Source organism: uncultured Microbacterium sp., assembly GCF_947488465.1.
Taxonomy (GTDB): domain Bacteria; phylum Actinomycetota; class Actinomycetes; order Actinomycetales; family Microbacteriaceae; genus Microbacterium.
This window is the reverse complement of the sequence record NZ_CANKZA010000002.1, coordinates 172378-529243: the sequence shown is the minus strand read 5'-3', so window position 1 is coordinate 529243 and position 356866 is coordinate 172378. Positions and strand designations below refer to the sequence as shown.

Annotated in this window: 348 protein-coding genes, 4 tRNA genes and 8 pseudogenes (1 of these 360 cut by a window edge); 205 read left to right on the top strand and 155 right to left on the bottom strand. The window is 68.2% G+C overall.

What is annotated here, in order from left to right:
* Window positions 1–144: 144 nt before the first annotated feature.
* Window positions 145–1086 carry a helix-turn-helix domain-containing protein gene (locus tag Q0653_RS07575; RefSeq protein WP_298943892.1) on the bottom strand — a complete coding sequence of 314 codons (942 nt, stop codon included), beginning with the start codon at window positions 1084–1086 and terminating at the stop codon, window positions 145–147.
* A gap of 107 nt (window positions 1087–1193) precedes the next feature.
* On the opposite strand from Q0653_RS07575, the gene Q0653_RS07570 reads away from it, so the two are divergent.
* Entirely contained in the window at window positions 1194–1505 is a 312-nt protein-coding gene (locus tag Q0653_RS07570; RefSeq protein WP_033107114.1) for an antibiotic biosynthesis monooxygenase, read from the top strand.
* A gap of 171 nt (window positions 1506–1676) precedes the next feature.
* A pseudogene (locus Q0653_RS07565) lies at window positions 1677–2684 on the top strand (ISL3-like element ISPfr2 family transposase); the annotation flags it as partial.
* A 386-nt stretch (window positions 2685–3070) separates the two neighbouring features.
* On the opposite strand, the gene Q0653_RS07560 reads toward Q0653_RS07565, so the two are convergent.
* A complete protein-coding gene (locus Q0653_RS07560) occupies window positions 3071–4045 on the bottom strand; it encodes a cation transporter (RefSeq protein WP_298943938.1) in 975 nt (324 codons plus the stop codon).
* Window positions 4045–4530, bottom strand: coding sequence for a substrate-binding domain-containing protein (locus Q0653_RS07555; RefSeq protein ID WP_261606889.1), 486 nt, complete (start codon window positions 4528–4530; stop codon window positions 4045–4047). The genes Q0653_RS07560 and Q0653_RS07555 overlap by 1 nt, the downstream gene beginning before the upstream one ends.
* Before the next feature lie 278 nt (window positions 4531–4808).
* Here Q0653_RS07555 and Q0653_RS07550 point away from each other — a divergent pair, with 278 nt between their 5' ends.
* The gene (locus Q0653_RS07550; protein WP_298943889.1) at window positions 4809–5705 is read left to right on the top strand and encodes an SDR family oxidoreductase; all 897 of its coding nucleotides are present in this window, start codon (window positions 4809–4811) and stop codon (window positions 5703–5705) included.
* Between the two features lie 9 nt (window positions 5706–5714).
* Here Q0653_RS07550 and Q0653_RS07545 read toward each other — a convergent pair whose 3' ends face one another.
* The gene (locus Q0653_RS07545; RefSeq protein WP_298943888.1) at window positions 5715–6326 is read right to left on the bottom strand and encodes an NAD(P)H-dependent oxidoreductase; all 612 of its coding nucleotides are present in this window, start codon (window positions 6324–6326) and stop codon (window positions 5715–5717) included.
* Between the two features lie 150 nt (window positions 6327–6476).
* On the opposite strand from Q0653_RS07545, the pseudogene Q0653_RS14060 reads away from it, so the two are divergent.
* Together Q0653_RS14060 and Q0653_RS07535 are read left to right on the top strand one after the other, a co-directional pair.
* A pseudogene (locus Q0653_RS14060) lies at window positions 6477–6620 on the top strand (oxidoreductase); the annotation flags it as partial.
* A gap of 175 nt (window positions 6621–6795) precedes the next feature.
* On the top strand, window positions 6796–7155 hold the full coding sequence (locus Q0653_RS07535; protein WP_298943884.1) for a hypothetical protein: 360 nt from the start codon (window positions 6796–6798) through the stop codon (window positions 7153–7155).
* Here the strand turns inward: Q0653_RS07535 and Q0653_RS07530 are convergent.
* Window positions 7122–7433 carry a hypothetical protein gene (locus Q0653_RS07530; protein ID WP_298943882.1) on the bottom strand — a complete coding sequence of 104 codons (312 nt, stop codon included), beginning with the start codon at window positions 7431–7433 and terminating at the stop codon, window positions 7122–7124. The genes Q0653_RS07535 and Q0653_RS07530 overlap by 34 nt on opposite strands.
* A gap of 8 nt (window positions 7434–7441) precedes the next feature.
* The gene (locus Q0653_RS07525) at window positions 7442–8587 is read right to left on the bottom strand and encodes a glycosyltransferase family 2 protein (RefSeq protein ID WP_298943937.1); all 1146 of its coding nucleotides are present in this window, start codon (window positions 8585–8587) and stop codon (window positions 7442–7444) included.
* A 151-nt stretch (window positions 8588–8738) separates the two neighbouring features.
* Here Q0653_RS07525 and Q0653_RS07520 point away from each other — a divergent pair, with 151 nt between their 5' ends.
* The 3 genes from Q0653_RS07520 to Q0653_RS07510 all read left to right on the top strand — a co-directional run bounded on the left by Q0653_RS07520 (window position 8739) and on the right by Q0653_RS07510 (window position 11994).
* Complete coding sequence (locus Q0653_RS07520; protein WP_298943880.1) at window positions 8739–9860, top strand: xylanase; 1122 nt, start codon at window positions 8739–8741, stop codon at window positions 9858–9860.
* A gap of 33 nt (window positions 9861–9893) precedes the next feature.
* Window positions 9894–10157, top strand: a complete 264-nt coding sequence (locus Q0653_RS07515; RefSeq protein ID WP_298744582.1) for a glutaredoxin domain-containing protein — start codon at window positions 9894–9896, stop codon at window positions 10155–10157.
* 85 nt (window positions 10158–10242) lie between these two features.
* On the top strand, window positions 10243–11994 hold the full coding sequence (locus Q0653_RS07510; RefSeq protein ID WP_298943878.1) for an aldehyde dehydrogenase family protein: 1752 nt from the start codon (window positions 10243–10245) through the stop codon (window positions 11992–11994).
* A gap of 158 nt (window positions 11995–12152) precedes the next feature.
* On the opposite strand, the gene Q0653_RS07505 is transcribed toward Q0653_RS07510, so the two are convergent.
* The 3 genes from Q0653_RS07505 to Q0653_RS07495 form a co-directional block, all read right to left on the bottom strand.
* Window positions 12153–13718, bottom strand: coding sequence for a DEAD/DEAH box helicase (locus tag Q0653_RS07505; RefSeq protein WP_298943876.1), 1566 nt, complete (start codon window positions 13716–13718; stop codon window positions 12153–12155).
* A 323-nt stretch (window positions 13719–14041) separates the two neighbouring features.
* On the bottom strand, window positions 14042–15013 hold the full coding sequence (gene pip / locus Q0653_RS07500; protein WP_298943874.1) for a prolyl aminopeptidase: 972 nt from the start codon (window positions 15011–15013) through the stop codon (window positions 14042–14044).
* A complete protein-coding gene (locus tag Q0653_RS07495; protein ID WP_298943872.1) occupies window positions 15010–15882 on the bottom strand; it encodes a neutral zinc metallopeptidase in 873 nt (290 codons plus the stop codon). Before Q0653_RS07495 ends, pip begins: the two co-directional genes overlap by 4 nt.
* Before the next feature lie 80 nt (window positions 15883–15962).
* On the opposite strand from Q0653_RS07495, the gene Q0653_RS07490 reads away from it, so the two are divergent.
* From Q0653_RS07490 to Q0653_RS07475, 4 genes are all read left to right on the top strand, one after another.
* Window positions 15963–16988 (top strand): malate dehydrogenase, encoded by a 1026-nt coding sequence (locus Q0653_RS07490; RefSeq protein WP_298943870.1) that lies wholly within the window; start codon window positions 15963–15965, stop codon window positions 16986–16988.
* A gap of 4 nt (window positions 16989–16992) precedes the next feature.
* Window positions 16993–17469, top strand: coding sequence for a cation:proton antiporter (locus Q0653_RS07485; RefSeq protein WP_298943868.1), 477 nt, complete (start codon window positions 16993–16995; stop codon window positions 17467–17469).
* Window positions 17430–17579, top strand: a complete 150-nt coding sequence (locus Q0653_RS07480) for a hypothetical protein (protein WP_298943866.1) — start codon at window positions 17430–17432, stop codon at window positions 17577–17579. The genes Q0653_RS07485 and Q0653_RS07480 overlap by 40 nt, the downstream gene beginning before the upstream one ends.
* Window positions 17580–17806: 227 nt before the next feature.
* Window positions 17807–18226: a recombinase family protein gene (locus Q0653_RS07475; RefSeq protein WP_298744607.1), complete on the top strand. Its 420-nt coding sequence runs from the start codon at window positions 17807–17809 to the stop codon at window positions 18224–18226.
* 41 nt (window positions 18227–18267) lie between these two features.
* On the opposite strand, the gene Q0653_RS07470 is transcribed toward Q0653_RS07475, so the two are convergent.
* From Q0653_RS07470 to Q0653_RS07370, 21 genes are all read right to left on the bottom strand, one after another.
* Complete coding sequence (locus Q0653_RS07470; RefSeq protein ID WP_298744569.1) at window positions 18268–18888, bottom strand: hypothetical protein; 621 nt, start codon at window positions 18886–18888, stop codon at window positions 18268–18270.
* The gene (locus tag Q0653_RS07465) at window positions 18885–19343 is read right to left on the bottom strand and encodes a hypothetical protein (RefSeq protein WP_298744567.1); all 459 of its coding nucleotides are present in this window, start codon (window positions 19341–19343) and stop codon (window positions 18885–18887) included. Before Q0653_RS07465 ends, Q0653_RS07470 begins: the two co-directional genes overlap by 4 nt.
* Window positions 19336–20964, bottom strand: a complete 1629-nt coding sequence (locus Q0653_RS07460) for a hypothetical protein (RefSeq protein ID WP_298943864.1) — start codon at window positions 20962–20964, stop codon at window positions 19336–19338. The genes Q0653_RS07465 and Q0653_RS07460 overlap by 8 nt, the downstream gene beginning before the upstream one ends.
* Entirely contained in the window at window positions 20964–21284 is a 321-nt protein-coding gene (locus tag Q0653_RS07455) for a hypothetical protein (RefSeq protein ID WP_298744563.1), read from the bottom strand. The genes Q0653_RS07460 and Q0653_RS07455 overlap by 1 nt, the downstream gene beginning before the upstream one ends.
* A 61-nt stretch (window positions 21285–21345) precedes the next feature.
* Window positions 21346–21642 (bottom strand): WXG100 family type VII secretion target, encoded by a 297-nt coding sequence (locus Q0653_RS07450; protein ID WP_203190459.1) that lies wholly within the window; start codon window positions 21640–21642, stop codon window positions 21346–21348.
* Window positions 21643–21748: 106 nt separating this feature from the next.
* The gene (locus tag Q0653_RS07445; protein ID WP_298744560.1) at window positions 21749–26206 is read right to left on the bottom strand and encodes an FtsK/SpoIIIE domain-containing protein; all 4458 of its coding nucleotides are present in this window, start codon (window positions 26204–26206) and stop codon (window positions 21749–21751) included.
* Window positions 26203–26982, bottom strand: coding sequence for a hypothetical protein (locus Q0653_RS07440; protein WP_298744557.1), 780 nt, complete (start codon window positions 26980–26982; stop codon window positions 26203–26205). Before Q0653_RS07440 ends, Q0653_RS07445 begins: the two co-directional genes overlap by 4 nt.
* Complete coding sequence (locus Q0653_RS07435) at window positions 26979–28565, bottom strand: serine/threonine-protein kinase (protein ID WP_298943861.1); 1587 nt, start codon at window positions 28563–28565, stop codon at window positions 26979–26981. Before Q0653_RS07435 ends, Q0653_RS07440 begins: the two co-directional genes overlap by 4 nt.
* A complete protein-coding gene (locus Q0653_RS07430) occupies window positions 28562–29827 on the bottom strand; it encodes an FHA domain-containing protein (protein ID WP_298943859.1) in 1266 nt (421 codons plus the stop codon). The genes Q0653_RS07435 and Q0653_RS07430 overlap by 4 nt, the downstream gene beginning before the upstream one ends.
* Window positions 29824–30654: a protein phosphatase 2C domain-containing protein gene (locus Q0653_RS07425; protein WP_298943857.1), complete on the bottom strand. Its 831-nt coding sequence runs from the start codon at window positions 30652–30654 to the stop codon at window positions 29824–29826. Before Q0653_RS07425 ends, Q0653_RS07430 begins: the two co-directional genes overlap by 4 nt.
* Window positions 30651–31709 (bottom strand): RDD family protein, encoded by a 1059-nt coding sequence (locus Q0653_RS07420; protein WP_298943855.1) that lies wholly within the window; start codon window positions 31707–31709, stop codon window positions 30651–30653. The genes Q0653_RS07425 and Q0653_RS07420 overlap by 4 nt, the downstream gene beginning before the upstream one ends.
* Complete coding sequence (locus tag Q0653_RS07415; protein WP_298943854.1) at window positions 31706–33979, bottom strand: transglutaminase-like domain-containing protein; 2274 nt, start codon at window positions 33977–33979, stop codon at window positions 31706–31708. The genes Q0653_RS07420 and Q0653_RS07415 overlap by 4 nt, the downstream gene beginning before the upstream one ends.
* Entirely contained in the window at window positions 33976–35337 is a 1362-nt protein-coding gene (locus tag Q0653_RS07410; protein ID WP_298943852.1) for a DUF58 domain-containing protein, read from the bottom strand. The genes Q0653_RS07415 and Q0653_RS07410 overlap by 4 nt, the downstream gene beginning before the upstream one ends.
* On the bottom strand, window positions 35337–36308 hold the full coding sequence (locus Q0653_RS07405) for a MoxR family ATPase (protein ID WP_261606777.1): 972 nt from the start codon (window positions 36306–36308) through the stop codon (window positions 35337–35339). The genes Q0653_RS07410 and Q0653_RS07405 overlap by 1 nt, the downstream gene beginning before the upstream one ends.
* 42 nt (window positions 36309–36350) lie before the next feature.
* Complete coding sequence (locus tag Q0653_RS07400) at window positions 36351–42425, bottom strand: Ig-like domain-containing protein (protein ID WP_298943850.1); 6075 nt, start codon at window positions 42423–42425, stop codon at window positions 36351–36353.
* A gap of 175 nt (window positions 42426–42600) precedes the next feature.
* On the bottom strand, window positions 42601–44949 hold the full coding sequence (locus Q0653_RS07395; protein ID WP_298943848.1) for an excinuclease ABC subunit UvrA: 2349 nt from the start codon (window positions 44947–44949) through the stop codon (window positions 42601–42603).
* Window positions 44950–45002: 53 nt separating this feature from the next.
* Entirely contained in the window at window positions 45003–45575 is a 573-nt protein-coding gene (locus Q0653_RS07390; protein ID WP_298744537.1) for a DNA-3-methyladenine glycosylase I, read from the bottom strand.
* 214 nt (window positions 45576–45789) lie between these two features.
* The gene (locus tag Q0653_RS07385; protein WP_298943846.1) at window positions 45790–47895 is read right to left on the bottom strand and encodes an acyl-CoA dehydrogenase; all 2106 of its coding nucleotides are present in this window, start codon (window positions 47893–47895) and stop codon (window positions 45790–45792) included.
* 170 nt (window positions 47896–48065) lie between these two features.
* Window positions 48066–50111 carry a DNA helicase RecQ gene (gene recQ, locus Q0653_RS07380; RefSeq protein WP_298744605.1) on the bottom strand — a complete coding sequence of 682 codons (2046 nt, stop codon included), beginning with the start codon at window positions 50109–50111 and terminating at the stop codon, window positions 48066–48068.
* Window positions 50112–50169: 58 nt separating this feature from the next.
* A complete protein-coding gene (locus tag Q0653_RS07375) occupies window positions 50170–50565 on the bottom strand; it encodes a type II toxin-antitoxin system VapC family toxin (RefSeq protein WP_298744535.1) in 396 nt (131 codons plus the stop codon).
* Window positions 50562–50819, bottom strand: a complete 258-nt coding sequence (locus Q0653_RS07370) for a type II toxin-antitoxin system VapB family antitoxin (protein ID WP_261606783.1) — start codon at window positions 50817–50819, stop codon at window positions 50562–50564. The genes Q0653_RS07375 and Q0653_RS07370 overlap by 4 nt, the downstream gene beginning before the upstream one ends.
* Window positions 50820–50910: 91 nt before the next feature.
* Here Q0653_RS07370 and Q0653_RS07365 point away from each other — a divergent pair, with 91 nt between their 5' ends.
* Window positions 50911–51444: a DUF4262 domain-containing protein gene (locus Q0653_RS07365; RefSeq protein ID WP_298744533.1), complete on the top strand. Its 534-nt coding sequence runs from the start codon at window positions 50911–50913 to the stop codon at window positions 51442–51444.
* A gap of 9 nt (window positions 51445–51453) precedes the next feature.
* On the opposite strand, the gene Q0653_RS07360 is transcribed toward Q0653_RS07365, so the two are convergent.
* From Q0653_RS07360 to Q0653_RS07320, 9 genes are all read right to left on the bottom strand, one after another.
* Window positions 51454–51990: a DUF1697 domain-containing protein gene (locus Q0653_RS07360; protein WP_298943843.1), complete on the bottom strand. Its 537-nt coding sequence runs from the start codon at window positions 51988–51990 to the stop codon at window positions 51454–51456.
* A gap of 83 nt (window positions 51991–52073) precedes the next feature.
* Complete coding sequence (locus tag Q0653_RS07355; RefSeq protein WP_298943841.1) at window positions 52074–54704, bottom strand: DEAD/DEAH box helicase; 2631 nt, start codon at window positions 54702–54704, stop codon at window positions 52074–52076.
* 133 nt (window positions 54705–54837) lie between these two features.
* Window positions 54838–56001, bottom strand: a complete 1164-nt coding sequence (locus tag Q0653_RS07350) for a glycoside hydrolase family 3 N-terminal domain-containing protein (RefSeq protein WP_298943839.1) — start codon at window positions 55999–56001, stop codon at window positions 54838–54840.
* 37 nt (window positions 56002–56038) lie between these two features.
* On the bottom strand, window positions 56039–57499 hold the full coding sequence (locus Q0653_RS07345) for a cation acetate symporter (RefSeq protein ID WP_298943837.1): 1461 nt from the start codon (window positions 57497–57499) through the stop codon (window positions 56039–56041).
* Entirely contained in the window at window positions 57496–57870 is a 375-nt protein-coding gene (locus Q0653_RS07340) for a heavy metal transporter (RefSeq protein ID WP_298943836.1), read from the bottom strand. The genes Q0653_RS07345 and Q0653_RS07340 overlap by 4 nt, the downstream gene beginning before the upstream one ends.
* Window positions 57867–58583, bottom strand: coding sequence for a LytTR family DNA-binding domain-containing protein (locus tag Q0653_RS07335; protein WP_298744521.1), 717 nt, complete (start codon window positions 58581–58583; stop codon window positions 57867–57869). Before Q0653_RS07335 ends, Q0653_RS07340 begins: the two co-directional genes overlap by 4 nt.
* A complete protein-coding gene (locus Q0653_RS07330; RefSeq protein WP_298943834.1) occupies window positions 58580–59779 on the bottom strand; it encodes a sensor histidine kinase in 1200 nt (399 codons plus the stop codon). The genes Q0653_RS07335 and Q0653_RS07330 overlap by 4 nt, the downstream gene beginning before the upstream one ends.
* 36 nt (window positions 59780–59815) lie before the next feature.
* A complete protein-coding gene (locus Q0653_RS07325) occupies window positions 59816–60058 on the bottom strand; it encodes a YbdD/YjiX family protein (RefSeq protein WP_261606792.1) in 243 nt (80 codons plus the stop codon).
* 1 nt (window position 60059) lies between these two features.
* Window positions 60060–62348: a carbon starvation CstA family protein gene (locus Q0653_RS07320; protein ID WP_298943833.1), complete on the bottom strand. Its 2289-nt coding sequence runs from the start codon at window positions 62346–62348 to the stop codon at window positions 60060–60062.
* Window positions 62349–62507: 159 nt separating this feature from the next.
* Between Q0653_RS07320 and Q0653_RS07315 the strand changes: the two genes are divergently transcribed.
* The 5 genes from Q0653_RS07315 to Q0653_RS07295 all read left to right on the top strand — a co-directional run bounded on the left by Q0653_RS07315 (window position 62508) and on the right by Q0653_RS07295 (window position 67077).
* Entirely contained in the window at window positions 62508–62852 is a 345-nt protein-coding gene (locus tag Q0653_RS07315) for a GNAT family N-acetyltransferase (protein ID WP_298943832.1), read from the top strand.
* Complete coding sequence (locus Q0653_RS07310; RefSeq protein ID WP_298943830.1) at window positions 62849–63820, top strand: pirin family protein; 972 nt, start codon at window positions 62849–62851, stop codon at window positions 63818–63820. The genes Q0653_RS07315 and Q0653_RS07310 overlap by 4 nt, the downstream gene beginning before the upstream one ends.
* An 81-nt stretch (window positions 63821–63901) precedes the next feature.
* Window positions 63902–64447 (top strand): ECF transporter S component, encoded by a 546-nt coding sequence (locus Q0653_RS07305; RefSeq protein ID WP_298943828.1) that lies wholly within the window; start codon window positions 63902–63904, stop codon window positions 64445–64447.
* Between the two features lie 39 nt (window positions 64448–64486).
* Window positions 64487–66268, top strand: a complete 1782-nt coding sequence (locus Q0653_RS07300; protein WP_298943826.1) for an ABC transporter ATP-binding protein — start codon at window positions 64487–64489, stop codon at window positions 66266–66268.
* Window positions 66265–67077, top strand: coding sequence for an energy-coupling factor transporter transmembrane component T (locus Q0653_RS07295; RefSeq protein ID WP_298744505.1), 813 nt, complete (start codon window positions 66265–66267; stop codon window positions 67075–67077). Before Q0653_RS07300 ends, Q0653_RS07295 begins: the two co-directional genes overlap by 4 nt.
* 184 nt (window positions 67078–67261) lie before the next feature.
* Here the strand turns inward: Q0653_RS07295 and Q0653_RS07290 are convergent, their stop codons facing one another.
* Window positions 67262–68425, bottom strand: a complete 1164-nt coding sequence (locus tag Q0653_RS07290) for an acyl-CoA dehydrogenase family protein (RefSeq protein WP_298943824.1) — start codon at window positions 68423–68425, stop codon at window positions 67262–67264.
* 71 nt (window positions 68426–68496) lie between these two features.
* Window positions 68497–69516 carry a M15 family metallopeptidase gene (locus Q0653_RS07285; RefSeq protein WP_298943821.1) on the bottom strand — a complete coding sequence of 340 codons (1020 nt, stop codon included), beginning with the start codon at window positions 69514–69516 and terminating at the stop codon, window positions 68497–68499.
* A gap of 107 nt (window positions 69517–69623) precedes the next feature.
* On the opposite strand from Q0653_RS07285, the gene Q0653_RS07280 reads away from it, so the two are divergent.
* Entirely contained in the window at window positions 69624–70667 is a 1044-nt protein-coding gene (locus tag Q0653_RS07280) for an Rv2578c family radical SAM protein (RefSeq protein WP_298943819.1), read from the top strand.
* A 100-nt stretch (window positions 70668–70767) separates the two neighbouring features.
* Here the strand turns inward: Q0653_RS07280 and Q0653_RS07275 are convergent, their stop codons facing one another.
* Window positions 70768–73020: a DEAD/DEAH box helicase gene (locus Q0653_RS07275; RefSeq protein WP_298943817.1), complete on the bottom strand. Its 2253-nt coding sequence runs from the start codon at window positions 73018–73020 to the stop codon at window positions 70768–70770.
* 257 nt (window positions 73021–73277) lie between these two features.
* Here Q0653_RS07275 and Q0653_RS07270 point away from each other — a divergent pair, with 257 nt between their 5' ends.
* Together Q0653_RS07270 and Q0653_RS07265 are read left to right on the top strand one after the other, a co-directional pair.
* Window positions 73278–74192, top strand: a complete 915-nt coding sequence (locus Q0653_RS07270; protein ID WP_298943815.1) for an aldose 1-epimerase family protein — start codon at window positions 73278–73280, stop codon at window positions 74190–74192.
* Window positions 74193–74227: 35 nt separating this feature from the next.
* The gene (locus Q0653_RS07265; protein WP_298943813.1) at window positions 74228–74383 is read left to right on the top strand and encodes a hypothetical protein; all 156 of its coding nucleotides are present in this window, start codon (window positions 74228–74230) and stop codon (window positions 74381–74383) included.
* 167 nt (window positions 74384–74550) lie between these two features.
* On the opposite strand, the gene Q0653_RS07260 is transcribed toward Q0653_RS07265, so the two are convergent.
* The 4 genes from Q0653_RS07260 to Q0653_RS07245 form a co-directional block, all read right to left on the bottom strand.
* Window positions 74551–77712, bottom strand: coding sequence for an efflux RND transporter permease subunit (locus Q0653_RS07260; protein WP_298943811.1), 3162 nt, complete (start codon window positions 77710–77712; stop codon window positions 74551–74553).
* 96 nt (window positions 77713–77808) lie between these two features.
* A complete protein-coding gene (locus Q0653_RS07255; RefSeq protein WP_298943809.1) occupies window positions 77809–78186 on the bottom strand; it encodes a CrcB family protein in 378 nt (125 codons plus the stop codon).
* Window positions 78183–78614, bottom strand: a complete 432-nt coding sequence (locus Q0653_RS07250; RefSeq protein WP_298943807.1) for a CrcB family protein — start codon at window positions 78612–78614, stop codon at window positions 78183–78185. Before Q0653_RS07250 ends, Q0653_RS07255 begins: the two co-directional genes overlap by 4 nt.
* 20 nt (window positions 78615–78634) lie before the next feature.
* Entirely contained in the window at window positions 78635–79597 is a 963-nt protein-coding gene (locus Q0653_RS07245) for a DNA topoisomerase IB (RefSeq protein ID WP_298943805.1), read from the bottom strand.
* A gap of 149 nt (window positions 79598–79746) precedes the next feature.
* On the opposite strand from Q0653_RS07245, the gene Q0653_RS07240 reads away from it, so the two are divergent.
* The 3 genes from Q0653_RS07240 (at window position 79747) to Q0653_RS07230 (ending at window position 81600) form a co-directional block, all read left to right on the top strand.
* Window positions 79747–79908, top strand: coding sequence for a hypothetical protein (locus Q0653_RS07240; RefSeq protein WP_298744483.1), 162 nt, complete (start codon window positions 79747–79749; stop codon window positions 79906–79908).
* Window positions 79909–80072: 164 nt separating this feature from the next.
* A complete protein-coding gene (locus Q0653_RS07235; protein ID WP_298943803.1) occupies window positions 80073–80987 on the top strand; it encodes a DUF4097 family beta strand repeat-containing protein in 915 nt (304 codons plus the stop codon).
* A 1-nt stretch (window position 80988) separates the two neighbouring features.
* Window positions 80989–81600 (top strand): PadR family transcriptional regulator, encoded by a 612-nt coding sequence (locus tag Q0653_RS07230; protein ID WP_298943801.1) that lies wholly within the window; start codon window positions 80989–80991, stop codon window positions 81598–81600.
* A gap of 95 nt (window positions 81601–81695) precedes the next feature.
* On the opposite strand, the gene Q0653_RS07225 is transcribed toward Q0653_RS07230, so the two are convergent.
* Window positions 81696–82229, bottom strand: coding sequence for a universal stress protein (locus Q0653_RS07225; RefSeq protein ID WP_298943800.1), 534 nt, complete (start codon window positions 82227–82229; stop codon window positions 81696–81698).
* A gap of 168 nt (window positions 82230–82397) precedes the next feature.
* On the opposite strand from Q0653_RS07225, the gene Q0653_RS07220 reads away from it, so the two are divergent.
* Window positions 82398–82577, top strand: coding sequence for a DUF3073 family protein (locus tag Q0653_RS07220; protein ID WP_298744475.1), 180 nt, complete (start codon window positions 82398–82400; stop codon window positions 82575–82577).
* A 12-nt stretch (window positions 82578–82589) separates the two neighbouring features.
* Here Q0653_RS07220 and Q0653_RS07215 read toward each other — a convergent pair whose 3' ends face one another.
* From Q0653_RS07215 to purM, 3 genes are all read right to left on the bottom strand, one after another.
* Window positions 82590–83831: an MFS transporter gene (locus tag Q0653_RS07215; protein ID WP_298943799.1), complete on the bottom strand. Its 1242-nt coding sequence runs from the start codon at window positions 83829–83831 to the stop codon at window positions 82590–82592.
* A 175-nt stretch (window positions 83832–84006) separates the two neighbouring features.
* Window positions 84007–85470, bottom strand: coding sequence for an amidophosphoribosyltransferase (gene purF / locus Q0653_RS07210; protein WP_298943797.1), 1464 nt, complete (start codon window positions 85468–85470; stop codon window positions 84007–84009).
* 9 nt (window positions 85471–85479) lie between these two features.
* Complete coding sequence (gene purM / locus Q0653_RS07205; protein ID WP_298943795.1) at window positions 85480–86592, bottom strand: phosphoribosylformylglycinamidine cyclo-ligase; 1113 nt, start codon at window positions 86590–86592, stop codon at window positions 85480–85482.
* Window positions 86593–86664: 72 nt separating this feature from the next.
* Between purM and Q0653_RS07200 the strand changes: the two genes are divergently transcribed.
* Window positions 86665–87273 carry a zinc-binding alcohol dehydrogenase gene (locus Q0653_RS07200; protein WP_298943793.1) on the top strand — a complete coding sequence of 203 codons (609 nt, stop codon included), beginning with the start codon at window positions 86665–86667 and terminating at the stop codon, window positions 87271–87273.
* Here the strand turns inward: Q0653_RS07200 and Q0653_RS07195 are convergent, their stop codons facing one another.
* Together Q0653_RS07195 and Q0653_RS07190 are read right to left on the bottom strand one after the other, a co-directional pair.
* Window positions 87274–87612 (bottom strand): potassium transporter Trk, encoded by a 339-nt coding sequence (locus Q0653_RS07195; RefSeq protein WP_298943791.1) that lies wholly within the window; start codon window positions 87610–87612, stop codon window positions 87274–87276. It lies immediately after the preceding gene.
* A 61-nt stretch (window positions 87613–87673) separates the two neighbouring features.
* Window positions 87674–88030: a sterol carrier family protein gene (locus Q0653_RS07190; protein ID WP_298743065.1), complete on the bottom strand. Its 357-nt coding sequence runs from the start codon at window positions 88028–88030 to the stop codon at window positions 87674–87676.
* A gap of 174 nt (window positions 88031–88204) precedes the next feature.
* On the opposite strand from Q0653_RS07190, the gene purD reads away from it, so the two are divergent.
* On the top strand, window positions 88205–89476 hold the full coding sequence (gene purD, locus Q0653_RS07185; RefSeq protein WP_298943789.1) for a phosphoribosylamine--glycine ligase: 1272 nt from the start codon (window positions 88205–88207) through the stop codon (window positions 89474–89476).
* Between the two features lie 98 nt (window positions 89477–89574).
* On the opposite strand, the gene Q0653_RS07180 is transcribed toward purD, so the two are convergent.
* A complete protein-coding gene (locus tag Q0653_RS07180) occupies window positions 89575–91059 on the bottom strand; it encodes a DHA2 family efflux MFS transporter permease subunit (RefSeq protein WP_298943787.1) in 1485 nt (494 codons plus the stop codon).
* A 212-nt stretch (window positions 91060–91271) separates the two neighbouring features.
* On the opposite strand from Q0653_RS07180, the gene Q0653_RS07175 reads away from it, so the two are divergent.
* The 5 genes from Q0653_RS07175 to Q0653_RS07155 are packed head-to-tail and all read left to right on the top strand — an operon-like array spanning window position 91272 to window position 95346.
* Window positions 91272–91706 carry a hypothetical protein gene (locus Q0653_RS07175; protein ID WP_298943785.1) on the top strand — a complete coding sequence of 145 codons (435 nt, stop codon included), beginning with the start codon at window positions 91272–91274 and terminating at the stop codon, window positions 91704–91706.
* Window positions 91706–91921, top strand: coding sequence for a helix-turn-helix transcriptional regulator (locus Q0653_RS07170; protein WP_298943783.1), 216 nt, complete (start codon window positions 91706–91708; stop codon window positions 91919–91921). Before Q0653_RS07175 ends, Q0653_RS07170 begins: the two co-directional genes overlap by 1 nt.
* Window positions 91922–91935: 14 nt before the next feature.
* On the top strand, window positions 91936–92934 hold the full coding sequence (locus Q0653_RS07165; RefSeq protein WP_298943781.1) for an NAD(P)-dependent alcohol dehydrogenase: 999 nt from the start codon (window positions 91936–91938) through the stop codon (window positions 92932–92934).
* Between the two features lie 42 nt (window positions 92935–92976).
* Window positions 92977–93954: a phosphoribosylaminoimidazolesuccinocarboxamide synthase gene (locus Q0653_RS07160; protein WP_298943779.1), complete on the top strand. Its 978-nt coding sequence runs from the start codon at window positions 92977–92979 to the stop codon at window positions 93952–93954.
* 36 nt (window positions 93955–93990) lie between these two features.
* Window positions 93991–95346, top strand: coding sequence for a solute carrier family 23 protein (locus Q0653_RS07155; protein ID WP_298943777.1), 1356 nt, complete (start codon window positions 93991–93993; stop codon window positions 95344–95346).
* Between the two features lie 13 nt (window positions 95347–95359).
* Here Q0653_RS07155 and Q0653_RS07150 read toward each other — a convergent pair whose 3' ends face one another.
* The 5 genes from Q0653_RS07150 to Q0653_RS07130 form a co-directional block, all read right to left on the bottom strand.
* Window positions 95360–96373, bottom strand: a complete 1014-nt coding sequence (locus Q0653_RS07150) for a LacI family DNA-binding transcriptional regulator (RefSeq protein ID WP_261606825.1) — start codon at window positions 96371–96373, stop codon at window positions 95360–95362.
* Window positions 96374–96379: 6 nt separating this feature from the next.
* On the bottom strand, window positions 96380–97864 hold the full coding sequence (locus Q0653_RS07145) for a GH1 family beta-glucosidase (protein WP_298943775.1): 1485 nt from the start codon (window positions 97862–97864) through the stop codon (window positions 96380–96382).
* Between the two features lie 17 nt (window positions 97865–97881).
* A complete protein-coding gene (locus tag Q0653_RS07140; protein WP_298943773.1) occupies window positions 97882–98799 on the bottom strand; it encodes a carbohydrate ABC transporter permease in 918 nt (305 codons plus the stop codon).
* Window positions 98796–99749: a sugar ABC transporter permease gene (locus tag Q0653_RS07135; RefSeq protein ID WP_261606893.1), complete on the bottom strand. Its 954-nt coding sequence runs from the start codon at window positions 99747–99749 to the stop codon at window positions 98796–98798. The genes Q0653_RS07140 and Q0653_RS07135 overlap by 4 nt, the downstream gene beginning before the upstream one ends.
* A 155-nt stretch (window positions 99750–99904) precedes the next feature.
* Window positions 99905–101185: an ABC transporter substrate-binding protein gene (locus Q0653_RS07130; RefSeq protein WP_261606828.1), complete on the bottom strand. Its 1281-nt coding sequence runs from the start codon at window positions 101183–101185 to the stop codon at window positions 99905–99907.
* A 242-nt stretch (window positions 101186–101427) separates the two neighbouring features.
* Between Q0653_RS07130 and purS the strand changes: the two genes are divergently transcribed.
* Together purS and purQ are read left to right on the top strand one after the other, a co-directional pair.
* Window positions 101428–101673 (top strand): phosphoribosylformylglycinamidine synthase subunit PurS, encoded by a 246-nt coding sequence (gene purS, locus Q0653_RS07125; protein WP_298943770.1) that lies wholly within the window; start codon window positions 101428–101430, stop codon window positions 101671–101673.
* A complete protein-coding gene (purQ, locus tag Q0653_RS07120) occupies window positions 101670–102377 on the top strand; it encodes a phosphoribosylformylglycinamidine synthase subunit PurQ (protein ID WP_298943768.1) in 708 nt (235 codons plus the stop codon). The genes purS and purQ overlap by 4 nt, the downstream gene beginning before the upstream one ends.
* 160 nt (window positions 102378–102537) lie before the next feature.
* On the opposite strand, the gene Q0653_RS07115 is transcribed toward purQ, so the two are convergent.
* The 3 genes from Q0653_RS07115 to Q0653_RS07105 form a co-directional block, all read right to left on the bottom strand.
* Window positions 102538–103062, bottom strand: a complete 525-nt coding sequence (locus Q0653_RS07115) for a carbohydrate-binding protein (RefSeq protein WP_298943767.1) — start codon at window positions 103060–103062, stop codon at window positions 102538–102540.
* The gene (locus Q0653_RS07110; protein ID WP_298943765.1) at window positions 103013–103327 is read right to left on the bottom strand and encodes a LacI family DNA-binding transcriptional regulator; all 315 of its coding nucleotides are present in this window, start codon (window positions 103325–103327) and stop codon (window positions 103013–103015) included. Before Q0653_RS07110 ends, Q0653_RS07115 begins: the two co-directional genes overlap by 50 nt.
* Window positions 103328–103679: 352 nt before the next feature.
* Window positions 103680–104111 carry a DUF1761 domain-containing protein gene (locus Q0653_RS07105; RefSeq protein WP_261606833.1) on the bottom strand — a complete coding sequence of 144 codons (432 nt, stop codon included), beginning with the start codon at window positions 104109–104111 and terminating at the stop codon, window positions 103680–103682.
* A gap of 42 nt (window positions 104112–104153) precedes the next feature.
* On the opposite strand from Q0653_RS07105, the gene Q0653_RS07100 reads away from it, so the two are divergent.
* Window positions 104154–105071, top strand: a complete 918-nt coding sequence (locus Q0653_RS07100; RefSeq protein WP_298943763.1) for a 2-hydroxyacid dehydrogenase — start codon at window positions 104154–104156, stop codon at window positions 105069–105071.
* On the opposite strand, the gene Q0653_RS07095 is transcribed toward Q0653_RS07100, so the two are convergent.
* Window positions 105023–105643, bottom strand: a complete 621-nt coding sequence (locus tag Q0653_RS07095; protein WP_298943761.1) for a nucleotidyltransferase family protein — start codon at window positions 105641–105643, stop codon at window positions 105023–105025. The genes Q0653_RS07100 and Q0653_RS07095 overlap by 49 nt on opposite strands.
* Window positions 105640–106668 carry an XdhC/CoxI family protein gene (locus Q0653_RS07090; RefSeq protein ID WP_298743033.1) on the bottom strand — a complete coding sequence of 343 codons (1029 nt, stop codon included), beginning with the start codon at window positions 106666–106668 and terminating at the stop codon, window positions 105640–105642. Before Q0653_RS07090 ends, Q0653_RS07095 begins: the two co-directional genes overlap by 4 nt.
* Window positions 106669–106790: 122 nt before the next feature.
* On the opposite strand from Q0653_RS07090, the gene Q0653_RS07085 reads away from it, so the two are divergent.
* From Q0653_RS07085 to Q0653_RS07060, 6 genes are read left to right on the top strand one after another with little or no spacing between them, the layout of a single operon-like run.
* A complete protein-coding gene (locus tag Q0653_RS07085; RefSeq protein WP_298943758.1) occupies window positions 106791–107594 on the top strand; it encodes an FAD binding domain-containing protein in 804 nt (267 codons plus the stop codon).
* A complete protein-coding gene (locus Q0653_RS07080) occupies window positions 107591–110338 on the top strand; it encodes a molybdopterin cofactor-binding domain-containing protein (protein WP_298943756.1) in 2748 nt (915 codons plus the stop codon). The genes Q0653_RS07085 and Q0653_RS07080 overlap by 4 nt, the downstream gene beginning before the upstream one ends.
* A gap of 44 nt (window positions 110339–110382) precedes the next feature.
* Window positions 110383–111486 (top strand): ABC transporter substrate-binding protein, encoded by a 1104-nt coding sequence (locus tag Q0653_RS07075; protein WP_298943754.1) that lies wholly within the window; start codon window positions 110383–110385, stop codon window positions 111484–111486.
* A 4-nt stretch (window positions 111487–111490) separates the two neighbouring features.
* A complete protein-coding gene (locus tag Q0653_RS07070; RefSeq protein ID WP_298943751.1) occupies window positions 111491–112312 on the top strand; it encodes an ABC transporter ATP-binding protein in 822 nt (273 codons plus the stop codon).
* Window position 112313: 1 nt separating this feature from the next.
* Entirely contained in the window at window positions 112314–113138 is an 825-nt protein-coding gene (locus Q0653_RS07065) for an ABC transporter permease subunit (RefSeq protein WP_298943749.1), read from the top strand.
* On the top strand, window positions 113138–114034 hold the full coding sequence (locus tag Q0653_RS07060; protein ID WP_298943747.1) for an ABC transporter permease subunit: 897 nt from the start codon (window positions 113138–113140) through the stop codon (window positions 114032–114034). Before Q0653_RS07065 ends, Q0653_RS07060 begins: the two co-directional genes overlap by 1 nt.
* A gap of 149 nt (window positions 114035–114183) precedes the next feature.
* Here Q0653_RS07060 and Q0653_RS07055 read toward each other — a convergent pair whose 3' ends face one another.
* On the bottom strand, window positions 114184–115551 hold the full coding sequence (locus tag Q0653_RS07055) for an amidohydrolase family protein (RefSeq protein ID WP_229934658.1): 1368 nt from the start codon (window positions 115549–115551) through the stop codon (window positions 114184–114186).
* Between the two features lie 93 nt (window positions 115552–115644).
* On the opposite strand from Q0653_RS07055, the gene Q0653_RS07050 reads away from it, so the two are divergent.
* Window positions 115645–116262, top strand: coding sequence for a TIGR00730 family Rossman fold protein (locus Q0653_RS07050; RefSeq protein ID WP_196323523.1), 618 nt, complete (start codon window positions 115645–115647; stop codon window positions 116260–116262).
* Between the two features lie 38 nt (window positions 116263–116300).
* Here the strand turns inward: Q0653_RS07050 and Q0653_RS07045 are convergent, their stop codons facing one another.
* From Q0653_RS07045 to Q0653_RS07020, 6 genes are all read right to left on the bottom strand, one after another.
* Complete coding sequence (locus tag Q0653_RS07045) at window positions 116301–117629, bottom strand: Zn-dependent hydrolase (protein ID WP_277951180.1); 1329 nt, start codon at window positions 117627–117629, stop codon at window positions 116301–116303.
* A 62-nt stretch (window positions 117630–117691) separates the two neighbouring features.
* Window positions 117692–118936 (bottom strand): alanine--glyoxylate aminotransferase family protein, encoded by a 1245-nt coding sequence (locus Q0653_RS07040; RefSeq protein ID WP_298943744.1) that lies wholly within the window; start codon window positions 118934–118936, stop codon window positions 117692–117694.
* Entirely contained in the window at window positions 118933–120507 is a 1575-nt protein-coding gene (locus tag Q0653_RS07035) for an AtzH-like domain-containing protein (protein WP_298943742.1), read from the bottom strand. Before Q0653_RS07035 ends, Q0653_RS07040 begins: the two co-directional genes overlap by 4 nt.
* The gene (locus Q0653_RS07030) at window positions 120504–121589 is read right to left on the bottom strand and encodes an acetamidase/formamidase family protein (RefSeq protein ID WP_298943740.1); all 1086 of its coding nucleotides are present in this window, start codon (window positions 121587–121589) and stop codon (window positions 120504–120506) included. The genes Q0653_RS07035 and Q0653_RS07030 overlap by 4 nt, the downstream gene beginning before the upstream one ends.
* Entirely contained in the window at window positions 121586–122974 is a 1389-nt protein-coding gene (gene allB / locus Q0653_RS07025; RefSeq protein ID WP_298943738.1) for an allantoinase AllB, read from the bottom strand. Before allB ends, Q0653_RS07030 begins: the two co-directional genes overlap by 4 nt.
* Before the next feature lie 73 nt (window positions 122975–123047).
* On the bottom strand, window positions 123048–123668 hold the full coding sequence (locus Q0653_RS07020) for an XRE family transcriptional regulator (RefSeq protein ID WP_298943736.1): 621 nt from the start codon (window positions 123666–123668) through the stop codon (window positions 123048–123050).
* A gap of 191 nt (window positions 123669–123859) precedes the next feature.
* Here Q0653_RS07020 and Q0653_RS07015 point away from each other — a divergent pair, with 191 nt between their 5' ends.
* From Q0653_RS07015 to Q0653_RS07005, 3 genes are read left to right on the top strand one after another with little or no spacing between them, the layout of a single operon-like run.
* Entirely contained in the window at window positions 123860–124816 is a 957-nt protein-coding gene (locus Q0653_RS07015; RefSeq protein ID WP_298943735.1) for an ABC transporter substrate-binding protein, read from the top strand.
* A 53-nt stretch (window positions 124817–124869) separates the two neighbouring features.
* Window positions 124870–125736: an ABC transporter permease gene (locus tag Q0653_RS07010; RefSeq protein WP_196324767.1), complete on the top strand. Its 867-nt coding sequence runs from the start codon at window positions 124870–124872 to the stop codon at window positions 125734–125736.
* A 14-nt stretch (window positions 125737–125750) separates the two neighbouring features.
* Complete coding sequence (locus Q0653_RS07005) at window positions 125751–126539, top strand: ABC transporter ATP-binding protein (RefSeq protein ID WP_298943733.1); 789 nt, start codon at window positions 125751–125753, stop codon at window positions 126537–126539.
* Between the two features lie 21 nt (window positions 126540–126560).
* Here the strand turns inward: Q0653_RS07005 and Q0653_RS07000 are convergent, their stop codons facing one another.
* The 3 genes and pseudogenes from Q0653_RS07000 to Q0653_RS06990 all read right to left on the bottom strand — a co-directional run.
* Window positions 126561–127256 carry an aspartate/glutamate racemase family protein gene (locus tag Q0653_RS07000; protein ID WP_298943934.1) on the bottom strand — a complete coding sequence of 232 codons (696 nt, stop codon included), beginning with the start codon at window positions 127254–127256 and terminating at the stop codon, window positions 126561–126563.
* The gene (locus Q0653_RS06995; RefSeq protein ID WP_298943731.1) at window positions 127253–128314 is read right to left on the bottom strand and encodes a cytosine permease; all 1062 of its coding nucleotides are present in this window, start codon (window positions 128312–128314) and stop codon (window positions 127253–127255) included. The genes Q0653_RS07000 and Q0653_RS06995 overlap by 4 nt, the downstream gene beginning before the upstream one ends.
* Before the next feature lie 73 nt (window positions 128315–128387).
* Window positions 128388–128717 (bottom strand): annotated as a pseudogene (locus Q0653_RS06990) (cytosine permease); the annotation flags it as partial.
* A gap of 224 nt (window positions 128718–128941) precedes the next feature.
* Here Q0653_RS06990 and Q0653_RS06985 point away from each other — a divergent pair.
* The 5 genes from Q0653_RS06985 to Q0653_RS06965 all read left to right on the top strand — a co-directional run bounded on the left by Q0653_RS06985 (window position 128942) and on the right by Q0653_RS06965 (window position 134082).
* Window positions 128942–129547, top strand: coding sequence for an XRE family transcriptional regulator (locus Q0653_RS06985; RefSeq protein ID WP_298943730.1), 606 nt, complete (start codon window positions 128942–128944; stop codon window positions 129545–129547).
* A gap of 44 nt (window positions 129548–129591) precedes the next feature.
* A complete protein-coding gene (gene uraD / locus Q0653_RS06980) occupies window positions 129592–130089 on the top strand; it encodes a 2-oxo-4-hydroxy-4-carboxy-5-ureidoimidazoline decarboxylase (RefSeq protein ID WP_196324758.1) in 498 nt (165 codons plus the stop codon).
* Window position 130090: 1 nt separating this feature from the next.
* Window positions 130091–130411, top strand: coding sequence for a hydroxyisourate hydrolase (gene uraH, locus Q0653_RS06975; protein ID WP_196324757.1), 321 nt, complete (start codon window positions 130091–130093; stop codon window positions 130409–130411).
* A 63-nt stretch (window positions 130412–130474) separates the two neighbouring features.
* Window positions 130475–131668 carry an FAD-dependent urate hydroxylase HpxO gene (gene hpxO / locus Q0653_RS06970; RefSeq protein WP_298943728.1) on the top strand — a complete coding sequence of 398 codons (1194 nt, stop codon included), beginning with the start codon at window positions 130475–130477 and terminating at the stop codon, window positions 131666–131668.
* A 74-nt stretch (window positions 131669–131742) separates the two neighbouring features.
* Entirely contained in the window at window positions 131743–134082 is a 2340-nt protein-coding gene (locus tag Q0653_RS06965; RefSeq protein WP_298943726.1) for a hypothetical protein, read from the top strand.
* A gap of 18 nt (window positions 134083–134100) precedes the next feature.
* Here the strand turns inward: Q0653_RS06965 and Q0653_RS06960 are convergent, their stop codons facing one another.
* A complete protein-coding gene (locus Q0653_RS06960; RefSeq protein WP_298943725.1) occupies window positions 134101–135597 on the bottom strand; it encodes a chromosome partitioning protein in 1497 nt (498 codons plus the stop codon).
* 99 nt (window positions 135598–135696) lie between these two features.
* Window positions 135697–136212 (bottom strand): adenine phosphoribosyltransferase, encoded by a 516-nt coding sequence (locus tag Q0653_RS06955; RefSeq protein WP_298742994.1) that lies wholly within the window; start codon window positions 136210–136212, stop codon window positions 135697–135699.
* A gap of 62 nt (window positions 136213–136274) precedes the next feature.
* On the opposite strand from Q0653_RS06955, the gene Q0653_RS06950 reads away from it, so the two are divergent.
* From Q0653_RS06950 to Q0653_RS06915, 8 genes are all read left to right on the top strand, one after another.
* Window positions 136275–137948, top strand: a complete 1674-nt coding sequence (locus tag Q0653_RS06950) for an alpha-amylase family glycosyl hydrolase (protein WP_298943722.1) — start codon at window positions 136275–136277, stop codon at window positions 137946–137948.
* A 1-nt stretch (window position 137949) separates the two neighbouring features.
* The gene (locus Q0653_RS06945; protein WP_298943720.1) at window positions 137950–138945 is read left to right on the top strand and encodes a LacI family DNA-binding transcriptional regulator; all 996 of its coding nucleotides are present in this window, start codon (window positions 137950–137952) and stop codon (window positions 138943–138945) included.
* A gap of 81 nt (window positions 138946–139026) precedes the next feature.
* Window positions 139027–140241, top strand: coding sequence for an amidohydrolase (locus tag Q0653_RS06940; RefSeq protein WP_298742988.1), 1215 nt, complete (start codon window positions 139027–139029; stop codon window positions 140239–140241).
* Window positions 140238–141116 (top strand): hypothetical protein, encoded by an 879-nt coding sequence (locus tag Q0653_RS06935; protein ID WP_298943717.1) that lies wholly within the window; start codon window positions 140238–140240, stop codon window positions 141114–141116. The genes Q0653_RS06940 and Q0653_RS06935 overlap by 4 nt, the downstream gene beginning before the upstream one ends.
* Window positions 141117–141279: 163 nt before the next feature.
* The gene (locus Q0653_RS06930) at window positions 141280–143307 is read left to right on the top strand and encodes an APC family permease (RefSeq protein WP_298943715.1); all 2028 of its coding nucleotides are present in this window, start codon (window positions 141280–141282) and stop codon (window positions 143305–143307) included.
* A 39-nt stretch (window positions 143308–143346) separates the two neighbouring features.
* Window positions 143347–144636, top strand: coding sequence for a SufS family cysteine desulfurase (locus Q0653_RS06925; protein WP_298943713.1), 1290 nt, complete (start codon window positions 143347–143349; stop codon window positions 144634–144636).
* A complete protein-coding gene (gene sufU / locus Q0653_RS06920; protein ID WP_298742978.1) occupies window positions 144633–145076 on the top strand; it encodes a Fe-S cluster assembly sulfur transfer protein SufU in 444 nt (147 codons plus the stop codon). The genes Q0653_RS06925 and sufU overlap by 4 nt, the downstream gene beginning before the upstream one ends.
* Window positions 145073–146479, top strand: coding sequence for an NAD(P)/FAD-dependent oxidoreductase (locus Q0653_RS06915; RefSeq protein WP_298742976.1), 1407 nt, complete (start codon window positions 145073–145075; stop codon window positions 146477–146479). Before sufU ends, Q0653_RS06915 begins: the two co-directional genes overlap by 4 nt.
* Window positions 146480–146498: 19 nt before the next feature.
* Here Q0653_RS06915 and Q0653_RS06910 read toward each other — a convergent pair whose 3' ends face one another.
* From Q0653_RS06910 to Q0653_RS06900, 3 genes are all read right to left on the bottom strand, one after another.
* Window positions 146499–147461 (bottom strand): SRPBCC family protein, encoded by a 963-nt coding sequence (locus Q0653_RS06910; RefSeq protein WP_298943711.1) that lies wholly within the window; start codon window positions 147459–147461, stop codon window positions 146499–146501.
* A gap of 1 nt (window position 147462) precedes the next feature.
* Window positions 147463–147834 carry a helix-turn-helix domain-containing protein gene (locus Q0653_RS06905; RefSeq protein WP_298943709.1) on the bottom strand — a complete coding sequence of 124 codons (372 nt, stop codon included), beginning with the start codon at window positions 147832–147834 and terminating at the stop codon, window positions 147463–147465.
* Window positions 147835–147999: 165 nt separating this feature from the next.
* On the bottom strand, window positions 148000–148704 hold the full coding sequence (locus Q0653_RS06900) for a TetR/AcrR family transcriptional regulator C-terminal domain-containing protein (RefSeq protein WP_298943707.1): 705 nt from the start codon (window positions 148702–148704) through the stop codon (window positions 148000–148002).
* Between the two features lie 310 nt (window positions 148705–149014).
* On the opposite strand from Q0653_RS06900, the gene Q0653_RS06895 reads away from it, so the two are divergent.
* From Q0653_RS06895 to Q0653_RS06880, 4 genes are all read left to right on the top strand, one after another.
* On the top strand, window positions 149015–149533 hold the full coding sequence (locus Q0653_RS06895) for a hypothetical protein (RefSeq protein WP_366521967.1): 519 nt from the start codon (window positions 149015–149017) through the stop codon (window positions 149531–149533).
* A gap of 58 nt (window positions 149534–149591) precedes the next feature.
* Window positions 149592–150413 (top strand): PRC and DUF2382 domain-containing protein, encoded by an 822-nt coding sequence (locus Q0653_RS06890; protein WP_298943703.1) that lies wholly within the window; start codon window positions 149592–149594, stop codon window positions 150411–150413.
* A 153-nt stretch (window positions 150414–150566) separates the two neighbouring features.
* Complete coding sequence (locus tag Q0653_RS06885) at window positions 150567–151343, top strand: hypothetical protein (RefSeq protein WP_298943702.1); 777 nt, start codon at window positions 150567–150569, stop codon at window positions 151341–151343.
* A gap of 182 nt (window positions 151344–151525) precedes the next feature.
* The gene (locus tag Q0653_RS06880; protein ID WP_298943700.1) at window positions 151526–151948 is read left to right on the top strand and encodes a DUF2382 domain-containing protein; all 423 of its coding nucleotides are present in this window, start codon (window positions 151526–151528) and stop codon (window positions 151946–151948) included.
* A gap of 368 nt (window positions 151949–152316) precedes the next feature.
* Here Q0653_RS06880 and Q0653_RS14055 read toward each other — a convergent pair whose 3' ends face one another.
* The 3 genes from Q0653_RS14055 to Q0653_RS06870 form a co-directional block, all read right to left on the bottom strand.
* Window positions 152317–152790: a protein-tyrosine phosphatase family protein gene (locus Q0653_RS14055; RefSeq protein ID WP_366521966.1), complete on the bottom strand. Its 474-nt coding sequence runs from the start codon at window positions 152788–152790 to the stop codon at window positions 152317–152319.
* 501 nt (window positions 152791–153291) lie between these two features.
* A complete protein-coding gene (locus Q0653_RS06875; protein WP_298943698.1) occupies window positions 153292–153549 on the bottom strand; it encodes a type II toxin-antitoxin system RelE/ParE family toxin in 258 nt (85 codons plus the stop codon).
* The gene (locus tag Q0653_RS06870) at window positions 153546–153809 is read right to left on the bottom strand and encodes a type II toxin-antitoxin system Phd/YefM family antitoxin (RefSeq protein ID WP_298943697.1); all 264 of its coding nucleotides are present in this window, start codon (window positions 153807–153809) and stop codon (window positions 153546–153548) included. The genes Q0653_RS06875 and Q0653_RS06870 overlap by 4 nt, the downstream gene beginning before the upstream one ends.
* Before the next feature lie 241 nt (window positions 153810–154050).
* Here Q0653_RS06870 and Q0653_RS06865 point away from each other — a divergent pair.
* Window positions 154051–154245 (top strand): annotated as a pseudogene (locus Q0653_RS06865) (hypothetical protein); the annotation flags it as partial.
* On the opposite strand, the gene Q0653_RS06860 reads toward Q0653_RS06865, so the two are convergent.
* Window positions 154152–154481 (bottom strand): TraR/DksA C4-type zinc finger protein, encoded by a 330-nt coding sequence (locus tag Q0653_RS06860; protein ID WP_298742956.1) that lies wholly within the window; start codon window positions 154479–154481, stop codon window positions 154152–154154. The pseudogene Q0653_RS06865 and the gene Q0653_RS06860 overlap by 94 nt on opposite strands.
* Window positions 154482–154582: 101 nt before the next feature.
* Here Q0653_RS06860 and Q0653_RS06855 point away from each other — a divergent pair, with 101 nt between their 5' ends.
* The 5 genes from Q0653_RS06855 (at window position 154583) to Q0653_RS06835 (ending at window position 159263) form a co-directional block, all read left to right on the top strand.
* Window positions 154583–154804, top strand: a complete 222-nt coding sequence (locus Q0653_RS06855; RefSeq protein WP_298943696.1) for a hypothetical protein — start codon at window positions 154583–154585, stop codon at window positions 154802–154804.
* 155 nt (window positions 154805–154959) lie between these two features.
* On the top strand, window positions 154960–157350 hold the full coding sequence (gene purL / locus Q0653_RS06850) for a phosphoribosylformylglycinamidine synthase subunit PurL (RefSeq protein WP_298943694.1): 2391 nt from the start codon (window positions 154960–154962) through the stop codon (window positions 157348–157350).
* A 5-nt stretch (window positions 157351–157355) separates the two neighbouring features.
* Window positions 157356–157490, top strand: coding sequence for a hypothetical protein (locus Q0653_RS06845; RefSeq protein ID WP_298742950.1), 135 nt, complete (start codon window positions 157356–157358; stop codon window positions 157488–157490).
* A gap of 49 nt (window positions 157491–157539) precedes the next feature.
* Window positions 157540–158520: a hypothetical protein gene (locus Q0653_RS06840; RefSeq protein WP_298943692.1), complete on the top strand. Its 981-nt coding sequence runs from the start codon at window positions 157540–157542 to the stop codon at window positions 158518–158520.
* A complete protein-coding gene (locus Q0653_RS06835; RefSeq protein WP_298943690.1) occupies window positions 158517–159263 on the top strand; it encodes a hypothetical protein in 747 nt (248 codons plus the stop codon). The genes Q0653_RS06840 and Q0653_RS06835 overlap by 4 nt, the downstream gene beginning before the upstream one ends.
* Before the next feature lie 10 nt (window positions 159264–159273).
* Here the strand turns inward: Q0653_RS06835 and Q0653_RS06830 are convergent, their stop codons facing one another.
* The 3 genes from Q0653_RS06830 to Q0653_RS06820 form a co-directional block, all read right to left on the bottom strand.
* Entirely contained in the window at window positions 159274–160176 is a 903-nt protein-coding gene (locus tag Q0653_RS06830) for a glycine betaine ABC transporter substrate-binding protein (RefSeq protein ID WP_298742946.1), read from the bottom strand.
* A 107-nt stretch (window positions 160177–160283) separates the two neighbouring features.
* Window positions 160284–161195, bottom strand: coding sequence for an ABC transporter permease subunit (locus Q0653_RS06825; RefSeq protein ID WP_298943688.1), 912 nt, complete (start codon window positions 161193–161195; stop codon window positions 160284–160286).
* Window positions 161195–162505: a glycine betaine/L-proline ABC transporter ATP-binding protein gene (locus Q0653_RS06820; protein ID WP_298943686.1), complete on the bottom strand. Its 1311-nt coding sequence runs from the start codon at window positions 162503–162505 to the stop codon at window positions 161195–161197. Before Q0653_RS06820 ends, Q0653_RS06825 begins: the two co-directional genes overlap by 1 nt.
* Window positions 162506–162848: 343 nt before the next feature.
* Here Q0653_RS06820 and Q0653_RS06815 point away from each other — a divergent pair, with 343 nt between their 5' ends.
* From Q0653_RS06815 to Q0653_RS06805, 3 genes are read left to right on the top strand one after another with little or no spacing between them, the layout of a single operon-like run.
* Window positions 162849–163235, top strand: coding sequence for a GntR family transcriptional regulator (locus Q0653_RS06815; protein ID WP_298742940.1), 387 nt, complete (start codon window positions 162849–162851; stop codon window positions 163233–163235).
* Complete coding sequence (locus tag Q0653_RS06810; RefSeq protein ID WP_298943685.1) at window positions 163232–164125, top strand: ABC transporter ATP-binding protein; 894 nt, start codon at window positions 163232–163234, stop codon at window positions 164123–164125. Before Q0653_RS06815 ends, Q0653_RS06810 begins: the two co-directional genes overlap by 4 nt.
* Window positions 164122–164811 (top strand): hypothetical protein, encoded by a 690-nt coding sequence (locus Q0653_RS06805; protein WP_298943684.1) that lies wholly within the window; start codon window positions 164122–164124, stop codon window positions 164809–164811. The genes Q0653_RS06810 and Q0653_RS06805 overlap by 4 nt, the downstream gene beginning before the upstream one ends.
* Before the next feature lie 22 nt (window positions 164812–164833).
* On the opposite strand, the gene Q0653_RS06800 is transcribed toward Q0653_RS06805, so the two are convergent.
* Complete coding sequence (locus Q0653_RS06800) at window positions 164834–165124, bottom strand: chorismate mutase (RefSeq protein WP_298742934.1); 291 nt, start codon at window positions 165122–165124, stop codon at window positions 164834–164836.
* 40 nt (window positions 165125–165164) lie between these two features.
* Between Q0653_RS06800 and Q0653_RS06795 the strand changes: the two genes are divergently transcribed.
* On the top strand, window positions 165165–166346 hold the full coding sequence (locus Q0653_RS06795; protein WP_298943683.1) for an AI-2E family transporter: 1182 nt from the start codon (window positions 165165–165167) through the stop codon (window positions 166344–166346).
* A gap of 17 nt (window positions 166347–166363) precedes the next feature.
* Here Q0653_RS06795 and Q0653_RS06790 read toward each other — a convergent pair whose 3' ends face one another.
* Together Q0653_RS06790 and Q0653_RS06785 are read right to left on the bottom strand one after the other, a co-directional pair.
* The gene (locus tag Q0653_RS06790) at window positions 166364–167518 is read right to left on the bottom strand and encodes a beta-propeller fold lactonase family protein (protein ID WP_298943681.1); all 1155 of its coding nucleotides are present in this window, start codon (window positions 167516–167518) and stop codon (window positions 166364–166366) included.
* A complete protein-coding gene (locus Q0653_RS06785) occupies window positions 167518–168804 on the bottom strand; it encodes an adenylosuccinate synthase (RefSeq protein WP_298943679.1) in 1287 nt (428 codons plus the stop codon). Before Q0653_RS06785 ends, Q0653_RS06790 begins: the two co-directional genes overlap by 1 nt.
* 154 nt (window positions 168805–168958) lie before the next feature.
* On the opposite strand from Q0653_RS06785, the gene Q0653_RS06780 reads away from it, so the two are divergent.
* The 6 genes from Q0653_RS06780 (at window position 168959) to Q0653_RS06755 (ending at window position 177626) form a co-directional block, all read left to right on the top strand.
* Complete coding sequence (locus Q0653_RS06780) at window positions 168959–169414, top strand: DIP1984 family protein (RefSeq protein ID WP_196323580.1); 456 nt, start codon at window positions 168959–168961, stop codon at window positions 169412–169414.
* Window positions 169415–169663: 249 nt separating this feature from the next.
* Window positions 169664–170308 (top strand): peptidylprolyl isomerase, encoded by a 645-nt coding sequence (locus tag Q0653_RS06775; protein WP_196323579.1) that lies wholly within the window; start codon window positions 169664–169666, stop codon window positions 170306–170308.
* Window positions 170309–170437: 129 nt separating this feature from the next.
* Entirely contained in the window at window positions 170438–171880 is a 1443-nt protein-coding gene (gene argG / locus Q0653_RS06770; protein WP_298943675.1) for an argininosuccinate synthase, read from the top strand.
* A 96-nt stretch (window positions 171881–171976) separates the two neighbouring features.
* Complete coding sequence (locus Q0653_RS06765; RefSeq protein ID WP_298943673.1) at window positions 171977–174808, top strand: YhgE/Pip domain-containing protein; 2832 nt, start codon at window positions 171977–171979, stop codon at window positions 174806–174808.
* Entirely contained in the window at window positions 174805–176991 is a 2187-nt protein-coding gene (locus tag Q0653_RS06760) for a YhgE/Pip domain-containing protein (protein ID WP_298943671.1), read from the top strand. The genes Q0653_RS06765 and Q0653_RS06760 overlap by 4 nt, the downstream gene beginning before the upstream one ends.
* 8 nt (window positions 176992–176999) lie before the next feature.
* On the top strand, window positions 177000–177626 hold the full coding sequence (locus Q0653_RS06755) for a TetR/AcrR family transcriptional regulator (RefSeq protein ID WP_261607653.1): 627 nt from the start codon (window positions 177000–177002) through the stop codon (window positions 177624–177626).
* A 216-nt stretch (window positions 177627–177842) separates the two neighbouring features.
* On the opposite strand, the gene mnhG is transcribed toward Q0653_RS06755, so the two are convergent.
* From mnhG to Q0653_RS06720, 7 genes are all read right to left on the bottom strand, one after another.
* Entirely contained in the window at window positions 177843–178199 is a 357-nt protein-coding gene (mnhG, locus tag Q0653_RS06750) for a monovalent cation/H(+) antiporter subunit G (RefSeq protein WP_298943667.1), read from the bottom strand.
* On the bottom strand, window positions 178196–178465 hold the full coding sequence (locus Q0653_RS06745) for a monovalent cation/H+ antiporter complex subunit F (RefSeq protein ID WP_298943664.1): 270 nt from the start codon (window positions 178463–178465) through the stop codon (window positions 178196–178198). Before Q0653_RS06745 ends, mnhG begins: the two co-directional genes overlap by 4 nt.
* Window positions 178465–179040, bottom strand: a complete 576-nt coding sequence (locus Q0653_RS06740; RefSeq protein ID WP_298943662.1) for a Na+/H+ antiporter subunit E — start codon at window positions 179038–179040, stop codon at window positions 178465–178467. The genes Q0653_RS06745 and Q0653_RS06740 overlap by 1 nt, the downstream gene beginning before the upstream one ends.
* Window positions 179037–180602, bottom strand: coding sequence for a Na+/H+ antiporter subunit D (locus tag Q0653_RS06735; RefSeq protein ID WP_298943660.1), 1566 nt, complete (start codon window positions 180600–180602; stop codon window positions 179037–179039). The genes Q0653_RS06740 and Q0653_RS06735 overlap by 4 nt, the downstream gene beginning before the upstream one ends.
* Window positions 180599–181126 (bottom strand): Na(+)/H(+) antiporter subunit C, encoded by a 528-nt coding sequence (locus tag Q0653_RS06730; protein ID WP_298742908.1) that lies wholly within the window; start codon window positions 181124–181126, stop codon window positions 180599–180601. Before Q0653_RS06730 ends, Q0653_RS06735 begins: the two co-directional genes overlap by 4 nt.
* Window positions 181123–184071, bottom strand: a complete 2949-nt coding sequence (locus Q0653_RS06725; protein WP_298943658.1) for a Na+/H+ antiporter subunit A — start codon at window positions 184069–184071, stop codon at window positions 181123–181125. Before Q0653_RS06725 ends, Q0653_RS06730 begins: the two co-directional genes overlap by 4 nt.
* 75 nt (window positions 184072–184146) lie before the next feature.
* Window positions 184147–185208 carry a LacI family DNA-binding transcriptional regulator gene (locus Q0653_RS06720; protein WP_298943656.1) on the bottom strand — a complete coding sequence of 354 codons (1062 nt, stop codon included), beginning with the start codon at window positions 185206–185208 and terminating at the stop codon, window positions 184147–184149.
* A 68-nt stretch (window positions 185209–185276) separates the two neighbouring features.
* Here Q0653_RS06720 and Q0653_RS06715 point away from each other — a divergent pair, with 68 nt between their 5' ends.
* Complete coding sequence (locus Q0653_RS06715) at window positions 185277–186503, top strand: MFS transporter (protein WP_298943932.1); 1227 nt, start codon at window positions 185277–185279, stop codon at window positions 186501–186503.
* Window positions 186504–186512: 9 nt separating this feature from the next.
* On the opposite strand, the gene Q0653_RS06710 is transcribed toward Q0653_RS06715, so the two are convergent.
* On the bottom strand, window positions 186513–187457 hold the full coding sequence (locus Q0653_RS06710; RefSeq protein WP_298943654.1) for a helix-turn-helix transcriptional regulator: 945 nt from the start codon (window positions 187455–187457) through the stop codon (window positions 186513–186515).
* A gap of 274 nt (window positions 187458–187731) precedes the next feature.
* Here Q0653_RS06710 and nucS point away from each other — a divergent pair, with 274 nt between their 5' ends.
* Genes nucS through Q0653_RS06695 form a run of 3 tightly spaced genes read left to right on the top strand, consistent with a single transcriptional unit; the run spans window position 187732 to window position 190374 of the window.
* A complete protein-coding gene (gene nucS / locus Q0653_RS06705; RefSeq protein WP_298742900.1) occupies window positions 187732–188424 on the top strand; it encodes an endonuclease NucS in 693 nt (230 codons plus the stop codon).
* A 19-nt stretch (window positions 188425–188443) separates the two neighbouring features.
* Entirely contained in the window at window positions 188444–189121 is a 678-nt protein-coding gene (locus Q0653_RS06700) for an HAD hydrolase-like protein (RefSeq protein WP_298943652.1), read from the top strand.
* On the top strand, window positions 189118–190374 hold the full coding sequence (locus Q0653_RS06695; RefSeq protein WP_298943650.1) for a hypothetical protein: 1257 nt from the start codon (window positions 189118–189120) through the stop codon (window positions 190372–190374). Before Q0653_RS06700 ends, Q0653_RS06695 begins: the two co-directional genes overlap by 4 nt.
* Before the next feature lie 27 nt (window positions 190375–190401).
* Here Q0653_RS06695 and Q0653_RS06690 read toward each other — a convergent pair whose 3' ends face one another.
* On the bottom strand, window positions 190402–190608 hold the full coding sequence (locus Q0653_RS06690) for a cold-shock protein (RefSeq protein WP_005054759.1): 207 nt from the start codon (window positions 190606–190608) through the stop codon (window positions 190402–190404).
* Window positions 190609–190917: 309 nt separating this feature from the next.
* Here Q0653_RS06690 and Q0653_RS06685 point away from each other — a divergent pair, with 309 nt between their 5' ends.
* Window positions 190918–191559 (top strand): GntR family transcriptional regulator, encoded by a 642-nt coding sequence (locus Q0653_RS06685; protein WP_298943647.1) that lies wholly within the window; start codon window positions 190918–190920, stop codon window positions 191557–191559.
* Window positions 191560–191811: 252 nt separating this feature from the next.
* Here Q0653_RS06685 and Q0653_RS06680 read toward each other — a convergent pair whose 3' ends face one another.
* The 5 genes from Q0653_RS06680 to Q0653_RS06660 form a co-directional block, all read right to left on the bottom strand.
* Entirely contained in the window at window positions 191812–192633 is an 822-nt protein-coding gene (locus Q0653_RS06680) for a CPBP family intramembrane glutamic endopeptidase (protein ID WP_298943645.1), read from the bottom strand.
* 134 nt (window positions 192634–192767) lie between these two features.
* The gene (locus tag Q0653_RS06675; RefSeq protein WP_298943643.1) at window positions 192768–193130 is read right to left on the bottom strand and encodes a hypothetical protein; all 363 of its coding nucleotides are present in this window, start codon (window positions 193128–193130) and stop codon (window positions 192768–192770) included.
* Window positions 193131–193404: 274 nt separating this feature from the next.
* Window positions 193405–193671: a hypothetical protein gene (locus tag Q0653_RS06670; protein WP_298943641.1), complete on the bottom strand. Its 267-nt coding sequence runs from the start codon at window positions 193669–193671 to the stop codon at window positions 193405–193407.
* 225 nt (window positions 193672–193896) lie between these two features.
* Window positions 193897–194718: a permease prefix domain 1-containing protein gene (locus tag Q0653_RS06665; protein WP_298943639.1), complete on the bottom strand. Its 822-nt coding sequence runs from the start codon at window positions 194716–194718 to the stop codon at window positions 193897–193899.
* Window positions 194715–195050: a helix-turn-helix transcriptional regulator gene (locus tag Q0653_RS06660; protein WP_060761406.1), complete on the bottom strand. Its 336-nt coding sequence runs from the start codon at window positions 195048–195050 to the stop codon at window positions 194715–194717. Before Q0653_RS06660 ends, Q0653_RS06665 begins: the two co-directional genes overlap by 4 nt.
* Window positions 195051–195370: 320 nt before the next feature.
* On the opposite strand from Q0653_RS06660, the pseudogene mobF reads away from it, so the two are divergent.
* Window positions 195371–196228 (top strand): annotated as a pseudogene (gene mobF, locus Q0653_RS06655) (MobF family relaxase); the annotation flags it as partial.
* A 6-nt stretch (window positions 196229–196234) separates the two neighbouring features.
* Window positions 196235–198745 carry an AAA family ATPase gene (locus Q0653_RS06650; protein WP_298943929.1) on the top strand — a complete coding sequence of 837 codons (2511 nt, stop codon included), beginning with the start codon at window positions 196235–196237 and terminating at the stop codon, window positions 198743–198745.
* Window positions 198746–198760: 15 nt separating this feature from the next.
* On the opposite strand, the gene Q0653_RS06645 is transcribed toward Q0653_RS06650, so the two are convergent.
* The 3 genes from Q0653_RS06645 to Q0653_RS06635 all read right to left on the bottom strand — a co-directional run bounded on the left by Q0653_RS06645 (window position 198761) and on the right by Q0653_RS06635 (window position 200978).
* Window positions 198761–199360 carry a class I SAM-dependent methyltransferase gene (locus tag Q0653_RS06645; RefSeq protein WP_060761404.1) on the bottom strand — a complete coding sequence of 200 codons (600 nt, stop codon included), beginning with the start codon at window positions 199358–199360 and terminating at the stop codon, window positions 198761–198763.
* A gap of 13 nt (window positions 199361–199373) precedes the next feature.
* Window positions 199374–200684, bottom strand: a complete 1311-nt coding sequence (locus Q0653_RS06640) for a Fic family protein (RefSeq protein ID WP_298943631.1) — start codon at window positions 200682–200684, stop codon at window positions 199374–199376.
* Window positions 200685–200762: 78 nt separating this feature from the next.
* Window positions 200763–200978 (bottom strand): helix-turn-helix domain-containing protein, encoded by a 216-nt coding sequence (locus tag Q0653_RS06635; RefSeq protein WP_298943630.1) that lies wholly within the window; start codon window positions 200976–200978, stop codon window positions 200763–200765.
* Window positions 200979–201090: 112 nt separating this feature from the next.
* Here Q0653_RS06635 and Q0653_RS06630 point away from each other — a divergent pair, with 112 nt between their 5' ends.
* Both Q0653_RS06630 and Q0653_RS06625 read left to right on the top strand, forming a co-directional pair.
* Window positions 201091–201660 carry a helix-turn-helix transcriptional regulator gene (locus Q0653_RS06630; protein ID WP_298943629.1) on the top strand — a complete coding sequence of 190 codons (570 nt, stop codon included), beginning with the start codon at window positions 201091–201093 and terminating at the stop codon, window positions 201658–201660.
* A 30-nt stretch (window positions 201661–201690) separates the two neighbouring features.
* A complete protein-coding gene (locus Q0653_RS06625; protein WP_298943628.1) occupies window positions 201691–202980 on the top strand; it encodes a tyrosine-type recombinase/integrase in 1290 nt (429 codons plus the stop codon).
* A gap of 110 nt (window positions 202981–203090) precedes the next feature.
* On the opposite strand, the gene Q0653_RS06620 is transcribed toward Q0653_RS06625, so the two are convergent.
* A tRNA-Leu gene (locus tag Q0653_RS06620) sits at window positions 203091–203174 on the bottom strand.
* Between the two features lie 143 nt (window positions 203175–203317).
* On the opposite strand from Q0653_RS06620, the gene Q0653_RS06615 reads away from it, so the two are divergent.
* From Q0653_RS06615 to pknB, 7 genes are all read left to right on the top strand, one after another.
* Complete coding sequence (locus Q0653_RS06615; RefSeq protein WP_298943627.1) at window positions 203318–204049, top strand: DUF3662 and FHA domain-containing protein; 732 nt, start codon at window positions 203318–203320, stop codon at window positions 204047–204049.
* A complete protein-coding gene (locus tag Q0653_RS06610) occupies window positions 204046–204576 on the top strand; it encodes an FHA domain-containing protein (RefSeq protein WP_298742888.1) in 531 nt (176 codons plus the stop codon). Before Q0653_RS06615 ends, Q0653_RS06610 begins: the two co-directional genes overlap by 4 nt.
* 12 nt (window positions 204577–204588) lie before the next feature.
* Window positions 204589–205827 carry a PP2C family serine/threonine-protein phosphatase gene (locus tag Q0653_RS06605; RefSeq protein ID WP_298742885.1) on the top strand — a complete coding sequence of 413 codons (1239 nt, stop codon included), beginning with the start codon at window positions 204589–204591 and terminating at the stop codon, window positions 205825–205827.
* The gene (locus Q0653_RS06600; RefSeq protein WP_298742883.1) at window positions 205824–207200 is read left to right on the top strand and encodes an FtsW/RodA/SpoVE family cell cycle protein; all 1377 of its coding nucleotides are present in this window, start codon (window positions 205824–205826) and stop codon (window positions 207198–207200) included. Before Q0653_RS06605 ends, Q0653_RS06600 begins: the two co-directional genes overlap by 4 nt.
* Window positions 207201–207202: 2 nt before the next feature.
* Window positions 207203–208660 (top strand): penicillin-binding transpeptidase domain-containing protein, encoded by a 1458-nt coding sequence (locus Q0653_RS06595; RefSeq protein WP_298943625.1) that lies wholly within the window; start codon window positions 207203–207205, stop codon window positions 208658–208660.
* Entirely contained in the window at window positions 208657–210429 is a 1773-nt protein-coding gene (locus Q0653_RS06590) for a protein kinase (protein ID WP_298943623.1), read from the top strand. The genes Q0653_RS06595 and Q0653_RS06590 overlap by 4 nt, the downstream gene beginning before the upstream one ends.
* Before the next feature lie 87 nt (window positions 210430–210516).
* Complete coding sequence (gene pknB, locus Q0653_RS06585) at window positions 210517–212199, top strand: Stk1 family PASTA domain-containing Ser/Thr kinase (RefSeq protein WP_298943621.1); 1683 nt, start codon at window positions 210517–210519, stop codon at window positions 212197–212199.
* A gap of 25 nt (window positions 212200–212224) precedes the next feature.
* On the opposite strand, the gene Q0653_RS06580 is transcribed toward pknB, so the two are convergent.
* Genes Q0653_RS06580 through Q0653_RS06570 form a run of 3 tightly spaced genes read right to left on the bottom strand, consistent with a single transcriptional unit; the run spans window position 212225 to window position 213802 of the window.
* Complete coding sequence (locus Q0653_RS06580; protein ID WP_298943619.1) at window positions 212225–212869, bottom strand: gamma-glutamyl-gamma-aminobutyrate hydrolase family protein; 645 nt, start codon at window positions 212867–212869, stop codon at window positions 212225–212227.
* Window positions 212862–213020: a hypothetical protein gene (locus Q0653_RS06575; protein ID WP_298742873.1), complete on the bottom strand. Its 159-nt coding sequence runs from the start codon at window positions 213018–213020 to the stop codon at window positions 212862–212864. Before Q0653_RS06575 ends, Q0653_RS06580 begins: the two co-directional genes overlap by 8 nt.
* Window positions 213020–213802 carry a class E sortase gene (locus tag Q0653_RS06570; RefSeq protein WP_298943617.1) on the bottom strand — a complete coding sequence of 261 codons (783 nt, stop codon included), beginning with the start codon at window positions 213800–213802 and terminating at the stop codon, window positions 213020–213022. The genes Q0653_RS06575 and Q0653_RS06570 overlap by 1 nt, the downstream gene beginning before the upstream one ends.
* A gap of 56 nt (window positions 213803–213858) precedes the next feature.
* Here Q0653_RS06570 and Q0653_RS06565 point away from each other — a divergent pair, with 56 nt between their 5' ends.
* A complete protein-coding gene (locus Q0653_RS06565) occupies window positions 213859–214098 on the top strand; it encodes a cell division protein CrgA (RefSeq protein ID WP_298943616.1) in 240 nt (79 codons plus the stop codon).
* An 82-nt stretch (window positions 214099–214180) separates the two neighbouring features.
* On the opposite strand, the gene Q0653_RS06560 is transcribed toward Q0653_RS06565, so the two are convergent.
* Window positions 214181–215032, bottom strand: coding sequence for a rhomboid family intramembrane serine protease (locus Q0653_RS06560; RefSeq protein ID WP_298943614.1), 852 nt, complete (start codon window positions 215030–215032; stop codon window positions 214181–214183).
* 28 nt (window positions 215033–215060) lie between these two features.
* Window positions 215061–215618: a peptidylprolyl isomerase gene (locus Q0653_RS06555; RefSeq protein ID WP_298742865.1), complete on the bottom strand. Its 558-nt coding sequence runs from the start codon at window positions 215616–215618 to the stop codon at window positions 215061–215063.
* Window positions 215619–215709: 91 nt separating this feature from the next.
* Between Q0653_RS06555 and Q0653_RS06550 the strand changes: the two genes are divergently transcribed.
* Both Q0653_RS06550 and Q0653_RS06545 read left to right on the top strand, forming a co-directional pair.
* Window positions 215710–216282, top strand: a complete 573-nt coding sequence (locus Q0653_RS06550; RefSeq protein WP_298742862.1) for a DNA helicase — start codon at window positions 215710–215712, stop codon at window positions 216280–216282.
* A gap of 8 nt (window positions 216283–216290) precedes the next feature.
* Window positions 216291–216749 (top strand): aminoacyl-tRNA deacylase, encoded by a 459-nt coding sequence (locus Q0653_RS06545; RefSeq protein ID WP_298943613.1) that lies wholly within the window; start codon window positions 216291–216293, stop codon window positions 216747–216749.
* 9 nt (window positions 216750–216758) lie between these two features.
* Here Q0653_RS06545 and Q0653_RS06540 read toward each other — a convergent pair.
* The 9 genes from Q0653_RS06540 to dnaA all read right to left on the bottom strand — a co-directional run bounded on the left by Q0653_RS06540 (window position 216759) and on the right by dnaA (window position 226825).
* Window positions 216759–216831: transfer RNA gene (locus Q0653_RS06540), tRNA-Ala, on the bottom strand.
* Window positions 216832–216841: 10 nt separating this feature from the next.
* Window positions 216842–216918, bottom strand: a tRNA-Ile gene (locus Q0653_RS06535).
* A 68-nt stretch (window positions 216919–216986) separates the two neighbouring features.
* Window positions 216987–217388: a DUF3566 domain-containing protein gene (locus tag Q0653_RS06530; RefSeq protein ID WP_298742850.1), complete on the bottom strand. Its 402-nt coding sequence runs from the start codon at window positions 217386–217388 to the stop codon at window positions 216987–216989.
* Window positions 217385–219970 carry a DNA gyrase subunit A gene (gene gyrA, locus Q0653_RS06525; RefSeq protein WP_298742848.1) on the bottom strand — a complete coding sequence of 862 codons (2586 nt, stop codon included), beginning with the start codon at window positions 219968–219970 and terminating at the stop codon, window positions 217385–217387. Before gyrA ends, Q0653_RS06530 begins: the two co-directional genes overlap by 4 nt.
* Window positions 219971–219997: 27 nt before the next feature.
* A complete protein-coding gene (gene gyrB, locus Q0653_RS06520) occupies window positions 219998–222031 on the bottom strand; it encodes a DNA topoisomerase (ATP-hydrolyzing) subunit B (protein ID WP_298943611.1) in 2034 nt (677 codons plus the stop codon).
* Window positions 222032–222143: 112 nt separating this feature from the next.
* A complete protein-coding gene (locus tag Q0653_RS06515) occupies window positions 222144–222641 on the bottom strand; it encodes a DciA family protein (protein WP_298943609.1) in 498 nt (165 codons plus the stop codon).
* Window positions 222634–223824, bottom strand: coding sequence for a DNA replication/repair protein RecF (gene recF, locus Q0653_RS06510; RefSeq protein ID WP_298943607.1), 1191 nt, complete (start codon window positions 223822–223824; stop codon window positions 222634–222636). Before recF ends, Q0653_RS06515 begins: the two co-directional genes overlap by 8 nt.
* A gap of 37 nt (window positions 223825–223861) precedes the next feature.
* Window positions 223862–225004, bottom strand: coding sequence for a DNA polymerase III subunit beta (gene dnaN / locus Q0653_RS06505; protein ID WP_298943605.1), 1143 nt, complete (start codon window positions 225002–225004; stop codon window positions 223862–223864).
* A gap of 402 nt (window positions 225005–225406) precedes the next feature.
* Window positions 225407–226825, bottom strand: coding sequence for a chromosomal replication initiator protein DnaA (gene dnaA / locus Q0653_RS06500; RefSeq protein WP_298742838.1), 1419 nt, complete (start codon window positions 226823–226825; stop codon window positions 225407–225409).
* Between the two features lie 306 nt (window positions 226826–227131).
* Here dnaA and rpmH point away from each other — a divergent pair, with 306 nt between their 5' ends.
* The 10 genes from rpmH (at window position 227132) to Q0653_RS06450 (ending at window position 234292) form a co-directional block, all read left to right on the top strand.
* Window positions 227132–227269 carry a 50S ribosomal protein L34 gene (gene rpmH, locus Q0653_RS06495; RefSeq protein WP_298742835.1) on the top strand — a complete coding sequence of 46 codons (138 nt, stop codon included), beginning with the start codon at window positions 227132–227134 and terminating at the stop codon, window positions 227267–227269.
* Window positions 227270–227278: 9 nt separating this feature from the next.
* On the top strand, window positions 227279–227617 hold the full coding sequence (gene rnpA, locus Q0653_RS06490; protein ID WP_298943582.1) for a ribonuclease P protein component: 339 nt from the start codon (window positions 227279–227281) through the stop codon (window positions 227615–227617).
* Window positions 227618–227634: 17 nt separating this feature from the next.
* Window positions 227635–227970 carry a membrane protein insertion efficiency factor YidD gene (yidD, locus tag Q0653_RS06485; RefSeq protein ID WP_298943927.1) on the top strand — a complete coding sequence of 112 codons (336 nt, stop codon included), beginning with the start codon at window positions 227635–227637 and terminating at the stop codon, window positions 227968–227970.
* A gap of 6 nt (window positions 227971–227976) precedes the next feature.
* The gene (gene yidC / locus Q0653_RS06480) at window positions 227977–229089 is read left to right on the top strand and encodes a membrane protein insertase YidC (RefSeq protein ID WP_298943925.1); all 1113 of its coding nucleotides are present in this window, start codon (window positions 227977–227979) and stop codon (window positions 229087–229089) included.
* A gap of 19 nt (window positions 229090–229108) precedes the next feature.
* On the top strand, window positions 229109–229612 hold the full coding sequence (locus Q0653_RS06475) for a R3H domain-containing nucleic acid-binding protein (RefSeq protein WP_298742830.1): 504 nt from the start codon (window positions 229109–229111) through the stop codon (window positions 229610–229612).
* 22 nt (window positions 229613–229634) lie between these two features.
* Entirely contained in the window at window positions 229635–230258 is a 624-nt protein-coding gene (gene rsmG, locus Q0653_RS06470; RefSeq protein ID WP_298943580.1) for a 16S rRNA (guanine(527)-N(7))-methyltransferase RsmG, read from the top strand.
* A 308-nt stretch (window positions 230259–230566) separates the two neighbouring features.
* Entirely contained in the window at window positions 230567–230890 is a 324-nt protein-coding gene (locus tag Q0653_RS06465; RefSeq protein ID WP_298943578.1) for a GIY-YIG nuclease family protein, read from the top strand.
* Between the two features lie 1125 nt (window positions 230891–232015).
* A complete protein-coding gene (locus Q0653_RS06460) occupies window positions 232016–232948 on the top strand; it encodes a ParA family protein (protein ID WP_298943576.1) in 933 nt (310 codons plus the stop codon).
* Window positions 232948–233925 (top strand): ParB/RepB/Spo0J family partition protein, encoded by a 978-nt coding sequence (locus Q0653_RS06455; protein WP_298943575.1) that lies wholly within the window; start codon window positions 232948–232950, stop codon window positions 233923–233925. Before Q0653_RS06460 ends, Q0653_RS06455 begins: the two co-directional genes overlap by 1 nt.
* 34 nt (window positions 233926–233959) lie before the next feature.
* Window positions 233960–234292 (top strand): tryptophan synthase subunit alpha, encoded by a 333-nt coding sequence (locus Q0653_RS06450; protein WP_298742820.1) that lies wholly within the window; start codon window positions 233960–233962, stop codon window positions 234290–234292.
* Window positions 234293–234348: 56 nt separating this feature from the next.
* On the opposite strand, the gene trxA is transcribed toward Q0653_RS06450, so the two are convergent.
* The 4 genes from trxA to Q0653_RS06430 all read right to left on the bottom strand — a co-directional run bounded on the left by trxA (window position 234349) and on the right by Q0653_RS06430 (window position 239495).
* Window positions 234349–234672: a thioredoxin gene (gene trxA, locus Q0653_RS06445; RefSeq protein WP_298742818.1), complete on the bottom strand. Its 324-nt coding sequence runs from the start codon at window positions 234670–234672 to the stop codon at window positions 234349–234351.
* Between the two features lie 69 nt (window positions 234673–234741).
* Entirely contained in the window at window positions 234742–235719 is a 978-nt protein-coding gene (gene trxB, locus Q0653_RS06440; RefSeq protein WP_298943572.1) for a thioredoxin-disulfide reductase, read from the bottom strand.
* Window positions 235720–235816: 97 nt separating this feature from the next.
* Window positions 235817–237427, bottom strand: coding sequence for a lipid II flippase MurJ (locus Q0653_RS06435; RefSeq protein WP_298943570.1), 1611 nt, complete (start codon window positions 237425–237427; stop codon window positions 235817–235819).
* Window positions 237420–239495: a DUF6049 family protein gene (locus Q0653_RS06430; protein ID WP_298943568.1), complete on the bottom strand. Its 2076-nt coding sequence runs from the start codon at window positions 239493–239495 to the stop codon at window positions 237420–237422. The genes Q0653_RS06435 and Q0653_RS06430 overlap by 8 nt, the downstream gene beginning before the upstream one ends.
* 108 nt (window positions 239496–239603) lie before the next feature.
* On the opposite strand from Q0653_RS06430, the gene Q0653_RS06425 reads away from it, so the two are divergent.
* The 16 genes from Q0653_RS06425 to dnaB all read left to right on the top strand — a co-directional run bounded on the left by Q0653_RS06425 (window position 239604) and on the right by dnaB (window position 258158).
* Window positions 239604–241172 carry a methyltransferase gene (locus Q0653_RS06425; RefSeq protein ID WP_298943566.1) on the top strand — a complete coding sequence of 523 codons (1569 nt, stop codon included), beginning with the start codon at window positions 239604–239606 and terminating at the stop codon, window positions 241170–241172.
* A gap of 9 nt (window positions 241173–241181) precedes the next feature.
* Window positions 241182–242609: a CCA tRNA nucleotidyltransferase gene (locus tag Q0653_RS06420; RefSeq protein ID WP_298943564.1), complete on the top strand. Its 1428-nt coding sequence runs from the start codon at window positions 241182–241184 to the stop codon at window positions 242607–242609.
* A gap of 117 nt (window positions 242610–242726) precedes the next feature.
* Window positions 242727–244046: a GAF domain-containing protein gene (locus tag Q0653_RS06415; RefSeq protein ID WP_298943562.1), complete on the top strand. Its 1320-nt coding sequence runs from the start codon at window positions 242727–242729 to the stop codon at window positions 244044–244046.
* A 157-nt stretch (window positions 244047–244203) separates the two neighbouring features.
* Entirely contained in the window at window positions 244204–246336 is a 2133-nt protein-coding gene (gene malQ, locus Q0653_RS06410; protein WP_298943560.1) for a 4-alpha-glucanotransferase, read from the top strand.
* 143 nt (window positions 246337–246479) lie between these two features.
* Entirely contained in the window at window positions 246480–248027 is a 1548-nt protein-coding gene (locus tag Q0653_RS06405; RefSeq protein ID WP_298943558.1) for an aldehyde dehydrogenase family protein, read from the top strand.
* A gap of 2 nt (window positions 248028–248029) precedes the next feature.
* Complete coding sequence (locus Q0653_RS06400) at window positions 248030–248413, top strand: DUF779 domain-containing protein (protein ID WP_298742801.1); 384 nt, start codon at window positions 248030–248032, stop codon at window positions 248411–248413.
* A gap of 165 nt (window positions 248414–248578) precedes the next feature.
* Entirely contained in the window at window positions 248579–250216 is a 1638-nt protein-coding gene (locus Q0653_RS06395) for an ABC transporter substrate-binding protein (protein WP_298943555.1), read from the top strand.
* 79 nt (window positions 250217–250295) lie between these two features.
* A complete protein-coding gene (locus Q0653_RS06390; protein WP_298742797.1) occupies window positions 250296–251381 on the top strand; it encodes an ABC transporter permease in 1086 nt (361 codons plus the stop codon).
* Window position 251382: 1 nt separating this feature from the next.
* Complete coding sequence (locus tag Q0653_RS06385; RefSeq protein ID WP_298742795.1) at window positions 251383–252375, top strand: ABC transporter permease; 993 nt, start codon at window positions 251383–251385, stop codon at window positions 252373–252375.
* Window positions 252375–254042, top strand: a complete 1668-nt coding sequence (locus Q0653_RS06380) for an ABC transporter ATP-binding protein (protein WP_298943552.1) — start codon at window positions 252375–252377, stop codon at window positions 254040–254042. The genes Q0653_RS06385 and Q0653_RS06380 overlap by 1 nt, the downstream gene beginning before the upstream one ends.
* 98 nt (window positions 254043–254140) lie before the next feature.
* Window positions 254141–254401, top strand: coding sequence for a TMEM175 family protein (locus Q0653_RS14050; protein WP_366521964.1), 261 nt, complete (start codon window positions 254141–254143; stop codon window positions 254399–254401).
* Between the two features lie 367 nt (window positions 254402–254768).
* Window positions 254769–255107 carry a 30S ribosomal protein S6 gene (rpsF, locus tag Q0653_RS06370; protein WP_261607677.1) on the top strand — a complete coding sequence of 113 codons (339 nt, stop codon included), beginning with the start codon at window positions 254769–254771 and terminating at the stop codon, window positions 255105–255107.
* Window positions 255108–255112: 5 nt separating this feature from the next.
* Complete coding sequence (locus Q0653_RS06365) at window positions 255113–255634, top strand: single-stranded DNA-binding protein (protein ID WP_298742789.1); 522 nt, start codon at window positions 255113–255115, stop codon at window positions 255632–255634.
* 26 nt (window positions 255635–255660) lie between these two features.
* Complete coding sequence (rpsR, locus tag Q0653_RS06360) at window positions 255661–255915, top strand: 30S ribosomal protein S18 (protein ID WP_261607591.1); 255 nt, start codon at window positions 255661–255663, stop codon at window positions 255913–255915.
* Between the two features lie 11 nt (window positions 255916–255926).
* Entirely contained in the window at window positions 255927–256379 is a 453-nt protein-coding gene (gene rplI / locus Q0653_RS06355) for a 50S ribosomal protein L9 (RefSeq protein WP_298943547.1), read from the top strand.
* 402 nt (window positions 256380–256781) lie between these two features.
* Entirely contained in the window at window positions 256782–258158 is a 1377-nt protein-coding gene (gene dnaB, locus Q0653_RS06350) for a replicative DNA helicase (RefSeq protein ID WP_298742784.1), read from the top strand.
* 69 nt (window positions 258159–258227) lie between these two features.
* Here dnaB and Q0653_RS06345 read toward each other — a convergent pair whose 3' ends face one another.
* Window positions 258228–258461 carry a DUF2188 domain-containing protein gene (locus Q0653_RS06345; RefSeq protein ID WP_298943546.1) on the bottom strand — a complete coding sequence of 78 codons (234 nt, stop codon included), beginning with the start codon at window positions 258459–258461 and terminating at the stop codon, window positions 258228–258230.
* A 221-nt stretch (window positions 258462–258682) separates the two neighbouring features.
* Between Q0653_RS06345 and Q0653_RS06340 the strand changes: the two genes are divergently transcribed.
* From Q0653_RS06340 to Q0653_RS06315, 6 genes are all read left to right on the top strand, one after another.
* Window positions 258683–259369, top strand: coding sequence for a DUF6338 family protein (locus tag Q0653_RS06340; protein WP_298943545.1), 687 nt, complete (start codon window positions 258683–258685; stop codon window positions 259367–259369).
* Between the two features lie 744 nt (window positions 259370–260113).
* Window positions 260114–260278 (top strand): hypothetical protein, encoded by a 165-nt coding sequence (locus tag Q0653_RS06335; RefSeq protein ID WP_175987709.1) that lies wholly within the window; start codon window positions 260114–260116, stop codon window positions 260276–260278.
* A complete protein-coding gene (locus Q0653_RS06330) occupies window positions 260278–262113 on the top strand; it encodes a hypothetical protein (protein ID WP_298943541.1) in 1836 nt (611 codons plus the stop codon). The genes Q0653_RS06335 and Q0653_RS06330 overlap by 1 nt, the downstream gene beginning before the upstream one ends.
* Before the next feature lie 74 nt (window positions 262114–262187).
* Complete coding sequence (locus tag Q0653_RS06325) at window positions 262188–262655, top strand: hypothetical protein (RefSeq protein ID WP_298943539.1); 468 nt, start codon at window positions 262188–262190, stop codon at window positions 262653–262655.
* A 301-nt stretch (window positions 262656–262956) separates the two neighbouring features.
* Window positions 262957–263310: a metalloregulator ArsR/SmtB family transcription factor gene (locus Q0653_RS06320; RefSeq protein WP_298943537.1), complete on the top strand. Its 354-nt coding sequence runs from the start codon at window positions 262957–262959 to the stop codon at window positions 263308–263310.
* Window positions 263307–263948: a cation transporter gene (locus tag Q0653_RS06315; protein WP_298943535.1), complete on the top strand. Its 642-nt coding sequence runs from the start codon at window positions 263307–263309 to the stop codon at window positions 263946–263948. The genes Q0653_RS06320 and Q0653_RS06315 overlap by 4 nt, the downstream gene beginning before the upstream one ends.
* A 129-nt stretch (window positions 263949–264077) precedes the next feature.
* On the opposite strand, the gene Q0653_RS06310 is transcribed toward Q0653_RS06315, so the two are convergent.
* Window positions 264078–264656, bottom strand: coding sequence for a DUF4395 domain-containing protein (locus Q0653_RS06310; RefSeq protein ID WP_298943533.1), 579 nt, complete (start codon window positions 264654–264656; stop codon window positions 264078–264080).
* Between the two features lie 174 nt (window positions 264657–264830).
* Between Q0653_RS06310 and Q0653_RS06305 the strand changes: the two genes are divergently transcribed.
* Complete coding sequence (locus tag Q0653_RS06305) at window positions 264831–265202, top strand: rhodanese-like domain-containing protein (protein WP_298943531.1); 372 nt, start codon at window positions 264831–264833, stop codon at window positions 265200–265202.
* A gap of 33 nt (window positions 265203–265235) precedes the next feature.
* Here the strand turns inward: Q0653_RS06305 and Q0653_RS06300 are convergent, their stop codons facing one another.
* Window positions 265236–266633 (bottom strand): threonine/serine exporter family protein, encoded by a 1398-nt coding sequence (locus tag Q0653_RS06300; RefSeq protein WP_298943529.1) that lies wholly within the window; start codon window positions 266631–266633, stop codon window positions 265236–265238.
* 79 nt (window positions 266634–266712) lie between these two features.
* Between Q0653_RS06300 and Q0653_RS06295 the strand changes: the two genes are divergently transcribed.
* Window positions 266713–268656 (top strand): BCCT family transporter, encoded by a 1944-nt coding sequence (locus Q0653_RS06295; RefSeq protein ID WP_298943527.1) that lies wholly within the window; start codon window positions 266713–266715, stop codon window positions 268654–268656.
* A 458-nt stretch (window positions 268657–269114) separates the two neighbouring features.
* Window positions 269115–269549, top strand: a complete 435-nt coding sequence (locus Q0653_RS06290) for an ABC transporter ATP-binding protein (RefSeq protein WP_298943525.1) — start codon at window positions 269115–269117, stop codon at window positions 269547–269549.
* Here the strand turns inward: Q0653_RS06290 and Q0653_RS06285 are convergent.
* The 3 genes from Q0653_RS06285 to Q0653_RS06275 all read right to left on the bottom strand — a co-directional run bounded on the left by Q0653_RS06285 (window position 269510) and on the right by Q0653_RS06275 (window position 271896).
* Entirely contained in the window at window positions 269510–270280 is a 771-nt protein-coding gene (locus Q0653_RS06285; protein WP_298943523.1) for an EI24 domain-containing protein, read from the bottom strand. The genes Q0653_RS06290 and Q0653_RS06285 overlap by 40 nt on opposite strands.
* A complete protein-coding gene (locus Q0653_RS06280) occupies window positions 270277–270456 on the bottom strand; it encodes a hypothetical protein (protein ID WP_298943522.1) in 180 nt (59 codons plus the stop codon). The genes Q0653_RS06285 and Q0653_RS06280 overlap by 4 nt, the downstream gene beginning before the upstream one ends.
* Window positions 270457–270522: 66 nt before the next feature.
* Complete coding sequence (locus Q0653_RS06275; protein ID WP_298943520.1) at window positions 270523–271896, bottom strand: HNH endonuclease signature motif containing protein; 1374 nt, start codon at window positions 271894–271896, stop codon at window positions 270523–270525.
* Between the two features lie 307 nt (window positions 271897–272203).
* On the opposite strand from Q0653_RS06275, the gene Q0653_RS06270 reads away from it, so the two are divergent.
* The 11 genes from Q0653_RS06270 to Q0653_RS06220 all read left to right on the top strand — a co-directional run bounded on the left by Q0653_RS06270 (window position 272204) and on the right by Q0653_RS06220 (window position 278455).
* Window positions 272204–273073, top strand: coding sequence for a 3-methyladenine DNA glycosylase (locus tag Q0653_RS06270; protein ID WP_298943923.1), 870 nt, complete (start codon window positions 272204–272206; stop codon window positions 273071–273073).
* A complete protein-coding gene (locus tag Q0653_RS06265) occupies window positions 273070–273504 on the top strand; it encodes an SRPBCC family protein (protein ID WP_298943518.1) in 435 nt (144 codons plus the stop codon). Before Q0653_RS06270 ends, Q0653_RS06265 begins: the two co-directional genes overlap by 4 nt.
* Before the next feature lie 21 nt (window positions 273505–273525).
* Complete coding sequence (locus tag Q0653_RS06260; protein ID WP_298741090.1) at window positions 273526–273759, top strand: hypothetical protein; 234 nt, start codon at window positions 273526–273528, stop codon at window positions 273757–273759.
* Complete coding sequence (locus Q0653_RS06255; protein WP_298943515.1) at window positions 273756–274100, top strand: type II toxin-antitoxin system PemK/MazF family toxin; 345 nt, start codon at window positions 273756–273758, stop codon at window positions 274098–274100. Before Q0653_RS06260 ends, Q0653_RS06255 begins: the two co-directional genes overlap by 4 nt.
* 122 nt (window positions 274101–274222) lie before the next feature.
* Window positions 274223–274825: a DUF1349 domain-containing protein gene (locus Q0653_RS06250; RefSeq protein ID WP_298943513.1), complete on the top strand. Its 603-nt coding sequence runs from the start codon at window positions 274223–274225 to the stop codon at window positions 274823–274825.
* On the top strand, window positions 274825–275337 hold the full coding sequence (locus tag Q0653_RS06245) for a GNAT family N-acetyltransferase (RefSeq protein ID WP_298741084.1): 513 nt from the start codon (window positions 274825–274827) through the stop codon (window positions 275335–275337). Before Q0653_RS06250 ends, Q0653_RS06245 begins: the two co-directional genes overlap by 1 nt.
* Before the next feature lie 95 nt (window positions 275338–275432).
* A complete protein-coding gene (locus tag Q0653_RS06240; RefSeq protein WP_298943511.1) occupies window positions 275433–276875 on the top strand; it encodes an MATE family efflux transporter in 1443 nt (480 codons plus the stop codon).
* Window positions 276876–276941: 66 nt separating this feature from the next.
* The gene (locus Q0653_RS06235) at window positions 276942–277244 is read left to right on the top strand and encodes a DUF427 domain-containing protein (RefSeq protein WP_298943509.1); all 303 of its coding nucleotides are present in this window, start codon (window positions 276942–276944) and stop codon (window positions 277242–277244) included.
* 37 nt (window positions 277245–277281) lie between these two features.
* Entirely contained in the window at window positions 277282–278082 is an 801-nt protein-coding gene (locus tag Q0653_RS06230) for an alpha/beta hydrolase (RefSeq protein WP_298943507.1), read from the top strand.
* 5 nt (window positions 278083–278087) lie between these two features.
* A complete protein-coding gene (locus Q0653_RS06225) occupies window positions 278088–278246 on the top strand; it encodes a hypothetical protein (RefSeq protein ID WP_298943505.1) in 159 nt (52 codons plus the stop codon).
* Window positions 278228–278455 (top strand): hypothetical protein, encoded by a 228-nt coding sequence (locus Q0653_RS06220; RefSeq protein ID WP_298943503.1) that lies wholly within the window; start codon window positions 278228–278230, stop codon window positions 278453–278455. Before Q0653_RS06225 ends, Q0653_RS06220 begins: the two co-directional genes overlap by 19 nt.
* On the opposite strand, the gene Q0653_RS06215 is transcribed toward Q0653_RS06220, so the two are convergent.
* Window positions 278445–279368: an NADP-dependent oxidoreductase gene (locus Q0653_RS06215; protein ID WP_298943921.1), complete on the bottom strand. Its 924-nt coding sequence runs from the start codon at window positions 279366–279368 to the stop codon at window positions 278445–278447. The genes Q0653_RS06220 and Q0653_RS06215 overlap by 11 nt on opposite strands.
* 84 nt (window positions 279369–279452) lie before the next feature.
* Between Q0653_RS06215 and Q0653_RS06210 the strand changes: the two genes are divergently transcribed.
* From Q0653_RS06210 to Q0653_RS06200, 3 genes are all read left to right on the top strand, one after another.
* Window positions 279453–280400, top strand: a complete 948-nt coding sequence (locus Q0653_RS06210; protein ID WP_298943501.1) for a Gfo/Idh/MocA family oxidoreductase — start codon at window positions 279453–279455, stop codon at window positions 280398–280400.
* 67 nt (window positions 280401–280467) lie between these two features.
* The gene (locus tag Q0653_RS06205) at window positions 280468–281106 is read left to right on the top strand and encodes an acyl-CoA synthetase (RefSeq protein WP_298943499.1); all 639 of its coding nucleotides are present in this window, start codon (window positions 280468–280470) and stop codon (window positions 281104–281106) included.
* Window positions 281103–281411, top strand: a complete 309-nt coding sequence (locus Q0653_RS06200; RefSeq protein WP_298943497.1) for an amino acid transporter — start codon at window positions 281103–281105, stop codon at window positions 281409–281411. The genes Q0653_RS06205 and Q0653_RS06200 overlap by 4 nt, the downstream gene beginning before the upstream one ends.
* Before the next feature lie 104 nt (window positions 281412–281515).
* On the opposite strand, the gene purB is transcribed toward Q0653_RS06200, so the two are convergent.
* Both purB and Q0653_RS06190 read right to left on the bottom strand, forming a co-directional pair.
* Window positions 281516–282895, bottom strand: coding sequence for an adenylosuccinate lyase (gene purB / locus Q0653_RS06195; protein WP_298943495.1), 1380 nt, complete (start codon window positions 282893–282895; stop codon window positions 281516–281518).
* A gap of 38 nt (window positions 282896–282933) precedes the next feature.
* Window positions 282934–283416, bottom strand: coding sequence for a low molecular weight protein-tyrosine-phosphatase (locus Q0653_RS06190; protein ID WP_298943919.1), 483 nt, complete (start codon window positions 283414–283416; stop codon window positions 282934–282936).
* Window positions 283417–283576: 160 nt separating this feature from the next.
* On the opposite strand from Q0653_RS06190, the gene Q0653_RS06185 reads away from it, so the two are divergent.
* A complete protein-coding gene (locus Q0653_RS06185; RefSeq protein ID WP_298943493.1) occupies window positions 283577–283849 on the top strand; it encodes a hypothetical protein in 273 nt (90 codons plus the stop codon).
* A complete protein-coding gene (locus Q0653_RS06180) occupies window positions 283840–285147 on the top strand; it encodes a hypothetical protein (RefSeq protein WP_298943491.1) in 1308 nt (435 codons plus the stop codon). Before Q0653_RS06185 ends, Q0653_RS06180 begins: the two co-directional genes overlap by 10 nt.
* Before the next feature lies 1 nt (window position 285148).
* Here the strand turns inward: Q0653_RS06180 and Q0653_RS06175 are convergent, their stop codons facing one another.
* Complete coding sequence (locus Q0653_RS06175) at window positions 285149–285550, bottom strand: phage holin family protein (protein ID WP_298943489.1); 402 nt, start codon at window positions 285548–285550, stop codon at window positions 285149–285151.
* Window positions 285551–285695: 145 nt separating this feature from the next.
* Here Q0653_RS06175 and Q0653_RS06170 point away from each other — a divergent pair, with 145 nt between their 5' ends.
* The 4 genes from Q0653_RS06170 to Q0653_RS06155 all read left to right on the top strand — a co-directional run bounded on the left by Q0653_RS06170 (window position 285696) and on the right by Q0653_RS06155 (window position 290399).
* The gene (locus tag Q0653_RS06170; protein ID WP_298741031.1) at window positions 285696–286760 is read left to right on the top strand and encodes a histidinol-phosphate transaminase; all 1065 of its coding nucleotides are present in this window, start codon (window positions 285696–285698) and stop codon (window positions 286758–286760) included.
* A 77-nt stretch (window positions 286761–286837) separates the two neighbouring features.
* On the top strand, window positions 286838–287968 hold the full coding sequence (locus Q0653_RS06165) for a thiamine pyrophosphate-dependent enzyme (RefSeq protein WP_298943486.1): 1131 nt from the start codon (window positions 286838–286840) through the stop codon (window positions 287966–287968).
* 14 nt (window positions 287969–287982) lie between these two features.
* Window positions 287983–288948: an alpha-ketoacid dehydrogenase subunit beta gene (locus Q0653_RS06160; protein ID WP_298943917.1), complete on the top strand. Its 966-nt coding sequence runs from the start codon at window positions 287983–287985 to the stop codon at window positions 288946–288948.
* 110 nt (window positions 288949–289058) lie between these two features.
* Window positions 289059–290399: a dihydrolipoamide acetyltransferase family protein gene (locus Q0653_RS06155; protein ID WP_298943484.1), complete on the top strand. Its 1341-nt coding sequence runs from the start codon at window positions 289059–289061 to the stop codon at window positions 290397–290399.
* 212 nt (window positions 290400–290611) lie between these two features.
* On the opposite strand, the gene Q0653_RS06150 is transcribed toward Q0653_RS06155, so the two are convergent.
* From Q0653_RS06150 to Q0653_RS06140, 3 genes are read right to left on the bottom strand one after another with little or no spacing between them, the layout of a single operon-like run.
* Window positions 290612–292786: a 3-hydroxyacyl-CoA dehydrogenase NAD-binding domain-containing protein gene (locus tag Q0653_RS06150; protein ID WP_298943482.1), complete on the bottom strand. Its 2175-nt coding sequence runs from the start codon at window positions 292784–292786 to the stop codon at window positions 290612–290614.
* Window positions 292787–292815: 29 nt separating this feature from the next.
* Window positions 292816–294030, bottom strand: coding sequence for an acetyl-CoA C-acetyltransferase (locus tag Q0653_RS06145; RefSeq protein ID WP_298943480.1), 1215 nt, complete (start codon window positions 294028–294030; stop codon window positions 292816–292818).
* Window positions 294027–294614, bottom strand: coding sequence for an acyl-CoA dehydrogenase family protein (locus Q0653_RS06140; RefSeq protein ID WP_366521970.1), 588 nt, complete (start codon window positions 294612–294614; stop codon window positions 294027–294029). The genes Q0653_RS06145 and Q0653_RS06140 overlap by 4 nt, the downstream gene beginning before the upstream one ends.
* Here Q0653_RS06140 and Q0653_RS06130 point away from each other — a divergent pair.
* Complete coding sequence (locus Q0653_RS06130) at window positions 294591–294719, top strand: hypothetical protein (protein ID WP_298943940.1); 129 nt, start codon at window positions 294591–294593, stop codon at window positions 294717–294719. The genes Q0653_RS06140 and Q0653_RS06130 overlap by 24 nt on opposite strands.
* Here Q0653_RS06130 and Q0653_RS14045 read toward each other — a convergent pair.
* Both Q0653_RS14045 and Q0653_RS06125 read right to left on the bottom strand, forming a co-directional pair.
* A pseudogene (locus tag Q0653_RS14045) lies at window positions 294686–294901 on the bottom strand (hypothetical protein); the annotation flags it as partial. The gene Q0653_RS06130 and the pseudogene Q0653_RS14045 sit on opposite strands and share 34 nt — an antisense overlap.
* Window positions 294898–296610 (bottom strand): GMC family oxidoreductase, encoded by a 1713-nt coding sequence (locus Q0653_RS06125; protein ID WP_298943478.1) that lies wholly within the window; start codon window positions 296608–296610, stop codon window positions 294898–294900. The pseudogene Q0653_RS14045 and the gene Q0653_RS06125, both read right to left, overlap by 4 nt.
* A gap of 56 nt (window positions 296611–296666) precedes the next feature.
* Between Q0653_RS06125 and Q0653_RS06120 the strand changes: the two genes are divergently transcribed.
* The 15 genes from Q0653_RS06120 (at window position 296667) to Q0653_RS06050 (ending at window position 308457) form a co-directional block, all read left to right on the top strand.
* The gene (locus Q0653_RS06120; RefSeq protein WP_298943475.1) at window positions 296667–297245 is read left to right on the top strand and encodes a TetR/AcrR family transcriptional regulator; all 579 of its coding nucleotides are present in this window, start codon (window positions 296667–296669) and stop codon (window positions 297243–297245) included.
* Window positions 297245–297694: a hypothetical protein gene (locus tag Q0653_RS06115; RefSeq protein ID WP_298943473.1), complete on the top strand. Its 450-nt coding sequence runs from the start codon at window positions 297245–297247 to the stop codon at window positions 297692–297694. Before Q0653_RS06120 ends, Q0653_RS06115 begins: the two co-directional genes overlap by 1 nt.
* Before the next feature lie 45 nt (window positions 297695–297739).
* Window positions 297740–298735: a zinc ABC transporter substrate-binding protein gene (locus Q0653_RS06110; protein ID WP_298943470.1), complete on the top strand. Its 996-nt coding sequence runs from the start codon at window positions 297740–297742 to the stop codon at window positions 298733–298735.
* Window positions 298732–299553 carry a metal ABC transporter ATP-binding protein gene (locus Q0653_RS06105; RefSeq protein ID WP_298943468.1) on the top strand — a complete coding sequence of 274 codons (822 nt, stop codon included), beginning with the start codon at window positions 298732–298734 and terminating at the stop codon, window positions 299551–299553. Before Q0653_RS06110 ends, Q0653_RS06105 begins: the two co-directional genes overlap by 4 nt.
* A complete protein-coding gene (locus Q0653_RS06100; RefSeq protein WP_298741016.1) occupies window positions 299550–300404 on the top strand; it encodes a metal ABC transporter permease in 855 nt (284 codons plus the stop codon). Before Q0653_RS06105 ends, Q0653_RS06100 begins: the two co-directional genes overlap by 4 nt.
* A 47-nt stretch (window positions 300405–300451) precedes the next feature.
* The gene (locus Q0653_RS06095; protein WP_298741014.1) at window positions 300452–300877 is read left to right on the top strand and encodes a transcriptional repressor; all 426 of its coding nucleotides are present in this window, start codon (window positions 300452–300454) and stop codon (window positions 300875–300877) included.
* Between the two features lie 85 nt (window positions 300878–300962).
* Complete coding sequence (locus tag Q0653_RS06090; RefSeq protein WP_298943913.1) at window positions 300963–301901, top strand: permease; 939 nt, start codon at window positions 300963–300965, stop codon at window positions 301899–301901.
* Window positions 301894–302655: a TIGR03943 family protein gene (locus Q0653_RS06085; RefSeq protein ID WP_298943465.1), complete on the top strand. Its 762-nt coding sequence runs from the start codon at window positions 301894–301896 to the stop codon at window positions 302653–302655. The genes Q0653_RS06090 and Q0653_RS06085 overlap by 8 nt, the downstream gene beginning before the upstream one ends.
* Window positions 302645–304057, top strand: coding sequence for a hypothetical protein (locus Q0653_RS06080; protein WP_298943463.1), 1413 nt, complete (start codon window positions 302645–302647; stop codon window positions 304055–304057). Before Q0653_RS06085 ends, Q0653_RS06080 begins: the two co-directional genes overlap by 11 nt.
* 5 nt (window positions 304058–304062) lie before the next feature.
* Entirely contained in the window at window positions 304063–304815 is a 753-nt protein-coding gene (locus Q0653_RS06075; RefSeq protein ID WP_298943461.1) for a DNA-3-methyladenine glycosylase, read from the top strand.
* A gap of 106 nt (window positions 304816–304921) precedes the next feature.
* Window positions 304922–305158 carry a 50S ribosomal protein L28 gene (rpmB, locus tag Q0653_RS06070; RefSeq protein ID WP_298741006.1) on the top strand — a complete coding sequence of 79 codons (237 nt, stop codon included), beginning with the start codon at window positions 304922–304924 and terminating at the stop codon, window positions 305156–305158.
* Window positions 305158–305328 carry a 50S ribosomal protein L33 gene (gene rpmG / locus Q0653_RS06065; RefSeq protein ID WP_005051772.1) on the top strand — a complete coding sequence of 57 codons (171 nt, stop codon included), beginning with the start codon at window positions 305158–305160 and terminating at the stop codon, window positions 305326–305328. Before rpmB ends, rpmG begins: the two co-directional genes overlap by 1 nt.
* A gap of 3 nt (window positions 305329–305331) precedes the next feature.
* On the top strand, window positions 305332–305637 hold the full coding sequence (gene rpsN / locus Q0653_RS06060) for a 30S ribosomal protein S14 (RefSeq protein ID WP_261607544.1): 306 nt from the start codon (window positions 305332–305334) through the stop codon (window positions 305635–305637).
* 407 nt (window positions 305638–306044) lie between these two features.
* Entirely contained in the window at window positions 306045–306323 is a 279-nt protein-coding gene (locus tag Q0653_RS06055) for an HU family DNA-binding protein (protein ID WP_203190217.1), read from the top strand.
* A 157-nt stretch (window positions 306324–306480) separates the two neighbouring features.
* Window positions 306481–308457, top strand: a complete 1977-nt coding sequence (locus tag Q0653_RS06050; protein ID WP_298740979.1) for a cytochrome c oxidase assembly protein — start codon at window positions 306481–306483, stop codon at window positions 308455–308457.
* Window positions 308458–308459: 2 nt separating this feature from the next.
* Here the strand turns inward: Q0653_RS06050 and Q0653_RS06045 are convergent, their stop codons facing one another.
* Window positions 308460–309551: a hypothetical protein gene (locus Q0653_RS06045; protein ID WP_298943457.1), complete on the bottom strand. Its 1092-nt coding sequence runs from the start codon at window positions 309549–309551 to the stop codon at window positions 308460–308462.
* 43 nt (window positions 309552–309594) lie between these two features.
* Here Q0653_RS06045 and Q0653_RS06040 point away from each other — a divergent pair, with 43 nt between their 5' ends.
* Complete coding sequence (locus tag Q0653_RS06040; protein WP_298740975.1) at window positions 309595–310977, top strand: AAA family ATPase; 1383 nt, start codon at window positions 309595–309597, stop codon at window positions 310975–310977.
* A gap of 119 nt (window positions 310978–311096) precedes the next feature.
* On the opposite strand, the gene Q0653_RS06035 is transcribed toward Q0653_RS06040, so the two are convergent.
* On the bottom strand, window positions 311097–311747 hold the full coding sequence (locus tag Q0653_RS06035; protein ID WP_298943455.1) for a biliverdin-producing heme oxygenase: 651 nt from the start codon (window positions 311745–311747) through the stop codon (window positions 311097–311099).
* Window positions 311748–311792: 45 nt separating this feature from the next.
* Window positions 311793–312104 (bottom strand): DUF2470 domain-containing protein, encoded by a 312-nt coding sequence (locus Q0653_RS06030; protein WP_298943453.1) that lies wholly within the window; start codon window positions 312102–312104, stop codon window positions 311793–311795.
* A 90-nt stretch (window positions 312105–312194) separates the two neighbouring features.
* Between Q0653_RS06030 and Q0653_RS06025 the strand changes: the two genes are divergently transcribed.
* Together Q0653_RS06025 and Q0653_RS06020 are read left to right on the top strand one after the other, a co-directional pair.
* Window positions 312195–313445 carry a serine hydrolase domain-containing protein gene (locus Q0653_RS06025; protein WP_298943451.1) on the top strand — a complete coding sequence of 417 codons (1251 nt, stop codon included), beginning with the start codon at window positions 312195–312197 and terminating at the stop codon, window positions 313443–313445.
* Window positions 313446–313461: 16 nt separating this feature from the next.
* Window positions 313462–314331 (top strand): EamA family transporter, encoded by an 870-nt coding sequence (locus tag Q0653_RS06020; RefSeq protein ID WP_298943449.1) that lies wholly within the window; start codon window positions 313462–313464, stop codon window positions 314329–314331.
* Here the strand turns inward: Q0653_RS06020 and Q0653_RS06015 are convergent.
* Complete coding sequence (locus Q0653_RS06015; RefSeq protein WP_298943447.1) at window positions 314312–314926, bottom strand: TetR/AcrR family transcriptional regulator; 615 nt, start codon at window positions 314924–314926, stop codon at window positions 314312–314314. The two genes, Q0653_RS06020 and Q0653_RS06015, sit on opposite strands and share 20 nt — an antisense overlap.
* Window positions 314927–314991: 65 nt before the next feature.
* Between Q0653_RS06015 and Q0653_RS06010 the strand changes: the two genes are divergently transcribed.
* Window positions 314992–317028 (top strand): beta-galactosidase, encoded by a 2037-nt coding sequence (locus tag Q0653_RS06010; protein WP_298943445.1) that lies wholly within the window; start codon window positions 314992–314994, stop codon window positions 317026–317028.
* A 116-nt stretch (window positions 317029–317144) separates the two neighbouring features.
* On the opposite strand, the gene Q0653_RS06005 is transcribed toward Q0653_RS06010, so the two are convergent.
* A complete protein-coding gene (locus Q0653_RS06005; protein WP_298943443.1) occupies window positions 317145–317747 on the bottom strand; it encodes a TetR/AcrR family transcriptional regulator in 603 nt (200 codons plus the stop codon).
* A gap of 112 nt (window positions 317748–317859) precedes the next feature.
* Here Q0653_RS06005 and Q0653_RS06000 point away from each other — a divergent pair, with 112 nt between their 5' ends.
* From Q0653_RS06000 to Q0653_RS05975, 6 genes are all read left to right on the top strand, one after another.
* Entirely contained in the window at window positions 317860–318684 is an 825-nt protein-coding gene (locus Q0653_RS06000) for a sugar phosphate isomerase/epimerase (protein WP_298943442.1), read from the top strand.
* The gene (locus Q0653_RS05995) at window positions 318681–319808 is read left to right on the top strand and encodes a Gfo/Idh/MocA family oxidoreductase (RefSeq protein WP_298943440.1); all 1128 of its coding nucleotides are present in this window, start codon (window positions 318681–318683) and stop codon (window positions 319806–319808) included. The genes Q0653_RS06000 and Q0653_RS05995 overlap by 4 nt, the downstream gene beginning before the upstream one ends.
* A gap of 3 nt (window positions 319809–319811) precedes the next feature.
* Window positions 319812–320114 (top strand): Dabb family protein, encoded by a 303-nt coding sequence (locus tag Q0653_RS05990; RefSeq protein WP_298943438.1) that lies wholly within the window; start codon window positions 319812–319814, stop codon window positions 320112–320114.
* A gap of 51 nt (window positions 320115–320165) precedes the next feature.
* A complete protein-coding gene (locus tag Q0653_RS05985; RefSeq protein WP_298943436.1) occupies window positions 320166–321212 on the top strand; it encodes an NAD(P)-dependent alcohol dehydrogenase in 1047 nt (348 codons plus the stop codon).
* A gap of 188 nt (window positions 321213–321400) precedes the next feature.
* Window positions 321401–321748, top strand: a complete 348-nt coding sequence (locus Q0653_RS05980) for a DUF2834 domain-containing protein (protein WP_298943434.1) — start codon at window positions 321401–321403, stop codon at window positions 321746–321748.
* 217 nt (window positions 321749–321965) lie between these two features.
* On the top strand, window positions 321966–322586 hold the full coding sequence (locus Q0653_RS05975) for a peptidase M23 (RefSeq protein WP_298740951.1): 621 nt from the start codon (window positions 321966–321968) through the stop codon (window positions 322584–322586).
* Window positions 322587–322644: 58 nt separating this feature from the next.
* Here Q0653_RS05975 and Q0653_RS05970 read toward each other — a convergent pair whose 3' ends face one another.
* Complete coding sequence (locus Q0653_RS05970) at window positions 322645–323241, bottom strand: LON peptidase substrate-binding domain-containing protein (RefSeq protein WP_298943431.1); 597 nt, start codon at window positions 323239–323241, stop codon at window positions 322645–322647.
* Window positions 323242–323296: 55 nt separating this feature from the next.
* On the opposite strand from Q0653_RS05970, the gene Q0653_RS05965 reads away from it, so the two are divergent.
* Together Q0653_RS05965 and Q0653_RS05960 are read left to right on the top strand one after the other, a co-directional pair.
* Complete coding sequence (locus Q0653_RS05965; protein ID WP_298943429.1) at window positions 323297–323695, top strand: hypothetical protein; 399 nt, start codon at window positions 323297–323299, stop codon at window positions 323693–323695.
* Window positions 323695–324192, top strand: a complete 498-nt coding sequence (locus tag Q0653_RS05960; protein WP_298741235.1) for a DUF427 domain-containing protein — start codon at window positions 323695–323697, stop codon at window positions 324190–324192. The genes Q0653_RS05965 and Q0653_RS05960 overlap by 1 nt, the downstream gene beginning before the upstream one ends.
* Before the next feature lie 144 nt (window positions 324193–324336).
* On the opposite strand, the gene Q0653_RS05955 is transcribed toward Q0653_RS05960, so the two are convergent.
* Window positions 324337–324861, bottom strand: a complete 525-nt coding sequence (locus Q0653_RS05955) for a hypothetical protein (RefSeq protein WP_298943427.1) — start codon at window positions 324859–324861, stop codon at window positions 324337–324339.
* 85 nt (window positions 324862–324946) lie between these two features.
* On the opposite strand from Q0653_RS05955, the gene Q0653_RS05950 reads away from it, so the two are divergent.
* From Q0653_RS05950 to Q0653_RS05855, 20 genes and pseudogenes are all read left to right on the top strand, one after another.
* Window positions 324947–326794 carry an alpha/beta fold hydrolase gene (locus tag Q0653_RS05950; protein ID WP_298943425.1) on the top strand — a complete coding sequence of 616 codons (1848 nt, stop codon included), beginning with the start codon at window positions 324947–324949 and terminating at the stop codon, window positions 326792–326794.
* Window positions 326795–327132: 338 nt separating this feature from the next.
* A complete protein-coding gene (locus Q0653_RS05945; RefSeq protein ID WP_298943423.1) occupies window positions 327133–327741 on the top strand; it encodes a DUF305 domain-containing protein in 609 nt (202 codons plus the stop codon).
* A 97-nt stretch (window positions 327742–327838) separates the two neighbouring features.
* Entirely contained in the window at window positions 327839–328177 is a 339-nt protein-coding gene (locus Q0653_RS05940) for a metalloregulator ArsR/SmtB family transcription factor (RefSeq protein ID WP_298740936.1), read from the top strand.
* A 416-nt stretch (window positions 328178–328593) separates the two neighbouring features.
* Window positions 328594–330308: pseudogene (locus tag Q0653_RS05935) on the top strand (cation-translocating P-type ATPase).
* A 10-nt stretch (window positions 330309–330318) separates the two neighbouring features.
* Window positions 330319–330756, top strand: a complete 438-nt coding sequence (locus tag Q0653_RS05930; RefSeq protein WP_298740932.1) for a hypothetical protein — start codon at window positions 330319–330321, stop codon at window positions 330754–330756.
* Window positions 330757–330856: 100 nt separating this feature from the next.
* On the top strand, window positions 330857–331519 hold the full coding sequence (locus Q0653_RS05925) for a thioredoxin domain-containing protein (RefSeq protein ID WP_298740930.1): 663 nt from the start codon (window positions 330857–330859) through the stop codon (window positions 331517–331519).
* Complete coding sequence (locus Q0653_RS05920) at window positions 331519–332538, top strand: NAD(P)-binding domain-containing protein (protein WP_298741233.1); 1020 nt, start codon at window positions 331519–331521, stop codon at window positions 332536–332538. The genes Q0653_RS05925 and Q0653_RS05920 overlap by 1 nt, the downstream gene beginning before the upstream one ends.
* A gap of 14 nt (window positions 332539–332552) precedes the next feature.
* Window positions 332553–333464, top strand: coding sequence for a cation diffusion facilitator family transporter (locus tag Q0653_RS05915; protein WP_298740928.1), 912 nt, complete (start codon window positions 332553–332555; stop codon window positions 333462–333464).
* Window positions 333457–334134 (top strand): copper resistance CopC family protein, encoded by a 678-nt coding sequence (locus Q0653_RS05910; RefSeq protein ID WP_298740926.1) that lies wholly within the window; start codon window positions 333457–333459, stop codon window positions 334132–334134. Before Q0653_RS05915 ends, Q0653_RS05910 begins: the two co-directional genes overlap by 8 nt.
* Entirely contained in the window at window positions 334124–334660 is a 537-nt protein-coding gene (gene lspA, locus Q0653_RS05905) for a signal peptidase II (RefSeq protein WP_298943421.1), read from the top strand. The genes Q0653_RS05910 and lspA overlap by 11 nt, the downstream gene beginning before the upstream one ends.
* Window positions 334657–334992, top strand: coding sequence for a DUF6804 family protein (locus Q0653_RS05900; RefSeq protein WP_298740922.1), 336 nt, complete (start codon window positions 334657–334659; stop codon window positions 334990–334992). The genes lspA and Q0653_RS05900 overlap by 4 nt, the downstream gene beginning before the upstream one ends.
* Window positions 334989–335597, top strand: coding sequence for a TlpA disulfide reductase family protein (locus tag Q0653_RS05895; protein ID WP_298740920.1), 609 nt, complete (start codon window positions 334989–334991; stop codon window positions 335595–335597). Before Q0653_RS05900 ends, Q0653_RS05895 begins: the two co-directional genes overlap by 4 nt.
* Complete coding sequence (locus Q0653_RS05890; protein ID WP_298740918.1) at window positions 335594–336361, top strand: cytochrome c biogenesis CcdA family protein; 768 nt, start codon at window positions 335594–335596, stop codon at window positions 336359–336361. Before Q0653_RS05895 ends, Q0653_RS05890 begins: the two co-directional genes overlap by 4 nt.
* Complete coding sequence (locus Q0653_RS05885; RefSeq protein ID WP_298943419.1) at window positions 336342–338060, top strand: cytochrome c biogenesis protein ResB; 1719 nt, start codon at window positions 336342–336344, stop codon at window positions 338058–338060. Before Q0653_RS05890 ends, Q0653_RS05885 begins: the two co-directional genes overlap by 20 nt.
* Window positions 338057–338338, top strand: coding sequence for a zf-TFIIB domain-containing protein (locus Q0653_RS05880; RefSeq protein WP_298943417.1), 282 nt, complete (start codon window positions 338057–338059; stop codon window positions 338336–338338). Before Q0653_RS05885 ends, Q0653_RS05880 begins: the two co-directional genes overlap by 4 nt.
* A 21-nt stretch (window positions 338339–338359) precedes the next feature.
* Entirely contained in the window at window positions 338360–339298 is a 939-nt protein-coding gene (locus Q0653_RS05875) for a cytochrome c oxidase assembly protein (RefSeq protein ID WP_298740914.1), read from the top strand.
* A 3-nt stretch (window positions 339299–339301) separates the two neighbouring features.
* Window positions 339302–340918, top strand: coding sequence for an apolipoprotein N-acyltransferase (lnt, locus tag Q0653_RS05870; protein ID WP_298943414.1), 1617 nt, complete (start codon window positions 339302–339304; stop codon window positions 340916–340918).
* A 186-nt stretch (window positions 340919–341104) separates the two neighbouring features.
* On the top strand, window positions 341105–342121 hold the full coding sequence (ccsB, locus tag Q0653_RS05865; protein ID WP_298943412.1) for a c-type cytochrome biogenesis protein CcsB: 1017 nt from the start codon (window positions 341105–341107) through the stop codon (window positions 342119–342121).
* 115 nt (window positions 342122–342236) lie between these two features.
* Window positions 342237–344216: a cytochrome c oxidase assembly protein gene (locus tag Q0653_RS05860; protein WP_298740907.1), complete on the top strand. Its 1980-nt coding sequence runs from the start codon at window positions 342237–342239 to the stop codon at window positions 344214–344216.
* A gap of 46 nt (window positions 344217–344262) precedes the next feature.
* A complete protein-coding gene (locus Q0653_RS05855) occupies window positions 344263–344658 on the top strand; it encodes a DUF4307 domain-containing protein (RefSeq protein WP_298740905.1) in 396 nt (131 codons plus the stop codon).
* Window positions 344659–344715: 57 nt separating this feature from the next.
* Here the strand turns inward: Q0653_RS05855 and Q0653_RS05850 are convergent, their stop codons facing one another.
* Window positions 344716–344967: a hypothetical protein gene (locus tag Q0653_RS05850; RefSeq protein ID WP_298740903.1), complete on the bottom strand. Its 252-nt coding sequence runs from the start codon at window positions 344965–344967 to the stop codon at window positions 344716–344718.
* A gap of 322 nt (window positions 344968–345289) precedes the next feature.
* A complete protein-coding gene (locus tag Q0653_RS05845) occupies window positions 345290–345412 on the bottom strand; it encodes a hypothetical protein (protein WP_298943409.1) in 123 nt (40 codons plus the stop codon).
* A gap of 556 nt (window positions 345413–345968) precedes the next feature.
* On the opposite strand from Q0653_RS05845, the gene Q0653_RS05840 reads away from it, so the two are divergent.
* Window positions 345969–346229: an IS30 family transposase gene (locus Q0653_RS05840; protein ID WP_298740901.1), complete on the top strand. Its 261-nt coding sequence runs from the start codon at window positions 345969–345971 to the stop codon at window positions 346227–346229.
* 51 nt (window positions 346230–346280) lie between these two features.
* Here Q0653_RS05840 and Q0653_RS05835 read toward each other — a convergent pair whose 3' ends face one another.
* Window positions 346281–347156 (bottom strand): IS3 family transposase, encoded by an 876-nt coding sequence (locus Q0653_RS05835; protein ID WP_298740899.1) that lies wholly within the window; start codon window positions 347154–347156, stop codon window positions 346281–346283.
* The gene (locus tag Q0653_RS05830) at window positions 347090–347536 is read right to left on the bottom strand and encodes a helix-turn-helix domain-containing protein (RefSeq protein ID WP_298943406.1); all 447 of its coding nucleotides are present in this window, start codon (window positions 347534–347536) and stop codon (window positions 347090–347092) included. The genes Q0653_RS05835 and Q0653_RS05830 overlap by 67 nt, the downstream gene beginning before the upstream one ends.
* Window positions 347537–347633: 97 nt before the next feature.
* Between Q0653_RS05830 and Q0653_RS05825 the strand changes: the two are divergent.
* Window positions 347634–347807, top strand: a pseudogene (locus Q0653_RS05825) (IS30 family transposase); the annotation flags it as partial.
* A gap of 440 nt (window positions 347808–348247) precedes the next feature.
* Here Q0653_RS05825 and Q0653_RS05820 read toward each other — a convergent pair.
* Together Q0653_RS05820 and Q0653_RS05815 are read right to left on the bottom strand one after the other, a co-directional pair.
* On the bottom strand, window positions 348248–349453 hold the full coding sequence (locus Q0653_RS05820) for a site-specific integrase (RefSeq protein WP_298943404.1): 1206 nt from the start codon (window positions 349451–349453) through the stop codon (window positions 348248–348250).
* 101 nt (window positions 349454–349554) lie between these two features.
* A tRNA-Gly gene (locus Q0653_RS05815) sits at window positions 349555–349628 on the bottom strand.
* A gap of 203 nt (window positions 349629–349831) precedes the next feature.
* On the opposite strand from Q0653_RS05815, the gene Q0653_RS05810 reads away from it, so the two are divergent.
* A complete protein-coding gene (locus tag Q0653_RS05810) occupies window positions 349832–353992 on the top strand; it encodes a glycoside hydrolase (protein WP_298943402.1) in 4161 nt (1386 codons plus the stop codon).
* Between the two features lie 57 nt (window positions 353993–354049).
* Here the strand turns inward: Q0653_RS05810 and Q0653_RS05805 are convergent, their stop codons facing one another.
* Complete coding sequence (locus Q0653_RS05805) at window positions 354050–354286, bottom strand: hypothetical protein (RefSeq protein ID WP_298740891.1); 237 nt, start codon at window positions 354284–354286, stop codon at window positions 354050–354052.
* Between the two features lie 50 nt (window positions 354287–354336).
* Between Q0653_RS05805 and dcd the strand changes: the two genes are divergently transcribed.
* Together dcd and Q0653_RS05795 are read left to right on the top strand one after the other, a co-directional pair.
* Window positions 354337–354942 carry a dCTP deaminase gene (gene dcd, locus Q0653_RS05800; RefSeq protein ID WP_298740889.1) on the top strand — a complete coding sequence of 202 codons (606 nt, stop codon included), beginning with the start codon at window positions 354337–354339 and terminating at the stop codon, window positions 354940–354942.
* A 99-nt stretch (window positions 354943–355041) separates the two neighbouring features.
* Entirely contained in the window at window positions 355042–355686 is a 645-nt protein-coding gene (locus Q0653_RS05795) for a MarR family winged helix-turn-helix transcriptional regulator (RefSeq protein WP_298943399.1), read from the top strand.
* A gap of 10 nt (window positions 355687–355696) precedes the next feature.
* Here Q0653_RS05795 and Q0653_RS05790 read toward each other — a convergent pair whose 3' ends face one another.
* Together Q0653_RS05790 and Q0653_RS05785 are read right to left on the bottom strand one after the other, a co-directional pair.
* Window positions 355697–356113, bottom strand: a complete 417-nt coding sequence (locus tag Q0653_RS05790; protein ID WP_298943396.1) for a hypothetical protein — start codon at window positions 356111–356113, stop codon at window positions 355697–355699.
* A gap of 179 nt (window positions 356114–356292) precedes the next feature.
* Window positions 356293–356866, bottom strand: partial view of an MFS transporter gene (locus Q0653_RS05785; protein ID WP_298943394.1) — the 3' portion only. Its footprint extends 818 nt past the window's final position; the window shows 574 of its 1392 coding nt (coding positions 819–1392); its start codon lies beyond the right edge, outside the window — the gene reads right to left on this strand; it ends in the stop codon at window positions 356293–356295.

Genomic DNA, 356866 nt, shown 5'->3' with positions numbered 1-356866 from the left:
GGGCCGCACTCGATGGACGATGCGGTGGAAGCCCGCCCTCAACGCATTCGCCATCACCTTCGCCGACCGCTGGCCGGCCGCGGAGACCTACCAAATGAAAATCGCCGGAAACACCGTTACTGAGATAGTCCCCATGGCGATAGGTCAGGAACGGCGTCGGTCCCTGCGCAGGAGGGAGCGCAGAGTCTCGGCGTTCGCGTAGCCGACCCGTAGCGCGATCTCGGCGGAGGTGAAGTCCGTGGTTGCTGAGAGGTGCCGAGCTCGTTCGATGCGAAGCCGTTGGACGAAGCCGAGCGGAGTGAGGTTGAGCGCCGCACGGACTCGTCGTTCGAGGGTGCGCCGGCTGGTGCCGAGCGACTGCGCGACGAAGGCGACGTTGAACGGTTCGTCCAGGCGGGCGCGCACGAAGCGTTCGAACTCGACGACGATCGGGTCCTCGTGCCGGAGATGTTCGTAGGCGACGAAGGCCGCCTGCGACGGACGCTCGTCGATGATGAGGAGCTTGGCGACATGTTGGGCCAGGTCGGGGCTGATCGATCGCACGAGTGAGAGCGCGAGGTCGATGTGGGCGAACGCGGCGCCGGCGGTGACGAGGTTCCCGTCGACCACGACCATGGTGTCGAGATCGAGGGCGACGGTCGGATAGCGCTTCAGGAACTCCGGCCCCAGGAACCAGCTGGTCGTCGCCCTCCGATGATGCATCCGTCCGGTCTCGGCGACAGCGAACACGCCGGTGCACGCCGCGGCGATCCGGGTGGTCGCCTCGTCGAGGCGCCCGAGCGAGGCGATGACCGAACGAGCATCTCGACTCTGGAGGACGTCGTTGGTAGCGGCGGCCGTAAGGGTTCCAAGCGCAGGGACGACGACCACGTCGAACTCTCCGGACTCCGACAGCGGGTGGTCGACCGACAGGGTCATCGATGCCGTCGTGGTCACTCGCCGTTTCGGTCCGAGGATGGCGAGTTCGATCGGTTCGATCCGCGGGTCGACATCGCCGCGGGCTCCGTCGGCCACCCGCACGATGTCGATGATCGACGCGATAGCCGAACCGAGGCAGCCGTCGATCGCGATCAGTCCGATACGCATGACGTAAACAATAGCAATACTGTCGTATACGCCACTCCCCACCGGCCCTCGCTCGTCATACGCTGAACTCATCCCACGAAGAACCCCGACGTCAAGGAAAGTCCCTCATGTCCACACCCGCATCACTTCCGTATGCCTTCGTCGCCAAGATCGTCGCGGCCGATGGACAGCACGACGCGGTCGCCGATCTGCTCGCCGGCGCTGTCGCACTCGCCAACGAAGAAGTAGGAACGATTGTCTGGTTCGCGGTCAGGACCCACGCCGACACCTTCTGGATCTTCGATGCATTCCCCGACGAAGCCGCTCGCGACGCCCACGCCAACGGTGCCATCGTCGCAGCCCTGATGGCCAACCAGCACCTCCTCGGCGCAGCACCCGAGATCCTGGCGGCCGACGTCCTCGCGTCCAAGCTCCCGTAGTCCGCCAACGCACGAGACGATCGCGCCCCGCCGAGCCGTCGCCAGGTCGCTCGGCAACGCCACGCTGCGTTGCCGAGCGGTGCGAGGCCTATCGGCACACGGACAGGATGCCGGCCGCGAGCGCTCAGCCGGCGAGGGGTCCGTCGCAGAGGAGAGCGACGTCGGTGTCGCGCCGCGGCGGAGCCACGCGCGAAGCTCTCGCGCACCGGGCTGCGGTGGGCGCTGGAAGGGATCGTGGTCGCACACCTCACCGTCGCACGTGTCGCCGAGGGACTCGGGGTCGCGTGGGACACCGCCAACAACGCGGTCCTGGCCGAAGGCAAGCGGCTGCTGATCAACGACCCCACGCGGTTCGAGGGCGTGAAGGTCATTGGCGTCGATGAGCACGTCTGGCGCCACACCAGGCGTGGCGACAAGTACGTCACCGTGATCATCGACCTCACCCCGGTCCGCGATGGCGCCGGCCCAGCAAGGCTGCGGGACATGGTCGAGGGCCGGTCGAAGGCGGCGTTCAAGACCTGGCTCGCCGACCGCGACGACGCCTTCCGTGACGCGGTCGAGGTGGTCGCGATGGACGGCTTCACCGGGTTCAAGACCGCCGCTGCAGAGGAGATCCCGGACGCGGTCACGGTGATGGATCCCTTCCACGTCGTGCGCCTGGCCGGTGACGCCCTCGACAGGTGCCGGCGCCGGGTCCAACTCGCGATCCACGGGCACCGTGGGTTCAGGGACGACCCGCTCTACAAGTCGCGGCGCACGCTGCACACCGGCGCGGACCTGCTCACCGACAAGCAGAGCGACAGGCTACGCGCGCTGTTCGTTGATGACGCTCACGTCGAGGTCGAGGCGACCTGGGGTGTCTACCAGCGCATGATCGCCGCCTATCGCCACGAGGACCGGCAACGTGGCCGCGAGCTCATGGAGAAGCTGATCACCGACCTCAGCGCCGGCGTCCCCGGGGTGCTCACCGAGCTCACCACCCTGGGCCGGACCCTGAAGAAGCGAGCCGCTGACGTGCTCGCCTACTTCGAACGACCCGGCACCAGCAACGGGCCGACCGAGGCGCTCAACGGACGGCTCGAACACCTGCGCGGCTCCGCACTCGGGTTCCGCAACCTGACCAACTACATCGCCCGAAGCCTGCTCGAGACCGGCGGCTTCAGAGCGCCGCGGCGGTGAGCGCAGCAATGCTGAGCGTGTTCGCCTGGAACATCGGAGCGATGTACTCGCTGGTGAGCGTCGGCGCGATCATGATCGCCTCATGAATCGGTCCGCTCTCCATCGTGCTCGGCGTCAGCCAATCTCCGAAGTGCAGCGGAGGATGAACGCAGCGTCATCGTCACAATCACTAACGCAGATCGAGGTGTTCTCGCAACGGTGTTCCCAGGGCCCATCGAGGCGCTCCATAGCCCGCTCTTCGCGGCACTTTCGGACACGGATGTCGACGAGCTCGCACGCATCCTCGGCCGGGCCGCCCGTCACCTCCGCGCAAACCCACCCCGCTCCGCGACAACACGCGGCAAGAGATCCTGATCCGGTTCCGTGTCTGTGCGGGCAAAGGCCGGCTACGAAAGTCTTCCTCCGTGCTGCGTCTCCGGCGGGAGTGTGGATGCCGGGATCACCACGACGTCTTGCACCTTCCAGTCGAGGGCGGCGATGTGCTGGCGGGCCGCTTCGATCTGGTCGAGACGCACCCGGTTCCGTTCGGGGACCACGAACGCCTCGACGTGGAACACCTGGCCCATATCGCGCATCCGCACAGATGCCGCCCGCACCCACGGCTGCGTCTCGAGGTCGCGCGCGATCTGATTGGCCAACGGGTGCGGCTTCGTGTCGTCGTGCGTGCGCGCGCGTTGGTCGATCAGATCGAGCACGGCCGAGCGGGAGTTCTTCACGCCGTCCCACACGATGCCGAGTGAGATGAAGAGGGCGGCCGCGCCGTCCAGCCACCACCAACCGATCCCGATGCCGAGCACACCGACGATCGAGGCGACCGTGGTCGTCCAGTCGGCCTTGGCCATGTCGGCATCCGCGTAGAGCACCTTGTTGTGCAGGGTGGGGGCGAGTTTCGCCTTCGCGTGCCCGTAGAAGAACGGCCCCGGCACGACCAGCACCATGACGGCGACCATCAGCCACCCGAGCCAGATCGTGTGCCCGAAGAGCGACACCGTGCCGATCGCGGGATGCGCCGCCGTGACGAGTCCGATCACCGATTCGACCGCGAGGCTCCCGCCGATCGCGAGTAGCGCGACACCCGCGACGAGGTGACCGACACCCATCACCCGGTGCAGTCCGTAGGGAAATCTCCGCGACGGCGGATGCCGGATCACCAGCAGCGACAGCAGAAACGCGATCTGCGGGATGAGCGAGAGCATGTCCTCGATCCACGCGGTCTTCATCGCCTGCGAGCCGCCGACCACGAACGCGATGATCGCGATCGTGACAACGGTGTAGCCGATCGTGAACCACTCCCAGCGGATCGCGCTCGTCAGCGCCCGCCGTTGCTCCGCCGGCAGGTCGGTACGACCCATCGATTGCATCACTTGACCTCGCGATCGAGGTAGGTCTCCACGGCCGATTGCATCGCATTCTCCCCGAGCGGCACGAAGACGACGACTCGCCGGCCGTCTGCTCCGGGCAGGTCGGGGTACCCCCTCGTGACCGACACACGCTCGGACCACGGCGTCGCGTCGGTCATCCCGCCGATCGCGAGATCCAGTTCTCCGCGTTCCAACAGGTCGACGAGGTCCTCTTCGCTGCCGACAGTCCAGGTCACCGTCGCCTCCCGGTCCGCCCCGAACTCCTCGATCACCGACGGGAGCGGTCCGGACACCTCGGCATCCTCACCGACGCCCGTGGCGACCGCGAGCCCGTCGCTCGGCGACACGCCCGCGCGCAACTCTCCTCCGGTAATGCGGTCCAATGTGCCGCGAGGATCGGTCGGCACGCTGATGCCGCATCCGGCGAGCACGGTGACGGCCACAGCCGCGGCGAGCGCACCGCACACACCTCGCAGCGAACGCATCACGAGAGCTCCCTTCGCCGGGTTGACACGACGAGCGTACGCCTGTGTCCGGGGCGTCCGCGCCCCCTTGACGATGAAGGATTTCTCTGGCGCACGCCGGTGGCTAGCACCCTCATCGCACCCTGGCAATCCCCTCCACTCCGCCGCGTTCGCGCCGTAGTTTCGGTGACGACGGAGATCCCCATCGTCATGACCGGCTACTCCCGCCAGAAGAAAAGAGAGCTGACCGCCGCCTTGCGCGACAGCTGAGCATCCGCACCGCCACGAGAAGGAGAACCATGACTCGCGATCAGTACACCCTCGTCGACCCGGCGAAGCTCTACGCCGATATCGAGCCGCAGAAGCAGCGGATGCCGGAGCCCGGGCTCGACGCAAAACTCACGCCGAAGGCGGACCTCGGAGAAGAGACGTACCGCGGCACCGGCCGACTGACGGGCCGGAAGGCCATCATCACCGGAGGCGACTCGGGAATCGGAGCGGCAACCGCGATCGCATTCGCCCGCGAGGGCGCCGATGTCGCGATCTCCTATCTCCCCTCAGAAGAACCGGATGCCGAGCGCATCGCCGGGCTCCTCCGGGAGGCTGGCGCGACCGTGCTCACGTACCCCGGCGATCTGAAGGACCCGGAATACTGCCGCGCACTCGTGGCCAAGACCGTCGAGACCCTCGGCGGTCTCGACATCGTCGTGAACAACGGCGGAAAGCAGATCTTCAATGAAGACCTGACGACTCTCGACGACGAGCAGTTCGACGACACGTTCAAGACCAATGTGTACGCGATGTTCTGGATCACGAAAGCGGCCCTGCCGCACCTGAAGCCCGGCGCGACGATCATCAACACCACCTCGATCCAGGCCTACTCCCCCTCGGACGTGCTGGTCGACTACGCCTCGACGAAGGCCACGATCAACGCGTTCACGAAGGCGCTCGCCCAGCAGGTCGCTCCCCGGGGCATCCGGGTGAACGCCGTCGCACCCGGACCGATCTGGACGCCGCTGCAGCCGACGGACGGACAGCCGCAGGAGAAGCTCGCCCACTTCGGGGAGAACACTCCGCTCGGCCGCATGGGGCAACCGGCCGAACTCGCGCCCGCGTACGTGTTCCTCGCGTCCGCGGAGTCCAGCTACGTGCTCGGCGAGACGCTGAACGTCAACGGCGGCATGCCGACGCCGTAGCCCGCGCGCTCAGTCCTTCTCCGGCGCGGGGTAGGGCTGAGCGGCGAGGAGCTTCGCAAGGTGGGCGGCATGCCGCGCTACCGTCTGCGTGGTGACGGCGACGGTCTCCGGGCTATCGGGGAGGTCGTTGTAGTCGGTCGTGTGCATGGCTTCGCCGTTCCAGTACACGCCACCCTGACTCGCGATCGTGAAGCCGACGTCGCCGAGCCCTTGATAGAGGGCTGCGGTGATGGCGTGGGCGCCATCTTCGTTTCCGACGACGGCGGCGACGGCGACTTTGCCGGCGAGGAGCGGGCGGCCGTCGGCATCCGTTTCGGAGATCTCCGCATCCAACCGCTCGAGCACGCGCTGCGCGACCGAGGACATGTTGCCCATCCAGGTCGGCGTCGCGACGATCAGAATGTCGGCCGCGAGCACTTTCTCACGGATGCCGGGCCACTCGTCGCCCGCGCCCATATCGGCTTCCACGCCCGGCTTCACGTCGAAGTCGACGACGCGGACGATCTCGCCCGACACATCGTGTGACGCGAGCGCGTCGAGAACCTGCTGGGCGAGAAGTTCGCTACTGGATGCGGCGGGCGAGGGCTTGAGTGTGCAGTTGAGCACGAGTGCGCGGATCATTGTGCCTCCTGAATCGACAGGGTGTCAGTCTGCGCGGCACGCGCCGAGCAGTGAAGGGGATTGACCCGAGGTCCGCCGCCGAGTACCCCCGCCTCAGCCCAGAGCGAACCATCCTGGTCCGCCGCCCCGGCATGGCGTTGACTCCCCGGTATGGAGATTCTGATCCTCGGTGGCACTGCCCTTCTCGGCCACGCGGTCGCCGCGGCGGCCCTCCGCGGCGGTCATGCCGTGACGTGTGCCGCGCGCGGGACGGCGCCGGCGCCCGACGCAACGGCGTTCGTCGCCGTGGATCGAGACGACGACGATGCTCTCGCACCGGTGGCCGATCGGGTGTGGGATGCCGTCATCGACGTCTCCCGGCATCCCGGCCAGCTCCGGCGCGCCGTCCGCGACCTCCGAACACAGCACTGGGTGTTCATCTCGTCTCTCAACGTCTATGCCGGTTTCGACCGCCCGGAGCAGGCTGAGGATGCCGCCGCGCTCGCGCCACTCACCGGTCGCCCGCAGCGATGCCGCCCCGCGCCCCGTGCCCGGCGCGGTGTTGGCCGCGCAGGGTATCTCCGCGTGGATGGGACCTGCCTCGCTCCCCCTGTGGATCGACGATCCCGAGTGGCGCTTTTTCGCGACCGCCGATTCATCCGCCGCGACGCGCGCCGGCCTGCGCACCCGTCCGCTCGCGGAGACCCTCGCCGATGCGCTGGCGTTCGAGAACCAGCGCACCGGGCCGCGGCCTGCCGGGCTCTCCGATGACGAGCAGCGCGCGCTCCGCGCTTCGCTCGCCGCCTCGTCGCGCGCTCAGCTGCGGGGGGCGACCGGAAAGTCCGGGTAGACGACCCAGCCGGTGTCGCGTTCCAGCGCGGCAGCGAGGGTCAGCGCCGAGAGTCGGGCGTGCTCGAGGCCGAGCGGCGAGCGCACGTCGATCGCGAGGGGCGGCGGTTCACCGAACTTCGGGATGTCGACCTCGGCCCAGGCCCCGGCATCCAGCTCCACACGCGGACGCGATGTTCCCGCCGCAAGCACGGGGCTGTCTGCGGCGAGCGAGATCACGGCGAGCGCGTCGATCTTCGTGATGGCGACCTGCACGACGAGAGTGGCCACGGCATCCATCACAGCTCCTACAGCTCTCCGGGTTGCATGGCCTGCTCGTCGATCTTCTCGAGGAGCTCACGGGCGGGTGACGCCGCGGCGCCGGGCTTCTTCGGTGCGTAGACCACGAGCGAGTGGAAGACGAAGCGCACGAAGAAGGCGACGACGAGCGTGATCGCCGTCGCGACGACGGCCGAAATGTGACTTGTGGAGACCATCAGCGCGACGATCGGGATGCGGATGACCGCCTCGGCATTGTTGAAGAGGAATGACTTGGCGAATCGCGAGCCGACGCCGGACGCGTCGTGGCGCATGTCGTGGAAGACGAAGCGCTCGATCAGGAGGAAGTTCGCGATGATCGTCACTTCCGCCGCGATGACGGCGGCGGTGATGTACCCGACTCCGGCGGAGGTCAGCGCCCAGACGATCGCGACGTTCGCGACGGCGCCGAGCCCGCCGATGACGGCGAACAGCGACATCTTGCCGAAGCGCAGCGCGGTGAGCTGAGCGAGGAAGTGGATGCCCTGCCTCACCGAGGCCTTCGATTCACCCGCGAAGCGGTCGGCGAACGTGAACGGCACTTCAGCGACCCGCAACGTCTTGCGGGCGAGGATCTCGAGCAGGATCTTGAACCCGCGCGGCTGTAGCCCCTCCAAAGCGATCGCGTTGCGGTCGATGAGGAAGAAGCCGGTCATCGGGTCGGTCGTGTCCTTGAGGCGAATCGGGAACATCGCCTTTGTGAGGGCCGTGGATGCCTTCGACACGAACACCCGGGTCTTGTCGGCCAGTCCCCGCGCCGCGCCGCCGGCGACGTAGCGCGAGGCGACGACGACGTCAGCATCACCCTCGCCGAACCGGGCGTAGAGGTCCGGAATGCTCTCCGGCGGATGCTGAAGGTCACCATCGATGACGACGCAGACCTCGGCGGATGCGGCACGGAACCCTTCGAGGACGGCGCCGCCGAGGCCGCCGACTCCCTCGGCACGGTGGATCACCCGCACCGGGATCGCGGCCTCCGCGGCCACACGGCGGATGACGTCGGGGGTGTCGTCGGTGCTGTCGTCGACGAAGACGATCTCCGCATCGATCCCGGCGACGGCCGCAGTGGTCCGCCGGACGAGCTCCGCGACATTGGGAGCTTCGTTGAAGGTCGGCACGATGATCGACAGGTCGATGGTGTCCCCCTGGGAAACGAGGTCGCCCGCCGGGTCATGGTGACGAGCCCGTCCATCCTTACACCACGACCTGTCGTGCAGGTGTCGAGTTTCACAGGCAACGGTCCAGACGCTCGCTAAGGTGGATCCCGGGACTGCGAAAGGGCAGGTCATGGGGAGATCGAGACGCGCTGGGGCGCGGATCACGCTGGTGGGTGCGGCGTTGTGCGTGCTGCTGCTGACGGGGTGCACTGCCGAGGTGACAGCGGCATCCGCGCCGGCAGCCGAGACCACCGCGCCGACGCCGACCGCGACACCATTGACGGCCGCCGAGCAGCTGCTCGCCGACGCCGGAGACCCGGCGGCCTGCGCGGTCTCGTTCGACCTCGACGGCGTCGCGCTCGATCCCCAACTCCAGACGCAGGATGCGCTGTACTCACTGCTGCCGATCCCGCGCGCGGACGGGCGGGCGTTCGCCGGCTGGTACGCCGATGCCGCTACCGCAGCCGCGGCATCCGCCGACCCGGCCGCGAACGCGGGTAATCCGGCGACCCGCGTCAACGGCTCCGACCTCGTCGCGTGCACGGCGCAGCAGACCACGCTCTACGGTGCGTGGACGAGCGCCGACGCCGTCGCGGAGGAAGACGCCCGCATCCCGATCCTGATGTACCACCAGTTCACTGACAAGCCGGGCGGCGAAGAGGGCTGGTTGCGCGGCAATTTCGCCTACATCGAGGACTACCGCGCGCATATGCAGCACATCAAGGACGGTGCGTTCTACCTGCCGACCTGGGATGAGCTCAGTGCCTTCATCGACGGTGTCCTCTTCCTCCCGGACCACGCGGTCATCATCACCGACGATGACGCCGACCCGACCTGGCTCACGATGGCCGCGCCGATCAACGAGCAGCTACAGCTCATGGCGACCTCGTTCGATATCACGGGCGACGGCATCGCGGAGCAGAACCGGTTCATCCTGCCCCGCTCGCACACCCACAGCATGCACACCGCGGGAGCCAACGGCAAAGGCCAGATGGTGAACCGCACACCCGCCGAGATCGCCGCCGATATGGAGACCTCCGCCGCCGCGCTCGGCGGGGTCAAGGAAGTGGTCGCCTATCCGTTCGGGCACCACGACGAGCGCTCGAAGGAAGGACTGCGGGCGGCCGGGTTCGAGATGGCCCGCACGATCGAGCAGGGATACGTCTCGGTCGGCGCCGACAAGCTCGCACTTCTCTGCATTCGCATCAACTTCGGCATGGGCGTCGGCGACCTCACCGAGCTGATCGGCTGAGCCGCTCGGGGCGAATCGGGGGAGAATAGAGGCATGACCGCCTCCCCTGAGTCCACCATCACGATGTTCGGCGCCGCCTGGTGCCGCGACTGCGTCCGCACGAAGAAGCAGCTCGACGAGCTGGGTGTCGCGTACACCTACGTCGACCTCGAGGCCGAGCCGGATGCCGCCGACGTGGCCCGCGAGATCTCCGGACGTACGAACATCCCCGTCGTCGTCTACCCCGACGCGTCGCACCACGTCGAGCCGTCGAACGCCGACGTCGAGGCAAAACTGCGCGAGCTCGCCCTGATCTGAGCTCGCCGAGCGAGCGGGCACGCTCCACTCGGCACGGCGACGACATCGAGTAGCACCCGCCTCGGGACGGCGTCCCATCGGTCGTATGCTGAGGTGTCCGCCTGCGAAGGAGAGTGCCGTGACCCCTGCTGCGAAGACGGCCGACCCCATCGACCTGCCCCGCGACGTGCGTGAATCTCTGGATGCCGCGGTCTCGGCAGTGCGGTCCGGAGCCCGCACCTGGAGTCTGCTGACACTCGGTCAGCGCCGCACGGTGCTCCGCCGGCTGCGCGCGGCCGCGGCCGCCGTCGCGGAAGAGTGGGCCGATGTGGCGGCAACGTCCAAGGGGCTGGAGCCCGGGCATCCACTCCGCGGCGAAGAGTGGCTGTCGGGCCCGTACGCGGCCCTCGTCGCCCTTGACGCCTACGCGGACACGCTGACCTCTCTGATGGCGGGGGGCAGTCCGCTCGACACCGTGAAGCTCGGCACCGCGCCGGGAGGGCGGACCGTGGTCCACACCTCGCCGCTGTCGGCAACCGACGCACTGTTGTTGTCGGGGTACACCACAGAGGTGTGGCTTTCTCCCGGGGTGACGGCTGCCGACGCGATCCGGCGCGCCGGGCTCGCGCAGCGCACTCCGAGAGCCTCCGGCGGTGTCGGTGTGGTGCTCGGAGCGGGGAACATCACCTCGATCCCCTACCTCGATGTGCTCTACGAACTCATGGCGTTCAACCGGGTGTCGATCCTCAAGGTCAACCCCACGCAAGACGCGCTCGTGCCGGTGTTCGAGCGCGCGCTCGCGCCACTGATCGAACCCGGCTTCCTGCGGATCGTCCGCGGCGGTGGCGAGGTCGGCGGCTATCTGACGCAGCATCCCGACGTCGACCACATCCACATCACGGGATCGGATGCGACGTTCCGCGCCATCGTGTGGGGCACCGGCACGCGCCCGGCCACCCCGAAACTGAAGATCCCGATCTCGGCCGAGCTCGGGGGCGTCGCCCCGATCATCGTGGTGCCGGGTGAGTGGTCGCCGGCCGACCTGACCTATCAGGCCGAGCACATTGTGACCATGCGCCTGCACAACAGCGGCCACAACTGCATCGCCGGTCAAGTGGTGCTGGTGAGCTCGGATTGGCCGCAGCGCGACGACTTCGTCGGCGCCCTTCGCGCCGCCTACAACCGGGCTCCGCGGCGTCCGGTGTGGTACCCGCACAGCGACGCGCGCCTGAATGCCGCGCGCGAGGCCTACCCGGATGCCGCATGGTGCGGCGACGGCACACGCGCCCTGATCGAGCCAGACGGGGCCGAGGCGACGGCGGTCGAAACGACGGAGTACTTCGCCCCGGTGCTCGGGATCATCGATCTGCCCGGAACCGGCCAGGAGTTTCTCGACACGGCGATCGCTCATGCGAACGAGCGGCTGACCGGCACCCTCGGCGCCAACGTCCTGATCGACCCCGAAACCCATGCCGCTCTCGGCATGGACTTCGAGCGCGCGATCGTGGAGCTGCACTACGGCACCGTGGCAGTCAACGCCTGGACCGCATTCGGATTTCTGACCCCGACCGCGACGTGGGGTGCCTTCCCGGGCGGAACCCTGGAAGATGCTCCGAGCGGCATCGGAATCGTGCACAACGCGCTGCTGCTGGACGGCGTCGAACGCACGGTCGTGCGCGGACCCTTCCGGCCCTTCCCGCGCTCGGTCGGGCGAGGCACGTTCTCGGCCCTGCCGAAGCCGCCGTGGTTCGTGACCTCGCGCACCGGCGCCGCCGTCTGCGAGGGCTTCACACGGTTCCGCATCGACGGCAACTGGCCGAAGATGGCGGTCACGCTCGTGAAGGCGTTCGGGGCGTGAGGGCCCGCACCCTCGACGCGGACGACCGTGCACACTCGGCCGCGACCTGAATAGCTCCGGCAGCCTTTCGCGCGCTCGGGACTCCGGGCCCGGAAACACTACGCAGCCGGCTCGGAAACCGAGCCGGCTGCGTGAGTTGTTCAGGCGGGAGGTGGTGGTCAGCGCCCGCGGCGCTGGCCACCGCCGTTGCTGCGGACGACAGAGCCGACCGTGAGCTTGCTGCCGCCGCCGGTGGATGCGCGGCGACCGGGGGTGCGGGCGTTGCCCGCAGCAGCCGGCTGCTGTGCCGAACGTGCGGAGCGCTCGGCGGCCGGACGGCCGTGCGAGTCCGACGTGCGGGCGACCGCGTCGCGACCGGCGCCACGGCCCTGGCCGGCGCTCGCGCCGCGGCCCGCACCGGCGTCCCGGCCGGCGCCACGTCCGCCGGAGCGACCCTGACCTCCGGCGCGTGCGCCTTCGTCACGCGCGGCGCGCTTGCGCTGCGCGTTGGCACCCTGGCTGCGTCCGCCGCCACGCGGCTGCTCGACCTTCGGCTCGGGCTTGACGTACGCAGCGACCTGGCCGACGAGCTCGGCGACCTCGGGCGAGGTCGGCGTGACGCGCGTCGGGGTCACGGTGATCGCGGCCTTGCGCAGCAGGTCCTTGACGTCCTTCTCCTGGCCGGGGAGGACGACGGTGACGACCGAGCCCTCGGCGCCGGCTCGGGCCGTACGGCCCGAGCGGTGCAGGTACGCCTTGTGCTCCATGGGCGGGTCGACGTGGATGACCAGCTCGACATCGTCGACGTGCACACCGCGCGCGGCGACGTCGGTCGCGACGAGCACCTTGGCGGTACCGGCCGAGAACGCGGCGAGGTTGCGGTCACGCTGCGGCTGCGACAGGTTACCGTGCAGGTCGACCGAGGGAATGCCCTGTGCAGTGAGCGCCTGAGCCAGCTTCTTGGCGTGGTGCTTGGTGCGCATGAAGAGGATGCGGCGGCCGGTGCCCGACGCGAGCGTGCGTACGAGCTCCTTCTTCGCGTCGGCACCTTCGACGTGGAACACGTGGTGGGTCATCGCGGCGACGGGCGAGTTGGCCTCGTCGACCGAGTGCAGGACCTCGTTCTGGAGGAAGCGGCTGACGAGCTTGTCGACGCCGTTGTCCAGCGTCGCGCTGAACAGCAAGCGCTGGCCGTCGCGGGGGGTCTTGTCGAGGATGCGGGTGACCGACGGCAGGAAGCCGAGGTCGGCCATGTGGTCGGCCTCGTCGATGACCGTGATCTCGACGGCGTCGAGCTTCACGTATCCCTGCTTCATGAGGTCTTCGAGGCGGCCGGGGCAGGCAACGACGATGTCGACGCCCGCGTTCAGCGCTTGCACCTGGCGGGTCTGATTCACGCCACCGAAGATCGTGGTCGTCTTCAGGCCGTAGGCCGCGGCGAGGGGTTCGAGCGTCGCGTTGATCTGGGTCGCCAGCTCACGGGTCGGCGCGAGGACGAGTCCGAGGATGCGGCCCTGGCGACGCGCGCCACCGGCGAGTGCGCCACCGAGGCGCGCGACCATCGGGATCGAGAAGGCGAGGGTCTTGCCCGAGCCGGTCTTGCCTCGGCCGAGGACGTCGCGACCGGACAGGGTGTCGGGCAGGGTGTCGACCTGAATCGGGAAGGCTTCGGTCTTGCCGTCCTTCGCGAGGACGTCGAGCAGCGGGGCGGGCACGCCGAGCGTGCGGAAAGAAGTATCAGTCATGGCGGATTTCTGGGCAACGAAGCCCGGATCGGTGGCCTCTGCGCGGTTGCACACAGGGTCGCCGTACGAAGAATGTCAGCCGATCATCCGGTTGGAGCCGGGCGGCGAGGGAAGCGTTCTACGACGCGAGAGCGCCAGGATCGGCGCTACAAGTCCTTCCATCCTAGCAGTCGCCACCCTGGTCGGCCCGCCGCGGCCGTTTCACCGCCGCTTTCCATGTCCCAAAAGTGGTCGGATTTCTGCCGCCAGAACAGCCATTTGTGGGACACACGCTGGCAGAAGTGGGACAAACCCTGCCCGAAGTGGGACAAGGGGAGGCGGGGTCAGGCGAAGCGGTCGGTGGCGGCGCGGAGGGCCGCGGCGATGCCGGGTTCGCTCGCGGAATGACCGGCATCCGGAACCACGACGAATTCCGCCTCGGGCCACGCTCGGTGGAGGTCCCACGCCGTCATGATGGGCGTACACACGTCGTAGCGACCCTGCACGATGACCGCCGGGATGCTGCGGATCGCCGCAACGTCTTCGATCAACTGTCCGGGCCGCAACCACCCCTCGTTCATGAAGTAGTGGTTCTCGATGCGGGCGAAAGCGACCGCCGCCTCGGGCGTGGCCATCGCCGAGACGAGGTCGGGGTCAGGCCGGAGCGTCAGGGTGGATGCCTCCCACGTCGTCCACGCCATCCCGGCGGGCAGGTGCACGGCCGGGTCGGGGTCGGTGAGACGCCGGTGGTAGGCCTCGATGAGGCGCGAGCGCTCGAGCACCGGGATCGGTGCGACGAAGTCCTGCCAGAGGTCGGGGAAGATCGCCTCGGCGCCGCCCTCGTAGAACCATTCGAGCTCGTGGCGCCGCAGCGTGAAGATGCCGCGCAGAACGAGTTCGGTCACCGCGTCCGGGTGGCTCTGCGCGTAGGCGAGCGCGAGGGCTGAGCCCCAGGATCCCCCGAAGACCTGCCACCGATCGATCGCGAGATTGCGGCGCAGCAACTCGATGTCGGCGACCAGGTGCCACGTCGTGTTGAAACGCAGGTCGGCGTCGGGCGCGCTCATGTGGGGCGTCGACTTGCCGCATCCCCGCTGGTCGAACAACACGATGCGGTAGACCTCGGGGTCGAAGAATCGGCGCTGCCAGGGCGACGTGCCCCCTCCGGGTCCGCCGTGGAGAAAGACGACCGGCTTGCCCTCGGGGTTGCCGGACTGCTCCCAGTAGACGCGTTGGCCGTCACCGGCGAGCAGGAACCCCGTCTCGTACGGCTCGATCTCGGGGTAGAGGATGCCGTCCAGATCCGCGACGGTCACAGTGCGTTCCCCGCCACGGCGAACGTGTCGCAGCTCCCGACGCCGCTCTGGTAGCCGGTCGCGAACCAGCGCTGGCGTTGCTCGCTCGATCCGTGGGTCCAGCTTTCCGGGTTGATGCGACCGGAGGACTGCTCCTGGATGTGGTCGTCGCCGACGGCGGCCGCGGCATCCAGCGCATCGCGGATCTGCGCTTCGGTCGGCGCCTGCAGGTACGGCACGCCGTTCTCGTCGGTCTGGCGGGTCATGCCCGCCACCCACGCGCCGGCGAAGCAGTCGGCCTGCAGCTCCATGCGCACGCCGTTACTCTGCGGGCCGGTGCCGTTGTTCGGGTGGGCATCCATGATGCCGGCGATCTGCTGGATGTGGTGCCCGTACTCGTGGGCCAGCACGTAGAGCTGCGCGAGCGAGCCGGCGTCGTCGCCGAACTGCTGCGCGAGCACCGAGAAGAAGGTGGGGTCGATGTAGACCGACTCTTCCGGCGGGCAGTAGAACGGCCCCGTCGCGTTGGATGCCGTGCCACACGCGCTCGAGGTCGACCCGTCGACGATGATGAGCTGCGGCGGGCGGTAGCCCTGCACTTCGCCCGTCCAGAACTGGTTGATGGCTTTCGAGCCGGCCGCGAGCCGGCAGTCGATGCTCGCATTCGCGTCGGCGCCGGTCTGGCAGGTGGTCAGCTCGGTGCCGGATCCGGCCTGCGGGGCGCCGCCGCCCCCACCGAGGAGGCTCGTGAAGTTGCCGCCGGTGAAGATGTTGAGCAGGATCACCGCGATCGCCCCGAGGCCACCCACTCCACCCGCGATCGCGCCACCCCCGGGTCCGCGCCGCTTCGCGCCACTGCCCCCCACGTTGGCGTTGCTGTTGAAAGTCATGCGCTCACCGTACCGCCTGGCCCGGCCGAGCGCCCGGAACGGCCCGGCACACCGCCGTGCCGGAGGAATAGGCTCAGAGCATGGATGCCGCTTCATTGCCCCCGCTCCCCACCACCATCACGGTCACCGGCGCGGGGGGCCAGATCGGCTACGCGCTGCTCTTCCGCATCGCGTCGGGCGCGATGCTCGGCACAGACCGACCTGTGCGCCTGCGCCTGCTGGAGATCCCGCAGGGCCTGAAGGCGGCGGAGGGCACGGCCCTCGAGCTCCAGGACTGCGCGTTCCCCCTGCTGCAGGATGTCGAGATCACGGATGATCCGCGCGTCGGGTTCGCCGGCGCAAACGTCGCGATGCTCGTCGGCGCCCGGCCCCGCTCGGCGGGGATGGAGCGAGCAGACCTCCTGGCCGCGAACGCCGGCATCTTCGGCCCGCAGGGCGCAGCGCTCGGCGAGGTCGCGGCGGACGACATCCGCGTCGTCGTCGTCGGCAACCCCGCGAACACGAACGCGCTGATCGCGGCGTCCGCAGCCCCCGGCATCCCGGCGGAGCGGTTCGGCGCGCTCACCCGTCTCGACCATGACCGCGCCGTCGCACAGCTGGCGGCGAAGCTCGACGTCCTGCCCTCGGCGATCCGGGACCTCACGATTTGGGGCAATCACTCCGCAACCCAGTTCCCCGATGTCGCGCAGGCGACCGTCGACGGACGGCCCGCGCTCGAGGCGCTGGCGGGCGCCCTCGGCGGCGCGGCGCAGGCGACCGCGTGGCTCGACGACGAGTTCGTCCCCCGGGTCGCGCAGCGCGGCGCGGAGATCATCGCCGTCCGCGGATCGTCGTCGGCGGCCTCGGCGGCGAATGCGGCGATCGCGCACATGCGCGACAGCATCCTCGGCACGACGGCCGGCTGGACCTCGGCTGCCGTCGTCTCCCACGGTGAGTACGGTGTGCCCGAGGGGCTCGTCTCGTCCTTCCCGGTCACGAGCGATGGCTCCGGGTATCGGATCGTCGAGGGCCTCGAGCTCGATGCGCGCGGGCGCGCGCGGGTGGACGCGTCGGTCGCCGAGCTCGTCGCCGAACGGGATGCCGTGCGGGCGCTCGGCGCACTCTGACCCGATGGATCTGCTGCTCGTCATCCTGCTCGGCGTGATCGCCGTCGCCGTCGTGACCGCGCTCGGGCAGCGTCTCGGTGTGGCCGGCCCGCTGTTGCTGGTCGCCCTGGGCCTCGGGGTCGGGCTGTTGCCGTTCGTGGACGTGCCCGAGATCGACCCGGAACTCATCCTCGTCGGCATCCTTCCGCCCCTCTTGTATGCGTCGGCCGTGCGGTTGCCGGCGATCGAGTTCCGCCGGGACCTCGCTCCCATCACGGGTCTCGCCGTCGTGCTGGTCGTCGTGACCGCGCTCATCCTGGGCTGGTTCTTCTCGCTCGTGATCCCCGGCGTCGGGTTCGCGCTCGGCGTCGCGCTCGGGGCGATCCTCTCCCCGACGGATGCCGTGGCCACCGGCATCGCCAAACGACTCGGGATCTCGCCGCGGGTCACGACGATGTCGAGTTGCGCATCGCGCTCATCGACGCGATGCGTGAGCGGTTGACCGAGCTCAGTTCGGGCGGCACGTTCAGCACGCGAGCGCTGCGACACACGCTCGCCGAGCTCGACGCCGACCAGCTCAGCACCGAGTTGCGGCTCCGCGAAGACGACTGAGCGCACCGCTGCTGGTCAGCCCGCGACGCGGCAAAACGGGCAGCATTCGTCGCCACCGGCTGGCCTACGCGACAATTTCGGCCCGCAACGCCGCAGGCGCTCGATGGTGGCTCCCGCATACCGGGCAAGATCTGTCGCCATCGGCTGGCCCACGCGACGATTTCGGCCCGCAACGATCGCCGGGACCTGTGACAATGGATCATCCCGACGAAGGAGCCCCCATGTCGATGACCGCTGACGATGACCGCGCACCGGCCGACTACGCCGAGTCGGTGTCGTTGCCGACCGTCACCGAAGCCGTGCCGGTCATCGTGTCGGGCACCGACTGGTGGGCCGCCCGCCCGGCCGGGTCGCGGCTCGTCGGCCTGGTCGTCGCCCGCGATGATCTGCCGAGCGTGATCGCCCAGCGCGATGCCCTCGCCCACTTCGGAGTGCCGATCGAGGGGTTCCGGCATCCCGCACCCGAAACCGGCGAAAGCTGGGCCGAGCGGCTCACGCGGCTGTTCGGTCGGCTCGAGTCAGGCGATGTCGTCGTCGTGGCCGACAAGCATGCACTCGGCCGCACCGTCGACGAGGAGTCCCGCACGATCGCCGAGCTCCGTCGCCGTGGCGTCATCGTGAAGGTGCTCGGTCACACCCGCGCCTGAACCGCTGGGGCGGCGCAGTGGTTCGAGCAACGGGAGCCGCCCTATTCGCCGACGGCCGCCCAGTACGACGCCGCAACGATCGAGTCGAAGAAGCGCAGCATGGCGTGCGGAATGTCTCCCAAGGGAGTGACCATGTCGACCAGCACGACCTGCTTCGAACCGGGCACCGTGTACCAATAGCGGGCGGCCAACCGGTTCTGTGTCACCGTGTGGTCACCCTCTTCGATGAGCTGCGGCGCCACCGAATGCAAGCGCAGCATGATCGAGTCGGCGATCGTCAGCCGCGTGGCGGTCTCGAGGTCAGGCTCCGACGTGTGCGCCAGGCTCTGCTCGAATGCGCGCATCACGTTCTCGGGGCTCGTGCCGATCGCGGGGGTGATCGTCAGTGGCGTATGCACCGTGATCGATACGGGAGTCGGCACTCCGGGCGCCACTTCACGACAGAGCAACAGAAGCCGCGCCTCCGCCGCGCGTGCCGCCGCGGCGGCGTCACCGAGACCCGACTCGACGCGTCGCCGCATCAGCACGGCGTCATCGGCGGGCCCGATCAGCTCTCGTGCGATCTCTGCGATGTGCGCCCGGGTGGCATCCTCGTCACGGGGATCCAGCGAGATCCACGTGCCCGGAAGTCGAAACCTCAGCTCTCGTGCGGCCTGGCTCATTGCTCGGCGGCAAGGCGCTGGATGTCTGCGGCGCTGAGTTCCAGCACGCCCTCGCGCCCGGTTCCCCCGGTGATCTCGCTGACGGACCCCATGATCGGCAGGTAGCTGACGCCCAGCCCCCCGTCCGCGTAGTCCTCGGGGAATCCGGGGTAGGCCATGAAAGTGATGTCTTCACCGCCGAGAGCCGGGTCATCCACGGCGAATACTGCCACCTGACTCACGGCCGCGGCCACGCCCTCCGCCGACTCGTCGTCGACGAACACGCGGACGACCATTTTGTTCACCCACGGCGCGCCCGGATGCTGCACCTCGACGGTGGCGCCGTTGAACACGGCGATCGATGCTGACGCCGTCAGCCGCTCAGAGAGGTCATCTTCGTTCACTGCACTGCATCCCGTCAAAATCAGCACTGCGGCGACCAGGCTCGCCAGCGCCCACCGCGTGCGATCAGCCACGTGAGTACTCCATCTCGTACACCTGCTCGTAGGAGCCGTCGACGTCGGCGGCGAAGAAGACATCGTCGCCGGAACGCACGTCCGGAACGAGGTCGTCGGCAAGCTCACCGTACATGCCGGAATCGTGGATGCGACTATCGGTGGGGCGATAGGTCTGCCAGTTCGGACCGGGAACATCGTTGTCGTCGTAGCCGACGAACTCCAGAGTATGCACGGGATCCCACCGATTGTTCACCTGGGTGACGCGAACCGAGGGGTCGATTTCGCCCGCATGCTTGTCGATCGCCGACCCCGCGGTGACGACCGACTCGACGCGACCGCTGATGCGCGGGTCGGCGGCCATATCGCCGGCCATCATGCCGCCGAGGCTCCAGCCCGTCAGCATGATCGGGGCATCGTTCTCGAACACGCCGGCACGCTCCATCGCATCCCAGACCGCCTTCTCGTACTGCGTCTTCATCCCGGGGAACATCGCAAGCATGGCGTCTGCCGACAGGTCGTTCAGCGCGCCGTCCTCGTTTCCCGGCCCCCAGTTCTGCGTGCTGGGGAGCTGGACACGGTAGCCGATGATGTTGCCGTCCGCGTCGGTGATCGCCACCACGCGAATCACGGTGCTGTCCTCGCCACCCGCGGCGTCTTGCCGACCGACCTCCTCGAAGAGGTCGCCGTAGTCTTCGGCGGTGAACTCGTCGGCCGATTCCGCGTCGTCGGAGTCGGACGGATTCTTCGTGTACGGGAAGCCGCGCTTCTCATTGATCGCCGGTCCTTTCGGATCACGGGACTCACGAAGAAGGAAGGTCAGCAACAGTCCCGCGACGATGGCCGCAGCGACAAGAGCGAGGAAGGCGAGCAGTGCCATGCCTCCCGTCGCGATGATGAGGGCGATCACGAGCGCGACGATGATGATCAGCAGAATGATGACGATGATCGCCACCAACACCGCGAGAAGTTCCCCCAAGAACGCGAGAATGCCCTTGAGGACGCTCGCGGCCCACTCGCCGATCCACCCGGCCGCGCCTTCCCAGAACTGGTTCCAGTTGTCGCCGGCCGAGTCTTTCTCGCCCTCGGACGCCGTCTCGATCTTGCCGATCGCGACGTCGGCGATGGCGCGCAGGCGGTCACGGGCGGCGTACAAGGCTTGGCGAGACTCTTCGACCTCGCTGTAGGCTCGCGATTCGGCTTGGCGCAGCCGCCAGAGGTCGTCTTCGATGACATCGATCTGAGACTGCGGAGCCTCGACCGCTTCAGCGCGGAGCAGGTCGCCCTCGCGCTGTGAAATGTCATTCGGCAGCGAGTAACTCTTCTGCTCGTAGTAGTCCGCGTTGCTCACGGCCGAGCGGGCGTCCCGCTGGATGGGGCGAAGATCGGCGGCGTAGGTCTGCAGCGCTTCGCCGGTCTTGCGGTAGCGCACGCGGGCCTTGCTGAGCGATCGCGCCACCTCGGATGCGGTGCGCGCGAGCGCATCGGTCGCCTGGCTCGTCTGCCCGTCGACCAGCTCGCGCAGCGCGTCCGTCGCCTGCGCGATGGCCTCGGCGGCGGTGATCAGCGCCTGAGCGCGAGGATCGAACTCGTCGGGGCGACCGACGAAAAGGTCTTCGAATTCCACACCCAGAGTGCCCATCAGCCGTCTCCATCCGAGTCGGTGTCGGTTTCGGGAGCTGCTTCTTCGGCCTGACGGGCGAGCTCGCCATCGACCTCTGTCATCGTGTCGATCACGGCGTCGAGCGAGTCGCGAAGAAACTCCAGCTTCTCGATGAGCTTGCCGCGGTTGTAATCCCAGTTGTCGGCGAAGTCGCGGACCTTGCCCTCCAGCCGGTACTCCCCCGTGAGCGCCGCCGTCTCCGAACCCACCGTGCCGGCACTTTCGAAAGTCGACAGCGCCGTCGTCACGCGCGACTTCGCGGTGCGCAGCGACTCGAAGTCGAGCTGGATGTCAGACATGGTCGCCCCCAGCGATGACGAGAGCGGCGACGGTCGCCCGCCGCCGCTCTCCGTTCGGCACTCAGGAGCCGAGCTGGCTGGCGAGCTGCTCGTCGGTGGACTGCAGGGCCTGCGCGGCCTTCTCGAGGAAGGATGCCATGCCCTCGATGCCCTGCACGGTCTTGGTCGCGCCGGTGGTGAACTCGGTGTACGACGAGTCGAAGGCGCCGGAGGCGCGCGTCGTGGTGAAGCCGTCCTGGACGAGCTGAGCCACGAGCTGGCGCAGACGCTGGAGGGTCGCTTCGAGCTCGCCCTGGCCGTCGCGCAGGCGTCCGGCGGCACCGCTCATCTGGTCATAGGTGACATTCAAATTGGCCATGAGGGCCCCCTTCATCTGGCCCGGCGATGTGCCGGGAGGTCTGTTGTGATGACGACGATATGCGCACGCGGCGAATAAGCCCATGGGGAGAACTCCCCATGACCACTCACGCCTCCCCGATCAGGGGGAATTGGATGCGGACGGTCTTGCCGCGGTGCGCCAGGATGCCGCGACCCACCGGGAGCTCGCCACGCACGAGACGCGGGAACGGAGTCTTGAGCACGACCTCACCGTCGATCGTCTCCGGCTGGAGAACGACGCCGCGCCGGGCCGCCTTGATCTCACCCAGCAGACCGAAATTGCTGGTCCACTCCGCGATCTCGCCAACGACGACGAAAAACACCTCACCGCGCCCGGCCCGCTTGACGAGACTCGACAACGTCATCTCGACGATCGAGGTCGCGAACTCGCCGATGCCCTCGAGCACCACGAGCGGCACCGGGCCGCCGTCGGCGACCTTGTCGGCCGCTTCATCTGCTGCCGAGAGCACGGCCATGGCGGCAGAGCCCGCATCCGCCGTCGCCGTCCACTCCAGCGCCGTGAAGACGGGAGAGCGCCGGTCCCCGAGATAGAACGCGGCGGCGTCGGGCTGCGCGCGCCGGGTCTGCACCGCGATCGCGGCCGCGGCGTTGCTGCGGCCCGCGCCCGGCGTGCCGGCGACGATAAAGGTACCGGTCGGCTCGATGCCGAAAGGCCCGAGGTCGAGGTCGGACAGACCGATCGCGACACCGGTCGGCGTCGTGGGGGGCAGCTCGTCGGCACGGTACTCCGTGGGGAGCGACCGGATGCCGGGCGCTTCGGCCGTGCCGCGGCGCCGCATAGCCTCGGCCATCCGGTCGATCGCGGTGGCCTGCTCCTTCGTGCTCGCGGTCCCCCCGATCACGGCGATCTGCGCTTCGTGGTCGTCGATGATCGCGCGGCCCGGCACCGCCGTGGGCCCGAGGATGTCGCGCGGAACGCCGAGCATCGCGTACGCGTCTTCGTCGCTCATCCGCAGCACGATACGGCGCTGGATCGTCGCCTGCAGCGACGTGGGCACACTCTGGCCGCGGTCGGCGGTGAGGGCGACGTGGATGCCGAGACCACGGCCGTCGGTGAGGACCTGCTGGAACAGGCGATACGTGTCGGCCCGTCCGGGCACTCCCTCGAACGCGGTGCGGAAGGCGGCGAAGCCATCCACCAGCAACAGGATGCGAGGCTCGTCGGGCGCGCCGGCCAGCATCCGATACTCGGTGAGGGTCGAGGCCCCCGCGGCGGCGTACGTGTCGCCGCGGCGGTCGAGCTCTGTCCGCAGCATGCCGAACAGGCGCTCGATGCGCTCGGTGTCATCGCCGGAGATCACCGCGCCCACGTGCGGCAGCGACTCGAGCATGCGCAGCGCCCCGGTGGCGGCATCCAGTCCGTAAACGTGCACGGGGCCGCCGCGCGGGGTGATACCGGCCGAGACGCCGAGGGTGCGCAGGGCCACGCTCTTGCCCGAGCCACCGGTGCCGTAGATCGCGAGGTGTCCCTCGGTGTCGGGCTCGAAGAAGAACGGCACCTGGTCTTGGCGTTCGGGCACGTCGACGACGCCCATCACCAGCCGCGCGTCGGTGCGCTGCGTGAGCTTGGTCTGGTCGAACGTCGTCGCGAGCTCGTCGAGCCACGGACGTCGGGGCGCGCCGATCCGGGCGAGCTCGGCGGCATCCACGAACCGCGCCACGAGCAGCTGCTGGTCGTTGGGACCGAGGTCTTCCGTGTCACTGGAGACCTCCCCGGTGTCGGGGCTCTGCCACGCGGGAGCGTCGCCCAACCGGAACGGACGCACCTCGACCGTGGCGTCGGGCTCTGCCCGCAGGCTCCAGCCACCGGCGTAGGCCGACTGGAACAGGCTCATCCGGCCGGGGCCGGTCTTCGCGATCCCCCGACCGGGGATGCCCGGATCGAAGAGTGCCGCTTCCTTCGAGCCGATGACGTCATCGCTGTCGGTCTCATCGGCCATCCGCAGTGCGACGCGCAGGTTCGTGTTGGCACGCAGGTTGTCTTTGATGACGCCCGCCGGCCGCTGCGTCGCCATGATGAGGTGGATGCCGAGCGATCGCCCGCGCTGGGCGATGTCGACGACGCCGTCGACGAACTCCGGCACCTCTTTCGCGAGGGCCGCGAACTCGTCGATCACGAGGACGAGCGCGGGCGGAGTGTCGGGGTCGGCGGCCTTCTCGAGTTCGAGGAGGTCTTTCGCCTTTTTGCGGTTGAAGAGGTGCTCGCGGTGATGGAGCTCGGCGCGGAGGCTCGTGAGGGCGCGCCGGACGAGGTGGGGGCTCAGGTCGGTCACGAGGCCGACACAGTGCGGCAGGCTCACGCAATCGGCGAACGCCGATCCCCCCTTGTAGTCGACGAAGAGGAACGTGACCCGCTCGGGGCTGTACTCGGCGGCCATGCCCAGCACCCACGCCTGCAGGAACTCGCTCTTGCCCGATCCGGTCGTCCCACCGACGAGCGCGTGCGGGCCCTGTTGACGCAGGTCGAGGTGCAGCGCACCCTGCGCGCCCTGACCGACGAGTGCGCGCAGCTTCGGCTGGTAGCCGGAGCCCGAACGTGTCGCGCGAATCGACGCGTTCTGGGTCCACCGGTCGATCACGGCGTCGGCGCTCGTGGCCATCTCGGATCCGAGGAGCTGGAGCAGCGGAATCGTGCGGGGGACGTCCCCGGCATCCTCGGCGACGTCGCCGATGTCGGTGAGCCGCGCGAGCGCTCGGGCCACGACGCCGAACCGGGCCGCGTCGAGCGCTTCGACGCGCAGCGGCGCGACGCTCGTGCCGAGCCGCACGAAGTGCGCGCTCGCGGCAGCGTCGGCGGGAACCTCGACCCAGGTGCGGCAGGCGGCGGGGAGAGCGGCGGCGCTCTGCGCGATCCACACGGGGAGGATGCCGGTGCCCGCGGCCCGCTCGCTGAGCTGGATGAGGCGCCCACGGTCGACGGCGGCATCCGGAGTGATCACGACGACGACCGCCGGCAGCGGCACGTCGTCGCGCGAGCCGCGGGACTCCCCCACGTCGGCTCCGGCGGCGGTGGCGGCCTCCGTCGCCTTCAGCGCGCGCAACCGCTGCTGCGCTTTGCTCCGGGAATCGACGAGCTCCTCGAGCTGCGCCAGCAACCGCGATGCGGTGGCGGCGTTGTCGGCGACCGGCACGGTGCCGAGCATGTCTTCGGCGGCCCACACGTGCGGCAGCCACTTCAGGTCGCCGAGTTCACCCTTCGAGTTCGGACCGACGAACGCGACGATCCGCACGTCCGAGGGCGCGTGCAGTCCCGCCGTCTGGGTGATGAGCGCGCGCCCCAGGTCGCAGACGCTGGCGATGTCACCGGCCAGACCGAGCGCACCCGCGTCGGCGAGCGATTCGAGGATCGGCACGTCGTCGACCGTGCGGAATTGCGCGACGGTCTCGTCGAGGCGCTCGACGTACTCGGGGATCGCGGCATCGCGCTGCGCGGACTCGGCGACGGTGTTCCGGCTCGGCGCGGTGCCGTCGCCGAGGCGAACGTGGAGGAACGACCAGTGCTCGGGCCGCCGTGTCCAGACGAGCGGCCCGGCCGCCAGCGCATCGGCGCAGATGGGGTCGAGCTCGGGCACCTCGGCGCGGCGGACATCGTGCTCGGTCACGCGCTCCGCCTCGAGTCGGGCGCGCAGGCGGGTGATCTGCTGTTCGAAGCGCGCTTTCGCGGCCTTCAGCGTGGCGCGCGCTTGCAGGCGACTCGTGAGCCAGGTGCCGAGCATCAGGAGCGGCGACGCGGCGACGAAGACGAGCGACAGCGCTGAACCGGTGACCTGGTAGAGGACGAGGCCCATGATCGCCGGGGCGATCATGGCGAGCCACGGGAAGATCTGCGGCTGACCAGGGCTCGGGAGGTCGGTTCCGGGCAACTCCTCACCGAGATAGCGGGCTTCGACGCGCGGCGAGCGCACGAAGCGCACCTGCCGCCAGGTCGCGGGCGCTGCGGTGGTCGTGTCGGTGCGCGCGACGATGCGCAACCGCGTGTCACCGAGGACCGCGTCGATCCGGCCGTCGGTCGCGGTGAGGTAGGTGACCGGAGCGCCGCCGACGAGGATCCCGTTGGCGGAGTTCAGGTCGACGAGTTCGACTCGGCCTTGGCCGATCTCCAGCCGGGCGTGACGTTTGGAGACGAGCGGATCGTCGAGGACGACATCGCACTCCGGGTCGCGGCCGATCGTGATGACGCCCCGGTCGAGCGAGATCACGGTGCCCGCGCCGGGGCCGGAGACGATCGTCACCTCGCCGAGCGCGTGGCGCGGCTGGTAGTCGGCGGGGACGACGCGGACGGCCGAGCCCGCGCCCAGTTGCACGTGCGAGACCGTCGCCTCTGCATCGAGCACTTCACCGGCCCCCTGCGCGATCGTGCCGAAGGCCTCGAGCGTCACTTCCGTGCCGACGCTCCCCCCGCCGCGCGGGTCGTTCTCGACGAGCGTGCGGGCGAGGTCACCGACGGTGGCGTCGGCATCCGCGTTGATCACGACGTCTTCGGCGTCTCCGCCACTCCTCACGAGCGTCGTGCGCAGCTTCATGCATCGTCCTTCGGGCGATCGGCGGCGTCGGCGGATGCGGCATCCGCGACGTCGGGAGTATCGAGCAGGGGGAGATCGTCGCGCGTGACGAGCCGCGACGAGACGGCGTGTTCGACCAGGCGGACGCGGCGGTTCGTCGCCGAGGCGGTCACGCCCCCGCGGAGCCCCGGCACGCCCTGACGGTCGAGCTTGTCGCAGACGTTGTCGAGCTTGCGGTTGAAGCGGGTGAGCGTCCAGCCGAGCCGCTCGGCGGCCCTCGCCGAGGTGGGCAGTTCGCTCATGCCGGTGCCCTCACGACGCAGCACCGGCTCGGCGAGCGCGACGATCAGGAGCTTCTGGCTGAGTGTCAGCGGCACCGATCCGATCGTCGATTCACCGTCGCCCTCCGTGTCGGGCCGGGTGTCGCGGAACGCGGGTTGGGCCGTGTGCACGGTCAGCTCGTAGGTCGTCGGGCCGGCACTGAAGACCACGGTCGTGACGCCGAAGACGATCGGCAGCCGTGCGCCGGGGGCGAGCTGCGCCTGCACGCGTCCGTCGGTGTCGGTGACGGTCGCCGACAGCCGGCTGCCGATGTTCACGAGCCACCAGAGGTCACCGGACTGCTCGATCGCGAGGAAATGCCGGTGCAAGAACAGATTGTCGTCGATCGAGAGGTCTCCCTCGCGACCGATCGTGAAGGTCTCGCCCGGGGCGACCGTGAACAGCTCACCCGCGAACTCGATCGTCAGGGCAGGGCTTTCCGCGCGCGGGGGCATGGTGTCGTGGACGTCGGTCACGGGGTGCACACTCGCTCTTCGTCGCCGCCGCGCCCGTCGGCGCGGACGATTTGCACGGCGATGCACGTCGTCCCCGAGGGGTCGACGGGCAGGGTCACCGTCGGCACCTCGACGCTGTCCGAGGCTCCGTTGCCGGTCAGCGTGTACGGGTACCAGATGTAGATGTCGCCGTCTTCCGGCTCCGGGTTGGTCCAGGTGAAGGTCGCCGCACCCGCATCGACGGTGCCGGCCAGATCGGCCGGCGACGGCACGATGCCCGACACCGGGTCTTGCGGCTTCGCCGAGGTGGACGGTGTCTGCGGCACCGGCGGCGGCGTTCCGCCAAGGAGGCTCAGCCCGACGACGACGCCGACCACGACCAGGGCCGCCGCCGCGACGGCGAGCCAGATCCAGAGAGCACGACGGGAGCGCGGGGCGGATGCCGGGGCCGCGGGCACCTCCGGGTCTGCAGGCGGGCGCGCGCGCTGCATGGTCGACGACGTCGTGTCGTCGACCGGAGGGGACGCGATCGTTCGTCCGCCGCGGAGGATCGTCTCTTCGGCGCTGCCGGTCGTCGCCGTCGCTGTGGTGGCGGCATCCGTGAAGGACGGCACCTCATCCACGCGTTTGCGTGTCTGACCGGCGGCGGGATGCGTCTGCGGCTCGATACTGACGATGCCGCGGACGCGCGTGAGTTCGCCGTCGGCCTCTTCATCTTCGTCGGCGAGCGGCGAGTCGTCGAGGATGTCGATCGGGGTCACCGAATGCGACAGCTCGATCTGCACCCGCTGGAGGGCGCGCGCGAACGCGACGGCGCTCTCGAATCGGTCGCCGGGGCGCTTCGCCATCGCCCGCTCGAGCGCGAGTTGCAGCGAGACCGGGGCATCCGTGCGTTCGAGCCTCGGCAGCGCCTGCCCCTCGATCCGCTGGATGAGATCTGCGCCGCCGTTGCGCCCGCCGGGCTGTTCGAACGGCGAGCGGCCGGCGAGGAGCGTGTACACGGTCGCGCCCAGCGCGTAGACATCCGTCGCGACACCCGATTCGGGATCGTCCGAGAAGGCCTCGGGGGGTGACCACGGGATCGACATGCCGCCGGAGGATTCCGCCGATTCGGCGGTCGTCGCGATCCCGAAGTCCGTTAGCGCGGGGCGGTTGTACTCGGTCACCAGGATGTTGGCCGGCTTGATGTCGCGGTGCAGAATGCCGGCGCGGTGCGCCGTCTCGGCCGCGGCGGCGACCTGCACCCCGACGCGAAGGGCCTCGGCGATCGAGAACGACCCCGCCCGCGAGCGCACCTGCAGGTTCGGCCGCGGGCAGTACTCCATGACGAGGTACGGGCGCCCGTCGTCCGACACGCCCGCCTGGTAGATCGTGACGATCGCGGGATGCGTCGACAACAGCGCCATGACATTCGCTTCGGCGGCGAACTGCTCGGCCGACCCCCCGGCCATCCGGTCGGGAAGGAGCACCTTGACCGCCACGCGCCGACGCGGAAGCTGCTGCTCGAACAGGTAGACATCGGCGAACCCACCCGAGCCGAGGACGTCGACGTACGTGAACCCGGGCAGCTGCGGCGGCGGCGCGGGCGCGCGCTTACCGCTCACAGAATCTCCTCGAAGGTCACCGTGACGTCGTCGCCGATGTCGAGCACATCGCCGGCGACGACCATCGTGGGCTCGTTCGGGTGCAGCTTCACCGGGTCCTGCCCGACCCGCAGCAGCAGGGTGCCGTTCGTGGTGTCGAGGTCGGTCACCAGCACATGCTCGCCCTCGGCGCGGATCTCGACATGGCTGCGCGAAATGTCCTGCTCGGGGCTGTCGACGGCGACCAGCGTCGGAAGCTCCGCACCGGACGTGCGCGTGGACTTCGGGCGGCGACCGATGACGACAGGGCGCTCGAGTTCGACCACGCGGCCGGTCGACAGGACGATCCGCCCGCGCGCCGGGCGCCGGGCGGGCACCGCATCGGTCGATTCGAAGGTCGCGCGCTCGGCCGCGCGCATCGCGCGCATATCCGCGACGGCGACGGTCTCGCCATCGTGGTCGCCGAGCGGGGTGGGCTGCTCGGCGGGTGCGGCCGGGGGAGCCTCGGCGGCGGGCTCGCTCTCCTCGGAGGCCTCAGGGACGACGACGGCCGCGGCCGTGATCGGCCGGGCGACGGTCTCACCCCAGAGCAGGTCGTATTCGTCAGCCGGGGTCTCGGGGAGGGGGGCGTCGGTCGCCGCCGGCATCCATGTGTCGGCGCTCGCCGCGGGCGACAGTGGCACCTCCGTGACGATCGCAGCATCCACGTTGCCGCCTGAGGAGATGTCGGATGCTGAGGACGGAACCGCCGGCGCAGATTCCTCAGAATCCCCCATCTCCTCAGAATCCTCCGCAGCAGGGGCAACCGGAACCTCGCGCGGGGCGGCGACCAGAGCGTCGAGCGTGACCGTCACGGCGCTCGCGGCGACGACGCCGGAGCGGATCGGGAGGTCGGGGCCGTCCGGGGATGCACCGTCGACGAGGACCGTCAGCCGACGCGCGCCGGGCAAGAACCGTTCGGTCCAGGTGGAGACGCCCTCGCCCGACACGGCCTGCGTGCCGGCCTCGTCATCGACGATGATCTCGACCGGGCCGCGCACGGCCACGCGCACACCCGCCGGTTCGACGACGGCCAGCGCAAACGGGGGAATCGCGCTCAGCGACGTGCCGAACGCACCCGTGAGCGCCTCGAGCACCGCGCCGATCCCGCCGTCGCCGACGCGCCGCCACACCGCCTCGGCGGTCTGATCGGTCACCTCGGGGGCGAGCACCGCGAGGGCGGAACCTTCGACCGCGACCCGCCATGCGGGGGCGGAGGCGGGGCAATAGCGCACCTGGGTCATGATCGATCTCCCCTTTTCTGCGGCCGCGGACGCGTGTCGCCGTCCGTGTCGGCACGCCGCGCACCGGCCGGAGCCGTGTCGTACAGGTCGTCATGGCCGCCGACGTGCACCGCGTCAACGACGACCGCCGTGATGTTGTCGCGACCGCCATGCAGCAGCGCCTCGTGGATCAGACGTGTCGCCGCGTCCTGCGGGTCGCCTTCTTCCGCGAGGATCGTCTGCAGCCTATCGAGATCGAGCTCACCCGACAGCCCGTCCGAGCACACCAGAATCCGGTCACCGGGCTCGGCCGGCACCATCCAGTAGTCAGCTTGCCCGTCGTTGCCGGCACCGATCGCCCGGGTGATCTCGTTGCGACGGCTGTCGAGCGCGGCATCCTCCCCGCTCAGGAGCCCCGCATCGATCAGTTCTTGCACGACGGAGTGGTCGACGCTGATCTGTTCCAGGTGGCCGCTCGCGAACCGATACGTGCGCGAGTCACCGACGTTGACGGTGAGCCAGTAACCGAGACCGCCGACCTCCGCGATCACGACACCGGTGAGGGTCGTTCCGGCCGCGCGGCTGCCGCTGTCGATCGCATCGACCCGCGCGCGGGCACGGCGGAGGGCGGCGCGCACGTCGTCGACCCCCAGGCTCGGAGCCCCCGCGAGGGTCGCGAACTCGGCGACGACCGCTGCGCTCGCGAGGTCGCCGGCGTCGTGGCCACCCATCCCGTCGGCCACGAGGAAGAGCGGCGCAGCGGCCAGATACGAGTCTTCGTTGATGTGGCGGCGGAGCCCGGTGTGGCTGACCGCGCCGGCGCGCACACCGATCGGCGCGTCGGTCACGAGGCGACCTCGATGCGGACGCTCCGGTCGCCGAACTCGAGCACATCGCCCGCGTGCACACGAACCCGGTCACCGGGTTCCGCCGACTGCCGCTGCGTGCCGCGCACGAGCGTGACGCCATTGGTCGAGTGCCGATCGGTGACCCACAGCGCCCGATCGGCATCGGGGGCGAGTTCGAAATGTGTCTTGGACAGCGACAGCGTCTCATCGCGGACGGGAGTGACCATGGCGCCGGTCTCGGGCGCGGGGTTCCGGCCGAACAGGGTCCGTCCGTAGAGCGCCTGCTTCGTCCCGTCGTCCCAGACGAGACGGGCGACCGGGCGCTCCCCCGTCGACAGCCGCGTCTCGTCGATCGAGGCGATCGGGTCGGTCACGGGGCCACGCGGCGTCGCGGATGCCGCCGCACTGACGCCGGGGACGAAAGAGATGACTCCGGCATCCACCGGAGCGACGGCCCGCGGCGCGGGAGCGGATGCCGGCGTCCATCCCTCCAGCTGCGGGTCGGCCTGAGTCGGAAGGATCAATCCTTCGGGAAGGACGGTGGGTGTCGCCGGCGCGACCACCGCCACGGGAGTCTCCTCTGCGGGCTCCGCGGAGGCCAACGGTCCCCGCCCGGCGATGTCGGTCATGACCGCGCCCGCCGCCTTGTCATGCCAGCCGCGGCGCCACACGGAGCTATCGAACAGCGCGGAGAACATGCCGACGATGATCGCCGCACCCAGCGCCCAGACGACGTTGCGCCCGAGGGCTCGGCCGAACCCGAGGGCATCGCCGTCGGAGGCGTGGGCAAGGCGGAGTCCGAGAATCCGCATGCCGATCGACCCCGTGCCGCCCTGCATGACCGTGTAGACGACGAACCACAGGATGCTGACGGCGTACGCGCCGATGCTGGCCAGCAGGAGCGGGAAGGCACCCTCGGTGGCGAACGAGATTCCGGCGAAGATACCGGCGGCCACCAGCAAGATCAGGAAAGCGACGCCGCCGTCGATCAGATAGGCCCCGACGCGGCGACCGAGGGCAGCAGGGCGCGCGAATCCGGCCGGGTCCGCGATCACGAGCGTCCTCCGCGTCGCAACGAACGCAGGCTGAGGCGGGCGCGCACGCGCTGCCACCACGACGTGGAACCCTTCATTTCACCGACGATATCGTCCACTTCGCGCCAGAACGTCTCGACGTCCTCCGGCGACGGGTCGCCCGGACCGTAGACATCGGCATCCGCCCGCTGGGCGAGAGTCGCGACCCGTGGCTGGGTGAAGGCGGCGCCGACGACAGCGGCGCTCTCGGCCCGGGTCGCGCCCGAGATCACCGGTGCGCGCAGATCCACGGCCGAATCCACCAGTTCGTCCCAGCCTCCCGAGATGCGGTCGGCTGTGCGGGCGGCAGCTCGGCGGCGGGCGCGACGGGTGCCCTTGATGAGGCCCATCACGATGAACGGGGTGGCCAGCAGCGCGAGGATCCCCACCCCGATGCTCCCGAAGAAGAGGAGAGGACCGAGCCAGTCGACACCCGCATCCTCGTCTTCTTCCTGCTCACGGTCATCGGCGATCGACGGCGGCAGGTCGGCTGCCTCCTGCGCGGGTGGCGGCGGCTGCAGCACCTGGGGCTTCGGGTCGGCACGCGGCTTCGTGGACTGGTCGTTCGGCTCGTTGTCTTCGGAGGGCGTCGGGTCGAACGGCACCCAGCCGACTCCGTCGAACGCGATTTCGACCCATGCATGCACATTGTCACCGGTCGCAGTGAAGACGCTCGACGGCTGGTCGTCGTCGTTCGGATGCCAGCCCATCACGACGCGGGCGGGCATGCCCAGCTGGATCGCCATGAGCGACATCGCGACGGCGTACTGCTCGTCGTCGCCGATCATCTGGTCACCCGCGAAGAGCGCGTTGATGCGGGCGGCGCCGTGACCGGAGGGCGAGAGGACGTCTCCAGCGAGACCGTGGCTGAAGAACCCGTCGGTGTGCAGGGTGCTCTCCAGCGCCCGGGCGCGTTCGATCGGCGTTTCGGCGTCGGCGACGGCTTTCGAGGCGAGGTCGGCAAGCGACTCGGGGATGCCCTCGCTCTTCGGCATCTTCAGCGGCGCGAAGGGAACCTCGGCGAGAGCAGCATCGCTCGGGATCGTCGGGATCACGGTCTCGAGCGTGTACCCGTCACCAGGCTGCAGACCGATCGTCGTGATCGCCGTTCCGGTCGCATCGTTGTAGTGCGCGGCGCGGCGGATCTCGCTTCCCCGCTCGCCGTCGAAGACGAACTCCCGGACGGCCCCGGCATCCGGGAGCCACACACCCGACCACTCGCCGATCTCGACCCGCAGCGTGGTCTCGGCGCCTTCGGCTTCGGGCGACATGTTCGAGCGGACCGGGGTGAAGGCGCTCGAGGAACCCGCGCCGTCATCGGCGACGTTGTAGACGACACCCGAGTACGCGTCCATCGTCGCGAGACGGATGCGGGCGTCTTCCGGAAGGCCGGACACGGTGAACAGCGAGGTGTCGGCGTCGTCGCGGACGATGCCGCGGAACGACTGCAGCGGGCTCGGATAGTCGCGGATGTCGAACGGCGGAATGACGAAGTCGCGGAGGACATAGCGCTGCACCGGCGGTGTGGCGAAGGCCGCGGTGGCGATGCCTGCTCCCGCCGCGATCGCGAGCACGGCCGCGCCGGCGACGAGCCGCCGTGTGCGCGAACTGCGAGTTGCGGCCGGGTCGGCCGCCTCGGTGTCGACGCGCACGGCCGCACTGTTCGCGGTCCAGTGGTGACGCAGCGCCAGCCAGACGACCGCGACGGCGGCGAACAGGATGCCCTGGACGACGGGGGCGGCCGGTGTTGCGACCCCGAGGAGGATCTGTCCGGCTAGCAGAGCACCGGCCGGCAGCAGAGCCCACGCGCCCGCGCGGATGCGCAGGGCCAGGGATGCCGCCAGAACCGTCGCGACCAGCACCATCAGGAAGGGGACCATGAGGTGCCCGTCGGATGCCGCCACCGGCGGGACGGTCGTCAGCAACTGCTTCCACGACGTGACGACGCCCACGGCGAGCTGCCGCCAGGTCTCGAGCGTCGGGATGACACCCAGCAGGGTCGTGTGCGGGAGAGCGAGTGCCCCGCCGAAGACGAAGTATGCGCCCACGGTCGCGCCGGCGAGGGGAAGAACACCCCAGCGCCAGCGGGCACCGAGCCACGCGATCGCGAGCCCGAGCAGGAGCGCCCCGAACCCCGCCACCAGGTACTGCGGACCGTCGAACGTGGGGCCGAATCCGATGATCGACACCGCGACGAGCAGGGCGATCGCCACGACATCGATTCCGCGCTGCAGCAGCGGGCGGGCGTTCACGAGAGCACCTTCCGGACCGCGCCCGGGAGCTGGTCGAGCGCGCCGATGGTGACGACGTCCGCGTCGCCGATGCGGCGAAGGCCCGGCGAGTCGACCGATGAATCCGTGACGACCGCGAGCACCCGCACCCCGTAGGGCAGGCGGGCGCACGCGATGCGGAGGTCGGCGGCGTCGGCCTTGGCACCGGTGATCAGCACGGCGACCGCGGCCTGCGGGGCGTGGGCGGCCAGCGATCCGGCGAGCGCGACGATCCCCCCCTGGCGCGGACGGGAATGCTCGAGGGCCGAAAGCCCGTCGAGGAACCGGCGGCCGGTCGGTGCGCGGAGTGCGCCGTGCTGCGTGCGGGCCTCGAGGACCCGCGAATCCCGGATGGCGCGCAGGCCGATGGACCCGGCGGCCGAGATCGCGAGCTCGAATTCGTCGTCCGTGCGGTATTCGGCGGCATCCGTAGAGAGGCCGACGATGAAGTGTGAGCGCCGGGTCTCTTCGTATTGGCGCACCATGACGCTGCCGACGCGAGCCGTGGACTTCCAGTGCACGTGGCGGAGATCATCGCCGGGCTGGTATTCGCGGAGCGCGTGAAAGGAGACGTCGTCGCGCGCGAGCTGCTGCGACGGAAGGCCCTCGAGGTCGCGCAGGTGCCCGAGCGAGAGCCCGTCGAGCGAGAGCGTGCGGGGGTGCACGTAGAGCAGGGCCGCTTGGCGGCGATCGTGTGTGCGTTCGAAGAGGCCGAGCGGGTCGCCGCGGAGGACACTCACGGGACCGACCGTGAGCACGCCGCGGGCCGTCGTCGGGATCGCGAACAACTCTTCGTGTGTCTCGTCGGCGGCGAGTCGTGGCACCTGGAAGATGCCGCGACCGGACCCGACGGGGAGCACGACGGAAGAGGGGAGCATCGCGCGCGTGCTGGCGTTGTGCAGGGTCAGCGCGCCGACCGCCCGCTCGCCCACGACGACATGACTGCGGGTGAGATCGAGCTGGATGTCGTAGGTCGTCCGGCCGAACAGGAACGCGATACTGAGCGCCGCGATCGCCGTGGCGACCGCGGCCGCCACCATGACCTCTTTCCAGCCGAGCGTCAGAGCGACGATCCAGAGCAGGGCGATCAGGGCGAGCACGATCCAGCCGAGCGGTCGGATGACATCCGTCACCCGGCGGATGCCGCGCCACGCGATGCCGAGGGCGGTTTCGGCGCGCTCGCGCCACTGCTCGGCGCGCGTCGGCGGGGCCGCCGAGACGAGGCGCTCGCGCTCGTCCTCAGCCGGTGCTTCGGGCTCGGACGGGGTGGGCACCGCGGGCGCGACAGAAGCCCGGCGCGCGCGGCGCGTCGCGGTCGCGGTCTGCGGCGGCGCCGTCATCAGGCCGACGCCCTCGCGAGCGGCGCGTCGACGGAAGCCACGGCGCGCTCGATGACGGTCTCGGCGCTGACCCCGGAGAACTCTGCCTCGGGGTCGAGCACGAGGCGGTGCGTCCACACCGGCATCGCAAGCGTCTTGATGTCATCCGGCACGACGAAGTGACGCCCCTGAGACGCCGCGTAGACCTTCGCGATGCGGATCATCGAGATCGCCCCGCGCACCGAGACGCCGAGGCGCGTGGCCTCGGAGGCACGCGTCGCCTCGACGAGCTGCGCCGCATACCGGGCGACGGCCGAGTCGACGTGGACGGTGGCGGCGAGGTCGGCCATGTCGGCGACGGCACCGGTCGTGATCACAGGCGTGAGCTGCGCCGACGGGTTGCGGTCGACGGCGCCGGCGAGGATCCGCTCGGCGATCGCGAGCGACGGGTAACCGATCGAGGTCTTGATCATGAAGCGGTCGAGCTGCGCTTCGGGCAACTTGTAGGTACCCGCCTGCTCGATCGGGTTTTGCGTCGCGATCACGAGGAACGGGCGCCCCACATCGTGCGCGACTCCGTCGACCGTGATCCGCGACTCTTCCATGACCTCGAGGAGCGCCGACTGCGTCTTCGGCGAGGCACGGTTGATCTCGTCCGCGAGCACGATCGAGGCGAACACCGGGCCCTTGTGGAACTCGAACGTGTGGTTCTTCTGGTCGTAGATCGTCACGCCGGTGACGTCGGAGGGCAGCAAGTCGGGCGTGAACTGGATGCGGTTGCTCGTGCCCTGCACGCTCGCGGCGAGCGCCTTCGCGAGGCTCGTCTTTCCGGTACCGGGCGCGTCCTCGAGCAGTACGTGACCTTCGGCCAACATGGCCGACAACACGAGGCCGACGACCTCACGCTTGCCCATGACGGCGATGTCGACGTTGTCGACGAGACGCGTGAACGTGTCGCGGAACCAGGCTGCCTGGTCGGGGGTCATGCTCATTTGTTCGTTCCTTGATCCAGTCGGAGGGGGTGGGGGGCGCGCTTACCAGGTGGTCGTTTCGTACTTCTTGCCGTTGAGAACGACCCAGACCTGCTTGCCCGGGTAGCCCCAGTAGCACTGCAATTGCGTCTTCCCATTGGCGGGCAGGTAGACGGGGCCTTCCCAGGTGTTGAACTGCGAGCCGTCCCCGAAGCACTGGTACGTGTAGTTGCCCGCGGTGAAGTTCTCCGTGTTCACGAGGAAGTAGTTGCCGGCCGGCGCGGCGCCGCCGCGCGTCACGTAGGCACGAGGGGTGGGGGGTGGCGGCGCCGCCTGCGTCGTGGCGGAGGCGCTCGCCGTCGTGGTCTGCCCCGCGGCGCTCGTGCGCACGTCGATCCGGCGGGTCGCGCTGTACCCGACGTTGCGGGACTCGCTGCCGCTCGCGGCGACCGTCTTCCAGCCCTCGCCGTTGATGTTGACCTGCGTCGTGATGTCACGGCCGTTGCGAGCCGGCGAACTCCACGAGAACGTGATGCTCGTGCCGCTCGCCGAGGCGCCCGCGGACGGATTGCCGATCGGGCCGTAGGGTGCGACGGCGTTGGAGGTGTTCGAGGCCCCGCTGGCGAACGTCGACCCGTCGACGGTCGACACCGCGCGCACCCGGATCGTGTAGGTGCCGTTGTTGTTGACCTGGCCGTTGCCGATCGTGCCGACACCACCGTTGCCGCCGGTGACCCAGTCGCTTCGCCACGCGTTCGTGCCGACGGAGTACTCGTAGCGCACCTCGCCCGACGCCGCGCCGTTGGTTGCGCCGGCTGTCCACGTCACCCCGACCTGGTTGTTTCCCTCGGTCGCAGCGACGCCCGTCGGGGCCGACGGCGCCGTTACTCCTCGGCGCGGCGCCGAAGCGGGGCTGTACGCACCCCGACCGGCCTTGTTGTGCGCGCGCACGTCGAACGTGTAGTTCGTGGTCGACGTGTCCACGACGACTGCCTGGCTGGTCTGCCCGGCCGGCACCGAAATGGTCTTGACGATCGTCACGCCTTGGATCACCCGCAGTTCGTACCCGGAGATCGCATCGCCATTGGCGGCGGGCTGGTTCCAATTCACCTGGATCTGCGCTTGCGAGCCGACCGGGTCGATCAGGGACGTCGTCGGCGCGGCCGGGGCCGACGGCGGGGCCGCCGGGACCATCGAGGACGACCAGGGGCTGAACTCACTCGGCTCCGGCGCGCGGTTGTGAGCGCGGACACGCACTTGGTACGGAACACCGTTCTCGAGCCCCTCCCACACGGTGCTCGTGCCGGTGAGGCCGGTCTTCTGCACCACGCCGGACGGCGGAGCCGGCGAGATCTCCAGCGTGTAGCTCTCGACCGGCGAGCCCTCCGTGCGCGGCACGGTCCACGACACGGCGAGACTCCGATCGCCGAATGCGAGAGTCGGCGGCGCCGGGGTATCGGGACGCACGTCGGGGCGCGCCGTCTCGGATGGCGCCGACGGGTCGGACACGCCGACCTTGTTGGTCGCCGTCACGACGAAGTTGTACTCGACGTTGTTGGTCAGGCCGTCGAGCGTGCACGTCGTCGACGCGCACTGCCGGGTGTACCCACCCGTGACCGAGCTGACCGTGTACCCGGTGATCGGCGATCCGTTGTCGATCGGCGGCGTCCACGCGAGGATCACGGTGCGGCTCTGCACGGTCGTGACGACCGGCTTGCCCGGCGCGTCCGGTCGCCCCTGAACCGTGATGCGGATGCGGCCCTCGGCCGCGCGGTCAACGTCTTCGGTCGCGTCGAGCACCTGATAGCGCACGACGATCGTGCCAACGAAGTCCGCAGCGCTCGTGACCTCGACCCGGTCGCCGTTCGGCCTGACCGTCGCGTCGCCCGTCTCCAGCACGGTCCCGGCGATCTTCAGGGGCGTCTCCGGGAACGGGTTCACGTCGTTTGCCAGCACCGGCACCGACTCGGTGGAGCCTTGATCGGACTCGGCGATGACATCGTCGTTGACACTCGCGAGCTCGCGGGTGGATGCTGTCACCTCCACCGAGATGGTCGCCCGGGCAGGCTCGGTCTCGCCGTCATCGGCGGTGACGGCGAGCTGCACGCGGGTGCCCTTGGCCGTATCGGTCGCCGCGGCGACCCGCAGGATCGTCCCCTCGACAGACGCTGTGAGACCGTCGGGCGCTCCGCCGACGAGGGCGAACCGGAGGGCGCCCTGGTCGGCGGGATCGGGGTCTGTTGCGAGCGAGGCCAGGTCGAGGGAAGCGGCATCCTCCCCCGGCGCGACGCTCATCGAGGCGCCGACCATCGTCGGGGGCTGGTTGTCCGGGGGCAGCACCGTGATCGGGATCGTCAGTGTCGCCTTGCGCCCCTCGGGGTCATCGGGGCCGGTGCCATCGGTGACTTCGAACGTCAGCGCGTCCGACCCGTAATAGCGGTCCGCCGACGTGTAGACGAGCGTGGTCTGGTCCTTGATCAAGCCAGCGCCGTCGGCATGCACGGCAGAGACCTTCGCAGCCTCGGTGAGGACGACGCTCTTCCCGCCGGCGGCACGAACGTAGTCGGCGAGCGGCAACTCGATCGTTTCGCCGCTGTCCACTTCGACCGGGGTCGTCGAGATGAGCGATGGGGGCAGTTCCTGCAGCGCCGGCACGCGGATGAACGCCGACGCGGTCTGACCGTCTTCGTCGGTGACGGTGTACGTGATCAGCTGCGGATCGGCGGCGACCGTGACATCGACCGCTCCGTCACGGCTAACGGTCGCCGTGCCCGCACCGGTGCCGAGCGTGACGCGCAGCGCGTTCTTCGTGCCGTCGGGGTCGTCGTCGTTCTCGAGCACGACGACACTCGCGGTCCCGTCGTCCTGCACATCTTCGGCGCGCACGCGATCATCGCGCGCGATCGGCCGCAGGAGCGGCACGTCGTCGTCGACCGTGATCTGCACACTCGTCGTCGCCCGCAGTCCGCGAGCGTCGGCGACCGAGTACTGCAGCGAGGTGTTCATCTCCTCTTCCGGCGCGGTGATCAGCAGGTAAGCGCCGTTGACTTCGGCATCCAGCCCCGCCACATCGGGCAGGGTGATCGTGTCGTCGGGCGCGAAACCGAACTCGTCACCGTCCGGGTCGGAGTCGTTATCGAGCACGGGCAACGCGACTTGGCGACCGGGGCGCATGACGACCGAGTCGCGGACGGCGTAGGGCGCCTGGTTGTTGGTCGAAGCGGGGGCGATGCCGATCTGGATCGATGCAGTGCCCTCCTTGCCGAGCGCATCGCGCACGCGATAGCTGAATGCATCGACACCCGCGGCCTCATCGAACGCCTCGTAGACGAAGTAGTTCGATCCGATCTCGGAGATGCGGCCCTTCGTCGGCGCCTCCGCGAGGCCGACCAGTTCGACCGAATCGCCATCCTCGTCGATCCCATCAAGCGCCACCGGAATCTGCACGCGCGATCCGCTGAGCGTCCGAGCCGTGAGATCCCGCGGCCGCGGCGCCGCGTTGGCCTCGTCGTTGCGCGGGAGGATCTGAATGGTGACGTAGCCCGCGTCGCGTTGACCGGTGGTATCCACGGCCTGATACGTCAGGTAAACGGTCTTCGGCTCGGATGCCGCCCGGAAGCGCACCACATCCTCCGAGACGAATGCCTCACCGTCGGCCGGGTCGACCAGCGGCTCGACGAGGTCTGGATCGACATGGATCGTGTCGCCGTTGGGGTGATAGTCGTTGTCGAGCACCGGGATCGTCACGGTGTCACCCGCGCGGACGATGACCTGGTCGTCGTTGGCCACCGGCGGGCGCAGTCTGCTCGGCGCAGGGATCGGGATCACGACGATCTCCCCCGAGGCCGATTGTGCGCCGTTGGAGATCGTGTAGGCCACCCGGATCTGCTGGTCGATCGAGGCGAGGTCGGTGATGCGGACCGTCTCGTGGCCGAGGACGGCCGCGGCCACGCCCGACCCGCTCTCCACCGAGACCGACTGGACGACCAGGATTCCGCCGGAGGGGTCGGTGTCGTTGGCGAGGACGTTCACGAGCACCTCGCCCCCGGCCGGGAGGAGGGCGATGTCGCGCACCGCGATCGGCGGCGACTCCTCCGTCGTCTCGGGGAGCACGTCGATGCGCACGAGACCGGGCACCGAGTTCGGGCCCGTCGAGACGAGGTAGGGAACGTAGTAGGTGTCCGCAATGTCGGAGACGAACGTGAACGACTTGTCCGTGAAGTCGGGGACGATCGTCGCCCCTTCGACCTCATCGACGCGCGTCAAGCGGAGCTGTTCGCTGCCCGAACTCGTGTCGTTGACGAGCGGCGTGACGGTCGCCGAGCGGCCGACGCGGGTCACGACGTGGTCGGCGTTCGTGACCGGGAGGGTCGTGCCGAGCGGGCGGATGTCGTAGCGCGCGATGCCGGCGCCGTTGCCGTTGCCGTCATTCGCGCCGTCGGAGACGATGACCGGGACATCCTTGCGGCCCTGCAGGCCGCCGATCGCGCGGTACGTGATCTGCCCGTCCGACGTGAAGTCGGCCTCGTCGCCGCCGTCGGGAACGACGTCGAGCAGGAAGATATCGTCGCCGTCCGGGTCGATCCAGTCGGGAAGGATGTTGTATGACGCGGTTCCGCCGGTTTCCACCGTGATCGGCGTCGTGCGCTTCTGCACCGGCGGGGAGTTCTCCTCCCACGGGCTCACCGTCACGGTGACGCTCGCGGTCGCCGTTCCCCCGCGCCCGTCGTCGGCGACGTAGGTGAAGCTCGTCGATCCGGTCGCATCCTCATCGACCGTGATCTGGAGGGCCGCACCGTTGTTGATCGGCTCGATACGGCCGAAGCCGGGGACCTTCTCGACCGCGGCGACGAGCACGTCACCGTCGGCGTCGGTGTCGTTGTCGAGCACCGTGAGCACGGTGGTCGAACCCGGACGGATGCCGAACTGGTCGTCGACGGCGATCGGCACGGTGTTCTGCTCGGTGCGCTCGGGGAGAGTGGTCTGGACCGTCTCTTCGGTCGTCTCCTCTTCTTCCTCACCGTCGCCTTCGGGCGGGGTGATGTCCTGCCAGTTGTCGACGCGCTGCATGCTGTCGCTGGCCATCCAGGCGGCGCCGCCGAACATGTCGTTGAGCACGACGACGTCGCGGTTCACGCGATAGCGCAGGATGCTGGTCGCCTCGATCCCGGGCACCTCGTCGGCGCGGTCGTCGGTCTCGCCCGCGCAATCACGGACGTAGCGACCCGAGCCCGACCACGCGCCGTATGCGCACCCGGCAACGTAGACCGGAGTCGCGGCCGTGCCCTCGGCGCCGCCCGTGTCGACCGTGACGGGCTCGCCGTCGCCGTTCACGGGCACGCGCACGAGAGCCGTCGGGGTGGCGAGCGTGAGGGAGTCCGTCGTGTCGGAGGGCTGTTGCAGGGTCGCGTCCCTCGGAACCTCGCGGCGCGAGCCGTCTTCGCCGTACAGGGTCGCCGCCTCGCTGTCGAGCACGTATCCGGCCGGACCGAGCGCCGTGACAGTGAGCGTCGCGTTCTTCGCGACGCCCTCAAGACCGCGCTCAGAAGTCTGCGCGATTGTGCCGTCACCGCTCGGGCCGTACGTCGTGACCGTCGCTTTCTCGGCCGACGCCGCGTGGACCACGCCGTCGAGGCCCACGGCGACCTGAGCGCCCTTGCCGAGTTCTGCAAGAGGATCGGTCGACGCCGGTTGGAAACCGGAAACCGCCGTGAACGGCATGGCCCAGAGGGCCCCGTCTGCGTCGAGTACGGCGACGACGCCACCGTTCATCGCGACGGTGGAGCCGGAGGGAAGGTCAGCGTTGTCGCTCAGCGCGACACGCACCGGGTCGACGGCGGTCATGGTCGAATCGGCAGTGTCGACGACGAGGACTTCCGCCGCGGACTGCTGAATGTCGTAGGTCGCTGAGGCGGTCCGGAGGCCGCCGTCGAGAAGGCGGGATTCGTTGTTGAAGTGCCCCACGAGCAGGCTCGACTGTTTGGTCAGCCAGACACCGCCGTCGTTGAGGTCGACTTCGGTGGTCGGTTTGCCGTCGTAGGTCACGGCGAAGAATCCAACCGTCAGCGCCGCCACGGTGACGACCGACGTTGAGACAACAGCGCGCGGACGCGCGCGAAGCCACGCAAAGGCCTTCACTTGGGCTCGCTCCCCCCGGGCGGTCAGTTGCGTGGCGTCGGGACCTGTTGCTGAAGCAGGCGCACACTGGGTGTGTCGATGACTCAGACAGACTACGTCAGGGTTGCGTGCTCTCCCAACCGGTGAGGATGGGCAGAACTGCCCATGCGCTGATCTCAGCGCTGCGCATGGCCGATCAGCGGCCGACGTACGCCTCGAGGTGCTGCGCGGTCAGCGTGTCGCCGCCGGTTACGAGGTCTTCGGGCGTGCCCTCGAAGACGATCCGTCCGCCGTCGCGGCCGGCGCCGGGACCGAGGTCGATGATCCAGTCCGCGTGGGCCATGACCGCCTGATGGTGCTCGATCACGATGACCGAGTTGCCGGCATCCACCAATCGGTCCAGAAGCGCCAGGAGGTTGTCGACGTCGGCGAGGTGGAGCCCCGTCGTCGGTTCGTCGAGAACGTAGATCGCCCCCTTCTTGGCCATGGAGATCGCGAGTTTCAACCGTTGCCGCTCGCCGCCGGAGAGTGTGTTGAGGGACTGACCGAGTGTGAGGTAGCCGAGGCCGACGTCGACCATCCGCCCGAGCGTCGTGTGCGCGGGGCCCGTCGGGAAGAAGTCCGCCGCTTCGGAGGCCGACAGCGCCAGCACCTCGGCGATGTTCTTGCCGTTGAGGGTGTATTCGAGGACATCGTCACTGAATCCGCTGCCCTCGCACAGTTCACACCGCGTCTCGACGCTCTGCGTGAACCCGAGGTTCGTGATGATGACGCCAAGGCCCTTGCACGCAGGGCACGCGCCCTCCGAGTTCGCGCTGAACAGGGCGGGCTTGACTCCGTTGGCCTTCGCAAAACTCTTGCGGATGTCGTCGAGGATGCCCGTGTAGGTCGCTGGGCTACTGCGCCGCGACCCGCGGATCGGCGCCTGATCGACGACCACCACATCGTCGAACCTCGGAACATTGCCGTGGATGAGCGAGGACTTGCCGGAACCTGCCACACCCGTGATCACCGTGAGGATGCCGAGGGGCACATCGACGTCGACGCCCTGCAGGTTGTGCTGGCGTGCCCCGCGGATCTCGAGATGACCCGTGGCTGTGCGCGTGTGCGCCTTGAGCGATGCGCGATGATCGAAGTGCCGGCCGGTCACCGTGTCGGAGGCGCGGAGCCCCGCGACGTCACCCTCGAACATGATCCGCCCACCGTGGCGCCCGGCGCCCGGACCGAGGTCGACGACGTGATCGGCGATCGCGATCACCTCGGGCTTGTGCTCGACGACGAGCACGGTGTTGCCCTTGTCACGCAGCCCCTGGAGCAGATCGTTCATGCGCTGGATGTCGTGCGGGTGCAAGCCCGCGGTCGGCTCGTCGAAGACATAGGTGACATCGGTGAGGCTCGATCTGAGGTGGCGGATCATCTTGGTGCGCTGCGCTTCGCCGCCCGAGAGGGTGCCGCTGGAACGGTCGAGCGAGAGGTACCCCAGCCCGATCGCGACGAAGGAGTCGAGGGTCTGTCGGAGTCCGGAGACGAGCGGCCCGACGGCGGGGTCGTCGATCCGGCCCACCCAGGCGGCGAGGTCGGTGATCTGCATCGCGGCGGCATCGGCGATGTTGACGGTGCCGATCCTCGACGATCGCGCGCCCTCGTTCAGCCGAGTGCCGTCACATTCCGGGCACGGCATGAACTTCACAGCGCGGTCGACGAACGCGCGGATGTGCGGTTGCAGGCTGTCGCGGTCTTTCTGCATCATCGACTTCGTGAGCTTGGGGATCAGCCCCTCATAGGTCATGTTGATGTTCTGGATCTTGACCTTGACCGGCTCCTTGTAGAGAAGGTCAGCCAGCTCCTCCGCGGTGAAGTCGGCGATCGCCTTGTCGGCGTCGAAAAATCCGGACTCCGAGAAGCCGCGCACCATCCAGCCGTCGGCGTTGTAGCCCGGCACCGTGATCGCCCCGGCGTTCAGCGACCGCGACCGATCGATCACCTCGTCGAGGTCGATGTCGCTCACCTGGCCGAGGCCCTCGCAGTGCGGACACATGCCGCCGGTGATCTCGAATGAGCGGCGCTCTTTCTTGCCCTTGTCCTTGCCCACGGCGATCGTCACCGCGCCGGCTCCCGAGACAGACGGGACGTTGAACGAGAACGCCTGCGGCGAGCCGACGTGCGGTTGTCCGATCCGGCTGAACAGCACCCGAAGCATCGCGTGGACGTCGGTCGCGGTGCCGACGGTCGAGCGGGCGTTCGCGCCCATCCGCTCCTGATCGACGATGATCGCGGGACTTATGTTCTCCAGCGCATCGACATCCGGGCGGCTGAGCTGCCCCATGAACTGCTGCACGAACGTCGGATACGTCTCGTTGATCAGCCGCTGGGATTCGCTCGCGATCGTGCCGAACACGAGGCTCGACTTTCCCGATCCACTGACTCCGGTGAACACCGTCAGGCGCCGCTTGGGGATCTCGACATCGACGCCCGTGAGGTTGTTCTCCCGCGCACCGATGACGCGGATCATCTCGTGCGAATCAGCGATGTGCTCTGAGGCCATGCGCACAGTCTGCCCGCCGGTGCCGACATCCGCACCGTGTGATCACGGTGGAGTCAGGCATCCGCGCGATGGCACCCCGTGAGGTGATCGTCGACCATGCCCGCAGACTGCATGAGGGCATACATCGTCGTCGGCCCGACGAAGCGAAAGCCGGCCTTCCGCAGCGCTTTGCTCATCGCCTCGGATGCCGGTGTGGTCGCCGGGACGTCGGCGAACGACGCAGGGCGCGAGTGGGATGCCGGTGCGAACGACCACATCAGCGCATCGAACTCGCCGGGGGCCATCTCGAGAAGCAGCCGGGCGTTGGAGATCGTGGCGAGGATCTTCGCCCGGTTGCGGATGATGCCGGCATCCCCCATCAGACGCTCGACATCATCGTCACCGAACGCGGCGACCACCTCGGGCTCGAACCCGGCGAACACCTCCCGGAAGTGCGGGCGCTTGCGCAGGATCGTGATCCACGACAGCCCGGCTTGGAAGCCCTCGAGCGCCATCTTCTCGAAGAGCGCACGGTCGCCGCGCAGCGGTCGACCCCACTCCTCATCGTGATAGCGGCGGTACTCGGCGTCGTCGCCGACCCACGCGCAGCGCGCGAGTCCATCCGGCCCGATCAGCAGGTCACTCATCCCGCCACGCTAGCCGTGTGGTGCGACACCGGCGGTCGCTGCTCGCCGGCCGAAGTCCAGCATCCCGCGCACGAGCGCCGCAGAGTGTCGCGATCTCCGCACCGAAACCCCCTCCTCGCTGCGGAGATCGCAACATTTTGCGAAGATGGTGCCGGACGGCGGGGCGGGATGCCGGAGATGGTGGGGCAGCATCCCCCGGCGGCCGGGCCGGGGGCTACTTCTTCTTCAGGGACTTCTCCGACACCGGCGCATCATCCGACGCGGCCAGCGCGGCGAAGTAGGCGCGGGCCTCGTCCTGGCGCGCCTGCTCGGCGCCGGAGGCGATGGGCGCGCGCACGTGCTCGGGAGCGAAACCGTAGCCATCGACCAGGTCTTGCGCGTGCGGGCGGAGCCGCAGGCACAGGCGGTCGATGTACTTCGACACCGACGCCGCGCGCTGCGTCGACAGACGCCCGTGGATGAGGTGCCACGCGAGGTGCTTCTCGATCAGCGACAACCCGAACAGGTCACGCAGCCACGTGAGCACCTGCAGGGTTCCGTCATCCTCGACAGCGGTCAGGCCATCGGTGAAGGCCTCCCACTGCAGCAGCTCGGCGTGCGCCCGCGCCGCCTCGATGAGCTCGGCCTGGTTGGCGTTGAAGATCGCGGCCGCGTCGGCGGGTGACGCCTTGGATGCTGCGCGCAACCGACCGGCGATATCCTCCACCATCTGCTGCACACGACCCGCCAGCAGGTCGTGCTGCTGGTCGGCGCGAAGCCCCAGCTCGACCGAACGTGCCGTCGAGCCGAAATCGGCGACCGCCTGCCCGAACTGGCGCAGGCCCGCACCGTGGAAGACCTTGCCGGCCGTCTGGCGCGCGGCGAACGACGCGAGCTTCGCCGCATCCGCTCCCTTGAACTGCTTCGCGAAGTCGGCGAGCAGGCGCTTCCCGACGAGTTGGAGGAGCACATTGTTGTCCCCCTCGAAGGTCACGTAGACATCGAGGTCCTGGTGCAGCCCGACGAGCCGGTTCTCGGCGAGGAAGCCGGAACCGCCGCACGCCTCGCGGCATTCCTGGATCGTGTCCAGGGCGTTCCACGTCGACAGCGGCTTGAGCGCGGCGGCGAGAGTCTCGAGGTCTTCGCGTTCCTCCGCCGTGTCATTGCGGCCGGAGAAGACGGCGTCGAACTTGCGGAGCAGCTCGTCGTTGGCGAAGAACTGGGCGTAGTTCTGCGCGAGCAGCGGAAGCAGACGGCGCTGATGCTTGCCGTAGTCGAGGAGGACGACCTCATCGCTCCCCGATCCCGAGTCGAACTGGCGGCGCTGACCCGCGTATGTGAGCGCGATGTACAGCGCGAGTGCGGTGCCCGTCGTGGCCGCGCCGTCGAGCGAAACGCGTCCCTGGACGAGCGCGCCGAGCATCGTGAAGAAGCGTCGCCCGGGGCTCGAGATTTCGCTCGAATAGCTGCCGTCGGCCGCGACGTCACCGTAGCGGTTGAGCAGATTGAACCGAGGGATGCGGACGTGATCGAAGTGGAGTCGACCGTTGTCGATGCCGTTGAGGCCACCCTTCACGCCGTCATCCTCGCCGCCGACGCCGGGGAGGAACCCGCCGTCGTCATCGCGGAGCGGCACGAAGAAGCAGTGCACGCCGTAGTTGACCCCGCCGGTGATGAGCTGCGCGAACACCGTCGCGGCCTTGCCGTGCAGGGCTGCGTTGCCGAGGTAGTCCTTCCACGCGCCGCGGAAGGGCGTGTGGATGACGAACTCTTCGGTCTCGGGGTCGTAGGTCGCCGTCGTACCGATCGCCGCGACATCCGATCCGTGACCGGTCTCGGTCATCGCAAACGCGCCCGGAAGGTCGAGTTGGATGACATCGCGGAGCCACCTGTCGTGGTGCGCTTTGGTGCCGAGCTGATAGATGGCGGAGCCGAACAGGCCCCACTGCACGCCCGACTTGATCTGGAGGCTGGGGTCGGCAAGGACCAAGTCCATGAACCCGGCCAGGTTGCCGCCGCTGTTCTCGAGCCCGCCGTACTCCTTGGGGAACGCGCGGCGCGAGCCGTTGTTCTCGACGAGCAGACGCAGCTGCCCGAGCGTGCGCTCGCGGTGCTCTGCCATCGGTTGGCCCTCGATACGCCAGAACGCCGGGTCCTTGATGAGTTCCCGGGCTTCGAGGCGCACGTCGCCCCACGTGCCGAGCAGCAGATCGGTCACCGTGTCGACGTCGATACGGGCCTCGTGCGCCTCGGCGGCCGAATGCGCGACGGTCGGCGCCCCGCCGGCGGGCGTGCGCTTGTTGGTGGCGGGCTTCTTCGGGCGGACGGCGGCGTCGGTCATCGGCGGAACTCCCTGTACGAACGGGCAGACAAGATCACTGTCGACGGTAGGAGTCGCACAACACCCCTGCAAGTACGTTGCCGATCGCCACAATCACGAGCACACCCGCGTGCAGGGAGAGTTGTATGACACCCACACCCATGGATGCTGAGACTCAGTCTCACGCGACCTCATGCCGCGGCGACGACCGCCAGAACTGCGTCGCCGTAGGCCTCGCGCTTCTTCGCGCCGATCCCGGTGATGCCGTCGAGGTCGTCGAGTGTCCGCGGACGAGTCTCGGCGAGAGCCCGCAGGGTCGCGTCGCCGAAGATGATGTAGGCCGGCATCCCCTGCTCTTTCGCGACACCCGCTCGCCACGCGCGGAGGGCCTCGAACAGGTCGATGTCGCCGTCGGCAACGTCGGCGGATGCTGCGGCCTTGCGCACGCGTGCGGCCCCGCCGCTGCGGCCGAGCACGTCCCGCCGGAGCGGCACCGCGGCCTCACCACGGAGCACGGCGGCCCCCTCGTCGCCGACGGCGAGCACACCGTAGTCGCCCTGCGCGACGACGATTCCTCGCGCCAGCAATTGGCGGATCACGCTCCGCCAATCCTGGTCGCTCAGGTCGGCACCCAGTCCATAGGTGCTGAGCGCGTCGTGTCCCTGCTGCCGGATCCGCTCGGTGGATGCTCCTCGCAGGATGTCGACGAGGTGGCCCGCGCCGAAGGCCTGATTGCGCTCGCGCTTGAGTCGGATGATCGTGGAGAGGAGCTTCTGCGCGGGGACGAGTCCGTCCCACGTGTCGGCCGGGGTGAGGCACGTGTCGCAGTTGCCGCACGGGTCGGAGGACTGCCCGAAGTAGCCGAGCAGGTTCTGCCGTCGGCACGCGACGGTTTCGCAGAGGGCGAGCATGGCGTCGAGGTGTTGACCCATGCGCTGCTTGTAGCTGCGATCGCCGGGAGACTGATCGATCAGACGGCGTTGTTGGACGACGTCGCCCAGTCCGTAGGCCATCCATGCCACCGCGGGCTCGCCGTCGCGGCCCGCGCGACCGGTCTCTTGGTAGTAGCCCTCGACGGATTTCGGCAGGTCGATGTGCGCGACGAAGCGCACATCGGGTTTGTCGATCCCCATCCCGAACGCGATCGTCGCGACCATCACGACGCCGTCTTCCCGCAGGAAGCGTTCTTGGTTGCGGGCACGGATGCTGGCATCCAGCCCCGCATGGTAGGGCAGCGCGTCGATCCCCTGCGTCCGGAGATACTCGGCAGTCTGCTCGACCGACTTGCGACTGAGCGCGTAGACGATGCCGCAGACGCCCTCGCCGGCGGACCGGACGAACTGGACGAGCTGGCGCCGCGGATCGACCTTCGGCTCGATGCGGTACTGGATGTTCGGCCGGTCGAAGCTCGCGACGAAGTGGCGGGCGTCGGGGAGCCGCAGGCGTTCGGTCAGCTCGGCGTGCGTCTCTCGCGTCGCGGTGGCGGTCAAGGCCATCCGCGGGACGCCGGGGAACCGCTCGGCCAAATCGCCGAGTGCGAGGTAGTCCGGCCGGAAGTCGTGACCCCACTGGCTCACACAGTGCGCTTCGTCGATCGCGATGACGCTGAGCTGGCCTTGCTGCAGGAGACGGGTGGTCGCGGCGGAACTGAGGCGCTCGGGAGCGACATAGATCAGATCGAGCTCGCCCGCGAGGTAGGCCTGCTCGATCTCTGCGCGCTCGGGAGCGGACTGGGTCGAGTTCAGGTAGGCGGCGCGCACACCGTTCGCGACCAGGGCGTCGACCTGATCGTGCATGAGGGCGATGAGCGGGCTGATCACGAGCCCCGTGCCGGGACGCACGAGCGCCGGCACTTGATACGTGATCGACTTGCCGCCACCGGTCGGCATCAAAACCACCGCATCGCCGCCCGCGATCACGTGCTGAACGATGTCGTCCTGATCGCCGCGGAACGCGTCGTAGCCGAAGACCTCTTTCAACACCGCGCGCGGATCGGCACCCGTGTGCGGACGGCGATCGGGCTGCGGTGGCCGCGGCGATGCCGGTAGCGAAGGCGCCTGCGCAGCGGCTGGCGCGGGACGCTGCTCACGACGCGCGGGTGCGGGCTGATCACGGGTCACGCGAGCAAGTGCGGCGCCATAGCCGTCGAACTCCGGCGGCGGGGGCGCGTCGTGGTCATCGGGAGGGGTCAGATCGTCGACGTCCCACGGCACATCGGCGTAGGGATCGGCTGACATACTCACCGGTCCAGGCTAACCGGGACCGGGGACACCGGCATCCGCCCGCCATGGACGATCAGGCGAGCGCCGACGCGATATCGGTGTGGGCAAAGTCCTCCCCGACGTAGAGCAACGGCTCGCGGCGCTGCTTCGCGAGCGCATAGCTGAAGCAATCTCCGAGGGTGAGGCGCGCGGGATGCCCGGATCCGCGCCCGTAGTCGCGGTACGCCTGTCGGGCGAGTGCCGCGTGTTCCGCCGAGAGCGGCACGATCTCCGGCGCCAACCCGTCGATGATCGCGTCGAAACGGGCCGAGCGGACGGGATCGCGGGTTCCGTCGGCGGCGATCGCGGCCTCGACAAGAGTCGCCGCGGAGATCGCGACGTGCGCGGCGTGATCGATCGCGTCCGCCAGCGCATCCGCGTTCGGCTCGCGCAGCAACATCGCAATCAGGGCAGAGGAATCGAGGATCACTGAGGCAAGCCCGTCTTTTCGTCGTAGAGCTCGGCCTCGATACGACGCAGATCGACACCGTCGAACGCCTCCTGCGCCTCGGCCAGGGCCGTGCGGAACTTCTGCGACCGCTCCGCGCGCAGGTCTCCGGATTCGAGTTCTCCCAGCTTCTCGCGAACGGCCATCTCGACGGCGGACGTCTGGCTCACCCCGAGACGATCTGCGAGTTCCCGGACGGCCGCGTGGACGTCCTCGTTCTTGATGTTCAGGCTCATGGTGGAGATTCTACCCTTTCATTCCTCCTTTCTACCTTTCCGTGTCGGAAGCCCCACTTACCGTGTCGTTCACCGAAGAAAGGGGTCCACCATGACCGACATCTCCCCACCTCCCCTCACCGCGCAGGAACAGGCGTGGCTCGCTCAAGAAGACGCTCACGTCGCCGACACGATCCGTTGTCACGGCGTGTGCCTGCAGATCATCGGCGGGGGGACGTGTGCAGTTCCCGGATGCGGGTGCTCCACCGAGGGTTCACTCCCGTTCGCGTACACGATCGGCCTGTTCGGGATCGCGCATCCGGAGTTGGTGGTCGTCGGCCTCCGGATGCCGGTGCTCGCTACCGTTCTCAACGAGGCGGCGAGCCTCGTCCTGGACGGGGCGCGCTTGCTTCCCGGGATGGAGATCGAACTCACCCGCTGGGATCGACGCCTTCTCGTCGAAGAGGTGCCGAACCCCGGCGACATCGCGTTCGGTGCCAACCGGCACTATCAACGGCCACGCGAAGCATCGGTGCCCCTCCTGCAACTCTCGTGGGCCGACCGCCGAGGGCGCTTCCCGATGGATCCCGCGTTCAGCGGCTCGAAGCGCGCGCAACCGCGCCCGGGCACGTGGGATGCCTGGTGATCATCCCGCTCAGCACCACTTGGCCGCGAGCGCCGTGACGACCGTCATGGCGCGGCTCGTGGTGACGCCCAACAGCTTCGCCGCTCGAAGTGGATCGACGACGCCGTCTTGGTATCCGGGATTCAGCAGTGCGTGCGCGGCGCGATCGCGGACGACCATCTGTCCGTGCGTCGACGCGGTGCCCTCGACCGCTGCGACCTGGTCGTCCTCAAGGGGCTCCTTGAGGAAGTAGACATAGTGGCGGGCGAGGCCGGGATGCGCGGCATCCAACGCGACCCCCTCGGCCGCGACCGCGGCGAACTCGGTCGCCGAGAACGCGATCGTCGGAACCTCGAAGCCGCGATCCATCTGAAAGGCGCGCTCCAGGGCTTCCTCGATCTTCGCGCGCGAGCGCAGCCGCGTATCGAAGCGGACGTTTCCGGTGTTGATGTGGGTCGCGGCATTGTCGAAGCCCGCTGCTTCGACGGCCGCCCGGATGTCGTCTTTCGGGAACACACGCTTTGCACCCAGGTTGATGGCGCGAAGGAACGCGAGGTAGGTCGTCACTCGGCCATTGTGCACCCGGGCGCCGACGTGCGAGCGCGTGCCGGCGCCGGCCTCCGGTCAGCGCACCGGCCTCGCCGACCGGGCTACAACCGCACGACCTCGACGACACGGACGACGGCTGTGCCTTCCTCGACGGATGCCGCGAGATCCACCTCGGCGCGGATCCGCCAGTCGTGGTTTCCGTCGGGGTCGTCCAGCGTCTGCTCGACGCGCCAGGCGTCCGGAGCCTCGGTGATCTCGCACAGGTGCGGCGAGCGGGCCGGACCGCCGGTCAGCAACTGGTCGTGCTCGTCGTAGTACGCGTCGAGCTTCGCCGGCCAGTCGACGTCGGGATCGAGCGCGACCAGGGCGTCGTCGTCCTGCAGCGCCGCGAGCTGCACGCGACGAAACAGCTCGTTGCGCACGAGCACGGTGAAGGCCCGTCGATTCGTGAGCACCGACGGCGGCGCGGGCGGGACGATCGGCGCATCGGGATCGGCGGCAGGGTTCACGAGGGCCGACCACTCGTCGACCAGGCTCGAGTCGACCTGACGGACGAGCTCGCCCAGCCACTCGATGACGTCGAGCAGCTCATCGGTGCGCGCGTCGGCCGGCACGGTCTGGCGGATCGCCCGGTAGGCATCCGACAGGTAGCGCAGCACGAGCCCTTCGCTGCGCGCCAGCTGGTAGAACGACACGAACTCGCCGAACGACATCGCGCGCTCGAACATGTCGCGGACGACGGACTTCGGACTCAACTCGAAATCGCGCACCCACGGCTGGCTGGAGGCGAACGTCTCGAACGCCTGCGCCAGCAGGCCCGCGAGCGGCTTCGGCCACGTGACCTCCTCGAGCAGCGCCATCCGCTCCTCGTACTCGATGCCGTCGCGCTTCATCGCCGCGACCGCTTCACCGCGCGCCTTGTACTCCTGCTGGTTGAGGATCGCGCGCGGGTCATCGAGCGTGGCTTCGATCACGCTGACGACGTCGAGCGCGTAGTGCCCCGTGCCGATGCCGCCGGATGTCCGCAGAATCTCGACATCTCCGTCGGATTCCGCCGTTTCGGCGCGAAGTTCGTGCCGTTCTGCGGCGGAGAGGTCATCCTCCGGAGCAAGGAGTTCGATCGCGGCGAGCGCGAACGGCGACAGCGGCTGGTTGAGCGCGAAGTTCGGTTGCAGGTCGACGGTGAGCCGGATGCCGCGAGACTGCCCGTGTGTGCCGCTGGAGGCGTCCAGATCGGACACAGGCGCGGTTTCGCGGGGCGGGGGGACGATCTCCACGATCCCCGCGGTCACCAGTGTCCGGAAGATCGCGATCGCGCGGCGCGCGAGGGCGTACTGGCGCGCGCGCGGCTCGTGGTTGTCGAATACGAGCGAGCGGACGTGGCCGAAGACATCTCCCCCGCGCCCGATCACGTTGATGAGCATCGCCGCGGTGAGTTTGAGCTGCGGGACGAGCGCCTCGGGCTGGGCGACGATGAGCCGCTCGAACGACCCCTCGCCCCAGTTGACGACCCCGGTCGGGGCTTTCTTGCGGACGATCTTCTTCCGCTTGGCGGCGTCATCGCCGGCTTTGCCCAGCGCGACCGCGTTCTCGATCTCCCACTCCGGGGCCATCACGACGACATTGCCGTAGGGGTCATACCCCGCGCGCCCGGCGCGACCGGCGACCTGCTGGAACTCTCGCGCGCTCAGCTGGCGCATCTTGGTGCCGTCGTACTTCGACAGAGCGGTGATCAGCACGGTACGGATCGGGACGTTGATACCGACGCCGAGCGTGTCCGTTCCGCAGATCACCCGCAGCAGCCCGCGTTGGGCGAGGGTTTCGACCAGACGGCGATAGCGCGGCAGCATCCCGGCGTGGTGCACGCCGATTCCCGACCGGACCAGGCGCGACAACGTTTTGCCGAACCCCGTGGTGAATCGGAACTCCCCGATCGCGTCGGCGATCGCGTCGCGCTGCTCGCGCGTCGTGAGCTTGACGGATGCGAGCGCCTGCGCGCGCTCGAGCGCCGCCGCCTGCGCGAAGTGCACGATGTACACGGGCGCCTCGCCGCGCTCGATCAGAGCCTCGAGCACCTCGTGCACCGGACGGCGTTCGTAGGAGAAGTGCAGGGGCACGGGGCGTTCGACGCCGGTGACTTCGGCGACCGGGCGACCGGTGCGCCGCTCGAGATCGGCGGCGAGCTCGGTGACCTCGCCGAGCGTGGCCGACATGAGCAGAAACTGCGCGCGCGGGAGCATCAGCAGCGGCACCTGCCACGCCCATCCACGGTCGGGATCGCCGTAGAAGTGGAACTCGTCCATCACCACCTGATCGACGGCGGCGTCCTCGCCCTGGCGGAGCGCGATGTTCGCGAGGATTTCCGCCGTGCAGCAGATGATCGCGGCATCCGGATTCACCGATGAATCGCCCGTGACCATGCCGACGTTCTCGGCTCCGAAAATCTCGACGAGGGCGAAGAACTTCTCGCTCACGAGCGCCTTGATCGGGGCCGTGTAATACGAGCGCCCGCCGGCGGCCAGGCATACCGCGTGCGCGGCGATCGCCACGAGCGACTTTCCGGTGCCGGTCGGGGTCGACAGGATCACGTGCGCCCCCGAGACGAGTTCCATGACCGCTTCGTCTTGCGCCGGGTAGAGCGCGATGCCACGGTCGGTCGCCCAGCCCACGAACGCGTCGTATACCTCGTCGGCCGACGTTTCGGCGTCGAGTCCCTCCATGAGCGCGGTCATCCCTCGAGTCTGCGGCATCCGCACCTGACTCGCGGACGCCACCCACCGGTGAGGCGGCACATCCGTGACGAGACGCCGTGGCACACCTGCCGTCTCAGCGGGAATCTCGCGTCTCGCGAGAGCCCGCGCACGGTCAGTCGCGCCAGGTCTTGGCCTCCAGCACGCGCGCGGCGGATGCGGTCACTTCCGCGGCGAAGGCCGGATCGGTCTGCGCGCGCGCGAGCACGGCGTCGTACATGACCGGGAGGAGCGACGGGTCGGCCGACACGAGCACCAGGTCGATTCCCGCTTCGATCGCCCGCACGGCGCGATCGGCGGGCGGGATCCCCTGCACCTGCGCGGCGGCGGACAGGTCATCGGTCGTGATCACACCGGTGAACCCGATCTGCTCGCGGAGGATCCCGGTCACGACCGTCGACGAGAACGCCGCCGGGTTCGCCCCGTCGATCCGGGAGTAGACAGCGGTGCCGACCATGACGATGCACGGCCCGCCGGCGATCACCTGGCGATACACCTCGACATCGGGCGAATCTGCGCCGACCACATCGTCGACGACATTCGCCGTCGTGTCGGTGTTCGCCGTCACCCGCCCGAGCCCGGGGAAGTGCTTGAACGTCGGCAGGATGCCGGCGGCCCGCATTCCTGCGGCGAACGCGCCCGTGTGGGCGGCCACGGTCTGCGCGTCATATCCGTACTGGCGCCCGAGGGCTCCGATCGGCGGATTGTCGAAGCGGGTGTCGTGGCTCGTGACGATATCGGCGACCGGCGCGAGGTTCACGTCGACGCCCGCGGCGGCAAGCTGATCGCCCCAGCGCTGCGCGTTCTGTTGGAGAACGGATGCCGGATCGTCCGCCTGGCGGATCGCATACGGAATGTCGTCGACGCCGGGACCCCGCACGACCTGCACCTCCCCACCTTCCTGATCGGTCGCGACCCAGAGCGGAATGCCGCCGGTCGTCGCGTCGGAGACGAGGGCCGTGAACTGTGCGACGACCGGGGCGACCGCTCCGGCGCCGCCCTGCGTCCGCCCGTGCAGAAAGATGCTGCCGACATGGCGCTCGGTCACGGCAGAGAGCGTGTCGGGCGATGCGGACGCGACGTCGGTGCCGACCATGAACACCTGGCCGACCTGCTGTTCGAGAGAGAGCGCGTCGACCGGTTCCGGAGTGGGCGTCGGGGTGGGAGTGGGCGTCGGGGTGGATGCTGTCGGCGGAGCCTCGGTGGCAACCGGCGCCGCCGCGGCACAGCCGGCGAGGGCGAGGAGTCCCACGGCAAGAACCGCCCACACCCGTCGCATGCGGCCATCCTCTCCGGTCACGGCGCGAAGCGCCACCTCATCCGGTCCGCTCGGGGGCGTGCAGCCGCGCGAGGTAGCGCTCCGCGCGCAGCGGCACCCCGCGGTGGTCAGCGAGGGAGACGAAGACGGTCGCCGCCGTGGCGAGCGGGATGGTCCAGGCGGCTGGCTGGGCCAGGTACGGCGCGGCAAGCCCCACACCGCCGATGGCCGCGTGGGCGATCAGGGCGAGACCGCTGGTGACGGCGCCCGTGAGCATGCCGACGATCGCGCCCCGCGCGGTGAGTCGCGACCACCACACGCCGAGCAGAAGCACCGGCGACAGACTCGACGCGGCGAAGACGAACACGACGCCGACACTCGCGACCAGGCCCGCGGGCTGAGTGAGGAGAGCGATCGACAACGGCACGATCGCGCAGATCACGGCCGCCAGCCGGAACGAGCGCACCGAACCCGAGAAGGCATCCTGACTGACGACACCGGCCAGCGACACGACGAGTCCCGCCGAGGTCGCCAGGAACGCCGCGAACGCCCCCGCGACGACGAGAGCGGTGAGCGCCTCCCCGATCGGACCGGGGAACACGCGTGAGGGCAGGACGAGCACGACGGTGTCGGCCAGCCCCGGCTCGGCGAGGTCGGGGGCCAGACGCCGGGCGAGCAGGCCCATCACGCTCGAGACGATGTAGAAGATACTCACCATGACGATCACGAGCACCGTGGTTCGACGCGCGGAGACCCCGGTCGGACTCGTGTAGAACCGCACGAGCACGTGCGGCAGACCCATGGTTCCGAGCAGCAGGGCCAGCAGAAGGGATGCCGTTTCGTAGGCGTCGATGCCCGCCGGTCCCGCCGACGACGGGAAGACCACAAGAGGGTCCGGCTCGTACGGGCCGCCCGAGACCGCGAAGACGATCAGGATGACGGGCACCAGGAGCGCGGTGAGTTTCAGCCAGTACTGGAATGCCTGCACGTAGGTGATGGCCTTCATCCCCCCAGCGGCGACCGTCCCGGCGACCAGGACCGCGACGAGCACCGCGCCGACCCAGGTCGGCAGCTCGGCGACGACCATGAGCGTGAGGCCCGCTCCGTGCAGCTGAGGCACGATGTACAGCCAGCCGATGATGAGCACCGCAATGCTCGTCAGGCGCCGCGCGGCAGTCGAGTCGAGCCGGGCTTCGATGAAATCCGGAATCGTGTACGCGCCGCTGCGCCGAAGTGGAGCCGCGATGAACACCAGGACGAGCAGGTACCCGGCGGCGTATCCGATCGGAAACCAGAAGCCTCGTGCCCCGTCGAGGAGCACGAGACCGGACAGGCCGAGGAAGGTTCCGGCCGAGAGGTACTCGCCACTGATGGCCGACGCGTTCCAGATCGGGCGCACGGTGCGGGAAGCGACGAAGAAATCGCCCGTGGTCCGCGAGACGCGCAGCCCGTAGATGCCGATCAACACGGTCGCGGCGGCGATGAGCGCGACGGCGAAGATATCGAGCGTCGCGTTCACTCTTGCTCCCGCAGCGACCGGTAGCGACGTTCATTGCGGGTGGCGCCCCGCGTGTAGAGCACCGCGAAGATCGCGATGACCGGATAGAACGCGAACGCGTGCAGAAGCCACGACAGCGGCACACCCACGAGAGTGAGACGGTCGAGCTCGGGGATCGCGGTGATCGCGATGGCGAGGGCGAGGGCGACGATGACGAACCCGGAGATCGTGCCCAGCGCGAGCCGCAACTGGCTCGTGCGCAGCGCTCGGGCGTACACGGCATCCGCTTCGGCGACCGGCGCGTCCGGCACGGCGATGCCGCGCGTGACGGGTGCGGGCCGGCGAGCTCCGTCCGACGCGGTGACGCGCACGCGCCGCGGGGCATCGGTCACCGTGACCCGCCTCCGACGAGCACGTCCCGCACGGTCGGGAGCAGCCGCCTGCTGACCGGCAGCGCGATGCCCTGCACCGTGACCGTCGGTTCGGCGCCGGTCAAGCGCACTTCGCTGACGGCCGCCGCCTGGACGAGGTACGACCGGTGCAGGCGAACGAACCCGGCGTCGGTCCACCGTTGATCGAGCTCGGAGATCGGGATGCGCACGAGGTGACCGAGACCATCGTCGGTATGCAGCCGCGAGTAATCGCCCTGCGCGTGCACCCAGCGCACGTCGCTGCGACGCACGAAGCGCACGGTGGTGCCGACCGTGATCGGCAGCACCTCGTCGCCGGTTGCATCGCTCGGTGAGCTCAGCTCGACGGCGCGGTCGATTGCACGGCGCAGACGCTCGACGCGCACCGGCTTGAGCAGATAATCCGCTGCGCGCAGGTCGAAGGCATCCACCGCGCGCGCCTCGTCGGCCGTGACGAAGACGATCAACGGGGGTGTGGAAAGCGCCTCGACCGCGCGGGCCAGGTCGAGTCCGGACAATCCCGGCATGTGGATGTCGAGGAAGGCGACGGCAAACACGCGACCCGACAGCAACGCCAACGCGTCGGCGCCGGAGGCAGCGGTCACCACGTCACCGATCCGCGCGTCCGCGCGCAGCAGATGGGCGAGTTCGTCACGGGCGGGCCGTTCGTCATCGGCGACGAGAACATCGATCATGCGGGGTCCGTTTCGTGCTGGGGCTGCGACTTCGGGATGCGCATGCGCACGAGCGTGCCAGCGCCGGTGTTGGTCTCGACGACCAGACCACCGTCGGCTCCATAGAGCTGACGCAACCGTGTGTCGACGTTGCGAAGACCGACATGGGCTCCCGTGTCGGTGGCGCTCAGCAACGCGCGCAGGACCTCGGGGTCCATGCCGACGCCGTCGTCCTCGACAGTGATCTGGGTGTGTGTCGCGGCATCCTCCGCGGCGATCAGGATCGTCCCGCCGCCCTCGCCCGGCTCGACGCCGTGGCGGACGGCGTTTTCGACGAGCGGCTGCACCGACAGAAAGGGGATGACCGTCGCGAGCGTCTCCGGTGCGATGCGCAGCGTGACGCGAAGACGGTCTCCGAAGCGGGCGCGCTCCAGCGCCAGGTACGAGTGGATGCTGCCGAGCTCCTCGGCGACGGTCGTGAACTCCCCCTGACGACGGAACGAGTACCGGGTGAAGTCCGCGAACTCGAGCACGAGGTCACGAGCCCGCTCGGGTTCGGTGTGGATGAACGAAGCGATCGCCGTCAGGGCGTTGTAGATGAAGTGCGGTGAGATCTGCGCGCGGAGCGAGCGCAGCTCCGCCTCGGCGAGCGCGCTGCGCGAGGCGTCGAGCTCGCCGAGGGCGAACTGTGCGGCGCACCAGTCGGCGACTTCCCCCACCGCGCGCACCAGCGGAGCTCGCACGGGCGCGGCGAAAGCGACGACGACCCCGGTGATCTCTCCGTCGACCGTGATCGGCGCGCCCACGGCCTCGAGCCCCTCCGTCGAACCCGTCGCCCTCGGAAAGACCTGGCGGCGGCCGGTCGCCCGCACCTGCGCGGCGATGCGTGCAGCCGCCGAGCCCAGCGCCTCCGACGCGGCATCGCCGTGCCCGTCGAAGGCGACGACCTCGTCACCGCGGACGAGAGCGACCGCGCTGGCGCCCAGAAGGACGCGGAGATGACGCGTGGCGCGAGGGACATCGGGTCCGCTGAGCCCCCCACGCAAGTGCGGAGCCGCGAGGCTCGCGAGGTGCAGCGCACGATAGGTCGCCTGTTCCGCGTCGCCGCCGAGATCCGCTTGGCCTTTCGCCAGGCGCCGGGCCAGGAAAAGCAGGACCGTCAGCACGACGCCGCCGACAACGCCGAGCACAGCGGCGAGGACGGCGGCATCGGTCACAGGCTCAGCCTAGGCAGTGGCCTCCGACGAACGGGGTCAGCAGCACCGCGCACCGGGATTGCGGTCCTGGTCATCCATCTTCTGACGCCAGAATTGCCGCTCGGTCAACGGCGCCTCGTCGGGATGGTGCCGCCCGTGATGCGCCGCGTAGGTCGCATAAGCACTGTCGCCCATGAGATTCGACATGTACCAGCGGATACCGCGGCCCACCCGCGCGACGCTGTCCAGCGTGCGTCGCGCGGGTGTCCGGGGGGTCACCGGATCCGCGTGGTCGGTCATGTCAGTGCGACCGTCGGGCCAGAGCTTTGCGCTCCTCGGCGAGGATCGGCTCCCACTGCTTCTCGAGCTCACGCTCGGAGGCGGTCGGGATGAGACCGGCCGGGGCGTACCGACGCGAAGGGACCGCGGCATCCTCGGTGTTCTCGCCACCCCCGGCGCGGAGCGCTTTCACGGTCACGACGAGCGCGGCAGCGATCACGACGATCGAGAGCGTGACGAAGATGATCGACAGGGTGCCCTGCACGGCCGTATTGCGGATGACCGCGGCGACGACCTCGGGGGTTCCCCATTCGTCGGTCCCGGCATCCTGCGCGGCACGGTACTTGAAGTGGTTCGCCCAATAACCGATCGCCGGGACGGGCGAGAAGATCTTGTAGCAGGATGCTGTGATCGTCACGACGGCTGTGAACGCGAGCGGGAGAGCGACGATCCAGAGCCACTTCACGTAGCTCTTGCCGCGCTTGGCAACGATCGACAGCACGACCGACAGCGCGATCGCTGCCAACAGCTGGTTGGCGATCCCGAAGAGCGGGAAGAACGTGTTGATGCCGCCGAGCGGGTCGGTCACGCCGAGGATGAGGATGTAACCCCATCCGGCGACCATGATCGCCGTGCAGATCCACACACCGGGGCGCCAGCTGACGTCACGGAACTTGGGAAACACGTGGCCGAGCGTGTCCTGCAGCATGAAACGCGCGACACGGGTACCGGCGTCGACCGCGGTGAGGATGAACAGCGCCTCGAACATGATCGCGAAGTGGTACCAGAACGCCATCATCGCTTGCCCCCCGAGGGCCTGCTGCATGATGTGCGCGAGCCCGAGCGCCAGCGTCGGTGCGCCACCGGTGCGCGAGACGATCGACTCCTCGCCGACGTCGGCGGCGGTGCCGATGAGCATCTCCGGCGTGAGGTTCACGCCGGTCAGACCGAGCGAGTTGACGAAAGCGACCGCGCCCTCGACCGTCCCGCCGGTTGCGGCGGCCGGAGCGTTCATGGCGAAGTAGATGCCCTGGTCGATCGAGATCGCGGCGACGAGCGCCATGATCGCGACGAACGATTCCATGAGCATGCCGCCGTAGCCGATGAAGCGCGTCTGACGCTCCTTCTCGATGAGCTTCGGTGTCGTGCCCGACGCGATCAGCGCGTGGAAACCGCTGAGCGCGCCGCAGGCGATCGTGACGAACAGGAACGGGAAAAGGGGTCCGGCGAAGACGGGTCCCATACCGTTCTGACCGAAGATCGACACGGCAGGGACCGAGATCTCGGGCCGAACGATGATCACCGCGACCGCGAGCAGGCCGATCACGCCGATCTTCATGAAGGTTGAGAGGTAGTCGCGCGGCGCGAGCAGAAGCCACACCGGGAGGATCGCGGCGATCGCACCGTAGATGATGATCCCCCACGCGATCGTGGTCTTGTCGAGGTGGAAGATCGCCTGCCCCCACTCGGTGCCGGCGACCCAGCCGCCCCCGACGATGGCCGCCATCAGCAGCACGAAGCCGATGATCGAGACCTCGCTGACCTTGCCGGGGCGGAGGTAGCGCAGGTACACGCCCATGAAGAGGGCGATCGGGATCGTCATCGACACCGAGAAGACGCCCCACGGGCTCTCGCCCAAGGCGTTGACGACGACGAGAGCGAGGATCGCCACGATGATGATCATGATCAGCAGCGAGGCGATGATCGCGGCGGTGCCGCCGATGCGGCCGAGCTCCTGCCGCGCCATTTGCCCGATCGTGCGGCCACCGCGACGCATGGAGAAGAAGAGCACGAGGTAGTCCTGGACCGCGCCGGCAAGGACCACACCGACGATGATCCAGATGGTGCCGGGGAGGTAGCCCATCTGTGCCGCGAGGACGGGGCCGACCAGGGGCCCGGCGCCGGCGATCGCGGCGAAGTGGTGGCCGTAGAGCACGCGGCGGTCGGTGGGGACGTAGTCGCGACCGTCGGATTTCACTTCGGCCGGGGTCGCGCGGCGGTCGTCGGGGCGTGTGATGTAGCGCTCGATGACCTTCGAGTAGAAGCGGTAACCGATCAGGTACGTGCAGACCGCGGCGAACACGAACCAGATCGCGTTGACGGTCTCGCCGCGGACGACCGCGAGCATGACCCACGCCACGCCGCCCAACAGGGCGATCGCGACCCAGACGATCACCTTCAACGGTGTCCACCGGCCGTCGCGGGCCTCTTGCTCGGGCGTCACCGAGACGGGAGGAAGCGCCGAGCCGGGTCCGTCATCGGCGAGAGCGGCGCGGCCCCGATCGGGGCGGCGCGAAGAAGGTGCAGTCATTGGATCTCCTGAGGGGGCGCATCGTTGCGTGCCCTCAGGGTAGGAAGAGGTGTTCTCCAGCCGTGCCGGTGAGCTCTCCGCGTGCGACGAACGGCACGGATGCCGCGATGAACGGCATCCGTGCTGGCACAACAGGCCGCACCTGCCTACGGTGGGAACATGAGCGACGTCACCCCCACTGTCACGCGCAACGACGACAAGGAACGCTACGACATCCACCTCGACGAGGTCGTTGCGGGCTTCACCGAGTTCCGCGTCGACGACCATGGCCGCCTCGTCTTCCCGCACACCGAGATCGACCCCGCATTCGCCGGTCGCGGCTTGGGCGGAACGCTCGTCGGGCACGCGATGGCCGACCTTGCGGCCCGCGGCGAGACCGTGGTTCCGGTGTGTTCGTTCGTCGTGAAGTACCTCCGCGAGAACGACGTCGCGGGCCTCGACGTCGCGTGGCGCCCGACGGCCGATGACGCCGGCAGCGACCGGGTGGATGCCGAGGACACATGAGCCGGCTGGATGCGCCGTCCGAGCCGGAGCGCGAAAGTGTGCCCAGCCCGGACGGTCCGCGTGCCCTGCTCCTGGAGGCGCGCGACGTGCCGCTCGGCGGAGTGCGTGGGATGGAGGTGCACCGCAGCCTCCCGCACCGCACGTTGCCGATGGTCGGCGCCTGGTGCTTCCTCGACCGGTTCGGCCCGCAGGTCGCGCGCATGCGCGTCGAGCCGCATCCGCACATCGGTCTGCAGACGGTGACCTGGCCGTTCGTCGGCGAGGTGCGCCACCGCGACGTCCTGGGCAGCGATGTGATCGTGCGGCCGGGAGTCCTGAACATCATGACGAGCGGGCACGGCATCGCCCACTCCGAGTACTCCGTCGGCGACAGCGCGGTACCCCTCGATGCCCTGCAACTCTGGGTCGCGTTGCCCGAGTCGCGCCGCCACGGCGGCCCGGACTTCGAGCGCCACGAGAACCTGCTCGGGGTCGAGCTGTCCGGCGGCGCCACCGCGACCGTCGTGGTGGGGACCTTCGCCGGGGTCACGTCACCCGCGACGATGCACACGCCGATCGTCGGAGCCGAGGTGTGCATTCCGGCCGGTGCACGCGTGCGCCTGCCCCTGGATCCGGACTGGGAGTACGCGATCGTCGGGGTATCCGGCAATCCGGACGTGCCGGGCGTCGCCCAGGTTCCCGATCAGTCGCTGCTGTACCTCGGCACCGGTCGGGACGCCATCGACGTGGATGCCGGCGAGCGCGACGTCACGCTGTTCCTGCTCGGCGGGGAGCCGTTCGAGTCCGACATCGTGATGTGGTGGAACTTCGTCGGGCGAACCCACGAGGAGATCGTCGCCGCCCGCGAGGACTGGGAAGGCGAGGCGGCCGCCGAGCGCTTCGGCCACGTCGTGGGCCACGGCGACGAGCGCATTCCGGCGCCACCGCTCCCCGGCGTCCGGCTCACTCCCCGCCGACGCCGCGACTGATGCGCCCAGGCGCGTCGTCCTCGGCCTGTCCTGACGCTTTCTCACGGCCGATGAGTTCGGGCGCCCCGGTAGTCTGAGCGGGTGACCCGAAGCACGCTCCTCTCGACGCGCCTGCTCCTCGTGTGCGCAGCGATCGGTGTCGCGACCGGCATCGTCGGGGGCATCGCGGGAGTCGTGACCCCGGTGGTCCTCGCGGCGGCGCCCTTCGCCTACGGTCTCGTGCTCGGGGCGCACGTGTTGCCCGGCATCATCGCGCAAGAAGTGCTGCGGCGGCCGATGGTCGCCCTTATCGCGCATCTGATGGCGGCCCTCGTCGCGAGCGCCTTCAATCCGGCCTGGATCGGCCGGTTCCTCGGCACGGCGCTGCTGTTCGGTGCCATCCAGGAAGGTGTCGCCGCACTCACGCGATACCGCGCGTGGGGAGCCTGGCGCTTCTTCATCTCGGCCGTGATCATCGGCATCCTCGTCGCCGCGGTCGTCTTCTTCGTCGCCGATCTCGGCAAACTCGCCCCCTGGGCGCAGATCACCTACCTCGCCATCTCGGTGCTCGGGCCGGTCGCCTGGACCGCGCTCGGACTCGGCATCGGTGCGTCGCTGCGTCGGGCCGGAGTGGCTGCCCGCGCCTGACACTGCTCGCTCGGAGTTAGGGCAGGCTAAGTTGGAGAGGTGACTTCCGCGACCGCTGCTCTCTTGCGTGTCGAAGATGTCGGCATCCGCCACGATGGCGCGACGATCGCCGCACCCGCGTCGGCGACGTTCGAGGTCGCCCCGGGCGAGGTCGTCCTGCTCCTCGGGCCGAGCGGTGCCGGAAAATCCACGTTGGCGCTCGCTCTCAACGGCCTGATCCCCCACGCGATCCCGGCGACGATGACCGGTACCGTCACCGTCGCCGGCCAGAACACCGCGGTGACGCCGGTCGCCCAGCTCAGCACCCAGGTCGGCATGGTCTTCCAAGACCCGGACGCGCAGCTGGTCACCGGCACGCTGCAGGACGAAGTCGCCTTCGGCCCCGAGAATCTGCGCCTGCCGGTCGAGGAAGTGCTCGCTCGGACAGAGGTCGCACTGCGGCGCGTGGGACTGTGGGACCGCCGCCACGAGAATCCCGATCGGTTGAGCGGTGGCGGGCGGCAGCGCCTTGCGATCGCATGCGCGCTCGCGATGGGGTCCCCGTTGCTGGTGCTCGACGAGCCCACCGCGAATCTCGATCCACAGGGGATCGAAGAGGTCTATCAGGCACTGGGTGAACTGGTGGCCGCGGGCGACCGCGCGATCGTGCTGGTCGAGCACAACCTCGACGCGGCAATCGCGATCACCGATCGGGTCGTCGTGCTCGATCACGCCGGCCGCACGATCGCCGACGGTACGGTGGATGCCGTGGTGCGCGCCCGCGCGGAGGAACTGCACGGCATCGGCGTCTGGCTTCCGGTCGCGACGCTCGCGGCGTTGCGCTTGCGCGCGGCCGGGTGGGACCTCGACCCACTCCCCCTCGATCCCGCGGAATTGCGCGCCGCGCTCGATGCCACCGAGCCACCGGCATCCGCCCCGGCCGTTCCGTATTCAGTCTCCCGGGATGCCCGCGCGCCGATTTCGGCGGATTTGGCCCGGTCGGCGGCCGCCAGACTGAATACGGAACCGCAGATCGAGGTGCGGGGGCTCTCCCTCCGCCGTGGCGGGAGCGAAATACTCCACGACGTGGATCTCACCGTGCACGCAGGCGAGTTCATCGCGATCGTGGGCGCGAACGGGGCCGGCAAGACGACTCTCCTGCAGGCGATCGCGGGGGTCATCCCCCCGCCACGCGGCAGCGTGCGCGTCAACGGTGCCGACATCGCCCGCACCGACCTGCGCACCCTCTCCCGCCAGATCGGGTTCGTGTTCCAGAACCCCGAACACCAGTTCATCGCGCACACCGTGTACGACGAGCTCGCGCACGGGCTCCGCCGGCAGAAGCTCGACGACGCGGCCGTGCGCGTGCAGACCGAGCGGATGCTGGAGCGTTTCGGTCTGCAGGAGAAGGCCGGCATCCACCCGTTCCTGCTCTCCGGCGGGCAGAAGCGTCGCCTGTCGGTCGGCACGGCCCTCGTCGCCGGGGCGCCCGTTCTCGCCCTCGACGAACCCACCTTCGGACAAGACCGGGCGCGCGCCGACGAGCTCATGCACCTTCTGCGGGAGCTGAGCGAGGCGGGCACCACGATCCTCGTCGTCACCCACGACATGCAGTTGGTCACCGAGTACGCGCACCGCACGATCGTCATCGGCGACGGCCGGATCATGGCCGACGACACGACGAGCGCGATCTTCGCCGATGATGCGCTCCTCCGCTCGGCGGGACTCCGACAGCCGCCGCTCGGTCGCGCGTTCGCGCATGTGCGGCATCCGGAACTCTCCGGAGTGACCCGTCTCGGCGACCTCCCCCGTGCCGCCGATCCACGCAGGACCGTCGCATGAGTGCCGCGACGATCGACCCGTGGGTGACGGCTCCCCTCTCGCGGAAGTTCCTTCACGGGCTCAACCCCCTCGCGAAGCTCGCCGCGCCGCTTCCGGCCATGGCGCTGCTGGTCTTCACCCGCGACATCACGACGCCATTGGTCTTCCTCGCGCTCGCCTACATCGTGGTGCTCGCCGGAGCACGGGTGACGTCGCGCATGGCGCTCCTGCTCCTCGTGGCGCTTCCGGTCGCAGCCGTCGTCGTGGGACTCGGGATGGCGCTGTGGACCGATGCCTCCCGCATCGACACCTCGGTGGCCGTCCTGACGATCGGCGGATGGACGCTCTTCGGGGGCGCCGTCGAGGTCGGCATGGCGACCGGCGTGCGGCTCGCCGCGATCGTCGCGCTCGCCCTCATCGCGGGGCTCACCACGACGGGACCCGACCTCGTGCGCTCGACCGTGCAGCAACTGCGCGTGCCGTACCGCATCGGATACACGGCGCTCGCGGCCTTCCGCTTCGTGCCGCGCTTCGGCTACGAGCTCGAGGTGATCCGCCAGGCCCACCGCGTGCGCGGGGCCCACGGCGGGCGGGGCCCGTTCGCCGCGCTCGCGCGCTGGTGGGGCTACATCGTCCCGCTGCTGGCGGGAGCGATCCGCCATGCCGAACGCGTGGCTCTGGCGATGGATGCCCGCGCCTTCGGCGCCCATCCCGACCGGACCGAACGGTACCTCGTGCCCTGGCGCGGGCGTGACACCGCATTCGTGGTGGTCTTCTGGGCCGTGTCGGCCGGCATCCTCTGGTATTTCTTCCCCTGGACCCTCGGCTGATCCACACCCATTCCTCCCGCGAAACCGCTCGTGCGCACGCGCCGGGCGCGAAAAACGTGACACACGCGCGGTTTCGCGCGCGACGGCACCCGACGAGACACCGCTTGGCCCGCCGGCGCGTGACGGATGCCGGGCGCCCCCGGTTCGGAACGCCCGGCATCCGGGGTGTCTCACTGTGCGAAGGTCAGCGCTTGCCGACGATCTGGCGCGAGACGATGTCGCGCATGATCTCGTTGGTGCCGCCGTAGATGCGGTGCACACGGGCATCGAGGTACGCACGGGCGATCGGGTACTCCGTGATGTAGCCGTAGCCACCGTGCAGCTGCACGCCGGTGTCGAGGAGCTCGGCTTCACGATCCGTCGACCAGAACTTCACCTTCGCGGCCTCTTCGGCCGTGAGCTTCTGATCCTTGTAGAGCATCATCGCGCGGTCGTTGTAGGCCCACATGACATCGACGGTCGTCGCCATGTCGGCGAGGAGGAACCGCGTGTTCTGGAAGTCGGCGATGCGCTGCCCGAACGCCTCACGGCTGAGGACGTAGTCCCGCGTCCACACGAACGCCGCCTCCCCGGCCGCGGCTGCGGCGACACCGATCGACAGCCGCTCCAGCGGCAGGTTCATCATGAGCTGGATGAAACCGAGGCCCTCCTTGCCGCCGATGAGGTTCTCCTCGGGGACGAACACGTCGACGAAGGACATCTCAGCGGTGTCCCACCCGTGGAAGCCCATCTTCTCGAGCTTCTTGCTGTGATCGAAGCCCTCCATGCCGTCCTCGAGGATCAGCAGGCTGAACGCATCCGGTCGGTTGCCCTCGCCGGTCTTGACGAACGTCACCACGATGTCGGCGGTCTTCCCCGACGAGATGAAGGTCTTCGCGCCGTTGACGATGTAGCCACCGTCGACCTTCTTCGCGGTGGTCTTGATGCCCCGCAGGTCACTGCCGGCGCCCGGCTCGGTCATCGCGAGCGCGCCGAGGATCTCGCCGGTCGCCATCCCCGGCAGCCACTTCTCCTTCTGCTCCTGCGTACCCATGTGCACGATGTAGGGCACGGCGAGGTCGTCCTGGATGCCGAACGCACCCGCGAGCGATCCTTGCCCGGCGCCGATCGTCTCCTCGAGGACGATCGCGCGGAAGCGATAGTCCTGCAGCATCCCGGCGCCGCCGAACTCCTCCGGCACGCTGAGTCCGATGAGTCCCTGCTCCCCGGCGGCGAGCATGGTGGCCCGGTCGATTTCACCGTCGGCATCCCACTGCTTGCGCTTCTCTTCGGTCGCATACCGCTTGAGGAATTCCTTGACGACGTCGCGGAACGCCTCGTGGTCCTCGTCGTAGATCTCGCGCTCCATGGTGCGCCTTCCTCTCGTCCTCGAGTGTTGAAGAATGTGGGATTGCATCCCACCGTCCATGGTACTGGGTTTCAGCCCGCGTAGTCAGGGGCGGCGGGTAGTCCGAAGAAGTCCTCGAGGGTGCGAAAACCCCCGTCGTGATACGCCGCGGCGAGCTCGACGCCGAGGTAACGGACATGCCACGGCTCCCACTCGTATCCGGTGATGTCGGTCTGACCGTCCTCGTAGCGGATGATGAACCCGAAGCGCCACGCGTTCTCGACCACCCAATCCGCCTGCGGCGTGCCCCCGAAGGCTTCGATCCCGCCGCATCCGCGCGCGCACGCGACGAGGTCCGCGGCGATCCCCGTCTGGTGTTCGCTGTACCCCGGGCGAGCGCTCGTCCGGTCGGCGGCGGTCTGCCCGAGCGAGTTCACGTACCCGCGGTAGATGCGCTGCTGCGAGGAATACGACCGGTACGCACTGTTGAGTCCGATCTCACCGGCGCCCTCCTCCGCACCCGCGGCCACGAGAGCGGTCAACGCGGCCGCAACGTCGGGTCGGAGGCGCACGTCGGCCGTGCGCCGCATTCCTTCGGGCGGCATGACGGATGCCGGCACGTACTCGAGAGGATCCAACGGCCGGAGCTTGTTGACGACGACCCAGGTGCGGTCGGCGTCGGACAGCGAGACGCACGGTGCCCGTCCGTTCGCGACGGCCTCCCGAAGAGCCGCCGCGCCGCCGAATGCCGCGACGACGTCGGCATCCGTCCCCGCCTCGAGGGCGGTCGCGACCGCGGGATCGTCACAGGATGCCGCAGCCACGGCATTCTGCGCCGGCACCGGAATCGCGGTCGCCGGGGCCGCTGAGGGGAGCGGCGGAGTGGTCTCTTCGGCGTCGAGCGAGGCCTCTCGGACGATCGGAGGTCCGGCGACGGCGGCTGTCACCGCGACCGCGCCGCCCACCAACAGAACGCCCGCGGCGGCGAGCACGAGCCCTCGCCGCATCCGGTCCGCGACGCTCACGCGCGCGTGCTGCGCCTGGTCGGCGGCGTCCACGGACATCTGCACCCGGGCGGCGCGACGAGTCAGTGTCGGTTCGGGATCCGGCATTGTTCCATTCTCACCCGATGTACGCGGTGGATGCCGGATCCGCCTAAATGTACCATGTCGGATGCTTCTTGCTTGCCACACTGTCGATGATCTGTTCTACTGTCAGAATGCGGTGGCAAGGACAGACGACGCGCGACGTCGACGATGCGGCCCTCCCCGGCCTCGAATCTCTCGCGGGCATCAGCGGGCTGATTCGCTCCGTGACGACGCCGGAGTTCGACGGGATGACATTCCACGAAGTCCTCGCGAAGTCAGCACTCAACCACGTGCCGGGCGGATCGTCGATGCCGTTCGACTGGACGGTGAACCCGTACCGCGGATGCAGTCATGCATGCGCCTACTGCTTCGCTCGGAAGACCCACGAATACCTCGATCTCGACAGCGGCCGCGACTTCGATAGCCAGATCGTCGTGAAGGCCAACGTCGCCGAAGTGCTGCGGCGCGAGCTCGCACGTCCGACGTGGATCCGGGAGCCGGTCGCGCTCGGCACCAACACCGATCCGTACCAGCGCGCCGAGGGTCGCTACCGGCTCATGCCGGGGATCATCACGGCGCTGGCGGAATCGGGGACCCCGTTCTCCGTGCTCACGAAGGGCACGCTGCTGCGGCGCGATCTGCCGCTCCTTGCGGAAGCCGCGGCATCCGTTCCCGTATCGATCGCGATGTCGATCGCGGTGTTCGACGACGCCCTGCAGAAGCTGCTCGAACCGGGAACGCCGAGCGCCACGGCGCGGCTGGCGACCGTGCGCGCGGCTGCCGACGCCGGGTTCCGGCCGACGGTGTTCCTCATGCCGATCCTGCCGCACCTGACCGATGACCCGAGGCAGCTCGAGGACGCGGTCCGGCGGGTGAAGGATGCCGGCGCCACCCGGGTCGTGTTCGGTGCGCTGCACCTCCGCCCCGGCGCGAAAGCCTGGTTCTCGAGCTGGCTCGAGCGCGAGCGCCCCGATCTGTTGCCGGTGTACCGCGGTCTCTATCCCGGGGTGTCGGCCTACGCGCCGGTGGGCTACCGCAAGCTCCTCGCCGCCCGCGTGCGGCCGCTCCTGCGTCGGTACGCCGTGGCCGGTGGTGTCGAGGAGGAGGTCGAGATCCGCCCGGCGCGGCCCGGCCTCGTGCGCGCGACAGGCCCCGCGCCGGCCCTCCTGTTCTGACCCGGCACTTCACCCACGAGGATGAGCGGCATCCGGAGGAACCGACGCGAATCGCCGCCCCGCGGAAGCAGAGACGGCGATTCGGGTCGGGTCGAGCGGGTCAGGCGCGGACGGGGTCCACCTGGCGACCGCTGATCTCCTCGAGGAGGTCGTCGCCGATGCGCACGTTGTCGAACGGCGCATCGATCTCGGCACGATCGAGCATCTCGGTCATGCGGCGCTGGCGCTGGCGCGTGATGAGGGTCACGACAGTTCCTGTGCGACCCGCGCGACCGGTGCGGCCGGAGCGGTGCAGGTACGTCTTGTACTCGTCGGGCGCGTCGGCCTGGATCACGAGATCGATGTCATCGACGTGGATGCCGCGCGCGGCGACATCGGTCGCCACCAGCACATTGACGCGACCCGAGGTGAGGCGCTCGAGGTTGCGGGTGCGCTTGGCCTGGTTCAGGTCACCGTGCAGGGCGACGGCGTGGATGCCGGCATCATCGAACTGCTCGGCGAGCATCTCGGTGTAGGCACGGGTGCGGGCGAAGACCAGAGTCTTGCCGGCGCGGTCGACGAGCGAGGTGAGGATCTCGGCCTTGTCGCGATGATCGATCACGAGCACGCGGTGATCGATCGTGCCCGAGTCCTGGTCCTCACCGGCAACCTCGTAAACGGCGGGCTCCACGAGGAACTCGTCGACGAGCGCCGCGACCTCGCGGTCGAGCGTGGCGGAGAAGAGGAGCTTCTGCGCGCCGTCTTTGACGAGGCGGAGGATGCGCTGCATGGGCTCGAGGAATCCGAGCTCACTCATGTGGTCGGCCTCGTCGAGCACGACGATCTCCACGTCGGAGAGATTGAGCTTTCCCTGTGCCTGCAGGTCCTCGATACGGCCGGGGGTACCGATGATGATGTCGACACCCTTCCGAAGCGCACCGACCTGGCGCGCCTGGGGCACACCACCGTAGATCTGCGTCGTGAAGAGACCGACGCTCCGAGCGATGGGCTGGATCGTGCGGTCGATCTGCAGTGCGAGCTCACGCGTCGGCGCGAGCACGAGGGCCCGGGGCGTGCGGCCAAACTCGCGCCGTTTGCCGGCGGTCTGACTGCGCAGGATCGCCTCGACGAGCGGGGCACCGAACGCGATGGTCTTGCCGGAGCCGGTACGGCCGCGGGCGAGGACATCCTTGCCGTCCAGAATCGGCGCGATCGTCGCCGCCTGAATCGGGAAGGGGGATGCCGCGCCCAAATCCGCGAGGACACGCACGATGTTCTCGCCAAGTCCCAGGCTGCCGAACGTCACACCCTCGGTCGCCTCGGCCTGGACGGCTTCGGCTTGGAGCTTCTCGTGGACGACGTCCACGTGGTCGCGGTGCGCCTTGGACTTCGTCTCCGCGTTCTCCCCACGTCCCCTCCACGCATCGCTGCCGCGCTGCGCGGAGCCTCCGGACGCGTGGCCCCAATCGGAGCGGTTTCCTCCGCCACCGGCAGGACGACGGTCGCCGGCATCGCGGCGCGGACGGTCATCGCGAGTCGGGCGGGCGTCGAACGAGCGTGCGGGGCGAGCGTCGAACGAGCGTGCGGGACGGTCATCCCGACGGGGACGGTCGTCGAACGAACGAGCCGGACGGTCATCCCGACGCGGGCGGTCGTCGAACGAACGGGCCGGACGGTCATCCCGACGGGCCGGACGGTCGCCGTACGAACGGGTCCCGCGGTCATCGGCGGAGCGGGCGGGACGGTCATCCCGACGCGGGCGGTCGTCGAACGAACGGGCCGGACGGTCATCCCGACGAGGGCGGTCGTCGAACGAACGAGCCGGACGGTCATCCCGACGCGCCGGGCGGTCGTCGAACGAACGGGCCGGACGGTCATCCCGACGCGCCGGACGTTCGCCGTACGAACGAGCGCCCCGGTCCTCGGCGGGACGGGTGGTGCGGTCATCCCGACGCGGGCGGTCGTCGCGGTACGAGGGATGCGCGTCGCCGAAGGTGCGGCGATCGTTGCGCGGCTGGGCCTCGCGCCGCGCCGGACGGTCGTCGAAGGACCGAGCCGGACGATCTTCGCGCCGCGCCGGACGGTCGTCGAACGAGCGGGCGGGTCGACCATCGCGCGCCGGACGGTCAGCGTGGGCACGGATGCCGCGGGCCTCCGCGCGACCAGCGCGCTCCTGCGCGTTCCACCGCTGCTTGGTGGGCGCCGTGTCCTCGGCCTCGGGGCGATAGCCCCGGTGGCTCGGGCTCTTACTGCCGGTCGTGCCGGCGGACGACTGTCCGGGGCGACGCTTAGCGTCTTGGTAGGAGGTCTTCTTGCCGTAGCGGGGCTCGAAGTTCTGAGCGCGCCCGCCGGCCGGCTTCTTGTTCTTGGGCATGGTGGTTTCCTTCTGGGTTGTTCTGGCGAGAACAGCCTCCTGGCGCGCGCAACGGCGCGGCCGCAACGGCGGCGTGGAGTAACCCGGACATTCGTCGGCCGGGGGCCATTCAGTGATGGTTCATGCGCGCCGAGCGGCGCTCACCATCGGCCCCACAGACTCACAAACCCATCCGCGCGTGCGCGGTGTCCAGAGCCGACCGCACTACTGTACCCGGTGCTCCTGGGAGAGCGCCGGGCGCGGCGTACGCTGACACCGTGACGATCTCCCCCGCCGACCCCACCGGCCCGCGTTTCCATCTGTCCGACGACATCGCCCGCGTCGAGGTGACCACGGTCGGCGCGGCGCTGCGCGCCTTCGAGGTCGGCAGCGTCGATGTCGTTCCCCGCTATGCCGACACGATCGCGACGCCCGCGGCATCCGGCGTCGTGCTCGTCCCCTGGCCGAACCGTGTCGCCGGGGGCGCGTGGACCCAGCGCGGCAAGACGTACCAGCTCGCCGTCAGCGAGCCGGCCACCGGTGCGGCCTCGCACGGGCTCCTGCGGTTCACGTCGTACCGGCCGGTGTCGCAGGCATCCGATTCGCTCACCCTCACGGCCGACGTCGTGCCACAGACCGGCTACCCGTTCCACCTCCGCACGACCGTGACCTACGCGCTTTCCGGCGGCGCCCTGACGGTCACCCACTCGATCGAGAACGTCGGCGCCAGCGCCGCTCCGGTCGCGCTCGGCACGCATCCCTACCTGTGCATCGGCGGCGTCGACACGGCCGATCTCACGGTGCAACTCGACGCGCCGCTGCGCGCGGTGATCGACGACAGCCTCATTCCCATCGCGGACGAGCCGGTCGACGAAGCCACGGATCTGCGCACGCCCCGTCGCATCGGTGATCTCGACCTCAACACGGCGTACTCCGGGATGCCGCGGGATGACCGGGATCGCGTGCGCGCCGTCCTCGCGGCGCCCGACGGTCGCACGGTGGAGCTGTGGGCGGGCCCCGGATTCACGCGACTGCAGCTGTTCACGACCGATCGCTATCCCGGCCAGCCGGTGGCGATCGCGATCGAGCCGATGACGGCGCCCGCCAATGCCTTCAACTCCGGGGAAGATCTGCACTGGATCGAGCCCGGCGAGACCTGGACACTCGAGTGGGGACTCACCGCCGCGCTATAGCCCGGACCGACCCATCCGCGGCTCTGCACTGGCGCATGAGCGCTCCCGACGTCGCCGTACCCGCCCCGACCCCCACACTGCGCGCGGAGGCCGAAGCTCTGCTCGCCGCGAGCATCTCCGGGATCGCCGGCGGCGCCGTGGGCCTCGTGATCGGCCTCATCGGCGCCGCGACGGCGCTCTGGGGCGACTAGAGTTTCGCCGCCTGGACCGCCCGTGCCGCCGCGACCGCCGCCGGCGTCAGCTCGGCGCTCGGATACTGGCGTTCCCGCACGACGGACGGTCAAGAATGGCGGACCCGGAGTGGTGGCACCTGCACTTCAGTCAGCTGGGGACGTTCGGAGACCTGTCACCCGCGACGTCAGTCGGTGTGCGCTTCGCGCGCTGCACGACGCGGATGCAGGTCACTCGTGTCGACCGGTGTGAGGTCCACGTCACCCCGCATGCGACGAGCCGCGCGCCGTTCCTTGGCTCCTTCGACGAGGTTGTACAGCGTCGGGAGCACAAGGAGCGTGAGCACCGTCGACGAGATCAGGCCACCGATCACGACGATCGCGAGCGGCTGCGAGATGAACCCGCTGTGTCCGGTGATGCCGAGTGCCATCGGCGTGAGCGCGAAGATCGTCGCCAGCGCCGTCATGAGGATGGGCCGGAGGCGCCGCGCGCCACCGGCGACGGTCGCGTCGTGGGCGTTCAGCCCCTTCTCGCGGTACTGGTTGACGAGGTCGACGAGGACGATCGCGTTCGTCACCACAATGCCGATCAGCATGAGCACACCGATGAGCGACGCGATCCCCAACGGGACGCCGGTCGCGATCTGCAGCAGGATCGCGCCGGTCGCCGCGAACGGCACCGAGACGAGGAGCAGAAGCGGCTGACGGAGCGACTTGAACGTCGCGACCATGACGATGTAGACGATCAGGATGGCCGCCAGCATCGCGAGCCCCAGCTGGCCGAAGGCGTCCTGTTGCTGCGTGACAACTCCACCGAGTTCGGCGTCCGCGCCGGTGGGCAGATCGACGTCCGCGAGCGCCGTGTTCACCGTCGCGGAGGCGGCCGTGAGGTTGTCGGTGGAGGGAGTGACCGTGACGGTCGCCGTGCGCTGCCCGCGCTGGGTCGTGATGGAGGTCGGCCCCTGGCTCTCCTCGACCGTCGCCACCTGATCGAGGCGGATGAGGCCGGCCGCCGAGGCGATCTCGAGCGCCTTGAGCTCTTCGATCGTCGCGGGGATGGAGGACGCCTTCAGGTACACGGTGAGGGACGTGTCGTCGATCTCGACCGAGCCCACCTGGCGGGGCTGCATCGTGTTGGCCACGAGGCCGCCGACCGCGACCTCGGACAGACCGAGCGCCGACGCGGCATCGCGATCCACCGACACCGACACGAACGGGAGCGAGGCCGACAGGTTCGAGGTGACCTGACCGATCCCGTCCTTGCCGTCGAGGGCGGTGACCACAGCATCCGTCGCCGTTTGCAGGGCGTCGGCGCTCGGCGCCGTCACGTCGATCTCGATGTCGCTCGACCCGAAGCCGCCCTGACCGGCCGAGACCGTGATCGTGCCGACGTCATCGAGTTCGGCGAGCGCCGCCTGCACGTCTTCTCGGACGGCGATCTGGTCGGCACCGGAGTCGGTCGTGATCGAGTAGGTGATCCCGGCGCCGCCGCCGGAGAACGCATCGCGGATCGCCGAGCCGGACGAGCCGATCGAGGTCTGCACGGTTTCGATCCCGTCGATGTCCAGCAGCACCGCTTCGACCTGCTGTGCGGCGGTGTCCTCGGCATCCAGGCTGGCCGCCTGCGTCACTTCCTGCGAAACGGTGAAGGTGTTCTGACCGGAATCGCCGAGGAAGTTGGTCTTCATGAGCGGTGCAAGAGCTGCCGTTCCGGCGAGCACCAGGACAGCCAGCAGCAGCGTGACCCACGAGTGCTTCAGCGTCCAGTTCAGCACCGGCAGATACGCCTGCTGGAGCTTCGACGGCGGTGCCGCCGGGTCTTCCGGGTCGATGGCGTTGCCGTCGGCGTCGAGGATCGGCTTGCCGGGGCGGAGGAACCAGTACGCCAGCACCGGGACGATCGTGAGCGCCACCAGGAGCGAGGCCGCCATCGCGATCGTGACGGTCATCGCGAACGGGCGGAAGAGCTCGCCCGTCACATCGCCCACGAACGCGATCGGCAAGAACACGGCGACGGTCGTGATGGTGGATGCCGTGATCGCCGCCGCGACCTCACGCACCGCGAGGAGGATCGAGGCGCGCTTGTCGGCATCGCCGACGTAGTGGCGCTTGATGTTCTCGATCACGACGATCGAGTCATCGACCACGCGACCGATCGCGATCGTCAAGGCGCCGAGGGTCAGGATGTTGAGGGAGTATCCGAACGCCTGCAGGCCGACGAACGTGATGAGCACACTCGTCGGAATCGAGATGGCGGTGACGAGCGTCGACCGCACCGACATGAGGAACACCAGGATCACGAGCACGGCGAAGAAGAGACCCAACAGGCCCTCCTGCGCGAGCGCCTCGATCGACTGCTCGATGAACGGTGCCTGGTCGAAGACCACGGTGAACGTCGCGTCGCTGCCGATCGAGTCCTGCAGCTGCGGCAGAAGCGCGGTGACGGAGCGGCTGACATCGACCGTGTTGGCCGACGGGAGCTTCGTGATCGAGATCGTGAGCGCCGGCTCGCCGTTCACGCGCGAGATCGAGGTGACCGGGTCCTGACCGAGCTCGACGGTGGAAACGTCGCCGATCGTCACGGCACCAGCGGCGATCTGATCAGCCGACGTGGGCACGAGCGGCAGAGCCGTGATCTCGTCGATCGAGGTGATCTTGGTGCCGGTCTGCACCGTGAGAGTCTGGTCGCCCTCGGTGACGGTGCCGCCCGGGAAGAGCACGCCGTTCTGGTCGAGCGCGTCGGTGATGGCTGCCTGGCTGAACCCGGCCGCCGCGAGCGCCGCCTGGTCGGGCGTGATCGTGACGCGCTGACCCTGGCCTCCGACGATGGATGCCGCGCTCACGCCCGCGACATCCTCGAGGTCGGGGATCGCGCTCGTCTCGAGCTGCGCCTGGATGGTCTGCTCGTCGTCGTAGCCGGTCACCGCGAGGGCGATGACGGGCAGGTCGTCGATCGAGAAGGAGACGACGGTGGGCTCGACCGATTCAGGAAGCGTCGAGCTGATGCGGTTGATCGCCTGGAGGATTTTCTGCTCGGCGGTCGCGAGGTCGGTGCCGTAGGTGAAGGATGCCGTGATGATCGACGCGTTGGTCGTGCTCGTCGCCGACGTCGACTCGAGCCCCGGGATGCCACGGATGGCCGACTCGATCGGCGTCGACACGTCATTGTTGACGACGTCCGGAGACGCACCCGGGTACGTCGACAGGATCGACAGCTGCGGGAACTCCACGGAGGGGATGAGTTCCTGCTTGAGGCTCGTGAGGGCGAGGCCACCGAACACCGCGGCGACAATCGTGATCAGCGCGATGAGTGCGCGGTTCTTCAAGCTCAGGACGGCGAGATTCGACACGGGTGGCCTTTGCTGTGCAGGGCGGGCGGATACAGAAATGTATCCACGTCATTCTCGCATGCGCGATCAGGGGTTTCGGCCGGTGATCAGACGCGCTCAGCGCGGGAAGAGACCGCCCAGCATGACTCCGAGCGCTGCCGCCGCGATGGCGAGGAGCGCCGTGCCGATGAGGTTCATCCAGGCCCAATCCCGACGTCCGCGTTGGGCGAGGAGTGCTGTCTCGACCGAGACCGTGCTGAAGGTCGTGAAGCCACCCAAGACGCCGATGCCGACGATGGCCATCCACGCGGGCGCGATCGCCCCGCCGAAGCCGGTGAGCACCCCGAGGACAAAGGATCCGACGACGTTCACCAGCAGGATCCCGAGGGGGAAGGCATCCGTCCTCCCCTTCATGACGATGCCGTCTGCGAGGTACCGCCCGCCCGCGCCGAGCCCGCCTCCGACGACGAGCGCGCCGAGCTCCAGTGCATTCATTCGGCGTCCTCCGGAGTTTCGATGTCGTCGGGTGCTCCGGCGGCACGCCGCCCGACGACGAGGCCCAGCGCGGCGGCGAGCACCCCGATGAACAGCGACACCAGAATCAGCAACAGACCGATCACCGGGGCCGCCGTGCCGGTCGTCACCGCCTGCACGGCGAAGGCGCTGTAGGTCGTGAACCCGCCGAGGAGCCCCGTGCCGAAGAATGCACGAACGTGGGGATGCCGGCCATCCAGTCGCCCGACGACTGCGCCCAGGAGGAACGAGCCGAGGAGGTTGACGGCGAGTGTGGCCGCGGGAATGACGAGGGGATGCACGTCCCCGCCGAGCGGGACCAGGATCAGCGCGCGCAGGGCCACACCGATCGCGCCGCCCACGATGACGAGCAGCAGCGACCTCCCCGAGAACCACCGCGATGACGCCATGCCCTCACGCTAGAGCCGGATCACCCCAGGAGCAGCGCACGGATCGCCGTTTCCGGCGAGACCGTGGTGTCGAGCAGGTCTCCCCGGCGGTAGCGGGTGAAGACGCGAGGGTCGACGTATGACCCGCGGGCGACCGCAGGAGTGTTCCCGAGCGCCTCCGCCGCAGCCTTCACAGCCAGCACCTCGGCCCGTTTCCGATCGGTCTTGGTGTCGACGGTGCCGATGCGCGCGAGCGCGTCGGCCGCCAGAATCGTGCCCCGGAGCGTCCGAAAGTCCTTCGCGGTGAACTTCCCGCCGGTCATCGAGCGAACGTAGACGTTGACGTCCTTCGGGGTGAGCGGCACGCGGCGCCTCCCCCGGGTGTACGACAAGAGCGGAGATGTCGGCCGTCCCGCCGCGAGCAGGTCAATCGCCGCCGCGAGGTCGCCATCGTCGATCTGCAGGTTCTGACGCTTGCCGCTCTTCCCCGGGAAGTCGAGGCTCGTCACGGCGCCGTCGACCACGGCATCCCGTCGGCGGAGGGTCGTCAGCCCGCGACTGCCGTGTTTCGACAGGTAGGTCTCCGAGCCGACGCGTGGCGCCGCGCTGTCGAGCAGCCGGAAAGCGGCGGCCAGCACACGCTCCTGATCGAGGTCGGGGCGGCGGAGGGACGTGGTCACGCGCCCGCGTGCCCGCGGCAGGGCTTCGGCCAGCGCGAGGGCGCGGGCGTACTTTCCTTTGTCGCGTCGCGCGGACCACTGCGGGTGGTACATGTACTGACGCCGTCCAGCGCCGTCGATCCCGGTCGCCTGGATGTGTCCGAACACGTCGACGCTGATCCATACATCGGTCCAGGCCGGCGGGATCACCAGCGCTCGGGCCCGCTCGGCGTCGGCACCCGAGACAGGGGCGCCCTCGGCGTCGAGGTAGCGGAAGCCTGTTCCGGCACGTGCGCGGCGGAACCCGGCATCCTCCCCGGGACGGACGATCGTCAGGCGTGGCACGGAAAGATGCGGGGGGTATGGCGAGAGGACATATAACGGCCCTATCGTACTTTTACCGGCGAGGGCAAGGGGGTCCGCGCGATCTGCGAACCCCGCTATCGTCGGGGGGTCATCGGATCCCGGAGAACCCGGAGAAAGGGAGCACCGCCATGAACATCGCTCTTATCATCATCATCATCGTCGCTATCGTGCTGGCCATCGTCGGAGGCATGAGCAGCGCGCTCAACTGGCTCCTGTGGGTCGCGCTCATCGTCGGCGTCATTGCGCTGATCGCATTCCTGCTGCGAGTGCTGCGCGGCGGCAAGGTCTGACCTTCCCCCGCATCACACGAGAAGGCCTCGCCGGTTCGCCGGCGGGGCCTTCGTCGTGCGGGAGGCGTGCGGCTGAGCCTCCCGCCTCTTGACAAAATCGAGATATATCGTGTTATGGTCGCATCACGCGATATATCTCGATTCGCGCTGAGTGAAGGAGCACCATGAGCCTCGAGAAGTGGATCATCCACCCCGGCGAAACCCGCATCATCGACCTCGATGGCATCCGCACACTGAAGGTCGGCCTCGTCGGCGGCCAGGTCGATGTCGTCGCGCACGACGAGCCCGGTGTGCGCATCGAAGTGCACGGTGTGACGATCAAGGACCTCCGTATCGAAGCGACCGGAGACGTCGTCGAAATCGACCACCCCCAACTGCGCTGGGACAACTTCCTCGAGGTGTTCCGCAACTTCGGCACCGGCGGGCCGAAGGCGGAGATCAGTGTCGCCGTCCCGCGGGAGATCGCACTGACCCTCGGTGTCGTCTCGGCAAGCGCTCTCGTGTCGGGCCTCTCCGCAGGGGCGCGCCTCAACACCGTGTCCGGCGACATCATCGTCGACACCCTCACCGGCGACCTCAGCGTCAACGCCGTCTCCGGTGATGTGCAGGTGCGTGCGCTCACCGGTGCACTCTCGGCCAACTCGGTCTCGGGCGATGTCGCCGCCACCGGGACGATCCGGAAGGCATCCATCGACACCGTCTCGGGCACGATGCTCGTCGACTCCACGGGGCCCCTGAGCGCGGTGAACCTCAACTCCGTCAGCGGCGGCACGACCGTGCGGCTCGACGAGGGCTACCCCGCGAACTTCGTGTTGCGTAGCGTCAGCGGCCGCGTCCACGTCGACGGAGTGAAGCGGTCGACCGCGACGCCGACCAACTACGCGGATTCCGTCGGCGAGCTCAGCGGCCAGTTCGCCGATGTGCGCGTGAACTCCGTCTCGGGCGAGATCACCGTGCTGCGTCGCGTGGCGGCGGCCGAGCAGGTTTCACCCGCCGCCCCGACCGAGCAGGTTTCGCCGGCGGCCCCGACCGAGCAGGACAACGCGGGCGATCAGCCGGCATCCACCGAGGAGGCGTGAGATGGCGCCCGTCTTCTCTCACGGCGACCTGCGCCTCTACCTCCTGAATCTGCTCGACGAATCACCCCGTCACGGTTACGACCTCATGCAGGCTCTCGCCGACCGCACGGGCGGCACGTACACCCCGAGTGCCGGAACGATCTATCCGCGCCTGGCGAAGCTCGAAGAAGAGGGCCTCGTGACCAAGTCCGTCGATGGGCGCAAGACCGTCTACGAGATCACGGATGCCGGTCGCGCCGAGGTCCGTTCGCGCGCCGGCGACCTCGAGGGCATCGAGGCGGGACTGACCGACAGCGTGCGCCTCATCGCGGATGAAGTGCGCGGCAACGTGCGTGAAGCGATGAAGAGCCTGCGCGCAGACCTCGCCGCTGCGGCGCGCGAAGAGCGCTCGTCGGCGAAAGCCTCCCCGCCCCCGGTGGATGAATCCCGTGTGTCGTCGCGCGAGCAACTGCACCGCGCCGATGCCGCCGTGTCGGAGTTCCGCGCCAACATCCGCGCGGACCTCCGCACGCATCTCGCACGCGGCGGTGCGGTGTCGGCATCCCTCGTCGACAACCTCGTCCGCGCGTTGGACGACGCCGCCCACGAGGTCACGCGCGCGCTACGCAACTGACGCGCCCCCTTGTCCCACTTGTGGTTGGTTTTGACCGCTGAAACCAGCCACAAGTGGGACAAGGCGTGCCACAAGTGGGACACGGGGGGGAGGGGTCACCCCTCGGGCCAGAGCGCCTCGTCGTCGGCGGCCGGCTCCTCGAGCGGCACCACCAGCACGGGGCGCGACTGCCGGTGGGCGAGGCGGGCGGCGACCGAACCGGTGAAGAACTCGCGGATCGACTCGCCGAAGCCTCGCCGGCGCGTGCCGACGACGATCAGTCGGGCGTGCGAACGCTCCGCGAGTTGCTTGATGGCCATGGCGGGGTCACCGACGAGCTGGCTCACGGTCCAATCGACGGCGACATCGGCAAGGGCGGAGGCCGCGGCATCCGTCACCGCCGCCAACTGCCCTTCACCCGAGGCGATGTCCATGTCGATCGGTGCGGAATGGACGTAGCCGTCGGGATCCTCATACGTGATGAAGCGCGTGACATCGACATGCGCGATGATCAGCGGCGCGCCGAAGAGGCGGGCATAGCGTGCCGCCTCGATGAGAACGCGCGGCGGCTGATCGGGGATGGCCCCCACAATCACCGCCCCCTGCGGGACAGCCTCGTGTTCAGGCGTGTTGTGCATGGCGTCGGTCATCGTCAACCCTCCGTCAGCTACCGGATCCGCGAGGGTCCGGGGGCACCGTGTTATCCTGAATGCTACTCTTCCCGGCTTCGGGCCGGATCGTGAATGCATCGTGAATGCACCGAACCGTGGGCACAGGCACTGCTCACAGTTCGTGACTCAGAAATGAGGGGGTCTCGCATGGGGCGTGGCCGTCAGAAGGCGAAGCACACCAAGATTGCTCGCGAACTCAAGTACGACACGTACAACGTGAACTACACCGCTCTCGAAAAGGAACTCGGTCACCACGACGAGGAGCAGTACGTCGACAAGTGGGCGGATCAGTACGCCGACGACGACGAAGAGCTCGAGACAGCCTGACCCCTGTCTCGCTCACCGCCATGCTCCGTGGCGGCGCTCCCACTGATCCTCGATCGTGCGCGGGCGTGACGCGATGATCCCCGCGGGGATCGCGACCAGCATGAGCGCCCCGAGCATGAGCAACGGGACCGTCCACTCGCCGGTCGCGTCGTTGATGAGCGCGAACGCGAGCGGGAACGTGGCCGCCAGCAGGTAGCCGAGGCTCTGCACGAAACCGCTCAGCGCCACGGCGCCCTCGTGCGTGCGCGCGCGGCGCTGGATCAACACGAGCGCGACCGGGAACAGTCCCTGCGGGATGCCGAGAAGCACGACCCACAGCGCGGTCGCCGCGGTCGGCGCCAGCAGGAGCCCCGCGACCGCCGCGAGGCCGGCGACGAGGGCGCCCGCGTACAGGATGCCGACCCGCCGCCATCGTGTGATGACGATCGGCACGAGGATCGACAGGGGGATTCCCATAGCGCCGAAGAGCGCTAACAAGACTCCGGCCGTGGCGTGGGAGACGTCGGCGATATCGACGAGGATGACGGGCAGCCAGGCGAAGCTCGCGTAGACACTCGTCGAGGACAACACGAACGTCGCCGCGAGCGCCCACGCCATCGGCAACCGGAAGAGCCGCCCGAGCACGCGCGGTGCGGGCTCCTCCACGACAGCCGGTGCCACTCCTTCCGCCGCAACGCGCTCGCGCTGCAGCATCGCCCACCACGGGATGACCGCGACGACGGCGAACACCGCCCACATCCCGAGCGAGAATCGCCACCCGGCCGCGTCGGCGACCGGCACCGCGACGAGCGGCGGGACGAACGCGGCGACGGCAAGGGTCGCGGAATAGAGGCCGGTCATCAGGCCGGTCCGATCGGGGAGGTATCGCTTGATCAGCGGAGGTACGACGACATTGCCGACCCCGACCCCCGCGAACAGCACGGCCGTCCCCAGGAGGAGGAGTCCGGCATCCGGAGCGACCGCCCGACCGACGAGCCCGAAGCTCACGACCACCATCGCCGCGATCGCGAGTCGCTCGAGGCCGAATCGGCGCTCGAGCATCGGCGTCACGATCCCGAAGAGGGCGAAGCACAGGGGCGGCGCGGTGCCGATAAGCCCGACGACCCAGGCCGGCACCGCGATGTCGGCTTCGATCTCGGCTTGGATCGGTGAGAGGGAGGCAACGGCGGACCGCAGCGAGAAGGCGACCAGCACGATGCCGACGAGCGCCAGGGCTCGTCCCCGCCAGAGAGGGCGGGGGTGTTCAGAGGTCACTCGCTCGAGTCTATGCGCGCCGCGTCATGCCAGCCGCCGGTCTCGCCTGTGCGCGGCGCCCCTCCGTGAAACCGCGCTTGTGTCACGCTTTCGGCGAAGAAGTGTGACACAAGCGCGGTCTCGCGGACGGAGACGGGGGGGATACGGCGGCACGGCGAGCGAGGTCGCCATGAGGTCAGGACCGCTGAGAGCCCTCGACCCAGGCCAGGTATTCCTCCGACACCGTGCCGGTGATATAGCGGCCGTCGAAGCAGCTCATGTCGAGGTCTTCGACGTCCGGCGAACCGTCGAGGATCGCCGCCTTGAGGTCGTCGACCTCCTGGTACACCAGATAATCGGCCCCGAGCTCCTCGGCGATCTCAGGAATCGTCCGCCCGTGCGCGACGAGCTCCTGCCGGGACGGCATGTTGATGCCGTACACGTGCGGAAAGCGCACGGGAGGGGCAGCCGACGCGAAGGTGACCGAGAGCGCCCCCGCATCCCGTGCCATCTGGATGATCTCCTTGGAGGTCGTCCCGCGCACGATCGAGTCGTCGATGAGCAGCACGTTCTTGCCCTTGAACTCGCTCGACATCGCGTTGAGCTTCTGCCGCACGCTCTTTTTGCGCACCGCCTGTCCGGGCATGATGAACGTCCGGCCGACGTAGCGGTTCTTGTAGAAGCCCTCGCGGTACTCCAGCCCGAGCTTGCGCGCGACCTGCATGGCTGCGGGGCGGGACGAATCGGGGATCGGCATGACGACGTCGATCGACCCCTTCGGGGTGTACTTCGCGATCGTGTCGGCGAGGCGTTCGCCCATGCGCAGGCGTGCCTCGTACACCGAGATGCCGTTCATCTCGCTGTCCGGACGGGCGAGGTACACATACTCGAACGAGCACGGCACGAGCTGGGCCTTCGCGGCGCACTGACGCGTGTGGAGATTTCCGGCGAGGTCGATGAAGACTGCTTCGCCGGGCTCGACATCACGGACGACCTCGAAGCCGGAGTTCTCGAGCACGAGCGACTCGGATGCCACGATCCACTCGTAGCGACCCTCGCCATCCTTGCGCGTACCGAGAATGAGCGGGCGGATGCCGAAGGGGTCGCGGAAAGCCAGCAAGCCGTATCCGGCGATCAGCGCGATCGACGCGTACGAGCCTTCGACGCGCTGATGAACGCGCTCGACCGCCTGGAACACCTGCGCGGGGTCAAGCTCCGGGCCGGAGATAGCTGACTGCAGCTCGTTGGCGAGGACGTTGACCAGCAGCTCGGTGTCCGAGCTCGTGTTCAGGTGACGCCGGTCGGTGCGGAAGAGCTCTTCGGACAGCTCCCGCGTATTGGTGAGGTTGCCGTTGTGCACCAGCACGATTCCGTACGGCGCGTTGACGTAGAACGGCTGCGCCTCTTCTTCGCTGGATGCCGTGCCCTTCGTGGCATAGCGGACGTGCCCGAGGCCGATCGTCCCGAGAAGGGCGCGCATGTCGCGGGTGCGGAACGCCTCGCGAACCTGCCCCTTGGCCTTGAACTGGTGGAAGATCCCGTTCGGCTCCGCTGTCGCGATGCCCGTGGAATCCTGCCCGCGGTGCTGCAGGAGCAGCAGCGCGTCGTAGATCTCCTGGTTGACCGGTCCCTGACCGACCATGCCGACGATTCCGCACATGGATGTAGCTCAGTCCGTTTCTGCGTATGCGCCGACCAGGCGCACCGCGCCGCCGTCGACGCCCTTGGCGCCCTGCTCGAAGTGTCCGTCGGGCAGTTCTCCGTCACCGACGATGCCCACCTGCCAGGTCGTGATGCCCGCGGCGGTGAGGGCGGATGCCGCAGCATCCGCCTGTCCGGCAGAGACGACCGCGAGGAACCCGATGCCGAGGTTCCAGGTGCCCTCGGTCTGCTCGAGCGAGAGCGACCCGAGGTCGGCTAGCACGCGGAACACGGGCGGCGGCGACCAGGTCGCCCGGTCGAGGTCGACCCACGTCCCCTTCGGCAGCACGCGCGCGAGGTTGGCGGCAATGCCCCCACCGGTCACGTGACTGAGCGCGTGCACGGCGTCACCGAACTGGTCGATGAGTCGCAACAAAGGGAGCGTGTACAAGCGCGTCGGCTCGAGGAGCTCCTCGCCCCACGTGCGCGAGAAGTCCGCCGCCTGGTCGCCGTAGGTGATTCCCGCACCGGCGACGATGTGCCGCACGAGCGAATAGCCGTTGGAGTGCAGACCGCTGGAGGCGAGGGCGAGCACGACATCGCCCGTGCGCACACGTTCGGCGCCGAGGACGTTGTCGGCTTCGACGACTCCGGTCGCCGCGCCCGCGACGTCGTAGTCGTGGATGCCGAGGAGGCCCGGGTGCTCGGCCGTCTCGCCGCCGACGAGCGCGGTGCCGGTCGCCGTCGCCCCCTCGGCGATGCCGCGGACGATGTCGGCGATGCGCTGGGGGAACACCTTGCCGCACGCGATGTAGTCGGTCATGAAGAGCGGCTTGGCACCGACCACGACGATGTCGTCGACGACCATACCGACCAGGTCGTGCCCGATCGTGTCGTGTTTGTCGATCGCCTGCGCGATCGCGACTTTCGTCCCGACGCCGTCGGTCGAGGTCGCCAGCAGCGGCTTGTCGTAGGAGCGGATCGCCGACGCATCGAAGAGGCCGGCAAAGCCGCCCACTCCGCCCAGGACCTCGGGTCCATGGGTGCGACGGACGGCCGACTTCATCAACTCGACGGCGAGATCGCCCGCCGCAGTATCGACGCCGGCTTCGGAATAGGGGTTCGCGGAGGCCTGTGCCACACCGTCAGCCTACCGCTCCGGCGCTCGGCGAGAGCCCGTCCTCAGAGCACACCCCCGCCATAGGATGGCGGCATGAGCGCGGCAGGAGGACCGGAGTGGGTGGTGCGTGAAGACGCCGGCCTCCCCGTCCTGATCGCGCTCTACCTGCGGCAGGTCCTCGGCATCCGTTTTCCCGAAGAATTGCCGCACGTGCGGGGTATCGCGCCCCACGGCCCCCACGAGGATGAGGACGATCCGGCTCTCGAACGCCAGTGGCGCGGATTCTGGGAACTGACGGTCGAGCCGCAGGCGCATCCGTCGCCCGTGCCGCTGGAATTGGTCGACGGGTTCGACATGCTCATCGCACTGCCCACCGAGGGTTTCGCCGAACTGCATGCCGCGATCGTCCCGCACGGGAAGGATGCCGTTGCTTTCGCCCGGAGCGCGCACGACCGCTACCGGGCGAGTCTCGGCACCGGCACCGGCACGTCCTACCGCGCCTACGCCGGTGCGATCGCCCAGCACGAGCGCCACGTCGGCCGGCGCGCGCACTCGTTCGAGCTGAACGTCCAGGTACTCCCGTTGACGCAACGCGGCGTGTGGTGGATCGGATCGCTGACCGTCGCGGTGACCGATGGTCTGCGCAGCGACATCGCGGCCTTCGACGCGGCGATCGGCCCGATCATCGCCGACATCGCCTGATCAGACGGCGTCGGTGCCCTCGGGCTCGACGTGGATCCGGTCGTGCGACACCCGCACGTTGCGCGCGCGTCGAGACAGCACGCGATCGAAGATCAACGCGACGCCCGCGCTCAGCGCCATCCCGATCGGGATGGCGAACAGGCAGAGGAACCCGAACACCTGGGTCGTGGTGTAGCTGACGCCGGTCGCGGCGCTCGTCCCCTCGCCGTCACCGAACGCGAAGGTCAGAATGAGGGCGGCCAGGATGCCGACGACCACGCCGAGCGCCAGGAATACCCCGTAGCGGGGGCTGCGGCGCAGCTGTGCCGACTCGATCTGGTGGGTCGCGGACGAGGTCATGCCCCTATTGTCCCACCCCGCGGGGCTCGCGCGGCGGGCGCGAGCGAAGCGGTCGTGCGAGCTATGGCCGTAGCGGCACGAGCCCGGTGAGATCCGCGCGTGTGCCCGATGCGACCACCCGGCCGGAGGCCACCGCATCCGGCCACGACTGCGTGCCCGTGGCGAGCCCGATCCAGGTCTGCGGGTCGGTTTCGACGACGTTCGGCGGAGTGCCTCGAGTGTGGCGCGGGCCTTCCACGACCTGGACGGCCCCGAACGGCGGCACGCGCACCTCGACCGAGTTGCCCGGGGCCTTCTCGACCAACAACTGCAGCAGGTAGCGGACGGCGGTCGCGAGGTCGGTCCGCGCGGGCTTTTCCGCACCCGCCACCGCGGCCAACGCCGCCCGGCCGTCCTCCGTCGTGATCCTGCGCGCCATGTCTCCACGCTAGCCCCGACCCGTATTCAGTCCAGCCGCATCGCGCGCGGCGCGCGGACCGCGGAATTGCGCACTCCCCCGCGAAGCTGGCACTCAGCGAGACTGAATACGGCACGGGGGGACCGGGGAACCGGGGCCGCCGCGGGGGATCGACCCCGTCGGTAGGCTGGGCGCGTGCGCATTCTCGTCCTCGGTTCCGGTGCTCGCGAGCACGCCATCCTCCTCGCCCTGAAGGGGGAGGATGCCGGGCACGCCCTGTTCGCCGCTCCCGGCAACGCGGGGATCGCGGACGACGCGACCCTGGTGCCGGACCTCGACCCGAACAGCCCCGCCGACGTCACCGAATACGCCAACGCGCAAGCCATCGACCTGGTGATCATCGGCCCCGAGGCGCCCCTCGTCGCCGGCGTCGCCGATGCGCTGCGCTCCCGCGGCGTCCCGGTGTTCGGACCCGGCCGCGCCGCGGCGCAGCTCGAGGGATCCAAGGCGTTCGCGAAGCGCATCATGGATGCCGCGGGCGTTCCGACCGGCCGCGCCGTGCGCGCGCAGACCCGCGCCGAGGTGGAAGCAGCGATCGATGAGTACGGCGCGCCGTACGTCGTCAAAGCCGATGGCCTCGCCGCGGGGAAGGGCGTCATCGTCACCGACGACCGCGGCGCAGCGCTCGCCCACGCCGACACGTACCTCGCCACCGGCCCGGTCCTCGTGGAGGAATTCCTCTCCGGACCCGAGGTCTCGCTCTTCTTCGTCAGCGACGGTGACACCGTGCGCGCGCTCAGCCCCGCGCAGGACTTCAAACGCGCGTACGACGGCGATGCCGGGCCCAACACGGGCGGCATGGGCGCGTACTCCCCGCTGCCTTGGCTGGCAGACGACTTCGGCAGCGAAGAGGCTTTCGTCGCCGAGGTCACCCGCACGGTGGCGGAACCGGTCATCCGCACGCTCGATGCCGAGGGCACCCCGTTCGTGGGTCTTCTTTACGCGGGTCTGATCTTGACCGATGCAGGCATCAAGGTCATCGAGTTCAACGCGCGCTTCGGCGACCCCGAAACGCAGGTCGTCCTCGCGCGCCTGAGCTCGCCGCTCTCCCGCCTACTCATGTCGGCCGCGAGCGGGCACCTCGAAGACGAGCCGGCGCCGACCTTCGCCTCGGACGTGGCCGTCACGGTCGTCCTCGCGAGCGAGGGCTATCCGGAATCCCCCCTCACGGGTCGGCCGCTGGGCGGGACGGATGCCGCAGCCTCCCTCCCCGGAGTCCACCTGGCCCATGCCGCGACCGCGGTGCAGGGCGGCACGCTGACTGCGACCGGCGGCCGCGTGCTCAGCGTCGTCGCCACCGGAGAGTCCTTCGGACAAGCGCGCGAGCGGGCGTACCGCGCGCTGGGCGAGATCACGCTCGAGGGCTCCCACCACCGCACCGACATCGCCGCTCGCGTCGCCCCCTGACCGACGGGCGCCTATGCACCACGACCCGACGCAATCCGTCGCGGGAGGGGGGGTCGAACCGACGGTTCGCGTCGGCTCGACACTGGCACGGCGCTGGGTCAGCGACGCGCGAGGTGCGCGGGACGTTGCAGGAACAGCACGGCCACGAGCCCGATCAGCAGGATGCCGGCGGGGAGCAGCATGGTCTGGGCCATCGCGTCGGAGAATCCGGCGACGACCGCGTCGGGCAGCGTGCCGCCACCGAAGCTCGCCGCGTCGGCCGCGCCCGGCAGGTTCGCCTCGAGGCGCGACTGCATGACCGCGGCGATCGCGGCGGAGCCGAGCACCGACCCGATCGTGCGGGTGGTGTTGTAGATGCCCGAGCCGGCGCCCGCCTGTCGCGGCTCGAGGTTGCGCGTCGCGGTCGTCGCGAGGGGCCCCCACATGCCCGACTGGCCGATTCCCATGAGGGCCGACGGGAACAGGAACATCCACACCGGAGTGTCCGGGTTCATCAGCGCGGCGTACCAGAGGAGTGCGATCGTCGTCAGCAGCAGCCCGGGTACGAGCAGCATCCGCGGATCGACGCGATCAAGCAGCCGTCCGGCGAACGGCGACAGGACGCCCGCGAACACGGCCATCGGAATGAGCAGCAGCGCCGATTCGGTGGGAGTGAGCCCGCGAGCCAACTGGTAGAAGAACATCATCGGCAGCGACATCGCCGTCACGGTGAAGCCGACCGTCGCGATCCCGAGGTTGGCGATCGAGAAGTTGCGGTCGCGGAAGAGCGCGAGAGGCACGAGCGGTTCGCTCTTGGTCTTCGCCTGCTGCCAGATGAAGAGGCCGAGGATGACGATACCCGCGGCGATCATGGTCCACACCCAGGGTTCCCAGTCGAAGTGCTCACCCTCCTGCAGTCCGAAGACGATCAGGAACAGAGCGATCGCGCTGAGGAAGACTCCCAGGATGTCGAAGCGGTGCGGGTGGGTCTCGAGGTTCGGAACGAGTCGCCACGCCAGCACGAAAGCGACCACACCGACGGGCAGGTTGATGAAGAAGATCCACTCCCATCCGAGACCGTCCACGAGCAGGCCCCCGGCGAGGGGTCCGACGAGCATCGCGACGCCCGAGGTCGCACCCCACAGGCCCATCGCGGCGCCCCGCTGGTTCGGCGGGAAGGTCCGTGTGATGACGGCCATCGTCTGCGGAGTCATGAGCGCCGCGCCGAGACCCTGCACGGCGCGGGCGATGATCAGCATCTCGAGCGTCCCCGACAGTCCACAGGCGAGCGAAGCGAGGGTGAAGACGACGAGACCGATCAGGTAGATCCGCTTGGGACCGAAGCGGTCACCGAGTCGCCCGGTGATCAGCAACGGCACGGCGTACGCCAGCAGGTACGCCGAGGTGACCCACACCACGTTGTCGAGATTGTTGGTGTCGGGGTCGAGGGCCGCCTTGATCGCGGGATTGGCGACAGAGACGATCGTCGTGTCGACCAGGATCATGAAGAACCCGATGACGAGGGCCCACAGGGCCGGCCAGGGATTTCGCTCGGGCACGGTCGACGCGGGTGCGCCGCTCGGGGCGGTGGTGGAGTCGGTCATCGTCGTGCGGCTTCTCTCTGAGCGAGGTAGCGATCGGTGGGGAGCGCTCAGGCCGGATCACTCCGTATGGAGAGTACCTCCGGATCGTCAGCGCTCGCCGCTCGTCATCTCGCCCGCAACGCCCATCCATGTAAATAATTCTTGACATGGATGCCGCGATCACCCTATCGTGATGTCAAGAAAGTTTGACACTCAGAACGAAGGAGTCGGTCGTGGTCTACGAAGAGCGCAACACCTGGGTTGGTCTAGTCGTGACCGTGATCGCCCTCACCACCTACATCGTGATCGTGCTGCAACGCGCGGGTGACGGTCCGCTCACCGGCGTCGAATGGTGGCCGATCATGTTGTGGACGATTCTGGGCAGCATCGCCGCGACGGTCATCGTGAGCATCCTCTGGGGGATGATCGCGGGCGTGCGCGACCCGGCGGGCGTCGGCGCGTCGGACGATCGCGACCGCGATATCGCCCGCATGGGCGGCCGAGTCGGACAGGCCTTCACCGTGATCGCCGGCCTCGGTGTGATCGTCCTGTGCGCGCTCGAGGCGGATGCGTTCTGGATCGCCCACACGATGTTCTTCGGCTTCGCCCTCTCCGCGTTCATCGGGGGTATCGCGAGCGTCATCGCCTACCGGCGGGGACTCGTCTGATGGTCAAGCCCACGAAGGTCACCAACACCATCCGCGCCCTGCGTGAAACTGCAGGACTCACCCAGGCCGAGCTCGCGGCGCGGATCGGCGTCACCCGTCAGACCCTCATCGCAATCGAGCAGGAGCGGTACTCGCCGAGCCTCGAGCTCGCCTTTCAGATCTCCCACGTCTTCGACGTCGGTCTCGACGATGTCTTCCACTACCCGACACCATGAACACGGAGCGCACCATGTCATCCACCGAGATCATGCCCGCCTGGGTCCAGGCCCGCTATGGCGGCGTCGAGACCCTCTCCTTCGGCAGCGCTCCCGTGCCGAAGCCGCGCCGCGGCGAGGTCCTGCTCCGCGTGCGCGCCACGGCGCTCAACTCGGCCGACGTGCGCATTCTGCACGGTGAACCGCTGCTCCTCCGCGGGGCATTCGGCCTGCGCGCCCCGAAGCAGAAGGTGCGCGGCATGGATGTCGCCGCCACCGTCGTCGCACTCGGTGAGCGTGTCGAGGGCGTGGCGGTCGGTGACGAGGTCGTCGGAGAACTGCCCGCCGGCGGCGGACTCGCGCACGAAGCGGTGGCACCCGCCGCACGGCTCGTCACCCGCCCCGCCGAGCTCGATCCCCTCATCGCGGCGACCTTGCCGATGGCGGGCGGAACCGCCTGGCAGGCGCTCGATCGGGGCGAGGTCACGTCCGGTTCCCGGGTGCTGGTAATCGGTGCGTCCGGCGGTGTGGGGACATTCGCGGTGCAGCTCGCGGCCCTCCGCGGCGCCGAGGTGTGGGCTCTCTGCGGCGAGCGCAGCCGCGCGGCGGTCGGCGCGCTCGGCGCGGCGCGCACGTTCGACTATCACTCGGTGCAACCGGGCTCCCCCGAACTCGGCGCAAGCGGGTTCGACGCCGTGATCGATATCGCCGGCACGGCACCTCTCAAGGCCCTCCAAGGGCTCGTCCGCGACGGCGGATCGGTCGTGCTGGTCTCCGGCGAAGGGAGCCGCCTGCTCGGACCGATGGGGCGGCTCGCAGCGGCATCCGTCCGCTCCCTCGGGTCGCGGCGCACACTTCGGCCCCTCGCCGCCGTCGCGAAGCCCGATGTGCTGCGCGAACTCGTCGCGCTGGCGACAGACGGGCGCCTCACTCCGCTGATCGAGCACACGTGGCCGCTCGCCGACGCCGGCGCGGCGATGGCACACCTCGACAGCGGGCGCACGGTCGGCAAGGTCGTCGTCACGGGTGCATGACGACGCCGGTCGGTGCGGCCGGTGTCGCGAGATAATGGACGGGTGACCACCACTGCTGACCTGCCCGGCTGGACCCACGCGTACTCGGGCAAGGTGCGCGATCTCTACCGCCCTGACGCGCGCGACGACGCCACCGCCGGTCGGATGCTGGTGGTCGCGAGCGATCGCGTCAGCGCGTTCGATTTCGTCCTGTCCCCCGGCATCCCGGAGAAGGGCGAACTGCTCACCACCCTGAGCCTGTGGTGGTTCGATCAGCTCGCCGGCGCCGACGGGGGACGCCGCATCCCGAACCACCTCGCGCCGTCGCACCGCCTTTCGCCGACCTCCGACGATGTCGAGGACCTCATCCCCGACGCGGTCGCCGGGCGCGCGATGTTGGTGCAGAGCCTGGAGATGCTGCCGATCGAGTGTGTCGTGCGCGGCTATCTGACGGGGTCGGGCTGGGTCGAGTACCAGGAGAACGGCACCGTGTGCGGGATCCCCCTCGCTCCGGGGCTCACCGATGGCGACCGCCTGCCGGAAGCGATCTTCACCCCGGCCTACAAGGCGCCGCTCGGCGAGCACGACGAGAACATCTCGTTCGATCAGACCGTCGAGCTCGTCGGCCTCGAGCGTGCGACGGAGCTCCGCGATGTCTCGCTCGAGATTTATCTCCGCGCGGCCCGCGTCGCCGAGGCTCGGGGCCTCATCCTGGCCGACACCAAGTTCGAGTTCGGCGTCGATGAGGCCGGCATCCTGACGCTGGCCGACGAAGTGCTGACGAGCGATTCGTCGCGGTACTGGGATGCCGACGCCTGGCGCACCGGAACGACCCCGGCCGAGCGGATGGCGAGCTTCGACAAGCAGATCGTCCGCGACTGGCTGGCCGCGAACTGGGACAAACAGGGCACCCCGCCGGAGCTGCCGGGCGAGATCGTCGAGCGAACCGCGGCGAAGTACCGCGAGTTGCTGGAGAAGCTCACGGCAGGCCTCTCTCCGAGCGGCGATCCACGGCTCACAGCGCGCTCCCAGGTAGCCTGATCTCAGGCCATCCCTGATCGAACGAGGAGCTTTCGCATGCCCATGTGGACCCTGCACGGAGACGGCCACACCGTCGCACCCGGCGCCGTCGTCAAGCCGCACGAGCGACTGGGGTGGCCCTCGACGATCGCGATCGGCGCGCAGCACGTCGTCGCGATGTTCGGCGCGACCTTCCTCGTGCCGTTGCTCACGGGCTTCCCGGTGTCGACGACGCTGCTCTTCTCCGGCATCGGCACTCTCCTGTTTCTCGTCCTCACCGGCAACCGCCTACCGAGCTACCTCGGGTCGTCGTTCGCGTTCATCGCGCCGATCCTCGCGCTCGGCCCGGGTGACGGCGCCGCCCTCGACTCCCCCGAGCAGATCAGCCGCGCCCTCCTCGGTGTCTTCGCCAGCGGCGTCCTCCTCGCGGGCGTCGGCTTCCTCGTGCAGGCGACCGGGACGCGCTGGATCGAAAAGCTCATGCCGCCGGTCGTCTCCGGCGCGATCGTCGCGCTCATCGGGCTGAACCTCGCGCCCGTCGCCTGGCAGAACTTCCAGCAGGATGCCCTCCTCGGCACCATCACGCTGGCCGCCAGCATCCTGTTCGCCGTCTTCTTCCGTGGATTCCTCGGACGCATCTCCATCTTCCTCGGCGTCGTGTTCGGCTACGTCGTGGCCGCGCTGCTGGGCCGGGTCGACTTCTCCGGTGTCGAAAGCGCCGCGTGGATCGGTCTGCCCGAGTTCCACCTGCCGGCCTTCGGCGACCCGGTGGCGTGGAGCATGCTGCCGATGTTCCTCCCGGTGATCCTGGTGCTCATCGCCGAGAACGTCGGCCACGTGCGCGGCGTCGCGACGATGACCGGCGATCCCTCCGTCAACACGCGCACCGGTCGTGCGCTCATCGCCGACGGCCTCGCCACGACGATCGCGGGCGGCTTCGGCGGTTCGGGCACGACGACGTACGGCGAGAACATCGGTGTCATGGCCGCCACGCGCGTCTACTCGACGGCGGCCTACTGGGTCGCGGGCACGTTCGCGATCCTCCTCGCGTTCTCCCCCAAGGTCGGGGCCGTCATCTTCGCGATGCCGGCCGGTGTGCTCGGCGGCATCACCACCGCCCTCTACGGCCTGATCGGTGTCATCGGGATCAAGATCTGGGTCGACAACCAGGTCGACTTCTCGCGCCCCGTGAACCAGTACACCGTCGCGGTCGCGTTCGTCATCGCGATCGCCGGTTTCACGATGAACCTCGGCGCGCTCAGCTTCGGCGCGATCGTGATCGCCACGGTGGCCGCCCTCGTGATCTACCACGTCGGTAACGCGATCGCCCGGGCGCGCCGGACGGGAGCGGACGACGGAGGCCCCATCGTGCCGATCGGCCCCCTCGGCGGCGACCCCGAGAACGTGGGCTGACCGCCCGGCATCCTCACGCCGAGGCGCGCACCACGAGTTCGGTCTCGAGCACCGTCACATGCGGCGGCGTGCCGCCGGCGAGGAGCGAGAGCAGGATGTCGGCCATCTCTTCGCCCTGCTCACGCGAGGGCTGGCGCATCGTCGTGAGCTGCGGGTTCACGCTCGTGGCGACGGGCGAGTCGTCGAAGCCGACGATGCCGACGTCTTCGGGCACGCGGATGCCGGCACGACCGAGGACCGCGAGCGCACCGCGGGCCATCAGGTCGCTCGCGATGAAGAGCGCATCGAACTCGGCTCCCCCGTCGAGGATCTGCTGCATCGCTGCCGCACCACCATCAGTCGTGAAGTTGCCGTCGGCGACGGCAACCGGCTCAAGGCCCGCCTCGGCGAGCGCCTCGCGGTATCCCTCGAGACGGTCGACGCCGGCCGGCATGGTGAGCGGACCGGTGATCGTCGCCACGCGCCGATACCCCTTCGACAGCAGGTAGCGAGTGGCATCACGGGCACCGGCGGCGTTATCGACGTCGACGTAGAAGTCGCGCTCACGCTCCCGCACGGGCCGCCCGCCGTAGACAACGGGGACGGCGGCGGCGATCCGATCGATGAACGTGTCGCTCGTGTGGTGCGAGACGACGATCGCCCCGTCGACCGCTCCGCTGCGTACGTACGCGGTCGTCTTGTCACGGGGATCATCGCTCGCGATGATGAGATTCAGGACGTAGTCGGACTTCCCGAGCCGGGCGTTGATGCCCGAAACGACCGCGGCGAAGAACGGGTCTCCGAAAAAGCGTGTCGTGTCTTCGGGCACCACGAGTGCGATCGCCATCGTGGCCCGCGATGCCAGCGAACGGGCTGCACGATTGGGCACGTAGTTGAGGTCGGCGATTGCGCGGGTGACGGCATCCAACGCCGCCCGCGAAACGGACGTCGACCCGTTCACCACCCTCGACACGGTAGACCGAGACACGCCGGCCGCCGTCGCGACCTCTTCGATCGTTGCGGCAGGGCGCGAAGTGTCGATGGTCACGGGTGGCTACTTCACTGGTGGAGGAACGTCGATCGCTCGGGCGGCGATGACCCGACGATACTCCAGTGCGCTGTCCTTGGGCGTACGCACCTGGGTGTCGTAGTCGACGTGCACGATCCCGAAGCGCTTCTCGTACCCCCATGCCCACTCGTAGTTGTCGAGCAACGACCAGTAGAAGTATCCGCGCACGTCGACGCCGGCATCCACCGCATCGACGATCGCACCGAGGTGATCACGGAGGAAGTCGACGCGCTCTGCGTCGTGCACACGATCTCCCTCGAGCACATCGTCGAACGCGGCGCCGTTCTCGGTGACGTACAGCGCGGTCCCCACCGGCTGCGCGTACTCGGTCCAGACCCGCTGGAGCAGCTCGGTGAGACCGGCCGGCTGCACCTCCCAGTGCATGCTCGTGCGCGGCAGGCCCCGTTCGTGCCAGAAGATGTGCTCGTGCGACGGGAAGGGGGATGCCGCCACGCGGTCGGTGGGCGCATCGCCCGGCAAGGGGGGTTTCGGGTCGGGCGTCGCCCCCACGAACTCACCGTGGTAGTAGTTCACCCCCAGCGCGTCGAGGTGCTGCGAGATGGTCTCGAGGTCACCCGGCAACGTGGCGGCGTCGAGCGCATCGATCGCTTCGGGTGCGACCGCGCGGATGTCCTCGATGGTGTCGGCCGGATACTGCCCGCGGAAGATCGGGTCGAGGAACCAACGGTTGAACTGCCCATCGATCCGCCGTGCGGCGTCGATGTCGAGCGGGTCCGTAGGGTCGGCCGCCTCGGCCACCGTGAGGTTGAGCGTGACACCGAGGCTCAACGACGCATCCCGCGCACGCAATTCGCGCACGGCCGTACCGTGGCCGAGCATCAGGTGGTGCGCGGCGAGGACGCCGTCGGTGACGCTGTAGCGACCGGGCGCGTGGATACCCGCCGTATAGCTGAGGAACGACGAGCACCACGGCTCGTTCAGGGTCGTCCAGTTCTCGACGCGGTCACCGAGGGCATCGTGCACCGACAGCGCGTACTCCGTGAACTGCTCGGCGGTCGAACGCACGGTCCAGCCGCCCCGCTCTTCGATCGCCTGCGGCAGGTCCCAGTGGTAGAGGGTCAGCCACGGGATGATGTCGGCGCCGCGGAGGTCATCGACCAGCCGCTTGTAGAAGTCGAGCCCCTTCGCGTTGACCGGACCCCCGTCGGGGCGCACGCGCGACCACGACACGGAGAAGCGATATGTGTCGAGGCCGAGATCCTTCATCAGGGCGACGTCGTCGCGGGAGCGGTGGTAGTGGTCGCACGCGACGTCACCGTTGTCCGCGTTGATGACGGCGCCCGGCACGCGGCTGAACGCGTCCCAGATGGATGCCGTACGTCCGTCCTCGAAGGCCGCGCCCTCGATCTGGTACGCCGCTGTTGCTGCGCCGAACCGGAACCCGGTCGGGAACGACCGTGGCGCGGTGGTCGACATCAGCGCAGACTCCTCGCGTGAAATGGTGCTCATGGAATCGTCTCCCGCGCTCAGCCCTTGACCGCGCCGGCCATGATGCCGCTGACCAGCTGCTTGCCCGCGAAGACGAAGAGCAGGATGAGCGGAATCGTCGCGAGCAGGACGCCGGCGAGCACGATCGAGTAGTCGACGAAGTAGTTCGCCTGCAGCAGCGACAGGGCGACGGGGAGCGTCGGGCTCTGGCGGTCGAGCACGATGAACGGCCAGAAGAACTGGTTCCATGCTCCGACGAAGGTGAAGAGGAACAGCATCGCGGCAGCAGGTCGCGCTGCCACCACTCCGACGGTCCAGAAGGTGCGCAACTGAGAGGCGCCATCGACGCGCGCCGCCTCGATGAGCTCGTCCGGCACCGCCTGGCCGATGTACTGCGTCATCCAGAAGACACCGAACGCGCTCGTGAGCGCGGGGACGATGATCGCGCCGATGTTGCCGGTCCACCCGAGGTCGGCGAACAGGATGTAGAGCGGCACGACACCGAGCTGCATCGGCACCGCCATCGTCGCGACGACGAAGGCGAGCAGCCACGTGCCGCCCTTGAACTTCAGCTTCGCGAACGCCCACCCCGCAAGGGTGGAGAAGATGACGACCGACGCGGCGATGATCGTCGAGCTGAAGATCGAGTTCCACAGGGCCAGCCAGAAGTTGACCGCGGGGTCTCTCATCACCGAAATCGCATTCTCGATGAAGTTTCCGCCGGGGATCCACGACATGTTGGGGTTGTTGATCGTGGACGAGTCGCCCGATCCGATCAGAAACGACCAGTAGTAGGGGAAGATCGCCGAGACCGCGACGACACCGAGTCCCATGTAGACCCAGAATCCGGCGCGGACACCACGAATCTTCGTCGTGCGTTCGTTGCGCCTGCGGCCGGCGGCATTCGGGATGCCCTCGTCGACGATGGCGAGGGGCGGTGTGCTGACAGAGCTCATCGCTGGGCTCCCTTCCGTGCGCGGCGGGACGCGGAGGCGCCTCGGGTTCCTTCGTCGCGGACGAGGCGACGGGTGATGAACAGGTTGATCAGACCGATGACGACGATGATGATGAACAGGATCCACGCGAGGGCAGCCGCCCGGCCGAAGTTGAACTCGCCCCAACCGATGTTGTAGAGGTACAGGGTGATCGTCAGCCACTGCTGTGCCGACCCACCTTGACCGGTGTTGTCGAACATGCGCGGCTCGTCGAAGATCTGCAGGCCACCGATCGTCGAGGTGATGATGACGAAGATGAGCGTCGGGCGCAACGACGGGAGCGTGATGCTGAGGAACTGGCGGAACGCGTTCGCGCCGTCGACCGTCGCGGCCTCGTAGTACTCGCGGGGCACGGCCTGCATCGCGGCAAGCAGGATGAGGGCGTTGTAGCCGGTCCAGCGGAAGTTGACCATCGTCGCAATCGCGATGTGGCTCCAGAACGGGTCCTTGTGCCACGGAATCGGGTCGAGGCCCATGTTGGTGAGGGTGTTGTTCACCAGACCGTGATTGTCACCGAACATGTTGCTGAAGATCAGCGCGACGGCGACGGGCGCCATCACGAAGGGGAGCAGAACGCTCATGCGCCAAAAGGTCTTCGCGCGGATGTTGCGGTCGAGCATCGCGGCGATGAAGATCGCCAGGATCAGTTGCGGCACGGTGGAAAGCAAGAAAATGCTGAAGGTATTGCGCAGCGCCGTCCAGAACTTGGGGTCGTTCAGGATCCAGGCGTACTGGTCGAACCCGACGAAGGTGCCGGAGTTGCGGACGAGATCCCATTCCTGGAACGAGATCACGGCCGTGAAGCCGATCGGGAAGATCCCGATGATCGCGAACATGATGAAGAACGGCGAGATGTAGAGGTAGGGCGAGAACTTGAGGTCCCACCGGCTCAGCTTCTGCGAGAACGGCATGGTGGTCTTTGGCCGATCCGGCGCAGGGCGCTTCTCGGGTGTCTTCCCGGGGCGGGTTTCGGTCGCAGTCACGTGAGGCTCCGTTGTCGGCGTGGTGAGGGAGAAAGAAGAGAGCGCGGGCCGCACCGCAAGGCGCGACCCGCGCTCTCAGGTCATCAGAAGGCGTTGACCTCTGCGACCCAGGTGTTCCACGAGGTGGTCTGGTCTTCGGTTCCGTCGAAGACGCGGTTCACCGCGTTCTGCAGTGCGTCGTGGTACTTGAAGTAGTTCGCGTCCTTGTACGGGGTGACCGTGATGGCCTCCGAACGGGCAGCGAAGATCTCACCGGTCGGCGCGTTGTTGAAGAACTCATTCGTCGAGTCGGTGATCGCGGGGTCGCTCTGTGCGTCGATCGCGCTCGGGAACTGACCGGCGTTGACGAAGGTCTTGGCCTGCTGCTCGGGAGCGGTCAGCCAGTCTGCCAGCGCCAGCGCAGCCTCGACGTTCTTGCCGTTGGCCGGAACGGTCAGGTACGAACCGCCCCAGTTGGCGCCGCCGTTCGGGAAGACATCGGCGATCTCCCATCCGGTGACCTCGGGTGCGTTGCCGGAGATGATGCCCAGCATCCAGCCCGGGCAGAGCATGGCGGCGAACTCACCGTTGGCCATGGAGGCGTTCCAGTCGTCGCTCCACTGGCCCGAGTATGCGGCGTTGGGGATCGCGCGCTCGACGACGAGGTTGTACGCGTCCTCGATCTCCTGGTTCTCCGTCGCGATGACCGTACCGTCGGGCTCGGTGTACGTGAACTCCATCTGGTTCACGATGCCCTGAAGCGCCGAGTTCGCCGCGTCGATCATGGGCTTGCCGGTGGCTGCCTTGTACTGGTCGGCCACGTCGAAGAAGTTGTTCCAGTCGCCTTCGAAGAGCGCGGCGACGTCGGCGGGAGCCGATGCGAGGCCGGCAGCCTCGAAGAGGTCGGCGCGGTAGCAGATGGCCTGCGGCCCGATGTCCGTGCCGAAGCCGACGAGACGACCGTCGCCGTCGGTGGCGCCAGCTTCCTTCCAGTCGAGCCAGCGGCCCTTGGCGCTGTCGGGAACCTCGGCCAGCAGGTCGGAGTACTGCATCGCCTCGGCGAACCAGTCGATCTCGACGGCCTCGACGTCGGCCAGACCTTCCTTGCCGAGCTTCTGGAAGTAGTTCGCGCGGGCGTCACCGGACTCGGCAGCCTTGTTGTGCACGATCGTGATGTTCGGATTCGCGTCCATGTACTCCTGGAGGAGTTCATCGGTGTACCCGAAGTCATTGAAGGTGGCGAGGGTCAGCTCGATCTTCTCTCCCGAACCCGCGTCGCCGGACGGGGCAGCGTCGCTGCTTCCGGCGCAGCCGGCCAGGACGATGGCGGACGTGGTCGCGACGCCGGCCACGAGGCCGATGCGACGCAGTGCGCGTGTGTTCACGTGTCACTCCTTTGTGGTGTGTTGCTGGTGCATGGATTGCGCGCCCTGTCCCCAGGACTTTCTGGGAGCGCTCTCACCGGACGATCTCGACGCTATGGGATCGCTCCCACGAATGTCAAGGGAGCGCTCCCATGATGCGGTCACGGTTCGGTAACAGCCCGCAACGACGCAGATCGGGAATCGCGGTGTCCGCCCCGTAGAATGGGCACCGACCCCGTTCCCGCGATTATTCGGAGCTCTTCATGCCCACCATCGTCGTCGACGTCATGCCCAAGGCTGAGCTGCTGGACCCGCAGGGGAAGGCGGTCTCCGGTGCGCTTCACCGGCTCGGCATCGAAGGCTTCTCTTCCGTCCGCATCGGCAAGCGCTTCGAACTGACGGTCGAAACCGCCGACGAAGCGACGCTCGCGACGGTGCGTCAGCTGGCCGACGACGTGCTTTCCAACGCGGTCATCGAGGATGTCGTGGGCATCGAGGTCGTGGAGTGACCGCCCGCATCGGGGTCATCACGTTCCCCGGATCGCTCGACGACGGCGACGCGCAGCGCGCCATCCGTCTCGCCGGCGGGGAGCCAGTCGCCCTCTGGCACGGATCGCACGACCTCGACGGTGTCGACGCGCTCGTCCTGCCGGGTGGCTTCAGCTACGGCGACTACCTCCGCGCCGGCGCGATCGCCGCGCTTGCCCCGATCATGAGCGAAGTGAAGGATGCGGCATCCGCCGGCATGCCCATCCTCGGCATCTGCAATGGCTTCCAGATGCTCGTCGAGGCACACCTGTTGCCGGGTGGACTCATCCGCAACGCGCACCAGCAGTTCATCCGCCGCGACCAGCGTCTGCGCGTTGAGAACGCGTCCACCGCGTGGACGAGCGGATTCGAGGTCGGCCAGGAGATCACGATTCCCCTGAAGAACGCCGACGGCGGCTACATCTGCTCCGTCGAGACGCTCGCGCAGATCGAGGGCGACGGCCTCGTGGCCTTCCGCTACGTCGGCGTGAACCCCAACGGATCGCTCGATGACATCGCCGGTCTCACGAACCCGGCCGGCAATGTCGTCGGCCTCATGCCGCACCCCGAGCACGCCGTCGAGGCCGGTTTCGGCCCGAACACTCCCGACGCCATGCGCTCGGGTGTCGACGGCCTGACGTTCTTCACCTCGGCCATCGCCGCAGTCGTCGCCGCCGCGGTCTGACACCCCTCGCTCGCTCGCTCGCCGAGCCGACAGCCTCGGTGCGAACCGACATGTCCGGTGCGCACGACGCGTGTCGGCTCGCACGAAGACTGTCGGCTCGCGGGCAGCGGAAAAACCCCGCGGCGACCGAGACCCGGTCGCCGCGGGGTTGGTCAGCTGGTCAGCCGATCTTCTTCCACGGGCCGTTCGCGTCACCGGGCGTCTGACCGCGCGTCCACCACTTCGCGGTGTAGCGCGCATCGCCCGACACCACGACGTCGCCCGCGACGAAGATCCGCGAGGCCGTCCAGACGGCGGTGCCGTCGGATGCCGTGATCTGCTGCTGCCAGGGCCCGTAGACGTCGCCGGGCTTCTGGTTCTTGGTCCACCACGAGGCAACCCAGCGAGTGCCGTCGTGGATCGCAGCCTCACCCGTGTTGTACACCTGGGTGGCCGCCCACGCTCGGAGGACCTCGACGGCGAGGGTCGCCTCAACGGCAGCGGCATCCGTCGCCGTGAGACTCGCATCCGCGCTGACGGTGGCCGTGCGAGTGCCGACGGTCGCCGTGTCGTAGCCGGTGACCGTGTACTCATCCGCGCTCAGCGCGCGCGTCGAGCCATCGGCGAACGTGCCGGTGACGACGACGGATGCCGGGTCAAAAGCCGACCCCTGCGCAACCAGGAGCGCGGCCGGCGCCACGGCCACCGATCACGGCTTCGGCGAGCTCGGCGAGATACGCCGCCTTCAGCGTCGGCACGGCGAGCGAGATCGCGCCGGTCCGCCCGCGCATGAGGTTGCGCGCGGCGACGTTGGCTTTGTACCCGAGCTCGTCGACGACGGCCAAGACACGCGTGCGGGTATCCGGCGCCATGCGCCCGGTGCCGTTGACCGCGTTGGATGCCGTCTTCATCGATACCCCCGCCTCCCGGGCGACAGCCTCCAGCGTCACGGTGCGACGGGGCGGCGTCATGGCATGCTCGCGTGCGTCACGCTCCGACCCTATCCGCCTGCGAGCGGGTACCCCACCCGGCTCGTCCTCCGGCATCCACGGCCCGCTCACCTGGGCTTGCCCGTCCGCCACCGATTTCGGACAATGACACCGGATTCGGATCGGAAAGCCCCTCGCGGCCCGAATCCACGGCATCCATCCGAATCCGGTGCGCGGTATCCGTCCGAATCCGGTCCACGGCAGCCGTCCGAATCCGCTGCAGGGCGAGCGTACGGCGAGCGGCGCGGATGCCTGTCACCACCGCAGCGGCCGAGCCGAGCGGGCGAGCCGAGCGGCCGAGGCGAGCGGGGCGGCCGAGCCGAGCCGGACCGCGTCAGACCGTGCCGACCGGCGGCCAGAGCCCGATGACGATCGCCATGATGAGGATCGTCGCCAACTCGAATCCGATGTTGAGAACCGTCAGCTGCGACGGGCGACCCTCGAACACGTCGTGCGTGATGAACCGTGCCGCCGTGAAGCCCGCCCACAGGGTCAGCGCCGTCACGACCGCCGATCCGAAGTACGCGCCGCCGTAGAAATGCCACGCGATCGCGACGGATCCGGCGAGCACCCACGCCGTCAAGAACGTCACGGCGAACGCCACCATCATCGGGATCACGACCGGTGCGCCCTTTTTGTCCAGGTCGATGCGCGCGAGTCGCGCCCACCGGTTCAGGAACATCACCGGTGAGTACCAGAGCGCCCCCAGCCCCATGCTCAGGACCGTCACGATCAGCACAGCCCAATAGTTGATCTCGGGAATCATCGCCGCCTCCTGCGCTGAGGCTACTCCGGGTAGCGTCGAAGGGTGACCCTTCTCGTCTCCGTGCCGCGTCCCGAACTCGCCCGTGATCTCGAACCGCTCCCCGAGGGTGTCGAGGTGATCGTCTGGCCGATGGATGCCGCACCACCGCGAGAGCACATCGATCTCGTCGTGCCGCCCTATATGGCGCTCCATCGCGCGTTGCCGCTGCTGGCCGATCTGCAGACCCGCCTCGTGCAGGGGCAGTCGATCGGATACGAGGGGATCGCGGAGATGTTGCCGACCGGCATCACGTTCGCCAACGCCGCGACGGTGCATGAGACGTCGACGGCCGAGCTTGCCGTCGCGCTCACGCTCGCCGTCCAGCGGCATCTCGACGCGTTCGCGGTGGACGGGCAATCGGGAACCTGGGCTCCCGTGTTCGCGCAGAGCCTGGCCGATCGGCGAGTGGTGCTCCTCGGCTACGGCGGCGTGGGCAAGGCCGTCGCCGCCCGCCTGGCCCCCTTCGAGGCCGAGATCGTGCCGGTGGCGTCGCGAGCGCGGGATGAGGACGGCATCCACGTGCACGGAATCGATGAACTCGCCGACCTCTTGTCCACCGCCGACATCGTGATCCTCAGCCTCCCCGGCGGTGAGTCGACCCGGCACATCATCGGCGAGGCGGAGCTCACGGCCCTCCCCGACGGCGCGCTGATCGTCAACGTGGGCCGCGGACCGCTGATCGACACGGACGCTCTCGTGCGCCACGCGAGCGCCGGCCGCATCCGCGCCGGGCTCGATGTCACCGATCCCGAGCCCCTGCCGCCGGATCACCCGCTGTGGAACACGCCCGGCGTGCTCATCTCACCGCACGTCGGCGGCGCCTCGAGCGCGATGCACCCGCGGATCGCGGCGCTTGTGCGGCGCCAGATCGGTCACCTGCTGGCCGGCGAAGAACCAGAGAACATCGTCGTCCGCACCTGATCGACCGGACGCGGCCGGTCGACATCGCCGCCGTGCCAGAGGTCGCCGCACTCCAGCGACACCGCGCCCTGCGCGCGCAGATAGGGCCCCGCACCGCGGTCGCCCGCCAGGCCGGCCGTCAACGCCGGCCAGTGCTGCCGCCCGATGAGCACAGGGTGCCCCGGCGCCCCCGCATAGGTCGCCTGGGACAGCGCAGCACCCGGGTCTCCCTCCCTCGCATGTGCGATCACGCGACGACACGCGGATGCCGGGAGCTCCGGCACATCGACCGGGATCACGAGCGCGGCAGCGGCATCCGTCGAGGTGGCAACCGCGAGAGCCGCGCGCACCGACGCGGACAGACCCTCGGCCCAATCGTGGACCGTGACGATCGTCACGCCGCCCGGGACGAGCAGCGTCGCATCCGCCGCGCCGGCCCCGAGTGCCACGATGATCGGGGCGCATCCCCCCGCAGACAGCGTCGAGACGGCCCGGTCGATCCATGGCCGACCCGTCTCGTCGCGCGCGAGGGCCTTGGGCCCGCCAAAGCGCGTGCCGGCGCCCGCAGCCAGGACGATGCCGCCGATGCTCACCAGGTGCACTCGACGGACGGTGACGGCGCCAGGCCGACGGCAGGGGGCGACGCCGCGTGCACGGGGCCCGATCCTTCCGACAGGCGCCCGCCGGTGGCGGCATGCCGGTCGGCGACGATCTCGGCGAGGATCGACAGCGCGGTCTCCTCGGGCGTCCGCCCGCCGAGGTCCAACCCGATCGGCGAGCGCAGACGCGCGAGCGCCGCCGTCGACACGCCCGCCTCGATCAGCCGGCGCGCACGGTCTTCGTGCGTGCGTCGACTGCCCATCGCCCCGACGTAGCCGGCGGATGAGGCGAGCGCTTCGCGGAGCGCCGGCACATCGAACTTCGGGTCGTGACTGAGCACGCACACCGCCGTGCGGGAGTCCAGCTGCTGCGCGGCCAGGTAGCGGTCGGGCCAGGTGACGCTGACCTCGGCGCCGGGGAAGCGCTCCGCCGTCGCGAACACATCGCGCGGGTCGACGACATCCACCTTCATTCCTGCGGCGACGGCCAGTCGACTCAGCGCGACGGCGAACTCGACGGCCCCGACGATGATCAGTCGCGGGGGCGTCCCGACGTGCACCGTCACGGCCTCGGCGTCCGCATCGAGGCCTCCGTCGACATAGCCGCGCCCGAGGTGCGGGCCGCCCGTCACGAGAGAGAACGACGTGGGAATCGCTCGGGCGTCCCGCTCGGCGAGCAGCACCAGGTCGGCGGCGGCCGGGCCAGCGGGCGGGACGGCGCGCACGAGCACCTCGATCACTCCGCCGCACGTGAGCCCCACCGCGAACGCGTCGGCGTCGCCGTAGCCGAAGCGGTCGACGAGCGCATCTCCGGAATCGATCACCTCGAGACAGCGTTCGTACACGGCCCCCTCGACGCAGCCGCCGGACACGTTTCCGAAGACCTCACCGCCCACCGAGACGATCATGCTCGCGCCGACGTCGCGCGGTGCGCTGCCGGCCACGCCGACGACCGTCGCGACCGCGAACGGTGTTCCGGCGCGCGCCCATTCGGCGGCGACGGGCAGGATTTCGCGCATGCCCTCACGGTAGGTGTCCGACGTTGCGGGGCTGTTGCCGATGCGTGAAACACGTGCGAAATGGACGTCTGTTTCACTCGTTTCACGCCGGGATCTGCCCGGTGTGCAGACCAGGAGTCGTCATGGACATCACGACGGTGCGCACGTACCGTGTCGCCCGCACGCGCCCCGACCTGACGTGTGCGCCGGGCGAGACGCTGATGGCCGGGGGCACGTGGCTCATGAGCGAGCCGCAGCCCGAGACGACCGCCTTCGTCGACCTGACCGGCATGGATTGGCCCGACCTCGAGGAGACCGCGGAGGGCCTGCGGATCGCGGCGACCTGCACGATCGCGACGCTGGTCGCCTGGGCGCAGCACGCGCCGCCCGACTGGCGGGCGGCCTCGCTCGTCCCCGATGCGGCGAATGCCCTGCTGGCCTCATTCAAGATCTGGAACACCGCGACCGTCGGCGGCAACATCTGCCGTGCGTTCGCCGCCGCCGCGATGGTCTCGCTCTGTGTCGCGCTCGACGCCGAAGCGGAGATCTGGCGCCCAGGCGGCGACGTACGGATGCCGGTGAGCGAGCTCATCACCGGCAACGGCACGACGTCCCTCGCCGCCGGTGACGTGCTGCGCGCCGTGTTCCTCCCCGCGGCGGCACTGCGCTCGCGGGCGTCGCTGCACAAGATCGCTCTGGCCGAGCTCGGCCGCTCCGGCGCGGTCGTCACGGGCCGCGTCGACGACTCCGGCGCGAGCGTCTTCACCGTCACCGCCGCGACGCTCACCCCGACGGTGCTGCGGTTTGCCGGGTTGCCCTCTGCCGACGAGTTGGCCGATGCGGTCTTGTCCGCGGACGGCTATTACACCGATCCCCTCGGCTCGGCCGATTGGCGGCGTGCCGTCAGCGGCGTGCTGGCCGAACGCATCCGGACGGAGCTGTCATGAGATTCACGGTCGACGGAGCACCCGTGCAGGCCGACCCTCGTCCGGGTCAGTGCCTGCGGACGCTCCTGCGTGAAAACGGGCGCACGGAAGTCAAGAAGGGGTGCGATGCCGGGGACTGCGGCGCGTGCTCGGTGCTGCTCGACGGCGCGCCCGTCCACTCCTGCCTGATTCCGGCCGAGCGTGTCGACGGTCGCGAAGTCACGACGGCCGCGGGCCTCGCGCCCGGAGATGACCTGCATCCTGTGCAGCAGGCACTCGCTTCGGGCTTCGGTTTCCAGTGCGGGTTCTGCACCCCGGGGATGAGCGTGACGGCATCCACACTGTGCGCGTCAGATCTCGACGACCTCGATCGGCGGATGAAGGGCAACCTCTGCCGGTGCACCGGCTACCGCCCGATCCGCGAGGCGATCCTGGGTGCGGTCCGCGAGACGGGACCCGCCCCCGCGGCCGAGGCCGAGACGGTCGGGCACTCCGTACGGCCCGAAGCGGCGGGACGCATCGTGCAGGGTCGCGAGCCGTTCACGTTCGACCTGCCGCCCGATCATCCGGCGGCCGCGGCGCTCGTGCTGCGGGTCGTCACGAGTCCACACGCGCACGCGAACATCGTTCACATCGATACGACCGAGGCCCGCGCCGTGCCGGGCGTCGTGGCGATCTTTACGCACGACGACGTTCCGCAGCGCCGCTATTCGTCGGGGCGGCACGAACACCGCACGGACGATCCGGACGACACCATGATGCTCGACACGGTCGTCCGGCACGTGGGTCAGCGCGTTGCGGCCATCATTGCCGAGACGGCCGAAGCCGCCGACGCGGCCCGCCGACTCGTTCGGGTGGAGTACGACGTGCTTCCGGCCGTCTTCGACCCCGATGAAGCACGTCAGCCCGGCGCGCCGCTGCTGCACCCCGACCGCACGCCGGAGGACCGGGTCGATCAGGCGCACCGCAATGTCATCGCCGCCGTCCACGAACGCACGGGCGATGCAGATACCGCCCTCGCAGCGAGCGCCGTCACGGTCTCGGGCACGTGGCAGAGCGCACGGGTCACCCACGCCCAGCTCGAAACGCACGGATCGATCGGGTGGCTCGACGACGACGGCCGGCTCGTCATCCGCTCCTCGACCCAGGTGCCCTTCCTCGCGCGCGACGAGATCGCCTACCTGTTCGACCTCGACCGCGACCGCGTGCGCGTGCATGCGGCACGGCTCGGCGGCGGATTCGGGGGCAAGCAGGAGATCTTCACGGAGGATCTCGTCGCCCTCGCGGTGCTGCGCACCGGGCGGCCGGTCGCCTACGAGTTCTCCCGCACAGACGAGTTCGTGCGGGCCGCCGTCCGGCATCCGATGCGGGTGCGCGTCGATCTCGGCGCCGACGAGACCGGGCGTCTGACGGCGCTGCGCGTCGATCTCCTCAGCGACACCGGCGCGTACGGCAATCACTCGCGCGGCGTCATGTTCCATTCGCTCGCCGAGTCGACGACGCTCTACCGGGTGCCCGCACGGCGGATCGACGCGGAAGTCGTCTACACGAACAACGTGCCGTCGGGGGCGTTCCGCGGGTACGGGCTCGGGCAGGTGATCTTCGCCGTGGAATCGGCGATGGACCTGCTCGCCGAGCGCCTCGGGATCGACCCGTTCGACCTGCGCCGCATCAACGCCGTGCGCGAGGGCGATGCGCTGCATCCCGATGCCGACCCCGACGACGTCGACCTCGTCTGGGGCAGCTACGGCTTGGATCAATGCCTCGACCTCGCCCAAGACGCCCTCCGCCGCGGCAACGGGGTCGCCGCTCCCGAGGGATGGCTCGTCGGCGAAGGCATGGCGGCGTCGATGATCGCGACGATGGCCCCGTTCGGCCACATCGCGCACACGACCGCGACCCTCCGCGCCGATGGCACGTACCTGCTGCGTGCCGGGACGGCCGAATTCGGCAACGGCACGACGACCGTGTTCCGGCAGATCGCGGCGACCGACCTGTCGACCTCTTTCGACCGGTTGGAGCTGTGGCACGCCGACACGGATGCCGTGGCGCACGACACCGGCGCCTTCGCTTCGGCGGGGATCACGGTGGCCGGCAAAGCACTGCACGCGGCCTGCCTCGCTCTCGCGCGCACGATGCGAGAGCGCGCGGCGAGCCTCACCGGCACGGCGGTCGAGGATGCCCGGCTCGGGCCGGACGGCGTCGAGACTCCAGCGGGCACCGTCGGCTTCGCCGCACTGACGGCCGACGGCGAGCTGACCGCCGATGGCAGCGAGCTCGGCGATCAGCGCTCCCTCGCCTTCAATGTGCACGCCGCGCGGGTCGCGGTCGATCCCGAGACCGGCACGGTCCGCATTCTGCAGTCCGTGCAGTCGGCCGACGCCGGTTTCGTGATGAATCCCGCGCAGTGCCGGGGCCAGGTCGAGGGCGGCGCCGCGCAGGGCATCGGCAGCGCCCTGTACGAAGAGGTCATGGTGGGCCCGGAGGGACGTGTGGAGAACCCGGTGTTCCGCACCTACCGCGTGCCGCAGTTCGCCGACGTCCCCACGACCGAGGTCTACTTCGCCGACACGAGCGATGATCTCGGCCCGTTCGGTGCGAAGTCGATGAGCGAGTCGCCCTACAACCCGGTGGCCCCCGCAATCGGCAATGCGATCGCCCGCGCACTCGGAGCTCGTCTGTACACGCTGCCGTTCCGTCGGGACCGCGTCTGGCGCCTCGCGTCACATCTCGGAAACAGGACCGCGCAAGCTCCCGAAATGTGAACGGCCTAACGTCGCGGGTGCACCTTTACACACAGGGAGACCCGATGCACACACTTCACAGGCCCCGCCGACGCGGCGCGGCCGTTCTGGCGTTGGCGGCAACCGCCGCCCTCATGCTGTCCGCCTGCTCGTCGACGGCCGCCCCCTCGGCGTCCTCCTCGGGCGACGCGGGCGCTTCCGCCGACTTCGGCGAGATCAGCGTTCAGTACTCGTGGATCAAGAACGAGGAGTTCGCCGGCGAGTTCTACGCCTATGACAACGGCTACTACGACGAGGCCGGTTTCTCGAACGTCGTCGGCGTCGCCGGCCCCGACACGGGCGTGGCGAAGCTGCTCTCCGGCTCGGTCCAGTTCGCCCTCACCGACGCTGCCTCGGTCGGCGCTGCGGTGGCCGAGCAGGATGCCCCGCTGAAGATCATCGCGACGACGTTCCAGAAGAACCCGTTCACGATCCTGTCGCTGAAGGACGGCGCGAGCATCGCGACGCCCGAGGACCTCATCGGCAAGAAGATCGGCGTGCAGGACTCGAACGCCTCGGTCTTCAAGGCCCTGCTCGCCGCCAACGGCATCACCGAGGACCAGCTCACGATCGTCCCGGTCGATTTCGACCCGACTCCGCTGATGAACGGCGACGTCGACGGCTTCATGGCATACCTGACCAATGAGGCCATCACGGTCGAGATGGCCGGTTACGAGGTCACGAACCTCGCCTACGCCGAGAACGGCCTGCCCTACGTGGCCGAGTCGTACGCCGTGACCGACGACTACCTCGCGAACAACAAAGACCTCATCAAGGCGTTCCTGATCGCCGAGATCAAGGGCTGGACGGATACCTTCACACAGCCCATCGACGACACCGTCGCGCTCGTGACGAAGTACTACAACGAGTCGGCCTCTGCCGGTGACCTCACCTTCGGAGACCTCGACCCGGCGAAGGTTCGGGCCGGGCTCGAGGCGCAGGCAAAACTCATTTCGACCGGCGAGACCGAGGCCAACGGCCTGTTCACGATCTCCGACGATCTGAAGGAGTCGACCCTCGCGTCGCTCGCCGCTTCCGGATGGGACCTGTCGGTCGACGACCTGTTCGACACGACGATCATCGACGAGATCTACGCCGAGAACCCCGAACTGAAGAACTACCTGCCCTAACCAGATGACCGCCACACACACCCTGGATGCCGGTGTCCGCTCGGGCACCGGCATCCAGATCTCCGGAGTATCGAAGTCGTTCACCCTGCGCGGGGGCAGGTCGCTGCAGGCGCTGCAGAACACCGACCTGCACACCGAGAAGGGGTCATTCCTGGCCCTGCTCGGGCCGTCCGGGTGCGGCAAATCCACGATCCTGCGCATCCTCGCAGCTCTCGACCACCCGTCCGACGGCATGGCGCTCGTCGACGGCGAGACGCCCGATCAGCTGCGCGCGAAGAGCGAGCTGGGCATCGCCTTCCAAGACCACGCGCTGCTGCCCTGGCGCAGCATCCGCAAGAACATCGAGCTGCCTTTCGAGGTCGCCGGTCGCCCCGTCGACAAGGCCTACGTCGACGAGCTCATCGACCTCGTGGGCCTGCGTGATTTCGCGAACGCGAAGCCCGCGCAGCTGTCGGGCGGCATGCGCCAGCGCGCCTCGATCGCGCGCGCCCTCGTGCTCAAGCCCTCCGTGCTCCTTCTCGACGAGCCGTTCGGCGCGCTCGACGACATGACCCGCCAGAACCTCAACCTCGAGTTGCTGCGCATCTGGACCGAGAAGCCCGCGACGACGCTGCTGGTCACCCACGGCATCAGCGAAGCCATCTTCCTCGCCGACCGCGTCGCCGTCATGTCGCCGCGTCCCGGGCGGGTCAAGGAGATCATCGAGGTCGACCTGCCGCGTCCGCGAACCCCCGAGATGATGCGCACGCCCGAGTTCCACGCGCTCGTGGACCGGGCATCCGAACTGCTGTTCGGTGCGGACGGGCACGCCGAAGCGGAGGCGTGAGGTGACCCGGGCCCGCATCCCGGCCTGGCTGGCCACCGTGATCGGCGCGGCGGCGCTGATTCTCGCGTGGTGGTTGTTCTCGCTGCTCGCGTTCCCGCAGCAGGAGGGCACGACCTTCACGCCCGTTCCCTCGCCGTACGCCGTGTTCGACTGGCTGTTCATCCAGGGCAACATCGCCGGCGCGTGGAGCGTTTTCCAGCCGACGATCACGGCCGCCGCGATCGGGTATCTGTGGGGCAACGGCATCGCACTCGTGCTCGCGACATCCGTGCTCGTCTTCCCGCGCACCGAGACCGTCATCACCCAGATCGCGGTCGTCACCTACTGCCTGCCGGTCGTCGCGGTCGGCGGCATCTCGGTCGTCGTGCTCGGCGGCGCGAAGAACCCCGGCGACCCATCGGCGACGGCGATCTTCCTCGCCGCGCTCGTGTGCGTGTTCACGACGGTCGTCGGCGCGATCCTCGGCTTCAAGTCCGCCGACAAGGCATCCCTCGACGTCGTCCGCGTCTACGGCGGCGGCGCCTGGACGCAGTTGCGCAAGGTGCGGCTGATCGCGGCGCTGCCCGCGATCCTCAACGCCCTGCAGATCGCCGTGCCGACCGCGTTCCTCGGCGCCGTGCTGGGCGAATACCTCGGCTCGATCACAGCAGGAGTCGGGCCGACCCTCATCCGCCTGCAGGGGCAACTCGACTCGGCCGGCGTGTGGTCGGTGTTCCTGCTGTGCGCCGTGTTCGCCCTCGCCGCGTACGGCCTGTTCGGCCTCGCGATCAAGCTCGTCACTCCCTGGGTTGCAGGCGCCGCGGGTGTGGCTGGGAAGGCGGCCTGATGTCTCCGCGTGCAACTCTCGATCCGGTCACCGCCGGAGGAGCCACCGTCCAGCTGGCCGTGGCAGCGGATGCCGCGGCGCAGGCGCGCCTGCGCATCGAGCGCCGGCGCGCACTGCGCAAGACGGTGCTGCGCTCGCTCGGCAACGCCGGGATCACGATCGTCGTGCTGCTTCTGCTGTGGCAGGCGGTCGTCAGTCTCACCGGCATCTCGCCGTACATCGCCAAGGGCCCGCTGGACGTGTGGGAGTTCCTCGTGGCGTCGGCGAATGCCGAAGCCAATCGCGCCCAGCTGTTCCCGCTCGTCGGGCAGACGCTCGTGGACTCGTCGCTCGGGTTCGTCGTCGGCATGGTCGTCGCGATCGTGCTGGCGGTGGCGTTCAGCCTGTCGAAGGCAATCGAGGCGGGCGTCATGCCGCTCGTGCTGCTGCTGCGGACGATTCCCCTCGTGTCGATCGCGCCGGTGATCATCCTGATGACGGGGCGCGGCACCACGGCATCGGTCGCCGTCATCGGCACGATCGTCGTGCTGTTCCCCGCGCTCGCGAACGTGCTGTTCGGGCTGAGCCGGGCGAGCCGGCAGAGCCTTGACGTCGTGCACGTGTTCGGCGGTGGACGCTTCATGGCGCTGCGCAAGGTCAACATGCCCGGAGCGCTGCCGTCGATCTTCGCGGCGGCGCGTGTTTCGGTGCCGGGGGCGGTGACCGGTGCCCTGCTGGCCGAGTGGCTGTCGACGGGCGCCGGCATCGGCGGGTCGATCTTGAAGTTCAACGCGCAGGCGCAGTTCGCGCAGCTGTGGTCGTCGATCGCGCTGATCACGATCATCACCCTGCTGCTGTACAACCTCGTGCAGATCGTCGAGAACATCGTCCTGACCCGCATGGGCATGGCCCGCTGACCCCTGCTCATCGCCGACCATGTCCCACTTATTGCAGACCATGTCCCAGAAATGGTTGGGTGTGGTGCGCTGAACCAGCGTTTTTTGGGACATGGTTCTGCGGACGGATGCTGCGGCAGGCCCGGGACGGATGCCGCGCCGCGGGCCACTCAGTGTGGGTGGCCGCGCAGCGGGATGACGGATGCCGGCAGCTCGTGCACCTTCGCCGACGCCTCGGCGGCCAGCGGGTTGGTCGACACCCCGTTCTCGCTCACGAGGCGGCCGCCGACGTAGACGGCCTTGAGGTTGCGGGGGCTCATCGCGAGCACGTACGAGCGGACGGGATGCCACAGCGGCCCGACATCCGGCATCCGCGGGTCGACGACGACGAAGTCGGCGAACTTGCCCACCTCGAGCGATCCGACGCGGTCGTCGACGCCCATGATCTCGGCTCCGCCGAGGGTGTGCAGGCGCAGCATGAGCTCGGGCATCATCGACAACGGATCCTTCGTGCGTGCCCGCTGCATGTAGATGCCCATGCGCATGTTCTGCCACGGGTCACTCACGTCGGTGCACGCCTGATCGTCGAGCCCGACACCGACCTTCATGCCCATCTCGAGCATCTCGGGCACCAGCGCGACACCCGACGCGAGGCGACCGTTGGATGCCGGCTGCCATGACATCGAGGCGCCACCTGCAACCGACTCGGCGATGATCTCGGGGGTCGTCTGGATGAAATGGCCGAACATGAGCCCGAGGCCCAGCGCCCCGGCATCCCGATACAGCGCGAACTTGGACTGCTGGTGCTCGACCGCCTCGGGCGACTCGAGGAAGTGCGCCTGGTTCGTCACGCCGTAGCGGCGCATCGCCTCGACCTCGAACTCGGCGGCCTCGGGGTGCGGCGACCACTGCACCTGGCCCATGATCGACGAGCCGAGGGCGAAATCGGCGTCCATCGCGCGGGTGTGCGCGACCTCGGCGGCGAAGCGGTCGAACACCTCGTCGGAGCTGCCGACCGTGACGTCCATGCCCGAGGCATCCACGAAGCGGATGCCCGCGTCGAGCGTCCCGTCGGCCTGCCGGTAGTGGTACTCGAGTCCGCGGATGCCCGCGGTGCCCGTGCGCTTGCCGTCGACCATCGACTCCCACGCCTGCAGCGGGTCGGTGAAGTTGTACGCCGTCGTGACGCCGTTGGACAGGAAGTCGAGCGATCCGTGCAGCGTCGACCAGTACAGCTGCTCGGGCGTCATGTGGGCGGTCGTGCCGAGCATCGCGTCGCACCAGCCGTAGAGCGTGTCGGCGACGCCGAGGCCGCGCAGGCCGCTGGTGAACAGGTGCGAATGGCTCGAGACGAAGCCGGGCGCGACGAAGGCGCCCGCGACATCGAGGGTCTCGTCGGCCGTGGCATCCGGCGTTCCCGAGCCGATCGCGGCGATGCGGCCGTCTTCGATCAGCATCCAGCCGTCTTCGATGTACCCGGGGTCGGCGGTGCCGGCGGGGATCGTGATGAGACGCGCGTGGGTGACGAGGAGAGACATGCTCGTCACGGTATCCGGGCGATGTTTCCGCGCTGTCACGGCCTGGAAACACGCAGGCACACCCCGGAAACACGAGGGTTCTAGCGTCGGTGCATGGGACGGTTCACAGTCACGGTCTTCTGCGGATCCTCGCCGGGGTTCGACCCGATCTACGTCGACGCCGCCCGCGCGGTCGGCACCGCGATCGGTCGCGCCGGCATGAATCTCGTCTACGGCGGCGGGCATGTCGGGCTCATGGGAACGGTGGCGGATGCCGCGGTGGCAGCCGGCGCACACGTCACGGGCGTCATCCCGCGCGCACTGCAGGCGCGCGAGGCCGTCAACCACAACATCGCCGAGCTCGTCATCGTCGACACGATGCACGAGCGCAAGATGATGATGGCCGACCGGGCGGACGCGTTCCTGGCCCTGCCGGGCGGGCCCGGCACGCTCGAGGAGCTCACCGAGCAGTGGACGTGGGCGCAGCTGGGCATCCACACCAAGCCCGTCGGCCTGCTCAACATCGACGGCTACTTCGACCCGCTGCTCGCGTTCGTCGGGAACATGCGCGACCGCGGCTTCACCCACCCGCGCTACACCGACATGCTCGTCGTGGCGACGGAGGCCGGCGAGGCCCTCGCGCGGCTGCGCGACTACGTGCCCCCGGCGCGCAGCGAGGCCTCGCCCGGCGCCGAGATGACCGGCGCGCTGTCGCTGCCCGTGCGTCCCTGACGCGGCGACGCGGCGGCGCAGCGCGGCGGGTCAGCGCATCAGCGCGGCTCGGCGGCGAGGTGCAGGATCGACTCGGCGAGGGCGCGGATGCCGTGGGCCACATCGCCCGCCGACACGAATTCGTCGGGGTGATGGCTGATGCCGTCGGGGTTGCGCAGGAACAGCATCCCCACGTCGGTGATCGCACCGAGCGCCATGCCGTCGTGGCCGGCCGGGCTGAACAGCACGGGCGCCGCGTCGGAGCGCACGGGCAGGGTCGCACGGATGCCGGCGGCCACGACGTCCTGCAGCAGAGGGGCGCAGAACACCGCCGGGGCGCTGTGCACCTCGCGGGCCGACCAGCGCAGTCCGCGGCGGCCCATGATCTCGTCGAGGTCACGCGAGAGCACGTCCCACACGCGGTCGCGTTCGCCGTCGAACTCGCCGCGCAGATCGAGCGAGAACCGCACCTCGCCGGGGATCACGTTGACGGCACCGGGGAAGGCCTCGAACCGGCCGACCGTGCCGATGATGTGGTGCTCCGCGGCGCAGACGCGCTCGACGGCGAGCGCCGCCTCGCTTGCGCCCAGCAGGGCATCGTGGCGCATGTCGTAGGGAGTGCCGCCGGCATGCCGCGCCTCACCCTCGACGACGAGCTGGAACCGGCGCGCCGACGCGATCGACGACACGACCGCGAGGGGCTCCCCGGCGCGGTCGAGCGCGGGTCCCTGTTCGATGTGGGCCTCGAGGTAGGCGACGAGCTCGTCGGGGCGGCGGGCCGCCTCGCCGATACGCGCCGGGTCGAGCCCGAACTCAAGGAACGCCTGCCGCAGGCTCACCCCTTCGGCATCCGTCAGCGTCCACCACGCGTCGTTCCACGAGCCGGCGACCGCCGACGAGCCCAGCAGCGCCTTGCCGAACCGCGTGCCTTCTTCGTCGGAGAAGGCGACGACCTCGATCGGGAACGGCAGCGGCACGGCCCAGCCGCCCTCGGTCGGAACCCGCAGCAGCCGCACGACCTCGAGCGCGATGAGCACGCCGGCGATGCCGTCGAAGCGGCCCGCGTCGATGACCGTGTCCAGGTGCGACCCGAGCAGGAGGGCGGGGGCCTCGCCGAGCGCGCTCACGAACTCCGCAGATTCGCGCGAACTCCGCACAGATCCAGCGATATTCTGCGGAGTTCGTGACATACTGCGAGGTTGACGACCCCCGACCGTCTCGATCCGCCCGACCTGGTTGCCGGCGGCATCCTGCCACGTGCGCATGCCGAGCTCGCGCATCCACTCGGCGGCCAGTCGGTTGACGCGGGCGTGCTCGGGCGAGAGGTAGACGCGCTCGATGCGCCCGGGCGTCGCGGTGACGCGGGCGAGCTCGTCGCACCGCGCCATGACGCGGCGCGCGGCGGCCGCGACGGCGTCCGGCGACGCGGTGAGCAGGCGAGATGACGCGCTCACGCGGCCGCCGCGTAGATGTCTGCGGCCGCCTCGACACCGCCGCCCGCGGGCACGGCTGCCCCGAACCGCCGCAGCACGGCCTCGAGCGCCGCGAGCGTCGTGAGCACGGCGTCCTTGCGGGCGTTGTAGCCCATCGTCCCGATACGCCAGACGCGTCCGTGCAGGGGTCCGAACGAGGTGCCGATCTCGATGCCGAAGTCCTCCAGCAGGGCCGAACGCGCGGCATCCCCCGGCACGCCTGGGATCTCGACAGCGACGACGTTGTTCATCTTGTGCGCGACGTCGCCGAAGACGCCGAGACCGAGGCCCCGCACACCCGCGAGCATCGCGCGCCCGGCGAGCTCGTGCCGGGCGATGACCTCGTCGCGCCCCTCGAGCAGCAGCACGCGCGCGCACTCGCGCGCCGCGTACAGCATGCTCGTCGCCTCGGTGTGATGATTGAGCCGCCGCGGCCCCCAGTAGTCGAGGATCATGCCGAGGTCGAAGTAGTTCGAGAGCACGAAGTCGGATGCCGCGACGTCGCCCGCCTCGCGGATGCCCGCCTCGACGCGCCCGCGCGAGCGGATGACGTCGACGGCGCGCTCCGACAGCGTGATCGGCGACGAGCCCGACGGCCCACCGAGGCACTTCTGCAGGCCGGCGGTCGCGGCATCCAGTCCCCACGCATCCGCGTCGAACGCGTTGCCGCCGAGGGACGCGGTCGCGTCGGAGTAGAACAGGACTCCGTGGCGGGCGCAGATCGCGCCGATGTCCTCGAGCGGCTGGTTCATCGTGGTCGAAGTGTCGCCCTGCACGAGGGCGAGCAGGGTCGGCTTCACGCGGATGATCGCCTCTTCGATGACGGATGCCGGGAACACCTGCCCCCACTCCGTTTCGATCGTGTGCACCTCGGCCTGCGCGCGCTCGGCGATCTCGGCGAGCAGGTGCCCGAACCGCCCGAAGACGGGCACGAGCACACGATCGCCGGGCCGCACAAGCGAGACGATGGCGGCCTCGATGCCGGCGCGGCTCGTTCCGTCGATGAGCAGGGTCGCGTCGTTGGCGGTGTTCCAGACGCCCCGGTAGAGCTCCTGCGTCTCGGCCATCGCGGTCGTCATGAACGGGTCGTACTGCCCGACGAGCGGTGCCGACATCGCGCGCAGGACGCTGGGGTAGGCCGAGATGGGGCCAGGGCCCATCAGCAGGCGTGCGGGCGGGTCCACAGGGCCGGGGATAGCAGGGCCGGGGATGACGGTGGTCATGGTGCTTCCGTTCCGGTGGTGAGGGCGTGCAGGGCGAGGCCCTGCCGCACGAGGGCGATGTCAGTCCCGGCGCGTGCGATGAGGCAGACGCCGACGGGGGCGGGGCCAAGGGGCGAGGCGACCGTCAGCAGCGGCACCGACAGGGCGGGCAGCCCCGCGACGGCGGCGGGAGTCGTGAGCCGCAGCGTGGCCTGGCGCACGGCGTCGATGCCCTCGCCGCCTGCCGTCCGCGCGGGGGCGGCGCCGGGCGCGGTCGGCAGGATCAGCACGGCATCCGTCACGAGGTCGGTCAGCCGGGAGCGCAGCGGAGCGAGGGCGGCGCGGGCGGCGGTCTCGTCGGCGGCCGTGACGGCGGCGGCCGCACGGAAGCGTTCGGCGACGGCCGGGCCCGTGGCGCCCGGATGCGCCCGCAGCCAGTCGCCGTTGTTGCGCCAGGCCTCCGCGCCCTGCACCGTGCGGAACGGCACGAGGTAGTCGTCGAGGTCGCCGATCGAGGCGGTATCGACCGGCAGAGCGGATGCCGCGACGAAGGCCTCGAACGCAGCGCGCGTGGCGGCATCCGCGGCATCCAGGGCCTCGGCCGGGATGACGAAGCGCCACGGCAGGTCGGCGCCGGACTCGCCGAAGACCGACTCGGTCGAGTCCGACCCGTCGTAGCTGAGGCACCAGTCCGCGACGCGCTGAAGGGTCGCGCCGTCGCGCGTCAGCCACCCGACGGTGTCGAAGCTCTGCGCGAGCGGCAGCAGGCCCTGCCTCGGCACGAGCCCGTGCGTCGTGCGCAGACCCCACAGCCCCTGGTACGACGCGGGCACGCGCACGCTGCCGGCGGTGTCGGTCGCGAGGCCGACGTCAGCCTGGCCCGTCGCGACGGCCGTCGCCGGTCCGCTCGACGAGCCGCCGGGCAGGGCGCCCGGGAGGGCTGCGTTCGGCGGGGTGCCGTAGTGCGCGTTGTCGCCCGCGATCGAGTAGGCGAACTCGTCGGTGCGAGCGATGCCGCGCAGCGACGCACCGCCGCGGAGCAGGTCGGCCACCGCCGGAGCCGTCGTCGTTTCGGCACGCGCCGAGTCGAGGTAGGTGGGGTTGCCCGCGCCGATGCGGTAGCCCTTGATGGCGAAGAGGTCCTTGACGGCGACGGTGAGACCTTCCAGCGGACCGTCCCACGCGCCCTGGAACAGCGGGTCGCCGACCGACCGCCAGACCGACCGGTCGAGGGCCTGCGCGCGCGGCGTGACGTGGGCGGCTGTGATGAGCCAGCGTCCGTCGAGGCGTTCCCAGACCTGCGTCTGCAGTCCCGTGCCGCCACCGCGGAAGCGCGAGACCGACACGAGCAGCGCGACGTCGTCGGCCAGCGGGCGGTACTCGATGCGCTCGATCGTGCGAGGCGGAACTCCGCCGCGCAGGCCGCGGAACGCGCTGATCGTGTCGTGCCCGACGAGCAGGCCCGCACCGTCGCCGCGCATCGTGTCGGCGCCGGGCGCGAACGCGGCATCCAGCGCATCGAGGTCGTTCGCGAGGATGGCGGCCTCGTAGGCATCGAACGCCGCCCGCAGGTCGGCGGGGATCTCGGTCACGCGTCGCCCGCCCTCGCGACGTCGGCGAAGTCGGCCTCGCGGATGCGGGCGTGCACGCCGCACACGATGTCGACGACCTGCGAGATGTCGAAGTCGGTGGCCGCCGACAGGTACGCGTAGGCGAGGTGCTCGGCCATGCCGTACCGGGCGGCGAGCAGGTCGAGCGCCGCGCGCACGGCCTTGCGCATCGCCTCGTTGAGGTCAGGGTCGAGCCCCGTCGGCACGAGGTACTCGCCGGTCCGCACGAGGGGACCGGTGACCTCGCCGAAGGCGGCGAGAGCCTCGTCGCGCGGCACGACCTCGAAGCGCAGTGTCGCGCGCAGGGACGCCTCGAGCGCCGTCAGCGCGACCTCGCCGTCGCCCTGTGCGAAGTGCGGGTCGCCGACATACGCGAGGGCGCCGGGCACCTGCACGGGCAGGTACAGGACCGTCCCCTCGACGAGCAGGTTGATGTCGATGTTGCCGCCGTGCGCCCCGGGCGGCACCGAGTGCGGGCGCTCCGGACCCGCGACGGCGACGCCCATCGTGCCGAGGAACGGCGCGAGCGGAAAGCCCACGACGCGCTCGCCACCCTCGACGAGCGGCAGGCGTCCGGCGTCGCCGACCACCGGTGTGAAGACGCTGACGTTCTCGGGGCCGCGCGGCAGTGTGCCGGGGAGAGCGCCCTTGCCGTGCCGGTTCGAGATGACGCCGTACGGCACGCGCGGCGCGAGAGCGACGACCGTGATCTTGAGGAGGTCGCCGGGCTCGGCTCCCTCGATGAACACCGGCCCGGTGATCACGTGCGGCCCGTCGGCGACGGCATCACGGGGGGCGGATGCCGCGATCTCGATCGCGTCGGTGAGCACCGCCTCGGGCGCGACCCCGTGACCCGTGAAGTAGTCGAGCGGATCCTGCCCTTGATCAGGCAGGATGCCTTCGTGACTGACGGTGTCGAACGTGACGGTGGCCCCCGCCGGAACGGCGAGCACCGGGGCATCCGTCTCGCACGGAAGCCTCCCCCACAGCACCGTCTGCGGCGACGCGGCGACGTAGTGGTCGCCGGGGATGGGCCCGATTCCGGGCTGCAAGATCTCGCTCACGCCGTTCCTCTCGACAGGAGGCGGCCCGCCGGTGGGCGCCTCAGCCACGGCGCCTCGCCGGCGCCGCCTTCGCTCGCGTCGTACACACTCTGCCCGCGCAGCCACGTGCGGCGCACGCGTCCGGTGAGGACCTTGCCGTCGTAGGCCGAGATGGGGTTGCGGTGCTGCAGGGCGCGCGCCTCGATGCGCAGGGTGTCGTCGAGGCCGAAAACCGCGAGGTGCGCGGGCGCGCCGACGACGATCTCGCCGACGTCCGTCAGCCCCGCGACGCGCGCCGGTCCGGTCGTGAACAGCCGCACCAGCGTCTCAAGAGGGATGCCGCGGCGGCGCGCCTCGGTCCAGACGGCAGAGAGGCCCACTTGCAGGCCCGCGATGCCGCCCCACGCGAGGCCGAAGTCGCCGTTCCCCGAGCGCTTGAGGTCGACCGTAGAGGGCGAGTGGTCGCTCACGATCGCGTCGATCGTTCCGTCGAGGATGCCCTGCCACAGCAGGTCCTGATTGCCCGCTTCGCGGATCGGCGGGCAACACTTGAACTCGCTCGCGCCGTCGGGGATCTCCTCGGCGGTGATCGTCAGGTAGTGCGGGCAGGTCTCGACGGTGAGGTCGACGCCGTCGGCCTTCGCGGCGGCGATCGCGGGAAGGGCGCGCGCGTCACTCAAGTGCAGGATGTGGGCGCGTGCGCCGTGGCGCCGCGCGGCAGCGATGACGGCGTCGATCGCGGCCTCTTCGCTCGCCGGCGGGCGCGACGCGAGGAAGGCGGCGTAGCCGCGCCCGAGCGACCCGTCGCCGGAGAGGAGGTCGGGGTCTTCCGCGTGGACGATCAGGCGCGAGCCGATCGCCGCGACCTCGGCCATCGCCCGGTCGAGCTGATCGCGATCGAGGTGCCCGAACTCGTCGACGCCGCTCGGCGCGAGGAAGCTCTTGAACCCGTACACCCCCGCGTCGTGGACGGGCCCGAGCGCCCCGAGGTTCTCCGGAACGGCGCCGCCCCAGAACCCGATGTCGACATAGGCGGATGCCGCGGCAGCAGCCCGCTTGATCGCGAGGGCATCCGTCGTCGTCGTCGGCGGGATTGAGTTGAGCGGCATGTCGACGAGGGTCGTGACCCCGCCCGCGGCGGCGGCGAGGGTCGCCGAGCGGAAGCCCTCCCACTCGGTGCGGCCGGGTTCGTTGACATGCACGTGCGAGTCGACGAGACCCGGGAGGAGGACGGCGTCCTCGGGAACGTCGATTGCGCCGCACGGGGCACCGTGGGGCCCCCCCACGTCGGCGATGACTCCGCCGCGCACGACGACCTCGGCGGGGCGGAACGCACCGTCGATCCACGCGCGCTCCGCACGGATCACGAGTTCCGCGGCATCCACCTGCACTTCACCGGTCTTCACGCTTCTAAAGCTATTGCTTAACATGACGCGACCGATTACCCCCACGTAACGGGCGTGTGAAACGCCGTCGGGTTCACGCGCCGCGCGCAGGGAGGATCGTTAGCCAGATCGCCGAGGCCACCTCTGTCGTCTGGTTGACGACCCGATGCGGCCGCGACGCCGCGAACGAGAGCGACCCGCCCGCGCCGAGCCGCACGGTGCCCTCCGTGAACTCGAACGTGAGCTCGCCCGAGCGCACGTAGCCCGACTCGAAGCCGTCGTGCACGAGCATCGCACCGTCGGCGCTCGACGCGGAGCCTGGCGGGTAGACCGACTCGAAGAAGTCGATGCCGGGAAGAGGCGCCGGAGACAGTCGTCGGTAGACCACGCCCTGGTCCAGCTGCGCGGGGGCAGCCACCCCCGGCCCGGTGACGAGGACCCCCGGGAGGGGCTCGGCGACGTCACCCGCGGCGTGGTCGAGGTCGGGCGCGAACAGATCGAGGTCATCGAAGATCGCCGACACGGGAGCCCCGAGCACGGCAACGAGCTCGACGAGCCGGTTGACCGAGGGTCGCATCGCGCCCGTCTCGATCTGCGACAGCGCGCTCGACGAGACGCCGAGCTGCTGTGCGACCGACGCGAGGGAGCGACCCGAAGCCGTCCGCAGCCGACGCAGTCGCGCACCGATCTGTGCGGGCAGGGGGCTCTCTTCCACGGCATCCTCCGGTCCTCGTGCGCGACCAATCGTATGCGCGCGATCGCCGTTTCACGTTCAGTCATGACTTAACACAACCGTTACACCGCCTTCATGGCGGGCGCGACCGCACTCGATTTACTGAGGCCACACAGCACCTCGCACCGTCCGTCGGCCGTGTCGTCGGCGGACCGAACCCGGGAGTCCTTCACATGGCACGATTCCGTCCTCGCATCGCCGCCGCGCTGGCCGTGGCATCCGTCCTCTTCCTGTCCGCCTGCAGCTCGGGTGATACGACGCCCGCGTCGTCGGATGCCGCCGAGACAGTCACCGTCAAGATCGGCACGCTGCGCGGCCAGCCGCACTTCTACCAGCCGTTCCTCTACGACGACCACGCCGTCGACGGTGTGAAGTTCGAGGTCGTCACGCTCGACACGACGCCCGCCCTGTCCGACGCGCTCGCGTCGGGGTCGATCGACTTCGCGATCTCGGGTGTCACGCCGACGATCTCCTCCATCGCGCAGGGCCGCGACCTCAAGATCATCGCGAGTGCCGCCGACGGCGGATCCGGCTTCATCGGCAACGGCGAGTCGAGCCTCGAAGAGCTCGTCGGCAAGAAGATCGGCATCGTCCAGGGCTCGGCCCAGGAGGTGGCCCTCCGCCTGCTGATCGACGAGGCCGGCCTCACCCCCGAGGACTTCGAACTGTCGGTGATCCCCGTGCCCGAGATGGCATCGGCGTTCATCGCAGGCGATATCGACGCATTCATGGGCGTCGAGATCGGCGTCTCGATCGCGAAGAACGCCGGCGGCACCGAGGTCGTCGACCCGTACTCGACGCCCATCGGTAAGGTCAACATCGGCCTGGTCACTACCGGCAAGCTCATCGAGGAGAACCCCGAGCTCGTGCAGAATGTCGTCGACACGCACGCCGCGACGACCGCCTACATGGCCGACAACATCGAGGAGTGGCTGCCCGGCATGGTTGAGGAGTTCGGCGGCGACGAGGACGTGTTCACGTCGGCGCTGGCGAACTTCTGGCTGCGCTCGGATCTGTCCGACGAGTACGTCGGACAGCTCTCCGCCCTCGCCGAGGCGATGGCCTCGATCGGGATCATCACCACGACGCCCACGGGCGACGACATCGTGGACACCTCCTTCACCTCATGATCGCGCGGGTGGGGCCGGCTGAGGCCGCCCCCACCCGCCAGAAGGGCGGCCGCATGGCCACGCAGACGACGGCGCGACCCGTGCGCCGACGCCCTCCCGCGCAGCGACCCAATCAGCGCGCACTCCTCACCCGGATCCTCCTCGGGATCCCGATCCCGTTCCTGTTCCTCCTCCTGTGGCAGGTGGGGCGCGACCAGGCGTGGGAGATCCCCCTCATCGGCATCCGGATGGGGTACCTGCCCGCCCCCGGCGACGTCGTCGCGTCGCTGTGGGACTACGCGTTCGGGGGCACCCACGACGACGCCTTCTCCGGCGACCTGTGGGTGAACCTCGGGGCGTCCTCGCTGCGGGTGCTCATCGGCTTCCTCATCGCATCGGTGCTGGCGATCCCCCTCGGCATCCTGATGGGCCGCTACTACAAGATGGACGCGATGTTCGATCCGTTCATCAACCTGTTTCGGCCGATTCCGGCGACGGCGTGGGTGCCCCTCGTCGGCCTCCTCATCGGCTGGGGCGACCAGGCGACGATCTTCCTGATCGCCCTCTCCTCGTTCTTCCCGATCGTGCTCGGCGCGATCAGCGGATCCAAAGAGGTCCCGGGGCGGCTCATCGAGGCCGGTCAGATGCTCGGCGCGCGGCGATGGGAGATCCTCGGCCAGATCGTCGTGCCCGCCTCGGCAGCAGCCGTCATCAACGGAATGCGCGTCGGGCTCGGGCTCGCCTGGGTCGTGCTCGTGCTCGGCGAGAGCGTCGGCGTCAACGTCGGCCTCGGCTCTGCGATCATCCTCGCCCGCGACGTCGTGCGCACCGACATGATCGTCGTCGGCATGATCGTGATCGGCCTCGCCGGCTTCCTCTCCGACCGCATCCTCGTTGGAGTCTTCCGCCTGCTCACGCGCGGGCGCCCCCTGGTGAAGTGACGGGAGCACAGCACATGACCGATCTGACCACCGCCGACGTTGTCCTTCAGGATCTCGGCAAGCGCTACGGCCCGGAGTGGGCGGGCGTGCAGGCCGTCGCCGACGTCGACATCGACATCGCGGCGGGCGAGTTCATCGCCGTGGTCGGCGCATCCGGCTGCGGCAAGAGCACCGTGCTGCGCATCCTCGCCGGGTTCGAGCCCGCCACGAGCGGCAGCGTCACGGTCGGCGGGCGGCCCGTGACCGCCCCCGGTCCGGACCGCGGGGTCGTGTTCCAGGACTACGGGCTGTTCCCCTGGCTGACCGTCCGCGAGAACATCGCCTACGGCCCGAAGCGGCGGCGGCTGCCGCGAGCACGTGTGCGCGAACTCGCGGACCGTTTCACCGAGACCGTCGGGCTGAGCCGCTTCGCCGACAGGTACCCGGGCGAGCTGTCCGGCGGCATGCAGCAGCGGGTCGCGATCGCTCGCGTGCTCGCGAACGAGCCGAGGGTGCTGCTGATGGATGAGCCGTTCGGCGCGCTGGATGCCCTGACCCGCTCGGACCTGCAGGCCGAGCTCAAGCGCATCCACCTCGAGACCCGCACGACCGTCGTCTTCGTCACGCATTCGATCGAAGAGGCCGTGTTCCTCGCCGACCGCGTCGTGGTGATGACGGGGGGAGCCTCGCACGGCGTGCCCGGGCACATCGCGCGCATCGTACCGATCGACCTGCCCGAGCCTCGGGATGTCACGACCCCCGAGTTCAACGCGTACAAGCGCGAGATCTCCGACCTGGTGCACGGCGCAGGCGATCACGCCTGACACCGGCCGCGGGGCGGCGCCTCACACGGCGACGAGGCGGGGTGGGCTCGCGTACTCGCTGCGCTTGCTCGTCTTCAGCCCCATCCGCACCATCGCGGTCGCGAGGCCCACAGCCGACGCGACACCGTCGACGACGGGGACACCCGCTGTCGCGGTGAGCATGCGACACAGATCCGCCATCCCGGCGCAGCCGAGCACGATGACGTCGGCCTCGCGGCGCACCGCTTCGTGGCAGAGGCGAGCGATGGATGCCGCGGCCTCCGACCCGGTGTCCTCGAGCTCGAGCACCGGGATCTCGGCGGCCGTCAGCCAGACGGCCGCGTCGCCCATGCCGTAGCGTGCCACGAGGTCACGTGCGCGGCTGAGGGTCGTGACGACGGCGAAGGTACGTCCCGCGAGGGTCGCGGCGTGCATCGCGGCCTCCGCAATGCCGATGACGGGAACGTCGACGAGCTCCCGCGCGGCATCCAGTCCCGGATCCCCGAAGCACGCGATGACGTACGCGTCGCTGCCCCCCGCCTGCTGGTCCTGCCGGACGAGGTCGACCACCGCCGCCGCGGCCAGGACCTCGTCGACGTGCGACTCGATCGCGGCGGCGCCTGTTTCGGGGCACACCGCGTCGATCACGACGCCGGGGCCCGCCGCCTCCCGGGCGGCGGCGGCAATCTTCGCCGTCATCGCCCGGGAGGTGTTGGGGTTGATGAGGGTGATCCTCACGCGCCGTGCTCCACGACCACGGGGACCTCCGCCGAGATGGCCGGCGGCTCGGAGTCCGCGGTCGCGGCGGCGCCGTCGATCGTGCCGTCCGAGATACCCTCGTCCTCGCCGTCGAACGTCGGGACCTGCGGGTCGAGACGCTCGAACAGAATGAACAGGCCGTAGCCGAGAGCGCATCCGATGAACCAGGTGAAGTTGCCGATCCACGAGATGTCGAACAGCCCCAGGTCGGCGAACGTCTTCGGCAGGATCGCGAGGAGGATCGTCGGGATGCCCGCTGCCAGCAACATCTTGATCGCGTTGGGGTTGTAGCCCTTGCGGTACCAGTACGCGCCCTGCTCGGACATCGTGAACATGTCGTCGACCTTGATGCGCTGGCGCGCCGCGACGTAGTAGCCGGCGATCAGCAGGCCGAACAGCGGCCCGATGAGGGCGGCGAGCACACCCAGCGAGTAGTGGATCGCGGTCGCGTCGGCATACCAGTTCCACGGCAGCAAGAAGACCGATCCGACGGCTGCGATCATGCCGCCCATGCGCCACGAGATGCGGTGGGGCGCGACGTTCGAGAAGTCGAACGCGGGCGAGATGAAGTTGGCGACGATGTTGATGCCGACGGTCGCCGTGACGAACGTGAGCCCGCCGAGCAGGATCGCGAACGGCGTGTCGATCGCCTGCACCGTGTGGATCGGGTCGACCAACAGCTCGCCGAAGACAGGCAGGGTCGCCGCCGCCGTGAGGACCGTCAGGATCGAGAAGAACAGGAAGTTCACCGGCAGGCCCCAGAAGTTGCCGCGCTTGACATCGCGGAACGAGCGGCCGTAGCGGGCGAAGTCGCCGAAGTTGAGCATCGGACCCGAGAAGTACGCGACGACGATGCCGACGGCCATCACCATGAGGCCGATCGTTCCCCAGAAGTCCTGTGGCGCGGCACTCGGATCCGACAGGTTCAGGTCGATGTTCTCCCAACCCGCCTGCGAGACGAGGTACACCGCGAGCACGATCATGACGGCATAGACGGCAGGGCCCGCCCAGTCGATGAAGCGGCGGATGACCTCCATGCCGTTCCAGAACAGGGGCCACCTGTGCGACCCACAGGATCGCGTAGGAGATCCAGCCGAGCGCCGACAGCCCCAGGAAGCCGACGTCAAGCAGCGCTTCGGAACCCGGGATGAACTTGAGGAAGACGATGTTGAGCGACTCCGCCGCGAGGAAGGTCTGCACGCCGTACCAGGCGATCGCGATGACGCCGGGGATGTTCGCACCCTTGATGCCGAAGATCGCACGGTTCACGACCGGGTACGGCACGCCCGTCTTTTGGCTGGGCTTGGCGACGAGGTTCGCGAAGACCTGGACGATGACGATGCCGACGACGAGGGCGACGAGCACCTGCCAGGCCGCGATGCCGAGGGCGAACAGCGAGCCCGCGGTGACATAGCCGCCGACCGAGTGCACGTCGGACATCCAGAACGCGAAGATGTTGTACCAGCTCCACTTCTGCTTGCGCAGGGGAGCGAGATCCTCGTTTGCGAGACGCGGGTCGTATCCCGGCTTGACGTTGCCCGAGCCGACGGGGTGCCCCGCGGCTTCGACGATGTCCTGTGGGGTGGTGGGTGGGTTGTTCTGTTGCTGCGACATGAGTGAGCCTTCCGCTGGCCGATGGTTCGTGAGTGGTGCATGGATGGGGCATGGCCGACACCGCCGCCGCTCCCGAAGCGAGCACCGCGCCGGTCGGAGCGCGCCTGCGCGAACTGCGCAAGGCCCGCGGCATCTCGGCCCGCGCGCTGGCCACCAGGTTGGAGATCTCGCCGAGCGCCGTCTCGCAGATCGAGCGCGGCGTGCTGCAGCCGAGCATCGCGCGTCTGATCGCGATCACCGACGCACTGGATGTGCCGCTCGCCGACGTGTTCGGAATCGGCGACGACCGTGCCGCCGACGACGACGCGCACCACGGGTTCGCGCTGCAGCGCGCGGGGCATGCCGTGCAGATCCCGCTCGAGGGAGGCGTGACCTTTCGGCGCATCTCTCCCGTGCCCTCTCCCGGCGTCGACTACTTCATCACGACGTACCCGCCGGCAGCGACCGCACATCCCGAAGACGGACTGTTCCGCCACGACGGCTACGAGATCGGCACGGTGCTCGCGGGCGAGCTGACGATCGACTTCGACGACGAGCGGGTCACGCTACGCGCGGGCGACGCGATCAGCTACCCATGCTCCGTCCCGCATCTGCTGCACAACACCGGCACCGAAGACGTCGTCGCGCAGTGGCTGATCGTCCACCCGGGGCGCTGAACGCACGTTACGGGGCCGAAACGCCGCGGCGATACGGTCGGTGCATGAGACTCGACGAGTTCAACGACACCGACCGCGAGACGGCGACGGCGACGGTCGCGGTGTGGGCGGCGGTCACCACGTGGGTCGACGCGGTCGTCGCGGCACGGCCGTACGCCTCGGTCGACGAGGCTGCCGCGCGCGCCGACGCGCTCGCCCGCAGCTGGACCGACGCCGACCTGGATGCCGCGCTCGCTCACCACCCGCGCATCGGGCAGAAGCCCGCGGGGTCAGGGGCGGAAGCCGCAGCGAGCACCCGTGAGCAGGCGGCGATGGCGAGGGCATCCGTGTCGACGACGGATGCCATGGCACAGGCCAACGCCGACTACGAGGCCCGGTTCGGGCGCGTGTTCCTCATCCGTGCCGCGGGCCGCAGCGCCGACGAGATGCTCGCCGAAGTGCGCCGCCGGCTCGGCAACGACGACGCGACCGAAGCCGCCGAGGCGCGCGACCAGCTGCGCCAGATCGCGCTGCTGCGTCTGCGCTCGAGCCTGGAGGACTGACATGACCCACCTCACGACCCACATCCTCGACGCGACCGCGGGTGTGCCCGCGACGGGTGTCGCAGTGACCCTGGCGGGGCCCGACGGCGCCGCCCTCGCGTCGGGGCAGACCGACGCCGACGGGCGGCTCGCGCTCGGTCCGGACGCGCTGGAGCCGGGCGACTACTCGCTGACGTTCTCCACCGGGCCGTACTTCGCTGCGCAGGCAGTCGAGACCTTCTACCCCTCGGTCACGGTCGCGTTCACCGTCGCAGACCGTCCGCACTACCACGTGCCGCTGCTGCTGAGCCCGTTCGCGTATTCGACGTATCGCGGGTCGTGAGGGCGTAACGCCCCGGTAGCGCGACGAAACCTGACGGTGACACAGCCTCCGTAGCCTGCGGATGTGAAGGTCATCATCGTGGGCGCGGGCATCGGCGGAACGAGCGCAGGGATCGCGCTCACAAAACTCGGACACGACATCGTCATCTACGACCGGATGCGTGAGAACAAGCCGGTCGGCGCGGCGCTGTCGCTGTGGTCCAACGGTGTCAAGGTGCTCAACTGGCTCGGCGTCGGCGCCGAAGTCGCCGCCCTCGGCGGCGACATGGCCGACATGGTCTACCTCGATGGACACACCGGTGAGACGATGTGCGACTTCTCGCTCGCCCCGGTCACGGCGATGGCAGGGCAGAAGCCCTACCCCGTCGCCCGCGCCGACCTGCAGGCGCTGCTGATGGAGCGCGTCGGGTTGGATCGCATCCACCTCGGGCGGCAGGTGGTCGGTATCGCCGATGACGGCACGCAGGTCACGGTGACCTTCGCCGACGGTACGACCGACACGGGCGACCTGCTGATCGGCGCTGACGGCGCGCGCTCGATCACGCGCGACCACGTGCAGCCCGAGGGCGCGCCCGAGATCGTGCGCGAGTACTCCGGGTACACCAACTTCAACGGGCTGATCCCGGCGGATGACGCGATCGGCCGCGACACGGCGTGGACCACCTACGTCGCCGACGGCAAGCGCGCGGCGGTCATGCCCGTCGCGGGCGACCGGTTCTACTTCTGGTTCGACGTGCCGCAGCCGGCGGGGCTCGAGTACGACCGCGCCGACGGCGTCGCACCGCTGCGGGCGGCGTTCGACGGGTGGGCTCCCGGCGTGCAGGCACTGGTGGATGCCATCGATCCCGAGGCATCCCTCAATCGCGTCGAGATCTGGGACATCACGCCGTTCTCGACGTGGGCGAAAGGGCGCGTTGCGATCCTCGGCGATGCGGCACACAACACGGCGCCCGACATCGGGCAGGGCGCGTGCTCGGCGCTCGAGGATGCCTTCGCGCTCGGCATCGCCTTCGCGACGAACACGGTGAGCGTCGAAGACACCCTGAAGCGCTACGAGCAGATGCGCGCAGAGCGCGCGGGCGACCTCGTGCTGCGGGCGCGCAAGCGCGGCTACGAGACGCACGCGTTCGACGTGGACGCCACGGAGGCCTGGTACGAGAGTCTGCGCGGCGCCGACGGTGTGGGCATCATTCGCGGGATCGTCGGTAACATCGACGGCACCCCCGTCGATCTCGGCGGCGGTTTGCGCACCAGCTGAACGGAAGAGCCACGGTACCCCCCGCTCCCTCTCGCGCGTCTGCACCACGCGCGCACGAGGCACTCGATGACCTGATGCGCACGCGCACGGGCGCGCACCTGGCGGGGCTGCTGGCAGCTGCGGGGGCTCCGCTGTCGGCATCCGATCTCGCTCGCCTCATCGGTCGCTCGGTCGCGAAGGTCACGGCGCTGCTGCCGGCGGCCAGCACCCCCGACATCTCCGTGTGCGCTGGCTCGTGGGAACTGCGGGGCGACGACGCGCTCGCCCGCGTCGTGCGCAATCTGCACGTCGGGCCGCTCGCCGATGGCGCCGAACGCAAGACGCGCGTGCGCGAACGCGCGCTCGCGCCGTTCCGGTCGGCGCTCGACGCGGCGATCTGGGCGGCGCGGATCGAGTGGGGTTGGGACCGCGCACCCGAATACGCACTGTCGCAGGACTTCGCAGTGCGCATGCTGTCACGGCGGTCAGAGCGACACGCCGCGGTGCGTCTGCTGACGGATGCCCGGCGCGCACGGACGCTCGAGTCGCGGCATCCCGATGCGGCTCGCGATCAGTTGTGGGCGGGCGCCGCTGTCGTCGCCGCGAGTGCGCGCTCGGCTCGAGACCTCGAGGATCTGGCGGCGCTACTGATCGCGGCCAGCCGCCTCGACGCTGGCGACGGGGCGGTGCCGCGGCGACTCGCGCCAGTGGTCGCCCTGCTCGGCGACACCAAACGAGCCGTCGCGCTGGCCCGCGGCGTGCGCACCGACGTTGCGATCGAGCTCGCGTACGTCGCACGTGCGGCCGCATCGATCGGCGACAGCCGCGCGGACGAGATCGTGACCGATGCCCTGGTGCAGATCGGCGCGCCGGGCCCGCACGGTGACGGCGGGGCTGGCGCTGCGGCTATCGACGCGGGCGTCGCGGCGACGGCCGTCGTGCCTGCAGGGTCTGCTGCGCCCGACGCCCCCGTCGGGGCCCTGCTGCGCACGGCGCAGGCGGTCGCCGGCACGGCCCTATACCTTTCGCCCGAGTCCGCCCTCGCGCGGGCCGGGCAGGCGCGGGCGCTGATCGAGCGGGCCTTCGCCGCGCCACCGGGACCGACGAGCGTCGAGGGGTTGAGGTCGCGGCAGTTCCGGTCGGCACGCGAGCACGAGCAGGTCCTCGCCGCGACGACCTACGCCACGATCGCCGTCGCCTGCGCGCAGGCCGGCGACCACCGCGGTGCGGTGGCCGCGGCGCGCGATGCCCGCACGCAACTGGCAGCGGTGGCAGATGCCGCGCATCGCGCGGTCGGGCTCGCCGACACCGCGGCCCGGCTCGCGGTGCGCACGGCGGAGTGTTCGCGGTGGTCCGCCCTCGTGCTCGACTCGGTTGCGGGCGACGCCGCCGTGGACGCGCTCGCAACGACTGACGATGTGGCGGCCCTCGCTGCGATCGCACGGCTGCTGGCGGGCGGCGCCGAACGCGACGGCGACAATGCCGAGCCACCTGCCGTAGCCGACCTGGAGCATGCGACGCTGGCGGCGGGGCGCGCGCTGGATCGCATCGCCGCGGACGACGCGATTCCGCCGCGGGGCGCCTTGCTCAGCGCGGCGCGTGTCGTCTCTCCGGATGCCCCGCTCGCCGTCCGCGCGGCGCGCGGTACATTCGAGCGGGCGCGGACCACACACCACGCGAGCTCGCTCGAACGCCGCACGCGCGCTCGCGGCGAAGCGGTCGCGCTGGCCGAAGCGGCAGCCGTCTTCGACGCGGCGGGCGTCGAAGCCACGGCACGGGCGGCCGCATACGCGGCCCGCGATGCGGTGTCGCGCGTTCCCGCCGCAGCGCGCGCCCGGCCACTCGCAGAGGTTGCTGCCGTGCTGCTGGGCGCCCGCGACGCCGACGTGCGCGCGGTCGCAGAGGCGGCCGCGCGCAAGGAGCGCACGGGCACGATCGGGCGCTGGGATGCCGCGGCTCCCGCACTGCTGGTGGCGGCCGTGCTGCGCATCGAGCCCCGTGAGCGTTCGCCCGCGCAGCGCGAAATCCTCGACACGGGCATCCTCGACCTGCGCCGCGGCGAGCATGCCCCGTCGCTCACCATGTTGGCCGACCTGGCCGCACGCCACGGCGATGCCGCCCGCGCCGCGGAACTCGTGGAGCACGCGCTGCGCGCCGCCCACGTGCGCGACCCGTTGCGCCGCGAGCGTGCGCTGACCGCGGTGCGTGACGCGAGCACCGTGCTGGCGGAAGTCACGCGCAATGCAACGGTCGCAGGCCCGCCTGGCGGCGATACCGCGGACGATGCCGCGCCCGCGGCGCTGTCGATCGACGACACAGCGCGAGCGTGGCTGCACGTGGGCTATCCGATCGCGGGCCTGCCTGCGCTTGCGGCAGCGCACCCGGGTGTCGCGGAGCGCATCGCGGCGGCCATCCGACGCGACCTCGAGGAATGACGCTTCTCTCTACGCGGGCTACAGCCGGCCCGCGATCGCCGCAGCAACCGTGAGCCACGCGTCGCGGCTCTCGGCCGACAGCGCGTCGAAGTCGATCGGCCCGCCGTCGACGAGCGCGGGGTCGAAGGGGACGTGCACCACCGAGGACGTCACCTGGGCGAAGTGGCGCTCCAGACGCTCCGCGAGCTTGCGGTCGGGACGCGCCGACGGGGCGGCGAGGATCGTGACAGCCTCGTCGATCTTCTGATCGAACCCCTTCTCGCGCAGGCCGTCGAGCAGCCACGCGGCGCTCGCTGCCGTGTCCTCGCGGACCGTCGAGACGATCACGAGCTGGTCGGCCGCAGCGACGGCGGCGACCCAGTTCGACGCACGCATGTTGTTGCCCGTGTCGACGATCAGCAACCGGTAGTAGCGCGAGAGCACACCGTGCAGCCGGTCGAACGCGGCCGCGTCGATCGTGGAGGATGCCGCGGCATCCTCATCCGAAGCCAACACATCGAAGCGCGCATCGACCTGGGTGCGGACGTACGTGTCGAGGGCGGCGAGGCTCGCCTGTGACGGCTCGGTGAAGGTGTCGAGGTGCTCGAGCAGGTCAACGGCCGTGCGGTGATGCGGTGCGTTCTGCGCGCGCCAGCCGAGCGTGCCGCGAGTCTCGTTGTTGTCCCACGCGAGCGTCGCGCCGCCCCGCTGGGTGCCGAAGGTCGCCGCCAGCAGCAGCGTCGATGTCGTCTTGTGCGCGCCACCCTTGGGGTTCAGGATCACGATCGTGCGCGGCGCGTCGAGCCGACGCTGCACCATCCGCTCGCGGTCGATCCGGGACCGTTCGACCTGCCCCGGACGCGGCGAGATGGCTCCACCCGTCATGCGGCGCACGGCGCCCTGCCACCCCTCGGTGGCGCGCTCGCGCGTGCGATCCGTGCGGGAGTTGAGCAGGTCCTCGACCGTCGGCGTGACCCGCTGCGTGGGGTCGCGGCGGATGCCGGAGCCGCGGAGGGCTCCACTCGCAGCGGCGGGCTCGGAGACCGTCGGGACCACCTGCTCCGGCACGGACGCGTCGAACGTCGGCGCGGGCGTGGCCGCGACAGGCGCGGGCTCGGCCGACTCGGCGCCGACGGTCGCTGCCGCCACGGGAGCCATGGCCGCCACGGGCGCCGCGGGCGCGACAGGCGCTGCGGCCACCGGCGCCGCGGATGCGACCTGCTCCGGCGCGCGGTCCTCGGCATCCACCTCGTGCATCGGCGACGCATCCGGCACCGGCGCATCGGAGAGCGACGGAGCCTCGAGATACGTGCCATCCGGGTGCACGATGAGGGGCCAACGGGCGGCGCCGTCGACGAGGGTCGCGGTCACCGGCTCGCCGGCCGACGCCGCGAGCTGGCGGATGGCTTCGACCACGCGATCGCGTAGGCCTTCGGGCGTCGACGCGAAGAGCTCATCGACGTCGCCACCGAGGTGCAGTTCGGCTGCCGTGCTCGAGGTGATGTGCACAGTCGGTTCGTACGTCGTGGTCGTCACGCGGGCCCTCTCTGTCGGTCTCAGGCCTTCCGAGTATCGCACCCGGATGCGTGGTCGCCCCGCTGAAACACTGGCCGCGAGGCCGGAAAACCGGCTCCGTCAGACGCGGAAGACCGTGTGCACCGGGCCGCACACGCGCTGTCCGTCGAGGTCGGCGAGCTCCATCAGCACGGCGGTGCCGGCAAGCGGATAGCCGAGACGGGAAAGGAGCTCCTGCGCGGCGCGAAGGGTGCCCCCGGTCGCCAGGATGTCGTCGACGAGCAGCACGCGCGTGCCCGCGGGCAGATCATCGGACATCTCGATCTCCGCGGTGCCGTATTCGAGGTCATACGAGACGGCCGCGGCCGGGCGCGGGAGCTTTCCGGCCTTTCGGATCGGGACCATCCCCACCCCTGCGGCGATCGCGACGGCACCGGCGAGCATGAAACCGCGGGCCTCGACACCGGCGACGACGTCGAACTCGCCCACGAAGGGCCGGATGACCGCGTCGACCACGGTGCGCAGGGCCGCGGCATCCGCCAAGAGCGGCGAGATGTCGCGAAACAGGATGCCGGGCTCCGGGAAGTCGGGGATCGTCGCGATGAGCGAAGAGGCGTGCGCAAGCTCGGAAGTCACCGGTCCAGGGTAGTCGGCTCCCGCATCTTCGGGTGCGCAAGCGCTTGCGCTACGCTGTTCGCATGAGTCAGACCGAACAGCTTCCCGCGGGCGCGCTCGCCCCGATCGGCGAGAGCCGCCCCGGCTCCGAGTGGTGGCGCACCGCCGTCATCTACCAGATCTATCCGCGCTCGTTCGCCGATGCATCCGGCGACGGCATCGGGGACCTCCCCGGCATCACGAGCCGCCTCGATCACCTCGTCTCGCTCGGAGTCGATGCCATCTGGCTGAGCCCGTTCTACCGCTCGCCGCAGAAAGATGCCGGCTACGACGTCGCCGACTACTGCGATGTCGACCCGCTCTTCGGCACGCTCGACGACTTCGACGCGCTGCGTGCCGCCGCGCACGACCGCGGCATCCGCGTTGTCGTCGACCTCGTCCCCAACCACAGTTCCGACCAGCACGCCTGGTTCCAGGCGGCACTCGCCTCGGCTCCCGGCAGTGCCGAGCGCGGCCGCTATATGTTCCGCGAGGGCACGGGGGAGAGCGGTGAGCTTCCCCCGAACAACTGGGAATCGGTCTTCGGTGGACCCGCCTGGACGCGTGTCGCCGACGGTCAGTGGTACCTCCACCTGTTCGACTCGACGCAGCCCGACTTCGACTGGTCGAACACCGAGGTGCAGGAAGAGTTCCGCCGCATTCTGCGGTTCTGGCTCGACCGAGGCGTCGACGGATTCCGCGTCGACGTCGCCCACGGGCTCGTGAAGTCCGACGGCCTGCCCAACCACCTCCCCGACGCCCTGGCCGACAGCATGGGCGGCCACGATGAGGCGCCCTACTGGGGCCAGGAAGGCGTGCACGAGATCTACCGCGACTGGAATCGCGTGCTGGCCGAATACGAGGGCGACCGCGCGCTGTGCGCGGAGGCATGGCTGCCGACGGTCGACCGAACGGCCGAATGGGTGCGCGCGGACGAGATGCACCAGGCCTTCAATTTCCCGTACCTCACGACGGAATGGGATGCCGCGGCCATCCGCGAAGTCATCTCCGAGTCGCTGCGAGCGTTCCCCGCCGTCGGAGCCCCCGCGACGTGGGTGCTCTCCAACCACGACGTCGTACGGCATGCCTCGCGCCTCGCCCTCACGGCCGAGAACGCGCAGGGGAGCGGGATCGGTCCAGACTCCCCCGGAAAGCCGAACGCCGACGTCGGCCTGCGCCGAGCACGCGCCGCGACGACGGTCATGCTCGCCCTCCCGGGCTCCGCCTATCTCTACCAGGGCGAAGAACTGGGCCTGCCCGAGGCGATCGAACTCCCGGACGACGCCCGCCAAGACCCGACCTGGTTCCGCACCGACGGCGAGCGCTACGGGCGAGACGGATGCCGGGTCCCGATCCCGTGGGACGCGGACGCTCCCGGTTACGGCTTCAGTCCGACCGGCGCCGCCTGGCTGCCGCAGCCGGCCGAATGGGCCACGCTCGCACGCTCCGCTCAGGAGACCGATCCCGAGTCGACGCTCTGGGTCTATCGGACTCTGCTCGCCGTCCGGCGCGCCGAAGGCCTCGGTGCCGGCGTCCTCGAATGGCTGGACGGATACGGCGACGACGTCCTTGCATTCCGCAACGGGAATGTGACAGTGATCGCGAATGCGGGCACATCACCGGTCGTCCTGCCCGCGGGCACCGTGTTGGCAGCCAGCGAACCGCTCACGGGTGCCGAGCTTCCGGCCGACACGGCTGTGTGGCTCGTCACCTCCTGAGATGACGAGCCTCGAGGAGGTCGCGCGCCGCGCCGAGGTGTCGGCGGCGACCGCCTCGCGCGCGCTCAGCGGGCGCGGTCGCCTGTCCGACGCGACCCGCGCCCGGGTTCAGCGGGCTGCCGCCGAACTCGGCTACGTCGCGTCGGCCGCGGCATCCTCTCTGGCAACAGGACGCACCCGATCGATCGGCGTGCTCGTGCCGCTCGTCGATCAGTGGTTCTTCGCGCAGGTGCTCGACGGCATCGCGACGCGTCTGGCGCCGCTCGGCTACGACATCACGCTGTACAACGCGACCGATGACCCCGCGCAGCGGCGACACCTGTTCCAGACGTCGCTTCGCCGGGGACGGGTGGATGCCGTCATCGCCCTGTCGCTGTGGATGTCCCCCGATGAGACGGCCGACCTTCGCGGCCTGGGGCTGCCGATCATCGGCCTCGGCACACCGATCCTCGAGCTGGCAACTTTGCGCGTCGACGATGTCGCGGTGGGCCGCGCGGCGACGGAACATCTGCTCGCACTCGGACACCGCCGCATCGCACACATCGGACACGCGTATCCCCGCGACGCCGGGCGTGATATCCCGACGCTGCGGCATCGCGGGTTCGTCGCCGCCCTCGCCGATGCCGGGGTCGAGGCAGCCGGATTCGCGCGGGCGGACTTCACCATCGAGGGCGGACACCGCGCGGCGCACGAGCTGCTGTCGCAGTCGGAACCGCCGACCGCGATCTTCGCGGCATCCGACGAGCTCGCCTTCGGCGCAGTCTTCGCGGCGCGCGAACTCGGGCAGGAGGTCCCCCGCGACCTCTCGGTCATCGGGGTCGACGGCCACGACCTGAGCGGGTTCTTCGCGCTGACGACGATCGAGCAATTCCCGCACGCGCAAGGCGTGGCCGCGGCTGAGGCGGCGCTCGCGGCGGTCGGCGAAGACGTTACGGCACCCGCGGCAGCGCTGCCGTTCGAGCTGGTCATCCGCGGCTCGACCGCGCCGCCCGCCTGACCCGGCCGCCGAGCATCCCCTCCCTACCCGGCCACCTGCCGCGCAGGCGATGCCACAGGCGCGGCGCGTAGGCTCGGAGGCATGAGCATCGACCTCGAGGCCCTCTACATCGACCTGCATCGACACCCGGAGCTGTCGTTCCAGGAGACCCGCACGGCCGGGGTCATCACCCGCGAACTCGGCGCGCTCGGGCTCGAGGTCGTCGAAGGGCTCGGCAAGACCGGTGTCGCCACGAGCATCGTCAACGGCGAGGGCCCGGTCGTGTGGCTCCGCGCCGACATGGATGCGCTGCCGGTCGCCGAGCAGACCGGACTCGCATACGCCAGCACGGCGCGCGGGACCGATCCTGCCGGCACCGACGTCCCGGTGATGCACGCCTGCGGACACGACATGCATGTCACTGCGCTGCTCGGCGCACTCGAGAAGCTGCAGGCCACGCGCGACGCGTGGTCGGGCACCGTCGTTGCCGTGTTCCAGCCCGCCGAAGAATACGGTGCCGGCTCGCGGGCCATGATCGCCGATGGCGTCTTGGATGCGTTCCCCCGCCCCGACATCGTCCTCGGCCAGCACCTCACACCGCTCCCCGCCGGCACGATCGGCGTGCGGCCGGGCACACAGATGGCCGCCAGCGACGGTCTGACGGTCACCCTCCATGGCCGCGGGGGCCACGGCTCGCGGCCGCACGCGACGATCGACCCGATCGTGATGGCCGCCGCCACCGTCATGCGCCTGCAGACTGTGGTCTCCCGCGAAGTCGACCCGCGAGAGATGGCGGTGGTGACGGTCGGCTCGATCCACGCGGGCCTGAAGAACAACATCATCCCCGCCGAGGCGACGCTCGAACTCAGCCTCCGCTATCCCGATGAGCCGGCGCGGGCCGACATCCTCGCCCGGGTGGAGCGGGTGATCCGGGCGGAGGCGGCGGCCTCCGGCGCCGAGCAGCCCCCGACCATCCGGGTCGACCACTCGCTGCCGCCCACGATCAACGACGCCGCCGCGACCGCACGCCTGACCGCCGCGTTCGACCGGGCGTTCGGCGACGGTACCGTCATCGACCCCGGCATGTTCACGGGCAGCGAGGATGTGTCATGGTTCGCCCGCGAAGCGGACGTCCCCCTCGTGTTCTGGTTCTGGGGCGGGCTCGATCCGCAGCAGTACGCGGATGCCGTGGCGCGCGGCACCGTCAACGAAGACATCCCGACCAATCACTCGCCGTTTTTTGCACCGATCCTGCACCCCACGATCGAGCGCGGCGTCGATGCGCTGGTCGTCGCCGCAAAGGAGTTCTTGGCATGAGCCTCGACGATCTCTTCGGACCGCAAGGGCCCTCCGAACCGGAGGAGCCCCGCAAGCCCCGCGAACCGAAGCTCCCGCGTGCGCCGCGGCCGCCCCGCGAACCGAAGGAGCCCCGGCCGCCACGCGAGCCGCGCGCCGCGCGCGAACCCCGCGACCCCGGCGAGCCGCGCTCGCGATCGACCCTGATCCTCAGCATCATCGCCGGCATCCTCGCTGTCGCTGTCGCTGTCGTCGTGGGCATCGCCCTGACGCGGCCATCGGGTGGCGATGGCACCGATGGCACCGCCCCGCCGAACCCCGTGCCTCCCGCCCCCGCCACCTCGAGCACGTCCACTCCCACCCCGACCGCACCGGTCACGACGTCGACACTGACCCTCGCCGCCACCGGCTTCACCCTGCAGGGCGAGGACGGCGATGAGTTCACCCACGCGTGGGCGGATGCGGCAGAACCGGCGATCGCGGCGCTGACCGAGGCGTTCGGGTCCGAGCCGACGACCGACGTCGAATCGGGCGACTCTCGCACCTACGCCTACACGGTGTACAGCTGGGACGGTTTCCGCTTCGCCGACGTCCTGCTCAGCGAGGGGAACAAACCGCGCGATCAGGTCGACACGCCGACCTATGTCGGCTATTCCGCGAACGAGGTCGGCGATGTCGCGATCACCGCAGAGTTCGGGCTGAGCATCGGCATGAGCCTCGCGGATGCCCGCGAACTCGGCCCCGACAGCGAGTCGACCACGGCGCCGCCGATCCTCCGCTTCGGCTCCGACCGCGACACGTTCTTCGTCGACGGCGCCCGCACCTACGGCGTGCGCGTGACGACCGACGGCACGGTGGTCACGGACATCGTCTACCGCTTCACTCCGCCGGCGTAGCTGCCGCGCGCGCGTCGGCGCGTCGCTGACCGGAGAGGATGCCGGGGAGCCTCCGCGGGCCGACCGGGGTGAGCACGAGCACGATCGCCAGGAGCGCGAACGATCGATACTTCCAGGCGAATCGGATTGCGCGAACCCGTCACCAGGCGTAGTGTCGCCCGCCGTGACTGAAGAAAGTCGGGGCGCGTCCGAAGAGACGCCGATCGCCAAACGCATCCTGATCGGCGACCCGCTCACCACGGAAGAGCTCGAGGGGCAACTGCTCCCGAAGAAGATGGCACTGCCGATCTTCGCCTCCGACGCACTCTCCTCGGTCGCCTACGCGCCGCAGGAGCTGCTGATGATCCTGCTGATCGGCGGGACCGCTTTTCTGGCGTTCAGCCCCTGGGTCGCCGCGGCCGTCGTCGCCCTCCTGATCGTCGTGGTGCTCAGCTATCGCCAGCTGATCAAGGCATACCCCTCCGGCGGCGGCGACTACGAAGTCGCGCGGACGAACCTGGGCGAGAAGTCCGGCGTCGTGGTGGCTTCGGCGCTGCTCGTCGACTACATCCTCACGGTCGCCGTCTCGGTGGCCTCCGGCGTCGACAACATCATCTCCGCGCTCCCGGGACTCAACCCCTGGCGTGTCGAGCTCGCGGTCGGCTTCGTCGTCCTCATCATCGTCGTGAACCTCCGGGGTGTCCGCGAAGCATCCCAGGCCTTCGCGATCCCCACCTACGTGTTCATCGCGTCGGTGGCGATCATGATCGTCACCGGGCTCGTCCGCTGGGGGCTGGGCGACACACCGGTCGCGGCGAGCGCGCAGTACGCCGTCGAGGCGCAGGACCTCACACAGGCCGCCGTCATCCTGTTGATCCTCCGAGCCTTCTCGAGTGGATGCTCGGCCCTCACCGGCGTCGAGGCCGTCAGCAACGGCGTACCCGCGTTCCGGCAGCCGAAGGTGCAGAACGCCCAGACCACGCTCGTGTTGATGGGCAGTGTCGCGATCCTGCTGTTCGCGGGGCTCACGACCCTCGCGCTCGTCACCGGCGTGCACTACGCAGAGAACCCCTGCCATTTGATCGGTTTCGACTGCACGAACCCGCAGCCGAGCCTCATGGCCCAGGTCGCCGCCGCGACCTTCGGTGCCGGGTCGATTCCGTTCTTCATCATCCAGGCGGCGACCGCCTGTGTGCTCCTCCTCGCGGCCAACACGGCCTTCAACGGTTTCCCGCTGCTGGGTTCGGTGCTCGCCCGCGACGGTTACGCGCCGAAGGCCCTCAACACCCGCGGTGACCGGCTTGTCTTCTCGAACGGCATGATCATCCTCGGCCTCGCCGCCGCGATCGTCCTGATCGTGTACCAAGCGCAGCTGACGACCCTCATCCAGCTCTACATCATCGGTGTGTTCGTGTCGTTCTCGCTCGGCCAGATCGGCATGGTCAAGCACTGGCGGCGGGAGCTCCGCTTCGTGAAGGGAGCCGAGCGGCGCGAGGCCCAGATCGGGCTCGCGATCAACTCACTCGGCGCGTCGTTCACGGTGCTCGTGCTCTTGATCGTCACCGTCACGAAGTTCACGCACGGCGCCTGGCTCGTCTTCCTCGCCATTCCGGTCCTCTCGATCCTGATGATCGGCGTGAACCGTTACTACCGCGATGTCAGCCACGAGACCGAGATGGACGACAGCGTCCACTACGGTTCGACCGGCGATGTCGCGATCGTCCTGGTGAACCGCCTGCAGAAGCCTGTCGCGAAGGCGGTCGACTACGCGCTGGCGGCCAAGCACAGCAAGACCATCGCGGTCCACATCGCCGTGACTCAGGAAGAAGCCGACGCCGTGCAGGCCGATTGGGAGCTGCACGACATGCCGATCACGCTCCTGACGATCGAGTCGCCGTACCGGCAATACGCGCGTCCGCTCTCCGAGTTCATCGCCCAGTACCGCCAGAAGCACGGCTCGTCGATCGTGACGGTGTACCTGCCGCAGTACATCGTCGGTCACTGGTGGGAGAGCCTGCTGCACAACCGCCGCGCCCGGCGCATCGCACAGCAGCTCATGCTCGTCCACGGCGTCTCGATCACCCTCGTGCCGTGGCTCCTCGACTCGTCCGAGCTGATCTACGGTCGGCGCTCGCGCCCGCTCCCCGGCGACGACCGCGCGGGCCGCATCACCTCCTACGGCCTGGTCGCCCACACCGACGACGAGCCCTGACCCGGACCCCCGGCGTGCCGCGGGGCGTAGCCTAGACAGGTGAGCACTGCGAACCCCGAGACCGCTGCGCCGAGACTGGATGCCGCACGCCTCCGCGCGGACTTCCCGATCCTGCGCGTCGACGTCAACGGGCATCCGCTCGTCTACCTCGACTCGGCCGCGACCAGTCAGAAGCCGACCGCCGTGCTCGATGCCGAGCGTGACTTCCTCACCCACGCCAACGCGGCCGTCCACCGCGGCGCGCACACGCTCGCCGGCGAGGCGACCGATCTGTTCGAAGACGCCCGCGCGACGGTCGCCGGGTTCGTCGGCGCAGCCCCGGAGCAGCTCGTCTGGACGAGCGGCGCGACGATGGGCCTCAACCTCGTCGCCTACTCGATCGGCAACGCGACGCTCGGCCGCGCCCCGTCACGCTTCGCCCTCCAGCCCGGCGATGAGATCGTGACGACCGCGATCGAACACCACGCGAACCTCATCCCGTGGCAAGAGCTCGCCGCGCGGACCGGCGCTGTGCTCCGCCACATCCCCGTCCGCGACGACGGCACGCTCGACCTCGACGCCGCCGCCGCGCTCATCGGCGAGCGCACCCGCATCGTCGCCTTCACGCACGTCTCCAACGTGCTGGGAATCGTGAACCCCGTCGCCGCGCTCATCGCTCTCGCACAGACACACGGCGCGCTGACGGTGATGGATGCCTGCCAGTCCGCCCCGCACCTGCCCCTCGACCTCCCCGCCCTCGGCGTCGATCTCGCCGTTTTCAGCGGTCACAAAATGCTCGGCCCCTACGGCGTCGGCGGGCTCTACGGCCGGACCGACGTGCTCGAGGACCTCCCGCCGTTCCTCACCGGCGGGTCGATGATCACGACCGTGAGCCTCGAGGCCGCCGAATACCTTCCGCCGCCCCAGCGCTTCGAAGCCGGCACCCAGCCGATCGGTCCGGCGATCGGCCTGGCAGCCGCGGTCCAGTACCTGGATGCCGTGGGACTGGAGCAGATCCACGCGCACGAGATCGCGCTGGCCGACCGGATGGGAGAGGCGCTCCGCGAGATCCCCGGCATCCGTCTGCTCGGCGATGCCGCCGGCGTGGAACGCGTCGGGCTCTGGTCGTTCGACGTCGACGGCGTCCACGCGCACGACGCCGGTCAATATCTCGACTCGCTCGGCATCGCCGTGCGCGTCGGGCACCACTGCGCGGCCCCACTGCACCGCCGATTCGGCATGACCGCATCGGTGCGTGCCTCGGCGGCCCTGTACAACACCGACGACGACATCGAACGGTTCATCGATGCCGTCCGCGGCATCCGTCCCTACTTCGGAGCTGGATCATGAGCGATCTCGACACCCTGTACCGCGAGCTGATCCTCGATCACTCCAAGCATCCCCAGCACTTCGGGCTCGCCGACGAAGAAGGCGCGTCGGCGACGTCGCATCAGCGCAACCCCGTGTGCGGTGACGAGATCACGCTGCGCGCGCGGGTCGCGACTGACGGTGAGACGATCCGCGACGTGACGTGGGAGGGGTCAGGCTGCTCGATCTCGCAAGCCTCGGCCTCGATGCTCTCCGACCTGATGGACGGCGTCACCCGCGACGAGGCGCGCACCCTCATCGAGGGCTTCCGCGAAGCGCTCCGCTCGCGCGGGCAGCTCGATCTCGACGAAGACGTCTACGGGGATGCGGCCGCGCTCACCGGTGTCTCGAAGTTCTCGGCTCGGGTCAAGTGCGCAATGCTCGCGTGGGTCGCCCTCGAAGACGCCCTGGTGCGCGCATGACGGCATCCGTTCCGCACGTCGTGATCGTCGGTGCCGGTTTCGCCGGCATCAGCGCGGCGCGGGCGCTCCGGAAGGCGCCCGTGCGGATCAGCCTCATCGACCGCCGCGTGTACAACACATTCCAGCCGCTGCTCTACCAGGTCGCCACCGGCGGGCTGAACCCGGGCGACGTGACGCATTTCCTCCGGAGCCTGCGGGTGCGCCAGCCGAACCTCGATGTCATCCACGAGCATTTGATGGAGATCGATACGGCGGGCCGTACGGTGCGGATGCTGGATGGCCAGAAGATCGCCTACGACTACCTCGTGCTCGCGAACGGCGTCACGACGGCGTATCACGGCACGCCCGGCGCGAAGGAGAACTCGTTCGCCGTGTACTCGCGGTCGCAGGCACTCGCGATCCGCGACACCCTGTTCACCCGCCTCGAGCGCGCGACCCAGCAGGGCGACCGACGCAAAGGGCTCAGCGTCGTCGTGATCGGTGGCGGCGCGACGGGTGTCGAGATGGCCGGCGCCCTCGCCGAGCTCCGCGACCAAGGGCTCGAGCCGGCGTATCCCGAGCTCGAGGGCAACGCCTTCCGCATCACCCTGCTGCAACGGGGTGACGAGATCCTGAAGCCGTTCGCCCCGACGCTGCGGCGCTACGCGCTGGATGAACTGCGTCGCCGCGACGTCGAGCTCCGGCTCGGTACCGGTGTCGCCGAGGTGCGCCCCGACAGCGTCGTGCTCGCCGATGGGACCGTGCTCCCGTCGGAGTTGACGGTGTGGGCCACCGGCGTCGCGCCGCACGAGGAAGTGCGCCAGTGGGACCTGCCATTGGATAAGGGCGACCGCATCCGGGTGGGCGCCGATCTTCAGGTCGACGGCCTTCCCGGAATCTTCGCGGCGGGTGACGTGGCCGTCGCGCCGCAGGATCTTCCGCAGTTGGCGCAGCCGGCGATCCAGGGTGGCGAGCACATCGCGCGGCAGATCCAGCGGCTGATCTCCGGCTCGGGCACGGTCCCGTTCGAGTACCACGACAAGGGTCAGCTCGCCATCATCGGTCGCCGCTCCGCGGTCGGCGAGGTCCCCGGCATCGCGAACCTTCCGGTGCTCCGCCGCATCCCGGGGATCAGTCGCATCCCGCTCTTCCGAAAGCTCATCACCCTGACGGGGATCACGGCCTGGTTCGCGTGGCTGTTCGTGCACATCACGAGCTTGCTCGGCCCGCGCAACAAGGTCATGGTGATGGTGGGCCTGCTCGTCCGCTACGGCTTCCGGCTGTATCGGACCCCGGTGCCGATCGTGGGCGATGTTCCTGCTATCCGCCCGTCGAAGGCTCAGCGCTTGCGCCGACCGCCGGCAACGCCCGCGGCGCAGGCTGACGCTGCGGCCGTGCCGGTGAGCCCCGAGCCGGGTCGCTGACTCTCACCTCCGCGCTGGTTCAGGCGGCGAGAACAGACTCCAACCGTGCGTAGGACGTCTCCATGCCCTCAGTCATGCCCGTCGCGAGGATCATGTCGCGCATGTCCTTGTCGGCATATTCGATCACCAGAGTCAGCAGCGTCGCGCCGTCCTCTTCGTACAGCTGCAGGTCATTGAGGGTGCCAGGGGCATCCATCCCGATCATCCGCTCGGTCGTCACGGCGCGCCACGTCGGCTCACTCAGCACGGTTTCGCCTTCGAAGCCGAAGCGCGTGGATTCGTCATCGCCCTGCTGCCACATGTAGCGATAGGTCTCGCCGAGCTCGCACTCGACCATCTGCCATCCGTCCGGGCCCAGCAGCCACTGGCGCATGAGCTCCGGCTCGTGGTGCGCACGCCAGACCAGCTCGCGCGGCCCCTCGATGAGCCGCGTGATGCGGACGTGCTGGTCGTCGAGCAGCTCGGTGCGGGTGCCCTTGCCCTGTGCGTACTCCCGGAGAGAGAGCAGGACCGCGTCGAGCTGATTCATCGCCATGCGCGAGCCTTCGATCGCGCCCATCGCGACGACCTGATCGAGCGCCTCGGCCGACGTGAAGTAGGTGACATTCGTCAGGCGCGCGCCGGCATCCGTCGCGGCGAAGGAGAAGGTCATGCGCATCGCCGGGAACGCTTCCATCGGATTGCCGTCGGCGTCGACGAACGAGTCGAGCACCTCGAAGCCGGTGCCGTCGGTCACCGAGAGCACCTCCCACGCGCCGCGGGACGATTCACCCTGGGGGCCCGTCATCGCATAGTCGACGCGCCCGCCGGGGCGCAGATCGAACGCCTCGAAGCGTGCCGGCCAGCCCGGAGGTCCCCAGAAGCGCTCGAACTGGCGCGGGTCGGTGAATGCAGCCCAGAGGCGACTCACCGGTGCCGCGAAGTCGGCGGTAAGGGTCATGGTGAGGTTCTCGGCGTCGGTCGAGATGTCGGTGACGGGCATGTCAGTCTCCAGTCGTGGGTGGTGTCGGATCGGCGAGCAGCGCGTCGAGACGATCGATGCGCTGTCGCCACAGGTCTTCGTAGCGGGCCAGAAGCGCCCGAGCGCGGGCGATCATGGTCGGGTCGGCGCGGACGAGGCGCTCGCGCCCCTCGGCCCGCTTGATGATGAGGTGCGCCGCCTCGAGCACGGCGACGTGTTTCTGAACGGCCGCGAAGGACATGTCGTACTCCGCCGCGAGAGCGGACACGGACTGCTCCTCCACGAGCGTGCGGCGCAGGATGTCGCGCCGCGTCGCCGCGGCGAGAGCGTGAAAGAGACGGTCTGTGTCGTCATCGCTCAGCTCGGTCTTCTGTGGGAATCGTTCTACAACCATTTGGTTGTAAGTTAGGGCGACGGATGCCGGTTGTCAACCCCCTCCTTGTCGGGAACGCGTTGAGATGACACAAGCCCGCTTTATGTGACACAGGCAGGAATCGGGGTGACACAAAGTGTCACGAGACCCTCGGTCGGAGTCGTTTACGTTGAGGCTCGCCCAGGCCTATTGGGAGAGTTGGTGGTCGAGTCGGTCAAGTAGTGCTTCGAGGGACACTTCGAATTCTTCTTGGCTTCGGTCTTCGCTGAGTAGGGCGCGGAGGCGTTTGACTTCGGGGGCGTCGTCGAGGGAGATGTTGCCGTCGTGTTGGGGGAGGTCGGCGTCGCCTTCGTCGAGGGGTTCTTCGACGGGTCCGGTTCGTGCGCCGCGGACGGCTGCCTCAAGGAGCAGCTGCCCGAGAAGGAAGCTGCTGAACGATCGGTAGGCGCCGACGGCCTGCGCGTCGGTAAATCCTTGTCCGATCAGGGCGGTGAGGAAGGTGTTCACCACCTGGATGCTGCGAAGCGGCGGTCTCAGCCAGGGTGCGGCGGGGTGTCGGGTAGCCACGAGTGGGAATGCCAGGGGGTGCTCGGTGGCGATGCGGCGTACGCCGTGGGCAACCGCCTGCAAGAAAGGCTGCCAGTGCTGCCCGGATTCTTTCTCAAGGGTGACGGTGAGGTCAGCCATCAGGAGCGCGACCACCCCTTCGAGGAGGTCTTCCTTGCCGTGCACGTAGCGGTAGAGCGCCATCGCTTCCACGTTGAGTTGCTGGCCGAGTGACCTCATCGACAGGCCCTGCGCCCCGGATCGGTCGATCATCTCCAGCGCGCTGTGAATGATCAGTTCGCGGCTGAGCTTCGGGGTACCAGGGGCGTTCGCTCTCTTACTCACAGGTGTCCTCCTGTGTCAATCCTCCCCCGAAAATGAGCAACAAGCACCACACTTACGGTGTAAACACATCTGTTCGCGTAGAGAGATGCCACAACATACGCCGACTGGTTCGGTTCCATGTGGCTGTGCGCTCGCGCGCTCACTATAGAGGAAGGCAGCGTTCGTGTCAGATCACCGTGGAAGCAGTTCGGCGAATCGTCGCGATATGCCGGCGGAGTCAAAGAATTCCGATACGGCGGCTTATTCGGTGAGCGCAGGCGATACAGCCCGGGAACAGGTTGTGGAGCGGGAAAAGGCGCGGTTTGGCGGGATGAAGTTCGGTTCGGCGTTCTTTGGGTGGTTGACCGCCACCGGAACCGCCGTCATCCTGACCGCGGTCCTCGCCGCCACCGGTACCGCTGTCGGTCTGGGTAGTGAAGTAAACCCTAACGAGGTGGCGGAGGCCGCAGCCGAGAACGCCGGCACCGTCGGAGTCGTCGGCGCCATCGTCCTAGGTGTGATCCTCCTGATCGCCTACTTCTGCGGCGGGTATGTCGCCGGGCGAATGGCGCGGTTCGACGGGGTGAAGCAGGGCGTCGCGGTCTGGTTGTGGGCGCTCATCGTCGCCGCGGTGCTCGCGGTTCTCACGGCCGTGGCGGGAGCGCAGTTCAACATCCTCGGCTCCCTGAACAGCTTCCCCCGGATTCCCATCAATGAAGGCAGCCTCACCGCCGCCAGCATCGTCACCGTGATCGTCGCGGCCGTCCTCGCCCTGGTCGGGGCGATCGTGGGCGGTGCCACGGGTATGCGGTACCACCGTCGCGTTGACAAGGCCGGCCTGGGCCGCTGACCCACCACCACCCCTGACGTCCCGGGCGCCCGTTCTGGGAGGAAAGAGAAGCATCACCATGATTGACACCAACAGAATCAACGACCTCATCGGCGCGGACGCGTATGGCAGCGACGACGAGAAAATCGGATCGGTCGAACAGGTCTACCTGGACGACCAGACGCAGGAGCCCACCTGGGTGACCATCAAGACCGGACTGTTCGGCACCTCGGAGTCCTTCGCCCCTCTGCAGGACGCGGCGTTCGACGGGAACCGGGTGCGGGTCGCGTACCCGAAGGACATGGTCAAGGAAGCGCCCCGGATCTCCAGCGACGGGTCCATCACCCGTGAAGAAGAAGCCTCGCTGTATCACTACTACGGCAACGAGACCCCTGCCCCAGCGACCCAGCTGTACGACCAGGACGCTGACGGTCGAATCGACGGTGCGGTAGGGACAGGCCGTGACGATGCGGGCGAAGGGTACGACACGTCCGGGCCGAACACCGATGACGCGATGACGCGCTCCGAGGAGCAGCTGCACGTCGGCACGGAGAAGGTCGAAACCGGCCGTGCCCGGCTGCGCAAGTACATCGTCACCGAACAGGTCACCCAGACCGTCCCGGTCAGTCACGAGGAGATCACCGTCACCCGCGAACCCATCACCGACGCCAACATCGGCGACGCGCTGAGCGGCGGGGAACTCACCGAGGAAGAGCACGAAGTGATCCTCACCGGGGAGCGGGCGGTCACCAGCAAGGAGACCGTGCCCGTTGAACGGGTGAGCCTGGGCACCGAGACGGTGACCGAGCAGCAGCAGGTGAGCGCAGACGTGTCCCACGAAGAGATCGAACTGGTCCACCCGCAGAACGACGCGCAGCCCGAGTCGGATTCTTCGAGGTAGACCCCCGATTGTCGTGCCGGTCAGTTTCAGAGCGGGCTCCTGACCGGCACGACCCCACCCATCTGAGCCCGCCGTAACCAACCGAAGTCACCCTGACACCCTCGAGCCCACTCGGTGTGCGTCAATCACCCATCTGAAAGAGAGTCACCCATCATGAATTTCCTCCAAGCACTGCAAGGCGCCCTCGCGGCGGTAATCGCGTTCGTCCCACTCGCCCTGCTATTCCTGCTCATCCTGATCGTCGGCCTCATCGTCGCGAAGCTCATCTCCAAGGGCCTAGAGAAACTGCTCGAGAAGGTCGGGTTCGACCGGCTCGTCGAGCGCGGCGGGATCAAGAAGGCGCTGGCGAAGTCGAAGCTCGACGCCTCGGACATCGTCGGAAAGATCGTGTACTACACGCTCGTGCTGTTCGTTCTGCAGTTCGCGTTCGGGGTGTTCGGCCCCAACCCGGTCAGCGACCTGCTGGAAGGCATCATCGGGTTCCTGCCGAAGATCATCGTCGCGATCATCATCGTCGTGATCGCGGCGGCCATCGCCGCCGGCGCTAAGGGTCTCATCCAGAACACCCTGGGCGGCCTGTCGTACGGGAAAATCCTGGCCAACATCGTCGCGATTTTCATCCTGTTCCTCGGTGTCACGGCCGCGCTGAACCAGATCGAGGTCGCCACCACGGTCACCACCCCGATCCTCATCGCCGTGCTCGCGATCATCGCCGGAGTCATCATCGTCGGCGCCGGTGGCGGACTGATCAAGCCGATGCAGCAGCGCTGGGAAGCGATGCTGACCAAGGCCGAAGAAGAGGCGCCGAAAATCCAGCAAGAAGCCAAGAACGCGCCCAGTGTCGCCGAGCAGGCCCAGCAGGCCAAGGCGCGGGTGCAGAACGCGACCAGCAACCAGCCGCAGCGCCCGCCGCTGCCGCCGCGCAACTGACCCGCCCGTAGTACCCGGGTGCGCTGACTCCGCCGTGAGCGGGGTCAGCGCACCCGTCACCCGTAGGAGAGGAACCCCATGATCCGCACGTTGCTCCGCTTTGCCCCCATCATCTTCCCTGTGGCCGTGAAGCTCTTCCGATCCCGGAAAGCGAACAGGCCCCGCCCGCAGAATCCCCGGCGATGATCCTTCCCGCCGACCACACCCCTGTCACCGCGGTGGTGCGGCAGGAACAGATCCTGCACGTCACCACCGAGACCGTCCCGCGTGAGATCGTGCGGATCGAGAAGTACATCGTCACGGAACGGCGCACCATCACCGCCGATGTGCGCCGCGAAGAGCTCCGCATCACGCGCACCCCGATCACCGATCCGGATCAGTTCCGCTCGCGCACGCACAGCGACCCGACTCCGCCGCTGACGATCGTCCTGCATGAAGAGCAACTCACCCTCACCACGGCCACCGTCCCCGTGGAAACCGTCACGGTACGCGTGACCCCCATTCTGGGCGAGCATCGCGTGGAGGACATCGTCCGGCGCGAAGAGATCAACGTTGTCGAGCACCGCTCCGCCAGCGAGCACCCATCGGACCGTGCCGCCGAATAACCCCCGGAAAAACCGGACCCCGCGAACGCTGCGTCATCGCGTTCTTCGGCGTCCGCGGCGTCGGATCCCTGTTCTACATCGCCTACGCCACCCAAAACGGATACTTCCCCGACGGCGACCGACTCTGGTCCATCGTCGGCCTCGTCATCGTCGGCTCCATCATCATCCACGGCCTCGCCGCCACCCCCACCATGCGGCTCATCGACGCCACCCGCCACCGAGTCACCCGCCGACGCGGCGGCGACCACACCGACATCGCCACCACACCCGTCTGAACAGACCGGCCCGCGGCAACTACTGCCTGCGCTCCGCGCAACGCAAGGTCTACCGGCGGCCTCACGTGGGCGCCGACACCCCAGTACTGCGGATCAGGGCAACCGCGCGAGCGGGGCCTCCCGCACGAACCTCCGCTGCCACGGAGTCTCAACCGCCCCGCGGCGATACGCAGCACGAACCCAGGCCACCGCCGCCTCGGCCGGCACACCGTCATACCGGGCAAGGATGGCAATAGCCGTCCCCGTCCGCCCCCGCCCGCCCGCACAAGCGATCTCCACTCGCTCCGTCAAAGATCGGTCGTACGCATCCCGAAGGGCCGCGATCGCGTCTGAGGGAAACCTGGGGATCCGGAAATCCGGCCACATGAGCCACCGCGACTCCCACCTCTCCTGGTGCGGGTGCGAGGTGAGATACAGACCAAAGCTTGGTGCGTCCCCGTCACCGACAGCCCCATCACTCAGTGCTCGTCCACGCACGGCTCGGCCGCTGGGCAGAACCACCACCCCGCGCTGAGCCGGCGACCACGATTCCACACCATCATCCTCGCCGAAAAGCTTCACGCGCATCCACACCCCAGAAAGTGTCACGACAAGAAGACCCCGAGTGTCCGAAACGATGCCATTTCGCGTGACATCTAATGTCACTTCACCGTGATTCCGACACCTCCTGTGAGGGCACACGCTAAACGAGTCGTAGGCGTGGAGGCCGGGAATTTCCGCGTGCTGTCTCCCAGGCGCGCACGGTCTCGAGGTAGGGGCGTGTCCATTCGGGGAGCTCATCGGTGTCGCGTCCGAGTTCACCCCATGTGTTCGGTCCGTCCCTGTACCCGAGTCCCTCGTCTCCGCCGAGCGTTCCGTCGACACGAACCCGCGTGCCGTCAATGAACACGTGCAGAGCTCCGGTTGAGTCATGCGCGTGCCGGTGCTCGACACGCAGCACCCGCGGACAAGCCACCAGCCGACGTCGCCGGGCTTCCATCCTCACAACATCAGGCAACCCTGCCGGCAGCTTCCAGGAGTACACAACGTCGCAGCGCTCGACCGTCACGCATCCCATCCACCTCAACATCACCGCTCATGACTCGCCCACCGGTGACCAGCGTGCACAACGACAACGGTCAGTACGTCATCGTGGATGCGGTACAGCACACGGTAGTCCCCGGTTCGCACCCGCCATTCTGGGCGTCCAGTGAGCTTCTTCGCCGCCGGAGGCCGCGGGTCCTCAGCGAGCAATTCGACAACAGCCTGAACCCGACGCTTCGCCTCGGGAGGAAACTTCTTGATCGCTCTCGTTGCGATAGGGAGAACCTGGATCTGATAGGTCACGGGACCAGACCGAGGTCACGCTTGACGTCGTCCCACGGAACCGGCGTCTCACCCAACTTCTCCGTCTCATCCCACGCCGCGTCCACCGCGCGGATGTCCGCGAGCTCCTCAGCATCCTCCAGCAACTGCTCCAACTGACCCGCATCCACAACGGCTGCGACAGGCCGGTTCCGACGAGTCAGGTACACCGGCTCGGTGCGGGCCTCGTCGATGATGGACGCCAACCGGCCACGCGCCTCAGTGATAGCAATCTGGCTCATACCACCAGCCTACCCTTTATCGAGCAGAACGTACGTAATAGTGGTGGAGCCCGCTTCTCGCACTCGTGGCGTTGTGACGTCGACCACGACAATTCGGGAGCCGGACGCGAGAAGCGACGCCAGGGATCGAGCATCACTGTTCACGGGCGTTGGCGAACGCGGTCTCGGCGTAGCGGCGGTGTGGGTCGAACGTCGCGAGATCGGCAACGCCGCCGTTACCAATGCTCTCCGCGTTTCGACGCTGCTGACAGAGATCTGGGGGAGCGAGCAGGTCGCCGACACGGGCTACTTGCGGCTCTACATGTCGCAGCTGCGGAAGAAACTCGCGCCGAGCGCGGGGGCTCAGGCGGCGCAGGGCACGCAGGTGACCGCGTCCGGCCGGATTTCCAGGCGTGCGGGCGGGATCTCCCGACCGCAGCGTGCGCAGATCCCGTAGGTGCCGGCATCCAGGCGTGCGAGTGCAGCCGTCAGCGCGGTGCGCTCGGCCACCGTTGCCCGGCGCAACGCATCGATCCGCTGCCACTCGCCCGAGAGGGTCGAGCCCTCGGGGTCGTGTTCGTCGTCGGCCGTCGCATCGGCGCGATCCGCGCGGATGCTGTCGTCGTCGCGCCGGAGGCGTGCGAGCACGGCGTCGAGCTCGCGCATCCGCTCCTCGAGCACCGATCGATCCATCCTCCGAGGCTACGCGCGGATCACGGCAGAGCGGCCGTGTCAACCGGGTTCACGGGGGCGGCGCGCGAGGCGGATGCTGGATTCTCACGAAAGGAGTCGCCATGTCCGACCCCCAGCCCCCGCAGGTGCCGCAGCCGCCCGAGCCGCCGCAGGCGCCTGCCGACGAGCAGTCCGCCGACAGCGACGGAATGCCGACCACCACCCAGCTGGAAGAACCCAGCACCGAAAAGCCGGTTGACGAAGAGCCGAAGGCCCCGGACGGCGGGTCGAGCGACACCGGCGAGCCGAGCCACGAGGCGACCGGGATCGGCGTGGTCGACTGACGCGTGCCCGCGTCTCCTGAAATGTGGGCGCAGATCGTCGTGTCCGCGGCAGATCGCGACGATCTGCGCCATCCATTTCGTGCATCCGGATGCCGGCTGTCCCCCATCTAGAATGGTGCGTATCCCCGGCACCCGAGTCTTTGGAGTTCAGCCGCGTGAGCACCCCCACCATCCCCGTCGCCGACACCGTCGAGAACGCCGTCGCCACTCCGGAGAAAGAGCAGCCCTACGGTGCGCTCGGCCTGAAGAGCGACGAGTACGCGCAGATCAAGACGATCCTCGGCCGCCGCCCCACCTCCGGTGAGCTCGCGATGTACTCCGTCATGTGGAGCGAGCACTGCTCGTACAAGTCGTCGAAGATCTACCTCCGCCGCTTCGGCGAGAAGGTCACCGACGAGATGAAGACCCGGCTCATGGTCGGCATGGGCCAGAACGCCGGTGTCGTCGACGTCGGCGAGGGCTGGGCGGTGACCTTCAAGGTCGAGTCGCACAACCACCCGAGCTACATCGAGCCGTTCCAGGGCGCCGCGACCGGCGTCGGCGGCATCGTCCGCGACATCATCTCGATGGGTGCCCGTCCGGTCGCGATCATGGACCAGCTGCGCTTCGGCGCGATCGACCACCCCGACACGGCCCGGGTCGTGCACGGCGTGACGAGCGGCATCAGCTTCTACGGCAACTGCCTGGGCCTGCCCAACATCGGCGGCGAAACCGTCTTCGACGCCGTCTACCAGGGCAACCCGCTCGTCAACGCGCTCGCGGTCGGCGTCATGCGGCACGAAGACATCAAACTCGCCAACGCCACCGGCGCCGGCAACAAGGTCGTGCTCTTCGGTGCACGCACGGGTGGTGACGGCATCGGCGGTGCGTCGATCCTCGCGTCCGACACCTTCGCCGACGGCGGTCCGACCAAGCGTCCCGCCGTGCAGGTCGGCGACCCGTTTGCCGAGAAGGTGCTCATCGAATGCTGCCTCGAGCTGTATCAGGGTGAGCTCGTCGAAGCCATCCAAGACCTCGGTGCCGCGGGCATCTCGTGCGCGACGAGCGAGCTGGCCGCCAACGGCGGCAGCGGCATGCGCGTCGACCTCGAGAACGTGCTTCTCCGCGACCCGACGCTGACGCCCGAAGAGATCCTGATGAGCGAAAGCCAGGAGCGCATGATGGCGATCGTGGCGCCCGAGAAGCTCGAGGCGTTCCTCGCGGTCGTCGGCAAGTGGGACGTCGAGACCAGCGTTCTGGGCGAAGTGACCGGCGACGGCCGCCTGCAGATCTTCTGGCACGGCGAGCAGATCGTCGACGTCGACCCCTCCACCGTCGCCGTCGACGGGCCGGTGTACGAACGCCCGGTCGCCTACCCGACCTGGATCGATGCGCTCCGCGAGGACTCGGCATCCGCCCTGCCCCGGACGGATGACCCCGACACGCTGCGCCGACAGTTCCTTCAGCTCGTGGCGAGCCCGAACCTCGCCGACACGTCCTGGATCACCAACCAGTACGACTACTACGTCATGGGCAACACCGCCCTCAGCTTCCCCGACGATGCCGGCATGATCCGCGTCGACGAGGAAAGCGGCCTGGGCTTCGCGATCGCGACGGACTGCAACGGACGTTTCTGCCAGCTCGACCCGTACGCCGGCGCGCAGCTGGCCCTCGCCGAGGCGTACCGCAACGTCGCCGTCACCGGCGCGGTTCCCACCGCCGTGACCGACTGCCTGAACTTCGGCAGCCCGGAAAACCCCGAGGTCATGTGGCAGTTCGGCCAGGCCGTCGACGGTCTCGCCGACGCATGCCTCGAACTCGGCGTCCCGGTCACCGGCGGCAACGTGAGCTTCTACAACCAGACCGGCGACACCCCGATCTTCCCGACCCCGGTCGTGGGCGTGCTCGGGATCATCGACGACGTCGCCCGCCGCATCCCGTCGGGCTGGCAGGATGCCGGCGAGAACATCTACCTTCTCGGCGTCACCGCCACCGAACTCAGTGGCTCGGCCTGGGCCGGCACGATCCACGGCCACCTCGGCGGGCGCCCGCCGGCCGTCGACCTCGGCCAGGAGAAGCGGCTCGCCGAGCTCATCCACGCCGCATCGCAGCAGGAGCTCGTCTCGTCGGCGCACGACCTCTCCGAGGGCGGCCTCGGTCAGGCTCTCGCCGAGGGTGTCATGCGCTTCGGCGTCGGCGCGCGCGTCTGGCTGCGCGAAATCATGGAGCGTGACGGGGTGGATGCCGCGACCGCGCTGTTCAGCGAATCCACCGGTCGGGTGATCGTCTCGGTGCCCCGTGAGGAGGACGTGAAGTTCCGCGGCCTCTGCGAGGGTCGCGGCTACCCGGTGCTCCGCATCGGTGTGACCGATCCTGGGCCCACGCGGTCAGAGGCTCCGCGCGCCGCGTCAGCGGCGGGTGGAGAGACCGTGGGGACTGCGGACGGCGACGAAGCGGCCCTCGAAGTGCAGGACGTGTTCACCCTGACCGTGTCGGAGCTTCGCGGCACCTCGCAGGCGACGCTCCCGAGCGTGTTCGGCGCCACCGTCACCGAACCCGTAGGCTGAGCGCCATGACCGATCAGGACGAGTACGCCGGCATGAACGAAGCGCGCACGCGCCGCACTCGCGTCATCGCGTGGGTGGTGATCGTCTCGCTCATCCTCGTCGGTGGCGGTGCGACGGTCCTCGCTCTGCTCTTCGGCTGAGTCCCCGAGCTCGGGGACGCTTCTCAGCGGTGGCGACTAGCATGACGCTGTGGATCCGCTTTGGGCGATTGTCGCCGAGTTCTGGTGGATGGGGCCGACGGTGATCGGCGCCGGCGCCCTCGGTTTCCTCGGCCTGCGCCAGCAACGAACGGTGCGCGCCCGCAAACTGGAGTACGACGCTGCGCGTGACGACCTTCGCCGCGAACGCCTGCACGCGACGAGCACCCGGATGGACGTCCGCGTCACACGCGCCGAACTCGCGCGTGTTCAGGCGGAGCGTTTCGCCGGTCGCGCCGACACGGCAGCTGTCGGCGCCGCACGCCACGCTCTCGATCGCGCCCAACGCGAAGCGCGCGCGGCGGCCGCGGCGGTCCGCGCCCGGAGGGCCCACGTCAGCGCGGCCCGCGCCGCGTTGCCCGCGGCGACCCGGGATCCGGCATCCCTTCCCCTGGCCAAACTCATGAGCACCCACGATGCGATCACCGCACAATGGATGCAGTACGAGACCGACCCCGCCAAGCTCATCGCCTTCCCGACGATGAGTGACGGGCGGGTTCCCTTGACCGCCGCGTTCCTCGCGGACGCCCGCGGAGCACAAGAGTTGCGACCCGCGACGGCGCAGACGCGGATGACGACAGCGCAGTTCTCGGCGTATCGCGATGCCGTCCACCGCCTGCAAGTGGCGTTCGACGCCGCCGAAGCGGATGCGTGGCGGCGCGCGCGGACGGCCGGAACCGCGCCGGCGGGTCCGGGCCCGGATGCCCCCGGCGCACCGCATTGGACGGTCATGGCCCAGACGCTGACGGATACCCTGCTGGCCCGCTCGGCCGAAGCACTCGCGCGCGCGACCGGGCAGAGCCGCTCCGCCGCGCCATCGGCCGCGTATGAGCCGGCCCCGCCCGCCGCCGCCGCCGAGAAGACTGCGCCGGCTGCCGAACCGGAGGCTCCCCCCGCCGACCCGCAGACGCCGCCGAAGAGCCGCGACACGCCCATCTGGCCCATCCCGCGACGCGGTGGGCCGCGCACATGACCGAGATCCTGCAGTTCCTCGGGAGCTACTGGTGGCTCGCGTTTCCGCTCGCCGGCATCGGCGCGGGCGTGTTCCGTCGGTTCGAGCACCTGTCCGCCGAGCGTCACAAGCGGCGGCTGGAAGTCATCAAGGCCCAGGGAGAGTTACGCGCGGTTCGCATGGATGCCGGCCAGGACCCTCAGCCCATCACCCGCCCGTCTCCGCTTCCCGACCAGCTGACGAAGCTCTTCGCGACTCATGATGCGATCACGGCCCGCTGGCTCGAGTACGAACTCGACGTCGCGCGCCTCATCGCCTTTCCCACCATGAGCGACGGTCGTCAGGATCTCACCGCCGCGTTCCTGCGCGCCAAGAAGGTCGCCGACTCGCTGCGCCCGGCATCCGCAGACACGAAAGTGACCGCCGACCAGGTCTCGGAGTACCGCGCGGCCGTGACGGAGTACGAGGTCTCCTTCGATCTGGCCGAGCGCGATGCGCGGCGTGTGCGCGATTCGCAGTTCAGCGAGGTCGAGCGCAAGCGCCTCAAGACCGCCCAGCAGCTGCTCGCCGTGGCGGTCGACCAGTCGGCGACCCCCGCCGAGCGGCAGGTCGCGTACCGCCGCGTGCGCGACGAGGTCGACGGGCTCCTCTCCATCTCGGATGAAGCGGTCGACCTCCTCGAACAGAAGGTGGCGCTGCAGCTCGAGCCGGGTCGCACCGCAACGGGAGAACGGGGCCCGGCTTCCGCCGAACCCCGTTCTTGACCGACCGTGATCAGGACGTGAGTGAGTCGACCCACTCCTGGTTCTCGGCGATCCACTCCTGCACGACGGGACCGTAGTCGTCACCATCGAAGGCGTTGAACATCGCGTCCTCGAGCGAGTACAGCGTGTCGCTGGGCATCTCGAAGTTCGAGATCCACTCGTGCACCTCGGGGAAGTCCTCGGCGAACGACGTCGCGGCGACCGAGTGGATGCCTTCGGCGTCTCCCAAGAGGCCCTTCGGGTCTTCGAGGTCCTTGATCGGGAAGGCGTTGTACGCCCAGTGGGGGCGCCACATCGTGATGGCGATGTTCTCACCGGCATCCGTTGCGGTCTTGAGCTCGGCAAGCATGGCCGGGGTCGACGACTCGATGAGCTCCATGCCCTCCAGGCCATAGCCCGGCACGACCTCATCGCCCGTGATACGCATGAGGCCCGACCCGGGCTCGATGCCGACGATGCGGTTGCCGAAGTCGGCGGATGCCGCCGCGAGCTCCTCGAGCGAATCGATCGGGGCGTCTTCATTCACCGCGATGGTGAGCTTCGCCTCGTCGTTCCAGGCGCCGAGGTCTTCGACGTCGTCGCCATACTGCTCCATGTAGTCGGCATGCGTGATCGGCAGCCACGTGTCGAGCACGAGGTCGAAGTCACCGCCGGCGAGGCCCTGGTAGACGGGGGCGACGTCGGCGTACGTGAGCTCGACGTCGTAGCCCTTCTCCTGGAGGATCTCCTGCCAGAGATACGACGCGGCGATGCCCTCGTCCCATCCGTTGAACACGGCGATCTCGATCGGGCGGTCTGCGGCGCCTCCGTCCGCGCTGCCGCTGTCGTCGCTCGTGCCGGCGCAGCCGGCGAGCGCGAGGGTGGCCGCGCCCGCCAGGGCGACGGCGCTCAGGATGCTGCTTCTCTTGGTCATCGTGACGTCCTCTCCATCCGCGTGCTGTCGCGGATCGGTCGTTGTTTGTCGAGCGCGGAGTCTCCGCGCCCCCGGCGAGTGATGAGCTCGCCTGGTCTTATGGGTCCTCAGACCGTGGTCGGGATACGGCTGACCGAGCCCGCGGCATCCTGTGTGTCGCGCGCCGTCTTCGCCTTCGCGACGCGGCGACTGCGGTCGCCGCTGCCGAGCGCGGAGGTCAGGCGGTCGAGGATCATCGCGATGATGACGATCGAGATCCCCGCTTCGAAAGCGAGCCCGACGTTGATCCGGCCGAGCGCGCGGACGATCTCGCCGCCGAGCCCCCCGGCGCCGACCATGCCCGCGATGACAGCCATCGACAGGCTCAGCATGATGACCTGGTTGATGCCGGCCATGATCGAGGGAAGCGCGAGGGGGATCTGGATCTGCCGCAGCACGCGCGCCGGCGAAGCGCCGAAGGCGAAGCCCGCCTCGACGACTTCACTGTCGACCCCGCGGATGCCGAGCTCGGTGAGGCGCACGCCCGGCGCGAGCGCGAACATGATCGTGGCGATCATGCCGGGAACGGCGCCGACCCCGAAGAAGAAGATCGCGGGGATCAGGTAGACGAACGCGGGCATGGTCTGCAGGAGGTCGAGGATCGGCCGGACGACGCGCGAAACCCGATCGCTGCGTGCGGCCCAGATACCCACCGGGACGGCGATGAGGATCGCCACGACGGCGGCGACCAGCACGAGCGCGAGGGTGTCCATCGCGTTCTCCCACTGATCGACCCCGACGATCACGAGGAGGCCGAGCGCGGTGCCGAGAGCGAGCTTCCATCCGCGCACGACGAACGCGAGGGCAGCGAACAGCGCGATGATGATCCAGAACGGCGGGGACATGAGCACCCAGCCGAGGCCTTCGTACACGCCCTCGAGGGCGGTCGAAATGAGATCGAAGAACCCGCCGAGAGTGTCGCCGAGGAAGTCGACGATGGCTTCGGCCCACTCGCCGACCGGAATGCGGAAGAAGTCCATCAGCGCACGCTCCCTTCGGTGGCGGCGGAGTCCGGCAGGGCGACGCCCTCGGTGGCGGCATCCACGAGCGGCGTGAACTGCGCGACCATGTCGATCGGACTCTGGATGATCGGCATCTCGCGGGTGGTGGCCGGCACGTTGCCGAGCGCGGCGAGAAGCGTGACGCGGGGGATGACGCCGAGCAGGCGCCGGTTCTCGTCGACCACCGCGAGGGGCACCGTGGCTTCGACGGCGGTTTCGACGATGTCGGTGAGGAGATCGTCGGGGCCGACCGTCGGCACATGCGCGTCGACGATCTGGCGCAGATCGGTCTGGCCGCTCTTCACCGCTCGGATGACCGCACGATCGGTGACGACGCCCACGAGGCGGCGGTTCTCGACGGCGAAGACCGACCCGACCTGCTGGGCCCGGAGCGTGCGAAGCGCGCCGCGCACCCCGGCGCTGACCGGCGTGGTCTGGTGCGGCGGCTCCATGACGGATCCCGCGGTCAGCACCCGCGCCCGGTCGACGTCCTGCACGAACTGCGCGACGTAGTCGTTCGCCGGGTCCGTGAGGATCTCTTCAGGTGTGCCGTTCTGCACGATGCGTCCGTCACGCATGACGGCGATGCGGTCGCCCAGGAACATGGCTTCGTTGAGGTCGTGCGTGATGAAGACGATCGTGCGGCCGAGTTCGCGCTGCAGCTCGACGAGCTGCTCCTGCATCTCGCGGCGGATGAGCGGGTCCAGCGCCGAGAAGGCCTCGTCCATCAGCAGGATGTCGGTGCCGGCGGTCAGGGCGCGGGCGATGCCCACGCGCTGACGCATGCCGCCGGAGAGCTCGTCGGGCATTGCCTGGGCGCGATCGCCCAGGCCCACGCGGTCGAGGATCTCCTGAGCGCGGGCCCGGCGCTCGCTTTTGCCGACCCCCTGGATTTCCAGGGCGTAGGCGGCGTTGTCGAGCACGGTGAGGTGCGGGAGAAGCGCGAAGTGCTGGAAGACCATCGACACCGACTCGCGGCGGATGGTGCGCAGCTCGGCGGGCGAGGCCGCGGCGACGCTGCGTCCGCCGATGACGACATCGCCGTCCGTGGGCGTCAGCAGTCCGTTGAGCATGCGGATGATCGTGGACTTCCCCGACCCGGACAGGCCCATGATCACGAAGATCTCGCCGGGCTGAACGGTGAAGCTCGCATCGATCACGGCCGCGGTGCCCGCGTCGGCCGTCTCGGCACGGGATTGGCCGGCACGGAGGCGCGACACGGCATCCTTCGGATTTCGTCCGAAGACTTTGAACAGGTTCTTCGCTTCGAGAGCGGGGGCAAGAGTCACAGCAGACCTCGGCGACCGCAGAGCGATCGCATCCGTCGCGCCCGGGTGACAGCCTCGAGTGCACAGGTGTGCACGACGACAGACATCGGGACTGCCGGAAACGGGCCGCCGACCGTACGACCATCGGTCTGATGAGCGTGCATCACCGGCGGTCGCGGACTGGTCGAGTGGGCCCGCCACGCGGAGGGCCGTCTCCACAGTTCCACCGCTGGCGAATCGTCGCAAATTTGCGTCGGTGCGTGCCACGCGTTATCACGCGCGCGCCTTGGCGACGGATGCTTGACAGACATCCGGTTCAGTGGTTCATTAGTCATGTAACTAACTCACTCACTTTGGAGGCACGGTGATCGAAGAAGGCAAGGCGCTCTTCGTCCAGATCGCGGAGCGCGTCGAGGAATCGATTCTCGACGGAAGCCTCTCTGAAGACACGCGAGCGCCGTCGACCAACGAACTCGCCGCTTTTTACCGCATCAACCCGGCTACGGCCGCGAAGGGAGTGAACATGCTCGTCGACAAAGGCGTGCTCGTCAAAAGGCGGGGCATCGGCATGTTCGTCGCCGAGGGCGCCCGCGCCCACCTCCTCACCGAACGGCGCGCCGCGTTCGCCGATCGGTTCATCCAGCCACTCCTGGCCGAAGCCCGCAACCTCGGCCTCGGCCCCGACGACCTGGCACGGCTCGTCCTCGAGCGCGCCGCAGCATCCGACCACACGGAAAGGACCACATCATGACCGCCGTCATCGAGGTGGAGAACCTGACGAAGCTCTATCGCGACACGCTCGCGCTCGACAACGTCTCGTTCTCGATCGAACCGAACACGATCTACGGCCTCCTCGGCCGCAACGGCGCCGGGAAGACGACGATCATGTCGATCCTCACCGCGCAGAACTTCGCCACCTCCGGGCGGGTCCGCGTCTTCGGTGAAGCACCCTACGAAAACGCCCGGGTGCTCAGCCGACTCTGCTTCGTGCGAGAGAGTCAGCGGTATCCCGATGACGCGCAGCCCCGGCACGCACTGCGAATGGCGAGCATGTTCTTCCCGAACTGGGATCAGGGCCTCGCCGACCGCCTCGTCGAGGAGTTCCATCTGCCGATGAAACGCCGGATCAAGAAGCTCTCCCGGGGCCAGCTCTCGGCGGTCGGGGTCATCATCGGTCTCGCCTCGCGCGCCGAGATCACGTTCTTCGACGAGCCCTACCTCGGTCTCGATGCCGTCGCGCGGCAGATCTTCTACGACCGGTTGCTCGAGGACTACGCCGAACACCCCCGCACGATCGTGCTGTCCAGCCACCTCATCGATGAAGTGTCGAACCTGCTCGAGCGCGTGCTCGTGGTCGACGACGGTCGCATCGTCATGGATGAGGAGACCGACAGCATCCGTGACCGTGCCGCGAACATCGTCGGCGACGCATCCGCCGTCGAGGCCTTCATCGCGGGGCGCGAGGTGATCCACCGCGAGACTCTCGGCCACGTCGCCTCGGTCACCGTCCTCGGAACACTCACTCCCGCCGATCGCGCGGCGATCAGCGCCGCAGGACTGGACGTGACCCCGGTGTCTCTGCAGCAACTCATCGTCCGCACGACCCAGCACAGCCTCCACACGGAAGGAGCGGTCCGATGACCCGGATCCTGAACGTCACCCGCATGCAGTTCGTCAACAAGTCCACGTTCGTGTGGATACCGCTGATCATCCTCGGCGCCACCTTCCTCATGTCGGTCATCATTTTCGCGCTGATCCCCTACGACGGTGCGAAGTACGGCGGCGGGAGCCAAGCCCCGATCTGGTACTTCTTCGCCGTCGGAATCATGGCGCTGAGCTACACGTTCCCGTTCTCGCAGGCACTCAGCATCACGAGGCGCGACTTCTTCTTCGGCACGATGCTCGCCGCGCTCATCACCTCGATTCTGCTGGGCGTGATCTTCGTCGTCGGCGGGCTCCTGGAGCGAGCCACCGACGGATGGTGGGGGGTGAACGGGTACTTCTTCTCCCTCGATTGGGTCTGGCAATCCGGTCCGCTGCTGGCCGGGGTGTTCTTCGCCGTCGTGTCGCTGTTGCTGTTCGTGATCGGATTCTGGGGGTCGACGATCTACCGCCGGTTCGGGGCGATCGGTCTGACTCTCACGCTGGTCACCCTCGGCCTCGTGCTGATCGCGGGCCTGTGGATCGTGTCCCAGGTCGCCGCGTGGGCCGAGGTCGGTGCCTGGCTGGCCGCCCTCACGATTCCGACGCTCATCGGGTGGATCCTGCTGGCGATCGGCGTCTTCGGAGCGGTGTCGTACGCAACGCTCCGCCGCGCGATCCCGTGACCGACGACGCGTCGCGGCCGGGTCAGTACGACTCGGCCGCGGCCGTGTGGTGGCGGATGACTTCAGCCACCACGAAGTTGAACCACTTCTCGGCGAACTCGGGATCGAGATCCGCGTCGAGCGCCAGGCGGCGAAGTCGTGCGATCTGGTGTTCTTCTCGTGACGGGTCGGATGCCGGCATCCCGTGCTCAGCCTTCAGGACCCCGACCTGCTTCGTGCAGCGGAATCGCTCGGCAAGCAGGAAGATCAGCGCGGCGTCGACGTTGTCGATGCTGGCACGCAGGTTCTGAAGTTGAGCAGTGGCGTCGGTCATTGTTCCTCCCGAGCCGAGGCTACAGCCCTACAGTGTGAACATGACCGAGGCCTCCCGCCGCTCCCTGTCCCGTCGGGCGAAGAAGTCTGCTACGGCGACACCCGCTCCCCCGGCATCGCCGAATCCTGTCGCCACCGGACCCGCGCCCGTCGAAGCACCGTTGGAGCGCACGTTCTGGACGCACCTGAACCGCCCGTTCGGCGTCGGCTTCCTCCTGACCGCCGGTGCCCTCCTCGCGATCGGCCTGGGCGCCGCCGTGACGAGTCTCGCGACCATCTGGATCTACATCGCCTTCGCCCTTTTCGCCGCACTCGGACTCGATCCCGTCGTCCGTAGCCTCCAGCGGCGCCACGTGCCGCGGACCTGGGGCATCGTCATCGTCTACTCCGTGTTCACCCTCCTCTTGGTGGGCGTGATGTGGCTCGTCGTGCCGACGGTGATCCGCCAGATCGCGCAGTTCCTCGACAGCATCCCCACGATGATCGCCGACTTCCAGAACACGGATGCCTACGCGTGGCTGCGCGACCAGTTCGGCGACCAGGTACCGGTCTGGCTCGATCAGTTGCAGGCCTTCATCACCAATCCGAACAACATCGCGACCATCGGCGGCGGTGTTCTCCAGGTCGGCGTCGGGATCGCGACGACGATCTCCGGGATCATCATCATCATCGTGCTGAGCCTGTATTTCCTTGCCTCGCTCGACCAGATGAAATCAGCGTTCTACCGGCTCGCGCCCGCGCGCAATCGGGAGTTCGTCGGCGAGATGACCGAGGAGATCACCGGCTCGGTCGGCTCCTATCTCATGGGGATGGTGGTCCTCGCGTTCTTCAACTCGGTGATCACCTTCATCCTCTACTCGATTCTCGGGCTGCCGTTCCCGCTGTTACTCGCCGTCGTCGCATTCTGCCTGACGATCATCCCGCTCGTCGGTACCGTGATCTTCTGGATCGTCGGCACGGTCGTCGCTCTGTTCTCCAGCCCGATCGCGGCGTTGGTCTTCGGAGTGCTCTATCTGATCTACATGCAGCTCGAGGCATACGTTCTGACACCCAAGGTGATGAACAAGGCGATCGCGGTCCCGGGGTCGCTCGTGGTGATCGGCGCGCTCGTCGGCGGGACGCTCATGGGACTGCTCGGTGCGCTCGTCGCGATTCCGGTGACGGCCTCGATCCTTCTCATCATCAAGAAGGTGTTCATCCCCCGCCAAGACGCCAAGCTCTGACCGCGACCCGCCGGTCCTCAGCGATCGGCGAGCAGCTGGGTGGGTGAAGGAGCGGTCACGCGGTGTCGCACCCGGCCGGGGATTCCGGTGCGTTCGTCGATCGCGAGCGAGGCGATCTCGTGCGACCGTTCGCCGGCGACGAGCAAGGTGTGGCGGGCGATCACGTGGTGACGCGGCCATTCGACACCCGACTCGACAAGTGCCGTCGTGGCCAGGGCATTCCCGTCGCCACCCACCCGGAGCGTCGCGATCGTGTCGCTTCCCCTCACGCCCACGAGGACGAACCGCGCATCGCGCGTGAGGGCGATCTCGGCCGGGAAGTCGCTGCCCGGAGTCGTTCCGATGAGGGGTGCGCCACCGACGAGTGACCAGGCGCCGTCCTGCTCGGGTCGCACGACGAAGACCTCTGCGGAGTGCTCCGTCACGACGAACAGGTGTCCGCTCGGGTGCCACACGCAGTGACGCGGTCCCGCGCCCTGCGGCAACACCACGCGGGCTCGCTCCCGCAGCCGCCCCCCACGGGCATCCCACACGCGCACCTGATCGAGACCGAGGTCGACGCTCACGAGTCCCGACGGGGTGAAAGATGCCTCGTGCGCGTGCGAGGGCCGAGCGCCGTCGGAGGCGACCGCGGGGGCCGGGACGGTATTGCGTTCGGACAGCAGCGCGACGAGCGCGTCCATCGCCGACCGCTCACGTGGGGGGTACTCCGGGGCGGCGGCGAGCGCGAACGACGGCTCCCCACTCCGACCGTAGGGATCGTGCGCCGCTTCTGCGGTCACGGTGCGACCGAGGGCGCCGCGGCCGTCCAGGTCGATGCGGACGACCCGGCCGTCGTCGTAGCACGATGCGACGAGCCACCCGCCGTCCGGAGAGACGGCGATGTGGCACACGGCGCTGCCCGCGGCGACTGCCCCGCCGAGCGGCAGGAACGATGCCTCACCGGCCCGCAGGAACGCACGGACGGTCCCGGCGGCTGCCATCGCGGCGTACAGAACCGGAAGCGTGGGGTGCCACGCGAGCCAGGACGGCGATCCATCGGTCGCGACCACGCGGGCGTACGAGAGCTGCCCGCCGGCGAGGACATCGTCGGCGGCGCCGGCGTGCAGCACGCCGATCCCGTCTGCCTCGCCGCCCTTGTCGGCGGTGTACCCGCCGACAAAGAACCGCATCAGTCGACGAGGTCGTGCCGGACGATCACGGCGTCGCGCGAAGCGCCGACACCGATCACCGAGATCCGGGTGCCGCTCATGGCTTCGAGCGCGAGAACGTAGTCCTGAGCTTCGAGTGGGAGGTCTTCGAAGGTGCGGGCGCCGGAGATGTCGTCTTTCCACCCCGGGAAGTACTCGAGGATCGGGGTCGCGTGGTGGAAGTCGCTCTGGTTGACCGGCACCTCGTCGAAGCGTTCCCCGTCGACGTCGTAGGCGACGCACACGGGAATCTGATCGAGGCCCGTGAGGATGTCGAGCTTGGTCATCACGAGGTCGGTGATGCCGTTGATGCGGGTCGCATAGCGCGTGATCGGAGCGTCGTACCAGCCGACCCGGCGCGGGCGGCCGGTCGTCGTCCCGAACTCGAACCCGCGCTTGCGAAGCCAGTCACCCTGCTCGTCGAACAGCTCGGTCGGGAACGGTCCCGAACCGACCCGCGTCGTGTAGGCCTTCACGATCCCGACGATGCGGTCGAGGCGGTTGGGTCCGACCCCGGCGCCGGTCGACGCTCCCCCGGCCGTCGCGGACGACGACGTCACGAACGGGTAGGTGCCGTGGTCGACGTCGAGCATGGTGGCCTGGCCACCCTCGAAGACGACGACATCGCCGGCATCCAGCGCATCATTCAGCAACAGCGAGGTGTCGGCGACCATCGGTCGCACCCGCTCGGCGTACGACAGCAGGTCGTCGACGATCTCATCGACCGTGATCGAGCGGCGGTTGAAGACCTTCACCAGCAGGTGGTTTTTCTGGTCGAGGGCGCCCTCGACCTTCTGGCGCAGGATGTTCTCGTCGAACAGGTCCTGGATCCGGATGCCGACCCGGTTGATCTTGTCGGCGTACGTCGGACCGATGCCGCGGCCCGTGGTGCCGATCATGCGCTTGCCCAGGAAGCGCTCGGTGACCTTGTCGAGCGTGCGGTGGTACTGCGTGATGACGTGCGCGTTGGCGCTGATGCGCAGGCGCGACGTGTCGAGGCCCCGGGCGTTGAGCGCCTCGAGCTCGGCGAAGAGCACCTCGAGATCGACGACGACGCCGTTGCCGATGACCGCGTTGACACCCGGCGAGAGGATGCCGGACGGCAGAAGGTGCAGCGCATACTTCTCGTCACCGATGACGACCGTGTGTCCGGCGTTGTTGCCGCCGTTGAACTTCACGACCCAGTCGGTGCGCTCTCCGAGGAGGTCAGTGGCTTTCCCCTTGCCCTCGTCTCCCCATTGGACGCCGATGATGACGATGCCTGGCATGGATCTCTCCCCCGCTGTTCGGACGGTTACACCCCATCCTACCGACCTGGGCTCCGCGACCCGCGAGCGGATAGTGTTCCGACGAGCGCACTCGGACATGGGCCACGGCGTGGTCGGTCTGGATCGGTCGCCGCCGCCGTGCGAAGCTGGGGTGATGAAGCTCGCCGAAGCACTCGCGGAGCGCGCCGCCCTCGCCACCCGGCTCTCCCAGCTCGCCCAGCGCGCAGCGCAGCACGCGCGCGTGCAGGAGGGGGAGCCGCCCGTCGAAGACCCCACCGCGCTGCTGTCCGAGCACGACCGTGTCGCCGAACGCCTCGCCGACCTCATCACGCGGATCAACCGCACGAACCTCGAGGCGACCCTCGCCGACGGCGCGACGCTCACCGATGCATTGGCCCGCCGCGACGTTCTCCGGCTGCGGGTGCAGGCCTACACGCAGGCGGCGGATGCCGGGGCCGCCCGCGGCGACCGCTACAGCCAGTCCGAGATCCGCTACGTCGCGGCGATCGACGTCGCCGCCGTCCGCGCGCGTGCCGACGCCCTCGCGAAGGAATGGCGAGAGCTCGACATCCGCATCCAGGAGGCCAACTGGCAGAGCGAACTGATCTGACGCCGGCGTGCAGTCGGTAGTCCGAGAGTGCGAGCGCACACCCCACGCCGCCGGGGGCAATCGGCGGCTCTGCAGGACCGACGAGCCGGTCCACCGGAAGATCCCGGTCACGGCGCATGCTCGGCACGGCGCACACACGCACGCGGCATCCTGCACATCTCATCACCACGCGCTGGCTCACGGACGAGGGTGGGACAGGGGACCCGCCGGCGTCGGATCCGTCTCGCAGGCGGACCGTAGGCTGTCGGCATGCGCTCACGATTGCTCTCCGTCGCGGCTGCGGTCGGTCTTCTGCTCACCCTGACCGCCTGCGCGGGACAGCCGGCGTCCGAGGAGTCGGCGCCCGGAGCCCGAGGGTGCGAGTACACCGAAGCCCCCGGTGGGGTGCGCGACGTCGACGTTCCGCCGTCCGAGCCGGCCCGGTCCGGTGACGTGACCGCGACGCTGCAGACCTCCGCCGGCGACATCACCCTCGCCCTGGATGCCGATCGGACACCCTGCACCGTCGGGAGCTTCGTCTCCCTCGCCGAGCAGGGCTACTTCGACGGCACCACGTGCCATCGACTCACCGTCGAGGGCATCTTCGTGCTGCAGTGCGGCGATCCTTCCGCCACCGGCATGGGCGGACCCGGCTATCGGTACGCCGACGAGCTCGACGGGACCGAGACGTATCCGGCAGGCACGCTGGCGATGGCCAACGCCGGCCCCGACACCAATGGGTCGCAGTTCTTCCTCGTCTACGAGGGCACCCAGCTTCCCCCCGCGTACACGGTCTTCGGGATGATGGATGCCGCCGGCATCGATCTCGTGCGAGCCGTCGCCGCCGCGGGCGTCGGCCCCGACGGCGTCGCTCCGGCATCCCCCGTCGACATCACCGCCGTGACTCTGGGCTGACCCACGCCCCCACACCGCGCGAGCCGACAAGATGCGCGCGAGCCGGCACCGTATGCGCGCGCGGATCCTGTCGGTCCGCACCGATCGTGTCGGATCGGCGGGGATGCGGCGCTCGGTAGACTTGGCCCCATGTCGAAGGTCCTTCAGTCCCTGCCCGTCGGCGAGCGCGTCGGCATCGCCTTCTCGGGAGGCCTTGACACCTCCGTCGCGGTCGCGTGGATGCGTGACAAAGGGGCGATCCCCTTCACCTACACCGGTGACCTCGGTCAGTACGACGAGGACGACATCGCGTCGATCCCGGGGCGTGCGCTGCAGTACGGCGCCGAGGCCTCGCGTCTGATCGACTGCAAGCCGCTCATGGTGGAAGAAGGGCTCGTCGCCCTCGCGTGCGGCGCATTCCACATCCGTTCCGGCGGGCGCACCTACTTCAACACGACCCCGATCGGCCGCGCCGTCACCGGCACACTGCTCGTGCGCGCCATGAAGGAAGACGGCGTCGACATCTGGGGCGACGGATCGACCTACAAGGGCAACGACATCGAGCGGTTCTACCGCTACGGACTGCTCGCGAACCCCGCGCTGCGCATTTACAAGCCGTGGCTCGACGCGGACTTCGTCACCGAGCTGGGCGGCCGCACCGAGATGAGCGAGTGGCTCCTAGCGCACGACTTCCCCTACCGCGACTCCGTCGAGAAGGCCTATTCGACCGACGCGAACATCTGGGGCGCGACGCACGAAGCCAAGACACTCGAGCACCTCAACGTCTCGCTCGAGGTCGTCGACCCGATCATGGGGGTGCGGTTCTGGGACCCGGCCGTCGAGATCGAGACCGAAGACGTCACGATCACGTTCGAGGCGGGGCGCCCGGTCGCGCTCAACGGCGTCGCCTACCCAGACGCGGTGGCCCTCGTCATGGAGGCCAACGCCATCGGCGGCCGCCACGGTCTCGGCATGAGCGACCAGATCGAGAACCGCATCATCGAGGCGAAGTCGCGCGGCATCTACGAAGCGCCCGGCATGGCGCTGCTGTTCATCGCCTACGAGCGGCTGGTCAACGGCATCCTGAACGAAGACACCCTCGCGACCTACCACGAGCAGGGACGCCGCCTGGGACGACTCATGTACGAGGGCCGTTGGCTCGAGCCGCAGTCGTTCATGCTGCGCGAGTCGATCCAGCGCTGGGTGGGCTCGGTGGTCTCCGGCTCGGTCACGCTGCGCCTGCGCCGCGGCGAGGACTACACGATCCTCGACACGACCTCCCCGAACCTCTCCTACGGCCCCGAGAAGCTGTCGATGGAACGCGTCGGCGACGCCGCGTTCGGGCCCACCGACCGCATCGGGCAGCTCACGATGCGGAACCTCGACATCGCCGACTCGCGCGCGCGCCTCGAGCAGTACGCGGGCCTCGGCCTCATCGGCGGGGCGACGGCAGAACTCGTCGGCGAGCTCGCGAGCGGAGAGTCGCGCGAGATCATCGAGCACGCCGAGCAGGCGGATGCCGCAGACGAAGCCCTCGCCGACGCCGTCGAGGCGGCATCGGAGTCGGCGATGTTCGACTTCGGCGCCGACTGATCGCCGACCGCCCCCGAACCGGAAGCGGCGCATCACGCGCAAAACTCCTCATCACAACTTGCACACCGGTGTGCAGATTAGATGTACCCTAGGTCGGTGCGCAAGAGTTTCCAAGTCTTCCGGCGTGATGTCACGCGGATCTTCCGCGCGCGCCGGACGTGGGTCATCGTGCTCGGCGTGCTGCTCACCCCGGCGCTCTACGCCTGGTTCAACATCACCGCGTTCTGGGATCCTTACGCCAACACCGGCAACATCGGCGTCGCCGTCGTCAACCTCGACGAGGGCGCCCGCTCCGACCTGACCGGCCCCATCGACGTCGGCGCGCAGGTCGTCGACCAGCTGCATGACGACCACCAGCTCGGCTGGGAGTTCATGAGCGAAGACGAGGCGCGTGAGGCCGTGCACTCGGGTGCGGTCTATGCCGCGATCGTCATTCCGCGAAGCTTCAGCTCCGACCTGCTCAGCATCACGACGGGCACCTTCACCCAGCCCGCGCTGACCTACTACGTCAACGAGAAGGCCAGCGCGATCGCCCCGAAGATCACCGACGTCGGCGCCGCGGGAGTGAACGACAAGATCAGCAGCGCGTTCATCGAGCAGGTCGCCGAGGCGGCGACGACCGAGCTGAAGGATGCCGGCGACGACGTGCAGTTGAAGCTGCTGAACGCCAAGAACGACGGCCTGAACGCGTTCGACCAGGCCTCCGCCCAGGTCGCCTCGGCCCGCCAGAGCATCACCGACATGAAGGGCGGGCTCGAACGCTCGCGCGGTTCGCTGAGGGGTGCGCAGTCGACCCTGTCCGACGTCGACACCACCCTCGGCGACGTGCAGACCGCGCTCGGCCAGGCGCAGACGATCATCGCGCAGGCGCAGCGCGACGTGCTCTCGTTCACCGACGCCGCCACCTCCGCCTACGTGCAGGGCGCGACGCTGCTGGCGGACGCCTCGGCGCAGGCGCACATCTCGGTCACCCAGGTCACGCAGACCCTCGGTCAGGCCTCGGCCCGCATCGACACCGCGATCGACGACGTCACCGCCGTCGCCGACGCCCACGCGGCGGCGATCGCGCAGCTGCAGACGCTCCTCGATCAGGGCGGACTCGACCCCGCCGTCGCCCAGCAGCTGCAGCAGGTGCTGACGGCCCTCGAGCAGCAGAACCAGGCCGACCAGCAGCTCCTCGCCGACCTGAAGGCGATGAACGACGACACCGCCTCGGCGGTGCAGGCCGTGCAGAAGACGGCGGATGCCGTGAACACGGCCGTCCAGGGCGCGCAGGCCTCGGCGACCGGCCTGCGCGACGCGCTCACCCAATCGATCCCCGCGCTGACGAGCGCGATGGCGACGCTGTCGGCGAGCGCCGGAGGCTTCTCCGCCGCCATCGACGCCCAGCGCGCGCAGCTCACGCAGTCGGCCGACCTCCTCTCTGGTCTCGACACCCAGCTCGTCGCCACCGGGGCGGCGCTCGACAGCCTCGACGGCACCCTCGCGGGCATCCAGACCGGGCTCGGCGATGCCCGCACCGACGTGCTCGCCCTCGGCTCGGCCTCGGCGTGGAACACCCTCGGCACCGTCACCGGCCTCGACCCGCAGCAGATCGCTCAGTTCATCACGACCCCGGTCGACGTCGCCGAGCACGCCGTGTTCCCGGTCTCCTCGTACGGGTCGGCGATGGCGGCCCTCTTCACGAACCTCTCGCTGTGGATCGGCGCGTTCGTGATGATGGTCATCTTCAAGGTCGAGGTCGACACCGAGGGCGTCGCCCCGATCCGCGTCGGCGAGGCCTATGTCGGGCGCTTCCTGCTGTTCGCCTCGCTCGGGGTGCTGCAGGCGATCGTCGTGTGCGTCGGCGACCTCATCATCGGCGTGCAGACGGCGAGCGCGGTCGCGTTCGTCGGCACGGGCATCCTCATCTCGCTCGCCTACGTCAGCATCATCTACGCGCTGTGCGTGGCGTTCGGCCATGTCGGGCGGGGCCTGTGCGTGCTGCTCGTGATCATGCAGATCCCGGGCGCCTCGGGGCTCTATCCGATCGAGCTGATGCCGCAGTTCTTCCGCAACATCTACCCGTTCCTGCCGTTCACGTACGGTATCGACGCGATGCGCGAGACGATCGCCGGCTTCTACGGGGCACACTGGTGGCGCTTCATGGGCGCGCTCGCCATCTTCGTGGTGCTGGCCTGGATCGTGGGTCTCGTGCTGCGCCGTCGCCTGGCATACCTCAACCGTCTCTTCAACCGCGAGGTGATCGCGACAGATCTCCTCATCGGCGAGGACGTGCAGGTCGTCGGCCGCGGCCACCGCCTCACCGACGTGATCCACGCCCTCGCCGACCGCGGCGAGTTCCGCAACCGGCTCGACCGCCGCGCACGACCGTTCGTCGAGCGCTACCCGACCCTCCTGCGGATCGCCCTGCTGGCGGGCCTCGCGGGCATGGTCGTGCTCGGCCTCATCGCCTGGCTCCTGCACGAGCAGAGCGCGACGCTCCTCTTCCTCTGGATGCTGTGGTGCCTCATCGTCATCGCCTTCCTCGTCGTGCTCGAATACGTGAGCCACAGCTTCGAGGCCGCCGCCGAGCTCGCCGGCATGGGCGACGCGGAGCTGCGCCGCGCGATGCGCGACGACGGCGTGGCGACCGGCACGGCGACGGTGGTGGACACCGCAGAGGTGGATGCCTCCGCTGTGGATGCCCCGGAGACGGATGCCCCCGCGACGGATGTCTCTGAGACGAGCGAGTCCGCCGAGTCCGACGCGTCCGCGCAGTCCGACGAGCCGGACGGCGCCGTGCTCACCCGCCTGTTCAGCCCGGCCGAAGCCGGCGCGGACGCCGTCGCGACGACGGAGCCCACCACCGAAACCGCCGACCCCACCCACACCGACGAACCCACCGACACCCCCGAGACCCGGCGCGAAGGAGGCGAGCAGGCATGAGAGGCATCCTGCATCTGATCCGCCGCGACCTGCGGCACTCGGTGATGAACGTCATGGCGATCATCGTGATGTTCGGGCTCGTGGTGATCCCGTCGCTGTTCACGTGGTTCAACGTGCTCGCCAGCTGGGACCCGTTCGGCAACACGAAGAACCTCACCGTCGCGGTCGCCTCGACCGACGAGGGGTACCAGAGCGACCTCGTGCCGATCCGCGTGAACGTCGGCGAGCAGGTGCTCTCGCAGCTGCGCGCGAACGATCAGCTCAACTGGGTGATCACCTCGGAGGACGACGCGATCGACGGCACCAAGTCGGGCCGGTACTACGCGGCGATCGTGCTGCCGCCCACGTTCAGCGCCGACATGCTGACGTTCTACGCCGACGGCGCCCAGCGCACCGAGCTGGCCTACTACACCAACGAGAAGAAGAACGCCCTCGCCCCGAAGATCACCGGCCAGGGCGCCGAGGGGGTCTCGGCGCAGATCAGCTCGGTGTTCACCGAAACGCTCAGCGATGTCGCTCTGAGCCTCATCTCCTCACTGTCGGACTACCTGACCGACGCCGACACCCAGGCGGCGCTCGCCCGCGTCGAAGCCCGCGTCGGGTCGCTCGCGACACAGCTGCGCGCCGGCGCGCAGACCGCCGACATGTTCCAGACGCTCGTCCAGGGCACGATCCCGCTCGCGCAGAGCGCCTCGGCTCTCGTCTCGGGCGCGGGCGACGCGTTCGGCGACGCCTCCGACGCCGCGGGCAGCGGCGCGGGCGCCGCCCGGCAGCTGGGCGAGACGCTGCAGTCGGCGACGGGCGCGGTCGCCGACGCCCTCCGCACGACGGCGCAGGGATACGCCGCCGTCGGGACGAGCGTCGACGACCTCTACACGCAGGTCGGCAACCTCACGGGCAGCCAGGCCGACGCGCTCACCACCATCGCCGCGCGGGTGCAGAAGCAGATCGACGACGCGGCCGCTCTCCGCACGACGCTCGTCGACGACGTGCGGCCGCAGCTGCCCCCGGCGGCGCAGCCGGCGCTCGACGACGTGGTCGCCCAGCTCGACCGTGCGATCGCCCGCCAGCAGGCCGTGCACGACTCGCTCGCACAGGCCGCGGCCGACATCACCGCGGGGAACGCCGACGCCCAGGCATCCCATCAGAAGGTGAAGGACCTCATCGCGCAGGCGCAGCAGGCGATCGCGCAGGCGGAGGACTCGTACACGGGCACCCTGAAGCCGCAGCTGGATGCCTTGGGCGACACCCTCTCCGTCATCGACGACGACATCTCGGCGGTGCGCGGCGACCTCGCGCAGGCGGCGTCGGGGCTCTCCGGGGCATCCGATTCGATCGTCGGCGCGCTGCAGGGCGCCGAGCAGGTGACGGGGCGGCTCAGCACGGCCCTCACCGACGCCGCGGCGAAGTTCGACGCCGTGCAGCAGGCGATCGCGAACGCGGCGAAGACCGGCGACCTCGCCGGGCTCAGCGAGATCATCGGGTCGGACCCGAGCGTGCTGGCCACCTCGCTCGCCGAGCCGGTGCGCGTCGACCGGGTCGAGGTGTTCCCCGTGGTGAGCTTCGGCGCGGGCATGGCGCCGCTGTACATCGTGCTGGCCCTCTGGGTCGGGGCGCTCCTCATGACCGTCGCGATCCGCGTCGACGTGAGCCGCGACGCGCTGCCCGACGAGCCCGAGCTGTCGTCGACGCAGAAGTACCTCGGCCGGTACGGCATCTTCGCCGTGACCGGGCTCGCGCAGTCGACCCTCGTGATCCTGGGTCTGATCCTGTTCGTGCGGATCGAGCCCGCGCATCCGTTCCTGCTGCTTCTGGCGGGGTGGGTGACCTCGCTCGTGTTCACGCTCATCATCTACACGTTCGTCGTCGCGTTCGGCAATGCCGGCAAGGCGCTCGCGGTGCTGCTGCTCGTGATCCAGATCTCCGGATCGGGAGGTGCGTATCCGCTGCAGCTGCTGCCGGCGTGGTTCCAGAACGTCAGCCCGTTCCTGCCGGCGACGCACGCGATCTCGGCGATGCGCTCGGCGATCGCGGGCACGTACGGCGCCGACTTCTGGATCTCGATCGGGCTCCTCCTCGCCTTCCTCGTGCCGACGCTGCTGCTCGGGCTCGTGCTGCGGCGGCCGCTCATCTCGTTCAACCGAGGTCTCGTCGATGCGATGGCCTCGACGAAGCTCATGTGAGGAATGCCATGGCCACGACCATCTCGTCCACACCGCGCCGGCGGCGCGACGCGACCGCGAACCGGGCCGCGCTGCTCGCGGCGGCCCAGTCGGTGCTGTCGAACGACCCGAACGCGTCGCTCGACACGATCGCCCATGCCGCGGGGCTCTCCCGCCGCGCACTCTACGGGCACTTCCCCGACCGCGACAGCCTGCTGCGCGAGGTGATCACGAACGGCACCGTCCGCTTCAACGCGATCGCCGAGGAGGTCGACGATCGCGACCCGCGCGTCGCCCTGGCCCGGATGGCCGCGCGGCTGTGGCACGAGGCATCCACCGTGCGCGCAACGGCGAACATCGCCCTCGACGACACCCATGTCGCCGTGACGATCCGCGCACTCGCCCCGCTGCGCCGCCGCCTGCGTGCGCTCGCGCGCGCGGGTGTGGCGTCGGGGGCGTTCCGGGGCGACGTCCCGCCGGACCTCCTCGCCTTCCTCATCGAGGAGACGGCGCGCGCGACCTTGCGCGAACTGCGTCTGACGACGGCGGATGCCGCGGCCACCGTCATCCGCGTGGTCCTCAGCATCGCGGGCCTGTCGTGGACCGAGCAGCGCGACCTGCTTGCCGCCCACCCCGACATCCTCGGAGTGGGCTGACCGCGCGCTGCGTCCGGGAGGGGACGACGTTCGGGGAGGTCTTTCCGGGCGGCATTCGCCCTCCCGGACGCAGAAGTCCTCCCGAATGCGGCATCCCGGCGTCCCGGGTCACCCCCTGATCGCGGAGGAGGACCTCGCCGGGCGGCGCGCGGCATCCCCCTGCGTGCTCGTTTCGCAGCCGTCGCGCCCCCGCCGAAACGCGGGTCGTGGACCGGCTCAGCCGCCCGCTGCGGGCGGGGTGCGACGTGATTCGTCGAGCTCGTCGACGTAGAGCGAGCGCTCGTCGATCTTCCCGTTGCGGTAGGCCTGGCGCCCGACCATGTGCGCCGACAGCGGCGCGGTGGCGAGCTGGATGATGACGACGGGCGCGAGGAACGCAACCACGGGCCACGCCCGCAGGGCCAGCGCCACTGCGATGCAGATGAGGATGAACCCGAGCACTTGTGGCTTCGTCGCCGCGTGGAGGCGCGTGGGCACGTCGCGGAAGCGCAGCAGACCGATGGATGCCGTGAGGCACAGCAGAGCCCCGATCAGCACGAGGACGAGCGCGATGACGTCGAGGATCTCGTTCATCGGTCGGTGTTGTCCCCTCTCGCGACGAAGCGCGCTATCGCGATCGACCCGAACACGCCGACCGCGGCGATGACGAGGAGAGCGGGAAGGCTCCGTGTGTGGTGATTGATCACCATGTCGGCCGCGAGGGTGCACATGATGAGGGTCAGCAGCACATCGGACGCGACGGCGCGGTCGAGGATCGACGGACCGAAGACGATCCGCCACAGCGTCAGCAGACCGGATATGCCGAGCACGGCATAAATCAGGACGATGAGGACGCCCATCAGTCGGTCCCTCCCTTGAGAGGCGCCGCCGCGCCCTGCGCGCGGATCGCCTCGAGTTGTGCGCGCGACCCGACGGCGCGCACGATGCGCGCCTCCCAGCTGTGCACGGCGCGGCGTTGGCTCTCGACATCGCATTCAGACGACACTCCGATGACGTGCAGGTAGAGGATGCGGCGATTCCGATCGACGTCGATGATGAGCGACCCGGGGATGAGCGACGACGTCACGCCCACGTGCGCCATGATCAGGTCGTCGTCGGTGCGCAGCGGCACCGCGACGACAGCCGATCGGGGGTAACGCGTCGGATTGAGCGTCTGCCACGCGACGAGGAGCGAGCCGCGCACGAGCGCGACACCGAACATGACGACGAACACGATGCCGTACCAGAGGTTCACCCGCCCGGAAAGCTCGACGGGGGGCAACCGGAAGACACGCGTGACGAATACGGCGACGACGACCCCCGTGAGCGCTGCGAGCACGGTGAACTGGCCCCACAGGAGCATCCACAGCGCGACGAGCCACACGAAGAACGGCAGCTGTCGCCAGACGGCGGCCACGATCGTGGCGGGACTCACGACGACACCTCCTGCTCGAGCTGGACGAGCGAGATCGGCTGCTGCAGCGCGTCGCCGATGCGGGCACACAGCTCGTAGAGGGGACCGGCGAAGAACGTCAGCGCGAGGGTGATGGCGACCATCCCGGCCGTCGTCGCCGTCATGATGCGCGGGATCGCCCGGCGTTCGTTCTGCTCGTCGGCAGCGGGAGCCTCGTCGAGGTACGAGATGCGGTCGATGACGGCCGGCTCGTCGACAGTGTCGTCGTCTTCGCGCCAGAACGCGAGGTTCCAGGCGCGCATGAGCGTGTACAGAGTGAGCAGGGACGTGATGATGCCGCCGATGATGAGGGTGTACATCAAGGGCGTTCCGACCTCGGCTGCCGCCTGGAAGAGCGCGAACTTCCCGATGAAGCCGGAGAATGGCGGGAGTCCGCCGAGGTTGATCGCCGGCAGGAAGTACAGCACCGCGATCACGGGCGCGGCGCGCATGAGCCCGTTGACCTTGAGGATCGAGGTCGACCCCGCGCGGCGCTCGATGAGCCCGATCGCGAGGAACAACGTCGTCTGCACCACGATGTGGTGGACCATGTAGTAGATCGTCGCACCGAGAGCGAGCGGGGTCGCGATAGCGAGTCCGAACACCAGATAGCCGACGTGACTGACGAGCGTGAAGGACAGGATGCGTTTCAGCTCGGCCTGTGCGACCGCGCCGAGCACCCCGACGATCATCGTCGCCAAGGCGGCGATGAGCAGCAGCGTGTTGACGTCGTTGTCGCGGAAGATCTGCGTCTCGGTGCGGATCATCGCGTAGACACCGACCTTGGTCAGCAGACCCGCGAAGACGGCCGTAACCGGCGCCGGCGCCGTCGGGTACGAGTCGGGCAACCAGAACGACAGCGGGAAGACGGCCGCCTTGATGCTGAAGGCCAAGAGCAGCATGAGGTGCAGCACGAGCTGGGTGGACTGCGGCAGTTCACTCATCCGCTCGGCGAGCTGGGCGATGTTGACGGTGCCGAGTGCACCGTAGATCGCCGCGATCGCCGCGAGGAAGAGGATCGACGAGACGAGCGAGACGACGATATAGACGACGCCGGTGCGGATGCGGTTCTCGGTCGACCCGAGCGTGATGAGCACATACGAGGCCACCAGCAGGATCTCGAACCCGACGTAGAGGTTGAAGAGGTCGCCGGCGATGAAGGCGTTGAAGATGCCGGCCGCGAGGATCAGGTACGACGGGTGGAAGATCGTGACGGGGGTGTCGTCGTCGCCGTCGGCCGCACCCTGACCGACCGAGAAGAGCAGCACCGCCAGCAGCACGATGCTCGAGATCACGACGAGGAGCGCCGCCAAGCGGTCGACGTAGAGGACGATGCCGAAGGGGATCGGCCAACCACCCACCGAGACGGCGATCGCCTGACCGGTCGTATCGACCGTGTACAGCAGCATGGCGGCGATGACGAGGACGAGCGTGAGCGTCACGATCGAGACGCCGACCTGCACTCGGCGCTGGCGCCCGAAGATCAACACGAGCGCCGCCCCCAGCAGGGGAAGCGTCACGAGCAGGGGAACGAGCGCGCTCATCGCCGATCGCCTCCGTCCGGGGTGTCGGTGGGCGCGTCGTCGCGGATGCTGTCGAGATCACGGTTGTGCAGCACCGTGATGGGCGCTGTCGCGGTGCCGATGAAGTCGGTCGTGGCGTCGTCGTCTTCCGGCGTGATCTCATCATCGAGTACGTCTTCGTCGACGGGTGTGCGCGCGCGGAGGGCGACATCCTCTTCGTCGTCGAGGACGGTGTCGGCCTGTCCGAGTTGCCATGAGCGATAGATGAGGGCGAGAAGGAACGCCGAGACCGCGAAGGTGATGACGATGGCGGTGAGCGTCAACGCCTGCGGGAGCGGATCGCTCATCTCTTCGGGCGACGATGCAGCCCCGAAGAACGGTGCCACACCGGGCTGACCCATCACGATCAGCAGGAAGAGGTTGGCGGCATTGCCGAGAAGGAGGAAGCCGATCAGCACACGCGTGAGGCTGCGCTCGAGCATGGCGTACGAGCCGGCGGCGAACAGCGCGCCCATGATGATGATCAAGACGAGGGAGACGCTCATGACACACCCGCCGTTCCCGGCGCCTGTCGGAGGGCCTGAGCCTGCCGGTCGACTTCGCCGCCGAGCGAACGCAACACGTCGAGCACGAGTCCGATGACGACGAGATACACACCGATGTCGAAGATCGTCGACGTCACGAACTCGATGTGACCGATCACCGGCAGCTCGCCCTCCCAGAACCAGCTGGTCAGCGGTGCGGCCCCGAACAGGAGCGGGATGAGCGCGCATCCGACGGCGAGCGTCATGCCGACACCGAGCAGGCGCCCGGCGTCCGTGGGAGCGGCGGCACCGAGCTCGTAGCGGCCGCCTGCGACGTACCGCATGACGAGCGCCATGCCGGCCACGAGTCCACCGGCGAACCCGCCACCGGGAAGGTTGTGCCCGGCGAACAGCAGATAGATCGACACGAGGATGATCGTGTGGAAGAGGATGCGGACGATCACCTCGAGCATGATCGACCGGTTCTCCGGACGCAACCGCTGCCCGCCGACCAACCACGCCTGTCGGGTGCTGTCGGGTCGGGTCGACCGCGGACGCGGCCCCTCTTCGGTCTCCACGAGCGGGCGGCGCGTGCGGGTCGCTGCGGTCGGCAGCGGTGAGATGGCCCGCGAGAGCAGATCGGAGCGGTGTGTCACGAACACGAGCGAGGCGACGCCGGTGGCCGCGAGGATGAGCACGGACAGCTCACCCATCGTGTCCCACCCGCGCAGGTCGACGAGCGCGACATTGACCACGTTCTTGCCGTGGCCGAGTTCGTACGCGAGCTCGGGGAAGCGGTCCGAGATCGGATCGGCTACCCGCGCGCCCGAGGCGACCATCGCGACGAACGCCATCGTGACGCCGACTCCGACCGCGAGGAGGGCGCGAGCGACCGGCCAGACCGAGGCGTTGTGCTCGCCGAGACGCGCGGGAATACGGCGAAGGACGAGAGCGAACGCGACGAGAGTCACCGTCTCGACCAGAATCTGCGTCAGCGCGAGGTCCGGCGCACCGCTCGTCGCGAACAGCAACACCATCCCCAGCCCTGTGACCGACACGAGAACGACGCCGGTGTACCGCTTGCGCGCGCGCACCGCCATGAGCCCGGCGAGAATCATGATCGGCGCGGCGACAAGCTGCATCGGTGTCTGCCAGCCGTCGAGCTGGATGTTCCAATCGGCCATGCCGGCGACGAGCGCGGTGCCCTCGGCGGCGACGAAGACCACCAGGATCGTGCCGACGTATAGCGGCAACGATCCCCGCTGAGTGAAGGTCGTGGTCCACGTGGAGACACGCGCGATACCGCGGAGCGTGGCGTTGTAGACGTCGGCGGCGGAGAAGCGCAGCACGCGGCGCGGTGCCCAGCCGAACCGCAGCTGCAGCGCGAACACCGCGAAGCCCAACGCGATCGATCCGAGTGACAGGAAGAGGGCCGGCTCCCATCCGTGCCAGAGAGCGAGGTGGTACGAATGCTCGGAGACTCCGGCATCCGCCGCCTGATCGGCGTACGGGGCGATCGCGGTGTCGACCCACGCAGCGGCGACGCCGAGCACGAGCGTGAGCCCGGCCAGAAGCACCGGCGCCGCAAGGAAGCCGATCGGTGGGTCGGGCCATTCGGTGACCGGCCGCGGTGCGCCGTCGGCATCCTTCTTCGTCCAGAACGCGCCCCAGACGAAACGGCACCCGTACGCGGCGGTCAAGATCGATCCCAGCACGATGCCGATGAGCGCCACGAGCGCCCAGGGGTCGGTCGCGGCGTCGTGGAGGAAGGCAGTGAGCGTCGCCTCCTTCGCCACGAACCCGATCGTGGGGGCGAGCCCGATCATCGAGGCGATCGCGATCATCGACAACGTCGCGAGGGTCGGGGCCTGCCGGCCGACGCCGGAGAGCTCACCGATGTCGCGGGTGGAGAGTTGGCGGTCGATCACACCCACCACGAGGAACAACGCCGACTTGAAGAGGGCATGCCCGATGAGCAACGCGAGCCCCGCCAGTGCCGTATCGCGGACACCGTAGCCGAGGACGGCGGTGAGCATGCCGAGTTGACTGACGGTGCCGAACGCCAGGATGCGCTTGAGGTCCGATTCGCGGAGCGCCTGCAGACCGCCGAGCAGCATCGTGAAGATACCGAGCGAGATCACGATCGGACGCCACAGGTCGGAGATGAACAGGAACGGTGCGAACCGGGCGATGAAGTAGATGCCGGCTTTGACCATCGCCGCGGCGTGGAGATACGCGCTCACCGGTGTGGGAGCTGCCATGGCGCCGGGAAGCCAGAAGTGGAAGGGGAAGATGGCTGACTTGCTGAGCGCCCCGACCAGCAGCATGGCCACGGCGGTGTTGAGGAGCGCGGGGTTGACCGTCGCCTCCAGCGCCTGCCAGGACACGAGGATGTCGGAGATGCTCGACGTACCCGCCTGCACCGCGACGATCACGGCGCCGACGAACATGACGAGGCCGCCGAGGGTCGTCACGAGCAGCGCCTGCAGGGCCGCGCGGCGACTCGCGCCACGGCGGTGATAGAAGCCGATGAGCAGATAGGACAGGATGCTGGTGACTTCCCACAGCATGACCAGAACGATGAGGTCGTCGGTCAGGACCAACCCGTACATCGCTCCGGCGAAGCCGAGCAAGACGGCGGAGAAGAGACCGACTCCGTCCTTCTTGCCCGCGAAATACCACCGGCAGTAGATCATGACGAGCGCGCCGACGCCCGTCACGATCAAGGCCATCACCCAGCCGAGCGTGTCCATCCGCATCGACAGATCGATGCCGAGTCGCGGAATCCAGGCGTAGGTCTCAAACGGTGCGTTGCCGGCCAGCACGGTGGGCGTCTGCAGCACGGCGTGGGTGAATGCCGCAAGCGGAACGAGTGCCGCGAGGAAGAAAGCGCGGGGTCCGAGACGACCGACGAGCCACGGAAGCACCAGCGGAACGATCGCGAACGCGCCGAGGAAAATCAGCAACCTGGCCTCCTCGGGTTCGCGGGGGTCGTTGCGACTAGTTTACGGGAGTCCTCAGCGCCCGGCGCGCGAAACCCCTCAACGCATCGCTGACGGGCCGGTCGTATTCCCGGGTCGGAATTCGCACGTGAACAACAGTGATGAGGGCTCGCGGTCATCGAGCATGGCGGCGATCACGGCGCCCGCCGCGCGTCCCTTCTCGGTGGCCGCCTGGACGAGGGTCGTCAGTAGGTAGGGAGCGAGGCCATCCACCGGCACACCGTCGAACCCCGTGACGCTCACATCTTCCGGCACACGGAGCCCGAGTTCCTCGGCCGCGCGGATCACCCCGGTCGCGAGCAGATCGCTCTGGGCGATGACGGCCGTCGGCCGCGACTCGGGGTCACTCAGCACAATGCGGCCGGCCGCTGTCCCGCCATCGATCGTGCTCGTCGCGGCCGAGAAGGCCCTGGCATCCGGGTAGACGTCGCGCGCGCCGGCAAGCCGATCGCGCGTGACGTCCACCGTGATCTCGTCGGACTCAGACACCCAGCCCGCTTCGCGGCGCTTGTCGCGGCCGAGAGTGACGATCGCGACATTCTCGTGCCCGAGGTCACGCAGATGCTGGGCGGCCTGACGCTGCGCTTCCCGGTTGTCCAGCAAGATCCGCGGAACACCGTCACCGGCATCACCCTCGATCACGACAACGGGTATGCCCCGGGCCTGCACTGCCTCGAGCGAGTGTCGCAGTATCGGGCTGCATCCGATCAGCACCGCCGCATCGATCGGTGCGGTGATGAGCGTGGGTGCGGAGGGGTCGGCCTCGCCGGCTTCGACCGGGTCCCGGAGGAGGAGCAGGCCGGCGCCGAGGGGCGCGACCGCCTCCGACAGGCCGTCCATCATGAGCCGCTGGACCGGGTCGAGGAACGCCGAACCCAGCGGTCCTTCGAACACCACCGCAACAATGCCGCTGCGCCCACGTCGCAGTGACGCCGCGCGTGGGTCGGGACCGGTGTATCCCAGTTCTTCGGCCGCCACGAGCACCTTCAGCCGGGTGGGGCCCGAGACCGGTGTCTTTCCGCTGAAGACGACCGACGCCGTCGACGGCGCGACCCCGGCGGCGCGCGCGACGTCGGAGATGGTCGCCCGCCGAGTGGTCACCCCTTGATGGTAACCCCTCTGTTGCACCCGGTATCGAATCGATTCGGTAGGCTCTCTGCGTGACCACCATTGCTCCCGAGATGACCCGCACCACCCTGGTGCAGTGGCGGACCGCCATCTTCGCTCTGTTCCTCTTGTGCGGAGTGACGTTCGCCTCGTGGGCCTCGCGCCTGCCCTCGGTCAAGCGCGCGCTCGGCATCGGTGACCTCGAGTTGGGGATGCTGCTGTTCGTCATGGGCGCCGGATCCCTCATCGGTCTCACTCTCGCCAACATCATCGTGGTGCGCTGGGGCGCTCGTCGCGGGCTGTACGTCATGTTCACCGGACTCACGATCGCGCTGATCATCGTGGGTGTCGGCGTGGAGACGCTCGGCTCGTTTCCGGTCGCCGCCGTCGGCCTGGCCCTCATGGGTCTCACGTTCGGCGCCAGTGACGTCATGATCAACGTCGAAGCAGCCGCGGTCGAGCAGCGTTTCGGCAAGACGCTCATGCCGCTCTTCCATGCCTTCTTCAGTCTCGGCACCGTCGCGGGCGCCGGCATCGGTGTCGCGATGGCAGCGTGGCAGGTTCCGGTCAGTGTCCACCTCTGGGCCGTTGCGGTACTGGTCGTCGCCGTCACTGTCGTGTCCCTGCGATTCGTGCCGGTGCACGACCCCGGAGACGTCAAGGACGATTCCCCCGCCTCTTCCCGCCGCGAACGGTTCTCGGCCGCGCTCGCCGTGTGGCGGGAGCCTCGCATCTACGCGATCGGGCTCATCATGCTCGGCATGGCCTTCGCCGAAGGTAGCGCGAACGACTGGTTGACGATCGCGGTCGTCGACGGGCACGGCCAGCGCGAAGAGGTCGGCGCGATCGCACTCACGGTGTTCTCGGTCGCGATGACCGCCTTCCGCGCCGTCGGGGGACCGCTCGTCGACCGGATCGGACGCGTATGGACGCTCCGCATCCTCTCGGTCGCCGCTGCCGCGGGACTCATCACCTTCATCCTTGCCCCGAACCTGCCGGTCACCTTCATCGGCATTGCACTCTGGGGCGCCGGCGCTTCGCTCGGCTTCCCCCTCGGCATGTCCGCGGCAGCCGATGACCCGACGCGCGCCGCGGCATCCGTCTCCGCGGCCGCGACGATCGGCTACGTCGCGTTCCTCTGCGGCCCACCCGTGCTCGGGTGGATCAGCCATCAGATCGGGATTCTGCCGACGCTCTGGATCATCGTCGGCCTCATCATCGTGAGCGGCCTCGCTTCCGGTGTCGCGAAGCCCATCGCCGGCTCTCAGGTCGGCGTCGGCCGCCACTGACCCGCCTCGTCAGCGCCGAGGCGCGAAGCCGTGCTCGGCGGCTCCAGGGCTCGTCCAGATCAGGCGCGCGATCAGGAACGCGATTGCCCCGGTGAGGACCTTGTCGACCAGCGACACCGTGAGATTGGTCCCGCTGACCGCGAGCCACGGACCGAGGCCTCCCGCCTGCAGGTGGGCGAACAACACATCGAGCCCGCGATCGACCTGCCCGTCGTAGTACAGCATCGTGATGGGAACGGCGAGCGCCGACGTCGCGACGGCGACCACGGCGCTCACAGCGAGAAAGCGCGGCAACGTCGCGCCCCAGCCCCGGCGAACGCCATAGCCCCAGATCAGTCCGGCGAAGATCATGGTCACCGCGAACAGTGCGCCGCCGATCTGAAACTTGAGCAGTTCCACGACGACGAAAAGCAGACCGACGAGAGCCGCCAGCCACGGTCCGCCGATCAACGCGACGACGGCCGTCCCCACCATGTCCACGAAGAAGATGTCCCCCAGCAGGGGATTGAAGAACTTGCCGGTCGCGTTCAGAAGCAGGCCGCCCGCGACGAGGGCGACGAGAGCCGGCACCGTGGGGCGGGCGGTGGTGGGAAGGGTCGGTGGCGATGCATCGACCGGTTCGGGCGAGCGAGGAACGACCGGCGTGAGCGGCGCGATCTGCGCGACACGTGTCCGCCAGTCCTTCGCTGCTGCGTCGTCGCCGTCGAGCGCTCGGACGATCTCAGCGACGAGGTTCGCATTCAGGCGAGACCGCCCGAGACGAAAGACATCCGACACAGTCGTGTGCGCAATCCGCGCTTTTGCGGGGATGACACCGTCGTTTTCACGCTGGCGGGTGATCCGCGCGGCAAGCTCTCGGTACGTGACCCCCCGAGACTCTCGCAGCACACGCAACTCGTCAACGAGCGGATCGAAGCGCGCTGCCTGCTTCTGCGGGCGGACGTCCTGTTCCACGGCGTCAGTGTATCCGGGTCCCGCCGCACCCTGACGCCGCGCGGATCGGGCGTCGAGGAGAGGCGCCGCAGGCCCCAGCCCTCCGCGCGACACCTTTCCCCGACCCCTGACGCGCGCCCCCCGACGATGCGTCCTCCCTGTTCTAGCAAGATGCCATCGCGCCACGAGGCTGAGAGCCCATTCCCGGACAATCCCGGACGCGAAACCGTCGAGCGCCCGGGTGTGGACGATCCGTCACGTCGCGCCCTGCCGGTCTTTTTCCTACACTGACGAGGTGAGACTCGTCATCGCCCGTTGCTCCGTTGACTACACCGGGCGCCTCAACACGCATCTCCCGCTCGCGACCCGCCTGATCATGCTGAAGGCCGACGGCACCGTCGCATTCCACCGCGACATCCAACACCAGCCCCTCAACTGGATGAGTCCGCCCTGCACGCTGACGGTCGAGGTTCCGGATGCCGAGTCCGCCGCGGCGGGTGTGCGTGAGCACTGGCGGGTGACCCATGCCAAGACCGGCGACGCGCTCCTCGTGCGCATCTACGAGGTGCTGCACGACTCATCTCATGAGCTTGGCATCGACCCGGGTCTCCAGAAGGACGGCGTCGAGGCCGACCTGCAGCGCCTCTTGGCCGAGCAGGTGGAGGTGATCGGTGACGGGCTCACACTCGTCCGACGCGAGTTCCCGACGGCGATCGGCCCCGTCGACCTGCTGCTGCGGAACCCGGCCGGCGGCACGATTGCGGTCGAAGTGAAGCGGCGCGGCGACATCGACGGCGTCGAGCAGCTCACGCGCTACCTCGAGCTCCTCGGGAGGGACCCGCACCTGGCGCCCGTCACGGGGGTGTTCGCCGCTCAGGAAATCAAGCCACAGGCGAAGGTCCTTGCCGCTGACCGCGGCATTCGGTGCGTCACGCTGGACTACGAGGGGATGAAGGGCACCGAGTCCGGAGCGCCGCGGCTCTTCTGACGCTCGCTAGGCTGGGCCCATGGCGCTGAGATCACCGTGGACCTGCATCCTCTGGGACGTCGATGGGACCATGGTCGATGCCTCCGACGGCATCCTTCGACGCCTCACTCTCGCCCTCGATGAGCTGGGCTTCCCGCCTCCGACGCGCGCCGAGCTCGTCCACTGGATCGGGCCGCCGATGCACGAGTCGTTTCAGAAGAACCTCGGCCTCACGCCCGAGCAAGCCGCCGAGGCCACCACGATGTACCGCCGCATCGGTCGCGCCGATGGGTACACGACCGGAGCCAAGCTGTATCCCGGGATCGGTGACCTGATCGCCGAGCTGGGCGAGTCCGGCATCCCGCAGGCGACAGCGAGCTCCAAACCCGAAGTGCAGGTCGCCGCCCTCGTGGAGCACTTCGATCTCGCGCCGTACCTTCAGGCGGTCGTCGGCGCAACGCCGGATGAGAAGACCCTCGCCTCGAAATCGGCGATCATCGCCGAAGCGCTCCGGCGCCTCTCCGCACAAGGTGTCGACATCAGCCGGCCCGTGCTGATCGGCGATCGCCACCACGACATCGAAGGTGGAGCTGAGCAGGGCGTGCCGGTGATCTTCGTCCGGTGGGGCTTCAGCTGGCCGCACGAGGGCGAAGGATCCGCCGCGCAGGTCGACGACGCCACCCAGTTGAGGGCTCTTCTGGTCGCGAACAGCGAATGAGCGAGGTGCTCGGCGCGATCGGAGCGTGGGTCGTCCCCGGGCTGGTCGTGTTCGGGACCGCTGCCGCGCTCAGCACTCTCGCCATCTGGGCCCTGCGCCGTCGCCGGCGGTCCCCGCGGGCTCGTGCCGCCGCCGAACAGGAGCGGACGGCCACCGGGTCGGCCCTCGTCCGACTCGACGACATGATCGAGGAACTCGACCTCGACGTGGATCTGTCCGGTGCGCTCTACGACGGCACCGCTCCGGCTGCTCTCCGGCGGGCCCGGATGACGGCGCACCATGTCCGCGACGACGCTTTCGCGGAGTTCCGTGACCTGGGTGCCGACACGCATCCGGACGACGTGCGGCGCGTGTCGCGCAGCATCCGCACGCGGACCGACGTCGCGATCGCGTCGATCGAGCGTGCGCGGAGCGAGCATGACGAATGGATGCGGTCGCACGTGACGGCCGCATCTCAGATCGCCGCCGCACGAGATCGATGCCGTCGACTGCGCGCGGAATTGGCCGATCCGGCCGCGCTCCTGGCAGAGCTCGCCGCACGCTGGGACCGCACCGAGTGGGCGGAGGCTGAGCGCGACGCCGCGACCGCCGTGAGCGCGCTGGCACAGGCCGAGCGCCTCATCGACGAGGCCGCAACACGAGCGAGCGATCCGACCAGAAGTACACTCCCGATCCTCGCCGAGGCGGAACGCGCCGTGCGCGAGGCATCCTCCGCTGCGCGCCGCGTCGAGGAGAGGCATCGACTCATCACGGATGCCGCCGGCGCCGTCGACGGCGAAATAGCGTCGGCGCGGGCAGCGCTGCGGCACGCTCTGACGGCGCGGGAGGGGCTCGAAACCGCCGAATCCGAGCGACTCGGAGCCGAGCTACGAAACGTCGAGGCAGAGATGTCCGGGCTCGAGGCACGGGCGCACCGCGCTCCCGCCGCGACCGTGGACGGCCTCGCATGCCTCCGTGATCGCATCGATCTTGCCTTGGGCGATGCCCGCACGGCCGCGCAGCGTCTCCGGGGAGCGCGCACGGCGCTCCCCGGCACGCTCGCGACGGCGCGCGACGCGATCTCCCGGGCACAGCCCCGAGCCGCGCGCGCCGGAGCGGACGCCCGCGTGCGGCTCGCCGCAGCGCACCGCGACCTCGCGGCAGCGCGGGGGGCCGACAATCCGGTCGATGCCTTGGATGCGGCCCGACGTGCCCTCAGAAACGCCGAAGACGCCGTAGCCCTTGCGGACTACGACGTCTTGACGAAAGACTGACGACCCGCTCTGCGGGCCGTGAGGACTTCAGAGGGGTCGGATGTTCTCCGCCTGCAGGCCCTTGGGGCCCTGGGCGATCTCGAACTCGACGCGCTGGTTCTCCTCGAGGGAGCGGTAGCCGCTCGACTCGATGGCGGAGTAGTGGGCGAAGACGTCTGCGCCGCCCTCATCGGGAGCGATGAAGCCGAAGCCCTTCTCCGAGTTGAACCACTTGACGGTACCGCTGGTGCTCATGAACTGCCTTACTAAATCGAGCTGTATTCGGCGCGAGTGCGCCAGTGGTCATGCTAGCGCCGTTACCTGGGCATACGCCTGGCCGATATCAGATGGTGACATAAACGTTGCAATAATGGCCGGTAAACCATTCGACGCCCAGGCGTCTCGCGCTGAGCGCGTGCGCCCGGGCGTCGACGGATCCCCCCGGATAGGCCACGCTGGGCGTGGCTGCGCTCACTCTACCGATATATCAGTGCCTCAGCGAAGGTTCCATTCATGGGAATCGGCCGTGAACACGGGCCGGTGCGACGTAGGATATTGCCCGCGATGACTGCGATTCTCCCCCCGATCGAACTCACCAGCGGCACGATCCTCGGCGACGAGGTGTATGCGCGCATTGGTGACGCCATCCTCGATGGAACCCTCGCGCCCGGGCAGCAGTTGCGCGACGTCGATCTCGCCACCCAACTGGGTGTGTCCCGCACTCCCGTGCGCGAGGCCCTACAGCGCCTGGAGCGTTTCGGACTGGTGGAGATCGCGGTCGGCCGCTACACGCGTGTGTCCGATCCCGATGACAAGCTCCGCGCCGACACCGGAGCGTTCACGGCCTACTTCATGGGCAACGCCCTGCGCCTGGCCCTCACCGAATGCACGGATGACGAGCTGGCCGAATTGGTGAGCGCATTGGATGCCGTGATCGCGGCCGTCGATGAATCCGATCCGATCCGTGTGTTCGACGCATCCGTCCTCTTCTTCACGCGCGTCACGATCGCCACACACAACGCGGTGTTCACCGGGTTCATCCGCGAGGCGTCGCTGGCGATTCGGCGGAATCTCCGCGGCTGGGTGCCGTTCGTCGCCTGCCCGATGGCGCGAGCGCAGGGATACCGGGATCTTCGCGAAGCGATCGCCACCCGCAACGCCGACGAGGCCGAGCGGGTTCTGCGATTCCTCCACAACGTCGGCTGAGCGGCGCAAACGACACAACCCCCGACCGGAAGATTCCGGTCGGGGGTTGAATTCGTTGGGTGCGCGAGGGGGGACTTGAACTCTTACCCCTGCCCGAACAGGTACCCACGCTAGGACGCAGAAACCCGCATGAAAGCAACGGTTTCCGGGGTAGCGAAGGCATGCGCCTACCTCTCGATACGCGCAGAAACGTACTTGGTGCCCCATCGTTTGCCCCATGGGGTAGTGCCTGCGCTTGGCCTTGCGATGGGGTCATGGGCTCTCCTGGCGCATGGAATCGGCCGTGAGGGCACTACCCCGTCTGGGCGCTGTGGCTCCGGTGTATCCGAGTCGTCCACGGGTCGCGATGATGGCGATTATCGCGAGGCCAGCGAGTCCGAGCGCCGCAGGCCAGTTGGAGACAGGCGAGTACCCGGTCAGAGCCCCCACCGTGAACAGCGCCCAGTTCACGCCGTTGTGGCCGAGGATCACCACCGTCACGGAACCTCGCGACCCGTTGAAGAGCCAGGACAGAACGACCGAGAGGCTGATGACCAGCATGAGGTAGGCCAGGTACTGGCTTGGCTCCTGCCGTGCAGTGTCCCACTCGTCGGTGAGGAACAACGGTGCGTGCCAGAAGCAGTGGATCACTCCGAGCAAGAGCGCCGCCGTCACCGGATGCAGTCGTTGTTGAAGCCGTGGAAGTGCGAAGCCGCGCCAGCCCGGTTCTTCCTGGATCGGGCCGCCGCGGAGATAGATAAGGTAAGTGGCCGTCAGCAGCCCGAGCATGGCGGCTCCGCCTTCCTCGGTAGCGAAGGTGGTGCCCGGTCTCAGCAGATAGCCAGCGCCCGTTGCCAGAGGGATAGCGGCAAGGGCCAGAGCCCACCAGAGCGGGCGTGCCCGCCATTGCACAAGGCGACGCCAGAACCGGCGTGTGCCGTCGCGGCCCTCCGTGAGGTGTGTCATCAGCAGCGCCGCCGTAAACGGTCCGGCGAACAGTCCGAGCTGGTTGATTCCCGCGATAGCGGAGAACGGTAGTTCAATCGGCAGGAGTCCGATCCCACTCTGGTGTAGGAAACGGCCTGACTTGTCCACCGCGTCCGCATCAGGGCGGGCTGTCGACTCGGGAAATGTCCAGCTGCTGCGGCCCCCTCGCCGCGAAAGTTGTCCACCCTGAGCTCGAGACCGGCGGACCACAAGCCGATCCCTCTGCGGCCGTCGGTCGGCTGTTAGTCGCCTGCGTTGTGCATGTCTGCGACGAGCTGGGGGGTACGCCACTGGGCGACCGCGGCGAACCAGCGCGTGACGGGGTACGCCAGACGGACAATGAAGTAGTTCGTGAACTCGGCGGCGGCGAAGGCCCAAACCCCCGCAACGGAGAGCGCGACGGCGATGTTGTTCGGCCACCACACGATAAGGCCCGCAAGACCACCCGCGAGGATGAGGACGCTAGCGACCCGCAGGACCCGATATGTCGCAGCGACCCCGCGCGGCATCAGCTCGCGCTCGACCCATGCTCGAGCGAGCAACCAATACACTCCAGCCGAGACCAGGACAAAGAGCAACGGAATGAGCGCGGACCACAGTGCCATCCGATCCTGGGGTTGCGTCAGGCGCGGCACTACGAGAAATTGGGCCGCGACCAAGAAGACCGAGGCAGCGGCCAGCTCACCCGTCCCCAGCCTCAAGTACTTACGGCGACGCTCCTCCCTTCTGCCTGCATCCACCTGACCACGTTAACCCCGCCGGGCAAGACGCATCGGATGGGATCCGACAAGGGGCGTGGACATTGGTTGAACGAATGAACCGAGTGCGTGCCCGGTAGGCGTCCCGTCCAGCCACTCGCGCAACTCTCCGCGCGCCGGGTCACTGCGTGTCGTCGGCTGACGCCGCGATCTGCTCCAACCTGGTCTTGATGGCGAGATGGCCGGAGCCCCATGCGACTGCCACCGCAACGGATCCGGAGCTCGCAGCAACCATGCCTGCCGTCGAGCCGTTCATCGCCGCGAAAATCGCCCAGGCGATCAGGGCCACTAGGGCGATCACAGATCCCCACGCGAGGCACCTCATTCCCGCGCGTAAACGGAGTTCCTGATCTTGGGTAGCGTTCGCCTGCTCAATACCGTCGCTCATGGATCTGAAAGTAGCCGAGTCGAGTCCTACGGGACTCCGCCGAGCGACGGAGATCTGGGCCTAAATGTCCACATGGACACGGCACCGACATCTCACCCGCGAAAAGGACATCTCAAAAAAATCCCTACATCTGGGAGAGCCACCATGGGCTCCAGGCAATCCAGGAGCCGAGGGAGGCGAGAACGAAGAACGCCGTCAACGGGTGCCGCGTGAGCATTGAGGTCATCACTGTCTGTTTCGCCGGCCGGGTGCGCTGCGGCCGAGCTTTTCCGCGACGTCGTGGGCCCAGCCTCTGGGTAGGAGGATTCCGAGTCCGATCGCGACGACGGCGAGCATGAACACGACGCCGATCACGGTCCAGAAGTCGACCCATGTTGAGTCGTCCAAGAACAGCGCGAACGCAAGGGTGGGGATGGGGGCGAGGACCGCGAGGATGATCGCGGTCTGCAGCGCTCGGGTGCGTCCGCGCTCGTACTGCTCAGCTAGCGACTCGGCCCAACGTGTGACTACGGGGTTGGCGGAGAATCGCCCCTCCGCAATGTGTTTGTACGGTGCCGTTTCGCGCGATGCGGCCAAGAGGAGCAGCAGCCCGACACCGGCGAGCACGAGGAGCACCATAAGGCCGATGAACACGCCGACCCCGTCAGTGATCGGTACCAGGCCCGACTCCGCGGCGACCGGCAACACGATCAGGATCGCGGGAGATAGTACGAACAGAGTGAGGGCGGCGCTCACGCGGCGGCGGGTGCGCTGCTTGGCGGCGGCGTAGCCCTGGGCCTCCTCCAGCGTGACGGGCGGGAACGGAGCGGCATCGGTGTGCAGGGGGCTGATGTCGGATGCGATGCCGAGCACCGGGGCGACTTCTTCGAGGTTGCCGAAGTCGCGTATGACCTGCCCGACCGCCTCATTTTCCGCGCGTCCTTCGGCGATGAGGCTTGTGTACGCGTCTTCCATCATGGCTTGCAACTCGGCCTTGGCCTCCTGCAAGCGGGAGGTCTGCGGGTAGGCGCTAAACATTGTTTCTAGGTACGCGATGATGACATTCACGGGGCGGCTCCTTCGATGAAGCGGTCAACGACGGACTTGGTGCTGCGCCATTCCGCGACCTTGAGGTCGAAGTGGGCGAGACCTGCATCGGTGGTGCGGTAGTAGGTGCGCGGCTTGCCCGACGGCGAGACGCCGGGGAACGAGCTGACCAGCCCGCCCACTTCGAGCCGCTTCACGGCGGAGTAGAGGGTGGTCTGCTTGATCGCATAGTCGTCGCCACTGATCGCCGTGATTCGTTGCGCGAGCTCATACGCGTACGACGGTCCGGAGCGCAGCAGCGAAAGCACCATGAGGTCGACGTACCCGCGAATGGCATCGGCACTGATTGTCATGACGCCTCCCAACGGTTCAACTCTTGGTACACCACTCATACTACGCCAGAAACAGTACGACTATCGACCCATTAAACTACAAACCCTTCCCCCGCCAGGCCCTGACCCCCTCCAGCACCTACCGTCACAGGCAAGAGCCCCTCCCCGTCAGAGCTTCCTATCCCACCCTCAGTGACTCAAATCGAGTCTCTTCACTTTTGAATGCCCGTATGCTACCGTGGTAGATACACATTGCACCGTAGTAGAAACATCGAAAGCGGGAGGTGGCTCCGGTGAAGGGCGGCGTGATCCTGTTCTGAGGCTCCGGCACGGATGCGCGCCGCTACCTGGAGTCGGATCGCTCCCGCGCTGACGACTACTACCTGGAGGGCGGCACCGCCCTGGCCGAGTTCACCGCGGTCGACGCGCGCGGTGAAGTGATCGGCGAACTCGGGCTGACCACGGACGAGTACGCGCAGTGGGTGGACTGGATCAACCCGTTTACGGGTGAGTCGATGGGTAAGCCACGTCTGCCCGGCGAGGGACAGCGCGGCAGTCCGCGGTTCGCGGAGATGGTCGTGAACGTCCCCAAGTCCCTCTCGATCGCAGCCGCCCTGCACCCGGAGGTGTCCGAAGCACTGGATGCCGCGCAGCGTGACGCGGTGGCCGAGATTCGGTCGTGGCTCGGCCAGCACTCGGTCACACGCGTCGGGCCGCGAGGCAAGCAGGAAGTCGTGCCCATCGAACAGCTCGAAACGGTGGCCGTCTCACACAAGACCAGCAGGGCAGGTGATCCGCACCGGCACATCCACTTCCAGATCGGCACACGCGTCTGGGCGGCCGACGCGTGGCGCGGACTGGACACGGGTGCTTTATTCCGGCAGCAGGGCGCGGTCCGGGCACTGGGCACCGCCGTTCTCGCCGCGCACCCCCAGCTCGCCGCCGTCCTCGACGCGCACGGCCTCACCCTTGATCCTGTAACGGGCGAGGCAGCAGAGCTGGAGCCGTGGAACACCGTGATGTCGAAGCGTGGCGCGCAGGTCACCCGCAACCTCTCCGCGTTCGAGGCCGAGTGGGAGGCAGCCCATCCCGGTCAGGAGCCGGGCCCGGTGGTGCGGTCGCGCCTGTTGGCGAAGGCATGGGATCACGAGCGCCCGAGCAAGAAGCCATTGCAGCTCGGCTCGGAGGCCGGATGGTTGCGGGAGGTGCAGGATTCCGGATACACCCCCGACCTACCGCGCACCGCTGTGCGACCGGCGCGCGCACTGGATGAACTTGCCGTGCAGCAGGTCGCGTCGCGTGCGCTCGACCGATGCGCGGCTGCCGCGTCGGCGTGGACGGTGCATGACGTGCAGGAGCAGGTGGCGCGCATCGTCACCGAGGTCGGCGTGCGCGCCGCTCCTGACGAGCTGCGCGACTTCATCACGATCGCGACGCGGCTTGCCGCCGACGATTGCCTCTCCATCCTCCCGCCGGATGCGCCGCGGCCGGAGCATGTGGCGCACCTCACGACGTTGCACGTCGTCGCTGTAGAGACGGAACTGCGCGACCGGCTCGCCGCACGCGCCACCCAGTCGGTCAGCGGCGCAACTCCCCGCGTTGATGCGTCGAAGCTGGACGCCGACCAGGTCCGCGCCGCCTCCGCAATCGCCGGCACCGCGCCACTGGTCGTCGTGGAGGGGGCGGCCGGCGCGGGCAAGACCACCATGCTCAGAACCGCGATCGAGGCCGCGGTCGCTGCGGGGCGGCGCACGCGGGTCGTGACGCCGACGAAGAAGGCCGCGGACGTGGCCGCGCAGGAACTCGGCGTGAGCGCCGACAGCGTGGCGAAGCTCGTCCACGAGCACGGCTGGCGCTGGAACCGAGACGGCGTATGGACTCGCCTCGTCGTCGGCGACACCGACCCCGAGAACGGGAGCACTTACGCCGGCCCCTCGGAGGCCGCGCAGCTCGTCCGAGGGGAGCGGATCGTGGTGGATGAGGCGGGGATGCTCGACCAGGACACCGCCCTCGCACTGCTGACTGTCGCGGATGAGCACGGCGCGACCCTCGCCCTCGTGGGCGACCGGGCGCAGCTCCCCGCCGTCGGCAGGGGTGGCGTGCTCGACATGGCCGCGCAGCTCGCTCCGCGCGTCTACGACATGACGACCGTGCATCGCTTCGCCGACCCCGAGTACGCGGCGCTGACGGTACAGATGCGTCGCGGGGAGCATCCGGCGCTGCTGTTCGACCGGCTGCACGCCCTCGGCCTGGTTGTGCTGCACGAGGACTCCGAGGCGATGCGGGAGACGATCGGCCGCGATGCCCGCGACGGGGACGCGATCACGACGGCGACGAACGACGAGGCACGCGAGCTGAACGAGCGAATCCGCGAGACGCGCGTGCGCGCCGGCCTGGTCGACGACGCCCGCACGACCACAGGCAGCGACGGACTGAGCATCGGTGCCGGCGATGTGATCCAGACCAGACAGAACGACTCCGACGTGCAGGTCGCGAATCGACAGACATGGACCGTCCAAGCAGTCGGGCAAGACGGGACAGTGTGGGCGAAGGAGAACGACACCAGCCGGAAGAAGCAGCGCACCGTCAGGCTTCCGGTCGAGCACGTCGCCGAGCACACCCACCTCGCCTACGCCTCCACCGCCTACGGGGTCCAGGGCTCGACCGTGCCCGGCTCGCACACAGTCCTCTCCGACGCGCTGGACGCCTCCGGCGTCTACGTCGGCATGACCCGCGGCCAGGAGACGAACCTGCTCCATATAGTCGCCGCCGACGTGGACGACGCACGGGAGCAGTTCACCGCCGCGCTCGAGCGCGACCGCGCCGACCGGGGGCTGGTCGCCGCGACCCAGGCCGCGCACGAGGCCGTTACCGGACTCGCCGCCGATGGGCCGGTACACCTGGTGAACGCCGAACGCGCCCGCCTGACGGAGCAGATCGAACGCGCCGACCGCGCGACTGCCTGGTGGAAGCGAACGGCGGGCGCGCTGGGTCGTCAGTTGCGGGAGCAGCAGGCCGAGGCCGACCAACTGGAGGCGATCGTCACCGCAGCAGAAGCGACCGCCGCGCAGATGCGGGCGGAGGTTGCCGCACCATTGATCGAGCAGGCCACCGCAGACGCCACCGCTCGTCTCGCCGCACGAGAGCGCGTGTGGGCGGCATCGGCCGCACTCGGCACCGCTTGGCGACTCGGCAGGCGTCGCGCCGCCCGCGCGGTTGCTGCCGCCAACGAGGAGCACGGCGCGGTTGAGGCGGCAGGGCGGGCACGATGGCATTCCCTGCCTGAGACGGCGGCAGGGGTCGAGGCATGGGCCACATCCGTGGCGCACCACGAGGCTGACGCCGACCCTCGCGTGACCACGGCGCAGGAGCGGGCAGTCGGGGCTCGGCAGGATCAGCAGCGGCTCGTTGCCCGGCAGATGCAGGAGCGCGCGGACGTTCGTCGTCAGGTGTTCGGGGACCGCAAGCCGAGCGATCCCCGCGCGCAGGTCGCCCGGTGGCAGCAACGTGCTGAGAACACCCGACGGGATCTCGCCGCGATCGAGGCCCTGCCGCCCGTAGAAGCGGCGCAGCTCATCCGCACCCACGCAGCCCAGGAGCAGGAAGCTACCGAGCGCGCTCTGGCCGAGCAGAGGGCGCGCGCCGCGCAGATCGAAGTCACCCATCGCACGCGCGGCCACGGGCCGACCCCGCCCAGCCGAGGACTCGGGCTGTAACCGAGCTTGTGTCGTCTACTCCGGCTTCGTCCAACTCAGGGTATAGCGGTACCAGAATCGGCGGCGGACCCGTCTGCCTGGCAGTACCGTCCTGGAGATGTGTCTGATTTCAGCAAGTGATTCCGAGGGACGGGCGACGGTCATGCCCGGATAACCCGATTCGCCGCGGAGCTTGCTCAGCAACCGGATGGGGAGCACGTGCACCCCGGACACGATCCAGTCCCAGGCAGTCTTGTTCGCTGACAAGCCGACGATGCAGAGACCGCCCCCCGGCTTGAGCTTCGCGTTCATCTGTTCGAGAGCGGCGAACAGGGGCATGTGGTGGAGCGTGGCGACGCAGGTGATGAGGTCGAAGCTTTGCCCATCCAGCTCCGGTGCGGTCAGGAATGAGCCGAGGACGACCTGGGCGTTCGGCGTCTCGGTCAGGCGTCGTCGTGCTTGGTTGATCGCGCGTGGATCAGGGTCCAGGCCGATCACCCTCGTGGCTTTGGTTGCGAGCTTCTCGACCAGGAGGCCGTCTCCGCAGCCGATGTCGAGCACATCCCCGCCTGATGGCGGCACGGCGTCCAGCAGCTCCGCGTGGTAGGCGGTGTTGTGGTTCCAGTAGTCGACCATCGGTCTCGTCGCCTTACAGGCCGGGCACGTCGCGTCGCGTGGTGGACACCTGGCGTCGTGCGCCGAACTGGCTCACGTCCGGCAGCGCGGGCCCGAGTCGCGGTTTGCGCCCCTGGGTGTCCCCACCGCCGACGCGATTGCTGCGCTCGGTGAGCGCGACGAGGGCCAGGTGGCGGTCTGCGGTCCAGCAGACCAGCCGTCCGCGCTGATCCTTTGTGCGGCCGAGAATGCCCGCCTCGGACAGCTCGGTCAGTGCCCGGTGCGCTGCGGCCGGTGAGACAGACAGGCGTGTGCTGACGAATTCGGCGGTGAGCACCGGATCGGAGGCGAGCGTATCGAGGATGCGCAGCACCACCGCATCCCGGCGAGGCACCGCCGGATTTAGGCCACGGTCGCGGCGGAAGGCCACGAGTCGGTCGTGCACGTCCCGGTCGAGCGCGGCGATGTCCGCCGCGAGCCTCACCGCGTTCCCCGCAGCCTTCTCCGCGGCCTGCGCGAAGCCGAGCACCCATTCATCAAGCGTGGGCGGATCGGCGCGGTACCCGGTGAGCCCTGCGATGTAGGCGTCAGTGTCGCCGGCGAAGACGGTACTGATCGGGATGAGCGCATTCCGCAGCGCGTCGCCGCGGCGCAGAACCGTGTGGATGAGTGCGCGCCCGGTACGGCCGTTGCCGTCGATGAACGGGTGGATCGTCTCGAACTGCGCATGCGCGATCGCCGCCCGCACCACCGGGTTTCCGGCGGTGTCGGTGACGAACCGCGCCAGGTCCGCCACGAGGCGGGGCACCTCGGTCTCCGGCGGCGGGACGAATGCGGCTCGTAGTGGCGACCAGCCGGGCCCGCCGACCCAGTTCTGCTCCTGCCGCACCCCACGCTCAAGTCGGGGCTCGATGACGTGCTGGAGGTCCACGATGTCGGAGGTCTCGATGGTGCGTGTATGGTCGGCCAGCTCAGCGATAGCTGACTCGGTCGCGCGTACGTTCGCCACGACGTCGAGCGCCTGACGCGGTCCCTGGTGCAGCAGCTCCGCGATCGCCAGGCGCTTGGGCGTGACCCGGTTGCCCTCGATCCACGAGGACGAGATGGACTCCGAACGGATCAGCAGGTGATTCAGGTAACGGCCCCGCGCTCCGATCCGCTCATCCGCGCGGGCAAGGACCGCCAGTGCGTCCTCCGCCGCTCCCTGCGCCTCGGCGCCCAGCATCGGGAGGCTGTCGCCCAGTTCGTCGGGCACGTAAGCGAGGTAACGACCGGGCGCGCGATCCTTGCGGCTCAGACCGCCCGCATCCTCGGGATGCCACAGACGCTCGACGTACCCACCCATCACAGCCTCCCTTCCGTCGTCGCTATTTCTACTTTAGATATACTAGCCGAGAAATAGCATCGGCCGAGCCAAGGTTAGTCAGTCGGCAGTCGTGTCGTCGGCGAACAAGCTCAGGAACTTCTCTCGCGGAATCACTACGCGACGGCCGAGCTTGACGGAGGGGATGGTGCCCTCCTCGATGCCTGCCGTGATGGTGCGGGGATCGACGCCGAGGGCTTGGGCGGCTTCCTGGCGGGTGATGACGAGGCTGCGCCGCCTTCGGAGGTCGTCGATATCAAGGGTGCTCTGACGCATGATCGCACCATCCGTTCTTTGCCGCGCGCGAGGAGGGTGCATTCAACGGTAGAAGCCCATGCTTGCGTTGTCAAGTACCGCGCTGTATGTTCTTACTATGGAAACAGAGCGGGTGAGGGGCAACCCTCCGGGAATCACGAACACGCACGTCGCGGCGAACATCCGAGCCGCACGCCAAGCGATCGGCATGGACCTGCGCACCATGTCCGACGCTCTCGACGCCGCGGGCCGGAAGCTGTCGCCGTCAGGCATCAGCAAGCTGGAGAACGGCGACCGCCGCGTGGACGTGGACGACCTCACCGTGATCGCCTACCTGCTGCGCACCAGCCCCGCCGCACTCCTGACGCCCCCAGATGAGCAGACGACGCTGACCGGGGTACCGGAGACGTACCTGCCGGAGGAAATCGAGAAGTGGGCGCGCGGAGAACTCGTCCTCACCAGCGACGGACTGCTGGCCTACTGGCAGCAGGAATGGGTGCAGAACCTCAACCGCATCCAATACTTCGAGAGCGCGCTGCGCCACGGCAGCCCGAACCAGGCCACCCACGACGACTACACGAAGCGCCTCGCGGACTTGAAGGAACGCCAGCGGCTCATCCGGGAACGGGGCGTGCAGATCGACCCGACCGGGCGCGTGTTCGACGCCGCCGACTACCTCGACCGCTTCGGCCCCGCCGAGTAGCCGAGCCGCAGAGAGGAAGGAGCCGGAATCATGGCACCACGCGGAACGCCAGCGGAACGAGCAGCCGACGCTGCCGAGACGTCGCAGAAAGCGCAGGCACGTCGCTCGCGAACCCGGCGTGGTGGCCGCGGGTCGATCCAGTCGTACCAGACCGCCGCAGGGAAGCGGTGGCGGTATCAGATCTGGGTGCCCGTCGACCCGGAGCAGCCCGACCTCGGGGAGAAGAAGTTCAGCCGGGGCGGATTCTCAACCGCCGCCGATGCGGACGCCGCGTTGCAGGACGCCCTCAAGCAGCGGGATCAGCAGGAGAAGTTCGGCGGGAAAGTACCCACTCTCGGCGTCTACGCCGACGCCTGGGTGGAAGGGCTCAAGCTCGCGGACTCCACGATCGCCGGGTACAACAAGATCATCCGCAATCACCTCCGCACGCAGCTCGGGCACTATCCGCTCGACAAGCTCACCCCTACCCGGATCGCCCGCCACTACCGCGACCTGGAACAGCACGGACGGAAGGACGAGCAGGACAAGGGCGGGCCGCTGTCGGCCAACACGGTGCACAAAGCCCACGTCGTCCTGGGGGCGATCCTCGACGCCGCAATCGAGGACGGGCACATCGCCACCAACCCCGCCAAGCGGAAAGCGGCGAAAGCGCCGACCACGAGCCAGATGCGGGCAGAGAAGCCCGAGCTGGTGACGTGGACGGCCGATCAGCTCGCCGCGTTCCTCGCGTGGGATCGCGACGAGCTACAGGACGAGTTGTTCGCGCTGTGGTGGGTGATCGCGAACACTGGGGTGCGGCGCAGTGAAGCCCTCGCGCTGAAGTGGAGCGATGTGAACATCAAGACCTCGCAGGTGAGCATCCGGCGTGCGATCAACACCGAGGACTGGACGAAGACGAAGACCACCAAGACCGGCAACGCTCGCGTCATCGACGTCGACGCCGCGACCTTGAAAGCGATCGCCTCCTACAAGGTCGCTCGCGCCGAGCTGTCTTTCGAGCTGGCGAGGGCCGATGCCTACATCTTCGGAGACGACGATGGCCAGCCCCGCTCACCCGACGCGATGACCAGCCGCTGGGATCGCCGCCTCAAGTGGGCCGTCAAGGTCAAGAGGTTCGAGCACCTGCCCCGCGTCACGCTCAAGGGCTTGCGGCACACGCACGCGACGATCCTCATGGAACTCGGCGTGCCGCCCAAGGTCGTGCAGGAACGCCTCGGGCACTCCACGATCACCACGACGATGAACATCTACAGCCACGTCACCCCGACGATGCAGAAGAACGCCGTCGACCGGTTCGCCAGCCGCCTCGCCGGGACATGAGCCTCGCGATGGGGCACGCCGAGGTGCTTGCCCCATATCTCGCCCCATGATAACGAAATAGCCCCTCACCTGGATCATAAAATCCCTGGTGAGGAGCCACTTTCGTTCTGTGCGCGAGGGGGGACTTGAACCCCCACGCCCTTGCGGGCACTGGCACCTGAAGCCAGCGCGTCTACCTATTCCGCCACTCGCGCGAACCGGTGTCACCACCGGGTCAACTTCCCGAGGATATCACGCGAGACAGACCCCGCTGCAATCGATGCCGGGTGCGCCATCCGCGCGCACTCAGGCTGTGCAACTAGCATGTACGCACCGGTCAGCACGCCAGAGGAGCCCCGTGGGACTACTTGACAGCTTCGAGAAGGGACTCGAGCGCGCCGTCAACAGCGCGTTCGCGAAGACCTTCCGCAGTGGCGTCCAGCCCGTCGAGCTCGCCTCCGCACTGCGCAGCGAACTCGACGCGAAGGCCGCTGTGGTCAGCCGCGATCGTATCCTCGCGCCGAACACGTTCGTCCTTCGTCTGGCTCCCGCCGATGCCGAACGGATGGATGCGTTGGGCACCACTCTCGAAGAAGAACTGCACCGCCTTGTCGACGCTCACGCGAAAGCGCAGGGATTCAGCTTCGCGGGGCCGGTGACGATCGCGGTGAACGCCGACGCGCAACTGCCGACCGGAACCGTCCGCGTCGATTCGCGCACGGCCGCGGGAGACGTTTCGTGGCGCGGCGTCGTCGACATCGCTGGACAGCGGCATCCTCTCGTCAAGGGGCGGACGGTCATCGGTCGCGGCAGCGACGCCGACATCACGATCCCGGATGCCGGCACGAGCCGACGCCACGTCGAGATTCTCTGGGACGGCGAGCGCGCGATGGTGCGCGACCTCAAGTCCACCAACGGGACCAAGCTCGACGGGCGCCCCGTCGCGGAAGCGCCCCTCCCCCCCGACTCGGTCGTCACGATCGGGCGCACCGACATCACCTTCCACGTCATCGCCCAGGCGACCCCGCCGCGCCCGTCGACGTCGGCGGCCGACGCGACGCGCGCCTTCGGCCTCGGAGGCATGTCGTGAGTGAACTGACCCTTCTGCTTCTGCAGATCGGCTTCTTGGTGCTGCTGTGGTTCTTCGTTTTCGCCGTGGTGTATTCGCTGCGCGCTGACCTGTTCGGTGTCACCGTGCGCAAGATGCCCGATCCGGCACCTGCCGCCGCATCGCCGGCATCCGCCCCGGCGCACGCGGCGACAGCGCCGATCGCACCCTCCGTCCCGGCCACGCCGACCGGTTCCGGCTCGAAGGCGACGCGTGACGCCGTTGCCCGCATCATCATCACGAGCGGCCCGAAGGCCGGCCTCGAGCTTCCGCTCGGCTCAGAGCCACTCACGATCGGGCGCTCGAGCGAATCGGGTCTCGTGATCCGCGACGACTACACCTCCAGCCACCACGCCCGGTTGCTCCTGTGGGGCGACCAGTGGATGATCCAGGACCTCGATTCGACCAACGGCACCTGGCACGACGGGCAGCGCCTGAGTACACCCGTGCCCGTGCGGATCGGCGCGCCGATCAAGGTCGGCGCCACGACGTTCGAGCTGCGGAAGTAGCGGCCCGCCGTCATGGCCTTCGAGGGATCCAGCGTCGCCATCTCCCATACGGGGAAGGTGCGCTCCAACAATCAGGACTCGGGCTACAGCGGCTCGAATCTGTTCGTCGTCGCCGACGGGATGGGCGGGCACGCGGGCGGCGATGTGGCCTCTGGCCTCGCGGTGCACCGGCTGAAAGAGCTCGACCACCCGTTCCCGAGCCCGAGCGATGCCGAGCACGCCCTGCAGGATGCGATCGGCGAGACCGCGGCGCAACTCATCGACACGGTGGCAGAGCGGCCCGAGCTCGCCGGTATGGGTACGACGGTCAGTGCCCTGGCAATGGTCGAGGACTACGCCGTCATCGCGCACATCGGCGATTCGCGGATCTACCTCTACCGCGACGGCGCGCTCACGCAGATCACTGCCGACCACACGTTCGTCCAGCGACTCGTGGATTCCGGCCGGATCACCCCCGAGGAGGCGCGGTATCACCCGCGGCGCTCGGTCCTCATGCGGGTGCTCGGCGACATGGATCCCGATCCCGACGTCGACACGTTCATCATGCCGACCCAGCCGGGCGACCGCTGGTTGCTGTGCTCGGACGGGCTGTGCGGGGTCGTCGACGACGCGCACACCGAAAAGGCACTGAGTCAGGGGTTCGCGCCGGGACGAACGGCCGATCTGTTGCTCAAGCAAGCTCTGGATGCCGGCGCCCCAGACAACGTGACGATCGTCATCGTCGATGTGGGCGGGAACCATCCCCTCTTCAGTGGGACCCCGACGATCGTCGGATCGGCGTCGAACCCCCAGGGCATCGAGGTTCCTGCCGCCCGGCCGGGACGCACGAGCTGGTTGCACCCGGGCCGCCAGGCCGCGAACGAGCCCACGCACTTCGAGCCGGCCCCGGAGTTCCTCGAGGAGCTCATCGAGGAAGACCGACGCCGTGGTCGTCGTCGCCGCGTGTGGTGGTTCGTCGGGTTCGCCGTGATTCTCCTCGCGATCGCCGCCGCCCTCTTCGGCGCGTACAGCTGGAGCCAGACCCGCTTTTTCGTCGGTGCCGATGATGATTCGGTCGTGATCTTCCGCGGCATCCAACAGGACATCGGGCCCATCCCGCTGTCGTCCGTGTACGAGGACACCGGCATCCTGCTGGCGGACTTGCCGACCTACCAGCGCATTTCGGTGGAGAACACGATCTCGGCGCGGTCCGTCGCCGACGCGAACGCGATCGTCGCGAACCTGCGCCCGACGACGGGAGTCACCCCGTGACCGACACCGTCGAGACGGATACGACCGTCGTGAAGGCGCTCCGGCGTGTGCGGCTGCCGCAAACGCAACGTAACCGCGAACTCGGTCTCTTGCTCTTCGCCTTCGCCATCAACGCCGGCGCCGTCGCCCTCGTCCAGCTCGGCGCCGAAGGGCAGATCGACGCGACCTTCCTGTACTACTGCGGCGGACTGACGGTCCTCGTCCTCGTCCTCCATGTCGTGCTGCGATTCACCGCGCGATCGGCTGACCCGTTCGTCGTTCCGATCGCCACCGTGCTGTCGGGCCTGGGGCTCGCGATGATCTATCGCCTCGACCTCGCCGACGATCTCGCCGGCTGGGGAGCGTTCTCGACCCGGCAACTCGCCTGGCTCGTCATCGCGATCGTGGGGGCCACGGCGGTCGTGCTCTTCCTCAAGAACTACCGCGTGTTGTTCCGCTACACCTACGTGTTCGGGTTCGTGGGCATCGCACTTCTGCTGCTCCCTCTCGTTCCCGGGCTCGGGGTCGAGGCTGGAGCCGACGTCTGGGTCTCGATCGGGGGACTCTTCTCGTTCCAGCCGGGGGAGCTCGCCAAGCTCGCCCTCGGCATCTTCTTCGCCGGTTACCTCGTGCGCACGCGTGAGTCACTGACCTCGGTGGGGACCCGCTTCCTCGGCATGACGTGGCCGCGAGCGCGTGAACTCGGCCCGCTGCTGCTCATCTGGGCCGGCGCCATGGGGATCATCATCTTCCAGCGCGACCTCGGCACCGGGTTGCTCATCTTCGGCATGTTCGTCGCGATGCTCTATGCCGCCACAGGCAAGACGAGTTGGGTCCTGATCGGTGTCGTCCTCGCCGTCGCCGGAGCCTTCCTGGCCTCACGCATCCTGCCGTACGTCGGCGCGCGGTTCACGAACTGGTTGGACGCCTTCAACCCCGACCTCGTCAACGGCTCGAGCTACCAGCTCGTCAGCGGCATCTTCGGTCTGGCCCAGGGCGGCCTCATCGGTACGGGCCTCGGTCACGGGCGCCCCGACCTCACCCCCCTCGCGCACAGCGACTACATCTTCCCGAGCCTCGGTGAAGAGCTGGGGCTCATCGGTCTCTTCGCGATCCTGTGCCTGTACATGGTGTTCACGAGCCGCGGCATCCGCATCGGCATCGCCGGACAGGACGACTTCGGCAAGCTGCTCGCCACCGGACTGTCGTTCACGATCGCGCTACAGGTATTCATCATGGTCGGCGGCGTCACTCGTCTCATCCCGCTCACCGGCCTGACGACCCCGTTCCTCGCGGCCGGCGGCTCGTCGCTCGTCGCGAACTGGCTGATCGTCGCGCTTCTGTTGCGGATATCGGATGCCGTGCGCTCCCGGCCCCGGGTGGTGATCGGCTAGTCATGACAAAGGAACTCCGCCGCCTCAGCATCGTCATGCTCGTCATGTTCGTCGGACTCTTCGGCGCGATCAGCTGGATCCAGGTGGTCCAGGCGAGCGAGCTGAGCGCCAATCCGTACAACAAACGCGCGCTCTACGACTCCTACGAAGTGCAGCGGGGCTCGATCCTCGCCGGTGACACGGTGATCGCCTCGTCGGTGCCCAGCGGCGATCTCTACAGCTGGAACCGCACCTATCCGGACGGCGACATGTGGGCTCCGGTGACGGGCTACATCAACCCCGTGCTCGGGTCGTCGCGGGGCCTGGAGCGCGCGATGAACACCGTGCTCTCCGGCACCGACAGCTCGCAGTTCCTCTCTCGCCTGGACCGAATCGTGACCGGCCAGCCGCCGCGCGGATCGAACGTCGTGTTGTCACTCGACCCCGAGATCCAGCGCGTCGCGTACGACGCCCTCGGCGACTATCAGGGCGCGGTCGTCGCCATGGAGCCGACGACCGGTCGCGTGCTCGCGATGGTGACGAGTCCGAGCTACGACACGAATCTGCTCGCCTCGCACGATACGACCCAGGTGCTCGCCGACTACGACACGTTGACCGCGAACGCCCTGCGGCCGCTCGACAATCGGGCGATCGCCGGCAAGCTCAACCCGCCCGGATCGACGTTCAAGCTCGTCGTGGTCTCCGCCGCACTCGCGTCCGGTGACTACACACCCGAGTCGACGTTCCCGAACCCGGCAAGGTACACGTTGCCCGGCACGTCGACCGAGATCAGCAACTTCGACGGGGGCACGTGCGGCGACGGGGACCAGGTCACACTCGCCACGGCCCTGCGGCTGAGCTGCAACATCCCCATGGCGCAGCTGGCCGTCGCGCTCGGTGACGACGCCATCCGCGCCGAGGCCGAGAAGTACGGCTTCAACGCGAGCTTCGACATTCCCCTGACCACGACCGCCTCGGTGTATCCGCGGGCACTGTCCGACCCCGAGACCGCGCTGTCCGGCTTCGGGCAGGGTGATGTGATCGCAACGCCCCTGCAGATCGCGATGGTCGCGGCCGGTATCGCCAACGACGGAGTCGTGATGAATCCGCGGATGGTCGATCGTGTCGTCGCTCCCGACCTGACGGTCCAGCAGACGCCCGAAGACACCGAGTTCGAACGCGCTCTGTCGTCGAGCCTGGCTGCCCAGATGACCACGATGATGGTGGCCAATGTCAGTAACGGCGCAGCCAGCGGTGCAAGAATAGACGGCGTCGACGTGGCGGGAAAAACCGGCACTGCGGAGCATGGTCCGGGAGATCCGTACACGTTGTGGTTCACCGGATTCGCGCCCGCCGACGACCCCCAAGTCGTCGTCGCGGTCATGGTCGAAAACGGCGGAGGGCTCGGCCAACAAGGTACGAGCAACGGGATCGCGGCCCCCATCGCGAAGAAAGTCATTGAGGCGGTGCTGAGCAGATGAGACCGACGCAAGGTGTGAGCTTCGGCGGGCGGTACGAACTGGATTCCCGGATCGCCATCGGCGGGATGGGTGAGGTCTGGGAAGCGACCGACCACGTCATCGGACGTACCGTCGCGATCAAGATCCTCAAAGACGAGTACATGGGCGACCCGGGATTCCTCGAGCGCTTCCGCGCCGAGGCCCGACACGCGGCTCTCGTCAACCACGAAGGCATCGCCAGCGTTTTCGATTACGGCGAGGAGAACGGCTCCGCCTTCCTCGTCATGGAACTCGTGCCCGGTGAGGCCCTGTCGACGATCCTCGAACGCGAGGGGTCGCTCTCCACCGACAAGACGCTCGACATCGTCGCCCAGACGGCCGCTGCCCTCCAGGCCGCCCACGCGGCCGGCCTGGTACACCGTGACATCAAGCCCGGAAACCTCCTCATCACCCCGGATGGCCGGGTCAAGATCACCGACTTCGGCATCGCGCGTATCGCCGACCAGGTTCCGTTGACGGCGACCGGGCAGGTCATGGGCACCGTCCAGTACCTCTCACCCGAACAGGCCTCGGGTCACGCCGCGTCACCCTCGACCGACATCTACTCACTCGGCATCGTCGCGTTCGAATCCCTCGCCGGCAAGCGTCCCTTCACGGGCGAGTCGCAGGTTGCGATCGCGATGGCGCAGATCAACGACGCGCCGCCGCCGCTTCCCGACACGATCGGCGAGCCGGTCAAGAACCTCGTCATGAGCATGATCGCCAAGAAGCCGGAAGATCGTCCAGCGACGGCTTCGGCCGTCGCGCGTGCGGCGACCGCTCTGCGACGCGGCGACATCGCTGGCGCAGCGGCGATCGTTCCCGCGATCGCGGGTGCGGTGCCGCTCGACGAGGTCACTCAACTCCTCACCCCCGGGAGACTCGCCACCGACGAAGCCACCCGCATCCTCCCCGCTGCGGCTCCCGCCGGCACCCTGGTGGACGAGGGACCCGGCGAGAAGAAAAAGCGCAGCCCCTGGACGTGGCCGCTCATCGCCCTGATCGCGATGCTGGTGCTGGTGCTCGGCGGAACGTTGTTCGCCCTCTTCGGAAACCCTGCGCCCACGCCGGATCCCACGACATCCACTCCCGCGTCCTCGGCTCCGGCGACCCCCTCCGACACACCCGAGCCGACGCCGACCTCGGTGCAGATCGACACGCTCGGGTTCGTCGGCAAGACCTGCGCCGAAGCGACCGAGATCGCCCGGACGAACAACATGACCGCGGTGACCTGCCAGACCGGCTCAGTCGCCGCGCCGACCGCCGATCAAGAGGGCCTCATCTACGAGACCAACCCGGTGTCGGGCACGGTACAACTCGATCAGCAGGTCACGCTCAGCGCCTACGGACCCTTGACTCCGATGAACACACCATCGGCGCCGGTCATCCAGGTCGACGGAGCGTCGTCACCCACGGTCGAGGCCGGTGGCACCGCGACGATCAACTGGACCGGGTTCACCTGCCCCTCCGGGTCGAGCACCGTCTCGTCGTACAACATCACCCTCACCAACGGTGTCTTCACATCCAACGGACAGTCGACCGGATCGTTCGGGCCGAACGACCGGCCCGTCCCCGTCACGGTCGCCAGCGAAGTGGGGCGCATCATGACGGTGCTCTACACGGTGACGTGCACGGGTGAGTCGGGCGAGCGGACATCGGAAGCATCCCAGGAAGTACAGGCGTCGATCGTTGCCGCCCCGACGGGAAATCCGGCACCGCCGGCCGAGGGATCCGACAGCACCGACGAGTGACGTCGGATCGTGCGGGCACCCTCCAGGGTGGTCGGTTAGGCTGGCCTAGGAGTCAGCCCAGGGAGTGAAGTGTCAGCAGAGCCGCGCGTGCTTTCCGGCCGCTACCGCATCGACGAACTCATCGGGCGGGGTGGCATGGCGAGTGTCTACCGTGGGCAAGACCTCACCCTCGGACGTTCGGTCGCCATCAAAATCCTGAAGCGCGAACTCGCCGTCGACAGCGCGTTCCGCACCCGGTTCCGACTGGAAGCCCAGGCCGCGTCGCGGATGTCGCATCCAACGATCGTGCGTGTGTACGATGCGGGCGAAGACACCGAGACCGATCCGGACGGGACGTCCCACCCGGTTCCGTACATCGTGATGGAACTCGTCGGCGGGGTGTTGCTGAAGTCCGTCATCTCCGACGGACCCGTGCCGCTGGCCGATGCCGTCCGCTACACCGATGGCATCCTCGAGGCTCTCGAATACTCGCACCGGGCCGGCGTCGTGCACCGCGACATCAAACCCGGCAACGTGATGGTCACCGAGCGTGGCCAGATCAAGGTGATGGACTTCGGTATCGCCCGCGCGGTCTCCGACTCTTCGTCGACCGTGGCCGAGACCACGGCCATCATCGGCACGGCGTCGTACTTCTCACCGGAACAGGCCAAGGGTGAACCGGTCGACGCGCGCGCCGACGTCTATTCCACCGGCGTCGTCCTCTACGAACTCCTCACCGGCCGCACGCCGTTCCGCGGCGACACTCCCGTCGCCGTCGCCTACCAGCACGTCAGCGAGACGCCCCTGCCGCCGTCCGAGCTGGTCGAGAGCGTGCCACGCGCGCTGGATGCCGTCGTGCTCCGCGCCCTTGCGAAGGATCCCTACCAGCGCTATCAGGATGCCGCGTCATTTCGTGAAGCGCTGGACGCGACGACCGATGGACGCGCTCCGAGCAAGCGGCAGGTCGGTGCGCTCACGAGCGAGTTGTATGGAGCAAACCCGCGCCAAGCGGCGGAGACGGCGAGGTCGCTCCGGCAACTGAGCACCGACACCACGATGCGGCGCACGCAGGCAGGGCCCCCGGCCGCATGGATCTGGATGGGCGTTGCGGTGCTCGCCGCGGTGCTGATCTCCGTGCTGATCTGGGTGATGACCAGTCGCCCGGGGCCGAGCGTGAGTCCGGACGCGCGTGTCGTCCCGAACCTCATCGACATGTCGTGGGAGCGCGCGAACGAGGCGCTGTTCGATGAGAACCTCCAAGCGACACGACTCGACGAGAGCAGCGACACGATCGCGGAGGGAAACGTCATCCGGACGGACCCCACCGCCGGCACCACGGTTGCGTCGGGTCAGAAGATCACCCTGTACGTTTCGACCGGCGCGCAGCTCGCGACGGTCCCCACGCTCGTCTCACTCAGTCAGGCCGAGGCTTCAGCGGCACTCGCTGCGGCCGGGCTCGGTGTGGGCTCGGTGCGCAACAGCAACGATCCGAACCTCGCGGCCGGTGTCGTGATCTCCGCCGACCAGACGGAGGGTTCGCAGGTCGCCGTGGGGACGACGGTGAACCTCGTGGTCGCGAGCGGTAAAGTGACGCTCGTGAACATGGTCGGCTACACCGTGGCCGCGGCGGAGCGCGAACTGACCGCGGACGACATGGCGTTGACCGTCACCGTGATCGAAGACCCCGCGTGCCCAGCCACTCCGGGCGAGCCGGTCGTCGCCTCCCAGTCGCTCGCACCGGGTGATGTGCCGATCCACTCCACCGTCGATCTGACCGTGTGCACGGGCTGACGGGATCGTCCGCGGACGGATCGACTCAGCCGACGGGGCGGAGAGGACGAAGTGCGGCGCCGCGCGCGGCCGCACCGACCACCCCGGTGGCCTCGAGCCAGGTTCCCAGCAGCTGATAACCGCCCTCGGTCAGGATGCTCTCCGGGTGGAACTGCACGCCCCACGCGGGTGCCGTGCGGTGGGCGAGGCCCATGATGACACCGGAGTGCGTGGTCGCCGTCACCACCAAGACGGACGGGAGCGTCTCGGGGCGCACCGCGAGCGAGTGGTACCGCGTCGCGGCGAAGGGATCGCGGAGTCCCGCGAACAGTCCGGTTTCGTCGTGGTGGATCAGGGAGGTGATCCCGTGTCGCACTTCCGGGGCTTCGGCGACGGTCGCCCCGAACGCCACGGCGAGTGCCTGATGGCCGAGGCACACCCCGAGCAGGGGGATGCCAGCCTCCACAGCAGCGAGGATGATGTCGATCGACGCTCCCGCGTCTTCGGGTGTCCCGGGTCCGGGGGAGACCAGCACCCCGGCGTAGCCGGAGACGGTGTCGACCGGGTCCGACACGACATCCGCCTCGATGAGGTCCGTGTGAGCCCCGAGCTCATGCAGGTATCCGATCAGCGTGTGGACGAAGCTGTCGTGGTTGTCGACGACCAGAATGCGGCCGGAACGGTCAGCCACCGATGGTGGATTCCGTCGGAGTGATGAACTGTGCGGCCCAAGGGAAGACGTGCCAGAACAGTCCGTAGATCACCGCCGTCGCCAGGATCAACAGAATGAAGACCCGCACCCACGCGGGGCCGGGCAAGATTCGCCACAGTGCGCCGTACATCAGACGGTCACCCCTTCGGTGAGTGCGGCGGGCGGCCCCTCCGCGGTCGGCGTGAAATCGTCGAAGACCGCGTACGCGATGATGCGCTCGAGCATGTTGAGCTTCGGAGCGCAGCTCGTGAGCGTCAAGTAGCGGCCATTGGCTTCGACCCCCGCTTGTTGGGGCACCGGCAGGAGCACGTCGACCTGGGTGTCTTGCACGTACTCGAGCGTGCGGAACCGGTAGGTGTACCAGCCCTCCGCCGTCTGGACGACGATCGCGTCTCCGACGACGAGCTTGTCGATCGGATCGAACGGCTGACCAGATGTCCAGCGATGAGCGGCGTAGACCGTGTTGCCGATCCCGCCGGGCATGGCGGTGTCGGCGTAGTGGCCGATCTCGCCGAGATCGAGAATGTCCTTCCGGGTCGTCCCCGCGGCGATCGTGAACTTCCAGTCCGCACCGAAGCGCGGCACGAACATGACGCCGAACTGCTCGCCGTGCGCCGGCTGCGCGAGCACGGGAACCACGGTCTCTGCGGGTGCATCCGTCGGAACGGGCGCGGGCGAGGCGGATTGGGTCGGCGTGGCCGCGGGCGTCATCCAACTCTGCGACAGCGCATCGGCCTCGGCATGCTTCTGCCCACCGATGATCATGTCACCGATCCACATCTGCCAGGCGACGAACAAGAGGGCGACGACTCCGACGGTTATCAGCAGTTCACCGATCACGCCGAGAACCGATACGCGGCGCCTCGGCCGAGCCCGCCGGGCGCGGCGAGACGTGAGTTCACGGTCCCCCATGTCGAGGATTCTACCGAGCGTAGGATGTGCCGCGGCTGACAGGTAGAATCGACGCCATGGCACGTTCAGGCAAGGGTGACGAACAGATCGTCGAGCACACCGAGGGTGACGCCACCCCCAATCCGGTGTGGTTCAAGCCCATCATGCTGGGTTTGATGATTCTCGGTTTGCTCTGGGTGATCGTCTTCTACCTCAGCAACCAGAACCTGCCGATTCCCGGCATCGCGGGATGGAACCTCGTCATCGGCTTCGGGATCGCCTTCATCGGCTTCCTGATGACGACGCGCTGGCGCTGACGCATCCATCCCCCGCTGATCCCACAGGTGTGAGTTACACCGCTGTAATTCATCCCCAGTTGTGGATGAATCTGTGGATAACTCAGGCGTAGTACAGCACGTACGGGATGCCGAGCAGGGCTAAGAGCCCTGCTCCCACCGCGACGAGCAACCAGATCTGCCGGCGCTGCATCCGGATGGCGCGCGTGCGAGCGAAAATGAGACCGATCAGCGCGCCGACGAGGCCGCCGCCGATGTGCGCCTGCCACGAGATGCCCGAGCCCGGCAGGAACGTCAGCACCAGGTTGATGCCCATGATCACCGCGATCGCCGTGACGTTCGCCCCGAGGTGTCGGCCGATCACGAACATGGCGCCCAAGAGTCCCCACACCGCACCCGAGGCGCCGACGACCCACGTCCCCGGGGCGAGCAGAGCAACCAGCACCGACCCCCCGAGCGCACTCAGCAGGTAGAGGGCGAGGAACCGCCAGCGGCCGAGGAGGGGTTCGAGGCTCCGGCCGAGCGCCCACAACGCCAGCATGTTGAGAGCGATGTGCCAGATTCCGGCGTGCACCAGGGTGACGGTCAGCAAGCGCCAGGGCTGGATGTAGGCGAGAACGCCGTTGAAGGCCAGCAGGCTCTGCACGCTCTGCCCGATCCCCGGGATCAGACCGATCAGATAGAACACGGTCGTGATGATCACGAGCGTGTACGTCACGATCGGTCGGGAGTCGACACCCGCCCGGCGCCGCGGCATCCGCGTGACGGGCGCGGACTTCTGTTGCTGCTGCTGAGCGTCACGCAGACACTCTGGGCAGATCACACCGACCGGCAGCGGTGTCTGGCACTCTCCGCAGATCGTGCGCAGACACCGCTGGCAGAGCACGAAGCTCTGCCGGTCAGGATGCCGGTAACAGAAGTTGTCCGGATTCGTCCGGACGTCCGAATCCGTCATGTGTACCGGTTCCTGATCGTGTCGATGATCAGACGGCGACGACGTCGACCGACTTCAGCACGACGGGCTCGATCGGACGGTCGCCGGCACCGGTGGGGACAGCAGCGATCGCGTCGACGACGGCGCGCGAATCGGCGTCCGCCACCTCACCGAAGATCGTGTGCTTGCCCTGCAGCCACGGGGTCGGATCGGTCGTGATGAAGAACTGGGAGCCGTTGGTGCCCTCGGCCTTGCCGGTGATGGCGTTGCGGCGGAGACCTGCGTTGGCCATCGCGAGGATGTAGGGCTCGTTGAAGTTCAGCTCGGGGCTGATCTCGTCGTTGAAGTTGTAACCGGGACCGCCGACGCCCTGTCCGAGCGGGTCGCCGCCCTGGATCATGAAGTTCGGGATGATGCGGTGGAAGATGACGTCGGTGTAGAGCGGGCCTTCACCGGGCTGGCCGGTACCGGGGTGCGTCCAGGCCTGCGACCCATCGGCGAGGCCGGTGAAGTTCTGCACCGTGCGCGGCGCGTGGTCGCCGAACAGGTTGACGACGATGTCGCCGTGGTTGGTGTGGAGCGTGGCTACGGCGGTGTGAGTCGTCATGCTCACTATTCTCACATCTGTCAACCCCTGGCATGGTCGCCGCTGTCTGGCAAGATGGAGAGAAACGTTCCCCGATCAGGGAGGTCACCCCGTGAGCGTCAGCCGTAAGCGCAAGAAAGAACTTCGCAAGCTTCAGACCCAGGCCACCAAGGTGTGGGAGTCGCAGCAGGTCCTGGTCGGTCAGGCCGGTGACATCGCCCGTGAGGCGGGCCGTCAGCTGGGGCACTACAACCGCGAACAGGTCGTGCCTGCGGTGCAGCACAGCTACGAGAAGTATGCCGCTCCGGTGGTGAACCAGAGCGTCGCGACGGGTCGCAAGATCTACAACCGCAACCTCGTTCCCGCCGCAGGTGCCGTCGTCGGTTCGGCGCTGTCGGTGTGGGATGCCGCCAACGACACGCGTGAGCGTCTCGCCGCCGGTCGCGGTTTCGGTGGCTTCGACGTCGCAGATCTGCAGAAGAAGGCCGACAAGTACGGTGCGAAGGCCGCGAAGCGGCTCGCCATCGCGGAGCCGAAGAAGTCGGGCATCAGCGCCGGTGGCGTGATCGCGATCCTCTTCGGGATCGCCGCCGCCGCCGGTGTGCTCTATGCCGCCTGGCAGACGCTCCGTGCCGACGACGAGCTGTGGGTCGCCGACGACCCGCTGCGTGCGCCCGACGCCTGAGTAGACGCATGACGCTCGAACGAGTCCGGACGGCCGCGGCCGAGCGTGGACTTGAGATCGAGATTCGGGAAAGGCCCGCCGCATCCTCACTGGAGGATGCGGCGGGCCTTCTCGGTCTCCACCCCTCGGAGATCGTGAAGACGCTGGTGGTCAAGCGCTCGGACGACACCTATCTGTTCGCGCTCATCCCCGGCGACCGGGCGATCTCGTGGCCGAAGCTGCGGGCGATCGTCGGCGTCAACAAGATGCAGCTCCCCGACCCGCAACGCGCCCTCGACGCGACCGGGTACGAGCGGGGCACGATCGTCCCGATCGGCAGCTCCACGGCATGGCCCGTGTTTGCGGATGCGAGGATCACCGGCCGCCGCGTCGCCATGGGCGCTGGCGCGCACGGATACAGCCTGTTCGTCGAGGCGGACGACCTGATCGGCGCGTACGAGGCGACCGTGGCCGACATTTCGCAGTGAGGAAAACTGTGGAGCCTGGGAGATTCGAACTCCCGACATCCTGCTTGCAAAGCAGGCGCTCTACCAACTGAGCTAAGGCCCCCGGAGTGGGGTGGTGGGGCTACCAGGATTTGAACCTGGGACCTCTTCATTATCAGTGAAGCGCTCTAACCAACTGAGCTATAGCCCCGTGCGGAGGTCGGCGTCTGTGCGCCGTCAACCTCCAAGACTTTACCCGAACTGCGGGCGAATCCGAAATCAGTTCGAGGTGAAGCCGACGAGCAGTCCTCCAGTGACCTTCACCATGAGGTTGTAGATGCCGGCGACAACCGCGCCGAGCACCGTGATCACGATGAGGTTCAGGATCGCGACGATAGACGCAAAGGACATCACCTGCGGCAGGCCGACGTAGTCTCCCAGCGTGAAGTTGTCGTCGAATGCCTTGAGCAGCTCATCGAGCTGCTCGATGATGCCGGTCGTACTGAGGACCGTGTAGATCAGGAAGACCGAGACGATCGTGACGATCGCGAGGGCCACGGCCGCGAGGAAAGACAGCTTCACGGCGGACCAGAAATCCACGTACACCAGGCGGAGGCGGACCTGCTTGGAGCTGGTCTTGCTGGTCGACTTCTTCGCCAGCTTGTCGGCTACCGTGCTCATGCGTCAGTACTACTCTCTTCGGGGCTCGCCGTCGACGTCTCTGCGGCAGCGGGGGCATTCTCGGATGCCGCTTGTTCAGCGGCCTCGGCCAGTCCACGCTCACCGTTGCGGGCGATAGCGAGGATACGATCCTCGTCGTCCGGTCGGGCGAAAACGACGCCCATGGTGTCGCGTCCCTTGGCGGGGACCTCGGCCACGGCAGAGCGTACCACCTTGCCGCTGGCAAGGACCACCAAGACCTCGTCGTCCTCACGGACCATCAGACCGCCCGCGAGATCACCGCGATCCTCGTTCAACTTGGCGACCTTGATGCCCAATCCACCGCGACCCTGCAGGCGATACTGCCCCACCGCGGTGCGCTTGGCGTAGCCGCCTTCGGTCACGACGAACACGAACGCATCGTCCTGGGCGACCGATGCAGACAGGAGCGTGTCTCCCTGGCGGAACGACATCCCCTTCACGCCTTCGGTGGAGCGACCCATCGGGCGGAGCGACTCGTCGGTGGCGGTGAAGCGCAACGACATCCCCTGCCGCGAGATCAGGAGGACATCGTCGGTCTCATCGACCAACAGGGCGCTGACGACCTCGTCGCCGTCTTCCTCTTCCTGGCCGCGCAGACGGATCGCGATGATGCCACCCTGACGGTTGGTGTCGTAGTCGCTGAGCAGCGTCTTCTTCACCTTGCCGTCGCGGGTGGCGAGCACAAGGTACTGCGCCACGGTGTAGTCACTGATGTCGAGGATCTGCGCGATCTCTTCGCCCGGCTGGAGCGCGAGGAGATTCGCGACGTGCTGACCCTTCGCATCACGGCCGGCCTCGGGAACTTCGTACGTCTTGCACCGGTAGACCCGACCCTTGGTCGTGAAGAACAACAGCCAGTGGTGCGTCGTGGTGACGAAGAAGTGCTCGACGACGTCATCGGCGCGCAGTTGCGCACCCTTCACGCCCTTACCGCCACGGTGCTGCTGACGGTAATTGTCGCTGCGCGTGCGCTTGATGTACCCGGCGCGCGTCACCGTCAGGACCATCTCCTCGACGGGGATGAGGTCTTCCATCGACATGTCGCCGTCGAACCCGTGCAGGATGTGGGTGCGTCGCTCGTCGCCGTATTTGTCGACGATCTCCGTGAGCTCCTCGCGGATGATGGTGCGCTGGCGGGTCGGGTCGGCGAGGATCGCCCGGAAGTCCGCGATCTGCTTCTCGAGCTCGCGCGCCTCGTCGATGATCTTCTGGCGCTCCATCGCCGCGAGGCGCCGCAGCTGCAGCGCGAGAATCTCGTCGGCTTGATCCTTGTCGACGTCCAGCAGGGTCATCAGGCCGTCTCGGGCCTCATCGACCGTGGGAGAGCGACGGATGAGCGCAATGACCTCGTCGAGCTGATCGAGCGCCTTCAGGTAGCCCTCGAGGGTGTGCATGCGGCGCTCGGCCTTGCGCAACCGGAATCCGGTGCGGCGGACGATGACCTCGACCTGGTGCTCGACCCAGTACGAGATGAACCCGTCGATCGCGAGGGTGCGAGGCACACCATCGACGATGGCCAGCATGTTCGCGCCGAAGTTCTCCTGCAACTGCGTGTGCTTGTACAGGTTGTTCAGGACGACCTTCGCGACGGCGTCGCGCTTGAGCACGATGACCAGTCGCTGACCCGTGCGGTCCGAGGTCTCATCGCGGATGTCGGCAATGCCACTCAACTTGCCGTCGCGGGCGAGGTCACGGATCTTCGCGGCGACGTTGTCGGGGTTGACCTGGTAGGGCAGCTCCGTGACGACGAGGCAGGTACGGCCCTGAATCTCTTCGACGTTGACGATCGCGCGCATCGTGATCGATCCGCGTCCGGTGCGTTGCGCGTCACGGATTCCGCGCGTGCCGAGAATCTGCGCGCCCGTCGGGAAATCCGGACCCGGGATGCGCTCCATGAGCGCCTCGAGGAGTTCGTCGCGGGTCGCTTCGGGGTGCTCGAGCGCCCACAGCGCACCGGCAGACACTTCGCGCAGGTTGTGCGGTGGGATGTTCGTCGCCATGCCGACCGCGATACCCACCGAGCCGTTGACCAGCAGGTTGGGGAAGCGCGCCGGGAGAACCTTCGGTTCCTGCGTCTTGCCGTCGTAGTTGTCCTCGAAATCGACGGTTTCCTCGTCGATGTCGCGGACCATCTCCATGGCGAGCGCTGCCATCTTGGTCTCGGTGTACCGCGGGGCGGCGGCGCCCATGTTCCCGGGAGAACCGAAGTTTCCCTGGCCGTCGGCGAGGGGATACCGCAGCGACCAGGGCTGGACCAGGCGCACGAGGGCGTCGTAGATCGCCGAGTCGCCGTGGGGGTGGTACTGCCCCATGACTTCACCGACGACGCGCGCGCACTTGTTGAAGCTCTTGTCGGGGCGGTAGCCACCGTCGTACATGCCGTAGATCACACGGCGGTGCACGGGCTTGAGGCCATCGCGCACATCCGGCAACGCACGACCCACGATGACGCTCATCGCGTAGTCGAGGTAGCTCCGCTGCATCTCGACCTGGAGGTCGACCTGGTCGATGTTGCCGTGATTGTGTCCGTCGGTGATGTCCGGACGTTCGTCGTCAGTCATTTGTGTGGTCCCTGAGCGTGTCGAAGGTCAGATATCGAGGAAGCGGACGTCTTTGGCGTTGCGCTGGATGAATCCGCGTCGCGCCTCGACGTCTTCACCCATCAGGATCGAGAAGATCTCGTCTGACGCAGCCGCGTCGTCGATCGTCACCTGACGAAGCGTGCGGGTTTCGGGGTCCATCGTGGTCTCCCACAATTCCTTGGCGTTCATCTCGCCGAGACCCTTGTAGCGCTGCACCCCGTTGTCCTTCGGGATGCGCTTGCCGGCGGCAATACCAGCGGCCAGCAGCGCGTCGCGCTCGCGATCGCTGTAGACGTACTCATGGTCGGAGTTCGACCACTTGAGCCGGTACAGCGGCGGCTGAGCGAGGTAGACGAATCCCGATTCGATGAGCCCGCGCATGTAGCGGAAGAGCAGGGTCAGCAGGAGCGTCGTGATGTGCTGGCCATCGACGTCGGCATCGGCCATCAAGACGATCTTGTGATATCTCGCCTTCTCGACGTCGAAGTCCTCGCCGATGCCCGCGCCGAAGGCCGCGATCATCGCCTGGATTTCGGCGTTGCCGAGAGTGCGGTCGAGGCGAGCCTTCTCGACGTTGAGGATCTTGCCACGCAGCGACAAAATCGCCTGGTGCTCGGGATCGCGCCCGCTGACGGCGGAGCCGCCGGCCGAGTCACCCTCGACGAGGAAGATCTCGCTGAGCGAGGGATCCTTGCTCGTGCAGTCCTTCAGCTTCTCGGGCATGGATGCTGACTCGAAGACGCTCTTGCGACGCGCTGTCTCGCGCGCCTTCCGTGCCGCCATGCGGGCGGTCGCGGCATCCACGGCCTTCATGATGACGCGCTTCGCCTGCACCGGATTGCGGTCGAGCCAGTCGGTCAGCTGATCGCCGACGACCTTCTGCACGAACGCCTTGGCTTCGGTGTTGCCGAGCTTGGTCTTGGTCTGACCTTCGAACTGCGGCTCGGAGAGCTTGACGGAGATGACGGCGGTCAAGCCCTCGCGGATGTCCTCACCGGTGAGGTTGTCGTCCTTCTCCTTGAGAAGTCCCTTTTCGCGCGCGTACTTGTTGATGTACGTCGTCATCGCCGCACGGAAACCCTCTTCGTGGGTACCGCCCTCGTGCGTGTTGATCGTGTTCGCGAAGGTGAAGACGTTCTCGGTATAACTCGTCGTCCACTGCATCGCGAGCTCGAGCGAGATGTGGCGGACTGTGTCTTCGGATTCGACCTCGATGATCTCGTCGTTGACGACCTCGGCCTTCCGCACCTTGTTGAGGTACTCGACGTAGTCGACGAGGCCGCGCTCGTACAGGAAGTCGGCGTGCGGCTGCATCGTGACGGCCGTTCCGTCTTCGTCGACGACGTACGCCGAGTCGGGCCGCAGGTCGTTCAGTGTGATCCGGAGGCCCTTGTTCAGGAACGCCGTCTGCTGGAAGCGCGTCCGCAACGTGTCGTAGTCGAAATCGATCGTCTCGAAGATCGCGGCATCCGGCCAGAACGTGATGGTCGTGCCCGTCTCATCCGTCGCTTCTTCTTTCGCGAGCGGCGCCACGGGCGATCCGCCGTCACGGAAGGTCTGGCGCCACGCATGCCCCTGACGCTTGACGGCGACATCGAGGCGGGTGGACAGCGCGTTGACGACGGAGGAACCGACGCCGTGCAGGCCGCCGGAAACGGCGTACCCGCCGCCGCCGAATTTTCCCCCGGCGTGGAGGACGGTCAGAACGACCTCGACGGTCGACTTGCCCTCGGTCTTGTGCATGTCTACGGGGATGCCGCGGCCGTTGTCGACGACACGCAGCGCGCCGTCTTCGAGGATCGTGACGTGGATCGTGTCGCAGTAGCCGGCAAGGGCCTCATCGACCGAGTTGTCGACGATTTCGTAGACAAGGTGGTGAAGACCGCGCTCGCCCGTCGACCCGATATACATGCCGGGCCGCTTACGTACCGCCTCAAGACCCTCGAGTACCTGGATCTCATCGGCCCCGTAGTCGTTGTGCACCTTCTGGTCGGGAGTGGAGAGTTCCTCGGGAACGCTGTCGGGGGTTTCAGACGTCATATGTTTCGAGCACTCCAGATCGATTCGAAGGATCAGTTCATTCTATCGCTTTCGGGGTGCGCATACGCCGCTGTGGCGCGCGGAAAAGCCTCCGGATGCCGCGGGACGTGGATTACCCGTAGGTATCGCGAGGACCGCGCCCTGGAACGGCTCTGGGGCCCCATTTCCAGGAGGGGACGTCCGGTCCGACGAAGCGCACGTTCTGAACGCCGGCATCGGGGAATCGACGCATCAGCTGGGTCACGATCTCTGCGCGCATGAGTTGCAGATTCTTCGCCCACGCGGTCGAGTCGCACTGGACGGTCAGGATGCCGTCGGCCAGCGCCACGGGATTCGCGTGTCGCGCGGTCTCGGCGCCGGTCACCTGCTCCCACTGCAAGACCAGGTCTTCCCGCGCGAGCTGCGAGTCCCAGCCCGCCTGGCGGGTGAGGTCTGCGAGGACATCGCCGACACCTTTGGGGTCGCGACCGGGCGCGAACGGCATCTTGTCGTCGTCGGTCTCGCCTCGCTTCTTGCGTCGGCGTGCTGTCCGAGCCGAGGGCTCAAGGCCTCTGAGTCGCAGGTACGTTGCGATGGTTTCGGGAACACCGGACAGGGGCGACTCACTCATCGCCCACCGCCTGAATCGTTCCGGCGACCACTCGGACCGTACGTGCGCACAGCGCCGCCGGCACATCTTCTTCGACGGCAGCCGTCACGATGACCTGCTCGAAATCCCCCACGAGTGCCGCCAGCCGGGCTCGCCGGTCGGCGTCGAGCTCGGCAAACACGTCGTCGAGAATCAAGACCGGATCTCCCAGCTGCGACTGTTCGCGCAGCAAGCGGGCCGACGCGAGTCGAAGTGCGAGGGCAACCGACCACGATTCACCGTGCGAGGCGTAGCCCTTCACCGGAAGTCCCCGCACGCGCAGCACGAGATCATCTCGGTGCGGACCGACGAGGGTGATCGCACGTTCGAGTTCTTGCGGACGCTTGGCGGCGAGGGCCTGCCGGAACGCCGCGGCGATATCCTCGGCGCTCCCACCCACCGATCGAGTATCGGTGCCGGTCTCACCCGCGGTATCGAGATCATCCCCGTCATCCGCACCGTCGACGCCGTCAACCGTCAGGCTCCACTGGAGCTCCGGCCGGTGGTCTTCACCGGCGATCGCTGTGTAAGCCGCGGCCACGGGCGCAGACAGTTCGGCCGCAATCGCGAGGCGAGCGCGGATCACGTCGGTGCCCAGCTGCACGAGCTTGTCATCCCACACATCGAGAGTGGACAACCCCTCTCCGCGGACACCACGCGACCGGGCAGACTTGAGAAGCGCATTGCGCTGTTTCAGCACCCGGTCGTAGTCGGCGAGAACGCCGGCCATGCGTGGTGCGCGCTGGATGAGGAGTTGATCGGCGAAGCGTCTCCGCGCCGACGGATCTCCGCGCACGATCTGCAGATCTTCGGGGGCGAACAACACGACCTGGGCATACCGCGGCAGTTCGACCGGGCGAACAGCCGCGCCGTTGACCCGCGCCTTGTTGGAACCGGAGCGGTTGATCTGCAATTCGAGAACGATCCGACGATCGCCGTGGGAAAGATGGGCCCGCACGATCGCGGCATCCATCCCGTCGCGCACCATCGGTGCATCCTGGGAGACACGATGCGACCCGAGAGTCGCGAGGTAGGCAATGGCCTCGGCGAGATTCGTCTTGCCTTGACCGTTCCGACCCACGAAGACGTTCGCGCCGGCGGTCAACGACACGTCGGCAACCGCGTAATTGCGGAAGTCGACGAGGCTGAGCTGCTCGACGATCACCGATTCAGCCTAGGCGGCGCAGACGACACTCCCGATGTCAGCGCAGCAACAGGTTCGGCTGCAGCAAGTACTTGAAGCTCTCGGGTCCACCGGAGGTCTGCGGGGTGATGAGCACAGGGCTCAGCTTGTTCGCATTGTCGCTGGAGGTGAACGTGATGCGCGCGAACTCGCTCTTCACGGCACCGAGTGCCTCGAGCAGGTACTGCGGATTGAGGCCGAGGGTCACATCGTCACCGGCGAGGGTTGCATCAACCGACTCGGAAGCGCGGGCCTGCTCCGTTCCGGAAGCATCCATCGAGACACCGTCTTCACTGAAAGTGAAGCGCAGCGGGGCCGAGCGATCGAGCACGAGCGACACACGCCGAACGGCCTCAGCCAGTTCTGCGGTGTTGACGACGGCGTAGTGGTCGGTCTGCTCGGGGAACAAACGGCGGACCGGCGGGAAATTTCCCTTGATGAGGAGAGAGGTCACCGTCTTGTTGGCCGCGGTGAAGGCGATGATCTCGCGGTCACCCGACCCCGAGAACGAGATCTTGATGTCACCCGAGTGCGCGAAGGTCTTGCCGACTTCGGTCAGCGTCCGCGCCGGCACGAGCGCCGTGGTCGATTCGTCGGATGCGGCGGTGCCTCCGTCCCATGACACCTCACGCAGCGCGACGCGGTAGCGGTCTGTCGCGACGAGACTCAACTGCGTGCCCGCCACTTCGAGCTGCACGCCGGTGAGGACAGGAGTGACATCGTCACGCGACGCGGCGAAGGCGACCTGCGCGATGGCGGTCGCGAACTCTTCCGCGGGCACGAGACCGGATTCACCGGAAACCTCGGGAATGGCGGGATATTCCTGTACCGGCATCGACGCGAGAGTGAACCGAGCGGACCCACACGTCAGCACGATCCCGTCGTCTTCGCCCACTTCGATCTGGATCGGTGCATTGGGCAGTCGGCTGGCGATCTCCGACAACAACCGTCCGTGGACCAGGATCGTGCCGGAAACGTCGACGGTCGCCTCGATCGTCGTGCGAGCCGATGCTTCATAGTCGAACGCCGCCAAGGACAGGCCTTCATCGGATGCTTCGATCAGCACACCGGCCAGGATCGGCTGGGGGTTTCGCTGTGGAAGGAGCTTCACGACGAATGACACGGCCTCGCTGAATACATCGCGATTCACGTGGAACTTCACTGGCGCTCCCTTGGGTCGACTAAAGCCCTCCCATGCTAGTGCCCTTGTCGTTCGGATTCCGCAGACGCCCGTCAGATGTGAGGTGAGTTCGTTTTGGTTATCGAACGTGTTTCTTCAAGAGAGGTATCTGTCATGGTGTTAACCCCTGTGGAAAATGGGGATAACTCAGCCGATCCGTGTCGAGACGAGGAAACGACACGCGTGTAACTTGTGGGCGAGCTGCGGATGAGTGTCGTTCGTCGCGACGCGCAGCATCCGTCTTGTCGATGGTCATTCCACAGGACGTTGTCATTCGTTCACAGAAGTTCGAGTCCTGGCGGGAGTTATCCACAGGATTTCCACACTGTGAAGAACGCGCATGATCGCGCGTTACGGACAACGCTGTCAAGTGCGAGTACTGAATCAGCGGCCGATACGGCCGAGCTGCGTCGTGATCTCGGATACCTGGTTGTAGATCGAGCGTCGTTCCTTCATGAGCTGTGCGATCTTCTTGCACGCGTACATGACGGTGGTGTGGTCGCGGTTGCCGAAGAGCTGACCGATCTTCGGAAGGGACAGACTCGTGCGCTCACGACACAGGTACATCGCGATCTGCCGTGCGGTGGCGATCGACTGCGATCGACTCGAGCCGTAGAGATCGTCGACCGACAGCCGGAAGTACTGCGCGGTCGCCGTGATGATGTCGGTGGGCGAGATCACATTGGTGTCATCTGTGTCGACGATGTCGCGGAGCACTGTTTGGGCGAGTGAGATGTCGAGGTTCGACCGGTTGAGGCTCGCGAACGCCGACACACGGATGAGCGCGCCTTCGAGTTCACGGATGTTCGAGGACACCTTGGTCGCGATGTACTCCAGCACCTCGTCAGGAACGAGCAGCCGCTCGGACTGCGCCTTCTTGCGGAGGATCGCGATACGAGTCTCGAGGTCGGGCGCCTGCACATCGGTGATGAGGCCCCACTCGAACCGGCTGCGCATGCGGTCTTCGAATCCGGTCAACTGCCGCGGCGGTACATCGCTGGTGATCACGACCTGTTTGTCATGGTCGTGCAGAGTGTTGAACGTGTGGAAGAACGCTTCCTGGGTTTCTTGCCGGCCTTGCAGGAACTGGATGTCGTCGATCAAGAGGATGTCGACATCTCGGTAGCGCGCCTGGAATGCCGAACCGCGGTTGTTCGCAATCGAGTTGATGAAGTCGTTCGTGAACTCCTCGCTCGAGACGTAGCGCACACGGATGCCGGTGTAGAGGCTCAGGGCGTAATCACCGATCGCATGCAGGAGGTGCGTCTTCCCGAGACCCGAGTCTCCGTAGATGAAAAGCGGGTTGTATGCCTTGGCCGGTGCCTCGGCGACGGCCACGGCTGCAGCGTGTGCGAACCGGTTCGACTGACCGATGACGAAGTTGTCGAAGCTGTATTTGGGGTTGAGTCGTGTGTCGCTCCGGGCGGACGACGCGGCTTGTTCGACGTATTCTTCCGTGGCCGGCCGGATAGCCGTCATCTGCGGTGCCGTCGACTGCACCGGAACGGGCGCCGTCAGATGAGCATCGGCCAGTTCAGGATTCACCACGACGCGGAACGAGGATGCGGCGGGCTCGGCATCCACCGTCGCGAGCGCTTCCATGATCGGCGCGCGCAGGCGCTTGTTCAGCTGCGCGGCCGTCAGATCGTTGGGGACGTCGAGGTAGAGGGTGCCGCTCATGACACCCTGCGCGACGGCAAGACTCAGAAATCCTTGGAGTTGTGGGGTGACGCGCTCATCGCGCATCAGTTCGTCCAGCACGGCGGTCCAGACCGGGACATCCGGAACTTCGTGCTGAGACATGTCCCTCCCGGGATCCGATGACGAAAATGACGGAGGACCGTCAATGATCCACACCTGTGGATAACTATCCGTGACACGCTAGTCAGGGAGCGTGTCCGGCGCAAAATCCACTGTAGATCCGGGCCGCGTGTCGCCGCCAGGCACGACGTGCGACCGGTGGATAATGTCAGATCGCTCGCCGCCGGCTTGAGTTTCCGGCCGTCTCGACGTAGCCTTAATCGGTTGACTTATGCCCGCATGGGCTGTCCCTGTACCTGTGTCCCCGGTTGAGAGCGTTCCGGTGACCGCCGATCCGGAGTGATCCTCATGAGCAAGCGCACGTTCCAGCCCAACAACCGCCGCCGCGCCAAGAAGCACGGCTTCCGCGCCCGTATGCGGACGCGCGCCGGCCGTGGCATCCTTTCGGCTCGCCGCGCCAAGGGCCGCGCCGAGCTTTCGGCCTGACCTGACCGCGTGCTGGCGCGCGGGAGCCGCATCACTCGCGGGGCGGACTACAAGTCCGTCGTGCGAGGAGGTTCCCGATGCGCCGGCTCGAGTACGGTGACCTACGTGGTCGCGACAGCCGAAGACCGCTCTCCGCGGTTCGGATTCATCGTCAGTAAGCAAGTGGGGAACGCTGTGACCCGCAACACCGTCCGCCGCCGGCTCAAAGCCGTGTGTGCCGAGGCGTTGCCTGGAGTCCGCGCGGGCGCAGACATCGTGATCCGCGCCCTTCCCACCGCGGCGACGGCTGACTACGCGCAACTGCGCGATGAAGTCACGCGGTGCCTGAGCCGGAAAGCCGCGGCGTGAGCGCCTCGACCCTTCCGATGTCGGCGACCGGCGACGGCGGAATCGCAGCATCCACCGTGGTGCACGGTCTGCCGTTGTTGCCGCGCAATATCGTGCTCGCTGCCCTCCACGGATATCGCGCCACGGTTTCACACATCTATGGCGATGTCTGCAAGTACTACCCGTCCTGCTCCGCCTACGCGGTCGGCGCGGTCCAGCAGCACGGAGCGATCAAGGGTGCCGCGCTGACGGCTGCCCGTCTCGCTCGGTGCCACCCCTGGGCCCAAGGCGGGATCGACGACGTGAAGCCGCACGCGCATTTCCGTCATGACCTGACTCCGCACGGATTCGTCGTGCCCCCCAGAAAGGACTGATCCGTGTTGGATCTTCTCTTCGCCGCTGCCGCGGCGACCCCGACTCCGGTGGTGCCGACCCCGACGACACCTCCGCCGTCGGGAAGCCTCGACTTCTTCAGCACGATCATGTGGCCGTTCAAGTGGATCGTTGAGGCGATCCTGGTGTTCTGGCACTGGATCTTCACGTCGATCGGCATGGAGCCGGATGCCGGCCTCACCTGGGTGTTGTCGATCGTCGGTCTTGTGATCGTCGTGCGCTCGGCACTCATCCCGCTCTTCGTGCGGCAGATCAAGAGCCAGCGCAAGATGATGGAAATTGCCCCTGAACTGCGAAAAGTTCAGGAGAAGTACCGCGGCAAGAAGGATCAGCTCTCGCGTGAGGCGATGAGTCGCGAGACGATGGCGCTCTATAAGAAGCACGGCACGACTCCGGTGTCGAGTTGTCTTCCGCTGCTGGTGCAGATGCCGATTCTGCTCGGTATGTTCTACACACTCAGCGACGTCAAAAAGCACGCCGAATGGGGTGTGGGTGGTGTCGGTCTTCTCAACGTCGACCTGACAAAGCAGTTCTACGATGCGCAGCTGTTCGGTGTTGCTCCGCTCCACGTCAACATGATCGAGGCGTGGGGCGCCGGTGAGACCGTAACGGTCGTCATCCTCGTCATCCTCGTCATCCTGATGATCGCATCGCAGTTCATCACTCAGCTTCAGATCATCTCGAAGAACCTGTCGCCCGAGGCCAAGACCGGCCAGGCGTACCAGATGCAGAAGATCATGCTCTATGTTCTTCCGCTCGCCTTCATCTTCTCTGGTGTCTTCTTCCCGTTGGGTGTCGTCCTCTACTGGTTCACGTCCAACATCTGGACGATGGTGCAGCAGTTCATCGTCATCCGGAACCTCCCGACACCGGGATCGGAAGCAGCCAAGGCCCGCGAGGAGCGCCTCGCTCGCAAGGGCAAGGCACTCGACGCGCACGGCAAGATCATCCCGCTGGAGAAGTACCAGGCGGAGCAGCAGCGCTTGTTCGACGAGGCGCAGAAAGCGAAGGCTGAAGCGCCGAAGCGTCAGCAGCCGGTGAGCAAGCAGCGTGCCAAGAAGCAGGCGCAGAAGAACACCAACCCGCCCAAGGATTCCTGAGAGAGCCGCGAGGATCATCATGACGACAACTCCCGAACAGGACACTCTCCGCCCGACGGCTACCGTCGAGCAACTGGAGCAAGAAGGCGACGTGGCTGCCGACTATCTCGAAGGCCTGCTCGACATCGCCGACATCGACGGTGATCTTGCGCTCGACGTCCGTGGTGGGCGAGCCTACGTGTCGGTCGAGAATGAAGACGACGCGGCGCTTGCGTTGATCTCTCAGCCTGACACCGTGCAAGCGCTGCAGGAGCTCACTCGAATCGCCGTGCAGACGAAGACGGGCCATTTCTCACGCTTGATTCTCGACGTCGGTGGATCTCGGGACGCCCGCCAGCAGCAGCTCCAGAAACTGGTCGACCGAGCGATTGCACGGCTCGATGAGGGTGTGTCCCAGGCATCCCTGCCCGCAATGTCGAGTTATGAACGCAAACTCGTGCACGACATCGTTTCCGAGCGTGGGCTGATTTCTGAGTCCTATGGCGAGGGTGCTGACCGGCACACCGTCATCCGGCGCGGCTGACGTTTCACGTGAAACTTCAGTGATGCTCGAGCAGGAACCCGACGTCGCCGCCGACATCTTCGGCGATCGCCTGGCTCAGGCGCGACAGTTCACGACCGCATTGGCGGAGCATGGCGAGGAGCGGGGTCTGATCGGTCCCCTTGAGCTCCCGCGCTTGTGGAGCCGGCACATTCTGAACTCGGCTGTGGCCGGACCACTCTTTCCCGCTGGTGGACGCGTGGGCGACATCGGCTCGGGGGCCGGGCTGCCGGGACTCGTCCTGGCCATTTCGCGACCGGACGTGCGATGGGTTCTCATCGAACCGATGGAGCGTCGAGTCGCATGGCTGAATGAGCAGGTCACGGATCTCGGACTCGAGAACGTCGAGGTGGTGCGTGCGCGAGGTGAGGATTGGAAGCAGGGTCCGGTACTGGATGCTGTGACCGCGCGCGCGGTCAGCGCCCTGCGAACACTGATTCCTCTCACCGCTCCCCTTGTGCGTGACGGCGGTGAACTCATTCTCCTCAAGGGCGCCAATGCGGAGAATGAGGTGACGGCAGCGGACAAACAGGTCCGCAAGTTCCGCCTCTCGAACGTCCGCGTGGAGCCCGTCGGTGAGGGTGTGATCTCCGAGCCGACTCGCGTGATCCGCGCGACCGTCCGCTGATCCGTTCGCCTGCGCACCCTTCGGTGGTCGAGTAGGCGCCGCAGGCGCCGTACCGAAACCACGCCGCGTTTCACGTGAAACATCGGTGGACTCTGGCTGATCTCGATACACCGGGCTGCGCACCGGCACTCGATCCCCCGAGACCGGTCTGATATCGGTGGTTGAGTAGGCGCCGCAGGCGCCGTACCGAAACGAGGCAGTGTTTCACGTGAAACACTGCCTCCTCCACATGGCAGCATTCTCGTTGAGTTTCCACATCACGCCATGTACGTGGGATGGATCGCCGCGGAATGCTGCACTCTATCCCCATGCCGTACATGTACATCCTCGAATGCGCGGATGGCAGCTTTTACGTAGGTAGCTGTAGGAACCTTGAAAAGCGGGTCTGGCTCCACGAGATCGGTGAGGGCGCGCAGTACACGAAGCGTCGACGTCCAGTGGTCCTTGCCTACAGTGAGACATACGATAACGTTCACGACGCGTTCGCGCGGGAGAAGCAAGTGCAGGGCTGGAGTCGTGCCAAGCGGAAAGCACTGATCGCGCGTGAGTACGATCAACTCTCCGAACTGAGTCGCAAGACTTTCAGTGATCGCTTCACGGACGCTTCTGATGACGAGTCTGATCATGGCTGATCTCGGTACACCGGCGCTGTGCGCCGGCACTCGATCACCGCTCCCGGCGTCGGTGGCGCCGTATCGAAACCACGGTGCATGTTTCACGTGAAACATCGCGCGTCCCGGGCTGATCTCGGTACACCGGCGCTGCGCGCCGGCACTCGATCACGGGTCCCGGCGCCGGAGGCGCCGTACCGAAACCACTTGCATGTTTCACGTGAAACATCGCGCGTCCGGGGTGATCTCGGTACACCGGCGCTGCGCGCCGGCACTCGATCAACGGGAACAGACGCCGGAGGCGCCATACCGAAACCACGGTGCATGTTTCACGTGAAACATCGGGTGATACATGGCTGATCTCGGTACACCGGCGCTGTGCGCCGGCACGCGATCACCGGTCCCGGCGTCGGTGGTTGAGTAGGCGCCGGAGGAGCCGTATCGAAACCACTTGCATGTTTCACGTGAAACATCGCGCGTCCCGGGGTGATCTCGGTACACCGGCGCTGCGCGCCGGCACTCGATCAGCGGTCCCGACGTCGGTGGTTGAGTAGGCGCTGTAGGTGGCGTACCGAAACCACTTGCATGTTTCACGTGAAACATCGGGTGTCCGGGGTGATCTCGATGCACCGGCGCTGCGCGCCGGCACTCGATCACCGCTCCCGGCGTCGGTGGTTGAGTAGGCGCCGTAGGCGCCGTACCGAAACCACTTGCATGTTTCACGTGAAACATCGGGTGATAAATGGGTGATCTCGGTACTCCTGCGCTGTGCGCCGGTACTCGATCACCGGGAACAGGCGCCGGAGGCGCCGTATCGAAACCACGGTGCGTGTTTCACGTGAAACATCGGGTGAGCGGTGAGTGATCGCGGTACACCGACGATGCGCGCCGGCACTCGATCACCGGGGATTGGGCAAGATTCGGTGGTTGAGTAGGCGCCGGAGGCGCCGTATCGAAACCACGGTGCGTGTTTCACGTGAAACATCGGGTGAGCGGTGAGTGATCGCGGTACACCGACGATGCGCGCCGGCACTCGATCAGCGGGGACTGTGGTGGGGTGTTTCACGTGAAACGGGGTAGATCGAGCAGCGGTGTCGGCGTACTCGACTACAGTGGGATAACCCCCCGGCGTGACAGGAGTTGATGGTGCAGCAATCGGAGAACGCGAAGTCTCCCGCACCCCTCCTCGCAGATAGTCCGATTGCCCGCGAACTGGCCGATTTGACCACGCGACGGAAGGCATTGGCGGCAGTCGAGATCACCTTCGCGGGCGACACCCGCGTGGTGACGGTCTCGAACCAGAAGGGCGGAGTCGGTAAGACGACGACGACGGTCAATCTCGCATCCGCCCTGGCATCCGTCGGCGCAAGAGTGCTGGTGATCGACCTCGATCCGCAGGGAAATGCATCGACCGCCCTCGGCGTGCCGCACACCGCAGACATCCCGAGCATCTACGACGTGCTCATCGATGAGTTCCCCCTCGCGGATATTGTCCAGGTCAGCCCTGAATCTCCTCGTCTGCTCTGCGCTCCCAGCACGATTCATCTTGCGGGCGCGGAGATCGAGTTGGTGTCGCAGGTTGCGCGCGAACACCGCCTTCGCACAGCGCTCGACGACTACATCACCGGCCTTGATGAGCGCCTCGATTTCGTGCTCATCGACTGCCCACCATCGCTCGGCCTCCTCACCATCAATGCCTTCACGGCGGCGAAAGAACTCTTGATTCCCATCCAATGCGAGTACTACGCGTTGGAAGGCCTCAGTCAACTCCTCGGGAGCGTGCGGATGATCCAGAAGCACCTGAATCCGCATTTGCATCTCTCGACGATCCTCCTGACGATGTACGACGGTCGCACACGCCTTGCGCAGCAGGTCGCCGACGAAGTGCGTACTCACTTCCCGCAGGAAGTGCTCGGCACTGTGATTCCACGATCCGTGCGTGTGTCCGAGGCGCCGAGCTTCGGTCAGACAGTGATTGCCTACGATGGGCAGTCCGCTGGCGCCGTCGCGTACCGCGAGGCAGCCGTCGAAATCGCGCGGCGAGGACTCCAACACACCGACAATGAGGGAACCGACTGATGGCAAAGCGAACTGGACTGGGCCGCGGTATCGGTGCACTCATCCCGACCACCGAATCGTCGGAGGCGCGTCCCGTCGACGTCTTCTTCCCCGGTGCGTCGCTCACTGACGGTGCTCCAGGCACCACCACATCGCCCCGCACGGAAGAGACAGCGGAGTTGGTCGCTGTTCCCGGCACCCGACTGATCGAGATCGACCCGCATGACATCGTTCCGAACCCGCGCCAACCGCGCTCGAACTTCGATCCGGACGATCTCGCGGAGCTCGTGCACAGCGTGCGGGAGTTCGGCGTTCTCCAGCCCGTCGTCGTCCGCACGAACGAGGACGGCAAGTACGAGCTCATCATGGGTGAGCGCCGCACTCGGGCATCACGCGAAGCCGGGCTCACGTCGATTCCGGCGATCGTCCGGGAGACCACCGACGACAATCTCCTCCGGGACGCCCTGCTCGAGAACCTGCATCGCTCGCAGCTCAACCCGCTGGAAGAGGCATCGGCCTACCAGCAGCTGCTCGAGGACTTCGCGATCACCCAGGAAGAGCTAGCGCAGCGCATCGGCCGGTCGCGCCCGCAGATCAGCAACACGATCCGCCTGTTGAAGCTCCCCATGCCGGTGCAGCAGCGCGTCGCGGCGGGTGTTCTGAGCGCCGGTCACGCCCGCGCGATCCTGTCGCTCGACGACGTCGCGGCAATGCAGCGACTCTCCGACAAGATCGTGAACGAAGATCTGTCGGTGCGCGCCGCCGAGGCAGCCGCAAAGATGACGGATGCCGGCTTCCCGCGGCCCGCGGCGCCCAAGGCAGGCGCCCGGCGCGCTCATCTCGATGAGGTCGCCGAGCGGTTGGGCGACCGATTGAACACCAAGGTGAAGATCACGCTCACGGCTAGAAAAGGCCAGATCAACATAGATTTCGCCACTATCCAGGATCTCAACCGCATCCTCGATGAGATGGGCGAAACCGGGTACGGGACGCTCTGACGCCACGGTCTCTCCGGCGTCGTAGGCTGGATGAGTGACGGATGATCTCAACCTCCCGCGTCGCGCCAGCCTGGAGCTCTTGCGCGCCGAAGCGTCGGATGAACTCTCCGTCTTGATCGAGGAACGCATCCGGTCGGGTGAGGATCCGTGGGAGTTCATGGAGGACCTCCCGTCGGTCGACGAGCTGGTCGTCCTCACCCTCCGCGCGGAGAACATCGCGTCCGACGGGGGCTCACGGCCGTCGGTTGCCCGCAACTACCGCGTGCTTCGTCAGATCGCGCTGCAGCATCCGGAACTCACGCGGGCGGTCTGGCGCCTTCTCGGAAGTGAGCCGCATCGCACGTGGGATGCACGGGTACGCCCCTAGGGCACGAAAAACCCCCTGACCAGGAAAATCCCGGTCAGGGGGTGTGAAACCTGTGGTCAGGCGAGGTATGCGGCGAGGTCCTGCTCGAGAGCAAACTTCGGCTTTGCGCCGACGATCGTCTTCTCGACCTGTCCCTTGTTGAAGACCTTCATCGCCGGGATCGACGTGATCTGGTACTCCATGGCGAGGTTCGGGTTCTCGTCGACGTTCAGCTTGAGGATGGTGATCTTGTCACCGTTCTCCGACTGGATCTCGTCGAGGATCGGGCCGACCATGCGACACGGTCCGCACCATTCAGCCCAGAAGTCGACCAGGACGGGGCCGTCGGCCTCGATGACGTCCTGCTTCCAGGTGCTTTCGCTCGTGGCCTTCGAAGTCATGTGTTCTTCTCCTTCATAGAAGTGTCGAAATGGACAAACGTCGGGATGCCGGGGATTGTTCCCCCGCGTTCAGACGGTGGGCAGTGCGTCGATTTCCGAGGCGTCCTCGGCGGGCTCGCCCGCTTCGCCCAGGGCAGCGAGGTAGTGCTCGACGTCGAGCGCGGCGACGGTTCCGCTGCCCGCCGCGGTGACAGCTTGACGGTACGTCGGGTCGATGACGTCACCCGCGGCGAAGACGCCCGGGACCGACGTGCGCGACGAGCGCCCGTCGACCCAGACCGTGCCGTGTTCGGTCAGGTCGAGGATGTTGTGGACCAGGTGGGTGCGCGGGTCGTTGCCGATCGCGACGAACACGCCCTCGAGGGCCAGTTCGCGACGCGAACCGTCGACCGTGTCCTCCAGCACGACGCCGGTGACGGCCTCGTCGCCCACGATGTCGACGACCGCGCTGTTCCAGACGAACTCGATCTTCTCGTTGCGCTGAGCGCGCTCCTGCATGATCTTCGAGGCGCGCAGCTCGCCGCGACGGTGGATGACGTAGACCTTCGAGGCGAACTTGGTGAGGAATGTCGCCTCTTCCATCGCCGAATCGCCGCCGCCGACGACCGCGATCACACGCTCGCGGAAGAAGAATCCGTCGCACGTCGCGCAGTACGACACCCCGCGACCGGAGAGGCGTGCTTCGCCTTCGATGCCGATCTTCCGGGGTGCGGATCCCGTGGCATAGATGAGGGCATCCGATTCGACGACCTTGCCGGAACCCAGAGTGAGGGTTTTCACGGGGCCCGTGATGTCGAGCGAGACGACGTCGTCGTAGACGACCTCGGCGCCGAAGCGCTCCGCCTGCTCCTGCATCTTCGCCATGAGGTCGGGACCCATGATCGCCTCGGGGAAACCGGGGAAGTTCTCGACCTCGGTCGTGTTCATGAGTTCGCCGCCGGCTTCGACCGAGCTGGCGATGACGAGGGGGGACAGGTTCGCGCGTGCCGCGTAGATCGCCGCGGTATAGCCCGCGGGTCCGGATCCGATGATGATGACCTGTCGCACGCGTTTCCTCCTTCATGGACGAGGCCGAGGAGCCTCACCGCAGTCAACCCATGGTAGTCGCGACGCATTCCCGCGCCGGGTCACCGTGGCCGTATTCTCAGCGACCGATCAGGCGCCGTGCGGTGCGGACCGCGATGGTCAATTCGGGGGCGCGGAGCACCGCCAGCATCGCGACGTAGACCACCAGCGACACCGCGCCGATGAGGGCCGCACCGACCGCGCCGAGGAGCCGATCCGACGCCGTCCATCCGTCGGCACCGCCGAGCAGGAGGAACGTCAGCCATCCGGCCGCGAAAGCCGGCACGGCGGCGACGGCGAAGCGGCCGAGTGCGCGCCATGTTGCCCCGAGGCGCAGAGCGCCCGTGTGCCGGCGGAGCAGGCGCACGGCGACCGGCAACTGCACGAATGTCGAGAGGGACTGCGTGAGGGCGACGGCGGCGGCGAGGAAAGCGAGGGGAAGCCACCCGACGCTCACGGCGAGCGCCGCCAGGAGGGCACCGCCGGCGGCGAGCACGCACTGGACGATCGTGAAGGAGAACGGGGTCCGCGTGTCCTGGAAGGCGAAGAAGGCACGCCGGACGATCACCAGGACGCCGAACGGCACGAGCGCCACGAGGTAGGCACCCAGCACCCAGGCCATTGCGACGGCGCCGTCAGGGCTGTTCGTGAAGATGCGGGAGAGGGGAACGGATGCCGCGCCCAGCGCCGCCATGAATCCGAAGGCGAAGACGCTGAGCGCCCGGATCGACTCGTCGAGATTGGGGCCGACCCGGTCGACCTCGCCCGCCACGACCAACTCCGACAGACGCGTGAAATAGGTCGTGGAGATCGACATCGCGACGATCGAGTGCGGAAGCATGAAGATCAGCCAGGCGTAGACGATGACCGTGATGCCGGCGGAGCCCGACGCATCCGACACCACACGTGACTGCACGAGGCCGGCGATCTGCCCGACCACGACCGTGAGGAACGTCCACCAGGCGAGCGTGCCGATGTGGCGCAGACCCATGCCACGCCAGTGGAAATCAGGGCGGATGTGAAGCCCCGTACGACGCCAGAAGAACACGAGGACGATCGCTTGAAGCGCAATGCCCAGCGTCGCCGTGGCGCCCAGCGTGGTCACCATGGCGCCGTTCCAGTCGGCGACCTCGGTGAACGGTCCACCGAATACGGCGAGGAAGACACCGAATCCGGCGATCGACACGAGGTTGTTGACGGTAGGTGCCCAGCTGTACGGGCCGAAGACTTTGCGCGCGTTGAGGACTTCACCCAGGAGGGCGTAGAGACCGTAGAAGAGCAGCTGTGGGAGACACCAGTAGGCCAGCGACAGGGCGAGCGCCGACTGCTCCGGTGTGTAGCCCGGCACGTAGAGCCAGATGAGCAGGGGCGCGAGCGCCATGATGAGCGCGGTGGCGGCCACGAGCAGCACGGTGCCGAGGGTCAGGAGTTTCGAGACGAATCGTGAACCCCCATCGCTGTGCGCGGCCGCCTTCACGATCTGCGGAACGATGATGCCCGTGATGACGCCGGCCGCGACGAGCTCGTAGATGCTCGTCGGCAGCATGTTCGCTGTCGTGAACGCATCCGCCGCACGCGATCCGTACGACCCGATCACCGCGACCAGCACGACTGAGCGGAGGAGCCCGGTGAGCCGTGAGACGAGGGTTCCGGCGCCGATGATGGCGCTGGCGCGCCCGAGACTAGCCATCGACATCCTCCTTCGGGGCACGCCGACGCCGCACGATCGTGCGGATGACGCCGAGCACGATCATCGCGGACACGAGCGCCACGAGCGCGACGATGCCGACCGATTCCCACTCGGCGCGCACCGACACGTCGACCGAGACCGGGTCGCCGACGGCGATCATCGTGGGGCTACGCAACTGCACCGTGAGGTTCGATTCACCGCTGCCGACGCGAGCCTGAATCGGGACGTCCGCGCGTGAGTTCTGGCTGGCGCCGATCTGGATCGGAGTCGTGTTCTGCACGATCACGCGGGGGTCGTTCGGCGTGGTGATCAGCACGAGCGACACGGGCCAGGGGAGATCATTGCGAATCGTGAAACCGAGCGACGCGCTCGAGGCCGCGAGAGTGAGTCCGGACGGTTGCAGGACCGATACGGCGTCGAGTGTGGCGCGGGTCGCTGCGCGATGATCCGAGACCGCGCCCGCGAAGCCGGCGGTATCGGGCAGCCAGGCGTTGCCGATCAGCTGAAGGATCGCCGTGCGCTCGGGTCCGAGGAGGACGTTCGGATCGGTGAGGATCGAGGAGAAACTGACGAGCTCGGTCTCGTCGGTGAGGAACTCGGTGAGTGCCGCGACGTGGGCCGGGTTCGGGTCGACCTCGCCGAGGGTGACGGCGGTGGCGTTCGCATCGAGGAACGAGTCGATTCCGGCGGGAAGGCGTCCGGTGAGCGAGAACGCCGCGCTGACCGCGGCATCGAGCGCGGCGGCAGTCCGGTTCGCCCCCCGATCGATTGTGACGAGCAGCCCTGCCCCCGGTGACTCCGCATTCGCCAGCGAGGTGAAGGCGGATGCCGCCGCTCGCCCGCGGCCCCGATCGACGCTGTCGGTGGCCACCGAGATCGCGTGCAACGAACGTGAGATGTCTGCGTCGTAGACGAGGAGGTCTGCGTCTCCCGCGCGGGCGCGCCCGGTTGCCGACCCGCTGGTGATCGATGACGGGACCAGCGTGGTGGCCGGGGTCTCGGGGGTGGCAAGCCCGGCGAGGGCCGTGGCGACCGCGCCGCCGGCTGTGCCGGTCGCGGGCCAGAAGAACCCCTGGGTCGCGGGCCCGATGTCGAGAAGATCCGCCAGGGTCGGAGTGGTTCCCTCCGGCGTGCTGGTCGGCGTGCTGGTCGGTGTGGGAGCGGGGGATGCCGCATCCGCCCCGCCGCCGCCCGCGGTCTGGGGGGTACCGAGCGACGTGACGGTCAACGGGGTGCGCAGGCCCGCGCCGATCTGCGTGGCGAGGTCCGCATCACCGAATTGCAGAGCGAATCGCTCGTTCGGCAGCGCCAGCAGGTCGCTGAGCCACGCGCGGGCCGTGGCGGGTGCCGACGAGCCGAGGACGCGGATGGAGGCGACGATCGCGGGATCGACGGCGAGGATCGCCGCGGTGCCGGACACGGCATCCACCTGCGCACGCAGATCACCGTCCACGCCGGTCTGGATGGCGAGCTCGTCGCTCGTGAGCAGACCGACCGAGCGGGCAGGTGTCGTGATCGGAACGATGACGCCGACGGGGGCGGAAGCAGCGGCATCCGGAACCACCAGGACGCTGGCGGTCGTGAGGTCTCCGCGGGCCGATCCGTAGGTCGCCGTCAGGGGATAGACGCCCGGCGCCAACTGTCGGAGCCCGGCGGTGTCGGGATCGATCGTCGCCGTCTCCGTGCGCTCGTCGTACGCATCGAGAGCGCCGATCGTGGCGGTGCCGATCTCACGCGCGGCGGGGTCCGGGTCGGCGTCATCGAGCCAGCCGCGCAGCGCGTCGCGGGTGGGGAGCGGCGTGTCGGTCACCGAAATGCTCACCGGGCCCGATGCCATCGGCACCGCTGTGGCGTTGGTCGCGTGCAGTGCCACGGTGAGCGGCTGACCTTCGGTGAGGACGCCATCGTCTGTCGGCGCGGCAAGGAAGCGCACACCCGTGGAGGCGAGCGGCGTCTCGAGGGCCACCGCGGGGGCGGCGGGGGCCACGCCGAGGACAAGCGCCATCAGCACCGCCAGGCGCACCAGAATGCGGCGCGCGGGCGTGGATGCGGACGAGGTCACGGTCATGGATTGGACTCCTGTGCGATCCCCGACCGCACGATCAGGTGCGATTCTAGAGTGAGGCCCTGTGCGCGAACCGTGACGGAGCCGGGCCGACGACGATTGGACGCTTGCGTGGATGTCACTGCCGACCCTGGGCTGTGCGCGGCACTGCGCGCGGACCTCCGCGACGCCGACTACACGGCGACTTCCGTGCGGGCGGCGTGGGGGCCGATCGCCGACGATGCGATCGGCCGCGGACTGCACGGACCGGCCTTGCGGGCACTGGGCGAGCGCACCGACGCGCTCGCCGTTCTCGCGCGGGTGCTCTTTCTCGGGGGCGCCGCCGCCGTCTCCGATGTGGATGCCGCCCTTCCGCGCCTCGGTGCGAGAGGACTGCACACCCTGGGTCTTGCCTCGATCGATGGGGAGCGCGTGGTTGCGGCGGCACTCGTGCGGCCGCACGAGTTCGTCGATGCCGCGGGATCAGGCCTCTGGTGGATCGCCAGTGATCTCGATGAAGGCGCGCTCGGCGGAGCCCTCCCCGCCGGTCACGTCCTCGGTGTCGGCGGTGCATCGATGACTCTGGCCGGGCTGCAACTCCCGTCCGTGGTCGGCCGGGTCCTCGACGTCGGGACGGGCTGCGGCATCCAGGCGTTGCGTGCCTTGCGTCACGCGGACCGGGTCGTGGCAACCGATGTGTCGGCACGGGCCCTGCAATTCACGCGGCTGAACGCTCTGTTGGCGGGGGCCGGTGATCGCATCGACGTGCGGCTCGGGAGCTTGTTCGCACCCGTCGCCGGCGAGCAGTTCGCACGTGTCGTGTCGAACCCGCCGTTCGTGATCACACCCCGGGTGGCCGGGGTGCCCGAGTACGAGTATCGCGACGGCGGAATGGCGGGCGATGATCTCGTCGCCGCGTTCGTGACCCAGGTCGGTGAGGTCCTCGCCCCCGGTGGCATGGCGCAGTTGCTCGGCAATTGGGAGTATCGGGGCGCCGAGGACGGTCTCGATCGGGTCCGCCAGTGGGTGGCGGATTCTCCCGTTGCGCTGGATGCCTGGGTCATCGAGCGCGAGATGCTCGATCCGCTCGCCTACGCGGAGTTATGGGTGCGTGACGGCGGGACGGTGCCCGGATCACCCGAGTACGCCGGCCTCATCGACGCGTGGCTCACCGACTTCGCCGCGCGTGGGGTGACCGGGATCGGGTTCGGCTACCTCGTGCTCCACCGGCCGGCATCCGGCACCCCGACCCTGGCCCGCTACGAGCGTGTGTCGCAGCCGGTCTCGGCGAGCCTGGGCGAGCATCTGCTGGCCGCCCTGACGGCGTGGGGACGGCTGAGCCGGATGGACGATGCGGCGCTCGCAGCATCCACCCTGGTCGTCGCGGGCGACGTCACCGAGGCTCGTCACCATCTGCCCGGTGTGGAGGCACCCAGCGTCATCGAGCTCCGCCAGGGCGGCGGATTCGCGCGGACGATCGAGGTCGACCCGGCGCTGGCCGCGCTCGTCGGCGCGAGCGACGGCGATCTGCCCGTGGGGGTGCTGATCGGCGCGATCGCCGACCTGTTGGAGGTCGACGCCGCCGCGCTCGCGGCCGATCTTGTGCCCCGCGTGCGGGAGTTGGTGTTCACCGGTTTCCTCGCGTTTGCCTCGGATGTCGCCGATGAGGGGTTCGAAGTGGCGTATTCCGAGCCCCGGTAGGCTCGATACATGCTCAATATGGCCGAGGGACTCGCGCGGCTGGGGGCACTCGCCTCGTCGCCGTTGATGGCCACTCTGGGTTCTGCGTTCGTGGATGCCGGCTTCGAGATCGCGATCGTCGGCGGTCCCGTCCGCGACGCGCTCCTCGGGCGGACGACCAACGATCTTGATCTCACGACGGATGCTCGGCCCGACGACATCCTTCGGATCGTCAAGCCCCTCGCGACGGCGACGTGGGATATCGGTCGCGCGTTCGGGACGATCGGGGCCAAGATCCACGGCGAGCAGGTCGAGATCACGACGTACCGCGCCGACAGCTACGACGGTGCGACGCGCAAGCCCACGGTGGAGTTCGGTGACACGCTCGAGGCCGATCTCGCGCGTCGTGATTTCACGGTCAACGCGATGGCACTGCGTCTGCCGACGCCCGCCCTCGTCGACCCCACCGGCGGCGTGGAAGACCTCGTCGACCGGCGCTTGCGCACTCCCGCCGACCCTGCGATCAGCTTCGGCGACGACCCGCTCCGGATGCTGCGCGCGGCTCGTTTCGCCGCGCAGCTCGGGTTCGACGTCGCACCGGAGACGTTCGCCGCGATGGCCGATCTGCGCGAGAGTCTGCGGATCGTCAGCCCCGAGCGGGTGCAGGGCGAGCTCGTCAAGCTGGTGCAGACCGATACGCCGGACCGCGGCATCCGGCTGCTGGTCGAGAGCGGACTGATGGCCGAGTTCCTTCCCGAGGTGCCGGCGCTGCGGCTCGAGATCGACGAGCACCACCACCACAAGGATGTCTACGAGCACTCGCTCACGGTGCTGCGTCAGGCGATCGAGCTCGAGCAGGCGCGTCATCCCGGGCAGGCGCCCGACGTGCCGTTGCGGCTGGCGGCGTTGCTGCACGACATCGGCAAGCCTGCGACCCGCAAGCTCGAGCCCGGTGGTGGGGTGAGCTTCCACCACCACGATCTCAAGGGGGCGCGGCTGGCGCGCAAGCGGTTGACCGCGCTCCGCTTCGACGGCGAGACGACGGCGTCGGTCACGCAGTTGATCGAGCAGCATCTGCGGTTCTTCGGGTACGCGGAGGGGACGTGGACCGATTCGGCGGTGCGCCGCTACGTGCGCGACGCGGGCGACGAGCTCGAGCGCCTCCACATCCTCACGCGCGCCGATGTCACCACCCGCAATGCCAAGAAGGCCGGGCGCCTGGCGCGCGCCTACGACGACATCGAACGGCGCATCGCCGAGCTCGCCGAGCAGGAAGAGCTCGACGCGATCCGGCCTGAGCTCGACGGCAACCGCATCCAGCAGGTGCTGGGGATCGCGCCGGGGCGTGAGGTGGGCGAGGCCTACCGGTTCTTGCTCGAGCTGCGGCTCGACGAGGGCATGGTCGGCGCGGAGGTGGCCGAGGAGCGCTTGCGCGCCTGGTGGGCCGCGCGCGGCTGAGCCGCTCACCCGCGAGGTGGGGGCAGTGACAGGCCGGATCGGCCGAATCCGCCCTGCTTTCGGCACGCCGATCGACCTAGACTGTGCGCACTCCCCTCGCCGTCGAACGGAGTCGCCGTGCCCTCGTCGTGGTCGTCACGCCGGGAGGTCTCACCCGAGACGTCCCGGTTGCTCATCGAGCGTGCGCACGAAGAGTTCGTCGGCGGCAATCCGGGTGATCCCCGGGTCGATCAGGTCCGCCCGCTCGTGCAGGACTCGTGGCGCCGCTCGCGTGCGGGTCGTGTAGGTGCCGAGGACCTCCCGCCCCTCGAACTCACCGACGAGGAGCTCGAGGCGTATCGCAGCACCCATCCGCTCGCCGGAGCGATGGACATGATCCGCGCGCTGCTGTTGCCGGGAGACAACGCGAGCGATGCCGGGGTGGTCGTCGCGGTCGGGGACGCGGCCGGACGGCTGCTGTGGATCGAGGGTGACCGGTCGGTGCGGGCGCTGACCGGCGCGATGGGGTTCGTCGCCGGCACGAACTGGTCCGAGAAGTTCGTCGGCACCTCCGCTCCCGGCACCGCGCTGGCGCTCGATCGCTCCGTGCAGATCCACGGGGCCGAGCACTACAACCGGCTCGTGCAGCCGTGGTCGTGCACGGCCGCCCCCGTCCACGACCCGGAAACCCGTCGGATCCTCGGGGTCATCGATGTCACCGGCGGAGCGGATGCCGTCACACCCCAGGCGCAGTTGCTCGTCGACGCGACGGCCCGAGCGATCGAGGGTGAGTTGCTCGTGGCGCGCTTGCGCGCACGTGCGGCCGTCACGGCGCCGATCCCCAGCCGACGGTCGGTGGTGCGGGCGCCCGAGACCGCGACGCTGCGAGTCCTCGGCCGTGATCGCGCGCTGCTGGAGATCGCGGGTGACGCGGCCGAGACCCTCACCGAAGTATCGGCGCGGCACGCTGAGATCCTCCTCATGCTCGCGGTGCACCGGCAAGGGCTGTCGGCGGAGCGTCTCGGCGAGCTCGTCTACGGCGACGCGGCCGAGGGCACACTCCGGCCCGAGATGGTGCGCCTGCGCAAGGTGCTCGAGCGGACGGCTCCGCACTTGGTCCCGACATCCCGGCCGTACCGGCTGGCGGCGGACCTCGAGATCGATGCGCACCAGGTGCTGTCGCTGCTCGGTCGCGGAGCGCATCGCGTCGCCCTCGCGGCCTACCGGGGGCCGGTCTTGCCGGATTCGGTGGCCCCGGGCGTGGAGGAATTCCGCGAGACGGTGCGGGTCGCGTTGCGCGATGCCCTCCTCGCCGAAGCCTCGATCGATGTCCTCCTGGCGTACGCCGAGACCTCGGACGGCTCGGCGGATGAGGAGATCCTGCGCCTCGCGCTCAGCATGCTGCCGGCGCGATCGCCCAAGCGGGCCGGGCTCGTCGCCCGGATCGAGCGCCTCTGAGCGCCCCTCGCCGTGCACCGGATTCGGACGGATGCCGCAGATTCGGCCGCGCGAGGGTTGCAGCATCCGATTCGGGTGACATTGTCCGAATCTGATGACGGGGCGGCGGGGGCGCGCGCGGCGCGGTCTGGCAGGATGATCGTGAGGGAGGGAAGACATGACCGACGACACCCCCACACCCGCGCTCACGGAGCTCGCCGAGGCGCACGGTATCGCGACCTCGTACTGGTCGTTCTTCGGTGACCGGGTGACGGTTCCCGCCACGACCCTCCGGGCCGTGCTGCGGTCGATGGGTGTCGCGGTGGGGTCGGATGCTGAGATCACCGCGGCGCTCGACGACATCCAGGAAGAGCCCTGGCGCCGCTTGTTGCCGGCGTCGCTCGTGTCGCGCCCCGGTGCGCGCGTGCTGCTCGTCCACGTCGCCGATGGTCACGATGTCACCCTGTCGATCGCGCTCGAAGACGGGACGTGGCGTGACCTTCCGGTGCCGCCGCAGGAGGCGACCTCCCGCACGGTCGACGGCGCCCCGGTGTGGCGCCTGCAGATCCCCGTACCGGTCGATCTTCCGCTCGGATGGCACACGGTCCATGCCTGGCAGCGGCCGTTCGGCGGCGACGTGAATCGGACGGCATCCGCCCCGCTCGTGATCACCCCGGAGCGGTTGCCGGCTCCGCCCACGCGGCCCGGCCGCCGGCGGGGCTGGGGCCTGATGGCGCAGCTGTACTCGGTGCGCTCGCGCGCGTCGTGGGGCATGGGTGACTTCGCCGATCTTGCCGATCTCGCGTCGATCGCGGGTGCCGAGGGCGCCGACTTCCTGCTGGTGAACCCCATCCACGCGGCCGAGGTCACGAGCCCGATCGAACCGTCGCCGTATCTTCCCGCGACGCGGAGATTCCTCGCGCCGCTGTACGTGCGGCCGGAGGACATCCGCGAGGTCGCGTATCTCACTCCGACCGAGCGTGCCGTCGTCGAGGCAGCCCGCACCCCCGTCGCCGCGACCGATGACGATCCGACGCGCATCGATCGCGATGCCGTGTGGGCGGCGAAGCGTCTCGCGCTCGACGCGATCTTCCTCGCGCCGTTGTCGACCGGCCGTCGGGCCGAGCTCGATGCCTTCATCGCCCGCGAGGGTCAGCCGCTGCAGGACTTCGCCCTGTGGTGCGCACTCGAAGAGCACTACGACGGCGCCCCGCGCCCCGACGATGCGCGCGACATCTCCTCGCCCCTGGTTGCGGAGTTGCGGGCGCAGCTGACGACCCGGGTCGACTTCCACATCTGGCTGCAGTGGGTCGCCGACCAGCAGGTCGAGCGTGCGCAGGCGGCGGCGAAGGCATCCGGCATGACGATCGGGGTCATGCACGACCTCGCCGTCGGGGTGCACACGCAGGGGTCCGATGCCTGGTCGCTCCGCGGAATGTATGCCCCGGGCATGACGGTGGGGGCCCCCGCGGACATGTACAACCAGCAGGGCCAGAACTGGAACCAGCCGCCGTGGCTCGCGCCCGCGCTCGCCGAGGCCGGGTACGCGCCGCTCCGTGACATGATCCGGACGCTCCTCCGCCACGCCGGCGCGTTGCGGATCGACCATGTGATCGGCCTCTTCCGCCTGTGGTGGATTCCGGCAGGACTCTCGCCGGCGGCCGGCACCTACGTCCGCTATGACCACGAGGCGATGATCGGCGTGCTGGCGCTCGAGGCCCACCGCGCGGGCGCCGTGCTGATCGGCGAAGACCTCGGCAACGTGGAGCCGTGGGTGCGCGACTACCTGTCCGCGCGCGGAATCCTCGGGACCTCGGTGCTGTGGTTCGAGCGCGAGGGTGAGGGGTTTCGTCCGCCCGAGCAGTACCGCGAGTCGCTGCTCGCGACCGTCAACACGCACGATCTTCCCCCGACCGCCGGGTATCTCGCCGACGAGCACGTCGCGTTGCGGGCCCGGCTGGGGCTCCTTACCCGCCCGGTGGAGGTGGAGCTCGCCGAGGCCGACGCCGAGCGCGGTGCGATGCTCGCCCTGCTGCGTGAGCGCGGGCTGCTGGGTGCGGAGGCGAGCGAGCAGCAGGTGATCGAGGCGCTGAACGTGTTGATCACGGCATCCCCCTCGCAGCTTCTCGGGGTGGCGTTGGTGGATGCCGTCGGCGAACGCCGCACGCAGAACCAGCCCGGCACGGACAAGGAGTATCCGAACTGGCAGGTGCCGCTCGCCGATGGCGCCGGCCGCGCCGTGCTCCTCGACGACCTGGCGACCCATCCCCGCTTCGTCTCCCTGCTGTCGGCCGTCGACGCCGCGCTCTGACCCCCGCCCCGCGGAAGGCGGACGGTCGTGGCGCGGGGAGCCACGGCGGGGGCGCAACCGCATGCAACGTGGGGCGACGTAGTGTCGGCGGCATCTGAAGCGCGGCGAGGATGCCGCGGACCATGAACGTCGAAGGAGACATCATGACCATCGTTGAAGAGGGCGTCTCGAGCGTCTACGCAAACCCGGGACAGCGTGGAGCTGTCGCCGACTATCGCCCCCGGTATGGGCACTACATCGGGGGTGAGTTCGTCGAGCCGATCAAGGGTCAGTACTTCGAGAACATCTCGCCGGTCAACGGCAAGCCGTTCACCGAGGTGGGTCGCGGCACGGTCGAAGACATCGATCGTGCGGTCGACGTCGCCTGGAAGGCGTTCGAGTCGTGGAAGAAGACGACGGCGGCGGATCGGGCGAACATCCTGAACAAGATCGCCGATCGCATCGAGCAGAACCTCGAGGCGATCGCCGTGGCCGAGACGTGGGACAACGGCAAGCCGGTGCGCGAGACGCTCGCCGCCGACATCCCGCTGGTCGTCGATCACTTCCGCTACTTCGCCGGAGTCCTGCGCGCACAGGAGGGGTCGCTCAGCCAGATCGACGAAGACACCGTCGCGTACCACTTCCACGAGCCGCTGGGTGTGGTCGGTCAGATCATCCCGTGGAACTTCCCGATCCTCATGGCCACGTGGAAGCTCGCTCCGGCCCTCGCTGCGGGAAACTGCGTCGTGCTGAAGCCGGCCGAGCAGACCCCGGCATCCATCCTGTTCCTCTTCGACATCATCGGTGACCTGCTGCCGGCCGGCGTCGTGAACATCGTCAACGGATTCGGCATCGAAGCGGGCGCACCGCTCGCTCAGCACAAGCGGATCCGCAAGGTCGCGTTCACGGGTGAGACGACAACCGGGCGCCTGATCATGCAGTACGCGTCGCAGAACCTCATCCCGGTGACGCTCGAGCTCGGTGGCAAGAGCGCGAACATCTTCTTCGAGGATGTCGCCCGCGCGAAGGACGACTACTACGACAAGGCGCTCGAGGGCTTCCCGTTCTTCGCCCTCAACGGCGGCGAGGTGTGCACGTGCCCGAGCCGCGCGCTCATCCAGCGCTCGATCTACGACCAGTTCCTCGGCGACGGCATCGAGCGGGTCGGCAAGATCGTGCAGGGCAACCCGCTGGATCCGGCCACGATGATCGGGGCACAGGCATCCAACGATCAGCTCGAGAAGATCCTCAGCTACATCGAGATCGGCAAGGCCGAAGGCGCCAAGGTGCTCACCGGTGGCGAGCGCGTCGACCTCGGCGGCGACCTGAGCGGCGGCTTCTACGTGCAGCCGACGGTCTTCGAAGGCCAGAACAGCATGCGGATCTTCCAGGAGGAGATCTTCGGACCGGTCGTCTCGGTCACGAGCTTCGATGACTTCGGCGGCGCGATCGACATCGCCAACGACACCCTCTACGGGCTCGGCGCGGGCGTGTGGAGCCGCTCGGGTGACACCGCGTACCGTGCTGGCCGGGCGATCGAGGCTGGCCGCGTCTGGACGAACACGTATCACCAGTACCCTGCTCACGCGGCGTTCGGCGGGTACAAGCAGTCCGGCATCGGGCGGGAGAACCACCTGAAGATGCTCGACCACTATCAGCAGACCAAAAACCTTCTGGTGTCGTATGCCGAAGGCGCGATGGGTTTCTTCTGAGCATGAACGACACACTCAGCAGGGTCGCCGTGACGGAAGCCGCGGCGGCCCTGCTGCGCCAGTTGACGGCGCAACACGGCACGCTCATGTTCCATCAGTCGGGCGGATGCTGTGACGGCTCGGCGCCGATGTGCTTCCCCGTCGGCATGTTCCTCACCGGACCGAGCGATGTGAAGCTCGGCGATCTCGACGTCGGGCTCGACGATCTCATCGAGGTATTCATCTCGGAAGCGCAGTTCGAGTACTGGAAGTACACGCACCTGACGATCGACGTCGTGCCGGGCCGCGGCGCCGGATTCAGCGTCGAGGGCCCGACCGGAAACCGGTTCATCATCCGCTCCCGGATGCTGGATGAGGCCGAGTTGGGGCACTTCGGACTGTCGTAATGGTCGGTGACGGGCGCTGATACCGACCGTCGTCTCTGATGGCACTCGGTTTCGTTCTCGTTACAAAAGTTGCGTGAGTGCCAGAAGTACACCGCACCGGGTGAATGATGGCCATCGGGTCTCGCGCACTGACGGGACTGACATCACACAGCAGAGGTATCACCCATGGCACTGCACACCAGCAACCGAGGCCGCACCGGTCTCGCGATCGGGGCGCTCGGCGTCTCGGCGCTGCTCCTCGCCGGCTGCGCCGGCGGCGCGTCGACCGACGGCACGGATGGCGGCGGCGCCTCCGGCGAGCCGATCATCGTCGGTACGACCGACAAGGTCACCACCCTCGACCCGGCCGGCTCGTACGACAACGGCTCGCTCGCCGTCCAGACGCAGGTCTTCCCGTACCTGGTCAACACGGACTACAACAGCACCGAGGTCGTCCCCGACCTCGCGGAGTCTGCCGAGTTCACCGCGCCGAACGAGTACACCGTCACCCTCCCGGCGGACCTGAAGTGGGCCAACGGCAACGACCTGACGTCGTCTGACGTGAAGTTCTCGTTCGACCGCAACCTCGCCATCGCCGACCCCAACGGCGCGTCTAGCCTGCTCTACAATCTCGACAGCGTCGAGGCTCCCGATGACACCACGGTCGTCTTCACGCTGAAGACCGACAACGACCAGGTCTTCCCGTTCATCCTCACCTCCTTCCCCGGCGCGATCGTCGACGAAGAGGTCTTCTCGGCCGACGCGATCACGCCCGACCAGGAGATTGTGGATGCCAACGCCTTCGGCGGGCCGTACGCGATCACCTCGTGGGACTTCAACAAGGCCGTCGAGTTCACCCCGAACGAGAGCTACGAGGGCCTGCTGTCGGCCGCGGAGAACTCCGGTGTGATCCTCAGCTACTTCGCTGAGTCGTCGAACCTGAAGCTCGCCGTCCAGGAAGGTGACGTCGACGTGGCGTACCGGAGCCTCTCGGCCACGGACGTCGAAGACCTCTCCGGCAACGACGCTGTCAAGGTCGTCGACGGCCCCGGTGGAGAGATCCGCTACATCGTGTTCAACTTCGACACGCAGCCGTACGGCGCCACGACCGCCGAGGCTGACGCGGCCAAGGCGCTCGCCGTTCGTCAGGCCGCTGCCGACCTCGTCGACCGCGAGACGATCGCGGAGCAGGTCTACAAGGGCACCTACACCCCGCTGTACTCCTACGTTCCCGAGGGCTTCGCCGGCGCCACCGAGGCGCTCAAGGGTCTCTACGGTGACGGCGAGGGTGGACCGGATGCCGCGAAGGCGAAGGCGACCCTGGAGGCTGCCGGTGTCACGACTCCGGTCGAGCTGAACCTGCAGTACAGCCCGGACCACTACGGCCCGTCGTCGGGTGACGAGTACGCGTTGATCAAGCAGCAGCTCGAAGCCGATGGCCTGTTCACGGTCAACCTGCAGTCGACCGAGTGGGTCCAGTACTCCAAGGACCGCACGACCGACGTCTACCCCGCGTACCAGCTCGGCTGGTTCCCGGACTACTCCGACGCCGACAACTACCTGGCGCCGTTCTTCCTCCAGGACAACTTCCTCGGCAACCACTACGACAACGCCGAGGTCAACGACCTGATCCTGCAGCAGGCCGTCGAGGCAGATCCCGCCACACGTACCGCCGACATCGAGAAGATCCAGGAGCTCGTTGCGGGCGACCTGTCGACCCTGCCGCTGCTGCAGGGTGCGCAGGTTGCCGTGACCGGTGCTGATGTGAACGGGGTCACCCTCGACGCATCGTTCAAGCTCCGCTTCGCGCCGATCACGAAGTAATCCCGATACGGGCGTTCCGTCTCGTTTGCGTCTCGTGCGCAGCGGGGCGGAACGCCCGTTGTCCGTAAGGTAGTCACTCATGAGCACCGACGCCGCCCTGGTCGCCGAGCCACCGCCCGCCCTCCATTCCCGAACGAAGAAGTCGGGATCGACGCTCGGCCGCTACATCCTCGTGCGGTTCCTGCTGATCATCCCGACCGTCTTGATCTTGGTGACGTTGGTCTTCTTCCTCCTCCGCCTCACGGGTGACCCGATCACCGCAGCCCTCGGGGGGCGCCTGCCGGCCGATCAGCTGGCCGAGCGCATCAGTGAGGCCGGCTACGACCGGAACATCTTCATCCAGTACGTCGAGTACTTGGGTCAGGTTTTCACCCTCAACTTCGGCACGACGATCACCGACAACCAGCCCGTGATCCAGGTGATCGCGACCTACGGAGCCGCGACGCTCGAGCTCGTGCTCTACTCGCTGGTCGTCGCCTTCCTCGTCGGCATCCCGCTCGGACTCGTCGCCGCCGCGCTGCGCGATCGCTGGCCCGACGCCCTCCTCCGCGTCAGCGCGATCCTCTTCTACGCGACCCCGGTGTTTTTCGCCGGCCTCGTCGCCAAGCTCGTCTTCGGCGTGTGGCTCGGCTGGCTGCCCGTCTCCGGCCGCGCGAGCGTGCGCACGGAAATCGCGCTGAACCGCGAAGGTGGCACCGGCATCTACCTGATCGATGCGATCGCCTCCGGCAACCCGGCCTACGTCCAAGACGTGCTCGCTCACGCCGTCCTTCCGGCGCTCACCCTTGGCCTCTTGACCGCCGGGATCTTCCTGCGGCTCGTGCGCACGAACGTCATCGGCACGTACAACATGCCGTACATCGACGCCGCACGATCGCGCGGGGTGCGCGAGGGGCGCCTCGTCCGGACGCACGCCTACCGGCCCGCGCTCATCCCCATCATCACCGTCATCGGTCTGCAGATCGCCCTCATGCTCGGCGGCGCGGTGCTGACCGAGACGACGTTCGAGTGGCAGGGCCTCGGCTTCCAGCTGGCGGAGTATCTCTCGTCGCGTGACTTCGTCGCGGTGCAGGGGATCGTCGCGATGATCGCGATCATCGTCGCGCTCACCAACTTCGCCGTGGACATCATCGCGGCCTTCATCGACCCCCGTGTGAGGTTCTGAGATGACCAAGCCTCGCTTCATCGACCGCGTCCCGGTCGTCCACCAGCTGCGGCAGAGCGTGGGCCTCCAGCGCGGGATGCTGGTGGCCGGTCTCGTCCTGACCCTGCTGTTCCTGGTGTCCGCCATCTTCGCGCCGGTGCTCGCGCCCTACGGGTTCGCGCAGTTGAGCGGTCCCGACGGCAACTTCGGCGCGCAGCAGCCGCCGAGCCCCGAGCACCTGCTCGGCACGACCGTCGGCGGCTACGACGTGCTCTCCCGCGTTATCTGGGGTGCGCAGACCGCGCTGTACGTCGTGATCGTCGCGATCGCACTCTCTGTGTTCCTCGGCATCCTCCTGGGTCTCGTCTCCGGGTACCTCGGCGGCTGGGTCGACCGTGTGCTCGTCGTGATCGCCGATGCGATCTACGCGTTCCCCACCCTGCTGCTCGCGATCGTCGTGGCCATCGCGATCAGCGGCGGCCAGTCGGGCCTCTGGCCCGGCGTGCTCGCGGCGGCCGCATCCATCACCGTGGTCTTCATCCCGCAGTACTTCCGGGTCGTCCGCGCGGAGGTCGTGCGGGTGAAGTCCGAAGCGTTCATCGAATCGGCGAAGGTGATCGGAGCCTCGACGCCCCGCATCATGTTCCGCCACGTGCTGCGGAACTCGACGCGCACTCTGCCGCTGATCGTCACGCTCAATGCGTCCGAGGCGATCTCGACGATGGCAGCCCTCGGCTTCCTCGGCTTCGGCATCCAGCCGACCGCTGCCGCCGAGTGGGGCTACGACCTCAACAAGTCGATCAGCGATGTGGCGGCCGGTATCTGGTGGACAGCCATCCCGCCGGGCATCGCGATCGTTTTGACCGTCCTCGGCGTCACCCTCATCGGGGAGAGCCTCAACGACCTCGCCGACCCGCGCCTGCGCGCACGACGCCGCGCGACGAAGCAGACCCCGGCCGACGCGGTTGCCGCGACGCAGCCCGCGAGCCGCGAATTCATGGGAGAGGTCGAGTGATGACCCCGGCATCCGAGACGGGCCTTGCCGTCGACATCCGAGCGCTCGACGTCACCTTCGCGACCGACGGCGGCGACGTCCATGCCGTCCGCCGCGTGTCGCTCGACGTCCGGCGCGGCGAAGTGCTCGCGATCGTCGGTGAGTCCGGCAGTGGCAAGACGGTCACCGCCCGCACGATCTTGGGCCTCCTGCCCGAGACCGCGGTCACGCAGGGTGCGGTCGTGCTCGACGGCACCGACGTCGTCGGGCTGGATGCCGACGGCCTTCGCGCCGTCCGCGGCACGAAGGCGGCGATGATCTTCCAGGAGCCTTCGACCGCGCTGAACCCCGTGTTCACGGTCGGGTGGCAGCTCGCGGAGGGTCTTCGGGCTCACGGAAAGTACGCGAAGAAGCAGGCCCGCGCCAAAGCGATCGAGATGCTCGCGCGCGTCGGCATCCCCGAGCCGGAACGTCGGGTCGACGACTATCCGCACCAGTTCTCCGGCGGCCAGAAGCAGCGCATCGTCATCGCGATGGCACTCGCCCTCGACCCGACCGTCATCATCGCCGACGAGCCGACGACCGCGCTCGACGTGACGGTGCAGGCCGAGATCCTCGATCTGCTGCGCCGGCTCCGTGACGAAGACGGCACGGCGATCGTGCTCATCACGCACAACATGGGCGTCGTCGCCGATCTCGCCGACCGCGTCGCGGTCATGCTGAACGGTGAGGTCGTCGAGACCGCGCCCGTCGCGGACCTGTTCGCCGCACCGGTGCACGACTATACGAGGCGCCTGCTGGCCGCTGTTCCCCGCCTGCAGATCGTCGATCGCCGGCTGCCGGACGGCGCGGCATCCGCCGCCCCGGTCGTCGTCGCCGACGACCTCGTCATCGAGTACGCCGGACGGTTGGGGCGCCCGACGTTCCGCGCCGTCGATCGGGTCAGCTTCTCGATCCGGCCCGGTGAAGTGCTCGGGCTGGTCGGTGAGAGCGGATCGGGGAAGACGACGATCGGTCGTGCGATCGCCGGACTCACGCCGGTCAGCGGTGGCTCGCTTCAGGTGCTGGGCGTTGAGATGCTCGGGGTGAAGGAGCGGGTCTTCCGTGCGCACCGCAAGGACCTGGGCTTCGTCTTCCAGGACCCCGCGACGAGCTTCAATCCCCTGCTGACCATCGCGGCGAACGTCGCCGAACCCTTGATCGTCCACGGGGGCGCGAAGAACGCATCCGATGCCCGCGACAAGGTCGATGAGCTCCTCGAGGCCGTGCAGCTGCCGAAGGCGTTCGGCGACCGATTCCCGCACGAACTCTCCGGGGGACAGCGTCAGCGCGCATCGCTCGCGCGGGGACTCGCGCTCGACCCGAAGCTGCTGATCGCCGACGAGCCGACGAGCGCGCTCGACGTGTCGGTGCAGGCGCGGGTGCTCGAGTTGTTCGCCGAGCTCCAGGAACGCTTCGGGTTCGCCACCCTCTTCATCACGCACGATCTCGCCGTCGTCGACATGCTCGCCCATCGGGTGGTCGTGCTCCACAAGGGCGAGATCGCGGAAGAGGGCACGACTGCTGAGGTCCTCGGCGACCCGACCGACGCCTACACGCGCAAGCTGATCGCGTCGCTGCCGGTGCCGGATCCGGCCGAGCAGGCCGCGCGCCGCGCCATCTGGGAGGCGCACCGCTACGACGCGTGAGGGCCCACCGGAGCCCTATCATCTGAGCATCACCAGCGACGCGCCGCACCTCGACCGCCGACTGGTTCGTCGACCACCGCTGGCAGCCGACGTCGTTCGTGCTGAGCTTCGCCCTCATCGCGATGTTCTGGCTCAATCATCAGCGCCTGTTCTCCGGAGTCGAGCACGTGACGAGCGGACTTCTCTGGATCTGCATGCTGTGGCTGCTGAGCATCGTGTGGCTCCCGCCCGCGCCCATGCTTAGGAACCCCGCAACGATCGAAAAGAACGTCGATCCGAAGATGAGCAAGAACACGACGCCGACCAGGATGCCCATGACGAGCTTCATTCCGCCGTCGGCCGGGGCGCGCCCGCTGTGACGCACCTGCTGGACGTAAGAACGGACGGTCGCGCGATCGGCAGGTTCGGTCAGTGGGCGTGCGTCGAAGGGCAGGCTCATACGGCCACGCTAGTGGTGCGGTATCAGTCGTATGGATGCTGGGGCTGGCGGTAGTCAGAGTGACAGGAGAGGCGGTGAACGCCAGCCAGTCCCGACGACCGGAACAGTCTTGGCGGGGATTCGGCACCGCCAACGGCATCCGCTACACTGTGAAGGTTGTCTGGCATCGGCCGAGTCCGAATCCTGTCATGACACGTGCATCAACCCTCCTGATGCCGGGAAATGCCCGGCATCCGTTCAAGTCCGAAGGAGGTGGGTTAGTGACGCACTCACACCAGTACGAGCTCATGGTCATTCTCGACCCCGAGATCGACGAGCGTCAGGTCGCCCCCAAGCTCGACGGGTTCCTCAAGGTGATCACCGCAGACGGTGGTTCCATCGAGAACGTCGACATCTGGGGCAAGCGTCGCCTGGCGTACGAAATCCAGAAGAAGAACGAGGGCATCTACGCCGTCGTCAACTTCACCGCCACGAGCGCGACCACGCAGGAGCTCGACCGTCAGCTGAAGCTGAACGAGCAGATCATGCGTACCAAGGTCCTACGCGCCGAGGAGGGCATTGCTCTCGTCGCCGCCGAGAAGGAGCGCGCCGACGCCAAGGCCGCCCGCAAGGCAGCGAAGGCGTAACGACGATGGCCGGCGAGACCATCATCACCGTCGTGGGCAACCTCACGGCAGACCCCGAACTGCGCTACACGCAGGGCGGACTGCCTGTCGCGAACTTCACGATCGCGTCGACTCCGCGCAACTTCGACCGTCAGGCGAACGAGTGGAAGGACGGCGAAGCGCTGTTCCTCCGTGCGTCCGTGTGGCGTGAGTTCGCCGAGCACGTCGCCGGTTCGCTGACGAAGGGGTCCCGGGTCATTGCGTCTGGTCGCCTGAAGCAGCGGTCCTACCAGGACCGTGAAGGCAACCAGCGGACCGCGATCGAGCTGGAGGTCGACGAGATCGGCCCCTCGCTGCGATATGCGACGGCTCAGGTCACGCGTGCGGCATCCGGCGGAGGAAACTTCGGTGGAGGCGGCGGTGGCGGCCAGTCGCGCCCCGCGCAGGTTGCGCAGCAGCAGGACGAGCCGTGGTCCACGCCCGGTTCGGCCGCTCCCGATGCCTGGAGCGCTCCGGGCACGTCGTACGGCGACGACACGCCGTTCTGATCACCACACACACTTAAGGAAAAACAATGGCTGGAAAGGCTACCGGCGATCGCCGCAAGCCGCGGAAGGGCGCGAAGAACGCCGCTCCCGCGAAGGCGATCCGCGTCGGCGTCATCGATTACAAAGATGTCCCGACTCTTCGCAAGTTCATCTCGGAGCGCGGGAAGATCCGCGCCCGTCGTATCACCGGTGTCTCGGTGCAGGAGCAGCGTCTGATCGCCACGGCGATCAAGAACGCGCGCGAAATGGCACTCCTGCCTTACGCCGGCGCTGGCCGCTAAGGGGCACGATCATGGCAAAGCTGATTCTCACGAACGAGGTTGCCGGGCTCGGAAGCGCCGGTGACGTCATCGAGGTCAAGAACGGGTACGCCCGCAACTACCTCGTCCCCCAGGGCTTCGCAGTGGTCTGGAGCCGCGGTGGCGAAAAGCAGGTGGCGTCCATTCGCGCCGCTCGCGAGTCGCGCGCAATCCACGACCACGAAGAGGCTGTGGCACTCAAGGACACGCTCGAGGGCGCCAAGGTCCGCCTCGCCGTCAAGGCCGGCAAGGAAGGCCGCCTCTTCGGTTCGGTCAAGACCGCCGATGTCGCGGACGCCGTCAAGACTGCCGGTCTCGGTGATCTCGACAAGCGCAAGATCCACATCACCTCGCCCATCAAGGCGACCGGTGAGCACGAGGCGACGGTTCGTCTGCGCGACGACCTGACCGCCGTGATCACGTTGAACGTGGTCGCCGCGAAGTAGCTTTCGCGTCATACGACGGATGCCGTGGACCTTCGGGTTCACGGCATCCGTCGTTTCGTTTTGGTCGAGATTCTCTCGCTCGAGGACTTGACAAACGGCTCACGGCTTCCGTTCAGGTTTCACATTTGTCCCCAACTCTGAGGTGTGACCGCAACCTTCAAGCGTGACTTCAAACACATTGCCTCTCCACAGGGTGTGTGTCGATAATTACCTGATCCAGCGGCAAAAATCTTTCCCCACACACGGCGTTTCGACCTGTTCTCCACAGGGGTTGTGCACAGGGATCGCGGCGTTTCGCGGAATCCGTCCACAGAGTTATCCACAGGTCGGTTTGCAGGTGTCGGTGGCCGTGCCTAGCGTGGCCTGTGGCTCGGAGGTCGAGTCGGGGAAGAGGGGCGCGTCATGTCGATCGCGGACATTTCGGACGAGCGCCTGGGTGGCTCGGGCCGCGGCCCTGAGCGGATGCCGCCACACGATCTGCTGGCCGAGCAGAGCGCCCTCGGCGGCATGCTGTTGTCGAAGGATGCCGTCGCCGATGTCATCGAAACGCTCCGCGGCACGGACTTCTACGTCCCCAAGCATGAGCTGATCTTCGAAGCGATCCTTTCGCTCTATTCGCACGGTGAGCCCACCGACGTGGTCGCCGTCACGGACGAGTTGATCAAGACCGGCGACCTCCAGCGCGCGGGCGGCGCCGACTACCTGCACTCGCTCACCTCGATCGTGCCGACGGCGGCAAACGCCGGCTACTACGCCTCCATCGTCAATGAACGCGCACTGCTGCGCCGTCTCGTCGAAGCGGGCACGCGCATCGTGCAGATGGGCTACAACGGGCAGGGTGAAGCGCTCGACCTCGTCAACAATGCCCAGGCCGAGATCTACTCCGTGACCGGTGCCGAGCGCGCCGAAGACTACGTGCCGCTGCAGATCGCCGTCGACGCGGCGGTCGAAGAGATCGAGGCCGCGCGCGGCCGCGATGGTCAGATGACCGGCATCCCCTCGGGCTTTGCTGGCCTCGACCAGCTCACCAACGGCATGCACCCCGGGCAGATGATCATCATCGCCGCCCGTCCCGCGATGGGTAAGTCGACGCTCGCGCTCGACTTCGCCCGGTCGGCGGCTATCAAGCACGACATGCCGACGATCTTCTTCTCGCTCGAAATGGGCAAGAGTGAGATTGCGATGCGTCTGATGAGCGCCGAGGGTGCGATCCCGCTGCAGAGCATGCGCAAGGGCACGCTCGACTCGCGCGACTGGACGACGATCGCCGCCACCCGCGGCCGCATCAACGATGCGCCGCTGTACATCGACGACAGCCCCAACATGACGCTCGTCGAGATTCGCGCGAAGTGCCGGCGGCTGAAGCAGCGCGTGGGACTCAAGATGGTCGTCATCGACTATCTGCAGCTGATGACGAGCGGCAAGCGCGTCGAGTCGCGTCAGCAAGAAGTGTCGGAGTTCTCGCGTGCGCTGAAGCTGCTCGCAAAGGAGCTTCAGGTGCCCGTCATCGCGCTGTCGCAGCTGAACCGTGGCGCCGAGCAGCGAGCGGACAAGAAGCCCGCGCTCAGCGACCTGCGTGAGTCGGGCTCGATCGAGCAAGACGCCGACATGGTGGTGCTGCTGCACCGCGAGGCGGCCTACGAGAAGGACAGCCCTCGCGCCGGTGAGGCCGACCTGATCATCGCGAAGCACCGTAACGGTCCGACGGACACGATCACCGTCGCCTTCCAGGGCCACTTCTCCCGCTTCACCGACATGGCTCCGGGCGACTTCGGGTAATGACAGGTGACTGACTAGATTGTCTCCCCGTCACCTAGCCTTCAGCTCATAGTCTGACATGCGAAGCCCTCAGCCCTTCGGCGGGAACGGATCCTTTTTGCCGACAGTGTCGGTGTTTCGGATCTGATTGTTGTCCTTGCGATGGTCGCGCACTTCGCCGCCACCGCTGCGGCTCGCGAAGCCGACCGCCGCGTCGTGTGCTTCCGCCTGGGTGTCGTAGCGACCGGCTGCCTTGCCAGCGCCGGCGCGCTTCGCTCCCCAGTCGCCCTTGTCTTTGTCGTATTGCACGTCGTAGTCAGCCATGGCTGTCCTTCCAAATGTTGTGGCGTGGTCCCTGCGCACCCACGATACGAGGGACCACCGACGTTGAGAGGCGACGGCAGGTTCATTCGGGAGGCAGTGTCGGCTGGCCTCGGTATGCTTCGATCTGAGCGGACCTCGTGACGAGGAGTGGTCTGGGGCCGCTCCGTACGGGCGAGCACCGGATCCGACGCAGCCGGTGCATTGACGGGGAAGGTGGCGGATTGACCGTTCCGAGTAGCTTTCCGGAGCTGTGGTTCTTCGTTGCGTTGGTCATCCCGGGAGTCACCTACGCTTGGGCGAAGCGTCGCTTCGTGGGCTGGCAGGCTCCGAACCAGGACGTTGGGACGCGCACACTCGAGGCGCTTTTCGCCAGCGTGGCATTTCTCCTCGTCTACGGCGCCGCGTTCTTCCTCATCTCAGGCGCCGCCTTTACCGACGCCGGCGCGCAGTTGGAGCAGTTGGTCGCTCAATGGCCCGGGGTGCTCACCTGGGTAGTTGCGGCAGCCCTCCTCGTCGGGCTCCCCGTCCTTGTCGCCTACCTCATGAATGCACGCTGGGTGAAGGTACCCATGGACGGCGGGAAGACTAAGCGGAAGCAGGTCAACCGGGTAAAAGATACGCCGAGGGGCTGGGACAAAGCGGCCTTCACCGCCTATACGCCTCGCTTCGTCAGGGTCAAGACCGCAGAAGGGTCGTGGTGCGGAGGATGGTTCGACTCAGACTCGCTCGTGAGCACGTATCCGCATGAACGTGACCTCTTCGTGGAAGTCCAATGGCAGATGAGCCCCGAGGGAGACTTCGTCAAGCCGATCCCCGGATCACTTGGGGTGTGGATCCCGGTCACGTCGGATTGCATCGTCGAGTGGGTGTCCGGTGTGCCGGCAGGCGGAGAGGAAGAAGAGCGATGACCAATTCGGACAAGCAGCCGAAGAGCATTACCGGTAGCGGCGCACCGATCCCCGGTGCCTCACCTGCGAAACCAAGCAACCCGCCGGGCATGCCCAAGTCTGGGCCGAGCCGTCCCGCCAATGGTGAGACGACGAACAAGTCGAAGTCGAAGTAGCCGGATGATTGGAGCATCGTGAGCAACGAGCCTGACAGGTCGACTCTCAAGGAGAGTGCGTCGCCAATCGCGAGGACGCGCCCCGCCGCGGCGAGCGTGCCCGCAGGCATGCCCGCGACCGGGCCGGCTGCCTCCGCGCCCGCACCGTTGAATGAACGGAGTGATGATGGCGGATCGGAACACTGAAATCGTGGAGCGGAGTGCGGCTCCGCTCCGAGGGAGCGTACCAGCGCCAGCCGTCACGCCATCCGGCATGCCGAACGCCGGACCACAAGCAACCACGCAAGGTCCCTCGGCGCCCTCCGCCGCGCCCGCAGCGGGAAGCCAGTCGGGAGATGCCCGTGAGTGATTCGAGCAACTGGTGCGATGCGCTGTACTTCCCGCACGGTCGGCACAAGTACGGAGGAGTGCACTGCCGTCTGGAGGTCGGGCACGATGGCGATCACTGGTGCGAGGCTGAAGACGAGATGGACTCGTAGTTCGAGAGCCACACACGGATTCACTCCGGCCGCCAGTTAGGTGGGTGGTCGAAACACAACGGTGAGACGCACGAATTCGCGCGTCGCTGAGTAGCAACTGGGAGGTACGGATGGACTGGGCAGTACTGCAGGCGCAGGTCGATGAGCTGATGCGCCGGTACGACGTCGGTGAGATCGATGGCGGGACATACGCGCAGAAGATGATGGAGCTGACCACCTCCGCGCAGGACTGCCCCACTCCTCTCAAGACACTTGAGCAGTCGGAGTCCCACTAATGGCTGCACTCGCTGGCATCGCCGCATTCTTCGTTGCCCTTTTTCTCAGCTACCAGATCTTCCCCGATCCGGGCACTGGGGATATGGAGTATGCAGGCGGGCGGTTCATCTTCACCATCGCGGTGACCGTCGTCGTGTCGGTAGTTGCAAGCAAGGCCAGTAAGAACCGACGTGAAGAGCAGGAGCGCCGCGAAGCTGAGCTGGAGCGGGAGCAAGAACTCGCGAAACGTGAAGCGAAGCGAAGGCGTATCCAGGACGCGCTCGATCGCGAAGAGGCCCGCAGGTCGGCCGCCCTAGCGGACGCGAAATCGCGCGTTGACCACCTGCGCGCACTCCTGCAGCGTCGTGAGCAACAACGACGCGACTCGGGGTACCGACACGGGCGGCACGCCTTCGGCGTGGTATCCGATGAGTTCCTGGCAAACATCGTCTGGGAAAGGCTCCACACGCCTTGGGATGAGCGGAGCACCATCACAGCCGAACAGATGGAGTCGCTGACCGGGGATCTCTACATCAGCACGTACCGAAATCAGCGACGCGAGCTCAACCTGGAGGGAATGCAGTACGCGACGAACATCGATGCGCTGAGTCTGAACCCGATTGACGATGAAGTCGACCTGAGCCCCATTGCGGGGCTTGCCAACCTCCGCCGCCTAGAGATTCGCGGGGGCAAGGGCATCTCAAGCATCGATGCCATCGCCACGCTCGATGGGCTACAGCACCTCGCGCTCGCCCATCTCGCGAACGTCAAGGACTTTCGTCCATTGGCAGGCCTCGAACGCCTCGCTCGACTCGAACTCACCTCAATGTCGGACGCGCTGGAGTTCGACTCCATATCCGGATTGACCGGACTTGCGAAGCTTGAAGTCGGTCACATGGGTTGGTTTACCGACCTCAGCGGCATATCGAATGTCCGACAGCTACGGGAATTAGTGCTCTACTCCACCGGGGACCTCGAAGACCTTTCGGCGCTCGCCAAGCTCAGTAGGCTCGAGGGTCTCTGGTTTGACCGAATGCACATCCGCGGCCTTCGCAAGATCCGGAACCTGTCGACGCTAAAATCACTTACCCTTCGCGACGTGTCGGGTGTCGCCGACCTCGAAGCCCTTTCAAACCTCGGTCAGCTTGCGCAACTTGAACTCACCGGTGTTCGCCTGGACCCCTACAAGTACGAGGGAGGAGCCCTGGACCTCGGCCCCTTGAGCAGCCTCTCCACCCTGAGAAAGGTGAAGCTGATACAGGGAGACGGGTACACCAGCTTTGCCAACTGGGATGCCATCTCGCTGACCAGAGGACTGGTCGAACTCGAGGTGGCCGGGGATCTATACGGAACGAACGCGCTTGATGCCATCTCACACCTCGATCATCTCGAGACACTCCGCATTTCCTCCGCCACCATGCCGGACCTGAAACCTCTCTCCGCGCTCGCCCGGTTGGAGCGTCTCGAGATCGAGGGAGAGTGGATTGGGGACGGACCGACGCACCTGCACGACCTCGAGACGCTGGCCGGCCTGCCTCGACTTCACACGCTGGTCATCGACACATGCGAAGGCTGGCGCCTACTCCGCGACGTTGGCCAGTTCCACGGGCTGACGCACCTTGAGCTTAAGAACTGCAAGCTTGCGCATGAGTACGAAGATCTAGATTCCTTGGCGAATCTCACGCGGCTCGAATCGCTCGTCCTGCGGGAGAACTCGAATCTCGTGCGCGACGTCAGCCCACTCGAACACCTCTCACGACTGACAAGCCTCACTCTTGTATCGAAGAGCTACGAGAGCCCGTGGGATACCTCCCGGTTGGAACAGACGGAGGGGCTGACTATCAGCACGAGGTAACCGAGCTTGAGGCGCGAGCGATTCGATAGCCTCAACCCGCGCAGATTCATCCGCTTGAACATGTAGGGGGCCGCTTGAGTGACTACTGGCTGACCGTTGGAATCGTCGCGTTGATCGCAGCCCTCACGAGTGCAATCGTCAGCATTTGGGGTGTCGCACGGAACATCAAGCACAAGGCGGTGATCGAGGAGAGGCAGAACTGGCGACTGGCAATGCGCGAACTGGTCCCAGCATTCGTCGGCGAAGAAGACGTGCGCGAACGCGAACGAATGCGAAACGCGATCGTACTCCGCCTGAATCCCTATAAGGACCAGGAAGCCGTCGACCTACTCAACCAGTACGTCTCGGCGCCTTCGCCTGATGCAGGACGGGAGTTGGTCGCGCACTTTCAGGCCATGCTCAAGCTTGAGTGGCAACGGGCGAAGAGGGAGGCCGGCCTCCTTGCATGGGGCGCAGGTTGGAGGGCGGGCCTCAGCGTGAAATGGCAGGGATGGCGAGCCGTGAGCTCAGGTCGCGCTGACGCAGACCAGGCAGCGCTGTAACGCATGCCGTGCAGAGGGGACGGGTCCAGAGGATGGAGCCGCGGCCTTGTTTCGAGGGTTGCTCCGTGGGACCGGTCGAACGACTTATGCAGGTCGGACAATCTAGTTGGCGGAGAAAGCCGACAAACTGTTGGCGGAATCGCTCGAATCGCCATATCTACGGACAAACTAGTGGTGTCTCCGACAGGTAATTGTAGGGACTGCTGGAAGATGTTCATTTCGCAAGAGAGTTGTCCACGCCATGTCCAAATGGACATTTCGGGCGGTGCTTGCTGTACAGCGACAGCTGTATGATCAGCGCATGCTGACTATTACGACGCGCCTCGATGTGATGAACCGGCTTGGCCGGGCGATGGCCGATCCGACTCGATCGCGGATTCTGATGGTGCTTCTTGAGGGGCCTTCCTACCCGGCGGTGCTCGCGCGGGACCTTGAGTTGACCCGGTCGAACGTCTCGAACCACCTCACTTGTCTGCGGGACTGCGGGATTGTGGTCGCGGAGCCGGAGGGTCGGCAGACCCGGTACGAGATCTCCGACCCGCACCTGACGGCCGCGCTCACCGTCCTCGTCGACGTTGCCCTGGCCGTCGACGCGGACGCCCCGTGCCTGGACCCGTCCTGCTCGGTCGCCGGCTGCTGCGAGGTCACGGCATGACCACGCTTACCCCCGACCGTCGTGAGCGGCTCCACCGCCGGGTGCGGTTCATCGTCGCGTTCACGATCACGTACAACGTCATCGAGGCGATCGTCGCCATCACCGCCGGCGTGCTGGCGTCGTCGGCGGCGCTGATCGGATTCGGTCTCGACTCTGTCGTCGAGGTGCTCTCCGCCGTCGCTATCGCATGGCAGTTCACACGGAAGGACCCCGAGCGGTGGGAGAAGGTAACCGTGCGCGCGATCGGGCTGGCGTTCTTCGCCCTCGCCGCCTACGTCACCATCGACGCGATCCTCAGCCTCGTCTCGCAAGAGGGACCCGAACACAGCCCACTCGGGCTCGGCATTACCGCGCTCAGCCTGCTGGTGATGCCGCTGCTGGCCTGGTTCGAGATCCGCACTGGCCGGGAGCTCGGATCGAAGAGCGTCCTCGCCGACGCGCGCCAGCTGCTGCTGTGCGTCTATCTCTCCGGTGCCGTCTTCATCGGGCTGATCCTCAACAGCCTGTTCGGCTGGTGGTGGGCAGACTCCGTCGCCGCGTTGGTCGTTGCCGCTCTCGCCGTTCGTGAAGGCATCGAAGCCTGGACCGGCGACGTCGAGTCACCCTTCGAAGTGCTGAGCGAGATGAAGGAAGAGTAGCCCGCGGACATCTCCCCCCGTAGTCTGCAGCCGCCTTCGCGGACATCTCTTGCGTCTCGTGCAGGTCGTGACGTGGATGCAATGGACATCCGGCGCTGCGTCCTACAACTAATCGCCCGCAGTCTCCCTTCACCGCCGGTCGCGCAGAACCGAATGCTGCTCGCCGCGGCGCGGCGGGATGTACGTGCAGGTATCGCCCGCGCACAGGTCCGGCTTGCGACGAGAGAAACGTTGGGCGACGACGCATCCGAGGCAGAAGCCGAAAGCTGTCTCCAGGTACAGCAGCAGAAGACAGATCCCGCAGATCAACTGAGCGACGATGGTTGGCAGTCCGAGCCACCCCAGACTGACGCAGCCCGCGAGGGACAGCCCGAGGCCCATGCCCCAGGCGAGGAGCTTCGATCGCGCATTCACCCACTCCGGGCGTTGCGTTCGAGTCATCAGCGTGCCCAGTAGCAGCGTCGGCATGAAACCCGTTCCGACGAACAGCCGCAGCATCATCTCGATGGCGAACACCATTCCGAAGACCCGCATCGGCTGCAGATCCCCCGTGATCGCTCCCCACAGCCACGTCGAGAAAGCGCCCAGAAACAGAATCCCCGCCGACGCGCGCACCGCCCGTTTGTTCACCACAGGAACCTCGAGGCCCTCGACCCACTGACCGACGAGGGGCCGTTCCTTCGTCGGTTGGCTTCGCTGGATGTTCATAAATATACCCTAGGGGGTATAGTTGAACGTCCCCAACCCGACGAAAGGTGCAAGAGATGTGCGCTCGAGTGACGTGTGATCAGTGTGGCAAAGCGACGTGGGCAGGATGCGGCCAGCATGTGGAAGAGGCGCTCCACGGAGTCCCAGCCGATCAGCGGTGCGAGGGCCACCCGTATGCCGCGGCGTAGATTGCGGGCCATCGCGCTCGGTGCGGCGCTCGCCTTCTCGATCACGATCAGCGGGTGCGCAGCCACAGCGGATCCCCCCATCGCGATCGGCGAGGACACGGTCGTTGTCGACGTGCGCACGCCCGGGGAGTACGCCGCGGGCCACCTCGATGGCGCCGTCAACATCGACCTCCAATCGGCAGCATTCGACGCGACCATCGCGGAACTCGACCCCGGCGAGGAGTACCTCGTCTACTGTCAGTCCGGCAACCGATCCGCCCAGGCGGTCGCCGCGATGGAAGCTGCGGGACTGGACGTGCGCGACGCCGGCGGGCTTTCCCAGGCCGAAAAGGCCACCGGTCTCGCCATCGTCCGGTGAGGGGGAACGTGCGCTGGTGAGTGCCGCACGGGCTCAGCGGCGGAGCCGTGCGCGCGTGCGCGAGACACCGCGGAGCGACGCCCGCACCGGTTGCCCGAGGTAGATGCCCAGCGATGCGCCGACGGCGAGACTCACTCCGATGATCGCCGCGGCGGCGAGCGTGGTGAATCCGGCGAGGAGCACCTCGGTGCTCTCCCCGGACTCGACGATGCTCAGCAACCCGCGGAACACCGCGGCGCCGGGCACCATCGGCAGGATCGCCGCCGTCGTGATCGCCACAGACGGCACATGCACGCGGTAGGCGATGAGGGTTCCGACGAAACTGCCGGCGAAGGCGCCGACACCGCTTGCGGCGGCAATCTCCAACCCCACTTGTGACACCAGGAGATACGCCAGCCACGCGACAAGACTCAGCGCCGCACTGACGGCGATGATCCGCCCTCCGGCTCCGTTGAACACCGCGACCGACACCGCGATCAGAGCCGCTCCGACGAACTGCAGCGGAACAGGACCCAGCGGGAGCGCCTCGGTCGGCGGCGCCATCGCCAGTCCGACAACGCGGGCGAATTCCAACCCCGCCAGAATGCCGAGCACGACCCCGAGTGTGTAGGTCATGAGCTCGAGAATGCGGCCCATCGCCGTGAGCGCGAATCCGTCGATCGCGTCTTGAGCCGCCCCGACGACCGTGAGCCCGGCGAGCATCAAGACGACTCCGGATGCCACGATCACCGACGGTCGCACCTCGAACGCGGCATCCCACCCCGTCTGCCGAAGGAGAGGGGAAAGTGCGGCGACGAGGGTCAGCACGAAAGCGCCGGCGATCTGGCTGAAGAAGTAGGGCACGCGTGCGCGGGCGAGCGCGAATTGGGTGAGTGCGGCCAGCGCCGCCGCCACGAAGGCGAGAACAATGACGAGCCAGTTGCCCCCGAACACGACCGCGACACCGACCGCGAGCAGAGCCTGCGAGGCGATGACGATCGGGGGACGGTAGCGGAAGCGCGTGCGACGGATGTCCCGATATCGCGCCGCGGCGGCATCCAGATCGAGTCCTCGCGTCACCTCCACCATGAGGGCCTGCAGGTGCTGGAGCCTCTCGTGGTCCGGAGCGGAGCCGCGGACGACCCGCAGGAGAGTGATCGGCTGGGTGGCGCCGGGGCGGTGATGGGCCGCCGTGATCGAGTTGTAGGTCACGTCGACGTGAACGGGATGGAGTCCATACGCGCCCGCGATGCGAACGACCGCCGCCGTGACATCACTGGCGTTCGCCCCGGCGACGAGCATCGACTCGCCGACCCGCACGGCGAGCTCGAGAATGCGGACAGCCAGTCCATCACCGACGATCGGCAGCGAGTCGGTGAGCGTGTCGTCCGTGCCCTGCGCTCGGACGAAGCTCGTCAGCGATGTCAGGAGCTTGCGCTCACGCCGGCTCATCGTGTGTCTTCCCCTGCTGTTCCGCTGGCTCGATCGGCCCGAGTCTATCTGCGGGAGGGGCCTCGCTAGGGTGGACTGCATGACGGCGCCACCCCCGCAACACACCGTGGAGCAGACCACGGAGAAGGCTTCGATGAAGAAGTGGGTCTTCTGGCCTGCGGCGCTCATCGCTCTCTCCTTCAGTGCTTTCGCGCTCATCGCCCCCGGCCTGGCCGAAGCGGCCTTCGGCGCGATTCAGTCGAGCATCGTGAACGCCTTCAACTGGTACTACGTGCTCATCGCCGCCTTCTTCGTCGTGTTCGCCCTCTCGATCGGCTTCAGCAGGTTCGGGGACATCCGCCTCGGGGCCGACGACGACTCACCCGAGTTCTCGCTGGGGGCGTGGTTCTCGCTGCTGTTCGCGGCGGGAATGGGTATCGGCCTCGTCTTCTACGGCGTGAGTGAGCCGCTCAGTCACTTCGTCACCCCGCGGCCCGGGCTCAGCGGCACACCCGAGCAGCTCGCGCAGGCTGCGCTCAGCCAGACCTACCTGCACTGGGGTGTGCAGGCGTGGTCGATCTACGTCGTCGTCGGCCTGGGCCTGGCCTACGCCATCCACCGCCGCAAGCGCCCGATCTCGATTCGCTGGACGCTCGAACCCCTCCTGGGTAAGCGTGTTCGGGGCGGCTGGGGCAACACGATCGACGTGATCGCCCTCGTCGGAACGCTGTTCGGTGTGGCGACGTCGCTCGGTCTGGGCGTGCTGCAGATCAGCGCCGGGCTCGATTCCATCGGCCTCTTCGAACCGAGTGAGCCCGTGCAGATCGCGATCATCGCCGTGATCACCGTCTTCGTTCTGATGTCGGTGCTCTCGGGTGTCACCAAGGGCATGAAGTGGCTGTCCTCGGTGAACCTGATCCTCGCGGGGATGCTCGTCCTGTACCTGCTGATCTTCGGGCAGACCGAGTTCCTGCTGCGCGAGTGGGTGCAGTCGATCGGCAACTACGTGCAGAACTTCATCGGCTTGTCGTTCAACGTCAGCGCCTTCCAGGGCGCCGCCGGTGAGCAGTGGCAAGCCGGGTGGACCTCGTTCTACTGGGGATGGTGGATCTCGTGGGCGCCCTTCGTCGGCATCTTCATCGCCCGCATCTCGCGCGGCCGCACCGTGCGGCAGTTCGTCCTCGGTGTGATCATCGTCCCGACGTTGATCACGATCCTGTGGTTCGCGGTTCTGGGCGGATCCGCCCTGTATATCGAGCTCACGCAGCCCGGGGCCCTCACCCAGGACGACGGCACGGTCGATCTCAACACGGCGTTGTTCCAGATGCTGGCGTTCATCCCCGGCACTCCGGTGCTCACCGTCGGGGTCATCCTGCTCATCACCATCTTCTTCGTGACGTCATCCGATTCCGGTGCGCTCGTGATGGGAATGATCGCTACCGGAGGGCAGATCAATCCCCGCAAGTGGATCCGTGTGTTCTTCACCCTGGCGACCGCGGTTCTGGCCACCGCCCTCCTGCTGACGGGAGGCCTCCAGGCCCTGCAGACCGCGGCGATCATCATCGCGCTGCCGTTCAGCATCATCATGCTGCTCATGTGTTGGTCGACCGTGATCGCCTTCAGCCGGGAGCGGCGTGCGTACGACCGGGCGGCGCGGGCGCAGTTCGTCGATCAGATCGGCGAGTACTACGGTCTCGAGGTCGAGGTGCCCGCCGAGGAAGGGGTGCTGCACGAGCCGTCGTGGATGCGGCGTCTCGCGCGACGGATCGGACTGCGAACGGATGCCGACACGTCGGCGATCGCGGTCGTCGAGGCGGAGGGTGCGGCCGAGTCGGCGCTTCCGCCGGTGCTCACCAACGTCGACGGTGACGCCCCGTCGCGTCGATCCCTGCGGCGGACGCTCGATGCCACCAATGCGGAACCGGGCGGGGTTCCCACCGACGACATCGACCACGTCGTCGAGAACGACCCTCGTGCGAGCGGCGACGTCACGGATGTTCCCGATCGCACGTCCGATGACGATGGACGCGACCCGCTGAAGTAGGCGTCGCGCGGGAGGAGCCCGGTCAGCGTGCGGACCCTCTCGAACGGATGCCTGGTCTGCTCGACGCGGCGGCCGCGGACAGGGGCGGTCTGCTCGATGAGTTGGATGCGGAGCTGACTGCGCAGATCGAGCGGCTGACCCGGCAACGCACTCTCATTGCCCGCCTTCGGGACCACATCGCGTCCCCGGGTCCGGCGAGGAGGGGATGCCGGGCTCGTGCGCTTCTACCAGCGCGTCAGTCACGCGGAGATCGCCCCGGCCGTCGCCGACATGGTCAAGCGCTTCGCTCTCCTCGGCCCGGACAGCGCCGACGAGGACATCGCCACGCTGGTGAGGGAGTTCGCGGAGACGTTCGTCCCCCTGCTTGCCGAAGAATCGAATCCGCTCGAGTTGGGGGCATCCGCCAGCACACGCCCCCGTCGACGAATCGTCGCGGGGGCGTGTGTGGGTGGAGGTCAGTGGCCGGAAACCTCGCCGACGACGGCGATCTCGTTGGGCATGTGCGCCAGGCTGCCTTCGGAAATCACCTCGCCGGAGTGCAGATCGACCGCGAAGATCTTCTGGGTGGCACGCCGTCTTCGCAGCCGAACACGACGACCTCGTCCTTCAGCGAGCCTTCGGCGCTCGCGCAGCAGGCGAGTGTGCTGTTGCTCGACGAGCCGGAGGCGGGTCTCGATCACGAGTCGCGGGCGGCCATCCACTACGTGCTCGCCGAAGAAGTGGCGCGCGGCGCGTGCGTCGTCGTCGCTACGCACGACATCGGCACGGCTACGGCGGCGCAGCGCTGCGTGTTGCTGCGGGGTGGCCGCGTTGTCGCCGACGGCTCGCCGGAGGAGGTTCTGACCGGCGACAGCTACGCCGAGGCGTTCCTGTCGGGCGCCTCCGCGCGCTGAGCGATCGGCGTGAGCAGCTCGCGCGCGAGCAGCGTCGATCCGGCGACGGCGGCCGGCATGGTCGCCACCGCGCCACCCGGAACCAGGAAGCACAGCTGCGTAGCGACGCCGAAGCCGAGGGTGAGCGCGCGGCGCTGGCGCATGAGCGCGCGACGGTGCGACGCCTCCACACCCCGCGCCGTCAGGGCGCGTGAGGAGAGTTCGTCGGCGAGGAGCAGGCCGGTGAGGAAGACACCGACGACGGCCGAGATGACCCCGCCGACACCCGGGATGAGGCCGAGCAGGGCCGCGAACAGAGCGACCCCGATGCCGCGGAAGACGAGACCCACGCTGTCGGCGACCGACCGCCAGAACCCGCCGTCGGATGCTGGGGGCGCATCGCCGAGGTCGTCCTCGACGGCCCGCCAGATGCGCTCGTAGAACGGCTCGCCGACGAGGAGGGTCAGCGCCGTGAACGAGATGGCGACGATCACGAGCGCGGCACCGATCAGCGCGGTGCCGACGGCGATCCGGATAACAGATGCCCAGAGGCCCGGCCATCCTTCCGCGAACGGGGTCAGGGCCACCGTGATGCCGGACACGGACGTCGCGAGCGCGATCAGGCCTCCCAGCAGTACGGCGGCGACGATGACGGCCGGGATGAGCCCGAGCGCCATGAGCCGCGGACGTCGTCGCCAGTAGCGGAAGCCGCCGCCGAGCAGCGACATCCCTCGGGTGAACTCGCGCATCATTCGGCGTACGGCGGGATCGTGGCGTAGGTGGCGATCTCGGCGACCGCCGCGCCCAGCGGATCGAGGTGCCACCAGCGACGTGACGCGGTGCGTGCGCCGGTGCTTCGACCGGGGGTCGACGGGGTCGGAGGGGTGGGTGTGCCGCGACGTCCGTCGGAGCGCGGGCGTCGAGGCATGATGTGCACACTAGCGAAGGCGGGGCCGTTCGAGGCGCACGTCGGGGCCTCCGCGCGAGCGGATCGTCAGAAGTCGGCGGGGTCGGCGGGGTCGTAGGGGATCGAGAGGAGCCGCATCCACGGTGGTTCGGTGGCTGCTTCGATCACGGGTGGCGCGTCGTTTCGGTACTTTCGTCGCGTCGGCGAGGTGAACAGGAGCGTGCCGCCGCCGAGTTGTTCGATCAGCCATGGCGATGCGTGCTTGAGACGATGGTGTCGGCGGCACAGGATCTCGAGGTTGCTCGCGCAGGTCTTGCCGCCGTCGGAGAAGGCGATCGTGTGGTCGGCGTCGCTTCGGCGGGCCTTGCGCCGGCATCCGGGCCACCGGCAGCAGCGGTCGCGGGCGTCGAGAAGGCGACGAAGGCGCTTGCCGGGCTCGTAGGTGTCGAGCCGGAGGGGCTCAGCGGTGACCGGGTGGATCATGACGCGCTGCCATGACGCTGCCGCTGCCGCCAGGATGCGCGCGGTTTCCACATTGATCGGGCCATGTCCGTCGAGGATCGCGGGCGCGTCGTCACGTCCGGCGAGAGTGAGGATCGGGATCGTCACCTGCACGGTGGCGCGGATGGCCGCAAGATCGCTGTCGCCGTGGGCCGCGGGGGCGCCCGAGAGCAGAAGGTCGCACACGATGTCGGCGCGACGCTGGTCGAGGGTGCGGTCGTCGCGGTCGTCGTCGTCGTCGCCTTCCTGGCCAGAATTGTCGTCCTCGGTGACGTCGCCTTCGTCGTTGAGGGCCAGGGCCATGTCGGTCACGCGTTCAAAGATTCCCTGGACGAGAGCGGCAGGTGCGTCGAGGAGCAGCCGCGAGAGTCCGTCGTACAGGGGGTAGGTCTTCACCTGTCGCTGCGCGAGCGCTTCGCGGTGTCGTTGCTCGGCGATCTCGGGTTGCAACTGGGCGGCGATCACCCGGGCGATCTCACGCAGCTCGGGCGCGGTGGCGGAGTCGGCCCGTGCGAGGACGAGCTGCTCGTAGTGCGGTCGGGTCGCGTCATCGAGCGGCGTTCCCGCGTCGATGACAGCGGATGCGTGGCGCTCGTCGATGCGGCCCGCGCGCAGGGCCTCGAGCGTCGCAGGGAAGTTGTGGACGAGAGCCGCGCCGTCGCCCAACCAGATGGAGATCGTGCGCTCGCCGACGCGGAGAGCGCAGGCCAGTTCCGCCATCACTTCGCGCAGGGGGATCGTGTCGCCGATTTCTCGTCCACCTCGTGCGGCGTGCCGCTGAGCGGTGCGCAGGGCCACCAGCTGCAGCGCCTCGGCGCACAGCTCGGCCCGATCGGCGTGGAGGCGGGCCATCTCGGCGCGGTTCTCTTCGGCGCGCGAGACGAGCAGCGACAGGTCGCGCCAGTGCGGGTCGAGGTCGGCGGTGGTGTGCGGCTCTGGCTCGTCACCGGAGAACGACACCGGCCGGTGTGGACCGTGGGGTGGTGGCGGCTGTTTCATGGCACTCCTCGACGCGAAAGATCTTCACGCCTGGAGGCATCGTCCAAGCTCGCCCCCAGTCGGGCCGATTGCCAATACAGAAACATTAGCACATAGTTACGACATCCACCATACACAATGACCAGAAAATGGAACTTACTGACGACCATCAATCGTCAGTGGGTCCCTCCCACCGGACGGGCCTGCTGTACACGCAGCGAGCGAACGCGTACTTCTCGAAGTGACCTGAGGTGATCCGGTGATGAGCACGTATCCTCAATGCGTGCTCATCACCGGAACGGCGTTCTCCCTCGCGGAGTGGCGCGCGCGCGAAGACGAGCACCACGCGCGTGCCGACGCGCTGACGGCCGGCCGGCGGGCCCGCGCGTCGCGAGGCCAGACGCATCCGGTCGACGACTTTCTCTACACGTACTACTCGTACAAGCCGGCGATCCTGCGGCGCTGGCACCCGGGAGCCCAGGTGGTTCTGCGGGGCGCCGCCGAGACCCCGCGCGCGCAATGGCGCTGGTACCGCATCGATGGCTTCGACCTCGTCGTCGACACGGCCGCCTTCGTCGCCGACAAGGGCCTCCTGCTCACCGGCATCGGAAACATCCTGCGCGCGACCGCCGACGCCCGTGCCCAGTACGGATGCTTCGGGCTCCACGAGTGGGCGATGGTCTACCGGGAGGCGGAGCACCGGCATCCGGTGCCGCTCCGTCTCGGGCGGGAGGGAACGGATGCCGTCGTCGACGCGCATCCCCTCACCTGCACGCACTTCGATGCGTACCGGTTCTTCACCCCCGACGCTGTGCCACTCAATCGGCGTGAGCTCAGCCGCGCGCAGCAGCCGGCGACCGAACAGCCGGGATGCCTGCACGCCAACATGGACCTCTACAAGTGGGCGGTGAAGCTCGGCCCGCTCGTCCCCGGCGACGTGCTGTTGGATTGTTTCGAGCTGGCGCGCGACATCCGCGAACTCGACATGCGCGCGTCGCCTTACGACCTGGTCGGCTGGGGGTACACGCCGGTGCCGATCGAGACGCCCGAGGGCAAGGCGACCTATGTCGCTCACCAGCGGGAGTTCACTGACCGCGCCGCGCGGTTGCGCGCACGGCTCCGCGAGATCATCGCCGCCGCACAGGAGGGCGCCGCATGATCACGGTCACCGAATCGATCGCGATCGACCGTCCGAGCGCGGAGGTCTTCGCCTTCCTCGGCGACCCCCGCAATCGCCCGCAATGGGATTCGTCGGTCATCTCCGAGGAGCTCACCTCTCCCGAGCCGATCACGAGAGGTACGACGCTGCGTACCCGCATGATGGTCGTCGGGCGCGAGGTCACGTTCGAGTGGCGCATCACGAGGTTCGTGCCGCCGACCGGGCTGACGGTCGCGAGCACGTCGGGCCCGATGGAGACGACCCTGTACATCGAGATCGTCGGAACGGATGCCGCCTGCACCGTACGGGCGACGATCGAGGCCGCGCCGAGCGGCCTGATGCGCCTCGTGGAACCCATGATCGCCGACGCCGTGCGCCGCAACCTCGCCGGCGGCCTCGCCCGCGTGAAGGAGATCCTCGAGCGCGCCTGAGTGCGCCGGTATACTCTGGGTATGACAACGACCATCAAGGTCAGCGACGAACTCCGCGATCGGCTCAAGGCGCAGGCTGCGCGTGACGGCCTCACCCTGGGTGCGCACCTCGCGCTCTTGGCGGATGCCGAGGACCGCCGTCGGCGGCTCGATCTGTTGCAGTCTGCGATCCGCGAAATGACCGCCGCCGATGCGTCGACGTACGGGGCCGAGACCGAGGGCTGGGAACGCACCGAGTTGGCCGACGCGTCGTGACACCCGGCGATATCGGACCGGGCGCCGTCGCCTGGGCGGCGCTCGAGCCGGTCCGCGGGCGCGAACAGGGCGGCCACCGACCGGTACTCGTCATCGCCTCGAGCGGATATCTGAATGCCGTCACGACCCTGGTGATCGCCCTCCCGATCACGACGACCGACCGGGGGTGGCCGAACCACGTCCGTGTGAGTGGACCGAGTGGCTTGGAGCAACCGTCCTGGATCATGACCGAGCAGCCGCGCACCCTGTCGCGCGACCGGATCACGGGCGTCGCCGGCGTGGTATCTGCAGACTGCCTCCGGGACGTGCGGACCTGGCTCGGCGACTTCCTCGACCTTTGACGTTCGCGGGTCCACGGTTGCGATCGTGGACACGCGACTCACGATCGGGACCCAGGTCGACATCGAGAGGGCGCGTGTCTCGATCGCCGAGACATCGGTGGGTGCGGCGATAGCGTGGACACATGACTTTGGAGCTTCCCGGCCTCCCCGCCCTGTCTTGGACGAACGGCCCCGGTGCCGCCTCACTCGACGGCCACGTCCTCGAGCTCACCGCGGCGCCCGGTGTCGACTGGAGCAATGACTCGCTCGGCGGGCCGCACCAGCATGCTGCGACGGCGCTCGTCTTCACCGCACCGGCGGACGACTTCGTCCTCTCAGCCCGCGTCGAGGTGCCGGGCGAGCGGACCACGTTCGACGCCGGGGTCCTGGCGCTGTGGAGCGATGAGGACCACTGGGCGAAGCTCTGCTTCGAGTACTCGCCGCAGGGGCAGCCGATGGTCGTCAGCGTCGTCACCGATCGTTTCTCGGACGACGTCAACAGCGCGCCGGTCGATGACGCCCACGTGTACCTGCGGGTCGCGCGCGTCGGCCCGGCATTCGCGTTCCACGCCTCGACGGACGGCATCCACTGGGACTTCGTGCGGCTGTTCCGGTTGCCGGAAGGAAGCGCGCCGCTGCGCGTCGGGTTCCTCTCGCAAGCGCCGATGGGCGAGGCATGCGTGGCACGGTTCGACGAGATCTCGTTCGCCGAGCGGCGTCTCCGCGATCTGCGCGACGGCTCGTGATGTCGTCGATCCGCGACGCGGTGGCGGCGGATGCCGCGGGCATCGCCGAGATCTACAACGACGCCGTCGCGCACACGACCGCGATCTGGAACGAGCAGACGGTGGATGCTGTCGACCGCGCCGCCTGGATCGAGGGGCGTCAGACCGCCGGGTTCCCGGTGCTGGTCGCCATTGGTGCCGCCGGCGACGTGCTCGGGTATGCGTCGTTCGGTCCGTGGCGCCCGCACGACGGTTATCGCCACACGGCCGAGCACTCCGTGTATGTGCGGGGCGACCAGCGGGGGCGCGGCCTCGGTGAGGCGCTCCTGCGCGCTCTGATCACACGGGCGCAGAGCGCAGGCATCCACGTCATCGTGGGAGCGATCGAGGCCGGCAACACCGGGTCGATTCGCCTGCACGAGAAGCTCGGCTTCGCGCACATCGGCACGATGCCCCAGGTCGGGATGAAATTCGGCCGCTGGCTCGATCTCGCCCTCCTGCAACTGACGCTGGACGACCGCCCGAATCCCTGATCTCCGCTGGTGACGCGCGCTGATCGTGTGCGACAATGGAAACTTCGTCTCGAATCGATTCGATGCCCCACCCACGAACGCACGAAGGCACGCGCATGGCCAAGAATCTCACCACCGGCAGCCCCTGGCGCGTCATCCTGATGTTCGCCGCACCGCTGCTCATCGGCAACGTCGTCCAGCAGCTGTACCACGTGGCCGACGCGATCGTCGTGGGCCGGTGGCTCGGTGTCGACGCCCTCGCCGCTGTGGGAGCGACGGGTGCGCTGCTCTTTTTGTTGCTGGGCTTCGCGTGGGGCATGACAAGCGGATTCGCGATCCCGACGGCGCAGGCCTTCGGCGCCCGCGATGAGACCGCGGTGCGGCGGTCGGTCGCGGCCGGCACGATCCTCACCACGATCGTCAGCGTGATCCTCACGATCGGCGCGCCGCTGATCGCAGAGCCCCTGCTCCGGTTGCTCCAGACGCCGCCCGAACTGCTCGCCGATGCGACCGTGTTCGCGCAGATCAGCTTCCTCGGCGCGAGCACGATGATGTTCTTCAACTATCTGTCGGCGATCATCCGCGCGATCGGCGACTCTCGCACCCCGCTGGTGTTCCTCACGGTCGCGTGCGTCCTCAACGTCGCACTGGTCGTCCTCATGGTCGGCCCGCTCGAGTGGGGGGTCGGCGGTGCCGCGCTGGCGACCGTGCTCTCGCAGGCGGTTTCGGTGCTGCTGTGCCTGGAGTACACGCGTCGCCGCGTGCGTGTGCTGTGGATCACGCGTGCCGACTTCCACGTCACCCGCGCAGAGCTGCGTGAGCACCTGCGCCTCGGCCTGCCGATGGGATTCCAGGCATCCATCATCGCGATCGGCACCCTCACGGTGCAGGTCGCCCTGAACCGACTCGGACCCGACGCCGTGGCCGCGTACACGGCCGCGAGCCGCGTCGACGGTCTCGCCGTCGCGCTCCTGATGTCGCTGGGGCTCGCCGTCTCGATGTTCGTGGCTCAAAATCACGGCGGGGGGCGGCCCGACCGCATCCGCCGCGGCGTCGTGCAGGCCGTGTGGATGGCGATCGCCGGCGCGGTCATCCTCGGCGCGCTCCTCGTCGCCTTCGGCGCACCCGTCGTCCGTATCTTCGTCGGCGACGCCGCCGACGAGGTGGTCGACCTCGCGCACCTCATGCTCATCATCAACGGCGTCAGCTACAGCGCGCTCGGAGTGCTGTTCATCCTCCGTGGCGCTCTGCAGGGTCTCGGCGACGCGATGATTCCGACGATCACCGGCGTCGTCGAACTCGTCATGCGCGTCGTCGCGGCGGTCGTGTTGGGCTCCTTCCTCGGCTTCGCGGGGGTGGCGTGGTCGAATCCGCTGGCCTGGTTCGGTGCCGTCGTCATCCTGGTTCCGGCCTATCTGCGTGCGCACCGGAAGCTCGCGCTGCTGCCGGTGAACCCGGCCGAGCCGACCCTCACGACGCCGATCCCCGTCGTCGGGCCGACCGACGGCTCGATGGCCGTCGACGCGATCGTGACGCGGCCGATCACCCTGCCGCGGTGACGAGCGCAAGGCCCTTGCCTCCTCGTGCTCCGCACGACACGCTGGACGCGGACAGAGGAGGCGCTCATGCGCGCAATGTTGGGTGAGACGGTGGTGGCCGAGGCGGACAAGGACGACCTCATCAGGATCGAGGGCAACTGGTACTTCCCGCCCGCGAGCGTCGCGTGGGATCTGTTGAGCGAGAGCTCGACGCCGTACACCTGCCCGTGGAAGGGCGAGTGCCAGTACTACGCGGTGGCCGACGGCGAGAAGGTCCTGGCGGATCGCGCGTGGGCGTATCCGCATCCGTACCCGACCGCGTTCGAGCGGGTCGGCGCGGATTTCAGCGGCTACGTCGCGTTCTGGAAAGAGATCACCGTCCAAGACTGAGGATGCCTCGGACTGTCGAACGCGGCAGAATCAAGGAGTGAGCTCTCCGCTACAGCAGTTGACCGAGATGCCCGACCCGCAGTTCATCATGGTGGGAGAGGGGCACCGTGTCGCGACCTACGCGTGGGGCGACGAGGCCCATCCGGTCGTCGTCGTTGTGCACGGGTTCGCCTCGTCGACGCGCGACAACTGGGTGAGCACTGGGTGGGTGCGCGATCTTCTGCGCGCCGGATATCGCGTGCTCGCGCTCGATCAGCGCGGGCACGGTGCCAGCGACAAGCCGCACGAGCCGGGGGACTACGACCTGCGCCAGCTCGCCGGCGACGTGGAAACCATGCTCGACACGTACCTGGTGGATGAAGCTTTCTACGTCGGCTATTCGCTCGGCGCGCGCGTGGGATGGGAAGTTCTGCAGGACATCGCCCCCCGCATCCCGAAAGCGGTGCTCGGCGGGGTACCCGACGGCGTTCCGCTCGCGCGGCTCGACATGGACCAGGTGCGCGCGTATGTCCAAGCCGGCACCGAGGTCACCGATCCGGTCACGCAGAACTACATCCGGCTCACGGAACGCGTGCCCGGCAACGATCTGCGCGCGCTCCTCGCGATCGCCGGGGGCATGCGTGCCTCGCGGACGGCCGACCCGGATCCCGCCCACGCGCCTCAGCAACCCGTGATGTTCGCGACCGGGTCGCTCGACGCGATCATCGACGGGTCCAAGACCCTCGCGGCGGCGTGCCCGCAGGGACGCTTCGTCGAGATCCCCGACCGACACCACTTCAACACCCCCGGCTCGCGCGTCTTCCGCGCCGCGGCGATCGAGTTCCTCGACGAGCGGTGACGCCGATGGCCGACGCGAAGCGCTACTCGAGGGGTGCGGCACTCGACTGGTTCTTCTTCGTCTTCGCCGGGCTCGCGGCGCTGTGGCTTGCCGTCCTCAGCGTCACCGAGACCTTCGTCGTCGGGTGGTGGGGAGCCTTGTCTCGTTGTTCACGCTCCAGGTGACCCACCGCATCGATGCCGACACCGACATCGAGCGCGATCACATCACGTGGGCTTTCGTCTCGTGGCTGACCAACGACGGACATCTCGCCGTCGGCGGGACGCTGTACTCGCTCGCGCTCGACGTGCTCATTCTGCTTGCGCTGTCGAGTCAGAGCGCGGCCGCCTACGCGCGGCGCAACGAACGGACAGGCCGCCTCGTCAGATCGTGACGACGATCTTGCCGCGCGTGTGCCCTTTTTCGAGTGCGGCGTACGCCGCCGCGCCCTCATCGAGGCTGTAGGTGCCCGCGATTTCGACCCGCAGTTCACCGGCTGCCGTGAGGTGCGCCAGTTCCGCGAGCTGGCCGGCATCCGGCCGCACCCAGAGGTAGTGTCCGCCGAACTCGGTGCGCGCTCGCGCATCCGCGACCGAGACGACGCGGCCTCCCTCGGTGAGAAGGGCGGGCGTCGCATCGAGCGAGGGCCCGCCGGCGAAGTCGATGATCGCGTCGAAGCCGTTCGGTGCGACCTCTCGAGCGGCGGCGACGAGCCCGTCGCCGTAGGAGATCGGCGTGGCGCCGAGGTCGCGGAGGTAGTCGTGATTGCGGGGGGATGCCGTGCCCACGACCGTGGCGCCACGCAGACGCGCGAGCTGCACGCCGAACGACCCGACACCGCCGGCCGCACCGTGGATGAGCACCGTGTCGCCCTCGGCGACCGCGACGCGATCGAGCGCCTGCAACGCCGTGAGCCCGGTGAGCGGGAGCGCCGCCGCGTCGGTGAAGGACAGCCCTTCCGGCTTGGCGGTCGCGGTGCGCACAGGCACCGGCATGAACTCGGCGAGCGAGCCGTGCTGCACGACGTCCGCGCGGGCATACGCCAGGACGGCGTCGCCCACCGCGAACTCGGCAGTGTCGAGCCCGGTCTGCTCGACGATCCCGGCGACATCCCACCCGGGGACCGCGGGAAGTGACGTGTCGATCGCGCCGCGCAGGTATCCCTCGCGCACCTTGTAGTCGACCGGATTGATCCCCGCGGCGATGACCCGCACGACCAGCGTGTCGGGGCCGTTGTGGGGACGATCGATCTGCGCGATCTCGAATCGGTCGTTTCCGCCGAAGTCGCGGTACACGAGTGCCTTCATCTGCTCAGCCATGTCGAAATCCAACCACCGCGTGCGCGCGCGCATTCCCGTCCCTCGCTCGTCGCGGTGCCCTATCGTTACAGCGTGATCAGACTCGCCACCATCGGAACCAGCACCATCACCGAGCGCTTCATCGACGCCGTCCGGCAGAACGACGGCATCCGTGTCGACGTGGTCTTCTCCCGTGACCTCGCCCGCGGGCGTGCATTCGCCGACAAGACCGGCATCGCGGAGGTCTCCGATGACCTCGATGAGTTGCTGGCTTCTGGCCGCATCGACGCCGTGTACGTCGGCTCACCGAACGGCGCGCACGGCGCGCAGGCGGAGCGGGCGATCGACGCCGGCGTGCACGTCTTCCTCGAGAAGCCCGCGACGCCGACGTCGGCCGAGTTCGCGGCGTTGGTGGATGCCGCATCCGCCCGCGGAGTGATCGTCTTCGAAGGCATGCGCAACGTCTACGACCCCGGAATGGCCGCCGTCCGCGAGTTGCTGCCCGAGGTGGGCACGGTCCGCCTGGTGGCGTTCGCACAGTGCCAGCGCTCGGCCCGATACGACCTCGTGCTCGCCGGTGAGACGCCCAACATCTTCGACCCGGCGCTCGCCGGGGGTGCCGCGTTCGACCTCGGGGTCTATCCGCTGTCGGCTCTCATCGACCTGTTCGGCACACCGTCATCCGTCGCGGGCAGCCTGGTCGAGATCGCGACCGGGGCCGACGGCGCGGGCGCGGCGACGCTCACGTATCCCGGTATGGTCGCGCAACTCGCGTTCTCGAAAATCGGTTTCTCGTCGCGCCCGAACGAGATTCAAGGCGAAACGGGAACGCTCACGATCGACGAGATCACCCAGCCGCGGCACGTGGTGCTGACCCGCCTCGATGGAACGACCGAGGAGCGCCGCATCGACGGCGCCGACAACAACATGGCCTACGAGGTCGGCCGGTTCGCCGAGCTCGTTCGGGGCGACGCCGATGCGGCTCCCGATCAGCAGCGCACGCTCGATGTGCTGCGGACGATCGAAGCGCTGCGGGCCTGATCACCTCTGCGACTTCACCGTCGCCCGTGCCGTCGGCGACCGGTGTGGCGCGGAATAGACTGGGGGAGTGTCCGATTCCTCCGCCCGCACCTTCGAGGTGCGCCACGTACAGGTCGGTCGCGCGCTGTTCGCCGCTGTCGCGGCGATCATGATCACCTTCTCGGCCGATCACTCGGCCGAGGTGGGCCTCGCGGTCTTCAGCGGCTGGGCGATCGCGACCGCTCTGGTCCTGCTGATCGGCTCGAGACTCGCCTACCCGCGCGGCGGCCGTGCTCTTCCGGTGGTGCTGGGCGTGCTGACGCTCCTCGCGGGCATGATCAGCGGGCTTCCCGGCATCCGCTCGACGACCCTCTTCTTCGTGCTTCTGATCACCTGGGCTCTCGCGACCGGCATCGCGGAGCTGGCGTTCGGCATCCATGGGCGACGCTCGAGTGTTCCCCAGGCGCGGGACTCGGTCCTCATCGGCGCCGTCACGATCGCGCTCGGCGTGGGCCTCCTCGTCGTCAACCCGGCCTACCGACTTGACTATGTGATCGAGCAGGCAGGATCCTTCACACTGACCGGGATCGTCATCGGTGTCGGACTCTTCGGCGGCTACGCGGCGATCGTGGCCGTGTTCCTCGCCATCGCGGGGTTCTCTCCGCGGCGTGAGCCGGCGGCATCCGCCACACCCGCCATCGACCGATCTGTAGGAGAGTCCGCATGAGCGAGCAGCGACCGACCCGGCGCGACCTCATGAAGCCCGTGCAGCTGTTGGGATTCGCCTTCGCGGCGGCTCTCTTCGGCGGGATCATCGCCCTGGTCTCGATGGGCATCTTCCAGGACCTCAGCGAGCCGCAACGCGCGCACGTCGTCGTCGTCTCGCTCGTCGTGTCCGGCATTTCGTTCATCGCGACGCTCGTGATCATCGCACTGCTGATGCTGGCGGTCGATCCCGCCCAGGTCACCAAGCAGATCGATCAGCCCGTGCTGCACCCGAAGGACGACGACTCGCGCCCTTCGGCCCACTGACCGTCGCTCGCGCGCTCGCGAGACGGCACATCGGCGACGAGACTGTGCGCGTGCCGCGCCGTCTCGTCGCGGGAACGTCGTCTCGCGGGAGTGGATGCCGGGGGCTACAGCTCGTCGACGAGGGAGTCGGCCACGCCGATGTAGGTCGCGGGAGTCAGCGCGATCAGGCGCTCCTTGGCTTCGTCGCCGATGTCCAGTCCCTGCACGAACTCCGCGAGTTCGGGTCCGCCGACACGACGGCCGCGCGTGAGCTCCTTCAGCAGTGCGTACGGGTCGGTGATCTGCGAGCGACCGGCGACGATCTCCGCGCGCACCACGGTCTGGATCGCCTCGGCGAGCACTTCCCAGTTCGCGTCGAGGTCGGCCAGCAGCACGTCGCGACGGAGGGAGATCTCGGTCAGCCCGCGCTGGAGGTTGTCGAGCGCGAGCAGCGAGTGCCCGAACGCGACGCCGATGTTGCGTTGCGTCGTCGAGTCGGTCAGGTCGCGCTGCATGCGCGACGTGACGAGAGTCTGAGACAGGGTCTGGAAAAGACCGCCGGAGATCTCGAAGTTCGCTTCGGCGTTCTCGAACCGGATCGGGTTGATCTTGTGCGGCATGGTCGAGGACCCCGTCGCGCCGGCGACCGGGATCTGCGCGAAGAACCCCATCGCGATGTAGGTCCAGATGTCGGTCGCGAGGTTGTGCAGGATGCCGCCCGCGTGGCGGGCGCGGTCATACAACTCGACCTGCCAGTCGTGCGATTCGATCTGAGTCGTGAGGATGTTGAAGTCGATCCCGAGACCCTCGATGAAGGTGCGGGAGAGCTCCGGCCAATCCACATCGGGGGCGGCGGCGAGGTGCGCCGACCAGGTGCCCGTCGCGCCGGAGAACTTCGCGAAGTACTCCCCGCCGTCGATCTGCGCGGCGACGCGTTCGAGGCGCCAGGCGAAGACCGCGAGCTCCTTGCCCATCGTCGAGGGCGTCGCGGGCTGACCGTGCGTCCGCGAGAGCATGGCGGCATCCCGATGCTCAGCGGCCAGTTCGCCGATCGCGGTGATCACGGCTCGGAGCTTCGGCAGCCACACATTCTCGACCGCGCGGCGAACCGTGAGCGCGTACGACGCGGAGTTGATGTCTTCGCTGGTGCAGGCGAAATGCGTGAGCTCGGCGATGTGATCGAGCCCGAGCGAGGACAAGCGGTCGCGCACGAGGTATTCGATCGCTTTGACGTCGTGCCGGGTGACGGCTTCTTTCTCGGCCAGCCAGTCGATCTCGGTCTGACCGAAGTCGCGGTACAGGGCGCGGAGAGCGTCCTTGTCGGCATCCGTCAGCGGCGTCGAACCGAACAGCGAGCGGTCGGTGAGGACGATGATCCACTCCACCTCGACCTCGACGCGCGCACGATTGAGGCCCGCCTCGGAGAGGTACTCGGCGAGGCCCGTCACCGCGGCGCGATAGCGGCCGTCGAGAGGGCTGAGGGGCTGGGGCGGCAGAGAAGTCACGAAGCTCCGATCGGGGTGGCGGGCGCTCGGACGTCGATTCAGGGAGAAACCGGCCGAAGGGCTGGTTCGAGCTGCCGGAAGAGCGCCCGGCTCGCGCTTTCGATCATACCGAGCACCTCGTCGAACATCGGCGGGCCGGCGTAGTACGGGTCGGGGACGTCGAGGTTTCCACCCGCGGAGGCATCGAAGGAGAGCAGCAGAGCGAGCTTGTCGGTGTCGGTGGCTGTGCGCGCCCAGCTCGCCAGAATCCGCTCGTGCGAGCAATCGAGGGCGACGATCAGATCGTTGCGGTCGAAGTCATCGAGCGTGAACTGGCGTGCACGGTGGCGGGTGCCGTCGTATCCCCGGCGGGCGAGGGCATCGAGCGTGCGCACGTCGGCGCGTTCGCCGACGTGCCAGTCGCCCGTTCCGGCGCTCGTCGAGCTCACGCGATCGCCCATCCCTGCACGCTCGGCGAAGCCGCGGAAGACGACTTCGGCCATCGGCGAGCGACAGATGTTGCCGGTGCAGACGAAGACCACGCGGAAGGGAGAGGTGGTCGGGGGCACGGTCCCTATTGTGGTCCCCGCATGCCGGGTCCGCGAGGGGTGATCCTCCTCCCCAGGTGCCCTCTCGCGAAAGTTGTCCACGGATGGGTGCTCGCGGCATCCCGGAGCGCAGCCGCCTTGCCAGTCTGGACAGATGAATGCGGATGCCTGCACGCCGTCGCCGGTGGTGCTCGCGCACGCGGGTCGACTTCTCGAGAGAGCCAAGGCGGATACCGCCGATCTGCGCCTGCGGGCACGCGCGCTCCGCGCTGACACCGACTGGCACGCGCGCGCGGCCGAGAACTATCGCGCGGCGCTCGACGAGCTGTGCGCGAGATTCGACCGTGTCGCGCGACTTCTCGAGGCCGCCGATGACGAGGTCGAGGCGCTCCACCGACTGTCGATCGCGGGAGCATCATGTCGCTGAACGACGACCTCGAGATCCGTAGCGGAGGCGTCATCGCCGTCGACACCGACGACCTGCGAACCGCGGCCGCACGGCTACGGCTCCTCGTGGACGACGGCGAGGAGCTGCACGCGCGGCTGGCCGAGATCACGGACCTCCTCCGTGACGCGGGCACCTGGCAGTTCGTGCCGGTCGGAGAAGTCGCCGCCGCTGTGGAGGATGCGGCATCCCTCGCGCGCGGCCTCCAATCGATGGCCGACACGTACGAGCTCGTTGAGCTGTGGATCCAGATCGAGGTCGCCCGGGCAGCGAACGACGCCGAGCGGCTCGCGGTGCTGACCGCGGTCTCGGCCACGCTGATCGCGACGCATCCGGAGGCCGCGGCGCGCGCGGCTGGTGAGATCGCCGGGTGGGTCACCGGCCGCCGCGAGGGCGTCGTCGCGCAGCTCGGCGGATCGGCGGGTTCGCTCGGCTACCTCATGCCGGGCTGGAGTCTCCGGCAGGCGGCGGGGATCGTCGGAGGTGCGCTCGCGCTCGTGGGCACCGCCGCCGTCGACGGGATCGGTCGAGGAGCCGTCTCCGGCCAGCCGCTGAGAGGGGAGCCGCGCCCGATCTCCGTGACCCCGCTGTCATCGACCCGCGGGGCTGCGCCGAGCGGATTGGCCGACCTCGCGTCGCGGATCCCCCGCAGCGAGGCGCGAGTGCGGGTCGAGAAATACACGATGGCCGACGGAACGACGAACTTCGTGGCGTACGTCGCCGGCACCCAGATCGGCGCCGCCGACGACGAGCCATGGGACGGGACGTCGAACCTCGAGCTCTACATGGGGTCGCGCTCCGCCTCGTACGACGCGACCATGGCGGCGCTGGAGGCGGCCGGAGCCGCCCCGGGCGACACGGTGTATCTCGCCGGACACTCTCAGGGCGCGATGGTCGCCTCCCATGTCGCCGCGTCGGGGGTCTACGACGTGCCGGCGCTCGTCACCCTCGGGGACCCGGTCCAGGTCGACGTGGGCCCGGGCACCCTGAGCATCGACATCCGGCACCGCGACGACCCGGTGGCCGCGCTCGCCGCCGGCGGGCACCCGGGAGGGGTGGGCTCGGCGGACAGTATCGTCGCCGCGCGCGCGAGTGCGGCATCCCTCGTCGACGGCGAACTGCCGATGGCGCCCCATGCCCTCGACCGATATGTCGAGACGGCGGCTTTGCTGGATCGCTCGAGCGATCCGCGCCTGGGCCCGGTGCGGTCGCTGGTCGACGGGCTCGGCCAGGCCGTGTCGGTGCAGGTCACGACGTACGGCGCGACACGGCCGAGCTGAGTCAGCGGTCGCGGCGGGAGGCCTGCGGGCGCAGGATGATGCCGAAAACCCAGTTGATCAGCGAGATCAGAAGGGCGGCGACCACGCCGAGCCAGAAGTCCTCGACGCGCAGACCCCAGTTCCAGGATGCCGTGAACCAGGCGGTGATCCACAGCAGCAGCCCGTTGATCACGAGCGAAATGAGACCCAGCGTCAGGATGTACAGCGGGAATGCGAGGACCTTGATCACCGTCCCGATGATCGTGTTCACGACCGCGAAGATCGCCGCCACGACGAGCAACGTCAGCACGAGTTGCAGGGTGTCCCCGGGGGCGAACGGAATGACGTCCACCTCGAGAGCGGTGATCAGAGTGACCACCCAGATGGCGAAGGCGTTGACGACGACGCGGATGATGAATCGCATGATGCGTCAGTCTCCCACGGAGTGTGCGCGGAGGGAATCAGTGATCTCGACGAGCTGCTGGGACACCGAGCTCTCCGGTCGCGCGACCGCGGGGGAGAGCACTCGTCGCATTCCGGGTGAAACATTGCGCTCGTAGAATCGACGCGTGACCGACTTCCCCGTGCGCATCCGTCCCGCCATCGCCGCGCACCCCGCCTACAAGCAGGGCAGACAGGCCGGCGCTGAGGCGTTCAAGCTCTCGAGCAACGAGAACCCGTTCGAGCCGCTTCCGGGCGTCGTCGCGGCGATGCAGGCTGCGGCCGGTTTCCACCGCTATCCCGACGCGTCGTCGCCGCGCCTGCGCGCGCGCCTGGCCGAGCGCTTCGGTGTCGCGGACGATGCCGTGCACATCGCCGCCGGCTCGGTCTCGATCCTCTACCAGCTCGCCCACGCGACATGCGGTCCCGGTGATGAGCTGCTCTTCTCCTGGCGCTCCTTCGAGGCGTACCCGGGCCTCGCGATCGTCGCCGACGCCACGCCGGTCCCGGTGCCGAACACCGTGGCGGGCGGGCACGATCTCGACGCGATGGCGGATGCCGTCACCGACCGCACGCGCATGATCATCGTCTGCAGCCCCAACAACCCGACCGGACCGGTCGTCACCCAGGCCGGCTTCGAGGCGTTCCTCACGCGGGTACCCGCCGATGTGCTGGTCGTGTTGGACGAGGCCTACGCCGAATTCGTCACCGATCCGGACGCCGTCGACGGCGCACGGATTCTGGCGGCGGGGCATCCGAACGTCGTCGTGCTCCGCACGTTCTCCAAGGCGTACGGTCTGGCGGGCCTGCGCGTCGGCTACGCGGTGGGGGACCCTCGCATCCTCTCCGCGGCGGGGACCACCGGGATTCCCCTATCAGTCACGGCGGGCGCCGAAGCGGCCGCCCTCGCGAGCCTCGATGCCGAAGACGAGCTGCTCGAGCGTGTGCGCGTTCTCACCGATCGTCGTGATCGCCTGGCCGCGCGCCTCCGCGAGGTCGGCTGGGACGTCCCGGTCGCGCAGGGCAACTTCGTGTGGCTTCCCGCGGGAGACCGTGCGCTCGACGTCGCGGCCGCGTTCGAGGCGGCAGACCTGATCGTCCGCCCGTTCGCGGGCGACGGCGTGCGGATCTCGATCGGGGAGGAAGAATCCCTCGACCGCGTGGTCGAGGTCGCCGCGGCCACGCGACTGTAGACCGAGGACGGCGGATCGCAGCATCCATTGTCGAACTCATGCAGAGGCCCGCATACCTCGCGCGGTAGCGTGAACGCATGACCCCGCCTGACGATCCTGCCCTCGTGCGCGTCCTGGCGGCGGACGGGACGTTCGCCCCCAGCCCTGCAGCGGAGCGCTTTCTGCCGCTGATCGACGCCCTCAGCGACGACGATCTGGAGACGTTCTACCGTGACATGGTCACGGTCCGCGCCTTCGACCGCCAAGCCACGAACCTGCAGCGCCAGGGCCAGCTGGCCCTGTGGCCGCCGTCGTTCGGGCAAGAGGCTGCGCAGGTCGGCTCGGTGCGGGCGACGCGCCCGCAGGATCACATCTTCCCGTCATACCGCGAGCACGTCGTCGCCACGACGCGTGGCGTCGACCCGATCGACATCATCCGCGTCATGCGTGGTCTCACGCACGGCGGCTGGGATCCGACCGATCCGAAAAACGGCAACACCCATATCTACACGCTGGTCCTGGGCTCGCAGACGTTGCACGCAACCGGCTTCGGCATGGGCCTCGCCTTCGACGGCCGCGCCGGAACGGGCGACCCCGACACCGACACCGCCGTCATCGTCTACTACGGCGACGGCGCCTCCAGTCAGGGTGACGTGCACGAAGCGATGGTCTTCGCGAACAGCTACCGCACGCCCCAGGTGTTCTTCCTGCAGAACAATCACTGGGCGATCTCGGTCCCCGTCGCCACGCAGGCCCGCGGACCGCTGCACCAGCGCGCGGCGGGCTACGGCATGCCCTCGACCCTCGTCGACGGCAACGACGTTCTCGCCAGCTACGCCGTCAGCAAGCTCGCGCTCGACGAGGCGCGCGCGGGTGGCGGGCCGCAGGCGATTGAAGCGCTGACGTACCGGATGGGTGCGCACACGACCAGCGACGACCCGACGAAGTACCGCACCTCCGACGAAGAGGCATCCTGGGCTCAGCGCGATCCGATCGCGCGCCTGCGCACCTACCTCGAGGCGAAGGGTGCGGCATCCACATTCTTCGACGAGGTGGATGCCGCGGCTCAGGCCTACGCCGACGACGTGCGGGTGCGCACCAACGAGCTGGGTGGGCTCGAGGCATCCGACATGTTCGCGCACGTCTACAGCGAGTTCCACCCGCTCCTCGCGGAGCAACAGCGCTGGCTCTCGGACTATGAGTCCTCGTTCGAGGGAGGTGTCGCGTGACCGGGCCCGTCGTGATGCCGTTCGCGAAAGCGCTGAATGCGGGGCTTCGCGCCGCGATGACCGCCGACGATCACGTGCTGCTCATGGGCGAGGACATCGGGCGCCTCGGCGGCGTGTTCCGCGTGACCGAGGGTCTCCAAGCCGAGTTCGGCGACCGGCGGGTGCTCGACAGCCCGCTGGCCGAATCGGGCATCGTCGGCACGGCGATCGGCCTGGCGATGGCCGGTTTCCGTTCGGTCGTCGAGATCCAGTTCGACGGGTTCGTCTTCCCGGCGTTCGATCAGATCACCTCGCAGCTCGCGAAGATCACGAACCGCCACGAGGGTGCGCTGCAGATGCCGATTGTCATCCGCATCCCGTACGGCGGCCACATCGGCGCGATCGAGCACCACCAGGAGAGCCCCGAGGCCTACTTCACCCACACGCCGGGGCTGCGGGTCGTCTCGCCCTCGACGCCGAACGACGCGTACTGGATGATCCAGGACGCGATCACCTCTCCCGACCCCGTGATCTTCCTCGAGCCCAAGGCGAAGTACTGGATGAAGGGCGAGGTCGACACCGCACAGCGTGCCGCACCCCTGCACGCGTCGCGCGTCGTGCGTCGGGGGACCGACGTCACGCTCGTCGGACACGGCGCCATGGTGACGATGCTGCTGCAGGCCGCCGCGCTCGCCGAGAGCGAGGGGACGTCGTGCGAAGTGATCGACGTGCGCTCGCTGTCGCCCGTGGACTATGGGCCGATCCTCGACTCGGTGCGCCGCACCGGACGGATGGTCTACGCCCAGGAGGCCCCCGGCTTCACCTCGCTCGGCTCAGAGGTCGCGGCGACCGTGATGGAGCGGGCGTACTTCGCGCTCGAAGCGCCGGTGCTGCGCGTCTCGGGTTTCGATGTGCCGTTCCCGCCCGCGAAGCTCGAGGGCGTCTTCCTCCCGGATGTCGACCGCATCCTCGAGGCCGTCGACCGTGCCCTCGCCTACTGACCCGCCCCCCTTACAGTGAGACACCTGATGTGCACCGAGACACCCGATGCACACCGGTGTCTCGGAGCAGAAACCGTGTCTCGTGGCATGGGCATGACGAGGAGAATCACATGAGCGAACAGACCTTCCGGTTGCCGGACGTCGGCGAAGGACTCACCGAGGCCGAGATCGTGCAGTGGCGGGTGGCGCCGGGCGATGCGGTCGAGGTCAACGACGTGCTCGTCGAGATCGAAACGGCCAAGTCGCTCGTCGAGCTGCCGTCGCCGTTCGCCGGCACGGTGGGCGAACTGCTCGCACCCGAGGGCGAGACGGTCACCGTCGGCACGGCGATCATCACGATCGCCGGTGACGCCGAGACGACGGATGCCGTGGTCGGCGACTCGCAGCACGGCGAGAAGCCGGTGGAGCCCGAGGCCGGCGGCGCCGTGCTCGTGGGCTACGGCACCGCGGAAGCCCCGACCTCGCGCCGCAAGCGGCCCGCCGCACGCGCCGAGACGGTGAAGGCCTCGGTCGGAGTCGTGGCCAAGCCGCCCGTCCGCAAGCTTGCGCGTGATCTCGGTGTCACCCTCTCCGACGTGAGTCCCAGCGGCCCGGCCGGCGAAGTCACCCGCGACGATGTGGTCCGTCACGCCGAGCAGGCCAGTGTCTTCCGCAACATCGCGACACCGGCGGCGCCGGCGCAGCGCGAGCAGACGATCCCGGTCGCACCCGAGGCCCGCGTCGAGGTCGCCGAGCGGGAGGACGACCACCGCGAAGAGACGATCCCGGTCAAGGGCGTGCGCAAGGCGACGTCCTCGGCGATGGTGCGCTCGGCCTACACGGCTCCGCACGTGTCGGTGTGGACCGATGTCGACGCGACGCGCACGATGGAGCTCGTCAAGCGGCTGAAGACCTCCCCGGATTTCGCGGACGTCAAGATCTCGCCGCTGCTCATCGTCGCGCGCGCCGTCGTCTGGGCGTCGCGGCGGACGCCCATGGTCAACGCGGCGTGGGTCGACAAGGAAGACGGCAGCGCCGAGATCCGGGTGCGCAACTATGTCAATCTCGGCATTGCGGCCGCGACCCCGCGAGGCTTGCTCGTCCCGAACATCAAGGACGCACAGGACCTCAACATGCGCGGTCTTGCCCGGGCACTCGAGAAGCTCACCGTCACGGCCCGCGAGGGAAAGACGACCCCGGCCGACCAGCAGGGCGGCACGATCACGATCACCAACATCGGTGTGTTCGGGATGGATGCCGGTACCCCGATCATCAACCCCGGCGAGAGCGGGATCGTCGCGATGGGCACGATCCGGCAGAAGCCGTGGGTCGTTGATGGCGAAGTGCGCCCGCGGTTCGTCACGACGGTGTCGGGATCGTTCGATCACCGCGTGATCGACGGCGACGGCATGAGCCGCTTCATCGCCGACATCGCCGCCGTGCTCGAAGAGCCGGCGCTGCTGCTCGACTGACCCGTCGGGCTGTCAGCGGCGTGCTGTACCCCGTACAGGAGAACCTGGCCGGTGCGTGACGCCCAGCCCCGGATTTCCGGGGGTGAGGGTCACCGGGCGGGCGCCGCGCGGTATCTCGGCCCACACGTGCGCTGGCAGTTCGGCTACGGGCACGAGGAAGATTCCGGCGAGGAACTCTCCCCGGAGGTGCCACGGCTCGGGAGGATACGACGTCACCGGTACGTCGCTCCGGTCTCCGCCTTGTCGATGAGCGAGATCGGCGGGGCGAGGTGGTCTCCGTACCGGTCCGCCAGCTCGCGGGTGCGCCGCGCGTAGGCCGCCACACCGAGTGAGCCGTCCGCAGCTTCGTAGCCGTCGACGTGCTGCAACGCGCCGCCGAGGAGCGGCGGGAATCCGATTCCGAGAATCGAGCCGATGTTGGCGTCGGCCACGCTGCGCAGCACGCCCTCCTCCCACACCCGGATCGTCTCGTTGCTCATCGCGAACGTCAGCCGATCCTCGATGTCGACGAGCGGAACGTCGACGTCGCCGCCGAACAGATCGGAAAGCCCCGGCCAGAGCACCTTGCGCGCACCCTCGGGATAGTCGTAGAACCCGGAGCCCGCGGCCTTGCCGCGCCGCCCCAGGCCGATGAGCTCCTCCAGCACGCGCAGTGCGGGCGAGGGCTCGTCGTTCGTGCCGGCGAGGCGTTGCGCTTCCTTCTCGATCTTCTGGGGGAGTTCGAGTGACACTTCGTCGAGCATCGCGAGTGGGTGCCCGGGGAAGCCCGCCAGCGACGCGGCGCGCTCGATCGCGACGGGATCGATGCCCTCGCCGACCATGCGCGCGGCCTCCATGACGAGCGACCCGAACACGCGGCTCGTGAAGAACCCGCGCCGATCGTTCACGACGATCGGCGTCTTCCGCACCTGCACCGCCAGGTCGAACGCGCGCGCGAGCGCCGCGTCGCTCGTCTGTTCCCCGACGATGATCTCGATCAGCGGCATCTTGTCGACCGGGCTGAAGAAGTGGATGCCGATGACATCGGCCGGATTCTTCACCCCCTCCGCGAGCACGCTGATCGGCAGGGTCGATGTGTTCGATCCCCGCAGTGCACCGGGGAGAACGGATGCCTCGGCCTCGGCGAGCACGCGGTGCTTCAGCTCGACGGATTCGAACACCGCCTCGATGACTGCATCGCACCCGGCGAGGTCGGCCGCATCCGCGGTCGGAGTGATGCGGGCGAGAGTCTCCTCGCGCTGCTCCGCGCTGAGCCGGCCCTTCGCGACGAGGCCGTCGAGTAGCGTCTCGGCGTGCGCGCGACCGCGGGCCGCGGCGTCGAGCGTCACGTCTTTCAGCACCACCTCGATCCCCGCGCGGGCCGCCGACAAAGCGATCCCGGCGCCCATCATGCCGGCGCCCAGGACGGCGAGTCGGGTGACAGGGCGCGGCGGGATGCCGGCCGGGCGCGACGCGCCGCTGCCGATCGCCTGCATGTCGAAGAAGAACGCCTGGGTCATGTTGCGGAACTGCTGACCGGTTGCGAGCGAGACGAAGTAGCGCGACTCGATGCGGGATGCCGTTTCGAGATCGACCTGCGCGCCTTCGACGGCGGCGGCGAGGATCGCGCGCGGCGCGCGGTAGCGGGCACCCTTGAGCTTCGCGCGGAGTGTTGCGGGAAACGCCGGGAGCATCGCGGCGAGAGCGGGCGTCTTCGGCGTGCCGCCGGGCATGCGGTAGCCGGGGCGATCCCACGGCTGGGCGGCGTCCGGGTGCGCGTCGATCCACGCGATCGCGGCGGGCAGCAACGCGTCGCGGGACGTGACCACCTCGTCGATGATCCCGGCTTCCCGTGCCTGCGCGGGACGGAACCGACGACCCTCCAGGAGCACGCCGGTGAGCGCCTGTTGCAGCCCCAGCATCCGCACCGTGCGGGTCACTCCGCCGCCGCCGGGAAGAAGCCCGAGCGTCACTTCGGGCAGGCCGAGGTCGTAGCGCGCGTCGACGGCGATGCGGTGATGTGCGGCGAGGGCGATCTCGAAGCCGCCACCGAGAGCCGCCCCCGCGATTGCGGCGACGACAGGGCGTCCGATCGTCTCGAGGCGCCGGAGGTCGGCCTTGATCCCCTCCACCTCCGCGAACAACGCAGCAGCGCCGGAAGGTCCGGTCGCCATCAGCGCGACCAGGTCGCCGCCGGCGAAGAATGTCTTCTTGGCGCTCGAGATCACCACGCCGCGCACCGACGTGGGGTCTGCGCCGATCTGGTCGGCCACGGCGTCGACCGCGGCGGTCAGGGCGGAGCGGAAGGCCGGATTCATCGTGTTGGCCGACTGTGTGGGGTCATCGAGCACGAAGTGCGCAATGCCGTCATCGAGGTCGAAGCGCACGGCGGGTGCGAGATCTGTCATGGCGTGATCCTGTTCTGGCGGAGACGGGTTCAGATGCGTTCGACGACGGTCGCGATGCCCATGCCGCCGCCGATGCAGAGAGTGGCGAGCCCGTACCGACCACCGGTGCGTTCGAGCTCGTCGACGAGTGTGCCGAGGATCATCGCTCCGGTGGCGCCCAGCGGGTGCCCCATCGCGATCGCTCCACCGTTGACGTTCGTGCGCTCGTGGGGGAAGTCCCCGAGGTCGCGCATGAGCTTGAGGGCGACGGCGGCGAACGCCTCATTGATCTCGATGAGGTCGATGTCGGAGATCGTGAGCCCGGCGCGGTCGAGGGCGAGGCGGGATGCCGGGGCGGGCCCGGTGAGCATGATCGTCGGCTCGGTGCTGGTGACCCCGACCGAGACGATGCGCGCGCGGGGCGTGAGGCCGTGCCGGAGCCCCGCCGCTTCCGAACCGATCAGGACGAGCGCAGCACCGTCGACGATGCCCGACGAGTTGCCCGCGTGGTGGACGTGGTCGATCTCGCGGACGTGGGGGTATTTCTCGAGGGCCACCGCGTCGAAGCCGGCGACCCGTCCGACCTGGGCGAACGACGGGGTGAGAGCGCCCAGCGACTCCCGTGAGGTGCCGGGGCGGATCGTCTCATCGCGGGAGGCGATGATGAGGCCGTTGCGGTCGCGCACGGGCACGACGGATCGGGTGAAGCGGCCCTCGTTCCAGGCGCGCTCGGCGCGCGCGTGGGATTCGGCGGCGAACGTGTCGACGGCGTCGCGGTCGTAACCTTCGATCGTCGCGATGAGGTCGGCGCTGATGCCCTGTGGCACGAAATCCGCCGCGAACGCGGTGTCGGGGTCCATCGCCCACGGTCCGCCGTCGCTCCCCATCGGCACGCGGCTCATCGATTCGACACCGCCCGCGACGAACAGGTCTTCCCAGCCCGATCGCACGCGTGCCGCGGCTTGGTTGACGGCTTCGAGCCCGGATCCGCAGAACCGGTTGAGCTGCACCCCGGGGACAGTGTCGGGGAGGCCCGCCGCGAGCGCCGCGGTCTTGGCGATGTCGGCACCCTGGTCGCCGACCGGCGTGACGCAGCCGAGGATCACGTCGTCGATCCCCGCCGGGTCGAGCCCGGGATTCCGCTCGCGCAGGGCATCGAGAAGTCCGGTCACCAGCGACACGGGCTTCACCTCGTGCAGGGCGCCGGTCGCTTTGCCTCGGCCGCGCGGGGTGCGGATCGCGTCGTAGACGAACGCCTCGGTCATCGGGTCTCCTGTCGTTCGGTCGGAAGGTCGGTGGCCCCGGTGGGGGCCCAGTCTGCGAGCACGTCGGCGACGTCGTCGGGCATCGAACGCGGCGGCCGGATGCCGGCCGCCCGCGTCCGGGAGAATCTCGGCGCCGGCGCGGCCTGCACGACTCCGTCAGCCTCGACCAGTGTGCCCCGGGCGGTGAGGTGCGGGTGGGCTGCGGCTTCGGCGAACGAGAGGACGGGCGTCACACAGGCATCCGACCCGTCGAAAACCTCGGCCCGCTCATCCCGAGTGCGCGTCGCGAACGTGTCGGACAGACGCGCGCGCAGCGCCGGCCAGGTGCGCGGGTCGTCCTGCGCGGCCGCGACCACCTCGGCGTCCGCCCAGCGCTCTTTCTGTTCGGGAGTCGCGAGATCGAGGAAATACGGGATCACGATGTCGTCCTGCAGCCCGATGCCGACGCCGAAGGACGTGAATCCCGTTCGCGCGATCTCCTCCGCGAACACGAACCGGTAGCGGTAGTCCGGCTCGCCGCCTCCGCCGAACTCTTCCGGCACGCCGAGGCCCAGCATCCCGTGAGCGCCGGCCTTCTCCCAGATCGCGCGATCGACGCCGTGCTCGCGCCGCCGCCCATCGAACTGCCGACGATGTGGGGCGAACGGATGCCGCGACGCTCGATTTCGGCCTCGACCCAGTCGGCGTAGCCCGTGACGCCCGGCTGAACCGTGTCGTCGAGGGGTGCGGCGCCGAACCCGGGCAAATCGAGCGCAAGGATGCGGGGGCGACGGGTGAGCTCGCCCACGACGGGTGCGAACACCTGATGGCGACTGCCGAGCCCGTGCGGCAACACGAGATCCGGTCCCGCGCCGCCCACGAAGATGCTCATGCGATGCAGCCTCTCGCGGTCGCACCGGGACGGAGCGTCGGTGTCGTCAGGCGGAGCGCACCGGGCGCCGACTCGGGGACCACGGGAGTGCGCGGAGCGACCGGCTCGATGCGGCGATACGGCTCGCCGAGCCGCGGACGTGCGTCGGGCTCGCCCTTGTTCGGCCAGAGCGCGGTGGCCCGTTCGGCTTGCGCCGTGATCGTGAGCGACGGGTTCACGCCGAGATTGGCGCTGATAGCGGAACCGTCGAGGATGTGGAGGCCGTCGTAGCCGAACACGCGCTGGTAGGGGTCGATGACGCCGCTCGTGATCGACGTGCCGATCGCACAGCCGCCGATGAAATGCGCCGTCGTCGGGATGCCGATGAGGTCGGCCGATGACCCGCCGGCGAGGCCGTCGACGCGGGTGGCGAGCTCGCGGGCGACGCGGTGGGCGGCGGGGATCCACTCGGGGTTGGGCTGGCCGGTCCCCTGCCGGGTCGTCATACGCCGACCGAAGATTCCGCGCGTGAGGTAGGTCGTCAGCGAGTTGTCGAGGGACTGCATGACGAGCACGATCATCGACTGCTCGGCCCATCGCCGGACCGCGTGGAGGCGCAGAGCGGGACGCATGCCCAATCGGGTATACGTGCGGAGCGCCGCGCGCCAGCGCGGCATCCCCTCAACCGGGTCGACGAGGTGCGCGTTGAGGAGAGCGAGCAGACTCGACCCGCGGCCATACCTGACCGCCTCGACGTGCGTGTGCGGATCGGGATGAAATGACGACGTGATCGCCGTGCCGGGAGTGAGGTCGGCGTGCGGATCGCTCGTCCGCGCGGACAGTACGGCTTCGGAGTTCGTGCGGCTGAGTTCGCCGAGTCGCGGCGACAGGCGGGGGAGCGAGCGCCGCCGGAGCGTGTGGAGAAGGCGTTGGGTGCCCAGGGCGTTCGCCGCGAAGACGACGTGGTCCGCCGTGAACGTGCGACGCCGGAGCGGGTTGCCCGTGACGTGTCCGGTCACGCGGTAGCGGCCGCCGCGCACCGGGCGGACATCGGTGACGGTCGTCAGCGCGTGGATGCGGGCACCGGCGCGCTGGGCGAGCGGCAGATAGTTCTTCACGAGAGTGTTCTTCGCGTTGTACCGGCAGCCGGTCATGCAGGCGCCGCACTCGATGCACCCGCGCCGCTCCGGTCCGACTCCTCCGAAGAAGGGGTCGGGCGAGGGGATGCCGTGACCCTCCCCGAAGAAGACACCGATCTCGGCGGCATGGAACGTGTCGCTCACGCCCTCGTCGGCGGCGAGTTCGCGAAGCAGGTCGTCGGGCCGCGTCGTCGCGTGCGCGCGGGTGACCCCCAGCATCCGCTTCGCTTGGTCGTAGTAGGGCGCGAGCTCGCTCTGCCAATCGGTGATGTGCGCCCACTGCGGATCGCGGTAGAAGGCCTCTGGCGGCTCGTACAGCGTGTTCGCGTAGACCAGCGATCCGCCGCCGACGCCGGTGCCGCTCACGACGAGGACGTTGCGCAGCAGCGTCATCCGCATGATGCCGAAGCAGCGGGCCGCCGGCATCCACAGGTAGCGCCGCAGTCGCCACGACGTTTCCGGGAGCTCGTCGTCGCGGAACCACCGTCCCGCTTCGATCACACCGACGCGGTAGCCCTTTTCGCTCAGGCGCAACGCCGCGACGCTCCCGCCGAAGCCGGAGCCGATCACTACAACGTCGTAGTCGCTCACGCGGCCACCGTAACCCACTATTGACACTTTGCCAATAGCCGATCACACTGACCGATGTGAGCGAGACCCCGAGGACGAGGCTGAGCCCCGACGAGCGTCGGCAGCAGATCGTCGATGCCGCCAGCGAGCTCTACCGCGAGCGGCGCTACGACGACATCTCGATGGAAGAACTCGCGGCGGCTGCGGGCGTCGCACGCGGCCTTCTGCACCACTACTTCGGGTCGAAGCGGGAGCTGTTCCTCGCGGTCATGACGCAGTCGGTGCGCCTCCCCGTCGAGGAGCTCCCCGACCTCGAGGGCCGCCCGGTCGCCGAGCGGGCGCGGCTGACGATGGCCTGGATCCTCGAGGGGGCGCGGACGTACGGCCAACGATGGGTGAACACGGCCGGCGCCGAGGGGATGCACGACGGCGGTGACGTCCAGGTGCTCGTCGATGTCGCCGATGACCGCGCGGCGCGATTCGTGCTCGACGCACTCGGCCTGCCCGACGACGCGGCGCTTCGCGCACGCTTGCGACCCGTCGCCGCGTTCATCAAAGCGCTCTGCCGCGAGTGGCTGCAGCGCGAGACGCTCACGCGCGACGACGTCCTCGACCTCAGCACTGCGGCCGTGCTCGCGGCCGTCCGGGAGCAGTGATGCCCCGCATCGGGATCATCGGCTCGGGATTCGGCGCGATCGCGGTCGCCGCAGAGTTTCTGCGCCACGGCTACCGGGCGCTCGGCGCGAGGGCGCACCTCGGGATCTACGTGCCCGGGTTCCCGAACCTGATGGTGTCGTACGGCCCGAACACCAACCTCGGCGGCAGCTCGATCATCCGGATGCTGGAGGCGCAGGCCCGGCACATGCGCCTCGCCGTCGACCGGATGGTCGGCGCCGGAGGGCGCACGATCGAGGCGACAGCAGCCGCCGAGCAGCAGTGGGACGACGACGTGCAGGCGCAGTTGGCGACATCCGCCTGGACCGACTGCGACAGCTGGTACCGGCATCCGGTTTCGGGGCGGATCACGTCGAACTGGCCCGGCGGCACCGACAGCGACGTTGCGTGCACGCACGATCTGCGCGTCGCCGACTTCGCCTGGGGGTGAGGGCTCGAGGTCTGAGAACGATTATCAGTAGCGTAGAATCATGGGATGCCTTCCACACAGCTTCCCGCCGCAGGTGCGCTCGTCCTGGCCTCGACCCTCGTCCTCGCCGGATGTGCCGGCGCCGCGCCGTCGGCATCCTCCGCGGAGGACGGCACGCTCACGGTCGTCGCCTCGACAAACGTGTACGGCGACATCGCGCAGGAGATCGGCGGCGACCTGATCGAGGTCACCTCGATCATCGACTCGATCTCGCAGGACCCGCACTCGTACGAAGCATCCGCGAAGGATCAGCTGACCGTGTCGAAGGCCGACCTTCTCATCGAGAACGGGGGCGGCTACGACGCGTTCCTCGACGCGCTGATCGAGGCCACCGGAACCGGAGCACCCGTCGTCACGGCGGTCGAGTTCTCCCACGACTGGCCCGAAAACGGTGGTCACAGCGAGGAGGAGCACGACCACGCCGACGACGAGGCGACGGACGCCGCGGACGATCACGCCGGCCACGATCACGTCGAGGGTTTCAACGAGCACGTCTGGTACGACCCGCACACGATCGAGCACGTCGCCGAGGAAATCGCGCACGAGCTCGCCGAGATCGACCCGGACAACGCGGCCACCTACGAGGCCACCTACGCGGACTTCGTGGCCGGCATTGCCGACATCGAAGCCTCGCTCGACGAGATCGCGGCGACCTTCGCGGGGACCCAGATCTTCGTCACCGAGCCCGTCCCGCTCTACCTCGCCGCCGCCGCCGGGCTCGAGAACGCGACACCGGCCGCCTTCAGCGAAGCCGTCGAAGAGGGCCAAGACGTCCCGCCCGCCACGCTTCTCGAAGCTCTCACCATCGTCGCCTCCGGTGACGTCAGCGCCCTGATCGTCAACGCGCAGACCGGTGGCGCCGAGACCAGCGAAGTGATCACGAAGGCTGAGGATGCCGGCATCCCCGTCATCGAATTCACCGAACTCGTCCCCGAGGGGGAGACCTACCTGACATGGATGCAGACGAACGTCGACGCGCTGGCCGGTACGCTGGCGCGGTGAGTGAGGCCGAGACACCCCCCGTTCTCCAGATTCGCGGTGCGGCGCTCCGGCGCGGTGACCGTGAGCTGTGGAGCGGGCTCGACCTCGACGTCGCCCCCGGCGAACTGATCGCCGTTCTTGGCCCGAGCGGGTCGGGAAAGACGACGCTGCTGCGCGCGATTCTCGGTCTCGAGCCGCTCAGCGAGGGGACGATCACCGCCCTCGGTGCGCCGGTGCACGGCCGAGGCAACCGGCGCATCGGCTACCTTCCGCAGGCGCGACCCCTGTCGCGCGACACCGCGATGCGCGGGCGCGACCTGATCGCCCTCGGCGTCGACGGACACCGGTTCGGCCTGCCGTTCGCGCGGCGCTCCGACCGGGATCGCGTCGAAGAGCTCATCGATGCCGTCGGCGCGCGCGATTTCGCCGACAATCCGGTCGGCGTGTTGTCCGGCGGCGAGCAGCAGCGCCTGCGCGTCGGGCAGGCACTCGCCGACGACCCGCGCCTCCTGCTCTGCGACGAACCGCTCACGAGTCTTGACCTTGCGAACCAGCAGGGCGTGGTCCGGCTGATCGACGAACATCGCAAGACCGGCGCGGGAGTGCTCCTCGTCACGCACGACATCAACCCCGTGCTCGGCAAGGTCGACCGCATCCTCTACATCGCGAACGGCCGCTTCACCCTCGGCCGCCCGCAGGACGTGCTCACCTCGCCCGTGCTCACCGATCTGTACGGCGCCCCCGTCTTCGTGCTGCGCGCGGGCGACCGGCTGGTCGTCGTCGGTGCGCCGGATGCCGAGGACTCCCACCACCATCACGACCACGAGGATCACTCATGAACTGGTCCGACGTGGGAGACGCGATGTTCGGCGGCCTCGCCGACTACGGCGACATCCTCGCGCTCGTCTCGAACTCGATCTGGGCGGGCGCCGTCCTGGGGCTCGTCGGCGGCCTGATCGGTGTCTTCGTCATGCAACGGGACATGGCGTTCGCGGTGCACGGCATCAGCGAGCTGTCGTTCGCGGGAGCCGCCGCGGCGCTGCTGATCGGCGTGGATGTCGTGACCGGATCGATCGTCGGATCCCTCATCGCCGCGGCCCTGATCGGATGGCTGGGCGCCCGAGCACGCGACCGCAACTCGATCATCGGCGTGCTCATGCCGTTCGGCCTGGGCCTCGGCATCCTGTTCCTCTCGCTGTACGACGGCCGCAGTGCCAACCGGTTCAGTCTGCTCACCGGACAGATCGTGTCGGTGCAGAATGCACAGCTCGGCTGGCTCATCGGCATCTCCGCGTTCGTGCTCGTCGCGCTGCTGCTGATCTGGCGTCCACTCGCCTTCGACTCGCTCGACCCTCAATCCGCTGCCGCGCGAGGCGTTCCGACCGTCACGGTTTCGCTCGGGTTCATGCTGCTGCTCGGTCTCGTCGTCGCCGTCGCCGTGCACATCATCGGGGCGCTCCTCGTGATGGCGCTCGTCGTGACGCCGGCGGCCGCGGCGGCCCGCGTGACCTCGGGCAAACTCGCCCTGCCGTTGCTCTCGGCGGTGTTCGGCGTCGTCGCGGCGGTCGGCGGCATCCTGCTCGCGGTCATGGGGACGCTCCCAGTCAGCCCGTACATCACGACGTTGTCGTTCGCGATCTACCTCGTCTGCCGCATCGTCGGCGGCCGCCGCGGCCGCGTCACCCGCTGATCCACGCTCCCAGCCACCTCCGAAACCGCGCGGGTAGACTCCGACACATGGTCCAGCGCAACACTTGGCAACGCGATCGCGTGCGCACGGCGCTCGGCGACGCCGCTGGATTCGTCAGCGCGCAGGACCTCCACGCCGCGCTCCGCACCGACAACACCGGCATCGGCCTCGCGACGGTCTACCGGGCACTGGCGACCCTCGCCGCGAGCGGCGAAGCCGATCAACTGCAGAGCCCCGAGGGCGAAGCCATCTACCGCGCGTGCTCGAGCACGGGTCACCATCACCACCTGATCTGCCGGTCGTGCGGGCGTGCGGTCGAAATCCAGGCCAGCGACGTCGAGGAGTGGGCGCAGCGCACCGCCGCGCAGCACGGCTTCACACAGGCGGAGCACGTCGTCGACATCTTCGGTGTCTGCGCAGAGTGCGCAGCGAAGGCCGCGACGGCCGCCGCCGCGCCGGACGAGCGTGCCTGAGCACATCACCACGTCGCCGACGCCGCGCACGCAGCGTCTGCAACGTGATCCTCGCGTGCGCCCGGCGATCCTCGTGGGCGCGGGCATCCTCGTGGTCGCGGCGCTCATCGTGGTGGCGCTGCTGACCCCCGGGCCGAGCCTCCCCACGCGCGCACAGGACGGCCTGACCCTCTCGATCAGCGTGCTGATCGAATCGCTCCCGTTCGTCGTGCTCGGTGTACTCCTCTCGATCGTCGTGCAGGTGTGGGTGCCGCCCGGCGTCATCGAACGGTGGATGCCGCGGAACGCCTGGGGCCGCCGGGCCGTCCTGTCGCTGCTCGGGATGCTGATCCCGGTCTGCGAGTGCGGCAACGTCCCGTTCGCCCGCGGCCTGCTGATGCGCGGGTTCAGCGTTCCCGAGACCCTCACGTTCCTCATCGCGGCGCCGATCGTGAACCCCATCGTCATCATCACGACACATCAGGCATTCGGTTTCGACGACGGCATCCTCATCGCGCGACTCCTCGGTGGGTACGCGATCGCCAACCTCATCGGCTGGTTGTACAGCCGGCATCCAGACCCGGACGGTCTGCTCACCGACCGCTTCCGCGCGACGTGCGCGATCGCCGACGAGGAGACCGGGGGCAAGGGGCGACGGAGCCTCGCCCAGTTCGTCGTCGAACTCCGCGCCGTCATGCCCGCCCTCGTGATCGGCTCGGCGCTGGCCGGTGCGGTGCAGGTGCTCATTCCGCGGGATGCGTTGCTCGCGATCGGATCGAACCCGGCCCTGTCGATCATCGCCATGATCGCGCTCGCGATGATCGTGTCGATCTGCTCGAACGTCGACTCGTTCTTCGCCCTGTCGTTCGCGTCGACGTTCACTCCCGGGTCGATCGTGGCGTTCCTGCTCGTCGGACCGCTCGTCGACGTAAAGATGCTGGCGCTTCTGCGCACGACGTTCCGCACCAAGGTATTGGTGGGTCTCGTCGTGATCGTCGTCCTGTCCGCGATCGTCATCGGTGGGGCGGTGAACCTCCTTGTCTGAGTCACGCACGTCGCAGTTCGGCGCCCGTCTGCTGGGCGTGGGATTGGCCGCCGCGCTGGCGGCCGTCACGATCGCCCTCACTCTCACGGGCCAACTCGGCCTGTACATCAACCCCGAATCGGCGTGGTTCGCGGTGTCGATGGCCGTCATCGCCCTGCTCGGCGCGGTCGCGAGCTTCGCGCTACCGCTCGGCGCCGAGGAAGACCACGGACACGATCACGGCGAGGCGCACGATCACGCGGCATCCGCGCACCGGCCGCGTGCGGCGGGCGCCATCGCCACCGTCACCGGTGGGGTGCTCGCCACCGGGACTGCGCTGGCGATCGTGCTCACCCCGCCCGCGACCCTCTCGGCCGAGCTCGCGATGTCACGCGACACCGGTGCCGCGCCGCTCTTCCAAGGATCGGACACGATCGCGCTCGCCGCGACGGGCGACACCGCCTCGTTCGGCGTCGGCGAATGGGCAAGCGTCTTCGCGACCGCGACGAACCCGGAAGCGTTCGACGGCGACGAGATCACCGTGACCGGGTTCGTCACGCCCGGCGGTGACGGTTTCGACCTCACCCGGCTGGTCATCACGCACTGTGTGATCGATGCGCAGCCGGCGAGCGTGCCGGTCGCGGTCTCCGGCGCGCCGGACACGGGCACGTGGGTCACCGTGACCGGCACGATCCGGGACATCGACGGACGACTGCAGATCGACGCGGCGTCGGTCGATGTCGTCGATCAGCCGAAGGACCCGTATGAGTATTGATGGCTCGCGGCGCGCTCGCGCGCGGCGGCGTCGGTCGCGCGCCTTCGTCCTGAGCTTCACGGTCGTGATCGGCATCCTCGCGGTCCTCGGCCTGGCGGCCGCGGCGATCTCGGTCGCCCAGGGCCCGCGGGTCACCGGGGTGCAGATCGATCCGGATGCGGCGGTCGCGGCATCCGGTTCGCGCATGATCATCACCACGACACAGTCGCTGCAGGAGGTCGACCCCGAGCAGGTGACGGTGTCCCCGGCCGCGGACTTCACGGTCGACACATCGGGGCGGAGCATCGGCATCCGCTTCGCGCTGCCACTCTGGGACGAGACGGACTACACCGTGACGGTCGCCGGCGTCACCGGGATCGGCGGGGGGCCTGCGGCAACGATCGAGGAGTCGTTCACGACGCCGGGGCTCACGGTGTTCGTCCTGAAGCGGAGCGCGGCCGGCGACACGATCTTCCGCACCGACCTGGTCGGCGATGCGGCGGAGCCGGTGTACACGCACGAGCACATCGAGGATTTCCGGGCCACATCGAGCCATCTGGTGGTCTCCACCGTCGACGACGATGGGCTGTCGCACCTGATCGTCACCGATCTCGACGGCACGGGCGAGCGGGATCTGCCGTTGCCCGGCGACGGCGTCGTATCGAACCTGCAGAGCGCCGACCGGGGAAACCTCGTCGGATACACCTTCACGGATGCGTCGATCAGCGCTGACGGCGGGCGCGAGAGCGCGCTGTTCACGGCATCCCTCAACGCGGCGGAGGCGAGCGAGGCGCCGACCGCGGTCGAGCGGCCGGGTGGCGACTCGCGCGTGGATGATTGGCGCTTCGTGCCGGGCACGGACAGCATCCTCATGCTCACGTTCGACGGCGCGCTCACGCTCGTCTCGTCGGCGGGTGGCGAGCCGGTCGCGCTGGGCAACGCGGTGACGATCGAGGGGATCGCCCGTGGATCGACCGTCGCCGTGGTCCAGCGCGTCGAAGCCCCCGTGGCGATCGATCTCGCGACCGCCGAAGAGAGCCCACTACCGGTGACCGACCCGAGCCTCGGACAGCTCAACGCTCTCACGCCGCTCGCCGACGGGTCGACGCTGCGTGTGCTCGCACAGCTCGACGGGTTCACGGTGACCTCCACCTCGGCGGATGTCGTGGACACGGAGGGCGCGGCGCGGCCGGTGTTCACGGTCGACCCGACCGACACCCTGATGGAGACGTGCGTCTCGCCCAGCGGGCGGTATGCGGCGTTCCTCGTCGCCCCGGATGTCGTCGACAATCCCTACGACGGGTACCTCCTGCCGCTGCCTGAGCGCGTGCAGACCCACATCGTCGCTCTCGAGGACGGAGCCGAGGTGGTCGCGCTCAGCGGATTCGATGTTTCCTGGTGCCAAACCCCGCCGCGCGGATGAGTCGTATGGCCGGTGGTGCGGGTGAGCCCTCGTGGGGCACACGAGGCGACACCACGCCGAATGCCCATACGACTGGTGCGGGTGCGCACCTTGCCCCGGCGACCCGAGCGGACCTGACCGGACTGCCGATCGAGGTCGCTCCCCGCCTGCTCGGCGGCGTGCTCGCGGTGGACACCGGCGGCGTCACGGTGGCGGTGCGGCTGACCGAGGTCGAGGCGTATCACGGCGCGGGAACCGGGCCCGTCCCCGACCCGGGATCGCACGCCCGGAGGGGACCTACCGCGCGCAATGCCACGATGTGGGGCGAACCCGGGCATCTCTACGTGTACCTGAGTCACGGCCTCCACTCGTGCGTCAATGTCGTCTGCGGTCCGGCCGGGGTGGCCGGGGGGATCCTCCTGCGCGCGGGGGAAGTGCGCGAAGGGGTGGATGCCGCCTTCTCCCGGCGCCCGGCCGCGCGCACTGCCCGCGACCTCGCCCGCGGGCCCGGGCGGCTCGGCGCCGCGGTGGGGCTTCGGCACCCGGTGCACGATGGGATCGACGCCGTTTCAGGGGAGCCCTGTGCCGGCGCCGTCGCGCGGTTGTGGCTGCCGCCGCATCCGCTGCCGGATATTTCCTCCGGCCCCCGTGTGGGCGTTGCCGGTGTCGCGGGGACGGCGGCCTTCCCCTGGCGCTTCTGGGTCGCCGGCGACCCGACGGTGTCGCCCTTCCGATGGGGTCGCGGCGCCGAGGGGGCGGCAATTGCCGTGCTAGACTGACTCTTTGTCTGCGCGCACTCCAGTGCGCAGTTCGCGTCCGCGTGTCGGACGCAGACAAGGGATCTTGGGTGAGGCCGTCCGGTCTCACGGTATAAGGAGTAGAACAATGGCAGCAGTGTGCCAGGTGACCGGGAAGATTCCTGGCTTCGGTCACAGCATCTCGCACTCGCACCGCCGGACGAAGCGCCGCTTCGACCCGAACGTGCAGAAGAAGACGTACTTTGTCCCCTCGCTGGGTCGCAAGATCTCGCTCAACGTCTCGGCTAAGGGCATCAAGGTCATCGACGCCCGCGGCATCGAGTCCGTCGTCAAGGACCTGATCGCGAAGGGTGTGAAGCTCTAATGGCCAAGAAGGCTCAGGACGTACGTCCGATCATCAAGCTGCGCTCGACCGCCGGCACGGGGTACACCTACGTGACGCGCAAGAACCGCCGCAACAACCCCGACCGCATCGTGCTGAAGAAGTACGACCCGGTGATCCGCAAGCACGTCGAATTCCGAGAGGAGCGTTGATCCGTGGCTAAGAAGAGCAAGATCGCGCGCAACAACCAGCGCGAGGTCATCGTCGCTCGCTACGCCGAGAAGCGTGCCGAGCTGAAGAAGACCCTCGTGGACCCGAACGCCACCGATGAGGCCCGCGAGGCCGCTCGCGTCGGCCTGCAGAAGCTCCCGCGCAACGCATCGCCGGTGCGTCTGCGCAACCGCGATGCCATCGACGGTCGCCCCCGTGGCCACCTCTCGAAGTTCGGCATCTCGCGTGTCCGCTTCCGCGACATGGCGCACAAGGGCGAATTGCCCGGCGTGACCAAGTCGAGCTGGTAAGCATCCGCTTCACGAAGGCCCGGATCTCCTCGGAGAGCCGGGCCTTCGGCGTTCCTGGGGGCCAGGCGGTCTCCCCCTGCGCACCTGATTCGGACAAAGTCGCCAGATTCGGATGCCGGAGGGTGCGCGCTGCCGAATCGGGTGACGGCATCCGATTCTGATCGCGGCGGCGTGCGGCGCCGGGTGGGGTGGGAGGTCGGTCGTGGGGAGAAGAGGGGCCACAGGAGGCCACTTTTGTCACGTGAGGCGGCGACACGCCGGGGAAAGATGACCGAATGGGGCGGAAATCCGCGAAATTCCGCGGTTCCTGGGTATATTCGGGGGCGGTCCACCCGACCAAACCGGAGGCTCGCCCCCGGTCCGAAGTAACTAAAGTCGGCACACGCTGTCGGCTGGAGGACAACCCCATGGCTATCACCAAGACCGAGCTCGTTGCCAGCATCGCTTCCGCGACGGGCCAGAGCCAGTCCACCGTCTCCGGCGTTCTGGACGCTCTCTTCTCGTCCGTCTCCGAGGCTGTCGCCAAGGGCGAGAAGGTCACGATCCCCGGCTGGATCGCGTTCGAGCGCGTCGAGACCTCCGCTCGTACGGGCCGCAACCCGCAGACCGGTGAAGAGATCAAGATCGCCGCCGGCCAGCGCGTCAAGGTCACCGCCGGTTCGAAGCTGAAGGCGGCCGTGAAGTAAGTCGAGACGGGTCAATGCCGCGTAGCGGCGTTGAGGCGTCTGCGACTTAGGTTGAGTAGCCGCGCGCATGTGCGCGGCGTATCGAAACCTCTCTCGCAAGACCTCACGAAGGGGGATGCCGGACGGCATCCCCCTTCTGCGTGCGTAGGCTGGTCAGGTGAACTCCCGCGCGCTGCGTCTGGCCGGACCGGCGATCCTCGCCGGGGCGGCCCTGCTCGCGCTCATCGTCGGTTTGGTCTACGGCGGAGGCGCTGCACCCCTCCTGATCGCCGACCCGGGCCCGGTCGTGCGCTGGGGGCTGCCGACCGCGACTCTCGCCGTCAATCTGTCGGCCGCCGGGATGCTGGGATCTCTGGTGCTCGCGCTTTTCGCCCTGCGCTCGGGAACCGAGAGCTTCGATACGGCCCTGGATACGGCATCCGTCTCGGCGGCCCTCTTCACGGTCGCCAGCGCCAGCACCGCCTTCCTCACGTTCGTCAACATCTTCAATGCGACGCCGAGTGCCGACGCCGAGTTCGGTCAGCTCCTCGGGCGCTTCCTGGTCGACACTGAGCCCGGGCGTGCGTGGGCGATCACCACGATCGTCGGCGCCAGCCTCACGGTGCTGACGTTCGCGGTGCGGAGCTGGACGGCAACCCTCGTCGTCGCGGGCCTTGCGGCCGCAGCGCTCATACCGATGGCGACGCAGGGGCACTCGGGCGACGAATCCGGTCACAACACGGCGGTCACGGCCCTGGCCTTGCACATCCTCGCCGCAGCCGTCTGGCTCGGGGGACTTCTGCTGCTCGTGATCGTCCGGCCGAAGCTCAGCCGCGACGAGCTCGCCGACGTCCTCGCGCGGTACTCGAGCATCGCGCTGGCCGCCTTCGTGGTCGTCGCGCTGTCGGGGATCGCACGCGCGGTCGTGGGACTTCTCACCTGGGAGAATCTCCTTTCGGCGTACGGCGTCATTCTCGCCGTCAAGGTCGTCGCCCTCCTCGGCATGGGAGTCCTCGGCGCCTGGTACCGCGGCCGGGTGATCGGACGCATCCGCACCACCGAGACCAGCCACCGGTTCTGGGGGCTGATCGCGCTCGAACTCGCCTTCATGGGCATCGCGAGCGGCGCGGCCGTCGCCCTGGCCCGCACACCCCCGCCCGTCGACACGAGCCTGCCGCCGGTGCCGACGCCCGCCGAAGTCCTGACCGGATCGGTGCTTCCGCCCGAGCTCACGATCACGCAGTGGCTCACGGCGATCGACATCGACGTCCTCTGGGCGTTCGCCGTCGGGTTCGGCCTGTTCTTCTACCTCGTCGGCGCGTGGCGACTCCACCGCCGCGGCGACCGGTGGCCGCTGTACCGCACGATCCTGTGGACATGCGGACTGCTGCTTCTGTTGTGGGTCACGTGCGGCCCCATCAACGCGTACCAGGACTACCTGTTCAGCATGCACATGATGGGGCACATGCTCCTGTCGATGGCGATCCCGATGCTCCTCGTCGCGGGGGCGCCCGTCACTCTCGCGGCGCGCGCGATCGACAAGCGCGCCGACGGCACGCGCGGCGGACGCGAGTGGATCCTCTGGGCGGTGCACACGCCGTTCTCGCGCGTGATCACGCATCCGCTGTTCGCCGCAGCCATGTTCATCGGGTCGCTGTGGATCTTCTACTACACCGACCTCTTCCGCTGGTCGCTGTACGACCACATCGGTCACGAGTGGATGGTCGCGCACTTCCTGATCACCGGATACCTGTTCGTGCAGTCGCTGATCGGCATCGATCCCGTGCCCTACCGCTTGCCCTACCCGTTCCGCCTGCTGATCCTCATCGCGGTGATGGCGATGCACGCGTTCTTCGGCATCGCGATCATGATGAGTTCGGGCCTGTTCGTCGCGGAGTGGTTCGGGTCGATGGGCCGCACGTGGGGCCAGACGCCTCTCGAAGACCAGTACACCGGTGGCGGCGTCGCCTGGTCGATCGGCGAGATCCCGACGCTGATCCTCGCCATGACCGTGGCGATCCAGTGGAGCCGCAACGACGACCGTGCCCAAAAGCGCGCCGACCGCCAGGCCGACCGCACCGGCGAGGCGGAGCTCGGCGAGTACAACGCGCGACTGCAGGCGCTCGCCGACCGTGAGGCGCGCGCCGGGCGCTGACCTCAGTCGGTTCCGGTGACGGTGATGGATGCCGTCCCATCCGGCAGGATCGTGACCTCGCCCGTGAGGAAGAACGGCACGTCCTCGTCGACCGGTGTGATCGAGCCGTCGAAGATCGACTGGATGCCGACCTGGATGTGCGCGGTGGCCTCGGTGCGCTCGATCGTCCAGTTCGCGCCCGAGGGGACCAGGGTGATCGCCGGTTGCTGAGCCATCGTCCAGGTGGGGACGTCGACGATGCGGTTGCGCACCGTGAAGCCGAACGGGCAGCCCGTGGGCTGCAGCACCTGCTGGGTCGCACACGCGTCGAGGAAGGCGTGCACCTGCTCCTGGACGACCGAGATGAATTTCTCGGTGGGCTGGGTCTGCAGGTCGACCGGGATGCCGGCCGCGGGCGTATCGGAGAGCACCGCGACGCCGGGGCTCGACGAGATGGCGGTGTCGATCTCGATGGAGTACAGCCCGGGGGAGAAGACCAGCAAGGCCACCGGGGCGAGCGGATCGGCATCCATCCGTTCCGGCGACACCTGACGCTTGTCGATCTCGAACCCATTGACCTGGAACTGCATCGCGCCGCGCACGGTGAGCTCGATCAGCGCGAGCGGGCTGTCGGTGAAGCGCCACGCGGGCGCGATGCCGAGCCATCCGGCCTGCCGCACGCGGAACGTGCTCTGTCCCTCATAGCTGCCCGCGGTGTACGCCACCGTCACGAGGGTCGTACCGTCGTCGTTTGGGACTTCGCTGATGCCGGTGGCATCGGTCAGCGGTGCGAGCGCGTCGCGGCGGAGGAGCGCGTCGCTCGCACTCGACCAGCGTTCCGCGTCGGCCACCGTCGCCGAGTCGATCGCGACACCCGGGAGGGCGAGCGCATCGGCGGCTTGGCCCCGACCGAGCAGATCGAGGTAGTTCAGGACGAACGCCGTCGGGCTGTAAAGATGCCGGTACATCAGGATGCCGGTGGTCCCGATCGCGCCGGCCAGCAGCACGCCGATCAGCGTCAGGGCGGTGAGGTCGAAGGCGAGGCCACTCCGGCGACGCGACCGGGTGGGCGGCGGAGCCGTGGCATCCACACTGCGCTCCCCGATCACGTCCATGGATTCAGTCTAGGAAAGGCGCCTGATGGTTAGCATGGTGAGGATGAGCACGCCGCCCCTGTCCGCCGAGCAGGAAGCGCTGTTCCGCCTGATCGAGGACACGCGCGAGCACGTGTTCATCACCGGGCGTGCCGGCACGGGCAAGTCCACGCTGCTGCAGCATCTCGCGTGGAACACCGACAAACAGATCGCTGTCTGCGCTCCGACCGGTGTGGCGGCGCTCAACGTCGAAGGGCAGACGATCCACTCGCTGTTCCGGTTGCCGATCGGCCTCATCGCCGACAGCGAGCTCGAGCAGTCCGAGCCGACGCGCAAGATCCTGAACGCGATCGACACGCTCGTCATCGACGAGATCTCGATGGTCAACGCCGACGTCATGGACGGGATCGATCGATCGTTGCGCCAAGCCCGGCGGAAGCGCTCGGAGCCCTTCGGCGGCGTGCAGGTCGTGATGTTCGGCGATCCCTATCAGCTTTCGCCGGTGCCGCCCCGCGGCGATGAACTGCGTTACATCCAGGATCACTACCGCTCGTTCTGGTTCTTCGACGCGCAGGTGTGGGCGGGGCCGTCGGCGGACGGGTCCGCCATCCGCTCGGACGGGTTGCTCGATCTCGGCCGTGTGGGTGCGCCGTTGCACATCCGCGAGCTGCGCGAGATCCACCGTCAAGCCGACGACGGGTTCAAGGCCATGCTCAACGCCGTGCGCCACGGCGTGGTCACGGCCGAGATCGCCGGCGCGCTCAACGCGGCCGGCGCGCGCGTGCCGCCGGAGCCGACGGGCGAGGAGCCCCCGATCATCACGCTGGCCACGCGCAACGACATCGTCAACCGCATCAACCAGCGTCATCTCGATGCGCTTCCGGGGCCGGTGCAGACGGCGCGGGCCGAGATCAGCGGCGATTTCGGGCGAGGCGATGCCGCCCACCCCGCCGATGCGGAGCTGCAGCTCAAGGTCGGCGCCCAGGTGATGTTCCTCCGCAACGACATTGCGGGGTATGGCGGGGACGGACCCCGCTGGGTCAACGGATCGATCGGGACGGTGATCCGAATCGCCGGTGCGTCGGTGCGCGTCGAGCTCGACGGCGAGGAGCATGACGTCGAGCCGGCCGTATGGGAGAGATTCCGCTATGCGTACGACCCGGGATCGCGCAAGCTCACGCGCGACATCGTCGCCGAGTTCACTCAGTTTCCGCTGCGCCTGGCGTGGGCCGTGACGATCCACAAGTCGCAGGGAAAGACCTACGACCGCGCCATCATCGACCTGGGTTCGGGCGCGTTCGCCCCGGGCCAGACCTACGTCGCACTGTCGCGCCTGACTTCCCTCGATGGGCTCTATCTGTCGCGCCCGCTCCGCCCCGCCGACATCCTGGTCGACGCGGATGTCCGCCGCTTCATGGCCGGCGTCCGCGCCGCGGCCGCCCGCTGACCCCGGCATCCCCGCCCGAACTTCCGCGAGACACCGTTGGTGCACCGAGACACGTGCGCACGGCGGGTGTCTCGGTGCAGCGACAGTGTCTCGCGGTCGGAGGAGGAGCGCGCGCGGGGTTAGGCGGCGGTCGGCTTCGCGGCGGCCAGGTCGAGGAACAGATCGGTGTTCAGCTGGTAGGCCAGCAGGACCTCGTCGACCACGCGCTCGCGCTCGGCGGCATCCCAGCCGGCAGCGTCGAGTTGCTCACGGTAGACCTCCTTGAAGGATGCCGGATCCGCGATGTCGGCGAACAGATAGAAGCCGATGCCGTTGGTGTCGAACCCGAACTGGCGCGCCATGAGCTTGCCGATGAAGAGGCCGCCGGACAGGTCTCCGAGGTACCGCGTGTAATGGTGCGCGACGAACCCGCCCGGCCACGTCGCACCGACCTCACGGATGCGGTCGACGTAGCGCACGGTCGTCGGCAGCGGAGCGATCTGCGCGCGCCAATCCGGTCCGATGAGGAAGGCGAGATCGGCCTCGAGCGCCGGCAGGCGCGTGAGCTTGTCGCTGAGGAACGGTGCCGCGATGGGCGATTCCTTCATCCGCTCGGCGGCACCTTCGAGTGCCTCGTAGATGAACCAGTGTTGGGCGACGAGAGCGACATAGTCCTCGCGTGTGCCCTTGCCGCGCATGAGGTCATCCATGAAACCGGCGTGCTCGCTGACGGAGTGCGCGCTGCGGGACCGCTCGCGCAGAGCGGTCGAGAAAGAGATCGTGTCGGTCACGCCACCGACTATAGCGGAGTTAGGTACAGCTAACCTGAAGGTTTTTCATTCGTGCGGCCGCGGCGTGATCCCGAGGCGTGCACAGGCGGCGTCATAGAGCGCCACGATTTCGCGGCGCACCTCGCGCCGCTCGGTGATCGGCCCGCCGGGCCACGGCACCGAGATGACATCTTCGGCACCGTCTGCCGTGATCACATGCCATTGCCCCCGCTCGCCGTCGAACGTCGTCATCTCGGAGTGGACGACATCGGCCAGCGGCGAGAAAGCCCGTGCGATGAGCAGGTTGTCGTCGACGTGGTCGTTGTTCATGTGTCCGAGGACACCCGAGAGTGCTTCGGGCTCGAAAATGTGCGGCATGCGTCCACCCTATTCACGCGGGCGTGGATAGATGATCGGCCCGGTATGCGAAGTGATCTACGCTGGAAGCAACACCATTCGGGGGTGAAAATGCGGCGTTCCCAACTGACGCGCCGGCTGGTCGCGGTCGTCGGCGCAGCCGCATTGCTCTTCGGGGTATCCGCGTGCGCGGCTGATTCCGATATCGAGGTCGAGCTTCCCACGCAGGTGGATGCCGCACTCCCCGACGACACGCAGGCACAACTGCAGGCCGCCATGGACCAAGCAATCGCGGCGACCGGGTCGAGTGGCGCGATCGTCGGCGTGTGGGCGCCGTGGGCGGGGTCCTGGGTCGCGGGGCTGGGTACCTCGACGCCGGGCGGCGAACCGGTGACGCCCGACATGACCTTCAAAGCCGGCTCGATGACGCGGGCCATGACGTGCGATGTGTTGTACGCACTAGTCGACCAGGGCACCGTTTCCCTCGATGATCCGGTCACCGACTGGGTGCGCGGCGTTCCGATGGACAGCGAGATCAGCCTCGGCGAGCTGTGCGACTCTACGGCAGGCCTCGGCTCGTACACCGACCGACTGACCGGGCGGATGCTGGCCAATCCCGCGCGTACCTGGAACGCCCGGGAACTGCTGGCGTACGGGACCGCGCAGGGCATCGGCGGCGAGTCGGGCGCGGCATTCCGTGATTCGGCCACCGGATACCTTCTCCTGGGACTGGCGTTGGAGAACGCCTCCGGCTCATCGGCAGCCGCGCTCTATGAGCAGCACGTCGCACAGCCGCTCGGGCTCACCCGGACGCAGCTGGCGTCCGCGAACACCTCGACCCTCCACGGGCTGCTGTCCGGAGATGTCGACGGCGCGGTCGCGTGTGCGGCACCGACCGACGTGACCGGAGTGTCGCCGTCGGCCGGATTCACCGCGTTCGGGGTGGAAACGGATGTCACCGAGCTCGGACGCTACGTGCAGGCGCTCGCGATCGGGGCGCGATCGTTCGACGTCGACGCGCGTTTCGACAGCCCCCTTCCCGTGGTCGCCGACGGACCGGCATGGTTCACGGCGACGGGTGGCACGTACCAGGCCGGTGACCTCATCGGTCAGTACGGGTCGGTGCCTGGATACCTCACCGCTGCCTTCGCCGACAAGAACACGGGAATGAGCGTCGTGGTGGTGCTCAACAACTCACGCGCCGGTGGCGACATCGCGCGCGTGCTCGCATGGCAACTCGCCGCGATCGCGTCGAAGGCTCCCGCGGCCGCCGGTCAGGCTCTGCCCGAGGCGGGCCTCCCGTGGACGGCGGAGGACATGTCGGCGCAGCTCGTGGGCGCGGCCGTCTGCCCGATTCCGTGATCGCGCGCGCCCGGTCGTGAAGGCGACCGCCCCCGCGGCCGTCGCGCTGGTCGTCGTCGGTCTCGCGTGCCAGGAAGTGGGCGCCTCGCTCGCGTATCTGCTGTTCGACGATGTCGGACCGCTCGGCATGGTCATGCTCCGACTGGTGTTCTCGGCCATCGTGCTGCTGCTGATCGCACGTCCGCGGTTGCGCGGGTACGGGGCCTCCGCCTGGCGCGGTGTGTTGTGGCTCGGTGGCGTGCTCGCGCTCATGAACGGCTTCTTCTACCTCGCGCTCGAGCGCTTGCCGCTGGGCGTTACCGTGACCATCGAGGTGCTCGGGCCCCTCGTCCTTTCGGTCGTCGCCAGCCGTCGCCGCTCGGCGTGGCTCTGGGCAGGGCTCGCTCTGGCCGGCGTCTTCGCGCTCGGCGGGGGTGGCTGGGATCGCCTCGATCCCGTCGGCGTGCTCTTCGCGCTCGGCGCGGCCGCGACCTGGGCGTTCTACATTCTCGCCTCCGCGCGCGTGGGGGCTGCCTTCCCGAAGCTCGACGGGCTGGCGCTCGCGATGCTCGTCGGTGCGGTCGTGTCGCTTCCGTTCGGTGTCATGGATGCGGGGGGCGCACTGTTGCGGCCTGAGATCCTCGGGATCGGAGCGGCTGTCGCCATTCTCAGCTCGACGATCCCGTACGCGCTCGAGCTGATCGCGCTGCGCCGGCTCCCGGCATCCGCATTTGCGATTCTGATGAGCCTGGCGCCGGCGACGGCCGCGCTCGCGGGCTTCGTCCTGCTCGGTCAGTACCTCGCGTGGCTGGAACTCGTGGGGATCGCGCTCGTGATCGCGGCCTCGATCGGTGCCGTCCGCGCGACCGGCCGCGCCGCGCGCGCCGTCAGCGAACCGGTCGGTTGAGCCCCGGGGTGACCGGCAGGAGGAGCGCGTCGAGCAGTAGTCGCATCGCGGCGACCGGATCGCTGTCGTCGGCGAGCCAGCGGATCTGGATGCCCTCCCATCCGCTCACGATCAGCTGCCCGAGACGCTCCGGATCGCCGCCGGTCGTGATCCGCCCCGCCGCGCGATCGAAGGAGATCAGCTCGGCGTAGCTCGCGGTGACCTCGCCGTAGCGGTGCAGCAACCAGGCGTGCGCCTCGTGCTCGGGATGGGTGGCTTCGGCCGAGACGATCGAGAACATCCGGACGAGCTCGCGGCGTGCGAGGTTCCGCTCGACGATGTCGAGGATGCTGGGGATGAAGCCGTCGCGGCGAGAACGGTCGGGAAAGTCCGGGTTCGCGGCATCTTCTTGCTCCAGGACGGCTTCCAGGAGCGCGACCTTCGTGGGGAAGTGGTGCATCAGGGTCGTCAGGCCGAGGTCCAGGTCTTTCGCGATCTGCCGCAGTGACCCGCCGTGGTAGCCGTATGCGGCGAAGACCGCCGTCGCCGACGCGATGATGTCGCTGCGCCGCTCGGCCGTCTTGGCGTACGGGCCGCGGCGGCCGGGATCAGTCATGGCTCGAGGCTAGCGGGTTTCGCTGTAAACCGTGCACCTGCACGTCTTTGGGATAGGCTGAGTCCATGGCAACGGATGCAACGACGTATCAATGGGTGAAGGATGGCGCGCTCGGCGCCGGGAAGATGCGCTACGGCGCGGACTACAACCCGGAGCAATGGCCCCGCGAGGTGTGGGCCGAGGATGTGCGGCTCATGCGCGAAGCGGGCGTGAACATCGTCTCGCTCGGGATCTTCTCGTGGGCGCTCCTCGAGCCACGCGAGGGCGAGTGGGACTTCGATTGGCTCGATGACATCATCGACCTGCTCCACGAGAACGGGATCGACGTCGACCTCGCCACCGCGACCGCGTCGCCGCCCGCGTGGCTGACGACCAAGCATCCCGAGGTCCTGCCGGTCACGGCCGACGGCACGATTCTCTCCCCGGGTGGCCGCCAGCACTGGCGCCCGACGTCGCCGATCTTCCGCGAGTACGCCCTGCGGCTCGTGCGCCAGCTCGCGACCCGCTACGCCGACCACCCCGCGCTCGTCGCGTGGCACATCGGCAATGAGCTCGGGTGCCACAACCTCTACGACTTCTCCGACGACGCCGCGCGCGCCTTCCGTATCTGGCTGCAGGAGCACTACACCTCGCTTGACGCGCTCAACGACGTGTGGGGCACGGCGTTCTGGTCGCAGCACTACAGCGAATGGGACGAGATCCTCCCGCCGCGCGTCGCCGCCGCGCAGCGCAACCCGGGCCAGCAGCTGGACTTCCAGCGATTCTCCTCCGACGCGCAGCGTGATCACCTGCGTGCGGAGGCCGCGGTGCTCGCCGAACTCACCCCCGGTGTGCCGAGGACGACCAACTTCATGGTCGCCCAGAACATCCGCGACATCGACTACCCGTCGTGGACCGGCGACGTCGACTTCGTCTCGAACGACCACTACCTGCGTCCGGGCCCGCGCGGCCGTGACGACCTGTCGTTCTGGGCGAATTTGACCGGAAACATCGCCGAAGGACGGCCGTGGTTGCTCATGGAGCACGCGACGAGCGCCGTCAACTGGCGTGAGATCAACCCGCCCAAGCGGCCCGGCGAGCTCATGCGCGATGCGCTGACCCACGTCGCGCACGGTGCTGACGGTGTCTGCTACTTCCAGTGGCGCCAGTCGCGCGCCGGCGGCGAGCGGTACCACTCGGGCATGGTCCCGCACGCGGGCGCCGACAGTCGGGTGTTCCGTGACGTCGTGGCGCTCGGCGCCGAGCTGCAGGCGATCGCGCCGATGACCGGAGCACACCGCGAGAAGGCGCGTGTTGCCATCGCGTTCGACTACATCTCGTGGTGGGTGAGCGGTCGCGACTCCCACCCGACCGAGCTGCTGCGCTACGACGAAGAGGCACTGAGCTGGTACTTCGCGTTGCTCGATCTCGGCATCCGGGCCGATGTCGTGCCGGTCGACGCGTCGTTCGACGACTACGACGTCGTGATCGCGCCGATGCTCCACGTCGTCACCGACGACCTGCGCGGCCGTCTCGAGCAGATCGTCGCGGACGGTCGTCACCTCATCACGACCTACTTCTCCGGGACGGTCGACGAATACGACCGTGTGTGGCTGGGGGGATACCCCGGGGCACTGCGCGAGCTCGTGGGTCTCACGGTCGAGGAGTTCGTGCCGCTGCTGGCGCCGGAGAAGCTGGCCTCGGGTGCGTCGGCGACGAACTGGAGCGAGCGGATCATCCGCCTCGGCGACGACGTCGAGGTGCTCGACACGTATGCGTCCGGTGACCTGGCGGGGGAGCCCGCCGTGACCCGGCGCCGCGTGGGTGCGGGGTCGGCGACCTATGTGTCGGCCGACCTCGGCGTCGAGGGTGTCACGGGCGTGCTCCGGAGCCTCAGCGACATCGATGCGCTCCGCGGCGACGAGCGGACCGCCGGCGGGAAGCTCGAGATCATCACGCGGGCAGGTGACGGCATCCGGTACGAGTTCTTCGCGAACCGCACCGACGAGGTCGTCACACTCACGCCGACCGGCGCTCGTTTCGGGACGGATGCCGGTGCCCCCGGCGCCACGATCGAGATCCAGCCGCGCGAGGTCGTGATCGTCGCCGAGCCCGCCGCGTAGCGCTCCGCAGCATGGGCTGCTGCGGAGATGGAGCTTCCTGAGGGGGAATCCCCGGCATCCGGTCCTCAGAACGCGACATCTCCTCAGCAACCTGCGCGCGCGGGGTGCTGCCGGGCTCAGGCGGGTGGCTGCAGCAGCGCTGCGAAGCTCCGCAGCGTGTTTTCGAGGTCGAGCGAAGGCTCGAGGAGCCACTGGATCTGCAGGCCGTCGGACGACGCGATCAGGAGCGCCGCGATGTCGGCGGCGGGGATATCGGTGCGGATGCGTCCGGCTCGCTGATCGGCCTCGAACTCGGCCGTCAGTCGCGCCCGGAGGCGCTCGAAGCGGGTCGAGAAGTGCTGCTTGCCGACGTCGCTCCCGGCCTCCAGCGACGCGGCCAGGAGCGTCGTGTACAGCTGCACGAGGCCGGGGACGTCGACGTTGGCGACGGCCGCCTCGAGGAGCGCCTCGACGCCGGTGCTGGATGACGGCGCCCGCGCCGCCCGCTGCGCTTCGGCGTGCGCGTACACGGCGACCAGCAGCTGCTCGCGCGAGTCGAAATAGTGCAGCAGTGCGGCGTGTGACACGCCGAGGGCTTCCGCGATGCGGCGCAGCGATGTGCCGTCGGCTCCGCGTTCCTGGAACACGCCGATCGCACGGTCGAGGATCTCTTGCCGACGTGCGACGCCCTTGGGCTGGAGGCCGGGTCGACCCAGCGCGGCGTCGGCGGATGCTGTCATGGGAACAATCTAGTCGAGCGAGAAGCACAAAACCTCCACATGGAGGTTTTGTGTTATCTTCGACGGAAGCCGTTCGCGGCGCTTCCGAACAACGACGTCCGAAGGATCCACCATGGCCCTCCCCGAAGCTTCCGTACAGCTCTACTCGCTGGCGAAAGAGTTCAGCGCCGATCCGCAGGGATCGCTTGATCGCCTCGCCGCTATCGGGTTCACCCACGTCGAGGCCTTCGACTTCGTCCGCCGTCCGGCCGAGATCCGCGCCGCGCTCGACGCGAGTGGCCTCGCCTCGCCGACCGGGCATGCACCCCTCCTGTCCGACCAGCTGTGGACGCCCGACGGCGCCATCCCGACCCCGGAGCCCGAGGTCGTCTTCGCCGCGGCCGCCGAGATCGGCATGACCACCGTCATCGATCCGTTCGTCGATCCCGAGCGCTGGCTCACGGAAGACGGCGTCGCCGACATCGCCGAGCGCCTGAACCGGGCGGCCGAGCAGGCCGCGACCTTCGGTCTGACTGTGGGCTACCACAACCACGCGCAGGAGTTCGTGGCATCCTTTGGCGACCAGAGCGCGTACGAGCGCTTCGTCGAGCTCACCGAGGCACGCGTCGAGCTCGAGCTCGACCTGTTCTGGGCGCTGACCGGCGGCCAGGACGTTCCCGCGCTCGTCGCACGGCTCGGCGATCGCCTGACCGCCGTGCACGTGAAGGACGGCGTCGTGCCGACGTCGAACCCGTGGGCGCCCGGAGCCGGGGAGTTCGGCTCCGACAGCCTCGACCAGCGGCACGCGGGCACGGCCGATGTGCCGCTGGCCGCGGCGCTGCGGGCGGGCACCGGCATCCGCTACGCCGTGGTCGAGTATGACAGCGCGCCCGGTGATGTCTTCGACGACGTCGCCGCCAGCCTGGCCTTCCTGAAGAACGGCGGGTTCGTCGCATGAGCGCCCGTCTCGGAGTCGGCATCATCGGTGCCGGCGTCATCAGCCAGACGTATCTCGAGAACCTGACCTCCTTCCCCGACGTGGATGTCGTCGCGATCGGCGATCTGCTCCCCGAGCGGGCGCGGGCGAAAGCCGACGAGCACGGCGTCGCCGCCTGGGGGACGGCCGAGGATGTCCTCGCGAACCCGAACGTCGACCTCGTCGTCAACCTCACGATCCCGCAGGCACACGTCGAGCTGTCACGGCAGGCGATCGCCGCCGGCAAACACGTGTGGACCGAGAAGCCCACGGGCCTCGATCGGGAGAGCACGCGTGCGTTGCTGGATGCCGCGGACGCCGCCGGTGTGCGCTTCGGCGCCGCGCCCGACACGATCCTCGGCCCCGGATTCCAGACCGCCAAGCGCGCGATCCAGGACGGCGTGATCGGCACGCCGCTGTTCGTGCAGACGGCCTTCCAGACCCAGGGCCCTGATCTCTGGCATCCCGAGCCGGCATTCCTGTTCGCCGAAGGCGCGGGCCCGCTCCTCGACATGGGTCCGTACTACTTCTCCGCGCTCGTCAGCCTGCTGGGTCCGATCGCGGGGGTCGCGGCTCGCGGTTCGCGCTTCCGCACGGAGCGCCAGATCCACGCCGGACCGCGCGCGGGCGAGACCTTCTCTGTGGAGGTTCCGTCGACCGTGCAGGTGCTCTCGACGTTCGCCGGAGGACAGTCCGGCACGCACCTGCTGAGCTTCGACTCTGCGCTAGAGCGTCACGGCGTCATCGAGATCCACGGCACCGAGGGCTCGATCGTCTTGCCAGACCCGAACCGCTTCGAGGGACGGATCGCGTTCGTGAAGCCGCTCGGCGTGATCCGCGACGGTATGAGCGTCGACCAGGAGTGGATCGAGATCGAGCAGGAGGGCACCGTCACCGGGCGTGGCCTCGGGGTGCTCGACATGGCCCGCGCGATCGCCGAGGACCGGCCGCACGTTGCGACCGGCGAACTCGGGTTCCACGTGCTCGATGTCATGCTCTCGGCGCAGGAGTCGGCATCCACCGGGCAGTACGTGGAGATCGACAGCACCGTGGCAGAGGTGCCGCTCCTCCCGGCCGACTTCGACCCGTTCGCGGCTACGCTTTAAGGCATGGCCGCCATCCAGCACACTGTCGTCTTCCGGCTCGCGCATCCCGCGGGATCGGAGGCCGAACAGGCCTTCCTCGCCGCCGCGCGCGCTGCGCTCACCTCCATTCCCGGGGTGACGGAATTCCGCATCAGTGACCAGGTGAGCCCGAAGAGCGACCTGACATTCCAGTTCTCCATGGTCTTCGCCGACGACGCGGACTACCGCGCGTACAACGAGCATCCGACTCACGTGGACTTCGTCCAGGGTCGTTGGGTGCCCGAGGTCGCCGCGTTCCAGGAGTACGACTTCACGCTCCGCGACTGAGCGCCGTCGGGGTCTCGTTCCCATCGCGATCCGTCCCGAAAGGACACCATCATGCCCACCACCGTCCGCGCCTACGCCGCTCCGTCCGCCACCGAACCGCTCGTCCCCACGACGATCGAGCGCCGGGATGTCGGCGCGAACGACGTCATGATCGCCATTCGCTATGCCGGGATCTGCCACTCCGACATCCACACGGTGCGCGGAGACTGGGGCGCGATCGCCTACCCGCAGGTCGTCGGGCACGAGATCGCGGGAGAAGTCGTCGAGGTCGGCGCCGAGGTCACGTCGTTCGCGGTCGGCGACCGTGTTGGGGTCGGATGCATGGTCAACTCCTGCCGCGAGTGCGAAAACTGCCGCGCGGGTCTGGAGAACTACTGCGCGAAGGGCAACACGGGCACCTATGCCTCGGTCGACCGCGACGGGACGATCACGCAGGGCGGATACTCGACGCACGTCGTCGTCGACAAGGACTTCGTCCTCCGCATCCCCGAGGCGATTCCGTACGAGGCTGCTGCGCCGCTCCTCTGCGCCGGCATCACGACCTATTCGCCGCTCGCGCACTGGAACGCGGGCCCCGGCAAGAAGGTCGCCGTCGTCGGGATGGGCGGTCTCGGCCACATGGCCGTCAAGATCGCCGTGGCGATGGGGGCCGACGTCACCGTGCTGTCGCAGTCGCTGTCGAAGCAGGCGGATGGCCTGGCCTTCGGCGCGAAGGACTATTACGCGACGAGCGACCGTGAGACGTTCCGGACGCTCGCGAGCACGTTCGATCTGATCATCAACACGGTCTCGAGCGCCGATCTCGATATCAACGCCTACCTGAAGCTGCTGCGCCTGGACGGCACGATGGTGAACGTCGGGGCTCCGCCCGAGCCGCTGCCGGTTCGCGTGTTCACGCTGTTCACCAACCGCCGCTCGTTCGCCGGGTCGTCGATCGGCGGCATCGCCGAAACGCAGGAGATGCTCGACTTCTGCGCCGAGCACGGCGTCGCGCCCGAGATCGAGCTCATCTCGGCCGATCAGATCAATGAGGCCTACGAGCGGGTGCTCCGCTCCGATGTCCGCTACCGCTTCGTGATCGACACCGCGACCCTCTGACGCCGACGCGCGCGGGCGTGTGGCGCGCGGCATCCTCCTCTTCCACGAATCACCACTTCCGTGACGAATCACCACGCGATGCGCGTGCGTGTGGTGGTGATTCGCGAGCGTGGTGGTGATTCGCGGGTAGGCGGGGGCGAGAGGATGCCGGCCGCCGGCCGCGGGCGGCGCCGTGACATCATGACGCCATGACCCGTCATTGGACTCCGCTCGCCCTCATCTATCTGGCGCTCGCCGTCATCGGGCTCGTCTGGACGTGGACGTTCAACATCCTCGCGATCACACAGATGGTCGACTTCGTCGGCGACCCCCTGGGCAGCGGCCCGGCGGTGTCGTCGATCACGGCCGATCTTCTCGTCGTCGCGGTCGCCGGCGCGATACTGATCATCGTCGAAGCGCGTCGCATCGGCATGAAACGTGGCTGGCTGTACGTGGTCGTCTCGGGCGACACGGCATTCGCGTTCGCCTTTCCGCTGTTCCTGGCGATGCGTCAGCGTCACCTCACCCGGCTGGCTCGCGCGGCCGTCGCCGAGTAGCTCGCAAGCCATCCGCCCCGGGCTGGCGACCCGACGCAAACGGTCGTCAAGGAGCCGCGCGCGCGACCGTTCGCGTCGGGTCGGCGGGAAGGGCGGGGCGCGACGGCTGGGTACGCGAGCGGGGGCGCTGCGCGGTCGGCGGGGGATCAGGATCGCGTGGCATGATCCGCAGGTGGCATCTCCGGCATCCCGATCGCGACGAACGGCGCCTCGCGGCATGAGTGCGCGCGCGGTCGCTGCCCGTCGGCGGGCGCGGCAGGCACGTCGACGGCGCTGGGGGATCGCCGCCGCCGTCGCGGGCGTGCTCGTGCCGGCGCTTGCTCTCGCCGGTGTCGCTCTCACCTACGTGACGGCCGAGCCGCCCGCGTCGCTCACGCCGGCTGAAGCCACCTGCCAGGCCGTCGCCTCGTACAGCGACGAGCAGTGGGCGCATGCCGGCGCGATCGTTCTCGCGGGGCGCGCGGCGGGAGTATCGGAGCGCGATCAGACCATTGGCGTGATGACAGCCCTGGGCGAGTCGAGCCTCCGGAACATCGACTACGGCGACTGGGAAACGAGCGGAGTGACGAACCCCGACGGCACGCGCACGACCTCGATCGGACTCTTCCAGCAGCAGGACAGCTGGGGAACCCGCGACGAGCGGCTCGACCCGTACACCGCGGCGGTGCTGTTCTATCGCGCAATGGTCGTTCGCGTCCCCGAGCCGGAGCGGTCGGCCCTCGAGCCCACGCTCGTCGCCCATCGCACGCAGGTCAACCGCGATCCGCAGCACTACGCGCGGTATTGGCAGCGTGCGCAGGAGATCGTCGCGGCGCTGGCGCAGGGTGGATGCCGGTAGCTCCGCGCGGCCGTGAACTCGGACACAGCCCGTTCGCCTGTCGCACAGGAGACAGCGCTCAGCCGGCGGACCAGAGCGCTTCGGCCTCGTGCGTCAGGTCGATCACCTGACGCAGCAGCCCGCCCATCGTCGTCGATCGGAGGAGTGTGTACTGGTCGTACTCGCCGAGAGGCGCGATCGCCGCAATCTGCCAGGCGGCGGCGAGAGGTTCCTCCGACAGCTCGGTCGCGGCATCCCACCGCGCATCGTCGACCCGCGCGAGCACGCGGCGCACAATCGACTCGGCCTCCACGCGAAGCGGCAGGAGGGCGTCATTCCACTCCAGTGGCGGAAGCAGGGTCAGCTCGGCGCGCGGGTGGGGATCGTCTTCAAGCCAGGCATCCACCGTGAAACGATCGGTACCGACCGCGACGATCTGCAGGTCATCCGCCCCTGCGGCGACGCTGACCAAACGCGCGAGCGTGCCGACGGCCGCCCGCTGGTCGCCACCGCCGGTCTCGTGCCCCCGTTCGATCAGCACGACGCCGAACTCTGGGTCGTCCTCGTCGAGGAGGTGTCCGATCATCGTCAGATAGCGCGGCTCGAAGACGCGCAGCGGCAGGGGCGTGTGCGGAAACAGCACCGACCCGAGCGGGAACATCGGTGTCGCGGGCATGTCCCCAGTCAAACACCGCCGACGTACAGTGAGAAGAGCCCACCGAGAGGGTGTCATGACGACGACTGATGATGTGGATGCGCGAGTCGCCGCGCTGACGGGCGCGGCACCCGATGCAGAGATCGACCTGTGGCGCGCCGTCGTGCGCCTGCCGCAGTGGTTCTTCATCGACCGCGGTGAGCCCGATCGGCCGCGTCCTTACGGCGTCGCCTTCGATGCCGGGCCGGTCATCTGCGTCTACAGCAGCGCCGAGCGCGCGCAGCGCGCGGCGCGCGACCTGGGCCTCGCCGGCGAGTCGGAGCCGGTGCCGCTCATGACCGTGCCGATGCCCGCCGCACTCGATTGGATCCAGTCGTTCGCCGCGGCCGGCGTCTTCGGCATCGCGCTCGACCACCCGCAGGTGGGGCACTACGTGCCGCTGCCGAACCTCGCCTTCCTCCGCCGGGAGATGTGATCGTGCGTCCCCGCCCCGAGAAGCCCGCCGCGGGACAGGAATCCGTGTGGGATTATCCGCGTCCGCCGCGGGTGGAGCCGGTCGCCGGGCGCGTGACGATCCGTCTCGGCGGCAAGCTCATCGCCGAGACCACGGATGCCGTCCGGGTGCTGGAGACGAGCCATCCGCCGGTGTACTACCTGCCGATCGCCGACTTCACACCCGGCGCGCTGGTCGATGCCGAGGGCTCGTCGTTCTGCGAGTTCAAGGGCCGCGCGCGCTACCTCGACGTGCGGGGTGGCGATGCCGTCCGCCCCGGGGCGGCGTGGAACTACCCTCGGCCGTCGCCGGGCTTCGGCGCCCTGGTCGACCGGGTCGCCGTCTACGCGGGGCCGATGGACGAATGCACGGTCGACGGCGAGGTCGTCACGCCGCAGCCCGGTGGGTTCTACGGCGGGTGGGTGACGGCATCCGTCGTCGGCCCGTTCAAGGGCGTGCCCGGCTCGATGGGCTGGTGAGCGCGGGGGCCGCGGAGGCGCCTTCATCCGGCGCGGATGGCGCTTAGCGGAGCGATAAGCCGAGGTTTGCGCCGGACGAGCCGCGGGGTGGACCGCGGCACCGGAACCCGCGCCGGAGAGGCCGCGCCGGACCGCTCGGCAGGCTCAGCCGAGGCCCGTGTCCACGACCACCCCGGGCGCCGGCACGATCAGCGCCGGCGCGATCGACGCGGTGGCGTCGCAGCCTGATGAGCGATGCCGTCCGCGCGACGAAGGCCGAGCCGGCGGGGCGCCGAGGAATGACCGCGCGACCAGGCCGCCGCGGCTGTGCGCGAGCAGTGCGAAGCGCCGCCTGGCGAGTTTGCGCAGATCGGCCAGGATGCCGGTGAGCACCCCGAGATCGATCGCATCGGCGGCGATCGACAGCTGCGACTGGGCGTACTCGACCGTGTGAAACCCGGCCGTGAGCAGCGCATCGCGCCAACCGGTGACCGTGCTCAGTGGCGGGTCGGTCCGGTAACCGCGCACCGGGAGCAGGGTAGGCGTTTTCGCGATGTCGACATCGCTCTGAAGTCGGAGTCCGAAGCCAAGGGATATACCCCCCGCCTTGCGGCGAGAGGTCATCACGCTTCTGTGGCGGGACGAGGCGCTGCACATGTGTGCATTTCGCTGGGTGGCGGCAATTGCCACCCTAGGCTCGTGGTCGCGCAGCGGGAATGAGCCCGCTGCTCAGGACGGATCCGATGGCGGGTCCGCGTGTGAAGGAGCACCCTTTATGAGACGTCAAACTTTCCGGCGTAACGGCTTTTGGCTGGCCCTCTCGTTGGTGCTGATGCTGGTCTCCAGTGTCGGCGCCTCGCTCGTGCAAACAGTGGGTGGCAGCGTCGCTGTCGAGGACATGCGCTGGGAGGCTGCATCGGGCCGCGAGATGAGCGCCCTGTTGTTCAAGCCGGCCGCCGTCTCGGCCGACGATCCGCGCCCGGCGATCGTGGTCAGCCACGGGTGGTGGAACAACCGTGAGATGCAGGACGCCAACTACGTCGAGCTCGCCCGGCGCGGGTACGTCGTGCTGTCGATCGACATGTACGGGCACGGCAACTCCGACCCGCTTCCTGCGGGACAGGAGGCCGTCGGTGGTACCGGTATGTACGACGCAGTGAAGCTCATCGCCGATCTTCCCTATGTCGATCCCGGCCGGATCGGCGTGACCGGACACTCGAACGGCGCGCGTGCCGCGAACTTCTCGGTCGCCCTCGACAACGAGGCAGAGACGCCCCTCATCGCCTCGGTCCTGCTCGTCGACAATGACCCCGTGTACGTGGACGAGGCGGGAGCGTTCACGAACATCTACGGCAGCCGCGACACGGGTCTCATTCAGGCGCAGTACGACGAGTTCTTCTTCCGCAGCTACGACGCCGAGGGCAACGCACTGACCCCTCCGCGCGAGTACCTCTCTACCCCCAACGCGCAGTCGTTCCTGCACTTCGGGCAGGACCCGTCCGAGGCGACGGATGTGCGCGAGGCCGGTCGGGTCTACACCCAGGACGTCGACGGCGTCGAAACGATGCGCGCAGTCTGGTCGCTGCCGCAGACGCACCCGTGGTCGACGATCTCGAGCACGGCTGTGGGGCACCTGGTCGACTTCTTCGACGAGTCGCTCGGCGCACCGAACCCACTGCCGGCGGGCGACCAGAACTGGCAGCTCAAGGAAGTTCTCACGACCTTCGGCCTGATCGGCTTCGGCATCTTCCTCGTTGCGTTCACGCGCGCCCTGCTGGCGACGCGGGTCTTCGCGGGGCTGCGCGTCCCGGAGCCGATCGCGGCGGTGGCCAACACGCGCCGCGGGCTGGTCTGGTTCTGGGGCGGGCTCGTCGTGACGGCCGTCTTCTCGATCGCCAGCTACGTGCTGCTCAGCCAGGCGGAATGGGCCGGCGCGATCGCCTTCGGTTTGGTGAACCTCATCGCCCCCGGTGTGCCGTGGTTCATCGGTATATGGGCCGCGATCAACGGTGTCGCCGGTCTGGCCATTATGGTCGTCTCGTATCTGCTGTTCGGGCGGCGCAGCGGTCAGGATCTGCGGGCCGTCGGCGTCCTCCCCGGGTGGCGGCGCTTCGGTCTCGGCGTGGCGCTCGCGCTGACGACGACCGTCGCCGCGTTCGGGATCGTCTTCGTGCTGGACTACTTCTTCAAGACCGACTTCCGGTTCTGGGTCCTCGCCGTGAAGGCCTTCAACCCCGAGATGATCGGGTACTCCCTGATCGTCCTGCCGCTGTTTCTGATCTACTTCGTGGCGAACTCGGTGGCGATCAACTCGTTCAACCGCTTCACGCTGCGGGGACGCGAATGGTTGAACACCGCGCTGCTCGCGCTGTTCAACTCGCTCGGGCCCATCGTGCTGGTCATCGCGCAGTACGCGACGTTCTTCATCACTGGTCACACGATCGACGGCTTCGGCGGCATCTTCAGCATCTGGCTGTTCCCGGTCGTCGTCATCCTGTCGGTCGCTGCGCTCATCAGCCGAAAGATCTACCGGGAGACGAACAACCCGTACATCGCAGGTTTCCTTAATGCCGCGGTCGTCACGGTCATCAGTGTCACGAACTCGCTCGTGATCGCGTACTGACCGGACTGTGTGGGCCGGCCCGCCTCGAGGCGGGCCGGCCCACAGCCGAACCCCGGTGTCTCGCGTCTGACCTCCCGAGTGGTCTGCGCTCAGCCCACACATCCGGACAAGCCTCACCATAGGAACCAAAGTCAGGCCGATTCATACTGCAAAGCGAGGATCGGCCGGCGGGCTTCCCTCTCCTGGTGTCCCCGGCCCGCACCCGCCCTCTCTGACGGTTCTCTGCATTAGCCGTACGTGATGCGGTGGAGCCTGCGGTAACTCTGCCGGGCTCTTCTGCCATAGGCCTGGTCGACCGACCGGCGCCCTTTTTCACGTACCCCTTTTGGAGAACCCTGATGAACATTCGTACCGCGGCGACCGCCGCACTGGCCCTGGCCACCGCCCTCACTCTTGCCGGCTGCGCTGGTGGGACCGAATCCAGCTCGGAGTCCATACCGGGGATGGATCACGGCAGCAGCTCTTCACCCTCCGCAGTGATGGCGGACTTCAACGACGCGGACGTGATGTTCGCGCAGATGATGATCCCGCATCACCAGCAAGCGGTCGAGATGGCAGACATGATCCTCGCCAAAGACGGCATCGACGAGAACGTCCTCACCCTGGCCGAAGAGATTAAAGCTGCTCAGCAGCCTGAAATCGAGCAGCTACAGGGATGGCTGGACGAGTGGGGCGCGGACAGCGACACCGACTCCATGTACGGCATGGACCACGGCGCCGGGATGATGAGCGACGAGGACATGCAATCCCTCGACGCTGCTACCGGCGCTGACGCGTCCCGGCTGTTCCTCGAGCAGATGACGATGCACCACGAAGGTGCCATCACGATGGCGCAAGACGAAGTTGACAACGGCCAGAACGCGGATGCGGTTGCGTCGGCACAGACCATCGTCGCGACGCAGACCGCGGAGATCGCCACCATGCAGGAGCTGCTCGCACAGCTCTAACGAATCCCGGTGAGGGACATCCCTAACGGGGTGTCCCTCACCGGGATTCCGATATTCAGCAAGTCTTTAATTCACGGATTGCTGTACATTAATTGGCATGTCCATCGCCGTCGCGTCCGTTACGCACACTGCTGCTCTCGCTCGTCTGGGTCACGCACTGTCAGATGCGACGCGGGTGGGGATCCTCCTCGCGCTGCGGGAGGCGCCTGCGCATCCGTCTGATCTGGCCGATGCGCTGGGGGTGTCTCGTCAGGTGATGTCGAATCAGCTGGCTTGTCTGCGCGGCTGCGGCTTGGTCGAGGCTGTCCCGGATGGTCGCCGATCCTGGTACCGGCTTGCTGACGCGCACCTGGCGCCCGCGCTGAACGAACTGTTGCAGGTTGTGCTCTATGTGGAGCCTGGCTGCTGCGCGGGAGAGAGTTGCACCTGCGCATGAGCGAGGAGTGCTGCGGGCCGGACGAGCCACGCAAGACCGGCACTGTCCGCAGGATCGAGCTCGCTCGATCCCTTGCGGTGGGCGACGCATGCTGCGCTCCGAGCGAGGTTGAATCGGCCGCTGCTAAGTCTCGCGTGCATGACGACGGCGACGCCTGTTGCGGCCCGGCCCTCTCGGCGTCGGCAGCGGTGACTGATGGGATCCCCGAGGTTCGCCCGCCGTGGTGGCGGGATGTGGCGTTGTTGCCTTCGGCGCTCGCGGGCGTGTTTTTGGTGGTCGGCTATGCGCTCGAGTGGTCGGGGCTGCACATTCCGGGCCTGGTGCTCCTGTGGGTGGCACTGCTCGCTGGCGCGTACACGTTCGTTCCCGGGGCGATCGGCCGGTTGCTGCGTGGGCGCCTCGGTGTTGCGCTGCTGATGACGATCGCCGCAGTCGGGCGGTGTTGCTTGGCCATGTCGGGGAGGCCGCGGCCCTCGCGTTCCTGTTCTCCCTCGCCGAGGCACTCGAGGACCGGGCGATGGACCGTGCCAAGGAGGGGCTGCGGGCACTCCTGTCGCTGATCCCGGAGACGGTGCGCGTCTCTCGCCTCACCGGCGATGTGACGATTCCCGCGGCCGACGTGCGTGAGTTGGACATCCTGGTCGTCGGCGCCGGCGAACGGGTCGCGACCGATGGTGTTGTGGTGGAGGGTCGGTCGAGCCTGGACACATCCGCCGTGACGGGCGAGTCCATCCCGGTCGATGTTGGACCGGGCGACCCGGTCGCTGCGGGGTCGGTGAATGGGGCGGCGACACTGCGGATCGAAGCGACCGCGGACGGTCGGAACAACTCCCTCAACCAGATCGTGGCCCTGGTGGCGCAGGCCCATGCCCGCAAGGGCGACCGGGCGCGGCTGGCAGACCGCATCGCCCGCCCACTAGTTCCCGCAGTGCTCATCGCCGCAGCCCTGGTGGCGTTGTTCGGGGTGGTCATCGGTGACCCGTGGACGTGGATCGAGCGTGCACTTGTCGTCTTGGTCGCGGCCTCCCCATGTGCGTTGGCGATCGCCGTGCCGGTAACGGTGGTCAGCGCGATCGGGGCCGCCTCGAAGTTCGGTGTCGTGATCAAGTCGGGGGAGGCATTCGAGCAGCTCGGCACCATCCGCCAGGTCGCGTTCGACAAGACCGGCACCCTTACCCGAAACGAGCCCACCGTCGTCGACGTCCAGACCGCCACGGGCGTCACCCGCCACGACGTCCTCGGCTGGGCCGCAGCGGTCGAGTCCACCAGCACGCACCCCCTCGCTGCGGCCATCACCGCCGCGGCCCAAGATCCCGTAAACGCGACGGATGTTGTGGAGGACGCAGGATGCGGCATCACCGGCCGCATCGGTGGTCGAATCGTCCGGGTGGGCAACGCACGCTGGCTGAACCCGGGTGGCCTTGCTGTGACCGCGGAGTCGATGGCCGCCCGAGGTATGACCGTCGTCGTAGTCGAGGCAGACGGGCAGATCGCCGGGCTGATCGGGGTGCGCGACGAACTGCGGGCCGAGTCCCCTGAGACGGTGCGACTGCTGCACGCCCAGAACATTCAGACGATCATGCTCACCGGCGACAATGACCGCACAGCCCGTGCCATCGCCCGTGAGGCCGGAATCACTGACGTCCGCGCTGAGCAGCTCCCCAAAGACAAAGCCGACGCGATCGCCGCGCTCGTCGCATCGCGCCCCATAGCGATGGTCGGAGACGGCATCAACGATGCCCCCGCTCTCGCGACGGCGACAGTGGGGATTGCGATGGGAGTGAAGGGGTCTGCCGCGGCGATCGAGTCCGCCGATGTTGCCTTCACCGGGCATGACCTGCGCCTCATCTCTGGTGCGCTCGCGCATGCGAAGCGGGGTCGGCGGATCATGACTGCGAACATCGTCCTGGCGTTGGCGATCATCATCGTGCTGTTCCCGCTCGCGCTGTTCGGCGTGCTTGGGCTCGCAGGTGTCGTGTTGGTGCACGAGATCGCCGAAGTCGTCGTGATCCTCAACGGTGTCCGTGCGGCCCGGCGTCCTGCTCTGGCCCGCAACGTTATTCCAGCCGCCAGAGCCTGCGCTCTCGACGGTATGACGCGGGATGTAGTGACCTCGAATAGTGGAAGGTAGACTGCGAAGGATGATTTCGGCCGCTCGAACACAGGATGCTGTGATTCTGAGCGAGCGTCTGCTGATAACGAGGATCATTACGAGTGTGGCGCTCGCGTTGCTGCTGATCGTCGGCGCGTGGATGGCGACCCACACCGAACCCGAGGCAGCCGCACCGACCGCGTCGTCCGTCACGGAGCATGTGGACGCGCACATCGCGCCCATCGCTGCTGGTACTCCGGTGATCGATCAGGGAACGACGAGTCCCGCACTGCTGGGCGTCGCGGTGTGTGTGCTCGGGGTGTTGTGTGGGCTGCTGCTGGTCGTAGTGACCCGGTGGGTGCATCGCACCCGGCGTCCGCAGCCTGAACGAGGACTGCTGCCGCTGCTGAGAGCGCTGTTGCCCGCGTCAGTACCGCCCCGCGCCGCGGCGTTTTCGCTGACACAGTTGAGCATTTCCCGAACCTGACACCTGGCACGCCACCCGCCTGTGGTGGCGACCTTCTCCGGCGTGCCTGCCGGGGAGATTTCTATCATGCCCACGTGTCGTGACCGTTCGGAGTGCCCCCATGAAAATTCCTGTGAAAGTGACGTTGATCACTGTCGCTGTCGTCGTCGCCTTGATCCTGGCGGCGGTCATCTATGTCCTTGTCGATCAACGCTCGACGCCTTCCCCGGGAGGGGAGGGGGAGCCCGCATCGGTGGTGCGACCGAACTCGCATGTTCTGGACGACGGGGGTGAGGGTGCGGTCACGGTGGTGGAGTTCCTCGACTTCGAATGTGAAGCGTGCGGGGCGTTCTACCCGATCGTCGAAGACATTCGGGAAAAGTTTGCGGGGCAGATCACCTATGTCGTCCGCTACTTCCCGCTCCCCGGTCACACCAACTCCACCAACGCGGCCCTAGCTGCGGAGGCCGCAGCCGGGCAGGACCGGTTCGAGGACATGTATCACCGGCTGTTCGAGACGCAGGCCGAGTGGGGCGAGTCACAAGAATCCCGCGCTGATCTGTTCCGCGGATTCGCGGATGAGCTCGGGCTGGACATGGCCGCCTACGACGCTGCCGTCGCGGCCCCCGAGACGCTGGCCCGGGTGGAGATGGACCTCAACGAGGGTCAGGCGCTGGGTGTCTCCAGCACCCCAACGTTCTTCGTGGAGGGGGAACCGCTGGAGCTGCAGCAGTGGAACGACCTCGAGGACGCCATCACACAAGCGGTGAGCACGGCCCCGTGATGCTCGCCAGTCTTGCGCGCCGTCGGGTGATCATCGTTGGCGCCGGCCAGTCGGGCTTGGCTGTCGCTGCGGCGCTGAGCGCGGAAGGGCTGCGGCCGCAACAGGATTTCGTCGTGATCGATGCGGCGGCTGCGGGACAGCGCAGCTGGTCGTCAAGGTGGCACTCCATGGTGCTGCTCAGCGACGCCCGACACAGTGCTCTCCCGACTCGGCGGCATCCTGGGGATCAACGGCTGCACCCCAAGGTGGATGAGATGGTCGATTACCTCAAGGTGGTCGAGGCCGGGATCGGTGTCGAAACAGCCTGGGGTATCCGCGTCACCGGGGTCGAGCGACGTGGCGACGGAACCACCCTGCACCTGTCCACCACCGCGGGTGAGGTGCAGACCCGCAACATCGTCTGCGCCACGGGCGCTGCCGCCCACCCCCGACTTCCCGAATGGGCCACCGCATTGAGCGTCCCCGGTGTCGCGATCCATACCAGCCGCTACCAATATCCCCGCCAGATTCCGACCCGGGATGTGCTGATCGTCGGCGGCGGCAACAGCGGTTTACAGATCGCACGGGAACTTGCCGCTTCCCACGCGGTGACCATGGCGGTGCGTACCCGCCGCGCGCACCGACCCCTGGCCAACTCCCCGTTGGCCGCCGGCGGGCGTCGGCCGTTGTTCGGCGGGGATCCTCATCCCGAGCCGGTGTTCGGTGATAGTTACGAACGGCTGCAGCAGGCCGGGGTGCGAGTTGTCCCCGCGGTAACCGACGCGCGGGGCGGTGCGGTGATCCTCGCGGACGGGACGACGGCATCACCGGGTTCGGTGATCTTCGCGACCGGCTACCTCCCCGGAGACGATTGGCTCCCCGATGACGCACGCATCCGTGGGCCGCGGCGCACAACGACCCCCGTACCTGGCCTGTTCGTCGCGGGATTCCCGCAGTACAGCCGCCGTGGTGTCGACACCATCGCCGGGGTCTCCGCGGACGCGACGGCGATCGCACACCACATCATCAACCGGCCGTAAGAGAGGGGACCATCATGGGCGCTGGACATAGCCACGACACGGGCGAGGCCACACCCCGGAACAGATTGCTGATCGCGTTCTCGATCACCGCATCGGTGTTCGTGATTGAAGTCATTGGCGCAGTCATCACTGGCAGCCTCGCGCTGCTCGTGGACGCCGCGCACATGCTGACCGACGTGATCGGGCTAGCGATGGCGGTCACCGCCGCGCATTTGATGAACCGGCCCCCGTCTGACCGGTACACGTTCGGGCTGCGGCGTGCGGAAGTGCTCGCCGCTCTCGCCCAGGCCGCCCTGCTCCTCGGTGTGGGGATCTTCGCGCTGGTTGAGGGCGTACGGCGACTATTTGAGCCGCCCGAGATCGCGTCGGGCAGCCTGTTGTTCTTCGGGATCGTCGGCCTGGTCGCGAACATCGCGTCCCTGCTGGTGTTGATGAGCGGTCGCACACGCAACCTGAACATGCGCGCCGCGTTCCTCGAGGTGTTCAATGACGCACTTGGCTCCGTCGGCGTCATCGTCAGCGCCATCCTGATCGCCACCCTCGGCTGGTATCAGGCAGACGCGGTCGCCGGCATCCTGATCGCGCTCCTGATCATCCCGCGCACCGTCATCCTGCTCCGCGCATCCGGAAGCGTCCTACTCGAATCCACCCCTCCCGGCCTTGACCTGGCGGAGGTACGCCGACACATCCTCGAGCTGCCGCAGGTGGTCGCCGTGCACGACCTGCACGCCTCCCAAGTCTCCACAGATCTCCCGACGCTGACCGCGCATGTCGTCGTCGACGACACCCTTACCCCGGAACAGTCCGCCCGGCTGCTGCAAGAGCTCCAGGAATGTGTCTCCGAACACTTCCCGGTGAGCATCGAGCACGCCACGTTCCAGATCGAACCGCAATCCCACCCCGGAGAACACACCACCCATGCGTAACCCCCGCCGCTCACTCATCACCACCCTGGCCACCCTTCTCCTTGGAGCGGGACTGACGTTGGCTGTGGCGACCCCCGCCCAAGCGCACGACGAACTGGTCTCCTCCTACCCGGAGGCAAACTCCACCCTCACCTCATCACCCGCGGAAATCACTCTCTCCTTCAGCGGTGAACTCATTGCGGGAATGCAATCCGCTGCCGTCGAGGTGATCGCCTCAGATGGGGAAAACATTGCCACCGATGCACCGTCAGAGGATGGCACCTCCATCACTCAGCAGCTCACCCCGAACCCGCCGGACGGGCTATTCACCGTCCGGTGGAAAGTCGTCTCCAGTGATGGCCACCCGATCAGCGGCGAATACACCTACACCGTCGCACCCACCGACGCCGTCCCGAGCAGCCCCGCCGCCACACCGAGCACGGCTCCGCAAACCCCCGCACCGACCGCGACCGCGACCGTAACGCCCGCTGACAACGGATACGGGGGCGAGACCTCCGGAGGCGGCGATACCTTCGCGATCCTCGCTGTGGTCGGAGGAATGATCATCCTCGGCGGCGCCCTCGTCATCGTGTTGATGGTCGGCAGGGAACGTCGGCGCCGCGACCGTGCCGACGCCGCGCGAGCCGCCCGGGACACGACCGCGGGGAAGGACTCGACTGATGAGTCGTGACCAGGCACGCAGGTTCGCTCTCGCCTGCATCGCGGCAGCAGGAGTGGTGCTGATTGATCAGGCGAGCAAGGCGGCTGCGTTGTCCTCCCTGAGTGAGGAAGAGCGGATCCCGCTGCTGGGAAATCTGCTCGGTCTGCAGCTCGCTTTCAACCCCGGAGCGCTCCTGTCCCTAGGGTCCGGGGCGACGTGGCTGCTCACCCTGCTGGGGATGGCCGCGACCGTCGTGCTCATCATCGCCGCCACGCGCGCCCGCACCACCGGCTGGGCGGTCGGGATCGGGCTGATCCTGGGCGGCGCGATCGGCAACCTGATCGACCGGCTGTTCGCCCCGCCCGCGTTCGGGCGCGGCCATGTCACCGACTTCCTCGCCTACGGCAACTGGTTCATCGGCAACCTCGCCGACGTTGCTCTCGGAGCCGGCGTGGTCGTCCTGGCCGGAAGTCTCTGGATCCGTCACCGCCGCACCCACACCGCGGCAAAGGATGATCCCACTGCCACGGCTGCCACGGCGGAGGCGGGACGATGATGGCGAAACCGCGAAGCCCCTCGACGTATCAGCGCAACGCGTTCGCGCCCAGCCTGCTCGCTGCCGCCGTCCTGTTTGTTGCCCCCGCGCTCATGGGTAACGACTGGTTCCTGGCGGTGCTGTTCGTCACCGCCATCCTGGGCGTGATCGTGGCGTGGTTTGCGGTGCAGGCGCGGCAGTGGTGGTGGGTGCCAGTGTTCGCGGTGATCGTGGTGGTCTGGAATCCGGTCTTCCCGTTCCCGTTCGCAGGGCCGGTGTGGACGGCCGCGCAACCGGTCGCAGCGGTGGTGTTCCTTGTCGCCGGTGCGTTGATCAAGGTGCGCCGCCCATGACCACCCACAGAAGTCGGACCCGGACTGCTGTTGCCCTGCTGCTCGCGTCCGCTTTGCTGACCGGGTGCGCGGCGGATGATTCCCTCGCGCAGCAATACCGGGACGGCACCGAGAAGGGTTACATCTCCGGCGATTTCCAGGTCGTGGAGATCCCGGAGCCGGAACGGGGCGACCCAGTCGTGTTCGAGGGCGTCACCGAGGCCGGTGACACGGTGACCAGCGATGACTACCGGGGTGGGGTGCTGGTGGTGAACTTCTGGTACGCCGCCTGTGGGCCGTGCATCGTCGAAGCCCCATTGCTGGAAGAGGTGTGGCAGGACTACCAAGACCAAGATGTCGCGTTCCTCGGGGTGAATACCTACGACCAGCCCGCCACCGCGCTCTCCTTCGCCCGCGACAACAACATCACCTACCCCAGCGTGATCGACGTGAACGACGGGCGCGTCAAACTCGCATTCGCACAGCTCACCCCCATCCAAGCCACCCCCACCACCCTCGTCATCGACCGCGACGGGAGAGTCGCCGCCCGGATCATCGGACAGCTGGCCGCCGCATCCATCCTCTCCGCACTCGTCGCCGATGCCCTCGAGGAAGACACCCCATGAACCCGGGGATGACGATCATCGACGGCGCCCTGTGGGTGGCCGTCCCGGTCGCGGTACTCGCCGGATTGGTGTCCTTCCTCTCCCCGTGCGTGCTGCCGCTCGTGCCCGGCTACCTCGGCTACCTCGGCAGCACCACCACCGACACCGGAACCACCTCAAAAAGGCCAGGAACGACGGTGCGGGCCGAGCGTGCACGACTCCTGCTGGGCGTGGCCCTGTTCATCGCCGGGTTCACCGTGGTGTTCGTGGCAGTCACCATCCTCGGCGGCACCTTCGGATTCCTGCTGCTGCAATATGCGAACATCCTCACCCGGGTGTTCGGTGTCGTCATCATCGTCCTCGGGCTGGTGTTCCTCGGTCTGTTCGGGCTCGCCCAACGCACTCTCCGCCCCCGTGCCCGAGGTCGCGCCGGATTGATCGGCGCGCCACTGCTCGGCTTCGCGCTCGGTGTCGGCTGGACGCCCTGTATCGGCCCCACCCTCGCCGCGATCATCTCCATGTCCTGGAACCTGGGCGACCCTGCTCGCGCCGGCCTGCTCGGCCTGGCCTACTCCCTCGGTCTGGGGATCCCGTTCCTCATCCTCGCCGCCGGTTGGGGATGGGCATCACGGTCCGTGACATTCTTGCGCCGCCACATCCGTGCGCTGAACATCATCGGCGGAGTAATGCTCATCCTGCTCGGGTTGCTGATGGTCACAGGAGCGTGGACGGCGCTGATGTCGGCACTGCAACAGGTGGTGATCAATGTTCCCCTCCCGCTCTGAGACCAACACGACGAACGAGGCTGTAGACCCGCTCCGACCTCGCGACCACGCCGACAGCGACGACGGTGACAATGCCGCGGACGTGACCTCGCCGGCGCTCAGCGTGGTGGGCTGGGCGAGGTGGGCGTGGCGGCAGCTGACCAGTATGCGTACCGCCCTGGTGCTGCTGCTGTTCCTTGCGATCGCCGCCGTACCGGGGTCGCTGTTCCCACAGCGCACCGCCGACCCCAACGGCGTCATCCAGTGGGAACGCGACAATCCGGATGTGTTCCCCGTCGCGGACGCGATCGGGTTGTTCGACGTGTACCAGTCGCCCTGGTTCTCCGCGATCTACCTGCTGCTGTTCACCTCCCTCATCGGTTGCGTCATCCCTCGCGCAAAGCACCACTACAAAGCCCTTCGGTCCCAGCCGCCCCGCACTCCCGTCCGCCTTTCCCGCCTCCCCGATTACCGGGAGGTCACCGTCTCCGTAGGGGCGGCGGCCCAGAATGCGGCGGAAGAGGCCGTTGAGCTCGCGGAGCGGCAACTGCGCCGCGCCGGCTACCGGGTGCACAGGTACGACGGCCGCGGATGGGCATCCGTCTCGGCGGAGCGCGGTTATTTGCGAGAAACCGGGAACCTGGTCTTCCACATCGCTCTGATCGGAGTGCTGGTCTCCGTCGGCATCGGCGGCGGGTTCGCATACACCGGACAGCGGGTCGTGGTGGAGGGCACCACGTTCGTGAACGCGCTCAGCGACTACTCCTCCTTCAACCCGGGCCGGTTCATCGACGGGACCGGCCTCGCCCCGTACTCGATGACCCTCGACGAGTTCGAGGTCACCTATCAGCTACCCGGTACCCCCGGCGCGGGGCAAGCAGGGGACTTCTCCGCCAACGTGATCATCCGCCAACCCGGGCAGGACGACCGCAGCGAGAGCGTCATCGTCAACTATCCGATCACCGTCGAAGGTGACCGGATCTACCTGCTTGGAAACGGATACGCGCCCACTCTCACCATCCGGAACCCGGAGGGGGAAGTTGTGTACAGCGAATCGCAGCCGTTCCTGCCGCAGGACTCATTCATGACGTCCCTGGGGGTCATCAAGATCCCGGACGGGATGCCCGAGCAGCTCGGTCTGGTCGGATTCTTCTACCCCTCCCAGGGTGTGCTGCCGTCCGGCGCGTACACATCGGTGTACCCGGATGCGATCAACCCGGTGCTCACTCTCAACGTGTTCAGCGGTGACCTCGGGATCGATGACGGCACCCCCCGGTCCGTCTACACCCTCGATGTCGACGGGCTCACCCAGCACACCGGCGCCGACACCGGCGCCGAGTCGCTCGAGCTCACCCCCGGCGCGACCGCTGACCTCCCCAACGGGTGGGGGACGATCACCTGGGAGGACGACACCGCGGTGGTCGGTGAACCGGTGAAACGGTTCGCGTCGCTGCAGATCCAAAACGACCCCTCCGGTACCTGGGTGCTCGCCTTCGCCACCCTCGCCACATTGGGACTGATTGCCGGGATGTTCGTACCCCGCCGCCGCGTGTGGATCAAAGCCCACACCACCCCGGGGGGCGTCCGCGTCGAATACGCCGGCCTCGCGCGCGGCGAGGACCCAACCCTCCACAAAGCCGTCCACGACATCGCGGACACTCATGCCGCCGCGCTGACCGGCACCGCAAGCCACATTCCTCCCGAAGGAGAAAACCGATGAAATGTCCCATTGACGATGCCCTGCTCGCGGTGACCGAGCGCTCCGGTGTCGAAATTGACGACTGCCCGCAATGCCGCGGCGTCTGGCTGGACCGCGGCGAACTGGACAAGATCATCGACCGCGCCCCCGACTCCCGCGTACCGGAATACCCCGCACCACCACCACGCGACTCCCACCACGGCCGCAGCGACTCTCAACCGAACCGAGGCGATTCCCGTCACGACCGAGGAGGGAAGCGCCGTCGAGAGGGTTTCCTCGGCGATCTCTTCGACTTCTGATCACTCAACCGAGATGAGACCGTGAACGACTGGATCCCCGGGGCACCGCCGACACTGCTCGGCTTTCTCAGCCCTGGGCCGTTGCCGCTGCCACTGCTGCCAGTAGTGGCAGGCCTGCTCGCCGTCGCCTACCTGGCCGGCGCGGTGCGGCTGTGGTCGCTGGGACGTCGGTGGCCGGTGTGGCGCACGGTCAACTTCCTGCTTGGCTGCGTCGCCCTTGCCGCGGTCACCGGGCTCGGAGTCGAGGGGTACGGGCACGCGCTGTTCTCGGTATTCATGTTCCAGCAGCTCACCCTGATGATGGCAATCCCACCGCTGCTGGTTCTCGGCTCTCCCGGCACGCTGTTGCTGCGCGCCACCCCCCACCACGGCGCCGGCCTCCTGATCCTGCGTGCGGCACATGCGGGGCTGCGCAGCCGGACCGCCCGGTGGCTGCTCAGCCCGTGGCTGGCGGTCCCGTTGTACCTGGCCGCGTTCTACGGCCTCTACCTGGCGGATTTCGCCGACCCGATCCTGTCCACCGTCACCGGTCACACTCTCCTCGAGGTCGGGTTCCTGGTCGCCGGGATACTGTTCACGATCCCGGTGCTGTCCTCAGACCCGCTGCCGGTGCGGATGAGCCACGGCGGACGCGCTCTGGATGTGTTCGCCGAAGCCGCTCTGCACGCGTTCTTCGGCGTCTTCTTGATGATGGCCACCAGCACCCTCGTGCAAGGGTTCGCCGGGCCGACGAGCGCACTGGGCATCGACCCGATCGAGGACCAGCGCCTCGCCGGCGGCCTGGCCTGGTCCTACGGCGAAGCCCCCACCCTGCTGATGCTCATCTACGTGATGCACCGCTGGTTCCGCGAAGACACCACCCAGGCGGTCGCCGCCGACCGTCGCGCCGACGCACACGGCGACCCCGATCTCGACGCCTACAACGACTACCTCACCCGACTGCACCAGAAAGACACCTGACCGATGCGTACCACCATGCCCTCGCTCGTCCCGGCTGCTACGCCGGGGCAAGGGACACTGCAGCGCGCACGATCGTGGTCGATGCCGCTCTGGGCGGCGGTCTCAGCCGCTGCCGCTGCCGGGTTCCTCCTGAATTTGGCATCCCCGCCGGTCGGGTGGTGGCCACTGACCTTCGTGAGCGTCACGGCCGCCCTGCTGACCCTGGTCGGGCGCAGCATCGGAGGGGCGCTGCTGGTAGGCACCACCTTCGGCGCCGTGTTCTACACCACCCACCTGGTGTGGGTAGCAGAGTTCCTCGGCCCGGTGCCGTGGCTTACCCTTGCCGGGCTGGAAGCAATCTTGTTCGGAGTAGGCGCGGTGCCACTCGCGCTCGCCTACCGGTGGACCGCCCGTCAGCGGCCAGGTGGCTCCATGCAGTTGATCGCGGTACCGCTGCTGGTCGGGGGGCTGTGGGCGGTTCGCGAGGTGGTGATGGGAGCGTGGCCATACTCCGGCTTCCCGTGGGCGCGGGTCGGGACGACGCAGGTCGGCGGGCCGTTCGTCGAGGTCGCGTCGTGGACGGGCGTGACCGGGCTGTCGTTCCTGATCGTGACTATGTGCGCCGCTGTGGTGCAGCGACTGCGTGCGGGCAGGTTCCGATTCGTCCGCGGCCTGCTCCCCGTCGGCGTCGTCGCGGTTCTCCTGGCTGTGGCGCCGCAGTTCCCCACCACGGAGGCCGGGGCGTTCCGGGTCGGCTGGGTGCAGGGCAATGGTCCGACCGGATACTTCGACGTGAAGGCGCCGGGCGACGTCCTCGCCGCGCAGAGCTCCGCGACGCGCCCCCTGTACGGGAAGCCGATGGATCTGTTGGCATGGCCGGAGGGCGGCGTGGACGCCGATCCGCTCAACGACCCCGATGCCGCGGCCGCGCTGGACCGCATCGTCCAGGCGGCAGGAGCGCCGCTGCTTATGAACGCCGCCACGACCCGCGGCGACGACGTCTTCAACACCTCCCTGCTCTGGACCGCGGATCCCGCGGACCGACAGTGGCATGACAAGGTCAACCCGGTCCCATTCGGGGAATATGTCCCCGACCGTTGGTTCTACGAGCGGATCGCCCCGGACCTGGTCGGTCTGATCCAACGCGAATACACCCCCGGCACCAATTCGCCGCTCGCGAAGGTCGGAGACGTCCGTGTCGGGCTGGCGATCTGCTTCGACGTGATCTACGACACCGTCATCTGGGACGGCGTCCAGCAGGGTGCGCAGCTGTTCGTGTTTCAGACCAACAACGCCGATTTCCGCGGCACCGACGAGAACCTCCAGCAACTCGCGTTCGCCCGCATGCGCGCCGTCGAAACGGGTCGCGCGGTCGTCAACGTCTCAACGGTGGGCACCAGTCAGGTGATCGCCCCAGACGGCACCACCATCGACAACATCGGCGTCGACACCGCCGGTGCATCGATCAGTACCGTCCCGCTGCGCACCGGGCTCACCCCGTCAACGGCGCTCGGTCCCTCGCTCACCGGGTTCCTCGTCCTCGCCTCCAGTGTTGCTTTCGCGGCGGCCGGCTTCACCCACCGTGCCCGCACACGGGCGGTGGACATGGATCATCCGATCGGCCAAGGGAGGCGGCCATGATCGCACCGCAGACCGCAAAGGTCGGCACCGTCGTGCTGGAATGCGTCCTCAACGGCAGCAGATCAGCGCGGTGTACCCGCACATGCATATCGGAAAGCGAACGCACGCTGACCATCCCCCTCACACATCTGCCGCCCACGCTCCTCCCCAGCCCATGACCGCAACGATGAAGAGGACGACCCTGCCATGACCGGAACCGACGCGCTCTCCCTCGACGGCATCTCGTTGCTGCTCGTGTGGACGGCGATCGCCACCTACTTACTCGCGTTCATCGCGTACGCCATCGACCTTGCCCAACGCTCCGTCCCCGTCAACATCTCGCAGCGGGCGCCGCTCCTGGTCGGCGCGTCCACAGCTGACAGCTCGCAGACCGAGCCCCGTCCGACCGGACCGCTCGACAGTGTTCACACGCCGCCCGCCCAGCGGCGACGACTGCTGTGGGCGCGGATCGGGACATCGCTGACGGTCCTCGGGTTTCTGTTCCACGTCGCTGGCACCGTCCTGCGCGGGATCGCCGCCGAGCGGGTGCCTTGGGCGAACATGTATGAATTCGCGCTGACGGGCACTGTCCTGATTGTCGCGGTGTACCTGCTCGTGCTGCGCCGCTTCGACCTCCGGTTCCTGGGTGCGTTCTTGATCGGCATGGTGGTGTTGCTGCTGGGCGGGGCGACGATCACGTTCTACGTCGACGTCGTTCCGCTGATGGATCCGCTCAAGAGCGTGTGGCTGGTCATTCACGTCTTTGTCGCCTCGCTCGCTACCGCCCTGTTCGCGATCGCGTGCGGCCTCTCGGCCACCCAGCTCCTGCAAGCACGCCGTGAACGCCGTATCCCGGCGTCCTCGGATACAACCCGCGCCCCCGGCCCCGGGTTTCTGCGTACTCTGCCCTCCGCTGACGTGCTCGAGTCACTTGCCTACCGGTTCGCGATCGTGGGATTCGTGTTCTGGACATTCACTCTCATCGCCGGCTCGATCTGGGCGAATGACTCCTGGGGTCGTTACTGGGGCTTTGACACCAAGGAGGTGTGGACGTTCGTGATCTGGGTGCTTTACGCCGGCTATATCCACGCCCGCGCGACAAGGGGGTGGCGTGGCAGCCGCTCCGCGTGGCTGTCCATTAATGGGTTCGTCGCGGTGCTGTTCAACTTCACGATCGTCAACATGTTCTTCAAAGGACTCCACGCCTATTCCGGGCTCAGCTGACCCTCCACACCACAAAAGAAAGCACGGAAATGACCCCGACAACTTGGCTGCTCCGCGACGCGCATGCACGTCGCGACTGTGTACGCCGGCCCAGAACACGCCGACCAGCATCGGGATGAATCCCCGCTCATCACGGGTCGCAGGGCCGGCGATCCTCGTCGTCGTCGCGGTCATCGTCCTGGTCTGGGCGTTGGGATTCGGCGGCGGGGCCGCGGAGCTGTCCTTGGGCGACGCCGGCCCGGTCGCACGTTGGGGGCTTCCGGTCGCAAAGCTGTTTGTGAACCTCGCTGCCGCGGGTATGGTCGGCGTTCTCGTGACGGCGCTATTCACGCTCCGCGCCGGTGAGCGCGAGCTCGATGTCGCAATGGATTCCGCCTCGATCTCCGCCGCCGTGTTCACGGTCGCTGCTGGCGCAACCGGGTTCCTTACGTTCATCAGCGTGTTCAACCCCGAGCTCAACGCAGGACCGCAGTTCGGTACGCAGCTCGGTCGGTTCCTGGTCGAGCTCGAGGTAGGCCGCACGTGGCTGATCACGACGGTTGCGGGTGCCGCGCTCACCGTTTTCACCTTCGCTGTCCGGTCCTGGGTCGGAACACTCCTCGTCGCTGTGCTCGCGGTGGCATCGCTTGTGCCGATGGGCACACAGGGACACTCTGGCGATGACGCCTTCCACCACGAGGCGATGATGGCGCTCATTCTGCACATCATCTGCGCCGCGGTGTGGCTCGGCGGGTTGCTCCTGCTCATCGCGATCCGTCCCGTCCTTGATCGGCGCCGCATCCCTGATGTCGTCGCCCGGTACTCGAGCATCGCCCTTGTTGCGTTCGTGCTCGTCGCGGTGTCTGGCACGGTCCGTGCGGCTATCGGACTGCAGGAGTGGCCTGCGTTGCTCTCTCCCTATGGCGCGATCTTGGGCGTCAAAGTCATCGCGCTGATCGGGCTCGGACTCCTCGGGGTGTGGTACCGCGCTCGCCTGGTCGGCAGGATGCGCGAATCTGGCGCGGCATCCCGCGCCTTCTGGACACTGATCGCTTTCGAGCTGGCGCTGATGGGTGTGGCCAGCGGTGCCGCAGCGGCGCTGGCACGCACCCCGACTCCCAACCCAGTCCCGCTTCCCGAGATCCCTTCCCCGTCAGAGCGCCTCACCGGCGCGCCGTTGCCCCCGGAGCTCACGATCGAACGGTGGGTCACCGCATGGAACGTTGATCTGTTGTGGGCAGTGGTCGCCGGCTTCGCGGTATTCTTCTACCTCGCTGGGGTGTGGCGGTTGCGCCGCAGGGGCGACTCGTGGCCGGTCTCCCGCACGATCATGTGGGTCGCAGGGATGCTGCTGCTGGTGTGGGTGACCGGTGGTGTGATCAACGTCTACCAGGATTATCTGTTCAGCATGCACATGGTCGGGCACATGCTGCTCACGATGGCGATCCCGGTGCTGCTGGTGGCCGGAGCACCGGTGACACTCGCCGCCCGGGCGATCCGCAAGCGTGACGACGGCACCCGAGGGGGTCGTGAGTGGATCCTGTGGGCCGTGCACTCCCCAGTCGCGCGCGTGCTGACGAACCCATTTGTCGCGGCCGGCCTGTTCATCGGGGCGCTGTGGATCTTCTATTTCACCGGTCTCTTCCGGTGGTCGTTGTATGACCATTTCGGCCACCAGTGGATGGTCGCGCACTTCCTCATCACCGGCTACCTGTTCGTACAGTCGCTGATCGGCCTCGACCCGGTGCCGTGGCGGCTGCCGTACGCCGGCCGGCTCCTGCTGCTGATCGGAATCATGGCGATGCACGCCTTTTTCGGCATCGCGATCATGATGCAATCGGGGCTGGTGGTTGCCGAGTGGTTCGGAGCGATGGGCCGCACCTGGGGAGTTACACCGCTGGAAGACCAGTACATCGGCGGCGGCATCGCCTGGTCGATCGGCGAGATCCCGACCCTCATCCTCGCGATCACCGTCGCGATCCAGTGGAGCCGTAGCGACGCACGCGAGACGAAGCGCCGCGACCGGCACGCTGACCGCACCGGCGAAGCCGAACTGGATGCGTACAACGCACGCCTGCGCGAGCTCGCCATGCGCGACACCCGCGACCGCAAATGATCGCCTCATCGGAAGGATCTATCGAGATCCGCGCAGGAGGTGCCGCATGACAACAAAGGATCAGCTCGACGAACGCTACGGCCGCGCTTCGCACCCCGCCCGCCGCCGCGCGAGGTGGATCATCCTCACGGTTGCGGCTGCCGCGGCAGTCGTGGCGCTCTCATGGTTGACCGTCTCGAACTCCGCTGACGATGTCGGATATGACGAGACCGGTTTCGAGCTGGTCGACGCACGCACTGTCACCGTGTCGTTCCAAGTCACCCCACCCACGAACACAGCCTTCGCTTGCGCCATCAAAGCCCTCGACGAAGACTTCGGCGTCTTGGGTTGGCGAGTCGTGGAGTACTCCGCGTCGGAGACGGTAACGCGAGCGTTCCTCGAGACCATTCCGACTGTCGCCCAGGCAACGACCGGCACAGTCCACTCCTGCTGGGTCAGATAGTCGCAGCCAAAATGGCCACCCCGATACAGGGACCGCGCCTGGGGCCTGGGTGCGCTTCTATCGCTCTTTGAGCCGCAGCCGTCTGGCCAGGAAGCCCGCCAATCCCCCGAGAAACAGGCAAACGACAGCGATCAGCACAGCAACCTTCCACCAGGCGTTGCCGGTGAGCAGATTCGCCAGCAGCACCACCAGACACAACGCGTTGAACGAGAAAGCCAGAAGGACGAACCGAGTGGATGACCAACGTTCGCGCTCGGCCGGACGTTTGACAGCAGCAGACACGACAATCCATTCGCTGGAGAAGATCATCCGAGAATACAAGTAGGGAATGCGCGATGCGCGGAATGGTGTCAGTTGGATGCGGCCCGCGGTAGGCGTGATCTGACTGCCCTGTTTATTGCTGAGTGCGCGGCTTCTCCCTCCCAGGCGTGCGGGTTGTCTCCCGTCGAAGCGTGAAGCGGATCTCGGACAAATTTGTGTCGACGACGGGTCGAAAATGAGGCCAATACGACGGGGTGGTTTCCAGTGACCATCGCAACGGGAACCGTTTGAAAGGAGTTCTCGTATGTCGTCTCGTCGGGTTCGAAAGGGGCCGGGTCGTCGGCCGATGTCGGAGAAGCGGCGGCAGTTCTTAGAGCTGCTTGCGCAGGGTTGGTCGGTGCGCGGTGCGCGGTGCGTGTCGGAAGTTGGGGATCTCGAGGTCGTCGGGCAACACCTGGAAGAACGGCTCGATGGCGCGGCGAAAGGATGGCACGGTCAAATTCGTGCCGCCGCTTGAGCCCCTCTCCCTTCGCATCATCTCAGCGAGGTTCCTGTCCGAGGACGAGCGGGTCCAGATCGCGGACCTCGCTCGCCGCGGCATGGGTCCAAGCTCATTCCGCCGCCGCGACCCGGCGGCGGCGGGTTCGACCGCTGAAGCTGGCCTCCGACCCCGCGCTGCACTCGTTCGTGCTCGACAGGCTGAAACAGCGGTGGAGTCCGCAGCAGATCGCCAGAGCTCTGCGCCTCGCACGCCCAGATGACTCGGGACGGCGGGTGGCGACGGAGACGATCAGGCGGTTTACCGGCCGGGATCCGGGATCATCCGTAAGCCGGCGCCGTCACCGCTGCGAACGGGGCGTGATCATCGCCGTGGTCACAGTCGCCAGATCCGTGCTGGCCGCCGGTTCGCGCAACCCATGCTCTCCGTGCACGACCGCGGCTTCGAGCCCACCGACAGATCGGTCGCGGGGCATTGGGAAGGGGACCTCATCGTCGGCCCACACAACCGTTCCGCGATCGGCACGCTCGTAGAACGACAGACGCGCTAGGTGAAGCTGCTGCACCTGCCGGCACACAGCTCTACCGAGCTTCTCACTGCTCTGGTCAGGACACTCAATGAACTGCCACCTCCGTTGCGGCGGTCGGTGCCGTGGGATCAGGGAACGGAGATGGCGCGCCATCTCGACATCACACAGGCGACGGGCACGAGGATCTACTTCTGCGACGCCGCCAGCCCCTGGCAACGCGGCAGCAACGAGAACACCAATGGACTGCTGGAGTGGTCCCCGAAAGCTGGACTGAGGAATTGAGCACTACTGGTTCGCCGCGTGGATCTGCGCGCGGTGTTCGTCAGGGCTGAGTTAGCCGAGGCGCTGTTGGATGCGGGTCGTGTTCCACCACTGCAGGTATCCGGCTAGGCCCGCGTGAAAATCTTCGAGCGTTTCGGGCTGCTGCACGCGGAACCATTCCTCCTTGAGGTGGCTGAAGAACCCTTCCATCGCGGCGTTGTCCAGGCACGTGCCCTTGCGAGACATTGACTGGGTGAGCCCTGCCTCACTCAGCGTGTTCTGCCAGAGGGCGTGACGGTACTGAAACCCTTGATCGGAGTGCACGAGCGGCTTCTCGCCAGGTTCGAGGCGGTCGATCGCGGTGCGCAGGCCGTCCGTGACCATCTTGACGCTCGGCGATGCCCCGGCTGTTGCGGAGACGATCCGGTTGTCGAAGAGGTCGAGGGTCGGCGAGAGGTAGACCTTGGCGTTGCCGACTCTGAACTCGGTGACGTCAGTGGCCCACTTGGTGTGCCGGGCCTCGGTGGCGAATTGGCGGTTCAGCACGTTCTCGGCGGCCTCGCCAAGCTCCCCGCGGAAGGAGTTATACCGCTTGCGGCGTCGCACCGGACACTGCAATCCGAGCGCGCGCATCAGCTTGAGCACCGTCTTCTTCGACACCCGCCAGCCCTGTCGGAGCAGGATGGCGAGGACACGCTGGTGCCCGTACGAGCCTCTCCCATCCGCATAGGCCTGGCCGATGGCTTCCTTGAGCTCCGCATGCCGGTCAGCCCGCTTGAGCCGGTTCCGGTGGTCGTAGAACGTTGACCGGGGAAGCTCCGCGATCTGCAGCAGGAGACGCAGCGGGTAGTGCGCCTTGAGATCTTCGATCGCTCGAACTTTCAGCGTCGTTCCGGTGATCTCAAGGCTCGCAATTTTCCCAGGTACGCGACCTCCGCGCGCAGCCACTCGTTCTCCTTGCGGAGCGCCTCCATCTCGTCATCAGGGGGTGGATTCGAGCGATCGGTCGGCGGCCGGCCACGCCGTTTCGGACGCAACACGTCGACGCCGTCGCGACGATAGATAGTCGTCCAGTTGCCGACGGTGCTGGGAGAGGGAAGGTCGTACTCTTCGGCGAGAACGCGTCCCGACACGCCCTCAACATGGCGCAGCACGACCTCGAGCTTGGTCTCGAAGGCATACTCCCTGCGGTCTCTCGTCACCAGCGCACCCGATCCTCGTATTTGCCACCGCTGGTACAACATTTGGACAGGGTTCTGGGCGAGGCCAAGCGACAGCGCCACCGACCTGGCCGTGAATCCCTCCTCGAACAACTCGACGGCCGACACGGCCTCCGACGGATTCAATGTGCTTCCCGAGTACATGGATCTGCTCCTCCGAAATTGGGCACTTAGAAACGGTGTCCAGCTTTCGGGGACCACTCCACTGCTACGCCAGTACTTCCCGAAGTCCACAAACCTCGCCGTACACAGCCCACGCGACCTCGCGCGCGTCGAGAGCGAACTCAACCGCCGACCTCGGATTACCCTTGGGGACCGCACACCAGCGGAGCTCTTCGCGGCCCTGCTAGCCTCCGAGAATCACCCTCCGTTGCGATGACTACTGGAATACAAGCCGTCGCTAATGCGTCAGATTCGACCGTCGCCGACAATTTGCCCAAGTTTCCTCCCGGCGCGGCAGCTAGCGTGTAACTGCCTGACAGCGCCAGGCGGGACGACGATCTGTGCGCGCGCAAGGCTGAGTCCGAAGGGCGAGTCTGGCCGACGTGTTGTCGCCAGTCGACGCAATCAAACTCGAATTGAACTAACAGCCGGCCCAGACCGGCCCAGACGCCTGTCGGGCCGTCGCCGGTGACATCCGATCTAGGCGTTTCGTCTCATTCGGGTTGCGTGACGGGAGAGCGGTTGTAGCCTCTAACCAGGCAGAATGAGAGGCCCTCCTCCAGCAGAAGCCTGAAGATGGGCCAGTGGCTCCGACGGGCGTCGATCCCGTAACCTCACGATTTTCAGGCGTCAGTGCCAGATCCGCATCGGCATCCACTATTCCTCTACCCACTTGGCGAGTTCCTCGACGGCGCGACGGCCCTCTCTGGTGAGTACATGGCGGTAGGGATCAGACGCCTCGGTGCTGCTGTGGCCGCTGACGCCCGCGAACGCAGCCCAGGCGATCCCGGCATGTTCGGACAGCGTGACATACGAGTGGCGAAGCCAGTGTGTCGTGGCACTGGGTTGGTCGACCCCCGCTGCAAGTAGCGAAGATCGGAGATGGTTGTTGTCGTCGACGTTGGTCTGAGGTGATCCGTCGTCGCGATGCCAGAGCAGGTCGTGCGGGTTGGGGAAGGTGTCGCTCTCCCGAAGGGTATGAAGCTGGCTGACCACATTCTCCGTCAACGGGATCTGGCGTGGTCTGTCGTTCTTGGGGCGGACGAGTACGTGTCGATCCTGCAGGGGTAGCCATTCAAGCTCATCGGAGATGACGATTTGGCGGTCGGCGCAGCTGCCAGCGCGCTTCTTACCGCACCTGCCACCGCAGCCATGAGCGAAGTCCGCCTCGGTTAAAGACCAAGAGAGAAGGGCAGTGGAAGCCTCGAGGTCGAGATCACTCCAACGAAGCGCGCGCGCTTCGCCGCTGCGTATCCCGGTGAGCAATCCCATCGTCCACCGCGGGTCTTGCAGACGGAGGAGTGCCCGCGCGTCTTCGCGTGAAAGCGAGTCTCGCTTCTTGCCGGCTTGCGCCCGCCGGGGAGGCGTAAGGGTCGCGACGTTCTCTGTGAGGAGGCGCTCAGCCCGCGCATACTCCAGCATCGTGACGAGTGTCCGGTGCGCGCTGCCTATCGCGGCATCGCCGACCCCGGTCTGTCGAATCGCATTGTGGAGACGGCGAACGTCGGCCGGTGTCAGCTCGCCGATCATTCGACGACCGAGAACAGGCACGATTTTTGACCGCACATTGGATCGGTAGTTCGCGAGAGTTCGGGGCTTGGCGCGCGTCGAGACGTCGGCAATCCACCGGTCAGCGAGATCCGAGACTCGCGTGGATCGATCGAGGACCCGTCCAAGTGTCTCTCGCTCTCGAAGGATGGCGTTGAGCTTTTTGACGGCAGCTTCCTTCGACTTCGCCATCCGGGCGACCTGGAGTCGCTTTCCCGTGCGAGGGTCGAACCCCACGTCGATGACGGCGCGCCACAGCTTCTTCGAGGGGTCCCAGTAAAGGGCCCCTTGGCCGTGCTCGCGCGACTTCGGCATGATCGAACGCTACCTTCCGAGGTATACACATGGCTATACACATGTGTATGGCGCTCGGTGGTGCGCTATGGCGTGACAACGCCCGGAATTCCAGGGTTTTGTGGAGGGGATGACGGGAATCGAACCCGCGCTATCAGCTTGGGAAGCTGAAGTTCTGCCATTGAACTACATCCCCGGAACGCCCGAAGGCGTCCGCCCAGCTTACCGTGTCTGCCCGCGGTCGCCGTACGACACGTGTCAGGGTCAGATCCTCAAGAGCCTCTTGCCGAGCGGGCTCATGTGCGGCTAACCTCACTCAGCAAGGGCATGTTGACGTAAACATGCTCCCTCCACCCCCTCTCGTAGCCGCGTTGTCGCGGCGAGAAAAGGTCCAAGACAATGAAGTCACAGCGCGCGCTCGCGGCACTGACCATCGGAACGCTCGTCGCAGGAGGCCTCGCCCTTGCGGCACCCGCCGCCGTCGCGGCGCCGACGCCCCTCACCATCACGCCGAACCCGGCGTACGCGGGCGAGCCCTTCGAAGGATGGGGCACGAGCCTCGTCTGGTTCGCCAACGCGACGGGCAATTACCCGGAGGATGTCCGGCAGGACCTCTTCGACAAGGTCTTCGGCGACGACGGGCTGCGCCTCAACATCGCGCGCTACAACATCGGCGGCGGCAATGCGACCGACGTGCCGTCCTACCTCCGACCCGGCGGCGCCGTCGAGGGATGGTGGAACCCCGATCTCGACGCGACCGACGCGCAGGGTGAGATCACGGCGACCTACGCCGACCGCGACCGGTACGCGGCGGCGTGGGATGCCGATGACCCGGCCAGTTACGACTTCACGGCCGACGAGACCCAGCGCTGGTGGATCGACGCCCTTCGCGATCGCATCACGACCTGGGAGGCGTTCAGCAACTCCCCGCCGTACTTCCTCACCGAGAGCGGCTTCGTCTCGGGTGGCATCAACAATGCGACCTCCGAGCAGCTCGCCGTCGCCGACATGGAAGACTTCGCGACCTACCTCACGACCGTCGTCGAGTACATCGAGGCCGAGCACGACATCGACTTCAAGACCCTCGACCCGTTCAACGAGCCGAACACCAACTACTGGTCGACGCGGCTCGGCGCGAACGGCTGGCCGACGTCGGCGAGCCGGCAGGAGGGCGCGCACATCGGCCCGTCGCGGCAGGACGCCATGATCAAGGTCCTCGCCGAAGAACTCGCCTCGGAGGGCACCACGACCGACGTCGCGATCTCGGCGATGGACGAGACGAACCCGTCGATCTTCACGACCAACTGGAACGGCTGGTCCGCCGCCGCGAAGAGCGAGGTCGACCAGCTCAACGTGCACACGTATGGCACCGGCGACCGGCTCGTCGTGCGCGATATCGCGAAGGCATCCGACAAGCCCCTGTGGATGAGCGAGGTCGAAGGCAACTGGGACCCGGACGGCTTCAACCAGGTGAACATCGAGAACGGCCTCGGCATGGCCGGCCGCATCGTCGACGACCTGCGCGAGCTCGAGCCGAGCGCCTGGGTGTTCTGGCAGCCCGTCGAGGACCTCTACAACATGGAGAAGGTCGAAAACCTCAACTGGGGCAGCATCTTCGTCGACTTCGATTGCAACGCCGAGGGCAACTCGGAGCGCCGGCTCGCGGATGGCGACGCCGACCCGTCGTGCCAGGTTCTGACGAACGCGAAATACAACACGGTGCGCAACTTCACGCACTACATCCGTCCGGGTGACCGCCTCATTCCGACGAACGACACACAGAGCACGGCGGCACTGTCGTCCGCGGGCGACGCGGCCACAATCGTGCACGTGAACTCGAGCACGAGCGAGCGCGCGGTGACCGTCGACCTCTCGAAGTTCGCCGCGATCGCTCCCGGCGCCACCGTCACGCCGATCGTTACGACGGAGTCGCCCGCGTCCGACGTCACGGCGAACGGCCTCGTAGCCGGTCAGCCGGTGTCGGTGGATGCTGCCACCCAGAGCGCGGTCGTCACCGTCCCGGCGCAGTCCGTGACCACGCTCGTCATCTCCGGTGTCAGCGGCGTCGCGGTCGACGCTCCCCAGTTCGAGGATGGCCACAGCTACCAGCTCGTCGGCGTCCAGAGCGGCCGCGCTCTGAGCGGCGACACGAACGTCACGATCCGCTCGGCGGCGACGACGACGGATGCGGCGAAAGCGCAGGCCTGGACCGTCCAGACGCTCTCGGGCGATGGCACCAACCGTGAGCGCGTCGCGCTCGTCAACGGCAACGGCCAGTATCTGGCGGTATCCGGCACCTCGACGGCCCTCGTCACCGCGTCGAGGGAGCAAGCGGCCGCCGAATCGCGACTGCAGTGGATTCCGTCGTCGACCGATGGCCGCACGTTCTCCCTCGTGAGCGTCTCCGCCGAGCGTGTGCTCGACGTCAACGGTCAGGGGACCGCCGACGGCACGACCGTCGGAACCTGGACGTCGAACAACGGCACCAACCAGCGCTGGACCCTCGCCGACACCGAGGTGACGGGCGTCCGGCCCATCACCTCCAGCACGATCGTCGGCACCCCGCCGCAGCTGCCGGCGCAGGTGACGCTCGTCTACCGCGGCGGCGTCGAGCGCACGGCGGCCGTGGTGTGGAACACCGACGGCGCTGATTGGAGCAGCCCGGGATCGGTCACGGTGGCGGGCTCCGGCACCGACCTCTTCGGCTCTTCCTTCGAGGCCACGGCGACGGTCGAGGTCGGCGGCTTCGCCGGCACCGACCCGGTGTCGCTGACGACGTATGCGGGTGCCTCGCTCGCCGCGGTGCAAGCCGCCGCCCCCGCCACGGTGCCCAGCCGGATCGGTTCGAGCGAGAACCGGTTCCCCGCGTCGGTCACGTGGGACTGGAGCGAGCTCTCCGACGCCGATTTCACCGCGCCGGGTGTGGTCGTCGTGCCGGGTAGTGCGGCATCCAACCAGCCCGACGCCCCGAGTCTCGAGGCGACCCTCTCGGTCATCGTGACCGCGCCGACCCAGGCGAATGTCGCTCCGACGTCTACCGCGTCGGCAACGTTCACCGAGAGCTCGTCGTACAGCGTCGACCGGACGAAGAACGGCATCCTCGACGACAAGGGCTGGTCGAACTGGCGGTCGGGAACGAAGAACGCGCAGGACACGCTGACCTATGCCTTGCGCGAGCCGGCATCGCTCGGGTCGGTCGCCGTGCACTTCTACCGTGACGGCACCAACAGCTGGGCACGCCAGCTGCGGGTCGAGACGCGGCTCGGGTCAGGCGCGTGGACACCGACCGCGACGATCCCCGTCACGGCAGCTGCGACCGGTCCGGCGCCGATCGTCGAGGTGCCGCTCGGCGGCGTGAAGGCCGACCAGGTGCGCGTCGTGATGGATGCGCACCCGGCGACGCACATGATCGTCTCGGAAGTGCGGATCCTGGCGATCGCCCCGTCGCCGGCCGGTGTCGCCGACCTCGCGCGGCTGTCACTGGACACGGAGCCCGTCGACGGGTTCTCGGCCGACACGACGTCGTACGCGGTGGAGCGAGTCGGCAGCGCGTGGCCTCGGCTCGCTGCCGTCGCGGTCGACTCCGCAGCGCGGGTCGACATCGTCCAGCCCGCGGATGCCGGGGGCGCCGGCTCGGTGCGGGTGACCGCGCCCGATGGGACCGTGCGGACCTACTCCGTGACGGTGAGCCGTTCGGTAGCGCTCGCCGATCCGACGATCAGCGGCGATGCCCTCCTGGGTGAGACGCTGACCGCCGCGGCCGGCACGTCCGACCCGGACACGGCGACGATCGCGTTCCAGTGGACGCGGGACGGAGCTGACATCGCGGGCGCCACCGGTGCCTCGTTCCGAGTCGGTGCCGCCGATATCGGAAAGGCCATCGCGGTGCGGGCCACGGCATCCGCCCCCGGCTTCACGGATACGTCGGCGACGTCGCAGCCCGTCGTACCGGTCGAGGTGCAACCGGGCGACGGCTCGAAGGCCGCGCCCGGTCGTGGGGTGCTGTCGTCCGACAACGGGTGGGACACCGGGCTGCAGGACGGCGACTACGCGATCACCATGAACCTGTGGTGGGGCACGAACGCCACGCTGTTGAAGCTCTACGAGAACGGCACGCTGATCGCGACGAAGCGCCTGACCGCGGCGACTCCGGCGGCGCAAGCTGCCTCGGTGCCGATCGCCGGACGGACGAACGGGACCTACGTCTACACGGGCGAACTCGTGAACTCATCGGGCACGACCGTCACTCAGCCGGTCGCGGTGACGGTTCGCGACGCGAACCCGGGCAAGCCCTCGCTCAGCCACGACAACTGGGACCGGGACGGGGGCTTCACGCTCACCGCGGACCTGTGGTGGGGGACGAACGCGACCTCCTACGCGTTCTACGAAGGCAGCACCGAGATCGTATCGGGCGACCTCACGGCGGGCACCCCGGCCGCCCAGCGCGCCACGGCCGCAATCACCGGTGCGAGTGTGGGCAAGCACGTCTACACGGTCGTGTTCACGAATGCGGCCGGCGCGACCACCAGCGCACCGATCACGGTGACCGTCGCGCGGTGACCTGAGAACGGCGACGGCGGGTGGGTCCATCGATCCACCCGCCGTTGCTGTGCCCGCTCAGCGCGCGGGTGGTCCCGGGTACGACTGCGGCGGTACCGGCGGGCGGTAGCCGGCAGGACCGAACTGCTGACCCGTCTCCTGCATGGCCAGCTTCACCCCGTTCTTCACCGCCGTGCGCATGATGAGATAGCTGACCCACACCATGAGAGCGAGGATCGCGAGATAGATGACGATGGCGATGATGAAGAAGCCGATGCCGAATCCGGCGGCTGCTCCTGAATAGTCGGGGTTCACGATCGAAACCTATCGCGAGCGAGGCGCCTGCCCCCGGGTAGGCTGGCCGCGTGCTGCTGAGCGATCGCGATATCCGTACCGAAATCTCCTCCGGACGGGTGGGTCTGGACCCCTGGAACCCGGAGATGGTGCAGCCATCCAGCGTCGACGTGCGCCTCGACCGGTACTTCCGGCTGTTCGACAACCACAAGTATCCGTTCATCGATCCGGCCGAGGACCAGCCCGACCTCACGCACCTCATCGAGGTTGCACCGGACGAGCCGTTCATCCTGCACCCGGGAGAGTTCGTGCTGGGATCGACGTTCGAGCAGATCACCCTGCCCGATGACATCGCCGCGCGCCTCGAAGGGAAGTCGTCCCTCGGACGGCTCGGCCTGCTCACGCATTCCACGGCCGGGTTCATCGACCCCGGCTTCTCGGGTCACGTGACCCTCGAGCTCTCCAACGTCGCGACGCTGCCGATCAAGCTCTGGCCTGGCATGAAGATCGGGCAGCTGTGCTTCTTCCGCCTGTCGTCGCCGGCGGAGAACCCCTACGGCACGGGGCCGTATCTCAACCGGTACCACGGCCAGCGCGGGCCCACGGCATCCCGCTCGTCACAGAACTTCCACCGCACCGACGTCGGTGCGACCGAGGCCGGTTCCCTCGGCGGCTGAGCTGTCGGGCGCTCGACCTGCATGACTCCTGCCGTTGCCGCGCGCGTGGCGGTGTGAACCGCGACATCCCGCCCCGGCGGTGAGGCCGAGGCGGGATGAGTGCAGGAGTTGTTCAGGTCGTGGGGATCAGACGGCGCCGCGCTCGGCGCCCCGGGCGAACCCGGCGTCGAATCCACGCTCGTAGGCGCCCTCGCGGTGGCGTCCGTGGTGGCTGCGCTCGCCGCGCGGGTGGCACGGGCCCTCGTCCCGCCCGTGGCCGAAGCCCTCGCCGCTGCCGTGGCCCTCACTGCGCGGGCCGACGGCCCACACAGTCATCGCGGGGGGCCTCACGAGCGCGGTCCGTGGGCGCACGGCGGGGGACCGGGAATGCGGGGGCGTGCCGAGTGGGCCGCGGGCGCGCGCTTCGGAGGGCCGGCGCGGATGCGGCTGCTCGAGGCGCTGGCCACGGCATCCCACCCGCTCTCGGTGAGCGAAGTCGGCGAGGCGATCGGCGTCGATCAGCCCCGGGCATCGCGCCTCATTCAACAGTCGGTCGAGCTCGGCCTCGTGCGGCGCGAGGCCGATCCGGACGACGCCCGGCGTACGCGCGTCGCACTGACCGACGAGGGGTCGCGGTTCGCGCGCGGCTTCCGCGGTCAGCGCCGCGAGCACCTCTCCGAGGCACTCGCGGACTTCAGCACCGCCGAGCGTGCCGAGCTGGTGCGCTTGCTGACGAAGCTCGCCGAGGCGTGGCCCCAGCGTTGAGCGACGCGTCTCACTGTCCGCAGAGTCGCCGCCGGATCCACTCCGCCGCATCGGCCTGAGCGAGGTCGCCCGAGCGGATGCTGCGCACGAACTCGATCGCCTCATCGCTCAGCCGGCCATCGGCCGTGTGCGGGGGGTCGCGCAGCACGGCCGTCGTGAGCCAGCGCGCGAGGTGACCGCCGAGGCGTGCGGCGACGGCGACCGTCCCCGCGAAGTGGCGTGACTGGCCGTCGGTGTCGTCGTCGAGTGCCGGGCGGAACCCTCGCCCGCGGAGGCGATTGCTGCCGCCCGACGCGGCATCCGTCAGCCAGAGCGGACCGCGCCGTACCCCGCCGATGCGGCCGACCTCGCGCAGGAACCGCGCGTCCGAATAGCCACGTTGGGCAATCCGCGACACGACGTCGGCGAGGGCGGCGCAGGCATCCATCCCTCCACGGTACGCGCTGCCGCTTCCTGCGGGAGCGCGGGAAAACGGGCGCATTCTGTCGCTACCGCCGCCTCGATGCGACAAAATGCGCCCGTGACTTCGGGCTCCGTCCCGGGCTCGCGTGCGTCGGGGGTCGACTGTGGTCGCATCGCCAGGTGGATGCGGCAGCACCTGCCCCGTTAATCGATCTGCGCCTGCGTCGCTTTCACGGGGAGCATGAGGAGCAGGCCGGCGAGCAGCACCAGCACGATCCCGAGGATGCCGAGACGCGTGTCGCCGGAAAGTCCCACAAAGAGGGCGAACAGGCCGGGTGCCAGGAACGACACGGCGCGCCCGGTGGTGGCGTAGAGGCCGAAGATCTCGCCCTCGCGACCCGCCGGGGTGATCCTCGCCAGGAAGGAGCGGGATGCCGACTGGATCGGACCGACGAACATGCAGAGGATGAGTCCGACGATCCAGAAGCCGATCGGCGCCGTCCCGATGAAGAGCACGACTGTGCCGGCGATGACGAGCCCGATGAGCGAGAAGACGATGACGTTCTTCGCCCCGAAGCGATCGTCCAGGCGGCCGGCGATGATGGTGGATATTCCGGCGACGACGTTGGCGGCCACGGCGAAATAGAGCACCTGCGACGAGCTGAAGCCGAAGACCTGCGCGGCGATGATCGCGCCGAACGTGAACACCCCTGCCAGGCCGTCGCGGAAGACGGCGCTCGCCAGCAGGAACATCAGCACCTGGCGGTTGCCGTGCCAG

Bases quoted from the DNA above. Each gene is read 5' to 3' on its own strand.
- Q0653_RS06100 (WP_298741016.1), top strand. From the start codon at position 299,550: ATGAACTGGTCCGACGTGGGAGACGCGATGTTCGGCGGCCTCGCCGAC.
- Q0653_RS06320 (WP_298943537.1), top strand. From the start codon at position 262,957: ATGCTGACTATTACGACGCGCCTCGATGTGATGAACCGGCTTGGCCGG.
- Q0653_RS07310 (WP_298943830.1), top strand. From the start codon at position 62,849: ATGAGCCGGCTGGATGCGCCGTCCGAGCCGGAGCGCGAAAGTGTGCCC.
- Q0653_RS07515 (WP_298744582.1), top strand. From the start codon at position 9,894: ATGACCGCCTCCCCTGAGTCCACCATCACGATGTTCGGCGCCGCCTGG.
- Q0653_RS07370 (WP_261606783.1), bottom strand. From the start codon at position 50,819: ATGAGCCTGAACATCAAGAACGAGGACGTCCACGCGGCCGTCCGGGAA.
- Q0653_RS06675 (WP_298943643.1), bottom strand. From the start codon at position 193,130: ATGGCACTGTGGTCCGCGCTCATTCCGTTGCTCTTTGTCCTGGTCTCG.
- Q0653_RS06560 (WP_298943614.1), bottom strand. From the start codon at position 215,032: ATGACGGATTCGGACGTCCGGACGAATCCGGACAACTTCTGTTACCGG.
- Q0653_RS07200 (WP_298943793.1), top strand. From the start codon at position 86,665: ATGAGCGCGGCAGGAGGACCGGAGTGGGTGGTGCGTGAAGACGCCGGC.
- Q0653_RS06335 (WP_175987709.1), top strand. From the start codon at position 260,114: ATGGACTGGGCAGTACTGCAGGCGCAGGTCGATGAGCTGATGCGCCGG.
- Q0653_RS07355 (WP_298943841.1), bottom strand. From the start codon at position 54,704: ATGACCGCGCTCATGGAGGGACTCGACGCCGAAACGTCGGCCGACGAG.
- Q0653_RS07225 (WP_298943800.1), bottom strand. From the start codon at position 82,229: ATGACCGACGCCATGCACAACACGCCTGAACACGAGGCTGTCCCGCAG.
- Q0653_RS06685 (WP_298943647.1), top strand. From the start codon at position 190,918: ATGACTGCGATTCTCCCCCCGATCGAACTCACCAGCGGCACGATCCTC.
- Q0653_RS06150 (WP_298943482.1), bottom strand. From the start codon at position 292,786: ATGACAGATCTCGCACCCGCCGTGCGCTTCGACCTCGATGACGGCATT.
- Q0653_RS06640 (WP_298943631.1), bottom strand. From the start codon at position 200,684: ATGGGTGGGTACGTCGAGCGTCTGTGGCATCCCGAGGATGCGGGCGGT.
- uraH (WP_196324757.1), top strand. From the start codon at position 130,091: ATGACCCACCTCACGACCCACATCCTCGACGCGACCGCGGGTGTGCCC.
- Q0653_RS07220 (WP_298744475.1), top strand. From the start codon at position 82,398: ATGGGGCGTGGCCGTCAGAAGGCGAAGCACACCAAGATTGCTCGCGAA.
- Q0653_RS05850 (WP_298740903.1), bottom strand. From the start codon at position 344,967: ATGATCTTCTCCAGCGAATGGATTGTCGTGTCTGCTGCTGTCAAACGT.
- Q0653_RS05885 (WP_298943419.1), top strand. From the start codon at position 336,342: ATGTTCCCCTCCCGCTCTGAGACCAACACGACGAACGAGGCTGTAGAC.
- Q0653_RS06915 (WP_298742976.1), top strand. From the start codon at position 145,073: ATGACGGCATCCGTTCCGCACGTCGTGATCGTCGGTGCCGGTTTCGCC.
- Q0653_RS07015 (WP_298943735.1), top strand. From the start codon at position 123,860: ATGGCACGATTCCGTCCTCGCATCGCCGCCGCGCTGGCCGTGGCATCC.
- Q0653_RS06985 (WP_298943730.1), top strand. From the start codon at position 128,942: ATGGCCGACACCGCCGCCGCTCCCGAAGCGAGCACCGCGCCGGTCGGA.
- Q0653_RS07475 (WP_298744607.1), top strand. From the start codon at position 17,807: ATGACCGCTGACGATGACCGCGCACCGGCCGACTACGCCGAGTCGGTG.
- Q0653_RS06045 (WP_298943457.1), bottom strand. From the start codon at position 309,551: ATGGACGTGATCGGGGAGCGCAGTGTGGATGCCACGGCTCCGCCGCCC.
- Q0653_RS07315 (WP_298943832.1), top strand. From the start codon at position 62,508: ATGAGCGACGTCACCCCCACTGTCACGCGCAACGACGACAAGGAACGC.
- Q0653_RS07495 (WP_298943872.1), bottom strand. From the start codon at position 15,882: ATGACTTTCAACAGCAACGCCAACGTGGGGGGCAGTGGCGCGAAGCGG.
- Q0653_RS07135 (WP_261606893.1), bottom strand. From the start codon at position 99,749: ATGCCGTTCTCGCAGAAGCTGAGCCGGTGGGACCTCAAGTTCTCGCCC.
- Q0653_RS07105 (WP_261606833.1), bottom strand. From the start codon at position 104,111: ATGATTCCCGAGATCAACTATTGGGCTGTGCTGATCGTGACGGTCCTG.
- Q0653_RS06345 (WP_298943546.1), bottom strand. From the start codon at position 258,461: ATGGCTGACTACGACGTGCAATACGACAAAGACAAGGGCGACTGGGGA.
- Q0653_RS06365 (WP_298742789.1), top strand. From the start codon at position 255,113: ATGGCCGGCGAGACCATCATCACCGTCGTGGGCAACCTCACGGCAGAC.
- Q0653_RS07290 (WP_298943824.1), bottom strand. From the start codon at position 68,425: ATGGAGCGCGAGATCTACGACGAGGACCACGAGGCGTTCCGCGACGTC.
- Q0653_RS06250 (WP_298943513.1), top strand. From the start codon at position 274,223: ATGACTTTGGAGCTTCCCGGCCTCCCCGCCCTGTCTTGGACGAACGGC.
- Q0653_RS05985 (WP_298943436.1), top strand. From the start codon at position 320,166: ATGCCCACCACCGTCCGCGCCTACGCCGCTCCGTCCGCCACCGAACCG.
- Q0653_RS06180 (WP_298943491.1), top strand. From the start codon at position 283,840: ATGTCGCTGAACGACGACCTCGAGATCCGTAGCGGAGGCGTCATCGCC.
- Q0653_RS06265 (WP_298943518.1), top strand. From the start codon at position 273,070: ATGATCACGGTCACCGAATCGATCGCGATCGACCGTCCGAGCGCGGAG.
- Q0653_RS07275 (WP_298943817.1), bottom strand. From the start codon at position 73,020: ATGCCCAAGAACAAGAAGCCGGCCGGCGGGCGCGCTCAGAACTTCGAG.
- Q0653_RS07385 (WP_298943846.1), bottom strand. From the start codon at position 47,895: ATGACCGACGCCGCCGTCCGCCCGAAGAAGCCCGCCACCAACAAGCGC.
- Q0653_RS07190 (WP_298743065.1), bottom strand. From the start codon at position 88,030: ATGGCGCGCAGGATCACGACGGAGGACGGCCGGGCGGCGTTGGCCGCG.
- Q0653_RS07390 (WP_298744537.1), bottom strand. From the start codon at position 45,575: ATGAGTGACCTGCTGATCGGGCCGGATGGACTCGCGCGCTGCGCGTGG.
- Q0653_RS06800 (WP_298742934.1), bottom strand. From the start codon at position 165,124: ATGACCGACGCCACTGCTCAACTTCAGAACCTGCGTGCCAGCATCGAC.
- Q0653_RS07070 (WP_298943751.1), top strand. From the start codon at position 111,491: ATGACCGCCACACACACCCTGGATGCCGGTGTCCGCTCGGGCACCGGC.
- Q0653_RS07430 (WP_298943859.1), bottom strand. From the start codon at position 29,827: ATGACCCAGGTGCGCTATTGCCCCGCCTCCGCCCCCGCATGGCGGGTC.
- Q0653_RS07550 (WP_298943889.1), top strand. From the start codon at position 4,809: ATGACTCGCGATCAGTACACCCTCGTCGACCCGGCGAAGCTCTACGCC.
- Q0653_RS06025 (WP_298943451.1), top strand. From the start codon at position 312,195: ATGCGGCGTTCCCAACTGACGCGCCGGCTGGTCGCGGTCGTCGGCGCA.
- Q0653_RS07530 (WP_298943882.1), bottom strand. From the start codon at position 7,433: ATGGATGCCGTGGCCACTCTCGTCGTGCAGGTCGCCATCACGAAGATC.
- Q0653_RS06430 (WP_298943568.1), bottom strand. From the start codon at position 239,495: ATGACCGTGACCTCGTCCGCATCCACGCCCGCGCGCCGCATTCTGGTG.
- Q0653_RS06860 (WP_298742956.1), bottom strand. From the start codon at position 154,481: ATGGATCGATCGGTGCTCGAGGAGCGGATGCGCGAGCTCGACGCCGTG.
- Q0653_RS14055 (WP_366521966.1), bottom strand. From the start codon at position 152,790: ATGCGCGTGAAGCTTTTCGGCGAGGATGATGGTGTGGAATCGTGGTCG.
- Q0653_RS05915 (WP_298740928.1), top strand. From the start codon at position 332,553: ATGGGCGCTGGACATAGCCACGACACGGGCGAGGCCACACCCCGGAAC.
- Q0653_RS06465 (WP_298943578.1), top strand. From the start codon at position 230,567: ATGCCGTACATGTACATCCTCGAATGCGCGGATGGCAGCTTTTACGTA.
- Q0653_RS06310 (WP_298943533.1), bottom strand. From the start codon at position 264,656: ATGAACATCCAGCGAAGCCAACCGACGAAGGAACGGCCCCTCGTCGGT.
- Q0653_RS06305 (WP_298943531.1), top strand. From the start codon at position 264,831: ATGCCGCGGCGTAGATTGCGGGCCATCGCGCTCGGTGCGGCGCTCGCC.
- Q0653_RS06950 (WP_298943722.1), top strand. From the start codon at position 136,275: ATGAGTCAGACCGAACAGCTTCCCGCGGGCGCGCTCGCCCCGATCGGC.
- Q0653_RS06700 (WP_298943652.1), top strand. From the start codon at position 188,444: ATGGCGCTGAGATCACCGTGGACCTGCATCCTCTGGGACGTCGATGGG.
- Q0653_RS07240 (WP_298744483.1), top strand. From the start codon at position 79,747: ATGAACATCGCTCTTATCATCATCATCATCGTCGCTATCGTGCTGGCC.
- Q0653_RS07075 (WP_298943754.1), top strand. From the start codon at position 110,383: ATGCACACACTTCACAGGCCCCGCCGACGCGGCGCGGCCGTTCTGGCG.
- Q0653_RS06910 (WP_298943711.1), bottom strand. From the start codon at position 147,461: ATGCCCGTCACCGACATCTCGACCGACGCCGAGAACCTCACCATGACC.
- Q0653_RS06755 (WP_261607653.1), top strand. From the start codon at position 177,000: ATGGCCACGACCATCTCGTCCACACCGCGCCGGCGGCGCGACGCGACC.
- Q0653_RS07450 (WP_203190459.1), bottom strand. From the start codon at position 21,642: ATGGCCAATTTGAATGTCACCTATGACCAGATGAGCGGTGCCGCCGGA.
- Q0653_RS07520 (WP_298943880.1), top strand. From the start codon at position 8,739: ATGGGGAGATCGAGACGCGCTGGGGCGCGGATCACGCTGGTGGGTGCG.
- Q0653_RS07460 (WP_298943864.1), bottom strand. From the start codon at position 20,964: ATGGGCACTCTGGGTGTGGAATTCGAAGACCTTTTCGTCGGTCGCCCC.
- Q0653_RS06825 (WP_298943688.1), bottom strand. From the start codon at position 161,195: ATGGACTTCTTCCGCATTCCGGTCGGCGAGTGGGCCGAAGCCATCGTC.
- Q0653_RS06010 (WP_298943445.1), top strand. From the start codon at position 314,992: ATGGCAACGGATGCAACGACGTATCAATGGGTGAAGGATGGCGCGCTC.
- Q0653_RS06330 (WP_298943541.1), top strand. From the start codon at position 260,278: ATGGCTGCACTCGCTGGCATCGCCGCATTCTTCGTTGCCCTTTTTCTC.
- Q0653_RS07040 (WP_298943744.1), bottom strand. From the start codon at position 118,936: ATGACCACCGTCATCCCCGGCCCTGCTATCCCCGGCCCTGTGGACCCG.
- Q0653_RS06155 (WP_298943484.1), top strand. From the start codon at position 289,059: ATGAGCGAACAGACCTTCCGGTTGCCGGACGTCGGCGAAGGACTCACC.
- Q0653_RS07010 (WP_196324767.1), top strand. From the start codon at position 124,870: ATGGCCACGCAGACGACGGCGCGACCCGTGCGCCGACGCCCTCCCGCG.
- trxA (WP_298742818.1), bottom strand. From the start codon at position 234,672: ATGACTTCGAAGGCCACGAGCGAAAGCACCTGGAAGCAGGACGTCATC.
- argG (WP_298943675.1), top strand. From the start codon at position 170,438: ATGTCGAAGGTCCTTCAGTCCCTGCCCGTCGGCGAGCGCGTCGGCATC.
- Q0653_RS05940 (WP_298740936.1), top strand. From the start codon at position 327,839: ATGTCCATCGCCGTCGCGTCCGTTACGCACACTGCTGCTCTCGCTCGT.
- Q0653_RS07180 (WP_298943787.1), bottom strand. From the start codon at position 91,059: ATGACCGACTCCACCACCGCCCCGAGCGGCGCACCCGCGTCGACCGTG.
- Q0653_RS05910 (WP_298740926.1), top strand. From the start codon at position 333,457: ATGCGTAACCCCCGCCGCTCACTCATCACCACCCTGGCCACCCTTCTC.
- Q0653_RS05970 (WP_298943431.1), bottom strand. From the start codon at position 323,241: ATGCCCGCGACACCGATGTTCCCGCTCGGGTCGGTGCTGTTTCCGCAC.
- Q0653_RS06395 (WP_298943555.1), top strand. From the start codon at position 248,579: ATGGCACTGCACACCAGCAACCGAGGCCGCACCGGTCTCGCGATCGGG.
- Q0653_RS07005 (WP_298943733.1), top strand. From the start codon at position 125,751: ATGACCGATCTGACCACCGCCGACGTTGTCCTTCAGGATCTCGGCAAG.
- sufU (WP_298742978.1), top strand. From the start codon at position 144,633: ATGAGCGATCTCGACACCCTGTACCGCGAGCTGATCCTCGATCACTCC.
- Q0653_RS06040 (WP_298740975.1), top strand. From the start codon at position 309,595: ATGAGCACGCCGCCCCTGTCCGCCGAGCAGGAAGCGCTGTTCCGCCTG.
- Q0653_RS07555 (WP_261606889.1), bottom strand. From the start codon at position 4,530: ATGCGTTCGCTGCGAGGTGTGTGCGGTGCGCTCGCCGCGGCTGTGGCC.
- Q0653_RS06830 (WP_298742946.1), bottom strand. From the start codon at position 160,176: ATGACCAAGAGAAGCAGCATCCTGAGCGCCGTCGCCCTGGCGGGCGCG.
- Q0653_RS07350 (WP_298943839.1), bottom strand. From the start codon at position 56,001: ATGCGACGGGTGTGGGCGGTTCTTGCCGTGGGACTCCTCGCCCTCGCC.
- Q0653_RS06880 (WP_298943700.1), top strand. From the start codon at position 151,526: ATGATCCTTCCCGCCGACCACACCCCTGTCACCGCGGTGGTGCGGCAG.
- Q0653_RS07165 (WP_298943781.1), top strand. From the start codon at position 91,936: ATGTCATCCACCGAGATCATGCCCGCCTGGGTCCAGGCCCGCTATGGC.
- Q0653_RS07235 (WP_298943803.1), top strand. From the start codon at position 80,073: ATGAGCCTCGAGAAGTGGATCATCCACCCCGGCGAAACCCGCATCATC.
- Q0653_RS06635 (WP_298943630.1), bottom strand. From the start codon at position 200,978: ATGCGTCAGAGCACCCTTGATATCGACGACCTCCGAAGGCGGCGCAGC.
- Q0653_RS06385 (WP_298742795.1), top strand. From the start codon at position 251,383: ATGACCAAGCCTCGCTTCATCGACCGCGTCCCGGTCGTCCACCAGCTG.
- Q0653_RS05820 (WP_298943404.1), bottom strand. From the start codon at position 349,453: ATGCCGAAGTCGCGCGAGCACGGCCAAGGGGCCCTTTACTGGGACCCC.
- Q0653_RS06745 (WP_298943664.1), bottom strand. From the start codon at position 178,465: ATGGGCGTCCTCATCGTCCTGATTTATGCCGTGCTCGGCATATCCGGT.
- Q0653_RS06645 (WP_060761404.1), bottom strand. From the start codon at position 199,360: ATGGTCGACTACTGGAACCACAACACCGCCTACCACGCGGAGCTGCTG.
- Q0653_RS06795 (WP_298943683.1), top strand. From the start codon at position 165,165: ATGACCGAGGCCTCCCGCCGCTCCCTGTCCCGTCGGGCGAAGAAGTCT.
- rplI (WP_298943547.1), top strand. From the start codon at position 255,927: ATGGCAAAGCTGATTCTCACGAACGAGGTTGCCGGGCTCGGAAGCGCC.
- Q0653_RS06005 (WP_298943443.1), bottom strand. From the start codon at position 317,747: ATGACAGCATCCGCCGACGCCGCGCTGGGTCGACCCGGCCTCCAGCCC.
- rsmG (WP_298943580.1), top strand. From the start codon at position 229,635: ATGCTCGAGCAGGAACCCGACGTCGCCGCCGACATCTTCGGCGATCGC.
- Q0653_RS06455 (WP_298943575.1), top strand. From the start codon at position 232,948: ATGGCAAAGCGAACTGGACTGGGCCGCGGTATCGGTGCACTCATCCCG.
- Q0653_RS07090 (WP_298743033.1), bottom strand. From the start codon at position 106,668: ATGCGCGAAATCCTGCCCGTCGCCGCCGAATGGGCGCGCGCCGGAACA.
- Q0653_RS06810 (WP_298943685.1), top strand. From the start codon at position 163,232: ATGACCGCCGTCATCGAGGTGGAGAACCTGACGAAGCTCTATCGCGAC.
- Q0653_RS06995 (WP_298943731.1), bottom strand. From the start codon at position 128,314: ATGGAGGTCATCCGCCGCTTCATCGACTGGGCGGGCCCTGCCGTCTAT.
- gyrB (WP_298943611.1), bottom strand. From the start codon at position 222,031: ATGACGTCTGAAACCCCCGACAGCGTTCCCGAGGAACTCTCCACTCCC.
- Q0653_RS06965 (WP_298943726.1), top strand. From the start codon at position 131,743: ATGCGCACGCGCACGGGCGCGCACCTGGCGGGGCTGCTGGCAGCTGCG.
- Q0653_RS05860 (WP_298740907.1), top strand. From the start codon at position 342,237: ATGAATCCCCGCTCATCACGGGTCGCAGGGCCGGCGATCCTCGTCGTC.
- Q0653_RS06110 (WP_298943470.1), top strand. From the start codon at position 297,740: ATGCCTTCCACACAGCTTCCCGCCGCAGGTGCGCTCGTCCTGGCCTCG.
- Q0653_RS06605 (WP_298742885.1), top strand. From the start codon at position 204,589: ATGGCCTTCGAGGGATCCAGCGTCGCCATCTCCCATACGGGGAAGGTG.
- Q0653_RS07545 (WP_298943888.1), bottom strand. From the start codon at position 6,326: ATGATCCGCGCACTCGTGCTCAACTGCACACTCAAGCCCTCGCCCGCC.
- yidD (WP_298943927.1), top strand. From the start codon at position 227,635: ATGTCGGCGACCGGCGACGGCGGAATCGCAGCATCCACCGTGGTGCAC.
- rpmG (WP_005051772.1), top strand. From the start codon at position 305,158: ATGGCCAAGAAGGCTCAGGACGTACGTCCGATCATCAAGCTGCGCTCG.
- Q0653_RS06145 (WP_298943480.1), bottom strand. From the start codon at position 294,030: ATGACCGAGGCGTTCGTCTACGACGCGATCCGCACCCCGCGCGGCCGA.
- Q0653_RS06280 (WP_298943522.1), bottom strand. From the start codon at position 270,456: ATGCCTCGACGCCCGCGCTCCGACGGACGTCGCGGCACACCCACCCCT.
- Q0653_RS06420 (WP_298943564.1), top strand. From the start codon at position 241,182: ATGCTCAATATGGCCGAGGGACTCGCGCGGCTGGGGGCACTCGCCTCG.
- Q0653_RS07265 (WP_298943813.1), top strand. From the start codon at position 74,228: ATGAGCGCTCCCGACGTCGCCGTACCCGCCCCGACCCCCACACTGCGC.
- Q0653_RS06575 (WP_298742873.1), bottom strand. From the start codon at position 213,020: ATGTACGGCGCACTGTGGCGAATCTTGCCCGGCCCCGCGTGGGTGCGG.
- Q0653_RS07050 (WP_196323523.1), top strand. From the start codon at position 115,645: ATGGGACGGTTCACAGTCACGGTCTTCTGCGGATCCTCGCCGGGGTTC.
- Q0653_RS06225 (WP_298943505.1), top strand. From the start codon at position 278,088: ATGGCCGACGCGAAGCGCTACTCGAGGGGTGCGGCACTCGACTGGTTC.
- Q0653_RS06405 (WP_298943558.1), top strand. From the start codon at position 246,480: ATGACCATCGTTGAAGAGGGCGTCTCGAGCGTCTACGCAAACCCGGGA.
- Q0653_RS05900 (WP_298740922.1), top strand. From the start codon at position 334,657: ATGATGGCGAAACCGCGAAGCCCCTCGACGTATCAGCGCAACGCGTTC.
- Q0653_RS06175 (WP_298943489.1), bottom strand. From the start codon at position 285,550: ATGCGATTCATCATCCGCGTCGTCGTCAACGCCTTCGCCATCTGGGTG.
- Q0653_RS06240 (WP_298943511.1), top strand. From the start codon at position 275,433: ATGGCCAAGAATCTCACCACCGGCAGCCCCTGGCGCGTCATCCTGATG.
- Q0653_RS06940 (WP_298742988.1), top strand. From the start codon at position 139,027: ATGAGCATCGACCTCGAGGCCCTCTACATCGACCTGCATCGACACCCG.
- Q0653_RS07535 (WP_298943884.1), top strand. From the start codon at position 6,796: ATGCCGCCGCGCTCGCGCCACTCACCGGTCGCCCGCAGCGATGCCGCC.
- Q0653_RS06805 (WP_298943684.1), top strand. From the start codon at position 164,122: ATGACCCGGATCCTGAACGTCACCCGCATGCAGTTCGTCAACAAGTCC.
- Q0653_RS07410 (WP_298943852.1), bottom strand. From the start codon at position 35,337: ATGACGGCGCCGCCGCAGACCGCGACCGCGACGCGCCGCGCGCGCCGG.
- Q0653_RS07080 (WP_298943756.1), top strand. From the start codon at position 107,591: ATGAGATTCACGGTCGACGGAGCACCCGTGCAGGCCGACCCTCGTCCG.
- ccsB (WP_298943412.1), top strand. From the start codon at position 341,105: ATGACCGGAACCGACGCGCTCTCCCTCGACGGCATCTCGTTGCTGCTC.
- Q0653_RS06530 (WP_298742850.1), bottom strand. From the start codon at position 217,388: ATGAGCACGGTAGCCGACAAGCTGGCGAAGAAGTCGACCAGCAAGACC.
- Q0653_RS07405 (WP_261606777.1), bottom strand. From the start codon at position 36,308: ATGAGCATGACCCCCGACCAGGCAGCCTGGTTCCGCGACACGTTCACG.
- Q0653_RS06890 (WP_298943703.1), top strand. From the start codon at position 149,592: ATGATTGACACCAACAGAATCAACGACCTCATCGGCGCGGACGCGTAT.
- Q0653_RS05930 (WP_298740932.1), top strand. From the start codon at position 330,319: ATGATTTCGGCCGCTCGAACACAGGATGCTGTGATTCTGAGCGAGCGT.
- Q0653_RS06670 (WP_298943641.1), bottom strand. From the start codon at position 193,671: ATGAGCGACGGTATTGAGCAGGCGAACGCTACCCAAGATCAGGAACTC.
- malQ (WP_298943560.1), top strand. From the start codon at position 244,204: ATGACCGACGACACCCCCACACCCGCGCTCACGGAGCTCGCCGAGGCG.
- rpsF (WP_261607677.1), top strand. From the start codon at position 254,769: ATGGTCATTCTCGACCCCGAGATCGACGAGCGTCAGGTCGCCCCCAAG.
- purF (WP_298943797.1), bottom strand. From the start codon at position 85,470: ATGTGCGGAATCGTCGGCATGGTCGGTCAGGGACCGGTCAACCAGGAG.
- Q0653_RS07055 (WP_229934658.1), bottom strand. From the start codon at position 115,551: ATGTCTCTCCTCGTCACCCACGCGCGTCTCATCACGATCCCCGCCGGC.
- Q0653_RS05880 (WP_298943417.1), top strand. From the start codon at position 338,057: ATGAAATGTCCCATTGACGATGCCCTGCTCGCGGTGACCGAGCGCTCC.
- Q0653_RS07560 (WP_298943938.1), bottom strand. From the start codon at position 4,045: ATGCAATCGATGGGTCGTACCGACCTGCCGGCGGAGCAACGGCGGGCG.
- Q0653_RS06945 (WP_298943720.1), top strand. From the start codon at position 137,950: ATGACGAGCCTCGAGGAGGTCGCGCGCCGCGCCGAGGTGTCGGCGGCG.
- Q0653_RS06775 (WP_196323579.1), top strand. From the start codon at position 169,664: ATGCGCTCACGATTGCTCTCCGTCGCGGCTGCGGTCGGTCTTCTGCTC.
- Q0653_RS07295 (WP_298744505.1), top strand. From the start codon at position 66,265: ATGAGTGCCGCGACGATCGACCCGTGGGTGACGGCTCCCCTCTCGCGG.
- Q0653_RS06295 (WP_298943527.1), top strand. From the start codon at position 266,713: ATGACGGCGCCACCCCCGCAACACACCGTGGAGCAGACCACGGAGAAG.
- Q0653_RS07335 (WP_298744521.1), bottom strand. From the start codon at position 58,583: ATGATCGATGTTCTCGTCGCCGATGACGAACGGCCCGCCCGTGACGAA.
- Q0653_RS07170 (WP_298943783.1), top strand. From the start codon at position 91,706: ATGGTCAAGCCCACGAAGGTCACCAACACCATCCGCGCCCTGCGTGAA.
- Q0653_RS07510 (WP_298943878.1), top strand. From the start codon at position 10,243: ATGCTGAGGTGTCCGCCTGCGAAGGAGAGTGCCGTGACCCCTGCTGCG.
- Q0653_RS05945 (WP_298943423.1), top strand. From the start codon at position 327,133: ATGAACATTCGTACCGCGGCGACCGCCGCACTGGCCCTGGCCACCGCC.
- uraD (WP_196324758.1), top strand. From the start codon at position 129,592: ATGAGACTCGACGAGTTCAACGACACCGACCGCGAGACGGCGACGGCG.
- Q0653_RS06315 (WP_298943535.1), top strand. From the start codon at position 263,307: ATGACCACGCTTACCCCCGACCGTCGTGAGCGGCTCCACCGCCGGGTG.
- Q0653_RS07455 (WP_298744563.1), bottom strand. From the start codon at position 21,284: ATGTCTGACATCCAGCTCGACTTCGAGTCGCTGCGCACCGCGAAGTCG.
- Q0653_RS06055 (WP_203190217.1), top strand. From the start codon at position 306,045: ATGGCTATCACCAAGACCGAGCTCGTTGCCAGCATCGCTTCCGCGACG.
- Q0653_RS06235 (WP_298943509.1), top strand. From the start codon at position 276,942: ATGCGCGCAATGTTGGGTGAGACGGTGGTGGCCGAGGCGGACAAGGAC.
- Q0653_RS06590 (WP_298943623.1), top strand. From the start codon at position 208,657: ATGAGACCGACGCAAGGTGTGAGCTTCGGCGGGCGGTACGAACTGGAT.
- Q0653_RS07325 (WP_261606792.1), bottom strand. From the start codon at position 60,058: ATGACCGACCACGCGGATCCGGTGACCCCCCGGACACCCGCGCGACGC.
- Q0653_RS06835 (WP_298943690.1), top strand. From the start codon at position 158,517: ATGACCGAGATCCTGCAGTTCCTCGGGAGCTACTGGTGGCTCGCGTTT.
- Q0653_RS07195 (WP_298943791.1), bottom strand. From the start codon at position 87,612: ATGACCTCGTCCGCGACCCACCAGATCGAGTCGGCACAGCTGCGCCGC.
- Q0653_RS05810 (WP_298943402.1), top strand. From the start codon at position 349,832: ATGAAGTCACAGCGCGCGCTCGCGGCACTGACCATCGGAACGCTCGTC.
- Q0653_RS05890 (WP_298740918.1), top strand. From the start codon at position 335,594: ATGAACCCGGGGATGACGATCATCGACGGCGCCCTGTGGGTGGCCGTC.
- Q0653_RS06780 (WP_196323580.1), top strand. From the start codon at position 168,959: ATGAAGCTCGCCGAAGCACTCGCGGAGCGCGCCGCCCTCGCCACCCGG.
- Q0653_RS06935 (WP_298943717.1), top strand. From the start codon at position 140,238: ATGAGCCTCGACGATCTCTTCGGACCGCAAGGGCCCTCCGAACCGGAG.
- Q0653_RS07365 (WP_298744533.1), top strand. From the start codon at position 50,911: ATGACCGACATCTCCCCACCTCCCCTCACCGCGCAGGAACAGGCGTGG.
- rpmB (WP_298741006.1), top strand. From the start codon at position 304,922: ATGGCAGCAGTGTGCCAGGTGACCGGGAAGATTCCTGGCTTCGGTCAC.
- Q0653_RS07250 (WP_298943807.1), bottom strand. From the start codon at position 78,614: ATGGCGTCATCGCGGTGGTTCTCGGGGAGGTCGCTGCTGCTCGTCATC.
- Q0653_RS06790 (WP_298943681.1), bottom strand. From the start codon at position 167,518: ATGCGGTTCTTTGTCGGCGGGTACACCGCCGACAAGGGCGGCGAGGCA.
- purS (WP_298943770.1), top strand. From the start codon at position 101,428: ATGCCCACCATCGTCGTCGACGTCATGCCCAAGGCTGAGCTGCTGGAC.
- Q0653_RS06185 (WP_298943493.1), top strand. From the start codon at position 283,577: ATGAATGCGGATGCCTGCACGCCGTCGCCGGTGGTGCTCGCGCACGCG.
- Q0653_RS06905 (WP_298943709.1), bottom strand. From the start codon at position 147,834: ATGGTTGTAGAACGATTCCCACAGAAGACCGAGCTGAGCGATGACGAC.
- recQ (WP_298744605.1), bottom strand. From the start codon at position 50,111: ATGTCAGCCGATCCCTACGCCGATGTGCCGTGGGACGTCGACGATCTG.
- Q0653_RS07490 (WP_298943870.1), top strand. From the start codon at position 15,963: ATGGATGCCGCTTCATTGCCCCCGCTCCCCACCACCATCACGGTCACC.
- Q0653_RS06845 (WP_298742950.1), top strand. From the start codon at position 157,356: ATGACCGATCAGGACGAGTACGCCGGCATGAACGAAGCGCGCACGCGC.
- Q0653_RS06245 (WP_298741084.1), top strand. From the start codon at position 274,825: ATGTCGTCGATCCGCGACGCGGTGGCGGCGGATGCCGCGGGCATCGCC.
- Q0653_RS07575 (WP_298943892.1), bottom strand. From the start codon at position 1,086: ATGCGTATCGGACTGATCGCGATCGACGGCTGCCTCGGTTCGGCTATC.
- Q0653_RS06160 (WP_298943917.1), top strand. From the start codon at position 287,983: ATGCCGTTCGCGAAAGCGCTGAATGCGGGGCTTCGCGCCGCGATGACC.
- Q0653_RS05855 (WP_298740905.1), top strand. From the start codon at position 344,263: ATGACAACAAAGGATCAGCTCGACGAACGCTACGGCCGCGCTTCGCAC.
- Q0653_RS06095 (WP_298741014.1), top strand. From the start codon at position 300,452: ATGGTCCAGCGCAACACTTGGCAACGCGATCGCGTGCGCACGGCGCTC.
- Q0653_RS05975 (WP_298740951.1), top strand. From the start codon at position 321,966: ATGAGTGCGCGCGCGGTCGCTGCCCGTCGGCGGGCGCGGCAGGCACGT.
- Q0653_RS06855 (WP_298943696.1), top strand. From the start codon at position 154,583: ATGTCCGACCCCCAGCCCCCGCAGGTGCCGCAGCCGCCCGAGCCGCCG.
- Q0653_RS06380 (WP_298943552.1), top strand. From the start codon at position 252,375: ATGACCCCGGCATCCGAGACGGGCCTTGCCGTCGACATCCGAGCGCTC.
- Q0653_RS07505 (WP_298943876.1), bottom strand. From the start codon at position 13,718: ATGACTGATACTTCTTTCCGCACGCTCGGCGTGCCCGCCCCGCTGCTC.
- Q0653_RS06260 (WP_298741090.1), top strand. From the start codon at position 273,526: ATGACAACGACCATCAAGGTCAGCGACGAACTCCGCGATCGGCTCAAG.
- Q0653_RS07255 (WP_298943809.1), bottom strand. From the start codon at position 78,186: ATGAATGCACTGGAGCTCGGCGCGCTCGTCGTCGGAGGCGGGCTCGGC.
- Q0653_RS06660 (WP_060761406.1), bottom strand. From the start codon at position 195,050: ATGACAATCAGTGCCGATGCCATTCGCGGGTACGTCGACCTCATGGTG.
- Q0653_RS07230 (WP_298943801.1), top strand. From the start codon at position 80,989: ATGGCGCCCGTCTTCTCTCACGGCGACCTGCGCCTCTACCTCCTGAAT.
- gyrA (WP_298742848.1), bottom strand. From the start codon at position 219,970: ATGACTGACGACGAACGTCCGGACATCACCGACGGACACAATCACGGC.
- Q0653_RS06735 (WP_298943660.1), bottom strand. From the start codon at position 180,602: ATGAGCGCGCTCGTTCCCCTGCTCGTGACGCTTCCCCTGCTGGGGGCG.
- Q0653_RS07280 (WP_298943819.1), top strand. From the start codon at position 69,624: ATGCGGTGGCAAGGACAGACGACGCGCGACGTCGACGATGCGGCCCTC.
- Q0653_RS06165 (WP_298943486.1), top strand. From the start codon at position 286,838: ATGACCCCGCCTGACGATCCTGCCCTCGTGCGCGTCCTGGCGGCGGAC.
- Q0653_RS06390 (WP_298742797.1), top strand. From the start codon at position 250,296: ATGAGCACCGACGCCGCCCTGGTCGCCGAGCCACCGCCCGCCCTCCAT.
- Q0653_RS06895 (WP_366521967.1), top strand. From the start codon at position 149,015: ATGAAGTTCGGTTCGGCGTTCTTTGGGTGGTTGACCGCCACCGGAACC.
- Q0653_RS05790 (WP_298943396.1), bottom strand. From the start codon at position 356,113: ATGGATGCCTGCGCCGCCCTCGCCGACGTCGTGTCGCGGATTGCCCAA.
- Q0653_RS07395 (WP_298943848.1), bottom strand. From the start codon at position 44,949: ATGGCCTCAGAGCACATCGCTGATTCGCACGAGATGATCCGCGTCATC.
- Q0653_RS05990 (WP_298943438.1), top strand. From the start codon at position 319,812: ATGGCCGCCATCCAGCACACTGTCGTCTTCCGGCTCGCGCATCCCGCG.
- Q0653_RS05895 (WP_298740920.1), top strand. From the start codon at position 334,989: ATGACCACCCACAGAAGTCGGACCCGGACTGCTGTTGCCCTGCTGCTC.
- Q0653_RS07445 (WP_298744560.1), bottom strand. From the start codon at position 26,206: ATGAAGCTGCGCACGACGCTCGTGAGGAGTGGCGGAGACGCCGAAGAC.
- Q0653_RS06695 (WP_298943650.1), top strand. From the start codon at position 189,118: ATGAGCGAGGTGCTCGGCGCGATCGGAGCGTGGGTCGTCCCCGGGCTG.
- Q0653_RS06115 (WP_298943473.1), top strand. From the start codon at position 297,245: ATGCCCCGCATCGGGATCATCGGCTCGGGATTCGGCGCGATCGCGGTC.
- Q0653_RS06300 (WP_298943529.1), bottom strand. From the start codon at position 266,633: ATGAGCCGGCGTGAGCGCAAGCTCCTGACATCGCTGACGAGCTTCGTC.
- Q0653_RS05980 (WP_298943434.1), top strand. From the start codon at position 321,401: ATGACCCGTCATTGGACTCCGCTCGCCCTCATCTATCTGGCGCTCGCC.
- mnhG (WP_298943667.1), bottom strand. From the start codon at position 178,199: ATGAACGAGATCCTCGACGTCATCGCGCTCGTCCTCGTGCTGATCGGG.
- Q0653_RS05920 (WP_298741233.1), top strand. From the start codon at position 331,519: ATGCTCGCCAGTCTTGCGCGCCGTCGGGTGATCATCGTTGGCGCCGGC.
- Q0653_RS06215 (WP_298943921.1), bottom strand. From the start codon at position 279,368: ATGAAGGCACTCGTGTACCGCGACTTCGGCGGAAACGACCGATTCGAG.
- Q0653_RS06625 (WP_298943628.1), top strand. From the start codon at position 201,691: ATGGCACCACGCGGAACGCCAGCGGAACGAGCAGCCGACGCTGCCGAG.
- Q0653_RS07060 (WP_298943747.1), top strand. From the start codon at position 113,138: ATGTCTCCGCGTGCAACTCTCGATCCGGTCACCGCCGGAGGAGCCACC.
- Q0653_RS06555 (WP_298742865.1), bottom strand. From the start codon at position 215,618: ATGACGACTCACACCGCCGTAGCCACGCTCCACACCAACCACGGCGAC.
- Q0653_RS07140 (WP_298943773.1), bottom strand. From the start codon at position 98,799: ATGAGCTCTGTCAGCACACCGCCCCTCGCCATCGTCGACGAGGGCATC.
- Q0653_RS06870 (WP_298943697.1), bottom strand. From the start codon at position 153,809: ATGAGCCAGATTGCTATCACTGAGGCGCGTGGCCGGTTGGCGTCCATC.
- Q0653_RS06690 (WP_005054759.1), bottom strand. From the start codon at position 190,608: ATGAGCACCAGCGGTACCGTCAAGTGGTTCAACTCGGAGAAGGGCTTC.
- rpsR (WP_261607591.1), top strand. From the start codon at position 255,661: ATGGCTGGAAAGGCTACCGGCGATCGCCGCAAGCCGCGGAAGGGCGCG.
- Q0653_RS07320 (WP_298943833.1), bottom strand. From the start codon at position 62,348: ATGACTGCACCTTCTTCGCGCCGCCCCGATCGGGGCCGCGCCGCTCTC.
- Q0653_RS07570 (WP_033107114.1), top strand. From the start codon at position 1,194: ATGTCCACACCCGCATCACTTCCGTATGCCTTCGTCGCCAAGATCGTC.
- Q0653_RS06015 (WP_298943447.1), bottom strand. From the start codon at position 314,926: ATGACTGATCCCGGCCGCCGCGGCCCGTACGCCAAGACGGCCGAGCGG.
- Q0653_RS05965 (WP_298943429.1), top strand. From the start codon at position 323,297: ATGACGACGACTGATGATGTGGATGCGCGAGTCGCCGCGCTGACGGGC.
- Q0653_RS05950 (WP_298943425.1), top strand. From the start codon at position 324,947: ATGAGACGTCAAACTTTCCGGCGTAACGGCTTTTGGCTGGCCCTCTCG.
- Q0653_RS06730 (WP_298742908.1), bottom strand. From the start codon at position 181,126: ATGAGCGTCTCCCTCGTCTTGATCATCATCATGGGCGCGCTGTTCGCC.
- Q0653_RS07155 (WP_298943777.1), top strand. From the start codon at position 93,991: ATGCCCATGTGGACCCTGCACGGAGACGGCCACACCGTCGCACCCGGC.
- Q0653_RS06075 (WP_298943461.1), top strand. From the start codon at position 304,063: ATGGCCGGTGGTGCGGGTGAGCCCTCGTGGGGCACACGAGGCGACACC.
- Q0653_RS05995 (WP_298943440.1), top strand. From the start codon at position 318,681: ATGAGCGCCCGTCTCGGAGTCGGCATCATCGGTGCCGGCGTCATCAGC.
- Q0653_RS06545 (WP_298943613.1), top strand. From the start codon at position 216,291: ATGACGCTCGAACGAGTCCGGACGGCCGCGGCCGAGCGTGGACTTGAG.
- Q0653_RS06030 (WP_298943453.1), bottom strand. From the start codon at position 312,104: ATGCCGCACATTTTCGAGCCCGAAGCACTCTCGGGTGTCCTCGGACAC.
- lspA (WP_298943421.1), top strand. From the start codon at position 334,124: ATGAGTCGTGACCAGGCACGCAGGTTCGCTCTCGCCTGCATCGCGGCA.
- Q0653_RS06515 (WP_298943609.1), bottom strand. From the start codon at position 222,641: ATGAGTGAGTCGCCCCTGTCCGGTGTTCCCGAAACCATCGCAACGTAC.
- Q0653_RS06285 (WP_298943523.1), bottom strand. From the start codon at position 270,280: ATGATGCGCGAGTTCACCCGAGGGATGTCGCTGCTCGGCGGCGGCTTC.
- Q0653_RS06885 (WP_298943702.1), top strand. From the start codon at position 150,567: ATGAATTTCCTCCAAGCACTGCAAGGCGCCCTCGCGGCGGTAATCGCG.
- Q0653_RS06760 (WP_298943671.1), top strand. From the start codon at position 174,805: ATGAGAGGCATCCTGCATCTGATCCGCCGCGACCTGCGGCACTCGGTG.
- rpmH (WP_298742835.1), top strand. From the start codon at position 227,132: ATGAGCAAGCGCACGTTCCAGCCCAACAACCGCCGCCGCGCCAAGAAG.
- Q0653_RS06565 (WP_298943616.1), top strand. From the start codon at position 213,859: ATGGCACGTTCAGGCAAGGGTGACGAACAGATCGTCGAGCACACCGAG.
- Q0653_RS06475 (WP_298742830.1), top strand. From the start codon at position 229,109: ATGACGACAACTCCCGAACAGGACACTCTCCGCCCGACGGCTACCGTC.
- Q0653_RS05925 (WP_298740930.1), top strand. From the start codon at position 330,857: ATGAAAATTCCTGTGAAAGTGACGTTGATCACTGTCGCTGTCGTCGTC.
- Q0653_RS06400 (WP_298742801.1), top strand. From the start codon at position 248,030: ATGAACGACACACTCAGCAGGGTCGCCGTGACGGAAGCCGCGGCGGCC.
- Q0653_RS07285 (WP_298943821.1), bottom strand. From the start codon at position 69,516: ATGCCGGATCCCGAACCGACACTGACTCGTCGCGCCGCCCGGGTGCAG.
- Q0653_RS06200 (WP_298943497.1), top strand. From the start codon at position 281,103: ATGAGCGAGCAGCGACCGACCCGGCGCGACCTCATGAAGCCCGTGCAG.
- Q0653_RS07145 (WP_298943775.1), bottom strand. From the start codon at position 97,864: ATGAGCACCATTTCACGCGAGGAGTCTGCGCTGATGTCGACCACCGCG.
- Q0653_RS07110 (WP_298943765.1), bottom strand. From the start codon at position 103,327: ATGACGCCGCCCCGTCGCACCGTGACGCTGGAGGCTGTCGCCCGGGAG.
- Q0653_RS07485 (WP_298943868.1), top strand. From the start codon at position 16,993: ATGGATCTGCTGCTCGTCATCCTGCTCGGCGTGATCGCCGTCGCCGTC.
- lnt (WP_298943414.1), top strand. From the start codon at position 339,302: ATGCGTACCACCATGCCCTCGCTCGTCCCGGCTGCTACGCCGGGGCAA.
- Q0653_RS06080 (WP_298943463.1), top strand. From the start codon at position 302,645: ATGAGTATTGATGGCTCGCGGCGCGCTCGCGCGCGGCGGCGTCGGTCG.
- Q0653_RS06435 (WP_298943570.1), bottom strand. From the start codon at position 237,427: ATGGCTAGTCTCGGGCGCGCCAGCGCCATCATCGGCGCCGGAACCCTC.
- Q0653_RS06595 (WP_298943625.1), top strand. From the start codon at position 207,203: ATGACAAAGGAACTCCGCCGCCTCAGCATCGTCATGCTCGTCATGTTC.
- dnaB (WP_298742784.1), top strand. From the start codon at position 256,782: ATGTCGATCGCGGACATTTCGGACGAGCGCCTGGGTGGCTCGGGCCGC.
- Q0653_RS07470 (WP_298744569.1), bottom strand. From the start codon at position 18,888: ATGAGCCAGGCCGCACGAGAGCTGAGGTTTCGACTTCCGGGCACGTGG.
- dnaA (WP_298742838.1), bottom strand. From the start codon at position 226,825: ATGTCTCAGCACGAAGTTCCGGATGTCCCGGTCTGGACCGCCGTGCTG.
- Q0653_RS07045 (WP_277951180.1), bottom strand. From the start codon at position 117,629: ATGGCGCGGTGCGACGAGCTCGCCCGCGTCACCGCGACGCCCGGGCGC.
- Q0653_RS06000 (WP_298943442.1), top strand. From the start codon at position 317,860: ATGGCCCTCCCCGAAGCTTCCGTACAGCTCTACTCGCTGGCGAAAGAG.
- Q0653_RS06570 (WP_298943617.1), bottom strand. From the start codon at position 213,802: ATGGGGGACCGTGAACTCACGTCTCGCCGCGCCCGGCGGGCTCGGCCG.
- Q0653_RS06785 (WP_298943679.1), bottom strand. From the start codon at position 168,804: ATGCCAGGCATCGTCATCATCGGCGTCCAATGGGGAGACGAGGGCAAG.
- Q0653_RS07085 (WP_298943758.1), top strand. From the start codon at position 106,791: ATGGACATCACGACGGTGCGCACGTACCGTGTCGCCCGCACGCGCCCC.